This window comes from Haloferax sp. S2CR25 (assembly GCF_031624535.1).
Classification (GTDB): domain Archaea; phylum Halobacteriota; class Halobacteria; order Halobacteriales; family Haloferacaceae; genus Haloferax; species Haloferax massiliensis.
This window is the reverse complement of sequence record NZ_JAMQOO010000001.1, coordinates 167317-606101: the sequence shown is the minus strand read 5'-3', so window position 1 is coordinate 606101 and position 438785 is coordinate 167317. Positions and strand designations below refer to the sequence as shown.

468 protein-coding genes, 5 tRNA genes and 1 pseudogene are annotated in these 438785 nt (G+C 67.2%); 221 read left to right on the top strand and 253 right to left on the bottom strand.

The window, feature by feature from the left end; all coding sequences use genetic code 11:
- Window positions 1–40 precede the first annotated feature (40 nt).
- Window positions 41–538, top strand: a complete 498-nt coding sequence (locus tag NDI65_RS03190; protein ID WP_089778470.1) for an NYN domain-containing protein — start codon at window positions 41–43, stop codon at window positions 536–538.
- Window positions 539–545: 7 nt separating this feature from the next.
- Here the strand turns inward: NDI65_RS03190 and NDI65_RS03185 are convergent, their stop codons facing one another.
- Together NDI65_RS03185 and NDI65_RS03180 are read right to left on the bottom strand one after the other, a co-directional pair.
- The gene (locus NDI65_RS03185; RefSeq protein WP_089778468.1) at window positions 546–1466 is read right to left on the bottom strand and encodes a hypothetical protein; all 921 of its coding nucleotides are present in this window, start codon (window positions 1464–1466) and stop codon (window positions 546–548) included.
- 128 nt (window positions 1467–1594) lie between these two features.
- Window positions 1595–1762 carry a hypothetical protein gene (locus NDI65_RS03180; RefSeq protein ID WP_167344101.1) on the bottom strand — a complete coding sequence of 56 codons (168 nt, stop codon included), beginning with the start codon at window positions 1760–1762 and terminating at the stop codon, window positions 1595–1597.
- 119 nt (window positions 1763–1881) lie between these two features.
- Between NDI65_RS03180 and NDI65_RS03175 the strand changes: the two genes are divergently transcribed.
- Window positions 1882–2361, top strand: a complete 480-nt coding sequence (locus tag NDI65_RS03175; protein ID WP_089778466.1) for a PUA domain-containing protein — start codon at window positions 1882–1884, stop codon at window positions 2359–2361.
- Between the two features lie 926 nt (window positions 2362–3287).
- Here NDI65_RS03175 and NDI65_RS03170 read toward each other — a convergent pair.
- From NDI65_RS03170 to NDI65_RS03155, 4 genes are all read right to left on the bottom strand, one after another.
- Window positions 3288–4304, bottom strand: coding sequence for a presenilin family intramembrane aspartyl protease PSH (locus tag NDI65_RS03170; protein WP_089778464.1), 1017 nt, complete (start codon window positions 4302–4304; stop codon window positions 3288–3290).
- A 48-nt stretch (window positions 4305–4352) separates the two neighbouring features.
- Window positions 4353–4577: a Gar1/Naf1 family protein gene (locus NDI65_RS03165; RefSeq protein WP_089778462.1), complete on the bottom strand. Its 225-nt coding sequence runs from the start codon at window positions 4575–4577 to the stop codon at window positions 4353–4355.
- Window positions 4577–4855, bottom strand: coding sequence for a signal recognition particle subunit SRP19 (gene srp19 / locus NDI65_RS03160; RefSeq protein WP_089778460.1), 279 nt, complete (start codon window positions 4853–4855; stop codon window positions 4577–4579). The genes NDI65_RS03165 and srp19 overlap by 1 nt, the downstream gene beginning before the upstream one ends.
- A 96-nt stretch (window positions 4856–4951) precedes the next feature.
- Window positions 4952–6115: a PGF-CTERM-anchored ABC transporter substrate-binding protein gene (locus NDI65_RS03155; RefSeq protein ID WP_089778458.1), complete on the bottom strand. Its 1164-nt coding sequence runs from the start codon at window positions 6113–6115 to the stop codon at window positions 4952–4954.
- A gap of 60 nt (window positions 6116–6175) precedes the next feature.
- Between NDI65_RS03155 and btuC the strand changes: the two genes are divergently transcribed.
- The 4 genes from btuC to NDI65_RS03135 all read left to right on the top strand — a co-directional run bounded on the left by btuC (window position 6176) and on the right by NDI65_RS03135 (window position 10787).
- Window positions 6176–7270: a vitamin B12 ABC transporter permease BtuC gene (gene btuC, locus NDI65_RS03150; protein ID WP_007273436.1), complete on the top strand. Its 1095-nt coding sequence runs from the start codon at window positions 6176–6178 to the stop codon at window positions 7268–7270.
- On the top strand, window positions 7267–8757 hold the full coding sequence (locus NDI65_RS03145; protein ID WP_007273437.1) for a heme ABC transporter ATP-binding protein: 1491 nt from the start codon (window positions 7267–7269) through the stop codon (window positions 8755–8757). Before btuC ends, NDI65_RS03145 begins: the two co-directional genes overlap by 4 nt.
- An 83-nt stretch (window positions 8758–8840) precedes the next feature.
- Complete coding sequence (locus NDI65_RS03140) at window positions 8841–10019, top strand: tubulin/FtsZ family protein (RefSeq protein ID WP_089778451.1); 1179 nt, start codon at window positions 8841–8843, stop codon at window positions 10017–10019.
- A gap of 69 nt (window positions 10020–10088) precedes the next feature.
- Window positions 10089–10787 (top strand): RNA ligase partner protein, encoded by a 699-nt coding sequence (locus tag NDI65_RS03135; protein WP_089778448.1) that lies wholly within the window; start codon window positions 10089–10091, stop codon window positions 10785–10787.
- A 26-nt stretch (window positions 10788–10813) separates the two neighbouring features.
- Here the strand turns inward: NDI65_RS03135 and NDI65_RS03130 are convergent, their stop codons facing one another.
- Together NDI65_RS03130 and NDI65_RS03125 are read right to left on the bottom strand one after the other, a co-directional pair.
- A complete protein-coding gene (locus tag NDI65_RS03130) occupies window positions 10814–11014 on the bottom strand; it encodes a hypothetical protein (protein ID WP_089778446.1) in 201 nt (66 codons plus the stop codon).
- On the bottom strand, window positions 11014–11361 hold the full coding sequence (locus NDI65_RS03125) for a helix-turn-helix domain-containing protein (RefSeq protein WP_089779902.1): 348 nt from the start codon (window positions 11359–11361) through the stop codon (window positions 11014–11016). Before NDI65_RS03125 ends, NDI65_RS03130 begins: the two co-directional genes overlap by 1 nt.
- Before the next feature lie 183 nt (window positions 11362–11544).
- Between NDI65_RS03125 and NDI65_RS03120 the strand changes: the two genes are divergently transcribed.
- Both NDI65_RS03120 and NDI65_RS03115 read left to right on the top strand, forming a co-directional pair.
- Complete coding sequence (locus tag NDI65_RS03120) at window positions 11545–12186, top strand: helix-turn-helix domain-containing protein (RefSeq protein WP_089778444.1); 642 nt, start codon at window positions 11545–11547, stop codon at window positions 12184–12186.
- A gap of 94 nt (window positions 12187–12280) precedes the next feature.
- Window positions 12281–12415, top strand: a complete 135-nt coding sequence (locus NDI65_RS03115; RefSeq protein WP_004970899.1) for a hypothetical protein — start codon at window positions 12281–12283, stop codon at window positions 12413–12415.
- An 88-nt stretch (window positions 12416–12503) separates the two neighbouring features.
- Here NDI65_RS03115 and NDI65_RS03110 read toward each other — a convergent pair whose 3' ends face one another.
- Window positions 12504–13016, bottom strand: coding sequence for a halocyanin domain-containing protein (locus NDI65_RS03110; protein ID WP_089778442.1), 513 nt, complete (start codon window positions 13014–13016; stop codon window positions 12504–12506).
- Between the two features lie 100 nt (window positions 13017–13116).
- On the opposite strand from NDI65_RS03110, the gene NDI65_RS03105 reads away from it, so the two are divergent.
- The 3 genes from NDI65_RS03105 to NDI65_RS03095 all read left to right on the top strand — a co-directional run bounded on the left by NDI65_RS03105 (window position 13117) and on the right by NDI65_RS03095 (window position 14888).
- Window positions 13117–13434 carry an Htur_1727 family rSAM-partnered candidate RiPP gene (locus tag NDI65_RS03105; RefSeq protein WP_089779900.1) on the top strand — a complete coding sequence of 106 codons (318 nt, stop codon included), beginning with the start codon at window positions 13117–13119 and terminating at the stop codon, window positions 13432–13434.
- Window positions 13431–14639: a TIGR04347 family pseudo-SAM/SPASM protein gene (locus NDI65_RS03100; RefSeq protein ID WP_310893397.1), complete on the top strand. Its 1209-nt coding sequence runs from the start codon at window positions 13431–13433 to the stop codon at window positions 14637–14639. Before NDI65_RS03105 ends, NDI65_RS03100 begins: the two co-directional genes overlap by 4 nt.
- Before the next feature lie 63 nt (window positions 14640–14702).
- Window positions 14703–14888 carry a hypothetical protein gene (locus NDI65_RS03095; RefSeq protein WP_004043815.1) on the top strand — a complete coding sequence of 62 codons (186 nt, stop codon included), beginning with the start codon at window positions 14703–14705 and terminating at the stop codon, window positions 14886–14888.
- A gap of 59 nt (window positions 14889–14947) precedes the next feature.
- On the opposite strand, the gene NDI65_RS03090 is transcribed toward NDI65_RS03095, so the two are convergent.
- On the bottom strand, window positions 14948–15997 hold the full coding sequence (locus tag NDI65_RS03090; RefSeq protein WP_148413324.1) for an FAD-dependent oxidoreductase: 1050 nt from the start codon (window positions 15995–15997) through the stop codon (window positions 14948–14950).
- A 141-nt stretch (window positions 15998–16138) separates the two neighbouring features.
- Between NDI65_RS03090 and NDI65_RS03085 the strand changes: the two genes are divergently transcribed.
- Together NDI65_RS03085 and NDI65_RS03080 are read left to right on the top strand one after the other, a co-directional pair.
- The gene (locus NDI65_RS03085) at window positions 16139–16423 is read left to right on the top strand and encodes a DUF357 domain-containing protein (RefSeq protein ID WP_089778435.1); all 285 of its coding nucleotides are present in this window, start codon (window positions 16139–16141) and stop codon (window positions 16421–16423) included.
- 66 nt (window positions 16424–16489) lie between these two features.
- Window positions 16490–16993, top strand: a complete 504-nt coding sequence (locus NDI65_RS03080) for a hypothetical protein (protein ID WP_089778433.1) — start codon at window positions 16490–16492, stop codon at window positions 16991–16993.
- Here the strand turns inward: NDI65_RS03080 and cysS are convergent, their stop codons facing one another.
- The 3 genes from cysS to NDI65_RS03065 all read right to left on the bottom strand — a co-directional run bounded on the left by cysS (window position 16994) and on the right by NDI65_RS03065 (window position 20908).
- Window positions 16994–18478 (bottom strand): cysteine--tRNA ligase, encoded by a 1485-nt coding sequence (cysS, locus tag NDI65_RS03075; protein ID WP_310893396.1) that lies wholly within the window; start codon window positions 18476–18478, stop codon window positions 16994–16996.
- 117 nt (window positions 18479–18595) lie between these two features.
- Entirely contained in the window at window positions 18596–20347 is a 1752-nt protein-coding gene (locus NDI65_RS03070) for a globin-coupled sensor protein (protein WP_089778430.1), read from the bottom strand.
- A 66-nt stretch (window positions 20348–20413) separates the two neighbouring features.
- The gene (locus NDI65_RS03065; RefSeq protein WP_089778428.1) at window positions 20414–20908 is read right to left on the bottom strand and encodes a hypothetical protein; all 495 of its coding nucleotides are present in this window, start codon (window positions 20906–20908) and stop codon (window positions 20414–20416) included.
- A 190-nt stretch (window positions 20909–21098) separates the two neighbouring features.
- On the opposite strand from NDI65_RS03065, the gene NDI65_RS03060 reads away from it, so the two are divergent.
- Complete coding sequence (locus tag NDI65_RS03060) at window positions 21099–21977, top strand: CbiX/SirB N-terminal domain-containing protein (protein ID WP_089778425.1); 879 nt, start codon at window positions 21099–21101, stop codon at window positions 21975–21977.
- On the top strand, window positions 21977–23146 hold the full coding sequence (locus tag NDI65_RS03055) for a DR2241 family protein (RefSeq protein WP_089778423.1): 1170 nt from the start codon (window positions 21977–21979) through the stop codon (window positions 23144–23146). Before NDI65_RS03060 ends, NDI65_RS03055 begins: the two co-directional genes overlap by 1 nt.
- A gap of 48 nt (window positions 23147–23194) precedes the next feature.
- Here NDI65_RS03055 and NDI65_RS03050 read toward each other — a convergent pair whose 3' ends face one another.
- The 3 genes from NDI65_RS03050 to NDI65_RS03040 all read right to left on the bottom strand — a co-directional run bounded on the left by NDI65_RS03050 (window position 23195) and on the right by NDI65_RS03040 (window position 25459).
- Complete coding sequence (locus tag NDI65_RS03050) at window positions 23195–23776, bottom strand: hypothetical protein (protein ID WP_089778421.1); 582 nt, start codon at window positions 23774–23776, stop codon at window positions 23195–23197.
- A gap of 57 nt (window positions 23777–23833) precedes the next feature.
- Window positions 23834–24019: a methytransferase partner Trm112 gene (locus NDI65_RS03045; RefSeq protein WP_013035425.1), complete on the bottom strand. Its 186-nt coding sequence runs from the start codon at window positions 24017–24019 to the stop codon at window positions 23834–23836.
- Between the two features lie 108 nt (window positions 24020–24127).
- Window positions 24128–25459 (bottom strand): adenylosuccinate synthase, encoded by a 1332-nt coding sequence (locus tag NDI65_RS03040; RefSeq protein ID WP_089778418.1) that lies wholly within the window; start codon window positions 25457–25459, stop codon window positions 24128–24130.
- Between the two features lie 232 nt (window positions 25460–25691).
- On the opposite strand from NDI65_RS03040, the gene NDI65_RS03035 reads away from it, so the two are divergent.
- Window positions 25692–25997 carry a hypothetical protein gene (locus tag NDI65_RS03035; protein ID WP_004043804.1) on the top strand — a complete coding sequence of 102 codons (306 nt, stop codon included), beginning with the start codon at window positions 25692–25694 and terminating at the stop codon, window positions 25995–25997.
- Between the two features lie 286 nt (window positions 25998–26283).
- Here the strand turns inward: NDI65_RS03035 and NDI65_RS03030 are convergent, their stop codons facing one another.
- Window positions 26284–28497, bottom strand: a complete 2214-nt coding sequence (locus NDI65_RS03030; RefSeq protein ID WP_089778417.1) for a hypothetical protein — start codon at window positions 28495–28497, stop codon at window positions 26284–26286.
- Window positions 28498–28657: 160 nt separating this feature from the next.
- Here NDI65_RS03030 and NDI65_RS03025 point away from each other — a divergent pair, with 160 nt between their 5' ends.
- Window positions 28658–29563, top strand: coding sequence for an SAM-dependent methyltransferase (locus NDI65_RS03025; protein ID WP_310893395.1), 906 nt, complete (start codon window positions 28658–28660; stop codon window positions 29561–29563).
- Here the strand turns inward: NDI65_RS03025 and NDI65_RS03020 are convergent, their stop codons facing one another.
- Both NDI65_RS03020 and NDI65_RS03015 read right to left on the bottom strand, forming a co-directional pair.
- Window positions 29564–30442, bottom strand: a complete 879-nt coding sequence (locus tag NDI65_RS03020; RefSeq protein ID WP_310893394.1) for a CDP-alcohol phosphatidyltransferase family protein — start codon at window positions 30440–30442, stop codon at window positions 29564–29566.
- A gap of 175 nt (window positions 30443–30617) precedes the next feature.
- Entirely contained in the window at window positions 30618–30962 is a 345-nt protein-coding gene (locus tag NDI65_RS03015) for a hypothetical protein (protein ID WP_089778415.1), read from the bottom strand.
- Window positions 30963–31015: 53 nt separating this feature from the next.
- Between NDI65_RS03015 and NDI65_RS03010 the strand changes: the two genes are divergently transcribed.
- Entirely contained in the window at window positions 31016–32674 is a 1659-nt protein-coding gene (locus tag NDI65_RS03010; protein WP_089778413.1) for an NAD-binding protein, read from the top strand.
- A 106-nt stretch (window positions 32675–32780) separates the two neighbouring features.
- Here the strand turns inward: NDI65_RS03010 and NDI65_RS03005 are convergent, their stop codons facing one another.
- Window positions 32781–33629 (bottom strand): heme-copper oxidase subunit III, encoded by an 849-nt coding sequence (locus NDI65_RS03005; RefSeq protein ID WP_089778410.1) that lies wholly within the window; start codon window positions 33627–33629, stop codon window positions 32781–32783.
- A gap of 209 nt (window positions 33630–33838) precedes the next feature.
- On the bottom strand, window positions 33839–34915 hold the full coding sequence (locus NDI65_RS03000; RefSeq protein ID WP_089778408.1) for a phytoene/squalene synthase family protein: 1077 nt from the start codon (window positions 34913–34915) through the stop codon (window positions 33839–33841).
- 117 nt (window positions 34916–35032) lie between these two features.
- On the opposite strand from NDI65_RS03000, the gene NDI65_RS02995 reads away from it, so the two are divergent.
- On the top strand, window positions 35033–36175 hold the full coding sequence (locus NDI65_RS02995; RefSeq protein ID WP_089778406.1) for an acyl-CoA dehydrogenase: 1143 nt from the start codon (window positions 35033–35035) through the stop codon (window positions 36173–36175).
- Between the two features lie 3 nt (window positions 36176–36178).
- Here the strand turns inward: NDI65_RS02995 and NDI65_RS02990 are convergent, their stop codons facing one another.
- Window positions 36179–36529 (bottom strand): DNA-binding protein, encoded by a 351-nt coding sequence (locus tag NDI65_RS02990; protein WP_089778404.1) that lies wholly within the window; start codon window positions 36527–36529, stop codon window positions 36179–36181.
- A gap of 120 nt (window positions 36530–36649) precedes the next feature.
- Here NDI65_RS02990 and NDI65_RS02985 point away from each other — a divergent pair, with 120 nt between their 5' ends.
- Entirely contained in the window at window positions 36650–36925 is a 276-nt protein-coding gene (locus tag NDI65_RS02985) for a hypothetical protein (RefSeq protein WP_007273463.1), read from the top strand.
- A gap of 73 nt (window positions 36926–36998) precedes the next feature.
- A complete protein-coding gene (locus NDI65_RS02980) occupies window positions 36999–37262 on the top strand; it encodes a hypothetical protein (RefSeq protein WP_089778402.1) in 264 nt (87 codons plus the stop codon).
- Between the two features lie 16 nt (window positions 37263–37278).
- Here the strand turns inward: NDI65_RS02980 and NDI65_RS02975 are convergent, their stop codons facing one another.
- A complete protein-coding gene (locus NDI65_RS02975) occupies window positions 37279–37950 on the bottom strand; it encodes a protein sorting system archaetidylserine synthase (RefSeq protein WP_089779895.1) in 672 nt (223 codons plus the stop codon).
- A gap of 166 nt (window positions 37951–38116) precedes the next feature.
- Here NDI65_RS02975 and NDI65_RS02970 point away from each other — a divergent pair, with 166 nt between their 5' ends.
- Complete coding sequence (locus tag NDI65_RS02970) at window positions 38117–38563, top strand: plastocyanin/azurin family copper-binding protein (RefSeq protein WP_089778400.1); 447 nt, start codon at window positions 38117–38119, stop codon at window positions 38561–38563.
- Window positions 38564–38683: 120 nt separating this feature from the next.
- Here NDI65_RS02970 and NDI65_RS02965 read toward each other — a convergent pair whose 3' ends face one another.
- Genes NDI65_RS02965 through NDI65_RS02950 form a run of 4 tightly spaced genes read right to left on the bottom strand, consistent with a single transcriptional unit; the run spans window position 38684 to window position 41165 of the window.
- Window positions 38684–39349 (bottom strand): 30S ribosomal protein S3ae, encoded by a 666-nt coding sequence (locus NDI65_RS02965; protein WP_089778398.1) that lies wholly within the window; start codon window positions 39347–39349, stop codon window positions 38684–38686.
- Window positions 39342–39584 carry a KEOPS complex subunit Pcc1 gene (locus NDI65_RS02960; protein WP_089778396.1) on the bottom strand — a complete coding sequence of 81 codons (243 nt, stop codon included), beginning with the start codon at window positions 39582–39584 and terminating at the stop codon, window positions 39342–39344. The genes NDI65_RS02965 and NDI65_RS02960 overlap by 8 nt, the downstream gene beginning before the upstream one ends.
- The gene (locus NDI65_RS02955) at window positions 39581–40693 is read right to left on the bottom strand and encodes an exonuclease (RefSeq protein WP_310893393.1); all 1113 of its coding nucleotides are present in this window, start codon (window positions 40691–40693) and stop codon (window positions 39581–39583) included. Before NDI65_RS02955 ends, NDI65_RS02960 begins: the two co-directional genes overlap by 4 nt.
- Window positions 40694–40697: 4 nt before the next feature.
- The gene (locus NDI65_RS02950; RefSeq protein WP_042666676.1) at window positions 40698–41165 is read right to left on the bottom strand and encodes a 30S ribosomal protein S15; all 468 of its coding nucleotides are present in this window, start codon (window positions 41163–41165) and stop codon (window positions 40698–40700) included.
- A gap of 233 nt (window positions 41166–41398) precedes the next feature.
- Between NDI65_RS02950 and NDI65_RS02945 the strand changes: the two genes are divergently transcribed.
- A tRNA-Ala gene (locus NDI65_RS02945) sits at window positions 41399–41470 on the top strand.
- Window positions 41471–41845: 375 nt separating this feature from the next.
- Here the strand turns inward: NDI65_RS02945 and NDI65_RS02940 are convergent.
- Window positions 41846–42064: a hypothetical protein gene (locus NDI65_RS02940; RefSeq protein WP_089778394.1), complete on the bottom strand. Its 219-nt coding sequence runs from the start codon at window positions 42062–42064 to the stop codon at window positions 41846–41848.
- A 520-nt stretch (window positions 42065–42584) separates the two neighbouring features.
- On the opposite strand from NDI65_RS02940, the gene NDI65_RS02935 reads away from it, so the two are divergent.
- The 3 genes from NDI65_RS02935 (at window position 42585) to NDI65_RS02925 (ending at window position 46141) form a co-directional block, all read left to right on the top strand.
- Window positions 42585–42656, top strand: a tRNA-Ala gene (locus NDI65_RS02935).
- Between the two features lie 294 nt (window positions 42657–42950).
- A complete protein-coding gene (locus NDI65_RS02930) occupies window positions 42951–44087 on the top strand; it encodes a phospholipase D family protein (protein ID WP_310893392.1) in 1137 nt (378 codons plus the stop codon).
- A gap of 539 nt (window positions 44088–44626) precedes the next feature.
- Window positions 44627–46141 (top strand): hypothetical protein, encoded by a 1515-nt coding sequence (locus NDI65_RS02925; RefSeq protein ID WP_042666674.1) that lies wholly within the window; start codon window positions 44627–44629, stop codon window positions 46139–46141.
- A gap of 58 nt (window positions 46142–46199) precedes the next feature.
- Here the strand turns inward: NDI65_RS02925 and NDI65_RS02920 are convergent, their stop codons facing one another.
- The 9 genes from NDI65_RS02920 to tatAt all read right to left on the bottom strand — a co-directional run bounded on the left by NDI65_RS02920 (window position 46200) and on the right by tatAt (window position 55722).
- Window positions 46200–46970, bottom strand: coding sequence for a hypothetical protein (locus NDI65_RS02920; protein WP_089778390.1), 771 nt, complete (start codon window positions 46968–46970; stop codon window positions 46200–46202).
- Window positions 46967–47479: a hypothetical protein gene (locus NDI65_RS02915; RefSeq protein WP_310893391.1), complete on the bottom strand. Its 513-nt coding sequence runs from the start codon at window positions 47477–47479 to the stop codon at window positions 46967–46969. The genes NDI65_RS02920 and NDI65_RS02915 overlap by 4 nt, the downstream gene beginning before the upstream one ends.
- Window positions 47476–48492, bottom strand: coding sequence for a hypothetical protein (locus NDI65_RS02910; RefSeq protein ID WP_089778385.1), 1017 nt, complete (start codon window positions 48490–48492; stop codon window positions 47476–47478). The genes NDI65_RS02915 and NDI65_RS02910 overlap by 4 nt, the downstream gene beginning before the upstream one ends.
- Window positions 48480–49115, bottom strand: a complete 636-nt coding sequence (locus NDI65_RS02905) for a hypothetical protein (RefSeq protein ID WP_042666670.1) — start codon at window positions 49113–49115, stop codon at window positions 48480–48482. Before NDI65_RS02905 ends, NDI65_RS02910 begins: the two co-directional genes overlap by 13 nt.
- Window positions 49109–49606 (bottom strand): hypothetical protein, encoded by a 498-nt coding sequence (locus NDI65_RS02900; protein ID WP_042666669.1) that lies wholly within the window; start codon window positions 49604–49606, stop codon window positions 49109–49111. Before NDI65_RS02900 ends, NDI65_RS02905 begins: the two co-directional genes overlap by 7 nt.
- Entirely contained in the window at window positions 49603–51645 is a 2043-nt protein-coding gene (locus NDI65_RS02895; protein WP_089778383.1) for a type II secretion system F family protein, read from the bottom strand. Before NDI65_RS02895 ends, NDI65_RS02900 begins: the two co-directional genes overlap by 4 nt.
- Window positions 51646–54855, bottom strand: a complete 3210-nt coding sequence (locus NDI65_RS02890) for a type II/IV secretion system ATPase subunit (protein ID WP_310893390.1) — start codon at window positions 54853–54855, stop codon at window positions 51646–51648.
- A gap of 440 nt (window positions 54856–55295) precedes the next feature.
- Window positions 55296–55368 (bottom strand) — tRNA-Arg (locus tag NDI65_RS02885).
- Between the two features lie 78 nt (window positions 55369–55446).
- Entirely contained in the window at window positions 55447–55722 is a 276-nt protein-coding gene (gene tatAt / locus NDI65_RS02880; RefSeq protein WP_089778378.1) for a Sec-independent protein translocase protein TatAt, read from the bottom strand.
- A 260-nt stretch (window positions 55723–55982) separates the two neighbouring features.
- Between tatAt and NDI65_RS02875 the strand changes: the two genes are divergently transcribed.
- Window positions 55983–56483, top strand: coding sequence for a redoxin domain-containing protein (locus tag NDI65_RS02875; RefSeq protein ID WP_089778377.1), 501 nt, complete (start codon window positions 55983–55985; stop codon window positions 56481–56483).
- An 81-nt stretch (window positions 56484–56564) separates the two neighbouring features.
- Window positions 56565–57377 (top strand): HD domain-containing protein, encoded by an 813-nt coding sequence (locus tag NDI65_RS02870; protein WP_089778375.1) that lies wholly within the window; start codon window positions 56565–56567, stop codon window positions 57375–57377.
- Between the two features lie 90 nt (window positions 57378–57467).
- Here the strand turns inward: NDI65_RS02870 and NDI65_RS02865 are convergent, their stop codons facing one another.
- The 3 genes from NDI65_RS02865 to NDI65_RS02855 form a co-directional block, all read right to left on the bottom strand.
- Entirely contained in the window at window positions 57468–58376 is a 909-nt protein-coding gene (locus tag NDI65_RS02865; protein ID WP_042666664.1) for a mechanosensitive ion channel family protein, read from the bottom strand.
- The gene (locus NDI65_RS02860) at window positions 58373–58621 is read right to left on the bottom strand and encodes a YhbY family RNA-binding protein (protein WP_042666663.1); all 249 of its coding nucleotides are present in this window, start codon (window positions 58619–58621) and stop codon (window positions 58373–58375) included. Before NDI65_RS02860 ends, NDI65_RS02865 begins: the two co-directional genes overlap by 4 nt.
- 111 nt (window positions 58622–58732) lie before the next feature.
- Window positions 58733–59008: a ribonuclease P protein component 4 gene (locus NDI65_RS02855; RefSeq protein ID WP_042666662.1), complete on the bottom strand. Its 276-nt coding sequence runs from the start codon at window positions 59006–59008 to the stop codon at window positions 58733–58735.
- A 108-nt stretch (window positions 59009–59116) separates the two neighbouring features.
- On the opposite strand from NDI65_RS02855, the gene NDI65_RS02850 reads away from it, so the two are divergent.
- Entirely contained in the window at window positions 59117–60178 is a 1062-nt protein-coding gene (locus NDI65_RS02850) for a glycosyltransferase family 4 protein (RefSeq protein WP_226908727.1), read from the top strand.
- Between the two features lie 101 nt (window positions 60179–60279).
- Window positions 60280–61395: a glycosyltransferase gene (locus NDI65_RS02845; RefSeq protein ID WP_089778373.1), complete on the top strand. Its 1116-nt coding sequence runs from the start codon at window positions 60280–60282 to the stop codon at window positions 61393–61395.
- 26 nt (window positions 61396–61421) lie between these two features.
- Here the strand turns inward: NDI65_RS02845 and NDI65_RS02840 are convergent, their stop codons facing one another.
- The 3 genes from NDI65_RS02840 to NDI65_RS02830 all read right to left on the bottom strand — a co-directional run bounded on the left by NDI65_RS02840 (window position 61422) and on the right by NDI65_RS02830 (window position 63769).
- Window positions 61422–61859: a hypothetical protein gene (locus NDI65_RS02840; protein ID WP_089778371.1), complete on the bottom strand. Its 438-nt coding sequence runs from the start codon at window positions 61857–61859 to the stop codon at window positions 61422–61424.
- A gap of 58 nt (window positions 61860–61917) precedes the next feature.
- Window positions 61918–62664, bottom strand: coding sequence for a DUF2797 domain-containing protein (locus NDI65_RS02835; protein WP_089778368.1), 747 nt, complete (start codon window positions 62662–62664; stop codon window positions 61918–61920).
- Window positions 62665–62821: 157 nt separating this feature from the next.
- Window positions 62822–63769 carry an NAD-dependent epimerase/dehydratase family protein gene (locus tag NDI65_RS02830; protein WP_089778367.1) on the bottom strand — a complete coding sequence of 316 codons (948 nt, stop codon included), beginning with the start codon at window positions 63767–63769 and terminating at the stop codon, window positions 62822–62824.
- Window positions 63770–63913: 144 nt separating this feature from the next.
- On the opposite strand from NDI65_RS02830, the gene NDI65_RS02825 reads away from it, so the two are divergent.
- From NDI65_RS02825 to NDI65_RS02800, 6 genes are all read left to right on the top strand, one after another.
- Entirely contained in the window at window positions 63914–64456 is a 543-nt protein-coding gene (locus tag NDI65_RS02825) for a tRNA (cytidine(56)-2'-O)-methyltransferase (RefSeq protein ID WP_089778365.1), read from the top strand.
- Between the two features lie 84 nt (window positions 64457–64540).
- Window positions 64541–65071, top strand: coding sequence for a transcription factor (locus NDI65_RS02820; RefSeq protein ID WP_058567252.1), 531 nt, complete (start codon window positions 64541–64543; stop codon window positions 65069–65071).
- Complete coding sequence (locus tag NDI65_RS02815) at window positions 65072–65749, top strand: DUF2110 family protein (protein ID WP_089778363.1); 678 nt, start codon at window positions 65072–65074, stop codon at window positions 65747–65749.
- Window positions 65750–65753: 4 nt separating this feature from the next.
- Window positions 65754–66509: a DUF5803 family protein gene (locus NDI65_RS02810; protein ID WP_089778361.1), complete on the top strand. Its 756-nt coding sequence runs from the start codon at window positions 65754–65756 to the stop codon at window positions 66507–66509.
- 87 nt (window positions 66510–66596) lie between these two features.
- On the top strand, window positions 66597–67292 hold the full coding sequence (locus NDI65_RS02805; protein ID WP_089778357.1) for a molybdopterin-binding protein: 696 nt from the start codon (window positions 66597–66599) through the stop codon (window positions 67290–67292).
- 273 nt (window positions 67293–67565) lie between these two features.
- The gene (locus tag NDI65_RS02800) at window positions 67566–68630 is read left to right on the top strand and encodes an ATP-NAD kinase family protein (RefSeq protein WP_310893389.1); all 1065 of its coding nucleotides are present in this window, start codon (window positions 67566–67568) and stop codon (window positions 68628–68630) included.
- 169 nt (window positions 68631–68799) lie between these two features.
- Here NDI65_RS02800 and NDI65_RS02795 read toward each other — a convergent pair whose 3' ends face one another.
- Entirely contained in the window at window positions 68800–69174 is a 375-nt protein-coding gene (locus NDI65_RS02795) for a carboxymuconolactone decarboxylase family protein (protein WP_187367337.1), read from the bottom strand.
- Between the two features lie 318 nt (window positions 69175–69492).
- Here NDI65_RS02795 and NDI65_RS02790 point away from each other — a divergent pair, with 318 nt between their 5' ends.
- The gene (locus NDI65_RS02790) at window positions 69493–70524 is read left to right on the top strand and encodes a phosphate uptake regulator PhoU (protein WP_004970831.1); all 1032 of its coding nucleotides are present in this window, start codon (window positions 69493–69495) and stop codon (window positions 70522–70524) included.
- A 50-nt stretch (window positions 70525–70574) separates the two neighbouring features.
- On the opposite strand, the gene NDI65_RS02785 is transcribed toward NDI65_RS02790, so the two are convergent.
- On the bottom strand, window positions 70575–71018 hold the full coding sequence (locus NDI65_RS02785) for a hypothetical protein (RefSeq protein WP_089778355.1): 444 nt from the start codon (window positions 71016–71018) through the stop codon (window positions 70575–70577).
- A gap of 174 nt (window positions 71019–71192) precedes the next feature.
- Entirely contained in the window at window positions 71193–72380 is a 1188-nt protein-coding gene (locus NDI65_RS02780; protein WP_089778353.1) for an LEA type 2 family protein, read from the bottom strand.
- Window positions 72381–72532: 152 nt separating this feature from the next.
- Between NDI65_RS02780 and NDI65_RS02775 the strand changes: the two genes are divergently transcribed.
- The 4 genes from NDI65_RS02775 to NDI65_RS02760 all read left to right on the top strand — a co-directional run bounded on the left by NDI65_RS02775 (window position 72533) and on the right by NDI65_RS02760 (window position 74235).
- On the top strand, window positions 72533–72715 hold the full coding sequence (locus tag NDI65_RS02775) for a hypothetical protein (protein WP_089778351.1): 183 nt from the start codon (window positions 72533–72535) through the stop codon (window positions 72713–72715).
- Window positions 72716–72776: 61 nt separating this feature from the next.
- Window positions 72777–73001 carry a hypothetical protein gene (locus NDI65_RS02770; protein WP_089778348.1) on the top strand — a complete coding sequence of 75 codons (225 nt, stop codon included), beginning with the start codon at window positions 72777–72779 and terminating at the stop codon, window positions 72999–73001.
- Window positions 73002–73044: 43 nt separating this feature from the next.
- Window positions 73045–73476 carry an SRPBCC family protein gene (locus NDI65_RS02765; RefSeq protein ID WP_089778346.1) on the top strand — a complete coding sequence of 144 codons (432 nt, stop codon included), beginning with the start codon at window positions 73045–73047 and terminating at the stop codon, window positions 73474–73476.
- Between the two features lie 441 nt (window positions 73477–73917).
- Window positions 73918–74235 carry a hypothetical protein gene (locus NDI65_RS02760; protein WP_089778344.1) on the top strand — a complete coding sequence of 106 codons (318 nt, stop codon included), beginning with the start codon at window positions 73918–73920 and terminating at the stop codon, window positions 74233–74235.
- Between the two features lie 53 nt (window positions 74236–74288).
- On the opposite strand, the gene NDI65_RS02755 is transcribed toward NDI65_RS02760, so the two are convergent.
- Entirely contained in the window at window positions 74289–75815 is a 1527-nt protein-coding gene (locus NDI65_RS02755; protein ID WP_089778342.1) for an aldehyde dehydrogenase family protein, read from the bottom strand.
- A 132-nt stretch (window positions 75816–75947) separates the two neighbouring features.
- On the opposite strand from NDI65_RS02755, the gene NDI65_RS02750 reads away from it, so the two are divergent.
- On the top strand, window positions 75948–76667 hold the full coding sequence (locus tag NDI65_RS02750) for a helix-turn-helix domain-containing protein (protein WP_042663488.1): 720 nt from the start codon (window positions 75948–75950) through the stop codon (window positions 76665–76667).
- A gap of 30 nt (window positions 76668–76697) precedes the next feature.
- On the opposite strand, the gene NDI65_RS02745 is transcribed toward NDI65_RS02750, so the two are convergent.
- Window positions 76698–77537 (bottom strand): proline dehydrogenase family protein, encoded by an 840-nt coding sequence (locus NDI65_RS02745; protein WP_310893388.1) that lies wholly within the window; start codon window positions 77535–77537, stop codon window positions 76698–76700.
- 180 nt (window positions 77538–77717) lie between these two features.
- On the opposite strand from NDI65_RS02745, the gene NDI65_RS02740 reads away from it, so the two are divergent.
- The 5 genes from NDI65_RS02740 to NDI65_RS02720 are packed head-to-tail and all read left to right on the top strand — an operon-like array spanning window position 77718 to window position 82683.
- Entirely contained in the window at window positions 77718–79031 is a 1314-nt protein-coding gene (locus tag NDI65_RS02740) for an ABC transporter substrate-binding protein (RefSeq protein WP_193310951.1), read from the top strand.
- Window positions 79032–79083: 52 nt separating this feature from the next.
- A complete protein-coding gene (locus NDI65_RS02735) occupies window positions 79084–80025 on the top strand; it encodes a branched-chain amino acid ABC transporter permease (protein ID WP_089778334.1) in 942 nt (313 codons plus the stop codon).
- On the top strand, window positions 80022–81146 hold the full coding sequence (locus NDI65_RS02730; RefSeq protein ID WP_042663491.1) for a branched-chain amino acid ABC transporter permease: 1125 nt from the start codon (window positions 80022–80024) through the stop codon (window positions 81144–81146). The genes NDI65_RS02735 and NDI65_RS02730 overlap by 4 nt, the downstream gene beginning before the upstream one ends.
- Entirely contained in the window at window positions 81143–81949 is an 807-nt protein-coding gene (locus NDI65_RS02725) for an ABC transporter ATP-binding protein (RefSeq protein WP_089778332.1), read from the top strand. Before NDI65_RS02730 ends, NDI65_RS02725 begins: the two co-directional genes overlap by 4 nt.
- Window positions 81946–82683, top strand: coding sequence for an ABC transporter ATP-binding protein (locus tag NDI65_RS02720; RefSeq protein ID WP_089778330.1), 738 nt, complete (start codon window positions 81946–81948; stop codon window positions 82681–82683). Before NDI65_RS02725 ends, NDI65_RS02720 begins: the two co-directional genes overlap by 4 nt.
- A 57-nt stretch (window positions 82684–82740) precedes the next feature.
- Here NDI65_RS02720 and NDI65_RS02715 read toward each other — a convergent pair whose 3' ends face one another.
- Together NDI65_RS02715 and NDI65_RS02710 are read right to left on the bottom strand one after the other, a co-directional pair.
- Complete coding sequence (locus tag NDI65_RS02715; RefSeq protein ID WP_089778328.1) at window positions 82741–83538, bottom strand: RIO1 family regulatory kinase/ATPase; 798 nt, start codon at window positions 83536–83538, stop codon at window positions 82741–82743.
- 39 nt (window positions 83539–83577) lie between these two features.
- Window positions 83578–84015 (bottom strand): universal stress protein, encoded by a 438-nt coding sequence (locus NDI65_RS02710; protein WP_089778326.1) that lies wholly within the window; start codon window positions 84013–84015, stop codon window positions 83578–83580.
- Between the two features lie 153 nt (window positions 84016–84168).
- Between NDI65_RS02710 and NDI65_RS02705 the strand changes: the two genes are divergently transcribed.
- Window positions 84169–85311 (top strand): acyl-CoA dehydrogenase family protein, encoded by a 1143-nt coding sequence (locus tag NDI65_RS02705; RefSeq protein WP_089778324.1) that lies wholly within the window; start codon window positions 84169–84171, stop codon window positions 85309–85311.
- 24 nt (window positions 85312–85335) lie between these two features.
- Here NDI65_RS02705 and NDI65_RS02700 read toward each other — a convergent pair whose 3' ends face one another.
- Window positions 85336–85791 (bottom strand): FlaD/FlaE family flagellar protein, encoded by a 456-nt coding sequence (locus NDI65_RS02700; protein ID WP_089778322.1) that lies wholly within the window; start codon window positions 85789–85791, stop codon window positions 85336–85338.
- Window positions 85792–86113: 322 nt separating this feature from the next.
- Here NDI65_RS02700 and NDI65_RS02695 point away from each other — a divergent pair, with 322 nt between their 5' ends.
- Window positions 86114–88237: a histidine kinase N-terminal 7TM domain-containing protein gene (locus NDI65_RS02695; RefSeq protein ID WP_089778320.1), complete on the top strand. Its 2124-nt coding sequence runs from the start codon at window positions 86114–86116 to the stop codon at window positions 88235–88237.
- 425 nt (window positions 88238–88662) lie between these two features.
- On the opposite strand, the gene NDI65_RS02690 is transcribed toward NDI65_RS02695, so the two are convergent.
- The 6 genes from NDI65_RS02690 to NDI65_RS02665 form a co-directional block, all read right to left on the bottom strand.
- Window positions 88663–89757, bottom strand: a complete 1095-nt coding sequence (locus tag NDI65_RS02690; protein ID WP_310893387.1) for a hypothetical protein — start codon at window positions 89755–89757, stop codon at window positions 88663–88665.
- A 102-nt stretch (window positions 89758–89859) separates the two neighbouring features.
- Complete coding sequence (locus NDI65_RS02685) at window positions 89860–90420, bottom strand: FlaD/FlaE family flagellar protein (protein ID WP_089778316.1); 561 nt, start codon at window positions 90418–90420, stop codon at window positions 89860–89862.
- Between the two features lie 305 nt (window positions 90421–90725).
- Window positions 90726–91235 (bottom strand): chemotaxis protein CheD, encoded by a 510-nt coding sequence (locus tag NDI65_RS02680; RefSeq protein ID WP_089778314.1) that lies wholly within the window; start codon window positions 91233–91235, stop codon window positions 90726–90728.
- A gap of 21 nt (window positions 91236–91256) precedes the next feature.
- A complete protein-coding gene (locus NDI65_RS02675) occupies window positions 91257–92444 on the bottom strand; it encodes a chemotaxis protein CheC (RefSeq protein WP_089778312.1) in 1188 nt (395 codons plus the stop codon).
- A complete protein-coding gene (gene cheY / locus NDI65_RS02670) occupies window positions 92441–92809 on the bottom strand; it encodes a chemotaxis protein CheY (RefSeq protein WP_004043735.1) in 369 nt (122 codons plus the stop codon). The genes NDI65_RS02675 and cheY overlap by 4 nt, the downstream gene beginning before the upstream one ends.
- A 139-nt stretch (window positions 92810–92948) precedes the next feature.
- Window positions 92949–93599 carry a hypothetical protein gene (locus NDI65_RS02665; RefSeq protein WP_042662083.1) on the bottom strand — a complete coding sequence of 217 codons (651 nt, stop codon included), beginning with the start codon at window positions 93597–93599 and terminating at the stop codon, window positions 92949–92951.
- A gap of 132 nt (window positions 93600–93731) precedes the next feature.
- Between NDI65_RS02665 and NDI65_RS02660 the strand changes: the two genes are divergently transcribed.
- The 3 genes from NDI65_RS02660 (at window position 93732) to flgA2 (ending at window position 95598) form a co-directional block, all read left to right on the top strand.
- On the top strand, window positions 93732–94070 hold the full coding sequence (locus NDI65_RS02660) for a helix-turn-helix domain-containing protein (protein ID WP_004043733.1): 339 nt from the start codon (window positions 93732–93734) through the stop codon (window positions 94068–94070).
- 214 nt (window positions 94071–94284) lie between these two features.
- Complete coding sequence (gene flgA1 / locus NDI65_RS02655; RefSeq protein WP_042662084.1) at window positions 94285–94926, top strand: flagellin A1; 642 nt, start codon at window positions 94285–94287, stop codon at window positions 94924–94926.
- A gap of 9 nt (window positions 94927–94935) precedes the next feature.
- A complete protein-coding gene (flgA2, locus tag NDI65_RS02650; RefSeq protein WP_089778310.1) occupies window positions 94936–95598 on the top strand; it encodes a flagellin A2 in 663 nt (220 codons plus the stop codon).
- 322 nt (window positions 95599–95920) lie between these two features.
- Here flgA2 and NDI65_RS02645 read toward each other — a convergent pair whose 3' ends face one another.
- Window positions 95921–96661, bottom strand: a complete 741-nt coding sequence (locus NDI65_RS02645; RefSeq protein WP_089778308.1) for an ATPase domain-containing protein — start codon at window positions 96659–96661, stop codon at window positions 95921–95923.
- Window positions 96662–96956: 295 nt separating this feature from the next.
- On the opposite strand from NDI65_RS02645, the gene NDI65_RS02640 reads away from it, so the two are divergent.
- From NDI65_RS02640 to NDI65_RS02605, 8 genes are all read left to right on the top strand, one after another.
- Entirely contained in the window at window positions 96957–98405 is a 1449-nt protein-coding gene (locus NDI65_RS02640; RefSeq protein ID WP_310893454.1) for a flagella accessory protein C, read from the top strand.
- A complete protein-coding gene (locus tag NDI65_RS02635) occupies window positions 98389–98820 on the top strand; it encodes a fla cluster protein FlaF (protein ID WP_089778306.1) in 432 nt (143 codons plus the stop codon). Before NDI65_RS02640 ends, NDI65_RS02635 begins: the two co-directional genes overlap by 17 nt.
- Window positions 98821–99270, top strand: a complete 450-nt coding sequence (locus NDI65_RS02630; protein WP_089778303.1) for a CARDB domain-containing protein — start codon at window positions 98821–98823, stop codon at window positions 99268–99270.
- Window positions 99267–100016: an ATPase domain-containing protein gene (locus NDI65_RS02625; protein WP_042662089.1), complete on the top strand. Its 750-nt coding sequence runs from the start codon at window positions 99267–99269 to the stop codon at window positions 100014–100016. Before NDI65_RS02630 ends, NDI65_RS02625 begins: the two co-directional genes overlap by 4 nt.
- The gene (locus tag NDI65_RS02620) at window positions 100017–101681 is read left to right on the top strand and encodes a type II/IV secretion system ATPase subunit (RefSeq protein ID WP_089778301.1); all 1665 of its coding nucleotides are present in this window, start codon (window positions 100017–100019) and stop codon (window positions 101679–101681) included. It begins immediately after the preceding gene.
- 4 nt (window positions 101682–101685) lie between these two features.
- Complete coding sequence (flaJ, locus tag NDI65_RS02615) at window positions 101686–103428, top strand: archaellar assembly protein FlaJ (RefSeq protein ID WP_089778299.1); 1743 nt, start codon at window positions 101686–101688, stop codon at window positions 103426–103428.
- A gap of 95 nt (window positions 103429–103523) precedes the next feature.
- Window positions 103524–104537 carry a CheF family chemotaxis protein gene (locus tag NDI65_RS02610; RefSeq protein ID WP_193310949.1) on the top strand — a complete coding sequence of 338 codons (1014 nt, stop codon included), beginning with the start codon at window positions 103524–103526 and terminating at the stop codon, window positions 104535–104537.
- Window positions 104538–104733: 196 nt separating this feature from the next.
- Complete coding sequence (locus NDI65_RS02605; protein WP_226908726.1) at window positions 104734–104976, top strand: hypothetical protein; 243 nt, start codon at window positions 104734–104736, stop codon at window positions 104974–104976.
- A 57-nt stretch (window positions 104977–105033) separates the two neighbouring features.
- On the opposite strand, the gene NDI65_RS02600 is transcribed toward NDI65_RS02605, so the two are convergent.
- The 4 genes from NDI65_RS02600 to NDI65_RS02585 are packed head-to-tail and all read right to left on the bottom strand — an operon-like array spanning window position 105034 to window position 110056.
- Window positions 105034–105900 carry a CheF family chemotaxis protein gene (locus NDI65_RS02600; RefSeq protein WP_004970794.1) on the bottom strand — a complete coding sequence of 289 codons (867 nt, stop codon included), beginning with the start codon at window positions 105898–105900 and terminating at the stop codon, window positions 105034–105036.
- A gap of 3 nt (window positions 105901–105903) precedes the next feature.
- The gene (locus NDI65_RS02595; protein WP_089778295.1) at window positions 105904–106746 is read right to left on the bottom strand and encodes a protein-glutamate O-methyltransferase CheR; all 843 of its coding nucleotides are present in this window, start codon (window positions 106744–106746) and stop codon (window positions 105904–105906) included.
- Window positions 106746–108953 carry a chemotaxis protein CheA gene (locus tag NDI65_RS02590; protein ID WP_089778294.1) on the bottom strand — a complete coding sequence of 736 codons (2208 nt, stop codon included), beginning with the start codon at window positions 108951–108953 and terminating at the stop codon, window positions 106746–106748. The genes NDI65_RS02595 and NDI65_RS02590 overlap by 1 nt, the downstream gene beginning before the upstream one ends.
- 2 nt (window positions 108954–108955) lie before the next feature.
- Entirely contained in the window at window positions 108956–110056 is a 1101-nt protein-coding gene (locus NDI65_RS02585) for a chemotaxis response regulator protein-glutamate methylesterase (protein WP_193310932.1), read from the bottom strand.
- 275 nt (window positions 110057–110331) lie between these two features.
- On the opposite strand from NDI65_RS02585, the gene NDI65_RS02580 reads away from it, so the two are divergent.
- Window positions 110332–110778, top strand: coding sequence for a chemotaxis protein CheW (locus NDI65_RS02580; RefSeq protein ID WP_193310948.1), 447 nt, complete (start codon window positions 110332–110334; stop codon window positions 110776–110778).
- A gap of 39 nt (window positions 110779–110817) precedes the next feature.
- On the opposite strand, the gene NDI65_RS02575 is transcribed toward NDI65_RS02580, so the two are convergent.
- A complete protein-coding gene (locus NDI65_RS02575) occupies window positions 110818–112167 on the bottom strand; it encodes an MFS transporter (RefSeq protein ID WP_089778288.1) in 1350 nt (449 codons plus the stop codon).
- A 127-nt stretch (window positions 112168–112294) separates the two neighbouring features.
- On the opposite strand from NDI65_RS02575, the gene NDI65_RS02570 reads away from it, so the two are divergent.
- Both NDI65_RS02570 and NDI65_RS02565 read left to right on the top strand, forming a co-directional pair.
- A complete protein-coding gene (locus NDI65_RS02570; protein WP_089778286.1) occupies window positions 112295–113887 on the top strand; it encodes a solute carrier family 23 protein in 1593 nt (530 codons plus the stop codon).
- Window positions 113888–113961: 74 nt separating this feature from the next.
- Window positions 113962–116424 (top strand): DUF5059 domain-containing protein, encoded by a 2463-nt coding sequence (locus tag NDI65_RS02565; protein ID WP_310893386.1) that lies wholly within the window; start codon window positions 113962–113964, stop codon window positions 116422–116424.
- A 1-nt stretch (window position 116425) separates the two neighbouring features.
- Here NDI65_RS02565 and NDI65_RS02560 read toward each other — a convergent pair whose 3' ends face one another.
- Window positions 116426–116563: a hypothetical protein gene (locus NDI65_RS02560; protein WP_167344120.1), complete on the bottom strand. Its 138-nt coding sequence runs from the start codon at window positions 116561–116563 to the stop codon at window positions 116426–116428.
- A gap of 89 nt (window positions 116564–116652) precedes the next feature.
- Window positions 116653–117864 carry a mechanosensitive ion channel family protein gene (locus NDI65_RS02555; protein ID WP_089778284.1) on the bottom strand — a complete coding sequence of 404 codons (1212 nt, stop codon included), beginning with the start codon at window positions 117862–117864 and terminating at the stop codon, window positions 116653–116655.
- A 96-nt stretch (window positions 117865–117960) separates the two neighbouring features.
- On the opposite strand from NDI65_RS02555, the gene NDI65_RS02550 reads away from it, so the two are divergent.
- The 3 genes from NDI65_RS02550 (at window position 117961) to NDI65_RS02540 (ending at window position 119391) form a co-directional block, all read left to right on the top strand.
- On the top strand, window positions 117961–118455 hold the full coding sequence (locus NDI65_RS02550) for a metal-dependent hydrolase (protein ID WP_089778282.1): 495 nt from the start codon (window positions 117961–117963) through the stop codon (window positions 118453–118455).
- A gap of 75 nt (window positions 118456–118530) precedes the next feature.
- Window positions 118531–119112: a peroxidase-related enzyme gene (locus NDI65_RS02545; RefSeq protein ID WP_050458946.1), complete on the top strand. Its 582-nt coding sequence runs from the start codon at window positions 118531–118533 to the stop codon at window positions 119110–119112.
- An 84-nt stretch (window positions 119113–119196) separates the two neighbouring features.
- Entirely contained in the window at window positions 119197–119391 is a 195-nt protein-coding gene (locus tag NDI65_RS02540; RefSeq protein WP_004967996.1) for a cold shock domain-containing protein, read from the top strand.
- A 139-nt stretch (window positions 119392–119530) separates the two neighbouring features.
- On the opposite strand, the gene NDI65_RS02535 is transcribed toward NDI65_RS02540, so the two are convergent.
- The 4 genes from NDI65_RS02535 to NDI65_RS02520 all read right to left on the bottom strand — a co-directional run bounded on the left by NDI65_RS02535 (window position 119531) and on the right by NDI65_RS02520 (window position 124742).
- Window positions 119531–121027 (bottom strand): cryptochrome/photolyase family protein, encoded by a 1497-nt coding sequence (locus NDI65_RS02535; protein WP_089778280.1) that lies wholly within the window; start codon window positions 121025–121027, stop codon window positions 119531–119533.
- Window positions 121028–121076: 49 nt separating this feature from the next.
- Window positions 121077–121871 carry a creatininase family protein gene (locus tag NDI65_RS02530; RefSeq protein WP_089778278.1) on the bottom strand — a complete coding sequence of 265 codons (795 nt, stop codon included), beginning with the start codon at window positions 121869–121871 and terminating at the stop codon, window positions 121077–121079.
- Window positions 121872–121940: 69 nt separating this feature from the next.
- The gene (locus NDI65_RS02525) at window positions 121941–123557 is read right to left on the bottom strand and encodes an AMP-binding protein (RefSeq protein ID WP_089778276.1); all 1617 of its coding nucleotides are present in this window, start codon (window positions 123555–123557) and stop codon (window positions 121941–121943) included.
- A gap of 63 nt (window positions 123558–123620) precedes the next feature.
- Entirely contained in the window at window positions 123621–124742 is a 1122-nt protein-coding gene (locus NDI65_RS02520; protein WP_007273536.1) for a polymer-forming cytoskeletal protein, read from the bottom strand.
- Window positions 124743–124953: 211 nt separating this feature from the next.
- Between NDI65_RS02520 and NDI65_RS02515 the strand changes: the two genes are divergently transcribed.
- Both NDI65_RS02515 and NDI65_RS02510 read left to right on the top strand, forming a co-directional pair.
- Window positions 124954–125928: an aldo/keto reductase gene (locus NDI65_RS02515; RefSeq protein ID WP_089778274.1), complete on the top strand. Its 975-nt coding sequence runs from the start codon at window positions 124954–124956 to the stop codon at window positions 125926–125928.
- Between the two features lie 43 nt (window positions 125929–125971).
- Window positions 125972–126466, top strand: coding sequence for a hypothetical protein (locus NDI65_RS02510; RefSeq protein WP_089778272.1), 495 nt, complete (start codon window positions 125972–125974; stop codon window positions 126464–126466).
- Here NDI65_RS02510 and NDI65_RS02505 read toward each other — a convergent pair.
- The 3 genes from NDI65_RS02505 to NDI65_RS02495 are packed head-to-tail and all read right to left on the bottom strand — an operon-like array spanning window position 126442 to window position 129445.
- A complete protein-coding gene (locus tag NDI65_RS02505) occupies window positions 126442–127659 on the bottom strand; it encodes an MFS transporter (protein WP_310893385.1) in 1218 nt (405 codons plus the stop codon). The two genes, NDI65_RS02510 and NDI65_RS02505, sit on opposite strands and share 25 nt — an antisense overlap.
- 56 nt (window positions 127660–127715) lie before the next feature.
- Complete coding sequence (locus tag NDI65_RS02500) at window positions 127716–128777, bottom strand: iron transporter (protein WP_310893384.1); 1062 nt, start codon at window positions 128775–128777, stop codon at window positions 127716–127718.
- Complete coding sequence (locus NDI65_RS02495; RefSeq protein ID WP_089778267.1) at window positions 128774–129445, bottom strand: SCO family protein; 672 nt, start codon at window positions 129443–129445, stop codon at window positions 128774–128776. Before NDI65_RS02495 ends, NDI65_RS02500 begins: the two co-directional genes overlap by 4 nt.
- A gap of 145 nt (window positions 129446–129590) precedes the next feature.
- Here NDI65_RS02495 and NDI65_RS02490 point away from each other — a divergent pair, with 145 nt between their 5' ends.
- On the top strand, window positions 129591–130889 hold the full coding sequence (locus tag NDI65_RS02490) for a twin-arginine translocation signal domain-containing protein (RefSeq protein ID WP_089778265.1): 1299 nt from the start codon (window positions 129591–129593) through the stop codon (window positions 130887–130889).
- Between the two features lie 39 nt (window positions 130890–130928).
- On the opposite strand, the gene NDI65_RS02485 is transcribed toward NDI65_RS02490, so the two are convergent.
- The 3 genes from NDI65_RS02485 to NDI65_RS02475 all read right to left on the bottom strand — a co-directional run bounded on the left by NDI65_RS02485 (window position 130929) and on the right by NDI65_RS02475 (window position 133039).
- On the bottom strand, window positions 130929–131621 hold the full coding sequence (locus NDI65_RS02485; RefSeq protein WP_089778263.1) for a cytochrome c biogenesis protein CcdA: 693 nt from the start codon (window positions 131619–131621) through the stop codon (window positions 130929–130931).
- Complete coding sequence (locus NDI65_RS02480; RefSeq protein WP_089778261.1) at window positions 131621–132208, bottom strand: TlpA disulfide reductase family protein; 588 nt, start codon at window positions 132206–132208, stop codon at window positions 131621–131623. Before NDI65_RS02480 ends, NDI65_RS02485 begins: the two co-directional genes overlap by 1 nt.
- Window positions 132209–132355: 147 nt before the next feature.
- A complete protein-coding gene (locus NDI65_RS02475; protein ID WP_089778259.1) occupies window positions 132356–133039 on the bottom strand; it encodes a DsbA family protein in 684 nt (227 codons plus the stop codon).
- 182 nt (window positions 133040–133221) lie between these two features.
- Between NDI65_RS02475 and NDI65_RS02470 the strand changes: the two genes are divergently transcribed.
- Window positions 133222–133599: a 2Fe-2S iron-sulfur cluster-binding protein gene (locus NDI65_RS02470; protein WP_089778258.1), complete on the top strand. Its 378-nt coding sequence runs from the start codon at window positions 133222–133224 to the stop codon at window positions 133597–133599.
- A 13-nt stretch (window positions 133600–133612) separates the two neighbouring features.
- On the opposite strand, the gene NDI65_RS02465 is transcribed toward NDI65_RS02470, so the two are convergent.
- Window positions 133613–134188 carry an NUDIX domain-containing protein gene (locus tag NDI65_RS02465; protein WP_089779889.1) on the bottom strand — a complete coding sequence of 192 codons (576 nt, stop codon included), beginning with the start codon at window positions 134186–134188 and terminating at the stop codon, window positions 133613–133615.
- A 160-nt stretch (window positions 134189–134348) separates the two neighbouring features.
- Between NDI65_RS02465 and NDI65_RS02460 the strand changes: the two genes are divergently transcribed.
- Window positions 134349–134555: a DUF1918 domain-containing protein gene (locus NDI65_RS02460; protein WP_089778256.1), complete on the top strand. Its 207-nt coding sequence runs from the start codon at window positions 134349–134351 to the stop codon at window positions 134553–134555.
- Window positions 134556–134590: 35 nt separating this feature from the next.
- Entirely contained in the window at window positions 134591–135019 is a 429-nt protein-coding gene (locus NDI65_RS02455) for an RNA-binding protein (protein ID WP_310893383.1), read from the top strand.
- Window positions 135020–135052: 33 nt separating this feature from the next.
- Here the strand turns inward: NDI65_RS02455 and NDI65_RS02450 are convergent, their stop codons facing one another.
- Together NDI65_RS02450 and NDI65_RS02445 are read right to left on the bottom strand one after the other, a co-directional pair.
- Entirely contained in the window at window positions 135053–135616 is a 564-nt protein-coding gene (locus tag NDI65_RS02450; protein WP_310893382.1) for a thioredoxin family protein, read from the bottom strand.
- An 82-nt stretch (window positions 135617–135698) separates the two neighbouring features.
- Window positions 135699–136124, bottom strand: coding sequence for an EamA family transporter (locus NDI65_RS02445; RefSeq protein WP_310893381.1), 426 nt, complete (start codon window positions 136122–136124; stop codon window positions 135699–135701).
- 307 nt (window positions 136125–136431) lie between these two features.
- On the opposite strand from NDI65_RS02445, the gene NDI65_RS02440 reads away from it, so the two are divergent.
- Window positions 136432–136629 carry a hypothetical protein gene (locus NDI65_RS02440; RefSeq protein ID WP_004063678.1) on the top strand — a complete coding sequence of 66 codons (198 nt, stop codon included), beginning with the start codon at window positions 136432–136434 and terminating at the stop codon, window positions 136627–136629.
- Window positions 136630–136666: 37 nt separating this feature from the next.
- On the opposite strand, the gene NDI65_RS02435 is transcribed toward NDI65_RS02440, so the two are convergent.
- On the bottom strand, window positions 136667–137113 hold the full coding sequence (locus NDI65_RS02435; RefSeq protein ID WP_089778252.1) for an ester cyclase: 447 nt from the start codon (window positions 137111–137113) through the stop codon (window positions 136667–136669).
- 149 nt (window positions 137114–137262) lie between these two features.
- Here NDI65_RS02435 and NDI65_RS02430 point away from each other — a divergent pair, with 149 nt between their 5' ends.
- On the top strand, window positions 137263–137415 hold the full coding sequence (locus NDI65_RS02430; protein ID WP_167344119.1) for a hypothetical protein: 153 nt from the start codon (window positions 137263–137265) through the stop codon (window positions 137413–137415).
- Between the two features lie 41 nt (window positions 137416–137456).
- Here NDI65_RS02430 and NDI65_RS02425 read toward each other — a convergent pair whose 3' ends face one another.
- From NDI65_RS02425 to NDI65_RS02395, 7 genes are all read right to left on the bottom strand, one after another.
- Entirely contained in the window at window positions 137457–138695 is a 1239-nt protein-coding gene (locus tag NDI65_RS02425) for an MFS transporter (RefSeq protein WP_089778251.1), read from the bottom strand.
- Between the two features lie 66 nt (window positions 138696–138761).
- Entirely contained in the window at window positions 138762–139652 is an 891-nt protein-coding gene (locus NDI65_RS02420) for a DUF58 domain-containing protein (protein ID WP_089778249.1), read from the bottom strand.
- Between the two features lie 7 nt (window positions 139653–139659).
- On the bottom strand, window positions 139660–140676 hold the full coding sequence (locus NDI65_RS02415) for a MoxR family ATPase (protein ID WP_089778247.1): 1017 nt from the start codon (window positions 140674–140676) through the stop codon (window positions 139660–139662).
- Window positions 140669–141628: a hypothetical protein gene (locus NDI65_RS02410; RefSeq protein ID WP_310893377.1), complete on the bottom strand. Its 960-nt coding sequence runs from the start codon at window positions 141626–141628 to the stop codon at window positions 140669–140671. Before NDI65_RS02410 ends, NDI65_RS02415 begins: the two co-directional genes overlap by 8 nt.
- Window positions 141621–142244: a uroporphyrinogen-III C-methyltransferase gene (locus NDI65_RS02405; RefSeq protein ID WP_089778243.1), complete on the bottom strand. Its 624-nt coding sequence runs from the start codon at window positions 142242–142244 to the stop codon at window positions 141621–141623. Before NDI65_RS02405 ends, NDI65_RS02410 begins: the two co-directional genes overlap by 8 nt.
- Complete coding sequence (locus NDI65_RS02400) at window positions 142241–144697, bottom strand: VWA domain-containing protein (RefSeq protein ID WP_310893374.1); 2457 nt, start codon at window positions 144695–144697, stop codon at window positions 142241–142243. Before NDI65_RS02400 ends, NDI65_RS02405 begins: the two co-directional genes overlap by 4 nt.
- The gene (locus NDI65_RS02395; protein ID WP_310893372.1) at window positions 144697–146493 is read right to left on the bottom strand and encodes a BatA and WFA domain-containing protein; all 1797 of its coding nucleotides are present in this window, start codon (window positions 146491–146493) and stop codon (window positions 144697–144699) included. Before NDI65_RS02395 ends, NDI65_RS02400 begins: the two co-directional genes overlap by 1 nt.
- A gap of 230 nt (window positions 146494–146723) precedes the next feature.
- Here NDI65_RS02395 and nhaC point away from each other — a divergent pair, with 230 nt between their 5' ends.
- Window positions 146724–148181: a Na+/H+ antiporter NhaC gene (gene nhaC, locus NDI65_RS02390; RefSeq protein WP_089778239.1), complete on the top strand. Its 1458-nt coding sequence runs from the start codon at window positions 146724–146726 to the stop codon at window positions 148179–148181.
- Window positions 148182–148230: 49 nt separating this feature from the next.
- Here the strand turns inward: nhaC and NDI65_RS02385 are convergent, their stop codons facing one another.
- Together NDI65_RS02385 and NDI65_RS02380 are read right to left on the bottom strand one after the other, a co-directional pair.
- The gene (locus NDI65_RS02385) at window positions 148231–148863 is read right to left on the bottom strand and encodes a PH domain-containing protein (RefSeq protein ID WP_089778237.1); all 633 of its coding nucleotides are present in this window, start codon (window positions 148861–148863) and stop codon (window positions 148231–148233) included.
- Window positions 148860–149489 (bottom strand): PH domain-containing protein, encoded by a 630-nt coding sequence (locus NDI65_RS02380; RefSeq protein ID WP_310893369.1) that lies wholly within the window; start codon window positions 149487–149489, stop codon window positions 148860–148862. Before NDI65_RS02380 ends, NDI65_RS02385 begins: the two co-directional genes overlap by 4 nt.
- Window positions 149490–149625: 136 nt before the next feature.
- Here NDI65_RS02380 and NDI65_RS02375 point away from each other — a divergent pair, with 136 nt between their 5' ends.
- The 5 genes from NDI65_RS02375 (at window position 149626) to NDI65_RS02355 (ending at window position 154811) form a co-directional block, all read left to right on the top strand.
- The gene (locus NDI65_RS02375) at window positions 149626–150111 is read left to right on the top strand and encodes an Lrp/AsnC family transcriptional regulator (RefSeq protein ID WP_089778233.1); all 486 of its coding nucleotides are present in this window, start codon (window positions 149626–149628) and stop codon (window positions 150109–150111) included.
- Window positions 150108–151259, top strand: coding sequence for an aminotransferase class I/II-fold pyridoxal phosphate-dependent enzyme (locus NDI65_RS02370; protein ID WP_042663839.1), 1152 nt, complete (start codon window positions 150108–150110; stop codon window positions 151257–151259). Before NDI65_RS02375 ends, NDI65_RS02370 begins: the two co-directional genes overlap by 4 nt.
- Window positions 151260–151354: 95 nt before the next feature.
- Entirely contained in the window at window positions 151355–151780 is a 426-nt protein-coding gene (locus NDI65_RS02365) for a universal stress protein (RefSeq protein WP_089778231.1), read from the top strand.
- Window positions 151781–151929: 149 nt separating this feature from the next.
- On the top strand, window positions 151930–152646 hold the full coding sequence (locus NDI65_RS02360; protein WP_089778229.1) for a hypothetical protein: 717 nt from the start codon (window positions 151930–151932) through the stop codon (window positions 152644–152646).
- 134 nt (window positions 152647–152780) lie between these two features.
- Complete coding sequence (locus NDI65_RS02355; protein ID WP_310893453.1) at window positions 152781–154811, top strand: hypothetical protein; 2031 nt, start codon at window positions 152781–152783, stop codon at window positions 154809–154811.
- On the opposite strand, the gene NDI65_RS02350 is transcribed toward NDI65_RS02355, so the two are convergent.
- From NDI65_RS02350 to guaB, 4 genes are all read right to left on the bottom strand, one after another.
- On the bottom strand, window positions 154812–154952 hold the full coding sequence (locus NDI65_RS02350) for a hypothetical protein (RefSeq protein WP_167344118.1): 141 nt from the start codon (window positions 154950–154952) through the stop codon (window positions 154812–154814).
- Between the two features lie 221 nt (window positions 154953–155173).
- Window positions 155174–155761, bottom strand: a complete 588-nt coding sequence (locus NDI65_RS02345; protein ID WP_042663842.1) for a HalX domain-containing protein — start codon at window positions 155759–155761, stop codon at window positions 155174–155176.
- Window positions 155762–155914: 153 nt separating this feature from the next.
- Window positions 155915–157003: a TrmB family transcriptional regulator gene (locus tag NDI65_RS02340; protein ID WP_310893365.1), complete on the bottom strand. Its 1089-nt coding sequence runs from the start codon at window positions 157001–157003 to the stop codon at window positions 155915–155917.
- 228 nt (window positions 157004–157231) lie between these two features.
- Window positions 157232–158728, bottom strand: coding sequence for an IMP dehydrogenase (guaB, locus tag NDI65_RS02335; protein WP_089778223.1), 1497 nt, complete (start codon window positions 158726–158728; stop codon window positions 157232–157234).
- A 392-nt stretch (window positions 158729–159120) separates the two neighbouring features.
- Here guaB and NDI65_RS02330 point away from each other — a divergent pair, with 392 nt between their 5' ends.
- From NDI65_RS02330 to NDI65_RS02295, 8 genes are all read left to right on the top strand, one after another.
- Window positions 159121–159318, top strand: a complete 198-nt coding sequence (locus NDI65_RS02330) for a hypothetical protein (protein WP_081603265.1) — start codon at window positions 159121–159123, stop codon at window positions 159316–159318.
- A gap of 84 nt (window positions 159319–159402) precedes the next feature.
- On the top strand, window positions 159403–160317 hold the full coding sequence (locus NDI65_RS02325; protein ID WP_089778221.1) for a DUF5794 domain-containing protein: 915 nt from the start codon (window positions 159403–159405) through the stop codon (window positions 160315–160317).
- A gap of 42 nt (window positions 160318–160359) precedes the next feature.
- Window positions 160360–160746 carry a secondary thiamine-phosphate synthase enzyme YjbQ gene (locus NDI65_RS02320; protein ID WP_042663866.1) on the top strand — a complete coding sequence of 129 codons (387 nt, stop codon included), beginning with the start codon at window positions 160360–160362 and terminating at the stop codon, window positions 160744–160746.
- A gap of 102 nt (window positions 160747–160848) precedes the next feature.
- Window positions 160849–161076, top strand: coding sequence for a DUF5795 family protein (locus NDI65_RS02315; protein ID WP_013035372.1), 228 nt, complete (start codon window positions 160849–160851; stop codon window positions 161074–161076).
- Between the two features lie 56 nt (window positions 161077–161132).
- Window positions 161133–161309 (top strand) — tRNA-Trp (locus tag NDI65_RS02310).
- An 81-nt stretch (window positions 161310–161390) separates the two neighbouring features.
- The gene (locus tag NDI65_RS02305; protein WP_310893360.1) at window positions 161391–162062 is read left to right on the top strand and encodes a hypothetical protein; all 672 of its coding nucleotides are present in this window, start codon (window positions 161391–161393) and stop codon (window positions 162060–162062) included.
- Window positions 162063–162351: 289 nt separating this feature from the next.
- The gene (locus NDI65_RS02300) at window positions 162352–163992 is read left to right on the top strand and encodes a hypothetical protein (protein ID WP_310893358.1); all 1641 of its coding nucleotides are present in this window, start codon (window positions 162352–162354) and stop codon (window positions 163990–163992) included.
- Between the two features lie 58 nt (window positions 163993–164050).
- Window positions 164051–164299: a hypothetical protein gene (locus tag NDI65_RS02295; RefSeq protein ID WP_275880295.1), complete on the top strand. Its 249-nt coding sequence runs from the start codon at window positions 164051–164053 to the stop codon at window positions 164297–164299.
- A 62-nt stretch (window positions 164300–164361) separates the two neighbouring features.
- Here NDI65_RS02295 and NDI65_RS02290 read toward each other — a convergent pair whose 3' ends face one another.
- Complete coding sequence (locus NDI65_RS02290; RefSeq protein ID WP_310893357.1) at window positions 164362–164673, bottom strand: hypothetical protein; 312 nt, start codon at window positions 164671–164673, stop codon at window positions 164362–164364.
- Window positions 164674–165193: 520 nt separating this feature from the next.
- On the opposite strand from NDI65_RS02290, the gene NDI65_RS02285 reads away from it, so the two are divergent.
- The 5 genes from NDI65_RS02285 (at window position 165194) to NDI65_RS02265 (ending at window position 167311) form a co-directional block, all read left to right on the top strand.
- Complete coding sequence (locus NDI65_RS02285) at window positions 165194–165385, top strand: hypothetical protein (RefSeq protein WP_006600359.1); 192 nt, start codon at window positions 165194–165196, stop codon at window positions 165383–165385.
- Window positions 165385–166422, top strand: a complete 1038-nt coding sequence (locus tag NDI65_RS02280; protein WP_006600358.1) for a site-specific integrase — start codon at window positions 165385–165387, stop codon at window positions 166420–166422. The genes NDI65_RS02285 and NDI65_RS02280 overlap by 1 nt, the downstream gene beginning before the upstream one ends.
- Before the next feature lie 164 nt (window positions 166423–166586).
- Window positions 166587–166778 carry a hypothetical protein gene (locus NDI65_RS02275; protein ID WP_089778217.1) on the top strand — a complete coding sequence of 64 codons (192 nt, stop codon included), beginning with the start codon at window positions 166587–166589 and terminating at the stop codon, window positions 166776–166778.
- Window positions 166779–166824: 46 nt separating this feature from the next.
- On the top strand, window positions 166825–167019 hold the full coding sequence (locus NDI65_RS02270) for a hypothetical protein (RefSeq protein WP_042663455.1): 195 nt from the start codon (window positions 166825–166827) through the stop codon (window positions 167017–167019).
- Window positions 167012–167311, top strand: coding sequence for a plasmid stabilization protein (locus NDI65_RS02265; protein ID WP_089778215.1), 300 nt, complete (start codon window positions 167012–167014; stop codon window positions 167309–167311). The genes NDI65_RS02270 and NDI65_RS02265 overlap by 8 nt, the downstream gene beginning before the upstream one ends.
- Before the next feature lie 73 nt (window positions 167312–167384).
- Here NDI65_RS02265 and NDI65_RS02260 read toward each other — a convergent pair whose 3' ends face one another.
- Both NDI65_RS02260 and NDI65_RS02255 read right to left on the bottom strand, forming a co-directional pair.
- Entirely contained in the window at window positions 167385–167789 is a 405-nt protein-coding gene (locus NDI65_RS02260; RefSeq protein WP_310893452.1) for a transcriptional regulator, read from the bottom strand.
- 765 nt (window positions 167790–168554) lie between these two features.
- The gene (locus NDI65_RS02255; RefSeq protein WP_089778211.1) at window positions 168555–168812 is read right to left on the bottom strand and encodes a hypothetical protein; all 258 of its coding nucleotides are present in this window, start codon (window positions 168810–168812) and stop codon (window positions 168555–168557) included.
- Window positions 168813–168917: 105 nt separating this feature from the next.
- Here NDI65_RS02255 and NDI65_RS02250 point away from each other — a divergent pair, with 105 nt between their 5' ends.
- The 3 genes from NDI65_RS02250 (at window position 168918) to NDI65_RS02240 (ending at window position 171276) form a co-directional block, all read left to right on the top strand.
- The gene (locus NDI65_RS02250) at window positions 168918–169298 is read left to right on the top strand and encodes a hypothetical protein (RefSeq protein ID WP_042663850.1); all 381 of its coding nucleotides are present in this window, start codon (window positions 168918–168920) and stop codon (window positions 169296–169298) included.
- An 89-nt stretch (window positions 169299–169387) separates the two neighbouring features.
- Window positions 169388–169873, top strand: coding sequence for a dihydrofolate reductase HdrA (gene hdrA / locus NDI65_RS02245; protein WP_310893350.1), 486 nt, complete (start codon window positions 169388–169390; stop codon window positions 169871–169873).
- Between the two features lie 98 nt (window positions 169874–169971).
- Window positions 169972–171276 (top strand): MFS transporter, encoded by a 1305-nt coding sequence (locus NDI65_RS02240; protein ID WP_310893348.1) that lies wholly within the window; start codon window positions 169972–169974, stop codon window positions 171274–171276.
- On the opposite strand, the gene NDI65_RS02235 is transcribed toward NDI65_RS02240, so the two are convergent.
- The 5 genes from NDI65_RS02235 to NDI65_RS02215 form a co-directional block, all read right to left on the bottom strand.
- Complete coding sequence (locus tag NDI65_RS02235) at window positions 171273–172370, bottom strand: glycosyltransferase family 4 protein (RefSeq protein ID WP_310893346.1); 1098 nt, start codon at window positions 172368–172370, stop codon at window positions 171273–171275. The genes NDI65_RS02240 and NDI65_RS02235 overlap by 4 nt on opposite strands.
- 1 nt (window position 172371) lies before the next feature.
- Entirely contained in the window at window positions 172372–172749 is a 378-nt protein-coding gene (locus NDI65_RS02230) for a 6-carboxytetrahydropterin synthase (protein ID WP_042663854.1), read from the bottom strand.
- Between the two features lie 6 nt (window positions 172750–172755).
- Window positions 172756–173754: a zinc-binding dehydrogenase gene (locus NDI65_RS02225; protein ID WP_007273581.1), complete on the bottom strand. Its 999-nt coding sequence runs from the start codon at window positions 173752–173754 to the stop codon at window positions 172756–172758.
- A 3-nt stretch (window positions 173755–173757) separates the two neighbouring features.
- Entirely contained in the window at window positions 173758–174543 is a 786-nt protein-coding gene (locus NDI65_RS02220; protein ID WP_310893343.1) for a GTP cyclohydrolase IIa, read from the bottom strand.
- A gap of 72 nt (window positions 174544–174615) precedes the next feature.
- Window positions 174616–174870: a hypothetical protein gene (locus NDI65_RS02215; RefSeq protein ID WP_042663858.1), complete on the bottom strand. Its 255-nt coding sequence runs from the start codon at window positions 174868–174870 to the stop codon at window positions 174616–174618.
- A gap of 78 nt (window positions 174871–174948) precedes the next feature.
- On the opposite strand from NDI65_RS02215, the gene NDI65_RS02210 reads away from it, so the two are divergent.
- From NDI65_RS02210 to NDI65_RS02200, 3 genes are all read left to right on the top strand, one after another.
- Window positions 174949–175731: an HAD-IIA family hydrolase gene (locus tag NDI65_RS02210; protein ID WP_089778200.1), complete on the top strand. Its 783-nt coding sequence runs from the start codon at window positions 174949–174951 to the stop codon at window positions 175729–175731.
- Window positions 175732–175856: 125 nt separating this feature from the next.
- A complete protein-coding gene (locus tag NDI65_RS02205; protein WP_042663859.1) occupies window positions 175857–176453 on the top strand; it encodes a DJ-1/PfpI family protein in 597 nt (198 codons plus the stop codon).
- Window positions 176454–176531: 78 nt separating this feature from the next.
- Window positions 176532–176666, top strand: coding sequence for a hypothetical protein (locus NDI65_RS02200; RefSeq protein ID WP_004968055.1), 135 nt, complete (start codon window positions 176532–176534; stop codon window positions 176664–176666).
- A gap of 100 nt (window positions 176667–176766) precedes the next feature.
- Here NDI65_RS02200 and NDI65_RS02195 read toward each other — a convergent pair whose 3' ends face one another.
- Both NDI65_RS02195 and NDI65_RS02190 read right to left on the bottom strand, forming a co-directional pair.
- Window positions 176767–177165 (bottom strand): OsmC family protein, encoded by a 399-nt coding sequence (locus NDI65_RS02195; protein WP_310893340.1) that lies wholly within the window; start codon window positions 177163–177165, stop codon window positions 176767–176769.
- Window positions 177166–177269: 104 nt separating this feature from the next.
- On the bottom strand, window positions 177270–177986 hold the full coding sequence (locus NDI65_RS02190; RefSeq protein WP_089778198.1) for a metal-dependent hydrolase: 717 nt from the start codon (window positions 177984–177986) through the stop codon (window positions 177270–177272).
- A gap of 308 nt (window positions 177987–178294) precedes the next feature.
- Between NDI65_RS02190 and NDI65_RS02185 the strand changes: the two genes are divergently transcribed.
- The 11 genes from NDI65_RS02185 to tpiA all read left to right on the top strand — a co-directional run bounded on the left by NDI65_RS02185 (window position 178295) and on the right by tpiA (window position 187495).
- Complete coding sequence (locus NDI65_RS02185) at window positions 178295–179026, top strand: fumarylacetoacetate hydrolase family protein (RefSeq protein ID WP_089778196.1); 732 nt, start codon at window positions 178295–178297, stop codon at window positions 179024–179026.
- A gap of 63 nt (window positions 179027–179089) precedes the next feature.
- A complete protein-coding gene (locus NDI65_RS02180) occupies window positions 179090–179458 on the top strand; it encodes a DUF1648 domain-containing protein (protein ID WP_089779886.1) in 369 nt (122 codons plus the stop codon).
- A gap of 41 nt (window positions 179459–179499) precedes the next feature.
- On the top strand, window positions 179500–180117 hold the full coding sequence (locus NDI65_RS02175) for a gluconate 2-dehydrogenase subunit 3 family protein (protein ID WP_089778195.1): 618 nt from the start codon (window positions 179500–179502) through the stop codon (window positions 180115–180117).
- On the top strand, window positions 180110–181690 hold the full coding sequence (locus NDI65_RS02170; RefSeq protein WP_089778193.1) for a GMC family oxidoreductase: 1581 nt from the start codon (window positions 180110–180112) through the stop codon (window positions 181688–181690). The genes NDI65_RS02175 and NDI65_RS02170 overlap by 8 nt, the downstream gene beginning before the upstream one ends.
- Window positions 181691–181768: 78 nt before the next feature.
- A complete protein-coding gene (gene hisC, locus NDI65_RS02165; protein WP_310893339.1) occupies window positions 181769–182854 on the top strand; it encodes a histidinol-phosphate transaminase in 1086 nt (361 codons plus the stop codon).
- The gene (locus tag NDI65_RS02160; RefSeq protein ID WP_310893337.1) at window positions 182851–183360 is read left to right on the top strand and encodes an adenylate kinase family protein; all 510 of its coding nucleotides are present in this window, start codon (window positions 182851–182853) and stop codon (window positions 183358–183360) included. Before hisC ends, NDI65_RS02160 begins: the two co-directional genes overlap by 4 nt.
- Window positions 183357–183959 (top strand): CDP-alcohol phosphatidyltransferase family protein, encoded by a 603-nt coding sequence (locus NDI65_RS02155; RefSeq protein ID WP_007273592.1) that lies wholly within the window; start codon window positions 183357–183359, stop codon window positions 183957–183959. The genes NDI65_RS02160 and NDI65_RS02155 overlap by 4 nt, the downstream gene beginning before the upstream one ends.
- Window positions 183960–184155: 196 nt before the next feature.
- Entirely contained in the window at window positions 184156–185577 is a 1422-nt protein-coding gene (locus NDI65_RS02150; protein ID WP_310893335.1) for a PAS domain-containing sensor histidine kinase, read from the top strand.
- A 54-nt stretch (window positions 185578–185631) separates the two neighbouring features.
- On the top strand, window positions 185632–186066 hold the full coding sequence (locus NDI65_RS02145) for a hypothetical protein (protein ID WP_089778186.1): 435 nt from the start codon (window positions 185632–185634) through the stop codon (window positions 186064–186066).
- A 104-nt stretch (window positions 186067–186170) separates the two neighbouring features.
- On the top strand, window positions 186171–186695 hold the full coding sequence (locus NDI65_RS02140) for a multiprotein bridging factor aMBF1 (RefSeq protein WP_148413463.1): 525 nt from the start codon (window positions 186171–186173) through the stop codon (window positions 186693–186695).
- Window positions 186696–186850: 155 nt separating this feature from the next.
- Complete coding sequence (gene tpiA / locus NDI65_RS02135; protein WP_089778182.1) at window positions 186851–187495, top strand: triose-phosphate isomerase; 645 nt, start codon at window positions 186851–186853, stop codon at window positions 187493–187495.
- Between the two features lie 54 nt (window positions 187496–187549).
- Here the strand turns inward: tpiA and NDI65_RS02130 are convergent, their stop codons facing one another.
- From NDI65_RS02130 to aroC, 6 genes are all read right to left on the bottom strand, one after another.
- Window positions 187550–189310: a DUF87 domain-containing protein gene (locus NDI65_RS02130; protein WP_089778180.1), complete on the bottom strand. Its 1761-nt coding sequence runs from the start codon at window positions 189308–189310 to the stop codon at window positions 187550–187552.
- Between the two features lie 63 nt (window positions 189311–189373).
- Window positions 189374–190702: a DNA polymerase IV gene (gene dinB / locus NDI65_RS02125; protein ID WP_089778179.1), complete on the bottom strand. Its 1329-nt coding sequence runs from the start codon at window positions 190700–190702 to the stop codon at window positions 189374–189376.
- A 104-nt stretch (window positions 190703–190806) separates the two neighbouring features.
- Window positions 190807–191235: an HTH-type transcriptional regulator LrpA1 gene (gene lrpA1 / locus NDI65_RS02120; protein WP_089778177.1), complete on the bottom strand. Its 429-nt coding sequence runs from the start codon at window positions 191233–191235 to the stop codon at window positions 190807–190809.
- 118 nt (window positions 191236–191353) lie between these two features.
- A complete protein-coding gene (locus tag NDI65_RS02115) occupies window positions 191354–192292 on the bottom strand; it encodes a thiamine pyrophosphate-dependent enzyme (protein WP_089778175.1) in 939 nt (312 codons plus the stop codon).
- A 3-nt stretch (window positions 192293–192295) separates the two neighbouring features.
- Window positions 192296–194191, bottom strand: a complete 1896-nt coding sequence (locus NDI65_RS02110; protein ID WP_089778174.1) for a 2-oxoacid:acceptor oxidoreductase subunit alpha — start codon at window positions 194189–194191, stop codon at window positions 192296–192298.
- Between the two features lie 199 nt (window positions 194192–194390).
- A complete protein-coding gene (gene aroC, locus NDI65_RS02105) occupies window positions 194391–195599 on the bottom strand; it encodes a chorismate synthase (protein WP_089778171.1) in 1209 nt (402 codons plus the stop codon).
- A 106-nt stretch (window positions 195600–195705) separates the two neighbouring features.
- Between aroC and NDI65_RS02100 the strand changes: the two genes are divergently transcribed.
- Complete coding sequence (locus tag NDI65_RS02100) at window positions 195706–196245, top strand: DUF6653 family protein (protein ID WP_089778169.1); 540 nt, start codon at window positions 195706–195708, stop codon at window positions 196243–196245.
- Here the strand turns inward: NDI65_RS02100 and NDI65_RS02095 are convergent.
- Both NDI65_RS02095 and aroA read right to left on the bottom strand, forming a co-directional pair.
- The gene (locus NDI65_RS02095) at window positions 196234–197472 is read right to left on the bottom strand and encodes an alkaline phosphatase family protein (RefSeq protein ID WP_089778167.1); all 1239 of its coding nucleotides are present in this window, start codon (window positions 197470–197472) and stop codon (window positions 196234–196236) included. The genes NDI65_RS02100 and NDI65_RS02095 overlap by 12 nt on opposite strands.
- Before the next feature lie 66 nt (window positions 197473–197538).
- Window positions 197539–198831, bottom strand: a complete 1293-nt coding sequence (gene aroA, locus NDI65_RS02090; protein ID WP_089779884.1) for a 3-phosphoshikimate 1-carboxyvinyltransferase — start codon at window positions 198829–198831, stop codon at window positions 197539–197541.
- 321 nt (window positions 198832–199152) lie between these two features.
- Here aroA and NDI65_RS02085 point away from each other — a divergent pair, with 321 nt between their 5' ends.
- Entirely contained in the window at window positions 199153–200328 is a 1176-nt protein-coding gene (locus tag NDI65_RS02085; protein ID WP_310893333.1) for a Xaa-Pro peptidase family protein, read from the top strand.
- A gap of 39 nt (window positions 200329–200367) precedes the next feature.
- Here the strand turns inward: NDI65_RS02085 and NDI65_RS02080 are convergent, their stop codons facing one another.
- Together NDI65_RS02080 and NDI65_RS02075 are read right to left on the bottom strand one after the other, a co-directional pair.
- Window positions 200368–200889, bottom strand: a complete 522-nt coding sequence (locus NDI65_RS02080) for a hypothetical protein (protein WP_310893331.1) — start codon at window positions 200887–200889, stop codon at window positions 200368–200370.
- A 172-nt stretch (window positions 200890–201061) separates the two neighbouring features.
- A complete protein-coding gene (locus NDI65_RS02075) occupies window positions 201062–201907 on the bottom strand; it encodes an NAD(P)-dependent oxidoreductase (protein WP_310893329.1) in 846 nt (281 codons plus the stop codon).
- A gap of 145 nt (window positions 201908–202052) precedes the next feature.
- Between NDI65_RS02075 and NDI65_RS02070 the strand changes: the two genes are divergently transcribed.
- The 5 genes from NDI65_RS02070 to NDI65_RS02050 all read left to right on the top strand — a co-directional run bounded on the left by NDI65_RS02070 (window position 202053) and on the right by NDI65_RS02050 (window position 205761).
- Window positions 202053–202859 carry a prephenate dehydrogenase/arogenate dehydrogenase family protein gene (locus NDI65_RS02070; RefSeq protein WP_310893328.1) on the top strand — a complete coding sequence of 269 codons (807 nt, stop codon included), beginning with the start codon at window positions 202053–202055 and terminating at the stop codon, window positions 202857–202859.
- Window positions 202860–202946: 87 nt separating this feature from the next.
- Window positions 202947–204350: a class I SAM-dependent methyltransferase gene (locus NDI65_RS02065; protein WP_310893451.1), complete on the top strand. Its 1404-nt coding sequence runs from the start codon at window positions 202947–202949 to the stop codon at window positions 204348–204350.
- A 93-nt stretch (window positions 204351–204443) separates the two neighbouring features.
- Entirely contained in the window at window positions 204444–205235 is a 792-nt protein-coding gene (surE, locus tag NDI65_RS02060; RefSeq protein WP_089778157.1) for a 5'/3'-nucleotidase SurE, read from the top strand.
- Window positions 205236–205289: 54 nt separating this feature from the next.
- On the top strand, window positions 205290–205418 hold the full coding sequence (locus NDI65_RS02055) for a hypothetical protein (protein WP_264371805.1): 129 nt from the start codon (window positions 205290–205292) through the stop codon (window positions 205416–205418).
- 118 nt (window positions 205419–205536) lie between these two features.
- Window positions 205537–205761 (top strand): hypothetical protein, encoded by a 225-nt coding sequence (locus NDI65_RS02050; RefSeq protein ID WP_089778155.1) that lies wholly within the window; start codon window positions 205537–205539, stop codon window positions 205759–205761.
- A 2-nt stretch (window positions 205762–205763) separates the two neighbouring features.
- Here NDI65_RS02050 and NDI65_RS02045 read toward each other — a convergent pair whose 3' ends face one another.
- Window positions 205764–206015, bottom strand: coding sequence for a hypothetical protein (locus NDI65_RS02045; RefSeq protein ID WP_193310931.1), 252 nt, complete (start codon window positions 206013–206015; stop codon window positions 205764–205766).
- Window positions 206016–206099: 84 nt separating this feature from the next.
- Between NDI65_RS02045 and NDI65_RS02040 the strand changes: the two genes are divergently transcribed.
- On the top strand, window positions 206100–206906 hold the full coding sequence (locus NDI65_RS02040) for an AAC(3) family N-acetyltransferase (RefSeq protein WP_089778151.1): 807 nt from the start codon (window positions 206100–206102) through the stop codon (window positions 206904–206906).
- Window positions 206907–206962: 56 nt separating this feature from the next.
- Here NDI65_RS02040 and NDI65_RS02035 read toward each other — a convergent pair whose 3' ends face one another.
- From NDI65_RS02035 to NDI65_RS02025, 3 genes are all read right to left on the bottom strand, one after another.
- Window positions 206963–207388 (bottom strand): OsmC family protein, encoded by a 426-nt coding sequence (locus NDI65_RS02035; RefSeq protein ID WP_089778149.1) that lies wholly within the window; start codon window positions 207386–207388, stop codon window positions 206963–206965.
- 100 nt (window positions 207389–207488) lie between these two features.
- Entirely contained in the window at window positions 207489–208055 is a 567-nt protein-coding gene (locus NDI65_RS02030) for a LysE family transporter (RefSeq protein WP_244878217.1), read from the bottom strand.
- A 196-nt stretch (window positions 208056–208251) separates the two neighbouring features.
- Entirely contained in the window at window positions 208252–209109 is an 858-nt protein-coding gene (locus tag NDI65_RS02025; protein ID WP_310893325.1) for a hypothetical protein, read from the bottom strand.
- 107 nt (window positions 209110–209216) lie between these two features.
- Between NDI65_RS02025 and NDI65_RS02020 the strand changes: the two genes are divergently transcribed.
- Window positions 209217–209603: a CopG family ribbon-helix-helix protein gene (locus NDI65_RS02020; RefSeq protein ID WP_004968090.1), complete on the top strand. Its 387-nt coding sequence runs from the start codon at window positions 209217–209219 to the stop codon at window positions 209601–209603.
- 152 nt (window positions 209604–209755) lie between these two features.
- On the top strand, window positions 209756–210757 hold the full coding sequence (locus NDI65_RS02015; RefSeq protein WP_089778143.1) for a bile acid:sodium symporter: 1002 nt from the start codon (window positions 209756–209758) through the stop codon (window positions 210755–210757).
- A gap of 111 nt (window positions 210758–210868) precedes the next feature.
- On the opposite strand, the gene NDI65_RS02010 is transcribed toward NDI65_RS02015, so the two are convergent.
- Both NDI65_RS02010 and NDI65_RS02005 read right to left on the bottom strand, forming a co-directional pair.
- A complete protein-coding gene (locus tag NDI65_RS02010; RefSeq protein ID WP_007273613.1) occupies window positions 210869–211177 on the bottom strand; it encodes a chorismate mutase in 309 nt (102 codons plus the stop codon).
- A complete protein-coding gene (locus NDI65_RS02005) occupies window positions 211174–212043 on the bottom strand; it encodes a shikimate kinase (protein WP_089778142.1) in 870 nt (289 codons plus the stop codon). Before NDI65_RS02005 ends, NDI65_RS02010 begins: the two co-directional genes overlap by 4 nt.
- Before the next feature lie 158 nt (window positions 212044–212201).
- Between NDI65_RS02005 and NDI65_RS02000 the strand changes: the two genes are divergently transcribed.
- Both NDI65_RS02000 and NDI65_RS01995 read left to right on the top strand, forming a co-directional pair.
- A complete protein-coding gene (locus NDI65_RS02000; protein WP_089778139.1) occupies window positions 212202–212630 on the top strand; it encodes a DUF5796 family protein in 429 nt (142 codons plus the stop codon).
- On the top strand, window positions 212630–212866 hold the full coding sequence (locus tag NDI65_RS01995) for a hypothetical protein (protein WP_089778137.1): 237 nt from the start codon (window positions 212630–212632) through the stop codon (window positions 212864–212866). Before NDI65_RS02000 ends, NDI65_RS01995 begins: the two co-directional genes overlap by 1 nt.
- A 49-nt stretch (window positions 212867–212915) precedes the next feature.
- Here the strand turns inward: NDI65_RS01995 and NDI65_RS01990 are convergent, their stop codons facing one another.
- The gene (locus NDI65_RS01990) at window positions 212916–213050 is read right to left on the bottom strand and encodes a hypothetical protein (RefSeq protein WP_255516588.1); all 135 of its coding nucleotides are present in this window, start codon (window positions 213048–213050) and stop codon (window positions 212916–212918) included.
- 78 nt (window positions 213051–213128) lie between these two features.
- Between NDI65_RS01990 and NDI65_RS01985 the strand changes: the two genes are divergently transcribed.
- Complete coding sequence (locus NDI65_RS01985; RefSeq protein ID WP_089778135.1) at window positions 213129–215354, top strand: CDC48 family AAA ATPase; 2226 nt, start codon at window positions 213129–213131, stop codon at window positions 215352–215354.
- 102 nt (window positions 215355–215456) lie between these two features.
- Window positions 215457–215774, top strand: coding sequence for a hypothetical protein (locus tag NDI65_RS01980; RefSeq protein ID WP_089778133.1), 318 nt, complete (start codon window positions 215457–215459; stop codon window positions 215772–215774).
- A gap of 58 nt (window positions 215775–215832) precedes the next feature.
- Here NDI65_RS01980 and NDI65_RS01975 read toward each other — a convergent pair whose 3' ends face one another.
- Window positions 215833–216573, bottom strand: a complete 741-nt coding sequence (locus NDI65_RS01975; RefSeq protein WP_089778131.1) for a class I SAM-dependent methyltransferase — start codon at window positions 216571–216573, stop codon at window positions 215833–215835.
- 75 nt (window positions 216574–216648) lie between these two features.
- Window positions 216649–217269, bottom strand: coding sequence for a hypothetical protein (locus NDI65_RS01970; protein WP_089778128.1), 621 nt, complete (start codon window positions 217267–217269; stop codon window positions 216649–216651).
- A gap of 98 nt (window positions 217270–217367) precedes the next feature.
- On the opposite strand from NDI65_RS01970, the gene NDI65_RS01965 reads away from it, so the two are divergent.
- Together NDI65_RS01965 and NDI65_RS01960 are read left to right on the top strand one after the other, a co-directional pair.
- On the top strand, window positions 217368–217769 hold the full coding sequence (locus tag NDI65_RS01965; protein WP_089778127.1) for a winged helix-turn-helix domain-containing protein: 402 nt from the start codon (window positions 217368–217370) through the stop codon (window positions 217767–217769).
- 91 nt (window positions 217770–217860) lie between these two features.
- Window positions 217861–218250: a hypothetical protein gene (locus NDI65_RS01960; protein ID WP_007273857.1), complete on the top strand. Its 390-nt coding sequence runs from the start codon at window positions 217861–217863 to the stop codon at window positions 218248–218250.
- 24 nt (window positions 218251–218274) lie between these two features.
- Here NDI65_RS01960 and NDI65_RS01955 read toward each other — a convergent pair whose 3' ends face one another.
- Window positions 218275–221115 carry a DEAD/DEAH box helicase gene (locus NDI65_RS01955; RefSeq protein WP_310893314.1) on the bottom strand — a complete coding sequence of 947 codons (2841 nt, stop codon included), beginning with the start codon at window positions 221113–221115 and terminating at the stop codon, window positions 218275–218277.
- 90 nt (window positions 221116–221205) lie between these two features.
- Between NDI65_RS01955 and NDI65_RS01950 the strand changes: the two genes are divergently transcribed.
- Together NDI65_RS01950 and NDI65_RS01945 are read left to right on the top strand one after the other, a co-directional pair.
- Window positions 221206–221484, top strand: a complete 279-nt coding sequence (locus NDI65_RS01950; RefSeq protein ID WP_089778123.1) for a hypothetical protein — start codon at window positions 221206–221208, stop codon at window positions 221482–221484.
- Window positions 221481–221771, top strand: a complete 291-nt coding sequence (locus tag NDI65_RS01945) for a hypothetical protein (protein ID WP_007273854.1) — start codon at window positions 221481–221483, stop codon at window positions 221769–221771. The genes NDI65_RS01950 and NDI65_RS01945 overlap by 4 nt, the downstream gene beginning before the upstream one ends.
- A 52-nt stretch (window positions 221772–221823) precedes the next feature.
- Here the strand turns inward: NDI65_RS01945 and NDI65_RS01940 are convergent, their stop codons facing one another.
- From NDI65_RS01940 to NDI65_RS01930, 3 genes are read right to left on the bottom strand one after another with little or no spacing between them, the layout of a single operon-like run.
- Window positions 221824–222606 (bottom strand): metallophosphoesterase, encoded by a 783-nt coding sequence (locus NDI65_RS01940; RefSeq protein WP_310893310.1) that lies wholly within the window; start codon window positions 222604–222606, stop codon window positions 221824–221826.
- A 4-nt stretch (window positions 222607–222610) separates the two neighbouring features.
- Window positions 222611–224437, bottom strand: a complete 1827-nt coding sequence (locus tag NDI65_RS01935) for a rpa-associated protein (RefSeq protein WP_310893308.1) — start codon at window positions 224435–224437, stop codon at window positions 222611–222613.
- The gene (locus tag NDI65_RS01930; protein ID WP_089778116.1) at window positions 224434–225717 is read right to left on the bottom strand and encodes a Single-stranded DNA binding protein; all 1284 of its coding nucleotides are present in this window, start codon (window positions 225715–225717) and stop codon (window positions 224434–224436) included. Before NDI65_RS01930 ends, NDI65_RS01935 begins: the two co-directional genes overlap by 4 nt.
- A gap of 100 nt (window positions 225718–225817) precedes the next feature.
- On the opposite strand from NDI65_RS01930, the gene NDI65_RS01925 reads away from it, so the two are divergent.
- Complete coding sequence (locus tag NDI65_RS01925) at window positions 225818–226195, top strand: hypothetical protein (protein ID WP_089778114.1); 378 nt, start codon at window positions 225818–225820, stop codon at window positions 226193–226195.
- A gap of 70 nt (window positions 226196–226265) precedes the next feature.
- On the opposite strand, the gene NDI65_RS01920 is transcribed toward NDI65_RS01925, so the two are convergent.
- Window positions 226266–227378: a glycosyltransferase family 4 protein gene (locus NDI65_RS01920; protein WP_089779880.1), complete on the bottom strand. Its 1113-nt coding sequence runs from the start codon at window positions 227376–227378 to the stop codon at window positions 226266–226268.
- A gap of 120 nt (window positions 227379–227498) precedes the next feature.
- Here NDI65_RS01920 and NDI65_RS01915 point away from each other — a divergent pair, with 120 nt between their 5' ends.
- Window positions 227499–228158, top strand: coding sequence for a 2,5-diamino-6-(ribosylamino)-4(3H)-pyrimidinone 5'-phosphate reductase (locus tag NDI65_RS01915; RefSeq protein ID WP_089778111.1), 660 nt, complete (start codon window positions 227499–227501; stop codon window positions 228156–228158).
- 111 nt (window positions 228159–228269) lie between these two features.
- Complete coding sequence (trxA, locus tag NDI65_RS01910; protein WP_089778109.1) at window positions 228270–228605, top strand: thioredoxin; 336 nt, start codon at window positions 228270–228272, stop codon at window positions 228603–228605.
- Window positions 228606–228726: 121 nt separating this feature from the next.
- On the opposite strand, the gene NDI65_RS01905 is transcribed toward trxA, so the two are convergent.
- Window positions 228727–229041, bottom strand: coding sequence for a NifU family protein (locus tag NDI65_RS01905; RefSeq protein ID WP_089778107.1), 315 nt, complete (start codon window positions 229039–229041; stop codon window positions 228727–228729).
- 125 nt (window positions 229042–229166) lie between these two features.
- Between NDI65_RS01905 and NDI65_RS01900 the strand changes: the two genes are divergently transcribed.
- Window positions 229167–229883: a ribosome assembly factor SBDS gene (locus NDI65_RS01900; protein ID WP_004968119.1), complete on the top strand. Its 717-nt coding sequence runs from the start codon at window positions 229167–229169 to the stop codon at window positions 229881–229883.
- A 39-nt stretch (window positions 229884–229922) separates the two neighbouring features.
- Here the strand turns inward: NDI65_RS01900 and NDI65_RS01895 are convergent, their stop codons facing one another.
- On the bottom strand, window positions 229923–230252 hold the full coding sequence (locus NDI65_RS01895; protein ID WP_007273844.1) for an FUN14 domain-containing protein: 330 nt from the start codon (window positions 230250–230252) through the stop codon (window positions 229923–229925).
- A gap of 240 nt (window positions 230253–230492) precedes the next feature.
- Here NDI65_RS01895 and hflX point away from each other — a divergent pair, with 240 nt between their 5' ends.
- Complete coding sequence (gene hflX, locus NDI65_RS01890; protein WP_310893301.1) at window positions 230493–231794, top strand: GTPase HflX; 1302 nt, start codon at window positions 230493–230495, stop codon at window positions 231792–231794.
- A 63-nt stretch (window positions 231795–231857) separates the two neighbouring features.
- Here the strand turns inward: hflX and moaC are convergent, their stop codons facing one another.
- Both moaC and NDI65_RS01880 read right to left on the bottom strand, forming a co-directional pair.
- Window positions 231858–232385, bottom strand: a complete 528-nt coding sequence (gene moaC / locus NDI65_RS01885) for a cyclic pyranopterin monophosphate synthase MoaC (protein WP_310893299.1) — start codon at window positions 232383–232385, stop codon at window positions 231858–231860.
- Window positions 232382–233818, bottom strand: coding sequence for an NAD(P)H-hydrate dehydratase (locus tag NDI65_RS01880; protein ID WP_275040256.1), 1437 nt, complete (start codon window positions 233816–233818; stop codon window positions 232382–232384). Before NDI65_RS01880 ends, moaC begins: the two co-directional genes overlap by 4 nt.
- 89 nt (window positions 233819–233907) lie before the next feature.
- Here NDI65_RS01880 and NDI65_RS01875 point away from each other — a divergent pair, with 89 nt between their 5' ends.
- The 3 genes from NDI65_RS01875 (at window position 233908) to NDI65_RS01865 (ending at window position 237954) form a co-directional block, all read left to right on the top strand.
- Window positions 233908–235092 (top strand): MFS transporter, encoded by a 1185-nt coding sequence (locus NDI65_RS01875; RefSeq protein WP_310893297.1) that lies wholly within the window; start codon window positions 233908–233910, stop codon window positions 235090–235092.
- 42 nt (window positions 235093–235134) lie between these two features.
- Window positions 235135–235521 carry a winged helix-turn-helix domain-containing protein gene (locus tag NDI65_RS01870; protein WP_089778102.1) on the top strand — a complete coding sequence of 129 codons (387 nt, stop codon included), beginning with the start codon at window positions 235135–235137 and terminating at the stop codon, window positions 235519–235521.
- 78 nt (window positions 235522–235599) lie between these two features.
- A complete protein-coding gene (locus NDI65_RS01865; RefSeq protein WP_310893295.1) occupies window positions 235600–237954 on the top strand; it encodes an ATP-dependent DNA helicase in 2355 nt (784 codons plus the stop codon).
- 60 nt (window positions 237955–238014) lie between these two features.
- On the opposite strand, the gene NDI65_RS01860 is transcribed toward NDI65_RS01865, so the two are convergent.
- A complete protein-coding gene (locus tag NDI65_RS01860) occupies window positions 238015–238203 on the bottom strand; it encodes a hypothetical protein (RefSeq protein ID WP_089779878.1) in 189 nt (62 codons plus the stop codon).
- 237 nt (window positions 238204–238440) lie between these two features.
- On the opposite strand from NDI65_RS01860, the gene NDI65_RS01855 reads away from it, so the two are divergent.
- Window positions 238441–238662 carry a hypothetical protein gene (locus tag NDI65_RS01855; RefSeq protein ID WP_089778097.1) on the top strand — a complete coding sequence of 74 codons (222 nt, stop codon included), beginning with the start codon at window positions 238441–238443 and terminating at the stop codon, window positions 238660–238662.
- A gap of 75 nt (window positions 238663–238737) precedes the next feature.
- On the opposite strand, the gene NDI65_RS01850 is transcribed toward NDI65_RS01855, so the two are convergent.
- Together NDI65_RS01850 and NDI65_RS01845 are read right to left on the bottom strand one after the other, a co-directional pair.
- On the bottom strand, window positions 238738–240480 hold the full coding sequence (locus NDI65_RS01850) for a DNA mismatch repair protein (protein ID WP_089778095.1): 1743 nt from the start codon (window positions 240478–240480) through the stop codon (window positions 238738–238740).
- A gap of 82 nt (window positions 240481–240562) precedes the next feature.
- Window positions 240563–240865, bottom strand: coding sequence for a UPF0058 family protein (locus tag NDI65_RS01845; protein WP_089778093.1), 303 nt, complete (start codon window positions 240863–240865; stop codon window positions 240563–240565).
- Window positions 240866–241272: 407 nt separating this feature from the next.
- On the opposite strand from NDI65_RS01845, the gene NDI65_RS01840 reads away from it, so the two are divergent.
- A complete protein-coding gene (locus tag NDI65_RS01840; protein ID WP_310893292.1) occupies window positions 241273–243288 on the top strand; it encodes a PAS domain S-box protein in 2016 nt (671 codons plus the stop codon).
- A 140-nt stretch (window positions 243289–243428) separates the two neighbouring features.
- The gene (locus tag NDI65_RS01835) at window positions 243429–245177 is read left to right on the top strand and encodes a bacterio-opsin activator domain-containing protein (RefSeq protein ID WP_089778089.1); all 1749 of its coding nucleotides are present in this window, start codon (window positions 243429–243431) and stop codon (window positions 245175–245177) included.
- A gap of 29 nt (window positions 245178–245206) precedes the next feature.
- Here NDI65_RS01835 and NDI65_RS01830 read toward each other — a convergent pair whose 3' ends face one another.
- The 8 genes from NDI65_RS01830 to NDI65_RS01795 form a co-directional block, all read right to left on the bottom strand.
- Window positions 245207–245599, bottom strand: coding sequence for a response regulator (locus tag NDI65_RS01830; protein WP_089778087.1), 393 nt, complete (start codon window positions 245597–245599; stop codon window positions 245207–245209).
- A gap of 88 nt (window positions 245600–245687) precedes the next feature.
- Window positions 245688–245894, bottom strand: a complete 207-nt coding sequence (locus tag NDI65_RS01825) for a hypothetical protein (RefSeq protein ID WP_089778085.1) — start codon at window positions 245892–245894, stop codon at window positions 245688–245690.
- Between the two features lie 109 nt (window positions 245895–246003).
- Entirely contained in the window at window positions 246004–246384 is a 381-nt protein-coding gene (locus tag NDI65_RS01820) for a helix-turn-helix domain-containing protein (protein WP_004977164.1), read from the bottom strand.
- 143 nt (window positions 246385–246527) lie between these two features.
- Window positions 246528–247547 (bottom strand): sulfite exporter TauE/SafE family protein, encoded by a 1020-nt coding sequence (locus tag NDI65_RS01815; RefSeq protein WP_089779876.1) that lies wholly within the window; start codon window positions 247545–247547, stop codon window positions 246528–246530.
- A gap of 20 nt (window positions 247548–247567) precedes the next feature.
- Complete coding sequence (locus NDI65_RS01810; RefSeq protein ID WP_167344116.1) at window positions 247568–247717, bottom strand: hypothetical protein; 150 nt, start codon at window positions 247715–247717, stop codon at window positions 247568–247570.
- Window positions 247718–248213: 496 nt separating this feature from the next.
- Window positions 248214–248678, bottom strand: coding sequence for a DUF6691 family protein (locus NDI65_RS01805; RefSeq protein ID WP_089778083.1), 465 nt, complete (start codon window positions 248676–248678; stop codon window positions 248214–248216).
- On the bottom strand, window positions 248675–249166 hold the full coding sequence (locus NDI65_RS01800; RefSeq protein WP_089778081.1) for a YeeE/YedE thiosulfate transporter family protein: 492 nt from the start codon (window positions 249164–249166) through the stop codon (window positions 248675–248677). Before NDI65_RS01800 ends, NDI65_RS01805 begins: the two co-directional genes overlap by 4 nt.
- Window positions 249167–250354 carry an MBL fold metallo-hydrolase gene (locus NDI65_RS01795; RefSeq protein ID WP_310893289.1) on the bottom strand — a complete coding sequence of 396 codons (1188 nt, stop codon included), beginning with the start codon at window positions 250352–250354 and terminating at the stop codon, window positions 249167–249169.
- A gap of 266 nt (window positions 250355–250620) precedes the next feature.
- Here NDI65_RS01795 and NDI65_RS01790 point away from each other — a divergent pair, with 266 nt between their 5' ends.
- Together NDI65_RS01790 and NDI65_RS01785 are read left to right on the top strand one after the other, a co-directional pair.
- Window positions 250621–250872, top strand: coding sequence for a sulfurtransferase TusA family protein (locus tag NDI65_RS01790; protein WP_049920402.1), 252 nt, complete (start codon window positions 250621–250623; stop codon window positions 250870–250872).
- Window positions 250869–251450: a DsrE/DsrF/DrsH-like family protein gene (locus NDI65_RS01785; protein ID WP_004968143.1), complete on the top strand. Its 582-nt coding sequence runs from the start codon at window positions 250869–250871 to the stop codon at window positions 251448–251450. The genes NDI65_RS01790 and NDI65_RS01785 overlap by 4 nt, the downstream gene beginning before the upstream one ends.
- Before the next feature lie 210 nt (window positions 251451–251660).
- Here the strand turns inward: NDI65_RS01785 and NDI65_RS01780 are convergent, their stop codons facing one another.
- The 9 genes from NDI65_RS01780 to mce form a co-directional block, all read right to left on the bottom strand.
- Window positions 251661–252464 carry an N-acyl homoserine lactonase family protein gene (locus NDI65_RS01780; protein WP_089778077.1) on the bottom strand — a complete coding sequence of 268 codons (804 nt, stop codon included), beginning with the start codon at window positions 252462–252464 and terminating at the stop codon, window positions 251661–251663.
- Between the two features lie 95 nt (window positions 252465–252559).
- Window positions 252560–253222, bottom strand: coding sequence for an AIM24 family protein (locus NDI65_RS01775; RefSeq protein WP_089778075.1), 663 nt, complete (start codon window positions 253220–253222; stop codon window positions 252560–252562).
- A gap of 103 nt (window positions 253223–253325) precedes the next feature.
- Window positions 253326–254660: a glutamate-5-semialdehyde dehydrogenase gene (locus NDI65_RS01770; protein ID WP_089778074.1), complete on the bottom strand. Its 1335-nt coding sequence runs from the start codon at window positions 254658–254660 to the stop codon at window positions 253326–253328.
- On the bottom strand, window positions 254653–255537 hold the full coding sequence (gene proB / locus NDI65_RS01765) for a glutamate 5-kinase (RefSeq protein WP_310893285.1): 885 nt from the start codon (window positions 255535–255537) through the stop codon (window positions 254653–254655). The genes NDI65_RS01770 and proB overlap by 8 nt, the downstream gene beginning before the upstream one ends.
- On the bottom strand, window positions 255530–256303 hold the full coding sequence (gene proC, locus NDI65_RS01760; RefSeq protein WP_310893284.1) for a pyrroline-5-carboxylate reductase: 774 nt from the start codon (window positions 256301–256303) through the stop codon (window positions 255530–255532). The genes proB and proC overlap by 8 nt, the downstream gene beginning before the upstream one ends.
- 104 nt (window positions 256304–256407) lie before the next feature.
- On the bottom strand, window positions 256408–257559 hold the full coding sequence (locus NDI65_RS01755) for an acyl-CoA dehydrogenase family protein (RefSeq protein ID WP_310893283.1): 1152 nt from the start codon (window positions 257557–257559) through the stop codon (window positions 256408–256410).
- Window positions 257560–257651: 92 nt separating this feature from the next.
- A complete protein-coding gene (locus NDI65_RS01750) occupies window positions 257652–259313 on the bottom strand; it encodes a long-chain fatty acid--CoA ligase (RefSeq protein WP_089778066.1) in 1662 nt (553 codons plus the stop codon).
- Window positions 259314–259405: 92 nt separating this feature from the next.
- Window positions 259406–261343 carry an o-succinylbenzoate--CoA ligase gene (gene menE / locus NDI65_RS01745; protein WP_310893280.1) on the bottom strand — a complete coding sequence of 646 codons (1938 nt, stop codon included), beginning with the start codon at window positions 261341–261343 and terminating at the stop codon, window positions 259406–259408.
- A 3-nt stretch (window positions 261344–261346) separates the two neighbouring features.
- A complete protein-coding gene (gene mce, locus NDI65_RS01740) occupies window positions 261347–261730 on the bottom strand; it encodes a methylmalonyl-CoA epimerase (protein WP_089778064.1) in 384 nt (127 codons plus the stop codon).
- 54 nt (window positions 261731–261784) lie between these two features.
- Between mce and NDI65_RS01735 the strand changes: the two genes are divergently transcribed.
- Together NDI65_RS01735 and NDI65_RS01730 are read left to right on the top strand one after the other, a co-directional pair.
- Window positions 261785–262153, top strand: a complete 369-nt coding sequence (locus tag NDI65_RS01735) for a YbjQ family protein (protein ID WP_089778062.1) — start codon at window positions 261785–261787, stop codon at window positions 262151–262153.
- 7 nt (window positions 262154–262160) lie between these two features.
- Window positions 262161–262499 carry a hypothetical protein gene (locus tag NDI65_RS01730; RefSeq protein WP_089778060.1) on the top strand — a complete coding sequence of 113 codons (339 nt, stop codon included), beginning with the start codon at window positions 262161–262163 and terminating at the stop codon, window positions 262497–262499.
- Between the two features lie 150 nt (window positions 262500–262649).
- Here the strand turns inward: NDI65_RS01730 and NDI65_RS01725 are convergent, their stop codons facing one another.
- Both NDI65_RS01725 and NDI65_RS01720 read right to left on the bottom strand, forming a co-directional pair.
- Window positions 262650–262934, bottom strand: a complete 285-nt coding sequence (locus NDI65_RS01725; protein ID WP_226908723.1) for a hypothetical protein — start codon at window positions 262932–262934, stop codon at window positions 262650–262652.
- A 303-nt stretch (window positions 262935–263237) separates the two neighbouring features.
- Window positions 263238–264914 (bottom strand): methylmalonyl-CoA mutase family protein, encoded by a 1677-nt coding sequence (locus NDI65_RS01720; RefSeq protein WP_089778058.1) that lies wholly within the window; start codon window positions 264912–264914, stop codon window positions 263238–263240.
- Between the two features lie 148 nt (window positions 264915–265062).
- Between NDI65_RS01720 and NDI65_RS01715 the strand changes: the two genes are divergently transcribed.
- The 3 genes from NDI65_RS01715 to NDI65_RS01705 all read left to right on the top strand — a co-directional run bounded on the left by NDI65_RS01715 (window position 265063) and on the right by NDI65_RS01705 (window position 266916).
- A complete protein-coding gene (locus tag NDI65_RS01715) occupies window positions 265063–265731 on the top strand; it encodes an O-methyltransferase (protein WP_089778056.1) in 669 nt (222 codons plus the stop codon).
- A gap of 82 nt (window positions 265732–265813) precedes the next feature.
- Window positions 265814–266194 carry a nascent polypeptide-associated complex protein gene (locus tag NDI65_RS01710; protein ID WP_089778054.1) on the top strand — a complete coding sequence of 127 codons (381 nt, stop codon included), beginning with the start codon at window positions 265814–265816 and terminating at the stop codon, window positions 266192–266194.
- Window positions 266191–266916, top strand: a complete 726-nt coding sequence (locus NDI65_RS01705; RefSeq protein ID WP_089778052.1) for a methyltransferase domain-containing protein — start codon at window positions 266191–266193, stop codon at window positions 266914–266916. Before NDI65_RS01710 ends, NDI65_RS01705 begins: the two co-directional genes overlap by 4 nt.
- A gap of 51 nt (window positions 266917–266967) precedes the next feature.
- Here the strand turns inward: NDI65_RS01705 and NDI65_RS01700 are convergent, their stop codons facing one another.
- The 4 genes from NDI65_RS01700 to NDI65_RS01685 all read right to left on the bottom strand — a co-directional run bounded on the left by NDI65_RS01700 (window position 266968) and on the right by NDI65_RS01685 (window position 269199).
- On the bottom strand, window positions 266968–267594 hold the full coding sequence (locus tag NDI65_RS01700; protein WP_089778050.1) for a DUF6517 family protein: 627 nt from the start codon (window positions 267592–267594) through the stop codon (window positions 266968–266970).
- 40 nt (window positions 267595–267634) lie between these two features.
- A complete protein-coding gene (locus NDI65_RS01695) occupies window positions 267635–267955 on the bottom strand; it encodes a transcription factor S (RefSeq protein WP_008574128.1) in 321 nt (106 codons plus the stop codon).
- 91 nt (window positions 267956–268046) lie between these two features.
- Window positions 268047–268304, bottom strand: a complete 258-nt coding sequence (locus NDI65_RS01690; protein WP_089778048.1) for a hypothetical protein — start codon at window positions 268302–268304, stop codon at window positions 268047–268049.
- A 121-nt stretch (window positions 268305–268425) separates the two neighbouring features.
- Window positions 268426–269199, bottom strand: coding sequence for an enoyl-CoA hydratase-related protein (locus NDI65_RS01685; protein ID WP_089778046.1), 774 nt, complete (start codon window positions 269197–269199; stop codon window positions 268426–268428).
- Window positions 269200–269298: 99 nt separating this feature from the next.
- Here NDI65_RS01685 and NDI65_RS01680 point away from each other — a divergent pair, with 99 nt between their 5' ends.
- On the top strand, window positions 269299–269799 hold the full coding sequence (locus tag NDI65_RS01680) for a DUF5797 family protein (protein ID WP_004969904.1): 501 nt from the start codon (window positions 269299–269301) through the stop codon (window positions 269797–269799).
- Window positions 269800–269817: 18 nt separating this feature from the next.
- On the opposite strand, the gene NDI65_RS01675 is transcribed toward NDI65_RS01680, so the two are convergent.
- The 3 genes from NDI65_RS01675 to NDI65_RS01665 all read right to left on the bottom strand — a co-directional run bounded on the left by NDI65_RS01675 (window position 269818) and on the right by NDI65_RS01665 (window position 272036).
- Window positions 269818–270417 carry a class I SAM-dependent methyltransferase gene (locus tag NDI65_RS01675; protein ID WP_089778044.1) on the bottom strand — a complete coding sequence of 200 codons (600 nt, stop codon included), beginning with the start codon at window positions 270415–270417 and terminating at the stop codon, window positions 269818–269820.
- Window positions 270418–270442: 25 nt separating this feature from the next.
- Entirely contained in the window at window positions 270443–271429 is a 987-nt protein-coding gene (locus NDI65_RS01670) for a DUF5787 family protein (RefSeq protein WP_089779872.1), read from the bottom strand.
- 151 nt (window positions 271430–271580) lie between these two features.
- Window positions 271581–272036, bottom strand: a complete 456-nt coding sequence (locus tag NDI65_RS01665; RefSeq protein WP_004043548.1) for a bis(5'-nucleosyl)-tetraphosphatase — start codon at window positions 272034–272036, stop codon at window positions 271581–271583.
- A gap of 159 nt (window positions 272037–272195) precedes the next feature.
- Here NDI65_RS01665 and NDI65_RS01660 point away from each other — a divergent pair, with 159 nt between their 5' ends.
- Window positions 272196–272525 carry an uS10/mL48 family ribosomal protein gene (locus NDI65_RS01660; protein ID WP_089778042.1) on the top strand — a complete coding sequence of 110 codons (330 nt, stop codon included), beginning with the start codon at window positions 272196–272198 and terminating at the stop codon, window positions 272523–272525.
- Between the two features lie 61 nt (window positions 272526–272586).
- On the opposite strand, the gene NDI65_RS01655 is transcribed toward NDI65_RS01660, so the two are convergent.
- Window positions 272587–272850: a hypothetical protein gene (locus tag NDI65_RS01655; RefSeq protein WP_089778040.1), complete on the bottom strand. Its 264-nt coding sequence runs from the start codon at window positions 272848–272850 to the stop codon at window positions 272587–272589.
- On the bottom strand, window positions 272847–274397 hold the full coding sequence (locus tag NDI65_RS01650; protein WP_089778038.1) for a Na+/H+ antiporter NhaC family protein: 1551 nt from the start codon (window positions 274395–274397) through the stop codon (window positions 272847–272849). Before NDI65_RS01650 ends, NDI65_RS01655 begins: the two co-directional genes overlap by 4 nt.
- A gap of 128 nt (window positions 274398–274525) precedes the next feature.
- On the opposite strand from NDI65_RS01650, the gene NDI65_RS01645 reads away from it, so the two are divergent.
- Both NDI65_RS01645 and NDI65_RS01640 read left to right on the top strand, forming a co-directional pair.
- Complete coding sequence (locus NDI65_RS01645; RefSeq protein ID WP_310893266.1) at window positions 274526–275809, top strand: amidohydrolase; 1284 nt, start codon at window positions 274526–274528, stop codon at window positions 275807–275809.
- Window positions 275810–275937: 128 nt separating this feature from the next.
- Entirely contained in the window at window positions 275938–277224 is a 1287-nt protein-coding gene (locus NDI65_RS01640; protein ID WP_089778034.1) for a HAMP domain-containing sensor histidine kinase, read from the top strand.
- Here the strand turns inward: NDI65_RS01640 and NDI65_RS01635 are convergent.
- From NDI65_RS01635 to NDI65_RS01610, 6 genes are all read right to left on the bottom strand, one after another.
- Window positions 277199–278614: a geranylgeranyl reductase family protein gene (locus tag NDI65_RS01635; protein ID WP_310893264.1), complete on the bottom strand. Its 1416-nt coding sequence runs from the start codon at window positions 278612–278614 to the stop codon at window positions 277199–277201. The two genes, NDI65_RS01640 and NDI65_RS01635, sit on opposite strands and share 26 nt — an antisense overlap.
- Window positions 278615–278773: 159 nt before the next feature.
- On the bottom strand, window positions 278774–279877 hold the full coding sequence (locus NDI65_RS01630; protein ID WP_310893262.1) for an ABC transporter permease: 1104 nt from the start codon (window positions 279875–279877) through the stop codon (window positions 278774–278776).
- Complete coding sequence (locus tag NDI65_RS01625) at window positions 279874–281142, bottom strand: ABC transporter permease (RefSeq protein ID WP_089778029.1); 1269 nt, start codon at window positions 281140–281142, stop codon at window positions 279874–279876. The genes NDI65_RS01630 and NDI65_RS01625 overlap by 4 nt, the downstream gene beginning before the upstream one ends.
- Window positions 281139–282698 carry an ABC transporter ATP-binding protein gene (locus NDI65_RS01620; protein WP_089778027.1) on the bottom strand — a complete coding sequence of 520 codons (1560 nt, stop codon included), beginning with the start codon at window positions 282696–282698 and terminating at the stop codon, window positions 281139–281141. Before NDI65_RS01620 ends, NDI65_RS01625 begins: the two co-directional genes overlap by 4 nt.
- Window positions 282699–282921: 223 nt before the next feature.
- Window positions 282922–284052 (bottom strand): BMP family protein, encoded by a 1131-nt coding sequence (locus tag NDI65_RS01615; RefSeq protein ID WP_089778025.1) that lies wholly within the window; start codon window positions 284050–284052, stop codon window positions 282922–282924.
- Window positions 284053–284236: 184 nt separating this feature from the next.
- Complete coding sequence (locus NDI65_RS01610; RefSeq protein WP_089778021.1) at window positions 284237–285598, bottom strand: phosphopentomutase/phosphoglucosamine mutase; 1362 nt, start codon at window positions 285596–285598, stop codon at window positions 284237–284239.
- Window positions 285599–285771: 173 nt separating this feature from the next.
- Here NDI65_RS01610 and NDI65_RS01605 point away from each other — a divergent pair, with 173 nt between their 5' ends.
- Together NDI65_RS01605 and NDI65_RS01600 are read left to right on the top strand one after the other, a co-directional pair.
- Window positions 285772–286056, top strand: coding sequence for an acylphosphatase (locus NDI65_RS01605; RefSeq protein WP_089779870.1), 285 nt, complete (start codon window positions 285772–285774; stop codon window positions 286054–286056).
- Between the two features lie 76 nt (window positions 286057–286132).
- Window positions 286133–286372: a hypothetical protein gene (locus tag NDI65_RS01600; protein ID WP_310893259.1), complete on the top strand. Its 240-nt coding sequence runs from the start codon at window positions 286133–286135 to the stop codon at window positions 286370–286372.
- Window positions 286373–286384: 12 nt separating this feature from the next.
- On the opposite strand, the gene NDI65_RS01595 is transcribed toward NDI65_RS01600, so the two are convergent.
- From NDI65_RS01595 to NDI65_RS01585, 3 genes are all read right to left on the bottom strand, one after another.
- Window positions 286385–286828 (bottom strand): hypothetical protein, encoded by a 444-nt coding sequence (locus NDI65_RS01595; RefSeq protein WP_089778019.1) that lies wholly within the window; start codon window positions 286826–286828, stop codon window positions 286385–286387.
- 359 nt (window positions 286829–287187) lie between these two features.
- Complete coding sequence (locus tag NDI65_RS01590) at window positions 287188–287994, bottom strand: DUF429 domain-containing protein (RefSeq protein ID WP_310893258.1); 807 nt, start codon at window positions 287992–287994, stop codon at window positions 287188–287190.
- 40 nt (window positions 287995–288034) lie between these two features.
- Window positions 288035–288712, bottom strand: coding sequence for a transcriptional regulator (locus NDI65_RS01585; protein WP_089778015.1), 678 nt, complete (start codon window positions 288710–288712; stop codon window positions 288035–288037).
- Window positions 288713–289078: 366 nt separating this feature from the next.
- Between NDI65_RS01585 and NDI65_RS01580 the strand changes: the two genes are divergently transcribed.
- From NDI65_RS01580 to NDI65_RS01570, 3 genes are all read left to right on the top strand, one after another.
- Window positions 289079–289510 (top strand): DoxX family protein, encoded by a 432-nt coding sequence (locus NDI65_RS01580; protein ID WP_188423784.1) that lies wholly within the window; start codon window positions 289079–289081, stop codon window positions 289508–289510.
- Between the two features lie 191 nt (window positions 289511–289701).
- Window positions 289702–290283 (top strand): flavin reductase family protein, encoded by a 582-nt coding sequence (locus tag NDI65_RS01575; protein WP_089778011.1) that lies wholly within the window; start codon window positions 289702–289704, stop codon window positions 290281–290283.
- A 67-nt stretch (window positions 290284–290350) separates the two neighbouring features.
- Entirely contained in the window at window positions 290351–291004 is a 654-nt protein-coding gene (locus tag NDI65_RS01570; RefSeq protein ID WP_310893256.1) for a hypothetical protein, read from the top strand.
- Window positions 291005–291033: 29 nt separating this feature from the next.
- On the opposite strand, the gene NDI65_RS01565 is transcribed toward NDI65_RS01570, so the two are convergent.
- A complete protein-coding gene (locus NDI65_RS01565; RefSeq protein ID WP_310893254.1) occupies window positions 291034–291444 on the bottom strand; it encodes an SRPBCC family protein in 411 nt (136 codons plus the stop codon).
- Window positions 291445–292030: 586 nt separating this feature from the next.
- On the opposite strand from NDI65_RS01565, the gene mvaD reads away from it, so the two are divergent.
- The 7 genes from mvaD to NDI65_RS01530 all read left to right on the top strand — a co-directional run bounded on the left by mvaD (window position 292031) and on the right by NDI65_RS01530 (window position 299629).
- Window positions 292031–293005, top strand: coding sequence for a phosphomevalonate decarboxylase MvaD (gene mvaD / locus NDI65_RS01560; protein WP_310893253.1), 975 nt, complete (start codon window positions 292031–292033; stop codon window positions 293003–293005).
- 69 nt (window positions 293006–293074) lie between these two features.
- A complete protein-coding gene (locus NDI65_RS01555; RefSeq protein ID WP_310893252.1) occupies window positions 293075–294208 on the top strand; it encodes an FAD-dependent oxidoreductase in 1134 nt (377 codons plus the stop codon).
- A 166-nt stretch (window positions 294209–294374) separates the two neighbouring features.
- On the top strand, window positions 294375–296084 hold the full coding sequence (locus NDI65_RS01550) for a histidine kinase N-terminal 7TM domain-containing protein (RefSeq protein WP_310893251.1): 1710 nt from the start codon (window positions 294375–294377) through the stop codon (window positions 296082–296084).
- A gap of 124 nt (window positions 296085–296208) precedes the next feature.
- The gene (locus NDI65_RS01545) at window positions 296209–297363 is read left to right on the top strand and encodes an acyl-CoA dehydrogenase family protein (RefSeq protein ID WP_089778004.1); all 1155 of its coding nucleotides are present in this window, start codon (window positions 296209–296211) and stop codon (window positions 297361–297363) included.
- Window positions 297364–297459: 96 nt separating this feature from the next.
- Window positions 297460–298152 (top strand): HAD family hydrolase, encoded by a 693-nt coding sequence (locus tag NDI65_RS01540; protein ID WP_089778003.1) that lies wholly within the window; start codon window positions 297460–297462, stop codon window positions 298150–298152.
- An 85-nt stretch (window positions 298153–298237) separates the two neighbouring features.
- On the top strand, window positions 298238–299224 hold the full coding sequence (locus tag NDI65_RS01535) for a phosphotransferase (protein WP_089778001.1): 987 nt from the start codon (window positions 298238–298240) through the stop codon (window positions 299222–299224).
- 96 nt (window positions 299225–299320) lie between these two features.
- The gene (locus NDI65_RS01530) at window positions 299321–299629 is read left to right on the top strand and encodes a non-histone chromosomal MC1 family protein (protein WP_042662490.1); all 309 of its coding nucleotides are present in this window, start codon (window positions 299321–299323) and stop codon (window positions 299627–299629) included.
- A gap of 78 nt (window positions 299630–299707) precedes the next feature.
- Here the strand turns inward: NDI65_RS01530 and NDI65_RS01525 are convergent, their stop codons facing one another.
- Window positions 299708–301045 (bottom strand): permease, encoded by a 1338-nt coding sequence (locus NDI65_RS01525; RefSeq protein ID WP_089777998.1) that lies wholly within the window; start codon window positions 301043–301045, stop codon window positions 299708–299710.
- A gap of 260 nt (window positions 301046–301305) precedes the next feature.
- Between NDI65_RS01525 and NDI65_RS01520 the strand changes: the two genes are divergently transcribed.
- The 4 genes from NDI65_RS01520 (at window position 301306) to NDI65_RS01505 (ending at window position 304308) form a co-directional block, all read left to right on the top strand.
- The gene (locus NDI65_RS01520; protein WP_089777996.1) at window positions 301306–301983 is read left to right on the top strand and encodes a helix-turn-helix domain-containing protein; all 678 of its coding nucleotides are present in this window, start codon (window positions 301306–301308) and stop codon (window positions 301981–301983) included.
- Between the two features lie 122 nt (window positions 301984–302105).
- A complete protein-coding gene (locus NDI65_RS01515) occupies window positions 302106–302513 on the top strand; it encodes a cupin domain-containing protein (protein ID WP_167344114.1) in 408 nt (135 codons plus the stop codon).
- A gap of 197 nt (window positions 302514–302710) precedes the next feature.
- Window positions 302711–303661 (top strand): NADP-dependent oxidoreductase, encoded by a 951-nt coding sequence (locus NDI65_RS01510; RefSeq protein WP_089777992.1) that lies wholly within the window; start codon window positions 302711–302713, stop codon window positions 303659–303661.
- A 263-nt stretch (window positions 303662–303924) separates the two neighbouring features.
- Complete coding sequence (locus tag NDI65_RS01505; RefSeq protein ID WP_042662485.1) at window positions 303925–304308, top strand: DUF2255 family protein; 384 nt, start codon at window positions 303925–303927, stop codon at window positions 304306–304308.
- 139 nt (window positions 304309–304447) lie between these two features.
- On the opposite strand, the gene NDI65_RS01500 is transcribed toward NDI65_RS01505, so the two are convergent.
- The 4 genes from NDI65_RS01500 to NDI65_RS01485 form a co-directional block, all read right to left on the bottom strand.
- Window positions 304448–305812, bottom strand: coding sequence for a TaqI-like C-terminal specificity domain-containing protein (locus NDI65_RS01500; protein ID WP_089777990.1), 1365 nt, complete (start codon window positions 305810–305812; stop codon window positions 304448–304450).
- Window positions 305813–305843: 31 nt separating this feature from the next.
- On the bottom strand, window positions 305844–306452 hold the full coding sequence (locus NDI65_RS01495) for a PaeR7I family type II restriction endonuclease (RefSeq protein ID WP_310893247.1): 609 nt from the start codon (window positions 306450–306452) through the stop codon (window positions 305844–305846).
- Window positions 306453–306605: 153 nt separating this feature from the next.
- Window positions 306606–306788 (bottom strand): hypothetical protein, encoded by a 183-nt coding sequence (locus NDI65_RS01490; protein ID WP_167344100.1) that lies wholly within the window; start codon window positions 306786–306788, stop codon window positions 306606–306608.
- 118 nt (window positions 306789–306906) lie between these two features.
- Window positions 306907–306981 (bottom strand) — tRNA-Arg (locus NDI65_RS01485).
- Window positions 306982–307075: 94 nt separating this feature from the next.
- Here NDI65_RS01485 and NDI65_RS01480 point away from each other — a divergent pair.
- Both NDI65_RS01480 and NDI65_RS01475 read left to right on the top strand, forming a co-directional pair.
- Window positions 307076–307930: a geranylgeranylglycerol-phosphate geranylgeranyltransferase gene (locus NDI65_RS01480; protein WP_042662479.1), complete on the top strand. Its 855-nt coding sequence runs from the start codon at window positions 307076–307078 to the stop codon at window positions 307928–307930.
- Between the two features lie 186 nt (window positions 307931–308116).
- Window positions 308117–308728, top strand: a complete 612-nt coding sequence (locus tag NDI65_RS01475) for a recombinase RecA (protein WP_042662478.1) — start codon at window positions 308117–308119, stop codon at window positions 308726–308728.
- Here the strand turns inward: NDI65_RS01475 and NDI65_RS01470 are convergent.
- Window positions 308725–308847 (bottom strand): hypothetical protein, encoded by a 123-nt coding sequence (locus NDI65_RS01470; RefSeq protein ID WP_264371803.1) that lies wholly within the window; start codon window positions 308845–308847, stop codon window positions 308725–308727. The genes NDI65_RS01475 and NDI65_RS01470 overlap by 4 nt on opposite strands.
- Between NDI65_RS01470 and NDI65_RS01465 the strand changes: the two genes are divergently transcribed.
- Entirely contained in the window at window positions 308840–309259 is a 420-nt protein-coding gene (locus tag NDI65_RS01465) for a CoA-binding protein (RefSeq protein WP_042662491.1), read from the top strand. The genes NDI65_RS01470 and NDI65_RS01465 overlap by 8 nt on opposite strands.
- Window positions 309260–309310: 51 nt before the next feature.
- Here NDI65_RS01465 and NDI65_RS01460 read toward each other — a convergent pair whose 3' ends face one another.
- The 6 genes from NDI65_RS01460 to NDI65_RS01435 all read right to left on the bottom strand — a co-directional run bounded on the left by NDI65_RS01460 (window position 309311) and on the right by NDI65_RS01435 (window position 315834).
- On the bottom strand, window positions 309311–310291 hold the full coding sequence (locus NDI65_RS01460; RefSeq protein WP_089777976.1) for a PLP-dependent cysteine synthase family protein: 981 nt from the start codon (window positions 310289–310291) through the stop codon (window positions 309311–309313).
- Between the two features lie 200 nt (window positions 310292–310491).
- Window positions 310492–310836 (bottom strand): DUF5798 family protein, encoded by a 345-nt coding sequence (locus NDI65_RS01455; RefSeq protein ID WP_042662476.1) that lies wholly within the window; start codon window positions 310834–310836, stop codon window positions 310492–310494.
- A 92-nt stretch (window positions 310837–310928) separates the two neighbouring features.
- Window positions 310929–311987, bottom strand: a complete 1059-nt coding sequence (locus NDI65_RS01450) for an ABC transporter permease (protein ID WP_089777974.1) — start codon at window positions 311985–311987, stop codon at window positions 310929–310931.
- On the bottom strand, window positions 311980–313842 hold the full coding sequence (locus NDI65_RS01445; RefSeq protein WP_310893243.1) for a PrsW family intramembrane metalloprotease: 1863 nt from the start codon (window positions 313840–313842) through the stop codon (window positions 311980–311982). Before NDI65_RS01445 ends, NDI65_RS01450 begins: the two co-directional genes overlap by 8 nt.
- Window positions 313839–314825 carry an ABC transporter ATP-binding protein gene (locus tag NDI65_RS01440; RefSeq protein ID WP_042662474.1) on the bottom strand — a complete coding sequence of 329 codons (987 nt, stop codon included), beginning with the start codon at window positions 314823–314825 and terminating at the stop codon, window positions 313839–313841. Before NDI65_RS01440 ends, NDI65_RS01445 begins: the two co-directional genes overlap by 4 nt.
- 148 nt (window positions 314826–314973) lie before the next feature.
- Entirely contained in the window at window positions 314974–315834 is an 861-nt protein-coding gene (locus tag NDI65_RS01435; protein ID WP_089777970.1) for a 3-hydroxybutyryl-CoA dehydrogenase, read from the bottom strand.
- 124 nt (window positions 315835–315958) lie between these two features.
- Between NDI65_RS01435 and NDI65_RS01430 the strand changes: the two genes are divergently transcribed.
- Both NDI65_RS01430 and NDI65_RS01425 read left to right on the top strand, forming a co-directional pair.
- Complete coding sequence (locus tag NDI65_RS01430; protein ID WP_089777969.1) at window positions 315959–316885, top strand: helix-hairpin-helix domain-containing protein; 927 nt, start codon at window positions 315959–315961, stop codon at window positions 316883–316885.
- A 306-nt stretch (window positions 316886–317191) separates the two neighbouring features.
- Complete coding sequence (locus NDI65_RS01425; RefSeq protein ID WP_089777967.1) at window positions 317192–318085, top strand: class 1 fructose-bisphosphatase; 894 nt, start codon at window positions 317192–317194, stop codon at window positions 318083–318085.
- Here the strand turns inward: NDI65_RS01425 and NDI65_RS01420 are convergent.
- Window positions 318082–319383, bottom strand: coding sequence for a hypothetical protein (locus NDI65_RS01420; protein ID WP_089777962.1), 1302 nt, complete (start codon window positions 319381–319383; stop codon window positions 318082–318084). The genes NDI65_RS01425 and NDI65_RS01420 overlap by 4 nt on opposite strands.
- A gap of 94 nt (window positions 319384–319477) precedes the next feature.
- Between NDI65_RS01420 and NDI65_RS01415 the strand changes: the two genes are divergently transcribed.
- Both NDI65_RS01415 and NDI65_RS01410 read left to right on the top strand, forming a co-directional pair.
- Entirely contained in the window at window positions 319478–321223 is a 1746-nt protein-coding gene (locus NDI65_RS01415; RefSeq protein ID WP_089777960.1) for an acyl-CoA carboxylase subunit beta, read from the top strand.
- Window positions 321224–321412: 189 nt separating this feature from the next.
- Window positions 321413–321772 carry a DUF5658 family protein gene (locus NDI65_RS01410; RefSeq protein ID WP_089777958.1) on the top strand — a complete coding sequence of 120 codons (360 nt, stop codon included), beginning with the start codon at window positions 321413–321415 and terminating at the stop codon, window positions 321770–321772.
- Here NDI65_RS01410 and NDI65_RS01405 read toward each other — a convergent pair.
- Complete coding sequence (locus tag NDI65_RS01405; protein ID WP_089777956.1) at window positions 321756–322232, bottom strand: DoxX family membrane protein; 477 nt, start codon at window positions 322230–322232, stop codon at window positions 321756–321758. The two genes, NDI65_RS01410 and NDI65_RS01405, sit on opposite strands and share 17 nt — an antisense overlap.
- A 75-nt stretch (window positions 322233–322307) precedes the next feature.
- Window positions 322308–322808, bottom strand: a complete 501-nt coding sequence (locus tag NDI65_RS01400; protein ID WP_342341512.1) for a MaoC family dehydratase — start codon at window positions 322806–322808, stop codon at window positions 322308–322310.
- 209 nt (window positions 322809–323017) lie between these two features.
- Between NDI65_RS01400 and gdhB the strand changes: the two genes are divergently transcribed.
- The 5 genes from gdhB to pyrI all read left to right on the top strand — a co-directional run bounded on the left by gdhB (window position 323018) and on the right by pyrI (window position 328156).
- The gene (gene gdhB, locus NDI65_RS01395) at window positions 323018–324304 is read left to right on the top strand and encodes a glutamate dehydrogenase GdhB (RefSeq protein ID WP_310893238.1); all 1287 of its coding nucleotides are present in this window, start codon (window positions 323018–323020) and stop codon (window positions 324302–324304) included.
- 51 nt (window positions 324305–324355) lie between these two features.
- The gene (locus NDI65_RS01390) at window positions 324356–325195 is read left to right on the top strand and encodes a CoA ester lyase (protein WP_310893237.1); all 840 of its coding nucleotides are present in this window, start codon (window positions 324356–324358) and stop codon (window positions 325193–325195) included.
- A gap of 141 nt (window positions 325196–325336) precedes the next feature.
- Window positions 325337–326590: a Glu/Leu/Phe/Val dehydrogenase gene (locus tag NDI65_RS01385; RefSeq protein ID WP_089777949.1), complete on the top strand. Its 1254-nt coding sequence runs from the start codon at window positions 325337–325339 to the stop codon at window positions 326588–326590.
- A 188-nt stretch (window positions 326591–326778) separates the two neighbouring features.
- On the top strand, window positions 326779–327696 hold the full coding sequence (pyrB, locus tag NDI65_RS01380) for an aspartate carbamoyltransferase (RefSeq protein WP_007273735.1): 918 nt from the start codon (window positions 326779–326781) through the stop codon (window positions 327694–327696).
- On the top strand, window positions 327689–328156 hold the full coding sequence (pyrI, locus tag NDI65_RS01375; RefSeq protein ID WP_004043480.1) for an aspartate carbamoyltransferase regulatory subunit: 468 nt from the start codon (window positions 327689–327691) through the stop codon (window positions 328154–328156). The genes pyrB and pyrI overlap by 8 nt, the downstream gene beginning before the upstream one ends.
- Before the next feature lie 5 nt (window positions 328157–328161).
- On the opposite strand, the gene NDI65_RS01370 is transcribed toward pyrI, so the two are convergent.
- On the bottom strand, window positions 328162–329682 hold the full coding sequence (locus tag NDI65_RS01370) for an ATP-binding protein (RefSeq protein ID WP_089777947.1): 1521 nt from the start codon (window positions 329680–329682) through the stop codon (window positions 328162–328164).
- A 408-nt stretch (window positions 329683–330090) separates the two neighbouring features.
- Between NDI65_RS01370 and NDI65_RS01365 the strand changes: the two genes are divergently transcribed.
- A complete protein-coding gene (locus NDI65_RS01365; protein ID WP_089777946.1) occupies window positions 330091–330966 on the top strand; it encodes a hypothetical protein in 876 nt (291 codons plus the stop codon).
- A 234-nt stretch (window positions 330967–331200) separates the two neighbouring features.
- On the opposite strand, the gene NDI65_RS01360 is transcribed toward NDI65_RS01365, so the two are convergent.
- The 7 genes from NDI65_RS01360 to NDI65_RS01330 form a co-directional block, all read right to left on the bottom strand.
- Window positions 331201–331917 (bottom strand): ThuA domain-containing protein, encoded by a 717-nt coding sequence (locus NDI65_RS01360; RefSeq protein WP_310893227.1) that lies wholly within the window; start codon window positions 331915–331917, stop codon window positions 331201–331203.
- Window positions 331918–331990: 73 nt separating this feature from the next.
- Window positions 331991–332800 carry an enoyl-CoA hydratase-related protein gene (locus tag NDI65_RS01355; protein ID WP_089777941.1) on the bottom strand — a complete coding sequence of 270 codons (810 nt, stop codon included), beginning with the start codon at window positions 332798–332800 and terminating at the stop codon, window positions 331991–331993.
- Between the two features lie 65 nt (window positions 332801–332865).
- Window positions 332866–333918: an o-succinylbenzoate synthase gene (menC, locus tag NDI65_RS01350; RefSeq protein WP_310893224.1), complete on the bottom strand. Its 1053-nt coding sequence runs from the start codon at window positions 333916–333918 to the stop codon at window positions 332866–332868.
- Between the two features lie 2 nt (window positions 333919–333920).
- A complete protein-coding gene (locus NDI65_RS01345) occupies window positions 333921–334859 on the bottom strand; it encodes a 1,4-dihydroxy-2-naphthoate polyprenyltransferase (protein ID WP_310893223.1) in 939 nt (312 codons plus the stop codon).
- Window positions 334860–335035: 176 nt separating this feature from the next.
- Window positions 335036–335989, bottom strand: a complete 954-nt coding sequence (locus tag NDI65_RS01340) for an NAD(P)/FAD-dependent oxidoreductase (RefSeq protein ID WP_089777937.1) — start codon at window positions 335987–335989, stop codon at window positions 335036–335038.
- A gap of 1 nt (window position 335990) precedes the next feature.
- On the bottom strand, window positions 335991–337220 hold the full coding sequence (locus NDI65_RS01335; RefSeq protein ID WP_089777935.1) for an ABC transporter substrate-binding protein: 1230 nt from the start codon (window positions 337218–337220) through the stop codon (window positions 335991–335993).
- 121 nt (window positions 337221–337341) lie between these two features.
- Window positions 337342–338259 (bottom strand): 1,4-dihydroxy-2-naphthoyl-CoA synthase, encoded by a 918-nt coding sequence (locus tag NDI65_RS01330; protein WP_089777933.1) that lies wholly within the window; start codon window positions 338257–338259, stop codon window positions 337342–337344.
- A 122-nt stretch (window positions 338260–338381) separates the two neighbouring features.
- Here NDI65_RS01330 and NDI65_RS01325 point away from each other — a divergent pair, with 122 nt between their 5' ends.
- Window positions 338382–338846, top strand: a complete 465-nt coding sequence (locus NDI65_RS01325) for a hypothetical protein (protein ID WP_089777931.1) — start codon at window positions 338382–338384, stop codon at window positions 338844–338846.
- Window positions 338839–339375 carry a hypothetical protein gene (locus tag NDI65_RS01320; protein ID WP_089777929.1) on the top strand — a complete coding sequence of 179 codons (537 nt, stop codon included), beginning with the start codon at window positions 338839–338841 and terminating at the stop codon, window positions 339373–339375. Before NDI65_RS01325 ends, NDI65_RS01320 begins: the two co-directional genes overlap by 8 nt.
- Before the next feature lies 1 nt (window position 339376).
- Here NDI65_RS01320 and NDI65_RS01315 read toward each other — a convergent pair whose 3' ends face one another.
- The 4 genes from NDI65_RS01315 to NDI65_RS01300 form a co-directional block, all read right to left on the bottom strand.
- Window positions 339377–339889 (bottom strand): hypothetical protein, encoded by a 513-nt coding sequence (locus tag NDI65_RS01315; protein WP_310893217.1) that lies wholly within the window; start codon window positions 339887–339889, stop codon window positions 339377–339379.
- Window positions 339890–339948: 59 nt separating this feature from the next.
- Entirely contained in the window at window positions 339949–341697 is a 1749-nt protein-coding gene (gene menD / locus NDI65_RS01310) for a 2-succinyl-5-enolpyruvyl-6-hydroxy-3-cyclohexene-1-carboxylic-acid synthase (protein WP_089777925.1), read from the bottom strand.
- A 48-nt stretch (window positions 341698–341745) separates the two neighbouring features.
- The gene (locus NDI65_RS01305; protein ID WP_089777922.1) at window positions 341746–343077 is read right to left on the bottom strand and encodes an isochorismate synthase; all 1332 of its coding nucleotides are present in this window, start codon (window positions 343075–343077) and stop codon (window positions 341746–341748) included.
- Window positions 343078–343414: 337 nt separating this feature from the next.
- Complete coding sequence (locus NDI65_RS01300) at window positions 343415–344008, bottom strand: sulfite oxidase-like oxidoreductase (protein WP_089777920.1); 594 nt, start codon at window positions 344006–344008, stop codon at window positions 343415–343417.
- A 182-nt stretch (window positions 344009–344190) separates the two neighbouring features.
- On the opposite strand from NDI65_RS01300, the gene NDI65_RS01295 reads away from it, so the two are divergent.
- The 3 genes from NDI65_RS01295 to NDI65_RS01285 all read left to right on the top strand — a co-directional run bounded on the left by NDI65_RS01295 (window position 344191) and on the right by NDI65_RS01285 (window position 346537).
- Window positions 344191–344403, top strand: a complete 213-nt coding sequence (locus NDI65_RS01295; protein ID WP_089777918.1) for a cell surface protein — start codon at window positions 344191–344193, stop codon at window positions 344401–344403.
- 58 nt (window positions 344404–344461) lie between these two features.
- Window positions 344462–344740: a UPF0058 family protein gene (locus NDI65_RS01290; RefSeq protein ID WP_004969989.1), complete on the top strand. Its 279-nt coding sequence runs from the start codon at window positions 344462–344464 to the stop codon at window positions 344738–344740.
- A gap of 144 nt (window positions 344741–344884) precedes the next feature.
- Window positions 344885–346537: a rhomboid family intramembrane serine protease gene (locus NDI65_RS01285; protein WP_089777916.1), complete on the top strand. Its 1653-nt coding sequence runs from the start codon at window positions 344885–344887 to the stop codon at window positions 346535–346537.
- Window positions 346538–346555: 18 nt separating this feature from the next.
- Here NDI65_RS01285 and NDI65_RS01280 read toward each other — a convergent pair whose 3' ends face one another.
- The 3 genes from NDI65_RS01280 to NDI65_RS01270 form a co-directional block, all read right to left on the bottom strand.
- Window positions 346556–347182 (bottom strand): METTL5 family protein, encoded by a 627-nt coding sequence (locus NDI65_RS01280; RefSeq protein ID WP_089777914.1) that lies wholly within the window; start codon window positions 347180–347182, stop codon window positions 346556–346558.
- Window positions 347182–347577: a hypothetical protein gene (locus tag NDI65_RS01275; RefSeq protein ID WP_310893213.1), complete on the bottom strand. Its 396-nt coding sequence runs from the start codon at window positions 347575–347577 to the stop codon at window positions 347182–347184. Before NDI65_RS01275 ends, NDI65_RS01280 begins: the two co-directional genes overlap by 1 nt.
- A gap of 214 nt (window positions 347578–347791) precedes the next feature.
- On the bottom strand, window positions 347792–348775 hold the full coding sequence (locus tag NDI65_RS01270) for a lamin tail domain-containing protein (protein ID WP_089777912.1): 984 nt from the start codon (window positions 348773–348775) through the stop codon (window positions 347792–347794).
- A 141-nt stretch (window positions 348776–348916) separates the two neighbouring features.
- On the opposite strand from NDI65_RS01270, the gene NDI65_RS01265 reads away from it, so the two are divergent.
- Entirely contained in the window at window positions 348917–349870 is a 954-nt protein-coding gene (locus NDI65_RS01265) for a transcription initiation factor IIB (RefSeq protein ID WP_004043457.1), read from the top strand.
- A gap of 86 nt (window positions 349871–349956) precedes the next feature.
- Here NDI65_RS01265 and NDI65_RS01260 read toward each other — a convergent pair whose 3' ends face one another.
- Window positions 349957–351600 (bottom strand): flippase activity-associated protein Agl23, encoded by a 1644-nt coding sequence (locus NDI65_RS01260; protein ID WP_310893211.1) that lies wholly within the window; start codon window positions 351598–351600, stop codon window positions 349957–349959.
- 103 nt (window positions 351601–351703) lie between these two features.
- On the opposite strand from NDI65_RS01260, the gene NDI65_RS01255 reads away from it, so the two are divergent.
- The 3 genes from NDI65_RS01255 to NDI65_RS01245 all read left to right on the top strand — a co-directional run bounded on the left by NDI65_RS01255 (window position 351704) and on the right by NDI65_RS01245 (window position 352960).
- A complete protein-coding gene (locus NDI65_RS01255) occupies window positions 351704–351991 on the top strand; it encodes a hypothetical protein (protein WP_007273714.1) in 288 nt (95 codons plus the stop codon).
- Between the two features lie 34 nt (window positions 351992–352025).
- Window positions 352026–352508, top strand: a complete 483-nt coding sequence (locus tag NDI65_RS01250; protein ID WP_310893208.1) for a universal stress protein — start codon at window positions 352026–352028, stop codon at window positions 352506–352508.
- 125 nt (window positions 352509–352633) lie between these two features.
- The gene (locus NDI65_RS01245) at window positions 352634–352960 is read left to right on the top strand and encodes a 2Fe-2S iron-sulfur cluster-binding protein (protein ID WP_089777904.1); all 327 of its coding nucleotides are present in this window, start codon (window positions 352634–352636) and stop codon (window positions 352958–352960) included.
- 120 nt (window positions 352961–353080) lie between these two features.
- Here the strand turns inward: NDI65_RS01245 and NDI65_RS01240 are convergent, their stop codons facing one another.
- Both NDI65_RS01240 and NDI65_RS01235 read right to left on the bottom strand, forming a co-directional pair.
- Window positions 353081–354223: an MBL fold metallo-hydrolase gene (locus NDI65_RS01240; RefSeq protein WP_310893206.1), complete on the bottom strand. Its 1143-nt coding sequence runs from the start codon at window positions 354221–354223 to the stop codon at window positions 353081–353083.
- 78 nt (window positions 354224–354301) lie between these two features.
- Window positions 354302–356035, bottom strand: coding sequence for a globin-coupled sensor protein (locus NDI65_RS01235; RefSeq protein ID WP_310893205.1), 1734 nt, complete (start codon window positions 356033–356035; stop codon window positions 354302–354304).
- Window positions 356036–356174: 139 nt separating this feature from the next.
- On the opposite strand from NDI65_RS01235, the gene NDI65_RS01230 reads away from it, so the two are divergent.
- The 3 genes and pseudogenes from NDI65_RS01230 (at window position 356175) to galK (ending at window position 358683) form a co-directional block, all read left to right on the top strand.
- Window positions 356175–356810 (top strand): rubrerythrin family protein, encoded by a 636-nt coding sequence (locus tag NDI65_RS01230; RefSeq protein ID WP_089777899.1) that lies wholly within the window; start codon window positions 356175–356177, stop codon window positions 356808–356810.
- A gap of 75 nt (window positions 356811–356885) precedes the next feature.
- Window positions 356886–357470 (top strand): MOSC domain-containing protein, encoded by a 585-nt coding sequence (locus NDI65_RS01225; protein ID WP_310893203.1) that lies wholly within the window; start codon window positions 356886–356888, stop codon window positions 357468–357470.
- A pseudogene (galK, locus tag NDI65_RS01220) lies at window positions 357467–358683 on the top strand (galactokinase). Before NDI65_RS01225 ends, galK begins: the two are co-directional and overlap by 4 nt.
- A gap of 236 nt (window positions 358684–358919) precedes the next feature.
- Here the strand turns inward: galK and NDI65_RS01215 are convergent.
- Window positions 358920–360158 carry a mandelate racemase/muconate lactonizing enzyme family protein gene (locus tag NDI65_RS01215; protein ID WP_089777895.1) on the bottom strand — a complete coding sequence of 413 codons (1239 nt, stop codon included), beginning with the start codon at window positions 360156–360158 and terminating at the stop codon, window positions 358920–358922.
- Between the two features lie 77 nt (window positions 360159–360235).
- Entirely contained in the window at window positions 360236–360682 is a 447-nt protein-coding gene (locus NDI65_RS01210; protein WP_089777893.1) for a luciferase family protein, read from the bottom strand.
- Between the two features lie 402 nt (window positions 360683–361084).
- Here NDI65_RS01210 and NDI65_RS01205 point away from each other — a divergent pair, with 402 nt between their 5' ends.
- Window positions 361085–361702 (top strand): hypothetical protein, encoded by a 618-nt coding sequence (locus NDI65_RS01205; protein ID WP_310893201.1) that lies wholly within the window; start codon window positions 361085–361087, stop codon window positions 361700–361702.
- A gap of 72 nt (window positions 361703–361774) precedes the next feature.
- Here NDI65_RS01205 and NDI65_RS01200 read toward each other — a convergent pair whose 3' ends face one another.
- A complete protein-coding gene (locus NDI65_RS01200; RefSeq protein ID WP_089777889.1) occupies window positions 361775–362995 on the bottom strand; it encodes an HAD family hydrolase in 1221 nt (406 codons plus the stop codon).
- Window positions 362996–363162: 167 nt separating this feature from the next.
- On the opposite strand from NDI65_RS01200, the gene NDI65_RS01195 reads away from it, so the two are divergent.
- Together NDI65_RS01195 and NDI65_RS01190 are read left to right on the top strand one after the other, a co-directional pair.
- Complete coding sequence (locus tag NDI65_RS01195) at window positions 363163–363609, top strand: DUF5799 family protein (RefSeq protein ID WP_089777887.1); 447 nt, start codon at window positions 363163–363165, stop codon at window positions 363607–363609.
- Between the two features lie 107 nt (window positions 363610–363716).
- A complete protein-coding gene (locus NDI65_RS01190; protein WP_255516734.1) occupies window positions 363717–363842 on the top strand; it encodes a hypothetical protein in 126 nt (41 codons plus the stop codon).
- A gap of 49 nt (window positions 363843–363891) precedes the next feature.
- On the opposite strand, the gene NDI65_RS01185 is transcribed toward NDI65_RS01190, so the two are convergent.
- The 17 genes from NDI65_RS01185 to NDI65_RS01105 form a co-directional block, all read right to left on the bottom strand.
- Entirely contained in the window at window positions 363892–364041 is a 150-nt protein-coding gene (locus tag NDI65_RS01185; RefSeq protein ID WP_004970780.1) for a hypothetical protein, read from the bottom strand.
- Between the two features lie 203 nt (window positions 364042–364244).
- Window positions 364245–365237: a class II fructose-bisphosphate aldolase gene (fba, locus tag NDI65_RS01180; RefSeq protein WP_089777885.1), complete on the bottom strand. Its 993-nt coding sequence runs from the start codon at window positions 365235–365237 to the stop codon at window positions 364245–364247.
- 165 nt (window positions 365238–365402) lie between these two features.
- On the bottom strand, window positions 365403–365879 hold the full coding sequence (gene ptfB / locus NDI65_RS01175; RefSeq protein WP_089777883.1) for a fructose PTS transporter subunit IIB: 477 nt from the start codon (window positions 365877–365879) through the stop codon (window positions 365403–365405).
- Entirely contained in the window at window positions 365876–367573 is a 1698-nt protein-coding gene (gene ptsP / locus NDI65_RS01170) for a phosphoenolpyruvate--protein phosphotransferase (protein WP_089777881.1), read from the bottom strand. Before ptsP ends, ptfB begins: the two co-directional genes overlap by 4 nt.
- Window positions 367574–367576: 3 nt before the next feature.
- A complete protein-coding gene (gene ptsH1, locus NDI65_RS01165; protein ID WP_089777879.1) occupies window positions 367577–367846 on the bottom strand; it encodes a phosphocarrier protein HPr in 270 nt (89 codons plus the stop codon).
- Entirely contained in the window at window positions 367846–368310 is a 465-nt protein-coding gene (gene ptfA / locus NDI65_RS01160) for a fructose PTS transporter subunit IIA (protein ID WP_004063297.1), read from the bottom strand. The genes ptsH1 (NDI65_RS01165) and ptfA overlap by 1 nt, the downstream gene beginning before the upstream one ends.
- 44 nt (window positions 368311–368354) lie before the next feature.
- The gene (gene ptfC / locus NDI65_RS01155; protein ID WP_089777877.1) at window positions 368355–369482 is read right to left on the bottom strand and encodes a fructose PTS transporter subunit IIC; all 1128 of its coding nucleotides are present in this window, start codon (window positions 369480–369482) and stop codon (window positions 368355–368357) included.
- Window positions 369483–369587: 105 nt separating this feature from the next.
- The gene (gene pfkB, locus NDI65_RS01150; protein WP_089777875.1) at window positions 369588–370505 is read right to left on the bottom strand and encodes a 1-phosphofructokinase; all 918 of its coding nucleotides are present in this window, start codon (window positions 370503–370505) and stop codon (window positions 369588–369590) included.
- Complete coding sequence (glpR, locus tag NDI65_RS01145) at window positions 370502–371269, bottom strand: HTH-type transcriptional regulator GlpR (protein WP_089777873.1); 768 nt, start codon at window positions 371267–371269, stop codon at window positions 370502–370504. The genes pfkB and glpR overlap by 4 nt, the downstream gene beginning before the upstream one ends.
- Window positions 371270–371472: 203 nt before the next feature.
- The gene (gene leuB, locus NDI65_RS01140) at window positions 371473–372447 is read right to left on the bottom strand and encodes a 3-isopropylmalate dehydrogenase (RefSeq protein WP_089777871.1); all 975 of its coding nucleotides are present in this window, start codon (window positions 372445–372447) and stop codon (window positions 371473–371475) included.
- Window positions 372440–373048: a 3-isopropylmalate dehydratase small subunit gene (gene leuD / locus NDI65_RS01135; protein ID WP_089777870.1), complete on the bottom strand. Its 609-nt coding sequence runs from the start codon at window positions 373046–373048 to the stop codon at window positions 372440–372442. Before leuD ends, leuB begins: the two co-directional genes overlap by 8 nt.
- On the bottom strand, window positions 373045–374466 hold the full coding sequence (gene leuC / locus NDI65_RS01130) for a 3-isopropylmalate dehydratase large subunit (protein WP_310893194.1): 1422 nt from the start codon (window positions 374464–374466) through the stop codon (window positions 373045–373047). The genes leuD and leuC overlap by 4 nt, the downstream gene beginning before the upstream one ends.
- A complete protein-coding gene (locus NDI65_RS01125; protein WP_089777866.1) occupies window positions 374459–374725 on the bottom strand; it encodes a hypothetical protein in 267 nt (88 codons plus the stop codon). Before NDI65_RS01125 ends, leuC begins: the two co-directional genes overlap by 8 nt.
- 11 nt (window positions 374726–374736) lie before the next feature.
- Window positions 374737–375783, bottom strand: coding sequence for a ketol-acid reductoisomerase (gene ilvC, locus NDI65_RS01120; protein ID WP_310893193.1), 1047 nt, complete (start codon window positions 375781–375783; stop codon window positions 374737–374739).
- The gene (ilvN, locus tag NDI65_RS01115; RefSeq protein ID WP_310893191.1) at window positions 375780–376436 is read right to left on the bottom strand and encodes an acetolactate synthase small subunit; all 657 of its coding nucleotides are present in this window, start codon (window positions 376434–376436) and stop codon (window positions 375780–375782) included. Before ilvN ends, ilvC begins: the two co-directional genes overlap by 4 nt.
- Window positions 376433–378196, bottom strand: coding sequence for a biosynthetic-type acetolactate synthase large subunit (ilvB, locus tag NDI65_RS01110; RefSeq protein ID WP_089777862.1), 1764 nt, complete (start codon window positions 378194–378196; stop codon window positions 376433–376435). Before ilvB ends, ilvN begins: the two co-directional genes overlap by 4 nt.
- A 364-nt stretch (window positions 378197–378560) precedes the next feature.
- Window positions 378561–379805: a 2-isopropylmalate synthase gene (locus NDI65_RS01105; protein ID WP_226908746.1), complete on the bottom strand. Its 1245-nt coding sequence runs from the start codon at window positions 379803–379805 to the stop codon at window positions 378561–378563.
- Between the two features lie 359 nt (window positions 379806–380164).
- Here NDI65_RS01105 and NDI65_RS01100 point away from each other — a divergent pair, with 359 nt between their 5' ends.
- From NDI65_RS01100 to NDI65_RS01090, 3 genes are all read left to right on the top strand, one after another.
- Window positions 380165–380452, top strand: coding sequence for a DUF5779 family protein (locus NDI65_RS01100; RefSeq protein WP_310893189.1), 288 nt, complete (start codon window positions 380165–380167; stop codon window positions 380450–380452).
- Window positions 380453–380569: 117 nt separating this feature from the next.
- Window positions 380570–381256, top strand: a complete 687-nt coding sequence (locus NDI65_RS01095) for a hypothetical protein (protein ID WP_042663835.1) — start codon at window positions 380570–380572, stop codon at window positions 381254–381256.
- Complete coding sequence (locus NDI65_RS01090; RefSeq protein WP_089777860.1) at window positions 381256–381774, top strand: hypothetical protein; 519 nt, start codon at window positions 381256–381258, stop codon at window positions 381772–381774. Before NDI65_RS01095 ends, NDI65_RS01090 begins: the two co-directional genes overlap by 1 nt.
- Window positions 381775–381793: 19 nt before the next feature.
- On the opposite strand, the gene NDI65_RS01085 is transcribed toward NDI65_RS01090, so the two are convergent.
- The gene (locus tag NDI65_RS01085) at window positions 381794–382006 is read right to left on the bottom strand and encodes a ribbon-helix-helix domain-containing protein (RefSeq protein WP_042663834.1); all 213 of its coding nucleotides are present in this window, start codon (window positions 382004–382006) and stop codon (window positions 381794–381796) included.
- Window positions 382007–382140: 134 nt separating this feature from the next.
- Here NDI65_RS01085 and NDI65_RS01080 point away from each other — a divergent pair, with 134 nt between their 5' ends.
- Window positions 382141–382467 (top strand): hypothetical protein, encoded by a 327-nt coding sequence (locus tag NDI65_RS01080; protein WP_007273686.1) that lies wholly within the window; start codon window positions 382141–382143, stop codon window positions 382465–382467.
- 50 nt (window positions 382468–382517) lie between these two features.
- Here the strand turns inward: NDI65_RS01080 and aglJ are convergent, their stop codons facing one another.
- The gene (gene aglJ, locus NDI65_RS01075; RefSeq protein WP_310893186.1) at window positions 382518–383429 is read right to left on the bottom strand and encodes an S-layer glycoprotein N-glycosyltransferase AglJ; all 912 of its coding nucleotides are present in this window, start codon (window positions 383427–383429) and stop codon (window positions 382518–382520) included.
- 538 nt (window positions 383430–383967) lie between these two features.
- Between aglJ and NDI65_RS01070 the strand changes: the two genes are divergently transcribed.
- Both NDI65_RS01070 and NDI65_RS01065 read left to right on the top strand, forming a co-directional pair.
- Window positions 383968–385332, top strand: coding sequence for a hypothetical protein (locus NDI65_RS01070; protein WP_310893184.1), 1365 nt, complete (start codon window positions 383968–383970; stop codon window positions 385330–385332).
- Window positions 385333–385523: 191 nt separating this feature from the next.
- A complete protein-coding gene (locus tag NDI65_RS01065) occupies window positions 385524–386996 on the top strand; it encodes a sulfatase (protein ID WP_310893182.1) in 1473 nt (490 codons plus the stop codon).
- 136 nt (window positions 386997–387132) lie between these two features.
- Here NDI65_RS01065 and NDI65_RS01060 read toward each other — a convergent pair whose 3' ends face one another.
- From NDI65_RS01060 to kdsB, 4 genes are all read right to left on the bottom strand, one after another.
- The gene (locus NDI65_RS01060; RefSeq protein WP_310893181.1) at window positions 387133–388377 is read right to left on the bottom strand and encodes a polysaccharide pyruvyl transferase family protein; all 1245 of its coding nucleotides are present in this window, start codon (window positions 388375–388377) and stop codon (window positions 387133–387135) included.
- 66 nt (window positions 388378–388443) lie between these two features.
- Window positions 388444–389415 (bottom strand): KpsF/GutQ family sugar-phosphate isomerase, encoded by a 972-nt coding sequence (locus NDI65_RS01055; protein WP_310893179.1) that lies wholly within the window; start codon window positions 389413–389415, stop codon window positions 388444–388446.
- Window positions 389396–390211 (bottom strand): 3-deoxy-8-phosphooctulonate synthase, encoded by an 816-nt coding sequence (kdsA, locus tag NDI65_RS01050; protein ID WP_310893178.1) that lies wholly within the window; start codon window positions 390209–390211, stop codon window positions 389396–389398. Before kdsA ends, NDI65_RS01055 begins: the two co-directional genes overlap by 20 nt.
- Window positions 390212–390220: 9 nt before the next feature.
- A complete protein-coding gene (kdsB, locus tag NDI65_RS01045; RefSeq protein WP_310893176.1) occupies window positions 390221–391384 on the bottom strand; it encodes a 3-deoxy-manno-octulosonate cytidylyltransferase in 1164 nt (387 codons plus the stop codon).
- A gap of 243 nt (window positions 391385–391627) precedes the next feature.
- Between kdsB and NDI65_RS01040 the strand changes: the two genes are divergently transcribed.
- The 6 genes from NDI65_RS01040 (at window position 391628) to aglF (ending at window position 397940) form a co-directional block, all read left to right on the top strand.
- Window positions 391628–392614, top strand: coding sequence for an SDR family oxidoreductase (locus tag NDI65_RS01040; protein ID WP_310893174.1), 987 nt, complete (start codon window positions 391628–391630; stop codon window positions 392612–392614).
- Between the two features lie 145 nt (window positions 392615–392759).
- Complete coding sequence (locus NDI65_RS01035; protein WP_310893173.1) at window positions 392760–393716, top strand: glycosyltransferase; 957 nt, start codon at window positions 392760–392762, stop codon at window positions 393714–393716.
- A 1-nt stretch (window position 393717) separates the two neighbouring features.
- On the top strand, window positions 393718–394776 hold the full coding sequence (locus NDI65_RS01030; RefSeq protein ID WP_310893171.1) for a hypothetical protein: 1059 nt from the start codon (window positions 393718–393720) through the stop codon (window positions 394774–394776).
- A 323-nt stretch (window positions 394777–395099) separates the two neighbouring features.
- Entirely contained in the window at window positions 395100–395528 is a 429-nt protein-coding gene (locus NDI65_RS01025; RefSeq protein ID WP_310893169.1) for an acyltransferase, read from the top strand.
- Between the two features lie 166 nt (window positions 395529–395694).
- Entirely contained in the window at window positions 395695–397131 is a 1437-nt protein-coding gene (locus tag NDI65_RS01020) for a flippase (RefSeq protein WP_310893168.1), read from the top strand.
- A gap of 95 nt (window positions 397132–397226) precedes the next feature.
- Window positions 397227–397940: a UTP--glucose-1-phosphate uridylyltransferase AglF gene (aglF, locus tag NDI65_RS01015; protein WP_310893166.1), complete on the top strand. Its 714-nt coding sequence runs from the start codon at window positions 397227–397229 to the stop codon at window positions 397938–397940.
- Between the two features lie 12 nt (window positions 397941–397952).
- On the opposite strand, the gene aglG is transcribed toward aglF, so the two are convergent.
- A complete protein-coding gene (aglG, locus tag NDI65_RS01010) occupies window positions 397953–398894 on the bottom strand; it encodes a glucosyl-dolichyl phosphate glucuronosyltransferase (RefSeq protein ID WP_310893164.1) in 942 nt (313 codons plus the stop codon).
- A 116-nt stretch (window positions 398895–399010) separates the two neighbouring features.
- Between aglG and NDI65_RS01005 the strand changes: the two genes are divergently transcribed.
- A complete protein-coding gene (locus NDI65_RS01005; RefSeq protein ID WP_310893162.1) occupies window positions 399011–402139 on the top strand; it encodes an oligosaccharyl transferase, archaeosortase A system-associated in 3129 nt (1042 codons plus the stop codon).
- A gap of 69 nt (window positions 402140–402208) precedes the next feature.
- Here the strand turns inward: NDI65_RS01005 and aglM are convergent, their stop codons facing one another.
- Window positions 402209–403501 (bottom strand): UDP-glucose 6-dehydrogenase AglM, encoded by a 1293-nt coding sequence (gene aglM, locus NDI65_RS01000; RefSeq protein WP_310893160.1) that lies wholly within the window; start codon window positions 403499–403501, stop codon window positions 402209–402211.
- A 117-nt stretch (window positions 403502–403618) separates the two neighbouring features.
- On the opposite strand from aglM, the gene NDI65_RS00995 reads away from it, so the two are divergent.
- Complete coding sequence (locus tag NDI65_RS00995; RefSeq protein ID WP_310893158.1) at window positions 403619–404587, top strand: DUF368 domain-containing protein; 969 nt, start codon at window positions 403619–403621, stop codon at window positions 404585–404587.
- Window positions 404588–404691: 104 nt separating this feature from the next.
- On the opposite strand, the gene NDI65_RS00990 is transcribed toward NDI65_RS00995, so the two are convergent.
- Window positions 404692–404847: a rubrerythrin-like domain-containing protein gene (locus tag NDI65_RS00990; RefSeq protein WP_128081458.1), complete on the bottom strand. Its 156-nt coding sequence runs from the start codon at window positions 404845–404847 to the stop codon at window positions 404692–404694.
- A gap of 173 nt (window positions 404848–405020) precedes the next feature.
- Entirely contained in the window at window positions 405021–405575 is a 555-nt protein-coding gene (locus NDI65_RS00985; protein WP_310893156.1) for a methyltransferase domain-containing protein, read from the bottom strand.
- A gap of 175 nt (window positions 405576–405750) precedes the next feature.
- Between NDI65_RS00985 and NDI65_RS00980 the strand changes: the two genes are divergently transcribed.
- Complete coding sequence (locus NDI65_RS00980; RefSeq protein ID WP_042663830.1) at window positions 405751–405939, top strand: HEWD family protein; 189 nt, start codon at window positions 405751–405753, stop codon at window positions 405937–405939.
- Window positions 405940–406062: 123 nt separating this feature from the next.
- On the opposite strand, the gene NDI65_RS00975 is transcribed toward NDI65_RS00980, so the two are convergent.
- Both NDI65_RS00975 and NDI65_RS00970 read right to left on the bottom strand, forming a co-directional pair.
- A complete protein-coding gene (locus tag NDI65_RS00975; protein WP_042663807.1) occupies window positions 406063–406737 on the bottom strand; it encodes a phosphoglycolate phosphatase in 675 nt (224 codons plus the stop codon).
- 81 nt (window positions 406738–406818) lie between these two features.
- Entirely contained in the window at window positions 406819–408009 is a 1191-nt protein-coding gene (locus NDI65_RS00970; RefSeq protein ID WP_089777824.1) for an AAA family ATPase, read from the bottom strand.
- A gap of 356 nt (window positions 408010–408365) precedes the next feature.
- Between NDI65_RS00970 and glpA the strand changes: the two genes are divergently transcribed.
- From glpA to ptsH1 (NDI65_RS00940), 6 genes are all read left to right on the top strand, one after another.
- On the top strand, window positions 408366–410147 hold the full coding sequence (gene glpA / locus NDI65_RS00965) for an anaerobic glycerol-3-phosphate dehydrogenase subunit GlpA (RefSeq protein ID WP_089777823.1): 1782 nt from the start codon (window positions 408366–408368) through the stop codon (window positions 410145–410147).
- On the top strand, window positions 410134–411402 hold the full coding sequence (glpB, locus tag NDI65_RS00960) for a glycerol-3-phosphate dehydrogenase subunit GlpB (protein WP_089779854.1): 1269 nt from the start codon (window positions 410134–410136) through the stop codon (window positions 411400–411402). The genes glpA and glpB overlap by 14 nt, the downstream gene beginning before the upstream one ends.
- A complete protein-coding gene (locus tag NDI65_RS00955; protein WP_310893154.1) occupies window positions 411399–412709 on the top strand; it encodes an anaerobic glycerol-3-phosphate dehydrogenase subunit C in 1311 nt (436 codons plus the stop codon). The genes glpB and NDI65_RS00955 overlap by 4 nt, the downstream gene beginning before the upstream one ends.
- A gap of 363 nt (window positions 412710–413072) precedes the next feature.
- Complete coding sequence (gene glpK, locus NDI65_RS00950) at window positions 413073–414605, top strand: glycerol kinase GlpK (protein WP_089777819.1); 1533 nt, start codon at window positions 413073–413075, stop codon at window positions 414603–414605.
- A gap of 3 nt (window positions 414606–414608) precedes the next feature.
- A complete protein-coding gene (locus tag NDI65_RS00945) occupies window positions 414609–415679 on the top strand; it encodes a hypothetical protein (protein WP_089777817.1) in 1071 nt (356 codons plus the stop codon).
- 99 nt (window positions 415680–415778) lie between these two features.
- Window positions 415779–416054, top strand: coding sequence for a phosphocarrier protein HPr (gene ptsH1 / locus NDI65_RS00940; RefSeq protein ID WP_089777815.1), 276 nt, complete (start codon window positions 415779–415781; stop codon window positions 416052–416054).
- 106 nt (window positions 416055–416160) lie between these two features.
- Here ptsH1 (NDI65_RS00940) and dhaM read toward each other — a convergent pair whose 3' ends face one another.
- The 12 genes from dhaM to NDI65_RS00880 form a co-directional block, all read right to left on the bottom strand.
- Window positions 416161–416547, bottom strand: a complete 387-nt coding sequence (gene dhaM, locus NDI65_RS00935; RefSeq protein WP_004063261.1) for a dihydroxyacetone kinase phosphoryl donor subunit DhaM — start codon at window positions 416545–416547, stop codon at window positions 416161–416163.
- Window positions 416544–417242 (bottom strand): dihydroxyacetone kinase subunit DhaL, encoded by a 699-nt coding sequence (gene dhaL / locus NDI65_RS00930; protein WP_089777813.1) that lies wholly within the window; start codon window positions 417240–417242, stop codon window positions 416544–416546. Before dhaL ends, dhaM begins: the two co-directional genes overlap by 4 nt.
- Before the next feature lie 137 nt (window positions 417243–417379).
- Window positions 417380–418378 (bottom strand): dihydroxyacetone kinase subunit DhaK, encoded by a 999-nt coding sequence (gene dhaK / locus NDI65_RS00925; RefSeq protein ID WP_089777811.1) that lies wholly within the window; start codon window positions 418376–418378, stop codon window positions 417380–417382.
- Between the two features lie 176 nt (window positions 418379–418554).
- The gene (ileS, locus tag NDI65_RS00920) at window positions 418555–421686 is read right to left on the bottom strand and encodes an isoleucine--tRNA ligase (protein ID WP_089777809.1); all 3132 of its coding nucleotides are present in this window, start codon (window positions 421684–421686) and stop codon (window positions 418555–418557) included.
- A 441-nt stretch (window positions 421687–422127) separates the two neighbouring features.
- Window positions 422128–422736, bottom strand: a complete 609-nt coding sequence (locus NDI65_RS00915; RefSeq protein ID WP_310893146.1) for a hypothetical protein — start codon at window positions 422734–422736, stop codon at window positions 422128–422130.
- Window positions 422737–422768: 32 nt separating this feature from the next.
- On the bottom strand, window positions 422769–423074 hold the full coding sequence (locus NDI65_RS00910) for a hypothetical protein (RefSeq protein ID WP_089777805.1): 306 nt from the start codon (window positions 423072–423074) through the stop codon (window positions 422769–422771).
- 125 nt (window positions 423075–423199) lie between these two features.
- Window positions 423200–424609: a DUF4397 domain-containing protein gene (locus tag NDI65_RS00905; RefSeq protein WP_089777803.1), complete on the bottom strand. Its 1410-nt coding sequence runs from the start codon at window positions 424607–424609 to the stop codon at window positions 423200–423202.
- A 187-nt stretch (window positions 424610–424796) separates the two neighbouring features.
- Window positions 424797–425249, bottom strand: coding sequence for a hypothetical protein (locus NDI65_RS00900; protein ID WP_089777801.1), 453 nt, complete (start codon window positions 425247–425249; stop codon window positions 424797–424799).
- 48 nt (window positions 425250–425297) lie between these two features.
- Window positions 425298–425783: an acyl-CoA thioesterase gene (locus NDI65_RS00895; protein ID WP_089777799.1), complete on the bottom strand. Its 486-nt coding sequence runs from the start codon at window positions 425781–425783 to the stop codon at window positions 425298–425300.
- A 60-nt stretch (window positions 425784–425843) separates the two neighbouring features.
- Entirely contained in the window at window positions 425844–426287 is a 444-nt protein-coding gene (locus NDI65_RS00890) for a bifunctional nuclease family protein (RefSeq protein WP_004041429.1), read from the bottom strand.
- 80 nt (window positions 426288–426367) lie between these two features.
- Window positions 426368–426988, bottom strand: coding sequence for a winged helix-turn-helix domain-containing protein (locus tag NDI65_RS00885; protein ID WP_089777798.1), 621 nt, complete (start codon window positions 426986–426988; stop codon window positions 426368–426370).
- 63 nt (window positions 426989–427051) lie between these two features.
- Window positions 427052–428380 (bottom strand): DUF4147 domain-containing protein, encoded by a 1329-nt coding sequence (locus tag NDI65_RS00880; protein WP_310893141.1) that lies wholly within the window; start codon window positions 428378–428380, stop codon window positions 427052–427054.
- Window positions 428381–428433: 53 nt separating this feature from the next.
- On the opposite strand from NDI65_RS00880, the gene NDI65_RS00875 reads away from it, so the two are divergent.
- Window positions 428434–430113 (top strand): TraB/GumN family protein, encoded by a 1680-nt coding sequence (locus tag NDI65_RS00875; RefSeq protein ID WP_089777793.1) that lies wholly within the window; start codon window positions 428434–428436, stop codon window positions 430111–430113.
- Window positions 430110–430733, top strand: a complete 624-nt coding sequence (locus NDI65_RS00870) for a metalloprotease (RefSeq protein ID WP_089777791.1) — start codon at window positions 430110–430112, stop codon at window positions 430731–430733. The genes NDI65_RS00875 and NDI65_RS00870 overlap by 4 nt, the downstream gene beginning before the upstream one ends.
- 368 nt (window positions 430734–431101) lie before the next feature.
- Here the strand turns inward: NDI65_RS00870 and NDI65_RS00865 are convergent, their stop codons facing one another.
- Window positions 431102–431338, bottom strand: a complete 237-nt coding sequence (locus tag NDI65_RS00865; RefSeq protein WP_089777789.1) for a hypothetical protein — start codon at window positions 431336–431338, stop codon at window positions 431102–431104.
- Between the two features lie 415 nt (window positions 431339–431753).
- Between NDI65_RS00865 and purM the strand changes: the two genes are divergently transcribed.
- Entirely contained in the window at window positions 431754–432728 is a 975-nt protein-coding gene (gene purM, locus NDI65_RS00860) for a phosphoribosylformylglycinamidine cyclo-ligase (protein WP_089777787.1), read from the top strand.
- 72 nt (window positions 432729–432800) lie between these two features.
- Window positions 432801–434105 carry a cytochrome P450 gene (locus NDI65_RS00855; protein ID WP_089777785.1) on the top strand — a complete coding sequence of 435 codons (1305 nt, stop codon included), beginning with the start codon at window positions 432801–432803 and terminating at the stop codon, window positions 434103–434105.
- 45 nt (window positions 434106–434150) lie between these two features.
- On the opposite strand, the gene NDI65_RS00850 is transcribed toward NDI65_RS00855, so the two are convergent.
- Both NDI65_RS00850 and NDI65_RS00845 read right to left on the bottom strand, forming a co-directional pair.
- A complete protein-coding gene (locus NDI65_RS00850) occupies window positions 434151–434690 on the bottom strand; it encodes a CBS domain-containing protein (RefSeq protein ID WP_004041437.1) in 540 nt (179 codons plus the stop codon).
- A gap of 142 nt (window positions 434691–434832) precedes the next feature.
- Complete coding sequence (locus NDI65_RS00845; RefSeq protein WP_004970698.1) at window positions 434833–435192, bottom strand: DUF555 domain-containing protein; 360 nt, start codon at window positions 435190–435192, stop codon at window positions 434833–434835.
- Between the two features lie 337 nt (window positions 435193–435529).
- Between NDI65_RS00845 and NDI65_RS00840 the strand changes: the two genes are divergently transcribed.
- Together NDI65_RS00840 and psmB are read left to right on the top strand one after the other, a co-directional pair.
- Complete coding sequence (locus NDI65_RS00840) at window positions 435530–435703, top strand: hypothetical protein (protein ID WP_004970695.1); 174 nt, start codon at window positions 435530–435532, stop codon at window positions 435701–435703.
- 147 nt (window positions 435704–435850) lie between these two features.
- The gene (gene psmB, locus NDI65_RS00835; RefSeq protein WP_089777780.1) at window positions 435851–436582 is read left to right on the top strand and encodes a proteasome endopeptidase complex subunit beta; all 732 of its coding nucleotides are present in this window, start codon (window positions 435851–435853) and stop codon (window positions 436580–436582) included.
- Window positions 436583–436662: 80 nt separating this feature from the next.
- Here psmB and NDI65_RS00830 read toward each other — a convergent pair whose 3' ends face one another.
- Complete coding sequence (locus NDI65_RS00830) at window positions 436663–437040, bottom strand: hypothetical protein (RefSeq protein ID WP_089777778.1); 378 nt, start codon at window positions 437038–437040, stop codon at window positions 436663–436665.
- A gap of 139 nt (window positions 437041–437179) precedes the next feature.
- Window positions 437180–438709, bottom strand: coding sequence for a hypothetical protein (locus tag NDI65_RS00825; RefSeq protein WP_089777776.1), 1530 nt, complete (start codon window positions 438707–438709; stop codon window positions 437180–437182).
- Window positions 438710–438785 lie beyond the last annotated feature (76 nt).

The window sequence follows — 438785 nt, the reverse complement described above, 5'->3', positions numbered from 1 at the left end:
CCGGATGGTTATTAGCCCGCGCCACCCAACCGTCGTACGAATGACAGAGATTCACCCCAACCAACGCGTCGCCATCCTCGCCGACGCGCAGAACCTCTACCACACGGCACAGAGCCTGTACTCACGGAACATCGACTACTCGTCGCTTCTCCAGAAGGGGACGGCGGGCCGCGCGCTCACCCGCGCCATCGCCTACGTCATCCGGGCGGACTCGCCCGACGAGGGGAGTTTTTTCGATGCACTCGTCGACATCGGTTTCGAGACGAAGATAAAGGACATCAAGACGTTCGGCGACGGCTCGAAGAAGGCCGACTGGGACCTCGGCATCGCGCTCGACGCGGTCAGCCTCGCCGACCACGTGGACACGGTCGTCCTCTGTTCGGGCGACGGCGACTTCGAGCGGCTCTGTACCCACCTCCGCCACGAGGGCGTCCGCGTCGAGGTGATGGCGTTCAGGGAGTCCACCGCCGAGGAACTCGTCGCGGCGGCGGACACGTTCATCGACCTCTCGGAGCGAAAAGAGACGTTCCTGCTGTAGTCGCCGGCTATTCGAACTGCGGAATCGCCGAGTCGCCGTCGATGTCGGGGCCGGCCGTCTCGCTCGGCCCGTCGGTCCCCGCGTCGTGGGCCTCGAAGAAGGCGACCGCGTAGGCGTACTGGAACGTCGCGAGAACCGTCTGTGTCACTATCGAGAGGACGGCGATAGCGGCGATTTCCATCGGCGCGAAGCCGACCCCGGCCTGCGCCGCCGCCGGGTTCGCCGCCTCCTGGACCTGCTGGACGCTCTGGAACGACACAAAGAGGATGACGCCCGTGGCGGGGATGCTGACGACGAGGCCGACAACGAACCGGATGACGGAGTAGCCGAGCGTGGGGACGACGTTGTGCCGGACGAGCCGATAGCTCTCGCCGAACGATTCGATGGGGTCCTTGTCGCCGACGACGACCGCGACCGGGTAGAACTGGATGAAGAAGCTGACGACGAGGTACACCAGTCCGAGGAGGCCCAGGACGGCGATGCCGACCAGGAAGCCGCCGCCGAGGGCGAGATTGGAGACGTCGCCACCGCTGGCTGCGAGGCCGCCGAGACCGAGCGAGACGGCCACGGCGACCACGATGATGACGAACACGATGCCGAAGGCGAGGACGATGCCGAGTTGGACGAAGTTCGCCAGGAGCACCGAGACGTACTTCTCGCGGCCGACGGCCGTGAGCGTCGACAGCGAGGTCGAGCCACCGCCACCGCGGTCGACCGCCTCGTCGGCCATGCCGTAGAGACCGGCGGCGATGAACGGCGTGACGAAGAACGTCGCCGCCATGAGAATGGTCGGAACGAACGGTATCTGCGCCAACTGCGTGGCGAGTTGCGGGAGCGTGACGAGGCCCAAGGCGAGACTGCCGAGGAACAACACCGGGTTCGACCGGATGCCCCGGAGGGCGGTCTGGAGGGATTCTATCGCGGCCATACCTCGACCTGTCGATGCGACGATACGTAAAACGGGTGGGTCGAACCGGCGACGGGCCGGAGCCGCGGCGGCCCCGGCCCCGCGCGAGCGACGGCTCAGGCCGTCGGCGTCGCCAGCCGAGCGACGGCTCAGGCCGTCGGCGTCGCCAGCCGAGCGACGGTGGCGACCGCGCCGACCGCCGCGATGGCGGCCAGCACCGTCGGGAGCCGCCAGTCGAGCGCCGTCCGCGTGAGAAGCATACTGCTCGCGAGCAGCAGCGCGGTCCCCACGGCGGCGAGTCGAACGTCCACGGACATACTCCGAGGGCGGTCTGTCCCGTACTTAGGGCTTTCCGTCTCGAACGTGCGTGCTAACCCGGTGCACGCGGCCGGACGGGACCGCGACCCACTTTAGCCGGCGGGGCGAACGGCGGGGTATGACCGAAGGCCACGCGACCGATTTGGACGACCTCCGGGTCGTCGCCGACTACCAGTTCGGGGCCGGCGCGGGCGACGCGCTGTTCCCGGTCGACGCCGACATCGAACTCTCGCGCTCGCGGAGCGGCCGCCCGCGACAGGTGTACGTCGAGGGCGACCGCGTCACCTCCTACGGCACCGACGGCCGGTTCACGCTCGGCGTCGCCGGCGGCCGCCGCCTCTACGACGCCCTCGACGCCGACGCCTACGTCGTCCGCGTCGGCGACGAGTCGGTGCCGTTCGTCAGCGACGGCAAGAACGCCTTCGCCAAGTTCGTCACCGACGCCGACCCGGCGGTTCGCTCGGGCGACGAGGTGTGCGTCGTCGGCCCCGACGGCGATCTCTTGGGCGTCGGTCGCGCGGAACTCTCCGCCGACGCGATGCTCGACTTCGAGGCGGGGATGGCGGTTCGCGTGCGCGAGGGCGCGGACGAGGAGTGAGGTGAAGTCGGGGGATTTCGGGCGTTACGCCGCTGTTGGGATTCTAGAGAGGTGGGAGAGATGGGGTGCGAGACGTAGAGGGTGAGTTCAGCACGACAAAGAGGCTCTACCCACAGACCACATTCTAAACCTCTCGTTCAGTTGGGGTCCGTATCAACTACCGTCTTAGCGTACTGATTTCGCCCAAATCGGTTCAATAATGTTACTTGGTTGGGGAGTCGTGATTTTCTATGGCTTCTGGGCGCTACCCTCGTATCACGGTTACTGAAGGCCCTCAACCCAGCAAGAAACCCTTCCAGCTCAGTATGGAGAAGCTACGCGATTTCTCATCCGATGCACCTGCTCAGATTCGGGGTTCATTTGAGAATCGTTCCTCCGAAGAGCAAACGGTTGGCTTCGGCGCAATCCAGCCGTACTCCAGTATCTGGAGTGAAGGCCAAGGATGGCTTGTTCTCATTCCGAGTGACCGTCAGGTACAGAGACACGCCTTCGGAACAAGATTATCCCGGACCGCTCGGTCGAGGGGTGCTGGCAGACGAATCTTGTTCACTTCGTTCTTCCTGACGTGCTTAGATGGCAGTCACTCGATGCGGGAGAGTGCATTCAGACCGAATACACTGTACTGCATTACCCGGAGCGGGAAATATTGGAGGCCACGATGGACAAGTGGGTGAGTAACCGACCCGAAGATATGGGTTGTCTTCCCGCAGGGGAACACCGCTTTACCGAATCATTTGTGCCGAAAGTTAGAGCGGACACGACATGGGAAGCGTTTGAGTGGAGCTATACACTCACGATTGAAGAATAGCTCTCCATCTGCCGACTCGGACGACCGAAGCCCGGCAAGTTACCATGACCGATTCGCGCTCTATCCAGCACAGCCGCAACAAACAATCACCGGCAGAGAACTTCGACGGCACCGGTTTTCAGAGGTACGGCGCGAGTCCGAGCGCCGAGACGAGCGGGACGCCCGCGACGACCGAGCCGACGAGGTAGCCGCCGATTGCGCCGCCGTTAAGAAGCGGCAGGCCGGCGTGCGCCCGCCCCTTCATCACGGCCCACATCAGCCCGGAGAACCCGGCGAACGTCCCGACCATGGCGAGGAGCGCCGGGAGGTTCAGCGCCGGGAGCGCGCCGACGCCGAGCGACGGCGCTTCGGAGAAGAACGCGCCCGAAGCGACCATCACGGTCGGCATGACCGCGTCGCCGAGGCCGATGAAGAAGGCGTCGCGTTCGCCGGAATCCGACTCGGCGTCGGTGTCGGCAGTGGTGTCAGCCGTCTCCGCGTCGGCCACCTCTGCCGGTTCGCCGCCGTCGGTCGCGTTCTCGCCGTCGCCGACCTCGTTGGCGTCGCGGTCGAAGTCGCTGTCGAGAAGCGAGTACGACAGCGTCGTCGGGATGACGAGCACGACCGGGATGCGGAGGTCCATCACGCCCTCCGCGAGGTCGAGCATGTGCTTGGTCTTGTAGACGCTGATGGCGTCGTAGACCGCGAGGACCGAGAGGAGCACGATAGCGGGCAACAGGCCGAAGCTGATGCCGAACAGGGCGGCCGCGCCCGCGCCCATGAGCACCCCGGCGGCGTCGATGACGTACCACTCGGGGTAGACGAGCAGCGCGAGCGCCACGGCCGCCGAGAGGCCGACGGCGACGAGCGCGCTGGGAATGAGCGCGGCGAAGACGTACCACGCGAGCAGGCCGCTCGTGAAGACGATGACGAGGCGGATGAGCTGGTCGAGGTCGTACTTGAACGCCGCGAGCATGAACGCGGTCATGACGATAATCGCGCCGATGTAGAGGAGGCTGTTCGTCGGGTCGGAGGGGTCTTCGACCGTCTGGTACCCCTGTTCGAAGAACGTCGGCACGAGGGCGAGCGCCCCCAGTTGCACGACGAGGAAGATGAGGGCGGCGAGGGCGACCCCCCGATAGGCGCGGCGTGACATGCAGGGGCGTTCCCACCCGAGGGGTATGGGGGTTGCGCTCTGGCGTCGTCAGCGAGCGTAGAGCTTGCTGCCGACGAGGCGGGCGGGCGAGCCGTCGTCCGCGGTGACGGCGACGTAGGGTCGGTCGACCGGGCCGAACACGTCGACGACCCGGCCGACGGTCGACAGCGATTCGTCGAGGACCATCGTACCGATGTCCGGGTGGTCGTCGTCGTCGAGGCGGACGATGGCGAGTCCCTGCGCCGTTCGGGAGACCGTGCCGATTCGTCGCATCAGTCGCGGAGGATTCCGACGTAGGCGGCGACCGCCTGCACGATGTCGTTTTTCGTGGCGTCGTCGGCGTTGTTCACGAGGACGCGCCCGCGGGTGTCGAACTCGCGGGAGTATCGCTTGTCCCGTTCGATGACGGCGTCGTAGCCGACCTGCTGGACGGCCTTCGCAATCTCGTCGACGGTCGGTTCTTCGACCGCCGCGGACTGGGCGACCCGCCGGCCCTCGCTGCGCGAGAGAGAGGCGTCGAGGTAGGCGGGGTAGATGACGTTCTCGACCATACCCGTGTGTCCGCCACCCGACGGTAATACGGTTGTGGTCTCACGGAGCCGGGAGCACGGGGTGGAGAAACGGAGACGGCGTGGGTCTCGGCGCGGTTATCGGCGGCGCGCGAGCAGGACCACCGCGCCGACGGCGGCGAGGCCGGCGACGACGCCGAACCCGGGCGCGTCGCTCTCGGTGGTCGATTCAGACGACCCGGTCGTCGCGGTCGATTCGGCCGCGTCGGTTTCGGTCGCGTCGGTTGCAGTCGCGTCCGCGGCCGTGGTCGTCTCAGTTGCGTCCTCGGTCGCGGATTCCGGGGACTCCGTCGCCGATTCGGTTTCGAGTTGCCGGTAGCGCTCGTAGGCGTCGGGGTGGACCGCTTCGAGAATCGCCTCGCTCGCCTCGATTGCCCGCGGGGCGGGCTGTTGGAGCTTGTGCGCCTCGATGACGATGACGTTACCCTCCTGTATCGCCGTCGTGCTGTTGTACGCCGGACTGCTCGGGACGGGCGCGTGGTCGGGGACGACGATGTACTCGGGGTTCATCTCGACGACGCGTTCCTCGTTAATCTGGACGAAGCCGGTGAGGTTCGCCTCCGCCGCGCCGTTGCGCAGGCCGGCGGTCGTCATGATGTCGGAGATGAACGTGCCCAACCCGGAGCTGTAGCCGAAAAAGGAGTTGAGGCCGACCGGGCGCTCCGCGCCGTCGAGGGCTTGTTCCATGTGCTGCATCGACTCGCGCATCTCGCTCGCGCGCTCGACGCCGGCCTCGCAGTTGCCGGTCATGCGGCCGACGCGTTCGACCTTGTCGGCGACGGCGTCGAGCGACTTCCCGGACTCGAAGACGACGACCGAGATGTCCGCCGAGCGAAGCTGTTCGATGCGGTCGGGCTCGGCGTTGTACGAGGAGTTCGGGACCAACACGAGGTCGGGTTCGAGACCGATGACCGCCTCGACGTTGAGCCCGCCGGAGCCGGAGACGTTCCCCTTTTCGGCCGCGCCGTCGAGGTACGTGGCGTACTGCGAGACGCCGACGACCTCGTCGCGCGCGCCGAGTTCCCACATGGTCTGGGCGGCGCTCGGGTTGGTCGTGACGACCCGCTCGGGGTCCTCGGCGATGGTGACGTCGGTCCCCGTGGCGTCGGTGACCGTCACCGGGAACGTACACGTCGCGGTCTGGTGCGGTGCCGCTTGCCCTACCGCGGCCGCGGCCGGTGCCGGAACCCCGGCGAACACGGTCGCGAACGCGAGCAGGGCGACGACGAGTTGTCGGTTCACGGTAGTGGCCTCAGCGGCTGTTCAATAAATATTTACCTACTGAAAGCGCGGTTGTGCTCAATGAGCGTTCGAACGCGGGCGACCACGTGGTCGCTCGGTCTCTCCGGGCTCCTGCTTTTGGTCGTCGTCGCGAGCGCCGGAATCGGGGCCGTGACCATCCCGCCGCGGACCGTCGCCGCCATCCTCGCGGACGCGTTGCCCGTCCCCGTCGGCGTCTCTCTCGGCGGCGCGACGGCCCTCCCCGTCGTCGGGCCGGTTCCGACGCCGACGCTGGAGTTCGCTTCGCCGTTCGAGTTCGCCGTCCCCAGACCCGCCCGCATCATCGTGCTCTCGGTCCGCCTGCCCCGCATCCTCCTCGCGGCGCTCGTCGGCTTCGCGCTCGCCACCGCGGGAACCGTGATGCAGGGCTTCTTCCGCAACCCGATGGCCGACCCCTCCATCGTCGGCGTCTCCTCCGGGGCCGCCGTCGGCGCGGTCGCGACCATCGTGCTGTCGCTTTCGATTCCGTTCGGGATGGAGGGCGCGGCGTTCGTCAGCGCCGTCGTCACCGCCTTCGTCGTCTACCTCATCGCCACCGAGAGCGGTCGGACGCCCGTGGCGACCCTGCTTCTCGCGGGGGTCGCCGTCCAGACGTTCCTCGGCGCGGTCATTTCGTTTCTCCTCCTCCAGAGCGGCGAGAGCCTCCGGCAGGTCGTCTTCTGGCTCATGGGCCACCTCGCGGGCGCGACGTGGAGCGAGGTCGGCATGCTCGCCCTCGTCCTGCCGCTTCCCTTCGTGCTCCTCGTGGCCCACGCCCGCGACCTGAACGTCCTGCTCCTCGGCGAGGAGGACGCCCACGCTCTCGGCATCGAAGTCGAGCGGACGAAACAGCTCCTCCTCGCCACCGCGAGCGTCGTCACCGCCGCGGCCGTCTCGGTCTCCGGCGTCATCGGCTTCGTCGGCCTCGTCGTCCCCCACATGCTCCGGCTCCTCGTCGGCCCCGACCACCGGGTGTTGCTCCCGGCGTCGGCGCTGGCGGGCGCGTCGTTCCTCGTCGCCACCGACACCGTCGCCCGCTCCGGCGGCGCGGAGATTCCGGTCGGCGTCGTCACCGCGGCCGTCGGCGCGCCCTTCTTCCTCTACCTGCTCCGCACGCGGGAGGTGCGCTCGCCGTGAGCGACCGCGACCCCGCCGCCGACGCGGATTCACCGGACTCAGACCCCTTCGGCGACGCCGACCCGGCGATTCGCCTCGACGACGTGTCGGTCTCCCTCGGCGGCACCCGGATTCTCGACGCCGTCTCGGTCGACGTGGGCGAAGGCACGTTCGTCGGCCTCATCGGTCCCAACGGCGCGGGGAAGACGACGCTCCTCCGGGTCCTCAACGGCGCGCTCGCACCCGACGAGGGAGCGGTCCGCGTCGCCGGCGAGGACGTCCACGCCCTGTCGTCGAAGGCGGCGAGCAGGGTCGTGGCGACGGTCCCCCAGACCACGAGCGTCACCTTCGACTTCCCCGTCCGCGACGTCGTCGAGATGGGCCGCACGCCACACCGCGGGCGCTTCGAGGGTTGGCGCGAGCGCGACGAGACCGCCGTCGAGGCCGCCATGCGCCGGACCGCCGTCGAATCGCTCGCCGAGCGCCCCGTCACGGAAGTCAGCGGCGGCGAGCGCCAGCGCGTCCTCATCGCCCGCGCGCTGGCACAGGAGACGCCCGTCCTGCTCCTCGACGAGCCGACCGCCAGCCTCGACATCAACCACCAGGTCCGCACGCTCGAACTCGTCTCCGACCTCGTCGCCGACGGGACGACCGCGGTCGCGGCCATCCACGACCTCAACCTCGCGGCCCACTACTGCGACGCGCTGGTCCTCCTGTCGGGCGGGCGCGTCCTCTCGGCGGGCGACCCCGCGGCGGTGCTCTCCGAGGAGAACCTCCGCGAGGCGTTCGACGCCGAGGCGGTCGTCTCGCGGCACCCCGTCACCGGTTCGGTGTACGTGACCGCCCTCCCACCGCCTTCGGACGACGCCAACGGCCGGGTCCACGTCGTCGGCGGGGGCGGCACCGGCGCGCGGGCGCTCCACCTGCTGTCGGCGGCCGGCTACGCGCTGTCCGCCGGCGCGCTCAACGAGGGCGACACAGACGCCGAGGCCGCCCGCGGGGTCGGCGCGGACCTCGTGACCGTGCCGCCGTACTCGCCGGTCGACGACGCCGCGCGGGCCGCGGTCGAGTCGCGGGTCGAAGCCGCCGACGTGACCGTCGTCGCCGACGTGGAGGTCGGCGGCGGCAACCTCGCCAACCTCGAAGCCGCGGCCGAGGCCGACCGCCTCGTCCTCGTCGAACAGCGACCGTTCTCGGAGCGGAACTACGCCGGCGACGACGGCTTCGCGGTCTACGAGCGCCTGCGGGAGCGCGGCCGAGTCGTCGAACCGGGCGACCTCCTGTCTGTCGTCGGCGAACTCGCCTGCGACTCGTTCCGGGAGCGCGACGGCGGACCCACCGACTCCGACGACGGTGAAGGCGGTTCCGACGACGGTGCAACCGGCCCCGAGGACCGCGAGACGCCCGCGAGCGCCGACTCCACCGACTCCACCGACTCCACCGACCGCGAATCGACCGACTCCGACACTGTCACCGACGGCCGAGCGTCGGACTTATTTTCCAGTTAAGCTGTCGTTGCGCGGTGCTACGGGCAGTATATTCAAGCCCTGAGCGCGCGTCTAGTAGTACGATTTCTGAGAGGAACACGGCCATGAAACTCGCACTCATCGGTATCGGACAGGCTGGCGGCAAGGTAGTCGACGCCATCGTCGACTACGAGCGACGGACGAACACGGGGTTCGTCGTCGACGCAATCGCCGTCAACACGGCCCGCTCGGACCTCCGGGGGCTCCGAAACATCCCCGAGTCGCGGCAGGTGCTCGTCGGCCTGACCCGCGTCAAGGGCCACGGCGTCGGCGCGGACAACGAACTCGGCGCGGAGGTGACCGCAGAAGACGTCGGCGAGGTGCTCTCGATGGTCGACGACCTCCCGGTCCACGAGATAGACGCCTTCCTCGTCGTCGCCGGCCTCGGCGGCGGCACCGGCTCCGGCGGTGCGCCCGTCGTCGCGCGCGAACTGAAGCACATCTACACCGAGCCGGTCTACGGGCTCGGCGTCCTCCCCGCGCGGGACGAAGGCGGTATCTACACGCTCAACGCCGCGCGCTCCTTCCAGACGTTCGTCCGCGAGGTCGACAACCTCATCGTCTTCGACAACGACGCCTGGCGGAAGACCGGTGAGTCGCTCGAAGCGGGCTACGGCAGTATCAACGCCGAACTCGCCCGCCGCCTCGGCGTGCTGTTCAGCGCCGGCGAGGGCGACGGCTCCGGCGCGGTGGCGGAGTCCGTCGTGGACGCCTCCGAGATAATCAACACGCTCGCCAGCGGCGGCATCTCGACTATCGGCTACGCCTCCGTCGAACTCGACCGCCCGAAGCGCGGGCTTCTCTCCCGGCTCTCCGGTGGGGCGGCCGACGCCGTCGACGCCGCTGACGGCGGCGACTCGACGAACCGAATCACCAGCCTCGTGCGCCGCGCCACGCTCGGCCGACTCACGCTGCCGTGCGAGATTTCCGGCGCGGAGCGCGGCCTCGTCGTCGTCGCCGGCCCGCCGGACGTGCTCTCGCGCCGCGGTATCGAGCGCGCGCGGACGTGGCTCGAAGACGAGACCGGGACGATGGAGATTCGCGGCGGCGACTACCCCGTGGGGTCGAACTTCGTCGCCGCGGTCGTGCTCCTGTCGGGCGTCTACGACGTGCCGCGGGTGAAAGAACTGCAGGCGGTCGCCATCGAGACCCAACGCGACATGCTCGCCAAGCGCGAGTCGAGCGCGGCGTCGCTCGACGACCTCATCTCGACCGGCGACGACCGCATCGAACCGCTGTTCTGAGCTTTTTTCGTTCCTCTCTCCTTCGTCCACGGGGAAGGGTCATAGTGACGCGGTACCAATTGGCGAACGATGGCCGAGTACCCGCTGAAACAACGCTTCGTGCTCGACACCTCGCTGTTTCTCTCCGAGGAGATTCGAGACGACGACGAGACGTTCGAGGAGGGAATCGAACGGCTCCTCGACACCATCGCCGCCGCGCGACTGGACCTGAACATCTCGTGTTACATGCCGCCGTCTATCGCCGCGGAGTTGGAACACATCCTGCGCGACCGCGGCGTCTCGGAGGACGTGCTCGGCAAACTCGACACGTGGGTCATCAAGAAACACCCCGACCGCTACGAGGTGTACATCCCCGCGGAGGTCGTCTACCGCTTCATCGACGAGATGTCCGACCGGGTCAACCGCGGCCTCCGCGTCTCCGAGAAGGCCGTCCGCAAGGCCGAGGAGTCGAAACGGCGCTCCAACGGCGGGTCGAAGCTCTCCGACGTGGACAAGGTCATCTCCGACCTCCGCGAGGACTACCGCGGCGCGCTCAGACAGGGCGTCCTCGACTCCCGCGAGGACTTCGACCTCCTCATCCTCGCGCGCGAACTGAACGCCGGCGTCGTCACCGAAGACACGGGCATCATCAGTTGGGCCGCCGACTTCGGCCTGCGGAACCTCCGCGGCCGGGCGTTCCCGACCCTCTTAGAGGAGTACCTCATGGCGCTCGACAGCCCGCGCCCGTGGAGCAGGGGCGACGACGGCGTCGACGCCGACCGACTGTGACTCCGCCGTCGCTCTCGCCCCGACACCTACGCCATCGAGTCGAGGTCGACGTAGCTCCCCTCGAACGCCGATAGCCACTGCGTCAGTTGGTCTTCGGGCGTCGCGTCAGCCGGGTAAATCGTACACTCCTCGCGCCCGTCGGGATGGGTGGTCAACCGCGACGCGAGCCGCGGCCGTTCGGGGTGTTCGCGCCCCGAGTCCGGCGGGTGCACCGGCTCCGACCCCATCAGCGGTCTCCTCCGAGGGCGACTTCGAGCCCCCGGTCGTCGTTCAGCGACACCGTGACCGACTCGACGCTCGACCGATACTGGTGCGTGTGGGTCCCGTTCGCCCGCAGTTGCAGGGTCTCTTCGAGCAGGCCCGCCTCCGAGAGCTGTTCGACCTTCCGGTAGGTCGTCGACAGCGGCACGTCGCACGCCTCGGAGAGGTCCTGCGCGGTCATCGGCTCGGCCGCACCCTGAAGGGTGGTGAGGATTCGCCGGCACGCGTGGTCCGAGAGCGCTTCCAGCACCTGTTCCGCCTCCAGTTCGGCGGGCGTTGGTCCGGTCGGCTTGCGTCTGAGGCCGGTCTGCATGCTCATCCGTAGATTCGCCCGCGTCGCCCGTCGAAGGGCACCCAGAATATAGGGGGCGCTTTATAGCTCCGTGACCGGCCGCGGTCCGCTCAACGGCGGGCGGCGACTGGAAACGGACCACGATATAAAGGCCCGGTGTATCGGGGGTGTTTATATCAGGGGCTGGGGCGACTTCGTACTCTTATGACGAGCGCAGCGGGTATCAGAGCGGAGTTGAAGGTGACGGGGCCGGACGGGTGTCCCGTCGCAACGGTCTCCGAGGGGGACACCTCGGGTTACGCGCTCTCGCGGAGCATGGCTCCCAACGAGCGCGGGTCGGTCGTCGAGGAGTTCGTCTTCGACGACGACGACGGGGTTCCCGAGGAGATGGAACGGCTGTTCGAGTACGGCGACGGCAGCGTCTACCGGTTCGACCGCGAGGGCGGCATCGGCTGTCCCTGCGAGCGCGTCGAGGCGTTCGACTGTCCGGTCGTGGACGTACAGACGCGCGACGGCGCGCTGTTTCTGACGTTCCACGCGCCCGACGTGGAGACGCTCCGCGACGTGGTCGCGTCCCTCCGGGAGTCGTCGGGGTCGGTGGACGTGCGCCGACTGCTCCAGTCGTCGACCGACGAGTCGCGGGACCTCGTGTTGGTCGAGCGCGGCCAGCTCACCGACCGCCAGCGCGAGGTGCTGGAGACGGCCCACGAGATGGGCTACTTCGACCACCCGCGGCGCGCGAACAAAGGCGAGGTCGCGGCCGAACTCGGAATCACGACCTCGACGTTCTCCGAGCACCTCGCCATGGCCCAGAAGAAACTCATGGGTGCCATCCTGCAGGAGTGACGAGATGAGACGTATCGACGGGGTATCAGTCCCCCGCGAATGCAGGGTGCGCCCCCTCGGGTCCCCGCGGCGTACCACTAGTCGGTGAGCAACGATGCGCGAGTTCGACGTGACCTGTCCCGAGTGCGGCGAGCGCTACCGGGTCAACGAGCCGATGATGCGGACGCTCCGGGAGACCGGCTGCGTCCTCTGTACCGCGCCGCTGAACGACGCCCCGAAGTCCGCGTGACGACGCCGCCGGGCGACCTGCCCGCGGACTGAGAGGTCGCTCGTCCGGAACGACGCGAGGATAGTGCCGACGCCGCGACCGCTCACGCTTACTCGACGACGACGACGCCGACCATGCCGAGCGTCTCGTGGGGGACGCAGACGTATTTGTACTCGCCGGACTCTTCGAACGTGTACTCGAAGGTGTGACCCTCGGAGACGGTGAGCTCCGACTCGAACAGGCCGTCTTCGCGGTTGACGACGTTGTGCGTCCCGCCGTTTCCGGTCCACTCCCAGACGACCGTCGTCCCCGGCGAGACCCGCACCGCGGCGGGAGCGAACGCGTAGCCGCCGCCGTTGCCGGCCGCGCCGACCGCGACCGTGACGCTGTCCTGTCCCGTCAGGTCGTGGACGCCGTCGTAGTTACCCGTCCGGTCGAACCAGCCGCCGAAGTCCCGCATCTCGTGTTCGGGGGTGTCTTCTTCGTCGGACGAGTCGCCGTCTCCGTCGCCCGCGCCGCCGGAGCCGCCGCCGGACGAACTCGAACAGCCCGCCAGGAGCGCGATACCTGTCGACGCCGCCGTTGCGTGGAGGAACGACCGTCGGGAGAACCGTTTCGTCATTAGCTGGCGCTAGTGAGTGGCCGAACAAGTCGAAAGCTTCGATTCCCACGCGCTGAAAACGGGCGAAACGAGCGTGGCCGTCCCGCCCGAAGGCGACGACATGGACGACGACGACCCGAGGCGACGACCGCGAATCGACGGCAGCCGCCAGTGGGAAGTGTTCTACCGCGACGTGCCGACCGAGCCGATGCGCCACGTCGGGAGCGTCACCGCGCCCGCCGAGGACCTCGCGACCGAGCAGGCGCGGACGCTGTTCGGCGACGGCGACGCTGACCTCTGGCTCGCGCCGGCCGACGAGTTCCTCCGACTCGGTGGCAACGACCTCGCGGCGAAGGGCGAGGGGTCGAACGGCGGGATGGAGCACGACGACGGCGCGGGAGACGCCCGTGGTGCCGAAAACGGGGTGTCGGCCGAGTGATTTCCATCAGCAAGCTCCTGTGCGGACAGGGAGCCGAGGGCGACGGTCTCCGCTACGACGACCCCGACGCCGACATCGAACAGATACGCGAGGAGAAACAGAAGCGCCCGGTCGTGGTCTGGAACACGACGCGGCGCTGTAACCTCTACTGCGAACACTGCTACGCCGGGGCCGACCTCGACCCCGCGCAGGGCGAACTCTCGACCGCCGAGGCGAAGGGTCTCATCGACGACCTCGCGGCCTACGACGTGCCGGTCCTGCTGTTCTCGGGCGGCGAACCGCTCGTCCGCGAGGACCTCGTCGAACTCGTCGACTACGCCACCGACGCCGGCATCCGGGCGGTGCTTTCGACCAACGGGACGCTCATCACCGAGGAGAAAGCGCGCGCGCTCCGCGACGCCGGGCTCTCCTACGCCGGCGTCTCCGTCGACGGCTTGGAGGAGCGCAACGACCGCTTCCGCGGGAAAGACGGCGCGTTCGACGCCGCCGTCCGCGGCATCGAAAACTGCCTCTCGGTGGGCCTCAAGACCGGCCTCCGGTACACCATCACCGAGCACAACGCCGCCGACATGGAGGACGTGGTCGACCTGCTGTACGACGTGGGCGTCGACCGCTTCTGTTTCTACCACCTCGACTACGGCGGCCGCGGCGGCGACATCGCCGACGCCGACCTCGACGACGAGGCCCAGCGCCGCGCCGTCCGCCGGCTGTTCGACATGACCCGCGAGTACCACGCCGAGGGCGAGGAGATAGAGACGCTTCTGGTCGGCAACTACGCCGACTCCGCCTACGTGGTCGAGTACGCCCGCGACGAACTCGACGCCGACCACGCCGACCGGATTCACCGCTACCTCCGCGTCAACGGCGGCGACCCGACCGGCGAGCGCGTCGCCGACGTGGACTACCGCGGCGACGTGCACCTGACGCAGTTCTGGCAGGGCTACAGCCTCGGCAACGTCCGGGACCGCCCGTTCGGCGACATCTGGGACGACGAGTCGAACCCGCTTCTCACCAAGCTCCGCGAGCGGGAAGAGCATCTGACCGGCAAGTGTGCTTCGTGCCAGTATCGGGACGTCTGCCGCGGCTCCTCGCGGCTTCGGTCGCTCGCGGCAACGGGCGAACTGTTCGGCCCCGACCCGCAGTGTTACCTGACGGCCGACGAGCGCGGCGCGGGTGCCGACGCGAGTCCGGGCGCGGCCGACTGAAGTTCCCTTTCACCCGCTGGGAACGCACCCTACGCTTATTTTTCGGCGAGTCCAACCGCGGCTATGGAAACCAAACGAGGAGTCCCGAACATCCTCGGGAACGGGCTCGTCGGCGTCGGTCTCGTCATCTTCGCCGTCGCGGTCGCGGACGCGGTCGGCGTCGTGGACGCGCGATTCTCGCCGGGCGTCTACCTGATTTTCGTGGCGATTAGCTTCGTCCTCGCGTGGCTGTTGCGGTCTTTGACGTAGGGCGCATCGAAAAGAAATCGAGAGAATACGGAACGCCGAGCGCGGGCCGTGTATGCCGCCTATTCGGCCGCGCCCGCGGCCGCCCGCTTCTCCTCGCGTTCGAGCTCTTCGAGGTAGTCGTCGGCGTCGAGGGCGGCCTTCACGCCCATGCCGCCGGCGGTCGCGGCCTGCTGGTAGTGGTAGTCGACCACGTCACCCGCGGCGAAGATGCCGGGCACGTCGGTCGCGGTCTGGCCGCCGCCGGAGCCGCCCTTCGCGATGATGTAGCCGTCGTCGTCGCGCTGGACGCCCGTGCCGTCGAGGTAGTCGGCGTTCGGCGTGTGGCCGATGGCGTAGAACACCGCGCCCACGTCGAAGTCGAACTCCTCGGTCTCGGGGTCGTCGAGCTTGTCGCTCGGGTGGCCCTCGGGGTTGCGGACGAGTGTCACGTGGTCGACGCCCTCCTCGGGCGAGCCGTGAAGCTCCGTCGCCTCGGTGTTGAGCATGAGTTCGATTTCGCCCTCGTCGACCTTCTCCATCAGGCGGTCGACCCAGTAGTCCTCGGCGCGGAACTCCTCGCGGCGGTGGACGAGGTACACCGTCGAGGCGAACTTGGTGAGGAAGTTGGCCTCCTCGACGGCGGCGTCGCCCCCGCCGATGACCATGATCTTCTCGTCGCGGAAGAACGCGCCGTCGCAGGTCGCACACGTCGAGAGGCCGTAGCCCATCAGGTTCTCCTCGCCGGGGATGCCGAGGGTGCGGGCCGACGCGCCCGACGCCGCGATGATGGCGTCCGCGGTGTACACGTCGCCGTTCTTGAGCGTGACCGTGAACGGGCGCTCGGAGGCGTCGACGTCCTCGATGATGCCGTGGCGAATCTCCGTGCCGAAGCGCTCTGCCTGCTCTTTCATGTTGTTGATGAGCTCCGGCCCGGAGATGCCCTCGGGGAAGCCGGGGTAGTTGTCCACCTCGGTCGTGAGCGTGAGCTGTCCGCCCGGCTCGTCGCCCTCCAGCACCAGCGGCTCGTTGTTGGACCGGGCCGCGTAGATGGCCGACGAGAGTCCGGAGATGCCCGAGCCGGCGATGATGAGTTTCCTGTGTTCCACGAACGAATCGGCGTCCTCTGTCATAGCCGATAGTTCGCTACACCGGCGTCTTAAGGTTTCGCTGTATTGCGAGGAGCGCTACACCACCGGCACGATAACGCATGCCACGGCGCTCGCGGCCCGCGGAGCGAAAGACCGGTATCCGTCGCCGACGCATCACTCCGCATGGCCGCCGACCTACAGGAGAAGACGAACCGCTACGAGGGGATGCTCGCCGACGCGCTCGACGAGGCGGTGCAGGCCGTCCCCGACGAGACGCACCTCGGCGAGGCCGCCGCCGACTGCCTGGAGATGGCCGAGTCCTACCTCGACGACGGCCGCCACTTCAAGGAGGCAGACGACTGGGTGAACGCGCTGGCGTCGTTTTCATACGGTTACGGCTGGCTCGACGCGGGCGTCAGGATGGGGCTGTTCGACGTGCCCGACGGCTCGCACCTGTTTACGATGTGACCGGCGTCGCACCTGTTCGCCGTGTGACCGATTTTTCTCCGACGGGCGCGTACGACACGCGAACAGATGTCCCCAACCGCCGTCGTCGCCGCCACTGCCGCCGTCGCTCCCGCCGTCGCTCGCGTTTCGGACGCCCAGCGAACGCTCGAACAGCGGTTCGCCAACCCGTTTCTGCGTCGCGTGCTCCGCTCGCCGCTCCATCGACTCGCCAGTCGCTGGTTCGTGCTCGTCTCCTACGTCGGCCCCAAGAGCGGCCGACGGTACACGTTCCCCGTCGCCTACGCCGTCGCGGGCGGCGGTATCGTCGCCGTCACGCCCGAGGCGGAGAGCAACTGGTGGAAGAACTTCCGCCGGCCGATGGCGTGCCGCCTGTGGTACCGCGGCCGGCGGCGCGAGGCGACCGGCGAGGTCGTCACGGGCGAGTTCGCCGCGGACCTGCTCGACCGCTACGCCGCGGCGCACGGCCTGTTGGCTCGCGAACTCGGAATCTCGGAGGACGGCGGGAGTCGCGTCGCCGGTGACGAGGCGGCGCGGGACGACCTCGCGGTCGTGCTGTTTCGGTTCGACTGACTACTCGAACCGGAACGTCGCGCCGTCGGGACCGTCTTCGACGTCGACGCCGAGCGCCGTCAGGTCGTCGCGCAGGTCGTCGGCGCGCTCGTAGTTGCCGGCCTCGCGCTCGGCCTCGCGCACGTCCAAGACGAGTTGGACGAGGTCTTCCGCGACGGACACGTCGCCGCCCTCGCCCGCGCCGCCGAACGAGAGGCCGAACACCTCGCCGCCGAGGTCCTCGAACGCCTCGATTGCCCGCCGGAGCGCGCGGTAGTCGTACTCGTCGGCGTCGGCGACGTGGCGGTTGACCGCGCCGGCGAGGCCGAGCAGTTCGGCCATCGCCTCGCGGACGTTGAAGTCGTCGTTCATCGCCTCGCGGAAGTTCTCGCGGGTCGCGGTCACCGTCTCGCGGAGAGCCTCGGCCTCGACTTTCGTCCGGGCGTCGGGGCTGTCGACCGCGTCGACGGCCGACTCGTAGGCGCGTTCGAGGCGCTCCCAGCGCTCCTCGGCCTCGGCGATGGTCTCCTCGGAGTACGTCTGCTCGGAGCCGTAGGCCGTCGAGAGGTAGAACGTCCGAATCACGTCCGCGCCGAACTCGTCGAGCGCGTCGCCGACGGTGAAGAAGTTGCCGAGGCTCGAACTCATCTTGTCGCCCTCCGTCTGGAGCAGGCCGACGTGGAGCCAGTAGCGAGCGAACTGCTGGCCGGTCGCCGCCTCCGACTGGGCGATTTCGTTCTCGTGGTGCGGGAACACGAGGTCGCGGCCGCCGACGTGGATGTCGAGGGTGTCGCCGAGGTGCGTCATCGACATCGCCGAGCACTCGATGTGCCAGCCGGGGCGGCCCTCGCCCCACGGCGACTCCCACGTCTCGCCGCACGGCTCGTGGAGCGGTTCGAGGTCGGGGTTCCGGTGTTCGGCGGCCGTCTTGGGGTCGACCGCGCCGGCCTTCCAGAGCGCGAAGTCGGTCGGGTTGCGCTTCTCGGAGCGCTCGTCTTTCGTCGCCCGCGACTCCAGTTCTTCGAGCTTCTGGTTCGAGAGCTTCCCGTAGTCGTCGAACGTGGACACGTCGAAGTAGACAGAGCCGTTGGACTCGTAGGCGTGGCCGCGGTCGACGAGCGTCCGAATGAGGTCGATAATCTCGGGGATGTGCTCGGAGACGCGCGGGTAGACCTCGGCGCGCTTCAGATTCAGCCCGCGCATGTCGCGAATCACGTCGCCGACGAAGTGCTCGGCGACGCCCGCCTCGTCGTCGCCGAGGTCGTCCTCGCCGATGCGGGCGGCTATCTTCTCGTTCACGTCGGTGAAGTTCTCGACGTGGCGCACGTCGTAGCCCTCGTAGGCCAGCCAGCGGTGCATCAGGTCGGCGTGCATCCACAGGCGGGCGTGGCCGAGGTGCGCGTGGTCCGAGACCGTCAGTCCGCAGACGTAGAGCAACACTTCGTCGCCGTGCGACTCGAACTCCTCGCGCTCTCCCGTCAGGGTGTTGGTCACGGACAGGGTCATCGGACTCGGCTACTCCCGGCACCACTTTCAACCCGTCGGAAACACGGTCGGTTCGGAGCCGATACGAAGTCGGCCCGGCGGGGCGACCGCCGCGCCGTCGTCACCTCCTCGCGGCGGCTACTTCGTCCACTCCGGGCGGTCGGCCTCGCCGCGGCGAATCTTCGCCAGCGTCTCCTCCGAGAGCAGTCGCTTGACGAACGCCGGAATCCGGTCGGTCGGGTCGCCGTCGGCCGGGTCGCCGCCGGTCGCTGGCGCGGTCGCGGATTCTGTCTCGCTCCCGCCCGCGCGGTCGGCGTTCGCCGCCGACGCGAGCGCGTAGTGCCCGCCTCTGGTGGCGACGCCGCCGTCGGTCGTCGTCTCCGCGCGCCGGCGGAACGATTCGAGGTCGGCCTCGCGGTCCAAGTCCTCGACGGCCGTGTCGAGGTCGGCGGCCTGTTCGGCCTGCTCGGAGACGCTCTCGGAGATGCGGTCTATCTCGGCGGTCACCTCGTCGACCTGCGTCGCCGCGTCGTCGACGAAGGTGGCGATGTCGGAGGTGAGCGTCGCCTGCTCGTCGGTCGCCCGCGCCACCTCGTCGATGCCGTCGGTCACGTCGGCGACCGAGTCCGTTATCTCGTCGAGGCTCTCGACGGTCGACTCGACCCGCTCGATACCGTGGTCGATGTTCTCGTCGGCCGACGACAGCGCCTCGGCGGTGTCCTCGATGTGGTCTGTCACGTCCTCTATCATCTGGCCGATGCGCTCGGCCTGCGACTTCGACTCGTTGGCGAGCGACTTCACCTCGTCGGCGACGACGGCGAAGCCGGAACCGGCCTCGCCGGCGCGGGCGGCCTCGATGGAGGCGTTGAGCGCGAGCAGGTTCGTCCGGTCGGCCACCTCGTCGATGACCTCGACGATGTCCTGAATCTCGTCGATGGCGGCCACGAGCGCCTCGACGTTCACGGTTATCTCGTCGCGGTCGTCGCCGACCTGCCGCATCGCGTCGATCGCCTCGCCGGCCTCGGCGCGGCCCTCCTCGGCCCGCGTGGTGGCCTCGTCGCTCCGCGAGGAGACGTCGTCGGCGGTGGCCGCGACCTCCTCGACGGTCGCGCTGAGGTTCGACAGCTCGGCGGCGATTTCCTCGGTCATGTCGGCCTGCCGAGCCGCCAGCTCCTCGATTTCGGCGATGCTCTCGCTCGTCCCGGCGGTCTCCTCGTGGAGCTGGGATGCGACCGATTCGAGGTCCCCGCGGCTCTCTCTGGCCCGTCTGACCTCCTCGCGGACGTCCAGCGAGTACGAGTAGAGGTAGGTCGCGTTGACGACCTGTCGGTCGAGGTTGAGCCCGCGGACGACGGCCATCATGTCCGCGAACGCCTCGTCGACGGCGGCTTCGACGCGGTCGGCGTCCTCGCCCGACAGCGACTCGGTGGCGTCGGCGACGGCGCGCCCGCGGAGTTCGTCCGCGAAGATGCCGGTGACGTTGGCGAACATCCCGCCGAAGTAGTGCAGCGGCATGTCGAGTTTGTCGTGGAGCAGGCCGATTTGCGTGCGCGCCGCGTAGTGGTTCCGGTCGTAGTTCCCGTCGGTGAACGAGCGGTAGTAGCCGGAGACGACCGCCCGGAGCCCGTCGAGGTCGCTCTCCGAGCGGTCGACCACGTCCACCGTCCGCTCGTTGGCGAGAATCGGCTCGACGAATCCGTCGACGAGCGCCTCGTCGCGGGCCTCGACGACGCCCCGGAGGTCGGCGAGGCGCGCGGCGTCCTCGTCGTCGAAGCCGACGAACGACTGCCGCCAGCCCAACTCGTCGGCGTCGAGGTCGAGCTCGGCGAGGAGTTCCGTGGATGAAAGCGAGATGTTGCCGTCGTCGTCGCGTGGGCTGGGCGAAACCATTGACGAATTCAGCGACTCCGACGTAATAAGCGCCGGCCGCCGGATATCACGGTTGATAGCCTCGAATCAGACGTATAAATCGCTGACGGCGGACTCGACGACGCGGAGGGCGGCGGCACCCTGTCGGCGCGGGACGACCACGGCGAGCGCGTCGCCCGCGACGCCCGCGGCGTCGACGACGACGGACTCGGCGTCCAGTCGGGAGAGGACGGCGGTGAGGACGGTCGGGTCCACGTCGCCCTCGGCGATGATAGCCGTGAGCGGGCCGCCGCTCGCGAGGTCGACGCCGGCGACCGAGAGCACGGGGTCGTCGTCGGCCTCCTCGACGTCTTCGCCGACGAGGCCGACGCCGCTTCGCATCGTCACGGCGGCGTCTCGGGGGTCGGCTTCGAGGGGCGGGAGGTCGTCGGCGAACCGGCGGAGCGCGGCCGCGACCGCCTCGTCGTCGCCGAGGTCGAGTTCGGCCGCGGCGGCGGCGTAGTTGACGACGCCCGCGCGGAGCGCGGCGAGGAGATACGGTCGTTCGCGGACTGCGTCGCGCGCGTCGGCGGCGAGGGACATGGCTCCGTGGTGGTCGGGCGTGCGCAAAAAACCGCCGCTCGTCGGCCGCCGTCCGGGTCGCCGACGGGACCGGCACCGCGGCGCACCGCGACGCGTCGGCTGAACGAGTGGCGAACGCGAGTTGTCCGAACCCGAAGATTCCTTTCTCCGATGCGAAGTCCATAAGACACTCCCCTCGTAACCCCCGGACATGCAAGCTCTGGTCATCGTGGCGCACGGGTCGCACCTGAACCCGGATTCGAGCGCCCCCACCTACGACCACGCGGACACGGTCCGCGAGGTGGGCGCGTTCGACGAGGTGCGGACCGGCTTCTGGAAGGAAGAGCCGTCGATCCGCGAGGTGCTCCGGACCGTGGAGGCCGACGAGGTGTACGTCGTCCCGCTTTTCATCAGCGAGGGCTACTTCACGGAGCAGGTCATCCCGCGGGAACTCCGCCTCGACGGGTGGGACGTGGCCGACTGGGACTCCGACGGTCTGTCGGCGTCGCACGTCACCCTCACCGCGAGCGACGTGCCCGAGAAGACGATTCACTACTGCGGGCCGGTCGGGACGCACGCGGCGATGACCGACGTGTTAGTCCGCCGCGCCGAGACGGTCACCGGCGACCCGAACGTCGGCGACGGCTTCGGCCTCGCCGTCGTCGGCCACGGGACCGAGCGCAACGAGAACTCCGCGAAGGCCATCGAGTACCACGCCGACCGCATCCGCGAGATGGACCGCTTCGACGAGGTACAGGCGCTCTACATGGACGAGGAGCCAGAAGTGGACGACGTGACCGACTACTTCGACTCCGAGGACGTGGTGGTCGTCCCGCTGTTCATCGCCGACGGCTTCCACACCCAAGAGGACATCCCGGAGGACATGGGCCTCACCGACGACTACCGCGCGGGCTACGACGTGCCCGCGGAGGTCGACGGCCACCGCATCTGGTACGCGGGCGCGGTCGGGACCGAGGGCCTCATGGCCGACGTGGTGCTCGAACGCGCCGCCGACGCGGGTGCCGACATCGGTAACAGCCTCGAAGTCGTGCGCGAACGCACCCGGAAGACGCCGCAGGAGGCGAACTGATGGGACACCACCTCGACGCCCTCGTCGACGCCGCGGCGACCGGCGACGGCGTCTCGCTCGACGGTCTCGTCGTCACCCACGGCGACGACGGCTACCGGCTCGAAACGCCCGACTCGACGCTCTCGGGGCTCACGGAGGGCGGTCTCCGCGAGGCCCTCGCCGACTGCGACGACTACGCGACGAACTGGTACTTCTGGTCCGAGGTGGTCGACGAGTCCAGCCCCCAGCGGCGGGCGTTCCTCCGCTGGGTCGAGGGCGCGCCGGTCGATGCGGGCGGCGACGGCGACGGCGATGGAGACGGCGGCGATAACGACGCCGACGCCGACGCCGACGCCGCTTCCGTCCCCGAGCGCTACGACGCCCTCCGAGACGGTGTCAGCCGCGAGTGGGGCCAACTGCTCGTCACGGCCACCGTCGACGACCGCGGCGAGCGGTCCTACGAACTCCGCCACGCCGACGAGGCCGACGCCGACCGCGACGCCCTCGACGCCTACCGCGAACCGCTCGCGGCCCGGCAGTTGGCGACCTACGACGAGAAGGGTCGGTACCGCCCGCTGAAGTCCGGCAACAACCTCGCCGGCGGCTGGGTGTTCCCCGACCTCGACGGCCGCGACCTCGTGGAGACCGTCGAGACGTTCTACCCCGCGTCGGTGCCGAACTGGTACCGCGAGCGCCGGGGCGAACTCGACGTGGCACACTGGGAGGACGCCGTCGGCCGCCAGACCGGGATGTACAGCGTCGTGAAGACGTGGAACCGCGGCGACGGCCACGAGCACGTCGACTGGGTCGCGGAGGCCTGCTGTGACGACAGCCAGTGCGTCAAGCGCCGCGAGTGGCAGTACGACGACGGCACCGACCTCGACGTCGACGGCGGCGACGGCGCGTTCCCGTGCCGTGAGCCGTGTTCCGTCGTCATCGCGGCGTCCCGAAAGTGGACGCGGCTGGAGGGCGAGGAGACCCAAACGTACGAGTTCGAACTCACGCCCTCGGAGAAAAAACAGGTCGAGGACATCATCGACGCCGTCGCGGACGGCCGCACCGACGACATCCGCGAGGCCGACGTGTACGAGGGCGCGAACCGCTACCGGGCGCGGTTCCTGCGCGCGAAACTGTTCGACGACGAGGGGAACCTCGGCGGCGTCCCGACCGACGCGCCCGACGACGAGTAGGCCGCGCCGCGAGCGCTCTGCGGTTCGTTTTCGGGGGCCGCGATACCGTCACCGCATCGTCAGCACCAGCGCCGCGAGGACGACGCCGACGACGACGCCGGCACCGAGGGTGATCGCGAAGCTCTCGAACAGCGAGGCGAGGGCCACCGCGAGGACGAGCGCGAGGAGCGCGAGGCCGAACACCGGGGCCGCACGCGGGTCGACGCTCGGGAACACGTCGGCGATGCTTTCGGTGACGCTCGGTTCGGGCTCGGGTTGCTTGGGTTTTGAGAGCGTCTCGTCCACGTCGACCGGCGGTTTGCCACCGGAGCCGGGTTCGACGGTCACGTCGACGTATCTCGTCTCCGAGCCGTGGCCGGAGACGATTTTGAGCTTCCCCGACACCGGTTCGGGCGGCGAGGTGACGAACACCTCGACGGTCTTGGTCTGGCCGCCGTCGACGAAGTGGTTCCCTTCGGACAGGCTCGCCGCGCGCGAGAGTTCGTCGTCGATGTGGAGGTAGACGTGCACCGCCTGCCCCTCGTTCGCGAGTTCGACCGAGAACGGCCCGTTCGTCGAGAACGACGGCGCTACCGAGAGGTCGTGAGGGCGCTCGTCGTTCAGCGTGACGGTGAGCGGCGCGTTCGACACGGCTTCACCGTCGAGACGAGAATAGAAAAACGTTCAGGTCCGATGAGGTGTCGTTCCTCAGTCGTCGCGCATGTCCGGCGGCAGGAGGTTCGGGATGCCGTCCTCGATGGGGTACACCTCGCCGGTGACCGTGCCGATGAGCCGCCCCTCGATGATTTCGTCGCCGTCGCGCTCGTCGACTTCCAGCTCGAGTTCGCTCTTGTCGAGGGGGTCACAGAGGATGTCCATCAGGGATTCTTTCATCGTCGTGACGGTGGATTGCGCGAAGTAAAAGCGTACGGGTTCGCCGCCGTCGCGGCGGTGGTCGGCGGACGGAGACGCGCCGCCACGAGGCGGGCGACAGCGCGGCGCTCAGTTGTCGAACGGGTTCTCGATGTGGACCGTCTGCTCGCGGCCGGGGCCGACGCCGACGGCGTAAATCGGCACGTCGAGTTCGTCCGAGAGATATTCGAGGTAGTCCTGTGCGGCGTCGGGGATGGCGTCGTAGCCCTCCTCGGCGACGGCCGCCCAGTCCACTTCCGGCCACGTGTCGAACTCCTTGAGGACGGGTTCGCACTCGCCCCAGCGCTCGGTCGTCGCGGGCATCGTCAGGCGTTCGTCGCCCTCCAGTTCGTAGGCGTGGCCGACCTTGACCTCGTCGAGGCCGGCGAGCACGTCGAGGTGGTTGACGGCGATGCCGGTGAAGCCGCTGACGCGGGCGGCGTGGCGGAGCATCGGCATGTCGAGCCAGCCGATACGGCGCGGGCGGCCGGTGACGGTGCCGAACTCGCCGCCCTTCTCGCGGATGAAGTCCGCGAGCTCTTCGTCGCGGTCGTCGTCTTTCAGCTCGGTCGGCATCGGTCCCTCGCCGACGCGGGAGAGGTAGGATTTGACGATGCCGACGACCTCGCCCTGTCCGACGACGGTCGGGCCGACGCCGGTGCCGGTGGCCGCGCCGCCGGCGGTCGGGTTCGAGGAGGTCACGTACGGGTAGCTCCCGTGGTCGATGTCGATGAGCGTGCCCTGCGCGCCCTCGAACATCACGTTGTCGCCCGCCTCGCGGCGCTCGGCGAGGAAGTCGCCGCAGTTGACGGCCATGTCGTCCTCGCGGAGGCGGCGGCCGATTTCGGTGTACTCCTCGACGAGCGCTTCCACGTCGCACTCCTCGCCGGCTTCGAGACCGTACACGTCCTCGATGAGCGCCTGCTTCTGGGGGACCACGTACTCCAGTCGCTGGCGGAGCACGTCGGGGTCGAGCAGGTCGCCGACGCGGATGCCGCGGCGGCCGGCCTTGTCCTCGTAGGTGGGGCCGATGCCGCGGCCGGTCGTGCCGACGGTGAGGTCCGAGTCGGCCTTCGCCTCCTCTTCGATGTTGTCGAGGCGGCGGTGGTACGGCATGATGACGTGCGCGCGCTTGGCGAGGCGCACGTCGGGGTCGAGGCCGCGCTCGCGGAGGTCGTCGATTTCGGAGAACAGCGTCCGCGGGTTGATGACGCAGCCGTTTCCGAGGACGCCGACCTTGTCGCGGACGGCCCCGCTCGGGACGAGCGAAAGCTTGTACTCCTCGCCGTCTTCGACGACGGTGTGGCCGGCGTTGTCGCCGCCCTGATAGCGGACGACGATGTCAGCGTCGCCGCCCCACAGGTCGACGAGCGCGCCTTTGCCCTCGTCGCCGAGTTGCGAACCGACGATGGTAACAGTCATACGTCGGCCGTTCCCCGCGCCGGACTAAACAGATTACGGTCGCGGCCGACGAGCAATGCACAGGCGTGCATAATTCAATCTCAGTCACCGAAAAATACGCCATGAACACGCATTGACGTGGCGACGGATAACACAACGGTTAATTAGTGTCCTCAGTAAGGTCGGGTTACCGGATTTTTCTCCGACTCAGAGGGCAAGGCTTAAAGCCTCCCAAGAAGAGTTAACAAATGGCATGATAGACCGACTTGAGAAGGAAGTCGATATGTTGGAGCGCCATCTCCAGGTCCTGAAGATGGTCATCGAGAGTGAGCCAATCGGCATCGTGAAGATGTCCAACGAGACGGGCTACCCGCACCACAAGGTCCGCTACTCCCTCCGCGTCCTCGAAGAAGAGAACCTCATCGAACCCTCCAGCCAGGGCGCAATCACCACCGAGCGCACCCAGGAGTTCGTCGACGAACTCGACGACAAGCTCGACGAAATCGTCGGCAAGCTCGAATCGATGAAGATCGAGGAAGCGGCCGAAATCGAGAACTAACCACACTTCAGGCGCACGCGGTCGTTCTATCCTGTTTCGTCCGACGAGTCTCTCCGGGCACGACATCGGACCGGCCGCGTTAGCGACGCTTCGACGCGGACGGTGCCGGCTGTACCGACGCGACACCACGGACACTCGCCGCGGTCGCCCCCGGGCACGAATCGCTCTCGGGCACCGCGGTCGTCTTACTATCGTTCAGTAACGTTGACAGCCGCGGGGCTCTCCGCGCGGCCGTCACAGAAGACCGAACGCAAAACAGAACAGCGACGCCGAGGGGGTCGCCGACTCAGAGGTCGGGAACGTTCAGGTGGAACTCGCCGCCGCGGGCCTCCACCAGACAGAGGTGGTAGCCCTGCTTCCGCGAGAGCTTCACGAAGCTCTTGCGCTTCGACCGGCTCAGGAGACCGCCGCCGGTCTCCTCGGTGGCGGCTTCGAGCGCGCCCGGCTCGAAGAAGCTCTTCGTGACCACGAACGCCGAGCCGAGCGTCTCTTTCGCGTTGGCGACGCTCTTCGAGTCCTTGATGAGCTGGGTGACCATCGGCCGAGTCGCCGGGTCCCGCGAGTCGTTCAGGTTCGCCACGAACAGCGGCTCGCCCATCTGGTCGCGGACGATGATGTCGAACTGCCGCGACTCGGATTCGCCGTCGCCGAGGGGTATCGAGACGCTCCCGTACAGCTCGATTCGGTCGGCCTTCGGAATCGAGTCGAAGACGCCGGCGAGGCTCGACCGATTGCCCGTCTCGCCGATTTCGTAGAGCAGGTCGGTGACGACCCACTTGGCGAAGCCGTACTCGGGCGTCTCGTGGAGGAACTCCTCGTAGGGCTGGCCGTCGATGCCGAGCCCCTCCGTGTCGAACGTGGTGTGGTGTTCCAGCCGGAGGTTCTCGACGACCTCCTCGCGGGAGGCCTGCCCGTCGTGGGCCTTCTCCAGCGTCGCCTCGCCCTTCCGGGCGTAGCGGACGAACAGGTTCGTCCCGCGGAGCGCCTCGTCGGCCGACATCGAGCGGTCGGTCGACCGGATGCCCGCCTCGTCGAGCTGTCCCCGAAGCCGCTCGACCTCGGATTCGAGTTCGGCGACGCGGTCTTCCAGCTCCTCGGCGCGCGAGCGGTGTTCGTCCCGCTCCTCGCGGAGGGCGTCGCGCTCGGATTCGAGCCGGTCGCGCTCGGACGCCAGCGCCTCGACTCGCTGTTTCAGCGACTCGGCTTCCGCCGGGTCGACGGCGGGCTCTTCCGGCGTCTGTTCGGCCGGCTGAGACTGCTGCTGGGTCGGCTGGTCTTCCGGTGACGGACGGGAGCCGCCGCCCGCGCCGCCCCGCGACGGGCGGTGATGCGTCGCCTGCTTCGTGTTCCGCTGGTGGCTCCGTGGCGTCCCGGGGCGGCCGTCGACGGACTCGCCCTCGGCGTCGCGGGGGTCGAGCGAGGGAATCGACCGGGCGTTTCGCCACTGCGCCTCGGCGGAGAACACGTCGTCGCCGGTCGCGTCGTCCCCCGCGGGCGGCTCCGGAGACGCCTGCTCGCCGTTCTTCTGCGGGGTGTCGACGACGACCGACCCCTCGGCCGTCGGGGACCGCGACTCGGACTCCTCGGGCGCAGGCCGCTTCGCGGGCGGCGTGGTCGGCTCGGCTTGCGCCGGCGACTGCGGCCCGCTCGGCGGGGCAGACGGGTCGGGAGTCGCCTCGGTCTCCCCGTCGTCGGGAGTCGACGAGTCGGACGGCTCGGCGTCGTCCGCGGCCGCGTCGGCCGAGACGGCAGGGGTCGGCTCTTCGTCCGCCGACCCGTCATCGACTGGTTCGCCCTTGTCGGTGTCGTCGTCAGCGTCGGCGGTCTCGAACGCGGCCGGTTCGTCGGCGGCCGCGGGGTCGTCTGCGCCCTCGGCGTCGTCCTCGACCTCTTCGTCACCCGCCGGAGCGACGCCGCCCGCGGCGACTCCCGCCGTCTCGTCGGCCTCCTCGTCGGGGTCGCCCCCGGGAATGTCGACGAGGTCGATGTCCACGTCGTAGACCTTGTAGATGCCAACCTCGTCGCTCGCGCGCTCGAACGCCTCGTCGCCGGTGATGAGTCGCCTGCTGTTGCCGACGAAGGCGGCGCTCATCGACTTCCCCCCGTGGTAGACGACGTAGTAGTCGCCCGAGAGCACGTTCTCCGACAGTTCGACGTAGCCGGTGAAGCCGCCCGCCGAGAGCGTTCCGTCGGCGTCCTGCAGCGGCGTCTCCTCCGTGTAGTACTGCGCGCGGACGTCGCCGCCGGTCTCCCGCATCGCGTACAGGAGCGGCAGCGCCGAGTCCGGTGCGCGATACGCCTCGAACGATTCACCCTCGAAATCATCGACCGTCCCGTCGAAAACCCCGAGGAGACGGCCGTTGAGCATGAATCCCCACGTCATGCCAGCGACGACGGCTCCTGTGAAGCCGTCGTCCGCGAGCGACCGGAGGCCACCGTGGCCTCGTTCGGCGGGCGCGGAGTCCCACCCGGTCACCGCGTCGATAATCTCGCTATCCATTTGGCGTTACATCACCGGAACCGAATCAAATACTTTCCGGGCGAACCGAGTGAACGTTTAGCTCAGTTCACACTTCAGCGCGTCCGTCGTGACAGATTCGCTCGCGTCCGTCGGCCCGGCCGGGAGAACGGTTATACGAGTCCGCCGAGACGAGTCGGTCGTGACCAGCCACGACGACCGGTTCGTCCACTACCTCCGCGCGAAGGAGTCCGTGGACGACCGCGCGCTCCACCGACCGACGCTGGCGAGCCTCGAAGACCGGCTGGAGGCGCGCGCCGAGTCGCGTTCGGGAGAGCCGCTTCGCGTCGTCTCGGTCGGGGCTGGAACGGGCGCGATGTGCCGGCGACTCCTCTCGTGGGGCGTCTTCGACGCGCACGACGAGATAAAGTACGTCCTCGTCGACCGAACGCGCGGGATGGCGGACAACGCGGCCGCGGCGTTCGCCGAGTGGGCTCGCGCCGCCGGCTGGACCGCCGAGCCGACGTCGAACGGCTTCCGCATCGACCGCCACGGCCGCTCCGTCTCTCTCACCTACGTGACGAGCGACATCTTCGAGGCGATGACGGTCCTCCCGAAGGCCATCGACCTCGTGGTCGCCCACGCGGTCCTCGACGTGCTCCCGCTTCGCCGCGCGGTCGCCGCGCTCCTCTCGCGGCTGACCGACGACGGCCTCTTTTACGCGCCCGTCACGTTCGACGGCCGAACCGCGTTCCGCCCGAGCCACCCCCACGACGACGACGTCCTCGGCGCGTACCACGAGACGATGCGCGGCGACGACCGCGCGGGCCCGGACACCGGCTCCGACCTGCTTTCCGTCCTCCCCGACCTCGGCGCGTCCGTCGTCGCGGCCGGCGGCTCCGACTGGGTCGTCCACCCGCCGCACGACACGGAGGCGCGAGTCTTCCTCGACCGAATCCTCGGCTTCGTCGAGGCGTCCGTCGGCGAGGCGGACGCGGTCGACCGCGAGACGCTCGACGGATGGCTCCGCGCCCGACACGACGGCCTCGCGGGCGACGAACTCGCGTACATCGCTCACAACCTCGACGTGCTGGCCGAACTCGACTGATTACTCGGGCGCTGACGCGTTCCCGTCACCTCGGCTCCGTCCGTCGTTGCCGCCGCTTCCGTCCCGGGTGTCGGCGTCGGCGTCGGCGACACCCCCGAATCGCCCCGAGACGTAGCCCCAGTCCCGAGCGAAGCCGACGAGGAGCGCCGCGGCCGCGACGCCGGTCACGAGGGGCATCCACGGGTCGAAGACGCCGGGCGCGAGCGCCAGCGGGACGACGGCCATCTGGACGCCGGCGAGGACGCGCCGCGACGCGCGGGGCGGGAGGTCGAACGTCGGCCGGCCCGCCCGCTCGCGGAGTCGGCGGCCGAGGAGAAACACGTACCGCGCCGCGCCGACCGAGAGATACCACCACGCGAGTTCCCCGAGGAGGACGCCCGCGAGGGGGGCGACGAGGAGGCCGAAGGCGTCGACCGCGGTGTCGAGTCGCGCGCCGAGTCGGCTGACGCGGTCGAGCCTGCGGGCGAGCGCCCCGTCGAGCGCGTCGAGCGCGGCGGCGACGCCGTAGCCGACGGCGGCGGCCCACGCCCACGACGGACTCAGCGGCCCGTGGAGCGCCACGCCGGCCACGCCGGCGACGCCCGCGACGAGAAACCCGCGGGTGAGTGTGACCGCGGTCGGGACTCCGAGGCTGTCGTACGGGCGGCCCGGTTCTGCCGACTCGGATTCGCGTCCGTCGCCGAGTGCGACGTTCTCGTCCGCGTTCGCGTAGGCGTACGCGCAGAGTCCGACGACGACGAGCAGGGTCCCGGCGGCCCACGTCGCGGCGGCGGTCTCGGGCGAGGGGTCGGCGCGCGAGACCAGCCACACCCACTCGGTGGCGAGCAGTCCGCCGAACACGAGCGTGGCCGCGGCCGCCGCGCCGCCGGTTTCGAGCACGCGGCGTCTCGTCCGGCGGGTCGGCGGTGGGGTCGCACCCCCGTCGGCCGAGAGCGTCACGGTCGTCGGCTGTCGCCTCGGCGGTCGGACGGTGTGCTACACATACCCGTACTGGGGTACGGACGTCGGTTAAGTATTCCTCGCGTAACAGCTCCGCGGGGCCGAATCAGGGGCGTCACTCGGGACCGAAGCGGCGACTCCGAAGTTCGACCACTCCGAGGAGAAGCAGATACGTCGAGAGCCCGGCCGCGACGACGAGGAGCGACGTCGGCCCGAAGGCGACGACGCCGAGGGCGGTGCCGACGATGGCGAGCGCGACGGACGCGACTCGCACGCCCCGTCGTTCCCACAGTTTGCGGACGCTCGACGCCCGCACCGAGAGCGCGATTTCGAGGGCGAGCGCCCCGACGACGCCGACGAAGACCGGCTCGGCCGTCACCGGGGGACGCAGGAGCACCGCCGCGGCCGCGACGGGGACGAACATCGCTCCGGCGAGCGCGGCGTCTCGGCGGCGGGTCATGGAGCACCTACCGCGTCAGGACGCTTTTAGCCACCGGCGGTCATAGCGGGTGTATGTCTATTTCGGGCGACGGCCCCGGGTTGTCGAAGGCGAAGCGGCGACTCGGCCGCTATCTCGCGGGTGCCGGGCTGTTGATGCTCACGTTCTCCATCGCGTACCAGTGGGCGGCGGGCTTCTTCGCCGGCGAGGACATCTCCTTCCTCCAGGCGGTCCACGTCGTCGTCGAGACGTTCACGACGACGGGCTACGGCGAACAGACCCGGTTTTGGGTCGACCATCCGCCGTTGCTCGCGCTGTCGATTCTGATGCAACTCACGGGCGTCACGACCGTCTTCCTCACGCTCCCGCTGTTTCTCGTTCCCCTCGTCGAAGACGCCCTGCGGACCGCGCCGCCGACGGCGTCGACGCACACGGACCACGTCGTCATCTGTACGTTCACCCCGCGCGGCGACGCCCTCGTCGACGAACTCGACTCGATGGACGTCCCCTACGTGATTCTCGAAGCCGACCGCGACCGCGCCGAGGAGCTGTACGGCGAGGGCTACGAGGTCGTCCACGGCGACCCCGAAGAGGTCGAGTCGCTGGAGGCGGCGAACGCGCCCGAGGCGCTCGCCATCGTCGCCGACGACGACGACGAGACGAACGCGAGCGTCATCCTCGCCGCGAAGCAGGCCGCGCCGGACGCCCGCGTGGTCAGTCTCATCGAGGACCCCGAGGTCGCCGACTACCACCGCTACGCCGGGGCCGACCGGGTCGTCTCGCCGCGCCGGCTCCTCGGCGAGAGCCTCGCGGGCAAGGCGACCACGTCCATCTCCTCCGAGCTCGGCGACGCCATCGAAATCGGCGAGGACTTCGAGGTCGCGGAGTTGCTCGTCCAGCGCGGGAGCCCCGTCGAGGACCGGACCATCGCCGAAAGCGGCATCGGGGAGGTCACCGGCGTCAACGTCATCGGCGCGTGGTTCTCCGGCGAGTTCGTCTCCCCGCCCGCCCCCGACGCCGTCATCGACGAACACACCATCCTGCTCGTCGTCGGCCGCGAGAAGCAACTCGAAGAGCTCCGCGCGCTGACGCTGTCGTCGGCGCGGCGCTTCCGCCGCGGGACCGTCATCGTCGCCGGATACGGCGAGGTCGGCTCCACCGCGGCCGAGACGCTGGCGAGCGCCGGCGTCCCGCACCTCGTCGTCGACAAACGGGACAAGCCCGGCGTGGACCTCGTCGGCGACATCACAGACCCCCAGACGCTCGCCGAGGCGAACGTCTCCGAGGCCCGCGGCGTCCTCCTCGCGCTCGACAACGACACCACGGCCGTCTTCGCCACCCTCGTCTCCGAGCGCGTCTCCGAGGAGACGGAGGTCATCGCCCGCGCCAACGAGACCGAGAGCATCGCCAAACTCTACCGCGCCGGCGCGGACTACGTCCTCGCGCTGTCGACGGTCGCCGGGCGGATGCTCGCCTCGACGGTGCTCGACGAGGAGGTCATCGCCCCGCAGTCCCAGATAGAAATCGTCCGGACGCACGCGCCCGGCCTCGTGGGGCGGACGCTCGCCGGGGCCGACGTTCGCGCTCGGACGAACTGCACCGTCATCGCCGTCGAGCGAGGCGGCGAACTCGTTACCGAAATCGGGCCGGCGTTCCGGGTCGAAGCGGACGACGACCTCGTCGTCGCCGGCGTCGACGAGGACATCTACCGGTTCAACGAACAGTTCGGGTGAGCGGCCGCTGACGGGTCGGTCCGGCCGTCGGTCGACGGTCGCGGCTCTCGGAAAAGAGCGGTTCGAAAGAATCGGTGCCGCGGCGTCGCGGCGACGGACGGTGGCGTTACGCGCCGACTTCCGCGCCGACGTAGAGGACGACGACGAGGAAGATCCAGACGACGTCCACGAAGTGCCAGTACATCGAGGCCGTGCTGACGGAGACGTGACGCTCGGCGGAGTACTGCCCGCGGAGCGCGCGGACGAAGACGATACCGAGAAGCACCGCGCCGAGGCTGACGTGGAGGCCGTGCAGGCCGGTGAGGCCGTAGAACGCCGACCCGAAGATGCCGTCGGTGATGGCGAAGTTCGAGTGGACGATGAACTCGTAGTACTCGTACACCTGCCCGCCGATGAATATCACGCCGAGCAGGAGCGTGACCGCGAGGCCGAGGACGAAGTTACGGTGGTTCTCCTCGCGGATTGCGACGTGCGCCCAGTGGAGCGTGAAACTGGATATGATGAGGATTGCGGTGTTGGCCAACACTAACGACCCGGTTAGCTCCGGTAGCTCCTGCGGCGGCCACGTCCCCGCGCGGATGAAGAAGTAGTACGTGAACAGCGCGCCGAACGTCCCGAGTTCGGAGCCGAGGAACGCAATCATGCCCCAGCGGAGCTTCGATGCGCTCTTCTGGCTCGCGTCGCGCGACCAGAAGTGGCTCACGAACGCGTGGTACAACCAGCCGTAGAGTCCGGCCAGGAAGAGGAAGATACTGCCGATGAACACGGCGGGACCCGCCGTCTGACCGACGATTCCGTCCTGTCCTAAGACGTACAGCCCGGCACCGGCGTAGATGCCCGCGCCACCGACGGCGGTGACGAACGGCCACCAGCTCGCCTCGCCGAAGCCGCGCGGCCAGTCCTGAACCGCCGGCAGGTGATGGCCGTGGTCGTCGTGTGCTTCTTCGGTACTCATAGACGCCCGTTATGCTTGGGTTACTAAAAATCCTCCCAAACTGCGTTCGTCACGGGACCGCATGGGTCTCGAACCGCGGTTCCGACGGCGACCGCGACGGCTCCGACACGGGACGCTCACGAGGGTCGGTTGCTCGGCGCGTTCGGCGGCGCTCGACGCGAGAAGAGACGCGAAAACGGAGCCGCGGCCCGGCGGTGCGGGTGCGTCGGTCAGTCGGCGTTCGTCGTCGCCCGGTGGAACGGCTGTCGCGAGATGGTCTCGCGCATCTCCGCCAGCGACTCGGAGCCGGACCCGTTCATCTCGGTGACGACGGCGAACACCTCTTGGCGGGAGATTTTGACGCCCTCGCCCGTCACCGCGTGCTCGGGGTTGGCGACGAGTTCGCGGAGCGTCCCGACCGCGAGCAGGAACGGAATCGCCCACGCGGCGAGCGTGTTGCCCTCGCGGAGCGGCACCGTCTCCAAGTAGGTCTGGGCGTCGTCGAGGAACGACTTGGCGTGTTCGGCGGTCCGCCTGACGACTGAGGCCGTCCGGTCGTTGTGCTCGGGCGAGACGACTTCCTCTTGGGGGACGCCCGCGTCGTCGAGCCAGTCGGCGGGGAGGTAGACGTTGTTCTCGGAGGTGTAGTCGTCGTGGACGTCCTTCGCGATGTTCACGAGTTGGAGGAGCAGGCCGAACTCCTCGGCGGTGTCGTAGAGCCGCGAGCGGCGCTCGCTGTCGACGTTGCCGCGGGTCACGAGGTTCGTGATGAGGTTGCCGACGGTGCCGGCGGCGTAGTAGCAGTACTCCTCTAACTCCTCGCGGGACTGGATGCGGAGCCCGCCGGTCTGGGAGTAGCGTTCGACGAACATCGCCATGCCCGAGACGAGTTCGCGGACCGGCGGCGTGACCGCCTCCCGCACGTCCTCCGGAAGCGCCTCGAACGTCCGGAAGACCCGAGCGGTGTTGGCGACGACCATCCAGTCGTCGGACTGTTCGCCCTCCGGGGGGAGGTGCGGCTGTACAGCGGTCACGAACTCGTCGACGGTGGTGTCGTCGTCGGGGTCGAGCGCGCGGTCGTAGAGTCGAAGGAGGTGTGCCTGCTCGTCGGGCGCGATTGAAGACGAATCCTCCACGGTGTCGGCGATTCGACAGAGGAGATATCCGATACAGATGTGCGACGCCATCGGTTCGTCGAGGACGTCGACCGTGAGGGCGAAGGTCCGAGAGACCCCCTGAACTGCATCGTGACACCAATCGAGGTCGTCATCAGTTGCCGGTGGCCGGGCATCGGCGTGTCGAGACATTCGAAGCGTACCCGTATTACGGAAGGGGGGATAAAAAGTCTCGTGGGGGACCGACCCCAGCGGCGCTCGTCGGCGGTACAGGAGAAAACATAAGCATAGTCGATGACAGACTCACGTATGGACTTCGCGCTCACTGCGGAGCAGAAGCAAATCAAGGAGATGGTCTCGGAGTTCGTCGACGAGGAGGTCAAGCCTCGCGCGGCGGAGATAGACGAGACCGACGAGTTCCCCGCCGACCTCGTGCGCGAGATGGGCGAACTCGGCTTGATGGGTATGCCCTTCCCCGAGGAGTACGGCGGTGCCGGCCTCGACTACCACTCCTACGCCATCGGCCTCGAAGAGATTTCCCGCGGCTCCGGCGGCCTCGGCACCATCGTCGCCGCCCACACGAGCCTCGCCGGCAACATGCTCTACGAGTTCGGAAACGAGGAGCAAAAGCAGACGTACCTGACGCCGCTCAACGAGGGTACCGATATCGGCGCGTTCGCGCTCTCCGAACCCGGCGCGGGAAGCGACGTGCCGGCCATGGAGACGACGGCGAAGAAAGACGGCGACGAGTACGTCGTCGACGGCGGCAAGCTCTGGATTTCGAACGGTTCGGTCGCCGACACGGTCGTCCTGTTCGCCAAGACCGACCCCGACGCGGGCAACAAGGGCATCTCGTCGTTCGTCGTCCGGCCCGACGATGACGACGGCTTCATCGTGGAAGGCACGGAGCACAAACTCGGCGACAAGGGCTGTCCGACCGCCGAACTCCGCTTCGACGGCATGCGCATCCCCGAAGACCGGCTCCTCGGCGACGAGGGCGACGGCTTCGTGCAGGCGCTGAAGACGCTCAACGGCGGCCGCATCACCATCGCGGCGCGGTCTATCGGTATCGCCCGCGCCGCCCTCGACGACGCCGTGAAGTACGCCGGCGAGCGCGAGCAGTTCGACCAGCCCATCGGCGACTTCCAGGCCATCAAGCACAAACTGGCCGACATGGACACGAAGGTGCAGGCCGCGACGCTCCTCATGCACAAGGCCGCGGACCTGAAGATGCGCGACGAGACGTTCGTCAAGGAGGCCGCGCAGGCGAAGCTCTACGCCAGCGAAATCAGCCGCGAAGTCGCCAACGAGGGCATCCAGATTCACGGCGGCTACGGCTACACGAAGGACTTCGCCGCCGAGCGCTACTACCGCGACGCGAAGCTCAACGAAATCTACGAGGGGACGAGCGAGATTCTCCGCAACACCGTCGGCGACTGGCTCCAGAAGTAACCGTCAGTCGACGACCGGGCCGCCAGCGTCGGCCGCGCCCGCTGCGTCGCCCACCTCGTCCGCGTCGGCCGTCCGTCGCTCCCCGTTTTCGACTCGCGCCGCGAGCCATTCGTAGTACGATTCGACCCGGCCCGCCCCCGCGTCGGTGAGGGCGTACACGTCGTAGATTCCTTCAGTCCGGCGTTCGAGGTGTCCCGACTCCACGAGCGCGTCGAGCGTCCCGTAGAACGACTGGGGGTCGATTCGGAGGTCGTAGTAGCGTTCCAATCGGGTCTTCAGCTTCTGTCCGCGGAGTTCGCCCGCGTCGTAGAGGACGGCACACAGGTCCCGGCGGCGGCCGCTCTGAAACCACATACCTCCTCCTCGGCGGAGGGACACACGTCACTTTCGTTCCGCGGTCCGCCGCTCGCCCGGTCCCGTCTCCCGCCCGCCGGAACCGGTAGTTTAGACAGGCCGTGCTCCCTAGCGGCTCGCATGACCGACGCAACCGCCGAGGCGAACGGCGTCACCGCCCGGTACTACGTCACCGACTCCGAGCGCGTCCTCGAATTCGACCGCGACGGCCGAACCGCCGCCGTCGCCCAGAACGTCGACGGCTACGCGATGCTGAAGGTCCGCCCCACCGTCGACGGCGACGAACTCGAACGCTACTACGGGTTCGACATGGCACTCGACCACGCCGCGGAACTCCTCGGCGTCTCGCCGCACGACCTGCCGGTCCCGGAGGACGCGGCGGACATGGGGATGTGACACCGGCGGTCGGCCGCGAATCCACTCGTTAACGGGGAATCACTTTTGCCCTGCGCAGCTGTGAGTTGCCGATATGCCCGGCGAGGGACTTCTCCAGCGAGCGCGCCGCGCCGCGAAGACCGGTGGTCCGCCGGCGCTTATCACCGCGGGCATCGGCGTCGGCGCGACCGGCGCTGTCGGCTCCCGCATCGAGTCGCAGACGACCCCGGTCGCGCGCGGTGCCGCACAAACCGTCGGCGTCGAACCGGAACTGGGGCCGTTCGTGTTGCTGGTCGCCGCCGCCCTCGTGTTGGTCGTCGCGCTCTTCGTCCCGGAACTGTTCGACCGCCGTCGATAGGGGTGGTAGCGTCCGGTCAGCCCCAGTAGAACCGCGGGCCCAGAAACAGGTAGCCCAGCGCCAAGAACAGCAGGCCGAACGAAAACCCCTCGCCGACCGTCCCGGAGCAGACGATTGCGAGGCCCTGCACCGCGCCCATGACGAGCGCGTCCTGCGCGTGGAGGTCCGGGTAACACACGTCAGAGAGCATGAGCGCGGCCATAATCGCCGAGAGGCCGACGAGCAACATCGGCTCGACGAAGCCGACGAGCACGCCCGCGGAGAGAATCGTCGCCGCGAGCGTCGTCGGCACCCCGATCGTCTCGTCGGACCCGCTGTCGTAGGCGGTGTACAGCGCCAGTCTGACGACCGCGGCCGCGACGAACAGCGCGGCGACGCCGACGCCGGCGACGACCCGGACACGGTCGAAGCCCCACATCTCGCGGACGACGGCGACGACGAGCAGGGCGGGGGCGACGCCGAAGGAGGCCACGTCCGCGAGGGAGTCGAGGTACGGCCCGGCGTCGGTCCCGCCGTAGCGTCGGGCGACGACGCCGTCGAGACCGTCGGCCATCGCGGCGAGCAGGATGACCTTGGCGGCGAGGTGCACGTCGACCGCGGTTAACACCGCCGCGACGAAGCCCAGCGCCGCGTTCCCGGCGGTGACCACGTCGGCGGGGCCCAACCGACCGACGAATCGGGGTCTCATACCGATGCGATTGCGCACCTGCCCTTTCCCTCTTACGTTCCGTCCGCCGGCGGCCGGCTTCTCGTCGTCGCCGTCCGAGCCGGCCGAGAGCGGCGTTTTCCCTCCCGCTCGGCGGTTCGGCGGGCGAACCATGCGACATTTATCGGTCGCGTCCCGAGAGGCGACCATGCGAGACCACGGGTCTTCGGACGACGGTCGGACGCGACGCCAGTTCCTCGCGGCGGCTGGAGCGGCCGCGACGGCCGGCCTCGCGGGCTGTGCGACCTTGACCGCGTCGGGCGACGACTTCGACATCGGGATGACCGCGGTCGCGTTCGACCCGCCGACGGTGACCGTCGAGGTCGGCGACGAGGTCGTCTGGCGGAACACGAGTTCCCGCGGCCACACCGTCACCGCCTACGAGGGCACCCTTCCCGAGGGAGCCGCGTTCTTCGCCAGCGGCGGCTACGAGACCGAACAGGCCGCCCGCGACGCCTACTCCAACTCGCTCGGCGGGCTCATCGGGAGCGGCGAGACGTACACCCACACCTTCGACGCGCCCGGCGAGTACGAGTACCTCTGTATCCCCCACGAGCAGGCCGGCATGGTCGGCACCATCGTCGTCGAGGAGTAAGCTCGGCGCGCAGTGTCTGTTCCGGGATTTAGCACCTGACCGGAGAGCGACGTCTCTCCCGCTCGGAGCGCAGTCGGCGAAAAAGTCGAACTTCGAAGTCGAGCCGTCGGCGAGACGGGCTTACGCTTCGGTCGCTTCGTCCTCGTCGACGTCGACTGCGACGTCGTCCTCGTCGACGCTGACGGCGGCTTCCTCCTCGGCCTCGACCTCTTCGGGGTGGGCTTCGAGGGAGAACTTCTTGACCTCGACGCGGCGCAGGGGGTAGATGACCTTCGCGTCGCCGTAGATGGCCGACGAGAGGCGACCCTCGACGACGCTCTCGGTGAGCGCGTCGTACGTGTGGCCCGTGATGGCCTCGCGGGTGAGCTCCGTCATGATGCGACGGATCTCGTGTTCCTGGCTGCGGTCTGCCTTCTTCGTGGTGAAGGCGACGGGCTGGACCTGGACGCGGTAGTCGTCCTTGGTGATGGCCGTGACGTTGGCCTCGATTTTGGACGCGCCGCGGCGGACGAGACTACGGAGGTAGTCTCGGGTGAGCTCCTGCTGGATGAACTCGGTGTAGGCGGCGTCGCTGCCCACGTCGGTAATCTTGAACGTGAGCTTGACGTTGTTCGCGCCCTGGTCGTCGTTGAGGTCGCCGAGGGTGGACTCGACGGTGCGACCGTTGATCTTCTCGGGTTCGTCCGCGAAGGTCGAACCGAGTTCCTTACGGTCGAAATTCTCGGGAGCGATGACGGTGTACCATCGCTTTCCGCGCTTCTGCTTGGAGACGGATCGTTCACTCATGGTTAGTGTCTGTGTGCGTTCGTGTGGCTTCGATGACGGTCTCGGCGACCGTCACGTTGACGACGTAGTCATCGACCGTGGCGTGTAGGCCGCCGGTCGAATCGCGTTCGATTGTGGTGACGAGTTCGTCCCCCTCGACTCGGGTGCGCATCGACTCCGTGTTGTCCGGGACGAGCGCGCCGGCGACGATGCCGGGGTCGTCGTGGGTCGTCCGCAGGGTCGCACGCCGGGTCATCGGCGCACCTCCCTGACGGCCGCGACGACGTCGCTCGACTCCGCCGCGGAGTCGAACGTCATCGTCGCCTCCGACGGCGACCCGGTCGCCGAGGCGTCCGGCAGGTCGCTCGCGGCCGCGGCGAGGTCCTCGTCCAGTCCGGCGGGGCCGGTCGAGACGAGGGCCGCGGCACCGACGCCGACCGCGAGAACGGTCGGCTCGGGCGAGCGGAAGTCGCGGGCGAGCCTCGCCACCGTGGCGAGTCGCCCCGGCGACGACAGGTCACAGGAGAGCGCGTAGAGGCGCTCGTAACGGCCCGTCGTCGCCTCGCGGAGCGCGGCGTGGGTCGCCCGCGCGTGGTCGCGCCACGCGTCGAGCGCGGCGTCCCGAACGTCGTGTCCGAGCGCCAGCGCGACGGCGGTCCCGGGCGACTCCCGGACGGTCGCGTCGAGCACGTCGGCGAAGCCGCCGACGGTTTCGAACGGTCCGTTCGGGGTCGCCTCCGGGCCCAAGACGCGTTCGACGGCGGTCGCCGCGCGAGCGGTCGCCTCGCCGCTCGTCGCCTCGATGGCGACGAGGGACGCGACGCGCCTGCGAGCGTCCGCGTCGAGTTCGGCCGGGAGCGACAGTTCGGCGAGCGTCGCCTGCGCGCGCTCCCTGTCGGCCGAAAACGGCGCGTGGACGAGCGTCGAGTGCGCCAGCCCGTCTGCGAGGTCGCCCGTGGGGACGGCCACGCCGGGTCCGGCTTCGACGCCCGCGGCGTCAGCGAGTTCGGTGTCGTCGTCCGGCGTCTCGCCGGCGGCGTGGAAGCCGGCCAGCGCGACCGCCGGGTCGGGGTCGACACCGAGTTCGCGGACGACCGAGACGGCGTCGTTCGGGTCGAGTTCGAGGTCCGCACCGGCGTCCGACAGCCCGATGGCCGCCACAACGTCGTCGTTTGCGACAGTGTCCGGGGCGTCGGTCGCGCGGATGCGGAAGGGGACGTCGAGTGTCCTGAGCGCCCGTCCGACGACACCCGCGGCTGCGACGGCGGCACCGCTCCCGTGGACGCGGAGACGAACGAACGTCGCCTCGCGCAGGGTCGCGGCGGCGTCGGCGGCGGGTGTCTGTTCGGCGGGGCTCACGGACATTCAGTTACTCTTCGAGGAGTTCGACAGCGACGTCGTAGCTGTAGGTGAAGTCGTCGTCGAGCTTGTCGCCGCGGTAGTACGAGACGAGGCGGCGAATCTTCGACTCCGTGTTCTGGAGCGCGCGACGGTTGGACTTGTCCTGCTGGTTCTCCTCCATGTGCTCGCGGAGGCGGATGGCGCGCTCCATGAGGTTGCGGAGGTCCTCGGGGAGGTCGCCTGCGGCGTCGTTCTCCTCAAGGATGGCAGTGACCTTCTTGCCCGTGGCGAGCTTGACGTCGGGGACGGGAACGCCCTTGACGCCTTCGTCGCGCAGGGACAGGCCGATCTGGCTCGGGTCCTTGCCCTGTTCTGCAAGTTCGACGACGCGGGCTTCGATGTCAGCCGCGTCGACGTCGCTCCACTCCGGTGCTTCGTCTGCCACCGGCTTGTCCGAGCTGGACGAGCCACGGCGGCGGGTGTGCATTCGTGCCATTGTTGCGGGTTGGAACCGCACTGACCGCAGAAACGAGTACCCCGCAGTCGTATCACCGACTGCCGGGGCACTACCGCAATCCCAAGCCCAAACGGGCGAAGTCAGATTTGCGGCCGTGCTGGATTCCCATCGAAGTGTCCACACGCGCCGGGTTAAACCGTTTCGACTCGGCCCCGCCTCGTCCCGGTCGGAATCGAAGGGCTTCTAAACGGGCGACGGCTATCGGAGGGTGCGGGCTCGTAGATCAGTGGTAGATCACTCCCTTGGCATGGGAGAGGCCCCGGGTTCAAATCCCGGCGAGTCCACTCACTTTCTTCCGTCGCTTCGCTCCGTCAGTTGTTCGTGGACTCGCCGACGTCCCACTCGCTGCGCTCGCGGGACTCCCGGCGAGTCCACTAATTTCTCTCTGGACTTCCGACGAGCGGAGCGAGTCGCGAAGCCAGAGTAGATTAGTCCTGTTCGAGACGGGACTTGAGCAGCGAGCAAATCTTCGATTTGCGAGTGAGTTCAAATCCCGGCGAGTCCACTCACTTCGTCTGCGGGCGACCCGTGAGTCGCCCGCATGGCATACGAGACGGCGATGCCGTCTCGCTCTGCTCGCGGGACTCCCGGCGAGTCCATTTCTGAACGAAGTGAAAAAATGGCGAGCCGATGCTACGGCTCGGTGTTTCGCCGCGAACTCACGCCTCGTCTTCGTCTTCGAACACGCTCATGTCCTTCGCCGCGAGGTCGGTGACGTGCTTGACGATTTCGGGGTCGACCTGCGCGATGTCGTCGCCGTCGTGGACCTGTTCGTTGTGTCGCTCGATGGCGTCCGCGACCTCCGAGAGCGGAACGCGAGTGGTCGTGTCGCAGGCCTCACACACCACCGGAACTTCGGGAGCGTCGTCGTCGGTCATACCGGGTCGTTTCGCCAGCGACGGAAAAAGCGAGTCGGTTCGTCGCCGGCGGCATCGAATCCGCGGTGCTCCACCCCGATTCGCTGCACGTCGTCGCCGTCGCGTTCCAGCGTCGCTGTTCGTCCCACGCCCCGACGCCCGTTTGAGAACCCCGCCGTGTTGGCCGTTTTCGGGACAATCACGTACTAGCTCACGTCTTCCGAGATAGTCTGCCGTTCATGTATATACGCAGACAATAGATGTGGCGACTGCCGGATGCATCGGAGACGGTGCGGGTCTGGTTTCTGAGGCGAACACGACGACACAGGAGCAGGTGACCGAGCCACCGGCGACGTCGAACGCCGCGCGACCGACGGTGGGACGTTGGTCGTCTTCACCGACCCGAACCGAGCGACTGACGAGGAATGAACTCTCAGCGAATCGGAACGGCGGTCGACCGCCTCCCACGCGACCGCCCCACGGCCGTCGAACGATTCGAAGCCCTTATTTATTCGACCGGGGAATGAATGATTGCGTTTGAGGGCTCGTAGATCAGGGGTAGATCACTCCCTTGGCATGGGAGAGGCCCCGGGTTCAAATCCCGGCGAGTCCACTAATTTCTCTCTGGACTTCCGACGAGCGGAGCGAGTCGCGAAGCCAGAGTAAATTCGTCCTGTTCGAGACGGGATTTGAGCAGCGAGCAAATCTTCGATTTGCGAGTGAGTTCAAATCCCGGCGAGTCCATTCTCCGAACGCCGCTGTGTCCACTTGGCGGAGAACTGTGGCCCTTTGTCGATATTGCCGAGTGCAACCGTTAGCGGAAGAGATTATGAGCGCGTGCAGACCACATTACGCCGAAGTCATTCTACCTGTGGCTTTTTGTCTGATTACCAACTAGTCTCAGGGTATGGCTCAACTGATATATCATCCGAAGGGGAGTTACGACCGAGGGGAATCTCCGTTCGACAAGGCCATTCGAGAGACTGCCAACTCAGACACCGTATGGTTGGTGTGTCCGTATATTAGCCCAAGCTATCTGAGAACTATCCTTTCTGACACAGGCGAGTGGAGAATTATCACCGATGTAGAAGCGTGGGTAGGGACATTTGGAGGCAGTTCCCGGCAGGAAATACAAGAACTCGTAGAAGCGAATCAAGAGCGAATTCACCATTTTCCGGATGTTCACGCCAAAGTGATACTCTCTGATAGCTCTGCTGTCGTCGGGTCTGCAAATCTGACGGAGAAAGGCGTGACTGGGCGGACTGAGATGGGCATCCAATTTGAGGATCAGAATGTGATTGAAGAGTTGCAAGATTGGTTTCTTCGCCTTTGGTCTGAAAGTTCCGCGGTCAACATTGACGAACTTCAAAAATATCTCCACTCTCTATCTGCACTGCCGACGACACGCTTGAGAACTACAGCCTCGGTCTCGTCTGACGCGCCGAGAGTCAATGCCAGCTTTGTAATGGACGAGTCCCAATCAGTAGGGCCTGAGCCGGATGATGATGATGCACGAGAGGCGCTGGTGAATATCCTTGAGTTGGCACCGAGTCAAGAGTGGGCAGAATCTTTCTTCGACCTGCTTGCCGACGTGATTTTCACTTGGGAACTCGAAAACGAAGACTCACGCTTGGTAACTTCCATTACCCGGGGAGACCGCATCGCGGTGTCTATTAACAACCGATACGTGTTAGGCGCGTTTCCGGCGAATGAGCCCGCGGCAGGTTTCATCATCGAGGATGACACGGAGAACGTAGAGAAACTCATTGAGACAGCTGACGAGTATATGGCCTTCAAGGCACTCTCCGGAGAAAGTGCAGACAAAACTCCACATTGGGTCGAGTATAGTGGCTACCCCAAGCGAATGCTGGACCGGTCATTTCGCCGTGGTTGGATGAATGCAATCTCTGATGAATTAGATCGGGCGTCCGGTTCGCCATATCAGAAGTACCACGAACCGCTAGTGTATCGGATGGCAGTCGATGAGATATATCGTAAGCAGATATTGGAAGAGACATACAACAAGAGTGATTCATTGGGTTAGTCAGACACAACTCAAAGGATCAAATAAGCACTCTATCGGATTGGCATGCCACGTGGTCAAGTGACTCTTCTAAAGTATCTGTACGAGACAGGCCAACCTCTGCGGAGGAGTTGGTTGTCGAGATTTGTGGGAGTGACGTGGATATTTGTACTAGTATTCTCAGCCCGCTATCAAAGAGAATCAACACACCCTCAGTTTGCTCTCAGCGGTTGTGTGGGGATACTACTGCCAGCAAGAACGGACGTTACACTACGGCTCAGAGCCTTTGAGTTTCCATTTCCAGTAGTTAGTCCTCAAAAGCCTCAATGTGGTCGGTGAGTTACGGTGAGTGAGTCTGTACTCTGCCTTTGGTTTGAGAGCACCGATCAGATCTCCGATTTGCTAATTTCCCCGTCCGGGTTCTGCCGCCAACGAACCCGGCCTCGCCTCCTCCAAGACCACCTTAATAGCATTCGTGAACACGCCTCTCGAACGATTCTACTTACCGGACTGTCAGGTACCCCGCGAGGTTTTCACCCCGCATCTCCTTCAGTCAGGTAATGAGCGGTCGCCCCCGAGTCCCACTGGTCTATCGCGTCGTCAGAGACCGGACGGCGCAGACCTCGCCGATCGCGGTGGTACTCCTGTTAGCAATCACGGTCGCGGGAACGACCGCCGTCGTCGCCCTCGGCGGCGTCGCCCTCGACGAGACGAAACAGGCGTCCCAACTGACGCGCGCCGAGCACTCGATGACGCTTTTCGACTCGCGGGTCGCCATCTCCGCGCTCGGCGAGGGCGAAACGCAGTACGTCGACCTCAGCGGCACCGGCGGCGGTGCCTACGTCGTCGACGACGACAGCGGCTGGCTGAGCATCACGCACAAGAACTACACCGACGCCGGCGACGACCAAGAGCTCTACAACGAATCGCTCGGGAGCGTCGAGTACCGCAACGGCGACGCCCGCATCGCCTACGAGGGCGGCGGCGTCTGGCGCACGCAGGACGGCGGCACGACGATGGTCTCGCCGCCGGAGTTCCACTACCGCGGTGCGACGCTGACGCTTCCGGTCGTCCGCGTCGCCGGCGACGGGTCGTCGTCGGGCGACGTCTCCGCGAGGGTCGCGGCGACCGAACGCGCCCATCGCATCTATCCGAACGAGACGGCGTACTACGACGAGCTACCGACGGCCAGCTACGACAACCCGGTCAGTAACGGGACAATCGTCGTGACGGTCCACAGCGACCACTACCGCGGCTGGGCGTCGTTCTTCGAGTCGCGGAGCGAGGGCACCGTGACGGTCGACGACGCCAACCAAACCGCGAGCGTGAAACTGGAGACGCTCGGCCTCGTCGGCGAGTTCCAGATGCCGAACGAGGGCACCTCGGTCGACGTGCGCGGGATGGCCGGGAACCACAACGTCTCGACGTTCACCCTCACGCTCTCGAACGACCAGCACCTCCAGAACATGGAGTGGGGGATGTACTACGACGGCGACCAGCGCGACCTCGAACTCCACGTGCAGGCCGACGACAAGTGTAGCGGCGATAGCTACGACGGCACGTTCGACCTGACGCTCTACTACGCGACCGAAGACGGCAGATACCACGGGTGGCAGGCCACCGACCTCGACCCGGACACGAGCGACGCGGTGAGCATCGACTGCTCGCTGAGCAACCCCGAACTCACCGTCGACTTCACGAGTTCGGAGACGATGACCTACGGCGACATCCAGTCGGACAAGGGCTTCGGCAACCAGAACAAGTGGCAGTTCGCCCCCGAAATCGTCGACGGCGAGGCCTACGACAGCGTCACCTTCGACGAGCACGCCGCGGACAGCGGCCAGACGTTCTCGAAGGCCGCAGGCGACACCGCCTCGATGGAGTTCGTCGTCAACCACTACTTCTCGCTCGCCGCGCCGCAGTTCGAACTGACAGTCACGGACGGACCGGGCAACAGCCAGAGCGTCGACGAGTCCGGGTCCCGCGGCGAACTCGACTACGACCAAGCCGAGGGCGGCCAGTTCATCACCTTCTTGCACGTCACGGAAAACGAGGTCGAAGTCGACGTCGAGTGAGCGGGTCCGCCCGCCCGCCGACCCGACGGTCACGGTCGGTGCCGGTGCCGGTTTCGGCTCAGTCGGCGAACGTCATGTCGACCGACGTCGAGACGACGTGGACGCGCGCCGTCCCGTTGACGTGACACGAGACGCTCGGGTAGGCGTCCGGCGGCTCGACCACGTCGCCGCAGTCCACGTCGGGGCGGCTCGATAGCTCCCGTTCCCAGAGCGCCGCACGGGGGGAGCGAACGGTCAAGTTCACGTCGTACGGCCCGTCGGTCCGCGCGGCCAACACGTCGCTGGCGGCCTTGTCGGCGCGGATGAGGAACGTCCCCGACCCGCCGACGGAGGTCGTCGCCTCCTCGTCGGGCCGCGTCACGAACGCCGGAATCAACACCCGCTCGTCGGTGAGCACCAGCGACGGCCGGCGGACGAACGTCCCGCTGTCGCCCCGCGTCCGGAAGAGCGCGTCGAACGCGTAGACGACTCGCTCGTCGCTGGAATCGCTCTCGTAGACGACCGGAGAGACCTCGTAGGTGTTGGTGAAGTTGACCGACGGGTCCCCCGACCGCTCTCCGGAGACGACGAACTCGACGGGGCGACCGAGCGTCAGGCTGGCGTCCTGGAGTTTCACCTCGGTCGCCCGACTCGGCGCGCCGCGGTTCGCGATGTCCTCCATGTTGTCGCCGAGGATGTCCAGCGCGCGCTCGGCGTTGTTGACGCGCTCGACGTCGCGGGCGTCTTGGAGGCCGGTCATCCCGACGGCCGTGACGAGACCGACCATCGAGAGGACGATGGCGAAGACGAACACGAACCCGAGCGTGTCGCTCACGGCGCGGTCGCTCATGACACCACCTCCAGCGTCCCCGATGCCGAGTCGTAGGTGATGGTCACGTCGCCGCCGTCGAGTCTGCTCGCGGCCAGCGAGGTCTCGGTCTTGACCGGCACGCGGACCACCACCTCGGGGTCGGTCGAGGTGAGCACGAGTTCGTTCGACGCCGACAGCACCTCGATGGTGTAGGTCGTGCCGGCGACCCTCGGCGGCAGTCGAACCGTCGCCTCGACCCGCGACTCGCCGGGGGCGGCCCCGATTCGGTCGACCGACTCGATGCCGGCCGCGAGCCGGTTCCCGATGACGTCGAGTTCCGTCTCCGTCACCCGCTCGCGCTCGTCGGAGACGAACCCGCCGGCGGCGACCAGCAGCCCAGAGATGAGGACGACCGTGATGGTGAGTGTGAGCACGTAGCCGAGCGCCGTCGAGACGGCGCGGTCGGTCGAGCGGGACCGAGAGCGGCCCGCGCGCTCCTCGCACCGACCGCGGCCACCCCGGTCGATCGGGGACGTCGGCGGCGTCACGCAATCTCACCCGGCGCGACCCGAAGCTCTCGGTAGACGTACGTCTCGCCCGACTCGTAGACGTACGAGACGGTGACGGCGTACAGCGCCTCCTGTGCGACCGGTGACGACCCGCTTCCGGCGGACGCGTACTTCGTCGCGTCGAAGACCGTGGCGTTCGTCTCGTCTACGTACAGTTCGTAGGAGCCCTCGGCGGCCCCCGCGTTCCGGTACGAAACGGTGGCCGCGCCGTCGAGGTCGGTGTGAACCGCGTCGAGCGGGTCGCAAGCGGTCCCGTTGAGCCGGCCGTCGGCGACGTCGACGGTGACGTAGTCGCCGGCATCGGCCGCGACGCTACAGGTCGTCCGGGTCCCGCCGGCGTCCTCGACGGTCACGAAGACGCGCCCCTGCGTCGTATTTTGGTAGATTTCGGTCTCGACGGCGTCGGTCCCGTCGTCGACGACGAGTTCGAACGCCGACCCGCTGCTCGTTGCGAGCGAGTCGCGCGAGACGTTGAATCGGACGCCCCGGACGCCGACGTCGCTCGCGAGCGTCCAGTCGGTCGTCTCGTTCCTGTCCGTGAAGTTCCGCGCCGCGTCGGTCTGGGAGATTCGCGTGCCTCGGACGCGGTCGACGTGCGAGGCGTCCGTCGCGGCCCCTCTGACCGCGGCGAGCGTCGCGGCCGCGTCGCTCCAGTTGCCGAACGCCTCGCCGAACGAGTCGTTGAGTTCGCCGTACGTTCCGCCCTCGCGGTTAGTCTCGTCGAGGACCGCCCCCGCGCCCGCCTCGACCGCGCCGCCGTGGGTGACCGCCCCGTCGAGGTTCGTGTCGGTCGTGCGCGTGGCGAGGTTCTCCGTGTAAATCGCGGTGTTGAGCGTCAGCGCGAGGCCGACGAGGAGCACCGCGATTGCGAGCGCGGCGACGAGCATCAGCTGGCCGCGGTCGTCGCCGCCGAACCGCCTCGGGCCGTCCGCCTCGCTCGCCTCTCCAACTGCATCGCTCGCGCGCTCGAACGCGTCGGTCACATCCGCCATACGACCACCTCCACGTCGACGACGCCGTACAGCGGCCCCGCGCTCCCGTCCTGAACGAAGTACTCCTCGTCGGCCGCGGCGTCGACCGATTCGAGCGTCTTCGGCGTCTCGACCGCGCGAGGCTCGCCGCCCGGCGAGGTTCCCGGTTCGGTCAGCGCGTCGTCGTCCGTGAGCGTCACGAGCCGGGTCCGCGAGACGGCGTGGTCGCTCGGCTCGCCCATGTACACGAGGCGGGTCGTCCGTCTGACCTCCCGGTCGCGCAGGTAGTGCAGGTAGACGTTGAACGCGATGCCGCGGTCCAAAAAGGACTCGTTGAGCATCGCCCCGAAGGCGGTCGGCGGCCCGCCGTCGACGTAGTAGCCGCGCGCGTCGATGCCGTAGAAACTCCCGTTTTCGGGGTGCGTGAACAGGACCGTTCGCTTCAGTGCGCCGGTCTCGGCTGCCGCCGTCAGGACGCCGTCGGCGACGGCGGCCTGCTGGTTTTCGATGTGTTGGCTCGACGTGCTCGCGGTCAGGGGCGTCACCGCGGTCACCTGCAGCGCGAACGTGACGCTGGCGAGGAGCACCATCGCGGCGACGATGGCTTCGAGCGCGTGGGCCTGTGCGCGAGACACGGTCACCACACCCTCACCGCGAGTTCGTGGAGGTCGCCGTCGAGCAGGACGGCCCGCCGCGCGGTGACGACGCTCCGGGTGGTCGGGACCGGCTCGCCGGTCGTCTCGACGACGCTCCCGCCCCGCGAGAGCGTGACGTTGAGCCCGTACGACGCGCCGATACCGGTCGCGGCGTTGGGGTCGGCGTTCCCGTAGTCGCAGTCGCCGGGCGGCGGGTTCCCGTCGAAGAACGCCTCGGTGCAGGCCGCGTCGAGCACGTCGGGGTTCTCGTCGTCGACGAGCAGGCGCTGGGTGAGCGAGTCGGCGGCGCGGTTGGCGACCAGCGGGCGGTCCTGTTCGGCCTCGAAGGGGTCGAGAATCTGCGGGATGGTGCCGACGACCCACGCGACCGCGAGGAGGAAGATGCCGACGCCGACGGCGAAGTCGATGGTCGTCTGGGCGCGGGCGCTCCGGCCGCCCGTCTCGCGGCGACCGTCGCCGCGGCGGCGGGGCCGAGTCATCCGACCACCATCCACACCGCGAGCGAGAGCGTCTGGAGGATGACGACGAACTTGACCCCCGAGAGGAGGTCCGCGTTGCGGATGTAGCCGCTGATGAATCCCGACAGCATCGCCTGAATGGTGACGCCGTGGAAGAACAGAAGCGACAGCAGGTCGGGGTCGATGCCGCCGCCGAAGCTCGGTCCGCCGGTCGTCGCGCCGCCCGAACTCGACGCCTGCGACGAGAGCCCGGCCATCACGTCGAGGAACTGCGTCTTCAGGATGGCCATCACCGCGAGCAGCGTCACGTACGTCATGAGGATGATGGCGACCTGCATCCGGGTCCGCGAGATGCGCTCGCGCTCGATGTCGTCTTGGTTCTCGGAGGCCTGCGCGGCCGTCGTCAGCACCTCGGTTATCTGGCTCGACGCCTCCTGGGCCTTCGTGATGAGCTTGACCGTCCGGGCGAGCCGCGGGATGTGGTACTTGTTGTTGAACTCGACGAGCGCCTCCTTGAGGCTCATCCCGTAGTGGACCTTCGCGTGCATCACCTCGAACTCGTCGGCGAGCTTCCCCGAGGAGGTGTCGGAGACGGTTTTGACCGATTCGAGGAGCGTCTGACCGGTGTCGTTCGCGCTCGATAGCTTGCGGAGGTTGTCGGAGAGCTTTCCGGTGATGGCCGACCGCGAGTGGACGTTCCACTCGTGGAAGACGGTCAGCGGCACCGCGACGAGGTAGACCGGAACGTAAAACCAGATGAACGTCCCCCAGACGGGGTTCGCTATCATCCCGTCCCACGTCGTCGGAGCGGCCCCGCCGACGACGGCGACGGCGAGGAGCGCGAGCGCCGCGGGCACCGTCAGCGCGAGGGTGAAAAGCGGATGCTGTTTGAAAAACAGGTGCGGCCGGCGCAGGAGCTCTTTCGTCTTGAACGTCCCCTCGCGAGACTTGATGCGCGAAAAGAGGCTGAACTCGCCGACGTAGCTCTCGATGAGCCCCATGTGGATGAGGCCCTCTCGCTGTTGGCCCTGCAGGCGGTCGCTCTCGTCGTCGGGGCTGAGGAAGCCGTCGCCGATTTCGTCCTGTTTGACCGTCGAGACGAGCACGAGGAAGCCGACCCCGGTCAGCGGGATGAGCCCGTAGACGGTCGCGTACAGCAGGCTCGACTGGGCCTCCCCGAGCATGCTCATGATGACGAGGATGATGATGAGAAGCAGCGGGAACAGCGACAGCGTCATGTACATCTCGCCGAACAGCTCCATCGTCTCCAGCGTCTGTTCCTGCTGTTGTTTCGCGGTCCGGAGGTGCTTGTCCTTCTTGTCGTCGAGGAAGCCCTGCATGTCGCCGCCGGAGTTGACGATAGAGAGCATGTCCGTCAGGAACTGCGAGAGCTCGTCGGAGGGGGTCAAAATCGCCTGCTGGCGGATGGCGTTGCGGTAGTCGGTGCCGAAGTACTCCGTCTCCTGAACGATGCTCTGGAACTCCCGGGAGACCTCGCCGTAGGTGTCTTCGGCGCGGGCCATCGCCTCCAGTATCTCCAGTTGGTTCAGTCCGCCCACGGAGAGGGCGTACATGAACGAGACGGAGTCCGTCAGGAGCATGTTTATCTCGCGCTTGCGGGCGGACGCCGTCGAGTACGGGATGGCGACGAGCGTCCCGAACCCGCCGGCGAAGCCGAGGGACCCGAAGACCAGCCCCGAGAGGACGACGGCCGCGGGCATCGCGAGCGACCGGAGCGTGGCCGCCGTGGCCTCGCTCCCGACCGGAATCCCGAGGCTCAGCGAGTCGGCCGAGACGAGTCCGAGCGCGAAGACGCCGTAGCCGACGACCATCCCGACGAGCCACAGCACGAGGCCGACGAGGACGCCGACCGCGAGCGCCCGCGAGAGGTAGAGTTCGACGGTGTCGGGCATCCGGGCCTGCTGGAGCTTCTCTTCGACGTCGGCGACGAACTCCCCGTCCGTGTCGAAGATGAACTGAAACAGCGGGTAGAAGGCGTCGCCGAGGGTGTCGGTGCTGCGGTCGAGCCCGCCCGAGCCGTTCGAATCGAGGTTGCTCATCTACTCCCCCTCACCGGAGTCCGAACCGCGCGCGTCCGCGTCGTCGGCGTCCGGCGGGTCGTCGGCCTCGGCCGCCTCGAAGCCGCCCCACGTCTCGTCTCCGCGGTCGCCCTCGTCGTCTGAGTCCGCTTCGTGGTCTCCGTGCCCGCCCGGGTTCGCCCCGTCGATACCGAACGCGCCGAAGAAGTCGTCGAGGTCGGCGTCGTCGTTGGGGTCGGACAACGAGGGGGCGTCGTCGAAACCGAACGGCCCGTCGTCGTCTCCGAAGCCGTCCGGTTCGTCGTCCGCGTCGCGCCCCGATTCCAGCGCCGGCGTCTCGTCCTCGCCGTCGAGCGAGGAGGGGCCGCGGTCGCCCTCGATTTCGGGGGTCTCGTCGCCCGCGTCCAGTTCGGACCGGTCGCGTCCCTCGTCGAGTTCGGGGTCGCGGCTCGACGCTTCGAGCGAGTCGAGTTCGTCCCGCTCGCCGGGCGTCGCCTCCACGTCCGTTGCATCGCGCATGTGGTTGAGCGCATCCGCGACCTCGCCGACGTCGCGCCCCCGGTAGTCGGGGAACAGCTCGTCTTCGGCTCGACGGAGGATGTCCTGCGCCAGCTTCCGGACGTGTTCGGGCGGGTCCGGCCGGGGGACCATCGCCTCGCTCTCGGGGTCGATGTTGATGTGGACAGACTCCATCTCCCGGAGGTCTTCGAGGCTCCGTTCGAGGTCGTCGGTCGCCATCAGCCCGAGGATGGTGTCCTGGTCGTTGATGAACGCCTGGAACGTCGCCGCGACCTGCGTGTAGGTGTTGAGCCCGCGGTCGATGAGGTACGCGAGGATGACCTGCCGCTTGAAAATCTCCAGTTCGAGCGTCTCGTGGTTCCAGCCGCGGTCGAACTTGATGTCTTCGAGCGTGTTCGACGAGCCCATCTGGAGGAACTCGTCGGTCTCGGCCTGCCACTGGTAGATGTCTTGGACGTTAATCTCGTCGTTCTCGGGGTCGTAGTGGTTGATTTCGGTGAGCGACTTGTTCCGGCGCACCTTGTTGCCGCCGACCCGCGTTGAGGTCTGGATGGACACGAGGTCGAGGGCGGTGAACATCGTCTTCGAGACGTTGATGGGCGCGGTCGTAAACCGCTTGAGCACCTCGCCGACCGAGTCGGCGTGGAACGTCGTGTACGTGGTGTGGCCGGTGGACATGACCTGGAACAGCGTCCGGCCCTCCTCGCCGCGAATCTCACCCATCACGATGTAGTCGGGGCGCTGGCGGAGCGCGGCTTCGAGCAGGTCGAACTCGTCGACGTCGCCTTTGTCGTCGTCCGCGAACGACGGGCGGGTGACGGAGGCAATCCAGTTGCGCTGGGGGAGTTCGACCTCGCGGGTGTCCTCGATGGAGACGATTTTCGTGTTCGACGGGATGAAAAGCGAGACGGCGTTGAGCGAGGTGGTCTTCCCGGACGCAGTCCCACCGGCGAAGATGAGGCTCTTGTCGTTTTCGATGCAGAGCCAGAGGAACGCCATCTCCTCCAGCGAGAACGTCGACCAGTTGATGAGGTCGATGGGCGTGAAGGGGACGTCCTTGAACTGGCGGATGGTGTAGTTCGTCCCGTGGTCCGACACCTCGCGGCCGAGGGTGAGCTGCGCGCGCGACCCGTCGGGGAGCGTCGCGTCGACCTGCGGGCGGCGCTTCGAGATGCCCTTCCCGGAGCGCTGGGCGAGTTTCACGACGAAGTCGTCGAGTTCGCCCTCGCCGTGGTAGACGTTCGAGATGATCTGCTCGTAGTCGGAGTGGTAGACGAACACCGGCGAGTTGTAGCCGTCGCAGGAGATGTCCTCGACGTTGATGTCGTGTTTGATGCCGTCGATGCGCTCGTAGCCGATGAAGTCGCGGCGGAGGTAGTACTGGAGCTTCCGCACCTGGTAGTCGTTCAGTTCGTTGGGGTCGTCGGCGAGGACCGCCGGTTCGGGCCGGACGGCGATGCCGTCGATGCCGCCGAGCGGCTCGTCCTCGTCGGCGTCGCGTGACCGACCGCCGAAGACGGAACCCAGCCCCAGACGGGTCCCGAGTCCGCCGAACCGCCCGGCGGGAGCGGCGGTCGTCGATGCGTCGGCCGCCGAGCCACTTCCGCCGCCGAAGAGACCGCCCAGCCCGAGTCGAGAGGCGAGGCCCGAAGAGGCAGCCGACGCCCCGTCAGCGGCCGAACCGTCGTCGCTTTCGCCGGTCGCGGACGCCGGCGGGTCGTAGAGGTCGTACCGCGAGAGCAGTTCGTAGGTCTCGGCTTCGATGACCCGTCCGCGGTTGTCGCGGCCGCCCTCGACGACGCTCTCGTCGCCGTACTTGATGGCGGTCCGAAGTTTGTTCGTCAGGAAGTCCGTCAGGTCGTCTTCGATGCGGTTCAGGTACGGTTCGATGACGTAGTACTTCTTCTCGTTTTCCTTGACGGAGTGGAAGATGATGACGAACGCGTAGGGCTTGTTCACCCAGTAGCGCTCGACTTCGCGGAAGTGCGACTTCTTCTCCATCGGGACGGCCTTTTCGAGGTCGTAGCGGTTCGCGAGCGTGGTCGTGCCGTCGACGCTGGAGAAGAACGCGTCCTCGTCGAACTCGGGGTCCACGTCGACCGTGCGCTCGTCGACGACCGCGTCGAGCTCCTTGCCGCGCTGTCCGGCCCGCGCCAGCGCGTTCTCGATGTGGTCGGGGTCGAAGCCCAGCGCCTCCTCGCCGTCGAAGGGGACGATTTCCCCCGCCGAATCCCGCGGGCGGGAGCCGTCGTCCTCGTAGTAGTACTCGCGCTTGTAGTGTTCCCACAGCCACACGTCCTTGACGACGGGCGTGGTCTCGGGGTCGCAGAAGGCTTCGAACTGCCTGTAGATGTCTCTCGCGTGCGCGCCCCGCTCGCCGACGACGTCCGCCACGTCGACCGGGTGACAGTCGAGGTACTCCTCGGGGTCGAGGTCGACGCGGTCCCAGTCGGTCCGGGTCGGCGTCGCGGCCGACCGCTCGCCGTCTTCCCACCGGGAGGTTCCGTGCGCGTCGCGTTTCGTCCGCGGGTCGTTGCCGTAGAGCGCGCTCACATCGCCGTCAGTTCCGTATTCGTCGAGAAAGTCGGCCCAGGTGTACGACCCGACGCGCGCGTTCGACGCCTGCTCCGGAGCGGTGTCGCTCTCCTCGGGTGACGTTACATCACCCGTTAACGCCTTTTGATCCCCTCCGTCGGCGTCGTCCGTTGCCATTGTGACGGGGTATTCGGGCCGATGGAAAAGTCTTTTCCTCAATTAACTCACAATTTAAGACCTTTTTAAGTTCCATTTTTATACCCATTTATATGAGAACGTCGTATCCACTCCGCGTATCGGGCCGATAAATCGGCGCTTAACCGTCGCACGAGCCGAGCTCACGACGGGGTGACGGAGCAACGCGCCCGAGCGGGCGTGACGGGAGTCCCGCGAGTGAAACGAGTGGGACTCGGGAACGGTCGCTGAGCGAACGAAGTGAGAGAGGCGGGCGTGACGGGATTGAGCGAACGCGGAGCGCTTGCGATGTACGCCGCGTCAGCCGAACGAGTGAGAGAGGCGGGCGTGACGGGATTCGAACCTCGGTCGCTCGCTACGCTCGCTCTCTGATTCGAATCCCGCACGGTGCGTTATCGGACTCGCGGCGCTCGTCACGATAACGGGCGTGACGGGATTCGAACCCGCGATCGAGAGGTTAGGAACCTCTCGCCCTGTCCACTAGGCCACACGCCCCACGGCGCTATCTCTCAGGACCGGCCAAAAATCGCGTGGTTCGCACTGGGCGGACAGAGGAGAGAGAGTGAGCTGCGATTAGTTCGACGACTCGGTCGAAACCGATTCGGTCGAAACCGACTCGGCCGGACTCTCGTCGGTCGCGTCGTCTTCGTCGTCGTCGCCCGTCACGTCCTGCAGTTCGTCTTCGATCTCCTCGCGGCCGCGCTGGAACTCGCCGATGGCCTGCCCGGAGGACCGTGCGAGCTTCGGAATCTTGTTCGCGCCGAACAGCAGGACGACGATGAGCAGCACGACGAGCAGCTCGGGTCCGCCCGGGAGTCCCGGGAACAGTGGGGTGATGGTCTCGAACATCTCTATTTCTGCGTTACCTAGTGGCAATTATAGGCTTTTTGCCTTCTACGGGTTCTGGAAAGACGGAATATCGGCGCGTCGTAACCCTCGTATCGGCCGAATCGACGCGTCTCGGCCGACAGCTCCTACGAAAAGCTTGTGGCCGGCGTGTCGAGCGCAGTCGGCCGGCCGCTGCGTTGGCGACCAACGGGTCCGCCGTCGGCGACGCCTGAATTTCCGCCGACGGTGAAATAATGTGTGCGGAGTCGAATGGCACCCGTATGGTATCAGTCGGCGACGACGCCCCGGATTTCACCGCACCGCTCACCGACATCGACGGCGACATCGAGTCGTTCACGCTCTCGGAGAACCTCGACGACGCGCCGCTCGTCCTCGCGTTCTTCCCCGCGGCCTTCACCGGCACGTGCACCACCGAGATGTGCACGTTCCGCGACCAGATGGCCAACTTCGAGGACGTCGGCGCGACGGTGTACGGCATCAGCATCGACACGCCGTTCACGCTGACGGAGTTCGCCGAGCGGAACGGCCTCAACTTCGGCCTCATCAGCGACACGAACCGCGAACTCGTCGACGCCTACGACGTGGCGATGGACTTCGCGAGCCTCGGCGTCAACCGCGTGGCGAAGCGCGCGGTGTTCGTCGTGGACGGCGACGGCGAAATCACCTACGCGTGGGTCAGCGACGACCCCGGCGTCGAACCCGACTACGAGGCGGTCGAGGCCGCCGCCGGGAAGCTCGAAGAGCCGAGCGAGGCCGCGTAGGGCCGCCCCGCCGCGCGACGCGGTAGCGCACCTGATTCGGAGCCCAAGTCCTTTTCTCTCAGTGCGACCACGTTGTGGTTCATGAGCGATACCGAAGACACGCTGAACGGCGGCCGCGTCTACGACCCCGAGGCCGACCACGCCTTCCCCGACGAGAAGCTCAACGAGGTGCTCCCCGCGCTCCTCGACGACGAGGAGGTGACGACGCTCCTCGAAGCGCAGAACGTGAACGCGGTGACGCGCAAGGGCTACAACGACCACGGTCCGAAGCACATCGAAATCGTTCTCAACCGCGCGCTCCGGCTGTACGACCTGCTCAAGGCCGGCGGCTGCGAGTTCAACGGCGCGGCCGAACAGGGGCTCGACGAGGCCGACGAGGCGGTCATCATCGCTCTCGCGGCGCAGTTGCACGACATCGGTCACATCGTCCACCGCGACAACCACGCCTACTACTCGATTCCGCTGGCGGCGGACGTGCTCGACCGCTTCCTCCCCGAGTTCTACGACCTCGCCGACTCGGTTCGCATCAAAGCGGAGGTCCTCCACGCCATCCTCTGTCACCACCGCGAGGAGGACCCGCTCACGCTCGAAGCCGGCGTCATCCGCGTCGCCGACGCGCTCGACATGGAGCGCGGCCGGTCGCGCATCCCCTACGAGAAGGGCGGCCGCGGCATCAACACGCTCTCCAGCCGCGCCATCAAGGATGTCGTCCTCAAGCCCGGCGACGAGTCGGCGGTCCTCGTCGAAATCGAGATGGTCAACGCCGCGGGCGTCTATCAGGTCGACAACCTCCTGAAGGCGAAACTCGACGGCTCGGGCCTCGAAGACCACGTCCGCATCGTCGCGGTCAACACGAAGTCCGACGACAGGCTCGTCGAGCGCATCGAACTCTAAGCGGCGTCTTCCCGGCGCTATCGGCCGGTGGCAAAATGGAAAATCGGTGTGTGAACCGTCCGGGACCGGTCCCGCGGTCGGCTCTGCGCCTCAGTCGTTGGACTGCGCGAACTGCTCTACGCCGCCGACCGAGAGTTCGCCGCTGAGCGTGCGGTTCGGGTAGGGGAACTCGATTCCCGCGTCGTCGAACCGCTGTTTGACGGCCGTGACGTACTCGCCGCGGGTCTTGACGAAGTCGGCGCGGCTGGGGTCGGAAATCCAGATGCGCGACTTCAGGACGACCGCGGAGTCGCCGAGTTCGGTCAGTCTGACCGACGGCTCGGGCGTCGCCATGATGCCGTCGTGCTTTTCGGCCTCGTCGAGGATGATGTCGGTCGCCTGGTGGATGTCGTCGTCGTAACTGATGCCGAACGGCACCTGCAGGCGGAGTTTGTCCTTCGCGACGGGGTTCTTGATGACGCCGTCGGTGAGCTGCGAGTTCGGCACGGTGAGCAGTTCGTTGTCGAAGGTTCGAACGCGCGTCACGCGGAAGGAGATGTCCTCCACAACGCCGGAGTTGCCGTCCCATTCAATCCAGTCGTTGATGCGGAACGGCTTGTCGGTGAAGATGAAGATACCGGCGACGAAGTTGGCGATGACGTCCTGCATCGCGAAGCCGATTGCGAGCGTCGCGGCCGCGCCGATGGTCGCGAGCGACTGCAGGAAGTTGCCGAGCCCGGCGAAGCCGAAGCCGAAGCCGAGCGCGACGAACGCCACGACGAGGGTCGCGACCTTCATCAGGGGCTTTTTCGCGTGCTCCTCCGCGCCCCGCCGGTCGAGGACGCGGTTGAGAAGCGACGAGACGACGGCCTTGCCGACGATGTAGACGACGGCAAAGCCGAGGACGAACCCGAGAAGGGTCCCGAGCGTCTCCGGGTACGGAACATTCTGCTGGGCGAGGAACCGACCGACCGCACCGCCGTCACCCTGCAGTTGGAGCGGAAGCGCGAGTCCGTTCATCGATGGAAAACCGCTGTCTTCCCCCTCGTCTCTATCAGTTCCGCGTTCACCCGCTCGGCGAGGTCGGCGGCCGCCTCGTCGACCGTCGTGCCGCCGAGGGCGGCCCGGAGGAACTTCGCTTTCACGAGGTTCCGGTCGGCCAGTTGGTCGTTGAGTTCGCCGACCACCGCTTCGATTCCGCTCTTACCCACCCAGACGGTCACGTCGAGGTCGTGGGCCTCCTTTCGCAGCTCCTGCGTGTTCATGCGTGGCCTCCACTATGTGCCGGAGGGCTTCAATAGTAAGGCTTTGGCGGCCGTTTGGTTGTCGTACACACGCGGGAACGGGCCGATACTGCCGGAATCGCCGCAGGGCGGTCAGTACGGGTAGCGTTTCGTCGCCCCGCAGTCGCATCTGACGACGACGTGACCGCCGGCGCGGGTCCGAACGCGGGCGTTGACGCCCGGGAGAAGGTAGGCGTCGCAGTCGTCGCAGGTGAACCGACGGAACGCCTTCGGGAGGCCGCAGCGGTTCCGCTCTGCGACCCGCCGGGCGAGGCGGACGTACTCGCGGGCGCGGTCGTGGTCGCGGTCGCTCGCCGCCTCGCGGGCGAGGTCGTGGAGTCGGTCGATGCGCTCCTCCGCGATGTTCATACACGTTCGGGCGAGCGGCCCGGACAAAGACGTTCCGAACCGCGACGCGGGAGCGACAACGGGGACCGAAGCCGGTACTGTGATACCCCGCCCCGAAGAACGGCGACTGTGCGCGTCCTGAACTACCTCGAATTCGCCTCGCAGCTCGACCGTAGCGGCATCGGCACCGCCACCGACCAGCAGCGGGCGGCCCTCGCCACGACCGACGTGGAGGTCGTCACCTCCCCGTGGCCCGAGTCGGTCGCCGCGGGTGCCGCGAGCCTCCTGCGGGGCGACGGGGTCGTCCGCGACTACGACGTGGCCCACTGCAACCTCATCGGCCCCGGCTCGCTCGCCGTGGCCAGACACACCAACCGCAACGACATCCCGCTCGTCCTCCACTCGCACGTCACCCGCGAGGACTTCGCCGAGAGCTTCCGCGGGTCGACCGCGGTCGCCCCCGCCCTCGGGAGGTACCTCAAGTGGTTCTACTCGCAGGCCGACGTGGTGCTCTGTCCCTCCGAGTACACGAAGCGAACCCTCGAATCCTACCCGGTCGACGCGCCGATTCGCGCGATTTCGAACGGCGTCGACACCGACGCGCTCGACGGCTTCGAGGACCTTCGCGACGAGTACCGAGCGGAGTACGACCTCGACGGCATGACCGTCTTCACCGTCGGCAACGTCTTCGAGCGCAAGGGCCTGACGACGTTCTGCACGCTGGCGCAGGAGACCGACTACGACTTCGCGTGGTTCGGCCCGTACGACACCGGCCCGCACGCCTCGAAGAAGGTTCGGTACTGGGTCGAACACGCCCCGGAGAACGTCACGTTCACCGGCTGGATAGACGACATCCGCGGCGCGTTCGGCGCGGGCGACGTCTACCTGTTCGCGACGAAAAACGAGAACCAGGGCATCGCGGTCCTCGAAGCGATGGCCTGCGGGAAGGCGGTCGTCCTCCGCGACATCCCGGTGTTCGAGGAGTTCTACACCCACGGCCACGACTGCCTGAAGTGTTCGACCGACGCGGAGTTCCGCCGGGCGCTCGACCTGCTCGCCCGCGACCCCGACCTCCGGCGGCGGCTCGGCGAGAACGCCCGCGAGACGGCCGCCGAACACAGCCTCGACCGCGTCGGCGACAGGCTCGTCGAGACGTACGAGGACGCGCTGTCCGGGCGACTCACCGACTGACTGGCGAGATAATCGGCCACCGGACGCAACAGACACGGTAACACACAACACTCCTGCGAGAAGTCACAACGGTTTATCCTGTCGGGGTCGCACGAACGGCCATGCAGTCGGTCGCCGCGTTCACTGACACGTACTTGCCGACCGTCAACGGCGTCTCCTACACGATTCAGACGTGGCGGGAGCGGTGGGACCGCCGCGGCGGCCGCATGGACGTGGTGTTCCCGGCGGACGACGACTACGACCCCGAGCCGGGCGAGTTCGGCGTCCGAAGCCTCCCCTTCCCCTTCTACGAGGGAGTCCGCATCGGCGCGCCGCGGATTCCGAGGGCCGTCGACGACGTCGACGTCGTCCACGCCCACACCCCGTTCGGCCTCGGACTGGCGGGGCTCCGGCTCGCCCGCCGGCGCGACCTCCCGCTCGTGGCGAGCTACCACACGCCGACCGGCGAGTACGCCGAGTACCTCAGCTCCGTCGGCGCTATCGAACGCGGCGTCGAACGCACCGCCGAGCGCTACGAGCGGTGGTTCTTCGACCGGGCCGACGCGGTCATCGTCCCCAGCGAGGACGCCGAGCGCCGCCTCGCCGACGAGGTCGGCGTCGAATCCGAAATCGTCGTCCTCTCGAACGGCATCGACGTCGAGCGGTTCGAACCCGCGGACGGGGCCGCGTTCCGCCGCCGCCACGACCTCGGCGACGGGCCGCTCATCGGCTACACGGGGCGGCACGGCTACGAGAAGCGCCTCGACGAACTCGTCCGCGCCGCGGCCGACCTCGACGACCTCGACGCGACGCTCGTCTTCGGCGGCGACGGCCCCGCCCGCGACCAGCTCTCCGCGCTCGCGGAGGACCTCGGCGTCGACGCCCGCTTTCTCGGGTTCCTCGAACGCGAGGAGCTGCCGGGGCTCTACTCCGCGCTCGACGTGTTCTGTTTCCCGAGCCCCGTCGAGACGCAGGGGCTCGTCGCGCTGGAGGCCAACGCCTGCGGGACGCCCGTCGTCGGCGTCAACGAGGGCGCGCTGGAGAACACCGTCCTCGACGGCGTGACTGGCTACCACTACGAGTCCGGGGATTTAGACGGCTTCCGACGCGGGATTCGGCGGGCGCTCGCGGAGCGCGAGGAACTCAGCGCGCGGTGTCTCGACCGCCGCGACGAGGTGAGCGTCGACCGCTCTGTCGACCGGCTCGCGGCGCTCTACGAGCGAGTGGCGTCGAAATAAAAAGCGAGACCGACTGCGAAACCGCGTCAGTCGCGGTCTTCGAGCGCGTCGGCGATGCGGCGCAGTTCGCGGTTCACGTCGCGGACCTCGTCGCGGAGCTGTCGGACCTCGCGGACGAGCTGTTCGTCGCTCCCGCTTCCCTGCTCGGGGTCGCGCGGGCCGCCGCCCATACTTCCGGGGCCGCCACCCATGCCGCCGGGACCGCCGCCGCCGCCCATACCGCCGGGGCCGCCGCCGCCCATCATGCCGCTCATCATCTGCGCGAAGGGGTTGCCGCCGCCGCCCATGCCGCCGGGACCGCCGCCGCCCATCATCTCTTCGGGGTCGGGGCGCTCGCCCTCTTCGCGCTCTTCCTCGCGGCGCTGTCGAATCTCTTCGACCCGCTCGCGGAACGACTTCTCCTCTTCGCCGTCGTCGCCCTCGTCGGGCGTCTGCGTCTCGTCTGCGGGTTCGTCGTCAGCCATGGTGTCGCGTTGGCTGTCCGCCCGGAAAGTGCTGACGGTCTCTGAAATCCGTGACCCCTCACCCGAACGCGCCGAGGCTCGACTGGAGGTCGCGGTCGGTCCCGCCGTCGTCGAGTTCGTGGCCGACGAGGTCGCGCATGTCCACCGCGTAGGTCGTCCCGCGGTGGTCGAGAACGAGCACGCGCCCCTTCACGCCGCGGACGGTCCCCGTGACGACGGTCTCGGCGACCGGCGAGCCGTCGAGGTCGAGGCCGTAGTCGAACGCGAACGTCTCGATGGGGTCGAACTGGGCGAGGAGGTCGTCCCACGCCGCGGCGTCGACCGACCGCCCGAACCCCTCGATTTTGGTCGGGACGCGGATGCGGTCGGGAATCTCGGTCGCCAGTTCGGCCTCGTACTCGCGGGCGACGCGGCCGTCCGAGAACGTCCGGACGTGGGCCGCGCGGTCCGCGCCCTGCTCGCGCAGGCGGGTGTCGAGCCGCCACTCGCGGGTGACGCCGACCTTGAACGTGTCGGGGGCGAACGCCGCGAGGTAGACCGCGTGGTCCTCGTAGCAGTCCATCTCGTCTTTCAGACACGTCCCGGTACACTTCGCGCAGACCCACGTGTGGCGGTGGTCAGAACAGTACGGCGCGCGGTCGTTGTCGCAGGCGACGTGGCGGTCGTCGTGGATGGTGCCAGCGCAGTGGCGGTCGCCGAGGCGGTAGTCCAGTTCGGTGCCGGGGTCGAGCGCGACCGAGTCGATGCCGTCGCTCGCGCTCACGAACAGCGCGGGGGTTCCGGTATCGTAGCCGACGACCTGCACGCTCCGAGGTAGGGAGTCGCGGTAGAAAGGTGGCTCGCTCCGGGGCGGGCCGTCGGGGGCGGTCGGGGGCTGTTAGGGACTGCCGGGCGTCGCCCCGCGGAGTCGGCCGCGAGTCGCGGCCGTGGTCGCGGCTGTCGGCCGCGGCTACCGAGCGCCGTTATTCGTACTCGGCGCGAAGCTCCTCGGCGAGTTCCTCGGCGGCGCGGCGGACGGCCTCGTCGCTCGACCCGTCGGGTTCCCAGCCGAGCGCGGAGAGCTTCTCGATGGAGAGGCGCATCTTCGGCACGTCGCCGGTCCAGCCGCGGTCGCCGCCGGTGTACTCGAACTCGGGGTCGAGGTCCAGCACGTCTGCGACGATGTTCGCGATGGTCGTCACGGAGGTTGTCGTCCGCGTGCCGAGGTTGTAGACGTTGTAGTCGCGGTCGGCGTGTTCGACGACGTGGCACATCGCGTCGATGCAGTCCTCGACGTGGAGGTAGGACTTCTCCTGGCGGCCGTCGCCGAGGATTTCGAGCGTCTCGGGGTCTTCGAGGAGCTTCTCGATGAAGTCCGGGATGACGTTGCCGCGCTGGTTCGGGCCGACGATGTTGGCGAAGCGGTACATGTAGACCGTGAAGTCGTAGGAGTGGGCGAACGTCGAAAGCAGGCCCTCGTCGGCGAGTTTGGAGGAGCCGTAGATGCTGATGGGTTCGAGGGGGGCGTAGTCCTCGGGGGTCGGCCGCGGGGCCTCGCCGTAGATGGTCGACGAGGAGGTGAAGGCGATGTTCGACACGCCGACCTCCTGCATCCGTTCGAGGACGTTGTAGGTCATCTCGGTGTTCTCCTCGAACAGCTGACGGGGGTTGCCGTAGTTCGTGTCGGTGTAGGCCGCGAAGTGGAAGACGATGTCGAGGTCCTCGGTGACGGCCTCGGCGACGTCGTCGGCGTCGGTCATGTCGGCCTGTACGAACTCGACGCCGTCGGGGACCCGTTCGCGGACGCCCTTCGAGAGGTCGTCGGCGACGACGACGTGGTTGTCCTCGGAGAGGCGCGCGGCGAGGTGAGACCCGACGAGACCTGCGCCCCCGGTCACGAGGACGCGCTTGTCGGAGAGTTCCAGCGACATGGCACAGATGATTCGGCCGAGTGATAAGTCCGTTTCCCCTCCGCGTCGCCGACGGGCGTCGAACGCGAACCCGCGAGGCCCGCCGTCGACCACCGACGCCCGCGTTCCGAAAGCACCACTTTCCCCCGCCGTCTTCGGAGAGACATGCACAACGAACCCGAGGTCTGTGTCCTCCGGTACGGACACCGACCGGGGCGCGACGACCGGATGACGACGCACGTCGGCCTGACGGCCCGCGCGCTCGGCGCGGACCGGGTCATCCTCCCGGACAACGCCGGCCACTCGATGGAGACGGTCGAGGACATCACGGGCCGGTTCGGCGGCCCCTTCGAGGTCGAACTCACCGAGGCGCTCAACGGCGTCATCCGCAACTGGGAGGGGAAGGTCGTCCACCTCACGATGTACGGCGAGCGCGTTCAGGACGTGGAAGCCGACATCCGCGAGGCGCACGCCGGGGAACCGCTTCTCGTCGTCGTCGGCGGGGAGAAGGTCCCCTTCGAGGTGTACGAGGGGGCCGACTGGAACGTCGGCGTCACGAACCAGCCGCACTCGGAGGTCGCCGGCCTCGCGGTGTTCCTCGACCGCCTGTTCGACGGGCGCGAACTCGACCGCGAGTGGAAGGACGCCGAAAACCGGGTGGTTCCGATGGCGACGGGCAAGAAAGTCGTCCCGGCCGACGAGGAGTAATCGGCGCGTCGGCGCGCCCGCTGGCGGTTCTCCGCTGCCCGGGAGTAATAAGACTTAATGGCGTTCCTGACGCCATTTCGCACAATGGCTTTTGAGGAGTTACTGAACGACCCTGTTATCCAGAAGTACCTCCACGAGTTGGTCGGACCAACCGGGATGCCGGTCGCGGCGGCACCCCCGGACGGCGAGGTCACCGACGAGGAACTCGCCGAGGAACTGCGGCTCGAACTCAACGACGTGCGCCGCGCGCTGTTTATCCTCTACGAGAACGACCTCGCGTCGTATCGTCGCGTCCGCGACGAGGACTCCGGCTGGCTCACCTACCTCTGGACCTTCCACTACGAGAACATCCCCGAGAACCTCGAAGAGGAGATGTACCGCCTCCTCGACGCGCTCGAAGAGCGCCTCGACTACGAGCGCGACCACGAGTTCTACCTCTCGGAACCCGCCGGCATCCGCTTCGAGTTCTCCGAGGCGATGGAACACGGCTTCCAGTGCCCCGAGACTGGCGCGCCGCTCGAACCGATGGACAACGACGACCTCGTCGACGCGATGGAGCGACGCATCGAAGAGCTCCGCGACGAGCTCAACGTCGAAGTGACGGGGACGAACTGAATGGTCGTTCTCGCAACGAAGTGCTACATCGACGGCGACGCCCGCGAGCGGGCGCTCGACAGCCTCACCTCGCTCGTCGCCAACGACATCGGCGACCTCGACGTCGACTACGACATCGGCGTCCGCGACGACGGCTTCATCTCCGTGACGGTCTCCGGCGACGACGAGACGGTCGCCCGGAACGTCCTCCGCGAGGAGTGGGGCGAGGTCACGCCGCACCTGTCGGCCGGCGAGACCTACGTCGGCACCCTCGAACACTGGGACGACGACGGCTTCGTGCTCGACGCGGGCATCGAGGTTCGCGTCCCGACCGAGGAACTCGGCCTCGGCCGCGGCTCTGCGACCCAGATTCGGGACCGCTTCGGTCTCGTCCAGCACATGCCGCTGACGTTCGTCTACGGCGGCGACGAGGGGCCCTCGCGGCTGGCCGACGAGCAGGTCGACCGCCTCTACGACTGGACTCGCGGGAGCGGTCGCGTCAACGTCAACAGCGCGACCCGCGGCGAGGTCCGCGCGACGGTCAACCGCGCCGGCCACGCGAAGGACATCGTGACCGTCGAGCGCCTCGGCCTCCTCGAACAGAGCATCGTCTGCCGGGACGAGACCGACCCGCCGGGCCTCCTCGCGAGCATCGGCTCGTACCTCCCGTCGGAGCTGAAGTGCGTCATCGGCCAGTAAGACGATGAACAGGCGACTCCTCGTCGGTATCGCCGCGCTCGCCCTCCTCCTCGTGACCGCCGGGTGTCTCGGCGGCACCTCCAGCGTCTCGAACGACCGCCTCGACGCCGCGCCCGACGGCGACTACGCGTGGACCGCCGATGCCGACGCGCACATCACCGTTCAGGACAACGGCCGGTTCCGCGCCGTATACGATGTGAACAGCTCCTCGGTCGAGCTCTACCGGTTCGACGGCTTCGGCAGTCGGACGCCGCTTTCGGTCGAGGCGGTCCGCTACCGCTACGAAAACGGGACCGTCGTCAACGGGACCGAACTGAAGGCCCGCGGCGGCGACGTGACGCAGAACGACCGCATCACGAACGTCACCCTCCCCGCGGACGCCGGGACCGAGGGGAAAATCGCGTTCAGTTCGACCTCGACGCCGAAGCGGTTCTCGCTTCCCGTCTTCGTCGAGGGGAGCTACGAGGTCGTCCTCCCCGCGGACCGCCGCGTCGACTTCCCGATATTCGGCTCGGTCCAGCCGTCGGGCTACGAGACCGAGGTCGTCGACGACCGGCTTCACATCCGGTGGGAGGAAGTGACGGAGGGGAACGTCGTCGTGCAGTTCTACCTCCAGCGCGACCTCGGTATCTTCGCGGCCGTCGCGGCCGTGTCGGTGCTCGTCGGCGGCGCGGGGATACTCTACTACCGCCGGCAGATTCAGGCGCTCCGCGACCGCCGACAGGAACTCGGCTTGGACGTCGAAGACGACGACCGCTGAGCGACGCCCGACGGACGCGGCGTCGGTCGGCCGACTCGGTTCGCCGGTGTGAACGCTTTTTTGCCTCCCAGCCCGCTACGTCGGGGTATGCAAGTCGCCGTGGTCACCGTCGGGGACGAACTCCTCGCCGGCGACACCGTCAACACGAACGCCGCGTGGCTCTGCGAGGAACTGACGGAGCGGGGCGTCTCCGTCGAGCGCGTGACGACGGTCCCCGACCGCGTCGCCGACATCGCCCGCGTGGTCAACGAGTACCACGCCGAGTACGACGCCGTCGTCGTCACCGGCGGGCTGGGTCCGACCCACGACGACGTGACGATGGAGGGCGTCGCGGCCGCGTTCGGGCGCGCTCTGGAGCGCAACGCCGACGCCGAGGAGTGGCTGGAGGCCAACGGCGGCTACTCCGCGGCCGACCTCGTGGAGGGGACGACCGACCTCCCCGCGGGGTCGCGGATGCTCCCGAACGACGAGGGTGTCGCGCCCGGCGCGGTCGTCGGGTCGGTGTACGTGCTCCCCGGCGTCCCCGGCGAGATGAAAGCCATGTTCGCCCGCGTCGCCGACGAGTTCGCCGGCGAGCGGACTCACGTCCGGTTCGTCCACACCTCGGAGCCGGAGAGTTCGCTCATCGAGCGGTTCGAGGCCGTCCAATCGGAGTTCGACGTGACTGTCGGGAGCTACCCCGGCGACCACGTCAGAATCAAGCTCGCCGGAGCCGACGAGGAGGCAGTCGAATCGGCGGCCGCGTGGCTCGAAGCGCGCGTGGAACTGTACGAAGAAGCGTAGGACCGACGGTCAGCGCTGGAGGTACCAGAGCCACCCGGCGGTCATGAGGATACCCACGAGAAGCACGGTCGCGGCCGTCTCCGAGGTCGGCAACACCTGCTCGCTGGCTGATAGCGGAATCATAGGTGACAGTTCCCACGTCCGGTTCTTAAACGGTGAGGTTCTGGCGACAGTTGTCGCGGCGTGTCCGTCCGCGAATCTGTGGGGGCGCGACCCAGTCGCCCCTCGCCGGCTACCGCGTCGCTTTTCTCCCGGGCGCGGGTTCGTTCAGTCATGCGAATCGGTGTCGTCGTCAACCCCGTCGCGGGGATGGGCGGCCGGGTCGGCCTGAAGGGAACCGACGGGAAAGTCGCGGAGGCCAGACGGCGCGGCGCGGAGCCGCGGTCGCCAGAGCGGGCGCGACGGGCGCTCGCCCGGCTCTCCGAGGCCGCCCCCGAGGCGGAACTGCTCGCGTGGGGCGGCGAGATGGGCGCGGCGGCCGCCCGAGACGCCGGCTTCGACCCCGAGGTGCTCGGCGACCCGTCCGGCGACGAGACGACCGCCGCCGACACTATCGCCGCCGTCGAGGCGTTCGTCGCCGCCGACGCGGACCTCGTGTTGTTCGTCGGCGGCGACGGCACCGCGGCGGACGTGGCCGAGGCGCTCGACGGGACCGACGTGCCGATGCTCGGCGTCCCCGCGGGCGTGAAGGTCTACTCCTCCGTCTTCGCCGTCTCGCCCGAGGACGCCGCCCACGTCGTCGCGTCGTTCGAGCGGACCGAGGCCCGCGAGGTCATGGACATCGACGAGGACGACTACCGCGCCGGCGAGGTCAGGCCGGAGCTTCGTGCGGTCGCGCACGTCCCCGTCGCCGAGGACCTCCAGTCGTCGAAGCAGACCGGCGGCGGCACCGTCGAGGCGCTCGCCGCGGGCGTCGCCGATGACATCCGCGCGACCGAGGGCGTCACCTACGTCCTCGGCCCCGGCAGCACCGTCGGCGCGGTGAAAGCCGAGTTGGGCATCGACGGGTCGCCGCTCGGCGTCGACGTCTACCGCGACGGCGAGGTGCTCGCCCGCGACGCGACGGAGGCCGACATCCTCGATAACCTCGGCGAGGAGAACGTCATCGTCGTCACGCCCATCGGCGGACAGGGCTTCGTCTTCGGCCGCGGCAACCCCCAACTCTCCCCGGCGGTGATTCGCCGCTGTGACGTGTCGGTCGTCGCCTCGCGGTCGAAGCTCGACGCGATTCCGGTCCTCCGGGTCGACACCGACGACCCCGACCTCGACGCCGACCTCCGCGGGTGGACGAAAGTCCGGGTGGGCCGCGTCGAACGCCGGATGATGAAAATCGAGTGAACGGCGCTGTCGAAGCCGCTGCCGGGGGTCGAAGTCGGTCGCTGGATCGCGCTGGAGAGCGGGCGGGAATCGGTCACGGCCGATTCGGCGACCGGCTCGAACCGGAGCGTCAGCGGAAAATAATCGAGCGAGAGGACGCGAGCGGGAGGACGCCCCCTCGGCTGTCTCGTCAGTCGTCCGCGGCCGCCTGCTGCTCCATGATGTGCTCGACGATTTCGTCCGTTTCGGTTCTGAACTCGTCGAGGTCGGTCTCGTTCCCGTGGAGAATCGTCGAGAAGTACTTCGTGTCGGCGGCGAGGTTGACGGTCTCTTTGAGTTCCGCGTCCGCGACGCCGCTCAACCGCGCCTCCTCCGTGTGGAAGTAGGTGCAGTACGGACAGTTAATCGCGGCCGCGACGGCGACCCCGATGAGCGCCTTCTCTCGCGCGGCCAACTCGGTGTCGGTCCCCAAATTGAGGTCGCGGAAGAGTCCCCAACTGTGTTCGCTCGCCGGTTCCGCCAAATTCTCCATCCAACTCGGGACCTGGCCGAGCATTCCCTCCATTTCTTGTCGTGTGGCTGTCGATACCATAGTTACCCCTTCACCTCCGGGATTCTCTGCGTTAGGAGGCGATTATTGTATGGATTCGACGTCGTAAAGTTATGAGCCGATTGGATATGTGTAATCTGCTCGTATCGACGACGTTCTGCAGAAATTCGCGGTTAATACGCCGGTCTACGGGACGGTTCTCTCCCCCCGCTCGAAGCCGGAGGACGTGGATGATTTAATATTTTGAATCGTGTGCAATGAGACCCACTATCCATTATTCACAGAGGGTGTAATATAGTGAGATTTAAGGTCATTGGATGGGTTCTGACTGCCATGGAAACCCGGAAAGTCCAGCGTCTCGGTCCCTCCACGCTGGCGATGACGCTTCCAGCGGAGTGGGCCAAGGAACACAACGTCGAGAAGGGCGACGAGGTGACCATTCGGACGAGCGGTAAGGGAACGCTGACCGTTCTCCCCGAGTCGGTCAACACCGAGGATTCGAAGGCGACGATTCGCGCCGACAGTCTGAACGCGGAGGCGCTCGAACGCGCCATCGTGGCGCAGTACGTCCTCGGGCGGCGCGTCATCCACATCGAGAAAAGCGAGGGCGCGCTCGATTCGGACCACATCAACGCCGTCTACAAGGCCGAGACCCAGCTCATGGGCCTCGGCGTCATCGAGGAGACGCCCGAGCGAATCGCGATTCGCTGTTCGGTCGACGCGGAGGACTTCACCCTCGACAACCTGCTCGAACGACTCGAAAACACGGGCAGTACGATGCGCGGCGAGGCCGTCAAGGCGCTCGCCCACGGCAACCCCGACCTCGCCCAGCGGGCGCTCAACCGCGAGCGGCAGGCGAACAAGATTTTCGTCCTCCTGCTTCGGCTCATCTTCACGTCCTACCAGAACCCCAACCTCGCGCGGGCGGTCGGTCTCGACTCCGGCTTCCCGCTCATCGGCTACCGCTCGGTGGCGAAGAACCTCGAACTGACCGCCGACAACGCCGAGGACATCGCCAACATCGTCATGGACGCCGAGGGCCACACCATCGACGTCGACCAGTCGACGATGCGGCGCATCCGCGAGTTCACGGACCACGTCGACGAGATTACGACGACCGCGGTGCGGGCCGTCGTCGAGCGCGACTACGACCTCACCATCGAGTGCCGAGAGCTGTTCCGAGAGATTAGCGACCGCGAGCGCGACATCCTCAACGACCTCCCGGAGATGGAAAACCAGAAGCTCCTCCAGATTCGCGAGGTGCTGGTGAGCCTCCAGCAGACCGCGCAGTACGCGATGCGGAACGCCGAAATCGCGTCGAACCTCGCGCTCAACGAGGAGTCGGACCACGTCACGATAGACTGAGAAACCGAAACAGGACCCGGCCACCGACTCCGGCGGCGCGCCGTCACCCCTCAGTCGGCGATGACTTCCATCGCCTCGTTGTTCTCGGTCTCGGACGACTCTTTTTCGCCCGTCAGCGGGTTGCGACTGGCGATGCGGCAGTCGAAGCCGGGATGCTCGCCGAAGTGCCGGAGTATCATGTGGCGGCGCGAGCCGGTGATGCCGGTGCGGCCGATGTCCTCGGCGGTAAAGCGCTCGGGCAGGCGGTCGTACAGGCGGCGCAGTTCGTCGAAACTGGCGAACACCTTCGCGTTGCCGGTGGAGTCCGCGCCGCGGCGGGAGACGACGTAACTGCCGTCCCGGCGGTACTCGCCGGCCGTGCGGAAGAACTCCCGTTTCTCGGTCAGCGCCGAACCGATGGCCTCCTGCAGGTCGGCGGCGGCGTCTCGGGACAGTTCACAGGACTGGTCGCCAAAGGAGACGACGATGGTTTCGTCGTCGCTCTCGACGGACACAGGGTTCTCATTACGGGAGAAGAACTCGATCAGGAGCGTGGGTACTCCGTGTCATATCCTCGACTATCGCAGCCGACGGTAAAGAGTTATCGGCTCAGTCAGGATTCACCGACGATTCTTCGGTAGTCCCGGCGGTCGAACGGCGAGCCGACTCCGGCCCGCGGGGCGGGACCGCTACAGGAGGCCGTCGTCGGTGGTCGTGGTCTCGCCGTCCGTCGCGGTCGTCGTCGTCGCGGTTTCGGTTGCAGTCGCGGTCGTCGTCTCCCCCGTCGCCGCGGTCGTCGCAGTTTCGGTCTCGGTCGCAGTTTCGGTCTCGGTCGCAGTTTCGGTCTCGGTCGCAGTTTCGGTCTCGGTCGCGGTCTCGGTCTCGGTCGCCGTCGTTTCGTCCGTCGTCTCTCCTCCGCCGGACGCCGCCTTGTTCCCGAAGATGTCCGTCTCGAACGTCTTCTCGTAGGTCAGCGGGTCGAGGGGGACGCGAAGCGTCGTGCCGCCGGCGTCGAGGTTCGCGTAGAAGTCGATGCGCAGGTCGGTCGTCTGGTCGCGTTCGAGGTGCGAGACCCACCACTCGTCGAGTCTGTCGTTTTCGATGTGGGTCGTCGCCTCGATGGTCTCCGTCGACCGCGGGGAGATGACGTACTCGGAGTTCGTCGTCCCCTCGCCGACGTCCACGTCGTTCATGGAGATGTCGTAGCCGAGTTCGGAGACCGCAATCGGGTACGGCTTGGGGTTGTGGACGACGAACGTGAGTTCGAGCGCCGTGCGCTCGCCCGTGGACTCGCCCCACTCGGCGCTCGTCTCGTTGACGTACAACACGGGGTCGGAGACGACCGGCGACTCCGCGTTTATCTCGCGGGTTTCGGTGGAGTTGAACGCCGACAGCAGGTCGGTGTCGATGCTCCGGGATATCTCGGGCGCTTCGAACGTCCGGCCGAGCGTCTCAGAAGTGACGGTGGCGTCCACGGCGAGGTCGGTGTGTTCGCCGTTCTGGATGTGCGAGACCCACCACTCGGGGATGCGCTCGTTTTCGAGCGTCGTCCGGAGCGGAACCGCCGTGGTCCCCCGCCCGATAGCGACGCCGCCTTTCTCCCCCGTCGCCATCTGAATGCCGTTCATCTCGACGCCGTAGTCGACTTCGAGCCCCGAGAGGTTCGCCGACAGCGGGTTGGGGTTCGAGACGTACAGGTCGGTGTCGATGACGGTCGCCGTCTCGTTGACGCCGGCGAACCGATTGTCGACTCGGTCGACGCTCGGCGCGCCGATGACGCCGGCCGCGAACGCCCCGCCGACGCCGGCCGCGACGACCACCAGCGCGACGAGTGCAATACGGAGTCTTCCGCCGAGCAGCGCGGATCTCAGTCCCATCGTTGTTGACACACGAGACTGGTGGTACATATGTCGAACGACTGAGCGCGACGCGGCCCTGAGGGCGCTCCCACACGCCTCGACCCTCGTCACGTCGCCCCACGACAGGCGGTGTCGAATGAACTAAGTGCGCACCCGCGAAGGTCGGAAACATGGAAACCAAGACGGTGCAATCCGACAAGTCCATCGGCTTTGCGGCGTTGTTCGGCGTGCTCACGCTCGTCGGCGCAGGGCTGATGGTCGCCGGACCGGACCAGTTGACGAAGGCGCTCGGGTTCATGCTGGCGATTATCGCGGCCTCGCTCGCCGTCTCCGGCGCGCATTTGTTCCAGTAGCTATCAACGTTGAGGAACACGGGTAACCGTTAATAACGCCCATTCCCTAGACGGTCCGAGGATGACTGAGTACACCGACGAGGAACAACGCATTCTCGCCTATCTCCGCGACAGCGTCAGCCGCGGAGAGAGCTATTTCCGGGCGAAGAACATCGCGGAAGCCATCGGTCTCACCGCGAAGCAGGTCGGGTCCCGCCTGCCGCGGCTGGCCGAGAAGTCCGAGGACGTCGAAATCGAGAAGTGGGGACGCGCCCGCTCGACGACGTGGCGCGTCACCCGAAGCTGAGGCGATTCCACGGCTTTTTACTGTGGAGGTGTGATGGTATCCCATGACCGTCCGCGTGAAACGAACGTTCGTGTTCGACGCTCCCGGCGAGCGCGTCTGGGAGTTCATCGCCGACCCGGCCAAGCGAGCGGGGGCTATCAGCGTCGTCGACCGCTTCGACGTGGCCGACGACGGCCGCCACGCGACGTGGTATCTCGAACTCCCGATTCCGCTCGTCCGCTCGACGGTGACCGTCGAGACCGAGGATATCGAGGTCGACGAGCCGACGCACGTGAAGTTCGTCGGCAAGTCGCGGGTGATGCGGGTGACGGGCGAACACACCATCGAGGAACGCGACGGCGGGAGCCGACTCGTCAACGAGTTCACCGTCGACGGCCGCCTGCCGGGCGTCGAGGCGTTCTTCGAGCGCAACCTCGACCGCGAACTCGACAACCTCGAATCGGCGCTCCGGCGCGAGTTCGAAGCGACCGCCTGAGGCCGGCGACGGCTTCGTCGGTCCGCGCTCGTCGCCCCCGTGGCCCGGAGTTCGAGACGGCGAGAACCGTGGGTTCACGGGGTATGCGAACGGGTGTTGCGGTGGGTTTATACATCGTGGCTCCTAAGCGAAAGTCGCCGACGCAATAGGCGCTTTTCTCGCCAGTCGTCGGCGACTCCACATCCGCCGCACCCGCCGCAACGTTTCGGGGTCCGTTGCGGCATCCGAAACGACGTGGCCACGTCGTTTCGCGCTCCCAAGCCCGGTGGGAGCGCACTCCCCTCGTCTCACTTCGCCAACTGGTGACACGAGATTCGGCGGGAGGCGAATTCGCCTCCGCCTTTTGACGACCGCTTCGCTCCGAGCCGCGCCGCTATCGAGCCGCGACGCACACTCGTCTCAGAGCGCACGCTTCTTTCCCCCGGGGGCCGTGGAGCCACCATGACCGAGACGATTCGAGGCGACGTGCTGCACGCCATCCCGCCGGACGAACTCGACGACGAGGAGCTGTCGCCCGAACTCCGGGCGCTGGCGGAGTCGCGGCACGTCCTCGTCGTCCGGAAGGGCGGCCATCCCTCGATACTCGACCTCGTCTGGGCGTTCGTCCGCCGCGACCCAATCGAGGCGGTGACCGTCGTGACCGACCGCCGCGTCGGGGAGGACGAGGAGGTGACGCTGACCGTCGAGGAGACGGACATGCCCGGCGTCTACGTCGAGGCGGCCGCTCACGGGGAGGCAGAGTCGGACGACGGACACTGAAAGAGCGACAGAAAAAAGCGGGACGAGTGCGGGGCCGCGGCGCGGTGCGGGCCTTACTCGTCTTCTCTGGTCTTGATGTCCGCGGAGAGGCCCTGAGCCATGCGAATCTCCTTGGAGTTGTTGAGCGTCCACGCGGTGCGCTCGGTGACGGCCTCGATGATTTCGCGGGCCGAGGGGTAGCCGTTGCCGGACTTCTTCACGCCGCCGAACGGGAGGTGGACCTCCGCGCCGATACACGGGAGGTTGCCGTAGGCGAGGCCGACCTCGGCGTGGTCGCGGAAGTAGTTTATCTGGCGGTAGTCCTCGGAGATGACGGCACCGGCCAGCCCGTAGTCGGTGTCGTTCTGAATCTCGACGGCGTCTTCGATGTCACCGGAGTACTTCAGGAGGGCGACGTGGGGACCGAAGACCTCCTCGTGGGTACAGCGGAGGTCGTCGTGGGGGTCGGCCTCGTAGACGAACGGCCCGACCCAGTGGCCCGCCTCGTGACCCTCGGGAATCTCGTCGGCGTCGAGTTCGGTGCGGTCGACGAGGACGTTCACGCCCTCCTTCTCCGCGAGTTCGTTGTACTTCGTGACCTTCTCCCTGTGGCCCTCCTCGATGAGGGGGCCCATGAAGGTGTCCTCGCGGAGCGGGTCGCCCACGGAGACGTTCTTCGCGTTCTCGACGAAGCGCTCCTTGAACTCGTCGTAGACGTCCTCGTGGACGACGATGCGCTCGGAGGAGACACAGCGCTGGCCGGTGGTCTTGAACGACGACATCGTCGCGGAGTGGACCGCGATGTCGAGGTCCGCCTTCTCGGTGATGACGACGTTGTTCTTGCCGCCCATCTCGCACGCGGCGAGCTTGCCGGGCTGTTGGGCCACCTTGCTCGCGACCTCGTGGCCGACCTCGGCGGAGCCCGTGAACAGCACGGAGTCGACGCGCTCGTCGTCGACGATGCTCGCGCCGGCGTCGCCGAAGCCCTGCACCATGTTGAACACGCCGTCGGGGATGCCGGCGTCCTCGAACATCTCGGCGATGATTTGGCCGCACCACGGCGTCTGCTCGGCGGGCTTCCAGACGACGGTGTTGCCCTCGACGAGCGCGACGGCCATGTGCCAGAAGGGGATGGCGACCGGGAAGTTCCACGGGGTGATACAGCCGACGACGCCGCGGGGTTTGCGGCGCATGTAGGCGTCCTTCGCGGGAATCTCGGAGGGAATCACGTCGCCTTTGGGGTGGCGGGCGTCGCCCGCGGCCCACTCGACCATGTGGTACGCCTCGATGACGTCGGCGCGCCCCTCGGAGATCTCCTTGCCGCACTCCTTGGTGACGACCTCCGCGAGTTCCTCCGTGCGGTCGCGCAGTTCGTGGTAGATGTCCCAGAGGTACTCCGCGCGGTCGATGTGCGAGAGTTCGCGCCACTCCTCGTAGGCCTCGTCGGCCGCGGCGGCCGCCGCGTCGATGTCCTCGGGCGTGCCGCGCCGGAACGTCCCCAGCGACTCGCCCGTCGCGGGGTTCGTGCTCTCGAACGTCTCGTCGCCGGTTCCGTCCGTCCACTCGCCGTCGATATAGTGCCGATATTCGTCCTGCGCCATATGATTCTAGAGTCACAACTAGGATTAATAACCCCGGACCCTCCCATGGAAGGGGTCGCTCGGCGAGTCGACGGCGGCGTCGCCCCACGCGACCACAGATAACATCTTACGTAACGCCGTGCTACCCGGTGTATGAGCGAGCGCACGGCAGGTGAAGGTACGCGCCTCACGCTCGACCTGTGGCATCCGAACTGTTGGGCAATCGAATCGACGAGCGAGTACGACGGCGGCATCCTCGCACACGCCATCTACGACGCCCCCACCGCGGGCGTCGAGCGGTCGAACGGGCTTTTCACCGCCTACGGCGAGTCGCTCGACGAGGTCGAGACGCTCCTCGACGTCATCGCCGACTCGGACCTCACGGGCGAGGTGTTGGAACTCCAGGAGCGGTTCGACTCCCGCGGGAAGCACGTCGCCCCCGGCCCGGTCGCCCGCGAGTTCTTCCTTGAGTACGACCCGAGCGACATGATGTGCCCGGAACTGCTCAAACACGGGTTCGTCCACAGCGCACCCACGCAGATAGAAAACGGCCGCGAGCGGTGGGAGGTCTGGTTCGCCGGCGCGCGCGAGGAGATACAGCCGCGCATCCAGACCGTCATGGACGAGACCGGCGCGGAGATTCGCGTCGCCTCCATCTCCACGTCCGAGGGGGCGGAACCGGAGCGCAGTCGGCGACTCGACACGCTCACCCGGAGCCAGCGGCAGGCGTTCGAGCTCGCGCGCGAAGAAGGATACTACCGCTGGCCCCGCGAGGTGTCGACCCGCGAACTCGCCGCCGAGATGGACATCTCGAAGACGACGCTCCTCGAACACCTGCGCAAGGCGGAATCGAAACTGCTCGACCCGCAGTAGCGCGGGCCGAATCGAGGGACCGGCCCCGGCTCAGACGCCGGCGACGGCGCGGAGCGCGAACAGCGCGTTCGACTTCCGCTCGCGGACCCGCCGGTAGAAATAGGAGAACCAGTTGTCCCCGTAGGGGACGTACTGCCACGTCTCGATGCCGGCGGCCGCGAGGTCGCGCTGGCCGTCCTCGCGCACGCCCATGAGCATCTGCACCTCGTAGGGCGTCCCGTACTGTTCGTGGAGGCGGCGGGCGTGCGCGATCATGTGCGGGTCGTGACTGCCGACCGCGACGCCGTCGTCGAACTCGGTGAACATCTGTTCGAGGAGGTCCCTGTACACCTCGTCGACCTTCGACTTCTCCTTGTACGCGATGGACGCGGGCTCGTTGTACGCGCCCTTGACGAGGCGGACTTTCCCCGGCACGTCGGCGAGGCGTTCGAGGTCGTCGGGCGTCCGTTTGAGGTTCGCCTGCACGCAGACGCCGACGTTCCCGCCCGTCCGATGACCGAGGTCGTCGACGGCGTCGAGGGTCACGTCGGTCGTCTCGTGGTCCTCCATGTCGACCCAGACGAACACGCCCTCGGCGTCCGCGGCGTCGACGATGCGGTCGAGGTTCTCCCGGAACGCGCGGTCGCCGACGTCGAGGCCGATCTGCGAGGGCTTCACCGAGACGCAGCCGTCGAGGTTCGTCGCGCCGAGTTGGCGGACGAGGTCGACGTACGCGTCGGCGTCGGCGTCGGCGTTCGCCCGGTCGGAGTAGTGCTCGCCGAGCAGGTTCAGTATCCCCGCGATGCCGTCTCGGTTCAGCGACTCGACGTGCGAGACCGCCCCGTCGGCCGTCTCACCCGCCACGAAGTTGTTCGCGATGGGGGGTATCATGTCCCGCTATTGTGAGACACGTACCCTAAAGAGAGACCCTACCAAATAATTCTTGAAAATACATCTGAAATAATCCGGGGAGCCTCGTTTCGTCCGACGGATTTCCGACTCCCGACCATGGGCGGTTACAGGTATATTTACGATAATTGGAGTGGTTTGCATGTTATGTCATCCCACGACATGGGCCGCAGAACGCTACTGAAACTATCGGGACTCGCGCTCGTCGGAGCGACCGCCGGCTGTCTCGAAAGCGAAGAAGACGGCACGACGACCACGACTACCGAGGAAAGCGGCGGTGGCGGCGGCGGTGGCGAGGAGACGACCACGACTACCGAGGAAAGCGGCGGTGGCGGCGAGTCGTACACCATCGGGATGGTCGACTCGCTCACCGGGTCGCTCGCGCCGTACGGCGAGCGCAACACCCGCGGCCGCGAACTCGCGCTGGCCGCCGTCAACGAGGTCGGCATCGGCTCCGAGGGGGCGTCGCTGAACATCTCCGTCGAGGACGACGAGAGTACGAACCAGGGGGGCGTCAACGGCGCACAGAAACTCGTCAACCAAGACGGCGTGCCGCTCCTCATCGGCTCCGTCGGCTCCGGCGTCTCCATCGCCATCCACGACAGCGTCACGCAGGAGGCGGGCGTCGTTCAAATCAGCCAGAACAGCACGAGCCCCGAACTCACGACGCGCCCGGAACTGCTCCGCATGAGCCCCTCGGGGGCGGCGAAGGGGCAGGCGCTCGCCGGCCTCGTCAGCGACGACGGTCACGACACCGTCGCCGTCACGTGGATCAACAACGACTACGGGACGGGGCTGTCAGACGTGTTCGCCGAGACGTTCGAGTCCGAGTTCGGCGGCACGGTCGCCTACAACGAACCCCACGACCAGGGCCAGTCGTCGTACAGCGGCATCCTCACCGAGATGGCGTCGACGGACGCCTCGGCGTGGATTTTCCTCACCTATGCGAACGAGTACACCGTCATGGTCAACGAGGGGTTCGACCAGGGCTACAACACCGCGGTTGACTACTACGGCGCGGAGTCCACCGTCGCCGACTCCATCATCGAGAACACGCCCGCGGGCAGCATGGACGGCATGAAGGGCATCACCGAGAGCGCCCCGCAGGACCAAGAGAACTACCAGAACTTCGTCGCCGCGTTCGAGGAGAACTACGACGCGACGCCGACGGTCTGGTCGGCGTACGCCTACGACGCCGTCACGGTGGCGGCGCTCGCCATCGAGGCGGCCGACGAGTTCTCCGGCGAGGCGCTGTCGGCCGTCGTCCGCGACGTGACCCGCCCCGAGGGCGAGGAGGTCTTCAACTTCGAGGAGGCCGCGGCCGTCCTGCGCGACGGCGGCTCGCCGAGCGACATCAACTATCAGGGCGTCAGCGGCCCGGTCGACCTCGACGAGAACGGCGACCCGCCGGGCTACTACCAGATTTACAGCGTCGAGGACCACGAGTACGTCTTCGGCGACTACATCACGAGCTAACTATGCACGCACGGAACGGACGCCGAACGACCGCCGGGAGGGTTCCGGAGCCGTGATACCGCTCCAAGTCAGCCCCTTCCAGTACGTCGCCAACGGCGTGGTGTTTTCGAGCATCATCGTCCTCGCGGCCATCGGGCTGTCGCTCGTCTACAGCATCGCGGACTTCGCCAACTTCGCCCACGGCGACCTCATGACCGTCGGGGCGTTCTCCACGCTGTTCTCGGTCGGCTTCCTCCGACCGATGCTGGGCGACGCGGGCGTGTTCGGACTGCCGCTTTGGTTCTTCCTCGCCCTCGCGTTCGGCATGGGGGCGGCAGCGGTCATCTCCGTCGTCACCGACCGCGTCGTCTACCGCCCGGTGAAGGGAAGCGGCTCTATCGGGCTTCTCATCTCCAGTATCGGCGTCGCGCTCGTCTATCGGGCGCTCGTCTTCCTGTCGTTCGGAACCGAGCCCGAGCGCTACGGCGTCCCGAGACAGGGGCCGATTCCGTGGGTCCGCGAGTCGCTCGGCATCGCGGTCACGCCGCGCAACCTCGTCGTCGTGGCGCTCACCGTCGTCCTCGTGACGACGCTGCACCTGACGCTGACGCGGACGACCCTCGGCCGGAAGATGCGCGCGACCGCGGACAACGCGGACCTCGCGCGGGTCAGCGGGATTCGAACCAACGAGGTAATCTTCGCAATGTGGCTCATCGGCGGCGCGCTCGCCGCGGCCGGCGGCGTCTTCCTCGGACTGGAGGAACTCGTCCGCCCGCGCATGGGCTTCGACATCCTGCTCATCGTCTTCGCCGCGGTCATCCTCGGCGGCATCGGCTCCGTCTACGGCGCGATGCTCGGCGGCCTCGTCATCGGAATGGTCCACGAGCTCGTTCCCCTGTTCTACCAGTGGGGAATCAGCCCGGTCGGCTCGCAGTACGCCGCGGCCGTCGCGTTCGTCATCATGGTCGCCATCCTGCTCGTTCGCCCGAGCGGAATCGCGGGTGATAGCGGATGAGCTCCGTCTCCTCGTGGGTGAGCGAGACGCTCGTCCGCGACGCGACCGAGCGGCGCATCTTCGCCACGCTCGGACTCGTCACCGTGTTGCTCGTCGTCGGCGTCTTCGTCGGCGTCATCGGCCCGCGGTTCCTCCTGTTCCAAATCGCGCTCGTCGGGATGTACGCCCTGCTGTCGCTCGGACTCAACGTCCAGTGGGGCTACGCCGGGCTCATCAACTTCTCCGTCGCGGCGTTCTGGGGAATCGGAGCCTACTGCGCCGCGCTGTTGACCGCGCCGAACTCCCCGCTCGGACTCGGACTCCACCCGGTGTTCGGGTTCCTCGCGGCAATCGTCGTGAGCGCGTTCATCGCGGTGCTCATCGGCATCCCGACGCTCCGCCTGCGCGAGGACTACCTCGCCATCGCCAGCCTCGGACTGGCCGAGGTCATCCGCGCCATCATCCTCAACGAGCGCCGGTGGACCGCCGGGTCGAGCGGTATCAGCGGCATCCCGAACCTCATGTCGTGGCTGCCGCTGACCGACGCCGCGACGACGGCCGCAATCGTGGTCGCCCTCATCGCGGTCGTCTACCTGTTCCTCCGGCGCGTCCACCGGTCGCCGTGGGGGCGCGTCCTCCGGACCATCCGGTCCGACGAGGACCTCGCCAAGGCGCTCGGCAAGGACACCTACCGGTTCAAGATGCAGGCGTTCGTCATCGGCTCGGTCATCATGGCTATCGCCGGGGCGTTCTACGCGCACCTGAACCTCTACATCGACCCCTCCGACCTCGTCCCCCTGACGACGTTCTACATCTGGATCGCCGTCATCCTCGGCGGCACGGGGTCGAACCGCGGGGCGGTCGTCGGCGCGGCCGTCGTCATCGCCATCCGCGAGGGGACGCGCTTCCTCAACGACATCGGGTTCATCCAGACGCTCGGCGTCGACCTGGCCCCGCTCCGACTGCTGTTCGTCGGCGGGCTCATCATCCTCATCATGCGCTTCCGGCAGGACGGGCTCCTTCCCCCGAAGGACGAACTCATCTGGCCGGCGGCGCGCGACGGAAGCGGTGCCGGTGGCGCACCCGCCTCTGGTGCCGCCTCCGACGGCGGGACCGTCTCGAACGGGGGTGACGACCGATGAACGACGACGCGTACGAGGGAGCGCGCCTCGACAAGGACGACGTCGTTCTGAAGACGACCGACTTGGAGAAGGCGTTCGGCGGCCTCGTCGCCACCGACGGCGTCTCCATCGAGGTCGACCGCGGGACCATCACCGGGATGATTGGACCGAACGGCGCGGGGAAGTCCACGCTGTTCAACCTCATCTCCGGCTTCTACGAGAACGACGCCGGTCACGTCACCGTCAACGGCGAGGACGTCACCGACCTCGAACCGCACGAACGCGCCCGAAAGGGGCTCGTTCGGACCTTCCAGACGCCCCGGCGGCTGGAGGGGATGTCCGTCCGCGAGGCGATGCTCGTCGGTCCCGGCCCGCAGAAAGGCGAGTCCGTCTTCTCGCTTTTCCTCTCCGGCTCCGACGTGACCGAAGAGGAGCGGGCGAACATCGAACAGACGCGCGAGTTGCTCGAACGGTTCGAAATCGGGCATCTCATCGACCAGCCGTCGACCGACCTCTCCGGCGGGCAGATGAAGCTCGTCGAGCTCGCGCGGGCGTTCACGACGGACCCCGACATCCTGCTTTTGGACGAGCCGGTCGCCGGCGTCAACCCGACGCTCGCGAACGACATCAAGCGGTTCATCCGCGAACTCAACGAGGAGGGCCAGACCTTCCTCATCATCGAACACGATATGCCGTTTATCATGGACCTCGCAGACCGCATCATCGTCCTCGACCAAGGGAAGGTGCTCATGGAGGGCTCGCCGGACGAAGTCCGCTCTGACGACCGCGTCATCGAGGCGTATCTCGGGGGGGCCGGCCCGTGACCAACCGCGCACTCGACGTCGCCGGCGTCGACAGCGGCTACGGCGAGGTGCAGGTCCTCCGCGACCTGACGCTCCACCTCGAATCTGACGAAATCGTCTGCATCATCGGGCCGAACGGCGCGGGGAAGTCGACCGTCCTCAAGACGGTGTTCGGCCTCCTCAAGCCGTGGACCGGCTCGGTCGAACTGAGTGGGCAGGACATCACCGGCGAGGAGCCAGAGGACCTCGTCCGCGTCGGGATGGGCTACGTCCCGCAGGTTGACAACGTCTTTTCCTCTCTCACCATCGACGAGAACCTCAGGATGGGCGGCGTCGCCCGCTCCGAGGGCCTGCAGGCCCGCATCGACGAGCTGTACGACCAGTTCACGATTCTCGACGAGAAGCGCTCGGCGAAGGCGCGGACGCTCTCGGGCGGCCAGCGGCAGGTGCTCGCGTTCGCCCGCGCGCTCGTGATGGAGCCCGAAGTGCTTCTCATCGACGAACCGTCGGCGGGCCTCGCGCCCAACATCGTTCAGTCGGTGTTCGAGGACGTGAAGAAGGTGAACGAACTCGGGACGGCGGTCCTGATGGTCGAGCAGAACGCCCGCGAGGGGCTCGGAATCTCCGACCGCGGCTACGTCCTCGACCAGGGGACCGTCGCCTACGAGGGCGACGCCGACGGCCTCCTCGACGACCCCGAAGTCTCGCGGCTCTACATGGGCGGCGCGGACTACGAGGGCGTCGAGGGCGAGTAGCGCGGTTCGCGCCCCGCGTCCCGGCGTTTTTCGTTCTGTTTTCGCGGGCCCCGACGACTACGCCGCGTGCTTTTCTATCTCGCCTTTGAGCGACGCGGCGTCGAAGTCGTGGTCGGGCCGGATGTTGACGAAGTCGAGGAAGTCGACGGCGTCCAACAGCGCGTCCGCGTCGTAGGAGTCGAGCGCCGCGGCGACGGCCCGCTTGGGACCGACGAGCGGTTCGAGCGCGGCCAGCCCGCAGGCGAGGTCGTACGCGCGGGCGTCGCGCATCCCCTCGTCGTTGACGTTCGTCGCGTCGATGAAGTAGATGCCGTCCTCGCGGACGAGGACGTTCTCGGCTCTGAGGTCGCCGTGGGCGAGGTGGTTGTCGTGCATCTCCGCGAGCGCCGCGAACAGCTCCGGCGCGAGCCGTTCGACCTCCTCCCGCGGGGCGGTGTCGAGGGTGTGGAAGTTCGGCAGGTATTCGAGGACGAGCACGCCGAGGCCGTCCACCTCGAACGCCTCGACCGGCGCGGGCGCTTGCAGGCCGATGTCGCGGAGTCGCTTCGTGGCTTCGAGTTCGTGTTCGGCCATCTCCAGCGGCGTCCCGAAGTGGCCGAAGAATCCCTCCGTCCCGCTGGAGAACGCGCCGAGGTTCCGCCCGGTGGTGAAGACGGCGTGGACGAGCGAGTTCTGTTTGGAGATGACTTTCACGAACCACTCGTCGTCGACGACCATCGGGGTCGAAAGCCAGTTGTCCGCCTCAAGAAATCGGATGTGGAGGCTGTCGCGGTCGTATCGCCGGGCGAGTTCGCGGGCGACCGTCTCCAGACGCGGCCACCCGAGGCGGCCGCGGACGAGCCGACGGAGGTCCATGCACCCCCGTAAGACGAGGGGCGGCTTAACCTCGTGGGCCTACGCCGACTCCTGTCGGACGGTCAACACGGGCGCGTCGGAGCCGCGGACGACGCGCTCGGCGACGCTCCCGATGAGGTAGCGGTCGATGCCGCTCCGGCCGTGGGTCCCCATCACCACGAGGTCGGCCTCCTGCTCGTCGGCGTGGCGGATAATCTCGCTCGCGGGCGTGCCCTCGCTGACGACGGTCTCGACCTCGACGCCGGCCTCGCGGGCCCGCTCGGCGACGCGATTTAACACCTGTTCGCCGCTTTCGAGGAGCGCCTCGCGGACCCGTTCGAGCGAGAGCGCGGGCGCGGCGTAGCCGACCTCGCGCACGTCCGCGACGTAGAGCGCCATGAGCGTCGCGTCGTAGGTGCGGGCGTGTTCGATGGCGTGGTCCAAGGCGGCGTCCGCGCAGTCGCTTCCGTCGGTCGGAAAGAGGATGTGAGAGTACATACGAGCGTCTCGGAGCGCGGCGCAAAAAGACCCGACCGGCCATTCCCACGCGGTGGGAGCGTCCCGGAGCGGGCCGCCGCTTTCGCCTCCACGGCCACATATCCTTCATGGTCGTTCGATTAGTTTATGTCCGGCACGGCGATAGTTTGCCGCATGGACTTCGACATCCCGGCCGAACACCGGATGATTCGGGACACCGTCCGCGAGTTCTGCGAGGAAGAAATCGCCCCCATCGCGCAGGACATCGAGGACGAACACCGGTTCCCCGCGGAGATATTCGACCAGTTGGCCGAGTTGGACGTGATGGGCGTCCCCATCGACGAGGCGTACGGCGGCCTCGGCGGCGACCAGTTGATGTACGCCCTCGTCGTCGAGGAACTCGGTCGCGTCTCGGGCGGTATCGGCCTGTCGTACGCCGCCCACGTCAGCCTCGCGTCGAAGCCCATCGAGCTGTTCGGCACCGACGAGCAGAAGGAACGCTGGCTCACGCCGCTTTCGACCGGCGAGCACCTCGGCGGCTGGGCGCTCACCGAGCCCGGCTCCGGGAGCGACGCCAGCGACATGGACACCGTCGCAGAGCGGGACGGCGACGGCTACGTCATCGACGGCACGAAGCAGTTCATCACGAACGCGAGCGTCGCCGGTTCGGTCCTCGTGAAGGCCGTGACGGACCCCGGCGCGGGCTACGACGGCATCTCGACGTTCATCGTCGACCCCGAGAACGACGACGGCTTCGAGGTGACGACCGAGTGGGACAAGATGGGACTCAACTGCTCGCCGACCTGCGAGCTCTCCTTCGACGACTGCTGGGTGCCCGAGGACCGCCTCCTCGGCGAGGAGGGCGAGGGCTGGAAACAGACGATGAAGACCCTCGACGGCGGCCGCATCTCCATCGCGGCGCTCTCGGTCGGGCTCGCCGAGGGCGCGTACGGCCACGCGAAATCGTACGCTCAAGAGCGCGAACAGTTCGACCGGCCGATTGCGAAGTTCGACGCCATCCGCGACAAACTCGTCTCGATGCACCGCAAGACCGAGCGTGCGCGACTGCTCACCCACAAGGCGGCGACGCGGTACGACGCCGGCGAGCGGGTGAGCCGGGAGTCCGCGCTGGCGAAACTCGACGCCTCGGAGGCCGCCCGCGAGGTCGCGGAAGACGCGGTGCAGGTGCTCGGCGGTTACGGTTACACGACCGACTTCGCGCCCCAGCGGTTCTACCGCGACGCGAAACTCATGGAGATCGGCGAGGGGACGAGCGAGATTCAACATCTCATCATCGGCCGCGAACTCGGCCTCTGAGCGGCCGTCGAGTCCGGCGCTGACTCACTCCGAGTCGGCCATCGCCGACAGTCGGGCGACGTACGAGAAACTGCGGACGTGGTCTTCTTCGGTCGGCGCGTCTTCGAAGTCCGCGGGAACGGTAAACGAGACGACGCGCTCGCGAATCGCGTTGTGGGCCCCGTCGCCGATCCAGCCGATGTCGCGGTAGTACGACGCCATCTCCAGCGCGCCGCGCCCGCCGAGTCGCTCGACCAGGTGGACACACCAGTCGAGGAGCACGCGCTCGGCCCGCGGGGTCCGCGGAACGTCGTCGAGGAACGGCTCGCCGTCCGAGGTGACCGCCGCGGTCGTTGCGAGGAGGCGCTCGTGGGCCACGTCGCGCCACGTCCGGTTCGTCGGCGGGTCCGCCCAGTCGAACGTTCGGTCGCCGGCCCCGCGACGGGGCCTCGGCCCGGTCGGGTCGTCGGCGTCGGCGGGGTGACGTGACTCGCGCGGCATCTATCCCTGCGTGTGCGTCCATCCGAATTAAGCGTTCGGGCGAACGTCCGACGCGTGACAGTTCCGTGGTTCCGCGGGCCGACCGAGTCGTCCGAACTGGGTGACTGATAATCGGATGATGGGGGCGAGTGGCAGGTGGAACGACAGTGCGCTACCGGGACTTATACGGCCGATCCGACTTGAACCAGCCCGATATCAGCGTTGATAGACAGGGCGAACCGCTTAAGTTCCGAACCGGCTACACGTTTGATATCGATCCGATGTGACACTCATCGGAAAGAACAGTTCCAAGAGAGTCACAGATGCGAGCCACGACCACCTCATGACCAGCGTCGAGTACCCACACGCGTACGCGCTGTTCGCCGCGGGCATCCTCGCCGGGGTCGTGACGCTCGTCGTTCTCGGTCGGTTCCGACTCTACTCGCGGCGCGTCCGTCTCCCCTTTGCGCTCTTGACGCTCACCGGGAGCGTCTGGGCGACCGCGTACGGCTTCGTCTTCCTCGCGACGACGCCGGCCAGCGAACTGTTCTACGCGCAGTTGGCGTGGGCCGGCGCGGCCGTGCTCCCGACGATATGGCTCGTCTTCACGCTCGTCTATGCCGGCGAGGACCAACTGCTCTCCTCGCGGATGCTCGGCTTTCTGGCCGTCGAACCCGCCGTCGCTATCTCCCTCAAGTTGACGAACGCCTCGCACGGACTGCTCGGGTCGCCGCTCGTCCTCTGGCGGGCCGCGCGACCGGACCGATTCACCGTCTCCGGCGCGGACTTCCTCGGTCCGTTCGGTCCGGACCTCGTTCTCGCCGCACACACCGTGTACGGGTTCGGCGTCGCCGTCATCGGGGTGAGCGTCATCGCGCGGACGTACCTCAAGAGCACGAACATCCACCGTCGACAGGCCGGGTTTCTCTTCGTCGCCGGGGTGATCCCTCTCGCCGCGCTCGGCGGCGAGTTCTTCTTCCCGTTCCGCATCAATCCGATCCCCGTCTCTATCGGCGTCAGCTCGGTCGTCGTGCTCTGGGCGCTCTTCAGACACCAGCTGTTCGACATCACGCCCATCGCCCGCGACGCGATTCTCTCGGAGATGCGCGACGCCGTCGTCGTCCTCGACGAACAGGACCGAATCGTCGAATCGAACGGTGCCGCCTCGGAACTGCTTGCGCGGCCGGTCGCCGACTGCATCGGCGAGTCCGTCCTCGAAAGCGTCCGCGTCCCGACCGAGGTTCGGGCGGTGTTGGAGGGCGGCGACAGAGCCGAGGCGGTCGTCGAAGACGGCGGTGCCTGCCGGTATTTCGAGGTCCGCGCCGAGTCCCTCGGCGGCCAGACGAACGACCGGGCGCGCTTGCTCCTCTTCTACGACGTGACGGAGCGCCGCCGCACCGAAGAGGAGTTCCGCGCGCTCATCGAGAACTCGCGGGACGTCATCACCGTCCTCGACGAGGCCGGCGAACGGACCTACACGAGCCCCTCGGTGACGGAGGTGCTCGGCTATCGGACCGAGGCGCTCGTCGGCGAGTCGGTGCTCGACCTCGTCCACCCCAAAGACAGAGACCGGGTCGCCGACACCCTCGACGAGGTCGTCACCGGCGATTCGCCCGTGCGCGCGGAGTTCAGAGTCCGCCACAAGAACGGCTCGTGGCGGCGGTTCGAGACGGTGGGCGTGGACCTCCTCGACGACCCCGCCGTCGGCGGCGTCGTGTTGAACTCGCGGGACGTGACGAGTCGGCATCGCTACGAACAGCGCCTCCGGGTGTTGAACCGGGTCCTCCGGCACGACCTCAGAAACGACATGAACGTCATCCTCGGCCACGCCGACCTCCTCCTCGACGAACGCATCCCCGCCGAGTCGAAAGACCACGCTCGGACGATAAAGCGGAAGGCGTCGTCGCTGGTCGAACTCGGCGAGCAGACCCGGCACATCGACACGACGCTCACCCGCGAGTCGTCCGGCCTCGAACCCGTCGAGGTGGTCGAGCGCATCGAGACGCAGTTGGACGACGTCGAGTCCGACTACCCCGAGGCCATCGTCCATCGGAACCTGCCCGAGGAGATGTGGGTCTCCGCGGACGACCTCATCGAGTCGGCGCTCAAGCACCTCATCGACAACGCGCTCGAACACAACGACCGCGTCGTCCCGGAGGTCTCGGTCACCGTCGAGCGGAGTCAGCCCTCGACCGACTACGTCGAGATTCGAATCGCCGACAACGGACCGGGCGTCCCCGACGCCGAACTGTCCGTCCTCGAATCGGGAACCGAGACGCCGCTCCAGCACATAAGCGGGCTCGGCCTCTGGTTGGTCCAGTGGATAATCGACCGCTCGAACGGTCGGCTCCGGTTCGCGGAAAACGAGCCGCGAGGGGCCGTCGCAATCGTCGGCCTCCGGAGCGCCGACCGAGCGGTCTCCGTCGGCGACGGTGGCACGGTGACGAGCGAGTCAGAGACGGACTGACTGGACCGGATTGCGGCCGCGGACGACCGAGGCGATCCTGAATAAATCGCTCCGTTTTTGTTTCGATAGACCAATACTGTCGGGTGCCGGGGTGCCTCTGACAAAAAACACCGGCTTGCCTAACCGAGACGTCCGCTCGGTTAAGGGAACGAAGGTGGGGTATTCTCCATGGTGGTGGGGAATTCCTTCACCTTTCACACACGTATCTAGATGGTGGACAGTCGCGGTAGGCGGTCAGTATTTCAAGGTTTCAACTGTACTCCTGTCGGGTTCCCCGTGAGAGTTGGGTGTCGCGACTCGATTGACTCCTTACTCGATCACCAGTTCTCCGAAGCGTTGCCGAACGCGCTCTCCCTGTGCATCTCTGCTCTAGTCGGTTCTACGGACTGCAACAAAGCCAGCGCAAAAACGAGGTTCCCGACCGTTCAGGCCGCGTCCCGGTCTCGGAGTCGCACCGCGAGCCTGTGTGCGCCCTCGGCCGCGGCGGTCGCCGGGTCGTCGGGAGCGACCACGTCGACGGGGCGGTCGAGTTCCGCGGCGAGACGCGATTCGAGTTCCTCGACCAGTCCGGGGATGCACGCCATCCCGCCGGAGACGACGAGCGGGCGGGCGCGAGCGAGCTGATAGGTCTTCATGTGCGCGTTCGCCAACCGCGAGAAGAAGTCGCCGAGCTCGGCGACCGCGTCGTCGAGGTAGTCGTCGAGCGGTTCCATCACACCTCGTTCGACGGTGAACTCGTGTGCGCTCTCGCTCCCGTGTTCGACCGCGTCGGTGAAGGGTTCGAACCCGCCGAAGTCGGCGTGGCCCTCCTTGTACTCGCGGGCGGTGACGGGGTCGATGGTCGCGCGACCGCCGGTCTCGGCCTCGACAGCCTCGGCGATGCGCCGGTCGACGCGGTCGCCGGACGCGTCCGCGGAGACGAACGGGAGCAATCGCGTTCCGTGTCGGTAGGCGCACGCTTCGAGGCTCGTCGCACCGAGGTTGACGGCGACGAAGACCTCGTCGACCGCCTCGATGCCGTCGCCGAGCGGCGGAATCGACGCGCACAGCGATTCGGGAACCCCGCGAGCGAGCGCCTCGCCGAGACCGCATTCGCCGACCGCGGTCCCGAAGTTCGCGAGGCCGACCCTGTCGTCGACGGTCGGCATCGCGTACACGACGGCGCTCTCCGCGGGGAGGTCGTGTCGCTCGCAGAGTTCGCGGACGAACCGCTCGAACAACTCGGCGTCGCGGGCGGTCGCGGGCACGCCCGAGCGGAGCATGAACTCGCCTCGTTCGGGAGCCCGTCGGACCGCCGCCTCGTCGCAGCGGACGCGCTCGTCGCCGCTGAGCGCGACGTCGCTTTCGTCGTCGTCGGCCAGACACGAAGGGAGGCAAACCGTCGACTCCGCGTCGCCGTCGTCGAAGACGAGCGCCGTCCGGGCGCTCCCGAACTTGACGCCGATGGCCGTCGGCACGCCGCCCTCGCCGGGCTCGCGCGCCGCGTCAGCGCCGTTGGCCGCGGCCGCGTCGTTCGTCATACGGTATCAACTCGATTCGGACTCGGCGGGGTGATTCGCGCAGTCATGGGATACACTCGGTTGTCGCAAGGAGAGACCGTTTTCGAGACCCGGCGGTCGGCGTCACACCATCGAGGAGAGACGGGCGACGTAGACCAGGCTCAACAGGTGGTCGTCGACGTCGAGGTCGGCCGGTTCGTCGACGTCGGCGGAGAAGCCGAGGAGGTAGTCACGGAGCGTCTCCTCGACGCCCGGCGTGAGCCAGTCGACCGTCTGGTAGTACCGGAGGGCGTCCATCGCCCGCTTGAACCCGCCTTTGAGGACGAGGAACTCCAGCCAGTCGAAGACGACGCGCTCCGCGCCGTACTTGTCAGGCAGCGAGCGGAGATACGGCTTTTCGACGCCGTCTTCCTCGCCGCGGGACTGGTGGACGAGCAGGTGTTCGAGTTGGCTCGACCGAAGCGCCTCGGACGCTTCCTGTCGGCTCCGGTCGAAAAGCGGGTTGTCGAACCGGAACGGTCCCCGGTCGTCGAACCGGCCGTCGTCGTACCGGCTATCGTCGAACCGGCCGTCGTCGTACCGGCTATCGTCGAATCTGCCGTCGCCGTTCCGTCTGGGCCGTGGAGCGTCGCGCGCGATACGTCGGAGTTCGTCTGGGTCGTATTCGTCCGGGTCCAAGTACATAGGGTCACCTCGTTCAAGACGGCACGACCCCCGAGTTCCCCGACTCAGGGCGGCGGAGAGCGCGGGGCGCTGTCCGGTGTGTCACACGCGTTGTCGTACCGTTTCGGTGAAAGCATTCGAAGGAGGCGACATAAATCTATTCGAGCCATTATCAACGGTGATATCAAACTGTCCCGGAGTTCGAAATCCGTCGTCCTCGCCCGGCCTCGGTGTCACCGGTCGCCCACGTGGATTCGGGGCACGGTTTTGACGCGACCTGCGGGATACGGTTTCGGCACAACCGCGTCGAGAAGAGAGAGGCCCACTCAGAGGACGTGGGTACCGCTTTTCGCGCTCCGCACGCGGAGGTCGCCGGTCTCGCTGTCGAGCTCCAACGAGCGGCCGTGGGAGCCGCCGACGTCCTCGGCGACGACGTCGATGCCGAACCCGTCGAGCGTCGTTCGCGTCGCTGCGACGTTTCGGTCGCCGATACTGCCGTCGCCGTCGGCCGAAGTGAAGTCGAACATGGTGCTTCCCCCGGCGATTTTGGCGACGATTCGGTCGATGTCCGCGCCGACTGCCTGCATCTCGGCGAGCAGGAGTTCGACGCCGGTGTCGACGAACTTCGCCGGCTCGCTGCCGTCGTCCGCCTCCGGGAGCATGGCGTGTGCGAGACCGGAGATGCCCGTCTCGGGGTCGTACAGCGCGACGCCGATACAGGAGCCGAGGCCGCTCGTCGTCAGCGTGCTCTCGTCGCTGGAGACGGCGAAATCGGCGATTCCGACCTTGATTCGACCGGAGCGGGCCGCGGGTGTGTCCGTGGTGTACACTTGCATTGAGATACCTCTACGGAGGGTTCACGCGGCGGGTGAGAGCTTCCTGAGCGCCTTTCGAAGCTCCGTCTCGTCGGGGAGCGCGTAGATGTCGCAGGTGAACTCGTCGTCGTCCGTTCGGATGGTCGAGTCGATGAGGAACGCGTACTCTTGGGACTGCGCGAGGTCTGTCGCGAGCGGGTCGATGATGGCCGACCCGATGTCGTGGACGTGCTTCGGCGGCGAGATGTCGATAGTCGTTTCGAGCGCGTTGGCCCAGCCGTCGAGGAAGCCGGAGGTGGTGATGTTCCCGATCTCCTGAATCGCGCTCTGACGCATCGCCTCGTCGCCCTCCATGCCCGGCAGGAGGCTGCTGGCGATGTTCTCGGCCGACGGCTCGTCGAAGAGGATGGCGATGTAGCCGCTCGGCGTTCCGCTGAACTCCAAGACGACGCCGCGTCGGACCGCGTCAGTCAACGACATCGGCACCCCCTCGATGGGGACGAAGCTCAGCCGGCTCACCTCGACGGTCGTGTCGATACCCGTCATCGCCGTGATGTCCTCCGAGGCCTGATTCGCGCCGTCGTTTATCATCTCGGAGAAGGCGGCGAACGACTCGACCGGGAGCGCGCCGTCGTCGCCGCTCGCCTCGACGATGGTCCCGATGGACGAGGCGGTCGGCACCATGTACAGGTCGAACTCGATGGCGTTGTCCGCGGCCTCCAACTGGTTGCGGAAGACGAGGACGTGCTCGTCGTCGCCGCCGTTTTCGAACCCCTCGGCGTCGACGTGGTCGAGCGGGCCGTCGTTCTCGTCGTCGACGTAGGTCGGCGTCGTGATGTCGACGGTGGTGTCGAGGTAGTCGGCCCAGCCGTCGATGAAGCCGCCGAGCATGATGTTCGCGACCTCCTTCAGGCTGCTCTCGGCGAGTTCGCCGTCGGCGTCGGTGGCGTCGATGCCCGGCATCAACGCGTCGACCAACCGCTCTGCGGACTCGGGCGAGAACGCCAACACGGTGTGGCCGTCCAAGCCGCCCGAAAAGCCGATGTGGACGCTCACGAGGTCGCGTTCGGCGAACTCGCTTTCGACGTCCGACTTCGTCCCGAGCTCGACCTTGGTGACGTTGACGTACGTGTCGATGCCCGCGAGTGTGGTCAGAGAGCCCGCGGCTTTCTCCGCGCCCGAGTGGGCGAGCCGACTGAACGTGCGAAGCGACCGGACGTCGAGATTCATGCCTCTGCCTGAATCACGTCGGCGATGGCTTGGAGCACGTTCGGCTTCTGGAACGGTTTCGTGATGTAGCCGTCGGCCCCCGCCTCGACCGCTTCGCGCATCTTCTCTTCCTGTCCGACCGACGTGCACATGATGACCGATGCGCCGGCGTCGAGCGACTTGATTTCGGACGTCGCTTCGATGCCGTTTCGAATCGGCATCACGACGTCCATCGTGACGACATCGGGTTCGAGTTCGCGGTAGAGTTCCACCGCTTCGACCCCGTTTTCGGCCTCGCCGACGACTTCGTGTTCACCCTCTAGGAGCTGTTTGAGGAGATTCCGCATGAACGCGGAGTCGTCCACGACCAGTACCTTGCTTGCCATACCTCCAGATTTCCGAAAATCACACCATAAACCCTTCCTCCCCATTATCAAGGATGATACGTCATCGGGAGCACGCCAGACCGCCTCACGACGCGTCGACGCCGATTCTCGGAGAGCGCTCAGAGGGCGGTCGCCGTCGTCAGCGCCGACGTGGCGGGAACGAAGCGCCGGTTTCTTCGACGGCGTCGAGGAGGTCGCCGATACTGTCGTCGCGGTCGAGTCCGTTCGCGGCCGCGAGCGCCTCGACGGCCCGGCCGGGGTAGGTGACCTGCACCTCCGAGGCTAAAAGCAGGATGCCGAGCACCTCGTCGGTCGGCGTGTCGGCGCTCCCGACGGCCTCGGCGTACCACGTGAGAAACGAGTGGACGACTTCGGTCACGTCGTCGGAGACGGTCTCGTGTCGGGTGACCTCGCCGTCGACGAGCGCGGTAGTGACGAGCGCGTGATTCGCGCGGACCGCCCCGACGCGCTCGGCGAGCAAGCGGCGGGCGAGCACGGCCCGCTTTTTCGGGTCTTTCGGGAGGACGAGTTCGGGTGCGCCGGTATTGCCGTCGCCCTCACCAGCCGCCTCCGAATCGGGGTCTGCGGTCCCGTCCGATTCGGAGGGGTCACTCTCGTTGCCGGCCGCGTCGTCGACCGGCGCTGGCGGCCTGTTTTCCCCCGTCGAGATGACGTACCGGCCCGTGTCGAGCGCCGCGACGTGCTCGTCGCGACTGATATCGAGTTCGTCCGTCCCGACGACCCCCTGTTCCTCTGGGTGAGTGGGAGGACGTTCGTCCTCGTCGTCCATCGGCGGATGCTCGGTGCCGTGGCATATAATCCCATCGTCGGCGCGCGTGATAGACTCACTACTACGACTGAGAACGTGGCAGATAGACAACCAACACATTGACAAGCAGCGCGTTCTGATGAATCTCTATCTATGGAGTCTGACAGGACCCTCTCAGCGCTGGGGAACGAATACAACCCGGATATCCTCCGTGCCGCGGACGAACCCCACTCGGCACAGGAGTTCAGCGAGATGTTGGACATCCCCATTGCGACCTGTTATCGCCGGATCGAGGAACTGACGGCAGCGGGCCTCCTCGAACTGCACGACCGGGTTCTCTCCGACGAGCACCGACGGACGAACGTCTACCGCCGCGAAGTCGACGAGATCGTCGTTCGATTCGAGGGCGACGACTACACCGTCAGCGTGACCGAACGCCCGGAGGTGAAGAACAAACTCGACGACGTGTGGCGGAAGATTACGCAGGACTGAACCTGCTCCGGCTCCGGTCTTTTCTCCTACGTTTTCTGAGACGAGCGCCGATTAGTGGCTCGCGTGAGCGTGCGAAGTATCTTACCTATCGACGTACCGAACGTTCGGTATCAGTCTTGATATTGAGGGCCGTAGCGTTATGTAGGCCCTCTCCAAGTTGACGAGTGACGGTTCCCCGCTCCCCACCGAGCGTGGGACCAAACCCACGAAATTCATGTTCGAAAACATCAACGAAGACCGGGGTCAGGTCGGTATCGGGACCCTCATCGTCTTCATCGCGATGGTTCTGGTCGCCGCAATCGCGGCGGGCGTCCTCGTGAACACGGCTGGCTTCCTGCAAGCCACCGCCGAGGACGCCGGACAGCAATCTGTGAACAAGGTCACCAACCGCGTCGACGTCGTCAACGCCCACGGGCTGGTCAACCAGACCGGTGAGGAACGAACCGTTGACCAAGTCTTCCTGACGGTCCGGCTCGCGGCCGGCTCTGGGAGTGTCTCTCTCGAAGACACGACGGTGAAGTACCTGAGTGAGACGACCGCACGGACCCTCACCTACAACGACACCAACGACGCCAACGACCAAGGGGACGCCGCCAACCTGACGACCGGGGACAACTTCACGGCGGGCGTTCTCGAAGACGGTGACGGCTCCTTCGAGGTCCTCAACGAGCAGTCCGACCGCGCGGAGATCATCATCAACACCTCCACGGTCGAAGGTGCCGCCGCCAACGGGACGGCCACGGGCCAGACCGTCAAGCTCGACATCACCAGCCGCAACGGTGGCACGACGCAGGTCATCCTGACGATGCCCCAGCAGCTCGCCGGCAAGGACAACAACGACCCCATCGCACTATAGGAGATTCACATGTTCGATAACATTACTGACGACGACCGCGGTCAGGTCGGTATCGGGACTCTCATCGTCTTCATCGCGATGGTTCTGGTCGCCGCAATCGCGGCGGGCGTCCTCGTGAACACGGCTGGCTTCCTGCAAGCCACCGCCGAGGACGCCGGACAGCAGTCCGTGAACAAGGTCACCAACCGCGTCGAAGTCCTCAACACGCACGGCACGGTCGGCGGCGAAGAGGACATCGACAACATCACGCTCACCGTTCGCCTCGCCGCCGGTTCCGACGCGGTGGACATGAACGAGACCTCCATCAAGTACCTCAGCGGCGACAGCGTCGTCACCCTGACCAACCAGACGGTGACGACCGGGGACAACTCCGCGACGAACGACTCCGCGGCCGGCGTCGCAGACAGCGACGAGTTCGGTCTCACCAAGGTCACCGACGACGACGGCTCGTTCGGCGTCCTCAACAGCATGAACGACCGCTACGAGGTCACCATCGACACGGCCGCAATCGAAGACAGTAACAATAACGACGACGACCTCGTCGGCGGCCTCTCGACGGGCGAGCAGGTCAGCCTCGAAATCACCTCCCGCACGGGCGGGACGACGCAGGTCATCCTGACGATGCCCCAGCAACTCGCCGGCAAGACGCAGAGCGAACCCGTCGAACTGTAATCCGGCCCTAGCTTTCCTTCTATTTTAGCGACGCCGACTCCCGAGCGGCGGCGCTGTCGTTTGTCCGAAGTACGCGGGTCCACGGCACAACTCGGCCGGGGTGACACCGGCGGACGCCGCGTCCATTCGACGGGCAACCGCCGCGGCCGGGTCGCGGCGGTGAGAAGAGACGAACTGGAAGGAGGCGGTAGTCGATGAGACGGGCACGAACGACGTCGACGAGTGCGGCGCGTTCTCGTGTGCAAGAGAGTTTGAACGGCCAGACGTCAAAACAGGAACAGCGTCGCCGAGACTGGAGTCGCCAGCCGTCGAGTCCGACCCGTTACTCGGTCTCTTCGCCGAACCACGGCGGCGATTCGCCGACCATCGAGAACCCGGCCGCCTGCTCGTATATCTTGATACCGCCCTGTGCGATTTCCAGCGGGAACATCGAGTTCTTAATGCTCTGCTTGCGCATCTTCGCCACCCAGATGTAGCGGTTGCTCGTCGCGCCCGCGGGACTCTGGATGAGGTAGATGTTCCCGTCGGTCAGGAAGTTTTCGAGGCCGATGTCGGTCTCGGGGAAGATGGCTGACTGCTCGGTGGTCAGAAGCGAGGTGAGACCGCTGTCCTTCAGGATGTCGATGAACTTCAAGAGGTACTGGCGCTGTTCCTTCTCGTCGTCGAAAAACAGCTGGAACATCGTCAGCGAGTCGAGGACGAGCCGGTCGTAGTTGGTGTCCTGGAGGTCGCCGAGGATGCGGTCGAGCGTCGTCGAGAAGTCACCGTCGCGGAGGAGCGTCCGCTTGTCGTAGACCTGGATCTCGCCGGACTCGACGTACTCGTGCCAGCGGTCGAAACCGATTGACTCGGCCGCCTCGCGGATGTCGTCTTCCGTCTCTTCGAAGGTGAGATACAGACCGCCCTCGTCGAACTGATCGACGCCGTTGTAGAGATACTGGAGTCCGAGGATACTCTTGCCCGTCCCGGGATTGCCGCTTATGAGCACCGCGGCGTTCTTGACGATACCGCCGTTCAGGATGGAATCGAGCCCTTCGACACCGGTCTTGACTAGTTCTGTCATGATTGTGTTAAACCGTGTGTTGGCTGTCGGAGGAACCTCCGTGCCGACGCCGGATAATTCTTCTTACCGCCGCTACGGCGTCGTCTGACTTTTATTACACGTTTTCCGGCGAGAAACCCGGAACCGTTCAAATATCGGGTCTGATAACGGGACGGGAACTTTCTTGTACCGACTTACGTACCTTTGCACCAATGTTACCTGCTCCCCCGAGTCCGTCGGACCGCCCCGGCCGGTCCGCCGCTCGGCCGGGTGACAGGCCGTCGCTCCAACGAGCAACCCCGCAGACGGTGTGGAGGTGCTCGCTGCGAGCATGATGGAGTGGCAGAACGACGAAGACACGGCCGACGCCGGGGACGACACGACGGAAGGACAACACATGTCATCAGACGATGGACTTGGATTCGAGGAGGGAATCGACGACCTCTCCGACGAGTTTGGTGACTTCGGCGACGACCTCGACGACGGATTCGACGACGACGATTTCGGCGGATTCGGCGACGACAACAGCGAGGAACTCGCAGAGCTCGAAGATCGCATCGGCGAACTCGAGAACGAAGTAAGCGCCATCTCGTCGGGGATGAACACCGTCCGCGAAGAGAACAAACAGATCGGTGAGACCGTCGAAGAGCTCGACGACACGATTCGCAAACTGCTCGACATCTACGAGATGGTCACCCGCGGCATCAACCCGTTCGTCGACGACGCCCGCGAGATGGGCGGCCTCGACGGCGGCGGTTCGTTCGGACTCTTCGAGGCGGAAGCCGAGGACGAAGAGCACCTCGACCCCGAGGTGGCGAACGCCGACGCCGAGTCGTTCTTCGACGACGACTTCGGCGAACTCGACGCCGAGGAGGGCGCGAAGGAAGCGGAACTCGCCGCCGAAGACGAACTCGTGGAGGCGGAGCGCGAGAGCCCCGCTGACGCCCTCGACGAGGGCGACGACGAGGACGACGAGGCCGACGACTCGGGCGGCGCGGGCGGCGCGAGCTTCGACGACCTCAAAGAGCAGTACGAGGACGGCGGCGGCTGGGACGACGAGGACGACGCGGAGGCGGACCTCGACGACGAACTCGACGAACTCGACGACGAACTCGACGACGAACTCGACGACGAAATCGATGACGAGCTCGACGGCCTCGAAGACGAGAGCGAAGACGGGGCAGTCGACGACCTCGACCCGCTCGATTCCGAGGTAGACGACGGCGAGGAAGAGGACGACGACCCGGCCGACGAACCGCTCGACGTCGGTTCCGAAGTCGAAGACGCCGACGGCGACGTCCGCAAGACGCTCGACGAACTGGAGGCCGAGTACGCCACCGCGGCGGTGGCCAAAGACGAGCCGTCGGACGACGAGGACGAGGCGGCCGTCGAACCCGAGCCGGCCGCGTCGGTCGAAGCGTCGGACGCCTACTTGACGGGGCTCCCGTCGAACTACGTCTCCGAGGTGCTCGTGCTCGAATGGGCCGAACACCTCGTCTCCGTCGGCGGCGCGCTCGGCGCGTCGCGCGCGCTCCGCCAGTATCGGGAGCAGGACTGGATATCGCGCGCCGTCGAGAGCGAGCTGAACGCCCACGTCGGGCAGATAGCGCCGTCGGTCGAGGACGCCGACGACCACGAACTCCGCATCGACGACCACCAGACGAGCCTCGCGTACGTCTGTCGACTCGCGGAGGACGTTCCGCGGGGACAGCTGTACGAGGAACTGGTCGCCTACGGGGGGAGATTCGATGGGATTCGGTGTTAGCGGCTCGACTGCCATCATCTTCCTCGGCGTCCTCATCGCCACGGGGACGCTGTACACAGCGGCGTCCAACGCGTCGGAGAACGTGCTCGAAGCGCAGGACGCCGACGCGGAGCGGGCGCTCGAACGGACGAACACGGACATCGAAGTCACGAACGCGAGCTACGACGCGGGCAATCTCACCGTGAACCTGACGAACGTCGGCTCGGAGACGCTGTCGGTGAGCGAGACCACCCTGCTCGTCGACAACGCCTACGTCGACGTGCCGTCGGCCAACGCGACCGTCGACGGCGACGCCGCGACCGACCTCTGGTACGCCGGCGAGAACCTCAGCCTCGTGGTCGACGCCGACCCCACGCCCGCACGGGTGAAGGTCGTCACCGGAAGCGGCGTCGCCGCGACGGAGGTGGTGAGCTAGATGGCCGATATCTCCGTTCCGAGCCTCATCCTGTTTATCGCCAGTATCGTCGTCGCCGCCGGCGTCTCGGGCGTCCTCATCGACACCGTGACCGGAATCAGCAGTTCGGTCGACGAGCGCGGCGGCGACGTGAGCACGGAGATCAGAACCGACATCGAAGTCATAAGCGACCCGGAGGCGGGCGTCTACGACGGCGCGAGCGACACACTCTCGGTGTACGTCAAAAACACCGGTCTCCGGACGCTGCCGGCGACCAGCGGCGGCTTCGACATCATCGTCGGTGGACAGTATCAGACCAACGTCACGGTGAGCGTCGTCGACGGCACCGAGTGGCGGCCGAGCAACGTCGTCGAACTCACGGTGACGGACATCGCGTTGACCTCGGGCGACTACCGGATGACCGTCGTCGTCCACGGTGACGAAGAGGTGTTCGAATTCCGCGTACCATGAGCAGTCAATTCTCTCTCGGGCTATCCGGGCACGACCGTCTCGAAAAGGAACTCGGCGGCGGCATCCCAAAGGGTGCCATCGTCCTCATCGAAGGGGACTACGGCGCCGGTAAAAGCGTGTTGTCGCAGCGGTTCAGCTACGGCTTCTGCGACGAGGAAACGGTGGTGACGCTCGTCTCGACCGAGCTGGGCGTCCGCGGCTTCCTCGACCAGATGCACTCGCTTTCGTACGATATCGTCAAGCATCTGCTCGACGAGCAGATCCTGTTTCTCCAGGCCGAAATCGACAGCAGCGGCGCGCTCTCCGGCGGCAGCAGCCAGGAGGAGCGCAAACAGCTCCTCCGGCGGCTGATGGACGCCGAGACGCTCTGGGACGCCGACGTCATCATCATCGACACGTTCGACGCCATCCTGCGCAACGACCCGCAGTTCGAGGCGCTGGTCCGGCAGAACGACGAGCGGCAGGCCGCCCTCGAAATCATCTCGTTTTTCCGCGAGCTGACGACGAAGGGCAAGACCATCATCATCACCGTCGACCCGTCGTCGGTCGACGAGGGCTCCATCGGTCCGTTCCGCTCTATCGCCGACGTCTACTTCGAACTGGAGATGGTGGAGGTCGGAAACGACGTTCGGCGGAACATCTTCGTGAAGCGCTTTGCGGGGATGGGCCAGCAGGTCGGCGACCGCGTCGGCTTCTCGGTCCGGTCGGGTATCGGGCTCGTCATCGAGTCGAGGAGCGTGGCGTAGATGGCGACCGAACACGGCTCCGCCAGGCTGTCGGACGATCTCAAGCGCCTCGCGATGCAGTGGCCGCACCTCCGGGACCACCTCAAGCGGTTCCGACAGATCACAGGCGAGTTCCCGATGCTCGTCGACGAGCCGGGCGACTACGAGTCCCGGCGTCCGAACATCATCTACCCGCTGGGCGGCCCCGTGTTCTGCCAGATATACGGCAACTTCGGCGAGACGACGAAGTACTACACCATCGAACCCGAGATGGACGACGACGAACTCGACGTGTTCGCTCGGGTCAAGGACAAACTGCTCGAACGAAGCGTCTCGAAGCCGGCACCCGAGGAGAGCGCCGACTACGAAGAGCGCATCGAGGAACTGCTGTCCGAAATCGTCCACATCGAGGGCGACGACCGGGGACCGCTCGGCTCGGTGGCGAAACGACTCGACGTGGCCGGCATCGAGGTCTCTCAGACGACCTACGACAAGATTCAGTACCGGCTCGTCCGCGACATCGTCGGCCTCGGCCCGCTCGAACCCATCATGCGCGACCCGGAGAACGAGGACATTCACGTTATCGGTCCCAGTCAGGTCGACGTCGACCACGGGACCTTCGGGCTGTTGGAGACGAGCGTCGAGTTCGACGACACCGAGCAGTTCGACAACTGGCTCCGCAACATGGGCGAACGCATCGGCGACCCCGTCTCCGACGCCCACCCCATCGTCGACTCCACGCTCCCCGACGGCTCGCGTATCAACATCATCTACTCCGACGACGTGTCCCTGAAGGGGTCGTCGCTCACCATCCGTCAGGGCGACGACGTGCCGCTTTCGGTGTTCCAAATCGCCAAGTGGGGAACGCTGTCGCCCGAGTTGGCCGCGTACCTCTGGATCGCGCTGGAGAACGAACGAACCATCTTCGTGGTCGGCGAGACGGCGTCGGGCAAGACGACGACGCTCAACGCCATCCTCTCGTTCATCCCGCAGGACTCGAAGATTTACACGGCGGAGGACACCGCCGAGGTGCTTCCGCCGCACGACACGTGGCAGCAACTGCTCACCCGGGAGGGCCGCGGTTCCGACTCCGAAGTCGACATGTTCGACCTCGTCGCGGCCGCGCTCCGCTCTCGCCCCGACTACATCATCGTGGGGGAGGTCCGTGGCGAGGAGGGCCGCATGGCGTTCCAGGCGGCTCAGACCGGCCACCCGGTGATGCTGACGTTCCACGCCTCCGACATCGTCTCGATGATTCAGCGCTTTACCGGCGACCCAATCAACGTCCCCGAGACGTTCATGGACAACTGCGACATCGCGCTGTTCCAGAACCGCGTCCGCCGGGGCAACGACATCCTCCGTCGGGTGACGAGCGTCCAGGAAATCGAGGGCTACTCGAAGGAGATGGGCGGCGTCGTCACCCGCGAGGCGTTCTACTGGGACCCCGTCCAAGACGAGATCGTCTTCCAGGGGATGAACAACTCCTTCATCATGGAACAGAAGGTCGCGACGCTCCTCGGCTACGACGACACGCGGAAGATATACGACGACATCCAGTTCCGCGCCGAACTCGTCCGCCGGGCGATTCAGGAGAACGTCCTCGGCTACCACGAGGTGAACGAACTCATCGAGGACTTCCAGCGCGACGGCGTCGAGGGACTGCCGTTCGACATGGCGAGGGTGTAGTGAGATGGCAGGGGAACAGAGCGCGTCGATGCAGGCGGTGCAGGTCCGGGAGTTCATAAGCGACATCATCGAGTCGTACGAGCAGATGCCGATGGAGCTGTCGCGCTACCTGCTCGCGGTGCTCGGCCCCGCCATCGTGTTTTTCGTCCTCTCTCTGGCCGGGGCTATCGCGCTTCCGTTTCCCCTCCTCGTCCGCATCCCCGTGTTCCTCCTCGGCGTGTTGCTCCTTGGCGGGGCCGTCCTCTACCCGCGGCTCCTCGTCGAGCAGACGCGCCGCAGCCTGGAGAACCAACTTCACCTGCTCATCACGCACATGACCGTCCTCTCGACGACGAACATCGACCGCGTCGCCGTGTTCCGAACGCTCGCGCGCGAAGAGGAATACGGCGAGCTGGCGACCGAGATGAACCGCATCGTCCAGCTCGTCGACGCGTGGAACCAATCGCTCGACGACGCCTGTCAGCGGCGGGCGCGTGAGGTGCCGTCGAAGCCGCTCGCCGACTTCCTCGACAGGCTCGCGTACTCCATCAACGCCGGCCAGAGCATCGACGACTTCCTCCTCGGCGAGCAGAACGCGATGATTCAGAAGTACATCACCGTCTACGAGAGCGCGCTGGGGAATCTGGAGGTCATGAAGGACCTCTACCTCTCGATGATTCTGTCGATGACGTTCGCCATCATCAACGCCATCGTGCTCCCCATCCTGACGGGGACGGACGCGACGATGACCATCGGCGCGGTCATCGTGCTTTTCGTCTTCGTGCAGTTGGGCTTTTACTTCGTCATCCGGACGATGTCGCCGTACGACCCGCTTTGGTTCCACCAGCCAGAGTACCGGACGAAGGCGAACCGACAGATAGACATCACGCTGTACGGCGCGGTCGGCCTCTCCATCACGATGATCCTCGTACTCGCGTTGGGGACGTTCAACCTGACCGCCGTCGGCGCGACGGTCCGACCCATCATGATCGAACTCCCGATTCCGCTCCTCATCTCGACGCCGCTGACGCCGCTCGCGGTCCCGGGAATCGTCGCGCGCCGCCACGAGCGGCGCATCGGCGAGCGCGACGAGGAGTACCCCGGCTTCATCCGCGCGCTCGGGGCCTCGGAGACGGCGAAACAGAGCACGACGACGGCCGTCCTGAAGACGCTCAAGACCAAAGACTTCGGCGTCCTCTCGCGCGAGATTGCCCGGTTGTACACGCGGCTTCGGATGCGCCTCGACCCCGACCGCTCGTGGTTCTTCTTCACCGCGGAGACGAACTCCTACCTCGTCCAGAAGTTCTCCGAGATGTACAACGTCGGCCGGTCGATGGGCGGCAAGCCGAAGCTCCTCGGCGAACTCATCAGCCGCAACATGAACGAGATAATCAAGCTCCGCCGGCAGCGAAAGCAGTCGACCGTCACCCTCATCGGCGTCCTCTACGGCATCACGGCGTCCGCGTCGTTCGCCTTCTTCATCGGGCTGGAAGTCGTCGAGATTCTCGCGTCGTTCTCGACGCAGATGAACCTCGACAGCCTCCAGTTCGGGACGCTCATCTACGCCGGCGTCTACGACGTCCCTTTCATCGAGTACATGCTCACGCTCATCATCCTGTTTAACGCCCTGCTGTCGTCGCTCATGATCCGCATGGTCGACGGCGGGCACAAGGCGAACGCCTACCTCCACTTCGTGATGCTCGTCTGGGTCGGCTCGCTGATGGCGGTCGCCACCTCGTCGCTCGCAGGAGCACTGATCAGCATATGACTGACGACGGACCACAGACCCGAGATTCGATGCCAGACGCCGCAGGCGAACAGACCGCACAGGAGGCCCGTTCCCGCGCGCCCGAAGGGGGCGACGTGGCGAAAAGCGACCTCCTGCAGGCGTACCGCCGGCAGAAGTCGGAGCCGTCGGACGAACGGGAGGAAAGCGAGCGGGCGCGCTCGAAGAAACAGACGGAACGGCGGACCAGCGACGGCGAGTCCATCGTCGTCGACTTCGTCGCCAACTTCGTCGCCGGCGGCAACGCCTCGTTCGAACCCGTCAAGGGCCGCGTCCTGATGAGCCAGCGACGGCTCATCCTCGCCACGTCGAAGGCCAAGACCGTCATCCCCATCACCTCCATCTTCGACATCGCCGTGGGGCAGGTCCCACCGGAGGTCGAGGAGTTCTTCGACTACACGGTGATGGTGGGCTACATCATCGGCCGCCAGCGCCGGACGACCGTCATCGGCGGCGACCGCGAGACCATCGAGAAGTTCTCGCTGCTGCTGTTCCGCGCGGCGCTCAACGGCTCGCGCGCGCAGGTCACCCACCCGGCCCGCATCGGCGGGCGCGTCCTCGACACGGAGCGACAGCCCTCCGGCCTGCATCTCGACTACGAGGCCGTCACGTTCCCCGACGACGACGGCCCGCTCACGGAGGACGGCGAGCCGTTCCACATCGACCTCGCGAGCGTCATCTTCTTCGAGGTGCTCGAACGGACCGTCGACGGCGAAACGCGACTGGTGCTTTCGGTCCAGCACGTCAAACAGGGCCAGACGGTCACCTCCGAGATAACGCTCGACTCCCGGCGGAAGATGAACATCCTCGGCCGCTACCTCCGACTCGTCTACCACTGGATAAAGTCGGGCGTCCGCGACGTCGAGGTCACCGAACAGGGCCTCGAAGTCCTCGTCGGGCTGTACTCCGCAGGCGAGATGGCCGCAGAGGTCGACTTCAGCGAACTGCTCGGCGTCGACGAGGCGGTCCTCGACGCGGAACTGGAGAAGCTCCACGATGAGGAACTCATCGGCGACGACGAGCTCCCGACCTCGCTGACGCCGCAGGGTCGGTTCGTCGTCAACGAGGAAATCGAAGACGTGAACGTCTGAGGGCGGGCTTTTTGTCAAAAAGAGGGGTCGCCCCGTGGCCGGGGAAATTATATCAACTTCGCAACTAGTTCTGCGTCAATGCGGACGCGGACTTCGTCGCTCGTCGGGCTGGGACTCGGAAGTGCAGTCAGCTATTTCTTCGGCTTCCGACGGCCACGCGTTGGTCGGCGTCGCCCTCCTTCTCACGTACACAATCGTGGGTTTCGGAGTCGCCGCGTTCCCCGCGTACCGCTGGCGGTGGTCCGGGCCGAACGACCACTTCTGGTACACGATAGTCGGCGTCTTGAGCGCCCTCGTACCTATCTTCGCGGCGTACGGGCTATCCCTCGAACCCGGCGGGCGCGTGCGTGACATCGCTCTATCGGCCGGACTCTGGTTGGGTGGCGTCTACGGCGGCATCGCGCTCGAACGCGCCTCTCGGCGCGCCACCGACGACTGACGAGCGCGACGCGTCGCTCGGCGTTCGGCGACTGCGCCGCGAAAATCCGAGTGTCGATTACTGTTCGTTGATGGCGTCGGAGGCGATGCTGCGGCCGCGGGCGTTGAGTTGCACCTCGTGGCGCACGCGAATCTCCTCGACGACGTTGTGGTCGATGAGTCGCTGAAACAGTTCCTCGACTTCGTCCACGTCGAGGCCGAGGAAGTTCGGGATGTCGAACGGCGAGACGCCGGAGTACAGTGCCGTGAGGACCTGTTTGTCCGTCTCGCTCAGGTCGATAGAGGTCTCGGAAAGCTCCTCGCCCTCCCTGAGGAGCGTGTAGAGGAAACTGATGGCGCGGTCGGAGCCGGAGATGTACGTCTGGAGGCTCGTCCCCTCGTCGTCGGAGTGTTCGACCTCGATGACGCTCCGGTGTTCGTCGACGATGGTCCGCTCGCCCGTCTTCACGTCGCCGATGTCGTCGAGGCGGATTTCGACGAACTTGCCGCCGACGGTCGCCATGCTCACGGCCTCCGTCTCGACTTTGAGCCGAGATTTCTCCCACTCGGTGTTCTGGACGACGCCGCCGGCGACGGCGGGGTGTCGCGCGAGGAACTGCTCGGTGTTGAGGAGCGCGCCGAAGAAGTCCGTCTCGAACTCGTCGTAGTCGACGGGCGCGAGCAGGACGACGCCCGACGGGATGTGGACGCTGAAGTAGTCGGAGACGGTCGCGATGCGCTGGTTCACGTCGTACCGCCCGCCGAACTCCTGTATCTTCGAGAGCTGAATCGTCCGCTTGCCGCCGGTGCCGGCGAGGATGAGCCGCCTGTTCGAAAGCAGGATGCGGCCGCTCGTCCAGTCCACGTCGTGCATCTCCCGGCCGTTCTTGACGACCTGGAGGAACCGCCCGCGGGTGTCTCCGAGCTTTTGCTCACCGGGTTTCATCGCTCACCTCCCGACCGCGGTGTCGCTCGCGCGGTAGATGCGGAGTCGTTTCTCGACGGGGTCGAACTGCTGTCGACACGTCGGCGGGATGGTCTCTGTCATGCCGATGGTGAGGTAGCCGTCCGGCTTCATCGCGGAGCCGAGCGTCTCGAAGACGGCCCGCTTGGACTCGGCGTTGATGTAGATGAACAGGTTCCGGCAGACGACGAGGTCGAACGTCCCCGGCGGCTCCTCGCGGATGAGGTCTCGACGCTCGAAGCTGACCATGTCGGTGACGGCGTCTTTCACCCGGAAGCTGTCGTCGTCGCGGTCGACGAAGCGCTCCCAGCGCCCGATTGGGTCGAGCTGTTCGGCCACGTCGTTCGTCTCGGAGGCGCGGTACTCGCCGGCTCTGGCGGCGCGGAGAATCTCGCGTTTGATGTCCGTACCGACGATTTCGATGCGGCGCTCGTCGACGCGGTCGTCGTCGTGGGCGAGCATCGCCAGCGAGTAGGCCTCGCGGCCGTCAGAGCAGGCGGCGCTCCATACCTTGATGGGGTCGTGGCGGCTCCCCCGAGAGCTCAGGTCGCGGAGCACCTCGCGGAGCGCCTCCCACACCTCGGGGTTCCGGAAGAAGCTCGTCACGTTGACCGACAGCGCGTCCAAAAGCGCCTGCTGTTCGTCCTCGTCGTCGGTGAGGAGGTCGTGGTACGACCCGTAGTCGTCGACGCGTCGCCGCCGCATCCGCGCGGAGATTCGACGGTCGAGGTAGGCGTCGTTGTACGAACTCGTCTGGAACCGCAGCGAGTCTTCGATGTAGTCCAGGAGCCGGCCGAACGCCGGGTCGTCGGTCGACGACGAGGGCATCAGTCCGCGGCCTCCTCGGCGGTGTCCGGGAGTTGGCTCGGGTCGAACTCGCGCATCGCCTGCTCGCCGTCGGCCGGGAGCGCGAGCGTCGAGACGTCCAGAATCGGGATGACGTTCCCGTCGCCGATGACGGCCGTTCCCGACAGCCCGCCGACGCCCGACAGCGGCCCTTGCAGGGGCGTCACGACGACTTCCTCCTGTTTCGTCACGCCGTCGCAGTGGAGCGCGACCTGCCTGTCGTCGGGGCGGATGCGGACCACCATGCCGTCGTCGGGCTCGGGCGAGTCGATTTCGAGCGCCTCGCGGAGCCGAATCAGGGGGAAGATGGTCTCCTCGTGGACGATGACCTCCGCGCCGTTGACCGTCTGGACGCGGTCGCGGCGGCTTATCTCGTCGATGTACTTGATGGGGACGCCGAACTCGCGGTCTTCGACCTGGACGAAAAGCACCTTGATGATGGCGACCGACACCGGCAGGCGGATGTTGAACGTGCTCCCCTCGCCGGGTTCGCTGTCGACCGACACCGAGCCGTCGAGCGACTCGACGGTCGTCTTCACCACGTCCATGCCGACGCCGCGGCCGGAGACGTCCGTGATTTCGTCGTTGGTCGAGAATCCGGGGTGGAAGATGTAGTCGTACACCTCGCTGTCGGGCATCTGGTCCAGTTCCTCGCGGGTCGCCACGCCCTTGTCGACCGCCTTGTCGCGGACGGCGTCGGCGTCGATGCCGCTCCCGTCGTCCTCGACGGTCACGATGACGGTGTCGTGTTGGCGGCGCGCGGAGAGCCGGATGGTCCCCGTGCGGGACTTGCCGTTTTCCTCGCGCACGTCGGGTTCCTCGATACCGTGGTCGACGGCGTTCCGGAGGACGTGCATCAGCGGGTCGGAAATCTCGTCGAGGATGGTGCGGTCGAGTTCGATGTCCGCGCCCTCGACTTTGAACGAGACGCGCTTGTCCTGCTCGCGGGCGAGGTCGCGAACGAGTCGGGGGAACTTGTCGAACACCTTCTTCAGCGGGATGAGCCGCATGTCCATCACGGTGTTCTGGAGGTTCGACGATATCTTGTCCAGTTCGTCGAGCGTGTCGAGCGCGGTCGTCTGCCCCACGTCGATGGCGTTTCTGAGCTTGATGCGGCTCGTCACCAACTGCTCGACGAGCTCGTGGAGTTCGTCGAGCTGGTCGACGTCCACGCGGACGGACTTGACCGCCGAGATGGAGCGGGCCTCCTTTTTCTTCTCTTTACCGGACTCCGGTTCTTCGTCGCTCTCGGTCGGCTCGGCCTCGTCGGCGTCTCCTTCGCTCCCGTCGTCAACGCTGGGAGCGTCGTCGGACGCCGCGTCGCTGTCACTGTCGACAGCGCCGTCAGCGTCAGCGGACTGGCCGGGGCCGTCCGATGCCGGGGCGTCAACCTCCGACTCGGCCGCCGGAGTGTCGCCGGCGTCGGCGGCCTCGTCGCCGGCGGCGAGCGCGTCGGACACGTCGGTCGTCTCGACCGCGGCGACCTTCCAGAGGTCGTCGAGTTCGCTCTCGACGACCGCGGCGTCGCGCTCGGCGACGAACAGGTCGAAGCCGTCGCCGAACTCGCCGTCCTCGATGGCGTCGCGGCTGGGGTTCGCCCCGACGACGTCGAGGTCCTCGGGGATGCTACTGAGGAAGATGCCGGCGTCGACGCCCTTCATCTGGCCCGCGTCGAGTTCGACGTGGGCGTGGGTGAGCGTGGTCGCGTCGAGGGCGTCCGTGTCGACGCAGTCGGCGGCGAGCGTGTCGAGGTCGACCGACTCGCGGTCGGCCTCGTCAGACGCCGCCGTGTTCGAGTTTCCCGCGTCACCGCCGTCCTCGACGGCCGCGCGAATCTCCTCGACCGTGTCGGTCGGGTCGATGGTGGACTCGCCGTTTTCCTCGATATCGTGGAGGATCTCGACGATGAGGTCCATCCCGTCGAAGACGAGGTCCATCCGCTCGGCCGTCACGTCGAGTCGCTCGTGGCGAATCTCGTCGAGGAGGTCCTCGACGGCGTGGGCGACCGTCGCGGCGTTGTCGAAGCCCATCGCGCCGAAGTTGCCCTTCAGCGTGTGGGCCTGCCGGAAGATGTCGTCGATGGCCTCGGTGTCGTCCGGGTTCGACTCCAGCGACAGAAGCGAGTTGTTCAACTGCGTGATGCTCTCTTCGCTCTCGGTGATGAATGCTTGGTAGAGTTCTTCGTCCATGGTCAGGTAGTGAGCCCGCGGAGTGCTTCGTCTGCGATTCGTCCGTCGGCGGAGACGGTGTCGACACAGCCGGCCTCGATAGCCCGCTTCGGCATTCCGAAGATGGCGGAGGTCTCTTCGTCCTGTGCGACCGTGTGGCCGCCAGCCCGCTTGATTCGGGACATGCCCTCGACGCCGTCGCGGCCCATGCCCGTGAGCAGGACGCCGGCCAGCGGCGCGTCGACCGCCTCCGCGGCCGACGCCATCGTGAGGTCGATGGCCGGTTTGACGCCGTGGAGCGGCTCGTCGTCGGAGAGTTCGAGCCGGAGGCGTCCGGCGCGGTCGCCGGTCACGAGGAGGTGCGAGCCGCCCGGAGCGATTCGAATCTGTCCGGGGCCGATTCGCTCGCCGTCTTCGGCCTCGCGGACCTCGTAGTCACAGCGTCCGTCGAGCCGGGCCGCGAACCGCTTCGTGAAGCCGGCCGGCATGTGCTGGACGACCAGCACGCGGAGGCCGGCCTCCGCGGGGAGCGCCGCGAGCACCCGTTCGACGACGTTCGGCCCGCCCGTGGACGCGCCGATAATCAGGGTCGACCCCTCGGTCGGCAGCGATTCGGTCGCCCCGGACGCCGCCGGCGTCGCCCCCGCGGTCGTCGCCGACTTCGACTCCGTCTTCGGCGGGCGGGAGCCCCGGCGCGTCGCCGAGAGGTCGACCGCCGCGGCGGACTGAATCTTCTCGACCAGTTCCCGCTTGACGCGGGGCATCTCGGAGGTGACTTCGCCGCCCGGTTTCGTCACGAAATCGACCGCTCCGCGGTCGAGCGCTTCGAACGTCACGTCGGCGTCCTCCTCGGCGTGCGCCGAGAGCATGAGGACGGGCGTCGGACACTCCTCCATGATGGCCTCGACCGCGTCGAGGCCGTTCATCTCGGGCATCTCGATGTCCATCGTCACCACGTCCGGTCGGTTCGCCTCGACCACCGATACCGCCTCGCGGCCGTCGGCCGCCTCGGCGACGACCTCGACGTCGGCGTCTTCGAGGAGCGTGCGAATCAGCGTCCGCATGAACCGCGAGTCGTCGACGACGACCGCTCGCGTCGAGTCCGCGCCGGCGGCCGAACTCATCGCCCCCACCTCCCGGTGTGGGGACGACGGGCGCGACGGGTCGCCGAGCAGGCCCCCCGTCGAGGGGTCGGTGGATTGTTTCGTGTGCCGTTTCGTAGACCGCTCATCTACCCCGAGGTTCGGAAATCGGGTATATAAACACTCGGCGAGGATAATCACGGCTGATAATCGGGTACGTACCTTTATACGCTGAATCTGACCACTCTGAAGCGATCAGGTGGCGGCGTCCGTCGCCGCCGGGGTTGACCATGCGACAAGATGCAATCACGACCGAGATGAGCGCGGACGAGACCGACGCGGAGGACTCCGCCGAAGAAGTACAGGTGCTGGAATTCCAACTCGGCCCGGAGACGTACTGCGTCGACATCGAGTACGTGAGCGAAATCGTCGACAAGGGCCAGCTCACGGCGGTGCCGAACGCGCCGGACTACGTCGAGGGCGTGATGGACCTCCGCGGCCGGACCACGTCCATCATCAACCCGAAATCGCTCCTCAGCATCGACGCCGAGGGCGAGTCCAAGCGCATCGTCATCTTCGACCCGAACAAGTTCGAAGACGAGGCGGCGACCGGCTGGCTCGTCGACGAGGTGTATCAGGTCGTGCGCGTCTCGATGGACGACGTGGAGGACCCGCCGCTCGAAAAGGACGACTCCATCGAGGGCGTCATCAAGCGCGACGGCGACCTCGTCGTCTGGATTTCGCCGGTGCACGCCATCGAGTAAGGCGGTTCGACGACCGGCCCCGCTTTCGTTTTCGAGAACCTAATCGGCGAGCGACTGCTCTCCCGCCGCGACGCCCCGCCCGCCGCTGAGCAACACGACGACGAGCGCGCAGCCCACGACGACGCCCGCGAGACCGAACGCGGCGACGTAGCCGGCGGCGTCGGCGACGAAGCCGCCGAGCGCAGAGCCGACCCCGCCGCCGAGGCTCGAAAGCGCCGTGTACGCGCCGAGGGCCTCCCCGCGAATCCGGTCGGGCGCGAGCCGCGTCACCAGCCCCGTCGCCGTCACCGCGATGACCGCCCACGTGACGCCGATGACGAGGAACGTCGCGCCGAGCGCCACGAGACCGGCGAGCGCGGCGACCTGCGTGCCGACGACGGCGACCGCCGGGAAGGCGAGGCCGCGGGTCGCCAGCGCGCCGGCTTGGAGCCGCCGGGGGTCGTGTCGCGCCGCGAACGCGCCGACCTTCGCGTAGCTCACCGCCGACCCGAGACTCGAAAGCACGAACAGGGCAAACACCTCGTCGGCGGTCCGCCCGGAGCCGACGAGGTACGCGGGCAGGGGCCCGAAGAAGACCGAGAAGCCGACGAAAAACAGCGTCGCGGCCGCGAGGTACCGGAGGAGTTCGGGGCTCATCCGCTCGCGGAGGTCGTCGATATCGAGGCTGTGGAGCGCCCAGTAGAGCCGCGAGGGGCCGTACGGGACCGCGCGGACCGAGCGCCCGACGAGGCCGCTCTGCCGGCGGATACCGGCCGAGACGCGGGCGAACCGCCGCGCCGACAGCGTCGAGCGCTCGGGGTACCAGACGCGGACGAGGACGGCACCGAGGGCGGCGGCGACCGCGGCCGCGACGAGGAACCGCCGCTGGACGGCGAGCGCGTCGAGGCCGAACAGCCGCGGGGCCAGCGCCGACCAGACCGCGCCGACGACGAGGCCGCCGAGCCAGCCGTAGCCCTGATAGTGGTTGAGGACGCCGAAGCGGCGGTCCCACTCCTTCGAGGGGACGCCCTCGACGACGATGAGGTTCAACACCGGCGCGGCCGCGGCGACGACGAACCACAGGAGAGCGTTGGCGACGAGGACCGCGGCCGGCGACGACACGGCCGCGGTGAGAGAGAGCGCGCCGGCGGTCGCCGCGAGCGCGACGAGGATGAACGGCCGTCTGCGCTTCGCGCGGGCCGCCAGCCGACCCCAGAGCACCGCCCCCGGCGCGCCGGCGAAGGCCGCGGTTGCCGCGATGAGACCGACGAACAGCGCGTTCGCCCCCAGTTCGATGGCGTACAGCGGGACGACGAGCGACGACGCGCCCACCGCGGCGTAGCCCAGCGCCCAGCCGAACAGCCATCGGTCGCGATTCCCCGCGTTCGAACGCCCGTGTCGGTCGGTCACGTGTCACGAATGAAACCGGTGAAACAAAGTCGTTGCTCCCCGAACGCGCGCGAAAAGCAGGACATATATAGTCTGAACAAAATCCTCGGACAACCATGCTCGGGAGCGCACCACCGCATACGGGGGGATGGTCGTGACGGACGACTCCTCTCCCTCCTCGTTCGTGCAGTACGGTATCGACGACAAACCACCTCTTCCGACCGCTCTCCTTCTCGGCGCCCAACACTATCTCACGATGGTGGGCGCGAACATCGCCGTCCCCCTCATCCTCGCCGGAGCCCTCGGCATGCCAGCCGACGTGGTGCCGCGGTTCGTCGGGACGTTCTTCGTCGTCTCCGGCATCGCGACGCTGATGCAGACGACGTTCGGGAACCGCTACCCAATCGTGCAGGGCGCGCCGTTCTCGATGCTCGCGCCCGCGCTCGCCGTCATCGGCGTGGCGACGGCGGCCGACCAGTCGGGCGTCGCGTGGCAGAGCGCGCTCTTACAACTGCAGGGCGCGATTATCGTCGCGGCAATCGTCGAGGTGTTCGTCGGCTACTTCGGCCTGCTCGGACGCCTCCGGAAGTTCATCTCGCCGGTCGTCATCGCGCCGACCATCGCGCTCATCGGGCTGTCGCTTTTCAACGCCCCGCAGGTCGCGTCCGCCACGAACAACTGGTGGCTCCTCGGCCTGACGCTCGCGCTCATCGTCCTGTTCTCGCAGTACCTCGACACCGCGCACCCGGCGTTCAAGCTGTTCCCGGTGCTGCTCGGCGTCATCGTCTCGTACGTCGTCGCCGCCGGCCTCTCGGTCGCGGGGGTCATCGCCCCCGGCGCGGCGGGCTACGTGAACCTCCAGACGGTCATCGAGGCCCCGGCGCTCATGCCCATCTACCCCCTGCAGTGGGGCTTCGCGGGCGGCGCGGGGACGACGGCCGTTTCGCTCCCCGTCGTGGGGTCGGTCGCGTTCGGCATCCCGCAGTTCACGACCTCCTTCATCATCGGGATGCTCGCGGGCGTCGCGGCCTCGATGGTCGAATCGTTCGGCGACTACCACGCCGTCGCCCGGCTCTCGGGCGTCGGCGCGCCCTCCGAGCGCCGCATCAACCACGGCATCGGTATGGAGGGCGTGATGAACGTCTTCTCGGCCGTCATGGGCGGTAGCGGCTCGACCTCCTACTCCGAGAACATCGGCGCGATCGGCCTCACGGGCGTGGCCTCCCGCTACGTCGTCCAAATCGGTGCCGCCGTGATGCTCGTCATGGGCTTCGTCGGCTACTTCGGCCAGCTCATCGCGACGATTCCCGACCCCATCGTCGGCGGCCTCTACGTCGCCATGTTCGGCCAAATCGTCGCCGTCGGCCTCTCGAACCTGAAGTACGTCGACCTCGACTCCTCCCGGAACGTGTTCATCGTCGGCGTCGCCATGTTCGCCGGCCTCGCCGTCCCCGCCTACATGGGGAACGTCGGGAGCGCGGCGGCGTTCCGCGAGGGGATGCGGCAGGTCGCGCTCGTCGGCCCCGTCCTCGGGACGCAACTCGTCGCCGACACCGTCTTCGTCATCGGCTCGACCGGCATGGCCGTCGGCGGCCTCATCGCGTTCTTCTTCGACAACACCATCGCGGGCACCCGCGCCGAGCGCGGCCTCGAAGAGTGGGAAGACACCGTCGAAGACGACAGCGACTTCGAGTCGGCGCTGGACCGCTTCCGCGGCGACGAGTCGGCGACGGCCGACTGAGCCGACCGACGCGCAAACTTTTCGGGGCGCCTAAAAATCGATGCGTTTTTCTATAGTTAGGCGTGCCTAAAACTATGAACTACAGCAGACGGCGTCTCTTGCAGACGACGGGACTCGCAGTCGCGACCGCCGGGCTCGCGGGCTGTAACGGCCAATCGACCGATGACACGACCGCCGCTGAGACCGAATCGGAAACGGAAACCGCGGCGGAAACGGCCACCGAGGAAGCCGAGTCGTCGGTGAGCGTCGACGCCACGGTCGCCGTCGCGGCCGAGTGGAACGCGATGCGCGCCCGGCTCTCCGACACCGTCGCGCTGGCCGCCGCGGGGCGACTGGGCACCGCCGCCCGCGTCGCCGGCGACGTGTTCGCCCGCTTCGAGCGGTCTTCGGGCGAGTGGGGCGCACACGAGCAGTTGGAGGCGACGAACGAGCGGAACTACGAGACGTTCGAATCGCACCTCGGCGGCGCGAGAGAGGCGTACGCCGCCGGCGACGCCGGGCGGGGTTCGGACCTCGCGGTGCAGGCGGCCGACAACCTGCTGGCGGCCCAGCGCGGCCGCGTCGACGCCGCCGTGGTCGACGCGCTGGACGTCCTGCTGTTCGGCGCTCGCGTCCGCGACGCCGGCCTGCTCGCCGCGGCCGGCGAGGTCGACGCCGCGGCGGAACTGGCGTCCGCGGTCTACGAGGACTTCGAGGACGCGCCCGCCCACTCGGCGCTTGAGTCCGCCTCCGGGGAACTGTACGAGACCTTCGAGGCGGCCGTCGAGGGCGCGGCCGACGCCGGCGACGCCGAGACGCTCGCCGCCTCGGCCCGGACCGCCGCCCACGCGACGGTCGACGCGAGCTACGAACTCGCCCCCGAGACGGTCGCGGGCGCGGGACACCTCGCGCTCATGCAGGCGGTCGGCTTCGACGCCGAGGTGCTGGCCGGGCTCGGCGGTCCCGGCGACGAGTTCGCCCACGCGGCCGCGCTGTCGCTCTACCGCGCCCGCGCCGCCGACGTGCCCCGACTGGTCGCCGCGGGCGAGGCCGACTTCGCCGCGACGGTGGCGAGCGACGTGTTCGCCCACTTCGAGGGCGCGCGGGCCCACGAGGCCTTAGAGGAGGCCGACCACGACGCCTACGAGGGCTTCGAGGGCGGGCTGGAGTCGCTGACCGAGGCCGCCGAGTCGGGCGACGCCGCGGCGGCCGAGGAGGCGGTGGCGACGGTCGACGAGAACCTGCTCGCGGGAATCTCGGCGCTCGTCGGCGGCGAGGCCGCGACGGTGCTCGAAGCGGCGTTCTTCCGCGCTCGCCTCGGCGACGCCCGCGAACTGGTCGCCGTCGGCGAGACGGACCGCGCCGCCGCGGTCGGCGAATCCCTCTTCGCCCGGTTCGAGGAGAACGAGGCGAACCTCCACGAGTCGGTCGAAGAGGAGTCCGAGGAGCTCTACCACCGCTTCGAAGAGGAGCACCTCGCGGGGCTCGTCGAGGACGCGGCCGCCGGGAACGCCGACGCCGCCGCGGCCCACGCCGAGGGCGCGATGGACGCGCTGTTCGAGTTCGAGGCGGCCGTCGGCGCGACCGCCGAGGTGTCGGCCGCCGAGGCCGCGTTCTTCGGTGCTCGCGGGTTCGACGCCGCGGCGCTCGCGCAGGTCGGCGCGTCGGCCCGCGCCGGCGCGGTCGTCCAGTCCACCTTCGCCTTCTTCGAGGCCGGCGCGGGCGGCTACCACGAGACCTTGGAGGAAGCAAACCACGACCTCTACGAGTCGTTCGAGGGCGCGCTCGGCTCGGTCCGAACCGCGGCCGAGGAGGGCGGCGACGCCTACGGCGCGGCCAAGACCTACGGTCAGAAGGCGGTCGATTCGATGTACGCCGTCGTCGCCACCGCGGCCGCGGACGCCGGCCTCGGAGCCGCCGCGTCCGAGCGTATGAGCGGCGTCTTCCAGACGTTCGAGGAGGCCCGCGTCCACGAGGCATTAGAGGAGGCCGACCACGACGCCTACGAGGGATTCGAGGCGGCCCTGTCGGACTACGTCGCCGCGCTGGAGGACGGAAGCGAGGTCGACGCCGCCGCGGAGGCGTACGCGACGGCGACCGCCCGCGCCCAGTTCGCAGTCGTCGGCGAAGTCGGGAAGGCCCCCGCGGCCGGGAGTGCCGATGAAAGCGGCTCCGCGGACACGTCACTCACCGGCGGTCTGAACGTCGTCGAGGGCGTTCCCGAGGACGCCGACCACGCGGTGAAGATGAGCGCCGTCGCGTTCGAACCGGCGGAGCTGACCGTCTCCGTCGGCGACACGGTCGCCTTCGAGCACGCCGCCGGCGAGGCGCACTCGGTCACGGCCTACGGCGACGACCTCCCCGAGGGCGCGGCGTACTGGGCCTCCGGCGGCTTCGAGTCCCAAGAGGCGGCCGAGACCGGATGGGGCGAGGGGAAGGGCGCGGTCCAGTCGGGCCAGTCCTACGTCCACACCTTCGAGACGGCCGGCGAGCACGCGTACTTCTGCGTGCCCCACGAGGCCGCGGGCATGACCGGAACCGTCGTCGTCGAGGAGTAACTCAGCTCTCGTCGCGCCCGGTCCGCCCGAGCGCGACGAGCACGAGGTAGCCGACGAACCCGGCGGCGAACAGCAAGACGGGAATCGCGAAGGGGCCGAACGTCTCGATGAGCCCGTCCACGGGACCGAGTTGAAGCATACCCGAGCCACGGCCGCGCCGCGGATAACGTTCCCGGCGAGCGGTCCCGTCGGTCGTCGCGGGCGCTCGTTCAGGGCGACGCCGGGCGCTCACTCGTCGTAGGCGCTGTCGTCCACGTCCGGGTCTGCCGCGTCCGCGTCCGCGACGTCGTCGGTCACCGTCCCGCCGGCCGCGTCGCGGGTGCGAGCCGGTCGCCGGACCCCGCCGTTCGAGAGTCCGGCCGCGGGCGACTGCCGGGTCGCCTCGGCGTCAGCCGAGTGGACGTGGACGTCCCGCTGGGGGAACGGAATCCCGATGCCGGCGTCGTTCAGGCGCTTGTATATCTCGCGGTTGAGGTTGTGCGTCGCCTTCCCGCGCTTGAGCGGGCTGTTGACCCAACAGACGAGTTCGTACTCCAGCGCGTCGGGGCCGAACCGGCGGAGCCGCGGCCGCGGCCGGGGGGTGTCGAGGACCAGCGGCTCGTCAAGGGCGATGTCGGTCAGGAGTTCCTCGAACTCGTCCACGTCGGTGCCGTAGGCGACGCCGACCGGGACCTTCAGCCGGCGGCGGCGGTTCGGCGCGGACTCGTTGATGATTTTGGCGGCGTTGAGCACCGAGTTCGGCACCGTCACGAGCAGTTCGTCGCGGGTGAGAAGCGTGGTCGAGCGGATGCCGACCTTGACGACGGTGCCCGCCTCGCCGGAGTCGAGGACGACGTAGTCGCCGATTTTGTAGGTGTCGTCGAAGTACAGCGCGATGCCGCCGAAGAAGTTGGCGACGGTGTCTTTGGCGGCGAAGCCGACGGCGATGCCGGCGATGCCCGCGCCGGCGAAAAGCGGCGTGATTTCGATGCCCCAGATGTACAGCAGCGCGCCGATGGTGCCGACCGAGACCACGATGGTCCAGACGTTCGAGAAGACGGGCGCGAAGTCGTAGCGACTGCCCTTGTCCTTGACCGCGTCGACGAGGCGGTTGACGAGGCGGTTGAGCGCCCACGCCCAGACGACGATGCCGACGGATAGCGACGGCAGGCCGAAGAAGTCGTTGAGGACGCCCTCCTCGACGACGAGCGCCTCGGCGACCGCCGGGGCTCTGGAGAACAGGAAGACGCCGGCCAGCGAGACGGTGACGACGATTGGCCACCGAAGCTCTTGGACGACGATGTTGTCCAGAGAGGTCTCGGTTCGGCTGGTGTACCGAAACAGGAGGCGGATGACCACCTTCTCCATGACGAACGCGCCGCCGACGGAGATGAGAAGCACGAGGGCCGTCACCTCAAGCGCCGACAGGCCCGAGAGGAACGACGAGAGGTGTTGGCTCATGCCGCGGAAATCGCGGCCACCGGGGATAACGATTGCTCCGCTGACGGTCGCGGAGGCCGAAAGGTTTTGTTCGCCGGGGGCGCGAGGGCACACCAGATGTACCGATTCGGTCACTGGGGCGTCTCGCTCCTCGTGTTCGCCCCGCTCGGCTTCGCGCTCGTGCAGGCCGGCCGCCCGGAACTCGCCTTCGCCGCCGGCGCGGCGATGTGCTGGCTGGCGATGCTCCCCGACTACGACATGCGCGTCCCCGGCATCTCCCACCGCGGGCCGACCCACACCGTCCTCTTCGCCGCCCTCGTCGGCGGCGTCGGCGGCGGCGGCGCGTACCTCCTCGCCAGCAACGCGGGCCAACCCGAGACCGTGGCGACGACGTTCGGCGCGTTCGGCTTCGCCGTGGGCGCGCTGACCATCATCGCGCACCTCTTGGCCGACGCGCTCACGCCGGCCGGCATCCGCCCCTTGTGGCCGCTTTCGTCCCGGAAGTTCACGCTCTCGCTTTGGACCGCGGACAACACCGTCGCCAACTACGGCCTGTTCGCCGTCGGCGTGTTCGCCGTGGCCGCGGCGGCGTACCTCTCGGTCGCGCTCTGAGCCCCGGCACTCGGAACGGCGAGCGCCCCTCGAACCTGAGGAATCGTTAAGGTCTACCCGAGAGACCGGGGACGCATGGACGACGACGCCATGCGCCGCTTCCCGGTGCCCGACCGCGACGACCTCCCGGACGACCTGCGCGAGCGCATCGACGACGAGACCGAGCGCGCCGGCTTCACGCCGAACGTCTTCGCCGCGTTCGCGTACAAGCCCTCGCACTTCCGGCCCTTTTTCGAGTACCACGACGCCCTCGTCGAGGACACCGACCTCGAACGCCACGAGGTCGAGATGATAATCGTGGCCGTCTCCGGCGTCAACCACTGTTACTACTGCAACGTCGCCCACGGCGCGCTGGTCCGCATCTACGCGAAAGACCCGCTGCTCGCGGACCAACTGGTCGCCAACTACCGCACCGCCGACATCCCCGAGAAGCACAAGACGATGCTCGACGTGGCGGTGAAACTCACCGAGTCGCCCGTCGAGGTCGGCGAGGACGACCTGCAGCGACTCCGCGACGCCGGCTTCTCCGAGGAGGCGGTCTGGGACATCGGCGCGGTCACGGCCTTCTTCAACCTCAGCAACCGCATGGCGATGTTCGCCGACATGCGGCCGAACGAGGAGTTCCACACGCTCGGCCGAGAGCCGCGCGACGACTGACTCGGAGGGTAGTAAACAGTACCACGGTCTGTGGTAGCAATCGGCGGAATCCTTATGGCCGATAGCGGTGCATTTCGACACGCAATGGCGAAAGGTAAGGTTGCATTCTTCAAGTCCTCCGGCGGCTACGGCTTCATCGAGACCGAAGACCACGACGACGACGTGTTCTTCCACATGGAGGACATCGGCGGCCCCGACCTCGAAGAGGGTCAGGAAGTGGAGTTCGACATCGAGCAGGCCGACAAGGGCCCGCGAGCGGTCAACGTCACGCGACTCTGAGTCCGGCGCGTTCCGCCCGACGACGACTCGACAGCGAACAGAGTTCTGCATTTTCACCCCGCCAGCCGCGGCGTTCGCGGTTCGCGGTCGCCGGCCTCGGTCGGGTCGTGGTCGCTCGTCGTCGCTCCGGTCGCTCGCCTCAGAGCGTTCCCGCTCGGCCCATCCGCCGAATCTCGTCGGCCCGCGCCCGGATGGCGTCCCACTCCTCGTCGTCCTTCCGGTCGACGTGGGAGTACATGAGTCCCATCCGACCCGTCCCCCGGAGGCGCTCTTCGTTCTCCTTCAGGAAGTCCCAGTAGAGCGCGTTGAACGGGCAGGCGTTCTCGCCGGTCGTCTTCGACACCGCGTAGGGACACGACGAGCAGTAGTCGGACATCTCGTTGACGTAGTTCCCCGACGAGGCGTAGGGCTTCGACGAGAGCACGTCGGTGCCGAACGAGCCCATGGCGACCACGTTCGGCGTCGTCACCCAGTGGTACGCGTCGACGAAGCCGAGGTGGAACCAGCGGTCGAGTTCCGCCGGGTCGACCCCGTAGACGAGCGCGAAGTTCGAAAGCACCATCAGGCGCTCGATGTGGTGGGCGTAGCCGCGGTCGCGGACGTGACCCACGGCCTCCGAGAGACAGCGCATGTCCGTCTCGCCGGTCCAGTACGCCTCCGGGAGCGATTCGGTCTGGTCGAGTTGGTTCGCCGCGGCCAGTTCGGGCATCGACCGCCGGTAGACGTGCCGCACGAACTCCCGCCAGCCGAGGACCTGCCGGACGAACCCCTCGGCGCTGTTGAGCGGGGCGTCGCCCGTCTCGTAAGCTTCCTCGACCGCTTCGACCGCCTCGCGCGGGTGGAGCAGGCCGAGGTTGATGGCCGCCGACAGCAGGGAGTGACAGAGCGCCCACTCGCCGTCGACCATCGCGTCCTGATACGGGCCGAACTCGGGAAGGCGGACCTCGACGAAGTGCGACAGCGCCTGTCTCGCCTCCGCGCGCGTCACCGGCCAGCCGAACGGCTCGGGCGACCCCCACGCGTCGGGGTAGCGCTCGCGGACGAACGCGATGACCTCGCGCGTCGTCTCGTCGGGTTCGAATCGCGGGGCCTCGGGCGGCGTCCACCCCTCCGGCGGCGTCTCGCGGTTCCGGTCGTCGTAGTTCCACTCGCCGCCGGCGGGGTCGTCGCCGTCCATCAGGACGCCCGTCTCCCGGCGGACGTGCCGGTACCAGCGTTCCTGTCGGTAGCTGTCGGCGTCACCGGCCCAGTCGTCGAAGTCGGCGGGCGTCGTGAGAAACAGGTCGTTCTCGACGAGCGTGAGCGACCCGCCGCGGGCGGAAACGAGTTCCCGAAGCCGCTCGCCCGCGCCGTGGCTCGGCGGGTCCATCACGACGAGGTCGTCGCCGGCCGCGGCGTCGAAGTAGCGGTCGAGCCCCTCGCCGAACGTCTCGGCTTCGACGTACGTCACCTCGTAGCCGCGGTCGCGGAGGTCGTCGCGGAAGTGCCGCATCGCCGAGAAGACGAGCGCGAGCTTCTGGGGGTGGTACCGAAGTCGGTCGCCGAAGGCGTGCGCCTCTATCATCAGCACGCGGTCGTCGGACTGGAGCGGCGCGGCCGACGGGTCGAGTTGGTCGCCGAGGACCCAGACGGTCATAGGCGTCCCTTCGGCGGCGGCAAAAAGAGCGTGTCGGCCAGTCGATGGGTTAGCGACGCGACCCCGGTTGCGGGTCGACGTGCGCGGGCGCGAGCAGGTCGTCTATCGGCTGGTCGTCGAGCCACGACAGCAGGTGAACGAGCTGGTCGGTCGCGGCCTCGAACAGCTCTTCGCCGGCCTCGGGCGACGCGTCGGTCTGGTCGCCGAAGACGCCGTTTCCGGAGTTCTCGACGGCGTCGTAGAACGTCCGCGCACCGTGCTCGCGGAGGTGGTCGTCGCTCAGGTCCGGGACGCCGCCGTCGCGGGCGGATTCGAGTTCGCCCTCGCGGACGAGGTCGCGGGCGATATGCATAATCATCGAGGTCTCCTTCGGCCCGCCGTGGGGGCCGGGGTGGTCGAACAGGTCGGTCACGAGGTCCGGAATCGACTCGTCCCACATCCACTCGATGGCGTACATGGTGCCGTCGTCGCGGAGGCGGCGGCCGACCTCCCGGAGGTACTGGACGTTGCCGCCGTGGGCGTTGACGAACACGACCCGGTCGACGCCGTGGTACGCGAGGTTGCGCGTCATCGACTCCACGTAGTCGCGGAACTGCGGCGGGTCGACCCACATCGTCCCGTGGAACTGGCGGTGGTGGGGGCTGACGCCGACGTTGACGGTCGGCGTGCAGAGGAAGCCGGTCCGGTCGGCCGCCTCGCGGGCCAACGCCTCCGCGATGAGGTGGTCGGTTGCGAGCGGGAGGTGCGGGCCGTGCTGTTCCGTCGAGCCGAGGGGGACGACCGCGAGCGACGACTCGGCCACGTAGTCGCCGAGTTCGGGCCACGTCTGGTCCGCGATGTACATGGGCGTCACCAGGCGACGACGCCTAAAGAAAGGTGCCAAAGGGGAAATGGACTCCCGGAGCGCGCCGGCTCAGTCCCGCTCTTGGGACCGCAGTTCGATGCGCCGAATCTTCCCCGAGGAGGTCTTCGGCAGTTCCGCGACGAACTCGATTTCGCGCGGGTACTTGTACGGGGCCGTCTGCTCTTTCATGAACGCCTGTAACTCCTCGACGAGGTCGTCGGAGCCCTCGTAGCCGTCGATGAGGACGACGAACGCCTTGACGATACTGCCGCGTTCCTCGTGGGGGCTGGCGACCGCGGCGGCCTCGGCGACCGCCTCGTGGGAGACCAGCGCGTCTTCGACCTCGAAGGGGCCGATGCGGTAGCCCGCCGAGATGATGATGTCGTCGGCGCGGCCCTCGAAGAAGAAGTAGCCGTCCTCGTCGCGGGAGGCGAGGTCGCCGGTGCGGTAGTAGTCGCCCGAGAACGTCTTCTCGTCGAGGTTCGGCTTCTCGTAGTAGCCGTCGAAGATGCCGGGACAGCCGACCGGGACGGCGATTTCGCCGATTTCGTCGACGCCGACCACCTCCTCGTTCTCGTCGATGATGGTCGTGCCGAGGCCGGGCGTCGGCTTGCCCATACTGCCGGGCTTCACGTCGATGCCGGGGTAGTTCGTGAGGAGCGCGACCGTCTCGGTCTGGCCGTAGCCGTCTCGCGGGATGACGCCGAACGCCTCGCGGAACGCCTCTATCGGCTCGCGGTTGAGCGGTTCGCCCGCCGACAGCGCCTCGGTCAGTTGCAGGTCGTACGAGCCGAGGTCGCGCTGGGCGAACATCCGGTACTGGGTCGGGACGGCGCAGAGGCGGGTGACGCCCTCTTCTTCCATGATGTCGAGGAACGTGTCGGGTTCGAAGTCGCCGCGGTAGACGAACTGGGTCGCGCCGGTCGTCAGGCCGACGCCGACGGGGCTCCAGAACCACTTGGCCCAGCCGGTGCCGGTCGTCGCCCAGAGCAGTTCCTCCGAAAGGTCGTCGTCGGCCGTGACGCCCCACCAGTAGGGGGCGTTGACGAGTTCGAAACACCGCATCCAGCGGTGGCGGTGGCGGACCGGCTTGGGCTGGCCGGTCGTCCCCGACGTGTAGTTGATGGACATCGGGTCTTCGGCCCGGAGGTCGGGGCCGTCGTGTTCGGCGGACGCGTCGGCGACGAGGTCGGAAAAGGAGGTCCAGCCGTCGGCGTCGTCGGCGTCACCGCCGAGGACGACGAAGTTCGAAAGCGGCGTCTCGTCGCGCACCTCGTCGACCATGCCGACGAGCGACTCGTGGACGACGGCGGTCGTCGCCTTACAGTCGTTCGCGCGGAACGCGATGTCCTTGGGCTTGAGCATCGAGGAACTGGGGACGAGAAGCGCGCCGCGCTTGAGCGCGCCGAGTTGGACGGCGAACACGTCGGGGTCGCGGGGGAGGAGGTGGATGAGCCGGTCGCCCTTCCCGACGCCCATGGATTCGAGCGCGTTGGCGAAGCGGTTCATGTCGTCGCGGAGGTCGCCGTAGGTCCGCTCCTCGCGGCCGCCGTCGGCGTCGCGGAACTTCAGGGCGACGCGGTCGCCGAAGGCGTCGGCGTGCGATTCGATGACCGCGGGGATGTTGTACCCCTCGGGGATGTCCCACTCGAACGATTCCGACTCGGCCGCGTAGTCGACTGCCATGGCTCGACAGACAGAACAGACCATAATAATTGTTCGTCCGGGTTGTGCGAGGGAGCCGCGCCGTCAGGCCATCGGCGAGCCCTCTTGTGGGCCCTCGTCCGGCGCGCTCACGCTCTCGTCGCCGTCGTCGCCGGACTCCCCGCGGAGCGCCAGCGCGAACGCGCCGAGCCCGACGAGGAGGACGACGAATTCGAGGACGCCCCCGAGCGGGACGAAATCGAGGACGGCCAGCACGAACAGGCCGGCGAACAGCGCGACCCAGCGGTTGTCGTAGTCGGCGAGCGACAGGAGCCACGTCCCGAGGACGAGCGCGCCGTAGATGCCCGCGACCCAGAGGACGAGCAGGAAGCCGACCCCGCCGGCCAGCGAGAGCGGGATGCCCACGATGGTCAAAAGCAGGAGCAGGAGGACGATGGGTACTGCGACGATGGCGAGCAGGCCGACGCCGCCGCTCCGCACGGCCTTCTTCGTTCCGAGACCCGTCACGCGGCGGGCGAAGTCGGGGGCGACGAGGACGATAATCGCGCCGACGACGAAGTTGGCGAGGAGCCAGTAGCCCGAGACCACCCAACCGGGGATGACCGGGCCTTCGAACTGGCCGACCTGGAACGGCGTCCCGGCGACGACGGGCGCGGCGACCGCGAGGTCGTCGACCTGTCGCACGCCGCCGTCGACGACGGCCGCGGCGTCGACGGTCGCGGTCGCGGCGTCGTATTCGAGCGACCCGCCGACCCGAGCGGTCGGGCCGACCGCGAGCTCTTCGGCCCCGACGCGGACGTTTCCGTCGACCGCGCCGTCGAGTCGGACGGTGCCGCCGGCGGCGTCTAACGACCCGTCGATGACGGCGGTGTCGCGGACGAACACCGCGCCGCCAGCGAGGCTCACGTCGCCGTTGACGGTGCCTTCGAGGGTCGCGGAGCCCGCGACTGCGTCGAGGTTCCCGTTGATGACGCCCGTCTCCGTCACGAGGACGGTCCCGGCCGTCGCGGACACGTCGCCGGTTACCGTCCCGGCGACGACGACCGTGCCGCCGACCGCGTCGAGGTCGCCGTCGAAGGTCTCGCCTTCGTCGACGACGACGGCACCGCCGGCTGACGGTCCCTGTTGTGCGGCCGCGACGCCCGCGAGCGACCCCACCACGAGGAGGCTCACGAGGAGCGCGACCAGTTGTTTCGCTGTGAACATCGGAATCACCGAGGCTACGCCTCGGATTAATGATACGACGCCGGAGAGCATAAACCGAGACAGACGGTTTCAGACGCCGGGAAACGGCCTGTTCGCCTGACTGTCAGCAATCGCCGCTCGGGCGCGCGGACGCGCTCCGGCTGTCGGCCCGGTTCCCCACCGAAGCTACCGCTTGGTCCACCTTTTTGCCGACTCGCGAAGATGTTCGAGCATGGAGTACACGACGCTCGGAGACACCGGCATGGAGGTCTCCCGAATCTGTCTCGGCTGTATGAGCTTCGGCACGCCGGAGTGGCGCGAGTGGGTCTTAGACGAGGAGGCGGGGCTCGAACTGGTCGACCGCGCCATCGAACTCGGTATCAACTTCTTCGACACGGCGAACATGTACTCGAACGGCGAGTCCGAGCGCGTCCTCGGGAAGGCGCTTGAGGGCCGCCGCGACGAGGCGGTCGTCGCCTCGAAGGTCTACTTCCAGATGGACGACGAGGACCCGAACTCCGGCGGTCTCTCGCGGAAGGCCATCGAGCAGGAACTCGACAACTCGCTTTCCCGCCTCGGGATGGACAGCCTCGACCTGCTCCAGATTCACCGCTACGATTACGACACGCCCATCGAGACGACGATGCGCGCGCTCGACGACGCGGTTCGGCGCGGCAAGACGCGCTACGTCGGCGCGTCGTCGATGTGGGCCCACCAGTTCGCCGAGGCGCAGTACACCGCCGACTCGCTCGGACTCGACCGCTTCGCCACGATGCAGAACCACTACAACCTGCTGTACCGCGAGGAGGAGCGCGAGATGCTCCCCCTCTGCGAGAAGCAGGGCGTCGGCGTCATGCCGTGGTCGCCGCTCGCCCGCGGCTACCTCACCCGCCCCCACGAGGAGTTCGAGGCGACGACCCGCGGCCGGACCGACGAACACGCCAAGGGCCACCCCTACTTCGAGGGCGGCGGCCGCGAGGTGAACGAGCGCGTCGAGGAACTCGCCGACGAGAAGGGCGTCAAGATGGCGCAACTCGCCCTCTCGTGGGTGCTCCACAAGGACTGGGTCGACGCGCCCATCGTCGGCACCAGCAGTATCGAACACCTCGAAGACGCGGTCGAGGCCCTCGACATCAAGCTCTCGGACTCCGACATCGACTACCTCGAAGAGCCCTACCGGCCGGTCCGCGTCTCCGGGCACGAGTAGGCCCAAGGGAAACAGCCTTCAGCGCCCGCAGCGAGGGACGACCGTGTACGGGACACTCGCTCGAATCGCCCGCGACGAGCCGGAGACGGCGATTCTCGGCGTCGAGTCGGTCCTCGCGACCGGCGTCCTCCTCGGCGTCGCGCTGACGCTCGTCTCGTCGCTCGCGCCGACGCTCCCGCTCGCCCACGTCGGCTTCGCGCTCGCGGCGGCCGCGACGTTCCTTCTCACGGCCGTCTCGCTTCTGGCCGCGTCGCGGCGAATCGCCCTCCTCCTCACCGGCCGCGGCGGCCTGCGAATCGAGACGTTCTGGCGTCTCCTCGAACTGCTGCTCGCGTTCCTCGTCGCCGGTATCGTCGCCTTCGCGGTCCAGCTCGGCGCGTTCGCGGCGACCGTCCCCGACCCGCGGGGCGGCGGCGTCTTCGTCGGCCTGTTTTTGGCGTTCGTCCTCGCGGGCGTCGGCCTCGCCGTCGTCGTCTGCCTCCGCGGGATGTGGCTCGTCGTGAACGCCGAGCTTCAGTCGGCGCTCGACGGCGTCTGACTCGCGTCGATGCCGTCGAGTCGCTTCACCGCCCGGAGCGCGACGACGGCGATGGCCACCTCGGCGAAGCCGACGACGAGGAACGACGGGAGGTAGCCGACCACGTCGGCGACGACGCCCCCGATGAGGAAGCCGGCGAGGAAGCCGAGGCTCCCGAAGACGTTGAAGCCGCCGAGGGCCGCCCCGCGCTCGCCCGAGTCGGCGAGGTCGGTGACGAGCGCCATCGTCGCGGGCGCGACGAGCGCGCCGAAGACGCCGACGACGACCATCAGCCCGGCCGCGAGTTCGAAGGCGGGCGCGACGCCGACGGCGACGATGGACACGCCGTAGAGCACCGACCCCGCGACGACGGGGACGAACCGGCCGACGCGATCGGACAGCGAGCCGAGGGGGTACTGCAGGAGCGCGAAGGGGACGAAAAAGAGCGCGAGCACCCCGCCCGCGACGGCGGCGTTCACGCCGAACGCCTCGCGGAAGTAGTACACCCCGACGAGGGCGAAGAAGCCGGCGGTCATGCGGTCGATGAAGCCGAAGGCGTACGGGACCGCGAACGCCGGCCGGGCGGCCAGTTTCTTGAGGACGACGCCGACGCCGACGCGAGTCGAGTCGGGCGTCCGGTCGGTGACGGTCGTGACGAGCAGGGCGACGGCGGTGAGCGACGCGGCCGACGCGTACAGCGGCGCGAGGGGGTCGATAGTCGTGAGTTGGCCGCCGACGACCGAGCCGAGCGCCGCGCCGAGGCCGATGGCGATGCCCGCCGCGCCCATGTTCCGGCCGTTGCCCCCCGAGAGGTCCGCGAGCATCGTAATCGACAGCGAGAACGCGCCGATGGTCATCGCGCCGCCGACGAGGCGGACGGCGAGCACCGCGCCGAAGGTCGCGTCGAGCCACGGGAGCGTCGCGAGCGCGAGGAGCGCGACGTAGCTGGCCGCGCCGCCGAGCGCGCCCGCGACGATGAGCCACGTCCGCCGGCCGAGCGCGTCCGAGAGCGCGCCCCAGACGCTGGAGAAGGCGACGAACGAGGCGAACTCGGCGACGAGAAACAGCATCCCTGCCGAGAGGTCGTACTCCCCCCGTCCGCCGCCGAGGGCGGTCACGAGGTCGGAGACGCCGGGGTAGAGGAGCACCTGCGAGACGAGGACGCCCCAGACGGCGAGCGCGAGCGTCGCGCGTTCGCGGCGCGTCGAGTCCATACGGGTTCGGTCGGTCCCGACGAAAATAGCCCTGTCCTTGTTCGATTCGGTTGCCGTTACCCGAGGCGGACGGGGTCGAAGTCGAGGAAAGCCGTCTCGTAGCCCTCGTGGCGAGCGACCTGCGGCGGCACGTCAACCGCGAGGTCGACGGTCGCGTCGCCGCCGGCGAGCCCCGGCACCGACGCGCCGTAGTGGAACCCGAGGTCGGCGTCGAGGCCGGGTTCGAGGCGGCCATCGAAGCGGGTCGAGCCGCCGGACGCGACGGTCGCGGTGAGGCCCAGCCGCGGGACGAGAAGGCGGTTATAGGGCGTCAGCGGGAAGACGGCGAGGTACGGGTCGTCGCCGAAGCGGTCGGCGTCGAGGGCGGTGCCGACGAGTCGGAGGCCCCCAGTCGCCGCGGCCCCCAGCGCCGTCCCCGGAAGCGTCGCGGGGCCGAGGCCGAGGGGGAGACCGTCCGTCTCCATCGGCCTGACCGCGCCGGGGTCGCCCTGCTGGTCGTCGAACATCGTGTACGGGAGGTCGTCGCGGTCGCCGGAACTGTACTCGAAGTCGAGCGTCGCGGTCGCGGGCGACTCGAATCGCCCGGCGAGGTCGCCGAACAGGCGCAGGGAGGGCACGCCCACGTCCACCGTCACCTCGTAGGTGCCGTCGCCGTCGAGGCCGAAGTTCGAGCCGTAGTGGAAGCCCATCCGCTGGGAGAGCATCGCGTAGACGACCTCCTCGCTCACGAGGTCGCCGTCGCGGGCGATTTCGATAGAGAGTCCGGTGTCGGGGACGACGACGCCCGTCTCGGGGTCCCAGACGGACGCCATGAGATGCACGTCGTCGCCGGTCTCGACTGATGTCCGCGACGTGCCGAAGCCGTCGCCCTCGTCGGCCATCACCCAGAAGCGGTGGGGATAGCTGTAGAAGACGCCCACCCGGAGGTCGCCGGCGTCGGCGGTGCCGACCGTGCGCATCCCCTCGGTGTGGGTGGGGACGTACACCTCGTCGGGGCGGTCCGAGACGACCGGCGGTTCGCTCGACGTGTAGAGCCGGCCGAGTTCGGCGAGACAGCCCGAGAGCCCGGCGGCCGCGGCGGTCCCGCCCGCCGCGAGGAACCGACGCCGACTCGTCATGCCTCCCGGAGCGCGGTGAGGTCGTCGATGAGCGTCTGTTCGTCCGGCTGGTTGCCGCGGTAGGTCCGCTCGACGTAGCCGTCGCCGTTGACCAGCGAGACGAGACCGAGGTGGGTGAACATGTAGTTGCCCTCGTCGTTCGGCTCGTTCTTCTGGAAGAAGACGCCGAACCGGTCTTCGACGACGGACTTCGCCTCGGCCTCGTCGGCGGGGCGGAGGAAGTGCCAGTTCCCCGTGTCCATGTCGACGTTCATCTGGTCGGCCTCCGCGCGGAAGGCGTCGGCGTCGTCGCGGGCGGGGTCGAACGTGATGGGGTAGAACGACACCTCGTCGGCGTAGCCCTCGCTGACCGAGTGGATCTGGACCTCGCGGAGCGCGCTGATGAGGACCGGACAGACGGTCATGCAGTTGGTGAAAAAGTACGTGTGGAAGTGCGGCCCGTCGATGTCGCGGACCGACACCTCGCTCCCCGCGATGGGGTCCGAAAGCGTCACGTCGGGGACCCGCTGGCCCCACGCCGGGTACGGGAGGTCCTCGCTGGACACGTCGTTCTCGCGGTCTGGCTTCGACAGCGACACGTTCGGGTTGGCGTCGCCGCCACCGAGACAGCCCGCCAGCCCGACGGCCGCGCCCGCCCCGGCGGCGCGGAGATACGTACGTCGTTTCATTACCCTCGCTAGCGCCCCGGTACTGAAATGCCGTTTGGTGTGCGTTTCGAACGCCAGCGCGCGTGTTCTCGTTCCGCACGACCGAGGGTGAAAGCTTCGACGCACACACCAGAACGGACTTCCCCGGGAAGTCCTTAGCCGAGGTATGTTCGACGGGTCTCCGTCCCGCCGGGAGTTCCTGAAGGCCGCGGTCGCCGCGGGCGGCGCGGCGGCGCTGTCCGCCTGCCTCGACAGGGCACCGGACGACCCCGTCCCGGCGGGGACCGACGCGTTCGAGACGCTTCCGAGCCGACAGCACGCGTGGAACGAGTTCTGCCGTGAGGACGACCACGGCAACGCCGAGATGCCCAGACATCAGGTGCTCCTCTACCTCGACCTCGACGGCGAGGGGCCGCCCGACGAGTCCGACCGCGAGACCGTCGAGCGCGCCTTCCGCGTCCTCGACCGCGCCTACGAGCGGAGCCACGAGGGCGTCATCTGGTCGGCCGCCTACACCCCGCGGTACTTCGACCGCTTCGACGACCCGCTTCCCGACAGCGTCGACCTGCCCGAACCGCGGGCGCTGTCGCCGTTCGAGACGCCCGACTTCGACCGGCAGGACGCGCTCGTCCACCTCGCGTCGGACCGCGCCGACGCGGTTCTCGAAGCCGAACAAGCCCTCCTCGGCGAGACCGACGAGGCAAACGGCGTCGCCGTCGCCGCCGACCTCTCGGGCGTCTTCTCGGTCGCCTCCCGGCGGACGGGCTTCGTCGGGGCCGGACTCCCCGCGGAGCACCAGTCCGACCTGAACGGCATCCCGGACGGGAACCCCGTTCCCGAGGAATCGCCGCTGTTCATGGGGTTCAAAGCGGGCTTCGCCGGGAATCAGGCCACCGAAGCGTACGTCACCATCGACGAGGGGCCGTTCGCGGGCGCGACCACGAAACACGTGGCGAACATCCGCCAGCGCCTCTCGGACTGGTACGACGAGGAGGACCGCTACCACCGGGTCATGAAGCTGTTTTCGCCCGCGCACGCCGAGCAGGACCTCGTCGAGGGCGTCGGCGACAACCTCGGCGACGACAGCGGTATCGACGCGATGCTCGACAGCCTCCGCGACGACGCCTTCGAGTTCGGGCACGTCGGCCACGCCCAGAAGGCCGCCCGCGCCAACCGCGACGAGGAGGGCAACGTCAGACTCCTCCGCAGACACTTCGAGTCGGACGACGACGGCGTGGCGAGCCTGCACTTCCCGTCGCTCCAGCGCGGTATCTCGGCGTTCGAGGAGGTCCGCGAGGCGATGAACGGCACCGACCTGACCGACGTGCCGACCGTCCGCCAGCGCGTCAACAACGGGATTTTAGAGTACATCTTCGTCAAGCGCCGCGGCAACTTCCTCGTGCCGCCGCGGCGGCTTCGAGCGTTGCCGACGCCGACCGGCGAGGTGCCGGGGCTGGAAGACTGAGTCGAGCGCCTTCGGTTACGTGTTCAGCCAGCCGCGCCCTCAGACGTGTCCCAAGAACGACAGCGCCAGCCAAATCTGCCAGAGACCGGCGAGCACCATCGCGACCGCGGCGACCTTCTGAATCCATCCGACGTAGCCCGAAAACAGACGGGCGAGCCCGTCGCCGAGCGCGGCCGCGACGGTGACGACCGCAAGCGGGAGCGCCGCGGCCGCGGCGTAGGCCCCCAGCGAGAGAACGGCCTGCCCGGTCGGGAGCGCGAGCGACTGGGTGACGACGCCGAGGAAAATCGGGACGACGCAGCCGGCCGCCGCGAGGCCGTACACCCCGCCGAAGACGGCGAAGCCGGTCACGGACGACCGGTACTCCGGGAGGACGACGTGGAGGCTCGGCGCGCGACCCGTGAACATGAGGACGCCGAAGCAGACGAGCGCCGCGCCGACGAGCGGTTCGAGGAGCGCGAGATGCGAGGCGATGCGGCCGCCGACGACCGCGAGCGCGCTCCCGATAGCGCCGAGGACGACCAGCGCGGCGAGCGAGGCGACCGCCCCGCGGACGACCGCGCCGCCGAGGTCCGACTCCTCGCTGGAGAGGTAGTAGCCGACGTAGCCCGGGAGAAGCGGGTAGGCGCAGGGCGCGAAGAAGGTGGCGACGCCCGCGCTGACGGCGAACGCGAGCGTGCCGGCGAATCCGGGGTCGAGTCCCAGCGCGGGACCGAGACCGAACCCGGGCATCAGGCGACGTCCTCGACGGCCGCCCGGAGGTTCTCCTCGCTGGCGAGGCCGCGGTGCGTCCACGCTATCGACCCGTCGGCGTCGAAGACGACGAGATACGGGAGGCCGTTGGCGCGGACCGCGCGCATCAGGTCGCTGTCGGGGTCGTGGCCGACCGTCCAGTTCCCGTCGTGTTCGGCCCACCAGTCGCGGATATCGTCCATCGTGAGGCCGCCGCCGAGGCGCTCGTTCGTCACCGAGACGAACGCCACGTCGTCGCCGAACTCATCGTGGAGCGCCCGAAGCGACTCCATCTGGGCGACGCAGGGCGCACACCACGTCGCGAAGAGGTCGAGGACGGTCGGCGTCCCCTCGGCGGGGATTCGAACCTCGCCGGCCGACGACCCCCGTGCGTCGACGGTGTCGACGACGAGCGGGAGGTCGCCGGCCTCGGACGACGCCGTCGCTGAGGCGGTCTCGGTGCTCTCGTCGGCGGCTCCGGCTGTCGCCTCGGTCGTCTCCGGGGATGCCGTCCCGTCGCCGAGACAGCCCGCGAAGCCGGCGACGCCCGCGCCCGCGAGAAGAGAGAGGAGGGCGCGTCGTCTCACCGGGCGTCACCTCGTCGGAGTCGGGACCGCGGTCGCGTCGTGTGCATACTCGTGGCTAGTGAACCCCGCCGTAAAGCGTCGCTGGTGTCGCGCACGAATCCCGCGCGGGAGGTGGTGCGGGCGTCGAATCGTGCGATTCGCGTCCGGTTACCGGGCGTTCTCGACGGCGCTCTGGAGGTCGGACCACCGCGGGGCGACCTGCTCGCCGTCGACGAGGACGGTCGGCGTGCTCTGGAAGCCGCGCTCGTCGACGGCATCGGTTCGTTCGGCCTCGATGAGCGGGCGGTAACGCTCGCGAGCGGCGGCCGCGGCGACAGAACAGCCGTCGAGGTCGGCGTCGTTCGCGAGCGACTGGAGCGTCGACAGCGAGCCCTCGGCGTCGCCGCCGCCGAACTCCGACTGGTTCTCGTAGAGCGTGTGGGCGAAGTCGAAGAACGTCTCGTCGTCGGCCTCGTCCTGAGCGGCGCGGGCCGCCGAAGCGCCCTTCCACGACCACCAGTCGTCGACCGGAATCGGGAAGTCGTGGTGGCGGTAGCGGACGACGCCCTCGGAGACGTACTCGGACCGGAGTTGCGGAGCGACGTCGACCGCGAAGGTCGCGCAGTGGGGACAGGCGAAGTCCTCCCAGACGTCGACGACGACGCTCGCGTCCTCGGACCCGATGACGGGCGTGGGGAGGGAGCTGACCGCGTCGCGTTCGGGGACCTCGCAACCGATGGCGGCGACGGCGTCGTCGCCGGAACCGCCGCTTCCGCCGCCGAGGCACCCGGCGGTGCCCAGCGTCAGCGCACCCGCCGTGGCGGCGAGATACGCGCGTCGTGTGTTGCGCATGGTCGGCCTCGGGGGCGAACGAACTTAGATTCTCCGAGGCGAATCGCGGGGTTTCGGAGGTGCTTGCCGCTTCCCGTGGTTCGATTCGGGAATCGACGCGGCGCGGCGGCCGCCGGTCCCGATCCGGTTTCCGTCGTCCCACAAACGACACTGATTAACCCCCCTGCGGCGTCCCCTCACACGTGCCAACCGTCCACTTCCGCGGCCGGGAAATCGAGTGCGACCGCGGGGACGTCCTCCGCGACGTGCTCCGCGCGGCCGGTGAGTCGCCGCACAACGGTCACTCGTCGTGGTTCAACTGCCGCGGCGGCGGCTCCTGCGGTACCTGCGCCGTCGAGGTTCGCGGCCCCGTGACCTACCGGACGAAAAAGGAGCGCCGCCGGCTCCGGTTCCCCCCGCACGACCCCGACTCGGGGCTTCGACTCGCGTGCCAGACGGTCGTCCTCGGCGACCTCTGGGTGGAGAAGTACCCCGGCTTCTGGGGCCAACACGTCGGAGACGACGAGAGTGACGACGCCGAAGCGGAAGACGAACGAGACGCGCGAGGGACGACCAACTGAGCCGGCGGCCCGGTCAGTCGCCGGCGACGTGGTCGTACCACGAAAGCAGGTCGTCGCGGTCGCGGGTGTCCGCCGGGAGCTCCGAGACGCGGAACCACCGCGCGGCCGATATCTCCTCGTCGGGGTCGTTCACGCTGAGTTCGGCGGTCTCGTCGGCGCGGGCGCGGTAGACGGGCATCACGCCCCACGTCTGGTGGCCGTCGCAGCGGATGTCGATTCGCGTGGCCATCGCGAGGCCGCCGTAGTCGGCGCTGATGCCGGCCTCCTCGGCGAGTTCGCGCCGGGCGGCCTCGGTGAAGCCCTCGTCGCCGTCGACGCCGCCGCCGGGGAGGACCCAGAGGTCGACGCCCTCGTGGCGGACGAGCAGTATCTCGTCGTCGCGGCGGCGGACGACGGTGTGGACGCCGTAGGGCGTCCCCGTGGACTTCACGCGGGAGGCGAGCGTCCGAAAGCGGGGGCGGGAGACGCGGCGGGTGTGGACCGGTTCGAGGTAGTCGGCGTCGGCGTGGCTCCGGCGCAGGCGGTGGTAGGCCTGCTCCGCGCGCTGTCGCGCCTCGTCGGCGAGGAACCACAGGTCGTCGACCGTCATCGGCGCGCGGCCGGCGGTCGATGTGCGAGCGGGCGACTCGGCATACCCCACGGTTCGGCGCGGCTCCACAAATCGGCTTCGACACGCGCCGTCCGCGGGGGAAGCGGCGACTTCGCTGCCAATCATCGCCCTTTTATCCGGTGGCGCGGAACCTGTGCGTATGAGCTTCGAGAAAGACGACAAGGTCGTTCTGCACGACAAGCACAGCGAGTTCGACGGCGAGACCGGCACGGTCACGCAGGTCATCGAGAGCATGTTCGGCGAGCCGACCTACACCATCAGCTTCGACGAGGGTCAGGAGGTCGGCATCGCGCAGGACCAGCTCGAAGCCGCCGACGGCGACGACGACGAAGCCGACGAAGAGTAAGCGACCGACACCGACCGACGCCTCTCAGACCCACTATGCCACGCGTTCCGTTCCACTACATCGACCTCCGGACGTTCTGCTACGAGACGGAAGACGAAAAACGGGTCGAGGAGGCGCTTCGGACGTTCCTCCCCGACGAGTTCGACGTCGACCGCGTCGAGAGCACCGGCCACCACGGCGACCGCATCATCGTCTTCTCCGCGCGCGTCGAGCGCGCGAACGACGTGCGGCACGTCCTCGCCAAGATTCGCGACCTCCCCGACTTCGAGACGCTCCTCGACGAACTCGACCAGCGCGTCACGGACAACACGGAGTTCTTCCTGCGGTTGGACAAACAGGCCGCGTTCAAGGGCGAGGCCCGTCGCGGCGGGGGGATCACGCTCCGCGCGAAAGTCGAGGCCTACCCGGCGAAGAAGGAAGCCGCGGTGGAGAACGCCCGCGAAGCCCTCCTCGGCGACGAGTAGGACCGCGAGTCTGGCGAGCGCGGTCGCGCTATTTTACTGGTCTTTCCACTTGATGGAACAGCCCTGCGAGGGGGACTCCTCGACGGGGATGTCGTCGCCGGCGAGGAGCGCCTCGACGGCCGTGCGCATCTCGTAGTCGGAGACCTCGTCGTCGGGGCTCATCGCGTCGTCGATGCGGGAGTGGAACGCGAGTTCGAAGCCGTCGCCGGCGTTCTCGAAGAGGAACGGGTCGGGCGTGCAGACGGCTCCGTACTCGGCGGCGACCGCCTGCGACTCGTCGCGGAGGTAGGCGGTGTACTGGATGGTGCCGTCCTCGACGAGTTCCCGCATCTTCTCGAAGGAGTCTTCGGGGCGGTCCGCGGCGTCGTTGGGGTTGATGCCGACGACCGCGAGGTCGTCGTAGGCGCTCGCGAGGTGGTTCAGCTCCTCGAACTTCGCCTTCGCGTACGGACAGTGGTTGCAGGTGAAGACGACGAGGAGGGCGTCGTAGTCGGCGAACGACGAGAGGGAGTACGTCTCGCCGTCGGTGCCGGGGAGTTCGAAGTCGGGCGCGGCGTCGCCGCGTTCGAGCTCGGAGTCGGATTCGAGCAGTACCATGGCGGCGCGTTGGCCCGCGAGCACCAAAAGCGGTTGGCCCGCGGCAGTTCCGCGTCGTCCTCGACGGCTCCGCGACGACCGCTCAGTCGATGGAGACGAGGGCGATTGCGAGGACGGCGAAGGCGATGCCGGCGACCTTGCGAACCGTCAGCGGCTCGCCGAGCGCGACGATGCCGACGACCGACGAAATCGCGAGGAACATCCCGAAGATGGGGGCGACGATGGAGACGGGGCCGAGCGCGAGCGCCCGGTAGTACGAGAGGATGCCGACCGCGAGACAGGCACCGGCGGCGAGGACGTAGGGGAGTTTCGAACTCACGACCGAGTCCGTGACGCTCTGCCCGGAGACGGCGATGACCCCGATGGTTCCCACGACGAGCACGGTGTTGGCGACCAGCGCGGCCACGTCGCTCGGAATCTTCCCCTGTCCCGTCGTCGCCACTTTCATCAGCGGCGCGACAAGGGAGTAGGCCCCGAGCGCGACGACCGCCCACGAGATGTAATTCACGGATAGAACGCGGTACCGAGTCGTGTATAGGGTTACGGTTCGTGGCTCCGTGAAACGCTCAGACTTGACGAGTCTGGCATGTTGAATAAGCGCCATCGCCTCACCACGTCCCCAACGGACAGTCAGCGGTCAGTGATTTCGACGAGTCATTCGGACGCAGGTAGCGCGAACGGACCGCGATAACACGGTGACGGCGCGCCATGATTCAGTTTAGAATCGAGTACAAACGTCAACTCTCGATAGACGAATAGAGCTAGATAGAGCCAACGACCAAATTTTTATCAAGTATTATCGCGTATTGGTGGGTATGTCCCAGGAAGTACAACCCTCGGTAATCGCGCACACGTGGGACGACCCGACTCGCTGTCCGTTCTGTCTCGACGAACTGGAGAGCGAAGGAGAGGGGTTCATGGACCACCTCGAAGAGAGCCCCATCTGTCAACAGGGGTTCGGCATGTGGCGCGATGCGGTCGCCGACGACGTTCGCGGCGAATGGTCCGGATAGGCGGCCAAAAACGGTTGTTTTTCGCGGTGCGGTCGGTTCACTCGGGAGCGACGCCGAGTTGCGACAGCATCGACATGATGTCGGTGCTGTTCCACTCTTCGACGCACAGGCCGCCCTCGTAGCGCGCCTGCACGATACCCCACGTATCGAGTTTCCGGTGGGTCGCCGGGATGTCGCCGCGGGCGCTCCGGAGCGTCCCGTCGTGGGTGCCGGTCAGTCGATACCGGCCGTAGACGCTGTCATCCCGCGCCGTCACGTCGAACAGTTCGACGTGGAAGTCGGAGAAGGCGTCGTGGTACCGCCGCGCCCACTCCTCGACCGCGTCGGTCCCGATGATTCCCTCCGGGTCGGAAAACGCGTGGACCTCGACCAGCGGGTCGTACTCCTCTCCAATGACCTCGTACTCGCGTTTGTTCCACAGTTCGTCCGCCACGCGCATGAACGAGTCTCGGTGCTGTTGTTCTCTCTCGGATGTTGCTGCCATTTCCACCACCGTTCGGAGAGACGGCCGACAGCGGCTTAGTTATGGGTTCTTGGCATCACGAACGTCGCCGGAGAAGGGAATCGGGATTCAGTCTCTCGCGACCGCGAAGTGTCAACGGAACTATCACCGTGGGGACGGAATCGTGGGGTATGTCCGCTGCTGTCTCGCCGATTGCGGTGTTCGTTCCGGCGCTCGTCTTCGGCGGCGCGGGGTTCGCGTTTCTGGGGCCGTTCGGTGCCGGGTTCGGCGCGGCCGTCGGCATCGCGCTCGGGGTGCTCGTGGGTCGAGAAGACGAGTACTGAACGCGAGGAGCGGCGAGTAACCGAGCACGAACGCGCCGCCGTCAGTCGCTCGGGGCCGTCTGCGGCCGCCGCGCCGACCCGTCGACTCGCCCGAGGAGCCACCGCGTCAGCCCGACCGAGAGCAGGCCGAGGACGGCGACGACGCCGAAGGTGACGCGGACGCCCGCGAGTTCGATGAGCGCCCCGAACGCCGGGGGCGCGACGGCCCCGCCGAGCGAGATGCCGACGGTGACGACGGCGAAGTTCTTCCCGAGGTCGGCGCGCTCGGAGAGGCGGTCGGCGAGCGTCGAGCGCGCGGGGCGAGAGACGCTGATGGTTCCGCTCAGCGGGAGAATCAACACGACGAGCGCGAGCGGGAGCGACCCGCTCGCAAGGAGCGTCGCCAGCCCCGCGAGCGCGGCGTAGCCGCCGAGGGCGACGGTGCCGGGGCCGACCCGGTCGGTGAGCGCGCCGCCGACGAGAATCGTCCCCGCGCCGACGACGAGCATCGCCGAGACGAGGAGGTTCGCCGTCCCCGGCGCGAGGCCGTAGCCGGCGGTGAGCAGCTGCGGCGCGTACGTCCGGATGCACCACGCGGCCGCCGAGGTGAGAAACGAGAGGACCGTGAGGCCCAGCAGCCCCGACGACGAGAGGAGTTCCGACGCGCCCCGCCGAATCCCCGCGAGCGTGGGGCGCGACGACGGGCGGTCCTCCGCCGCCGGCTTCCGGATTCGCTCGGGGAAGCCGCGGGCGACCGGGAGCGCGACGAGCGCGAACGCCGCGCCGAAGACGGCGATTCCCGCGACGGTCCAGCGCCAGCCGAGGCCGAGCGCGCCGACGCCGGCGGCGATGGCGTACGAGACGGCGAAGCCCAGCGACCCGCCGAGGGCGTGCAGCGAGTACGCCCGCCCGCGGTTCGTCTCCGAGGAGGCGGTCGCCAAAAGCGGGTAGTGGGCGGGGTGGTGGCCCGCGATGCCGACGCCGAGAAGCGCCTGCGAGGCGAGGAGCCACGAATACGAGGGCGCGAGCGCGGTGGCGACGATGCCCGCCGCGCCGGCGACGAGCGAGATTGCGAGGACGAGCGTCCGACTCCGCGCGTCCGAGAGGTAGCCGAAGGGGAGTTGCAGGAGCGTCACGACGCCGCCTTGGACGCCGATGGCGAGGCCGACGGCGGCGATACTCACGCCGAAGTCGTCGGCGACGAGGCCGATAACGGGCGCGAGCGCGACCAGATACGCGTGGTTGACGACGTGCGAGCCGGCGACGAGGCCGACCACGCGGCGCTCCTGTGTCTCCGTCACACCGGTCAATGGGGGGTGATTCGTGAAAAGCCCGCGGTCCGCGGCGACGTTGGTCCGAGACGCCGGTCAGCCGCCACCGCGCCGCTCGCCGCCGAGCCGCGCGCCGAGCCAGAGGTCGGCGAACGTGTCGAAGAAGTCCGCGCCGGTGTCGACGAGTTCGCGCTCGATGCCGAGCGCCTGACACCGCTCGTCGACCGCCGCGAGATGCGATTGGAGTCGGTCGGTGTACTGTCGGGCCGCCGACCCGCCGAAGTAGGTCCGGCGGGTCGCCTCGGACTCGGGGTCCTCGAAGATGGCGTCGCCCGTCGCCTCGGGGCCGAGTTCCTCGGAGGTGAGCACCTGCGCGACGAGCACGTCGTTCCGCGCGAGCGCTGCGAGGCCGGCGGCCACGTCGTCGGGGTCGAAAAGCAGGTCGCTCACGACGACCACGAGCGACCGCGAGTGGATGCTCTCGGCGTAGGTCGAGAGCGCCGCCGTGATGTCGCCGTCGCCGCCGGGCGTCGTCTCGTTGAGGTGCTCGACGAGCCGGAGCACCTCGCCGCGGCTCGACGCGTCGGTGTCGATGCGGTCGGGCAAATCGCCGAGGAGCGAAAACCGGAAGTCGTTGTTCTCCTCGGCCGTCAGGTGGCAGAAGCCGAGACCGAGCTTCGCGCCGTACTCGAACTTGTTCGCGTCGGCCTCGCCGAAGTCCATCGACGCCGAGGCGTCGAGGAGGACGTGGACCGTCAGGTTCCGCTCGGCCTCGAACCGCTTTATGAACAGCTCCTCGGTCCGGGCGTACACCTTCCAGTCGATGAGCCGCGGGTCGTCGCCGGCGGCGTACCGGCGGTGGTCGCTGAACGTGAGCCCCTCGCCCACGTCCGGCGACTCCTGTTCGCCCTGCCGTCGGGCGTTCGAGACGCGCTTCAGCGAGGTGTCGAAGCGGTCGAGTTCGTCGAGGAAGCCGGGGTCTATCATCCGTCGGTCACTCGTTCAACAGCCGTTGAATCACGTCGTCGGGCGACAGCCCCTCGCGCTCCGCCCGGAAGTCGAGGATGACGCGGTGTCTGATGACCGGCGGGGCCATCTCGACGACGTCCTCCCACGAGACGTGGGTGCGCCCGTGGACGAACGCCCGCGCCTTCGCGGCGAGGACGAGCGCCATGCTCGCGCGGGGGCTCGCGCCGAACTCGACCTGCTCGTCCTCGCGGGTCCGGCGGACCAGTTCGATGGTCCGGTCGCGGATGTCGTCGGAGATGGGAACCTGCCGGACCAACCGCTGGGCCGCGAGCAGGTGCGTCCGCGGCAGGACGCGCTCGACCTCGGGCGACGCCGCGCCCTCGGCGTACTGCTTGACGATGGTCCGCTCCTCGTCGAACTCGGGGTAGCCGACGAGAATCTTCATCAGGAAGCGGTCGGTCTGCGCCTCCGGGAGCGGGTAGGTTCCGCCCTGGTCGATGGGGTTCTGCGTGGCGAGGACGAAAAACGGGTCCGGAAGCTCGTAGGTCTCGCCCGCGGCGGTCACCTGCTTTTCCTGCATGGCTTCGAGGAGCGCGGCCTGCGTCTTCGGCGTCGCCCGGTTTATCTCGTCGGCGAGGACGACGTTGGCGAAGATGGGGCCGCGCTCGAACACGAAGTCCCGGCCCTCCGGCGTCTCGCGGATGATTTCGGTGCCGGTGATGTCCGAGGGCATCAGGTCGGGCGTGTTCTGCACGCGCGAGAACCCCAGGTCCGTCGCGTCCGAGAGGGCGCGCACGAGCGTCGTCTTCCCCAGTCCGGGGTTCGATTCGAGGAGCGCGTTGCCGTCGCAGAGGACGCAGACGAGGAGTCGCTCGACCACGTCGTGCTGGCCGATGATGCGCTTTCCGACTTCGTCTCTGACCGCGCCGACGCTCGCTTGGAGCTCCTCGATGCTGAGGTCGTCGTCTGTCGGGACCGCGGCCTCGCCGTCAACTGCGGTCTGCTGTCCGTCGTCTCCGGGCCGGTCTGGGTTGTCACTCATCTTCGTTCTCTCGTATCTCTAAGCTGTAGTCGCGAATCAGGTCGGCCTCTTCGAGCGTGTCGTCGGCGAGGTAGCCGGCGCGCTGGCTCTCGACGGCGCCGTCGCCGCCGTAGCCGGTCGAGTCGTAGGCCGCGGCCGACGAGTCCGGCCCGTCTCCGTCGCCGCTGCCGCCGGTGCCGGCGACGGTGGCGTTCAACTGCTCCGAGCCGGCGGCCACGTCCTCGGGGTCGCCGAGGATGGAGCTCCCGTTCTGGAGCCGCGTCTCCTCGTCGGAGAACCGGTCGGGGCCGCCGCCCGCGGACGCGGCGTCGCCCGCGAGCCCATCGAACTGGATGTCCGAGATGGCGACCTGAATGCTCCCCGCCGAGAGGAGCAAGGCGACCACGAGCGCGCCGACGATGCGGCGGGTCGGCAGCAGTTCCACCGACGACGACTCCCGAAGGCGGGACAGCACGTCGTCGTAGAGCGCGACCGACATGCGCGAGTCGCGGTTCGGGTTCCCGTCGTCGGCGACGAGGTCGCGGGCGGTCCGCAGCGCCTCGGCGACCGAGGGGTTCACCGCCTCGAACTGCTCGACTGGCGGCTCCCGCATCAGAATGAGGTACTCCGCGACGCCGACGAGGAGGCCCACCGCGAGGGCGAGCGGGACGGCGGCGTGGACCGAGACGCCCGGGTCGACCCGCGGGAGGAAGCCGAGCGACACCGACGACTCGACGGGGAGTTCGACGACCCGGAACGCGACGTTCGCCAACAGCGTCGCCACCGCCGCGTCGACGGCGCTGGAGACGACGGCGGCCTTCGCGGCCTCGCGGCGAACCTCGCGGACGGCGTCGGCCATCGCCTCGCGGCGAGCGGGTCCCGCGTCGTCGGGCGAACCCGCCTCGTTGGCGGCGGCGTCGGCGTCATCGACATCGGCGTCGACGTCGGCGTCGTCGGGGGTCGTTTCAGACATCGCTACACACCGCCGGTTCGTTGCCCGCTTGGTAGCCGGAACAGGCCTGCTGGAGTTCCGCTTCGAGTTCGCTGACCCGGTCTTCGAGGCGGGAGACGTCGGACCGAAGCGACCCGATGCGGTCCTCCAGTCGGTCGTTCGTCGCTTCGAGCTCCTCGTTGTCCGTTTCGAGGTCGTCTATCTGGTTTTCGAGGCGGTTGCGCTGTTCTTCGAGGTCGTCGAGCGTCGCCGTGAGGTCGCTGATTCGGCTCCGGGCGTCTTCGAGGCTGTTTTCCGTCTCCTGAAGCTCGCCCCGCGTCGACGACAGTTCGCCCTGCGTCGACGACAGCTGCGACTCCGTGTCTTCGAGGCTGTCGGAGACCTGCGAGACGTCGCCGCGGGTGCGTTCGAGGCTGTCGTTCAGCTCCCGTAGCTCCGTCCGCGTCGCCGACAGGTTCTGTCGGGTTTGCGAAAGGTCCTCTTCGAGCGCCGCGTTTCGCTCGCGCAACTGCTCGTTTTGCTCGTCGAGCGAGTCGACCGAGTACTGGTAGAACATCGTCGCGCCGACGGTTCCGGCGGTGAGGAGGACGACGATGACGACGAGACCGACGTTGAGGGACCGACCAAGGGCGCTCATATCAGACCACCTTCACTTTGCGTTCGACCCCGATACACTTGAAGACGCCGGACGAGCACCTCCGCGAGGTAGAGGAGGAACGCGGCGGCGACGAACGCGGCCGCCCAGTCGTCGCGCACGGGTTGGACGCCGGCGGCGTTGTCGCGGGCGGACGCGGCGATTTCGGCCGCGTCGTTGGGGCCGTACATCGTCCCGCCGCTGTCGGAGACGGCGGCTTCGAGCGCGGCCGACCGGCCGAACCCGGCGTACTCGACGGGGTAGTTCACCGCGAAGGCGGTGTCGAGCACGTCTCGGTAGCCCGTCTCGGTGGGGACGACGGTCGCCTCGTAGACGCCGGTATCGACCGCCGAGAAGGACAGTTCCTCGACGCCCCGCGGGCGCTCGCCGCCGCGGTAGACGACGGTCGTCGGCTCGCCGACCCGGGTGTCCGACGCCTCGGCGACGCCGGACGCCTTCCGCTCGGGGTCGCCGATGACGTAGTTCGTGGTCTTCGTGAGCAGGAGCGAGTCGGGGCGCTGGAGCAGGCCGTCGAGCGTGCCGTCGCCCGCGTAGGCGGTGACGGTGGCGACGCGGCCGAGGCCGTAGCGCCACGAGGCGACCGCGGGCGTGCCGTCGTCGGCCGCGACGAGGAAGTTCGCGCCGCTCCTGACCGACACGTCGTTGACGCTGCCGGGGTTGGCGGTCAGTTCCACCCCGGCGGTGACGAAGTCGTTCTGGTCGACGACCGTGAGGCCGTCGCCCGCGTACTGGCGGTTCGACCCGCCGAAGAGGATGCGGAGCCGGTCGGTCTCGTCGGCCCTGAGGTAGTTCCCGCCGGACGCCCGCGCGATGGCCCGGAGCGTCCGTTCGTTCGGGCTCGGCCCGGTTCCGATGGTGATGACGCTGACTCCGTCGCGGCCGAGTTGGTCCGCGAGCGTCGCGGCGTCTTGGAACCGGTCGTGACCGTCGCTGATGAGGATAATCGTCCCGCGCCTGTCGCCGAGCTGCTGGGCCGCGCCGTCGAGACCGACCGCGATGTCGGTCGCGCCGCCGGACTGGAGGCGGCGGATGAGGTCGGCGGTCGACTCGCGGTTCGGCCCGAGCGGGCGGAGCGGCGCGACGTCGTAGGCGCGGTAGTTGAAGCCGACGATGCCGACCCGGTTCTCGTCGCCGAGCTGGTCGAGCGCGTCGAGCGCGACCGACTTCTGGACGCGCATGCCGCTTTCCGCGCTGCCGGAGACGTCGATGGCGAAGACGAGGTTCGTCTGTTGGGACGCGCCCTCGCCGGTCGTGACCGGGAGCATCGACGCGAGGCTCGACCCGTCGTAGCCGCCGTTTTCGAACGAGTTGCGCCCGCCGACGGTCAACAGGCCCCCGCCGTCGATGACGAACCGCTGGAGCGACTCGGTGTTGCCCACGTCCTCGGCGCGCACGTCCTGTAGGACGACGGCGTGGTACGACGAGAGGTCCGCGGGGACGGCCTCGGCGGTCTCCACGTCGTACAGCTGCGAGAGGTAGCCGCGGAACGGATAGTCGCCGCGGGAGACGTACAGCACCCGCGGCGGCTCGACCACGCGGACCGTCTTGCGGAACACGTCGTTCGTCTCGAAGCGGTCGTCGCTGTCGATGCGGGCGGTGACGCGGTGGGTGCCGGTGGTCTCGAACGTCCGCGAGAACTCGATGCCGTCGGTGGTGTTGACCGTCTCGCGGGCGACCTCCTCGCCGTCGACGTCCACGACGAGTTCGACGGTCGCGGTCTCGACGTCGTCGGGGACGACGCCGTCGACCTGCGCGAGGAAGGCGTTCTCGACGCCGACGCTGGTCTTCGACGGGCCGCTGACGGTGACGTACTGCTCGGCCTCGGTCGGTTCGGCCGCGACCGCGCTCACCGTCGCGTTGAGGTCGCGGGCGAGGGTCGTCGCGGAGGCGAGGCTCCGCCCCGAGGTGACCCGCCCGTCGGAGACGAGGACGACCGTCCCGTCCGGTCTGAGGTTGGCCGCGACGGCGTCCCCGATGGGCGACTCGTCGCCGCGGGCGACCGTCGAGGTCGTGACGGGGACGCCCTCGTCCTCGATGTCCGCCGCGAGCTGCGACGCCACGTCCTCGGTGACCGCCGCGCTGTCGGAGTCGTCGACGAGGAGCGTCACCTGCGGGTCGCCGTCGGTCTGCCGCGTCGTGACGGTGTACGGCCCCGCGGCCGCGACGACCAAGCACAGGACGACGAGGAGCCGGGACGCGAACAGGAGCCGCCGGGAGCGCCCGCCGGCGGTCCCGTCGGCCCCGCGGAAGATGAGCGCCCACGCGAGGAGCGCGGCCACCGGGAGCGCGACGAGGAACAGCGGGCGCTGGAGGCCGAGCGTCCGCCCGGCGGCCTCGACGGTCCACGCGAGGGGCGTCGTCGCGGCGGCGGGAGCCGTGGCGGCGACGGCGTCGAGCGCGGCCAGCGCGGCCGACGCCGACCCGAGCGCCGCCATCAGAGGTCACCCCGCCGGCGCAGGTACGCCAACTCGACCATCGTCGCCGCGAGCGCGACCAGTGCGGCCCACTCGGTGAGCGGGTCCGGAACCTCGCGCTCTTCGACCCGCGTCGGGTAGTCTCCGGGGGCCGACTCGCCGTCCAGCGGCGCGGCGGCCACGTCGGACTCGGCCTCGCTGAGGAGCGACGCCGCGAACCGCTCGTCGCCGACGCGGTAGAAGCCGGCGTCGTCGAGGCGGACCTCCGGGCCGGTCGCCTCGCCGGCGGGCGTCCCGACGGTCTGGTTCGCGCCCGCCGCGAGCGACCCGCCCGTCTCGCGGTTCAGTTCGGAAAGCGTCGAGCGCCCGGCGAGGTAGAACACCGAGCGCTTCCAGAACACGGGGTACTGGTAGTTGTACTTGAACGCCGAACTGTCCTCCATGAAGCCGTAGTAGAGGACGCGACCGGCCCCGCGGCGCTCGACGGCGACGAGCGAGGTTCCGCCGGTCGTGTTCACGAGCGACTGGCCCGCCCGGAGGTCGCCCGCGACGTACTCGGTCGGCGGCGGGAAGGTGATGTCGCGGGTTATCGGGTGGCTCTCGACGGTCCCGACCGTCGGGTTCGTCTCGATGGGCCCCTGCGAGACGAGGCGCAGGTCGCCGTAGTTCGGCGACTCCTCTTGGGCCTGAATCGCCACGCCGCCGCCGTCGGCGACGATCTCCCGGCCGGCCTCGACGTTGCCCGCGAGCAGGCGACCGGGGTTGACGTTGCTGTAGATGACCACGTCGTAGTCCGTCGAGACGGCCGTCGGCGGGTTGTCCACGGTCAGAGACACCTCGGGGATGACCGACAGCGCGGCCGTCAGGTAGCGGTTCTCGTCGTTCGTGAGGACGAGCACGTCCACCGACGCGTCCTCGGGGGCCGCGACGAACAGCGCGTCGTCGGTCGGGAAGGCGTCGCCCGGCGAGAGCGCGACCCGGCCGCCGCCCGCGGGGACCGGGAGCGTCGCGGTCGCCACGTCGTCGGGGTCCAGCCGGACCTCGCGGGTGGTCCCGGCGAGCGAGAGCGTCCGCGTGACGGCCGACTCGCCGTAGTTCTTCACCGTCACGGTGACGTTCGGGCCGGAGAAGCGCCGGTCGACGATGCCGACGTTGCCCTGCCCGCCGCCCGCGAACTGTTGCAGTTCGACCACGAGCCCGCGGGCGCGGGCCTCGCGGACCGCGTCGCTCCACGGCGAGTCGTCGGCGAAGTCGCTCAGGACGACGACGCGGGCGTCCTCGCCGGCGACGGAGGCGGCGGCGGTGATCGCCGAGCGGAGGTCGCCGGGGGCCGCGCTCGCCTGCAGGCCGTCGAGGGCGGCTCGGGCGTCGGTCGCGCTCCCCCGGCGGAGCACCACGTCCGCGTTCGCCCCCGCCGCGACGACCGAGGTCGTGCCGGAGACCTCGTCTCGCGCCGCGGCGAGGGCGCTGTCGAATCGCGTCCCGCCGCCGTCGCGGACGCCCATGCTCGCGCTCGTGTCCACGACGAGGACGGTCTCTTGGACCGTCTCCGACTCGGGGACCAACACGTAGGGCGTCGCCAGCGACCCGACGAGCGCGACGAGCGCGAGCAGTTGGATGAGGAGAAGCAGGCTCCGAAGCAGGCGGTCGAAGATGGGGTTCGAGGCGCTTCGCCCCGCCGCGTCCGCGAGGAACCGGAAGGTCGGGAGGGTGCGCCGGACCGGCTCCGGCCGCAACAGATAGAGGATGACGAGCGGGACCGCACCGAGGAGGGCGACCAACCCGAGGGGAAACAAGAAGAACTCGTCGAGGGCCATGCCCGACCCGTGGCGCGCCTCCGGTATGGCTGTTTCCCTATTCGTTGACACGTTCCGGAATATCGACCTGTCGGAATACGTGAACGTCGGGGGCGCTCGCGCGGGCCGATTCGCCGATTGAATAACCGCGGTGCATTAGACTGTCAATTGAAAGTACGTCATTGCATAACAATGCACTTGAATTATAACACGACACAATTTTATGCTCTAAGGTTATTTATCGAACTACGATGGGAACTGATAGGTACACACCGCGGTCGTACGACGACATCGCCCCGGAGCAGCGCCCGACGCTCAAACAGGCGCTCGTTCCGGTGGTCGGACTCGTCGCCTTCCTCGGTCTCGGGTCGGCGTGGCTGGGACTCGACCCGCACATCCCGCTCGTCTGGAGTATCGCGCTGGTCGGCCTCCTCGGCCGGTTCGTCTGGGGCTACACCTGGGAGGACCTCTACGAGGGCATCGAACGCAGTCTGTCGATGGGGCTACAGGCGATTCTCATCCTGTTTACCATCTACGGCGTCGTCTCGACGTGGGTCGCCGCGGGGACGATTCCGACGCTGATGTACTACGGTCTCGACCTGCTGTCGCCGCAGGTGTTCCTGCCCGCGACGGCGCTTCTCGTCGGTATCGCCACCTTCGCCATCGGCTCGTCGTGGACCGCGGTCGGAACCCTCGGCGTCGCCTTCATCGGCATCGGCTCGGGGCTCGGCGTCCCCGAACCGATGACGGCCGGCGCGATTCTCACCGGCGCGTACGCGGGCGACAAGCAGTCCCCGCTCTCGGACACGACGAACCTCGCGGCCGCCGTCACGAACACCGACCTCTACGACCACATCCGCGCGATGCGAAACGGAACGGCCGTCGCGTTCGGCCTCTCGCTCGTCGGCTTCGTCGTCCTCAGCCTCGGCATCACCGGGACGATTCCGGCCGGCCAAATCGCCGATATTCAGACCGCGCTCGCCTCCTCGTACGACATCACGCTCCTCGCGTTCCTGCCGCTGGCGGTCACCTTCGGCCTCGCCGCGGCGGGCTACCCCGCGCTGACCGTCCTCCTCGCCGGCGCGTTCGCCGGCGCGTTCACGAGCGTCCTCGTGCAGGGCGCGTCGTTCGTCGCGGCGTGGCAGACGTTCATGAGCGGCACCGGGCCGGAGACCGGCTCCGAACTCGTCAACAGCCTGCTCGCCTCGGGCGGCGTCTCCGGCTCCGCGTGGACTATCGCCGTCGTCGTCGCGGCGCTGACGCTCGGCGGCCTGCTCGAACAGACCGGCGTGCTCGCGGTCCTCGCCCACCGCCTCCAGCGCGGGATTCGGAGCCCGCGCCTGCTCGTCGCCTCGACCGGCCTCTCGGCGATAGTGACCAACGCGCTCACCGCCCAGCAGTACATGAGCATCGTCGTCCCCGGCATGACGCTCCGCGACACCTACGACGAGTTCGGCCTCGACAGTTCGGACCTCTCGCAGGCCATCGAGTCCGCCGGGACGCCGACCGGCGCGCTTCTCCCGTGGCACGCCGGCGGCGCGTACATGGCGGGCGTCCTCGGCGTCTCGACGCTCCAGTACGTCCCGTACTACTTCTTCGGCTACCTCTCGCCGCTCGTGCTGTTCGCCTTCGTCCTCGCGGGCGTCGGCTTCTCGGGGAACGGCACGACCCGACCCGGCCCCGCCGCTGCCGCGTCTGACGACGACTGACGCGACGCGAACCCGCGCCGCGATACCGAACCGAAATCTCGGTTTTTCGTTACCGCTCTACCGCCGCTCTGAGCGCACGCACCTCGTCGCGGACGGCGGCCCACTGCTCGACCGTGCCAGGAATCTCGTCGCTATCGCGGTCGTCGCGTCCCTCGATTCGGTCGCGGACGGTTCCGGGGTCGTTCACGTCGTCGAAACGGATAGCGCCGCCACCCGCGGCCTCGACCGCGACTGTCCCGTAACCGAACAGCGACCCGGTGACGCCCTGCGAGAGCGCGCTGTTCTGGACGCGGTCGAGGGAGACGCGCTGGACCGTCCGAGAGAGGACGCCCGTCTTCCGATACAGCGCCCGGTCGGTGACGACGAAACGCGTGTTGGTGACGCGGAGGTACGACCACGCGGGCAAGAGGGGTCCGACGAGGGCCACGAGCGCGAGCGCCGGCACGTCGTTCACGACGGCCACGGCGGCCGAGACGACGGCGATCGCGGCTCCGACGACCGCGGCGGGGATGACGGTCTGTATCCGCGGGCGACCCGCCCAGCGGACGGTCTCGTCGTCGCCGCGGGCCAGCCAGTCGTCGACGGCCGCGACGGTCTCCGAGTCGGCCACTGAGTCGGCCGCCGAGTCGGTCGGGGCGGGGTCGTCCGGCGAGTCCGCGGGTCGTGAATCGCCGTCCGTCATCGCTCGTCGGTCGTCGCGTCGAACTCGAAGTCGCTCGGTTCGAGCGCGTCGGACGAGGCGTCGGAGTCGGAGTCGGTTCCGTCCCCGTCGGGCGCGTCGTCGCCCCCGGCCGCCTCCCCCTCACCCTCGACGGCCCGCCGAATCGCGCGGAGTTCGGTCAGGATGTCGTCGAGGACGGCCGCCTTCCCCTCGGCGTCGGTCTCCGGTCCGGAGCGGCGCTTGATTCGCTCGTTGACGAGCGTCTGGAGCGACTGCGGGTCGGCGACGTTCTGGAAGCTCATCTCGATGCCGCTGCCGCCGGCGGTGCTGATGTTGACGGAGCCGTAGCCGAACTGCGCGCCGAGGAACGTCTGGCTGTAGGAGGTGTCCTGCACCTTGTCGAACTCGATGCGCTGGACGCTCCGGGAGAGGACGCCCGACTTCCGGTAGAGCGCGTCGGAGGTGACGACGTAGTTCGTGTTCGTGTGCGAGAAGTACGACCCGACGAGGAGCGGAATACCCACGAGAACGAGCGAGAGCGGGACGCCGACGATGAAGGAGGGCACGAGGCTGTAGGGATGCGGGGTGTCGGCCCAGAGCACCTCTTCGTCGTCGTCGAGGGTGAGCCAATCGAACTCGGTGGTCATGGCTGACACGTTTCCGGCGGCGGTGGAATAGTGTTCCGCCGACTAAGGCCGCCGCCAGTGAGTGACGGTACCACTTACCACGACAATTCCGCCCGGTTGGGCAAACCATTTTACGGATGCCCGCAACGGGGTTTCCATGGACAAGCAGTCACTGCTCGACTTGCTGCGTCACGACGCTCGCGAGAGCGTAGATGACATCGCCCGCCAGCTGGGCGCAGACGCCGAAGCAGTGGCAGCAGCGCTCGAAGAACTCGAAGACGACGGGGTCATCCGCGGCTATCAGGCGGTCGTCGACTGGAACAGCGTCGACGAGGAACACGTTCGCGCGCAGGTCGAAGTCGACGTGGAACTCGACCGCGAGACGGGCTACGAGGAGATTGCCCGCCGCATCGCGCGGTTCCCCGAGGTCGCCACGCTCAGACTCGTCTCCGGCGACTACGACTTCTTCATCGAGGTCGAAGGCGAGTCGATGCACGCCGTCTCGAACTTCGTCTCCGAGCGCATCGCCCCCATCCCCGAGGTCACGAAGACGGTCACGCACTTCGTGATGGACTCCTACAAGGAGGAGGGCATCGAACTCGGCGACGGCGACGACGACGACCGGCTGTCTGTGTCGCCATGACGCTCGGCGACCAGCTCTCGGACCGCGTCGAACAGGTGCCGCCGTCGGGGATTCGGAAGTTCTTCGAGCTCGCCGAGGAGGTCGACGACGTCATCTCCCTCGGCGTCGGCGAACCCGACTTCTCCGCGCCGTGGGCCGCTCGGACCGCCGCCATCGACTCGCTCGAACGCGGCAAGACCTCCTACACGTCGAACCGCGGGATGCGCGAACTCCGCGAGGCCATCTCGGAGCGCGTCACCCGCTACGGGCAGGAGTACGACCCCGAAGACGAGATTATCGTCACGACGGGCGCGAGCGAGGCCGTCGACCTCGCGTTCCGGGCGTTCGTCGACCCCGGCGACGTGGTGGCGATTCCCCAGCCGTCGTACATCTCGTACACGCCGGGGGCCATCTTCGCCGGTGGCGAGCCGCTACCGGTTCCGACCCGCGCCGAAGACGAGTTCAAGCTCACTCCCGAGGCGCTCGAAGCCGCCGGGGCCGACGAGGCCGACGTGTTGGTGCTTTGCTACCCGAACAACCCGACCGGCGCGGTGATGACCGACGACGAACTCGCCGACGTGGCCTCGTTCGTCAGGGACCACGACCTCGTCGTGCTCTCCGACGAAATCTACTCGGACCTCCGGTACGAGGACGACCACGCCTCCATCGCCACCCAGCCCGGGATGCGCGAGCGGACCATCGTGTTCAACGGCTTCTCGAAGGCCTACGCGATGACCGGCCTGCGCCTCGGCTACGCCATGGCTCCGGCGGGAGCCATCGACGCGATGAACAAGGTCCACCAGTACGCGATGCTGTCGGCGCCCACGACGGCGCAGTACGCGGCGCTCGAAGCCCTGCGGTCCTGCGACGACTCCGTCGAGGAGATGCGCCGCGAGTACGACCGCCGCCGGCGGTTCGTCCTCGCCCGCTTCGAGGAGATGGGACTCGACTGCTTCGAGGCGAAGGGCGCGTTCTACGTCTTCCCCGAGGCCCCCGACGGCGACGACGAGGCGTTCGCCGAGGGCCTCCTCGAAGAACAGAACGTCGCGCTCGTCCCCGGAAGCGTCTTCGGCGAGGGCGGCGCGGGCCACCTCCGCGTCTCCTACGCGACGGGGATGCGCGAACTCCGCGAGGCGATGGACCGCATCGAAGCGTACGTCAGCGACTGAGCCGACCGGACGACACCCGCACCCCCTTTTTCCCGAACGAGCGCCGCACCAAAGTATGCGAAGCATTCACACGGTTGGGGCGCGTACGTTCAGCGATGTACGACGAGATCCTGCTCCCCGTCGACGGGAGTCCGACGGCCGAACAGGCGGCGCCGCACGTGTTCGACCTCGCCGAGCGGTACGACGCGACGGTCCACGTGCTGTTCGTCGTGAACACCACGCGGGACAACGCGGGTATCGTCGGCGGGCCGGTCCTCGAAACGCTGGAACAGGAGGGCAAACGCGTCGTCGATGAGGTCACAGCACGCGGCGAGAGCCGCGGTATCGAGACGGTCGGGGCCGTGCGTCGGGGCGCGCCGCACGGCGCCATCCTCGACTACGCGACCGAACACGGCGTGGCGGTCATCGCGATGGCGACCCACGGGCGGACGGGCGTCGAACGCGTGCTCCTCGGGAGCGTGACGGAGCGCGTGGTTCGGACCGCGCCGGTCCCCGTGTTGACGGTCCGTGCCACCGAGTAGTCCGGGCGAAGCGGACACGGCGACTCGGCCGTTCGAACGGCCGTTGACGCCGCCGGGCGGAGTGTGTCATCGGTGCCGACCACTGTTGGCACATCTCGGGGGACCAACACGCAAAGTCTTATTAAATGTGGTTTCGTCGTTCGATACGAATGGTTTCGGGAGGTGACACGGACACCGCCGTGACGGAGGACACGTCCACGTTCCAACTCGGGCTGGACGACCTCAAGCGACGGGGGAGTGCGCTCCTCGTCGTTGGATCGGTTCCGACCGAACTCTACTCGCGTGCGTCCAAGCAGATGCTCGGCGCTCCCGACGAGCCGCGGCGTCGTCTACTGGTTCTCAACGGTTCGACGCCGCTCGACGACCGGCTCGATTCCGGCGTCGAACGCTCCGCGGAGTGGACGCGCGTGGTTCGGTACGCGACGCTCGAACGAAGCGCGGCGGCATCGCCGTCGCCGGCCGCCGCCGTGCCGAGTGCGGACGACACCTGCGAGCGCTGGATCGACGGCGGCCTCGGCCGACTCGGCGCGGAACTCGCCAACGACGTGACCGAGTTCGACACGCTCGCCGGCGGGCTCTCTCCGGCCGAACTCCGCGTCGCGTTCGACTGTCTCCCGTCGCTCCTCTCGCGGTACGACCGAGACCACGTGTTTCGGTTTCTCCACGTCATGACCACCCACGTTCGCGCGCGAGACGGGATGGTCCACGTCTGGTCACCCGGTGACCGCGAAGACGAGGTCAACCGACTGCTCGAACCGCTGTTCGACGCCGTCGTCGAACTCGACGTCGAGGGTTCCGAGGCCCGCCAGCGGTGGTGTCTCCGGCGGAAAGACGTCTCGTCCGGCTGGTTTCCGTTGGAGTCGTGAACTTCTCGCGACCAGTACGTTTTTCACCTTAATCGTGTCACATAGACACAATGGAACCGCCCGGGCAGGGCGAGCGGGCTGACGCGTCTTCCACGCTGGAAGTCGGCTTTTCGCTCCCTTCAGAAGGAACGGGGTTGGTCGTTCGGGACAACGTGGAACGCCACCAGTTCGTGCTCCGCACGCCGTCGCCGGTCGCGCCGGAACCCACCGACCGCCGTCGGTTCTCGCTTCCGACGGACGCCGCGGTCCGCATCGAGACCGGCCGCATCGGGCTGGCGGCGAACACGGTCGTCTGCGTCCGCGACGAGGCGGGATCGATGCTCGCGCAGGTCGACCAACAGGGGCGCGAGGAACTCGGGGCGGGAACGTACAGCATCGAACTCTTCGGCGCGGTCAAGACGTACCTCCGGGCCGACGGACCGCTGACCGTCGACGCGCGACCGTTCGAAACCGTGCTCTCCTTCGAGGACCCGCAGCCGGTGTCCGTCGGCGCGCGGTCGTCCCACGAGAGCCCGGCGGCGACGATTACGACGACCGACGATCCGCTCGACGTGATGGCGGCCGTCTCGGCGTTCAGTTCCGCGCTCAAGACCACGAGCGTCGAGCGGTCGTACCCGACGCTCCGGGGCCACCCGCCGCTTCTCGAACTGGGCGACGAACTCGTCGTCCCCGAAGCGCTCGACGTCCCCGAGACCGGCGTCCGCATCGAACTCCCGCCGACGCTTCGCCACGTGTTCGTGGCGACGCCGCTGGCGTACTACCTCGGCGCGCGGCTCGTCCCCGGTGACGCCCCGCGACTCGTCGCCGAAAGCGGGTTCGTCCACGACTTCGACGGCCCCCACGGCTTCGAGGAGGCGGTCGCGCGCGCGCTCAAGCGGATGTTCTTCCTCGACTGCGTCGTTCGGACGGAGGGCATCTACGACGTGCCGCTCCACGAGCGCCAGACCGTCGAATCGCGGACGGACATCGAGGTCAAGGAGTTGTACGACGCGTCGCTCGGCGAACGGCTCTCGGCGTACTTCGAGATTCCCTACGAGCGGATCGCCGACCTCCTCCCGGAGTGGAAACTGACGACGCACGTCGCGCCCCGGGCCGACAACATCGAGCTTCTCCCATTCGTCACGAACGACCTCGCGGTCGTCCGGACGCCGTCGGGAACCGAGGTTCACCACTCGGCGGTTCAGGCGGCGGTCGTCGACGACTTTCTCAGGGACGACGGCGACGGCGACGTCGTCAGGAGCGCGGGCACGACGACGCCGAGCGAGACGTACGTCAAACCCAGTTCGACCGATTCGGTCGAGCAGGCGTGGATCAGCGACGGGACGCCCGTCGGCGCGAGCAAGACCACGCCCGCCGCCTACCGGAACCGCCTTCAGCGGGAGCCGACGCAGGGTGACATCGGTATCACGGTCGTCTGTAACGACCCCGAGATGCTCGCCGAGACGGATATCGTCGACGAGGTGTACGGCTCGCGCGACGGACTGTCGTTCGACGTCGACGCCCACTACGACCTCAGCGGGGCGGCGCTTCGGGAGACGCTCGCGGAGCCGACCGACTTCCTCCACTACATCGGTCACATCGACGACGACGGCTTCCAGTGCCGCGACGGCAGGGTCGACGCGGAGACGCTCGACACCGTCGGCACGGGGGCGTTTTTCCTCAACGCGTGTCAGTCGTACGACCAGGGGCTGGCGCTCGTCGAGGCCGGCGCAATCGGCGGCATCGTCACGTTCAGCGAGGTCGTCAACAGTCAGGCGGTCGGTGTGGGGCGCACGCTGGCTCGCCTCCTCAACGGGGGGTTCCCGCTACAGGCGTCGCTGGAGGTGGTCCGAATCGACAGCGACGTGGCACACCAGTACGGCGTCGTCGGGGACGGGAGTCTCTCTGTGGTACAGTCCGAGAGCGGAGTCGCGGTCTACTGCGAAGTGTTCGACAAAGCAGACGGCCAGTTCGACGTTTCATACCGCGCGTTCAACACGTCGCGGGCGGGAATCGGGTCGCTGATCAGGCCCGCACTCACCGACAGTATGCCGTATTATCTCTCTTCTTCCGGCGTCTCGAACACCGAGCTGACTGAGGACGAACTCCGGGACTTCCTCGCGCTAGAACAGATTCCGGTCATCTACGACGATACCGTCTACTGGAACCGCGAGTTCCTTTCGTGATTACGGCCCGTAGATGACGCTGGTGTTTCCGGCCGCCACGCTGCCGGCCTGTGAGAGCAGGAGCGCGAGCGTGAACAGGACGCCCATCATGCGGGGGTTCTGACGAAGGTACGCGACCATCTGGTTGCTGTCGTCGGACATGTGCAGTTACCTCAAGGAGCGAGCTCAAAATATAATTTTTCGTGTGTATCTGATATGAAATTAAATGAATTAAGTGGGCGGGACTCGCAAGTAATCGTCAATCAGACGAACGGTCCCCGTGTGAGTGCGAGAAACGACCCGCCGGGTACGAAAAACGGCCCGTTAACCGACGAAGACGGCAGACAGAGAGAACGGTCGGCGTCCGAAACGGGCGGGCTCGTTCAGTTGTCGATATCGGCTTCGCCGCCGATGTCCCGGTACACTGCGGAGATTCCTTCGGTCTCGTCGAGTTGGCCGAGCGTCTCGTCGAGCTCGCGCCGTAGCTCGTTCAGACGGGCGGTGAGCCGCTGGTACTCCTCGTTTTCTTCGAGCGCAGCCTCGTCCTTTTCGGACTCTAACAGCGCCTTCTTCGACGCGAGGGAAAACAGGTCCTGAATGCCCACGTCGTAGGCGTTTCGTAAGATGAGGTTAGAGACCGTCTCGGTCAGCGCTTCGCGCGAGACTGGCTTGACGAGATAGTCGTCGAAGCCCATCGCGATGATGTCGAAGTCGGGTTCGACCGCGGTCACCATCGCGACGCGGCACTCGAAGCCACGGTCCCGGATCTCCGAGAGCGCCTCGTCGCCCGAGAGGTCGGGCATTCGACGGTCGAGGAGAACAACGTCAACCTCGTCGTCGAGCTTATCGAGCGCCTCGCGGCCGCCGTAGGCGACACGAACGCTGTAGTCGTTCCTAAGCCAGGTTGCGTACAGGTCGGCGAGGTCAGGCTCATCTTCAACGATGAGCACCAGTGGCTGTTCTGCGCTCATTGGTATTGTAGTGGTGTTCCGGGGACGCTCACGAAACTCAATGTCGTGCAGTGGTATATCAAAATACCTCTTGTCTAACGCCGTCCGAAACCGCGCTTGTGGGCACTAATTACCCCCCGGAGTTGTTATACATTCCGGCGAACCGAACAGATACTACCCGTCAGGTGTCCCCGAAATCGACTCGATAGTGATGCGGTTCGCCTCGACGTCTTCCAACACCGCACCCCACCCGCCGACGGTGTAGGTCTCGCCGTCGGCCTCGACGGTCAGACAGACCTGTCCCGCGAGTTCGGAAAACGACAACGTGTCCGTCGGCGTGGAGACCGCCGTGTAGTACACGTCCGTCACTTCGCCGGTGAACTCGATGGGGTCGCGCTCGTCGGTCTCGTAGCCCTTGATGTGGGCGACGATTCGGTTCCCGTCGCGGACGAGCGGTTCCGCGTCCTGAACGAAGTGTCTGATGTCGGAGTACACTATCGGCGGTTCGTCGGTCTGGGCGTCGTAGACGACGTCCCAGACCTCCCACAGCGCCGTCTGGAAGTACCAGTGGAAGACGTACGCCAGCGTGTAGTCGTCGACGAGGACGCCGTACTGGTTCACCGAGTTGTCGTGCGGCGCGAAACACGCGCCCGTCCGGTCGACGATGGCGACGAACGGCGTCGGCAGCGTCCGGTGTCTGACCTCCGTGGCGACCCCGCGGTACTCCCGCTGTGCGACCGGTTCGAGTTCGTCGGTCCGATCGGGGTGGAGCACGATCTTCACCAGCGCGCCGTTCTCGTACGCCTCCGCGAGCGCCGGCTTGAGCTCGTCGAACTGCTCGGGGGTGACGGACAGTTGGACCTCGCCGTCCGCCTCCCGAATCATCTCTTCGGCCCGGCTGAACACCGTCTCGAAGCGTTTGACGATGCTCAGCATGTGCCGGTCGACCGCGGGCTGTTGCCAGCGCGTCTCGATTTCCTCCGCCGCTTCGTCCAGTTGGACGGCGCGGTTCTTGAGGTCCTCCATCACGGATTTCGGGTCGCACGCCCGCGCGTGCAGACTGTCCTGTTCGTACGTCTCGATGTAGCCTTTCGCTTCGAGGTCGCGGAGAACATCGTAGATACGGGCGGTCGGCACGGCACAGGCGTCGGCGAGTTCGGTCGCGCTCGCCGCTCCGAGTTGGAGGAGCGCGACGTAGGCTTCCGCCTGATACTGTGACAACCCGGCGTTCCGAAGTGCGGTGCGTAGCTCCGCGGTATCCATCGCTTGTAGACGGACGACATACATCCCTATTAATTATCGCATGTTCTCGTCCCGCGGTCGTTCCGGGAGTCGAGTCGTTAGATTGCGAATGCGACGCGAGGGTGAGCGCGGCGGGACCCCGAGCGGTGTCCCAGAAAAACGCCGGCGTTCGGGAATCACGGCCGGAGCGCGGTGAAATCGGGGCAGAGACGGCAGAGACGAGAGAGACCGGAGAAACGCGAGAACGCGTTACTCGCTCGGACTGTAGTTCGGCGCTTCGTCGGTGATCATCACGTCGTGGGGGTGGCCCTCGGTCTGCCCGGCGGCCGAGACGCGGACGAAGCGGGCGCGCTCTTTGACCCCGGAGATGGTCTCCGCGCCGACGTAGCCCATGCCGGACTGCATGCCGCCGACGAGCTGGTGGAGTTCGGACGCGAGCGAGCCCTTGTACGGCGTCGCGGCCTCGACGCCCTCGGGGACGTACTCCTCGTCTTCGTTGTCCTCTTTGAGGTAGCGGTCGGCACCGCCGGACTGCATCGCGCCGACGGAGCCCATGCCGCGGTACTGCTTGTACTTCTTGCCGTTCATCGTGATGACGCGGCCGGGGGCCTCGTCGGTGCCGGCGAAGTAGGAGCCGAGCATGACGGCGTCGGCACCGGCGGCGACCGCCTTGATGGCGTCGCCGGAGTAGCGGATGCCGCCGTCGGCGATGACCGGGATGTCGTAGTCGGCGGCGACGTCGGCGACCTCCGCAACGGCCGAAATCTGGGGCATGCCGGAGCCGGAGACGACGCGGGTCGTACAGATGGAACCGGGGCCGATGCCGACCTTGATGCCGTCGGCGAAGTCGACGAGTTCGGCCGCGGCCTCGCGCGTGCCGACGTTCCCGACCACGACGTCCGCCTCGACGGACTCCTTGATGTCGCGGGCGGTGTCGATGACGTTGAGGTTGTGGGCGTGGGCGCAGTCGATGAAGATGACGTCGACGCCGGCGTCGTCGGCCATCTGCGCGCGCTCGTCGTCGAACGGGCCGACGGCGACGCCGCAGACGAGGCGGCCGTCGTCGTCGCGGGCGGCGTTCTCGTGTTCGCGGCGCTGGAGGATGCCCTGCATCGTGACGAGGCCGACGAGGCGGCTGTCGTCGTCGACGATGGGGACGCGCTCTATCTTGTGGTCGTACATGAGTTCGAGCGCGTCGCGGGCGGTCACGTCGCGTTCGGCCGTGATGACCTCGTCCGTCATGGCCTCGCCGACCTCGTCGGACTCGCCGACTTCGAGGTATGGGCGGATGTCCGTGCCGGAGATAATGCCGAGGACCACGTCGTCGTCGTCGACGACGGGCGCGCCGGAGACGCCGGCGCGCTCCATCATCTCGTCGACCTCGCTGATGGTCTGGCCGGGGTTGGCCGTGACCACGTCCTCGCGGCGGATGACGAGTTCGTCGGCGCGCTTGACGCGCTCGATCTCGCGGACCATCTGCTCGGCGTTCATGTTGCGGTGGAGCACGCCGAGGCCGCCCTCGCGGGCCATCCCGATAGCCATCCCGCTTTCGGTGACGGTGTCCATCGCCGCAGAGAGGATGGGAATGTTGAGTTCGACGTTCTTCGAGACGCGCGTCGACACGTCGGCGTCGTCGGGTTCGACGCGGCTCTCCATCGGGCGGAGCAGCACGTCGTCGAATGTGAGGGATTCGGGTACCCGTAGCTTCTCGGTGAAGGGTTCTCGGTCAGGAACGTCGTTCGCCATATCAAGCGTGGTTGCGGCGACGACAAAAGGGTTGCGAGATAGCACGGGCGTGTCGATGTATCGCAAACTATGTCGGCAATATGTACACGTGTGTGCTTACGCGGCCGCCGCGTCGGCGGGCGAGGCGCACAATCGGAACACGCGGCCGTGGCCGCGTCGACTGGATACGCCGGCACGACTGCCGAGGCACCCGTTCCTCGTCATGGTGTACCGAATGGCAATACTATCGTGAATAATCACCATGTTCACGAATGTGTATCCCAACATTTCCGAGATTTCAGAGTATATCCGACGAATCTTCAGCTACGCTTATAAATAAAGCAGAAATTTCTGTGTTGCATGCGGTCGTATCCCACACAACGTTTAATACTCCTGTCCTATTGTAATCTCGTATGGACTCCACGCGTCCCGCCGCATCGCGCATTGCCGGTCAAACGACCTCCGACTCCGGCATTCTCTTTACAGCGATGTGGCAGACATTTAAACGGGAGTTCAATATCGGACGAAATGGGCTTCGCGTGCGGAGCGCCCGCACCCCGCTGTCCGAATTGCGTCCCTATCGCCGCTTGGGCCATGGTGACGGCCAGTAACATCGAATGAGTGTCTCACGCCACCCAGTCGCCCTTCGCCTTGAGCAGCAGGTGGGGGGTGCCACCCGACTGCTCGCAACCGTCATGGGGCTGCCCCTCATCGACGGCATCTTCCCCGCGCTCATCATCGCGGGGGCGCTGACGACCACCGCGGGCGACCCCTCGATTACGGGCATCCTCCAGACCGGCCTGCTCATCTTCGGCGGCTCCGCGACGGTCGCGGTCATCCTCGCCGAGATGGACGGCACGCGCCGCGAACAGCTCACGTCCATCCTCCTGCTCGGCGCGCTGCTCATCCCCGTCGCGGTCGCCGAGGCCGCCCTCGCGGAGGTCATCGCGGAGGTCCTGTACTTCGAGCGGTTCCACCGGTTCGCCGGCCTCGTCATCCTCGCCGTGGCGGCGAAGACGGCCTCCTCGAAGGTCGGCGAGTACCTCCCGTCGCCGAGCGTCATCGTCGGCCTCGGCCTCGTTGCGAGCTTCAACCCCTCCGGCATCGAAGCTCTCATCAGCCCCGACACGAACCTGCTCACCGCTAACCCGGTGCGCCTCCTCAGCGCCGGCGCGGCGGCCGGTACCGGCGTCGGGTTCGCCGGGGCGGTCGCGCTGTTCGCCCCGCAACTCCGCGGCAACGTCGACATCGACCTCTTCCGCTTCGGTAGCTCGGTCGCACTCGGCATGCTGGCGCTCGAAGTGCTCGGCCTGATGCCGACGCAGGCGCCCGTCGCACTCGGCGTCCTCGCCGTCACCGCGCTGTTCGCGTTCGACCCCGGCTCCGACGACGCGGACCTCGACGAGTTCGTCGACGACGCCTCCGCCACCGAGTCGGCCACCCCCAGCGCCAACGCGAACGGGGCGGTCGCAGACGGCGGTGACGACGGCGACCTGACCGAGGACTACGACGCCCTGGTCGACGACGGCGCGGACGAGACCGACGACGACGGCTCCGGTCCGGGGTACGGCTACCCCGGCGAAGAGGAGTCCCGCGCGCCCTGGCTGTAACCCGCCGGGCGACTTTTTCTCCCGGCCGACGAACCCCGTCGCATGCGACGGAGCTTCGATATCCGAACCGAGCGCCGGCTTCAGGTCGTCGACGTGACCGACGAGGTCGAAACGGCGCTTGCCTCCGACTCAGACGGCGTCTGTACGGTCTTTTCGAAACACACCACCGCCGGCGTCTGCGTCAACGAATCCGAACCGCGACTGCTCGGCGATATCGAGTCGATGCTCGCCGAGGCGGTCCCCGACGACGGCTGGGACCACGACGACCTCGACGGGAACGCCGACTCGCACCTCCGGGCGCTCCTCGTCGGCAACGGCGTCTCGATACCCGTCGCGGACGGCGACCTCGACCTCGGCCGGTGGCAGTCCGTCCTCCTCGTGGAGTGCGACGGCCCGCGCACCCGGACCGTGACGGTTGCGACGCCCTGAGTCGACCCGGGGCGCGGCCTCGCAGGCATCGGCGGCGTCGAACCCGAAACCGACGCCGACCGCTGGCGGAGGGCTTACTTACTTCGGGACGGTTGCACGGGTATGAGCAACCGCGTCGTGCAAGGACGGATGGTCACGCCCGAGACGCTCGCCGAACTCGTCGAGGGCGAGCGCCCGATGGACGCCGAGCCGATTCAGGACGCCGACTTCGACTGCCCGGAGTGCGGCGAGAACGTCATCCAAGTGGGCTACATGCCGAGCGTGACGGAGTTCGTGACGGCCTACAAGTGCCAGGAGTGCGACTGGGCCGACGACGACCGCGACGAGTAGAATCGAAACCCCTTTAAGAAAAATCGCCATACGAGAGAGTGCAGACAGAGCGAATCGGGGCTGTGGCCAAGCCCGGCATGGCGACTGACTCCAGAGGCTTGGCGCCCGGGACGACACTCCAGCTGATATACTGAGCGACCGACTGATCATCGGTCGTGTTGACGACCCTCTGGAGTTCCGAGGTGCCCACCGGAGATATCAGTCGATCGGGGGTTCAAATCCCTCCGGCCCCACTCTAACCTTAATCCTTTCGCAGGGTTTTAACAAGGAGCAGAAGCGCTGTAATCGACCCTGTGACACGGGGGTGTTTCCCCGTGTCTGACTCTCCAAAACAGGAGAGTGACGACCTCGACGACGGGGACGGCGACCTCTGGTACGACGCCGAAGTCGACGAGTCGGAGCTGGGGAAGAAACGACTCGATGGACTCTCACCCGTGCCGACAGAGCACGGGAGGAAAGTCGCGTTCAACGCACTTCCTCCAGAGGCGTCGCGCGGGTCGGGACGCTACGATAACTACTGGACGGACCCAGACCCTCCCTACGAGCCAAAGAGTCACGTCATCGACGGCTCCTACCGGGAACCACCCGCGAAGGAGGACAGCTGGCGGCTCATCCGCTACAACTGTGGAAGCTGTAAGAAGCGGTGCCTCGTCGACCACGCCGAGCGTGCCGTGAAGCTCCGGCAGTGTAGGGACTGCGCGCGGGTTCCCGCCCTCGACGACAAGGTGAGAGACCACCGTCTCACCAGTCTGTTGTGGGCGCACATGGCCGCCCGAGATTCCACCGCAAGGTCCGGTGAGGCGACGACCGTCCTGCCCGCGCCGAGCGCCCCGAGGCGCGGGAGGGAGGAGCCCGCCGGAAGCGAGGGCTTGCCCCTCGACCCGGAAGCCGGGCCGCACCGAGGGGTCCCCGACCCCGAGGAACGTGAAAAGCCCCAGCGGCGTCTGAGCGATTACGTAGTCGCGGACGGCGGGGAGCGTGAGTAGCGATGGCGACCAGCCCACCGGAGGAGTCGAAGGGACTCAACCGGGGGCTGAGCCTTGGCCCTCCAAGGAGACTAACTCTGTAGAGGCTCAACGCGAGCGTTCACGGGACTCTGACGAACCCGACGAACTCGTACACGAACGAGTTCTAGAGTTCGCACAGAAGTACCCGGAACTGGCCGAGACGCCCCTGTGCGAAACACACGGGCGCAAGCTGAGACGCATCGTTACGGAAGCGGACTGGCGAGACCAGTGGGTCGAACCAGAACAGCCCACCGAAAACGCGTTCCAAGTGACGGAGCTAGCGAAACGTGAAGCCTCGACGTGGGCGGACGCTCTGAGTGCCTTCCTCACCGCGCACGCACGGTACGACGGACTCCGCGCCCGGTTCGCCAACGAGCAGGGCGACGAGTTCGAGATACCGCTGGTAGATGCGTGGGGAGAAGAGTACTCGAAGAAACAGTACGCACGGGCGATGGCGCTCCAGCGCCAGATGGCCGGTGGCGACCGACCGAGTGGCGGTGAATCAATCGCGGCGTGGGACTCGCCCGCGACCGCGATGCTCACCCTCACCGCGTCGTCGGTTCCTGACGGGACTCGGGTACCGCCGGTAGAACACGCTGACGCCGTACACGACTCGTTCTCGTACGACGGCGTGCGCGACACACTCCGCAACACGATGGAGTATCATCTCGGGCTCGACGCCGACCAGTGGGGCTACTGGCTACAGGCAGAGCCGCACGGAATGGGCGGCGACGGGAGCGGGATGAACGCGTGCTACACGCATCTCCACGTGGGCGTGTACTTCGATACGGAACCGCTGGGACTCGACGACGACCTGCACAGCGTCGGCTCCGAGTTCGAGCGGGTCATCGACAAACACGTCGAAGTGTGCGAGTACGCCGGTCGGTCGGCACACGACTACGATACGATAATCGACTACGTAGAGGAGTCGAACGGCTGTATCTCCCTGAACGCAAGCGTGGAGAACATGGGTTCGTACCTCGCGGCGTACATGGGCGGATACACCGAAGAACTCCTAGAGAAGCCAATCGAGTACCTCGCGTGGGGCTCGATTTACTGGTCGGCGGCGCGCCGTCGAACCTCACGCTCGAAGGTACTCACCGAAGCGATTGCCGCGGACGCCTGCGAACAGCGGGCTGAGTCCGACGAGTCGAACCAGACCGACGCGCATGGCGACGCGGTCGTGTGGGACGACGGCCGTGGCCCTGATGTTGTCTGCGAGTGCTGTGGTTCTGGATGGGCGATAGACCAGTCACGGCTCGACGCACCCGTCTCCGACGACGACCTGAGCGACGCCCTCGACGCCGAAGGAGAGTCGGACGAGACTGAGCGCGAGCTGACGCTGGCCGAACGCTGGCCGACCGCGACCGCGGCGGCGAGCGTCGGAGAGTCGACCACGAAGACTCGAATACGGAAGCGCGTCGAAACGGAGTTGAAGTACTGTGACGATGTACCAACGGTAGCCGAAATGCTCGGTCGGAACATGATAGACCCGAAGCACGCCGAATTCGTCGAATCGGTGATGCGAGGGGAGGACGACTCCGAACCGGAATCGTTCCGCCGGGCGTCGCTCGATTCCGAGTGGCACCTAGAGGCCATCGTCGACCGCGACGGCGAGGAGCACGCGCCGAACGGCGGCGGCGTCGACATGGCCCCGTTGAAGCTCCCGGTACAGCGCATCCTCGACGAGACGAGACTACGGCACAGTCTCGGACGTGGAGAGATGTGGCGGTGCTCGAAGTGTAACTTCGCGTACCACGACGACGGGACGATGCACGCACGTCACTTCGTCGGGGAGCACGGTATCACGGACCCAGAGAGCGCGGACCATGTACTGACGGTAGATGACTACTACGACGAAGACAGGGAGTGCATGCGGCACCCTGCAAGGGGGGTTGCTGAATTGTAAAATAACGTGAAACGTACATTGGCTTTACATTTGTTTAGTGCGTAGTAATGAATGTAGTATGAAAGAGTTAGTAGACGTGAGTGACGACGAACTTCGTGCAGCAGGTAATTTTCTGAATGATGAATATAATGGCAATGAATTCAGTGTCTTGTTAAATAAAAATACGATAGAACTAAAAGAACTGCGTCGAGAAGAGTATGAGACCGATGATGTCATGCCGTCATATAACCACACTTATCAGACAAAATGGCGGCATGGACGTGAAGAGGTTCTAGAGGAGATAGAACGTCGAGAAATTGAACTTTAGTCAGAACCACTAGTTTTGCCACCCATCCACCCGCCCCCTTTACGGGTCAGGGTGGTGGGTGCTCACTCGTCGGCGTTGAGTTCGCTGGCGTCGAGGTCACCTGAAACGTAGGCCTTGCCCAGTTCAGAAATCTCATAGTAGCCTTCTTCACCGACCTTTTCGACGAGTCCGTACTTTTGCAGTCGCTGAAGTCGTCTCTTGATAGTCGACCGATGCGGAGAAGCGATCTCCCTGCGTTCAAGGTTGAACAGAATCACACGTGGTGGAACAGCAGCACCAGTATCAGCTAAGAACTGGAGGATAGGGTCATCGTACTTGCTCCACCAAGGGGGTTGCACGTCCTCAGGGACACGGGTTAGTTTCTTAATGCTCACGGAAGTGATAAGTTAGCCCTGCATGTTGCAGGATGCAACGAACAGGGTTAGGTTTATGGCGTAGTCTCACCCAGAAGGAGAGTAACGGAAGCTACACGCGGACCTGACCGTGGTCGGGTCCATCCAGAATCAAAGCGGACCCAGTGTTGCACCACTGGCCCGCGGTGGCTCCCGTAATCAGGCTACGGAAGCATGTTCAACAACAATCCGAGGGGCCTTGAACCCCTACGAATCCCGGCAGAATCGACCTCGACGGCACGTCCGAGTTTCACTTTCGCTAAAACCTTCACTTTCACTCCGGGGAGTGGATTCGGGGTTTATACGTCTACCCACCAACGTCTCTCTCGGTTGAAGGTCCGGCACGGGGAGAAACAGTCTGACAGGACGCTCCCCGTGCGTGGCCCCGATGCTAGAACCCAAAACGAACCCATTACCGAAGCCATCGAAGCCATGATACCCTACGAAAGCCCCCACCGTAAGCGTAGCGAACGGAGTGTAGCCGAACCGGAGGCTCGGCACGATGAGTAAGGAACTCACCGTGCTTCAGCTGTCCGAGGAACAGCGGGAAGCTCTCGCCGATGGTCGAAGCGCGACCTTCGGTTTCGACGAGTCGATTATCTTCGTGACGCCGGAGGAGATCGACGCGGAGAGACTGGCCGAGTTCCTCGACGCCGAGGTGAACACCCGGCGGGTGACGCGGGAGGTGCTGTGATGAGCGACGAACTGCGGGACCTCTCACCGCGTGAAGCGCGTGAGCGGTTCCTTGCTCGACGGGCGCAGACACAGGCGAAAGCGACGATTCGGTCGTACCGGAATCGGCTGAACGCGTTCGTTCACTGGTGCGAGTCGGAGAACGTGGAGTCGATGGCGGACTTGAACGGCTGGCTCGTCGACGAGTATCAGGCGTACCGTGAGAGACAGGGCATGTCGCCGTCGACGGTGAAGGGTGCGGTTGTCGCACTGCGGCAACTGGTGAAGTACTGCCACCGCATCGAGGCCGTAGACCCGGACCTGCTGGACAAAATCAAGGTGCCGAAGCTGTCGAAGGCCCAGCAGACCAGCGACGAGACGCTGGCCGCTGAGGACGCGCTGAACCTGCTGTCGATGTACCGTGAGTCTCGTCGGCTCTACGGAACGGCGTGGCACGCGTTTCTGGAGGTGACGTGGCACACGGGCGCTCGGATGGGCGGCATCCGGGCGCTCGACCTCGGCGATTTCGATAGGGAAGAACGGTCGCTGGAGTTCCGTCACCAGCCGGAGACTGAGACGCCGCTGAAGAACAAGGAGGACGGCGAGCGTGTCGTCGGTCTCCCTGAGCCGGTGGTCGATGCTCTCGACGAGTACATCGCTCGTGAGCGGTCGGACAAGCGTGACGAGTATGGGCGTCAACCGCTGTTCTCCTGCCGGCAGGGGCGACCGTCGCGGACGACGATTCGGTCGTGGTCGTACCTCGGGACGCAACCGTGTCTGTACAGAGATTGCCCCCACGGTCGGGAGCGTCACGCGTGTTCGTACACGACTCGCGGCGCTGGAAGCAAGTGCCCGTCTTCTCGGTCGCCGCACGCGATTCGGACGGGGTCGATTACATGGCAACTCGACCGCGGTGTGCCTATCGAACTGGTGGCTGAGCGTGTGAACGCGACGCCTTCGACGATTCGGCGGTACTACGATAAGGCGGACGTGCACGAGCGGTTCCGTGAGCGGCGTCGTGAACTGAGCGCATCTCTCGACATCCAGAACCATGACTGAGGGATGCGAGAGTTCGGCAGTTTCACGGGGCACCGTGCCGCTGTCTGCCGATTTTACTCAACCCTCCGGCCCCATACCTAAAATAACCTTTTCGTAGGGAGTAATAAAGGAAGAGAGCAACCGCGCTCACCTTACGTTAGTCCCCTCTCAGGCGGTGATTCCGCGTGAGTCTCGCGCCCTCGAAGCGCGCGGGAGAACGCGCTGAAGCAGACCAGATCCAGCGCGTCGACGGCTTCGAAGCCGCACCGAAGTCGAAGGCGACCCGTCGTCGGTATCTCGGTGCGCTCGAACGGTACCGACTCATCGAACAAGAAGGCGCGACGCGAGGGACCCGGTATCGACTCGTCGAGCCGTGAGTGACAAAACGGTTAATACTGTCAAGGCGATACGCCCTTACAACGCATGTCCGCTGACAAACGAATCCCGGTGACCGAAGAGACTCGGGAGGAACTTCACGAACTGAAAAAGCCGGGGCAGACATACGACGATCTCCTCAAGGAACTTGCCCAAAGTCGTCGTCGTGAGGACCTCGAAAAGCGCTTCCAAGAGTTGGAGGACGCAGATAGTGATGATCTAACCTCTCTTGAGGATGTCTGAGGACGACCACGCTGTTCTTCTTGCTGATCAACCACGCGAGTTCTTGAATGTCGCCGATGAGAAGACGACACGAATTTGCAAGGAGAAGCTGGGGTACCTGAGTGAGAACCCATATCCGGGGCGCGGACGCGGGGATAAAGAGAAGTTGCCCATCGACGGGCGACGCGATAGGTTCCGAATGCACGTCTCGCGGACCTACACAGCGATTTACACCGTCTTGGAAGAGGAAAGAGAGGTTCGCATCCTCGAGATATTACCAATCGATGATGCCCACAAGCGATACGACTTCTGACAATCTATTAACGATCCCAATCCAGCGGTAGGAATCCTCGCGCCTCAGCGCGGGAGGTGGTCAATCTCACAGGCTACGGCGTGGCGGCACCGACGTTGTTGTTCGAGTCCTTGAACGGAAGGTCGATTTCGAGGCCGTCGTAGGTGAGTATGGGTTTCTTCGGGAGTCCCGGCCCATCGCCTTCGAAGTCGATGACACCGATGTCGGCCAGCTCAGTCAGGTTCCGGTGAACCTGCTTGTAGTCACGATTCACCAACTCCGCGGCTTCGCGGATGCTGTCTGGCTCGGACTCGGAAATCGCCTCTAGCAGTTCGAGGTTCTTCGGGCTGAGCAGTCGACTGAGTTCTTCGAACGAGTCGAAGTTCAGCACCGGCTGAGCGTCTTCGAGTTCTTCGCCTGCTTGAGCCGCCTTGAGCCGCTGTCTCGTACTTTTATCGAGGTTGTTCCCCTCTCCAACCGTCACTTTGAGCTTCATCATGTCTGTCTCCTTGCCGTGATCTCTCACGTTTCCCAGTCCCAAGAGATGGACGACATCTCCTCGGCCTCTTCTTTGAACCGGTCGTAGAGCGTCAGCATCCCAGGGAAGTCGATTATCTCGACTTCGGACCCGGCATGTCGCTCATTACCACGCTGCGCCCGTGGTCTGATTTACTCAGTTGTTCGTTTGAACAGTGCAGTGAAGACGACACCAACGCTGGCTAGTTCTAAGGCCATAGCGCCTAGCTCAGAACTGAGCGCAACGTCAACAACGTGCGGTAAGTAGTCGAGCATTTTGATGAGTACCCCCTGAGATGACCTTCGGCCGAGGTAGTGGTAATACTTCTTCTAAATTGACCAATCATTGTACAGACATTGATCAGACTGTCCCGTTCTGCACACCTATCTACCGGTTGATTCAATCGAGCATTCTTAAACTGAATGAGCGGGCCGTGCTGAACACATCTCTCTGTCCGAGTCACGCGATCTCTGTCAGTTCCTAATGACTTCGACAGGCTCGATCTAACTGATTCGCTCACCTTGCCAATCGACAGACTGCGCTAGGATTCGTTCATTCGCCCAGTTTCGCTCATTCGAAAGAAGAGACGCGAGAACGCGACAAAACCGGGGATCAGAACGTCGAATCCCTCCGGGCCACTCTAATATTAATTCTACCGCAGGGTTTTATCACGGAGTAGCGACGCTCTCGGGGAGGTTTACCACCACTCCGGGAGGTACGTTCTCCCCCAGAACCACGAACCCGTACTCACAGGAGAAGCGCGAGAGAGCCCAGCACAGCGCCCGCGGCCACGACGACCACCAAGCGAAGCGCCTGTTCGTCGTCCACGCGGAAGACGCCGGACGCCATCACCGAAACGAACCCACCGAGGAGCGCGCCCCGGAGAACCCCGGCCGCGCCAGCGACCGAGTCCGCCGGAACCGACACGCTGAGCGCAACCAGTCCCGCGAGTCCGACGAGAACCAACGCGCCGTCACGGCGGAGATTCCGCGACTGTTTCTCCATGCGTCGCAACCTCTGTCGCTCGTTTGAAAAGAATTGGCGCCCGACCCGGAAGATATTACCACAAAAATACCAATCAATTATAGCCGCTCGGGGTGACGGCGCGGTATGGTACGGGACACAGCGCATCGACTCGCCGAGTACCTGAGCAGGCGCATCGGCGACGAACTCCGGACGGTCGTCATCGCCGATGGCGACGGGTACGAACTGGAATACATCCGCGACGACCTCTCGGAGCGGTACACCGAACGGACGCTGGCCGACGTCGTCTCCGACCTCCGGGTCGAAACGCCGCTTTCGGCTCCCAGCGTCGACTCGCCGCCCGCCGGCGAGCGCCGCGCCGTCGTCTACTACTACGAGAACGCGTTCGTCCTGCAGTTTCCCTTCTCCGAGACGGAGCGAATCATCATCAGTGTCGGAACCGACGCGGGGACCGACCTGCTTTGGTTCATCGAGGACTGCCGGCGCATCGTCGACCGGAGCGGCTGAGTGCCGGGGCGGTCGCGTCGCGGCCCCGCCGACCGCGGCGACGTCGCCGCTGCACAACGATTTTCTCTCCCGCGCCCGAGGGGTGAGTGATGGAACTCGTCTCTGTCGCCGCGCTCGCCGAGAACCGCGTCATCGGCCGCGACGGCGAACTCCCGTGGCCGAGTATCCCCGCCGACAAGGAGCAGTACCGCGCCCGCATCGCCGACGACCCGGTCGTCCTCGGTCGGGCGACGTTCGAGTCGATGCTCGACGACCTGCCGGGGAGCGCCCAAATCGTCATGAGCCGAAGCGAGCGGTCGTTTTCGGTCGACACCGCCCGCCGCGCGGCGAGCGTCGAGGACGCGGTGGACATCGGGGCGTCGCTGGGCGCGGAGACGGCCTACGTCATCGGCGGCGCGGCCATCTACGCCCTGTTTCAGCCCCACCTCGACCGGATGGTGCTGAGCCGCGTCCCCGGCGAGTACGAGGGCGACGCGTTCTATCCCGAGTGGGACGACGACGAGTGGGTACTCGACGTCGCGACCGACTACGAGGGCTTCACGCTCCAAGAGTGGGTCCGGGCCGACCGCGACTGAGGTCGGGGCCACGCCAGCACGGCCGGCGTCCGCGTACCTCGCGGCGAGGGTCGCTGGGGCGCGTAGCTTGATACGCCGGAGGGCCGTAGCGGGCGACGATGCGCCCGAACGTCGACACGCGGATTCTCGCGCTCGCGCTGGCCCGGATGGTCGACGCCCTCGCCAACTCGTTTCTGGTCGTCGTCCTCCCGTTGTACATCGGGAGCCAGTTGGTGTCGATGCCGTCGTTCGTCGGGACGACGCTCCCGCTCGGCCCCGTCGGGTTGCCCCTCTCGACCGAGCTCCTCATCGGCGTCGTGCTCTCGCTTTTCGGCTTTCTCAACAGCTTGAGCCAGCCGTTCACGGGGTCGCTGTCGGACCGGACGGGACGGCGGCGGGTCTTTCTCCTGACCGGCCTCGCGCTCGTCGCCGTCGGGAGCGCCGGCTACCTCGTGTTCGCGGACTACGGCTCGATACTCGTCATGCGCGCGTTGCAGGGCATCGGCGCGGCGTTTACCATCCCGGTCACGGTGGCGCTCGTGAACGAACTCTCCGGGGAAGACGAACGCGGCGGCAACTTCGGCCTGTTCAACACCTTCCGACTGCTCGGCTTCGGGACCGGCCCGCTCGTCGCCGGCGGCGTGGTCACCGCCGGACCCTACTCGGTCGCCGGCGTCGAGCTATCCGGCTTCGACGCCGCGTTCCTCGTCGCCGTCGTCGGCGCGGCGGTCAGTTTCGTCCTCATCGTACTGCTCATCGAGGACCCCGAACGGACCGACAGCGAGGCGGCCGACGACATCTCGCTTTCGGTGCGGAACCCAGACGGGTCAGGCCTCGACCCGGTGTTCGCCCTCGGCGTCGCCACCGTCGTGATGGCGCTGAGCATCGCCATGTACGCCCCGCTGGCCAACGTCATCAACGAGCACCTCGACCAGGGGACGTTCCTGTTTTCGGTGCAGTTCGGCGCGACGGTCCTCGCCAACGTGGTCTTCCAGTACCCCATCGGCCGACTGAGCGACCGCTACGGGCGGCGGCCGTTCCTCGTCGGCGGCTTCGTCCTCCTGTTGCCGACGACGCTCGCACAGGGGTTCGTCCAGACGCCGGGGCTGATGATTCTCGCGCGGTTCCTGCAGGGCGTCGCGGTCGCGGCCGTCTTCGCCCCCTCGCTCGCCCTCGCGGGCGACCTCGCCAAGGCGGGGCAGTCGGGGTCGACGCTCTCGATTCTCACGATGGGGTTCGGCCTCGGCGTCGCCATCGGCGCGCTGTTTTCGGGCGTCCTCGTCGGCTTCGGCTTCGCGGTCCCCTTCGTGGCCGCGACGGCGCTCGGCGCGGTCGGACTCCTCCTCGTCTACACGCAGGTGGGAGAAACCGTCGATGCCGACGGCGGTGGCGGCGGTGGCAGTCCCGCGCCCGCCGGCGGCTAATCGCGGTTCGGGTGCGACGCCGCGTCTGCATCCCCAACGATATCGCACAGGAATGACCGAATCGCCGCCGCCGTCTCGTCCCACGTCGGATGCGCGAGGAATCGGTCGCGCGCCGAAAGCGACAGCGACTGCAGTCGCCGGCGATTCCGACACAGCGGCGACACGGCGTCGGTGATTTCGGCCGAGTCGGTCGGGTCGACGAGAAAGCCGTTTTCGCGGTGGGTGACGAGTTCGCTCGCGCCGCCGGCCGACGAGACGAGCGCCGGGAGGCCGAACCCCATCGCCTCGACCGCGGCGATGCCGAACCCCTCGTAGTGCGAGGGGAGCGCGAACAGGTGCGACGCCCGGAGCGCCGCCGCGAGGTCGGCGTCCGAGAGCCGGCCCGCGAAGGTCACGCGGTCGTCGATGCCGCGGTCAACGGCGAGCGTCGAGAGGGAGTCGGCGTAATCGCCGTCGACCGGCGCGCCGACGACGGTTAGCTCCCAGTCGCCGCGGACGCGGGCGAGGCCGCGGAGCAGGCCGTCGACGTTCTTCCGCGGTTCGAGGTTGCAGACCGTGACGATTCGGAGCGGGCCGTCGGCGGCGCGCGCCCGTATCTCGTCGTCGCCGAGGGGCGCGCCGAACGACGAAAAGCGGTCGCCGGCCGGGTGCGCCACGACGCTCGGTTCGGGGTCGGTGACGGCCGCGACCGTCCGTTTCGTCGTCTCGCTGTTGAACACGAACGCGTCGGCGGAGCGGAGATACCGGCTCTCGACGGCGCGTCTGGCGCGTCGTCGCCACCACCGAAACCGCTCCAGCGAGTGGAGGTGGTGGACGACCGAGACGACCGGAACGCCGTCGTCGAGCAGGGCGTTCGCGCCGACGAGCGAGGGGTGACACAGTTCGTCCTGTAGGAGCACGTCGGCGTCGAGGCTCCGGAGGCGGCGGACGGCGGTGAGGTTGTCTCGGAGTCTCGTTCGGTACGGCCGCTCGGGGAGCGAGACGACGGTCACGTCGTCGCCGGCGGCGCGGAGTCCGCGGACGAGTTCGGAGTCGTAGCGATAGCCGCCGGAGCGACCGTCGAGCGGGCCGTAGACGACGAGTCCGACACGCACGTCAGAGCGGGGTCTCGTAGGTCGCGCTCGCCACGTCGTCCTCCCAGACGCGGACCGAGACGTGCTGGGGCGCGTCGAGAGAGGCCGCCTCGACGAACCGCTCGCACACCTCGCGGGCGAACCGCTCGACGCTCGGGTTCTCCCCCGCGAACTCCACGAGCTCGTTCATCGTCTCGTCGCGGTAGCGGGACAGCGTCGCGTCCAGCGCGGCCTTCACGTCGTCGATGTCGACGAGGTAGCCGTACTCGTCGAGCTCCGGCCCCGAGAGTTCGACCTCGACGGTGAACGCGTGGGAGTGCAGCTCACCCTCCGGGCCGGGGTTCGGAACCGTCAGGTAGTGCTGGGCGATGAGGTCCCTGCGAACCGAGACGCGGTACATGAACTGTCAACAGTTCCGGTAGGTAAAGAGGATTTGGACGGCCTCGTCGGGGGCGTCTTCGAGGAGTCGGTAAGCGCGCGCGGCGGCATCGACGTCGATTCGGTGGGTCACGAGGGGGTCCAGCGGGAGGTCTTCGAGGTGGTCCCACGCCAACGAAAAGCGGCGGTCGGCGTCCCAGCGCCCCCGGAGGTCGGGGTCGATGGTGCTGACCTGACTGCTCTCGACGCTGATGCGCGAGCGGTGGAACCGCCCGCCGAGGTCGAGCGTGGCGGGCTTCGTGCCGTACCACGACCCGACGACGACCCGGCCGTCGTACCGCGTCACCGACAGCGCGTCGTCGAGCGCGTCGGGGTCGCCCGAGAGTTCGAGCGTCAGGTCGGCCCCGTCGGCGGGGGCGTCAAGCGACTCGGGGTGGACCGCCTCGTCGGCGCCGAGCCCCTCGGCGATGGCCCGGCGCTCGGCAACGCAGTCGACCGCGGTCAGGCTCCCGAGCGGGAACTGTGCGAGGAGCGCGGTGGTCACGAGGCCGACGACGCCCTGTCCGAAGACGACGACGTGCTCGCCGATGAGGGGCCGGCCGTCCATCACGAAGTTGAGCGCGGTCTCCATCGTCGGCAACAGCGCGGCGCGCTCGTCGGTCACGCCGTCGGGGACGGAGATGAGTTCCGAGGGAGCGGCGAGAAAGCGGCTCTCGTGGGGGTTGAACGCGAAGACGCGGCTCCCGAGCCGCGAGTCGGGCACGTCGTCGCCGACGGCCTCGATTTCGCCGACGGCGGCGTAGCCGTAGCGGAGCGGAAACGAGAGGTCGCCGTCGAGCGCCGCGATTGACTCGTCGGCGTCGAGGTCGGTCGGGGCCTCGCCGCGGTAGACGAGCCGCTCGGTCCCGGAGCTCACGGCGGAGGTCAGCGTGCGGACGCGGACCTCGCCGGGGCCGGGGGCGGGCACGTCGCGGTCGCGGACCTCGACGCGTTCGGGGGCCACGAAGTAGACCGCGCGACCCTCCATCGCTCAGTCGTCTGCGGTCTCGACGGCGGCGTCGGCGAACTCGACGGTCGTGCCGCGGTGGCGGCAGTCTTCGAGCGCGTGCTTCGCCGCGAAGCCGGCCTCGTGGGCGTTCGACGCCGTGCCGACGCCGACTTTGAGTTCCACGTCCGCCTCGGCCTCGACGTGGTCGATGGCGTCGCGGTACTGGTCTTCCGTGAGGTCGGGCGTGACCGAGATGATGTTGTCGCCGCCGACGAAAAACGACAGCGCGCCGTGTTCCTCGCGCAGGTGGCGCATGAGCGACGCGTAGCCCTGTTCGATGTGAATGAACGTGTCGAACTCGTTGAGGCGGTCGGTGTACTTGCCCGTCGCGTCGTTCACGTCGAAGTGCGCGATTTGGAGGTCGGTTCCCGTGCGGTCGGCGTCCGCGAGCGTCTCCCCGGAGAGCACTTCGCGGCGGTCGCCGTCCTGTGCGCTCCCGACGCGCTGGATGCGGTCGGTGGCGCGTTCGAGCGCGACCGCGGGCGACCGGTCGACGCCGATGCCGAGACTGAGCGTCACGGGATAGCGGTTCGCGATAGACTCCTGCAGCAGTTCGTGGTCGTCGCGGTCGAGCCCGTTCGTGACCGCGACCATGTTGTCGAACCGGGTGAAAAACGCGTACCCGTCGCGAGCGCCGACGAACTGGGCCAAGTCGGCGAAGAGCCGCGACTGGAGCGTCTGGAGGTCCATCTCCCGCCGCGGGTCCGGAGTGACCGTCCACGGCCCGTAGTTGTCGATTTGGACGAGTGTCAGCTGCGTGTTCGTCACGGTAGACGAGTGGGGCGACGCGCATATTGGTCTTTGGTTCTGTGACGGTTCCGCCGCAACCCCGGAGACGGTTCAGCCCTCCGACTCCCGGAGCGTCCGACTGGCGACGACGTCGAGGACCGCCCACGTCGCGAGCCACACGCCGACCGACAGGAGGAGGAGGGCCGTCGTCGACAGCAACGGGCCGACGACGGAGACCGTGGCCACGATGGAGTAGGTCAGAAACACCGCGACCATCGCGGTCACGAGCCCGTAGACGCCGATGGGGCTGTTGCCGGTCGCCGGGCCGCGGAGCCACCCGACCAGCCGCTTCGAAGAGACATCCATACAGTGACATATGCCACCGTGGAACATAACGGTTCTCTCGGGCGAACGTTCAACAGCCCCGGTTCCCTACCGAGGACGATGGACTACAGAGGAGTGGTTCTCGACGTCGACGGAACCGTCGTTCGCGGTGACGAAGCGATTCCGGGCGCGCTCGACGGCCTCGCCGCCGTCGACGCCGCCGGGCTCGACCGGCTGTTCGTCTCGAACAACCCGACGAAAGCGCCCGTCGCCTACGAGGCGCGGCTCCGTCGGGCCGGCATCGACGCGACCGCCGACGAAGTCGTCACCTCCGGCACGACGACGACGGCGTACCTCGCCGACAGACATCCCGGCGCGCGGACCTTCTGCATCGGCGAGTCGGGCTTCCGCGACCAGCTTCGAGACGCCGGCCTCGAACTCGTCGGGCCGGGCGACGAGCCCGAAGTCGTCGTCGTCGCCATCGACCGCGAGTTCCACTACGACGACCTCCGCGACGCCAACAGCGCGCTCCGGTCCGGGGCCGCCTTCTACGGCACCGACCCCGACGTCATCATCCCGACCGCCGACGGCGACATCCCCGGGTCGGGCGCGATTATCAACGCCGTCGCGGGCGTCGCCGAGCGCGACCCCGAGGCGATTCTCGGCAAGCCCTCGAAGGTCGCCCAGGAGTTCGTCCTCGACAAGTTGGACCTGCCGCCCGAGGAGGTCCTCATCGTCGGCGACCGCCTCGACACCGACATCGCGTTCGGCCTCGACGCGGGTATGGGAACCGCGCTGGTCCGAACCGGCGTGACCGACGACGCGGCGCTCGCGGCGAGCGACTACGAACCCGACTTCGTCCTCGACGGCCTCGGCGACATCGGGCGCATCGTCTCGAAGTAGGCGCATCGTCTCGGCGCACCCCGGTTCGACCGCGAGAGCCGGCGACTCTCGACATCTCGGCCGCCGCTCCCCGCCTGCACAATCATTATCGTTCTGACGCGACAACTACTGGTCGGGTGAAGCCCATGTCCGGAAAGAAGATTCTGCTCCTCGCCGGCGACTTCGTCGAGGACTACGAGATTATGGTACCGTTTCAGGCGCTCCAGATGGTGGGTCACGAGGTCCACGCGGTGTGTCCCGAAAAGGAGGACGGCGACCGGTGTAAGACCGCCGTCCACGACTTCCGCGGCGACCAGACGTATCTGGAGACCCGCGGCCACGACTTCGCGCTGAACGCGACGTTCGCCGACGTGGACCCCGCCGACTACGACGCGCTCGTCGTCCCCGGCGGGCGCGCGCCGGAGTACCTCCGCGGCTACGACGAGGTCCTCGACGCCGTCCGGCACTTCTTCGACGAGGGGAAGCCGGTCGCCGCAATCTGCCACGGCCCGCAGATTCTCGCCGCCGCGGGCGTCCTCGACGGCTACGAGATGACTGCCTACCCCGCCGTCCGCGCGGAGGTCGAGCGCGCGGGCTGTTCGTGGGTCGACGAGGTGACCGTGGACGGCAACCTCGTCACCGGACAGGCGTGGCCCGACCACCCCGAGTGGCTGGCGGCGTTCCTCGACGTGCTCGGCACCGAAATCAGCCACGAACCGGCCGCAGCGGCCGCCGACGACTGATTCGCCGAACCGCTCACACGATATCGCGTGTGAGAATGTCTGACAAAGATTTTTATTAGGGGCGACGAAGGGAGTGGTATGGAAGAGCCGAACAGCCCGTACTTCCGCGAACAGGTCGACGACGTCGTCGAATCGGACCCCCAAGACCGCGAGGTTATCATCGTGGAAGGCGAGGCTATGAGTCTTCGAAGCTATAAGAAGCGCCGCTACTGACCCGGCGGGCGCGGTTCAGCGTCCGCCGCGACACCCGTCGCTGGCGGCGTCGATTTCTGCGAAAGAATGGATACGTGTCGGCGCGAGCCGCGAGCGACGCTTAGAACGCGTCGCCGACGACGGTCACGTCGGCCTGCAGCTCGTCGCGGAGGGCGTCGTGGACGTGGCAGATGTCCTCGGCGAGTTCCGTGATCTCGGCGAACTCGTCGTCCGAGAGGTCGGACTCCACGTAGACGTCGAAGCTGATGCTCGTGAGGTCGTCGCCGTCGTCGAGGTCGGCGTCGGCGTCGATCTGGACCTTACCGAGGTCGTCGAAGCCCGTCTTCTGACCGCCGACGCGGAACGCGGGGAGGAAACAGGAGGCGTACGTCGCGACGAGCGCGGCGTTCGTGTTCGGTCCCGTCTCGTCGGTGGCGTCGATCTGGAGGTCGAAGTCGCCGACCTGGCTCGTGCATGCGAAACCGTCCTCGCTGACAGTAGAGGTCTGGATGTCGGACATTCATTCCGAGGAAAGGAGCGACCGACCCTAAAAGTTCCTCAATAGGACAACGGTGTGCACAAGCGCCGACCCCAAAACGGGTCGCCGCCGACCGGGGGCCGGGGTTATTCGAGCGTGAACGATGCGTCGCCGTCGAGGGCGTGGACCTCGGCCTGACTGCCGGCGGCTTTCACCTCGCGCTCGAAGTCGCGCACGTCGATTTCGATGGCCGGGAACGTGTTGTAGTGCATCGGGAACACGTGGTCGACGCCGAGCCAGTCGGCGGCGACTGCGCCCTGCCACGGCCCCATCGTGTAGTGGTCGCCGACCGGGAGCGCGGCCGCGTCGGGTTCGAAGTAGGCACCGAAAATCTCGCGCATGTCGGTCATGAGTCCCGTGTCGCCGGCGTGGTAGAACGTCGTCGACTCGTCGTCGGACTCCTGTGTCGGCACCGTGTCGCTGATCATGTAGCCGCCGGGCATCCCGGCCTCGTGCTCGTAGCCGGTGTTGATGCCGTTGGTGTGGTCGGCGCGGACCATCGTGACGAACGCGTCGCCGAGTTCGACCGTCCCGCCGATGTTCATCCCGATGGTGTCGTCGACGCCCATCTCGGCTTCGACGTAGCCGGTGAGTTCGGGCGTGCCGACGACCGTCGCGCCGTCGAACTCGCCTGCGTGGGCGATGTGGTCCGCGTGCCCGTGGGTGAGAAGCACGTAGTCCGGCGTCTCCACGTCGCTCGGGTCGAGTGACGTGGCGGGGTTGTCGAAAAAGGGGTCGATGAGAAGCGAGGTGTCTCCGACCGTGACGTACCACGTCGAGTGACCGTGCCAGGTGAGTTCCATAGCACTCGGTTGTTACATGCGAAATACACAAAAAGTTATTCGCAGGGGGCGGTGTGACCGCTTTTCGGCGGGCCCGCTCGTCGGGGTTCTCTCGGTGTCGTTCGACGGGACAGCCCCGCCGCTCTCGCGTCGATTTCGACAGTAAAATCGGCCGCCGGAGTCCACTCGAACGAACTGTCCGGGGCGGCCGATACACGTCCGTCATCCCACGACTACAAAAGCGATGAGAATCGTGCAAGAATGTCTCACGTCACCGGCCGTCCCGCGCGATGTAAAAACCTATCACGCCCCCCGCCGAGGCGTGGGGCATGCATCACGCTCGATTCCGCGACCCCGCGGGCGCAGTCCGAACCGGCGAGTGGCACGGCGATTCCGTCTCTTTCGGCGGCGAGGACTACGACCTCGACGAGGTCGAGGTACTCCCCCCGTGCGAGCCGTCGAAAATCGTCTGCATCGGCCGCAACTACGCCAAGCACGCCGAGGAGCGCGACGAGGAGGTCCCCGACCGACCGCTTCTGTTCCTCAAGCCGCCGAACGCGGTCGCCGGCCACGGCGACACCGTCACGCTCCCCGCGGGCAAGGAGAACGTCGAACACGAGGCCGAACTCGCGGTCGTCATCGGCGAGCAGTGCCGGAACGTCGCCCCCGAGGACGCCGAGGACGTCATCGCGGGCTACACCGTGATGAACGACGTGTCCAACCGCGACGACCAGGACATCGAAACGAACTGGGTCCGCGGGAAGGCGTTCGACGGCTCCGCCCCGCTCGGACCGGTCCTCGCCGACCCCGACCACCTCCCCGAGGACGCGAGCATCTCGCTCCGCGTGAACGGCGAGACGCGACAGGACTCCAGCATCGAACACCTCATCTTCTCGATTCCCGACCTCGTCGCCGAAATCACGACCTACATGACGCTCGAACCCGGCGACGTCATCTCGACCGGAACGCCCGAGGGCGTCGGCCCGCTGGAAGACGGCGACACCGTCGAAGTCGAAGTCGAGGGCGTCGGCGTCCTCGAACACGACGTGCGACAGGACTGAGCGCGACCGGCATCTCGTTTTTTCGTCGCCGAGTCACAACCCGACCGCATGCGTGTCCCTCGAATGACACTCGTCGGCGTCGCGATACTCGCACTCAGCGCCGTCGTGGGCGTCGTTCTCCTTCCCGCGCTTCCCCCCTCGGTCGCGGTTCACTTCGGAACCGGGGGCGAACCCGACTCCTTCGTCGCCGCCCCGCTCGGCGTGTTTCTGGTCCCGACCATCGGCGTCGGCGCGCTCCTCGTCACCCGGTTCGCCGGGGCGACGGCCATCGGCGATAGCGTCCCGCCCGTCTTCGATACGGTGCTGGCGACGTTTCTCGCGTACGTGCAGGCGCTCGTCCTCGCGTACAACCTCGGCGCGCGGTTCGATATGCCCGTCGCGGTCGTCACGTTCGGCGCCGTCGCGGGCGTCGTTCTCGACCGCGCGGGGTGAGAGGACAAACCCTATAATTAGGCTGGCCTAATCCCCGTCGAATGCGACTGACCCGACGGGACGCGCTGGCCGTGCTCGCCGGTCTCGGCGTCACCGCCGGGGCCGTCTCGCTGACGCAGTTCGACCCGTCGACCGCCGATTCGACCGGTGAGGGGCGCGGTTCGGGCGGCGAGCGCGGTGGTGACGGCGACGGTGACACCCCACCGACCGCGGTGCGCGAGACGATGGTCGCCGCCGGCGAGGTGGTCTACCCGAGCGCCGTCGAAGGAATACCCGAGTTCGTCGAGACCTACGTCGTCGGCCGCGCCCGCGACGACGCGCGCCGGGATGCGATGGTCGACGCCGTGGCCGAGTTAGACGGCGTGGCCCGCGACTGGGAGAACGCGGCCTTCGCCGACCTGCCGGCGGGCGACCGCGACCGCCTCCTGCGCGAACTCGGCGTCAACACCGCCGACCCGGTTCCGGACGGGACGCTCTCGGAGCGCCTCCGGTTTCACGTCGTGAACGAACTGCTGTACGCCTTCTACGCCTCGCCGACCGGCGGCCGCCTCGTCGGCATCGAGAACCCCATCGGCCACCCCGGCGGAACCGAGAGCTACCGGCGGGCGACGATGGACGGGGGCGAGGCAACCGACTCCGGCGGTGAGAGCGATGGATAGAACGCCCGTCGCCGACGCCGACGTGTGCATCGTCGGTGCGGGACCCGCCGGCGGTATCGTGGCCCACCGCCTCGCAGAGTCGGGGGCGTCGGTCGTCGTCCTCGAAGCCGGACCGCGGTTCGACGGCGACAGGCGGGAGCAGTTGGAACAGCACATCCGCCCCGGCCTCGGCGGCCCGTGGGAGATGGGCGGCCCGCGGGACGCGTTTTCCTCCTCCGGCGACTCGTTTTACCCGCTGAACGCCGCCCGGGTGAAGGGCGTCGGCGGGTCGACGCTCCACTGGCAGGGGATGGTGATGCGCCTCCACGAGCGCGACTTCGAACTCGACTCCAGACACGGCGTCGGAGTCGACTGGCCAATCGGCTACGACGACCTCCGGCCGCACTACGCCGCCGCGGAGCGCGAGTTGGGCGTCGCCGGCGCGGCCGACAACCCCTACGCGCCGCCGCGGGACGAGCCCTATCCGCTTCCCGCCTTCCGGCCGTCGCACTCGGACTCCATCTTCGCCGAGGCCTGCGAACGCCTCGGCATCGACATGCACTCGGTCGGCAACGCCCGCAACTCCGAGCCCTACGACGACCGGTCGCCCTGCGTCGGCTACGGGACGTGCAAGCCGGTGTGTCCCTCGGGTGCGAAGTACACCGCCGAATCCCACGTCGAGAAGGCCGAAGCCGCCGGCGCGCGGGTCATCGACCGGGCGCGGGTCCGGCGACTCGAACACGACGCGGCCGGCGAGCGCGTCGTCGCCGCGGCCTACACGACGCCCGACGGCGAGACCCACAGGCAGGCGGCGACCCGGTTCGTCCTCGCCTGCGGCGGCGTCGAGAACATCAGACTGCTCCTGCTTTCGGCGTCCGACCGCCACCCCGACGGCCTCGCCAACTCCTCGGGGGCGGTCGGCCGGTACTTCATGGACCACCTGTTCGCCGGGATGGGCGGCCGCCTCGACCGGCCCACGCGGCAGAACCACGTCGGCTTCAACACCAGCGAGTGCCACCAGTTCTACGACGACGCCGAGCCGGTCAACGGCCTCAAACTGGAGTTTCTCAACTACGCCGGCCCGTCGCCGGTCATCGACGCCCTCGCCGCCGACACGTGGGGCGACGACCTGCTCGACCAACTGGACGAGCGCTACGGCACGCACGTCTCGATGGGCGCGCTGGTCGAACAGCTTCCCCGCGAGGACAACTACGTCGGCCTCGACCGGGAGACGACCGACGACCTCGGCGACCCCGTCCCCGAGATACACTGGTCGGTCGACGAGCGGACGAGGGCCGCACTCTCGCGGGCCAACGAGATTCAGACGCGGGTGCTGGACGAACTCGGCGTCGAGGACCGCTGGACCGTCGGCCCCGACGAGACCGGCCCCGCGTACCACCACATGGGGACGACGCGGATGGGCGACGACCCCGCATCGAGCGTCGTGGACGCCGACTGCCGCGCCCACGACCTCGACAACCTCTGGATTTCGGGGTCGAGCGTCTTCCCGACCGGCGGCGCGATGAACCCGACGCTCACCATCGCGGCGCTCTCCCTCCGGCTCGCCGAGTCGCTCCGGGCCGAACTCGGGTGACGGCCGTCGGCGTGTCCGTTCCGTCTGCGCCGACCCGGAGTACGCACGCTTAAGAACCGCGACCCGCATTTTCCGACCATGCAACCACGGGACCTCTCCGCGCACGCTCCCTACGTACCCGGCCGCGGGACAGAGGAGGTCGCCCGCGAACTCGGGATGGACCCCGAGGACCTGACGAAACTCTCCTCGAACGAGAACCCCCACGGCCCGAGCCCGAAGGCGGTCGCCGCCATCGAGGACGCCGCGCCGACCGTGAGCGTCTACCCGAAGACCGCCCACACGGACCTGACCGAACGTCTCGCCGACAAGTGGGGCCTCGAATCCGAACAGGTGTGGGTGTCGCCCGGGGCCGACGGCTCCATCGACTACCTGACCCGCGCGATGCTCGAACCCGACGACCGGATTCTCGAACCGTCGCCCGGCTTTTCGTACTACTCGATGAGCGCCCGCTACCACCACGGCGACGCCGTCCAGTACGAGGTGTCGAAGGGCGACGACTTCGAACAGACCTCCGACCTCGTCCTCGACGCCTACGACGGCGAGCGCATGGTCTACCTCACGACGCCGCACAACCCGACGGGGTCCGTGTTCCCCCGCGACGAACTCGGCGAACTCGCCGAGTCCGTCGAGGACAACACGCTCCTCGTCGTCGACGAGGCCTACGGCGAGTTCGCCGAGGAGCCGTCGGCCATCGACCTCCTCTCGGAGTACGACAACATCGCGGTCCTGCGGACGTTCTCGAAGGCGTACGGGCTGGCCGGGCTCCGCATCGGCTACGCCTGCGTGCCCGAGGCGTGGGCCGACGCCTACGCCCGCGTGAACACGCCGTTCGCCGCCAGCGAGGTCGCCTGCCGCGCCGCGCTCGCCGCGCTCGGCGACGAGGCACACGTCGAGAAGTCCGTCGAGTCGGCCCGGTGGTCCCGCGACTACCTCCGCGAACACCTCGACGCGCCGACGTGGGAAAGCGAGGGCAACTTCGTCCTCGCCGAGGTCGGCGACGCCACCGCCGTCACCGAGGCCGCCCAGCGCGAGGGCGTCATCGTCCGCGACTGCGGGAGCTTCGGCCTGCCGGAGTGCATCCGCGTCTCCTGCGGCACCGAAGCCCAGACGAAGCGCGCCGTGGACGTGCTCAACCGCGTCGTCTCGGAGGTGCCACCGGCGTGAGAGTCGTCGTCACCGGCACGCCCGGCACCGGCAAGACCACGGCGACAGAGCGCGTCGCCGCCGACCTCGACCTCGACGTGGTCCACCTCAACCGACTCGTCAAAGACGAGGGCCTCTGGACCGAGCGCGACGAGGACCGCGACACGCTCGTCGTCGACCTCGACGCCGCCCGCGACGAACTCGGCGACTGGGACGGCGTCGTCGAGAGCCACCTCGCACACCACTTCGAGGCCGACCGCGTGGTCGTGCTTCGGTGTCGCCCCGATATCCTCGAACAGCGACTCCTCGACCGCGGCGAGTCGGAGGCCAAGGCGCGCGAGAACCGCGAGTCCGAGGCGCTGGACGTGATTCTCGGCGAGGCCGTCGAGTTCCACGGCGAGGACGCGGTGTACGAAATCGACACGACCGACCGCGACCCCGACGCCGTCGCCGACGACATCGCGGCGGTCGTCGCGGGCGAGCGCAACCCCTCGGCGGGGACCGTCGACTTCATCGAATATCTATGACGCTCGACCAGTACCGCGACACCGCCGACAAACTGCTCGCCCCGTTCGTCTCCGTCGCCGACGCCGTCGGCCTCTCGCCGAACGGCGTGAGCGTCGTCGCCTTCGGGTTCGCCGTCGCCGCCGGCGTCGCCTTCGGCCTCGCCGACCCGCTTTGGTACGGCCTCGGCGCGGTGTTCGTCTTCTGCAACGGCTGGCTCGACCTCGTCGACGGCGCGCTCGCCCGCGAACAGGGCGTCTCCTCGAAGGCCGGCGACCTGCTCGACCACGTGCTCGACCGCTACGCCGACATCGTCGTCCTCGTCGGTCTCGCCGCCGGTATCGACTCGTTCGCGCTGGGCCTCGCCGCCGTCACGGGCGTCCTCATGACCTCCTACCTCGGCACGCAGATTCAGGCGGTCGGCCTCGGGCGCGCCTACGGCGGCCTCGTCGGCCGCGCCGACCGACTGGCGCTGATGGGTCTCGTCGGCCTCGCGGCCGCCGTCTACCCCGACGCCGTCGGCGGGCTGACGCTCGTCGGCTGGCTCCTCGTGTTCTTCGCCGTCGTCGGTCACCTCACCGCAGTCCAGCGCTTCTGGGGCGCGTGGGGCGACTTGACGTAACCCCGTTCGACTGCCCGAGGATGTTGCCCGGGAACGCGGATTTATGTATTTCAGATCACCATCTGAGAACGAATTGAATGATGCACAACTGCGCAGTATACTCTCATATACTCGCGCAATCTCACCGCGCGTCCCCACGATGCCCGTTTTCTCTAACCGACGGTGAGCGCCCGCGGCGCTCGGCTCTCCTCAGGTGATGTTCGTCCTCGACGCGGCGGGAACCGTGGTCCACGCGAGCGACGAGTTCGCGGCGCATCTCGGCGCGGACGCCGCGGCGCTCCGCGGACGGCCGTTCTCCGAGTTCGTCGCCGACGGAGACTGGCCGGAGGTTCGCGAGGCCGCGGCCGCCGTGCGAGCGGCGAGCGGGTGGGAGAGCCGGCGGTGTCGCTGTCGGCTCTCGGGGGGCGGCGGGGCGGCGGCTCCGGCCACCGAAGCCGAAGTCGAAATCGAGTTCGCCCCGTACCGCGGGGGCGACAGCGGTGGTGGGGACGACGGCAGTGGGGGCGACGGATGTCACGCCCCTGACCCCGACGCAGACCGGGTGGTCGGCGCGGTGCGCCGCGAGACCGCGGAACCGACGACCGCGCGACTGCACACCGAGCGCGACCGCTTCGACCACCTGTTCGACCTCATCGACGACGCCGTCATCGAGTTCGAAATCGTCGGCATCGAGCCGGTCGTGCGGGCGGTCAATCCGGGGTTCGAGACCGTCTTCGGCTACGACGCCAACGAGGTGCGCGGCGAGTCGCTCAACGACTTCATCGTCCCGCCGGACGCCGACGGCGAGGCGGTCGACTTCGACCAGCGGACGGCCGACGGGAAGGCCAACCACGCCATCGTCACCCGGCAGACCGCGTGGGGCAGACGGGAGTTCCTCTACCGCGGCATCCCCTACAGCCGCGGCGACGGGAGGCGGTACGGTTTTTCCATCTATTCGGACATCACCGGTCAGCGCCGGGCCAGAGAGCACCTGCAGGTGCTCCAGCGCGTCCTCAGACACAACCTCAGAAACGAGATGAACGTGGTTCTCGGCATGGCCGAGGAGATACGCGAGGCGACGGGCGACCCGCGCGTCGACCACGCCGCCGGGCGCATCGCCGACCACACGGAGACGCTCTTGCGGGTCAGCGAGAAGGCCCGAACCGCCGCCGCCGTCCTCGACGACCGACGACCCGACGAGGTGGTCGACGCGACCGCGACGGTCCGCGCCGTCGTCGAGTCGCGGCGGAACCGATACCCCGCGGCGATGTTCGACCTCGACCTCCCGCCGTCGCTGCCAGTCTCGGTCGGGCCGAAACTCGCGCAGGCGCTCGCCAACGTCGTGGAGAACGCGCTCGAACACACCTCCGAGGACGTGACGGTCCGCATCGACGCGGAGCGGCGCGAGAACGACGCCACGGTCCGCGTCAGCGACGACGGCGACGGCATCCCCGAAATCGAGTGGGCCGCCGTCTTCGGCGACGAGGACATCACGCAACTCAGCCACGGCTCCGGACTGGGGCTGTGGGTCGTCAAATGGGTCGTCGAGTCCGCGGGCGGGCGAGTCGACTACGACCGGCGCGACGGGTGGAGCACCGTCCGACTGACGCTCCCGCTGGCGGACGTGAGCCGGAACTGACTGTTCCGACCCCCCGCCAAAACGATTATTAGATGACACGAACGACGAGGATTCGTGCCCTCCATCGTTCCGTCGCCCGCGGAGGCGACGCTGTTTTTCGTTCCGGTCGTCGTCCTCGTCGCCACGTCGCTTTGGGTCTCGCAGAACGCCGCCGCCCGCGGCCACGGGTTCCCGAACCTCCTCGGGGCGCTCGTCGCCTTCGTTCCGGTCGGACTGGTCGCCTACCTGCTGTTTTTCGTCAGCGGGTCGTCGAGGCGGCGACCGCCGTCGAGGACCGAGCGCGCCGCGCTCGCCGTGATGCTCGCCGGTGTCGCTTCGTACGCCGGCGCGTTCACGCTCCCGCCCGACCCGTTCACGCAGGGGCGCTGGCTCATCGTCGCGTTCGTCGCACTCCTGCCGGTTGCGTACGTCGTCGTCTACCGGCGAGGCCACCGGGTCGTCACGGAACCGCTCCGACGGCAGGTTCGGCAGCGTCTCGGACGCCAGTAAGACGGAGGGGTCGCGTTCCGGGGACGGTTCCGTCACAACCCGACCGCGCCGATTCGGTGGCCGGTGGCGTGCCTTTTATACGCGGCGGGCGGGTACGTGAGTGTATGCCTCAGTGCGAGATGTGCGGCTCCGACCAAGCCTCTCTGAAGACTGTGAAGGTCGAAGGCGCAGAACTACAGCTGTGTGACGACTGCGCCGAGTTCGGCACGGAGGTCCGCACCGAGTCGACTTCCAGCGCGAGCACGAAGTACTCCACCTCCTCCTCGTCGGGCTCGGACTCCTCTCGCTCCTCGGGGTCGTCTTCCTCCTCCTCCTCGTCGAAGCGGCGTCGCCGCGACATGTTCGACGACATGGACGAAATCGCGACCGACTACGACGACCGCATCCGGCAGGCGCGGGAGTCCCGCGGGCTGAGCCAAGAAGAGCTCGCCCAGTCGCTCAACGAGAAGGCGAGCCTCATCCGCAAGCTCGAACGCGGCGACATCATGCCGCCGGACTCCGTCCGGAAGAAGATCGAACGCAAGCTCGACATCTCGCTGGTCGAAGGCGAGAGCGACGACGACTCCGAGTGGTCCGGCGGCGGCTCCACGACGACCACCCTCGGCGACGTCGTCAAGCGCAAGGACTGACGCGAGTCGGCGACTAGTTCCGCCGACCCGTCGCGGGAACCGCACGGCCGAGTCCCCGCGGAGTTTATCACGATTTTCCGCCCGCGAGACGCCGTCTCGTGGCAATCGCGGCCCCGAAAACCAATTTATTAGTCTCGTCGGGCCCGACTTCGCTTGTGTTCATCCTAGTCAACCTCAAGGCGTACCCGTGTGACCCCATCGAAGTCGCCACCGCCGCGCGCGACGTGGCCGAGGAGTCCGGCGTCCGCATCGCCGTCTCCCCGCAGGCGGCCGACGTCTCCCGCGTCGCCGACACCGGCGTCGAGACGTGGGCCCAGCACGTCGACCCGAACGGCCACGGCAGCCACACCGGCAGCACCCTCGCCGAGGCCGTCGCCGAGGCCGGCGCGGTCGGCACGCTCATCAACCACTCCGAAAAGCGCCTGAAGCTCGCCGACATCGACGGCTCCGTACAGGCCGCCGAGCGAGCGGGCCTCGAAACCTGCGTCTGCGCCAACAACCCCGCCCAGATCGGCGCGGTCTCCGCGCTCGGTCCCGACTCGGTCGCCGTCGAGCCACCGGAGCTCATCGGCGGCGACGTCTCCGTCGCGACGGCCGACCCCGGCATCGTCACCGACGCCGTCGACGCCGCGGCCAACGTCGACGAGGACGTCGAAGTCTACTGCGGCGCTGGCATCTCGACCGGCGACGACGTGGTGACCGCCGAGGAACTCGGCGCGTCCGGCATCCTGCTGGCCTCCGGCGTCGCCAAGGCCGACGACCCGCGCGCGGCGCTCGAAGACCTCGTCTCCGGGCTGTAAGCGCGTCGAAAAAACACTCTGACTCCGGCCGACGGCCCGCGTCGCGTCTCGCGTCTACTCCCCGTCGGCCTCTTCTTCGACGAACGACGCCTCGATAGCCGCGACCGTCTCCCGGAGTTCGTCCTCGTCCAAGAGGTCCGCGTACTCGTCGCTCACGAGGTCGGGGAGCGCGTACTCGTACTTCCCGCGGCCGGCGTGCCGGATGAACCCCGCCCGTCGAAGCGACCGATTTCGCCCGTAGGCGAGGTGCTGGTCGCCGGTCTCGCCGGCGGCGACGTGGGCGGCGAGCGGGTCGGAGACGCCGCGCTCGCGGTAGTGCGCGAGCATCCCGTGGTGGGCGTCGCCCAGCGCGTCGACGATGGCCGTCATGCGGTCGACGACGTCCCGGCGGCTCTCCGCGCCCGGCGCGGGGTGGAGTTCCGCCGGCTCGAAGTCGCCCATCTCGGCGTCAGCCAGCCACGACTCGCCGTCGGTCGGCGCGGTCACTCCGCCCCCGTCGGCCGCGCCGTCGGCCGACGCCTCGCCGCCCTCAGAGAGCAGTCCGTGGGTCGGCCACGGCGGCCCGGAGGGCGCTTCGAGCGACCGCCGGGGTGGCGCGTCGTCCGCTTCTCCGGGGGTGGCATCGCCGCCTGCGGAGTCGGCGTCGGCCGCGGCGTCTGCCGCCTCACCCTCGGCACGCTCGTTGTACTCGCCGAGCGCGGCCTGCTTTTCGGTGGGGCGGTTGAGGTTGCGACCGTCGCCGCCGCGGTAGGGCGACTCGGCCTTCTGGAACATCGCCTGCGCGAACTGGTCGGCCATCCGCGAGAGGTCCCGCGCCTCCTCTAACTCGCGTTCGAGCTGTCGAATCCGCGCCTCTTTCTTGTCTATCTCCTGTCTGAGGTCGGCGATGCGGCTCTCCCGTCTCGCCTTCTCGTCGGAAATCTCCTTGAGGTCGGAGACGAGGTCGCCGTCGACGGACTTCAGGTCGGGGCGCTCGAAGTCGTCGAGCCCGGGGGTCGCGCCCGCGTCGAACGTCTGTTTCTTGTGGAACTGCACGCGCCGAATCGACTCGGACCAGTCGGTGACGAGAAAGCCCTCGCCGTTGCCCATGTCCTCGATGGCGTCGGCGTACTCCGACCCGAGGATGCGCCCGACGACCTTGGTGTCGTTGCGCCACGTGAGGCGGTGCCAGACGAGCCAGTCGCACTGGGTGATGAAGTCCTTTTTCACGTCGGCGGGGCGCTGGGAGATGCCGACGACGCCGAGGCCGTGTTTGCGCCCGCGCTTTCCGATTTTGATGAGCATCTTGCCCGCCTCGTCCATCCCGCCCTTCTCGGGGATGTACTCGTGGCACTCCTCGATGAGCATCAAAAACGGTTTCTTGAGCTTCTTCTCCTTCGCGAAGAGGTGTTTTGCGACCTCCGTCACCAGCTCGTCGGAGGCCGCGTCGTCGAGGTAGCCGGACACGTCGAGGATGATGGGTACGTTCTGTTCGAGCGCGAGCGTGGCGAGTCGCTCCGCGTGCTCGGGGCTCACCTGGATGTCGCACTCGTCGTCGGCCCCGGCGTGGAGCAGTTCGAACTCCTGTTTGAGGCCGTAGTACTCGCCGTCGGTGTCGACGATGAGCACCGGGAAGTTCGCCGACAGCAGGTTCTCGATGATGACCGACGCCGTGTTCGACTTGCCCGACCCGGACTTGCCGGTGACGAACCCCCGACCGGTGAGGATGTCGACCACCGGCAGGTCGACTCTCGTCCCCGGTTCTTCGGTTCCCTCTCCCCCTGGTCCGTCGCTGATCTCGGCGACCGAGATGGTTTCCGTGTCCGAATCCGTCATCCGAGTTGGTGGACTCCCTCGGAGGCCATAGTTCCTCCCCCTCGCCCCGCCGGTCTCGCGGGGTCAGTCGAACTCGACGAGCGACGACTGGCCGCCGCGCGAGGTGGTCTCGCGGCCGGCCGGTGGCTCGTCGTCATCGGTGTCGCGGCCGGTGTCGTCGTCGTGCCGGTCGTCGCCGACGCGGTCGTCAGAGCCGCCGTCGCCGTCCGCACCAGCGGACTCCCAACCGTCGAGGCTCGACTGGTCGGCGTCCGCGAAGGAGAGCTTCGAGACGCGGACGCCGAGTTTTCTGACGATCGTCTCGGCGAACTCGGCGTCGAGCAGGTCGAGCGCGACCGACTCGACCAGCTCGGGGTCGTCGACGGGGCCGGAAAGCGACGTGGCCCGGGTGTTGATATCGAACGGCGGGACGACCACCTTGATGCCGATGGTTCGGTACATCGCCCCGCGGGAGCGCGCGCGGTCGGCCACGTCGGCCGCGAGCGCGCGGACGACCTCCCGCTTGTCCTCGATGTCGGCCGTCGGCTCGGTGAACGCCGACTCCCGAGAGAGGCTCTTGGGCCGGCCCGTCGGCGTGACCGTCCGGTCGTCGTAGCCGCGGGCCCGGTCGTGGAGTTCGCGGCCGCGGGAGCCGAACTCGGCTTCGAGGGCCGAGGCGTCGGCCTCGGCGAGGTCGCCCGCCGTCTCGATGCCGAGCGAGCCGAGTTTCCGGGCCGTCACGGGACCGACGCCGTGGACCTCCTCGACCGGGATGGGCGCGAGGAACGACCGCACCTCGCCGGGGCGGACGACGACCAGCCCGTCGGGTTTGTCGAAGTCGGAGGCGATCTTCGCGGTCGACATGTTCGGCGCGACGCCGATGGAGGCCGCGACGCCGACCTCGCGGGCGATGCGCTGTTTCACGTAGCGGGCGAAGCCCTCCGCCAGCGTCCGGTCGCCCGAGGCCGCGAGGTCCCACGCGGTCCGGTCCGTCACGTCGAGGTAGGCCTCGTCGATGCTCACCTCGCGGACCACGTCGGCGCAGTCGTGGAGAATCGCCTTCACGTCGGCGGCGACGCGCTTGTAGAAGTCGAGGTCGACGGTGCGGTAGTGGCCCGCCGCCGCGGGGTCGTCGTCGGGGGCGAGGTCGTCGATTCGCGGGAGGCGTTCGAGCGCGGTCGAAATCGGCTGGGCGCTCTCGACGCCGAACTCGCGGGCCTCGTAGCTCGCCGTCGCGACCGCGCCGTGACCCTCGCCGGATTCGTAGCCCATGCCGACGACGACCGGCTCGCCTTCGAGTTCGGGCTCGCGCAGGCGCTCGCAGGCGGCGTAAAAGCAGTCCATGTCCACGTGAAGGACGATGCTGTCGGGACCGTCGTCGTCGGCCGTGCCCGGCAGCGTCTCCTCCGCCATAGTCGAGGGGACGGGCGCGACGCACCTGAAGCTTCAGATAGCGCGGCGAAAGTGAACGGACGAGGAAGGACGCGGCGGGTCGGTCGCGGTCGCAGTCGGTCGCGTTACTTCAGTCGCTCCTGCAGGAACGAGGGGTGTGCGGCCGTGACGCCGTCGATAGACAGAATCTCGTCGGAGATGACGTCGCCGAGGGAGTCGCCGTCGACGGCGCGGACCTCGGCCATCAGCATGTGGTCGCCGGAGGACGTGTACAGCGCCTCCACCGAGTCGAGTTCCTTGAGGATGCGCGTGACCTCGACGTAGCGCTCGCTCGTCGCGTCGATGCCGACCATGGCGATGGACTGCCCGGCGAGTTTCTTCGGGTCGACGTCGGCGGAGTAGCCGATGATGACGCCGTCGTCTTCGAGTTTGCGGATGTATTTCCGGACCGTCGGCTTCGACACGCCCGCCCTGTCCGCGATCTGGGCGTACGACGCTTTCGCGTCTTCCTCCAAGACCGCGAGGATGCGTCCCTCCGTGGACGTGGTTTCCATGCCCGTTGGTTTTCTCACGGGTAAAAAATATCTTGCGAATCCGAAAAGGGTTCTCGGTCACATCGAACCGGCGCGGTCGCCGGCCGGAAACCGAACGCCGCCGACGACGTCGGCGACGTTACTTGTGCTTGTCGAGGAAGTTGTCGAACGTCCGCTCCCACTCGTAGGAGTCGTCGAAGTAGCGCTCCGCGAGCGGCTCTTCGGGCATCTCGCCGATGCGCTGTTTCTCCTGCTGGTAGGACGGGCGGTCTTCGTCGACGTAGTACCGGCCGGTGAGGACGGTGCCCTCGTGGAGGGCGTTCTCCGTCTCGAACATCATCTCGGAGGCCTCCGAGCGGTTCGTCTTGTCGAACTCGTAGTCGTCGGAGTCGTTGATGTCGATGTACGGGACGTACTGACGGGCGTCCTTGTTCCACGTCGGACACTGCGTGAGGAAGTCGACGTGGGAGAAGCCGTCGTGCTGGATGGCTTCCACGATGATGTCCTTCGCCTGGTTCGGGTTGACGGCGGCCGTCCGCGCGACGTACGACGCCCCGGCGTTCAGGGACATCGAGAGCGGACGCAGCGGCGTCTTGGCCGAGCCGTGAGGCTGGGTCTTCGACTTGTGACCCATCGGCGACGTGGGCGAGGTCTGGCCCTTCGTGAGGCCGAAGATCTCGTTGTTGAACACGATGTAGGTGATGTCGTGGTTCTCACGGGCGGTGTGCATGAAGTGGTTGCCACCGATGCCGTAGCCGTCGCCGTCGCCGCCGGCGGCGACCACGGTCAGCCCGGGGTTCGCCAGCTTCGCGGCGCGGGCGATGGGCAGCGAGCGACCGTGGATGGTGTGGAAGCCGTAGCTGTTGAAGTAGCTGTTGAGCTTGCCGGAACAGCCGATACCGGTCGTCACCATCATCTCGTCGGGCGAGAGGCCGAGTTCGGCCGCCGCGCCCTTGAGCGCCTTGAGGACACCGAAGTCACCGCAGCCCGGACACCACGTCGGCTGGGGTTCGAGTCCGGGGGTGAACTCGTTTTGGTCCTGCTCCGTTTCTTCACCGATTGCGCTGAATGCACTCATGATTTATTCACCCACCTTGGGGACGAACTTCGTGCGGTTGTCTGGGAGCTCCTCGCCTTCGAGGAGCGCCGTCTCGAAGCCCTCGACGATGTCGGCGGGCTCGAACGGGTTGCCGTTGTACTTGAGGAGACTCGACATCTGGTCGCCGTAGCCGCCGAGTTCCTTGGAGATGAGTCCGCGGAACTGGGCGGAGGCGGTCATCTCGATGACGAGCGCCTCGTCGACGCTGTCGAGGAACTCCGCGACCTGCTGTTTCGGGAACGGCATCATCTCGGAGACGCCGAGGACCTTGACCGAGTGGCCCTTCTCGTTGAGGACGTCGGCGGCCTCTTCGACGGTGCCCTGCTGGCTGCCGAAGGTGATGAGACCGAGGTCGGCGTCTTCGTCGCCGTAGACCGTGTTGAACTCGCCGTCGGCGTCGAGTTCGGCGCGGATGTTGTCGACCTTCTGCATGCGGCGGTTCATCTGCGCGACGCGGTTCTCGGGGGACTCCGAGATGTGACCCGCGGGCATGTGCTCGTTACCCGTCGCGAGGTAGCGACCGCCCTTCTGGCCCGGCAGCGAACGCGGCGAGACGCCGTTTTCGGTGTCGTGCTGGAAGCGCTGGTACTTGCCGGAGTCGTCGTGCGGCGCGTCTTCGAGTTCCGCTTCCGTCAGGACCGAGCCGAGGTCGGCGTTCGGCTCCTCGTCGAAGACCGACGCCGGGACGTTCGAGAGTTCGCCCCCGAGCTTCTGGTCGTAGAGGACGATGGACGGAATCTGGTACTCGTAGGCGATCTGGAACGCCTTGCGCGTCTGGTAGTACGCCTCGGCGGCGTTACCGGGCGCGAAGACGATGCGGTGGGAGTCGCCCTGCGAGGTGTACAGAACGTGTTCGAGGTCGGACTGCTCGGGCTTCGTCGGCATCCCCGTCGAGGGGCCGGCGCGCATGGCCTCGACGAGCACCAGCGGCGTCTCGGTGATCTCGGCGAGCCCGAGCGGCTCGGACATGAGCGAGAAACCGCCACCGGACGAGCCGGACATCGCCTTGACGCCCGCGTGGGAGGCACCGATTGCCAGCGCGGCCGCGGCGATTTCGTCCTCCACCTGCTCGGAGATGCCGCCGAGTTCGGGGAGGTTCTGGGTCATGATGGTGAAGACTTCCGTCCACGGGGTCATCGGGTAACCCGCGATGAAGCGGCAGCCCTCGTCGATGGCGCCGTACGCGATGGCGTCGGAGCCGGAGAGGAGCACCTGCTCTTCGTCGTGTTCGCCGGTCGGCGCGGACACGTCGGGAGCCTCGACGTCGTACTCCTCTTGGACCATCTCGTAGGCGTCGTCGAAGACGGTCAGGTTCGGTTCGAGAATCTTGTCCGGCATCGCGTCCGACATCAGGCTCTTGATGACGTCGGGTTCGATGTCGGCGATGGCGCACGTGACGGCGACACCGGCGGTGTTGCGCATGACCTCGCGACCGTGTTCGCGGGCGATGGTACGCAGGTCGATGTCGTAGACGTGCCAGTCGTTCTCCTCGACGCGCTCGTCGAAGTCCTCGATTTCGGAGGCGTCGAGCAGACCGGAGTCGTAGACGATGACGCCGCCTTCGTTGAGTTCGTCGAGGTTCTCCGACAGCGGCTTGATCTCCTCGTTGCCGTAGTAGGCACCCTCGCTCGGGTTGCGGGCGAAGGAGTCACCGAGCGCGAGGAGGAAGTTGTACCCGTCGCCGCGGGACTTGACGGGGTCTGCGCTCACGCGCACTTCGGTGTACGTGTGGCCGCCGCGGATGCGCGATGGATAGTGGCGATGCGTGAAAACGTGTAGCCCCGCTCGCATCAGGGCTTTGGCGAAGTTCTGGCTCGTCGAGGCGATACCGTCACCGGAACCCCCTGCGATCCGCCAGATAAGTTCGTGGTCAGTCATATGTTGAGCTCACGGCCCCGCTGGGGCGCTACCTGAAAAGTTGGGGAGGGTCCGATTAAAGACTTTGCTATGGATTAACAAGGAAAGATAATGAAGGACTTAATATTGTTAAACTGACTCACCGTCCCACCATCGAAAGTGGACGAACGGGCTATCACGCTCGCCGAATAGCGCGAACGATAACGCGGAATCGCGTTCGCTACTCGTTGTCCGGACTCGACGGGTGGTACGGAGTGTCGTACTCGCCGGCGCGTCCGTCGAGGCGGTCGGGGTTGATGCGTCCGCCGAGGAGCATGAAGTCGAGGATGGTCACGTAGAGCATCGCCTCGACGACCGGGACGCCGCGGGGCGGGAGCACGGGGTCGTGTCGGCCGACGACCTGAATCTCCTTTTCCTCGCCGGTCTCCCAGTCCACGGTCCGCTGTTTCTTCGGGATGGACGTGGGCGCGTGGAGCGTCAGTTCGCCGTACACCGGTTCGCCGGTCGTGATGCCGCCCTGGATGCCGCCGTGTTTGTTGCCGACGGGTCGGGGGTCGCCGTGCGCTCGCGGTTCGTCACCGCTCGCGTCTTCCGAGTCGCTTTGCGACTCGCTCTCGTCAAATTCCCAGTTCTCGTTGCGGTCGTGGCCGGTCCACTCGCGGGCCTCGCGGCCGAGACCGAACTCGAACGCCGTCGCCGCCGGAACCGACATGAGCGCCTGTCCGAGTCGCGCCGAAATCGAATCGAACCGCGGCGCGCCGAGGCCGCGCGGGACGCCCTGCGCCTCGAAGTAAATCGAGCCGCCGATGGAGTCGCCTTCCTTCTGGTACTCCTCGATGAGCTCCTGCATCTCGGCGGCCGTCTCGGGGTGCGCACACCGAACGTCGTTTTCCTCCGTGTGCTCGCGCAGGTCCTCGAACGAGACCTCCGGCGCTTCCACGTCGCCGATCTGGTTCACGTGCGCCTTGATTTCGATGTCGTAGTCGCTCTGCTCGATGACCTGTTTCGCCACCGCGCCGGCGGCGACCCAGTTCACCGTCTCGCGCGCGGAGGAGCGACCGCCGCCGCCCCAGTTGCGCGTGCCGAACTTCGCCGAGTACGTGAAGTCGCCGTGGGAGGGCCGCGGCGCGGTCACGTACGGCTCGTACTTGCCCGAGCGGGCGTCCTTGTTCTGGACGACCATCCCGATGGGCGTGCCCGTCGTGTAGCCGTCCTGCACGCCGGAGTTGACGACGACGGCGTCCGGCTCGCCGCGGCTCGTCGTAATCATCGATTGGCCCGGTTTGCGTCGGTCCAGTTCGTGCTGTACGTCCTCGACCGATAGCTCCACGCCGGCGGGACAGCCGGACACCGTGACGCCCATCGCGTCGCCGTGGCTCTCGCCGTAGGTGGTCATCCGAAAGAGACGACCGAATTCGTTGCCGTTCATTACCCGCCCCTCGGGTGGCCGCCCATTTAGTGTTTGTAGAAAGCCGCAATCGTGGGAGGGGGTCCCGCGACCCCACGTTCATGGTCGACGCCGACGAATCGGGCGTATGGCATCGACGCCCTCCACCGGCCCCGACCGCGACCGCGGGTCCGCCCCCGACCGCGGCCCCGCCTCCGCCTCCACCTCCGCTTCCGGCCTCCGCGACCGCTTCGAAGCGGCGTTCTGGGAGCGCCACGCCAACCCGTGGAGCGCCGGCACGCGCATCCTCGTCTACCCGGTGTTGATGTACGCCGTCTACCGGCGGGACCGCCGGCTCTTCCTCGCCGCCCTCGCGTTCACCGCGGTCAACCCGGTGTTGTTCCCGCGGCCCGCGCGCACGGACAACTACCTCAGCCGAATCGTCCTCGCCGAGCGCGAGTGGCTCGACGCCGAGCGGGGGACGATGGGGTTGGACTACCCGAACGTGCTCAACGTGCTCAACGTCCCCGTCACGCTCTACGCCTTCGCCTCGGCCATACGGCGTAGGCCGGTCGGAACGCTCCTCGGCACGCTCGGCGTGATGGTCCTCAAGCTCTGGTGGGTCGACGCCGTCGTGCGGGAGACGGGCGTGACGGGCCGCGGCCCCGACTCCGACTCAGCGGAGTGAGTCCAGCGTCGCCGTGGCGAGCGGAATCAGCATCTCGTCGGGGTGGAGGCCGCCGTGCATGGCGACGAAGCCGAGGTTCCCCGGCTCCTCGTCGCCGTACCAGACGCCGAGGTCGCGGTGGACGACCACGAGGTCGCCGAGTCGCCGCTCGAACGTCGGCGAGGGGTCGGGACCGAACAGTTCCCGCTCCAGCACCTCCCGTTTCCGGAACACCCGCGCGTCCAACTCGGTCGTGAGCAGGTCGTAGACGGGGTCGATTCGGTCGTCCTTCAGGTGGAGGTGGACGTTCCGCGGACTCCCCGAGAACCGAATCGGCGTCCCGTCCGTGAGCGTCCGCAGGTCCGAGACGAGGTCGAACGGCGGTTCCGAGAGGTCGGGGTTGCGCTCGGGGTCGGTGTCGACGAGGCCGTGGTCGGCGGTGACGCAGACGAGCGTCTCGCCCGCGTCTCCGTCGGCCGTCTCGGCGAGCGTCGCTATCGCGTCTTCCACGCGGGCGAACGTCTCGGCGACCGTCTCGCGGTACGCCTCGGAGTCGACGCCCTCGGGGTGCGCCACGGCGTCGGTCTGCGGGAGGTACGCGAAGACGTACGACGGGTCCGCGGCCTCCTCGGCGGCCTCGGCGAAGGCGTCCGAGAACGTCGAGAGGTCCTCGGGGTCGTAGGTGTGCGGGACCGTCTCCTCGGAGGGGAACGGCGTCACGTGGTGCGTCTCGACGCCCGCGGCGGCGAGGTCGGGATAGACGCTCTCGCAGTCGGCCACGTCGGCGCGGTCGATTCGCTCCGGTTCGGTGCCGTCCTTCCGAAGGAATGGCAACGCCTCGAACAGCTCGTCGGCGTCGGGGTCGTAGACGTTCCAGCCGACGACGCCGTGTTCGGCCGGGAGCGCCCCGGAGTGAAACGTGTTCAACGCGGCGGCCGTCTCCGACGGGAAAACTGTGGTGAGCGGCGTGACCCGGCCCGCGCGCTCGAACTCGCGGAGGAAGGGAATCCGGTCGCGCTCGCCGTCCCACTGGGCGAGGCCGAAGCCGTCGACGAGGAAGACGACCACCCGCGACACGTCGTCGTAGCCCGCGGTCGCTTCGGCGGGGAGTCGCGGCCCGGCGTCCGCGCCGAGCAGGTCGGCGACGGTCCCCGGTACCCGCGAGAAACACCAGTCGTCGTACGCCGGCAGGAGGTAGTCACCGTCCGACTGTCGCTCGCGGAGCGCCTGCGCGTCGGCGTCGAACATACCACGGTCGGCGTGCGGGCGCGCGAAAAAAGTTCCGTCCGGGCGGGTCGCTGTGGGGTCGCGCCCTCAGCGCTCGGTCATCTCGGCACCGAGGTCGCGCATCGCCTCGAAGAAGTTCGGGAACGACACGTCGACGTGCTCGCTGCCCGCAATCGTCGTCTCGCCCTCGGCGACGAGGCCGGCGACCGCGAGCGACATGACGATTCGGTGGTCGCCGCGGCCGTCGACCGCCGCGCCGACGAGGTCGGTCTCGCCGCCGTGAATCGTGAGGCGGTCCTGTTGCTCGGTGACGTTCGCGCCCATCTCCGCGAGTTCCTCCGCCATCGCGCTCACGCGGTCGGTCTCCTTGAAGCGGACGTGCTCGCAGTTCTCGATGACCGTGTCGCCGTCGGCGATAGCGCCGAGGACCGCGATGGTCGGCAGCAGGTCGGGCGTGTCGCCCACGTCCACGGTCGTGCCGGTGAGGTCGGCCGCGGAGACGGTGAGTTCGCCCGCGCCCTCGTCCCAGTCGACTCTCGCACCCATGTCGCGGACGATATCGACGATGGCGCTGTCGCCCTGCGCGGACGGCCGCGCGCCCTCGATGACGACGTCCTCGCCCTCCGCGCCGGCGACCGCGCCGGCCGCGAGCAGGTACGAGATAGACGAGAAGTCGCCGGGGACGCTGTACGCGCCGCCCTCGGGGGCGTACGACTGGCCGCCGGGGACCGAGAAACCGGCGTCGGTTCGGCTCGCTTCCACGCCGAAGTCGGCGAGGAGTTCGAGCGTGATATCGACGTACGGCGAGGACTTGAGTTCCGTCGTGAGTTCGATGTCGATTCCCTCTTCGGTGACCGCGCCGGCCATGAGGAGCGCGGTGATGAACTGCGAGGACACGTCGCCGGGAATCTCGATGGTGCCGCCGGTCATGCCGTCGCCGACGACGAGCGGGGCCTGTCCGTTTCGGCGCGTGCTCTCGGCGCGGCCGTCGAGGTCGAAGACGGCGTCGAGAAGCGGGCCGTGGGGGCGCGACCGGAGCGACGCGTCGCCCGTGAGGACCGTCAGGCCGTCGCCGAGCGCGGCACAGCCGGTGACGAGGCGCATCGTCGTTCCCGAGTTCTCGCAGTTGACCACGTCGTCGGGCGTGCCCGGTCGGCCGCCGAAGCCGGCGACCTCGACCGTCTGTCCGTCGCGGTCGACCGACCCGCCGAAGGCCTCGACCGCGCGCATGGTCGCCTTGGTGTCGGCGCTGACGAGCGCGTCGCGGACGACAGCCTCGTCGCTGTAGCCCGCGGCGAGGACGGCTCTGTGGGTGTAACTCTTCGACGGCGGCGCTCGGGTGCGTCCGGCGACCCGAGACGGGGAGACGTGGGCGTCCATACGCGAGGGGTCGGCAGGGTCCGGTATCAGGGTACCGGACGCGGCGACGTTCTCCCGGGCGACGACGGCACCGCGGTCGCTCGATTTCGTGTTTGCCAACAAACATATATCGCGTGGGAGCGTATCGTACGGCCGGCGGCGAACCGCCGCAACCGCGGACGAGTCGCGCCGGGATTGCGGCACTCAGTCACCGCTCACGGCGAGTTCCGGCGGTCCATCCGCGGCGCGTCTCCCGCCCGAAGAGGAGCGTCGCGGTGCCGATACCGGAACCCGCCGACCGCGACGCGAGGGCTTTACTACCGGCCGGGCGAACTCCGGCGTATGGAACCCGATTTCTCACCGCTGGCCGAGTTCCTCGGCGACGAGTTCGACGGCTATCTCATCTCGGCCGACGGCGGCGACTCCAACCAGCTGTACCTCTCCGGGTTCGACGCGCCGGACCCGTACGTGACGCTCTACACGCCCGAGGGAATCCACCTCCTCGTCTCGACGCTGGAGTTCGGGCGCGCCAAGAAGGAGAGCCGCGCGGACACCGTCTCGCGGCTCTCCGACTACGACTACCGCGACAAGCACGCCGAACACGGCGCGGTCGTCGGGAAGGCCAAGACGGTCGCGGCGTTCCTCGCCGACCACGAGGTCGACTCGCTGGCGGTCCCCGCGGACTTCCCGCTCGGCACCGCCGACGGCCTGCGCGACGAGGGCGTCGCGGTCGAGGCCGAGACCGACGACGTGCTCACGAACATCCGCGCGGTGAAGACCGACGAGGAAGTCGAGCACGTCCACGCCGCCCAAGACGCCAACGAGGCCGCGATGCGCGCCGCCGAGGGCCTCATCCGCGACGCCGACGTGGCCGACGACGGCACGCTCACCCACGAGGGCGACCCCCTGACGAGCGAGCGCGTCAGGGAGGAAATCGAGGTGGCGCTCCTGCGACACGGCTGCGCCCTCGACGAGACCATCGTCGCCTGCGGGGCCGACGCCGCCGACCCCCACGACCGCGGGAGCGGCCCGCTCCGGGCCGACGAGGCCGTCATCATCGACATCTTCCCGCGCGACAAGGAGACGAAGTACAACGGCGACATGACCCGGACGTTCGTGAAGGGCGAGCCGTCGCCCGAAATCCGCGCGTGGTTCGACCTCACCGAGGAGGCGTTCGAGGCCGCCCTCGACGCCGTCGAACCCGGCGCGACCGGCAAAGACGTCCACGACGCCGTCTGCAACGTGTACGAGGCGGCCGGCGAGAACACGCTCCGCGCCGACCCCGCCGCGGAGACCGGCTTCATCCACAGCACCGGCCACGGCGTCGGTCTCGACGTACACGAACTCCCCTCGCTGAGCCCGAGCGGCGAGGAGCTTCGGCCCGGCCACGTCATCACCATCGAGCCGGGGCTGTACGACCCCGACATCGGCGGCGTCAGAATCGAAGACCTCGTGGTCGTCACCGAGGACGGCTACGAGAACCTGACGGAGTACCCGATCGAACTCGTCGTCGAGTAGCCGGCGCGGCGGACGCGAAATCGCGGTCGGCGCGGAAAATCAGCTGTCGAGAGCGTTGTCGCCCGTCGGACTGCCGACGGCCGACGCGTCGGTCCACCCGGAGTTGGCCTCGCGCCACTGTTTCAGCAGGTCCTCCAGCGCGTCGGCCGTCTCGGACGTGAGAACGCCCGCGGCCTGCCGGACGACCGTCCCGTCCTCGATGAGAAGCGCGTAGATGTTGCCCTCGCCGAGCAGTCCGAGGCGGCGCTGGAGCGCGGTCTTGTCCACCCGCGCGATGAGCGCGTTGTCGTGGGGGCGGCTCCGGGCCGCCTCCGGAGACATCCCGCCGCCGGCCATCGGCGGCATCATCCCGCTTCGCCCGCCGAGGACGAGCAGTTCGTAGTAGCCGAAATGGCCGTACGTCTCGCACAGCTCCTTCGCGAACCCGCGCCACGACCCGACCAGCGACTGCTGGCGGCGGTCGAAGCTGATGAGCACGAGCGTCTGTTCGCCCTCCAAGTCGTCGGGAAGGACGACCTTCTGACCGCTCGTGTCTCGTGTCGGGAGGCGAGGGAACTCCATGCGCTATGCGATTCCCCACCGGTAGATAAGTCTAATTGCCGATTCGGTAAAACATCGCGTCGGAGAGGCTGTTTCCACAGTATCGACGACACGTGAACTCATCGTGCGTGTTATCGAGTTCACGCGGTATAAACGTCTGCCTCCGAGTCTCAGCGCCGATAACCGGGGCGCGTCATCGCTCGTAGTCGGGGTCGAACAGCCGGGCCGACATCGGGCCGGGGTCGCTCCCCTCGACGACGGCGTACGAAGAGAAGTCGTCGACGCCCGCCTCGGACAGCAGTTCCTCGTCGTAGAACGCGTTGCCGGTGCAGTCGGTCGGGTCGCGCGAGAACAGTTCGGCGACGGCGTCGCACATTATCTGCGGGGTGCGCCAGTCCTCGGGCGTGCCCATCCCGAAGTGTCGCGTCGCCTCGGACTCGATGGCGGCGACCGGCCACAGCGCGTTCACGCCGATGTCGTCGGCGGCGAGTTCGCCCGCCAGCGACTGCGCGATGAACGTCATGCCGTACTTCGAGAGCGCGTAGGCCACTTTGCCCGGCGCGGGGCGGGCGGGCATCGGCGGGGAGAAGGTGACGACGTGGGCGCGGTCGCTCTCGCGGAGGTGCGGGAGCGCGGCGTGCGTGGTCGCGTAGGCCCCGCGGGCGTTCACGTCCATGAGGAGGTCGAACCGCTTCGGCGGCGTGTCCTCGAAGCCGGCGATGTGAATCGCGCCCGCGTTGTTGACGACGAAGTCGATGCCGCCGAAGGCGTCGACCGTCTCGTCGATGGCCGTCCGCACCGAGTCGTCGTCGCGCACGTCGAGTTGACACCAGATGGAGTCGCCGCCGCGTTCGCGAATCTCCTCCGTCGTCTCGACGATGGTCCCGGGGAGGTCCTCGCGCCCGTCGACGGTCTTGCCCGTCGAGACGACGTTCGCGCCTCGGTCGGCCAAGTCGAGCGCGATGGCCTTCCCGATACCGCGACTGGTTCCCGTGATGAAGGCCGTCCGACCCTCGAAATCCACATCATCGAATGCCATGGTTTCCTATCGGCTAACGACCACTTGACGGTTCGGACACCGGGTGTCCGTTGAACGGGGTTTGCGGGTCGGGCGCGGACGGCCGTCTCGCCACACCCGCCGCCACCGATTCCCTTTTGCCCGCCGCACCTCCACACCCGTACCGATGGACGTGCTCATCGTCGGCGCGGGCGCAATGGGACGCTGGTTCGGCCGCACCGTCGACGCCGACCTCGCGTTCGCCGACGCGGCCCCCGAGAAAGCGGTCGCCACAGCGGACGCGCTGGGCGGCCGGGCGGTCCCGCTGGACGGCGACGAGCGGTTCGACGTGGTCTGTCTCGCGGTCCCGATGCGCCTCGCCGCCGACGCCGTCGCCGACAACGCCCGCCGCGCGGACGCCGCGATGTGCGACGTGACCGGCGCGATGGGACCACCGGTGGCGGCGATGCGCGACCACCTCCCGGACCGCGAGCGCCTCAGCCTCCACCCGCTTTTCGCCCCGCACAACGCCCCCGGCAACGTCGCCGCCGTCGCAGACGAACCGGGCGCGTACACCGACGCCCTGCTCGCCGACCTCGACGCGGCCGGCAACCGCGTCTTCGAGACGACGCCCGAGGAACACGACGCCGCGATGGAGACGGTGCAGGCGGCCGCCCACGCCGCGGTCCTCTCGTTCGGCCTCGCCGCCGACGACGTGCGCGAGGAGTTCGCCACGCCGATTTCGGCCGCGCTCGACGAACTCGTCGCCTCCGTGTCCGGCGGTACCCCGCGCGTGTACGCGGACATTCAATCTTCGTTCGGCGAGGGGACCGACCGCGTCGCCGACGCGGCCCGCGAACTCGCGGCGGCCGACGACGAGGCGTTCGCCGACCTCTACCGGCGCGTCTCCCGCGGCGACGACGCGCCAATCGACTCGACCCGAGCGAGCGCCGACGACCGCGACCAGACCGACAAGCACGACCCTGTCGAGTGACGAGTGAAGGGAGACGCCGACGCCGACGACCCGCGGCGGGTCGACACCTCCCGCGCGGGCGACGGCGACTCGCTCCACAGCCCACCGATGATAGACAGAGACGCCGTCCGCGACAACGCGAAGTACCTCAGAAACGTCCGCCCCATCGACCCCGACGAGATAGCCGACTACATCGAGGGCGCGCCGCACCCCGCCGTGGTGAAACAGACGCTCCGCGAGGAGGCCCACGACCTCGGCCTGTTCGAGCGCGAGGACGGCACGTTCGTCCCCGCGAACGACGACCCCGCGCCGTTTCGGAACTGGTCGCCCGCGGCCTTCCCCGACGACTACTCCTTCGCCCTCGAAGACCTGCTCATCGGGCGCTACGGCGCGAACTGGCACGTCGGCGAGTCGGGCGACCGCCTCCGGGAGCGCGTCCGCCAACTGAAGGAGGACTACTACCGGGGCAACCCCGTCGAGTACGACGAGGACGCCGCGCTCGGCTACGCGATTTACCATCTCCCGGACTACTACGCCGCCGTCGGCTACGTCCTGTCGGACCTCGCCGAGCGGAGCCTGCTCCCGCGAAACCCCCGCGTGCTCGACGTGGGTGCCGGGACGGGCGGCCCCGCGCTCGGCCTCCACGACTACCTCCCCGACGATTCGGTCGTCGACTACCACGCGGTCGAGCCGAGCGCCTCCGCCGACGTGCTCGACCGGATGCTCGGCGAGACGCGCCGGAACTTCCGGACGACCGTCCACCGCGAGACCGCAGAAGCGTTCGACCCCGACGGCGAGTACGACGTCGTCCTCTTCGCCAGCGTCCTGAGCGAACTCGACGCCCCCGCCGCGGTCGTCGAGAAGTACCTCGACGCCCTCGCCGACGACGGCGCAATCGTCGCCATCGCGCCAGCCGACCGGAACACGAGCATCGGCCTCCGCGAGGTCGAACGCGAGGTCGCGCCGGCCGACGGCGACGTGACGGTGTACTCGCCGACGCTCCGCCTCTGGGACGGCTACGCGCCCTCGGACCGCGGGTGGTCGTTCGACGTGAAGCCCGACCTCGACGTGCCGGGGTTCCAGCGACGCCTCGACGAGGGCCGCGACGGCGACGAGGACGAAGGCACCTTCGTCAACGTGGACGTGCAGTACTCCTACAGCGTCCTCCGGACCGACGGCGAGCGCCGCCTCGACGTTCGCGGGAACCCCGCGCGGTTCGCCAAGATGGCCGAGATGGAGCGCCACGTCACGAACCGCATCGACCTGCTCGCGGTCAAACTGAGCCACGACCTCTCGGAGGGGAACAATCAGGTGTTCAAAATCGGCGACGGGAGCGAGGCGGTCGACCACTACGCCGTCCGCACGCGCGACACCGTTCTGAACGCCGATTTGGCCGACGCCGACTACGGCGACGTGCTCGTCTTCGAGAACGCCCTCGCGCTCTGGAACGACGACGAAGAGGCGTACAACCTCGTCGTCGACGACGAGACGCTCGTCGACCGCGTGGCCTGAGCGGACCGCGTCGGCCGCCGCCGTCGGCCTCGTCGCCCCGGTCACGCCCCGTCCGACGGGTGGCTTTTTGCGGCCTCCGTCCCGAGTCGGACCATGAGCGAACCCAGCATCCTCCTCACGAACGACGACGGTATCGAGAGCGTCGGCTTCCGCGCGCTCTACGACGCCCTCTCGGAGTTCGCCGACGTGACCGCGGTCGCGCCCGCGACGGACCAGAGCGCGGTCGGCCGGAAGATGTCCACCGACGCGGTCGTCTCCGAGCACGAACTCGGCTACGCGCTGGAGGGGACGCCCGCCGACTGCACGGTCGCCGGGTTGGAGGCGCTGTGTCCCGACGTGGACATGGTCGTCTCCGGCATCAACAAGGGAGCCAACATCGGCGCGTACGTCCTCGGCCGGTCGGGGACCGTCAGCGCCGCCGTCGAGGCCGCGTTCTTCGACGTGCCCGCCATCGCCCTCTCGCTGTACGTCCCCGCGGGCGGCGACCTGCCGTGGCACGAGAAGGCGACCGACCCGCGGGACTTCCGCGAGGCGACCCACGCCGCGTCGTACCTCGTCAAACACGCCGAGCCGGCCGGCGTCTTCGACCAGTGCGACTACCTCAACGTCAACGCGCCCATGCGCGACCCCAGCGGCGACCCGGCGGACATGCAGGTGACGGTTCCTTCCGAGCTGTACGACATGACCGCGGAGTTCGAAAACGGCACCGTGAAACTCCACGACCGCGTCTGGGAGCGGATGGAAGCCGGCGACATTCCGGACCCCGACGGCACCGACCGCCGGGCCGTCGTCGAGGGCCGCGTGTCGGTCTCGCCGCTGACCGCGCCGCACACGACCCACCGACACGAGGCGCTGGACGCGCTCGCCGAGACGTATCTGGAGTGAGCGAAGCGGGCAACAAAGCGTATATCCGAGGGGCCTGAAACGCCGACGAGACCGATGACCCTGCTTCTCCAAGCCGCCGCCGAGTCGGGAAGCGTCACCGGCTTTCTCGTCACTATCGCGGTGCTGTTCAGCCTCCCGCTCGTCATCCTCCTCCTCGGACGGCTGTTCGAGCAGTTCTTCTGAGGCCGCGAGTCCGGGCCTTGCGAACGGAGCGACCCATCGACACTTCGCGGGCTATCTCGCACCCGACAGCCCGAAAGCCATCGTAGTCTTTTCACCGGCGAGCCATCTGTTAGATGACATGAACCGGGACGACCTCAACGAGTATCTGAAACAGCGGCCGCTCTTGGGAGGTCTCTGGCTCGTGGCGATGCTCGGTGTGGGCATGCTGCTGTGGCTGAAACTGCTTCGACCGGCGCAGTCGGTCGTCGACATCGTCTCGAACACCGGCTACCAGTTCGTCTTTCTCGTGATGGGTGGGCTCTGTTACGTGACCTACGTCGGCTTCTCTCGGGGCGTGAACTGACGTTATTCCGACGCCGCCCGTCGACTGTCGACCAGCAGTTTGTACGCGAGGCCGACGACGCTGGCGAACACCGCGAGCGCCCCAGCGAGCGAGGCGAGGATTCCGAGGACGAACATCATGCCGAAGCCGTAGCCCGCGAGGGCGAAAGTGCCGATAGTCAGCAACACCCAGCCGCCGACGATGACGGCAAAGAGGACGAGTGCGTCGTCTTCGGTCGCGTAGCGGAGGGCGTCGCGGGCGGAGACGCGTGACATGTCGAACGCGTCGCCGGGGGCGAAGGTGGTCCTTTCGGTTTGCCGACACCAAAGCTTGAATCCCGGGCCGGCCGACGAACGAATATGTCCGAAGCAGACGCCATCGAGCGCGTGGACGAACCCGGAACCGTCGAGTCGCTCGCCGCGGACCTCCGCGCGCTCGGCGTCGCGGCCGGCGACACCCTCCTCGTCCACTCGTCGCTCAGTTCGCTCGGCTGGGTCGCCGGCGGCCCGCAGGCGGTCGTGGACGCCCTCCAGACGGTGCTGACCGACGACGGGACGCTGGTCATGCCGACCCACACGGGCCAGTACACCGACCCGTCGGCGTGGGAGAACCCCCCGGTCCCCGACGACTGGGTCGATATCATCGGCGAGTCGATGCCGCCGTTCCGTCCCGAGGTGACGCCGACCCGCGGGATGGGCGCGATACCCGAGTGCTTCCGCAACTACCCCGGCGCCGTCCGCAGCGAGCACCCGACGGTCTCCTTCGCGGCGTGGGGCGCGGCCGCCGAGGACATCGTCGCCGACCACGAACTGGACTACGGCCTCGGCGACGGGTCGCCGCTGGCGCGGGTGTACGACCGCGGCGGCGACGTGCTCCTGCTCGGCGTCGGCCACGGAAACGACACCTCGCTCCACCTCGCCGAGCACCGCGCGGACTTCGAAAAGACGCGGACGACCGAGCACGCGCCGCTTCTCCGAGACGGCGAGCGCGTCGTCGTCGAGTACGACGACATCGAGGTCAGGACCGACGACTTCGAGGCCGTCGGCGAGGCGTTCGAGACGACCGTCGGCGCGACAGCAGGGTCGGTCGCGGCCGCGACGGCGACGCTCCTCGACCAGCCCGCGCTGGTCGACTTCGCCGAAGACTGGTTCGAGTCGAACCGCTGACTCGGGGTGCTGCGGCCGATTCGGTCGAATCACGAAAAACGGCGGGCGACGCGCGGTCAGGCGAGCGTCGCGGTCAGCGTGATTTCCGGCCCGGCGAGCGCCTTCGACACCGGGCAGCTCTCCTTGGCGCGCTGGGCGAGTTCGGCAAACGTCTCCTCGTCGATGTCGGGCACGTCGGCGTCGAGCGTCAGGTCGATGCGCGAGATTTCGAAGCCGCCGCCGTCCGCCGGGTCGAGGTGCACGTCGGCCGCGGTGTGGAGACTCGTCGGCGCGTAGCCCTCGCCTTCGAGGAACGCGGTCAACTGCATCGAGAAACAGCCGGAGTGAGCCGCGCCGATGAGCTCCTCGGGGTTCGACCCGAGTTCGTCCTCGAACCGCGTCGGGAACGTGAACGTCCCCTCGACGGTCCCGCTTTCGGTCGAGAACTCGCCGCTCCCGTCTTTGCCACCGGTCCACGTCGTCTCCGCTTTGTGCGTGGGCATGCCACGCACACCTACGGTCGCGAGCGATATGGAGGTGACGGCGAACGGAGCGTTCGAGGGGACCGGGACCGGCGGTACGCGGAGGTCCCGGGGCGACGCGCTACAGGCCGCTCCAGAGCGCCGCGACGCCGAACCCGACGATGACGACGCCCGCGAGTTGGTTCACCCGCCGGAGGACCGCCGGGGTGACCCGCTCCCGGACGCGGTCGACGGCGGCGCTCAGGACGAACCACCAGAGCGCCGACCCGGCGAAGACGCCCGCGACGAGGACCGCCGCCCCGAGGTAGTCGCCCGAGACGCCGACGCCCAAACCGGCGAAGATGCCGACGAACGCCAGTATCGTCACCGGGTTCGTCAGCGTCAGGAGGAACGTCGACCCGAAGTCGGCCGCGAGCGACCGGGCGTTCGAGTCGGGTGACACGACGGCCGACCGCTCGGTCGTCGGAGCCGACTCGACCGACGCCGGGTCGCCCCGAATCGACTGGATGCCGACGTACAGGAGAATCGTCCCGCCGGCGAGGGCGATTCCGTTGCGGTGGCCGAGCAGGACCGACGAGAGCGCGGCGAGGCCGAACCCCGCGATGGCCCCGTAGACCGCGTCCGCGGACGCCGCTCCGAGTCCGCTGACGAAGCCCGAACGGCGGCCCTTAGAAAGCGTTCGCTGGATGCACAGGACGCCGATTGGACCGACCGGCGCGGCTATCGAGACGCCGAGAACGAGTCCGCGGACGAGGATTCCGATTGTGGTGGTTAATAGACATCACCTCGTGACCGAGTCGATGCGTCACCGGGTGATAGCTCTATCGCCTGCCCTGAGCGGCCCGCCGGGGCAACCGGCGTCGGTTCCGGCGGGCCGGAACCGATTAGAACAGGCCCGTGATGAAGCCGATACCCATCAGCACCAACACGGCCGCCGAGAACGCCGGGAGGTACGGGGTGTACTTCTCCACTTCGTCCTCGTAGTGCTGGTAGCCCGCAATCAGCACCATCGTCAGGCCGACGATGCCGACGATGACGGTGATAGCGTACGCGCCCATCAGTTCGAGGCAGTAGTTCGACCCGGCGCAGAGCGCGATTATCTCGAACTCCTCTTCGTGGGCGAACCCGAGGACGAACGCGAACCACGCGATGCCGAGGAGGCCGCGCTCCGCGGCGTCGTCGGGGGTGTCGTGCGAGTGGGAGCGTCCGCCGACGAAGGGAACGAAACCCATCAGGCGAGCGAACAGTCCGCTGTCGCGGTCGTGGCTATGTCCGTCGTGGTCGTGTGAGTGGCTATGGCCGTCATCGTGTGAGTGCTCGTGGTCGTGACCACCTTCATGGCCACCTCCGTGACTGTGACTCCCGTGGCCGTCGTCGTGCCCGTGAGTCCCGTGAGCGTGTCCGTGAGTATACTCGCGGACGCCGAGCGCGATGAGCAAGACGCCGGCGACGAGACTGACCGGGCCGCCGATTTGGACGCCGCCGAGTGTCGTAATCGGCTCGTTGACCTGCGTGAGGTCGAAGTACGACTTCGCGTAGAAGAACGCGCCCACCATCGCGATACTGCTGACGAGGTGGCCGACCCCGAGGATGAGACTCGCCGCGAACCCGTAGGCCCACTTGTTCGCTTGGTCGAGCGCGTACGACGCGGCGACGGGCCAGCCGTGACCCGGTTCGACGCCGTGGACGGCTCCGAGGAGTACCGCGCCAGCGACGAGTCCGAGCAGTTCGTTCGAGGCCATGTGCTTACCGTAGCCGTGGAAAACGAGAGGTATAGGGGTTGTTAATACCGAATCGAGGGTATCGTCATAACGGGGACTCTTGTAGCTGTACGCGCCAGTTGGAGGTGATGCGGACGAGTTTCAACATCCCCGACGAACTGGTCGCGGAGTTCGACCGGGCGTGGCGCGACGAGGGCATCGAAAACCGGTCGCGGGCGGTCCGAGAGGCCATGCGGGAGTTCGTCGAGTCCCACGCCCGGCTCGAAGACGTCTCCGGCGAGGTCGTCGCGCTCGTCGGCTTCGACTACCGCCACCACGACGTGATACGGGAGCTTCACGGGGCGCAACACGAGTTTCAGGACGTCATCCTCAACACGAGCCACACCCATCAGGGCGAGTGGTGTCTCGAATCGCTGTTCTGCCGCGGCCCCGCCGAGCGCGTCCGGGCGCTGACCTATCGGCTCCGCGACTTCGACGCGGTCCGGCGGGTGAAGGTGATGGTCATCCGCGAGTGACGCGGCGTCGCGGCGCGCCGAGCTACCGATGCTGCCGCCGTTCGGCCTGTCAAGCCCTCACTTGGTGTGACAGATTCCGTCTACTTCGCCGCTTCCTGTCTGACACGGGGGAGCGACGGTGGTTTACCGGCGACTAACGAATCAGCCAGTAGATGAACTCCAAGCGGTGGCTCCAACGGCATCAAGTTGCCGTCTATGTAGCCTTCGTTCTCTTGGCCGTCGGAGTCGGCGTCTACCTTCCGGACTCGGCCCCGCTCTCCGAGTCGCTCATCGACCCGGTGCTGGCCGCCCTGCTCTACGTCACGTTCCTCGAAATTCCGTTCGTTCGACTCCGTCGCGCGTTTCGGAACGGGCGGTTTGTCGCGGCGGCGCTGGGTATGAACTTCTTGGTCGTCCCCGTCGTCGCCTGGGGACTCACTCGGTTCCTTCCCCAGCGACCAGTCATCCTCGTGGGTGCGCTCATGGTGCTTCTGACGCCGTGTATCGACTACGTAATCACCTTCACCGAACTCGCAGACGGCGACGCCGAGCAGATTACAGCGACGACCCCGGCCCTGATGCTCGTCCAACTGTTGTTGCTCCCGCTGTACCTGTGGCTGTTCATGGGCTCGACGGTCGCAGCGGTCATCGAACCGGGGCCGTTCGTCGAGGCGTTCCTGGTGCTCATCGCGCTCCCGTTGACGCTCGCGTGGCTCACCGAAGCGTGGGCGGAACGGTCGTCGAGAGGTGACACGTGGCAGGAGACGATGGGGTGGTTACCGGTTCCGATGATGGGCGCGACGTTGTTCGTCGTCATCGCGTCACAGCTCCCCCGGGTGCAGAGTTCGATTGAGCAGATTGCAGTCGTCATCCCGGTGTACGTCGCCTTCCTCGTCGTCATGCCGATACTCGGACGACTCGCGGCGGGAGTCTTGCAGATGGATGCCGGGGAGGGTAGGGCGCTCGTGTTCACGTCGGTCACCCGTAACTCGCTGGTCGTCCTGCCACTTGCACTTGCGCTTCCGGCGGGTTACCGACTGGCACCCGCGGTCGTCGTGACGCAGACGCTCGTCGAACTGGTCGGGATGGTCACTCTCACGCGAGTCGTCCCGGCGTGGCTCGTCCCGGACTCGCCGAAGCGAATCTCACTTCCCGAACTGGTGACTCGCGAGTGAGGTCTATGGGAACCGTGTCCTCGCGAACGACCGAGGAACAACAGAACGACTGCCCAAAGAAGGGCCAACTAACGGAACTCCGATGTGCGGTCTTAGAATTCCCGAACTCGGCTACCGATTCTGTCGCTGCTCGGCCTTGTTCATCTCGATGAGCAGTCGGAAGATAGCCTTCACGAGGTTCGAATCCACCTCGAAGTGGGCCGCGTTCTTCCCGGCGCGCTCCATCACGCGCTCTTCCTGCGATTCGTCGGTCGTCGGCAGGTCCTTCTCGGCTTTGACCTTCGCCACCGTGTCGGCGACGTAGGTCCGGCGGGCGATGAGTTCGACGATGCCGCGGTCGATATCCTCTATCTCCTCGCGGAGTTCGTCGAGGGACATGTCCTGAAACGGTTCGGCGGCGTCTGGGGTGTCGTCTGTCATTGGATTCGTGCTCCGTCGGTTCGGGTGGTCGTCAGTCGGGTCTCGCCCTCGCGGGCGTCCCACAGTTCCTCGACGCGTTCGAGGTCGGCGCGGTCGCCGACGGCGACGACGCTCGGGCCGGTCCCGGACAGCGAGACGCCGTCGGCGATGGGCATCGCCTCGACGGCGGGGTCGGTCGGGAAGTCGAGCGCGGCCGAGAAGGCGAGGCCGTTGACGGTCATCGCCTCGGCGTAGCGGCCTTCGAGCGCGAGGTCGGCGACGAGGTCGGCCATCGGGGCGACGTTCTCGCAGCGACTCACGTCGGCGTCGGCGCTGTAGGCGCGCTCCGGCGGCGTCCACACGAGCACGTCCCAGTCGACCTCGTCGCGGGCGAGGAGGTCGTCCCCGGTGTTGTCGGTGACGACGACGCCGCCGACCATCGAGGCCGCGGCGTCGTCGAACGCGCCGGTGGCGGTGACGCCGACCTCGCGGGCGGCGCGGACGCCCATCCGGCAGGCGTCGAGCCGGGTGATATCGGCGTCCGGGCCGGGGCCGACCGAGCGGCCGAGCGCCGAGAGCGTCGCCAGCACCGTCGCGTTGGCCGCGGCGCTCGAACTCTTGAGGCCGGCGGCCATCGGCAGGTCGCTTTCGGTCTCGACGGTGCCGCCCTCGCCGTCGCCGAACGCCTCGACGGCGAGTTCGACGCAGCGCTCGATGAGTCGCGTGTCGGCGTCCGGGGCCTCCGCGATGCTCCCGCGGACGTCGCCGGAGTCGTCCAGTTCGACCGACGCGGTGGTCTCCGCGTCGATGGCGAACGCGGAGCCGGTCGCCGTCGCCAGGGCGTTCAAGACGGTGCCCGCCCCGAGGGCGGTGGCTCGGCCGTGCATACTTCCGGGAGGTCGGCACACCGTGTTATGTGTGGCGGTCCGTGCCGTTTTCGCCCGGAGGGGCGGCGGCGAGACGATAGCGCGGCGGCGGGAGCGACGCGGGGCGCGAGCCGTCCCGAGACGCGACGTTTTTGCCGTCCCCGAAGCAACGGTGGGCCATGAGCGCCCGCAACGACATCGCCCCGAGCACGCTCGGCGTCGAACTCCACGACTACGGCGTCGAAGTGGAGTACCTCGACAACCGAACCACGGTCTACCGGGGCGTCCCCGAAGCGGTCACGGGCACGCTCGCCACCGCCCCCGGCAAGGAGGTCCACGTCCTCGTCACCGACCCCACCGAGACGGAGGGCGTCATGATGTACGTCAACGACCTCACGAGCCACGACGACGTGCTCGAATCGAGCGGCGTCGGCCGCGTCATCCTCGGTGAGGACGAAGAAGAGGAGTTGTTCCCCGGCGTCCTCGTCCGGCGGGTGCCCGGCCACCGCTTCGAAATCGAGGCCGACCCGGAGGTCGCCCGCGGCCGCGTGTTCGTCTTCGTCGAGGACGACTGGGGCGAAGACTCCTACGAGTTCGTCGCCGAGTGATGCTCCGAAAGCGCTGGGAGCCGCTGGAAAAGCGGACCGTCGGCAAAGCCCCGGAAGCCTACGGCTACTACGAACTCGGCGACGCCGACGGCGACCTCGTCGGCCGCGGCGTCGGCGTCCTCCGCGACGAACTGAAGGAGGCGCTCGCCTACGGCGACGCAGCGCGCGTCCGCTGGGAGCGCGCGACCTCGCTGGACCACGCCGAGCGACTCGCGGAAGAACACGACCCGGCGTAGCCGTCGCGCTCGCCGCGTCGCCGTCGACGCTCCCGCTTCCGCACCCCCGCTACTGCAAGTACGACGGGCTGTCCGTGTCGCAGTTCTCCTCGTGGGCCTCGGCGTCGGACTCCACGTCGAACAGCATCCCGCACTCTTCGCATCGGTACCACGTCGCGCCGTCTTTCTCCGTCGTGGCGACCATGCGTACTGTTACCGCGCCGTCCGGGAAAACGGTTACTCCGGGCGAACCCTCAAGGGTCGAGCGGGCGAACTGGGTGGCATGTCTGAAGATGGGGTGACGCTCGTCGTCCGCGCCGCGGAGAAACGCGACGCGGGCCGCGGCATCGCCCGCCTTCCCGAGGCCGCCCGCCGAGAACTCGGCGTGCTCAGCGGCGAGACGGTCGTCATCGAGGGCTCCCGAGAGACGGTCGCCAAGATGTGGCCCGCCCGCCCCGGCGCGCCGGCCGGCGAGATGCTCGTCGACGCCGACACGCGGGCCAACGCCGGCGTGAAAATCGGCGACAGCGTCCGCGTCAGGAAAATCGACGTCGAGGACGCGCGGTCGGTGACGCTCGCCGGCCCCAGCGCCTTCGAGCGGACCAGCGTCGACCGCGAGACCATCGAGGAGGTCGTGAAGGCGGAGCTTCGGAACCGCCCGCTGCGCGCCGGCGACCGCGTCCGCGTCGAGCGACTCGGCGGCGCGGCCCTCGTCGTCAGCGAGACCGCCCCGGAGGGCGTGGTCCGCGTCACCGACGCGACGAGCGTCTCCGTGACGGCGAGCAGTTCGAAGGGCGCGAGCGAGACGGTCCGCGACGCCGTCAAGAGCGTGACCGGCGGCGACGACGGCGACGGCGCGAGCCGCGGCCGGGCGACGGGCGTCACCTACGAGGACATCGGCGGCCTCGACGACGAACTCGACCTCGTCCGCGAGATGATAGAGCTCCCGCTGTCCGAACCCGAGGTGTTCGCGCACCTCGGCATCGAGCCGCCGAAAGGCGTCCTCCTGCACGGCCCGCCGGGCACGGGGAAGACCCTCATCGCCAAGGCCGTCGCCAACGAGGTCGACGCGAGTTTCACCACGATTTCCGGGCCGGAGGTGCTCTCGAAGTACAAAGGCGAGTCCGAGGAGAAACTGCGCGAGGTGTTCCAGTCGGCCCGCGAGAACGCGCCGGCCATCATCTTCTTCGACGAAATCGACTCCATCGCGTCGAAGCGCGACGACGGCGGCGACCTCGAAAACCGCGTCGTCGGCCAACTGCTGTCGCTCATGGACGGCCTCGACGCCCGCGGCGACGTGGTCGTCATCGGCGCGACCAACCGCGTCGACAGCCTCGACCCGGCGCTCCGCCGCGGCGGCCGCTTCGACCGCGAAATCGAAATCGGCGTCCCGAACGAGACGGGCCGCCGCGAGATTCTCGACGTGCACACCCGTCGGATGCCCCTCGCCGAGGACGTTGACATCGGTCGATTGGCCTCCCGAACCCACGGCTTCGTCGGCGCGGACCTCGAATCGCTGGCGAAGGAGGCCGCGATGACCGCCCTCCGGCGCGTCCGCCGCGAGGGTGGCGGTGGAAGTGGAGGCGGAAGCGGAAGCGAGGGCGGCGACAACCGGGTCGCCGTCGCGGACATGACCGTCACGCGCGCCGACTTCGAGTCCGCGATGGCGACGGTCGAACCCTCGGCGATGCGCGAGTACGTCGCCGAACAGCCGACCGAGGGCTTCGAGGGCGTCGGCGGCCTCGACGACGTGAAGCGGACGCTCGAACGCGCGGTGACGTGGCCGCTGACCTACGCGCCGCTGTTCGAGGCGGCGTCGACCGACCCGCCGACCGGCGTGCTCCTCCACGGCCCGCCGGGGACCGGCAAGACGATGCTCGCCCGCGCCATCGCGGCCGAAAGCGGCGTCAACTTCATCCACGTCGCCGGCCCGGAACTGCTCGACCGCTACGTCGGCGAGTCCGAGAAGTCCGTCCGCGAGGTGTTCGACCGCGCCCGACAGGCCGCCCCGAGCATCGTCTTCTTCGACGAGATAGACGCCATCGCCACCGACCGCGACAGCGCCGGGTCGGACTCGGGCGTCACCGAGCGCGTCGTCTCCCAACTCCTGACGGAGATGGACAACGCCGCCGACAACCCGAACCTCGTCGTCCTCGCGGCGACGAACCGCCGGGACGCGCTCGACCCCGCGCTCCTCCGCCCCGGTCGGCTGGAGACCCACGTCGAGGTCCCCGCCCCCGACATCGAGGCGCGCCGCGCCATCCTCGACGTGCACGTCCGCGACAAGCCGCTCGGAACCGACGTGGACCTCGGCGACGTGGCCGCCCACATGGACGGCTACACCGGGGCCGACGTGGCCGCGGTCTGCCGCGAGGCCGCCCTCCGGGCGATTCAGGACGTGGCCGACGCCTACGAGGGCACCGAGGCGAACAGCCACGCCGACGAGGTGCGCATCACTCGCGCGCACTTCGAGGCGGCGCTGGAATCGGTCTCGCCGACGCAGGTCTGACGGGCGGCGAACGCCGGAGCGGACCTCCATCGACGACACCTGCGAGATTATCTCGTTTCGCCGCGTACTGTGTTCCATGTTCACTCGCAACAGAGGTGTGTCGTGAACGCGGCGTGGCGGCGGAAGGTCCGGCGGGAGTGGGACGCGCTCACCGGCGGTCCGCTCTCCGCGACGTGGTGGGTGACGAAAGCCGGCCTTCGAGTCGCGTTCGCCGAGGCGATGTTCATGTTCCTCGTGTTGTTGAACAACGACGCGGCCGCGATATCGGCCGTCGCCGACGGCGAGGCCTCAGTGTTCTCGCTCGTCGCGCTCGTCGTCGGGACGTCCGAGTACCTCGCCATCGCGGGCATCGTCTTCGCCGTCGCGCTCTTGCTTCCGTTCCTCCCGCGGCGCAACGAGGCGACCAACCGCTGGGAGTAGGAGTCGGGAGGCGACGCCGACGGCTCCGCTTCCGACGCGCCGCCGCGACCGCCCCGGCTCACGCCAGTCGCGCTCGGTAGTAACTCGACTCGGGGTTCGGCACGGTCACCTCGCGCACGTCGAGGCCCGCCTCGGCGGCGACCGCTCGGAGCCGAGCGGGCGAGACGAGAAGGAAGTCGAGCATCGGCCCGCGGAGGTCGCCGTACTCGACGCGGAACGACCGCCGGGCGACGCCCTCTCGCGGGTCCGACCGGTAGCCGAAAAAGCGCTCGGTGTCGATGCGCGCCGGGTCGTACGAGTCGACGACGACTTCGCCGGACGACGAGGCGAGGGCGGCAAACGACGCGAGCAGGTCGGCGAGTCGGTCCAGCGACCCCGCGAGTCCGACCTGCGTCCCGTTGGCGAGCACCGTCTCGAAGCCGCCGGCCGACGACTCCGACTCGCTCGGTTCGACCGGTGAGTCGAACATGTCGCCGACGACAGCCGCCTCGACGCCGCGCTCGCGGGCCGCGCGAACCGCGTTCGGACTCACGTCGAAGGCGACGACTTCGCCGCGCTCCTGTGCGGCGAGGGCGTGCTGGCCCGCGCCGCACCCCACGTCGAGGAGCGGGGTTCGGAGGGAATCGACGAACTCGCGCTTCGCGGCGGGCCACCGCTCGGACGGGACGAGGTAGTTCTCGTAGACGTGCGCGTCGCCGGCGGCGGCTCCCGCGTCGTCGCCGTCGCGGTAGACACAGGGGGCGCGCAGACAGCCGCGAACCCGGTCCAACATCGCCAGTCCGAGGGCGTCGTCGGGCATGACGAGTCGTTCGTCGCCCTCGTGTAAATTATATTTAATGTGCTCAACGATAGCAATCGATAGGGACAACGGGCGTCAGTCCAGCCGGTCGAGGTCGCCGTGTAGTTCGCGGTTCATCACGTCCGCGACGAACAGTCGGACGCGCTTGTGAAGCTCCGCCTCGGTGTCGTAGGTCTCGACGCGGAGGTCCCAGCGGGCGCGCGCCGCGCGAATCATCTCGCTCGTGACGCTGTCTTCGTGGACGAAGACGATTCTGTCCCCGTGGGTCTCTGAGAGCCGTTCGAGTATCGACCCCGCCTCCTCGCCGACGCCGAAGTTGTGGCCGAGAAACGGCAGGACGAACACGGTCGCGTTGCTCGCCTCGGCGAACGCGAGCGACTGCGTCGCGGCGTCCACCTCGTCGGTGCTGAGGTCCGCGTCGACGGCGAGAAAGGCGTTCACGCCCGGGTCGGCGCGGAGCGTTCCCTGCACGCGCCGGAGGAGCGCGAGCGCGTCGTCGACCTCGTCCCGCGCGGCGAACAGCTTCCGAATCGGACCGGGGAGGTCCTCGATGTCGATGGCGGCGAGCTCCTCCTCCGAGAGGACGTAGTTGAGGTTGAACGATTTGTACGGACCCATCACGTAGACGAGAAACCGGTCGTAGGTCGTCCGCCCGAGCGCCGCTCGTATCTCGTCGCGCGAGATGGCGTCCGTCATGGGCACAGGTACCGCGCGAGAGTATATAAAATCAGGATTTTTCAGTGGAGTTCGACTCAAGAACTGTTAAACCGCCGCGCCGCGTCTCTCGAACCGAGATGGCGACGAACGACCCGGTCGATTCGGACGGGCTGCCCGAGGACCCCGCCGAGTTGCTGCCGCCGACGAGCGTCCTCACGCTGGACGAGTACCTCGACATGCAGGCCGCACTCGGCGACCGGACGCGGTTCACCCTGCTGTACCGACTGGTCCACTTCGGCGAGCGGAGCCCGAAGGCGTTGGCCGAGGCGCTCGGCGTGCCGGCGAACACGCTCCACTACCACCTCAACAAGCTCGTCGACGCCGGCTTGGTCGAGAAGCGAAAGCGGACGAAAGCCGACGACGACGGGCTGTTTTCGTACTACCGCGCCACGTCGCTCGGCTCCGACATCCTCGAACACGGCGTCGAGGAGCTCATCCGGCGCGAGCGCGACTACCGGGACGCCTACGCGTCGGAGTAGCGGCGTCTCGGGCGGTCGCCGCGTCTTAGTTCTCGCCCCGTGACTGCCGAAGCCGCCGCCTATTTGGCGCTCGCTCGCACAGGCTGAAGCGATGTCCAATCTCCTCCCCGAGGAAGCACAGGAAAAGCTCGTCACCGTCTGCCGCACGGCCGTCGGCGACAGCCTCCGCTCGCTCACGTACTTCAGTCGCTTCGACTACGTGCAGGTGTACCTCCGCGAGGACCTCGAACAGGAGGCCGACCTGAACTCCTTTATCGGCAACGAGTGGCACGACTTCAAGATGACACAGGACGCCTACCGCGGGTCCGAACTCGGCGACTACGAGTACACGATTCGCGTGTTCGAAAACGGCTATCTCGTCCGAATCACCGTCGAGGACTTCGGCGTCTTCGTCACGACCGACGGCATCTCGATGCAGGACTTCGAGGCGCTGGCGGCCGCGACGACCGAGATTCTCGACGAGTGGGCCATCGAGGAGTAAGCGTCGGGCCCGGAACCGACCCCGTCAGTCCCAGAACGACTGGGTCCGGGCGTACTCGCGCTCCCGTTCGAGGATGTCGCGGTAGAAGTCGTCCTCGTCATCGCGGAGCTTGTTGATGATGCGCGCGGCGTTGTGCGGGCCGACCCCGCGGGCCGCGAGCGCGACGACCGCCCGCTTGCCGTGGGCCTGCACCAGACTCGCCGAGCGGTACGCCCGCTTCGTCAGTCGCTCCTGTTCGTCGTCTTTCTCCGGCGCGCGGACCGCTTTCACCGTCTCGTCGTCCCACGGGTTGAGCGCGGCGACGCGGGTCGCGCCGCACTCGGGGCACTCCACCGGCTCGCGGACGCGTTTGACCTTCGTCTTGCGGGTCCAGTCCTTGCAGTGGAGACACGCCAACAGCACGCGGTCGTTCTGAATCCGGTCCCGAACCGTCTCGATGACGCTGGCGTCGGCGTTCTCGGGGACGAGCAGGTCGGTGCCCGACCCGCGGCCGCCGGTGCCGATGGCGGTCGGTTCGCGGGCGACGGCGAGTTCCGCGTCGCCGTCGCGGAGGCGGCGGAGCAGTTCGACGGTCTCCTCGACGGCGAGGTCGGTGTGGAACACCTCGCGGACGGCCTCGTCGTAGACGGGCGTGTCCTCCAACGCGGCGAGGAGGCGGTCGCCGCCGAAGCGGCCCTTGCCCTGATAGCGCTTGAGCGCGCCGAACTTCGCGGCCACCTGCGCGAGCGTGAACTTCAGCGAGTCCGACCGCTTGAGCGCGAGTTCGAGCAGGGCCTCGACGTGGTCGGGGTCGGTCTCGCGGAGCACCTCGGCGAACGTCGTCGGGCGGACCTTTCCGGGCACGTCGAACTCGACGCGGTAGGGGTCGACCTCCATGCCGACCGAGGAGCCGGTCCGCTGGCCGATGAGCGCCGACAGGAGCCGCCCGAGGGTCTCGTTCACCCGGTGGCCGTACGGCGAGTTCAGCGTCACCTTCCGGGGCGAGCCTTCGAGGACGAGCCGGTTCGCGGTCGGAATCGGCGCGCCGGCCTCAACCTGTTTCTCGATGGGGCCGAGCGCCGACCGGACCGTGGCCTCGTCTGTCGGGTAGCGCATGGCGACGTCGCGGGCGACGGCCTCGCGGTCGGCCCCGGACTCGAACTGCGGCGCGGCCACGTCGCGGAGTTCGCCCACCTCGCCGGCGACCGGCGCGGGGACCGGAATCTCCGAGCCGACCCACGACGGCACCTCGCCGCCGGGGTCCTCGATGGGCGAGACGTTCACCCGCGCCTCCTCGTCGTCCACGTCGTTGACGCGCCACATCTCGCCGCGCTGGATGAACGTCGCGCCCGGCGCGGCGAAGTTGAGGACGAACTTCTCGTCGAGCGTCCCGATCTGCCGGCGCGAGGAGATGTCGTGGACGTCGTAGGTCTCCTCGTCGGGAATCATCGAGAGGTTGGCGTAGAAGTACTGCCACGTGCCGCCGGACTTCTCGAGGAGGTCCTTGTCCTCGTCGAGCCAGAGGAGGCGGTTCCCCGAAAGCTCGCGGACGACGGCGCGGAAGTCGTCCTCGGCGAGGTCGCGGAAGGGGTACGCCCGCGTGATAATCTCGTAGGCGCGGCGGGCCGACACGTCGCCGTAATCCATGACGACGCCGACGATTTGGTTGGCGACGGTGTCGAGGCTCCCGTGGTGGACGCGGGCGGGTTCGACCTCGCCGGAGACGGCCCGCCGGGCGATGGCGAGCGCTTCGAGCGTGTCGTCGGGGTGGTCGGTGACGACGGTCCCGCGGGAGACGACGCCCAAGCGGTGGCCCGCGCGACCGACCCGCTGGAGGAGCCGCGACACCTCGCGGGGGCTGTTGTACTGGACGACGTGGTCCACCCGACCCACGTCGATACCGAGTTCCATCGACGACGTGCAGATGAGCGCGTCCAGCTCGCCGGCCTTGAAGCGGTCTTCCACGTCGATGCGAACGTCCTTCGACAGCGAGCCGTGGTGGACCTCGATGGGGTCGCCGAGCGCCTTGAACCGCGAGCCGAGCGCCTCCGCGGTCTGTCTGGTGTTGACGAAGACGAGCACCGACTCGTGGTCGCGGACGATGTCCCGAATCGTCCGGACGTGGCTCGCTATCTCGGGGTCGGTGGCGAGTTTCCCGGCCAGCGCCTCGTCCTCGTTCGTCACCTCGGGGCGGACGACTTCGAACTCGACGCGGTTGTCCACGTCCACCTCGATGACCTCGAACGGGCGGTCACCGGTCAGGAACTTCCCGACCTCGTCGGGCGACCCGACCGTCGCCGAGAGGCCGATTCGCTGGAACGACCCGGCCAACTCGCGGAGCCGCTCCAGCCCGATTGTCAACTGCGCGCCGCGCTTGGCCGACGCGAGTTCGTGGACCTCGTCGACGACGACGTGGTGCACGTCCGAAAGCGCCGTTCTGAGCTTCTTCCCCGTGAGCATCGCCTGTAGCGTCTCGGGCGTCGTCACCAACACGTCCGGCGGGTCGTTGGCCTGCTTTTGGCGCTGGTACTGCGTGGTGTCGCCGTGGCGAACGTCGATGTCGATGTCGAGCCGTTCGCCCCACCAGTCGAGCCGCTCGCGCATGTCCCGGTTCAGCGCCCGAAGCGGGGTGATGTAGAGCGCCGAAATCCCGAATCGGTCCTCGGCGTCGGCGATGGCCGAGAAGACCGGGAGCATCGCCGTCTCCGTCTTGCCGGTGCCCGTGGGCGCGATGATGAGACCGTGTTTCCCGTCCGAAAGCGGGGGAATCGCCCGGCGCTGGGGCTCTGTCGGCGTCGTGAATCCGCGCTCCGAGAGCGCGTTCCGAACGGGCGACGAGAGCGTCGCGAAGGCGTCCATTCCGGCGGCGGCCTCGCCGTCTGGCATCGCCCCAGCTAGCGGTTCGAGGCGATTAAGCGCACCGCTCGGGGCGGTCCCCACCGGGAGATTCATGTCGCACACGAATCAATTTCGGGCGTGTCCCCGAAACGAGTCTACTGGTCCGCGTTCCTCGTCTTCGGTCTCTGTGCCGCCATCGACATCGCGCTCGACGTTTTCGCGGGAGACGTGGGCATCAACACGGCGGCGGCGACCGCGGGCGTGCTCGCAGTCGGCTACGCGTCGGTCGTCGCCCTCCGCGACCCCGAACGCGCCCGAGTCCCGTCGGACTGGGGCCCGCTCGTCTACCTCGTCATCGTCGGCGCGGCGCTCTACGCGTTCGGCGTCGCGCTCCAACTGTACTCGGTGGTGACGTGACGCCCGAGCGGTCCTTTTGGCTGTCGCAGGCGGGCTTCACCGCCGGGAACCTCTTCATCGTTCTCGGCAATCAGTGGGGCGACCTCGCGGCGTGGCAACTGGTCTTCGCGGCGGTGCTGGTGCTTTCGACCCTCTGGTTCGTCGGCTACGCCGTGCAGGAACGAAAAAAAGGCGTCCCGGAGTTCTTCCGCGAGTGGACCGGCTGGCAACGACTCGCCCGCGTGGCCGCCGTCGCCGTGTTCGTTCTCGGCACTCTCACGTTCGGTTTCGGCTCGGGGCTGTTCTGACGACCGAGGCCATCCCGGCGACTGCGGCGACCGCGACCACCGCCCCTGCTACTCAGACGTTCCGGTAGTCGCCCAGCCGCGTCCCGTCGAGCAGGTAGGCCTCCCCGTTCGCGAGGCCGTCGGGCAGGAACGGCGAGAGAAAGCCCTGTCCGGCGACGTTGACCCACGTCCCGCCCGAGGTGTCGTTGAACGCCGGGAACACCACGAGTTCGGCGTCTGCTCGCGCCACCTCCGCGGGGGCGACCTCGTAGTGTTCCGCGAACACCGCGGGCGCGAGGGAGCCGCGGAGCCAGACGCGCTCTTTCCGCGCGCCGCCGACCTCGTCTTCCAGCCTGACCGCCGGGTGTTCGTGGGCCGAACAGACCACGTCGGCGGCGAGCACCTCCCGCGAGGGCCACGTGTGGCCGTGGCAGAAGCCCACGTCGCCGAGGCGGACGCCAGCGGGGTCGGTCACCTCCACGTCGTCGCCGAAGAAGTCCGCGAGGCCGCCGTCGTGGTTGCCGGGGACGACCGTCAGTTCCGCGCGGTCGGCCACGGCGGCCGCGAGGGCGCGCAGTTCCTCGGCCTCGTCTCCCTTCTGGTCGCCGATGCGGTGGCCGAGGTCGCCGAGGACGACCAGTCGGTCGGCGTCGGTCCGGTCGAGAAGCGACAGCAGGCGCTCGCGGCGGACCGCGGCCTTCGACGGGAGTTCCACCCCGCGTTCGTACCGCAGGCCGGCCTCGATGCCGGCGTGGTAGTCGGCGACGACGAGCGAGCGCTCGGGGAACCCGCGTCTGCTCGTCTCCGCCACCGCGGCGGGATGACCGGGAATCGGTTCGACGAGCGGTCCGGACACGGCCTCAGATGGCCTTCAGCACGCCGTCCTGCGGCTCGTAGCACCGACCGCCGAGGAGCGCCTCTTGGATGGCGTCCTCGACCGCGCCGGGGTCCGCGCCGTACTCGTCGACGACGGCGGCGACGACCTCGTCGTGGTCCGCGCCGTCGCCCCCGTCGAGGTCGTCCATGGCGTCCACGACGACCGATTCGAGGTCGATGTCCTCGGCGGCGTCGTCGGCGTCGGCCTCGGTCTCGTCTTCGTCCCCGGCCGACGCCGCGTCGGGCGTCGGCTCGGGTTCGGGTTCAGGCTCGGACTCGACCGCCGGTTCGGGTTCCGCGGCGGCGTCGGCCGCGGGTTCCGGTTCCGGTTCGGCGTCGGCGGGCTCGTCTTCGAGCTGTTCGGTGAGGTCGTCCGCGTCGGGCACGTCGATGTCCGCCTCGCCGGCGGGGTCGACGTCCGCGCCGGAGGTGAACTCCGTGCCGAACTCGGACTCGATTTCGGCTCGCTCGTCCTCGTCGAGTTCGTACATCCCGTCGGGGTCGACCGAGTCGGTCGAATCGGTCGCCTCCGCCTCTGGTTCTGGGTCGTCGAAGTCGCCGAGGGTTCCGCCTTCCGAACCGTCGAACGACTCGGTGTCGGTCGCGCCCGCGTCGGGGGCGTCGTCGTCGAAGTCGCCGAGCGTGCCGTCGTCGGCACCGGCGTCGAAGCCGGGCTCCGAATCGGCGTCAAGCGAGTCGGTCGCCGGTTCGGGTTCGGACGTGAGGTCGGGTTCCGCGTCAGGTTCCGACTCGGACTCGGCATCGACCGTCGCGGACGGCTCGCTCTCAGTCGTGGCCGTCGTCTCGGCGGCGACCGGCTCGGGGTCGGTTTCCGCGACGGGTTCGGATTCAGGTTCTGTGACGGGCTCGGATTCAGACTCCGGCTCGACGGCGTCGGACTCGGCACCGTCGGCGGGTTCCGGACCCGCGTCGGGCGTTGCAGTCGGTTCGGAATCGGATTCGGTCTCGAACTCGTCCGGGTCGGCTTCCGCCTCGACAGCGTCGGGCTCCGGATCGCCGAGTTCGTCGCCGTCGTCAGCGTCCGCGTCGCCGACCTCGATATCGACGCTGTCGGCCGGTTCGAGGTCGAGTTCGGGGAGCGGGCCGAGCACCGCGTCGCCGCCGTCGCCGGGGGCGACGTCGAGGGAGTCCACCTGGTCGCGGTCGCCCGCGACGAGTTCGAGCGCCTGCACGGCGACTTCGCGCAGGGCTTCGAGATAGGTTCGGGTCGTCCCGTAGTGGTCGATTGCGCGGGGGACGCCCGCCGCGAGCGTCGAGTCGACGCCGCGGGCTTCGAGCGCGCGGGTCAGGTCGTCGCCGCGGTAGGGCATCGACAGCGCCTCGTCGAACACCGCGATGCGTCGGAGGGTCGCCTCGGCGGCCGAGACGATCCAGCGGTCGCGCACGTCGGCGTCGACGGTGTTGACGCTCTCGGGGCGGACCGAGGAGTAGACCACGTCGGCGTCGTCCGGCTCGTACGTCCGGGCCTTCCCCGCGAGCGAGACGAACGCCGGGGGCGTCGCCGCGTCGAGGTAGGCCATCGGTTCGGGCTGGTACTGGCCGGCGTAGGTGACGAACGCGCCCGTCGGGTCCGCAATGCGCCCGCGGAGCACCTCGTCGTTGACGTGTTCGACCTCGGTGAGCACGCCGGCGACGAACGTCCGGTTGAGTCGCGCGCCGGTGGGCGTGACCACGTAGTTCGGCGCGCGCTCCTCGTCGCTCTCGGAGTACGAAAGCGACGCGTCGTCGAACTCGGCGGCGAAGACGCGGTAGGCGATTTCCCGCGTGCCGACGACCGGCGAGGCGCTCATGCGCGCACCTCCGTGAGGAGGGCGGCCGCGCGTTCGGCCGGGTCGTCGTCGGTCTCCTCGAACTCGTCGGCTTCGAGGTTCGCGCCGTACTCGTCAACCGAGAGGTTCCCGCGGACGCGGTACTCGCGGCCGACGAGCGTGTCGGCGATGTCCTCGGCGACGACCTCCTTGTCCATCGCCTCGCGGGCGGCCTCCATCGCGTCGGCCATCGTCCCGCCGTAGATCTCTTCGGTGAGGTCGCGGTCGAGGATGGCGGTCACCGTGCCGGTGCCGTCGTCGAGAATCGCCTTCACGCGCATGTCGTCCTCGCCGTCGACCTCGCCGTGCTGTCGGCACTGGCCGTTCTGAACGACGCGGCTACAGTCGGGACAGCGCTCGATGAGCCCGGAGCCGTCGCGCACTTCGAGGACGTTCCCGAGCACTTCCACGTCGAACATCCCGCCGGCGTCGACGGCCTCGCCGACTTTCAGTCGCGGCGCGGAGTCCGTCACGGAAACGGGGTCGTCGAGCACTTCGAGCGATGTGAACTCCGAGAGGTTCACCTGCGGCACGCCGCGGAACTCCCGGACGTACACGTCCGACAGGCGGAGGCTCGCGCCCTCCTCCACGTCGGGGCGGGGTGCCCAGTCGGTGAAGGGAAGCCGTCCCGTCTCGTCGGCGACGACGCCCGAGAGGATGGTCGTCTCGCCGTTTCGTCCGTCGATGGTGCGCGAGTCGACTTCGAGGACGCGGACCTCGACGGTTCGGCCGCGGTCGCCGGCCTGCAGGTCGATGAGGTCGGCCTCGCCGCCGATGCGGTCGTCGTAGGGCGTCTCGACCGTCTCGGACTCCACGCCGACCGTCGAGGACGCGCCGATGTTCAGTTCGGGCTTGCCGTCCCACTCGCGGACGCCGGCGTTACCGATGACGACGGAGTCGCCCGGTTCGAAGCCGAAGTCCTGCCACGCGGTGTAGGAGATGACGCCGGACTCGTCGGCGAGTTCCCCCTCACGGATGGTCTGTTCGTCGCCCTGATAGACGATAGAACGGGTGCCCACGGTGAGCACGCGAACCGTCACCGAGACGTTGCCGCCGTCGGGGTCGATGTCGGCGATTCGCTTCGTCGAGGGCGCGCCGTCGCTCCCGCCGGAGCTTCCGCCGCCGTGTTTGCGGCGGACGCTCTGTTTCGCCTCGTCGAGCGGGACGCTGTACTGCAGCAGGTTCTGCAGGTCGGATTTGACCTCCTCTTTGTCGACACCGAGGGCGGAGGCGAGCTCCTCGGCATGCTGGTCGAGTTCCATCGAGTCGGGATTCGCCCCCGTCGGATAAAAAGTGTTGCCGGGCGGCCGGGCGACCGGCCGCGGGCGAATCACTAAGTGTTCGCGTGCCAGTTAGACTCGTATGTCGAACGACGAGGCCCCGGAGGCCGCCGACGCCGACGAGGACGTCTCTTTCTCGGTGACCATCGAGGACGGGTGGACGACCATCGTGATGGAAGGCGACAAAGACACCGCAGTCGTCGTCCGCTCGGCGTCCGGCGAGCGAATCTACCTCCCGCCGGAGGGGTTCGACGCCGAGGCGGCGACCGACAGCGCGTACCAGCCGTCGGACAGCCCCTACCAGTCGGCGTACGACTCGCCGTACCAGTCGGTCCAGACCGACGACTCGCCGTACCAGTCCGCCCGCGGCACGATGCCGCGAGAGGGGATGGTCCCGACCCGCGGCGGCTACCGGATTCGCCACCCCGAGCCGGTGACCGACGTGCGACTCCTCCGCTGAACGCGGGTCGCTCCCCCCGTTCTCCCCGCCGAGCGCCGCCCCTCGCTTCTGACGCCGCCCGTTGTCCTGTTCAGTTCGCGTCCGACTCGGCGGCGTCCGCGTCGGCGTCCGCGGTCACTTCGTTCTCCGCGCCGGCCGAGGGGTCGGCGTCGTCGTCGAGGATGCTGTGGTAGTAGTCGACCGTCTCGTCGACGACGCGGTCCCACGTGTACGGTTCGTACTCCGGTTTCCCCTCCAGCGAGAGGCCGTACTCGATACCGTCGGCGATAGAGCGCGAGTCGGGTTCGACCTCGATGACGCAGTCCTCGGGGAGGACCTCCGCCGCGCCGCTCTCGGTGGCGACGACGCGCGTGCCGGTCGAGAGCGCCTCGACGATGGTGATGCCGAACGGCTCTGACAGCGACGGCGAGACGAACAGGTCCGCGGAGGCGTAGTAGTCACCGAGCGCCTCCTCGGGGACGTAGCCGGCCCACTTGATGCGGTCTTCGACGCCGAGCAGTTCGGCGAAGCGCTTGAGTTGGGCGGTGAGGTGGCCCGACCCGCCCATGACGAGCGTCACGTCGTCGCGGGCGAGTTTCTCCATCGCGTAGACGAGGTGCGAGATGCCCTTCTGGTCGGTGTGGCGGCCGACGAAAAACAGCATCTTCCCGTCGATGCCGAGCTCCGCCTTGAGGTCGCGGCCCGTCGTCTCGCACTCCGAAAAGCCGTTGTAGATGACGTGGCAGTCGCCGCCGTACTCCCGTTTGACCTTGTCCGCGAGGAGTTCGCTCACCGCGAGCAGGTGGTCGCAGCGCTCGGCGATGCGGCGCTCGGTCTCGACCTCCCGCTGCGGCGGGTCGATGTTGCGGTCGGACGAAAGCGAGTGGAACGTGGTCACCCACTCCACGTCCTCGTTGTTCGACTTCGCGCGCGACCCCGGGCCGTAGCCGAACCAGTCGTGCGTGTGGACGATGTCGGCGTCGGCCGCGCGCTCCGCGAACGTCGACCCCAGCCGCCCGATGCGCGTGATGATGTCGCCCTCGCCCGTCGGGACGCCCACGATTCCATCGCGGTCCGGCGCGTACTCGGCCGGAAGCACGAGTTCGATGTCCACGTCCTCCCGCTCTTCGAGACGTTCGAACATCTCGCCGACGTGCGTGTCGAGCCCGCCGCTGACGTTCGGCGGAAACCCCCACCCCAGCATCAGGACCTTGGCAGTCATAGATGACACAATGTACCACAGATGCCTATTTAATTCCTGTCCGGCAATACTCCGGCGACGACCCACCGAAAGGCGTTTTCGCCGCGGCGACGACCCGCGAGTATGCACGTCCACGTCAACGCCGCCGCGAGTCTCGACGGCAAGCTCTCCTCGCGCCGCCGCGAGCAGGTGCGGATAAGCGGCGACGACGACTTCGCCCGCGTGGACGAGATTCGCGCGGCCGCCGACGCCGTCGCCGTCGGCGTCGGGACCGTCCTCGCCGACGACCCGCACCTCACGCTCGACGACCCCGACCTCGTCACCGCCCGCGAGGACCGAGGCGACTCGCCGCACCCCGCCCGCGTCGTTGCTGACTCGCGCGCTCGGACCCCGACCGACGCCCGGGTTCTGGACGACGCGGCGACGACCTACGTGCTCGTCTCCGAAGCCGCGCCCGACGCCCGCCGCGACGCGCTCGAATCCGCCGGCGCGGAACTCGTCGTCGCGGGCGAAAAGCGGGTGTCGCTCCCCGACGCCCTCGGCGCGCTCGAATCGCGCGGCGTCGACCGACTCATGGTCGAGGGCGGCGGCGAACTCATCTTCTCGCTGTTCGAGGCCGGCCTCGTCGACGAACTCACGCTCTACGTCGGCTCGATGGTCATCGGCGGCCGCGACGCGCCGACCCTCGCCGACGGGGAGGGCTTCGTCGCCGACTTCCCCCGACTGTCGCTCCGCGGTGTCGAGCGCGTCGACGACGGGGTGCTCCTGACCTACGACTGCTGAGCCTCGTTCCTCGAATCCGGCCGATTTCGCCGCGAGCGCGGAGCTTCGCGGTCGTGCGCCGTCACGCAAACAGGCGCAATGGGTAAGAGTGTCGCGCCGATACGTGGAGACATGAGCACTCCGAAGACAACCGATGCGCCCGTCCACATCGAGAGTTCGGACGAACTCGACGAACTCATCGCCGACAGCGGGGTCGTCCTCGTGGACTACCACGCCGAGTGGTGCGGCCCGTGTAAGATGCTCGAACCCACCGTGAAGGAAATCGCCGAGGAGACCGACGCCGTCGTCGCCAAGGTCGACATCGACGAACTCCAAGAGCTGGCCCGCGAACAGGGGATTCGAAGCGTCCCGACCCTGCAGTTCTACGCCGGCGGCGAGCAGGTGAAGGAGGTCATCGGCGTCCAGAGCAAAGAGGACCTCGTCGACATCATCGAAGCCGCCGCGTAAGCGGGCGTCCGCTTCGCTCGGTTCGATTCTCTGTTTATCTATCACGGCGAGCGACGGCGCGCGCTCCGGGCGTCGTCGCTCGTGGGGACGGTTCGGTCGAAAAGCGGAGTCAGAAGGCGGCTCAGAAGGGCGCGTCGGACACGTCGGGTTCGAACCCCGCGCCCGGGTCGTCGTCGTAGAAGCCGCCGGTCGAGGCGTGGACCGCGTCTATCTCCTCGAACTCGGCGACCATGCGCGCCTTCAACGCCTGAATCGTCATCGGCGAGATGCCGCAGCCGGAACACGCGCCGGTGAGGGAGATCCACACTTCGCCGGTCTCGTCGTCGATGGCCTCGATACCCGCGTCGCCGCCGTGCATCTCTATCTGGGGGAAGTTCCGCCGCATGAACAGGTCGAGCCGTTCTTCGAGGGACTTCTCCGACGTCTGCGAACTCATACCGAGACGTGGGGTGCGGGCGAGCATAACGATTGCTCCGAACGAGGTCGCGGCGAATTTCGCGAGACGCTGTCGGGTGAGTCGGTCGGCGAGGGCTTTTTACCACGGAGAGAGTATCGGAACCTATGATTTCACTCGACGAGGCAGTCACGGCCCGCCTGGAATCTCACGGCGCGCGGTTCGAGGTGCTCATCGACCCCGACGCGGCGCTCTCGATAAAGCGCGGTGAGTTCGACGGCGACCTCGAAGAGGTCATCGCCGCCGAAGACGTGTTCGAGGACGCCTCCCGCGGCGACCGCCCCGCCGAGAACGACCTCGAAGAGGTCTTCGGGACGACCGACCCGCTGGAGATAATCCCCCAGGTCGTCAAGAAAGGGGAGATTCAGATCACGGCCGAACAGCGCCGCGAGATGCAAGAACAGAAGCGCAAGTCGCTCATCAACCGCATCGCGCGCAACGCGGTGAACCCGCAGATGAACGACTCGCCGCACCCGCCGGAGCGAATCGAGCGCGCGCTCGAAGAGGCCGGCTTCAAAATCGACCCGATGGAGCCGGTCGAGTCGCAGGTCGACGACGCCCTCGACGCGCTCCGACCCGTGTTGCCCATCAAGTTCGCCGAGGTCACCGTCGCCGTCCAACTCCCCGCCGAGTACGCCGGCAGCGGACAGGCGCAGATTCGGAGCTACGGCGACCTCGAACGCGAGGAGTGGCAGAACGACGGCTCGTGGGTCGGCGTCATCACGTTCCCCGCGGGGATGCAAAACGACTTCTACGACAAGGTGAACAACATCACGAGCGGCACGGCCGAGACGCGCATCGTCAAGGACGAAGACGAGCTCTGAGACGGGTCGGCACGGCCGAGACGCGAACGCGAACGCGAACTATCCCTTCTTGAAGCCGACGAGGAAGCCGCCGGAGAAGCCGGCGGAGACGGACAGCGTCGAGAGAATCGTCGAAATCCAGTCCGGCGGCGCGCCGCTCGCGGCGTCCTGCGTGGCGCTCACGAGGCCGCCGGTGAGGCGCTCCCAGTCGACGGTGATGATGCCCCGCGATTCGAGGAACTTGAACACGGCGAGTTCGAGGCCCACGATGACGGCGATGAGCTTCGCGATTTTCTTGGCCGCGAAGCCGATGATGCCGCCGATGACGGCCCCGCTCCCGAACTCGATGCCGAGCTGTTGGGGGTCGATGCTCAGTTGTAAGGGGTCCATACGGCGAACATCCCGCCTATCGGTATAAGTGATTTGTGGGGTGACTGTCGTCGTCGCCGAACTGTCAGGTCGCGGCCGGGCAACCTACAAGAGTCCCGGCGTCCAAACGCGGCCATGGAACGGGAGGTGACGGGACGCCATCTCGACGCGTGACCCCGGCCGAGCGGGGCTTAAGTGCCTCCGGCGGCTAGTACCGACTGACACAGTGCAGGCAACGTACCCCACAATCGAGGTGCGGCGATGAGTCGCGTCGTCGTCGCGAAGCGCGTCGACCGCGGAGACGCCGACCTCACGGAGATTTCCGACCTCGCCCGCGCCGCGGGCTACGAGGTCGTCGGCGAACTCACCCAGACCCGCGAGGAGGACGCCGCGTTCCACTTCGGGGAGGGGAAAGTCGGCGAGTTAGCGTCGCTCGTCGCTCGCGAGGACGCCGCCGCCGTCGTCTTCGACAACCGGCTGGGCCCCTACCAGACGTACAACATCGCCCAGAAGCTCCCCGACGACGCGGAGGTCATCGACCGCTTCACGCTCATCCTCGACATCTTCGGCCAGCGGGCGAACACCCGCAAGGCGCAGTTGCAGGTCGAACTCGCCGAACTCCGCTACGAACTGCCTCGCGCCGAGGCGAAGGCGTCGCTGGCGAAGCGCGACGAGCGCCCCGGCTTCATGGGCCTCGGCGAGTACGACGAGAGCCGCGAGCAGGACATCAAGGCCCAGATTTCGCGCATCAAGAACGAACTGGACGCCATCGCGGACAAGGAGGAGACCCGGCGCGAACAGCGCCGCGAGTCCGGCTTCGACCTCGTGGCCCTCGCGGGCTACACGAACGCCGGGAAGTCGACGCTGATGCAACGGCTCGCCGCCGACCTCGAAGTCGGCCAGAACGACGACCTCCACCCGGACCTCGACCCGACCGCGGAGACCCAGGACAAGCTGTTTACGACCCTCGGGACGACCACGCGCCGCGCCGAGACGGGCAAGCGAGACGTGCTTCTCACCGACACCGTCGGCTTCGTCTCGGACCTCCCCCACTGGCTCGTCGAGTCGTTCAAGTCCACGCTCGATTCGGTCTACCGGGCCGACCTCGTGTTGCTCGTCGTGGACGCCTCCGAGCCCGTCGAGGAGATGCGCGAGAAGCTCGTCACCAGCCACGACACGCTCTACGAGCGCAACGAAGCGCCCATCGTGACCGTGTTCAACAAGGTGGACAAGGTCGAACCGACGGAACTCGACGAAAAGCGCGCGGCGCTGTCGGCGCTCGCGCCCAACCCCGTCGCCGTCTCGGGGCTGACCGGCGAGAACGTCGAGGAACTGGCCGCCCGCGTCGAGGACGAACTCCCCGCGTGGGAGCGCGAGCGACTCCTGTTGCCGATGGCCGACGACACGATGAGTCTCGTCTCGTGGCTCTACGACCACGCCCACGTCGAGGCCGAGGAGTACGAGGGCGAGCAGGTCCACGTCGAGTTCGAGGCGCGCCCCGCAATCGTCGAGAAGGCGCGGGCGAAGGCCGCCGACCTCTCCGTGCCGGCCGACTCGGCGTGAGCGGCCCCGCCGCGTCGCACCCGCCACGCGTGGTCCGCCGCGGACCCGACCCGCCGATTCGCCTCAGTCGAGCGTCTCTTTTTCCTTCGTGACGACCTCCACGTCCGAGATGCGCGTTCCCGGATACTGGCCGTCGTCGTCTTTCTCCGCGGCTTTCACCATGTCCCAGACGACGTTGAGGCCGGTCGTCACGCCCTCTAACGCCTCCATCTCACAGCCCGTCTTGCCGGTCGTCCCGACCGTCACGGACAGCGTGACCGACTCGTCGGCCACCTCGAACTCGGTGTCGACGTTCGTGATGGGAATCTGGTGGCACATCGGAATCGTCTCCCACGTGTGTTTGACGGCCTGAATCGCGCCGATTCGGGCGGTCGCCAACACGTCGCCCTTCCCGATTTCGTCGTCGCGGATGGCCCGAACCGTCGAGGCGCTGAGGTGGATGGTCCCGCGGGCGACCGCCCGGCGGCGGCTGTCGGGCTTCGCGCCCACGTCGACCATCTGGACGTTGCCTTCCTCGTCAACGTGGGTCAGGTCGCTGTCGTCGCGGTCAACCGATTCGTTCGACTCCGCACCGGCGCGCTCGTCGCTCATGCTTCGTCACCTCGCAGGGCCGCGGGCAGTCGTTCCAAGAGGTCGGTGGCGACGAGGCCGCCGCCGAACGCCTCGGCGGCGAGGTCGCCCGCGCGGCCGTTTCCGTAGGCCGCGACGGCGGCCGCGTCGAGCGGGGGCAGGACGGCCGCGAGCGCGCCGGTCGCGCCCGCCAGCACGTCGCCGGTGCCGCCGACGGTCATGCCGGGGTTCCCGGTTCGGTTGACGCGGACCGCGTCGCCGTCCGAAACCACGTCGTACGCGCCCTTCACGAGGAGCGTGTGGCCGAGGTCGGCGGCGAACTCGCGGACGAGGTCGCTCCGGACCTCCCAGTCGGAGTCGGTCTCGCCGCCCATCTTCCGCAACTCGCCCTGATGGGGCGTACAGATGAGCGTCGCCTCGGTGTCCACGTCGGGGACGACCTGCAGGGCGTCGGCGTCGACGACGGCGGTCCCGTCGTAGGCGGCGAGGAACTCGCGAACCGCGGCGAGCGACTCGTCGGCGTCGCCGAGGCCGGGGCCGAAGACGACCGCGTCGCGGTCGGCGGCGAAATCGAGCAGGTCCGGGACGTGTTCGGGCGCGAGTCGGTCGCCCGAAAAGCCGCGGACGATGAGGTTCTCGGAGTAGCCCTGTACCTCGCGGGCGACGGCCTCGGGGCAGGCGACGCGGGCGAGGTCAGCGCCGGCTCTGAGGGCCGACTGCGCGGCGAGCGCGGGCGCGCCGGTGTACGGACCGCCGCCGACGACGAGCACGTCGCCGTGGTCGCCCTTGTGGCTCTGGGCGTCGCGGTCGAGCGCGAGGAGGTCGCCGGGACCGGTGAACAGCTCCGCGGCCTCGGGGATGCCGATGTCGGCGACGACGACCTCGCAGTCGAGGTCGCCGAGGCCGGGCTTGTCGTCGTGGAAGGTGACGACCCGGTCGGCGTCGACCGCGAGGCCCGCCGCGTCGCCCGTATCGGCGTCGACGCCGGAGGGCACGTCCACCGCGAGGACGGTCGCCGAGGAGTCGTTGATGGCGCGCGCGGCCGTCGCCTCGGGTTCGCGGAGCGCGCCGGTGACGCCGGTGCCGAGCATCGCGTCCACGACGAGGTCCGGGTCGCCGAGGTCGAAGCCGGCCGAGTCGGTGACGGTCCGGTGGTCGGCCTCGCCCGCGACGAGGGCGTCCCAGTTCTCGCGGGCGATGTCGGTCGAAATCGTCTCGGGGCGGCCGAGCAGGTGGACGGTCACGTCGTACGCCTTCAGGAACCGCGCGGCGACGAGGGCGTCGCCGCCGTTGTTGCCGCGCCCGGCGACGACTGCGACCGACGCGCCGGGGTCCGCGAGGTCGCGACACGCCCGCGCGACGGCGTTCCCGCTCGACTCCATGAGCTGTTTCCGCGGCACGCCGAGCGCCTCGGCGTTCAGGTCGACCGCGGCCATGCGTCGACTCGTAATCATACGCCCCCGTTTGCCCGGCGGCGCGTTAACACATGTGGTCGCGGGTCGGATTCGCAACGTTTGACACGGCGGCGGCTGAATCCGCGGTAGTGACTCGCCGCCTCTTCGGAACTCTCTGCGGACTCGTCTTCCTCGTCAACTTCGGCCGCGTCGCGTTCCCGCCGCTCGTCGAGACGCTCCAGACGCAGTTCTCGGTCGGCCCGGCGACCATCGGCGTCGTGACGAGCCTCGTCTGGCTCGGGACCGCCATCCCGCGCATCCCCGTCGGCTACCTCCTCACGCGCGTCTCGCGGTCGAAGGTCGTCCTCGGGTCGGGCACGCTCCTCGTCGCCGCCGCGGCGTTCACCGCGAGCGCGACGTCGGTGCTGACGCTCCAAATCGGCGCGTTCGGCCTCGGGCTCGCCTCGGGGGCGTACTTCGTCTCCGCGACCCCGCTCGTCGGCGAACTGTTCCCCGAGCGCGTCGGCCGCATGGTCGGCATCCACGGCGCGGCCAGTCAGGTCGCCGCCGTCGTCGCCGCGCCCGTCGTCGTCTTCATCCTCGCGTCGTACTCGTGGCGCGAGACGTTCTGGGTGCTGGCGGTCGCCGGCGCGCTCGTGACGCTCCTCCTCTACGCCGTCTCCCGCGACGGGAGCGCGGGGGCCGGCACGGGCGCGGACCGCGATTTCTCCGCCGCGCTCGGCCACTGGAAGCTCATTCTCACGGGCATCCTCCTCATCGCGCCCGCGGGGTTCGTCTGGCAGGGGCTTTTCAACTTCCTCGTGTCGTACATGACGCAGGCGAAGGCGTTCGACCCCGCCGCGGCGAGCACGATGCTCACCATCGTCTTCGCGGCGGGCGTCCCCGCGTTCTCGCTTTCGGGCCGCCTCGCCGACAACCTCCCGCACGTCCCGTACATCTTCGGCCTGCTCGTCGCCTTCATCGGCGCGCTCGTTGCCCTGACGTACGCGCAGGGCTTCGTCGCCGTCGCCGTCGTCGTCGCGGTGCTCGGCTACGTCGTCCACAGCCTGTTTCCCGCGCTGGACACGTTCATGCTCTCGTCGCTGCCGAGCGACGCCCGCGGGAGCGCCTACGCCGTCTTCAGCGGCGCGGCGCTCCTCTTGGAGGCCAACGGGAGCGGCGCGGTCGGCTTCCTGACCGAGGCGAACTACGCCTTCGAGGCCGTCTTCCGGACGCTCGCCGGCGGCCTCGCGGTGTTCGTCGCCGCGCTCGCCGTCCTCTACGCGGTGAACCGACTCCCCGGCGTCGACCGCACCGAGCCGTCGAGCGCCTGACCTCCCGAAACGGTTTACTTCCCGCACCGAAATGTCGATTGTATGTCAGGGTTGCTCCCGTCCGACGGGACCGTCGATTCGAGCGGTGAGGCCGACCCTCGGGTTCACTGGCTCGACGACGACGAGACGGCGCAACTCCTCGGCTGCCTCTCTTGTGACACCGCCCGCGACCTGCTGTCGTGTCTGCAGGACTCGCCGGCGACGGCGACCGAACTCTCGAAGCGGGTCGAGACCTCCGTCCAGAACGCCCGCCACCACCTCGGAAACCTCATCGAGGCCGACCTCGTCCGCGTCGCCGACACCCGCTACTCCGAGAAGGGCCGCGAGATGAAGGTGTACGCCGCCGCCGCGCCGTTCGTCGTCTGCGTCGGCGGCGACGGCGGGGACCGAGAGGCCTTCGCCGAGGCAATCGCCTCCTTCCTCGAATAGCGTCGGCGCGGTCCGCGTGCCGGCAGGCTCTCTCGCGAACGTTCAAGTGCGAGTCCGCGGCCACTCACCGACACCCCTATGGCCGTCGCAACTGGACCACAGAGCGTGACCTGGCAGGAGGTGTTCGGCCACCCGGAGGCGTACCCGGAGCAGGCCGACGGAATCGAGACCGCGATACAGACCGCCCGCGACGACGGCTTCGCCGTCGTGGAGGGCGCGTGCGGGACCGGCAAGACGATGCTCGCGCTCACCGCCGGCATCGACCTCGTCCGCGACCCCGACTCCGACTACGAGCGCGTCTTCGTCCTCACGAGCGTCAAGCAACAGCTCCGGCAGTTCGAGGCCGACCTCCGAACCATAAACGAGAACCTCCCGACCGACTGGAAGCCCGTCTCGGGGCTCACGCTCGTCGGCAAGTCCGACGTGTGTCCCTACAGCCGCGAGGGCCGCGGCGGCATCGACGACGCGACCGTCTACGACCGCTGTGAGGCCCTCCGCGACCGGACCCGCGGACTCGTCGGCGACGGCGGGCGGACCAGCGCCGAGGCGCTCGCCAAAGACGCCCGCGAGCAACAGACCGGCCTCCTCGACACCGGCTCGACGACCGCGGGGCCGGACTACCTCGAAACCGCGGGCGACCCGACGCCGTACCCGACGTCGATGCCGGAGTACGAGGACGTGGAGTACTGCCCGTTCTACGCGAACTTCCTCGCGGACCTCCCCGAGGACGGCGACCCAATCGAGGCCGTCCCCTTCGAGTTCGACGAGAAGGGACTCATCGGGACCGAGGACCTCGTCTCGCTGGCCGCGGGCGCGGGGTCGTGTCCCCACTCCGTGATGGGCGCGCTGTTGCCCCACGTCGAGGTCGTCGTCGGCAACTACTACCACGCGTTCGACCCGACGACCGTCGGCACGTTCACCGGCGCGCTCGTCGACGACTCGACGTTCGTCATCTGCGACGAGGCGCACATGCTCGAACCCCGCGTCCGCGACCTCGTCTCCGTCGGCGTCGGCGACCGGACGCTCCGCGACGCCGAAAGCGAGTTCACGCGCGTCATCCAGCCCGTGAAGTTCGACGACGCCGGCAAGTCCACCGTCGACGCCGACCTCGTCCGCGGGGAGCTACAGGAGGCCGACGTGACGCTCCGCGAACTGGAGGAGACCCGGGACTTCATCCGCGACCTCCGCGAGGAGCTCGACCGGCGCGTGACCGCGCACCTCGACCGCGAGTACGTCGGCTGGCGCGCCGACCTCACCGAACTCGACGACGAGGAGCTCCCGCTGCGCGACCCCGAGGACCCCGGCGTCGACGAACTCACCGAGTGGGCCGAGGAGAGCGGCCACGACGAGGGGACGTGGGTCCGCGCCGAGGCGACCGGCTCGGCGGTCGCCCGCATCCTCGACTCGGTGGAGGACGACGACAAGCGCCGGGCCGCGCCCGCGGCGGGGCGGGCGCTTTCGACGTGGGCCTACGCGGACCACGAGAAGCACTTCCGCGAAATCGAGCTCGAACGGACGTGGGACGAGATGGAGCCGCCGGAGTCGTGGCGGCGCGCGTACAACGCCCGGCTGTCGGTCCACAACTGCGTCCCCGGCGAGGCCATCGCCGAGCGCCTCGGCGACTTCGGCGGCGGCGTCCTCATGAGCGCGACGCTCGAACCCATCGACGTGTTCCGGCGCGTGACCGGCCTCGACGCCCTCGCCGACGACGGCCGCCCGGTGGCCGAGCGGACGTTCGGCCTCGGCTTCCCCGAGTCGAACCGCGCGAGCTTCGCCGTCGACGTGCCGAAGTTCACCCACAGCAACCGCGGGCCGCCCGGCGAGGAAAACGAGACGCGGCTCGCGTACACCGACGCCGCCGTCGAGGTGTGCGAGCGGTCGCCGGGGAACGTCCTCGTCGGGATGCCGAACTACGCCGAGGCGGAGTGGATGGCGGGCGCGCTCGAAGCCCGCGTCGACAAGCCCGTGCTCCTCGACGAGTCGTCCGACGACGGGGCCACGGAGCGGCTCAAGCGCGATTTCTTCGGCGGCGAGGGGAAGGTGCTCGTGACGAGCCTCCGCGGCACGCTCACCGAGGGCGTCGACTACAGCGGCGACAAGCTCTCGGCGGCCGTCGTCTGCGGCGTCCCGCTCATCAACACGTCGTCGCCGCGGACCCGCGCGGTGAAGACGGCCTACGACCGCGAGTTCGGGAACGGGTTCGAGACGGCCCTGACCGTCCCCGCGGTCAGAAAGGCGCGACAGGCCATCGGGCGCGTCATCCGCGGCACCGACGAGGTCGGCGTCCGCGTCTTCGTCGACGCCCGGTACGCCCGCGACTCGTGGAACGGCGTCCGCGACTACCTGCCGGAACAGGAGCGCGAGGAGTTCAGACCCGTCAGTCCGGACATGCTCGGCTTCGGTCTCGACCGGTTCTGGTCGTCGGTCGAGTAGTCGCGGGTGGGCCGCGTCGCGGCCGGCGTGCCGAGTGCCAGACGTGTCGTCAGGAGAGCGTCAGCGTTCGTCGTCCCACGCGTCCCGGCAGTCGTCGTCGCAGAAGTGCCGCGCCTGCACAGTGTCGTCTTCGACCCACGTGACGACGCGGTGTGTCGGGTTGTTGGCAATCGGCTCCCCGCACGTCGCGCAGGTCGGGGCGTCTTCTGGGTCTACGTTTGCTTCCAAATCGGACGTGGGATCGACCATCGACACCCAGATGGCGGTCCCGGGCACTTCAACCCGTCTCCGCCGGCAGAAGTCGCCCGACAGCCCGACCGATGCCGCGAAACTGAGGAATCCACACCTGCGCGTCGGTGTTCGCGGCTATGTATCACTCCGTACTCCCACTTGGTGCAACGTTTTGTAACCCACGGATATTGTCAATGACTACCACACTTAGTGAAGGTTATGTAATCACGGTCGCGTTTGTCTACGTGACGGCGAATGTCCGAACTGCCCGCATCTCAGAACTCGGTTGCAGGGACCGCTGACCGCGCCGGCGCGGATACCACCGGGGATTGCCTCCTCCATAGCGTCGTCGTCACCTATCGAGGGAGCCCGGACCAAGTGACCGTCTACCCCCGGCGCGACAGTTGTCGCGACCAGATGGAGGCGTGGCTGACCGCCGACGCCGACGCGTTCGTCTCGCTCGACGAGATGTGCTGAGTCGACGCCGGCCCGGTCGCCGCGAAACCGACGAGCGTCGTCGCCGCCGCGAGCCCCCTCCGACGCCGGGTCGACTCAGCCGACGAACTCGGCGTCGGACAGCGTCTTTTGTACCGCCTCTTCGCCCACTGCCGCCGCCAGCGCTTCGAATCCCTGCCGCTCGGCGCGGTCGCGGGCGTTCGCCACCAGCCGCGAGACGATGAACTCCGGCGTGGACTTGCCGACCGTCCCGAACCGCGGCTGGTAGTCCACGCGCAGTTCCAGCTCGTCGGTCAGCCCCTCGGCGAAGATGCCGTCGATGCGGGCCTCCGGCGGGAGCGGGCTCAGCTCGTCCGCGAGGTGCGTGACGTAGACGCCGAAGGCGTCGCGCTCGACGGTGAGGTTCACCAGTCCGTTGAGCAGGTCGGCCGCGCGACCCGGTTCGGTGATGGCCTCGAACTCGTCGACGAGCATCAGCGTCCGCCCGCCGCCCGAAAGCGGCGGAACGATGGACTTGAGCGTCGATTCGAGCACGCCCGCGTTGAAGCTCGCGTGCCGGCGGTGGAACACGACCGAGTCGAACCGGCCGACGACCGCCGACTCGGCGGGGACGGGAAGCCCCATCGACGCGAGGATGGCGACCTGCGAGAGCGTCTCCAGAAGCGTCGTCTTCCCGCCGCTGTTGGCCCCCGTGAGGACCGACACGCGGTCGCCGACCGGCGGCGTCGGTCCGCCGGCGCACGCGAGTTCGTGGTCGCCGACGGCGTAGGAGACGGGCTGTGGGTCGTCGAGAAAGAGGTTTCGCGCGCCGCAGACCGCCAGCCCGGTCTCGGCGATGTCCGGCGGCGTCAGGTCGTACTCGTTTGCGAACCGCGCGAGCGACAGCGACAGCGCCACCTCGTCGACGGCCTCGACCGCGAGGTCGACGTCGTCGCGGGCGGCCCAGATGCGGTCCCGAAGCTCCTCGGCGACGGTCTCCTCGCGGGCGGCGACGTCGGCTTCGAGGTCCTCGACGAGCGCCCGGAGCGACGCGCTCACGAAGTCGGTCGCGTCGCGGGCGTCCTCGGCGGCGACCGACTCGACCTCGCCGCGCGAGAGGTCGGTCTCCTGTGCGACGTACTGGACGAACGCGGCGCGGAAGTCGTCCAGCGAGCGGACGCCCCGCGACTGGATGGTTTCGAGCACGTCGAACGAGCCGGATTGGAGTTCGTTCGCGGTGTCGAGCCGGCTCCGCAGGCTGTCGAGGCGGTCGTCGGCGCCCGCGGCGACCGAGCCGTCCTTATCGACGTAGCCGAGCGCCCCGAGCGCGTCGCGGAGGGCGTCGGGGTCGGCCTCCGCCAGCGCGTCGAACGGCTCGCCGCGGAGGCCGGCCTCCCGGAGTTCGAGCGCGGCGCGGACGGCGGCGCGCTCGGTCTCGCCGGCCTCGTCGTAGTCGCGGAACGCCTCCTCGACGGCGTCGCGGGCGTCGCCGTCGAGGTCGGCCCACGCCTCCCGCGCCGCGAGGATGCGGTCGAGGCGGTCGCGCCGGGCCCCGACGGTCGGAAGCGGCGTCAACACGCGGATGCGGTCGGCGGCGTGTTCGGTCAGCGCGCGGTCGCTGGCGAGCGACAGCAGGTCGTCGTACACGTCGCGGGCGTCCCGGGTCGCCAGCGCGTCGATGCCGTCCTGCCCGTCGGCCCGGCGGAGGATGCGAACCGCCCGCCCGCGGGTGACGCCGGCGTCGACGAGCGCCCGCACGTCGGCCGACTCGATGGCTGCGACCGCCCCCTCCCTGCCGAGCGCCGATTCGAGTCGGTCCGAGGTCTTCGGGCCGACGCCCCAGTAGTCTTCGAGTCGCATACCGGGGGCGTCTCACCGGGCGCTCTTAGGTCCATCCGTCGGACGGTGCCGCCGCTGTTCGAGGGTGGCCCGCGAAGAAAATTCAGTACGAGGGTGCGCGTTGGTCGGTGTCCGTGCCAGCCGTCTCGTCGGACTGAAGCAGGTGTCGGCCGGGTACCCCCTCCGCGTCGCGGTCGAGGTCCCGGGCCGCACAGACCGCGAGCGCGGTCGTGAGCGTCCGGACGGCGCGCTCGTGGTCGGCGCGGCAGTCCCGGAGGGCCATCGGGCCGATTCCCAGTCGGTTGTACGGTTCGAGGTCGGCGCTCGTGAGCACCCCGCGGTCGCGGTAGTCTGTGGCGATTTCCACGAGCAGCGAGTGGACGTGGATGAGCTCGTTTTTCTTCATGAGTTGCACGTATGTGCTCATCGGGGGTAAATGGCGCGGTGAAGCGTGTTTTTGGTCTTGTATCTGCATCGGGGAGAAATGAATGTACGAGCCGGGGATACGAACGAAACACCCGTCGCTCGTCGGGCGATTTCGCGGAAAGGGAGTTGGGGTTTGGGCAGGGACACGTCCCCAGGGCGGAGAGAGAGGGGGTGGGTTGTCGATTCCACCGTGGGGCCGTGCGGGCACGACGAGTGACCCGGGCAGGTCACTGTGGCCGTATAGTGGAATGGAACGGTCAGTAGTAATTCACGGCCCTACGTGGTTAGGTCCGACTCGGGGCGACCGAGAAACGCACAAGTCGGTGGGGGTTAGAGTCGGGGTATGCACGCACGACGGGACGCCGATTCGCGGGGGGGTCGAGAGGGATGACCGACGGGTCTCGGCGGTCGGTCGGCGAGCCGTCGGCGACCGAGCGCGAACTGCGCCAGCGGCTCGACATCCTCGCGACGTTCAACGAGGTCGTCGCTGACGTGAACGAGATAATCGTCGACGCCGCCGAGCGCGAGGACATCGAGCGGCAGGTCTGCGAGCGACTCGTCCAGACCGGCGAACTCCGGTTCGCGTGGGTCGGCGTCGTCGACGAGACGACGGGCGACGTGGAGCCGACCGCGTGGGCCGGCGTCGAAGACGGCTACCTCGACGAGATAGACGTGTCGGTGTCGGCGGAGCGCCCCGAGGGAGGCGGCCCCGTCGGCCGGGCGGTCCGGTCGAACGCGGTGCAGGCGACCCAGAGCGTCGCCGACGACCCGGCGTTCGGGGCGTTCCGGGGACCGGCGCTCGAACGCGGCTACCGCTCTGCGGCGTCGGTCCCGCTCGTCTACGACGACGCGCGCTACGGCGTGCTCACGATGTACGCCGAGCACGAGCGGGCGTTCACCGCCGAGCTCGCCGAGCCGATTTCGAACCTCGGCCACGCCGTCGCCCACGGCATCGACACCCGCGTCCGCCGGGAGCGCGAGCGCGAACTCGAACGCCGCGAGCAGGCGTTTTCGCGCATCGTCGAGAACATCGAGGAGTACGCGCTGTTCCGGCTCGACGCCTCGGGGCGCGTCGAGAGCTGGAACCGCGGCGCGGCGGCCATCAAGGGCTACGACACGGAGGAGATACTCGGGGAGCACATCGAGACGTTCTACACCGACGAAGACGCCGAAGCCGGCCTGCCGGAGCGCCTCCTCGACCGGGCGCGGACCGAGGGCCGGGTCGAAAACGAGGGGTGGCGGGTCCGAGCCGACGGCACCCGCTTTTGGGCGTCTGTCACCATCACCGCCCTGACCGACGACGCCGGCGAGGTCATCGGCTTCGCCAAGGTGACCCGCGACATGACCGACCGGAAGCGCCGCGAGCGGCAACTGGACGCGGTGTTCAACAGCACCTTCCAGCACATCGGGCTGGTCGACCCCGACGGGACGGTCCTCCGGGTGAACGACGCCGCGCTCGACCTCGTCGACGCCGACCGCGACGACATCGTCGGGCTTCGAGCGTGGGAGACGCCGTGGTGGCGCGGCCACGACGAGCGCGTCGCCGACCTCCGGGCGGACCTCGACCGCGCGGCCGACGGGGAGTTCGTCCGCCACGAGGTCGAAATCGACCGCGATAACACCGGCCGGCCGGTCGTCGTCGATTTCTCCGTCACGCCGGTCCACGACGACGAGGGCGAGGTGTCGTTTCTGGTCCTCGAAGGCCACGACATCACCGCCCGCAAGGAGCGAGAGCGTGCGCTCCGCCGCGAACAGGAGCGACTGGAGTTCGTGAACCGCATCATCCGCCACAACCTCCTCAACGGGCTGAACGTGGTCGGCGCGCGGGCGGACATCGTCGAGGACTTCGTGGACGACGCGGGGCTGACCCACCTCGAAACGATACAGGGTCGCGTCCGCGAGATGACCGAACTCGTCGGGACGATGCGGACGTTCATGAAGGTCATCGTCGAGCGCGAGTCCCACGAGTTCCGCCCGCGGCGAATCGACGAGGCGGTCGACCACGGCGTGGAGTCGCTCCGGCGGGAGTCCGACGCCGCGAGCGTCACGGTCGGGCGACTGCCGGCCATCTCGGTCGTCGCCGACGACCTGCTGGACGAGGTCGTCGAGCACCTGCTGAAAAACGCCGTCCAGCACAACGACAAGCCGAACCCCGCGGTCGAAGTCGAGGTTGCCGCCGGCGACGACGTGGTCGAACTCCGCGTCTCCGACAACGGGCCGGGCGTCCCCGACGAGGAGAAACACCGCATCGTCGACCAGCGCATCGAGGACCTGTCGAACCCGGGCAACGGCTTCGGCCTGTTTCTGGTCCGGGAAATCGTCGAGAGCTACGGCGGGGCGGTCGGAATCGAGGACAACGACCGCGGCGGGGCCACGTTCGTCGTCACGCTCCCGCGAGCGTGAGTTCGGCCCGCGTTCACCCCGCCTTCGGCGGCGGAGACCGACCGTCGGAGACCGGCGATTCGGGTCGCCGTACCGCCTAAATTCCACCTTCTGCGATGGGCAGATATATTACTGTTCGCCGTTACTGTGTGCTCGATACGATGGTCACCGAACGCTCGGCGCGCGAGAGCCCCGACCAGCGGGCCGCCGAGCAGGTCGTCCTCGTGGTCGACGACGACGAGGACCTCGCGGACACCTGCCGGTACTGGCTCGACGGCGAGCGGTTCGCCGTCGAGACCGCATACGGCGGAGAAGAAGCCCTCCGCCGGCTCGACGACACAGTCGACGTCGTCCTCCTCGACCGCCGGATGCCGAACGTCACGGGAGACGACGTGCTCGAAGAGATTCGCGAGCGCGGCCTCGACTGCCGCGTGGCGATGATGACCGCGGTCGAGCCCGACACCGACATCGTCGACATGCCGTTCGACGCCTACCTCGTCAAACCCGTCTCCGAGTCGGAGGTCAAAGAGACGGTCGAGGAACTGCTCGTACGGTCGGGGTTCGAGTCCGAGGTCCGCGAGTACTTCGCGCTCGAATCCACCGAGGCGGCGCTCGACAGCCGCGACGTGGAGGAGCTCCGCGAGCCGGAGGCGCTGTCCGACCTGCGCAGCCGCTTGGAGGCGGTGCGGGCCGAACACGAGGCGGCGATTCGAAACCGCGAGGCGCAGCTCGACCGCCTGAACCGGACCAACGAGCTCCTCCGCGACGTCGACCGGGCGCTCATCGACGCGCGCACCCGCGACGAAATCGAACAGACCGTCTGCGACGCGGTCGCGAGCGCCCACGAGGCCGCGTTCGTCCTCAGGCGCACCGCCGCGGGGTCGCTCCGGTGTACCGCGGCGGCGGGCCACGGCCTCGACCCCTCGGGCGTCGACCTCGCGTTCGTCGACGAGGCGTTCGGCATCGACGGGACGGTCGAAGACGGCTTCGTCTTCGAGGACGTCTCGGAGGCGCACCGCGCGGCCGTCTTCGGCGAGGACGCCGCCGACCTCGGCGCGGTGTCGGCGCTCTGTGTCGCCATCGGCTACCGCGAGACGATGTACGGCGCGCTCGTCGTCTACGACGAGACCGACGGCTTCGACGACGAGGCCGCCGCGCTGTTTTCAGACCTCGGAGCGACCGTCGGCAACGGCATCAACGCGACCCAGAGCAAACAGCTTCTCAACGGCGACAGCGTCGTCGAACTGGAGTTTCAGCTCGGCTGCGACGCCGGCGTGCTCGCCCGGCTCTCGGCGGCGCTCGACTGCCGGTTTTCGCTCGACGGCGTGACCGGCCTCGACGACGGCCTCACCTGTTTCGTCAGCGTCGCGGGCGCGTCGGGGAGCGACGTGGTCGCGGCCGCAATCGAGTCCGACGACGTCTCGCAGGCCCGCGTCGTCTCCGACGGCGACGAGGAGTCCGTCGTCGAACTCCGCACCGACGCCGAGACGGTACTTTCGACCGCCATCGACCACGGCGCGAGCGTGGAGCGGTTGACGCTCTCGGAGGGCAGCGGGAGTCTCGCGCTCCACGTCGCGGCCGACGCCGACCACGGCGCGCTCGTAGAGGCGGTGACGACGGCCGCACCGGGCGTCTCCGTCGTCGCAAAGCGCGAGGTCGAGCGGTCCGTCCAGTCGCCGGACTCCTTCCGGCGGGCGCTCGACTCGAAGCTGACCGACCGACAGCGGACGGTCCTCGAAACGTCGCTCGTCTCCGGCTACTTCGAGTGGCCCCGCGGGAGCACGGCCGAGGAAGTCGCCGACTCGCTCGGCATCTCACCGCCGACGCTCCACGAGCATCTCCGGACGGCGGAGCGGAAGCTCATCGAGACGTATTTCGACGAGCTGAATCCGGCACCGGCGAACGATTAGCGGCCGGGAGCTACGGGCAAGAGAGGCGTTTATTCGAGTTTTGCTCCGGGCGCGTCGCCGACGAGTCGAGCGGCGGCGTCGAAGACGTCACGTTTGGTGACCGGCTTCGTGAGCACGTCGTCCACGGGGAGGGCGGCCAGTTCGTCGCCGGGCGAGGCGCTGAGCATGACGACATCGAACGACGACGGGTCGACTCGGCGGCGGAGTTCTTCGAGGACGGACTCGCCGGAGAGACCGGGGAGGTTGCGGTCGAGGAAGACGAGGTCGACGTCGTCGTCGAACGCCTGGAGGGCCTCGTGTCCGGAGTAGGCGACCCGGACGCGGTAGCGGCGTTCGAGCCACAGCGCGAGGCTGTCGGCGAGGGCGGCCTCGTCGTCGACGAGGAGGACGGTCGGCGCGTCGGGTGTGTGAGATTGTGTCATGTCTCGGACCGTGGCTACGTCGGCGTCGCGGGCGTGGTCGTTCGAACTCGGATGCGGTTGGAGGTCGGCCGCCGGTCGGGAGCGTCGTTCACGCGTCGTTCATGCGCTGGGACTGCGTGTTCCCGCAGCGCGTACAGCGCGTGACGCGGTACGGCTCGCGGGAGAACTCGCGGTTCTCGCGTTTCCGGCTCTCGGTCTTGATTTCGATGGAGACGTCGTGAGGCGTCCGCGACTCACACGACGGGCACTCTTCGACGAACTCGTTGTTTCGGGGACTGCTTTTACTCTTCGACATAGAGTGGTCGTGGCAGTAGCTACGGACTGTGTGCCGTTGAATACGGAACCTAATTGATTTGGGACGCGGACAAATCGAGAGGCGGCGGCCGCTCGTCGGCCGAGGGGACTCACTCCGCGGGGACGATCTTCTCGTCGTACTTGTCGCGGAACTCTTGGATGAGCGTGCCCATCTGGGCGTACCAGTCGTTGAGCATGCGCTGCATGTCGTCTGCGACCTCGTTGGGGTCGGTCGGGTGGTAGACGTGGTAGTAGCCGCCGTGTTCGTAGTTCACCTGTTCCTTCTGGATGAGCCCCGCCTGCAGCAGGCGCTGGATGGAGCGGTAGGCGGTCGAGCGCTCCCGTTCGACCGCTTCGGCGACCTCGTCGACGGTCAGGTGTTCGTCGGTCTCGACGAGCACCTCGAAACACCGTCGGTCGAGTTGCTTCAGTCCGTGGAGACACTCAAGGAGCCCCTCGCACTCCATGTCCGATTGCAGGTATTCGACCATCGAGCTAGCCATTATCGGTTCGGGCTACGTGGTCAGCCCTCAAAAGGGTTTGTATGCTTTGCACAACACCGAGTGAGAAACGACCGCTCGGTGTCGCGGATTCGCGTTCGATGCGAGTGCGGTTCGCGTGCGAGCCGTCGCCCTCAGTCGGCGGTCGAACTCCCGGCCGCCGAGGGGGCTCGCATGGACTTGACGGCGCTGTAGAGCACCGCGCCGGAGACCATGAGCGCCGACCCGAGGATGAGCGCGAGGCTGACGTAGTCGAGGACGCCCATGCCGAGGTAGTTCCCGGCCTGCCGCACGGCGACCGCGAGCGCGCCGAGGAGCAGCATCAGGCCGAAGTAAATCTTGATCTCGTCCTCGTCGACGATGGAGGTCGCGGCGGAGCCGACGCGCGCGCCGAGCGCCGACCCGGCGAGCAGCGGCGCGACGATAGAGAGGTCGACGCCGCCGGACTGCGCGTAGAGGAACGAGCCGATGCCGCCCGAGAACATGATTTCGAACAGGTCGGTCCCGACCGCGATGGGCACCGGGACGCCGATGAGGTAGAACAGCGCGGGCATGCGGATGAAGCCGCCGCCGACGCCGAGGAACCCCGAGAGGAGCCCCGTGGCGAACGCGACGAGCAGAATCATCCACAGCGAGACCTTGACGCCGCCGCGGAGGGTTATCATCGGCGGCAGCGAGTAGCCTTGAATCTTCTTCGCCAGCTCGGGGATGTCGTCGGCGTCGATGTCGGCGTCGCCGTCCACGTCGTGGCTGACGCCGCCGCCGTTTCCGCCCTTCAGCGCCTCGTAGGTGACGAACAGCCCGATACCGCCGAGAAGCAGCACGTACGTGACGCTGATGATGTTACCGGCGAGTCCGAGTTCTTCGAGGTAGAGGACGATTTCCTTCCCGACTTCGAGGCCGACCGTGGTCCCGATAATCATCGAAATACCGAGTTTGTAGTCGACCTGTCCGAGGTCGCGGTGCTTCAGCGTCGCGATGACGGAGGTCCCGAAGACGAACGCGAGGCCGGAGCCGACGGCCACGCGCGAGGGATAGCCCATGACGAGGAGCGCGGGCGTCACGAGGAACGACCCGCCCATGCCGAAGAAGCCGAACAGGATGCCGATGAGGACGCCGAACGCGACGAAGAGCGCCAGCATCCCTGCCGACATTCCGAGTAGCTCGAACACGCTCACTCACCACCGATGGCCTTCCGCACGGACGGCCCCACCGCGGCGGTCAGCGCGCCGTAGCCGACGTACAGCACCATCGCCTCGACGAGAACGATGCCGACGAGCGCGGCCGCCTGCGCGTTCCCGCTCAACGTCTCGATTCCGAACATCTTACCAGCACCCCTCGGGGTTCTCGGTGTATATTGTACGAATCATACTTTCTTGTACAACGCTGGCTAACCGGAGTGAGGATATAACGCTTTTGGGAATACTGTACAAGACCACATAGCTATTGCATACTCGTAAGTTATAGAATGGGCATAAGAATACCGCTCAACCGAGGTATATTTTGTATCAAGGGGCGTTACGAACATATTTCTCCGCTATCTACGACAAGGTAGTTGTTTGCTTATTGTGCAAGACTATATCGAAGCATATCTCATTAGAGAAATCGCGGTCGAGGGGGACTCACGGCGGCGTTCGCGGCGTCCCACGGTGACCACCGAACGGCCCGCTCTCGACGGAAGCGAGCGCCGGCGCTCGACGACGCGCACGAGCCGTCGGCCGGCGTCGGCAGATCGGCGGCAGGAGTCGAGAACTCCGTCGCCGTCGCTCTGCGGCCGAGAGACGCGAAAAGAACGAAGTTGATTACGCCAGCGAGGCGGCTCAGTCGGCGGAGGTGCCGGTCGCGGCGCTGTCGGCGCGGCGGGCGCGCCAGAGCCCCTGCAGGTACGCGCCGACGAACATCCCGCCGATGGCGATGAGGATGGGGTAGTTGCCGACGCCGAGGCTGGCGTAGGCCGCGCCGGGACAGATGCCGGAGATACCCCAGCCGGCACCGAAGACGACCCCGCCGACGACGACGTTCCTGTCGAACGACTTCAGGCGGCGGCCGTAGTCGCGCCCGGTGATGGGCGCGCGGTCGCCGAACGCCTCGGCGAGCGCGAAGACGGTGCCGGTGACGACGGCTGCCCCGCCCATCACGAAGACGAGGCCGAAGTCGTCGAACTGGAGGAAGTCGAGGACGACCTCCGGGCGGGCCATGTTGCTGACGGCGAGGCCGAACCCGAATATCAGGCCGCCAGCGACGACGACCAGCATGAACCCGAGTCCGCGTTCGTCGTCGCTCACGGCGACACCCCCAGCGCGCTCAGGAGCTGTGCGACCCCGATGGCGACGAGCATGAAGGTGGCGACGTTGACGAGCGAGGTCCGCGAGCGCGAGCCGACGCCGCAGACCCCGTGGCCGGACGTACAGCCCTTCCCGATGCGGGTGCCGACGCCGACGAGCACGCCGCCGACGGCGAAGCGCCACGCTTGCACGTCGGAGACCCACCAGCCGTCGCCGAACAGGACGGTGTACAGCGCGGCCCCGGCGACGATGCTCAGGGTGAACACGACCCGCCAGTCCCGCGAGGCGACGTACTTCGCCTTGTTGAACCGCGGGAGGTCGGAGACGTACGACAGCGTCGATTCGAGGAAGGTGCTCGCGCCGGCGATGATGCCCGTCCCGAGGTAGATGACGGCGGTCCCGAGGCCGATGAGGAGGCCGCCGAGCGCGTAGTGCGCGATGCCGTTCGGGAAGAGCCCGTCGACGAGGAGCGGCGTCAGACCCGACATTTAGTTCGTCAGGGCTTCGTTGCTGGCCGCGCAGTTGTTCGGCCCGAGTTCGAGCTCGAAGGCGCGGTCGTCGTCCGACTCCTGCACGCCGAGGTTCGTCTCGATGATGTCGACGTAGTTGGCCGGCCGCGGCGGCATATCGGAGAGGATGAACTCAACGAACTCGTCTCTGGGCATCGACAGTGCGTCCATCGTGTCCTTCAGTTCCCCGAGCGTGGCGGTGTAACTGCCGTCGTCGGCGGGGATTGCCGCGTCGCTGAAGTGCGCGGAGGCCACGATGGCGTCGTCGTCGTGCGAGAGGACGCGCTCCTGCAGGGAATCGTAGAGCATCCCGGCCGCGTCGGGTGCGCCCTCGTCCCCGTCTTCGAGGTCGGGGCGGGCGACCGACTCGATGAACAGGCCGTCGCCCGTGAACAGCACGTTGTCGACCTTGTAGGTCGTCATGCCGGTCGTGTGGCCGGGCGTGTGGACGGCCTCGATGGCGGCGTCGCCGACGGTGAGTGACTCGCCGTCCGCGATGGTCTCGTAGGGCGTGTCGTAGTCGACGCCGCGGTCTTCGGCGGCCTCGGGGATGACGCCCGTGACGCCGTAGTCTTCGACCAGCGTGCGGACCCCGCTGATGTGGTCGGCGTGGATGTGCGTGTCGATGGCGTACTTCAGCTCCGCGCCGAGCGCCTTCGCGTCGGCGACGTACTCGTCGGCGAAGTAGCGAAGCGGGTCGACGACGGCGGCCTCGTCGCCGTCGACGACGAGGTACGCCAGACAGCCGCTGGAGGGGCGCTGGTACTGCGCGACGAGCGCGTCGCCGTCGGTCTCCAGTTCGGTGTACTCGTAGATGCTCGCCCAGCCGTTCATGCCGCGTTCGAGCGCCACGGCGTCGTAGCCCTCCTGGATGAGCAACCCGGCGACGTACTCCGAGGAGTGGCCCTTCGCACAGAGGACGACGAACTCCTCGTCCTCGGGCAGGTCCTCGAACAGCGACTCGTCGAGCTCCTCGTCGAGGAACTCGAAATAGGGGATGTTGACGTGCGAGACGTTCTCGCCGTCGATGCGCCAGTCCTCGTGTTCCGACGGCACGCGGTTGTCGAGGATGGTCAGCGCCTCGCCCTCGTCGATGCGGGCTTTCAGCGCCTCGGGTTCGATGACTGGCACGTCGACTTCGAGTTCCGGCAGGTCTGGAACGGTCATGTATGCATCACCCACTATCGGGTGGTTCGACTTAAGCTTTCGGATGGTAGTTTGGATTTTATGCAATATTCCCTCCGTGGACATCGACCGAAACTAGTGCGATTTCGCACCTACGCGAGCACACAATGGCTCTCTAACCCGTTAAGTGCCGATTTGACGCCCTTCAACCCGTTCGATAAGGTATTGTGGTGTCTCCCCAAGAACCGACACACTTTTACGAAGCACCCTTATATTGTGGAATACACCCAACACAGGTGACCTCGAAAATGAGTACATACGAACCCACCGAGACCCTCGACGTGAAAGGACTGTCCTGCCCGATGCCCGTCGTCAAGACCCGCGGCGCGGTCGACGAGCTCGAATCCGGCGAGATTCTGCAGGTCGTCGCGACCGACTCCGGCAGTATGAGCGACCTGAAGGGCTGGGCCGACGCCACCGACGGCGTCGCCATGCTCGAACAGGAAGAGGCCGAGGAAGACGGCGACGCGGTCTTCCGCCACTTCATCCAGAAGGAATGAGCTCGGACGCCGACGCGCCCGTCGACGCGGGAGCCGACTCCGTCGAAGACCTCCGTGCGCAGGTCCAAGCCCTGCAGGAGGAGGTCTCCGACCTCCGGGAGGCGACCGACGACGACGGACAGAAGTCGATGACCATCATCGCGACCAAAGGCACCCTCGACATGGCGTACCCGCCGCTCATCCTCGCCAGCACGGCGGCCGCCTTCGGCTGGGACGTCGTGGTCTTCCACACGTTCTGGGGACTCGACATCCTCCACGAGGAGAAGTCGAAGAACCTGAAGCTCAGCGCGGTCGGCAACCCGAGCATGCCGATGCCGAACGCCGTCGCCGCACTGCCCTTCATGGACAACGTCGCCACGAGCATGATGGAAAAGAAAATCAAGGAAAACGGGACGGCGACCATCGAGGAACTCATCGAGACCTCCCTCGACATGGGCGTCGACCTCCAGGCCTGCCAGATGACCATCGAACTGATGGGCTACGACGAAGCCGAGTTCTACGACGGCGTCACCACCGGAGTCGGCGCGGCGACGGCCCTCCAGCACATGGCCGACGCCGACGTGCAACTCATGATTTAGGCCGGGTCGTCGTCTCCACCAGTAATCCAATCCCCCTACTTCCCCACCCCAACATCAGCCACACCACTCCACCCAACTCCACCTCACCCGACACCACCCCTGCGGTTCCCCTTTTCACTTTCTTCGGACGCGACGAGCGCGGTCGCTGTCGCCCGCTCGGCGCGTGAGTCCAGAAAAATTCGAGCCCGACGAGCGCGCCGTCCGCCCGCTTCAGACGTTCCAGCCGTCGCCGAACGACTCGAAGCGGGCGAGGTCGTGACCGAAGAGCACGTCGCCGCCGGTCCGGCGTTCGAGTTCCTTCACTTTCTGGAGGCTGTCGAACCAGTCGCGCTCGCTCCAGAGCAGGCCGGGGCCGAGCGGCACCTCGTCGGTGTAGTTGCCCTCCACGTAGCACTCGTCGCCCGCGACGAGCACGTCGCCGGCTGGCGTCTCGATGTGCGCGCCCAGCACGCCGGGCGTGTGGCCCGGCAGGTGAACGAGCCGGAAGCCGTCGAACAGCGTGTGTTCGTCGCCGTGGACGACGTTCCAGTTCAGGTCGCGGTCGAAGTCCGAGGCGAGGTACGCGATGGAGCCCTCGGTCGTCTTCGCCGAGTAGTACGCGAACTTCAGTTCCTCCTCGTGGACGTATATCGGGACGTCCGTCCCGGCGAACTCGGCGAGACCCCCCGCGTGGTCGAGGTGCAGGTGGCTCATCACCACGGCGTCGATGTCGGCGAGGTCGTAGCCGACCGAATCGAGGTCGCCTTCGAGCGTGTGGTCCGCGGCGTCGACGTACTCGAACGCCTCGTACAGCGGGGCGGGCCAGTAGCCGTCGCCCGCTTCGGGGTTCGCTCCGGTATCCCACAGCACCGTCCGGTCGGGGCCGTCGACGACGGCGTTCCAGACGACGAACTCGGCCGTTTCGTGGTCGGGGCTCCGGTTCGACGCGCTCCCCATGGTGTACCCGTCGAGTACGTAACCCATATCCGTGAGAACGCGACCCCGGTCGACCAGGTGGACGCTGATGTCACCCATACCCCGGGGTTCGGACGGAGCGACCATAACCGTTCAGGCGGCCAATACATCTCCGTCGAGCGCAAAACGGGAGTCGGTCGGGGCGGGGAAAACGACTACTCGCCGGGGCCGACTTCCTCGAACGGCTGGACGATGACGAAGCCGTCGTCGCCCGCGAATTCGAGCTGGTAGGACTCGCCCGACGAGCGGCCGAGCAGACCTTTGATGTTGATGTCGCGGTTCGACGACGGCGAGACGTTGCCGCTCCAGGCGACGGTCGCGTTGGGGTCGGTCTTGGCCGGCGTCTGGAGGACGACCGGCTCGCCGTGGGTCGTGATGGCGACGTGGCCGGGACCTTCGAGGAAGACGTTGAACAGGCCGCCCGAGGAGGTTCCGGCGATGCTCGTCAGCATCTTGATGTCCCAGTTCACGCTCGACTCGAACGCGAGCACGTCGTTGCCGTTGACGCTCAGTTCCTCGCCCGCGTCGAGTTCGAGAATCTGGACCTCCTTGGCCTGGTCCGCGAGGTAGAGGTGACCGGTGCCGGTCGCCTGCATCATGACGTCGCCCTCGCCCGTGGCCTTCTTCTTGAGCATCCCCGTCAGGCCGCCGGCGGACTTGCGCTCGAAGGAGATGTCGCCGGTGTAGCCGACCATCGACCCGGCTTTCGCCATTACCTCCCCGTCGAGGGCCACGTCGAGGAGTTTCGAGTTTTCGAGTTCGAAGGATTCGCCGCCTTCGGACGGTGCGTGCGTGCTGACGAATTCGTCTAGATCCATTGGAGTCACCGAGTCGCAGCGGAGACGACTCTACCGGAGAGGCGACTGTCAGGGATATAGTTCTATTTGCCGCGAAAAACCGGACGCCGAACCGCCGGCGCGCTCAGTCCCGTCGGCTTCGGTGGCCGGGGTTCCAGTCGGCGTCAAGCGCCTCGTGGGTGAAGGGGACGGCGTCCTCGCCGGCGTAGGTGGCGACCAACTGGCCGTCGCCTTCGAGGTAGTACTTGTAGGTCGTCAGGCCTTCGAGACCGACCGGGCCGCGGGCGTGAATCTTGCCCGTCGAGATGCCCACCTCGGCCCCGAGACCGTAGCGGTAGCCGTCGGCGAATCGGGTCGAGGCGTTGTGGAAGACGCTGGCGGCGTCGACGCCGGTCATGAACGTCTCCGCGCGCTCGGCGTCGTCGGTGACGATGGACTCCGTGTGCTTCGAGCCGTGGGCGTTGATGTGGTCGACCGCGTCGTACAGGTCCGAGACGACCTTGACGGAGAGTTCGAGGTCGCCGTACTCGGTGTCCCAGTCGTCGTCGGTCGCGGGGTCGATATCGACGTGTTCGCGGGTCGCCTCGTCGCCGCGGAGGACGACGCCCTCGTCGCGGTAGCGCTCGACGACCGCGGGCAGGAAGTCGGCCGCGATCGCCTCGTCGACGAGGAGCGTCTCGACGGCGTTGCAGACCGCGGGGTACTGCACCTTCGCGTCGAGCGCGATGTCTTCGGCCATGTCGAGGTCGGCCGCCTCGTCGACGTAGACGTGGCAGATGCCCTCGGTGTGGCCGAGCACGGGAATCTGGGTGTTGTCCTGGATGTAGCTGACGAACTCCGAGGAGCCGCGGGGCATCACGAGGTCGACCATGTCGTCGAGTTCGAGCAGGCGGTCGACCTCCTCGTGGGCCTCGATGAGCGTCGCCCAGCCGTCCGGCAGGTCCTCGGTGGCGGACAGAATCGTCTCGTACAGCACGCGGTTCGACTCGCTCGCCTCGCTGCCGCCCTTGAGGATGACGGCGTTGCCGGACTTCAGCGCCAGCGCGGCGATTTGGACGAGCGCGTCGGGCCGCGACTCGAAGATGGTCGCGACGACGCCGATGGGAACAGAGAGCTTGTACAGTTCGAGGTCCTCGTCCAGCTCTCTCGCCTCCAGCGTCTCCCCGAGGGGGTCGTCCTGTTCGGCGACGGACTCGACCATCCCGGCGATGTCGTCGAGTTTCGCCTCGTCGAGTTTGAGGCGGTCGACGAGCGCCTGCGTGTACTCGCCGTCCGCGAGCATCGCCTCGGCCTCCTCGACGTCCTCGCGGTTGGCCGCGAGAATCGCCTCGCTGTTGTCGCGGATGGCGTCCGCGATGGCTCCGAGCGCGGCGTCGCGGTCGGCCGCGTCGACGTTGGCGAGGCGGAGCGCCGCCGACTGTGCCCGTTCGACCTGCGCGGTCGTGTCTCGCTCAGTCATCGGTCTCACCGTCGATGGGCAGGAACATTGTTCCCACCGATTCGCGCTCGGCTATCTTCGCCAACACGTCGGGTTCGGTCGACTGCGCGATGACGGCGGGGATGCCGTACTCGGCGGCGTCGCGCGCGCCCCGGACCTTCGTCTGGATGCCGCCGAAGCCGCCGGTCGAACTCGCGGTGACGACGTCCTCGACGTCGCTGTAGTTGTCGCCGACGACTTCGATGCGCTCGGCGTCGGGGTCCTCCTTCGGGTTCCCGGTGTAGACGCCGCCAACGTCGGTGAGCGTCACGAGCAGGTCGACGCCGATGCCGACCGCGATGTTCGACGAAATCATGTCGTTGTCGCCGATTTGGAGTTCCTCCGTGGCGACCGCGTCGTTCTCGTTGATGATGGGCACGACGCCCCACTCCAGCAGCGTCTCGACCGTGTTCCGGAAGTTGGTGAACCGCTCGGGGTTCTCCAGGTCGTGCTGGGTGATGAGAATCTGGGCGACCTTCCGGTCGTAGCGCTCGAAGCTCTCCGTGTAGCGGTGCATCAGGAGACTCTGACCGACCGTCGACAGCGCCTGCGACGCTTCGAGGGTGTCGCGGTCCGCCGTGGGATGGTCGAGTCGGCCGATGCCGGCACCGACCGCGCCCGAGGAGACGAGCAGCACCTCCTTACCGCGCGAGAGCAGCGATTCGATGTCGTCGACGAGCTTGTCGAGCTTGTCGTCGTCGAGGTTGGAGTCCTCGTCGGTCAGCGAGTTGGTGCCGGCCTTGACGATGACGCGGTCCGCCTCGGCGGCGGCCTCGCGGGCGGCGGCGACCGCGTCGGCGTCGGGCTCGGCGACCTCGGACGTCTCCGCCGTCTCCGTCGTCTCGCTCAGTTCACTCATCGGCGAACTCCTCCGCGAGCTCCTTCGACCGGCGCTCGGCCGCGACCACCGCCTCGGTGACAGCGTCGTCGGCGGCGCTGTCCCAGAGGACCTCCATCCCCTCGATGGTCGTCCCGTTCGGCGAGCAGACCGCGTCGATGAGTTCGTCGGCGGTGCGGTCGTCCTGGACGACGGTCTCGGCCGCGCCCTTGAACGTCTGGGCGGCGAGAATCTCGGCGTCTTCCTCGGAGAGTCCGCCCGCGACGCCGGCCTGCGTGACGGCCTCGATGAGATAGAAGACGAAGGCCGGTCCGCTGCCGTTGACCGCGGTCGCGATGTCCATCTGCGACTCCTCGACCTCGACGAACTCGCCCACGTCCGAGAGGAGTTCGCGGACCTCGTCGGTCAGGTCGCCGGTCGCCGCCGCGGCCATGTCGCGGGTCTCGGCGGCGAGGTTCGGCATGATGCGGACGACGCGGGCGTCGGTGCGCGCCTCGACAAAGGAGGTCGGCACGCCCGCGGCTATCGTGACGAGCGTCTGGTCGGGAGACAGGTCGAGTTCCGAGAGAACGGCCCCGACGATGTCGGGCTTGACCGCGACGAACACCACGTCGGCCTCGGCGGCGCGCGACACGTCGTCCGTCGTCTCTTCGCAGTAGTCGGCGACCGCGGCGAGGGCGTCGGGGTCGAGGTCGCAGGCGATGACCGAGTGGCCACCCGCCTTCCAAAGCCCGGTGAGGAGGGCGCTCCCCATGTTTCCACAGCCGATAACGCTCGTTCGTACCATTGGTGCTGACTCAAGGTACGACGCTCAGATAGTAACTGCGTTCCGGTCAAGCCATGCCAAACCTAAAAACGAGTTGTCAGTTCCGGGGCCGTGACGGGGCCGCCTTACAGCGCGCCCTGCCGGTAGATGAGGTTGCGCTGAATCTCGTTCGCGCCCTCGTAGATGACGGGGATGCGCGCGTCGCGGTACACCCGCGAAATCTTGTACTCGTTGAGGACCGACCGGCCGCCGTGGAGTTGCATGCCGCGTTCGGCCACGTCGACCGCCGTCTCGGTCGATTTCGTCTTGGCCGCGGCCGCCCAGAAGCCGGCGTCCTCGCCGTTTGCGACCTTCTCGGCGGCGCGCCAGTTGAGCGCGCGCGCCGCCTCGAACTCCATTCGCATGTCGGCGAGGATGTGCTGGACCGCCTGGAACTCCGAGACGGTGCGCCCGAACGCCCGCCGGTCGTGAACGAACTCCCACGCCTCCTCGATGGCGGCGGCCGCGAGACCGAGGCTGTGGCCGCCGACGACGACCCGGCCGTGGTTGAAGAAGTCCGCGAGCATGTAGAAGCCGCCGCCCTCGGTGCCGATGAGGTTCTCCTCGGGCACCTCGCAGTCGTCGAAGACGATGTGCCCCTGCTTGGACGCGCGCATGCCCATCTTCTCGGGGATGTGTTCTGCCTCGTAGCCGGGCGTGTCCGTCGGCACGACGAACATCGAGTAGTTCGAGTAGCGGTCGTCGGTGTCGGCCGTCTTGGCGTACACCGTCAGCCAGTCGGCCTCGACGGCGTTTCCGACCCAGTACTTCTCGCCGTTGAGGACGTAGCCGCCGTCGGTCTTGTCGGCGGTCGTCTCCATGCCGGCCATGTCGGAGCCGGTCTGCGGTTCGGACACCGCGAGCCCCGAAAGCTGTTCGTTTTCCGCGACCGGGCGGAGCCACGTCTCCTTCTGTTCCTCGCTGCCGTAGTCCTCCATAATCTCGCACCCGAACGAGGCGAGCTGGAGCGTCAGCGCGATGCCGGCGTCGGCGCGGTAGAACTCCTCGGAGATGGCGAGCATCTGCTGGAGGTCGAAGCCCTTCCCGCCGTACTCCTCGGAGATGTCCTGCGCGACCAGCCCCGCGTCCATCCCCGCCTGGAGGACCTCGTGGGGGTACTCGCCGGACTCGTAGTAGTCCGCCGCGACCGGTTCGATGTGCGCCTCTGCGAACTCGCGGGCCTCCCGCTTGAGGTCGCGGGCGTGTTCGGGTACGATGGAGTCGTCGAGAAGGTCCATACCGCGCTATCGGATTGTACAGTAAAAATAGTGTATGGAACTAGTATAAACTTCAAACTAGTTTCTTGTTAGATGGGTCGGCCGAGCCGCCGTCACTCGTCCGACGGGGCCTCCGAATCGGGCGTCTTGCCCTCGATGAGCGACGAGTCGTCGTACCGCTCGCGGAGCACCTTCTTGTCGAACTTTCCGGTCGCGGTCTTCGGCACCTCATCGATGAATACGACCTCGTCGGGGGCCCACCACTTCGGGAACTCGTCTTCGACGAGCGCGACGAGGTCGGCCTTCAGCGCGTCCTCGTCGACGCCGCTCTTCGGGACGATGAAGGCGACGGGGCGCTCCTGCCAGCGCTCGTGGGGGACGCCGATGACGGTCGCCTCGGCCACGTCGTCGTGGGCCATGATGCTGTTTTCCAGTTCGAGCGACGAAATCCACTCCCCGCCGGACTTGATGACGTCTTTCGCCCGGTCGACGATTTGGACGTAGCCGTCTTCGTCCACGGTGACCACGTCGCCGGTCTTCAGCCAGTTACCCTCGTAATCTTCCTCGTTCGCGTCGGGTCGCTCGAAGTACTCGGTCGTCACCCACGGGCCGCGCACCCACAGTTCGCCGAACTCCTCGCCGTCCCACGGGACCTCGTTCCCGTCGTCGTCGACGACGCGCATCTCAAGCCCCGGCGCGAGCAGGCCCTGTTTAGCGCGCTTTTCGTACTGTTCTTCGGCGGGGAGGTCCTCCATCCCCGGCTTGAGGTGGGCGACGGTCCCGACCGGCGACATCTCCGTCATGCCCCACGCGTGGAGCACGTCCACGTCGTACTCCTCGTCGAACCGCCGGATGACCGACTTGGGCGCGGCCGACCCGCCGATGACGATGCGTTCGAGCGACGAGACGTCCGCGTCGTGCTCGTCGAGGTAGTCGAGCAGGCCGAGCCACACCGTCGGCACGCCCGCGGTCATCGTCACGCCCTCCTCCTCGATGAGTTTCGCGAGGTCCTCGGGCGTCGGCGACGGGCCGGGGTAGACGTGTTTCGCGCCCGCCGCGGTCGTCGAGAACGGCAGGCCCCACGCGTTGACGTGGAACATCGGGACGACCGGCATGATGACGTCCTTCGCGCCGATATCGAGGCCGGACTCGGGGAGCGTCGCCATCGTGTGCGCCCACAGCATCTGCTGGGAGTACTCGACGCCCTTCGGCTGACCCGTCGTCCCCGAGGTGTAACACATCCCCGCCGGCTGGTCCTCCGGGAGGTCCGGCCAGTCGTACTCGTCGGGGTAGCCGGCGACGAACGACTCGTAGTCCGTCACCGGGGACAGACCCACGTCGTCCGGCACTTCGGAGGCCATCACGACGAACTGCTCGACCGAGGCGAACGCGTCTTCGTCGACCGCGCCGGCGAGTTTCGGCGCGAGCGACGGGTCCACGAAGACGAGGCGGTCCTCGGCGTTCTCGACGATGTACTGGATGTGGTGGTCGGGCAGAAGCGGGTTGATGGTGTGCAACTGCGCGCCCATCGACGGCACGCCGAAGTACGTCTCGAAGTGTCGGTTGTGGTTCCAGCAGAACGTCGCCACCCGGTCGCCGTCCCCGATGCCGGCGTCCGAAAGCGCCCCCGCGAGCCGTGCCACGCGTCCCTCGTACTCCGCGTACGTGTAGCGTTCCAGCCCTTCGGCGGTCCGAGAGACGATTTCGCGGTCCGGATAGAGCTTCCCCGCGCGCCACAGGAACGGCCGAAGCGTCTGGTTGGTAGCACCTACCATACCATGCCCTTGCGTCAAAACGTAATGATTGTTTGGAAACGACCCGCCGAGACGCGGGCTGTGGATTCGGCGTCACCCGCGGGCGCGTTCACTCACTCGTCGCGGTCGAAGGCGAGCTCGTCGCCGTCGTCCCCGTCGTCCCCGTCGTCCCCGTCGTCCCCGCCGTCGCCGTCATCGGTGTCGCTCTCTGCGCTCTCGGCGTCGCCCACCGCGCTCTCGGCGTCGTCGTGTTCGTCCCCGTCGGCGCTCGCCTCACCGTCGTCGTCGACGCCGCGTTCGGCGTCCGCGACCGTCGCGTCGGCGCCCTCGTCGGTGTCGCTCGCGGGCGTCGCCTCGCCGCCGTCGCCTTCCGAACCGACCTCGGGCGCGCTCGGCTCGTCGCGTTCCCCGGCCGCCGTGCGCTCCGGTTCGGCCTCCGCGACGGGCTCGGCCGCGACCAGCCGCTCGCGGACCGCCTCGCGGTCGACCGTCCCCGAAACGGTCCGCGGGAGTTCGTCCGCGGTCGCGACCAGTCGCGGGCATTTGAACCCGGCGAGTCGCTCGCGGCAGAAGTCGTCGAGGTCGTCGTCGTCCGGCGGGTTCTCCGGGTCCGCGGGAACGACGAGGGCGGCGACGCGCTCGCCCCACTCGGCGTCGGGGACACCGAGCACGGCGGCGTCGTCCACCTCGGGGTGGTCCCGCAGGACCGCCGCGACCTCGCCTGGGTCGACGTTCTCGCCGCCGGTGATGATGCGGTCGTCCTTCCGGTTCAGAACGTACAGGAGTCCGTCGTCGTCGCGGTAGCCGATGTCGCCGGTCCGGAGGCCGGCGTCGGTGAACGCCTCGGCGGTCGCCTCGGGGTTCCGGTAGTAGCCGGGCGAGACGGTCGGCCCCGAGACGACGAGTTCGCCCGGCGTGCCGGGTTCGACGGGGGTCCCGTCCTCGTCGACGACCCGGAGGTCGGTGAAGTAGAGCGGCCGCCCGACGGTCCCCACGTCGGCGAACGCCTCCCGCGGGGTCGCGGTGGCGACCTGCGACGCCGTCTCGGTCATGCCGTATGTCGGGTGGACCGGCACCGAGTAGTTCCGACAGCGCTCGACGAGCTCGTCGGGGGCGGGCGCGCCGCCGAGGAGCACCACGCGGAGCGAGTCCGAGAGCGTCCCCCTGCTGTCGAGCATCCGCTTGAGCATCGTCGGCACGAGCGAGACGGCCGTGACGTCGTACTTGCCGATGTCGTCGGCCGCACCGCCGGCGTCGAACCCCTCGCGGAGGACGACGGTCGACCCGTACAGCGGGCCGCGGAGGATCGGACCGATGCCGCCCATGTGGTGCAACGAGAGCGTGACGAGCCACCGGTCGTCGGGAGAGACGCCGAGTCGGAACGCCCCGGCGACGGCGTTCGCGAGTAGGTTGCCCATGGTGAGTTTCACCGCTTTCGGCGTCCCGGTCGTCCCCGAGGTGAAAAGCAGGAGCATCGTCTCCGAGAGGGACCAGCCCGCCGGTTCGACTCGCTTCGGCGCGATGGACGAGAGGTTGATGACGCCCTCCCACCGCGGGTCGTCCACGGAGACGACGGGCACGTCGGTCGTGGCCTCGACCGCCGTCGACTCGGTGGACTCGCCGCAGACCAGCGTGGTCACGTCCGCGAGTTCGACGTTGCGACCGATTTCGTCGGCGGTGAGTCGGTCGCCGAGGGGGACGAGCACGGCCCCGAGCCGCGTCGCGGCGTGGATGAGTCGGACGTAGTCGACGCCGGGGTCGAGAACGACGCCGAGGTGGTCGCCGGCCTCGACACCGAGGGCGGCGAGCTGGCCGGCGGTCTCGTCGACGAGCGCGTCGAGTTCGCGGAAGGTCCACGAGTCGCCGGTCGCGGCGTGGATGAGCGCCCGGCGGTCGGGCGTCGCGGCGACCCGGTGGGAGAGCCAGTCGCGCATCGGCCCGGCGAACCCGCGGCTCTCGCCGGCGGCTGCGGCGTCGTTGTCGGTCGAATCGGTGTTGATCGAATCGGAGTCGGCGGCGTCGGCCGCGTCGTCGGGAGAGTCGCCCGTCATCGCTCAGTGCGAGACGAACTCGACGAGGACGCCGCCGGTGGACTTGGGATGCAAGAAGGCGACCTCGTGGCCCCACGCGCCGGGGCGCGGCTCCTCGTCGATGCGGTCGACGCCGGCGGCCTCGGCGGCCCGGAGCGCGCCCTCGATGTCGTCGGTCTCGACGGCGACGTGGTGGATGCCGCCGCCGCGCTTGTCGAGGAACTTCGAGATGGCGCCCTCCTCGTGGGGTTCGAGCAGTTCGAAGTAGCCGTTTTCGAGTTCGAGGAAGACGACCGACATGCCGTCGAACGTCTCCTCGTGGGCCACGGGCGCGTCGAACAGCTCCGCGAACAGCGCGGCCAGTCCGGCGGCGTCGGACGTGGCGATTCCGACGTGGTCGAAGTGCATGTCTCCAGTTCGTCGGGCGCAACGGATAAACCCAGACGGTTCGATATTCGTGTCATGATAGTAACTACAACGGAGTCGGTCGTCGGCCGCGACATCGAGGAGACGCTGGGAGCAGTCCGCGGGAACACGATACGCGCCCGGAACGTCGGCCGCGACATCACGCAGGGCCTCCGAAACATCGTCGGCGGCGAGCTCAAGTCCTACACCGGGCTGATGGCCGAGGCGCGCGACGAGGCGACGGAACGGATGATAGCCGAGGCGGAGGCGATGGGAGCCGACGCCGTCGTCGGCGTCCGGTACGTGACCGCCGAGGTGGCGCAGGGCGCGGCGGAGATTCTGGCCTACGGGACGGCGGTCACGCTCGTCGGCGGCTCCGACGCCGACGCGGAACCCGCGTCCGAGTCGAACGCCGACGTGGCGTGATCCGACGATGACGACAACGACCCGGCGCGCCGCCCGCGACCCGCGGCGGCTCGCACGCGGATTCGCCCGACTCGCCACGGACCGGGCCACGCTCGCCGTCTTCGCCGTCCTCGCGGCCGCGTGGGCGGTCGGCTTCTTCGAGGTGTTGCCGAAGGAGATTTGGGTCGTCGACTACCCCGCGCTCGTGGCCGCCTTCTTCTTCGACACGCTCGCGGCCAACGAGTTCGGCGTCCGCGAGACATCGGTGTTCTACCCGGCGCTCGCCGTCTTCGGCTACCTCCAAGCGATGGCCGTCGTGGCGGTCGCTCGTGGGCTTCGGCGTCGGTTCGTCGAATCCGGGGAGTGACGGGACGGAGCGAAACGAGTCGGGAACGGAACGGAACGGAACGCGGAAGGGCGCGTCAAGAGCGGGACGCGAGGGGTGAGTGGTCGCGGGGTGTGAGTGTCGGAGGTGCGCGAGCGGGGTCGGCGTGGGTTCACAGCGTTCGGTCGGGCCTCAGTCGCGGGCGGTCCGGGCGACCGTGACCTCGACGGGGACGCCGGGCACGTCGACCGTCAGCATCGAGCGGTCGGCCCGGGTGACGACGACGCGGGCGACGGCGACGACGGCGGCGACGGTGACGGCGACCGCGAGCGACGCTACGGGAAAGGTGACGACCGCGACGACCGCGGCCATCGACGCGAGCAGGACGGCCTGCGTCGCCAGCGAGGGCGCGGGTCGGTGATGGGAGGGGTGGTAGTCGGAGCCGGTACGACTGTCTCGGGGGCGTTGTCGTGACATTCGTCTGGTGAGGTGGACAATCGGATGCGATACCGGGGGCTCTCCGGTCGGAGAGCCCCGCAACGCGACGGCCGCCACTACTCGAAAAACCGAGCGGCTGGTGGCGCGAACCTCGCGCCGACTGACGGCGACCGGGCGTGTGACGGGTTTAGAATCCAGTAAGCGGCATCATAAGCCTCGGTTGTGGTCACTCGGGGGGTGACAATAAAACTGGTCAGTCGGGTGAAAGTATAAATTATGTGTCTCGTTGGCACGGAACGGGGAGGTCGTCGGCGCTGGTCGTTCGGGAATGGCGCGGCTGACTCAGGCCATACCGGGTTCGTACTCGCCGAACTCCTCGCGGAGGACGCCGCATATCTCGCCGACGGTCGCGTACGCCTTGACCGCCGTGACGATGAGCGGGAGGAGGTTCTCGTCGCCGTTCGCGGCGGCGCGGATGTCCGCCAGGGCGGCCTCGACGGCCTCCTCGTCGCGGTCGTCCTTCCGGGCGTCGAGCGACTCGACCTGCTTTTGTTCTTCTTCCTCGGAGACCTCTTGGACCTCGACGGTCGGCTCCTCGTCCACCTGGTACTCGTTGACGCCGACGATGACGCGCTCGCCCTCCTCAATCTCGCGCTGGCGCTCGTAGGCCACGTCCTGAATCTCCCGCTGGACCCACTGGTTCTTGACGGCGTCGAGCATCCCGCCGCGGTCGTCCACCTCGTCGAGCAGGTCGAACGCCTCGTCTTCGATGTCGTCGGTCAGCGCCTCGACGTAGTAACTGCCAGCCAGCGGGTCGATGGTGTCCGCCGCGCCCGACTCGTGGGCGAGAATCTGCTGGGTGCGGAGCGCCGTCCGGACCGACTTCTCGGTCGGCAGCGACAGCGCCTCGTCCTTCCCGTTGGTGTGGAGCGACTGCGTGCCCCCGAGGACGGCCGCCAGCGCCTGATATGCCACCCGGACGACGTTGTTCTCGACCTGCTGGGCGGTGAGCGTCGAGCCGCCGGTCTGGGTGTGGAACTTCAACTGCATCGACTTCGGGTTCTCCGCGCCGAAGCGCTCTTCCATGATTTTCGCCCACATCCGCCGGGCGGCGCGGAACTTCGCCACCTCTTCGAGGATGTTGTTGTGGGCGTTGAAGAAGAAGGACAACTGGGGGGCGAAGTCGTCCACGTCGAGGCCGGCGTCGACCGCGGCCTCGACGTACTGGATGCCGTTGCCGAGGGTGAACGCGACCTCTTGGGCGGCGGTCGACCCGGCCTCGCGGATGTGGTAGCCGGAGATGGAGATGGTGTTGAACTTCGGCGTCTCCGCCGCGCAGAACTCGAAGATGTCCGTGATGAGCCGCATCGACGGCTCCGGCGGGAAGATGTAGAGGTTCCGCGCGATGTACTCCTTCATGATGTCGTTCTGGATGGTGCCGCGAAGCTCCTCGCGGGGGACGCCCTGCTTGTCGCCGAGCGCGACGTACATCGCCAGCAACACGGCCGCCGGGGCGTTGATGGTCATCGACGTGGAGACCTCCCCGAGGTCGATGCCGTCGAACACCGTCTCCATGTCGTGGAGGCTGTCGATGGCGACGCCCGACTTCCCGACCTCGCCGGCGGCCATCATCGCGTCGGAGTCGTAGCCCATCTGCGTCGGCAGGTCGAACGCGAGCGACAGCCCCGACGAGCCGTTGTCGATGAGGTAGCGGAACCGCTCGTTCGTCTCGGCGGCCGTCCCGAAGCCCGCGTACTGCCGCATCGTCCAGAGCCGCCCGCGGTGCATCGTCGGATACACCCCGCGCGTGTAGGGCTTCTCGCCCGGGAAGCCCACGTCCTCGTCGTAGTCCACGTCGGCGTCGTCGGGGGTGTAGAGCCGCTCGACGACGTTGCCGCCCGTGTCCGTCGTGAACTCCTCTTTGCGCTCCCCGAAGCGGTCGAGGGTCGGCCCCAGCGTCTCCTCCTCCCACTCGGCTTTCGCCTCCCGAATCTCTTCGAGCTCGTCGGGATCAAACATGGTCGAAGATGTGGTTCGTCTCTACTTAAGCGTACGCGGGTCGGTGGGTACGCCGTCGCCGACCGCGGGCCGCAGAACCGTCCGCGACAGCACCCGAAAACCCGGCCGCGGCGACCGATTTTATGTCCCTCGCGCGCCCTGCTTCCGCATGGACATCTTGAGCGACGAGACGCGGCGGTTCCTCGCGGCGACCGCGCCCGAACACGACGCGGTACAGGCCGAGATGGCCGCCTACGCCGACGAGCACGGCTTTCCCATCATCGGTCCCGAGGCGGGCGGCGTCCTCCGCGTCCTCGCGCACCTCGCGGACGCGACGCGGCTGTTCGAGTTCGGCTCCGGCTTCGGCTACTCCGCGACGTGGTTCGCCGAGGGCATGGCCGACGACGCCGAACTCTACCTGACGGAACACGACGCCCACGAACTCGACATGGCGCGGGACTTCCTCGACCGCGCCGGCCTCGCCGACCGGACGACCTTCCTCGAAGGCGACGCGCTCGACCTGTTCGAGGGCGTCGACGGCGAGTTCGACCTCGTGCTCTTGGACCACCAGAAGCACCGCTACGCCGAGGCGTTCGACCTCGTCTCTGACCGCGTCGCCGAAGGCGGCGTCGTCGTCGCCGACAACGTCATGCGCGGCCCGGTCGACTTCGGCGCGCTCACCGACTGGAGCGAAGGGCAAGCAGAGGCCCTCGACGGGGCCGACGCCGACACCCGCGGCATCGCGGCGTTCCTCGACGCGGTCCGGGCCGACCCGCGGTACGAGACCATCGTCCTCCCGGTCGGAAGCGGCCTCTCGGTCAGCACGCGGGTCGAGTGAGCCCGCGACCGCCGGCGCGCGTACCGCCCGCCGCGCACCGACGTTCGCCACGCTTTTGAGCGCTCACCCCGACGCTTCGGGTATGTTTGGAGGCGGCGGGATGAATCCGCGCAAAATGCAGCAGATGATGAAGCAGATGGGCATCGACGTGACGGAGCTCGATGCCGAGGAAGTCGTCATCAAGACGGCCGACGAGGAACTCGTCTTCAGCGACGCGCAGGTCACGCGCATGGACGCGCAGGGCCAGGAGACGTACCAGATCGTCGGCGAACCCGAGACGCGCGCGCTCGGAGCCGGTGACGACGGCGGCGACAGCGGCGACGGCGACGAGGCCGCCGACGAGATTCCGGCCGACGACGTGGCCATCGTGGCCCAGCGCGCCGGCGTCCCCGAGGACGAGGCCCGCGAAGCGCTGGAGGCCGAAGACGGCGACCTCGCCGCGGCCATCGCGCGACTGGAGTGATACTCCTCGTCCACGGCGACCGGGAGTACCTCCGAGCGCCCGGCGACGAACTCCACACCGACCTCGGGATGCTCACCGTCCCCGAGGACGTCGAGGCCGGCCAGACGCTCGAAACCCACATCGGCGAGGAGTTCCTCGTCCGCGAGCCGCGCGGCCCGGACCTCTTCAACCACTTCGAGCGCACCGGCGCGCCGATGATGCCGCGAGACATCGGCCTCATCGTCGGTCACACGGGCATCGCGGCCGGCGAACGCGTCCTCGACGCGGGGACCGGCACGGGCGTCCTCTCGGCGTACCTCGGTCGCCTCGGCGTCGACGTGACGACGTTCGAACGCGACGCCGAGTTCGCCGACGTCGCCCGCGAGAACATGCGGCTCGCGGGCGTGGAAGACCGCGTCGACGTCCGCACCGGCGACATCACAGACGAGGTCGACGACCTCGCGGACGCGGCGTTCGACGCGCTCACCCTCGACACCGAGAACGCGCCCGAGGTCGTCCGCCACGCGCCCGACCTGCTCGTGACCGGCGGCTACCTCGCCGTCTACTCCCCGTTCGTGGAGGGCACGCGCGCGGCCGTCGAAGCCGCCAGAGAGGCGGGCCTGTCGGACGTGGAGACGTTCGAGACGATTCAGCGACACATGGACTTCAACGACCGGGGGTCGCGCCCCTCGACCGCCGGCGTCGGCCACACCGGCTATCTCGTGTTCGCCCGCAACGAGTGAGCGGGTCCGACCCGGACGGGCCAGCCTCTCTTTCGGCCCGACTGTGTCGCCTCACTCGACGCCGCGAATCACGCGAAACAGCTCTTCTCTGAAGCGTTCGGGGTCGATTGTCTCGCGGAGCGACGCGGCCGTCTCCGCGTCGCCGCTGCGGACCTCGCGGGGGTACGCGCCGCCGGTCAGGAGGAACTCGCCGTCGACCGGCGTCACCGCGAGGTAGGCGTCGGCCGCGAGTTCGACGCCCGCGAGTTCGACGGTCGCGGTGTACCGAACCACGTCGGCCTCCGCGTCCATCCCCGCCCCGCTGGCGGAATCGGTCTCGTCGTCGTCACCGCCGCCGACTCGCACCCGGAGCGTCCGCGACTCGACGCGGCGGACGTCCGAGAAGCCGCGGGCTTCGAGGCGCGACCGGAAGCCGGCGCTCGCGCGCTTGCCGACGAGTTTCGTCAGCGCCTTCGACGGCGGCGTGTGCGGTCGGATTTCGAGGCGGCTGGCGAACAGAAAGCGCCACGGGCCGTCGGCGGTCGCCGGGACGCGCTCGCGGATGGCGGCGTCCTCGTAGACGACCGTCCGGGCGACGACGCTGACGGGACCGAGTTCGAACGGGCGGTCGGTCGCGTCGTCGACGCGGACCCACCCTTCGAGCGGCGGGAGCGCCGGCGGGGCGAGCGCGTCGGACATACCCCGCGTTACGGACGGAGGGCTGAAAAAGGCGAGTCGCTCAGTGGTCGTCTTCGCGCCACTTGTGGTCGCACTCGACGCAGGTGAAGAAACGCGTCTCGGACTCGTCGGCCGAGCGAATCTGCTTCATCTCGTAGCGCGCCACGTCGTGGCCGCACTTCGGGCAGATGGCCTTCGTCGTCGGGCCGATGTCGGCGTTGTCCACGTCGGACATGTCGACGACCTCGCTGGACTCTTGGCCCTCGGTCGTGACCATCGACTTCTCCTTTTCGCTGTCGCGGGCTTTCTCGTGGCCGTTCGGACAGACCCAGACGCCGTCTTGCGGCGTCATCAGGGACCCGCAGTCGTCGCAAAACTCCATGAAGTACGTCCTACCGCTTGAGGGACTTAAGCGTCAGGATTGCGATGCGCTCGCGGGGTGCGCGCTGAAAAAAGCCCGGGGAAGCGGAGGCTCAGGCGTCGCCGTCGGACTGCCCCGGTTCGCCGAGCGCCTCGACCGGCATCGCGTTGTTCAGTTCGTAGTACAGGTCCTTCGCGTCGGCGAACTCGGCCGTGAGGCAGTTTCCGACCAACTCACCGAGGTCGGCGTTCCCGTCGGCCATGAGCACCGTCACACCGTCGAGGGCGGCCGCGGCGTCCCGGCGCGAGACCGGGTACGACAGGTCTTCGAGGCGGGATTCGACGCGACCGAGCGTGATGGATTCTTGCACGATTATTCATTATACATAGAGCGTATTAGCAGTTGTAGGAGCCGTGTTAGCACGGCTACGTTGAGGAATCGGTGATGCTAACCGGCCGATTCCGTCAGAGAAAGAGGGTCTCAGTCGGGTTCTATTCGAAGTCGGGGTCGCGCTTGTCGAGGAACGCCTCCATCCCCTCGCGCTGGTCGTGGGTTCCGAACAGGCCGCTCCAGACCCGCGTCTCGAAGTCGAGCGCGGCGTCCCGGGGCGCGTCGTGGGACATGTTGATGGCGGCTTTCGCGCCCGCGAGGGCGTGCCGCGGCTTCGACGCGAGGTCCGCGGCGAGGTCCTCGACGTGCGATTCGAGTTGGTCGTGGGCGACGACTTCGCCGACGATACCGTACTCGTGGGCGTCGCTGGCGTCGATGCGCTCGCCGAAGAAGATGAGCCGCCGCGCGACTTCGTCGCCGACGAGCGCCGGGAGGCGGACGCTCCCGCCCCACCCGGGCATGATACCGAGGTCGATTTCGGTCTGCCCGAGGAGCGCGCGCTCGGAGGCGACCCGGAGGTCGCACGCCAACGCGAGTTCCATGCCGCCGCCGAAGGCGTAGCCGTTGATGGCCGCGACGGTCGGAGCGGGGAACTCCTCCAAGCGCGTCGCGATGCGGTGGCCCTGCTCGGCGTAGTTCTGCGCGGCGGGCGTTCCGATGTCTTTCATGTAGCCGATGTCCGCGCCCGCGACGAACGCCTTGTCGCCCGCGCCGGTGAGGACGACCACCCGCGCGCCGCCGTCTTCGGCCTCGTCGAGCGCCGCTTCGAGCGCGTCGAGCGCGTCCGCGTTGAGCGCGTTCATCTGCTCGGGGCGGTCGATGGTGATGGTCGCCACGTCGCCGTCCCAGTCGAGTCGGAGGGTGTCCCAGCTCATACTCGGGGCGACGCAAGGCACAGGGATAATAATTAACGTTCGGCGGTCGCGCTGAAGAATCCAGAACAACGTTATACCCCCTCCGTCGAATCCACCGATATGACGCTCTCCGACGAGGCGAAAGAACGCCTCGCCGACATCGTCCGGCTCCAGCCGACGAAGAACAAGGAGTTACAGAACCGCTGGGACCTCGAAAGCGGGAGCGAAGTCCACCGCTACCTCGAATCCGAGCTCAAAGACTACTACTACCGCGACGACAACAGCCTCATCCGCGCGACGGCCGAGGCCGCCGAACTCGTCGGCGTCGAACCCGGCGTCGAGGGCGACGACGAGGCGGAGTCCGTTCCGAGCGTCATCCGCGTCCCCTCGCTCGAAGCCCGCGTCTTCGAGGTCGTCGCCGGCCCCGACGAGCGCTCCGAGAGCGTCGTCAGCGTCCTCAACAAGCTCCGCGAGGAGTTCGACATCGACCCCGACGTGGACGACGTGCGCCGCGCGCTCCAGAGCCTCCGCCGCAAGGGCGTCATCGAGGTCGTCTACCGGACCGTCCCCACGTTCCGCCTCGCCGTCGAGCGCGACGAGGTGGACGTGGAGGTCGTCTGACCGCCCGGCTCCGCGATGCTATTCTCGCCGCTCGAACACCAGCGCGTAGTGGTACGGCGGAACGTCGATTTCCGCCGTCACCGCGAGGTCGGTCGCCTCTTCGACCATCGCCGCGGTCTCCTCGGGACCGAGTCGCAGGTCGGTCGGCGGGCCGCGGGGCTCGCCTGCCACGGTCGTCTCCGACCGGGGCAGGGGTCGCCAGTTGACGACGACGAACCGGCCGCCGTCGGCGAGGACCGACTCGACTTCCGTCAGGAACTCGTCGCGGTCGTCGACCCCGTGGAACGCGTTGGCGAAGAGCGCCACGTCGACGGGGTCGGAGAGGTGCGCCGATAGCTCGCGGGCGTCGCCGCGGACCGTCGCCACGTTGTCGATGCGTTGCTGGTCGGCGAGATGGTCGAGTTCCGCGAGGAGGCCGTCGTCGAGGTCGACCGCGTACACCGGGGCCGGCGCGACGATTCGCGCCGCGGGGAGCGCGAAGTAGCCGTTTCCGCAGCCGATTTCGGCGACGGTGTCGCCCGCCGACAGCCCGAGCTCCCGAAGCGTCTCGCCCGGCGTCGGCCACAGTTTTCCCCACCAATCCCAGTCCGGCAGACTCGTGTTCTGGAACCGTTCCATATCGGTCGGTCCGAGGGGCGCGAAGTTAGGCGTTCTCACTGCCGCGCTCGGCCCGGTCTCTGGCGCGCTCGCGTCTGGCTTCCAGAATCCGGCGCACGCCCTTCCCCGGGCCTCCCTCTATAGGCCAGCCCTTCATCCGCCACGACGGCGGCTCCGGCTCGAACGACGGACACGAGTGGGCGCACTCGCGCTGGCTCTGATAGCAGTCTTTCGCGGCGCACCGCGGGACGAGCGCCCGGCCGCGCCGGTCGAGTTCGAACTGCCGGCAGTCGGGCCGCATCGTGTCCACGTAGCTCCGCCAGCCGCGGTCGTAGGCGCGCTCGGCGAGGACGAGTCGCCGCCGGGCGTCCGCCGGGTCGGGCGACAGCGAACTCGGGTGCCACAGCACCTCCGCCGAGTCGCCGTCGACGCCGAGGATGCCGACTTCGACCGGCAGGTCCTCCAGTAGGGCGGGTTCGACCCGCCGGCCCGTCACCTCGGTGGCGACCCAGACCTCGTCGGCGAGCGCCCGCGACACGTCGTGGTCGAGTTGGTCGGCGAGCGCGCGGGCGGCGCTGGCGTCGAGGTCCGGCTTGTTCTCGATGGCGACGACGCGCTCGACCCAGTCGGGGTACGGGGCGGTCCGGCGGTACTCGACGCGGTTCCGCGAGCCGCGGCGCTTCTCGACGAGTCCGAGCCCCGCGGCGCGATGGACCGCCGGCACGACGTGTCGCCACGGGAAGTCGGGTTCGGGGATGGCGTCTCGGTACCACGCCCACTCGGCGGGCGCGTGGCGGACGACGCGCAACAGGTCCGAGTCGAAGCCGTCGGTCGAGAGGGCGCGCCGGGCGGCGAACGCCTCGGGGTCGACCTCCACGACGACGGTGTCCCAGCGGCGCTCTCGGGTGCCGAGCTGTCGGGCGACGAACGCGGGGCGCGGGCCGTCGGGGTGCCACGCGCGCTCGGCCCAGCGGCAGACCCGTAGCTCGAAGGCGAACTCGGGGTCGCGGTCGCTGTCGGCGGCGTCGCTCACGACCGGGAGTTGCGGCGGGAAGCCGAAGACGTTTCGGTCGGGCGGCTTCGGCGTCCGGCCCGACGACGCCGCGGGCGTCGCCGCCTGCGCCGACGCGCGGCGCTGTCGCTCGCGGGCGTCGCGTTTCGGGCGTCGGCCGAGTCGGCCGACGCTACTTCAGGTACTTGTGTTCGCCCTCGTTTTTCGCGGCGAGGTCGTCGAGGAACTCGTGGGCGCGCTCGAATATCTCGCGCGGGCCGTCCTGCGTGATGGTGTTGATGGCCTGCTCGTAGTCGCGCCACTGGAGGTCGCGGTGCTCCGTCGAGAGCTCCGCGGACGCCTCGAACGACCGCGCGATAAAGAGGTGGACCGTCTTGTGAATCGTCGTACCGTTCGCCTCGAAGACGTAGCTGTAGTCCTCGCGGAAGCCGTCGATGAGGCGGAAATCCTGGATTCCAGCCTCCTCTTTGACCTCCCTGATTGCCGTTTGCTGAAGCTCCTCGTCCCCTTCGACCCCGCCTTTCGGGAACTCCCAGTCCCCGGGACGGCTCTTCAGGAGTAAGTACTCCCTCCGGCCGCGGGTGTCGCGGAAGAGAATGGCTCCAGCGCTGACCGCTTCGACTGCCATTACCTGAAATAAACGTGCCACCCTTTAAGAGGGTATCGGAGGCTGTAGCGGGTTCGCACGGTCGTTCGTTCGGGATTCGGGTGGCGGAAGCCCGGAGTCCCCGGTTCGTGTAGATGCGCTTTTACCGTCGGAGCGTGCAACAACCAGTAGTACCCAGCTATGGCCTTCGTCACAAAACTCACCTTTCAAAGCGGTGATAAGGCGGTCCTCGACCGAGTGGTCGACGACCTCAAGCAGTTCGTCGAGCGGAAGGGCGCGGAGTGCCGCGGCCCCCACTCCGACCAGCCGAAGCAGGTGAGCGTCCCGCAGTACCGGACGCTCCAGCCCGGCGACCAGTTCTCGTCGTGGTCCTACCCCGTCTACACCCGTCGGCTCGAAATCCACGGCGCGGACCAGATCGCCCGCGAAGTCGGTCTCAAGGAGTTCCCCGACAGCGTCCACCTCGAAGTCGAAGTCGAACAGAAAAAGCCGCTCGGCCACCGCCGCTGACGGCGGTCGCGGAGCGCGAACGAAGACGCGGGTCTGCGCTTTTTGTCCGTTTTTCGACCGCTCAGGCGTCCGGCCCGAGCAGTTCGACCACGTCGCCGGTGCCGACGTGGTTGGTCGCGTCGAACGACGTGACCTCCAGTCGAACCTTGTCTTCGACGGCCGCGTCGCCGCCGTCTTCGACCCGGATGACCGAGTCGCCGACGCGGACGGTGAGGCCGTCGCCGTTGCGCTCGCTGACGTAGGCCGTGATGACCTCGCCGGGTTCGAACGTCGGCGTCGCGGTGCGGAACGTCCAGCCGGCCAAGAGCTTGTTGAGGCGGCTCATACGCGGCTCACCTCCTCGCTCGTGCGGTCGGAGACGTACTCGCGGCCGTAGCCGGTCCACGCGGCGAACAGGAACACCGCCACGAGGAACCAGCCGTGGAAGACGTAGGGGAAGACCGACGCGGGGTTCACGAGCATGTCCGCCGTGAACCACGGCGTCGCCTCGCCGCCGACGAGGCCCTGCATGGCCCCGTAGCCGGCGAGCAGGCCGCCGCCCCACGGGAAGATGTAGCCGAGCGCCGAGGTGTTGGCGTCGAGGATGTTGGCCCGGCGGTAGCCGTTGATGTTGAAGCGCTTGCCGAGGGTGGCGATGTAGGGCGCGATGGCGATTTCGGCCGCCGTGTTGATGGTGACCGTCGCGTTGACGAGCGCCGTGCCGACGACCATCGTGGTCTCCGCGCGGCGGACCGTCGTGGCGACGCGGTCGATGACGAGCTCCTGAATCGCGTCGAAGCCGCCGCCGGCGCGCATGATTTCCGCGCCCGCGACGAGCAGGAGCGTCAGGACGATAAGCGGGAAGAAGCCGGCCGCGCCGGAGTAGACGCTGCCGCCGACGCCGACCTGCCCCGCGGGGACCGTCTCGACGACGGCACCGATGAGCGGGAGCGCCTCGACCGCCTGCGTGAGCCCGTTCTGCGGCGCGCTGAACAGGAGCATGTTCCCGGCCGATACGTCCACGAGGTTCGCCGCGCCGAGCGCGACGTTGAACGCCGCCGCGAGGAGCAGGCCCCACGAGACGGCTTCGATGATGTGTCGGCCGCGGACGGCGAGGACGATGACCACGGCGATGTCGAGCAGGTGGACGAGCCCCCACGGCGACACCGACGCCGAGACCTCGCCGGCCACGTCGACGTGCGGCATGCCGCCCCAGACGCCGGGGATTCCGAAGCCGGCGACGAGGTACGCCGCGATTGCGAGCGCCGCCGCGACGACGGCGTACTTCACGCGGGAGGCGACGACGCCGCCGATGTCGGCGTCCTGCGTGACCGCGGAGACGATGGTCGTGTCGCTGACGGGCGCGAGGTTGTCTCCGAACACCGCGCCGGAGAGAATCGCGCCGAACAGCAACACTGGGTTCGCGCCGAGGAGCAGCCCCGCCGGGAAGACGAGACTCGTGAAGGCGATTGCGGTGCCGTAGCCGGTGCCGATGCCGGTCGCGAGAAGCGCCGCGAGCAGGAACGTCACCGCCGGGAACAGCCCCGGACCGACGTTCAGGACCGTGGCCGCCCAGACGAGGCCGTCGACGAAGCCGCCGACCTGAATGGTCTCGGCGAACATGCCCGCCCAGAGCCACGCGACGACCGCCGTCGCGGCGACCCGACGGGTCATACCGGCGAAGATGACGTCCGCGTAGTCCTTCCAGTCCCCCCGGACGAACAGCAGTCCCACGATGAGTCCTGTCAGCATCCCCGCGACGAGGCCGGTCGTATCGCCGATACCGAGGATACCGCTCTGGAAAATCGCCCACGCGATGAACAGGGCGATGGGCAGGGCGCTCACGAGTCGCCCGCCGCGGAAACTGAGCTCGATGTCCGGTTCTTCTGGCATCGTTTGTCAGAGATTGACTGTTACATATAATAGGCACGAATTTCCTCCAACTATCGCCTCCAAAGTTGCGTTTCTCGCTCACGGGCCGTCGGGAGCGTTTATCACCGCCGGCGAAGAAGAGCCGAGACATGAGCAACCGAGCGACGATGGACGACCTCGTCTCGCTTCGCCGCGACCTGCACCGCCACCCCGAACCCGCGTGGTGCGAGTTCTACACCACCGCCCGCCTCGTCGACGAACTGGAGACGCGCGACCTCGACGCGCTCTACGTCGGCCCCGAGACGCTCGACGCCGACGAGCGCATGGCCGTCCCCGACGACGCCGACCTCGACGCGTGGTTCGAGCGGGCCCGCGAGGCCGGCGCGCGCGAGGACGTGCTCGACCGCCTCGCCGGCGGCTACACCGGCGCGGTCGCGGTCGTCGAACGCGGCGAGGGGCCGACCGTCGGCCTCCGCGTCGACATCGACGCGCTCCCCATCCCCGAGTCCGAGGCCGACGACCACCTCCCGGCCGCCGAGGGCTTCCGCTCCGAGAACGAGGGGTTCATGCACGCCTGCGGCCACGACGCCCACGCGACAATCGGCCTCGGCGTCCTCGACGCCGTCATCGACTCCGACTTCGAGGGGACGTTCAAGGTGTTCTTCCAACCGAGCGAGGAACAGGTCGCCGGCGGCAAGGCCGTCGCCGAGGGCGGCCACCTCGACGACGTGGACTACCTGCTCGCGCTCCACGTCGGCCTCGACCACCCGACCGGCGAGGTCGTCTGCGGCGTCGACGGCTTCCTCGCCGTCTCGCACTTCCGCGCCGAGTTCACCGGCGCGCCGGCCCACGCGGGCGCGAAGCCCGAGGAAGGAAAGAACGCGAACCTCGCGGCCGCGACGGCCACCCAGAACCTCTACGGCATCTCCCGGCACTCCGACGGCGCGACCCGCGTCAACGTCGGCCTGATGGGCGGCGGCACCGCCACGAACATCGTCGCCGAGGAGGCGTTCATCGAGGGCGAGGTGCGCGGCGCGACGACGGAACTCATGGAGTACGTCGAGGGCCGCGCCCACACCGTCATCGAGTCCGCGGCCGTCATGCACGACTGCGAGGTCGAAATCAACGTCGAGGGGAAAGCCCCGAGCGCCCGGAGCGACGACGCGCTCGCGGCCGTCGTCGGCGGCGTGAGCGAGGGCGTCGAGGGCGTCACCTCCATCCTCGACAGCGACGAACTCGGCGGGAGCGAGGACGCGACGTACCTCATGCAGCGCGTGCAGGACCGCGGCGGCCTCGCAGCCTACGTCGGCGTCGGCACCGACCACCCCGGCGGCCACCACACCCGGACGTTCGACGTGGACGAGGAAACCATCCGCATCGCCGTCGACGTGCTCGCCGGCAGCGTCGAGCGAATCGCGGCCGAGCGCCCCTGAGACGCGCCGAGAGCGCCGTTCGAGCCCGCTCCGGGCGGCTCGCCCCGCCGGAAACGACGCGCGGTCGCCCGAATCCGCCGCGGTAACCGCCAGCGGTTATTTGTCCCCCCCGTGCATAGCCGCCAGCGATGGGGCTCCTCGGAGGTGAATCGACCGAAGACACAGACCTGCGTCCGGGTCTCGCAGTCGTCGGCATCGCCGTCGGCGTCGCGGTCGTCCAGGTCGCCGTCTTCCCCGACAGCCCCGAGGTCCGGTGGCTTCGGTTCGCCGTCGAACTCCTCTTGGTCCCGATTCCCCTCGTCGGCGCGTTCGTCATCGGGAGCGTCCGCGACGTGCAGGCGGTCTGGCGGCCGCTGTACGTCGGGACCGCGCTGTTCGCCGTCTACGCCGTCACCGACGCGGTCGACGAGGTCGTCGCCCAGCCCGAGGCGTTCACGCTCGTCTTCGAGGACGGGGCGCTCCTCGTCGGGTCGGTCGCGCTCGCGGTCGGCGCGGCCCGGTGGTCGAACCACCGCGACGCCCGCGAGGCGGACCTGCGCAGCCGCAACGAGCGGCTCGACCAGTTCGCGTCGGTCGTCACCCACGACCTCCGCAACCCGCTGAACGTCGCCCAGATGCGACTCGAACTCGTCCGCGAGGGTCACGGGACCGACCACCTCTCGACGGTCGCCGACGCCCACGACCGGATGGAGGCGCTCATTCAGGACGTGCTGCAGCTCGCCCGCGTCGGCGAGTCGGTCGGCGACGTCGAACCCGTCAGCCTCGCCACCGTGGCCGCCGACGCGGTGACGAACACCAGCCTCGGGGCGTCGGGGCTCACCGTCGAGGCCGACGCGGAACTGCTCGCCGACAGGGGCCGACTCACCGCCGTCTTCGAGAACCTGTTTCGGAACGCAGTCGAACACGGTTCGACGGGCAACCGGACTGCGTCTGGTGACCCCGTGGAACACGGGTCCACGGGCAACCGGTCCCCGGCCGGCGACGCAGTCGAGCGCGGCTCGACGGGCAGCCGAGAGTCCCCCGACGATACCGCGGGCCGCGGCGTTCCGACGGAGAAGTCGTCTACCGCCGCCGACAAGAGCGCGGCAGACGCGGGGGGACGTCGGGCGATAGCCGACGCCGACGGTGGCACACCGGGCGTCAACGTCCGCGTCGGCCCGCTCGAAGACGGCTTCTTCGTCGAGGACGACGGCCCCGGCATCCCGCCGGAAGAACAGGAGCGCGTTTTCGAGTCGGGCTACAGCACCGACGCGCGGGGGACCGGCCTCGGTCTCGCCATCGTCGCCGGCGTCGCCGACGCGCACGGCTGGGAGGTGCGGGCGACGACCGGAGAAACCGGCGGGGCGCGGTTCGAGTTCCGAGGCGTCTCGTTCGCCGGAGAGACCGAGGTCAGTACTTCGGGTCCGCGCCGGTGAGCTCGTAGATGTCGTCCATGATGCGGTCCCGCTCGACTTTCCAGCCTTCGAGCGCGCTCGGCCGACTCGGATAGCGACCGTAGTGAGCCAGCAGTTCGTCGGCGAGGCGCTTGATTTTGAAGAACTCGTAAATCTGGCTCCAGTGGCCGTAGCTCGACGCCGCGGTCTGCGCGAGGAGCACGGGGCCGAACGAGGTCGTTCCGGAGTAGAGCGCCTCCGCCAGCTTCTCGCCGGGGATGGAGGCGATGAGCCCCATCAGGTCGTCCACGTCGACGGCGGTCGAGAGGATGTTGTACACGTCGAGGCTGGCGTAGCGGCCGCCGAAGTGGTCCATGACGCGCTGGTTGTAGCGCCACAGCGTCTCTTCGCTCACGTCGCCGGCTTCGAGCGCGATTGCGGCCTGCTCGCCGGCGTACTTCCCGGCGTAGGCCGCGCCGGCGATGCCGCCGCCGGTCGTCGGGTTGACGTGGGCCGCGGCGTCGCCGACGGCCATGTAGCCCGGCGCGGTCGCCGAGTCGTAGGGGCGGCGGGTCGGGAGGGCGGCGCCGAGCTTGTCGACGACCTCCGCGCCCTCGAATTCGGGGCGCTCGCGGAGGTCCTTTTTCAGGTCGTCGACGAGCTTCATCGGCTCTTCTGTCATCTGGAAGCCGAGGCCGGCGTTGATGGTCGTCTCCGTCCGCGGGAAGTACCAGACGTAGCCCGCGGCGACCTCGGCGGGCTTGAACACGAGCGCGTCCGACCACTCGACGGGCTCGGGGACCTCGACGACCTCGCGGTACGCCGACGAGAAGTGCTGGTAGGAGACGTTCGTGTCGAAGGTGGTCCCGGCGAAGTCCACCTTATCCTGGAGGAGCGACAGCGAGCCCGCGCCGTCGATGACGATGTCGGCGTCGTACTCGACGACCTCGCCGTCGTGTTTGCCGACGATGCCGGTGACGGTGCCGTCGTCGTCCTGTGTCACGTCTTGGACGACCGTGTCGTAGTGGAGTTCCGCGCCGGCTTCCTCCGCGCCCTCGATGATGAGCCGGCCGTACTCCCAGCGGTCGATGACGGCGAGTTCGCCGGGGACCGGGATGTCGAGGACGGTGTCCTCCTGCGGAATCTCGAAGCGGCCGTGGTCGACCTCGGTGTTGGTGAACGCGGGCTCGATTTTCGACTTCGGAATCGCCTCGGGGAAGGCGTCCGCGCCCTTCAGGGCGTCGCCGCAGGCGATGTGGCCCGCTTCCTCCGCGGGCTTTCGCTCGACGATGGTCACGTCGTAGCCCGCGTTCGCGATGGTGGCGGCGGCGTAACAGCCGGAGGTTCCCGCGCCGACGACCACCACGTCCACGGACTGGGTCCGTGGGCTCGCCGAGGAGTCCCCGGCGGTGTCGTTCTCGTCTGTGGACATGGTATCACCTCCATATCGCGGGCTGAAAACTCTTTACTCCCGCACCGACCGCGCGGGGCGACTCCGGCGGGAACCGCTCCCGCCGAGACGCGGCGCTCGACGGGGAGAAACCGGAGACGAGAGGCAGGAGAAAACGGAAACCCGAGGCGACCGAGTCGCTCAGCGGTTGTCGTCGCCGGTGTCGTAGTGCTCGCCCGAGGCGGCCGGGATGCGGGTGCGGCCGACGAGCGCGAGGACGACGAGGACCGTCACGTACGGAATCGTCTGGATGAGCGAGTCGGGAACGCCGTAGCCGGGGACCTGCTGGAGGCGAATCTGGGCGGCCTCCAGCCCCGCGAAGAGGAACGACGCGCCGAACGCGCCGACGGGGTTGTAGTTCCCGAAGAGGAACGCCACGATGGCGATGAAGCCCTTCCCGTTGACCATCGTCTGGTTGTTCCCGACGAACTGGCCGAGGCCGAGCGACAGCGCGGAGCCGCCGATGCCGGCGAGGAAGCCCGAGAGGAGCACGCCCGCGTAGCGGACGCGGCTGACGTCGACGCCGACGGTGTCGAGCGCCTTCGGGTTCTCACCGGACGCGCGGACGTGGCGGCCGAACGCCGTGCGGTTCAGGACGTACCACGACGCCGGGACCGCGACGAGCATCATGTACACCGCGGGGTCGGCGTCGAACAGCGCGCCGAAAAACGGGATGTCCGAGAGGACGGGAATCGTCCACGTCCCGAGGGTCGTCCCGAGGTTGTCGGTGTTGACGCCGCCGTAGTAGACGGTCGCCGCGAACGGCGCGAGGCCGAGCGCGATGAGCCAGACGGCGAGGCCGGCGATAATCTGGTCGGCCTTGAAGCGGATGCAGACCACGGCGAACAGCGCCGAGAACAGCACCGACGAGAGGACGCCGGCGAAGAAGCCGATCCAGATGGCCGGCAGGCCGAGGACGGTCATCTCGGGGCCGACGACGGCCGTGGTGATGACCGCGGTGAACGCCGAGATGATGAGCAGACCCTCCAGCCCGATGTTCACCACGCCGGCCTTCTCGGAGAAGATACCGCCGAGAGCGGCGAAGGTGATGGGCACCGAGAGCCGGAGCGCCGACGAGAGCGTGCTCCGACTGGTGAGGATGGCGAGGAGGTTCCCCCAGATACTGCCCGGGAAGACGAGGCCGAGCAGCGCGATGAGCAGGAAGACGCTCAGCGCCCCGCCGGCGAGGGTCGCTCTGTAAGACAGTTCGGTGTCGCGGAGTCGGTCGATGGTTGTCGTACTCATTCGTCGTCACCTCCGAGGGAGCCGCCGTCCGTGGCCACGGTCTCGCGGTCCGGTTCGAGGTCGATGGCGGAGCCGAGCATGCGGAAGAACTCTGGCATCGCGACGAACAGGATGATGAGCCCGCGGAGGACGCCGACGAGCTGTTTCGGGACGCCGGTCCCGAACTGGACCGCGAGCGAGCCGGACTTGAGCGTTCCGAACAGGAGCGCCGCCGGGACGACCCCGAACGGGTTGTTCCCCGCGAGGATGGAGACGGTGATGCCGTCGAACCCGAGCGCGGGGACGCCGGCCTGCCACTTGCCCATGACCATGAGCACCCAGATAGCGCCGCCCATGCCGCCGAGCGCGCCGGAGAGGAACATGCTCGTGACGGTCGTGCGCTTGGCGTCGACGCCGCCGTACTCGGCCGCTTCCGGCTGTTCGCCGCTCGTCCGGAGGTCGTACCCGAACGAGGTCTGTTCGAGCAGGAACCAGACGGCGACGACGAGCGCGAGACCGAACGCGAGCGCGAGAATCGAGAAGTCGCCGCCCTGCGGGAACGCCACCGGGAGGAGCGTCGCCCAGTCGGGAAGCGGCGTCGTTTCGACGACCTGCGAGTCGGGATTGCCGTAGAACTCGCTGACGAGGACGAACGCGATTTGCGCCGCGATGAAGTTCAGCATGATGGTCGTGATGACCTCGTTGGCGTCGGCGTACGCCTTGAGCGCGCCCGGAATCGCGCCGTAGAGACCGCCGACGAGCGCGCCGACGATGACGGCGAGCGGAATTAAAATGAGGCCGCCGACGAGCCCCGACGGGAGCATCGGCGCGACGAAGAAGGAAAACAGCGCCGTCGCGAGGCCGCCGAGGACGAGCTGTCCCTGCGTCCCGATGTTGAACAGGCCGGCGCGGAAGGAGACGGCGACCGAGAGGCCGGTGAAGATGAGGAGCGTCGTCTCCTTGAGCGTGAGCGCGAACCCGAAGTTCAGCGGGTTCCAGTCGGGGTTGAACGGTTTGAGAATCCCCGGGCTGTTCACGAGGAACGGCTCGCCGAGCGCCCCGTTGAACAGCACGAGGTACACCTCGACGGGGTCGTAACAGAAGCCGGTGCCGAACAGCGTCGTCGCCGCGGTCTGGCACGTCGTGATGCGGCCGGAGACGAGGATGATGACCGCGCCGACGAGCACGGCCATGACGAGCGCGGCGAAGCTGATGAGGATGCGCTCGGTCGCGGAGGCGGCCGTCAGCCGCCGGAGGACGGCTTTCGCGTTCTCGACCGCGCTCATCTGGCGTCACCCACGGGCGGTTCCGCGTCGGTCGCGTCGGCGTCGGGGCGTTCACCGGCCATGAGCAGGCCGATCTCTTCTTCGGTGGTGTCGCGTGGGTCTACGATGTCCATGAGTTCGCCGTCGTGCATGACGCCGAGGCGGTCCGAGAGGCCCTGCACCTCGTCGAGCTTCGAGGAGACGAGGAGCACCGCTTTGCCCTCGGCTCGGAGGTCCAAGAGCCGCTCGTGGATGAACTCCATCGCGCCGATGTCCACGCCGCGGGTCGGGTGGGTGGCGACGACGAGGTCCGGTTCGCGTTCGAACTCGCGGCCGACGATGAACTTCTGTTGGTTGCCGCCGGAGAAGGACTCGGCGTCGGCGTCGGCGTGGGGCGGTCGAACGTCGTATTCGTCGATGATTCGCTCGGCGTGGTCGCGCGCGTCGGACCAGTGTATCCGGCCGTCGGCGGCGAACGTCGCGCTGTGCTGGCTGCCGAGGATGCCGTTCTGAACGAGGTCGAAGTCCATCACGAGCCCGCGCTCGTGGCGGTCCTCGGGGATGTACGCCATCCCGTCGGCGATTCGGGAGCGGCGCGAGGCGTCGGTGATGTCCCGGCCCTTGTAGGAAATCGCCCCCCCGGTCGGCGTCCGCAGGCCGGTGATGGCCTCGACCAACTGCGACTGGCCGTTGCCGTCGACGCCGGCGATACCGAACACCTCGCCCTCGCGGATGTCGAACGACACGTCGGAGACGGCGGGGACGCCGCGGTTGTCCTCCGCAGAGAGGTTCCGAACCGCGAGCACCTCGTCGCCCGGTTCCTGCGGTTCGGCCTTCGGTTCGAGGAGAACTTCGCGGCCGACCATCAGTTCGGCGAGCTCCTCGTTGGAGGTCTCGTCAGCCTGGACCGTGCCGACGTTCTTCCCGTTTCGGAGGACGGTGATGTCGTCGGCGGCGTGCATCGCCTCCCCGAGCTTGTGGCTGATGAAGATAATCGTCTTGCCCTGGGCGGTCAGCTCCTCGAAGACGCGGAACAGCTCTTCGACCTCCTGCGGGGTGAGGACCGCGGTGGGCTCGTCCAGAATGAGGATGTCGGCCCCGCGGTAGAGTGCTTTCAGAATCTCGACGCGCTGTTGAACGCCGACGCTCACGTCCTCGATGGCCGCGTCGGGGTCCACGTCGAATCCGTATCGGTTCGAGAGGTCGATGACCTCTTGGCGCGCGCGCTCCCGGTCGACGGTCGTGTCGAACCACTTGCGCGGTTCGTTGCCGAGGACGATGTTCTCGGCGACCGTCATGGGGTCGACCAGCATGAAGTGCTGGTGAATCATACCGATTCCGGCGTCGATGGCGTCCGCGGGCGAATCGAAGTCCCGCGGTTCCCCGTCCACGCGGACGGTCCCCTCAGTGGGTTCGTAGAGCCCGTAGAGGATGTTCATCAACGTCGTCTTGCCGGCCCCGTTCTCTCCCAGAAGTGCGTGCACCGTGCCGCGCTCGACGGTCAGGTCCACGTCGTCGTTCGCCACGACGCCGGGGAACCGTTTTGTGATTTCGTCGAGATGAACAGCGGTGCTCATCTTGACCCTTTTTTCGGGGGGGTTCGCTTAAACTCGTGGGATTCGAGTCGGCGCGGGAGTGGTCCACACGGAGCGTCGCGGCGGTTATCGGGGAGTTCGAACTGTTCAACCCGCGGGCATGTTCGACTACGCGCGGTGCGGAATCGGCAATATTGACTCCTTCATCCCGGACGCAGTCGCTCGGGGCGCGGCGTCGAAAGAACTGCGAGCGTCGAGTGCGGCGTTACTCGGTCGTCGTCGGAATCTCGATGTCGCCGGCGATGATGGCCTCGCGGGACTCGGAGAGCGCGTCCTTGACGTCCTGCGGGATTTCGGAACCGAGTTCCGCGCCGTAGACGGCGGCGACGCCGTCCTCTTCGAGGCCGAGGGTCGTGGTGGAACCGCCGTTGAACTCGTCGTTGACGACGTTCTCGACGGAGGTGTACACCGCCGACTCGACGCGCTTGACCATCGAGGCGAGAATGACGTCGGCGTAGTTCGGCTCGGTCTGCGACTGGTCGGAGTCGACGCCGATGGCGAACTTACCCTGTTCTTTGGCCGCCTGGAAGACGCCGAGGCCGCTGCCCCCGGCCGCGTGGTAGACGACGTCCGCGCCGTTGTCGTACATCGAGGTGGCTATCTCCTTCCCCTTCGCGGAGTCGGAGAACGACCCGACGTAGGCCACGTCGACGGATATCTCCTCGTCCGCGTGCGCCACACCGGCCTCGTAGCCGGCCTGGAACTTGCGGATGAGGTCGGTCTCGGTGCCGCCGACGAAGCCGACGCTCTTCGAGTCGGGCGTCGTCGAGCCGGAGCCGGCCGAGAACTCCTGGGTCGTGATGAGGCCGGCGAGGTAGCCGACCTGGAACGAGCCCTGCTCCTCGCGGAACAGGTAGCTCGCCACGTTGTCCTCGTCGACCACGTCGTCGACGATCATGAACTGCTGGTCCGAGAAACTCGGCGCGGTTTCGGAGAGGGCGGACTTCTGCGCGTAGCCGATACACGACACGAGGTCGTAGTCCGGGTTCGACGACTGCGCGAACCGGCGCTGGAACTGCGGGAACTCCTCCGCCGCCGAGGGCTGAGCCTCGTCGTAGGCGATGCCGAGTTCCGATTCCGCCTGCTCGATGCCGCGCTTCGCGGCGTCGTTGAACGACTTGTCACCGAGACCGCCGAGCGCGTAGACCATGCCGACGTTGGCCGCCGAACCGGACGACTCGGTCGTCTGCTCGCTCGTCGTGGTCTCCTCACCGCCGGACGACTCGGTCGTCGCCTCGGTCGTCTCTTGGCTCCCCTCGGACGGACCGCCGGTACAACCTGCGAGGCCCGCGATGCCCGCGACCCCTGCCGCTTTGACAAAAGAACGTCTGTCCATATGTATGAACTCCTATTGAGACAGGGGCCGCGAAAATTGCATAAAGGTGTCGTTTCGCGGTTTCAGCGGCGTCGCATCACCACGATTGCAAATCGTCGAGAACGGGACCCCGGTTCACGTCCACGGGCGTCGAGTTCGGGGCGCACCGGGTCGCGTGCGCCGGGGAACCCTCCTCGGAGTCCGCTCAGGCGGCTTCGATTTCGCCCTCGACGACGGCCGTCACCTCGTCGACGAGCGCGTCCACGTCGTCGGCCTCCGCGTACACCCGGATGTAGGGTTCCGTGCCGGACGGGCGGACCAGCGTCCACGACGCGTCGGCGAACTCCAGTCGGACGCCGTACTCGGTGTCGACCGACTCGGGGGCCATCGCGTCGGGGAGCGAGGCTTCGAGCGCCGCCATCGCCGCCCGCTTCTTCTCGTCGGGGCAGGGGACGCTCACCTTGCGGTACGGGCGCTCCGTGACCGGTTCGCGCAGGCCGGCCATGCCGGACTCGGCGGCGAGGCGGGCGATGAGCGCCGCCGACGCGACGCCGTCTATCCACCCGCCGAACGACGGGTGGATGTGCTTCCACGGCTCGGCCGCGAACACCACGTCGCCGCCGTCGGCGCGGGCGCTGGCGATGCCCTCGTGGAGCGCGCCGAGGCGGACCCGCTCGACGCGGCCCCCGGCCTCGCGGACCCGCTCGTCGATGCGGCCCGAGGCGTTCGGCGTCGTGACGACGACCGGGTCCTCGGCGTCGGAGACGCGGACGTAGTGCTCGGCGACGATGGCGATGACGGTGTCCTCGTGGACGACCTCGCCGTTCCCGTCGATGATGACGATGCGGTCGGCGTCGCCGTCGTGACCGATGCCGAAGTCGAAGTCGCCGTCGGCGACGAACGCGATGAGGTCCGCGAGCGTCTCGGGCGTCGGCTTCGACTCGCGGCCGGGGAAGTGGCCGTCTATCTGCCCGTTGAGCGTGACGACGCGCGCGCCGAGGTCGCGGAGCACCTGCGGCGTGCCGAGCGCGGACATCCCGTTGCCGCAGTCGACGGCGACGCTGAGACCGTCGAGGTCCGCCCCGTGTCGCCCGGCGAACTCGACGATCGCGTCGCGGTAGGCGTCGAGGACGCCGCTCGTCCCCGTCGCGCCCCAGTCGTCCCAGTCGGTCGGGGGTGCGTCTGCCTCGACCCGCGTCTCGATGTCGCGTTCGAGGTCGCGGTCGTACTCCTGACCGTCGACGAACATCTTGATGCCGTTGTCCGTCGGCGGGTTGTGCGAGGCGGTGAGCATGACGCCGCGGCGACCCCGCGAGGCGAACGCGAGCGCCGGCGTCGGGACGACGCCCACGCGGGTCACGTCAGCGCCGGCGGAGAGCAGGCCGGCCTCGACGGCGGCGGCGAGGCCCTGCCCGGTCGTCCGTCCGTCGCGGCCGACGACGAACTCGGCGGGAGCGTCCGATTCGAGCGCGGCGCGGCCGGCGGCGCGGCCGACGCTGAGGGCGAGTTCCGGCGTGACTCGCTCCGTCGCGCTCCCGCGGATACCGGCGGTGCCGAAGAGTTCCATAGTCCAGCGTTGGGTGGGTCGTACTTAGATGCTGACGGTTCGGGGGACGCGTGCGAGGCGGGCGCACGGGTCGGTCGGGGGGCTTTGGGAGACGAAAATCGGCCCCCGGACGAGTCGCCGAATCGACCGCCCGAGGCAGCACGCCTTTGACGGCGGCGGACGAAACGGTGGCCATGAGCGAACACGGTCGAACTCGCGCGCACGTCTACGTCTCCGGGAACGTACAGGGCGTCTACTACCGGGCGACGACCCGCGACACCGCCCGCGACCGCGGCGTCGACGGCTGGGTGAAGAACCTCTCGGACGGCCGCGTCGAGGCCGTCTTCGAGGGCCCCCGCGACGACGTGGAGGCGATGGTCGAGTGGTGCCACGAGGGGAGTCCGATGGCGACCGTCGAGGACGTGGACGTCACCTACGAGGAGCCGGACGGCGAGACCGGCTTTCGAATCGAACGCTGACGAGAACCCGACAACCGGCCGATAACATCAACGAGACGGCCAAATCGTTCAAGCGGGGTTCGGGGGACCTGTCCCCATGCGCTTCCGGAACGACACGCGGGGAATCGGCGTCGCCAAACTGTTTTTTTCGCTCGTGACGAGCGTCGGACTCGGCCTCGCGGCGGGCACCGCGTTCCTCATCGTCCGCGGGCCGTTTTTCGCCGGGCCGTCGCTCGCCCCGTTTCCGATGATGACGGCGCTCGCGGTCTTCATCGTCGGCATCGTCGTGCTCACGTGGGGGTCGACGCGGCTGTTCGGCGTGGGAACCGGCGTGTGAGCGCCCCCCGACTCACGCCGGCCGGTCGACGCCGAGTTCGGCCATCGCGCGGACCACGACGTGCGCCTCGACGAGGTCGCGTTCCTCGACCATCGGGTCGTCCGCGTCGTCGATGGCGGCGCGGGCCGCGGCGAGCATGCGGTCTTCCTGCTCGGTCTGGTCGGGTTCGTCGCGGGTGCTGTTCAGGAGCGCCTCGAAGTCCTCGCGGATGCTGAAGTCCGCGCGGGCGACGTTACACCGCGAAAGCGGGTGCATGCCGAGGTCCAGGACCAGCTCGGTGACGAGTTCCCAGTCGCTCTCGCAGAACTGGAGCGTCACGTCGCCGACGATGTCGCGCCACGCGATGGGGGCGGCGTTCTCCATGAGCGTCACCGCTCGCGGGGGGACCGCGATGCGGGCGACCGTCTTCGGGTCGTCGCAGAGACAGCAGGGCTGGTCCGTCCTGCCGGTGTACATACGCGGGGTTAGGATGGGCCGTAGATGTAGCTTCGGGCCGGAGACGCGGGACTCGGCGTCCGGTGGCGACAGGGCGACACGCCGACCGAGGCAGACGCTCAGTGCGTGGAAACGGTCGGGTTCGAGCCCGGGGCGGGGTCGTCGAACCCGAGTAGAGGCAGCGGGAGGCGCGGCCGACTGCGTGCTGGCACTGAATCACGCATTGGGCTGGGCTGGGTATTCTGTGGTGGCGACAGTGGCCACGCCATCTATCTGATTGAACACCGTGCATAAATATCTTCTCCCCTGGGGATACCGCACACTATTGTTGACTATATACTAGTGTGTTTCAACATTCTGGAGTTGGTTATGCATGATTGTCAATCCGGGAGATACCATCCGAGAGCGCTCACCGGGACGCGAATCGCCATCTCCAGTCCGACGGCGTCTGTCGGCGGGTCGCTCGGGAGCGACGCGAGGGGACGGCTGGCCGCGGCGGCGAGGACGAGCGCGTCGAGCACGTCGTCGCGGGCCACGTCGCGGCGGAGCGTCCGGTCCAGCGTCTCGCGGTAGGCGCGCTCGGGGTCGAACTCTGACTGGTCGGTCGCGTCGGCTTCCGAACTGTCGCCGCCGTCCCCGGAGACCTCGTTTCCAGCGAACGCCGTCCTGAGCACGTCGAGGCGGCGGTCACGGCCCTCGGGCGTCGATTTCGGTTCCGAGAGGGGTTCGCCGGCGAACGCGGCGAACGCGAGTTCGGGATGGGACTCGAACACGCGCTGTCGGGCGCGCGGCGTCTGCCGGAAGACGGCGTCGGCCTCGCGGATTTTGGGCACGAGATGCCACGCCTGAATCGAGAGTCCCGCCCCGGTCCGCTCGCGGTTGGCCGCGCTGGCCGCCTCGTGGGAGTCGGCGTCGAGGACGGCCCGGACGGGCGCGAAGAAGACGGTGGCGGCCCGAGAGCCGAGTCGCTCGCGGGCCTCGCGGTCGCACGCCCGGCGGGCGGATTCAGGCAAGCCGATGGGAATATCCACCAGCACTCGCTCGGCGTCGCACTCGCTGGCGAGTTCCCAGACGGCGTCGAAGTCGGCGACGACTCGCACGGCGAGGCCGTCCGCGGCGGCGACGGCGCACACCCAGCCGGACCGACAGCCGTCGACGCCGACGACGGGGCATAATCGCTGTGGCACGGACCGAGCTACGTCCCCGAAGGGGAAGAAACGCTCCGGGTTAGGAGTCGAGCACCGCGGCCGTCATCTGGCGACAGGTATCGCGGAGTTCGTTGAGCGTCGCGTCGACACTCGCGTCGAGCGAGACGAGCAGTTTCACGCCGTCTTCGAGCGGGACCCGGACGATGAGCGTGTCGTCGATGGCGAACGCGACGAGTTCCGGCCCGCCGATGGGCAGGTCTTCGAGCGGTTCGTCGATGGCCTCCTCGTTCGTGAGCGTCGCGACGAGCGTCTTGACGGTGTCTTCGTCGTAGCGGTCGAGAAGCGACTGCTCGAAGAACCGAATCCGCGTCTGTACCGGCTCACACCACGCGACCGCCTGGAGGGTGTCCCCGTACGTCTCCAGAAGCTCCGAGGCCAGTTCGGGCATGGGGAACTCGCCGTCGTCGACGACGGTGACGTCCGCCTCCCGGTCGAGGGCGACCCGCTCGTAGGCGAGTTCGCCGAGGTCCGTCAGCCCGTAGAGTCGCCCTTTCTGCTGTGATTCCGGCACCAACAGCTCGACGATTCCTCGCTCCCGAAGTTCGGAGAGCGCCCGAGACACGTGGGGCTGTGCGAGGTCGGTCTCCGCGGCGATTCGAGACGGCAGTCCCGAACCGTGCTCAGAGAGGTACCGACACACGGCCAGACGGTACCGTGAGCTCGCGATATACCCGGCGGAATCCCACGTCTCGGTCATAATCGAGACTCTCCGCTGGTCGTTTTCATCATGATTGACACGTCCCATATTGGTATCTACTGCCAAGCAGGGTATATCTTTCGAGGGTCGGACTAGAATACCATATATGTACCATATAGCACGGCGGAGCGTGACGTTCCGGCACAGTCAGCCACTAAACACCCTAACTCGACAGTGACTATCAGTACCTACCTACGCTGTAGAAATTGGGTGACGCCGACGTAACCGGATACCTGTGCGGTTACCCGGTAACGTGTATGTCAGCAAACACATATATCAGTTCGGTCTCGTACCAGGTAACGCAATGATAGTAGCTCTTCGGACGACGGACCGCCACACGACCACCGCCGCGACGGAGGTTCCGAGATGAGCGTCGCGCTCCAGTTCGCGTCTCCCGGCGCGGACGTCGCGTTCCTCCTCGCGCGCGTCCTCTTCGGCGCGGTGCTCGCGTTCATGGGACTCAACCACTTCCTGAACCTCGACCACATGACCGGCTACGCGGAGATGAAGGGCCTGCCGGCACCCCGCCTCGGCGTCGTCGTCTCCGGCGGGATGCTCGTCTTCGGCGGGCTCGGTATCGTCCTCGGCGTCTTCCCCGCGCTCGCCGCCGGTGCCGTCGCCGTCTTCCTCGTGGTCGGGACGCCGGTGTTCCACAACTTCTGGGCGGTCCCCGAGGACCAACAGGAGTCCGAGATGACCGGCTTCCTGAAGAACGTCGTCATGCTCGGCGGCGCGCTCGTCTTCCTCGCGCTCACCGGGACGACGTGGTCCTACGCCATCGGCCTGACGCTGTTCTAACTCCGCCGACGGACCCGCGCACGACTTTCGACGCGAACCCCGAACGCACGACCGACGCGTCGCGGTCCCACAGATTCATCGGCGTCCGAACCCACCACACTCCCGTTCATGACCCACGCAATCCCGGATTCGATACGCGCACGCCTCCCGCCGAGTAGCCGACCGCGCCCGCCCGCGGAGGCGAGTCGCTGATGGACGGCGCGCCCGACGCCTTCGGCTCGCCGTACCGCCTGCTTTCGGGGGCCGTGGTGCCCCGCCCCATCGCGTGGGTGAGCACCCGCGGCGACGACGCCGACAACCTCGCGCCGTACAGTTTCTTCACCGTCGCCAGCGTCGACCCGCCGGTCGTCGTCTTCGCCCCGGTCGGCCGCGGTCCGTCGCTGAAGGACACGCCGCGAAACGCCGTCTCGCGCGGCGAGTTCGTCGTCAACGTCGTCACCCGAGACGTCGTCGAGGCGATGAACGAGACGGCCGCGACGGTCCCGTCCGGCGTCGACGAGTTCGACCACGCCGGCATCGAGAAGGCCGAGGCCGTCCGCGTCGACGCCCCGCGCGTCGCCGACGCCAAAGTCGCCTTCGAGTGCTCCCTCTACGACAGCATGGAGGTCGGCTCTTCGACGCTCGTCCTCGGCGAGGTCGTCCACGCGCACGTCGCCGACGAGGTGCTGACCGACGGCAAACTCGACACGACGAAACTCGACGCGGTCGGCCGACTCGCCGGCAGCGAGTACGCGACGACCGACGACCGGTTCGACCTCGTTCGCCCGGACTGACCTCCAGTTACGCGTGGTGATAATGGGGCGCGAAGCTTTATCGCGAGATACGCGGTCTGTCGGAACAATGAGCGACGTGTCGTTGTCGAGCGTGCTCTCGTTTCTCGATACCGACGACGCGGCGACCGTCGTCAAGCGGGTCCGCGCGGCCCGCGGGGAGCGGACGAAACGGAGCGTCCGCGACGGGCGGACGTTCCTGTTTGCGGCCCCCGACAGGGAGTCGCAACCGACCGAAGTCGTCTGGATAGACGTGGAAGCCGCGTTCGACGCCCGGAGCGTCGAGGCGTTCGCCGAGCGCTGCGACGACCGCGGCGTCGACGGGACGCTCCTGACGACCGGCGACGAAGCGCGGGCCGCGGAGACCCTCGCGCTCGCGTTCGCCGCCGACGAACAGCTCGACGAACCCGACGAGGACGGCGACCGCGCCCTCCTCGTCGACCCCGGCGAGGTCGAGGCCCCCATCGACCTCGTGGCGCTTCCCGACCTCGTAGAGGCGCTCGAAGACGCCGACCTCGACGAGGCTATCATCGACGAGTATCACGAGCCGCACGAACCGGAGTTCGAGGACATCGTCGACGAGATCGACGCCGAGGAAGCCCGCGCCGCGGCCGAGGCGGACGCCGCCGAGGACGCCGGCTCCGGTCGCGCGCTCGCGCTCCTCGTCGCGGCCGTGGTCGTCGTGGCGGTCGCCGCGGCGTTCGTCCTGCTCGGTCCGTTCTGAGCGGCGTTCGGACCCAGTTTCGGGGTCACTCACTCGGGGTCTCTGTCACCCGACGGCGGCTCCCCCGCGGGTCGCCGCGCCGCGAGTCGCTCGATTCTGCGAAGCGCGACCGCACAGACCGCGGCGTACGGCCCCGCGAGAACCGGGACTTCGAACGCCACCTCACAGCGGTCGAGACCGATGGGGTTCACGCGATGTCCCGTCGCGCGAACCCCGGCCACGCGCCACGTCCACCGACGGGCCTCGTCGTCGCACGTCTCGATGCTGAACGGGACCCAGACGCCGGCGACGCGGACCTCGCCTCGACTTCCCGCCTCGATTCGCCCGTCGACGCCGCGGACGCCCGACACGCTCGGCCCCCAGTCGGGCCAGTCGGCGACCGACACCAACACGTCCCACGCCGCCGCCGAGGGAACCGAAATCCGCCGGGAGACGACCATTCGCCGCCCCTCAGGCGTTCGCTCCACGCGCGTTCGGGTCCGATTCGACGCACCCCTCATACGTCCTAGTATGCTAATAAGTCGTAATATAACATCGCCGAAATCTTTATCCATGAATCGTGGTAGCAACTACCAAGGCAACACATGAGCAACACGAGTGACCGCCCGAAGACGATGCGAGACGTCAGCCACACGCCGCCGACAGGCGAGAGCGTCACGAACGTCTGGGAGCGAGGGCACGAATCCGAGTCCGCAGAGTAGGCGGCAGAGCAGACGACGCGACGAACAGCAACGAACCATCCGCATCGGGTCCGACCGACCAATCGAACCGAACCCAGCTAATCGACCACGATACGACAACCCACGTAACCGAACGAGCGATACTGCATCGAACTCGACTGTCTCCCGCTGGAGAGGGAGGCCGTGCGACCTTCCTGCGCACCGATTGCGACCGACCCGCGCCGGCCGTCCCGCCGGCGCGCACTCGATTTCCGACCGACTAGAGCCGTCGACCGACTGGACCCGTTAGCCGCCGGAGCCGACGCCTATCGGGACGTTTAACCCCGAGTCCGACGGGCGTTCGAACATGAAGGCCACCGCCAAGGCCCACCCGATTCAGGGCCTCGTGAAGTATCACGGGATGCGAGACACGGAGCGCCGAATGCCGTACCACGACAGCATCAGCGTCTGTACGGCCCCGAGCCACACGAAGACGACCGTCGAGTTCCTCCCCGACGCCGACGAGGACGTCTACGTCATCGGCGGCGAGGAAGTCGAGGGCCGCGGCGCGGAGCGCATCCGAGCCGTCGTCGACCGGGTCCGCGAGCTGGCCGACTTCGACCACCGCGTCCGCCTCGAAAGCGAGAACTCCTTCCCCTCGAACATCGGCTTCGGGTCGTCGGCGTCCGGGTTCGCCGCCGCCGCGATGGCGCTCGCCGAGGCGGCCGGCCTCGACATGACGCGCCCCGAAGTCTCGACCATCGCCCGCCGCGGGTCGGCGTCCGCCGCCCGCGCCGTCACGGGCGCGGTCTCGCACCTCTACTCGGGGATGAACGACACCGACTGCCGCTCCGAGCGCATCGAGACCGACCTCGAAGACGACCTGCGCATCGTCGCCGCGCACGTCCCCGCCTACAAGGAGACCGAGCAGGCCCACGCCGAGGCCGCCGACAGCCACATGTTCCAGGCGCGGATGGCCCACATCCACGCCCAGATAGACGACATGCGCGACGCGCTGTACGACGCCGACTTCGACGCCGCCTTCGAACTCGCCGAGCACGACTCGCTGTCGCTCGCGGCGACGACGATGACCGGGCCCGCCGGCTGGGTCTACTGGCAACCGCGCACCATCGCCGTGTTCAACGCCGTCCGCAGGCTCCGGAACGAAGAGGACGTGCCGGTCTACTTCTCGACCGACACCGGCGCGAGCGTCTACGTCAACACCACCGAGGAACACGTCGACCGCGTCGAGGAAGCCGTCGCCGACTGCGGCGTCGAGACCGACGTGTGGGGCGTCGGCGGCCCCGCCGAGGTGCTCGACGAGTCCGAGGCGCTGTTCTGAGCGCGCGGCCGACCGCCGCGAACCGCGCCCGCCGTCACCCTCTTTTCTCTCGCGCCCCACCCGTCAGTCATGCGTGTCCTGGTTCTCGGTGCCGGGTACGCGGGCCTCACGCTCGCCCGCGACCTCGAACGCCGACTCCCCGCCGACGCCGACCTGACCGTGGTGAACGACGCCCCGCACCACCTCGTCCAACACGAGGTCCACCGCGCGATTCGGCGACCGGCGGTCGCCGACGCCATTCGGGTCCCCCTCGACGAGGCGCTCGACCGCGCCGAGGTCGTCGTCGACCGCGTGACCGGCGTCGACCGCGACGCGCGAACCGTCGAACTCGCCGAGGGCGACGCCATCGACTACGACTACTGCGCGGTCTGTCTGGGTGCTGAGACCGCCTACTACGGCATCCCCGGCCTCGAATCCCACTCGGTCCCGCTGAAGCGCGTCGCGGACGCGAAGGCCATCCGCGACCGCTTTTTCGACGACTGCGACGAGGGCGGCACCGTCGTCGTCGGCGGCGCGGGGCTGTCGGGCGTGCAGGTCGCTGGCGAACTCGCCGCGCTCCGCGACGAGGAGGGCGCGCACGCCGATATCGTCCTCGTCGAGCAACTGGACGCCGTCGCGCCGTCGTTCGACGAGTCGTTCCAGCGGGCGGTCCGCGACGAACTCCTCGACAGGGGCGTCGATATTCGGACCGAGACGACCGTCGAGTCGGTGACTGACGCGACCGTCGCGACCGACACCGGCGATATCGACTACGACCTGCTCGTCTGGACCGGCGGCATCGCCGGCGACGAGGCGATGGGCGGCGAGCGACCCGCCGTCAGGGCGGACCTCCGACTCGACCGCCGGACGTTCGTCGTCGGCGACGCGGCCCGCGCCGTCGACGCCGACGGCGAACCCGTGCCGGCGAGCGCCTCCGCGGCGCTCCGCGAGGCGAAGACGGTCGCCGGAAACGTCGCCGCGCAGGTCGAGTTCGAGACCGCCGGCGGCGAGAACGACTTCGCCCCGCGGCCCGACCCCTACCGCTTCGAGGTGCCCGGCTGGATTGTCTCGGTCGGCGACGGTGCGGTCGCGCAGGTCGGCCCGAGCATCTTCCGCGGGAAGGCCGCGAAGGCGATGAAAGCCACCGTCGGGGCGGGACATCTCACCTCCGTCGGGGCGATTTCGCGGGCGGTCGACCTCGTCGACGAGGAACTGCACGCCTGACGGGTCGTCGGGGGCAAACCGCTCCGCGGTTCGGCGGCCTACCCCTGAGAAGTTCTTTATCGGATGCCGGAGTATCTCCAGCTATCACCGACGATACCGGGCACGACCGCCGAGACTTCGCGTCTGTGGGCACTCCGCGAGACGTGACCGCCGAGCGAGGTGTTCGATGAACTGGCAGCACACGGCCTACGCCTACCCGATGGTCTTCGCGGCGGTCGTCGCCGCCGTCCTCTCGGCGTACGCGGTCCGGTTCGTCCGCCGCCGCGGGCGGAACCCGACCGTCGTCTCGTTCGCCGTGCTGACGGCCGCCGTCGCCTTCTGGACCGCGACGACGGCGGTCAAACTGCTCCTCGTCGACCCCGGCGCGAAACTGTTCGCGTACAAGCTCCTCCACGTCGGCGCGATGACGGCCGCGCCGACGTTCTTCGTCTTCGCCCTCGCGTACACCGGCCGCCGGGAACTGCTCGACCGCTACGTCGTCGCGTCGCTGTACGTCGTCCCGGCGGTGTTCCTCGTCGTCCTCTTTACCAACCCGCTGGAGCTGGGCTACACCGGCTGGCAGTTGTCGACCGTCGACGGCGTGACGACGCTCTCGGTCACCGACGGCCCGGTGAGCGTGTTCGGCCTCGTCTACGGCTTCGTGCTTCTGTTCCTCGGGCTCGGCGTCATCGGCCAGTACGCCGTCGAACTCGACCGCCCCTACCGGACGCAGGCGACGCTCCTCCTCGTCGGGATGGTCGTGCCGTCGGTCGTCGCCGCGCTCGAACTCACCGGCGCGCCGCCGCTCGCCGGCGGCGTCAACCTCATTCCCGCCTCGCTCGCGGTCCCCTCGGTGACGTTCGGCATCGCCGTCTACCGCTACAAGCTCCTCGACATCCTCCCGCTCGCCTACGCGGCCGCCGGCGCGCACTCGACCGACGGGCTCGTCGTCCTCGACGCCGACGAAGTCGTCGTCCACGTCAACGACCACGTCCGCCCGCTGTTGGGAGCCGACGGCCCGCTTCTCGGCCGCCCGGCGAGCGAGGCTGTCCCGAACTACGGCGACCTCGCCGGCGACGCCCCGACGTGCGACGCGCTCGTCGCGGGCGAGCGCTACGTCGAACTGACGCGCATCCCGCTCGGCCGAGGGGGCGACTCGATCGGGTGGGTCGTCTCCGTCCGAGACGTGACGCCGCGGAAGCGTTACGAACTCGCCTTGGAGTCGAGAAACGACGAGCTGGAGGTGCTCAACCGCATCGTCCGCCACGACATCCGAAACGACATGCAGCTCGTGACGGCGTACATCGACATCGTCCTCGACCACGAGCCGCTGTCCGACGAGGCGCGGTCGCAGTTGGAGACCGCGCTCCGGCGGGCGCTCAACACCGTCGACCTCACCGACGTGCTCGGACAGCTGATGCGCGCGACGAACGACGACGAGCGCCGCAGACCGCTCGACGTCGGCGACGCGGTCCGCGAGGCCGTCGAAGACGTGCGCGAGGGGCATCCGAACGCGACGTTCGCGGTCGGCGACCTCCCGTCGGCGACGGTGTTCGCCAACGACCTGCTCGACTCGGTGTTCGTGAACGTCCTGAAGAACGCGGTCGTCCACAGCGACCGCGACGAACCGTCGATTGCCGTCGCGGGCACCGCGGACGGCGAGCGCGTCACCGTCCGCATCGCCGACGACGGCCCGGGCATCTCCGACGAACGGAAATCGGTCGTCTTCGGGAAGGGCGCGAAAGGGTTAGAGAGCCCCGGCACCGGAACGGGACTGTACCTCGTCGAGACCATCGTCACCAACTTCGGCGGCACCGTGCATATCGAGGACAACGAACCCCGGGGGAGCGTCTTCGTCATCGAACTCCCGCTCGCGGCCGTCGAGGCCGCCGACTGAGCCGACCGGCTTGACCGACTGAGTTGGCGTGTTCGACCGACTGACGCCCCGACCACAGAATCAACTCGACGCACGTTTTCCTCGGTGTCACAACTGTTATCGCTCCCGTATATGATAATCAATCATGGACTATTCGGTCTCGGACGAACAGCGGGCCATCCGCGAGGAGGTCCGGCGGTTCGCCGAAAACGAAATCGCACCCGTCGCGGGCGAGTACGACGAGGCGGAGCGGTACCCCGCGGACATCGTCCGCGAGGCGTCGAAGATTGGGCTGACGGGGGCGCACTTCCCCGTCGAGTACGGCGGCGTCGGCTACTCCTCGCTGGAGAACGCCCTCGTCACCGAGGAGTTGTTCGCGGTCGACCCCGGTATCGGGCTCTGCATAACGAGCGCCGGCTTCGGCGCGGAGGCCATCATCAGCTTCGGCACCGACGACCAGAAAGAGCGCTTCCTGCCGCCGATTACGGACGGCGAGTCCGTCATGGGCGCGGCCATCAGCGAGCCGCAGGCGGGCTCCGACGTGACCTCGGTGCGCACCCGCGCCGAGAGGGACGGCGACGAGTGGGTGATAAACGGCAGCAAGATGTGGATAACGAACGGGAGCGTCGGCGACTACTTCGTCGTCATGTGCCGGACCGACCCCGACGCGGACGACCGCTACGCGGGCTTCTCGCAGCTCATCGTCGAGGCCGACCGCGACGGCTTCGCCGCGGACAAGATAACCGGGAAGATGGGCATCCGCGCCAGCGACACGGCCGAACTCGTCTTCGACGACGTTCGCGTGCCCGCGGAGAATCTCGTCGGCACCGAGGGGATGGGCTTCCTCCAGCTCATGCAGTTTTTCGACGAGACGCGGACCGCGGTGGCCGCGCAGGCGGTCGGCATCGCCAAGGGTGCCTGCGAGCGGGCGCTCGACTACGCCAGAGAGCGCGAGCAGTTCGGCCGCTCCATCGGCGACTTTCAGGCGATTCAACACAAGCTCGCGGAGATGCACACCGCGACCGAGGCCGCCCGGCAGTTGACCTACAAGTCGGCGTGGAGCGTCGACAACGACGAGGACCGACTGACCGCGCTCGCGTCGATGGCCAAGGAGTTCGCCTCGAACGTCGCCACCGACGTGGCCGACGAGGCCGTCCAGATTCACGGCGGGGCCGGCTTCGTCAACGACCACGACGTCGAACGGCTCTACCGCGACGCGAAGATAACGCAGATTTACGAGGGGACCACGGAGATTCAGAAGAACATCATCGCCCGCGAACTGCTCGGCAAGGGCTTCTGAGGCGGGTCTGACATTGCCCGCGACTCGCGGAACCTCGCCGCCGCGGTCGGCGCCGCCCGTGGACGAGGTTTTACCGCCGCCGCTCCAAGAGTGAGCGTGGCACCGTTCGACGCGATTCTCTTCGACCTCGACAACACGCTCTGTACGAACGACCAGAGCGGCGAGACCATCTACGCCGGCGCGTTCGACGCCGCCGGCCTCGACCGCTTCGGCGAGCCGTCGGACCTCTGGGCCGCCCTCGACGGCCCGCCGGACCACGGCGACCACGAGGGCTACCTCGCCGACGGCTTCGAGCGCGTCGCCGCGAAGCACGACCGCGAGGGCGTCGACGCCCGGGCGCTCGCCCGCGGGTTCGTCGAGACGGTCGACTACTCGGCCGTCTCGTTCCGACCGGGCGCGAAAGAGGCGCTCGCCGCCGCCCGCGACCACGCGTCGGTCGCCCTCGTCACCAACGGGCCCGAGCGACGGCAGTCTATCAAACTCGACGCGCTCGGCATCGTCGACGCGTTCGACGCGGTCGTCTTCGCGGGCGATATGCCGCGGCGAAAACCCCATCCCGACCCGTTCGACCGGGCGCTCGCCGACCTCGACGCCGAGGCGGACGCGAGCCTCCACGTCGGCGACTCGCTGGAGTTCGACGTGGACGGTGCCCACCGCGCCGGCCTCGACGCCGCGTGGTGCCCGGTCGATATCGGCGACGAAGGCGACCCCGACCCGGCCTCGTACGCGCCGGCGTACGTCCTCCGGTCGCTCGCCGACTTCCCGGCGATTCTGGACGGCGGCCCGTGACTCGGCTCCCGCGGCGTCGGGGTGGCCATCGACGCCCGGTCCGCGTCCGCTGGACCTTTGTTCGCGTCGCCCCTAGAGTGGTTCCATGAACCCCGTCGAGGGCGTACTCGCCCGCGAGTTCCCCGAGCGACGCGTCGCGGCGACGGTCCGCGTCCCGAACGGGAACCACAAGCGGACCGCGGTGGCGACGTTCGCCGACGGCGGGGAAGTCGTCGTCCAGACGGCGGCCGACGCCGCGGCGCTCGCCCTCGAAGCCGCCCTCTCGCGGGCGGTCCGCGAGCGCACGTCGATTCCGGTCCCCCGCGTCCTCGCGTCGGGCGCGCTCGACGGGGTCGGCTACGTCGTCGCCGAGCGCGCCCCGGGCGACGAACTCCACGAGCGGTTCGTCTCGCTCGATTCGGCGGCTCAGCGACGCGTCGCCCGGTCGTTCGGCGTCGGCCTCGGCCAACTCCACGAGCGGTTTTCCTTCGACGGCTACGGTCGGCTCGGTCGGCCGGCCCGCGGGAGACGGCGAGCCGACGGGGGGAGCGCGACCGAGTTCGAGTCGGAACCGGTCCGCGGGTTCGACGCCGTGAGCGCCGGCGACGACGACTGGGAAGCGTGGTTCGCCGCCTACGCCCGCGAGGGAATCGCCGCGCTCCCGCCCGCGTTCGACGGGGTTCGAGAGCAGTTGGAGGAGGCCGTCGCGGCCGCCTCGCTCCCCGTGAACCCGCCGTCGCACCTCTACCCGTGGGATTTCAGACCCGGGAACGCGCTCGTCGCCGGCGAGCGGGTCTCGGCCGTGCTCGACTGGGGACGACCGATAGCCGCCGCGCCGGGACTCGCCGTCGCCAAGGTCGAACACCTCGTCGCCGACTGGTACGTCGAAGACGGCGCGCCGCTCCGTCGGGCGTTCCGCGCGGGCTACGAGTCGGTCCGGCCGCTCCCGCCCGTACCGCGGGCCTACCGGGTCGCCGCCGTCGTCCGCTCGGCGGTCGATTCGGCGGGTGAAGTGACCCGCCCCGGCTACCCCGAGCGGACCGGGTCGGCCGCGGTCGACTTCCACCGGGCGCGACTCGACGCGCTGTTGTGAACGCGGTCTGAGTCGGTGCTGTCGGCCCCGTTCGAAGCCGCGCTGTGACTCTCGGCGACACGAACTACTAATTCGGAGTGCGTGGTATGGTCACGCATGGTACGAGAAGACGGCAAGCGAAACTTCGTCCTCGTCGAAGACGGCGAGGAGACGAGCGTGTTCAGCGGAACGTATCCCCGGCAGGCGGCGCTGAAAGCCGCCCGGCGGCTCCACCCCGCCGCGAGCCCCGACGACATCGACGGGAAGGCGACGCTCAGGCTCCGCGAGCGCGGGACCGACCGGGTCCACGTCTACGAGGGGTGGGCGTGGACCGAGGAGAAAGACGACGACGCACCCGAGTGGATGGACGACTACGTCACCCGGGCGAACGTCTCGAAGCAGGGCATCGAACACCTCGAAGCGTAAGCCTGAGACGCTTCGGCGGGTCCGAGGAACCCGGCTTCGTTTTTTTGCGCGTCGCACGCCGAGCGTCGAGTCCCCGGTTCAGTCGCCGGCCTGCGCCGCCTCGCCGTGGCCGCCGTGTCCCTCGTTTCCGACCGAGTCCGAGCGGTGGAGCCAGTAGAGGACGCCGAACAGGCCGGTGGCGAACACGTTCAACACGAGTTTGTAGTCCGCCTCGATGCTCACCTCCGCGATTTGGACGCTCTCGGGCGACGGGATGAGCCCCGCGCCGAGGAAGACGAAGTGGATGACCACGCCGGTCAGCACCGCCGCGACGAATATCATCCCCGAGAGCATCGCCGCGAACTTCGTCCCGTAGTACTCGCGGTAGGCGTCCATGATGGGCGGGACGATAAGGTCGGCGTAGATGTAGCTCAGGACGCTCCCGAACGGCAGCCCGTTCGAGAACAGCACCGCCCCGAACGGGACGTTCCCCACCGAGCAGACGAAGGTGGCGACGCCGATGACGGCCCCGAGGACCGCGGTCCAGAAGACGTACACCGGCAGGCCGAACGTCGGCCCCGAGAACACCGAGGTCCACACCGCCTCGGGGATGAACCCGGCGATGAGGCCGGCGAAGACGAAGCCGATGGCGATTTCGTCCCAGAGCATCCCCCACTCCTTCCACTGCTTGTCGGCGAGCGCCTTCCACCCCGACAGCGACGTGGCCCGCTCCCGAATCGTCGTGTTGGCCTCCTCGGGGTCGAAGCTCTCCTTGCACGACTTCGAACAGAAGTAGAACGTCCGCCCGTCGTGTTCGACGGAGTACTCCGTCTCGTCGGGATCGACTTCCATCCCGCAGACGGGGTCGCGGACGGTCTCGGACCCCTCCTCTTGGACGTTCTGTCGGGCCTGTTCGACCACCTCGTCGGGAACGAGGTAGACGAAGCCGAACGCCATCAGCCCGATGAGCATGAACCCGCCGAGGATGTCGGCCACGAGGAACTGCCAGCCGAGCAGAATCCAGATGACCGCGCCGATTTCGATGACGAGGTTGGTCGAGGCGAACATGAACGCTCCGAGCGTCGCCGCCGCCGACCCGCCCTTCTTGAACAGGTTCTTCGCGGTGGCGATGGCGCTGTAGGAACACGACGAGGAGACGAAGCCGAAAAGCGAGCCGTAGCCGATTTCGCGGGGGCCGTGACCCTCCAGTAGCTCCGAGACCTCCTCGCCGGAGGTCCACGCCTCGACGCCGCCGGCGATGGCGAAGCCGACGACGAGCGCCCACCACGTCACCCACGCCATGGCCGCGGTGGTCGAAAGCGCCTCTCGGGCGCTCTCGACGAGGAACGTCCCGAGCGGCTGTTGCGTCGTGAACACGCCGAGCCCAACCGTCGCGAGCGCGATGGTCGTGAGGATCGCGTATTCGGTTCGGTCCATGTGGTTGGATATGAGGGGAGCCATCCCTAACTGGGTTGTGCCTAGCAGAATCGGGGGTTCGGCGCGGCGCGAGTTTGGGTTGTGAAGTCCGTCGGGGAAGCGAGCTTGGAACGTGAGGGTGAACCTCCGAGACGAGCCGTCGAAGCACCGTCAGTCCGACGTGCGTTCCAGTGAGTGACGCCCCGTTGGGACGCGAGACGGTCGGTCCCAACCGGGACACACCCGGACAGTTATCTTCGAACAGAGCCTATTTCGGTCTCGTGACTATCACTACAGAGATCGTTATTCGCTCGTCTGCCCTGCCGTTCGTCAGTCTCGCACAATCGGTCCCGTCGAACCAAATCGAGTGCGTACACGGGCTCTGTCACGAGGGGAACTCCCGCGTCTTCATGGTCTACGTCGAGCCCGACGCGGGCGTGTCCGAAGCCGACCTCCTCGCGTTCGACGAAGTCGTCGCGGCCGACGCGCTCGGCCGCGCGAGCGGCAAAGACGTCTTCCAGACCACTATCGAACTCGACGACGTCGTCTCGGAAGCGTTCGCCCCCGAGCGGTTCACCGCGACCCAGATGGAGCGGACGGTCGTCACGCCGGAGGGGTGGTACGAAAAGAAGCTCTTTCAGAACTACAACGCGTTCAACGGGATGCGGACCCGCTGTGAGGAGTACGGCATCTCCATCGAGCTCATCTCCATCACGCAGAACCCGCGGGAACGCGACGAGTCATCGCAGTACGGGCTGACCGACCGCCAACAGGAGGCGTTGACGCTCGCAATCTCTCGGGGGTACTACGAGAGCCCGCGGCAGGTTTCGACCGAAGAGCTCGCCCAGGAGATGGACATCTCGCAACCGTCGATGTCGAGTCTCCTCCGCCGCGGCGAGCGTCAGCTTCTCACCTCCGCGCTCGGCTCGCAGGCGCAGGTCAACACGGTCAGCAGATAACGGCGAGTCTGTCTTCGTGTGCTGACGGCCGGAACGCCGAACTGACGACCGCATTTAAACGTCCCTTCTAGATAGCATCGAAACCAAGTCGTACGACACCCGACTGAGGGGTGGAGACAATCATGGATATCACCGAAGCCGGTACGAACCCGTCCGTCGAAGGACCCGAGGAATACTTCACGGGAGACACCCGAATCGATCCCCTGTTCGACGCCCAGGGGGAGGCCCGCGCGGCCGCGGCGAGCGTCACGTTCGAGCCGGGCGCTCGCACCGCGTGGCACACACACCCCCTCGGCCAGCGACTAATCGTGACGAGCGGGTGCGGCCTCGTGCAACGCGAAGGCGGAGAGATCAAACAGATTCGCGCGGGCGACGTGGTCTGGTTCCCGCCGGGCGAAAAGCACTGGCACGGCGCGACGCCCGAAAACGCGATGACTCACATCGCCATCCAGGAAGAACAGGACGGCGAGGCCGTCTCCTGGTTAGAACACGTCAGCGACGAGGAGTACGGCCCGGCGTCGGAGCGCTAACCTACCGCCGCGACCGAAACTGAACCCGGCCCAGCCCTAACTCCGCCACCGGCGGCTCGTTTGCGACCCGGCCGCCGTCTCGGAGCCGCGCGGTGGCCGCCCGGGTGGCGGACGACACGCGTCAGTATTTAAATCTACTTTGTAGATAGCGCCGAGTTCAGGGAGCTTCTGCGCCTCCATTGAGGTACGTCCCACCCATGAAAGCAGTACGTATTCACGAGTACGGTAGCCCGGATGTCCTCCGGTACGAAGACGTAGACGAGCCGGAACCGGCCCCCGACGAAGTGCGCGTGCGGGTGCGCGCCGCCGGCGTGAACCCGGTCGACTGGATGACGCGGAAAGGCCTCGTCGAGCGCGACGAACTCCCGTGGATGGTCGGTTGGGACGCCGCCGGCGTCGTCGACGCTGTCGGTTCCGACGTGAGCGACCTGGAGGGCGGCGACGAGGTGTTCGGTCTCGTCGAGTTCGAGTACGGCGGCGGCACGTACGCCGAAGCCGTCACCGCGCCGGAAGACGAGCTCGTGCGGAAACCGGCGTCGCTCAGCTTCGAGGAAGCGGCCGGCGTCCCGATGGCGGCGCTGACCGCGTGGCAGGCACTAGAGGCGGTCGATGTAGACGCCGGCGACCGCGTTCTCATCCACGCCGCGGCCGGCGGTGTGGGTCACTTCGCCGTCCAGTTCGCACGGGAGCGGGACCTCCACGTCATCGGCACCGCCTCGGGATCGAACGAGGAGTACCTCCGAGAGCTCGGCGTCGACGAGTTCGTCAACTACCGCGAGCAGCGCTTCGAAGAAGTGCTCGACCCGGTCGACGGAGTGATCGACGGCGTCGGCGGAGAGACGTTCGACCAGTCCCTCGAAACCCTGAAGGAAGGCGGTGTCATCGACAAGCTCCCGAGCCCGCCGACCCCCGAGCAACAGGAACTGGCGGACGAACAGGGCGTCGAAGCGATCATGACGAACGTCCGCTGGAACGGAGACTGGTTCGAAGCCATCACCGAACTACTCGCAGACGGCACCGTCTCGGTGACGCTCGACACGGTGTTGCCGCTCTCCGAAGCGCGGGAGGCCCACCGACTGAGCGAGGAGAAACACGCCCGCGGGAAGATTATCCTCACGCCCGGCGACGACGAGTCCGCGTCGAACTAACTCGTCGCGGTCGCGTGTCGATGTCGCCCGTCATCGACGCGTTCTGATCCCCGGACGGCTATTTAAACGGGCTTTTCGTACAGCAGTACCCTCAAGCGATTTACCGTCGTTATCCTAGTCATGGCGACGAGACCGATTCGACCCGCGGGAAAAAGAGCCGACTGCTGTCGCAGGGCGACCACTGCACGCGAACAGCGACGGGTGGGTGCGAGCGCCCACCGTTCCCGTCTCCGCCGCTGTGGGACAGACGAGGAGGTTCGCCGATGACCGCGTGGGACGACGCCGAACTGCGCGAAATCGCGGCCCCCAACGACCTGTACGTCGCGCCGTTCCGCGAGGACGGCGAGACGTACGGCACGCCGACCCGAGTCTGGTCCGTTCGCGTCGACGACGGTCTGTACGTGCGCGCCTACAACGGCCGAGACTCCAGTTGGTATCAGGCCGCCGTCCGGGAGAACGCGGGGCGAATCGAAGTCAACGACGAGACCAAAGCGGTCGCCTTCGAGGCGGTCGACGGACCGATAAACGACCGCATCGACGACGCCTACCGAGAGAAGTACGAGGGGAGTTCGTATCTGAGCGCGATGATTAGCGACCGCGCGCGCTCGGCGACGGTCCGGGTCGTGCCGAGGGAACAAGGCGACTGACCGTTCTCGCGGAGTTACAGCTACTGACTTTTTGTCGCAGTAGCGAGCTCGTCAACGGCGAAGTAGAGAACAGCGAGTGAGCGAGCGCCCCGTAAAGGGTGCGGTGGATGGATAGGTTAATTCGAAACGGCTTTTTAATTCACAACGTTGCTTGGTACGTCTCTGACCACTCTGCTGGTACAGGTAGGTCACGGAGAACACGGCTTTGTAGGCGGTAGAACCCATTTGCTGCCTTCTGACAGTTAGATTCCATCCACAGCCGTGCCTTGGGACTATTCAGATATTCAAGCAGCTCGTCGAAGGGTACGTCTTCCTTCGGGATTAGATAGTACACACTGTGTTTTGGGACAACAGTTCCCTTTTTCTCCGCCCAGAAGCGTGGTTCTTTAGCGATGTCCTTGAATACTATCTTTGGCTGTAACAGGTCCTGCATCGGTGGATTTTCATGCCACGCATACCATCTCTTTCCAGTCTTTTTCACACAAGAACGGTCTTCGAGGCGTTCTCGGTGAAGCTCGGCCCAGTCACCAAAGGCACCAAGTTCGTCTTCGTCTGGCAGCGTCCCGTCTTCTTGATAGGGACAGATGAACACTGAATCCGTGTACGGCCCGTCATTTGATCTCAATTGACGGCCAGAGACAGTAGGATAAATCCAATCTGGAACGAGTTGTGCAGGAACGTCCTGACGGTCAGCGACGAATACAGAATCAGCACCGGTCGCCATTCCGGGTGAGATACGAACCGTGACATCACCGAGGGTTGTACCAGTTTCCAGATCCTCGAGGTCAGCACCTCTTACTGAAGCGGCCCAACTCTCACCATCTTCTGGGAGCGCGGTTGTATGAGTAGATCCATCCCTTAGTTTCACATGGGTGGGTCCAGTTTCCGTACGCCGAATTGTCGTAATACAGGGGAACGTGACCAACCCCGAGAACGAATCTTCGTCGATATGAACGACATCTTCGACGTGGAAGTTATCAGAGGTGAGCAGCCGTCTAAGTGGTTCAGCAGCATCGACGTACTCGAACTTTTCTGGTGTGATAAAAGAGAGAACACCACCGGAAGATAGTAGTTCCAAAGAGCGTTCGTAGAATAATAGATAGAGGTCGAATCGACCGACTGCAGTCGAGAACTCCTCTTTGTAGCGGTTCTTTTCTTCACCCGAGAGACCTTCAATGGGAACATACGGTGGATTGCCTACAATGAAATCAAACGTCTCCGACTCAAGCATCTGAGGTCCAAGATAATCTTGTTCGACAAACTCAACGTGCTCAAGGCCGCGATTTCGTGCAGCATCCAAGTGCTCTGGATTCGTCTCAATAGCAAGCCCGTCTGGAAGGCCCCAACCCTCTGATTCACAAACCTGCTCAACAACTGCAGCGAAAGGTCCTGTCCCACACCCAGGATAGAGTATCCGGTCACTCTTCGTAGGCTGTCTATCTCGAAATAAACGTTGGACTATTTTTTCAGCCAGGTCATGTGGCGTAGGAACGTGGCCTTTCATACCAAGAGTTACTAGATAATCGAAGTTAAAACTATATAAAACTCGAGTAGATCTCAGTCGAACAATGTATCTTGCTCGTGGTCGATATGGGCTGTACATGAGAGACAAGTGATCGAGCAAAACGTTCGAATTCGAGTTCTTCGTTCGGTTCTCGGAGAGACCGTGTTTTTCTAGACTCGTCATCGTCTACAAATAACATAAGGTAACCAATCCACGGGGCGGGTGATGGTTCAAATAGACCCTCTTCGTACGCTTTGAGTATGTCGGTATTATTCCCAATGACCTCTTCAGCACGGTTATTCAGATTGTTGCCAATCGAGCTACCTTGTGACTTGTACTCAATGGCTGCCAGAAGGTTGCCGTTATAGACAACTGCAGTATCCCACTCCTTCTCGTGTCGGTAATATCCTGGTAGTGTTGCATGATAGTCGTGCTTTACAGCATCGCGGGGAACGCCAGCCTCGACTAGTAGCTCCTCAACCAGTCCCGCGAACCCATTCATTTGCTGGCCACCAAGAACCTCTGGGCGTCGCCCATGAGCAACGTTATCAGACTTCTCGTGTTCTTCAGCTTGTCCAGATAGCGTCATATAGTAGTGTTGGACAACATCTGAAACCCGCGAATCGAGATCTTCGAACATGAGATAGAATGACGACGTGCCATTAGTATATGTACTGGTGTTAACTCAGATAGTCAGGAGGTTTGGCTACTCCGTAGAACTCTGAGACAAACGCAACTCGTGGAACTCTTCCCAACTCTCGAACTGCTCCTAAAACAGATCACTCAGCAGGTTCTACGCCCACGGCGCGGCGTCGTCCGGGTCGTACGCCTCCAGCGTCGGTTCGAGGTTCGCGAGCGAACCGCCGAACAACTCCTCATCGAGCGAGTCTGAATCGGCGTCCCAGTCGCGGTGGAACGTCACTTCGTCCTGTGTGTCCTCGGAGACAGCGTCGGGATCTGTCTCTCGGCGTTTCAATCGCGCCACGAAAAACCGGAGTTCATGATAGGCGCGGCTGGATTTGAATCGCACTCGCTCGCTAGTTCAACTCCGTCGCGGAGATGGGTCTCCGCTCACGTTGTTCGCGGAAGAATCATGGGCGCTGCAGGATTTGAACCCACGGCAACTTGGTCCGAAGCCAAGCACTCTGTCCAGACTGAGCTAAGCGCCCTACACAACTTCGTCAGTCGTGGATTGTTTTAAATGGATTGATTCGAGGCGGCGACTCCGCGCGATTTATACCCGACCTCCGAACAGTACGGGGTATGTCTCTCGGAGCGCGGGCGCGCGGGTTCGTCGAACTCACCCGACCGGGAAACGCCGTCGCCGCGGGCGTGCTCACGTTCACCGGGGCGTTCGTCGCGGGGGCGACCCCCAGCGACGCGGTCGTCGTCGTCGCAGCGATGCTCGCCACCGTGTTCGCCACGGGAGCGGGTAACGCTATCAATGACTACTTCGACCGCGAAATCGACCGCATCAACCGGCCCGACCGGCCGATTCCTCGCGGGGCGGTGAGCGCCGCCGAAGCCAAGTGGTTCAGCGTCGCGCTGTTCGGCGGCGCGGTCGTCTCGGCGCTCGTGCTGCCGGTCGTCGCCATCGCCATCGCCGTGGTCAATCTCGTCGCGCTCCTCGCGTACACGGAGTTCTTCAAGGGCCTCCCCGGCGTCGGCAACGTCGTCGTCGCCGCGCTCACCGGCTCGACGTTCCTGTTCGGCGGCGCAGCCATCGGCGAGCCGTTGGGCGCGGCCGTCCTCTGCGTGCTCGCCGCGCTGGCGACGCTGACCCGCGAAATCGTCAAAGACGTCGAAGACATCGACGGCGACAGAGCCGAGGGGCTCCGGACACTCCCCATCGTTGTCGGCGAGGCGGCGTCGCTGTGGCTGGGTGCGGCCGTCCTCGCGGTCGCCGTCGGCGCGAGCGCGGTGCCGTTCGTCTGGGGCGAGTTCGGACTGGCGTACCTCGGTGCGGTCGTCCCCGCCGACGCGCTCATGCTCGTCGCCGCCGCCCGGTCGTTCAGTGACCCCGCCGCGGCCCAGCGTCGACTCAAACACGGGATGTTCCTCGCGGCGTTCGCGTTCATCCTCGGACGGGCGATGGGACCGGCGAGGGGACTTTTATAAACACCGGGGCTGAGCGACCGGTCAGTTCCCGGGGAACACCCCGACGAACCGGAAGTGTTCGATCCTCCAATCAAAAAGAATATTACCGGCTCACTGTATGGTCGTACTATCCGATGACCCCCGGCGAGCGGAAGCGTCAGGCGAGTGCATTCCTCGGAGTCGACGACATCGAGCCGAGGTACCTGCATGTATAACCTGGGCGCTGATCTCGACGTCGAGGTCGAACCGGGCACGAACCTCCTCCTCGTCGGACCGCCGTTGACCGGGAAGCGCTCGCTGGCGCTCGACATCCTCGCGGAGGGGACGCGAACCGGCGAGGGCTCCGTCATCGTCACCACCAAAGACGGCGCGGACCGCATCCTCTCGGACTTCGGCAAGCGACTCGACTACGAGGGCAAACCCGTCGCGGTCGTCGACTGCGTCACGAAACAGCAGGGCGTCGGCGAGGTCCGCGACGACGAGCGAATCCGCTACACGTCGTCGCCGGTCGACATGACCGGAATCGGAATCAAACTCTCGGAGATTCTCCAGGAGTACTACCAGGGCCGTGGACTTCCGGGGAACCGCATCATGCTCCACTCGCTGTCGACGCTCCTGATGTACGCCGACCTCCAGACCGTCTTCAGGTTCCTCCACGTGTTCACCGGCCGCATCCAGAGCGTGGGCGGCCTCGGCCTGTTCACCATCGACGCCGACGCCCACGACGACCGGACGATGAACACCATCAAACAGCTGTTCGACGGCATCATCACGACCCACGAGGACGCGCCGCCGGACATCCGCATCGCCGACCACTAGTCGGCTCCGCTCGCGTCGGCGACCGCCGAGACGACGACTGTGGGCGTCGAGACGGCGGCCGCGTCGCACAGCCGCCTGACGTTTTTATCCGAAGCCGGCCACGTCGTAGGTATGCCCATCACCAGCGACGACGACATCCGCGCGCTGTTCGACGCCGAGACCGTCGCGGTCGTCGGCTGTTCGGCCACGCCCGGAAAGCCTGCCCACGACGTCCCGTCGTACATACAGAGACAGGGCTACCGCGTCGTCCCCATCAACCCGTTCCACGACGAGATTCTCGGCGAGACGGCGTACGACTCGCTCGCCGACGTGGACGAAGACGTCGATATCGTCGACGTGTTCCGACCGTCCGAGGAGGCGGGCGACATCGTCGACGCCGCAATCGACCGCGCGGCCGACCGGGGCGACGTGAAGGCGGTCTGGCTCCAGCTCGGCATCCGCGACGACGACGCGGCCGCCCGCGCCGAGGAGGCGGGGCTCTCGTTCGTTCAGGACCGGTGCTTCAAGGTCGAGCACTCGCGGCTCGCCTGAGCGGGCGGCGACGCGGCGAATCGACCGGGACCGGCTTCGAGGCGGTCTCCGCTAGCCTTCCCACGACTCGAAGTCGCCGTAGACGTCCTTCGAGAGGTATCGCTCCGAGGAGTCGGGAAAGACCGTGACGACGGCGTCGTGCGGGAGGTCGATGTCGCCGGCGGCGGCGCGCTCGGCCACGTCGATTGCGGCCAGCGAGTTGGCGGCGGCGCTCGACGCGACGAGGTGACCCTCCTCCGCGGCGAGGCGCTGCATCTCGGCGTGGGTGTCGCGGTCGCCGATTTGGACGATTTCGTCCACCAGTTCGGGGTCGAACAGCTCGTTGGTCGCGGGGTCGTGCGTGCCGATGCCCTCGGTCTTGTACGACGCCTCCGCCACGTCGCGGCCGTGGAGTCGGGCGTAGAGCGACCCCTCGGGTTCGACCGCGGTGACGAACGTGTCTTCGTTGCGCTCGCGGCCGTAGCGCGCCACTCCCATGAGCGTGCCCGCGGTGCCGCAGCCGGCGACGAGCGCGCCGACCTCGCCGTCGAGCGCGTCGTAAATCTCGGGCGCGGTCGTCTCGTAGTGCGCCTCGGGGTTGAGCGGGTTGGAGAACTGCTGGGGGACGACGGCGTCGTCGAGTTCGTCGGCGAGCTTGTGCGCGCGGTCGATAGCGCCGCCCATCCCGTCGGCGGTGGGCGTGTTCACCACGTCGGCTCCGAGCGCGCGCATGAGCGTCTGCTTTTCCACGCTGAACCGCTCGGGGACGACGAACACCGCGCGGATGCCGAGCTGCCCGGCCGCGACGGCGAAGCCGATGCCGGTGTTGCCGGCGGTCGGCTCGACGATGGTTCCGCCCTCGGGGAGTTCGCCCGATTCGAGCATCCGTTCGAGCATGTACTTCCCGATGCGGTCCTTGACGCTCGCGCCCGGGTTGAACGATTCGAGCTTCGCGTAGACGGGCACCTCGTCGGGCGACGCGTGGACTCTGACGAGCGGCGTCTCGCCGACGGCGTCGAGCACCGAGTCGAGGGGTTCGCGGTGCGTGGTCATACCTGGGCAAAAGTTGCCCCGTACCCTGAACGTTTTCATCCCGTTGTCGCCCGTCGAGGGCCGGGCCCCCGTCGGGGTGTTTCGTGCCGGCCGAAGACGGTCCTCTCGGGAGGCCGAGGCTGTGCGCGGTAGTGCGAGACCGAAAGAGCGCGGAGAGCGACGAAGATACAGACGGGAACGGAGACGGGTGTTGGGTCGGGTTACGCCTCGTCGGTGGCGGCGTCGCTCGACGTGGCGGCGTCGGACTCAGACGCGGCGTCGGCGACGGTCTCAGTCTCGTCTCCGGCCGCGTCCTCCTCGGCCTCGGAGATGTGCGCCTGCGCGATCGCGGCGTCGAGGTCGACGCCCTGTTCCTCCGCGATGGCTTCGAGAATCGCCCGCTGTTCGGCGTTCTCGGCTTCGAGCCGGTCGACGCGCGACTTCGTCTCGTTGACCGTCTCGCGGACCTCGACGACCTGCTCGCGCAGTTCGTTGAGCTTCTTGTACACGTCTTCGGCCATCTCTGCGACCTTCTGGAGCTTCTTCGCGGTTCCTCCGAGTGGCATGTGTCGCCTCTCGGACTCGGGGCTTGTACGACTTCCGGTGCGGTGTCGGCGGAGCCCGAACGCGCGGGGGGCGGAAAACGGGGACGACAGCCTCAGCCGAGTTCGTTCGGGTCCACGCGGTCGACGAGGATTCGGAGGCCCACGAGCGCGACGACGCCGACGAAGACCAGCCCCGCGACGGCGGCCTTCGCGCCGACGCCCGCGGTTCCGAGCGCCAGTCGCGCGGCCGTGTTCGCGGGGTTCAGCGGCAGAAGCGACGTGCCCGCGAAGACGAGGAGCACGCCGATGGAGTACAGGAGCTGTGCCACCCGGCGGTCGGGCGAGGTAATCGCCACCGCCGCGCCGAGGGTGACGACGACCGCCGAGAGCCCGGCGACCATGCCGAACAGCCACGGGACGCTCTCGATAGTCGACCCGTTCAGTTGGAGGAGGAGCATCCACGCGACAGCCTGCACCGGGGCCAGCCCGCCGGCCGCGAGGAGCTTTCCGTCCACGACGGCTGCGAAGCTCACGGGCGCGACCCGCAGGAGTTCGAGCGTCCCGCGGGCGACCTCCTCGGCGAGCGAATCGACCACCAGCGACCCGGAGATGAACACGGGCAGGAACAGCAGCAGCGGAACGAGCACCGTGTAGGTGAAGCCGAAGTACGGGCTCGACTCCGCCGCCGGCGGGAGGGAAAGCGGGTCCGTGGCGAGGTACGCGCTCCGCTCCGCGCGCTCGGTGCGCTCCAGTTCGCGGAGCGCGTCGCGGAGGCGGACGACGACCGCCGTCGTCTCCACCCCCGAGTCGGGCGCGACCGCCGCGACTCGTATCCTGCCGTCCTCGCCCGTGGACGCCTCTAAGACGGCATCGACCTCCCGCTGTTGGAACGCCGTCAGCGCGTCCGACGAGGAGGCGTACGGCCGCCCGCTGAGTCCGTCTTCGGTTCCGACGGCGCGCAGCAGGTCCTCGACCGCCTCCTCGTCGCCCGTGACGGCCACGTCCACCTGATAGCTCGCCGAACCGGGGTCGTACAGCGAGACGAGCCCGACGACGAGGAACGACGAGAACGCCGCGACGAACAGCTGGATGGCCAGCGCCAGCACGATGGTCTTTTCCTTGCGGAGACTGCCGAGTTCGCGGCGGGCGATGGCGAATCGCGGGTTACCCAAGGGCGCTCACCACCTGGAGGTTGTAGACGAGGTGAATGGCGATTGCACCCACGAGCGCGACGCCGTAGGCCGAGCGCCCGCGACTCGCCCCGAGGGCGGTCACGCTGGCGGTCACCGCGTGGAGCGCCAGCGGCGCGAGGAACAGGCCGAGGACGACGAGGGCGCTCACGCCGGTCCCGTCGGCGATGCCGACGCCGGAGGGCGCGAAGGCGGTCTGTCCGAGGGTGAGAGACTGCAACCCGGCGAGTTGGGCGATGGCGGTGAACTTCTCGCCGACGAAGAAGCCGAGCCCCGAGAGCCCGCCGAGGACGAGCGACGACCGGAGCGTCCGGGAAAACCGCGCCTTCTCGAAGGCGGCGAGGACGTGGAGGCTCTTGGCTAACTCCTCGACGACCGCGACCGCGACCAGCACCAGCGGGACGGTCAGGTCGATGGGGAGGACGAAAAGCACCGCGATGGCCAGCAGTTCGGCGATGAAGACGAACGGAATCGACAGCGCCGACAGGGTCGCCACGGAGCGCGCCCGCGAGATGCGGCTGTCGAGCGCGTCGAGGAACTTCAGCGGGACCGGTCGCTGGGTGAACATGTCCTCTTCGCGGTAGACGCCGACGCCGAGGAGGAACAGCACGCCCGCGGCGAGGAGAATCGGCCCGACCGAAAACAGGAACTCGCCGAGCGGAATCGACTCGCCCGCGAGGTCGCGGACGACGAGCGTCAGCGGCGAGATGAGGGCGATGGGCGTGATGTTCGTGAAGATGGCCGGGACGAACGTGTACGTCGTCAGGAACACCGACACCGTCACCGTGACGAACGTGAGTTCCTTGAACGAGCGGGCGAACATCGCGCCGACGAACGTCGACGCGAGGAACAGCAGGCCGACGGGAACGACCGCGGCCACCGAGACGACGCCCCCGCCGACCGCCGCCGCGATGGCGACGGTGATAGCGACCGTGCCGAGCAGGTACGGGAGCGTCTTGCCGGCGACGATGTCGCCCGGCGAGATGGGCGCGACGAGGAGCAGTTCGCCGCGGCGGTTGATGCGCTCGTTGAGAATGCTCGACCCGTACGCCTGAATCACGAAGTTCATCGGCACGAGGAAGGCGAACGCGAGGACGAGCGAGGCAAAGGGGAACGGCGGGCTGATGCTCGCCGGCGACCCGCTGGTGTCGCCGCCGAAGAGGCCCGCCATCCCGCCGAGCGACGGGGCGTCGACGCCGCCGTCGTCCGCCGCCGCGGCGTCGGACGCGCTCGGGCCGCCACCGGCTGTCCCGCCCGCGGTGTCGCCGCCGCCGGACGCGCCGCTTCCGGTTCCGGTGTCGGTTTCGCCGCCGCCAGCAGTCCCGGGGTCGCCGCCACCGTCTGCACCGGCGTCGACGCGGCTCCCGGTCGGGACCAGCGCGTCCCGTTCGCGGTACTGGAGGTCCACGACGACGGGGAACGCGGCGGACTGGTTCTCCTCGCGGGCCATCTGTCGCTCGTTGTACGACTGGACCGCGTCGCGGAACGCGCTGTAGGCGGCCCGGCCGGTCTGCGTGTCGGCGACCGAGATGTGCGTCTCGCTGACGACGAGTTCGACGTCCGGGTCCGAGACGGGGCGAGCGTCGAGCGCCGACGACTGGTCGACCGCGTCGTAGTAGGGGCTGTCGCCGGCGATGCCGACGCGGTAGAGGTCGCGGTCGAGCGCGACGCCGCCGCCCGCCGCGCCGGCCGCGATGCCGCCGGCGACGATGACGGCGACGAGACCGATGACGGCGGTTCGGCGGTCGAGCGTCCCCGCCGAGCGCGACACCTCCCAGCGGGCGATTCGGAGGACGGTCCGGGCGTGTGCGACGAGCCGCGTTCTGAGGTCGGTCACGACTGGCTGTTTCCTCCGACGACGCGCGGTTCGTGCTCGTCGCCGCCGCGCGAACCGGGAGCCGCCTCCCCGCGGCCGCCCTCGGCTTCGCTCGTCGTCGGGGCCTCGCGAGCGAGGCGGAGGAAGATGTCCTCTAAGGACGCCTCGTCGGTTCGGATGTCGGCGACGCGGCCGCCGGCGGCCTCGGCGCGCTCGCGGAGCGATTCGACGGCCGCCATCTCGTCGACGACGGCGACGTGGCGCTCCTCGCCGTCGACTTCGTCGTCCGCGGGGAGCGTCTCCGCGAGCGGGACGGTCGTGAACACGCGGTACGTCGTCTCGCCGTGTTCCGCGCGAATCTCGGGGACCGTCCCGCGGGCGATGATTTCCCCGCGGTTCATGATGACCACGCGGTCGCAGATGGACTCGACGTGAAACAGGTTGTGCGCGCTGAAGACGACGGTCTTGTCCTCGTCGCGGAGTTCGCGGACGAACTCCAGGACGACGTTCGTCGTCAGCGGGTCGAGACCGCTGGCCGGTTCGTCGTAGATGAGCAGGTCGGGGTCGTTGACGAGCGACCGGGCGATGGCGACCTTGCGCTTCATCCCCTTCGACATGTCGCCGAGCCGGCGGTCGCGGTATTCGAGGTCGAGGCGGTCGAGCACCGCGCCGGTTCGCTCGTCGGCCACGTCTCGGGGCACGTCGTAGAGGTCGGCGAAGAACCGGAGGTACGACCGCGCCGTCATGTCCTCGTACAGCGGTGACTCCTCGGGGAGAAAGCCGAGTTTGCGCCGCATCGCCGGCTCCTCGGGGTCGTATCCGAGCACCGAGGCCGACCCGCCGGTCGGTTCGACGAGTCCGGCGAGCATCTTCAGCGTCGTCGTCTTCCCCGCGCCGTTGGGGCCGACGATGCCGAACACCTCGCCCGACTCGACCGAGAAGTCGCTTCCCACGACGGCGGGGAAGTCGCCGTAGGTCTTCCGCAGGTTCTCGACCGTAATCATTGTGAGAGTTTCACGCGGGACGGCATAAAAAGCGTTCGCGCGGGGTTTCAGGATTGATAGCCTTCCCCTTCGCGGGGCAACAGTTTCGTCTCCTTGCGGCCCACGGTGGAAGACGCCCGCGACCGCCGGAAAGCGCCGTCAGTCGTACCTAGTCGTACTCGTAGAAGCCCTTGCCCGTCTTCTTGCCGAGGTCGCCCGCCGCGACCTTGCGCTTGAGCAGGTACGCCGGCTTGTAGCGGTCGCCGAGTTCCTCGAACAGCGTCTCGGAGGCGTCCAGACAGATGTCGAGGCCGATGTGGTCCGCGAGGGTGAGCGGCCCCATCGGGACGTTCGTGCCGAGGGTCATGCCGCGGTCGATGTCCTCCTTTTCGGCGACGCCCTCGTCGTAGGCGCGGATGCCCTCGTTGAGCCACGGCATGAGGATGCGGTTGGTGACGAAGCCGGGCTTGTCGTCGGACTCCCACGTCTCCTTGCCGAGGGCCTCCGAAAAGTCGTGGGCGAACGCGACGACCTCGTCGTCGGTCTTCTCGCCGCGGACGACCTCGACGCCCTTCATAATCGGTACGGGGTTCATGAAGTGGAGGCCGACGACGAGTTCGGGGCGCTCTGTCGCGGCCGCGATGGTCGTGATGGAGAGCGTGCTGGTGTTCGTCGCCAGCACGACGCCCTCCGGCACGATGTCGTCGAGGTCGGCGAAGACCTCGCGCTTGACGTCCATGTTCTCGACCGCCGCCTCGACCACGAGGTCGCAGTCCGCGAGGTCCGCGAGTTCGGTCGTCCCCGAGACGCGCCCCTTCGTCGCATCGGCCTCGTCCTCGGTCAGTTTCTCCTTGGAGACGAACCGCGAGAGGCTGTCGTCGATGGCCGACAGGCCGCGTTCGACGTACTCCGTTTCGAGGTCGCGCATGACCACGTCGTAGCCGGCCATCGCGGCCACCTGCGCGATGCCGTTGCCCATCGTTCCCGCGCCGACGACGCCCACCGTGTCGATATCTTCGGTATCGTACATGTCCGGGTCTGCGCGAGGTGGGGAGGTAAAACTTGCCGATGCGTTCGGAATAGTGACAGACTCGTGACTGTCACGGGAAGACTCAAGTCGGGCGCAAGAATGGGGATATGCAACGGTGATTGGGGTGAATGACGCCGGCAGATACGACGAAGACGACGCGGGCGGGGACGGAGGGGAAGCCGTCTCGGACGCGCACCGGAGCGACGAGGAGGGCACGGACCGGGCGAACGGGCCGGACGAGGGGCCATCGGACCCCGACGAGGCGCTGACCCACCTGCTCAGACCGCGGGGCGACCGCGCGAGCGACGGCGTCCCGACCGAGCTACAGGACCTGAAATACGTCGGCCCGGCGACCGCCGAGTGCCTCGCCGGGGCGAACATCGACGCGGCCGCTATCGTCGACGGCGAGGTGTGCTACCGCGACCTCGTCGCCGCGGGGACGAACCCCGGCGTGGCGGCGAAGATTCGGCGCTGGCACTCGCTTTCGTGGTCGTTCAACTCCGGCGACGACCTCGACCGGCGCTCCTCGCAGGTCCGCGGACTGGGCGACGACGAGCGCGCGTGGGTCGCCGCGAGTTCGGGCGACTGGGACGAGACCGACGGCGCAGCCGACACCGACGACGGCGACAGCAACGGCGAAGCCGGCGATTGGACCCCGAGCGGCCGGGGCGAGGCGGCGGGGAAAAACAGGCCCGCGCGAGACGGGGACTGGACGCCGTCGGGTTCGGGGGACGGGGGAGACGGGGCGGACGTACACTCGGAGCCGACCGCGTCGGGCGATTGGACGCCGACCGGGACGACGGGGGCGTCCGCCGACGGCTCGGGCGACGCGCTCGCGGCCGAAGAGGCGTGGCGCGAACGGTCGAAACCCGAACCGCTCACGACGCTCGCCGGCATCGGCGAGGACGACGCCGAACTGCTCGCGGAGGCGGGCGTCCGCTCCGTCAGACGGCTCGCCACCGCCGACCCGGAACACGTCGCAGACGCCCTCCAAATCGACCCGACCGTCGTCAGCGCGTGGAAGGCGCAGGCGCGCGACGCGATGGAGTGAGTCTCGGTTGCAACTCCCCCCGGCCGAATTTTTACTATCTGAGTAGTAATTTTTATTCGGAAGGGATTATCCCGTAATATTTCGTTACGAACTTCATAACCACCATATTCAACAATATTCCCTAAACGACCCTAGACGTAGTCTTTATATAGGTAGTTACACCATTTTGAATCAGATGATGCCCGGCTCCGACACGGCCGTCGACTCCCCGCAGACGGTATCTTCCGCCCCGACGACGTTCGGGGGGAGTTCCCGCCTCGCCGACGATTCGCCGACGACTCGCCGACGCCCCGAGGGGTGGGCCTGATGGCGACGACGGACGTCAACACCGCCGACACCGCCCGCGACGTGCGGACCATCGACGGCGTGGTCGACGTCATCGCGAGCACCGCGCCCGAGATTCGAACCGGCCTCCCCGGTCGGCGCGTCACCGCCGAAGAAGAGAACCCGAGCGGCGAGACGCAGATGGCCGCCGACGTGTTCGCCGACGACCTCCTCTGCGAGCGCATCGGCGCGCTCGACGGCGTCGGCGAGTACGCAAGCGAGGAGCGCCCCGAGTCGGTCGACGTGGGCACCGGCCGCCTGTCGGTCGCGGTCGACCCGCTCGACGGCTCGTCGAACCTGAAACCGAACAACACGATGGGGACCATCTTCGCGGTCTACGAGTCGCCCCTCCCGGCCCACGGCCGCGACCTCGTCGCCGCCGGCTACGTCCTCTACGGCCCCGTCATGACGATGGTCGTCGCCCGCGACGGCCACGTCGACGAGTACGTCATCCACGACGACGCGAGCCACGAACTCGTCCGCGAGGACGTCACGCTCCCCGACGAGGGGTCGGTGTACGGCTTCGGCGGCCGCGTCCCCGACTGGACCGACGACTTCGAGGCGTTCGCCCGCGAGGTCGAACAGGACCCCTCGCGCAAGCTCCGCTACGGCGGCTCCATGATCGGCGACGTGAACCAGATTCTCACCTACGGCGGCATCTTCGCGTACCCCACGCTGGAGTCCGCCCCCGAGGGCAAACTCCGCGTCCAGTTCGAGGGCTACCCCATCGGCTACGTCATCGAGACGGCCGGCGGCGCGACCTCCGACGGCACGAAGTCGCTTCTCGACGTGGACAAGGACGAACTCCACGCGCGGACCCCGATGTACGTCGGCAACACCGACCTCATCGCGAAGCTCGAAGCCGCGCTCGCCTAACTCGGAACTTCGTTTTCGGTGGCAGAAACGACCCGCTGAGCCGCGGCAGTCGCCGTCTCGGCCGCGAGGCGACCGAACGCGTACGCCGCGGTCGCACGTCTGGCGGCGTCGGTCGCGGCCGAATCGTTCCGCCGCGCCGACTCGCGGAGGTGTTCGAGATGCCGGTCGCCGCCGAGAACCACGTCTTCGGCGTACCGGAGTCGCTCCCGTTCGACCGGCCCCGGATTCGACCCGAGCGACTCGCAGAGGGCGTCGACCGCCCGCCTACGGGTTCGAACCACGGTCGCTGCCGCGTCTGCCTTCGGGAGGCGCTCGGCATCGAGCGCGTCGAGAACGCGCGCCCGGATGCGGATTGCGTGGACGACCCCCGCGAGCGCGTCGAGCGCCGTCGCGGGTGCGCCGCGGTCGAGCGCCGCGCTCGCTTGTTCAGTGTCGGGTGCGAGCCTCGCGACGACCATCGCTTCGACGGGTCGACCCGTCGGAACGGGTTCGAACTCGGCGACGGTCTCGCTCGTCGCTCGGAGAAGCCTCTCAGCCGCGGCGGTCATCGGTCGGCGAAGGTCCGACGTGTGTTCGAACACGCGTTCCCGCTGTCCGTCGACGAGCGCGCCCGCGTCGGCGAGGGCGACACGAGTCGCCACGACCTCGCCCGCCGACATCGCGAGATACTGCACGCGCTCGTCGCCGTCCGCCCGTTCGGCTTTGTCGAGGTCCCACGACCCCGCTTCGAGCGCGGCGTCCGCGCGGTGAATCCGTTCTTCTATCGCACTCGCAACGACGATTCCGGCGGGGACCGTCGTCGCCCGGTACTCGATATCGCGGCGACGCTCGGCCACCAGCGGTCCGAAGTCGTCGAGCCGGTTCCGGAGCGCCGACTCCGTCGCGATTCCCTCGGCCGCGTCGAGCCAACCGTGGCCTTCGCCGAGCGTCTCGCGGGCGTAGCGAATCGCGTCGAGCGCCGCCGTTCGCTGGTGGCTCCCGCTCAGGAATCGCCGCGCATCAGAGAGGTCGTCCCGCGCGGACGCCACGGCGCGGTCGCTCGCGTCGAGTTCGGCCGGGAGGTTCGAGAGTCGGGCGTCGAGTCGCTCCGCGCGCTCCCGTGCAATAGTTCGCCCCGTCGTCAGGTATCCGTTCGGGAGCGGGAGCGAAGGCGAGCCAACAGTCGGAATCGGCGTTTCGCTCGCGTCGTCGAGCGTCTCGCGGTCGTACTTCGGACGACCGATGCACCCGGCGAGCGCACCGACGCCGAACACACCGACCGCTTCGAGGAGGGACCGTCGAGAGAGCGGAAGAGACACGTTGGTCCTGCGGGCGCATCGGGCCTATCGCTTTCGCCCGACCGGCAAATCATACATGGAAAACCATTTTGAATACGGTGGTGCATCACCGAGTATGAAGGTCAGAATCGGCGACGGCGCGACCGGCGACGAGGCCGAGGCCATCGCCAGCGCGCTGGCGCGACACCTCGGGACGGACGTGAACGTCTTCGTCGGCGACGGCGAGGAGGCCGTCGCGGACGCCGAACCGCCCGCGGACACCTTCCCGCTGGACGACGACATGGGACCGACCGAGCGCGAGGAGAAACTCCGCGAGGAGATAGCGGACATCCTCGGCGGCGGTCCCGAGAAGTACAAACAGCGCCTGCCGGAGTCGGGAAAACTGTTCGTCCGCGACCGCCTCGACCGCTGGTTCCCGGAGGGGCTGGCGTTCGAGGACGGCAAGTTCGCCAACTTCGACTCGTGGCACGAGAACTCCCCCGAGGTCGACGAGGCGGACCCGAACACCCGCCTGCCGGGCGACGGCCTCCTCACGGGTGCCGCCGAGTTCGAGGGCCGCGACCTCCACTTCATGGCCAACGACTTCACCGTCAAGGCCGGGTCGATGGCCCGCCGCGGCGTCGAGAAGTTCCTCCGCATGCAGCAGCGGGCGCTCAAGACCGGCAAGCCGGTGCTCTACCTGATGGACTCCTCCGGCGGCCGCATCGACCAGCAGACCGGCTTCTTCGCCAACCGCGAGGGCATCGGGAAGTACTACTACAACCACTCGATGCTCTCGGGGTACGTCCCGCAGATTTGCGTCCTCTACGGGCCGTGCATCGCCGGCGCGGCCTACACGCCCGTCTTCGCCGACTTCACGGTCATGGTCGAGGGGATGTCCGCGATGGCCATCGCCTCGCCGCGCATGGTGAAGATGGTCACCGGCGAGGAGATCTCCATGCAGGACCTCGGCGGCGCGCGGATGCACGCCGAGGAGTCCGGAAGCGCCGACCTCGTCGCCCGCGACGAGGCGCACGCCCGCGAACTCGTCTCCCAACTCGTCACCTACCTCCCCGACAAGGCCGGCGAGAAGCCGCCGCGCTCCGAGTCGAAACCGCCGCGGTACTCGCCCGACGGCATCGACGAACTCATCCCCGAGTCGCCGAACCGCCCCTACGACGCCCACGACCTCATCGAGCGCGTCGTCGACGCCGAGTCCGTGTTCGAACTGAAGCCCGACTACGGCAAGGAAATCGTCACCGCGTTCGCCCGCATCGACGGCCGGCCGGTCGGCATCGTCGCCAACCAGCCGACGGAGCGCTCGGGGGCCATCTTCCCCGACGCCGCCGAGAAGGCCGCGGAGTTCATCTGGACCTGCGACGCCTACGAGATTCCGCTCCTCTACCTCTGTGACACGCCCGGCTTCATGGCCGGCTCGCAGGTCGAAAAAGACGCCATCCTGGAGAAGGGCAAGAAGTTCATCTACGCCACGTCGTCGGCGACGGTGCCCAAACAGACCGTCATCGTGCGGAAGGCCTACGGCGCGGGCATCTACGCCATGGGCGGCCCCGCCTACGACCCCGAGAGCGTCATCGCGCTCCCCTCGGGGGAGATCGGCATCATGGGCCCCGAGGCCGCCATCAACGCGGTGTACGCGAACAAGCTCGCCGACATCGACGACCCGGAGGAACGGGCGCGGATGGAAGACGAACTCCGCGAGGAGTACCGCGAGGACATCGACGCCCACCGGATGGCGAGCGAGGTCGTCATCGACGAAATCGTCCCGCCGTCGACCCTCCGCGACGAGCTTGCGGCCCGCTTCGAGTTCTACGCGGACGTGGACAAGTCGCTCCCCGACAAGAAGCACGGAACCGTCATCTGAACCGGTTTCGGCGGTTAATGCTCCGTTTTTCCGGCCGGTATTCTCACGATAACTGACCTAAGCGGCTCGTACTGAGGACGGTCGGAGTGGTACGAACCTCATCGTCGGCCGACTCCCGTCCCGTCCCACTCGTCCCGTCCGTCCCGTCTCGCCGCGGCTTCGGGAACTGTCGCCTGCCGATAGCCCGCCATGAGCCACGAAGTTCCCCTTCCCGAGACGCCCCGAGCGGCATTCGCACACGCGGTAAGCGACGAGCACGTCCTCTGGACCGTGACGATGCTGGCGTTCGTCCTCGACGTGTTGACGACGCTCTACGGACTGGGCCGGGGACTCGCCGAACTGAACCCCGTCGTGCTCGCGCTCATTCCCGTGTTCGGGCCGGTTGGCGCGCTCATCTCGCTGAAACTCGTCGTGCTCGCGGTCGCGGTCGTCGCGTGGCGCGCCCTCCCGAGTCGCTACCGCGGGGCGATTCCCATCGGCGTGGCCGTCCCGTGGGGCGTCGCCGGGCTGATGAACACCCAACTCATCCTCGTCACGGTGTTCGGGTAGGCCGCCGGAGCGAGTCGACCGAGACGGCCCACGCGAGCCCCGCGAGCCCGATGTCGCGGGCGAGCACGTCGCCGAACAGGCCGCCCTCCGCGACGAAGACGACCGCGAGATAGAGACACGTCGCCGACAGCGAGACGGCCGCGACGGCGCTCGCGAGGGCGGTGTAGCGGTCGGCGAGGATGGCCGCGCCGAAGCCGACTTCGAGGACGCCGTTTGCGAGCATGAACGTCACCGGCGAGACGACGAGCAGCGGCGCGAGCCACGGGACGACGTACGCCGACCACGAAAGCGGGTCCAGAAGCTTGTGGACGCCCGCGGCGAACACCATCGCGCCGAGGCCGACCCGGGCAAGCGTCGTCGGGTCCGGTGCGCGGGCGGCGACCGACGCGGCCCGGTCGGTGGCCGAAGAAGCCCAGTCGGCCGCCGAGGCGGACCGCGCGGGGCGGTCGTCGAAATCCATGTCCGGCCTAGCGACGCCGGGGAGAAAACGGTGCGGGTGGGCGTGGAACCGCAGAGCGACGCAGTCTGGGCCGACTCAGTCGCCGTCCGCGTCGACGGCGAACTCGCGTTTCAGCGACAGCGCCGTGCGCTCGAACTCGCAGACGAGGTCGTCGTGCTGGTTGAACACCTCGACTTTCATCGTCACCACGCCGCGCTCGCCGTCGGAGGTCTCGCGCTTGTCGAGGACGGTCGTCTGCGCCCGGAGCGTGTCGCCGTGGAACACCGGGTTCGGGTGGGACACGTCGTCGTAGCCGAGGTTCGCCACGATGGTCCCGTCGGTCGTGTCGGGAATCGAGAGGCCGACCGCGAGGCTCATCGTGTAGAGGCCGTTGACCAGTCGCTCGCCGAACTGCGAGTCGCCCGCGAACTCGGCGTCGAGGTGGAGCGGCTGCTGGTTCATCGTCATGTCGCAGAAGCGCTGGTTGTCCGACTCCGAGACGGTGCGTCGCTTCTCGTGTTCGATGGTCCGGCCGACCTCGAACTCCTCGTAGTACAGACCGGTCATGGCGAAACGTGTGATAGACCGTGATAAAATCGTGCCGGTCGCCCCGCATCGCGTGACAACTATTGCCCCGAGCGAAAGGAGATAACAACCATTATAATTATCCACAATAGAGGATTGCGAAAGCGCCCGATTGCGGCTGATTCGGTCGGCCGTCCGGTCGGCGATTCGGCCGTCACTGCGGGCGCGGGACGACGCGTCTGTCCCCCGGCACAGCCGGCGCTCGGCCGGCACGACCAATCATGGCATCCGCAGCACCATCCACCGCGACGGACGACGAACCGACCGAAGAGACAGCCCTCCAGACGGCCCGCCGACAGCTCGAACGCGCGGCGGCGAACCTCGACGTCGACCCCGGCGTCATCGAGCGGCTTCGACACCCGAATCAGGTCCACCGCGTCTCGGTGCCGCTCGAACGCGACGACGGCTCGACCGCGGTCTACACCGGCTACCGCGCCCAGCACGACAGCGTCCGCGGGCCGTACAAGGGCGGCCTCCGGTTCCACCCCGCCGTGACCGAAGCCGAGTGCATCGGGCTCTCGATGTGGATGACGTGGAAGTGCGCCGTGATGGACCTCCCGTTCGGCGGCGGCAAAGGCGGCATCGTCGTCGACCCCAAGGACCTCTCGGCCGACGAGAAAGAGCGGCTCACCCGCCGGTTCGCAGAAGAGCTTCGGCCCTTCATCGGCCCCACGAAGGACATCCCCGCGCCCGACATGGGCACCGACGCCCAGACGATGGCGTGGTTCATGGACGCCTACTCGATGCAGGAAGGCGAGACGAAGGCGGGCGTCGTGACGGGTAAGCCGCCGGTCGTCGGCGGGAGCGAGGGCCGCGACACCGCGCCCGGCCGCTCCGTCGCCATCATCGCCCGCGAGGCCATCGGCTACCTCGGCTGGGACGTCGAAGACACCACCGTCGCGGTCCAGGGGTTCGGCTCGGTCGGCGCGCCCGCCGCGCGACTCCTCGACGACGAGGGCGCGACGGTCGTCGCCGTCTCCGACGTGAACGGGGCCATCTACGACCCCGACGGCCTCGACACGCACGACGTGCCGACCCACGAGGAGGAACCCGAAGCCGTCATGAAGTACGACGCGCCGCGGAAGCTCTCGAACGAGGAACTGCTCGAACTCGACGTCGACGTGCTCATCCCGGCCGCCGTCGGCAACGTCCTGACCGCCGAGAACGCCCGCGACGTGCGGGCTGACCTCATCGTCGAGGGCGCGAACGGCCCGACCACGTCGGCCGCGGACGAACTGTTCGAGGAACGCGAGATTCCGGTCGTCCCCGACATCCTCGCCAACGCCGGCGGCGTCACCGTCTCGTATTTCGAGTGGTTGCAGGACCTCAACCACCGCTCGTGGTCGCTCGAACGCGTCCACGACGAACTGGAGACCGAGATGCTCCGCGCGTGGACCGCCGTCCGCGAGCGCGTCGAGGAACACGACGCGACGTGGCGCGACGCCGCCTACATGGTCGCGCTCGAACGCGTCTCCGAGGCGCACGAACACCGCGGCCTCTGGCCCTGAACCGGGTCGCCGACGAGTCGATATTTCACCGCTCCCCTCGATACACACACCATGCCCCGACGAAGCGTCCTGTTTTCCCCCGGCGACCGACCCGAACTGCTGCGGAAGGCCCCCGGCGCGGGCGCGGACGTGCTCGTCTTCGACCTCGAAGACGCCGTCTCGCCCGACAGGAAAGCCGAGGCTCGGGAGACCGTCGCCGCCGTCCTCTCGGACCCCGACTTCGACCCCGACGCCGAGGTCGCGGTCCGCGTCAATCCCGGCGACGCCGGCCGCGACGACATCGACGCCGTCTGCGCCGCTCACCCGCCCGACGCGCTCGTCGTCCCGAAGGCGGCGAGCGCCGACGACGTGACGAGCGTCGCCGACGCGGCCCGCGAGGTGGGCGCGGACTGTCCGGTCATCGCCATCGTCGAGAGCGCGGCGGGCGTCCTCGCCGCCCCCGAAGTCGCGGCCGCGCCCGACACCGCCGCCGTCGTCTTCGGCGCGGAGGACTTCGCCGCCGACGTGGGCGCGACCCGAAGCGACGACGGGACCGAGGTGCTGTACGCCCGCGAGCGCGTCGTCGTCGCGGCCGCGGCCGCCGGCGTCCACGCCATCGACACGCTCCACGTCGACTATCGGGACGAGGCGGGACTCCGCGAGGACGCCGCGTTCGGCCGGCGACTCGGCTACGACGGGAAACTCGCTATCCACCCCGCGCAGGTGCCCGTCATCAACGAGGCGTTCGCGCCCGACGACGAGGACGTGGCGTGGGCGAAGAAGGTGCTCCGCGCCCGCGACGAGGCCGCGAGGGAGGGTCGGGGCGTCTTCGGCGTCGACGGCGAGATGATAGACGCCCCGCTCGTCAAGCAGGCCGAGAACGTCCTCGACCGCGCCGGGGAATCGTACTGAGCGAGGTCGGTCGCCCGAGACCGTCTGTCGGTGTCGGGCGGCACTTCGCGTGTTACATTTTATCTATGGATATGTGACCCAATATTGTGGTATGCTAAAATCCCCGCTACGCTTAAACGCCTGCCGGGTGCGTGTTATGTCATGGTACAAGAGGCGAACCCCTTCGAGAGCCTACAGGAGCAAATCGACGACGCGGCCGCCTACCTTGACGTTCGAGACGACGTTATCGAGCGGCTGAAGAACCCCGAGCGAGTCCTCGAAACGAACCTCGCCGTCGAGATGGACGACGGCGACGTCGAGCTGTTTCGCGCCTACCGGTCGCAGTTCAACGGCGACCGCGGCCCGTACAAAGGCGGGATTCGCTACCACCCGAACGTCAGCCGAGACGAGGTGAAGGCGCTGTCGGGTTGGATGGTGTACAAGTGCGCCGTCGTCGACATCCCCTACGGCGGCGGCAAGGGCGGCATCGTCATCGACCCCAAGGCGTACTCCGAGTCCGAACTCGAACGCATCACCCGGTCGTTCGCCAAGGAGCTTCGCCCCCTCATCGGCGAGAGCCGCGACATCCCCGCGCCCGACGTGAACACCGGCCAGCGGGAGATGAACTGGATCAAGGACACCTACGAGACGCTCGAAAACACGACCGCGCCGGGCGTCATCACCGGGAAGGCGCTCTCCAACGGCGGCAGTGAGGGTCGCGTCGAGGCGACCGGGCGCTCGACGATGCTCACCGCCCGCGAGGCGTTCGACTACCTCGGCCGCGACATCGAGGGCGCGACCGTCGCCGTGCAGGGCTACGGGAACGCCGGCTCCGTCGCCGCGAAACTCATCGAGGACCTCGGCGCGACGGTCGTCGCCGTCTCCGACTCCTCCGGCGGCATCTACGACGCCGACGGTCTCGACACCCGCGCGGTCAAGGGGTTCAAAAACGAGACCGGCACCGTCTCGGACTACGAGGGAACGGAGGCCATCTCCAACGAGGAGCTTCTCACCCTCGACGTGGACCTGCTCGTTCCCGCCGCGCTGGAGAACGCCATCGACGGCGAACTCGCCCACGACGTAAACGCGGACGTGGTCGTCGAGGCCGCGAACGGCCCGCTCACGCCCGACGCCGACGACGTGCTCACCGAGCGCGAGGTTCACGTCTTCCCCGACATCCTCGCCAACGCCGGCGGCGTCACCGTCTCGTACTTCGAGTGGGTCCAGAACCGCCAGCGGTTCTACTGGACCGAAGACCGCGTCAACGACGAACTGGAGCGCGTCATCGTCGACGCCTTCGAGGAGCTCGTCGACGCCTACGAGACCCACGACCTGCCGAACTTCCGCACCGCGGCCTACGTCGTCGCCATCCGCCGCGTCGTCGACTCCTACGACTCCGCCGGCAACTGGCCGTAGGGTCGGCGTCAGTCGTCGCCTCGGCGGTTTCGTCCTGCCGTCTCGTCGCCTCGCTTTTCGACCGTTTCGCCCGCCGTGCTGTGTCCGCCGCGGTCGCCGATATCGCCGATTCTGTGCATGGTGGTGAATATCACTCAGAGCGTCCGATGCCGGGGGATTCAAGTCGGTGTAGGTCGCGTCATTCATCGATGCGTCAGGACCACCTCATCTCCGCGTCGCACCTCTCGCGGGAGGACATCGAGGCGGTGCTCGACCGCGCGGCCGACATCGACGCCGACCCGGCCGCGTTCCGGCAGCGACACGCCGGAAAGGTTCTCGGGCTCTGTTTCTTCGAGCCGAGCACGCGAACCCGGATGAGCTTCGACTCCGCGATGAAACGCCTCGGCGGCCAGACCGTCGATATGGGCCCGGTCGAGTCGTCGTCGGTCAAGAAGGGCGAGACGCTCGCCGACACCGTCCGCGTGGTCGAGGGCTACGCGGACGCGCTCGTGCTCCGCCACCCGAGCGAGGGCGCGGCCACGATGGCCTCCGAGTTCGTCGACGTACCCCTCGTCAACGCGGGCGACGGCGCGGGCCAGCACCCGAGTCAGACCCTGCTGGACCTCTACACCATCCGGGAGAACGCCGGCCTCGACGACCTCACCATCGGCATCATGGGCGACCTGAAGTACGGCCGGACGGTCCACTCGCTGGCCGAGGCGCTGACGAACTTCGACGCCAGCCAGCACTTCATCAGCCCCGAGAGCCTGCGGCTCCCCCGGAACGTCCGCTACGACCTCCACGCCTCGGGCGCGCAGGTCAGAGAACACACCGAACTCGACGAGGTGCTCCCCGAACTCGACGTGCTCTACGTGACGCGCATCCAGCGCGAGCGCTTCCCCGACGAAAACGAGTACCGCAAGGTCGCGGGACAGTACCAGATCGATTCGGAGACGCTGGAAGCGGCGTCCGACGACCTCACAATCATGCACCCGCTGCCTCGCGTGGACGAGATTTCGCCGGACATCGACGACACCGACCACGCGACGTACTTCGAACAGGCCCACAACGGCATCCCGGTCCGGATGGCGCTGTTGGACATCCTCCTCTCCCAAGACGATGACTGACGACCACCAACTCCGCGTCTCGAAGATTCGAAACGGCACCGTCATCGACCACGTCGCCGCGGGGCAGGCGCTCAACGTCCTCGCCATCCTCGGCATCGACGGCACCAGCGGAGAGGCGGTCTCGGTCGGGATGAACGTCCCCTCCGACCGCCTCGGCCGCAAGGACATCGTGAAGGTCGAAGGCCGCGAGCTGAGCCAGTCCGAGGTGGACGTGCTGTCGCTCATCGCGCCCGCCGCGAGCATCAACATCGTCCGCGACTACGACGTGGTCGAGAAGAACCGGGTCGTCCGCCCCGACGCCGTCGCGAGCATCATCTCGTGTCCGAACAGAAACTGCATCTCCAACGCCGACGAACCCATCCAGTCGCGCTTTACGGTCCTCTCGGACGGCGTGCGCTGTGACTACTGCGAGACCATCGTCCGCGAGGACGAAGTCGCGGCCAACCTCGACGTGAACTGACCGTTTCAGGAGTCGTTCGACGCCCTTTTTCCCGCGGCGCTCGCCGGACAGCGGTGGTCCTCGTCGGCGAACTCGACGCCGTCGAACTCGAACCTCGCGCCGCCTGTCGCCGCGCCCCCGACGGAGACCGACCAACCGTGGGCCTCCGCCAGCGACCGGACGATGTCGAGGCCGAAGCCCGTCCCCTCGGCCGAGGTGGTGAAGCCGCGTTCGAACACCCGCGCGGCGTCGGCGGCGTCGATGCCGGTGCCGTCGTCTTCGACCGCGACCGTCCCGTCTGCCGGCGACGCGGTGACGCGGACGGTCAGCGGCGAGGCTCGGCCGTCCGCGGAGCCGTGTTCGACCGAGTTCCGAAACAGGTTCTCGAACAGCCGCTGGAGCCGACCGGGGTCGGCGTGAACCGTCGCGGTCGACTCGACGACGAGCGTCGCGTCGTCCGTCTCGACCGTGTCCCACGCCCGGCGGGCGACCGCCTCGACGGAGACGGGCGTGAACTCGACGACGGCCGTCCCGCGGCGGGCCGCGGTCAACACGTCGGTGACGATGTCGTCGATTCGGGTCAGCGAGGTGGCGACCCGTTCGAGGTTCGCGGAGTCGTTCACCTGTCGTTCGAGGTCGAGAAAGCCGATCGCGACGGAAAGCGGGTTCCGAAGGTCGTGCGAGAGGACCCGCGCGAACTCACCGAGGCGCTCGTTTTGCTGTGCGAGCCGCTCTTCGTGTTGCCGGCGGGTCGTGATGTCGCGGCCGACGCCGCAGAAGCCGACGACCTCGCCGTCCGGTCCCGTGAGCCGACGGCCGGTGAGTTGGAACAACAGCGTGCCGTCGTCGGTCGGCAACCGCGCTTCGACGACGGTCGTTCCCGTTCGGATGACCTCCTCGACGGCGCGCTCGACCGCCGGACGGTCGGCCTCGTGGAAGAACGCGTCGGCCGGCATGCCGGTGAGTTCGGCCTCCGACATCCGGGTGAGTTCCGTGAGTCGCTCGTTCCACGAGACGAGTCTCCCCTCGCGGTCGTAGACGTAGAACACGTCGTCGAGCGCGTCGAGCGCGTCCTCGATGAACCAACTCGCGTCCGCCGAGAACGCTCCACGGTCGGCCGTGTCGCGAGCGGCCCGCGCCTTGCGATGTTCGCAGGCGAAGTGCTGAATCCGCGAGCCGAGCGCGTCGGCGGCGTCGGCGGCGTCGCGCTCTGCCTTCCCGATGCACTCCTCGCGGGCGAGATACGCGTCGATACCCAAATCGACCAGTTCCGTCACGGAGTGGTCAGCGTCGCCAGACGCCAGGAAGACCACGGGGAGGTCGCAGTCTGTGTTTCGAATCTCGCGGAGCAGCGAGGCGGGGTCGCCGTCGGAGAACCCCGAACCCAAGACGAGACAGTCGTACGAGTCGCCGTCGAGAGCGCGGCGGGCGGCGGCGAGCGTCGCCGCCGAGTCGACGACGGCGTTCGAGACCGTCCGCTGGACGACGCGAGAGATCTCGCGGTCGCCGTCGGCGGAAAGGACGCGAATCGAGGGGTCGAGTGGCATCGGGCGAAAGGGAACGAACTGAACGACAGACAGAATGCTCTCAGATGAGATAACGTTTCTGTGAATTCTCACGGAAACTGAACCGCAGTAGAGCGCGAGTGACCAGTTTCCGGTCACCTGCGCGTTGCCCACGGTGTCGTAATCACTTAGTGCGGTGCGGTCGAAACCATCGGTATGTCCAAGAAGGCCAAACTGGTCCTGGTACTGGCGCTCGTCGCGGTCCTCTACACCGTGTTCTCCGGTAGCGGAGAGACCGTCGAAGTCGAAATCGAGGAGTAACCGCTTTTCGGCGCTCGGTCGTCCCCGACCGAGTCCGCCCCGCTCTCGCCCGTCCAGCGGCCGCGCCGGAAAGCCGTCCGCACGCCCGAGAGCGAACGACTTACCCGACGGCCGCGCGAAGGCGGAGCCATGTACGGGGTCGTCACGCGCAACGAGGAGGAAGTCGACTGGCCGGAGTTCGACCGCGGGTTCTACGAGGTCAAAGACGTCACCGGTCGGGCGGCCGAACCGCTGTCGAACGCCGTCAACATGATTTCGTGTTTCGGCGACAACGCCGCCGCCAACGAGAGCCCCGAGTTGGTCCCCGTCGACGGCGAGGGGAACCCGGCGACGCGGGACCGCACGTACTTCGACTGGGCGTACATCTGCCCGACGAACGAGAAGTACCGCGCCGGCCTGCTCGAAATCGTCGCGGACGCCGCCGCGGCCAACGGCGACGTGCGCCTCGACGACGTGGGCTTCCCCCGCGACGAGTACTGCCGGTGCGACCGGTGTACCTCGCAGTTCGAGGCGTGGGCCGACGACCGCGGCCGCGACGCCGACGACGAGGACGCGTGGTTCGAGTGGCGCGCCGAGGTCATCACCGACTTCGTCGCCGACGCCGCCGAGCGCGTCCCCGGCCGCCTGTATCTCACGCTGTACCCCGACCCCTATCCGGGCCACCTCTACCGCCGCGCCGGCCTCGACATCGAGGCGCTCTCGGAGTACGTCGACGAGTTCGTCGTCCCGCTGTACGACACCAACTACGGGACGACCTACTGGCTCGAAACCATCGCCCGCGGCTTCGTCTCGCTTCTGGACCCCTACGACGCCGACTTCTCGCTCGAACTGTACGCCGTGAACGTGGACGTGGACGACCTCATCCACGCCATCGAGGTCGCAGACGAGTACGCCAAAGACGTGCTGTTCGGCTACGACGCGAGCAACGCCGCCGCGACGCTCCGCCGGATGACCGCCGACGGCTCGCGCGGAAAGACCTACCACCCCGACGACGCGACCCGCTGAGCGCGGGGCTCATCGGCGAGGCGACCGCCCCCGGAACCGACCTCAGAACGCGCCGGCGAGGTAGCCGATGACGACGATGCCGAGGAGGAAGACGAGCGCCGCGAACGCGAACAGCGCGAACATCAGTCGCCGCTGTCCGCTCGTCGGTTGTGCCATGGACGTTCTCCGGACCGCACCCACTTATGATAGTCGGCGCTCCGGGCGGTCCCGTCCGGACGGTCCAACCCCGTCGCCTCAGTCGAGGTCTTCGATTGGGTCCGCGTTGCCGAAGTACGGGTCGGGACCGTCGCCGGGGGCCGCCCACGCGACGGCGTTGTCGAGGACGGTCCGAACCTCCGACTGCTCGTAGATGGGGTAGGTCTCGTGGCCCGGCCGGAAGTAGAACACGCGACCCTTGCCGCGGGTGTAACAACAGCCGGAGCGGAACACCTCGCCGCCCTCGAACCACGAGGTGAACACGAGGTCGTCCGGCGCGGGGATGTCGAACCGCTCGCCGTACATCTCGGCGCGCGGGACCTCGAACGACTCGGGAAGCCCGTCCGCGATGGGGTGGCCCGGCTCGACGACCCAGACGCGCTCTTTCTCGCCCGACTCGCGCCACTTCAGCGAGCAGGTCGTGCCCATCAGGCGCTTGAACGGCTTGGAGTAGTGTCCCGAGTGGAGCACGAGCAGGCCCATCCCGCCGCGGACGCGGTCGACCACGCGGTCGACGACGGCGTCGTCTACCTCGTCGTGGGCCTTGTGGCCCCACCACGCCAGCACGTCGGTCTCGTCGAGGACGGACTCGGTGAGGCCGTGTTCCGGCTCGTCCAGCGTGGCCGTCTGCACGTCGTAGCCGGCCTCGCGGAGGCCGTCGGCTATCGTCGCGTGGATGCCGTCGGGGTAGACCGCGGCGACCTCGTCGTCTTCCTTCTCGTGTCGGTACTCGTTCCAGACCGTGACGGTGACCATACTCCCGGCGTCACCGGGCGGCGACAAGTATGCACCGAACGCGAGGCCGGGTGAGACCGCCCGACCAGCCGGCCTACTTCCCTTCGAACTCCGGTTCCCGCCGACTCGTGAACGACTCTACGCCCTCGGCGTGGTCGTCGGTCCCGAACATCACCGCCTGCGCCGACGCCTCGTGTTCGATGGCCGCCTCGATGGAGTCGTCGGGGCGGCGGAGCAGGCGCTTCGAGGCAGTGAGCGCCGTCGTCGGACCGCCGGCGATGCGCTCCGTGAGGGCGGCGAGTTCGGACTCGAACTCGTCCTCGCCCGCGACGCGGTTCACGACGCCGAGCTCCAGCGCCCGCTCGGGACCGAGTTCCTCGCCCGTGTAGACGAGTTCCATGGCGACGTTGCGCCCGACGAGCCGGGGAAGGAGGTACGACACCCCCGAGTCGACTGCGAGGCCGACCCGCCGGAAGCCGAAGCTGACGGCGGCGTCTTCGCGGAGGAGTTGGAGGTCGCAGGCGATGGCGAGCGCGCCGCCCGCGCCCACGGCCGGGCCGTCGATGGCCGCGACCGTCGGCAGGTCGCACTCGTAGACGCGGCGCACGCAGTCGGCGGTGTCGCGGACGACGTGGTCGACCGCCTCGGGGAGCGACATCGCGTCGGCCTGTAGCTCCAGCATGGCGTTCACGTCGCCGCCGGCGCAGAACGCGCCCGCCTCGTCGCTCCCGCGGACGACGACACAGCGCGCCGCGTCGGGGAGCGAGTCCAGCGCCTCGCGCACGCCCGCGGTCACCTCGACCGTCAGCGCGTTCCGAACCGCCGGGGCGTCCAGCGTCACCGTCGCCACGCCGCCGTCGAGCGCGAGCCGTACCGCGTCGGAGTCGAGTTCGACCTCGGTCATCTCCCGGTTCGACGTGCAGAATCGTGAAAAACGTTTGGACCGTGGAGAGTTGATTGCCACTGCGGTCAGGGGAACACCGCGCCCACGTCGATGCCGAGTCCGGGCCCGTCGGGGACGCGCATCCGGCCGTCGCGCACGGGTGCCGGGTCGGCCGCGAGGTCGGCGTCGAGGAGCGAGGCGGTCGCCAGCCCGTGGGCTCGGTCGCCGGGGAGCGACGCCGCGACGTGGAGCGCGCCGAGTCGGGCGACGACGGCGTCGATGGTGGTCGTGACGACGATTTCGACGCCGGCGTCGCGGGCGCGGGCGGCGAGGTCGCGGACGCGGTCCGGCCCGCCGAGCGCCATCGGCTTGCAGACGAGCACGTCCGCCGCGTTCGAGGCGAGCGCCCGCCCCGCCGGGACCGCCGAAAGCGACTCGTCGAGCGCGATGGGCGTGTCGTGGAGTCGCCGGAGGACCGCGTGGCCGTCGAGTTCGTCGGCGGGGAGCGGCTGTTCGAGGTAGTCGAGGTCGAGAGCCGACTCCTCGACCGAGTCGAGGAACCGGTCGGCGGTCCAGCGGTCCCACGCGGCGTTCGCGTCGGCCCGGAGCGACACGTCGGGACCGACCGCCTCGCGGACCGCCCGCAGGCGCGCCGCGTCGTCGGTCGGGTCCCGCGCGCCGACCTTCAGTTTGAGGCAGTCGTACCCCGACGCGACGGCGGTCTCGGCGGCCTCGACGGTCGCCTCGGGACCGTCGTCGCCGAGGGTCGCGTTCACCGGAAGCGAGGTGTGCGGGTCGGTGGCGAGGGACGCGGCGAGCGGCCGGTCGGCGGCGCGAGCGCGGGCGTCGGCGACGGCGAGCGAGACGGCGTGTCTCGCGGCGGGCGCGTCCGCGAGCGTCCCGTTTTCGAGCGCTGATTCGGGGTCGGCGTCACCGGTGGCGTCGTCTTCGGCGAGGCCGGCGAGCGCGTCGCGACAGTCGGCGAGCGACTCGGTCCAGCCCGGAAGCGGGGTCGCCTCGCCGACGCCGGTTTCGCCCGCGGCGTCGACCGCGACGAGGAACCCTTCGCGGCGCTCGATGTCGCCCGCGGCGGTCGAAAGCGGCGTTCTGAGGTCGACGGCGAACTCGCGGAATCGCATCGTCACGCGAGGACGAGACCGACCGAAAAGAGGACGGCGTAGAGCGCGAGGAGTTTCCCCGTGTCTTCGAGCGCGGGGTTGAGCTTCTCGCCTTTCGTCTCGGTCACGACGGTCCGCGCGATGCGGGCCGCGACGGGCATCGAGAACACGGGGAGAAGGACGAACCAGTCGAAGCCGGCGCGGGTCCAGAGGTAGACGGGGACCGCGTAGGCGAGCGCGAGCATGGCGAGGTACTCGGCGCGGGCGAAACCGTAGCCGAACCGGACCGCGAGCGTCCGCTTGCCCGTGGTCGCGTCTTCCTCCTTGTCGCGGACGTTGTTCACGACGAGGATGTTCGTGGAGATGGCCGCCATCGGGAGGCTGGCGAGGACGGCGGCGACCGTGACGGTTCCCTCCGGAACCCCGACGGGAAACGGGGTGGCGAGGACGCTCGCGGCCTGCACGTAGAACGTTCCGACGACGGCGACGAGGCCGAAGAAGACGAAGACGAACAGGTCGCCGAGGCCGTGGTAGCCGAGGGGGTACGGGCCGCCGGTGTAGGCGATGCCCGAAGCGACCGAGAGCAGGCCGATGACGAGGATGGGCACGCCGCCGACGTAGACGAGGTACGTGCCGAGGAGGACGGCGGCGGCGAAGGTGAGGTACATCGCGCGCTTGACCTCGGCCGGGGGGATGAGTCCGCCCGCGGTGACGCGGGTGAAGCCCTCGCGGGCCTCGGTGTCCGCGCCCTGCACCGCGTCGTAGTAGTCGTTGGCGAAGTTGGTCCCGACTTGGATGAGAAGCGCGCCCGCGAGCGCCGCGAGCGCGGGGAGCGGGGCGAACAGGTCGGCGTGGACGGCCACCGCGGTGCCGACGACGACCGGCGCGGCGGCCGCCGGAAGCGTCTGCGGCCGCGACGCCATCACCCACGCCCGCCTGCGAGAGATGTCCTGCGTGCTCATTGTCTGCATACGAGTGCCGGAGCAGTGAGTAAGTTCCTATCCGAAAGCGCGCGACGCCGAGGCGGTGGGTGGGAGAACACGGCGGCTCGGCGCGCGGTGCGGTCCGGCAGGTCGCTCCCCGGCATCGGCGACGACGTGGTCATCGCCGCCGCCGACCCGGGGATGGTGGTTCCTCGCTACTCGGGACCGGCGTCGGGGTCGGAACCCGACCCGGCGTCGAAGCCGAGGCGGGCGGCGAGTCGCTCGCGGCCCCGCTCGGCCCGCGCTTCGACCGCCTCCTCGGAGACGTACATCTCGCGCTGGCGCTCCACGTCGGCCTCGCGGAGTTCGCGGAGTCGCTCCTCGGAGAGGTCGCAGTCGTCGGGGACCCGGCTGTCGAACCGCTCGCGCCAGTCGTCGCGGGCGGCCGCCTCGTCGGCGAGTTCCGCCTCGGGTCGTATCCAGTCCCAATGACGCGCGAGGGCCTCGGGATAGCCCCGTTCGAGGCGGTGGTCGGTGATGACCGACCGCCCGACTCGCGCGCCCTGTCCGGCCGACATGATGGCCTGCACGTTGACCTCGCTCACCGGCGCGGCGACGTACAGCCCGTCGATCGGCGTGCGCCCCTCGACGTCGGCGTAGTCGCGGTCGAACTTCGTCCGCGTCTCGCCGTCGTACTCGTAGGTGACGAACATCTCGTCGTCGCCGAGCGGTTCGAGAAAGTCGCCGCCGTAGCGGGCGGCCGCGACGACCCGCCTCGCGGTGACGGTCTCGCCGCTCTGGGTCGTGACCGCGAAGCCGGGGCCGGTGGCGGCCGCGTCGGCGGCATCCCCGCCGGAATCCCCCGCGACGTCCGCGGTCGCGGTCTCGTCGTCCCCGACGAGTTCGACCGCCTCGACGAGGTCTGAAACGAGGTCACAGCCGGCCGCCTCGACGTGGTCGTGGATGAGCCCGTAGAACGTCTCGACGTCGACGCCGCCGGGGAAGCCGAGGTAGTTCTCCAGATAGGCACAGCGCTGGAGCGACGACCGGCCGCGGTCGAAGACGACGGTTTCGAGGCCGTACCGGCCGGTGAAGAGGCCCGCCGAACAGCCCGTCGGTCCGCCGCCGACGATGGCCACGTCGTAGTCGAACGCCGCGGCGTCTGCCATCTCAGAACTCCCCGTTGACGACGTCCGCGACGCGCTGGCGGTCGAACAGTTCGGCGTCGCTCGTCACCTCGCCGAACTCCTCGGGGTACATCTGCTTCGCGGCGCGTTCGGTCAGGAACAGGTTGTGAATCGGCCCCTGATTGAGGTAGCCGCCGCGGTAGACCCGGCCGTTCTGGACGGCCGTCAACTCGCCGCCGACGGGGTGGTCTTCCATGTACGCGAGGACGGTGTCGCGGAACTCAGCGGCCGTCTTGCGCTCGTGGCCGCGAATGAGAATCACGTCGGGGTCGACTTCGAGGAGGTTCTCGTAGTCGAGTTCGCCGCGGTTGGTCGTGCTGAGGTTCTCGATGTCGGTCCCGGTGAGCGCGTCGGTGACGCCGAGGTCGTTCCACTGCTTTTTGCTCGTGCCCTTGTCGTTGAGGCGGTACGGCGAGAACGTCTCCGGCTCGGTCGTCCCCTCGTAGGTGAGAAAGACGTTCGGACGCTCGTCCGCCGGCGGCAGTCGCGACTGTATCTCCGCGATGAACTCGTCGTGGAGCGCCGCGAACGCCTCGTAGCGCTCTTCGCGCTGGAACACCTGCGCGACCTTCTCGAACGCCTCGTAGAGGGTGTAGTAACGGTAGTCGTGCCAGCCGTCGGACCGGCGGAAGATGAGATTGCCGACGAACGGGGCGACGTTCTCCGCGATTTCGTCCACGTCCTCCTGGTCCCAGTCGAACCAGTTGATGAGCATGTTCGGGTCGTAGAGGTGGACGTCGTTGTCGAGTTCGTAGAACTCCTCTTTCGTCCTGACCTCGGGGTACGCCTCGATCTGCTCGCGGTCGACGCTCACGCCGGGAAGCTCGTCGTAGACGTAGGTGTAGTACCGACCCGCGCCGCCGACGCCGGTCACCCCGTCGCCGACGCCGAGCGCGACGGCCATGTCCGCGTAGCCGCCGTCGTAGGCGGCCCACGACTCGGGAACCGAGTCGAACGTGACCTCGCCCATCGGCTCCATCGTCACCGAGTACGAGCCGTCGGCCTCGGCCGTGTCGGTCTCCGTCTCGGTGTCGGCCGCGGTGGTGGTCTCGGCGGCCGCCTCGGTCGTCGTCTCGGCCGCGGCGGTCGTCTCGTCGCTCCCCGACGAATCCGACGTGCAGCCGGCGAGCATCCCGGCCCCGAGCGCCGTGCCGCCGTACCGGATGTAGTTGCGTCGCGTGAGTCCCTCCCGCCCGGTGGATTTCTCGTCCATGGAGTTTAGGCTTGCCTAAATGTATAAGAGCGTTCCTATTTTTCGGTGCGCCTAAATCTCGGCGGAGCGACGTGTTTCGACGCGGCGGCGGGGGCGGTCCGCTCCCGGCGGCGTCAGCGCCTCAGTAGTGCCACGGGTAGTCGCGGAAGCGCGGTTCGCGCTTTTCGAGGAAGGCGTCGCGGCCCTCCTGTGCCTCCTCGGTCATGTAGGCGAGTCGGGTCGCCTCGCCGGCGAACACCTGCTGGCCGACCATGCCGTCGTCGGTCATGTTGAAGGCGTACTTGAGCATGCGCATGGCCGTCGGCGACTTCTTCGTCATCTCGTCGGCCCACTCCAGCGCCACGTCTTCGAGGTCCTCGTGGGGAATCGCCTCGTTCGCCATTCCCATGTCCACGGCCTCCTCGGCGGAGTAGGTCTTGCCCATGAAGAACACCTCGCGGGCCTTCTTCTGGCCGACCTGCTTTGCGAGGTACGCCGACCCGAAGCCGCCGTCGAAGGAGGCCACGTCGGGGTCGGTCTGGAGGAACTTTGCGTGCTCCTCGGAGGCGAGCGTCATGTCGCAGACGACGTGCAGGGAGTGGCCGCCGCCGACGGCCCACCCCGGCACGACGGCGACGACGGGTTTCGGCATGAATCGGATGAGCCGCTGGACTTCGAGGATGTGCAGGCGACCGGCCTTCGCCTCGCGGACGAGCGGGTCGTCGGAGGAATCGGCCTCGTCGTCGTCGCGGTACTCGTAGCCCGAGCCGCCGCGGACCGACTGGTCGCCGCCGGAACAGAACGCCCAGCCGCCGTCCTTCTCGGAGGGGCCGTTGCCGGTGAGCAGGACGCACCCCACGTTCGCGCGCTTTCTGGCGTCGTCGAGCGCGGCGTAGAGTTCGTCTACGGTTCCGGGTCGGAAGGCGTTTCGAACCTCGGGACGGTCGAACGCGATGCGGACCGCCGGCACGTCGAGAGCGCGGTGGTAGGTGATGTCGTCGAACTCGTCGGACCCCGGGACGGGCTCCCAGCGGTCGGGGTCGAAAATCTCCGAGACCATACCGAGAGGCGGCGCGGGCGGCGCAAAAAGATTCGCTTGCGGCCGCGGTCTGGGGGACGACCCGCAACCTGACCGCTCCCCCGGCCCGGAGCTATTTGTCAGTCCGCGAACTACTCTCGCGCATGTCGGCCGCGACCACCCTCCTCGTCAGACTCGTCCACCTCGTCGGGATGGCGCTCGTCCTCGGCGGCGCGGCGTTCGCGTGGGCGACGCTCAGAACCGCCGGTCCCGGACGCGCGGACGCCGGCGGCTCGACCGTCCCTGTCGGCGAATCGACTTCGCTCGCAGCCACCTACGAGTGGGTTTTCTGGGCGGCGATGGGCGCGATGGTCGTCACCGGCGTCGGCAACCTCGGCGCGCTCGGCCCGCCCGGACCGTCCGGGCGCTGGGGGTCGATACTGACGGTGAAGCTCCTCGCGGTGACCGCGTTCGTCCTCGGGTCGTTCGTCCGGACGCTCGTCGTGTTCCGACTCCGGCGAGGCGACCCGACTGGTTCGGGGCGCTCGCTCCTCGCGAAGGGCTACGGCGCGACCGCCGCCGCGCTCCTCGTCCTCGTCGCGCTCGCGGAGGTGCTGGCGCATGGCTGAGGCCGCCGCCGGCCGCGTCGGGGCGCGGGGGCGCTTCGAGGCGTGGGTCGTTTCGTCGTTCAACCTCGTCGTTCTGAGCCTCGTCGGACTCCTCGCGGCGCACGCGGGCGGCGCGCTCGAAGGCGAACTCGCCGGCTTCGGGACGCTCCCCGGCGTCGCCGTCTTCGCCTACCTGTGGCTCCTCACCGCGGCCGCGACCCGGTGGGCGCTGGCGGACGGCGGACTGGCCGACCTGCGAAACGGCCTCCGCGGACTGTGGCGACTCGTCCTCCGCGGGTTCGCGGCGGGCGCGCTCATCGGGGCGGCGTTCCTCCTCGGGGTGCTCCTCGTCGGCGCGATTCTGAACGGGGCCCCGCTCCCCTCGCTGGCGTTCATCGCGCTCATCGGCGTCGCAGCCGCGAGCGTGGTCGGGGGCGTCATCGGCGGGCTGTCGGTCCTCCTCGACGCCGGCTGTTACTGGGCGGCCGGGCGGCTCGTCGGCCGGTGGGCGGGGTCAGCGGTCTCGGACGAAGCTTCCGACGCGGAGTGAGTCAGCCCCGAAGCGGCCCGCGCGGACTCGTCAGCCACGACGCCAGTCCGACGAGTATCGCGGCCGCGATGCCGACGAGAAAGGCGGTCACGCCGGCCACGGAGCCGTAGGCGACGAGGCCGGTTCCGACAAAGGCGGTGGCGAGCGACCGGCGGCGACCCAGCGATTCGGGGTAGCCGCCGGCTTTGAACCGTGCGAGTCCCCACGCGACCACGGCGACGAGCGGTGCGAGGCCGAGGCCCGTCAGGGACCGCTGGACGACGAACCAGAGGACTGGAAAGACGACCACGACTGCGACGAGCGCGAGCGTCCCGCGGCGGCCGAGCGCCGGGGGGTAGCCGCGCTCTACGAGGTCCGAGAACAGTACCACGCCGACGGCGACGGTCGCTCCCGCGAAGACCCCGGAGAGCGGTTCGTACGCGATGACGGTCGCGTAGGCGAACACGAGGACGCCGAGGAATCCGGCGACGGCGTAGACGCTGCCGCGGTACTGGCGGAAGAGTTCGGAGGGCATGTCGCCACGATTCGGAGCGCGGGAGAAAAGTCAGTCGGTCGACTGGTTCGGTCAGTCGGTCAATCGGACAGTCGCTCGACCGCGCGCTCGGCGATGCGCTCGCGCACGCGGTGAGACGACTCGGCGTCGGTGCGGACCTCGATGACGTCGGTGCCGTCGGTGGCGACCGACTCGGCGTAGGCGTCGCGGAAGTCGTCCGGGGCGACCGACGCGAACGAGAGGTCGTAGAGCTCCTCGGTGGCCGCGAAGTCGAGACCGTGGGGCGTCTTGAACTGGTCGGTGAAGGGCGGTTCGTACTCCTCGATGGGGAGCATGTGGAAGATACCGCCGCCGTCGTTGTTGACGAGGACGATGGTCGCGTCCACGCCGAGGCGGCCGAGCGCGAGCAGGCCGTTCATGTCGTGGTAGTACGCGAGGTCGCCGGTCAGGAGCGTCAGGTGGTCGGTGGCCGCGGAGCCGGCTCCGAGCGCCGAGGAGACGACGCCGTCGATGCCGGACGCGCCGCGGTTGCCGAGGACCGTCCGGGACTTCGTCGAGGGGCGCGCGAAGCGGTCGAGGTCGCGGACGGGCATGGAGTTCGAGACGAACAGCGTCGCGGGCTCGGGCGCGAGGTCGGCCACGTCGGCCGCGAGTCGGCCCTCGAACGCGTCGGTCTCGTCGTCGACGAGGCTCCAGTAGGCGTCCTCCGCGTCGGTCCACAGCGCGTTCCACGACTCGTCCGGGCGGTTGCGGATGAGTTGCGAGAGCCGCCACGCAAGCACCGACGGCTCGGCCTCCACGAGGTCGGTCGCGCCGAACTCGGCCTCGCGCCAGCGGCCCGTCGGGTCGACGAGGTACTGCCGGGCGTCGGTGCGCGCGAGGTACTTCCGGAGCGCCTTCGAGGTCGGCGACGCGCCGATGCGGACGACGACCTCCGGGTCGGGCCAGTCGGCGGTGACGCGCTCGTCGAGGTAGGCGTCGTAGCCGCCGAGGACGGTCGTCGTCCGGGTGTGACCGCCGAATCGGAGCCCCGAGAGCGGGTCGGCGACGACCGGGAAGCCGGTCGCGTGGGCGAACGCGGCGACGGCCTCGGCGTTGAATCCGGGCGGGTCGGCGGGCCCGGCGACGACGAGGCCCCGGTCGACCGCGAGGTCGTCCGCGAGTTTCCGGAGGTGGTCCTCGGAGAGCTCCGGCGCGCCCGCGGTCGTCTTGACGTACGGGCGGCTCCCGCTCCGGCCGTCGAGCGCCTCGGGGTCGAGGTCGGCGGGCACGTCGCCCTCGACGTGCGTCGGTTCGAGCGGCTTTCTGAAGGGGAAGTTGAGGTGGACGGGGCCGGCGTCGACGCCGGTCGCCTCGGAGACGGCGCGGCCGGCGGTCGTCCGGAGGCTCCGGAGTTTCCTGTCGGTGGCCTCCGGTTCGGGCATGTCCTTGTACCAGCGGACGGCGTCGCCGTAGAGCTTCTCCTGGTCGATAGTCTGGTTGGCCCCGCTGTCGCGGAGTTCCGGCGGGCGGTCGGCAGTGAGGACGAGCATCGGCACGCGGGCCTGCGACGCCTCGATGACCGCGGGGTGGAAGTTGGCCGCGGCGGTGCCCGAGGTGCAGACGACGGGCGTCACCTCGCCCGTGCGGCGGGCGCGGCCGAGCGCGAAGTAGGCCGCCGAGCGCTCGTCGAGGTGGGAAAACGCCTCGATGTCGTCGTGGCGGTCGAACGCCTCCGTGAGGGGCGTCGAGCGACTGCCGGGTGCGATGCACACCGCGTCGATGCCGGTGCGTGCCAGTTCGTCGGCGAAGGTCCGTGCCCAGAGGGCGTTTCGGTTCGGTGCTGTCATCTCGTCTGGGTCGTCTGTCTCGTCGTCGAATCGAATCGGGGTCCGAACTCAGTCGTCGCGTTCGAGTTCGTCGAGGACGGGTCGGTACTTCAGCTGCACCTCGTCCCACTCGGCGTCGGGGTCCGAGTCGGCGACGAGGCCGACGCCCGCAAAGAGCGTCGCCAGCGTCTCCTCGACGATTGCCGAGCGGAGGGCGACCGCGAAACTGCCGTCGCCGTCGGCGTCGAACCAGCCGACCGGCGCGGCGTACCAGCCGCGGTCGAACGGCTCGGTGTCCCGAATCACGCCGAGGGCGGCCGCCGGCGGGAGGCCGCCGACCGCGGGCGTCGGGTGGAGCGCGTCCACGAGCGAGAGGACGTGTTCGTCGCGTTCGAGCGTCGCGTCGATTGGCGTCCAGAGGTGCTGGACGGTCGCCAGTTTCCGAATCCCGCGGTCGCCGACGCGAATCTCGGCCGACAGGGGCGCGAGCTGTTCCCGAATCGTCTCCGCGACGAGTTCGTGTTCGTGGTTGTCCTTCTCGCTTCCGAGCAGTTCGTTCGCCAGCCACTCGTCTTCGTCGTCGGTGTCGCCGCGGCCGGTCGTCCCGGCGAGCGCGCCGGTCTCGACCTCGCGGCCGCGGAGCGAGACGAGTCGCTCGGGCGTCGCACCGAGGAAGCTCGCCCCGCCGTTCGGCTCGACGAGGAATCGGTGGCAGTCGGGGTACGTCCCGCCGAGGCGGGCGAGCAGGTCGGGCGCGGCGGCGGGGCGGTCGAGTTCGACTTCGAGCGCCTGCGCGAGGACGACCTTCTGAAGGTCGCCGGCGCGGATACGCGAAACCGCGGCGTCGACGCTCTCGTGCCACGCCTCGACCGAGGTCGTCCGGTGGCGGTCCGAGACGCCCGGCGGCCCCTCGGGGGGCGCGTCGTCGAGCGATTCGAGCGTCTCCCGGAGTTCGGCGAGTCGGTCGCCGACAGTGTCGGCGTCGGCCTCGCCGTCGAGGGCGGTGACCGTGAGCCACGCGTCGCCGCCGTCGAAGACGACCTGCGCCTCGGGGACGACGAAGCGCGCGGCCGGGAAGTCGGCCCACGGGTCGCGGCCGGTCGCCTCCTCGTGGAAGGCGAGGCCGCCGAAGAATCGCGGGCGGGCGGCGTCGGGGGCGTCCACGTCCGCGCCGTCGAACAGCGCCGCCGCCGACCGGCGGACGCGCGCGAGTCGCTCGGGACCGTCGGCCTCGACGGCCACGGCGACGCCGCCGCCGACGACTGTTGGCTCGTCGGGGGCGGTCCACAGCGCCCGAGGGCGCTGCATCGCCGCGAGCGACGCCGAGACGGGCGGCGCAGACAGTCGAACCGACCTGCTGACGAGGTGGGTCCCCACCTCGTCTGTCCGCAACGGTTCCATCGACCGTGGCTCAGGACCGGGGACGCTTGAAACTCTCCCTTCTGTCCCGCACCCCGGTCGGGCGACTCCGGTCGAACGCGCACATCTGTCCACCGAACGACAACGCTGGTTGCTCGGACGCGAAGCGACCGCCGAAGACGCCGGAAAATCAGCTTAGCTGTAGCGCTCTTCGTTCCACGGGTTCGCCCACCTTTTTCCGTGGTTCGCTACGCTCACCACGCAAAAATCTGGACCAAAAACTTAGGTTAGCTGTAGCGCTCTTCGTTCCACGGGTTCGCCCACCTTTTTCCGTGGTTCGCTACGCTCACCACGCAAAAATCTGGACCAAAAACTTAGGTTAGCTGTACCGCTCTTCGTTCCACGGGTTCGCCGTGTTCGAGTAGCCGCGTTTCTCCCAGTAGCCGCGTTCGGGTTCGGTGAGGAACTCGACGCCCGAGACCCACTTCGCGCCCTTGTAGGCGTACTTGTGCGGGGTGACGACCCGGAGGGGGCCGCCGTGGTCGGCGGGCAGGTCCTCGCCGTCGTAGCCCCAGACGAACATGACCTCGTCGCGCATGCACTGGTCGAGCGGCAGGTTCGTCGTGTAGCCGTCCATGGCGTGGAACATCACGTGGACCGCGTCGTCGTCGACGCCGACCGCGTCGGCGAGCGCCGGGAACGTGACGCCCTCGAACTCGCAGTCGAACTTGCTCCAGCCGGTGACGCAGTGGAAGTCCTGTACCTGCGTCTCGGAGGGGAGGTCGCGGAACTCGTCGAACGAGAGGTCGAGTTCGGTGTCGACCGCGCCCCACGCCTCGAACGACCACGTCTCGGGGTCCCACGAGGGCGTGCCGCTCTTGGAGAGGACGGGGAACCGCTGGGTCTCGCGTTGGCCCGGCGGGAGTCGGTCGTCGCCGAACTCCTCGTAGAGGTGGGTCACGTCGTTGGCCATGCTCGAATCTTCGGCCCGACGCACCTATCACTAACGACTCCGGACACCCGTCGGAGCCGGGGCGACCGCGGGCACTAACCGAACGTAAACGGCGATTCGAGTTCGCCGGGACGACCTTCGGGAAACCCGATTATTCCCCCGGTAGAGTTATATACGGCCCTTCCAAAGCGACGGACGTTCAGATGCCCAAAGTAGAGATTACCGTGCCGGAACACCTGGAGATGCAGATCGTCCAACTCGTCGAGAAAGGCGAGTTCGTCAACCGCGACGAGGCCATCGAGGACCTGCTGTCGACCGGTATCCGCGCGTACAAGACCAGCGGTCCGATGTCCGACGAGGACCGCGCGTACGAAGACGACGGAATGATGGGCCACGAAGACGAGTACGTCTTCTGAGCCGAGTGACAGTATCCCCCAATAACTCTTAAACCGCCTTCGCTCCTACCCAACGCTCATGCACAAGGACGAACTGCTGGAGCTGCACGAACAGATGGTTATCATCAAGGACCACTTCTCGGCCCGCGAGCACGTCGATTCGAGCCTGTTCGACCCCTACGACGAGCTCGCCGTCGAGCCCTCCCACGTCCACAAATCGAAAAGCGAGCACAAACACGCCGTGTTCGTGCTCGGTAACGCCCTCGCGACCGCGATGAGCGACGACGAGTTCTCCAGCGCGGGCCGCGTCGGCAAGCGCATGGAGGAACTGGCCGACGACGCCGAAGGGAAAATCTGAGCGGCCGTCGGCCGCACCGCCTCCAGCGACCGCCCGCCCGCCGCGGAGTCGCCGCTGGCGGTTGGGTTCGTGTCGTTCGCTAGCACTTCTTAAGCAGTTCTCCGCGGGTTTCTTTACCACCCGTTCGCACGACACTGGTAGCTAATGCTAGAGATACCGGGCTGGATACCGTTCCAGCGGCTCGCGGCGCTCCTCGCGCTCCTCGTGGCCGCCGTCGCGCTCGCCGTCGTCGACAGACCGAGTCGGCTCTCGGCGGCGCTCCGGCGGCGCTTCCTGTTCGGCCTCCCGCTCGGAACGCTCGTCAGCGCCGGCGGCGTCCTCCTCGTCTATCTCGTCGTACAGGACGGCTGGTCGTCGTGGTACCGACCCATCGTCATCCCGTTTCGGGCGTGGTCGTACTTCTACCCGGCCGGGATGCTGACCGCCGCGTTCGCCCACTCCAGTCCCGGTCACCTCGTCGGCAACCTCGTCGGCACGCTCACCCTCGCCCCCGTCGCGGAGTACGCGTGGGGCCACTATCCGACGCGCCGCGGGTCCACCTCGTTCGGGTCGGCCGGCGAGAACCCCTACGTCCGGTCGCTCGTCGTCTTCCCCGCGGTCGTCTTCGGCGTGGGCCTGCTCACCGCCGTCTTCGCGCTCGGCCCGGTCGTCGGTTTCTCGGGTGTCGTGTTCGCGTTCGCCGGCTTCGCGCTCGTCTTCCGCCCGCTCGGGACCGTGTTGGCGTTCCTCTCCGGGCGCGTCGTCAGCCTGTTTTACAACGCGATGCTCTCGCCCGAAGTCGTCTCGTCGGCCCGCCCGGTCTTCTCGACACCGTGGTGGTCCCAAATCGCCATTCAGGGCCACGCCATCGGCTTCCTGTTCGGCGTCCTCCTCGGCGCGTGGCTCAGCCACCGCCGCGAGGGGTCGAACCCGCCCGCGCTGCCTCTCTTCGCCGGCGTCCTCCTGTTCGGCGTCAGCGAGTCGCTGTGGGCGGTGTACTGGTACCGCGGCGGCGAGACCTACGTGCTGTTCCGCGCCGTCGGCTTCGCGCTCGTCGTCGCGCTCGCGCTCGTCGTCGCGCTGACGGTCGCGGCGTCCGACAGGCCGCTCCGCGAGTACGCGCCCGACACCTCGGTGTTTTCGGCCCGCCGCTGGCAGGCCGGACTCGCCGTCCTCCTCGTCGTCGTCGCGGCGCTGTCGGGGCCGGCGATGCTGTACAACACGTTCACCGCGAGCGGCGACGACCTGCCGGGCGAGAGCGTCACGGTCAGGGACTACGACGTGACCTACGCCGAGGACGTGCCGAACGGGCTGACCGCCGCCTTCGACGTCGAACTGTTCGGCGAGTCGACGACGACCAACACCTCCGGCGTCATCGTCAGAAGCGAGCGGCGCGGCATCTGGACGACGGCCGTCTCGACGAGTCGATTGGCGTTCGACGGCGAGTCGGCGGTCAGACTCGGCGGCCTCGGCTGGCGCGACCGGGTGACGGCGGTCCGCGACGGCTACGTCGTCACGGGCGCGGGAACGGCCTACCGGGTGTTCCTCGTCGCCGACGGCGAGGCGCGACTGGCTTACGACACCGGCCCGGTCCGGGCCGAACCCGTCGTCGCCCGGCGGAGCATCTCGGTCGTGCCGACGGCGACGGGCTACGACGTACAGGTGTCGTCCGACAGCGGGACCGTCAGGGGGCCGATGCCGACCGAGAACACGACGACGACGCTCGACGGGGTTCGGTTCGTCCGCGAGAAGTCGTTCGTCTTCGCCGAGTCGCGGGGGACGAAAGTCCGCATCGCGCGGGAAGAGACGTACAATTAGGGCGCGACGACCGCCGCCTCACCACTCGATGCGGAACACTTCCGCGTCGAGCTGTCTGCGGTCCTCGTCGTGGAAGTCGAACTGGCGGTCGAGGTCGAACGTCGCTTGGAAGGCGTCCGTGAGGTCGCCGCCGGCGTCGGCGACGAACGACTCGACGAACTCCTTGCTCCCCTCGTTGTGGACCGAGTAGGACACGTCGGCGACCGACGCGACCGAGTCGAGGAAGGCTCGGTCGGCGTGTTCGTTGCCACGTTGTGCGCCGAACGGGGGGTTCATGAGCACCGTGACCTGCCGGTCGTCCGAGAGACACAGCGGCAGGCGGGTGGCGTCGGCGCGAATCCAGTCGATGGGGGCGCTCGCGCCGACCCGGCGGGCGTTGTCCGTCGCGGTGGCGAGCGCGTCGTCGTCGAGTTCGACGCCGACGACGCGGGCGGGCGAGCGGAGCGCCGCGCCGAGTCCGAGCATGCCGGTCCCGGAGCCCAAATCGAGAATCGTCGCGCCCTCGATGTCGCCGCGGAGGTCCGCGAGGTGGACGAGATGCGCGGCGAGGTCCGGCGGCGTCGGGTACTGTTCGAGCGAGACCTTCGGGTTCTCGAAGCCGGCGACCACCGCCAACTGCGCCTCCAGCGCGGACTTGGTTGCCATCAGCCGTCGATGGAACCTCGAAGCTCAAAAGCGACGCCCTCGCGCCGGGCGCGCTCGCCGAGCGCGGCGAGCGCCGACTCGGCGTCGTCGGGGCGACAGCACTCCGCGACGTCGACGGCGACCCGGCCGACGCCGAGGAACGCGGCGGCGCGGACGTACTCGCGGAGGCGGTCGGACTCCGACTGCACCGCGAGGGGGTTGTCCTCGCAGAAGCGGGCTTCGACGGTGAGTTCGGCCGGGAGATAACCGTCCTCGGCGAGTCCGGCCTTCAGGTCGCGGAGGTGCGACGGGGCGGTCGACTCCAGCCCCGCGGCGTCGAGGACGACGGGCGTCAGGTCGGCGGGACGACCGGCGACGAGTGCGGCTTCGGCGGACGAGGATTCGAGCGTGCTCATGTTGCGCATACATTTCCTTTGGTTATGTATATATCTTTGTAAATGCGCAGTAGTAATTTATCTGGATAGAATCCGCCGATGGCGCGGAATTTCGCCGCTCCGGCGTGACAGCCCGGAGGCTGATAGCTATCGTAACCGTACTGGCGATGGGGGTACACGCTCCACCCCCATTTTCCCTGACCCGCGCGAGCGGTTCATCCGGACGCCGACTTCGCTACCCGTACGTGTACGAGAGGACCTCCGTTCCGGCGGCGTTCCGAACCGTGACCGTGTCGCCGCCGTTGTTCCACACCGCGCCGCCGCGGCCCCAGTAGACGTCCTCGTCGGTGTCGGTTCCCGACCCCGTGTGGAGCGTCAGCGACGCGCCGGGGTCGAGTTCGGTCCCCTCGGCGAACGTGTAAGTCGCGCCGGCCGCGTCGGAGACGGTCCACCCCGAGAGGTCGATGGAGTCGTCGCCGTCGTTCCGGAGCGTGACGTACTCCTCGTTCAGATTGTCGTTGTCGTTGCCGGGCGCGTCGGCGATGACCGAGACGGAGAGGCCGTCGTCGGTGGTCGCGTCCGCGCCGCCCGCGGCCGCCCCCTCGGTCGCGCAGGACCAGAGGCCGACCCCGCGCTCTCTGGCGTCGCGTTCGGCGCGCTCGTAGCGCTCGCGCTCCTCGAACGAACTCTCGTAGAGTCGGGCGTGGCCCTCGGCGATGAGGTCGTAGTTGAACTCCGCGCCGTCGACGACGACGTACGCGAGGAGTCGCCCGTAGTAGCCGCGCTCGCCGGCCTTCTCGTCGTACCGGAGTTCGACCGTCCGGTCGGCGAGCCGCGACTTCGCGTAGGCGCTCGCGTTCTCGCCGGCCGCGCGGAGGCAGGCCCGGCCGGCCTCCGTCTCGGGGACGCCCTCGAACTCGTCGGGCGTGTTCTCGGCGTGGACCTCCGGCGTGTCGACGCCGAGGAGCCGCACCGTCTCGCGCGCGCCGTCCGGCATGACGACCTTGATGGTGTCGCCGTCGACCACCTCGACCACTTCGACTGTCACGTCGCCCGCGGCGGCCGCGGTCGTCGGCGACCCCGACTGCGATGTCGGCGACGCCGCCGCTGTCACGGTCGGTTCGACCGTCGTCGTCGCGTCCGCGCCGCCCCCGCCGAGACAGCCCGCGAGGACCGCGAGAACGACGACAACGAGTGTCGCGGTAGCACGTCTGACCATTCGATTCACCGTTTGTCAGGGAACTGTATAAGTAGGTGCGTCCCGGTTGCCCGAATCCGAACTCGACGAATCGACAGACAGCGGCCTGTATCATATTTCTGTTACAAAGGTTTAAATTCACGCTCCACCAGAAACCTTTTAATGGAACGTCCGAGCCGGCAGCGTCAACGAGAGGAGGAGGCAACGGCACAAGAGGACGAGCAAGTCAACTGCCCGGAGTGCGGTTCTGACCAGATCGTCACGGACGCAGACCAGGGGGAGCTGGTGTGTGACGACTGCGGCCTCGTCCTCGACGAGCGACAGATCGACCGCGGCCCGGAGTGGCGGGCGTTCAACCACTCCGAGCGGCAGTCGAAGTCGCGCGTCGGTGCGCCCATCACCGAAACGATGCACGACCGGGGGCTGACGACGACCATCGACTGGAAGGACAAAGACGCCTACGGCCGCTCGCTTTCGTCCGAGAAGCGGTCGCAGATGCACCGCCTCCGCAAGTGGCAAGAGCGCATCCGGACCAAGGACGCCGGCGAGCGTAACCTCCAGTTCGCCCTCAGCGAGATCGACCGCATGGCGTCGGCGCTCGGCGTCCCGCGGTCGGTCCGCGAGGTCGCGTCGGTCATCTATCGCCGCGCGCTCAACGAGGACCTGATTCGCGGCCGCTCCATCGAGGGCGTCGCCACCTCGGCGCTGTACGCCGCCTGCCGTCAGGAGGGCATCCCGCGCTCGCTCGACGAGGTCGCTGAAGTGTCGCGCGTCCCGCAGAAGGAAATCGGCCGCACGTACCGCTACATCTCGCAGGAACTCGGGCTCGAACTCAAGCCCGTCGACCCCAAGCAGTTCGTCCCGCGGTTCGCCTCCGCGCTCGACCTCTCCGAGGAGGTCCAGGCGAAGGCGACCGAAATCATCGACGTGTCCGCCGAGCAGGGCCTGCTGTCGGGCAAGTCGCCGACCGGCTTCGCCGCCGCCGCCATCTACGCGGCGTCGCTTCTCTGCAACGAGAAGAAGACCCAGCGCGAGGTTGCGGACGTGGCGCAGGTGACGGAAGTCACCATCCGAAACCGCTACCAAGAACAGATCGAAGCGATGGGCTTCCGCTGAGCGTCGGCCCGTAGACCCGACCGGACCCGGCTCACCTCCCGTCGCCGTCACGGACGCCGACTGACGGCCGTCGGCGACACGCAGTCTCAGTTTTTCACGAACACCACGACCGACCGCCCCCAGAGGCCGGTGTCGTACTGGTGTGCGACGTAGCCGTCGAGGAGCGGCGCGACCGACCCGCGCTCGTCGGCGGGCGCGATGACCACCGGCGGAACCGACGACCGGGCTTCGAGCGCCTCGGGCGTCGCCGCCGACGCGGTGTCGGCTCCGAGACGCTCGACGTACCACGCCATCGGGAGCCGCTCGCCCCACGCGTCGGGGACCGGCGGGTAGTCGGCCGCGCCGTCGGCGACGTACATCGAACTCCCGTAGTAGAGCACCTCCGGGGCCCCGTCGTCGGTCGGACCGACCCACGCAGAGAGGTTGTCGCGGAACGACGAGAACTCCTCCGACGGCTGGGCGAACTGCGCGAGTTCGGCGTCGCGGTCGCTCGGGGCGTACACCTCGCTCGACGCCACCGCGCCGGTCTGGGCGACGAGCGCGAGCAGGACGACGACCGCGGCCGCGACGCGGGGCACGTCTCGGGAGTCGAACGCGCTCCGACCCCAGCGGACGAGCGCCGCGAGGCCGACGCCCGCCGGGAGCGCGAGCGGGACGACGACGTAGACGCCGAGCCACGGCGCGGACACCTCGGTCAGCATGGGGACGAACACGAGCGACGCGCCGGCCCAGTACACCGCCGCCGACACCTCCGAGCGCGGTCCGCCGGCCGTGTAGCGGTCGACGAGGAAGACCGCCGCACCGAGGACGACGACCGGGAGCGCCGCCAACGCGAGCGTTCCGAGGAGGTCGCCGAGATACGGGAGGTACTCGTGGGTCCCCTCGGGGTAGCGCTCGACGACGCGGACGCCGACGAAGCGACGGACCGAGTCGAACAGCGCCGCGTCGATTGCGCCGAGCACCGTCCCCGGCGTGTAGAGACCCGCGCCGTCGGTGTCGCCCGCCCGCGGCGCGAAGGCGAAGACGTAGACCGCGACGAAGACGAGGGCCGAGCGAGCCGCGGGGGTCGCCGCGCCGCGGAGTCGGGCGGCGTACTCGCCGAGGCGCATCGCGGCCGGGCGCGCCGACGGGAGAAGCGCCGCGTGGTCGAACACCAGCAGTCCGGCGACGCCGAGACAGCAGAGGGCGACGACGCCGAGCCCCGACGAGGCGACCGCGAGCGCGACGGCCGCGGCGAGTCCGTAGGCGTTGCGCCGCCCTGCGCCGTCGACGAGGCGGAGCGCGAAGCCGAAGGCGACGAGCGCGAAGCCGACCGCGAGCACGTCGCCGCGGGCGAACCGCCCGTAGTAGACGAGGATCGGATTCGCCGCGAGGACGGCCGCGAACCCGAGGACCTCGTCGTCGGCGAGGCGGTCGCGGAAGAGGAGCGCGGCGAGCGGGAGCGCCGCGCCGAACAGGGCAAAGGGGAGGCGGAGCGCGAAGTCGGTCGCGCCGACGAGCGCGAGCGACGGCCGCGAGAGGTGGTAGACCAGCGGCCCGCCGGCGACGGGGCGATACGAGAGGAAGCCGGTTTCGAGCGACCGGAGGCTCCAGTAGCCGACGCGGGCCTCGTCCCAGTGGAGCGGCCGGTCGCCGAGGCCGACGAGGCGGACGACGAGCGCCGCGGCCGCGAGCGCGACGACGGCGAGCGTCGTCCGGTCGGGACGCCGTCCAGCGCGGGAGGGGGTCATGAGGTGACGTGACGCGCCGGACGGCAGAAAGGTTACGACTCGCGGAGGCCCCCCGGCCCGCCCCTTCGAAAGCGTCATCCCCGCCGACCGGTAGCACTCCGATATGTCGCTCATCGAGTCGCTACCCCCTCGGCCCCTCGAACCGCAGGAGCTGACGTCGCTGAATCGCGCGGACGCGTTCGACCTCGTCGTCGCCGTCGAGGACGACGGCCCCGCCCGAAGCCTGCTTTTCGCCACCGACGCGTGGGTCAAAGGCGTCGCCTACGAGGACGACGCCGGCTGGTCGGTCGTCGAGACGGTCGCACTCGACGGCGAGACCGAGCGAATCGACGGACTGCAGACGTGCGAGGAAGCCGTCCTGTCGTTCCGAGGCGACGGGAACGAGGAGTAGTATTAACCGCGTTCCGAACTAAGTATAATCCGTCATGTACAGCGAAATCCTCGTCCCCACCGACGGAAGCAAGGCCGCCGAACGCGCCATCGACCACGCCCTCGACATCGCGGAGACGTACGACGCGCGGATTCACGCGCTGTACGTCGTCGACACCAGCATCTACACCTCGCTCGACGCCGGCGCGGACGTGGTCATCGACGCCCTCGAACGGGAGGGCGACGCCGCGACCCGACACGTCCGCGAGGCCGCCGACGAGGTCGGCATCGACGTGCAGGCGGAGGTCGTCACCGGGACCGCCTACCGCTCCATCCGGAAGTACATCGACGACCACGACATCGACCTCGTCGTCATGGGCACCCACGGGCGCACGGGCCTGAGCCACTACCTCCTCGGGAGCGTCACCGAGCGCGTCGTCCGCACCTCGCCGGTGCCGGTGCTCACCATCCGACTGGACGACGAAGACGAAGACGAGGCGGACGCCGACGAGAGCGCGGACGCCGAAGCCGAGGAGTAGTCCGAACTCGGGCGCGAGTCGCGCGTTCGCGCCGCGCTCGGGAGCCTGCTTCGACCGCGCGGTCGGCGGCGAGGTCGCCGCGGTTTTGATAAACAGTTTTGGTGCGGTCGCGCATACGCCGCGGTATGACCGAGTACACCGTCGAGTTCGTCGGTACGGGCGAGACCATCACCGTCTCCGACAAGCAGACGATTCTCAAGGCCTGCATCGAGGAGGGCATCGCACAGGAGTACTCCTGCCGCGTCGGGATGTGCCTCGCCTGCTCCGCCGAGATTCTCGAAGGCGACGTCACCCAGCCTGCCGCCCGCGGGCTGACAGAGGAGGAGGCGGAACGCTTCGCGCTCACCTGCATGGCCCGCCCGCAGAGCGACCTCAAACTCGACCGCGGCGTCTACCCGCCGAGCATCGAGGGCGACGCCGCGGCCGCCGGCACCGCCGCGGACGACGACTGACGACGGCTACTCACCGGGGCCGGTCCGCCGGCCCGCGTTCTCCGCTTCGTACCGAGTCGCCGAGCCGACGCGCCGGCCCGACGTACTCGCTCGGCCCGCAATCCGCCCGCGGACCGCGTCTCACGCCTCGCTCGTCGCCGCGCAGTTGTTCGGTCCCAACTCGACTTCGAACGCCACCTCGTCGGTCAGCGAGGCACGACCGAGATTCGTCTCGATGATGCGCTCGTAGTTGGCCGGCCGCGGCGGCATGTCCGAGCAGACGAACGAGACGAACGCCGCTTCGTCCATCGAGAGCGCCCCGAGTCGCTCCCGGAGCGCGCCGAGTTCGGCGACGTACGCGCCGCTCACGTCCGGCACCGCCCGCGGGCCGCGGTGGGCTGGCGCGACCAGCGTGTCGTCCGCGAACGCGCCGAACCGTTCCGTGAGCGTCGCGTGGAGCCGTCTCGCGGCGTCGGGCGCGCCCTCGTCGCCGTCTTCGAGGTCCGGGCGGGCGACGCTCTCTAAAAAGAGGCTGTCGCCCGCAACGAGCAGGTCGCCGAGGCGGAACGCGGTCATCTCGGTCGTGTGTCCCGGCGCGTGGACGGCGACGAGTTCCGCGTCGCCGACGCCGACGGGCTCGCCGTCCGCGACGAGTCGCGCGTCGAAGTCGAGGCCGCGGTCGGTCGCGCCCGCCGGGAGGACAGCGGTCGCGTCAGCGCGCTCTGCGACCGCTCTGACGCCGCTGACGTGGTCGGCGTGGACGTGCGTGTCGACGGCGGCGACGACGTCCGCGCCGCGCTCGCGGGCGTCTGCGACGTATCGGTCCGCGAACGCCCGAAGGGGGTCGATGACCACGGCCTCGTCGCCGACGACGACCAGATAGGCGAGACAGCCGCTGGAGGGGCGGTCGTACTGGAGGACCGTCGCGTCCGCGTTCCCGACCGAGAGTTCGCGGGCGCGGTAGACGCGCGCCCAGCCGTCCATCCCGGTTTCGAGGTTCTCGGCGGGGACGCCGGCCTCGGAGAGCAGGTCGGCGACGTGCGCGCTCGACCGACCCTCCGCGCAGACGACGACCACGGGCGAGGGCGCGTCTCGGAACTCGGCCGCGAGTTCGTCGACCGTCCCGCGAATCTCGGCCTGCGTGAAGCGAACCGCCGGAATCTGCGTCGCGGTCACGGCCGCGCCGTCGACGCGCCACGCCTCGAACTCGCCGCGGTCGCGCACGTCGAGCACCGTCGTGGGGTCACCGCGGGCGAGCCGGGCCGCCAGTTCCTCGGGAGTCATACGCACACGATACGCGCGCCGGGCGGAAGAACGCTACGCGGGTCGAAAAGAGAACGGCGACCCGAGCAGCGGCCCGCGCTACTCGGTCGTTCCCCCGTCGTTACTGAGGCGGCGCGACGGCGATTCGTCGAAGTCGAACTCGTTTACGACATCGCCCGGCGGGCCGTCGACCCCGCCGGCGGACGGGGCGTCGGAGCCCGGTTCCGGAGTCGCGTTCGACCCGCCAACGCCGCCCGTCTCGCCGCCGCCGAGGCGTTCGGCGGCGTCGCGGATCGAGAGCACCTGCTCGGTCTGCGAGCGGTTCGCGTCGGCGATGTCGCCGATGTGGTCCGACACGGTGGTCGCGCGGGCGGTCGCGTCGTCGACCATGCCGGCGATCTGCTCGGCGCTCTCGGCCTGGTCGTCGGTCGCCGATGCGACTTCGCCGACGCCGACGGTGGCCTGTTCGACCGCCGCCGAGATGTCCGAGAGGCTCCGCATCACGTCCTCACCGCGGTCGATGCCGTCGTACAGCCGCCCGGTCGTCTGCGAGAGGCTCTCGATGGTCTCTCGCGCCTCGGACTGGATGTCGTCCACCGTGCCCTCGACCTCGGCGGCGCGGGCCTGCGACTCCTCGGCGAGGTTCTTCACCTCGCTGGCGACGACGGCGAATCCCTCGCCCGCGTCGCCGGCGCGGGCGGCCTCGATGGAGGCGTTGAGCGCGAGCAGGTTCGTCTGTTCGGCGATGTCGTTGATGGCGTCGAGCACCTCGTCTATCTCCGCGATCTGGTCGTGCAGTTGCTGGACGTCCTCGGAGGCAGTCTCCGCGGCCTCGCTCACGTCGCGCATCACGTCGATGGCCTCGTCGGCGGCGTCCTCGCCCTCGGCGGCGCGCATGGCGGCGTCGGCGCTGGTCCGCTCGACCTCCTCCGCGGTCGCCGCGATCTCCTCGACGGTCGCGCTCATCTCGGACACCTCGGCGGCGACCGTCGCCATGTCCTCGGCCTGCGCCCGCGCCGTGGTCTCGATGTCGTCGGTTCGCTCCGTGACCTCCTCTGAGCTCCGCAGGAGCGACTCGACGGGGTCGCTCACGTCGGCTTCGACCTCGTCGGCGAGCGCCCGTCGGCGCTCGGCGGCCTCGCGCGCCGCCCGACTGTACGAGTGGATGTACGTCTCCATCGCCACCTGCTGGTCGAGAGACAGGAGCTTCAACACGGGGAGGATGCGCTCGACGACCTCGTCGACGGCGGCTTCGACCCGGTCGTCGCCGCCGCGGAGACCGCTCGAAACGCCGGACGCACCGCCGAGAAGTCCCGAGAGCAGGCCGCCGTCGCCGTCGCCTTCGAACTCGGTGTCGGCGTCGCCGCCGGTGAACTCGGCTTTCACTTCGTCCGCGACGGCACCGAGGATGCCCTCGTAGTAGACCGAGTACGCGCCGAGATAGAACTTCGGCCCGAGGTCTATCATATCGTGTAACTTCCCGATGCGCGCCCGCTTTGCGAAGTAGTCCTCGTCGTACTCGCCGCGGCCGAGTTCGCGGAGATACGCCGCCTGGTCGGTCCGCAGCATCTCCGTGGTCTTCGTCGAGCGACCGAAGAACTTCGTCGTCGCGTGCTCGCCGAGGTGGTCGTAGAACGCCGCCGCGAACTCGTCCGCGAACTCGTCCAAGAGCGGTTCGAGGTCGCTCAATCGTCGCTCGTCCGCCGCCGAGAGCCGAACGAACGATTTCCGGCGGTCGATTTCCGCCGCGTCGATATCCAACCGCGAGAGGAGCCTGTCGCCGTTCACGCGCGCTCGCGCGCTCGCGTCGACTGGTCCCGAGGAGTTCGTCATATACGTTCCTCAGCGGTCACCGATATTTCAACCCTCTCCGCTGAATATCACGGATGATACCAAAAAACCGATAGCAGAGGGAATCCGGCGCACGTTGGTCGGGGCGAACGTTCACGTGGCTGGCGGACCGACTGGCGGTATGGACGTCGATTCGTTCCGCGAGTCAGTCGAGACGGCGAAGCGAACCCAACTCGACCGGCTCGGCTCGTCGAAGCTCCTGTTGGCGCTGACCGGGGCGGACCTCTCCGAGCCGGCGGTGCTCCGCGCCGCCGCGTACTCCGAGCACGCGGCCCGCGGGACGTTCGCGGCGTGGGCCGCAGACGAGGTCGACGACGAAGCAAGAGCCGCGTTCGAGGCCACCGCGACCCAAGAGGCCGACCACCTCGACCGCGTCCTCGACGCCCTCGACGAGGACGTCGACCTTCCCGACGAACCCGGCGTGATGCACGCGTACCTCCGCGGGCGCGAGGACACAGTCGAGCGCGCCGCCGCCGGCATGGTCGGCCGCGGCCTCGTCTCGGTTCGCACCCACGCGCAGGTCATCGGCTTCTTCGTCAACGAGGCGGACGAACCACGGGCCGACCTCTTTCGCGACCTGAAAGCCGAGACCGAAGAGACGCTTGCGGCCGGGTTGGACCTCCTCGCCGACCGCTGTGCGACCGACGACGACTGGGAGCGCGCCCGGATGGTCGCCGAGTACGTCGTCCAACTGGCGTACGACGACTACGCCGACGGCCTCGCCGAACTCGGCGTCGACCCCAAGCCGCTCTGCTGAGTCGCCGCCGCGACGCCCGGTCCGACGCGTGTGGCCGGCCCAACCTATTCGTGGTTTCGAGCGGTAACCAGAGGTATGACTTCCGAGGTTCGCGGGCGCGTCGAGGCGCTGTACACCGCGCCGTCGAAGGCCGAGCCGATGGTCTCCCACGAGACCGTCTCGGTCGCGCCGGGCGGCATCGAAGGCGACCGCTACGCCGACGGCGACGGCTTCTACTCGGCGACCGACGGCTGTCCGGTGACGCTCGTCGACGCCGCGGTGCTGGACGACGCGAAGCGCGAGTACGACCTCGACCTCGCTGACGGCCAGCACCGCCGAAATGTCGTCGTCCGCGGCGTCGACCTCGACGGCCTGCTCGACGCGACGTTCGAACTCGGCGGGGCCGAACTCCGCGGGACGAAGCTCAGGCCGCCCTGCGCGCACCTCGCGGACCTCGTCGGCGACGACGACGTGGGCGACGCCCTCCGCGAGTCCCGCGGCGGCATCTGCGCGGACGTCCTCGCGCCCGGCCGGGTCGCGGTCGGCGACGACCTCCGCGTGACCGAGGCGAACCCGCGCGAGATGGGCCGCCAGCTAGCCGAGCGACTCGGCGGCGACGCGGTTTCGGGCGACGAAGCCGCGACGAGCGACGAGGAACCGCAGGGAGGCGGACGCGAATGAGCCGCGACGCCGACGGGTCGAACACGGGGACACCGAACCAGGTCGAACGCGCGACAGTCGCACTCGACGCGGCGTTCGGCCCCGACGGCGACGCCCCGAGTTCGAGGTCGACGCCGGCCCCAACCGTCGCCGTCGCCCCCGGCCGGGTGAACCTCGTCGGCGGCCACACCGACTACAACGACGGGCTCTGCCTCCCGATGGCCGTCGACCGCCACGTCGCGGTCGCGGCCCGCCCGAGAAGCGACGACCGACTCCGCGTCCGCGCCGCCGACTTCGACGAGACGGCCGAACTCGACCCCGACGACGACCCCGGCGGGTGGGCCGCCTACGTCGCCGCCGTCGCGCGCGTCCTCCGCGAGGACGACCCGGTCGGCGGCGCGGACCTCGCCATCGCCTCGGACGTTCCCACGGGCGCGGGACTCTCCTCGTCGGCCGCGCTCGAACTCGCGGTCGGTCGCGCGCTCCTCGCGGTCTCCGGGCGCGACCGCCCCGTCGCCGACCTCGCGCTGGCGTGCTGGCGGGCCGAGGTCGAGGGCGTCGGCGTCGAGTGCGGCATCCTCGACCAGTTCTCCGCGGCGCTGTGCGAGGCCGACTCGGCGCTCTTTCTCGACTGTCGGAGCCGCGAGACCGAGTCGGTCCCCCTCGGCGACGACGCCGGCGTCCTCGTCATCGACACCGGCGTCTCCCACGAACTGACCGAGTCCGGCTACAACGACCGCGTCCGCGAGTGCGAGGCGGCGCTCGACCGCCTGCGCGAGGTCGCCGACCGCGGCCTCGACTCCCTTCGCGACGTGGACCGCGCCCTCCTCGACGCCCACGCCGACGCGCTGGAGTCGGTTCACTCCCGCCGCGTGCGACACGTCGTGACCGAGAACGAGCGCGTCCGTCGCGCCCGCGACGCGCTCGCCGCGGGCGACCTCGACCGCGTCGGCGACGCGATGCTCGCGGCCCACGAGAGCCTTCGCGACGACTACGAGGTGAGCTGTCCCGAACTCGACGCGGCGGTCGAACTCGCCGCCGAGACGCCGGGCGTCTACGGCGCGCGGATGACCGGCGGCGGCTTCGGCGGAAGCGCGGTCGCGTTAGTCGACGGCGACGCGCTCGACCGGGCCGAGCGCGCGATTCGAGCCGCCGCCCCCGAGCGCGTCGGTCCCGACGCAACGTGTTCGCCTGCCGCCCGTCGGCCGGCGTTCGACTGGTCGGCGAGGAGTGAGCGCGAGCCGACGGCTCCGCGTGGTGTCTCGGGAAAAATCGGAACGCGGGTCCCGTGCGTTCTGCCGTGGTTTCGGTTCGGCTTACGCCTCGTCGAACAGCGCAGCACGCTGTGCTGCTGGCTCGCCGAAGCTTACGCTTCGTCGAACGAGGCGAATCGGGGATTCGCCGGCTCGACGAGTCGTTTCACTCCTCGTCGAATATTGTCGAGCGAAGCTCGACTGATTCGACGTCGGCTTACGCCTCGTCGAACAGCGTCTCGCCGTCGACCATGTGCTCTTCGACGGCGTCCATGTCCAGCGTCACGCCGAGGCCCGGCTTCTCCGGAATCTCGATGTACCCGTCCTCGATGACCGTCTCCTCGACGAGGTCGCCCCACCAGCCCAGCTCGTAGGAGTGGTATTCGACCGCCAGCGAGTTCGGAATCGCCGTGCCGACGTGCGCCGACGCCATCGTCGCCACCGGCGACGACACGTTGTGCATCGCGACCGGCACGTAGTACTGGTTCGCCACGTCCGCGATCTTCTGCGTCTCGCGCATCCCGCCGACCTTCGGCATGTCGGGCGCGACGATGTCCACAGCCTGCTTCTCGATGAGCCGGCGCAGCTCCGTCACGCGGTAGCGGTTCTCGCCGACCGTGATGGGCGTGAGCGTGGACTTCGTGACCTCTTCCTGCACGTCGAGGTTCTCCGGCGGCACGGGGTCTTCGAGCCACCACACGTCGTAGTCTTCCAACTCGGCCGCGAGACGCTTTGCACTACCACCCGAGAACGTCCAGTGACAGTCGAACGCCACGTCCGCCTTGTCCTTGACGCGCTCGGTCACTTTCTCGACGATTTCGGCCTTGTGCCGAATCTCGCCGGGCCGCAGGTGGCGGTTCGCGCGGTCCTTCTCGAAGCCCGACGGCACGTCGAGGTCGAACTTCAGCGCGTCGTAGCCGAGTTCGTCGACCACGCGCTCTGCCTCGTCGGCGCACGCTTCGGGGTCGGCCTCGTCTTCGGTGTGGCAGTCGCAGTAGACCCGCACCTTGTCGCGGTACTTCCCGCCCAGAAGCTGGTAAGCGGGAATGTCGAGAATCTTGCCCGCGAGGTCGTGCAGGGCGATTTCGATGCCCGCGATGGCGGTGACCGTGACGCCCTCGACGGAGCCCTCGCCGGACATCTTCTGGATGAGATGTTCGTACAGGCGGTCGATGTCGAGGGGGTTCTCGCCGATGACGAACGGCTTCATGCGCTCGATGATCTCGGGCACGCCCGCGCCCCAGTAAGCCTCGCCGGTGCCGACGACGCCCGCGTCAGTGTAGATGCGGACGAGCGTCCACGGGAAGTTGCCGTCGACCATCGTCGTCTGCACGTCGGTAATCTCGACGTCGCGACCGCCGCCGCGCTTGGCCGTCACGCCCATCGTCTCCCCCGACAGCTCTCGCATCGTGTACTCCGCGTTCGGATCGTGTAACTCCGCGTAGTTCTTACCCATGTAGTGTGGTTTACTCGGACGTTAGTAAAGTTTTTCCGGACGAGACATGTCCCCGCTCGGGACTCGCGGGTCCGGGGTCAGACGGTCGCCCATCGGTCGAGCGAGTCGCGGAACGTCTCCCTGACGAGCGCGTCGAGGTCCGCCGGAAGGCCCAGTCGACGGAGGTCGGTGTCGGGGTCCGTCGCCGGGTCGAGGTCGACGCCGCGGCGGCGGAGCGCGAGCAGTCGCCAGAGATACGCGAGTCTGAGCAGACGCATCGCGTCGGGGACGTCGGCGTCGCTTCTGACGCGGTAGGTCACCCACGCGGAGTCGGGCAGGACGTGGTGCGGGTCCGCGAGTCCGTCGGTGAGAAGCACGTCGCGGACGCGCCTCGTGAGCGCGAGGTCGACGACGCCGGCGTCGTGGACGTGGCCGATTTCCCTGCCGGCGACGACGAACTCCGTCCCCCCGAAGCGGTGCGGCGCGGTCTCGACGCCGGGCCAGCGCGAGACGCGCGCGATGATTCTGTCGATGGAGGCGGTCATTGGGAGACTGTACGCGCCCCGAGAAGATAACTACAGAACCAGAGGACCCGAGACGCGGCGTCTCGCGGCCCGAGTTCGACACCACGTAGACCGACGATAACCACAGGTATTCCAGACATTCTGTTCACGGAGAGTGTCGGTCGAAAATAGACCCTCAGATCGGCGTGGTATTCACGGATTAACAGAGGTTAGGAACGCGAATGTTCGCATCCGGTGACGGATTCGGGGCGCGCCCCCGCGGGTCGGCCCGCTCCCTATCGGGCGAAATCCGGGGCACGACGCCGAGCGGTAGACGATTCGTAACGAAGCCCTCGGAACGCAAATAACAGGTCGAACCATGTCCGTGACCCCCACCAGCGTACCAATCCCGGGAACCGACTCCGACCACCGGGAGGTCAGGCGATGAATCTCGGCCAGTTCGTCGTTGGCGTCGTCGTCCTCGTCATCGTCGTGTTCGCCTTCCTCTCCGGGGGCGTGAACACCCCCGAGACGCCCGCTCCGGCCGTCGACGCCGACAGAAGCATCGGCGCAGACGTGACCGGCCCCGACGCGGACGACACACAGACCGAGGACCCCGACCCCGGAATCGAAGCCGAACCCGCCGTCGCCGACGACGACGGGGCCGACGACTCGGGCGACGACGGGTCGGACGACGCCGAAAGCGAAGTCGGGACGTTCGAGACGGTCGAGACCGGCGACGACGACACCGACTCGGCGACGAGGACGACCAGGCCGCGCGGGAGCCCGGTCGGCGTCTCGAACTACGATGACGATGACGACGACTCGTCCGACGACTCGTCTTCGGACGATGCGAGCGACGACTCGAACACTGACGACAGCGCGGACGATTCGACCGACGACAGCACCGATGACTCGTCTTCGGACGACTCGAACACCGACGACTCGTCTTCGGACGATGCGAGCGACGACTCGTCATCGGACGGTTCGAACACCGACGACACCGGCGACGGTTCGAACGGCGACGGCTCGGGCGACGACATCGGGGTGTGCACGATCTGAGCCGCCTCGATTACCCCCGAGAACTCGTTTTACTCACGTGTAGAGACCGGACACAGCGACGACGCGACCCGCTCAGTCGACCAAGAGATTGAGGGCGTAGGCGGTCCGGAGCACCGACGCGGCGTCGCCGCGGGGAAACACGAGTTCGTCCGTCTCGCGGACGTGTTCGAGCACGCCCGGCGAGGAGTGTTCCGGGGCCGCCGCGAGTCCACAGTCGTTTTCGGCGGCCCACCGCATCACGTCGAGGTCGGACTTCGAATCGCCCATCACGAGGACGAACGGGTCGTCCACCCCGAGCACGTCGAGCGCGGCGCGGACCCCCGCCGCCTTGTTCAGGTCGACCGCGGAGAGCTCCGCGGCGTCGGCGTGGTAGTACGCGACCGTCACGCGTTCGAGGGTCCGTTCGACGTCCTCGGGAATCTCCGTGTCCGACTCGGGAAGCGCGTCGCGGTCGTCGAGCACGTCGCGTATCTCCGGGTCGCGGTCCGCGAAGTACGCCCGCGCCCAGTCGGGGCCGTCGGGGTCGTCGGTGAGCGCCTCGCCGAGGAGGTCGAGCAGGTAGACGAGCGCGCCGTCGATGACCGCCTCGGCGTCGTCGCTCCCGGTCTCGAAGTTCGGCTTGAGCGTGACGTTGAACTCGTTGCCCTGCAGGTGGACGCCCCCGCGGAGCGCGTCGGGGAGGTCGCTGATGACCCGTCCGCGGACCGACTCGAAGACCGACTGCACCGAGTCGTCGAGCGTCTCGTAGAGGAGGCGCTTCGTCTCGGAGCCGTGGCCGGGGGTGAAGACGCCGGTGCCGGCCTCGTAGACGATGCTTACGTCCCCCGAGTGGACGAGTTCGTTGCCGAGTCCCTGAATGGCGAAGCCCTTGACGTTCTCCAAGGTCTGTCCGGTGCAGATGACGATGGGGACGTCCCGCTCGTGGAACCGGGTGAGGAGGTGCAGCACCTCGCGGGGAATCTCGTTGTCCGTCTGCCCCGCGGAGCGAAGCGTCTCGTCCACGTCGAGGACGAGCGCGTTCACCGCTCGCCCGTACTTGGTGTAGAGGTCGAGGGCGGTGAACGCCTGGTCTCGCGTCGCGCGCGCGGCGAGTTCGGCGTAGCGGTCGCCGTCCGAAAGCGCGCGGCGAATGCGGTCTTTCTTCGCCGCGAGTTCGTCGTCGACCGCCTGCCAGTGCGACAGCGCCACCGGCGAGCCGAGCGGCGGCAAGAGGTCGACGAAGTCCTGTGCGTCCCGGACCGCGTCCGCGTCGAAGTTCCCGTACAGTCTGTACAGGAGGTCGTACCGCTCCATGACTCGGGGTCGTCACCCAACCGCATTAAACCCGCGTGGGAGGCGATTCCAACCCGCGCGTCTCTACGCCCTCACGGCGTCTCACCGGACGGCGGTGCCGCGACCGGATACGCCGACGGTCGGTCTGCCCCGCAACTCTGATACCGACCGGCCGACGACGTGTGCACATGGCACATTGGACCGACAGCATCGTCGGCGACCGGATGACGGTGGACCGCGAGTTCAACGAGCAGGTGATGAACTCCCGGTTCAACAGTCAGGAGTGGGGATTGATTATGACGGCGACGGAGTTCGAAATCGAGAACGCGGACGACCCCGAGGCGGCGCGCATCGTCGCCGACACGGAGAAGGTCCCGCAGATTATCCCCGAACTCGACAACATCCGCAGTCAGATGGGCGGGATGGGCGGCGGCGGCGGAGGCGACTCGTCGTCCGCCGGCGGCATCGTCGACTCCATCAAGGGCGCGCTCGGGATGGGCGGCGGCGGCAAGAAGGGCGAACAGGAGAAACTGGAGGCCGCGGAGCGACTCACACAGGAGTACGCGGACGCGCTCCAGGACCACCTCGAAAAGAAGGGCAAGTGGAATCAGGTCCGGGTCAGTTACCTCGAATAACGGGCCATTCGACCGGCTGCGGCGACGGCGCTCAGTTGGAGCCAAAGCCGACATTCCGTTCGAGGGCCACAATTAGTAACCGGCTCCGGACGCGATGTCCTCGCCAGATGCGACCGTCAACGTTGGTCTTCGCGTTCGGTGGACTCCTGTTCGTGCTTCCGATTCCCGGCACGTTTATCGCCGGCGCACTGGTGCTCCTCGCGGGAGCGGTCGCGCGGTGGCTCGGGTTGTAACGGGTCGCAGAGAACCGACCGCACAGACGCCCGAGCGGCGGTGCCGAGTTCAGTACTCGTCGCCGGCGTGGAACAGCGTCCGCTCGCTCGCCTCGTAGATGTTCATCAGCTCGTTGATGAGTTCGTCGTACTCCTCGTCTTCCTCGCGGAGCGCGTCGAGTCGGGCGACCGTCTCGTCGTCGAGGTGAATCTGCGGCATACCTACACCCACGCCGCGTGACACCTTAAGCGACGTGGGGACGTCGGATTCGACTGCCATCGAGGACTGGGAGCGCCGCCGCTGGGGGAAGCGTACCGAAACGAAAAACCGGCGGTGTGCCGGGTGGAGACGACGGCCGGTGCCGGTCCGCGATGCGGACGCGACGAGCGCTCGACGGCGAGCGAGTCACCGCCCGCGCGGTGTTACTTGAACAGCGACTGGCCGGCGCTGCCGGAGACCTCGGTCAGGTCGGCGTGCACGTCGGCGATGCGCTCGCGGATGTCGCGGCCGGCGACGCGGGGGTCGAACACGTCCTTGTTCGGCGACCAGTCGGTCTCGTTGAAGAACGTGTCGCGGGCGTCCACGACGCCCTCGGGCGGGACGATGGCGTTGGGTTCCTCGGTGTAGCGGTCGTAGGCGGTGCGCGTGTACTCGTACTGGTAGCGGGTGTCCTTGTTGACCTTGCAGATGCCGTGTTTGAGCATCTCCTGCAGTTGGTCGGGCTGGACGCCCGAGGAGCCGTGGAGCACGAGCGGCGTGTCGAGGCCGTGGTCGCGCAGGGCCTGCCGGATGTCGTTTGCGAGGTCCGGGCGGAGTTCGAGGTCCTTGCCCTTGGCGACGCCGTGCTGCGTGCCGACGGAGATGGCGAGCAGGTCCGCGCCCGTCTTATCGACGAACTCGACGGCCTGCTCGGGGTCCGTGTAGAACGCCTCCTCGGCCTCGATTTCGTCCTCGACGCCCTTTATCTGGCCGAGTTCGGCCTCGATGAGGACGTCGGAGTCCGCGGCCTCGACCATCTCGACGACCTCGCGGCTCGTGGCGACGTTCTCGTCGAACGGCTCGTGGGAGGCGTCGATCATGATGGACGACGGGATGTCGAGTTCGATCTGTTGCTCGATGAACTCAAGGTCCGTCTGGTGGTCCATGTTGAGGAAGACGCCGATGTCGTACCGCTCGGCGATGGTCTCGATGTAGTTCCCCATGGCTTTCAGGCCCGCGACGGCGTCGCCGTCGCCCGCGAACCGACAGGCCCCGCCGCTCATCTGCAACAGGAGGTCCGAGTCCATCCGGTCGGCTCCCTCCATGAGACCCATCATAATGTTCGGCTCCGCGATGTTACTCGCGATGAGTCCGAATCCTTCGTCGAGCGCCTCGTCGTACACTGTGGCGAGTTCCTCCCCGCCGTAGAACGGCATTATGCGTTCACCTCGGTTTCGTCAACGACTGCGAGACTAATAATGTATGGGAAGTGAGTTTCGATTCTGCACGTTTTCGTTTGTTCGCGTTCGAGTTAATTTTCATCGGCGGACGGAGCGCCGGCGCTGGGAGGCGAGCGAAAAACGGGGAACCGTCGGCGAAGGTTACGAGAACAGCTTCTTCAGGCGGGCGAACAGCCCCTTTTCGGGGTCGCCGCCGCGGCGCACGGGTTCGTCCGATTCCGCATCGTCGCCGGACGACTCGTCGGTGCCGGATTCGGCGTCGGCGTCCTCGCCGTCGTCGCCGCTTCCGAACGTGACCGAACCGGTCTTCCCGGCCTCGGCGAGTTCGACGGCCTTCTCCACGACGGCCTCGGCGTTGTTCACGCCGTCTTTGACCGTCCCCTTGAGGACGAGTTTGCCGTCGAATCGGTCGCGGCTGACCGAGGTGTCCGAGGTGATGATGACCGCGTCGGCCTCGGCGATGGCGTCCGCGGACAGTTCGTCCTGCGTGCCCATCGCGCCCTGGACCTCGACGTCGATGTCGTGGCCGAGGCGCTCGCCGGCCTGCAGGAGGTTCTCGGCCGCCATCTGGCTGTGTGCGATTCCGGTCGGACAGGATGTGACTGCGACGAGTTTCATAGCTCTAGTGTAAGGATTTCCGCGACTTCAGCCTTGGTGTCGGCCTGCAGGACGCGCTCCGCGAGTGCGCGGGCGTCCGCGGTGTCGGTCTCCGCGACGGCCGCCTTGACCTGCGGCACCGTCACGGCGCTCATGCTCAGTTCGTCGAGGCCGAGCCCGACGAGCAGTTCGGTGAGGTCCGGGTCGCCGGCCATCTCGCCGCACATGCCGACCCAGCAGTCCTCGCCCTCGGCCGCCGAGACGGTGGCGTCGATGGCGCGGAGGACCGCGGGCTGTCGGTAGTCGCCGAGCTCGGAGACGCGCTCGTTGCCGCGCTCGGCGGCCATCACGTACTGCGCGAGGTCGTTCGTCCCGATGCTGAAGAAGTCGACGTGCGGCGCGAACCGGTCGGCCATGAACGCCGCGGCGGGCGTCTCGACCATGATGCCGAACTCGGGAAGCTCGTTTGCGACGCCCTCGGCGTCGAGGTCGTCGGCGACCGACTCGAACCGCTCGCGGCCGGCGCGAAGCTCCTCGACCGTCGAGACGAGCGGGAGCATCACAGACAGGTTCGCACCGTCCGCGCTGGCCGCCGCGCGAAGCAGCGCGCGGACCTGCGTCTCGAAGAGGTCCGCGTCCGGGCCGAGCGACCGGCGGATGCCGCGCTCGCCGAGGAACGGGTTCTCCTCGTCGGGCAGGTCGAGGTACGGGACAGGCTTGTCGCCGCCGATGTCGAGGGTGCGGACGACGACGCGGCCGCCGTCGAACGATTCGAGCGCCTCGACGTACGCCTCGTACTGCTCGTCTTCGTCCGGCGGCGACTCGCGGTCGAGAAAGAGGAACTCGGTGCGGAACAGGCCGACGCCGTCGGCCCCGCGGTCGACCGCCGGCCCGAGGTCCGCCAGCGTGCCGATGTTGGCCGCGACCTCGATTTCGACGCCGTCGGCGGTCTCGACCGACTCGCGTCGGACGTCCACGTCGGCGGCGGCCGCGGCGGCCTCCTTGCGCTCGTCGCTCGGCTCGACCACGAGGTCGCCCGACTCGCCGTCGACGACGACTTCGGTGCCGTCCTCGACGGACTGGAGTTCCTCGCCCACGCCGACGATGGCCGGCAGGGCGAGCGAGCGCGCGAAGATGGCCGCGTGGGAGGTGCGGCCGCCCGTCACGGTGACGAAGCCCGCGACGCGCTCCGGGTCGAGCTGCGCCGTGTCGCTCGGCGTGAGCCGCTCCGCGACGACGACGCTCCCCTCCGGCAGGGACGAGAGGTCGACGCGCTCGCCGTCGGAGAGGACGCGCACGAGTCGGTCGCGCACGTCGCGGAGGTCGTCGGCGCGCTCGCCCATGCGACCGCCCATGTTCTCGAACTGCTCGACGAACTCGGAGAACGTCTCCTGAACGGCGTGTTCCGCCGGGAGCCCGCCCTCGATGGCGTCGGTGACGCCGTCGGTTATCTGCGGGTCGTTGAGGAACTGGACGTGCGCGTCGAACACCGCGGCCTCCTCCTCGCCGACGCGTTCGGCGGTCCGCTCGCGCTCGGCTTCGAGTTCGTCTTCGGCGGCCGCGCGGGCGTCCTCGAAGCGTGCCAGTTCGGCCTCCGCGTCCACGTCTTCCGGGGCCGGCGGCTCCGGGAGGTCGGCGTCCGGTCGGTACCAGACGACGGTGCCGACGCCCGAAAGCGGTGTCACGCCGATGCCGGAGAGGGTTCGTTCGGTCATGGCTTACTGTTTGGCTTCGGGCGTCGAAAGGATATCCTCTAGGGCGTCGAGTGCCGCTTCCGCGTCGTCGCCCTCGGCGACGAGGCGAACGGACTCGTCGTGGCCGACGCCGAGACCGGTGACGGCCAGCATGCTGGCGGCCGGGACGAGGTCGTCCTCGTCGGCGCGGCCGAGCCGGATGTCGGCGTCGAACTCGTTCGCGGTCTCGACGAACTGCGAGGCCGGTCGGGCGTGAAGCCCGTCTTCGGGGACGACCGTGGCGGTCCGCTCCATCACTCGACCACCTCGGCGAGCACGTCCTGAACGGTCTGTTTGCTCTCGGCTTCGAGGAGCTTCTCGCGGACGTCCTCGTGCATGAGCGACCGCGAGAGGGCGCTCAGAATCTGCAGGTGGTCCTCGCCGCCCGCCGCGGGAACGAGAATCATAAACAGGAGCTTCGCCGGCTTGTCGTCCATGGCGTCGAAGTCGATGCCCTCGGTCGAGCGCGCGAAGGCGACCGTCGGCTTCGAGACCGCGTCGGTCTTCGCGTGCGGGATGCCGATGCCGAAGCCGACGCCGGTCGTCGCCTCCTCCTCGCGTTCGAGGAGGGCGGCAAGCGCGGCGTCGCGGTCGTCGACGCGACCGGCGTCGACCGCGAGGTCGAGGAGGAACTCGATGGCTCCCTCCTTCGTCGCCGGCGGCTCTTCGAGCGATATCAGTTCGAGCGGTGTGATGGTGCTGATGTCAGTGACGTCCATTGTATTGTGCTTCGTTCGGGTCTGGAAAGATTAGTTCGGTGTGGTCAGTCGTCGGAGCTCTGGGCCGCCATCTTGGCGTCGAAGTTCGGCTTGATGGCCGTCGCGATGACGGCGGTCACGATGGAGCCGAGCAGGATGCACGCGATGAACATGAACGGCTGGTTCGACAGCGGAACCACGAAGATGCCGCCGTGCGGAGCCGGCATGTTCACGCCGAGCGCCATCGAGGCCGCGCCGGCGACGGCGCTGCCGGCGACGACGCTCGGGATGACGCGGGCGGGGTCGGCGGCCGCGTACGGAATCGCGCCCTCCGTGATAAAGGAAAAGCCGAGGAGCACGCCGCTCTTGGCGTTCTCGTACATCTCGGCCGCGTACTTCTGCGGCGCGATGAAGTTCGACAGCGCGAGGCCGATGGGCGGGACCATCCCCGCGATCATGACCGCGGCCATCGGCGCGGTGACGCCCTCGGAGATGAGGCCGACGGAGAACACGTAGGCGACCTTGTTGATGGGACCGCCCATGTCGGCCGCCATCATCGCCCCGAGGATGGCCCCGAGAACGATGGCTTGGCCGCCGCCCTGCATGTTGCTCAGGAACTCGGTGAGCCCCGCGTTCGCGATGGAGATCGGAACGCCCAGCACGAACAGCATGACGGGCGTGAGCACCGCGGTGGTCGCCACCGGGATGAGGAGCACGGGCATCATCGGCGCGATGAACTCGGGCACGTCGCGCTGCTTGAACCAGCGCGCGACGATGCCGGCGAGGAACCCGGCGACGATAGCGCCGAGGTAGCCCGCGCCGGCGGAGCCGCCCTGAAGGCCGATGACGTCACCGGCGGCCTGCAGGACGTTGCCCTGCTGGATGATGTACGACAGGATGAACCCCGGTGCGAGGCCCGGTCGGTCGGCGATTGCGTACGCGATGTACGCGCCGAGGACCGGAACCATCAGCGTCAGCCCAGCGACGCCGATCTGCGCGAGGAACCAGCCGGCGGTCCCCGTGCTGTTGAATACGTCTTGTACGTTGTTCGAAAGCGAGGCTACCGCGTAGCCCAGCGCCAGGAAGATTCCGCCGATGGTCACGAACGGAATCATGAACGATACCCCAGTCATCAGGTCCTCCTTCACCGAAGTGAGGTAGGACCGAACCGCGTCTTCTGCGTCGTTTGCCATAGTGTTGCCACCCCTACGAAAGAACGTACGCAAATGTGCTCAAAAACCCTTTCGAATATGAACGTTACTGAGTGTTTTGGTCGTTAACAAACGTTCATACGAGAATCACCGAGTCCGAACGGTCGTCACCTCGACGCGCGTTTCGTTCGTCAGCACGTCTTCGAGGTGCGGGACGCGGGTGCCGGCGACGCCGACGACGCGCGCGGCCGTCAGGACGCCCATTCGGAGGGCGTCGGCGTCCGACAGCCCGTGTTCGCGCGCGGCGAGGAAGCCGGACATGACCGCGTCGCCCGCGCCGACCGTGTCCACGACCTCCACGTCGAGCGCGGGCGCAGACAGGACTTCGTCGTCGGTGACGAGGAGCGCGCCGTCCGCGCCGAGCGACGCCAGCACGTACTCGAATCCGCGCGCGTGAAGCTCCTCGGCCGCCTCGACGGCGTCGGCTTCGGTCTCGACGGTTCGACCCGTCGCCGCCGCGAGTTCAGACCGATTGGGTTTGCAGACGTAGTAGTCGGCCTCCAGTTCGGCGAGGTACTCGCCGCCCATGTCCACCGCGATTTTCCAGTCGCCCGCGCGGGCGAGCCTGTCGACGTCGGAGAGCGACATCCCCGGCGGGAGGCTGCCGCCGACGAGGAGCGTGTCCGGCTCGTTCGCCTGTGCGGTTTCGACGAGTTCGTCCACGTCGGCTGCGCGAATCTGCGGGCCGTTGTGATTGAGTTTGTACTCGCCGTCCTCCGCGAGCACGGTCGTGTTCAGGCGCGTGTCCGCGTCGATGGTGACGAAGTCCGAGGCGATGCCGTCGGCGTCGAGTCGGTCGCGGACGAACTTCCCGAAGTGGCCGCCGAGGAAGCCCGAGGCGGTCGCGTCGGCGTCGAGCGCAGAGACGTACTTGGCGACGTTGATGCCCTTGCCGCCGGCGGTGAACACCGCGTCGTCGGTCCGGTGGACGACGCCGGGCTGAAGCGGTTCGTCGAAGTGAATCGTGTGGTCGACTGCTGGGTTCGGGGTGACTGTGAGAATCATCGTGCAACTCCGTCGACGACGGTGACGCCCGCGCTCTCTATCTCCTCGCGCGAGTCGGCGTCGAGTTCGCCGTCGGTGATAAACAGGTCAATCTGTTCGAGCGATGCGAACTGAACGAAACTCCGCCGGCCGAGCTTCGAGAGGTCCGCGACGAGGACGACCTTCGCGGCCTTCTCGACCATCAGTTCCTTCATCCGCGCTTCGTCCTCGTTCGGGGTCGTGAGGCCGGATTCGACGTCGAACCCGTTCGTGCCGAGGAACAGCAGGTCGAAGTTCGTCCGCTCCATGAACGACTCCGCGGTCGGCCCCACGAGCGCCTTCGTCCGCCGGCGGAGCGTCCCGCCGGTGAGTTTGACCTCGTTGTCCTCCTCGTTCAGTTCGATGGCGAGCCGCGGCGAGTTCGTGACGCCGAGTATCGTCCCGTCCTTGGGAACCTTCCGCGCCACCTCCATCGTGGTCGTCCCGGCGTCGAAGAACACGACCTGCCCCTCGGCCAGTTCCTCGACCGCGCGGTCCGCGATCGCGCGTTTCCCTTCGAGATTCTGTACTTCCTTCTGCCCGTAGGTCTGCTCGCGCCCGACGGAGGTCACGGGGACGGCACCGCCGTGCGACCGCTCGATGAGCCCACGGTCTTCGAGTTCGCGCAGGTCGCGCCGTATCGTGGCCTTCGAGTAGCCGAGGTGTTCTGACAGCGACTCGACCGACCGGCCGTCCGAGTCGGAGACGAGTTCGACGATGCGGCGTTTGCGCTCTGCTGGTAACATCGGTGGCGATTCCTCGTTACGAGGAAGATAGGTCGGGGAGTAGTGTTAATTGTTTATGTTGGATTCCGCCCGTATCTGTTCGAATCCGGGGAATCCCACACAGGAACGAAAACGGGGCGTTCGTCGGTGAGAAAACGATCAAAAACGAAAACGAGCGCGTTCGAAACGAGCGTCAAGTCGCCGGTTCGGCGCGTCGTCGACGCTCAGAGGCGGGCGAGGACCGCGGCGGTCACGTCCTCCGTGGAGGCGTCGCCGCCGAGGTCGGGCGTGCGCGGCCCGTCGGCGAGGACGCCCTCGACGGCCGACCGAACGCGGTCGGCCTCCGCTTCGTAGTCGAGGTAGTCGAGCAGCATCGCCGCGGACAGAATCGTCGCCGCGGGGTTGGCGACTCCCTCGCCGGCGATGTCGGGCGCGGAGCCGTGAACCGGTTCGAACAGCGCGGCGTCCGGGCCGATGTTCGCCGAGGGGAGCAGTCCGAGGCCGCCGACGAGGCCGGCGGCGAGGTCCGAGAGCACGTCGCCCGCGAGGTTCGGACAGACGACGGTGTCGAACTGCGTGGGGTCGAGACAGACGCGCGTCGCGAAGGCGTCCATCAGGACCTCCTCGGCCTCGACGCCGCGCTCGTCGGCGACTGAGACCACGGCGTCGCGGAAGCGGCCGTCCGTCTCGCGCATCACGTTCGCCTTGTGGGCGACCTGGAAACTGCCGCCCTCGCCGCCGACGTAGTCGCAGGCGTACTCGGCGAGTCGCTCGGACGCCGAGGTGGTGACGACGCGCGTGAGCGTCGAGAGGTCCTCGGAGAGGCGGTCTTCGTGACCCGAGTAGACGCCTTCGGTGTTCTCGCGGAGGAACACGAGGTCCGTCTCCGGACGGAGCGCGTCGACGCCGGGATAGGCCTTCGCCGGGCGGACGTTGACGAACGAGTCCACCGCGGTTCGAAGGGGCAGGATGACGTCCGCCGCGGTCTCGCCGGCCGCGCCGAACAGCGTCGCGTCCGCCTCGGCGGCGAGGTCGTAGGTCTCCTGCGGGAGCGCCTCGCCCGTGGCTTCCTTGACGTGGTCGCCCGCCTCGGCCTCGACGAACTCGAAGTCGCCGACGGCCTTCAGCACGTCGACCGCCGCCGGGATGACCTCCGCGCCGATGCCGTCGCCGGGGATGACGACGATTTCCTCAGTCATCGACGTAGGGCAGGGCGGCGGCTTTCTCGGCGACCGCGTCGGCGTTCGACTTCATGAGCGCCGTCGTGTCCCAGACGCCCTCGGTGAGCGCCTTCCGCTGTGCGTCGTCGACGGTCACGTCCACGGTGGTGTCGCCGTAGGTGACCGTCTCGTTTTCCACGTCCACGTCGATGTCGGCGTCCGGGTGCTCGTCGACCCAGTCCTGCAGTTCGGTGATGGTGTCGTGGTCGGCGGTGACCGTCGGGATGCCGAGCGCGAGGCAGTTGCCCGCGAAAATCTCGGCGAACGACTCGCCGATGATGGCGTCGATGCCCCAGCGCATGAGCGCCTGCGGGGCGTGCTCCCGAGAGGAGCCACAGCCGAAGTTGGCGTTGACGACCATGATGGCGGCGTCCTGGAACTGCGGCTCGTTCAGCGGGTGGTCCTTGGGTTCGTCGTTCTCGTCGTAGCGCTGGTCGAAGAACGCGAACTCGCCGAGGCCGTCGAACGTGACGACCTTCATGAACCGCGCCGGGATGATCTGGTCCGTGTCGATGTCGTTGCCGCGGATGGGCACGCCGGAGCCGGACGCGGAGTCGATTTCGGGAATCTCGTCGGTCATGCGGTGGTCACCTCCTTCAGTTCGCGCACGTCAGTCACGTGCCCGGTGACGGCCGCGGCGGCGACCATCCGCGGATTCATCAGGACGGTGCGGCCGTCTTTCGACCCCTGCCGACCGATGAAGTTGCGGTTCGACGAGGACGCGGAGGCCTCGTCGCCCTCCAGTTGGTCCTCGTTCATGCCGAGACACATCGAACAGCCCGCCTCGCGCCACTCGAAGCCGGCTTCCGTGAATATCTCGTCGAGGCCCTCCGCCTCCGCGGCGGCCTTGACGCGCTGACTGCCGGGGACGACCATCGCGCGAACGCTGTCCGCGACCTGTCGGCCCTTCACGACCTCCGCCGCGCGGCGGAGGTCGGGCATGCGGGCGTTGGTACACGACCCGAGGAAGGCCACGTCGATTTCGTAGCCCTGCATCGTCTCGCCGGGCGTGACGCCCATGTGTTCCTGCGCCATCCGGGCGGTGTCCTGCTTTTCTTCGGGCAGGTCCTCCGGGGCCGGAATCGGCTGGGTGATGCCGACGCCCTGTCCGGGCGTGGTCCCCCACGTCACGACGGGTTCGAGTTCGGAGCCGTCGATGGTGACGACGTCGTCGTACTCGGCGTCCTCGTCGGAGCGGATGGACTCCCAGTACGGCTTGAGTTCGTCGAACCGCTCGGGGTTTTCCTGGAAGTACTCCGTGTCTTTCAGCCAGTCGTAGGTGGTCTCGTCGGGGTTGACGTAGCCCGCGCGAGCGCCGCCCTCGATGGACATGTTACAGATGCTCATCCGACCCTCCATGTCGAGGTTCTCGATGGCCTCGCCGGCGTACTCGTAGACGTAGCCGACGCCGCCCTCGGTGCCGAGGCGACGGATGATTTCGAGGATGACGTCCTTGGCCTCGACGCCGGGGCCGAGCTCGCCCGTGACCTCGATCTTCCGGACCTTCTTTTTCTCCATCGCGACCGTCTGGGTCGCCAGCACGTCGCGAATCTGGCTCGTCCCGATACCGAACGCGAGCGCGCCGAACGCGCCGTGGGTCGAGGTGTGGCTGTCGCCGCAGACGATTGTCATGCCGGGCTGGGTGAGTCCCTTCTCGGGCCCGATGACGTGGACGATGCCCTGCTCGCCCGACGTCGGGTCCGAGAAGTTGATGCCCGCGTCGCGGACGTTCTGTTCGAGTTCGGCCATCATCTCTTCGGCGGCGTCGTCGCGGAACGGCCGCGACTGGTCCGACGTCGGAACGATGTGGTCGACCGTCGCGTGCGTCCGGTTCGGGTAGGCGACTTCGAGGTCGCGCTCCTGCAACATGCCGAACGCCTGCGGGCTCGTCACCTCGTGGATGAGGTGCAGGCCGCAGAACAGCTGCGTCTGGCCGGTCGGCAGCTCCGAGACCGTGTGTTCCTCCCAGACCTTGTCGTACAGCGTTCCCTCACTCATGTCCGTCACCCGGTACGACGCGGTCGTCGCGGCCGCGTTCCCAGACCTGGTTCGCGCCCTCGCCGTTGCGGGGCGTGTGGTCCACGTCGCCCATCGTCTGCGAGTCGGTGTCGGTGTCCGTCGCCGCGGGCGTCGAGTCGCTCCGTCCGCCGTCGGTGACGGCCGGGCCGCGCTCGTAGACCGTGGTGAACGTCTCGCCCGTATAGGGGTTCGTGTGGCTGATATCTCGCATTCGGTCGGTCGTGTCGTCGCGTGTCATTGGTGTCGTGTTCAGTCGTCCGCCGGCGCTTCGGCTTTCTCCGCGTCCGCCTCGTCTTCCTCGTCGGCCCACGCGAACAGGTCGCGCAGGGGTGCGCCGACCTGCTCGATGTGGTGGTTCTCCTCTGCGTCCTTGAGCTGGGAGTACGACGGCCGGCCCGCCTGGTTCTCCAGAATCCACTCGCGGGCGAAGGTGCCGTCCTGGACCTCCTCCAGAATCTCTTCCATGTTCTCGCGGGCGTGCTCGTCGACGACGCGGTCGCCGCGGGTCAGCCCGCCGAACTCGGCGGTGTCGGAGACGGAGTCCCACATCTCGCCGAGCCCGCCTTCGTACATCAGGTCGACGATGAGCTTCAGTTCGTTCAGACACTCGAAGTAGGCCATCTCGGGGGAGTAGCCCGCGTCGACGAGCGTCTCGTAGCCCTGCTTGACCAGCGAGGTGACGCCGCCGCAGAGGACGGCCTGCTCGCCGAACAGGTCGGTCTCGGTCTCCTCCTGGAACGTCGTCTCGATGACGCCCGCGCGGGTGCAGCCGAGGCCGTGCGCGTAGGCCAGCGCCTCCTCTTTGGCGTCGCCCGTCACGTCCTGATAGACGGCGATGAGACCCGGCGTCCCCTCGTTCGCCTCGTAGTTACGGCGGACGAGGTGGCCCGGCGACTTCGGGGCGACCATCGTCACGTCGACGTCTTCCGGGGGTCGAATCTGGTTGTAGTGGATGTTGAAGCCGTGGGCGAACTGGAGCGTGTCGCCGGCGTCGAGGGAGTCTCGAATCTCCTCGAACACCGCCGGCTGGACGGTGTCGGGGACGAGAATCGAGACGATGTCTCCCTCGGCGGCCGCCGCGGCCGGCTCTTTGACGCGGAGGCCGTCGGCTTCCGCGGCGTCGCGAGACGAGGAGTTCGAGCGGAGGCCGACGACCACGTCGACCCCGCTGTCGGCGAGGTTCTGCGCGTGGGCGTGGCCCTGGCTGCCGTAGCCGATGACGGCTACGGTCTTGTCGTCGATCTGGGAGCGGTCGGCGTCGTCGTCGTAGTAGACTTCCGTGGTGAGTTCGGTCATTGGGTGTTGGTGTTCGGTTTGGTTGGTTCGCCGGAGGTTCCGGGTTCCTCTCCGGGAACGGTCTTCTTCGAGCCGTGGGCGAGCGCGGTCTGGCCGGTTCGGGCGATTTCGATGATGCCGAACCGCCGGAACGCGTCGACGGCGTCGTCTATCTTGCGCTCGTCGCCGGTGAGCTGGATCGTGATGGTCTCCGGCCCGGCGTCGAGGGTGCGGCCGTCGTACATCTCCGTGACGGCGTGGACCTTGTCGGGGTCCTCGCCGCGGACTTTCAGGAGGACGAGTTCCGCGCGAACGGCGTCGTCGTCCAGCTCGCCGACGGAGATGACGGGCTTGAGCTTCGCGAGCTGTTTTTCTATCTGGTCGATGCCCGGTTCGGGCTCCTCGACGACCATCGTGATACGGGAGTGACCCTCGACGGTCGTCGGGCCGACGGTGAGGCTCTCGATGTTGAACTGACGGCGGGCGGCGAGGCCGGCGACCCGCGAGAGCACGCCGGGTTCGTCCTCGACGATGGCCGAAAAGACCGCTCGCCGCGGTTCGTGTTCCGATTCCGCTTCGGGGTCGATGCGGATGCCCTGCGCGTTGCGTCGGCCGTCGGGGTGTGGCCGCTCGTCGGGCGCGGGGCCCTGCAGTCCTGTCCGATTGTCGCTCATAACTGGTCCTCCGAGAGTGCGAATTTGCCGTTCGCGCCGCCCGAGGAGACCATCGGGTAGACGTTCTCCGCCGGGTCGACGTGGAAGTCGATGACCGAGGGGCCGTCGTACGCGAGCGCTTCCTCGATAGCGTCGGGAACCTCCTCGTAGGAGTCGACGGTCCAGCCGCGCGCGCCGAACGCCTCGGCGAGCTTGTCGAACTGGGGACACCAGTCGTAGCCGGCGGCCATGCGTCGGCCCTCGAAGAAGGCGTCCTGCCACTGGCGGACCATCCCGATGTACTCGTTGTTCAGGATGGCGACGGTGATGTCGAGGTTCTCGCGGACGGCGACCGAAAGCTCCTGAATCGTCATCAGGAACGAGGCGTCGCCGTCGACGCAGACGACCGTCTCGTCGTCGTCGGCCGCGACCCGCGCGCCGATTGCGGCGGGCAGGCCGTAGCCCATCGTGCCGAGGCCGTGGGACGAGACCCACCGCCGCGGCTCGGTGAACGTCCAGTACTGGGCGGCCCACATCTGGTGTTGGCCGACGCCGCTCGTGACGATGGTCTCGTCGGGGGTGGCCTCGTCCAGCGCCTCGACGACGAACTGCGGCTTCAGCGGCTCGTTGTCCGGGGCCGCGTAGTCCATCGGGTACTCGTCTTTCCACGCCAGACACTGTTCGACCCACTCGCGCGCGTCGGGACCCTCGTCCAGTTCGGCGTCGACGCGCTCGATGGCGCGGCCGGCGTCGCCGACGACCGGGTAGTCCGCGTGGACGTTCTTCGAGATTTCCGCCGGGTCGATGTCGATGTGGACGACCTCCGCCTCGGGGGCGAACGTGTCGATACCGCCGGTCAGGCGGTCGTCGAACCGCGTGCCGACCGCGATGAGACAGTCGGTGTGCGTGATGGCCATGTTGGCGTAGCCGGTGCCGTGCATCCCCGCCCACGACAGGCAGAGTTCGTGGTCCTCCGGCATCGCGCCGATTCCTGGCATCGTCGTGACCACCGGAATCCGGTGCTCGGTCGCGAACTGCCGGGCGACCTCGGTCGCGTCGCCCTTGACCACGCCGCCGCCGAACAGCAAGAGCGGTTTCTCGGCGCGCTCGATTGCGCGCGCGGCCGCCTCGACCTGCGAGTCGGCGGGGTCGGTTCGGGCGCGGCACGTCTCGGGCGGCTGTGCCGCCCCCGGCTCGCTGTCGGTCTCGTTGAGCGAGACGTCCTTCGGGAGGTCGACGAGCGTCGGACCGGGGCGGCCCTCGGCGGCGAGCGCGAACGCTTCGCCGACGGTGTCGCCGACGGTGTCGGGCGACGAGGCGAAGTAGTTGTGCTTCGTGATGGGCGCGGTGACGCCCGTGGTGTCGGTCTCCTGGAACGCGTCGGAACCGACCATGTCGGACGGGACCTGCCCCGTGAGCGCGAGCACCGCGTCGGAGTCCATGTTCGCGTCGGCGATGCCGGTCACGAGGTTCGTCGCGCCCGGACCGGACGTGGCGAGACAGACGCCGGGGTCGCCGCGAACGACGCCGTACGCGTCAGCGGCGTGCGCCGCGCCCTGCTCGTGGGCCATCGTCACGTGACGGATGTCCGAGTGGTACAGCGCGTCGTAGATGGGCATTATCGCCCCGCCCTGCACGCCGAAGGCGGTTTCGACGCCGGCGTTTTCGAGGGCGCGGACGACTGACGTCGAACCCGTGGTAACCTCGGTCGGCGTCTCGGTCGAGTCGTCGGCGGCGTCGGTCGCGTCGGGGTCGGTCGTGGCTGCGGTTCGTTCGCTCATGTGTGGGCTCCGTGGTGTGTGGTCGGTCGTCGATACGAGTTGTCTGGTGACTGCGTGTGGTGCTGGTGCGCCATTGTGGGGACTGCGGACGTGTCTGAAAACGGTGCGGATACGCGGGACGGAGAGATGGTGTGGTAGGGGGCTATGCCCCTACAATAATGAGCGACCGAATCGCGCCGACGGCGGCGTCGCTGGCCCCGGCGTCCGGGGTCGAGCGAACCGCGTGTGCGTCGTGCGAGGTCATCGTATGCAACACGTCCGTCCCGTCGATAATAATGCTTTCGCGGCGGGCAACGATTGCACGCCGGTCGGGAGGTCGAACGCGTGCAGGGCGGTCGCCCCGTAGGGCCACAGCCCGGCGCCATCAGGCGCGGACCTCCTCCTCCGTATCGTCCTCGTGGGTGATACCCACGTCGCGGGCGAACACCTCAAGCGTCGCGTCGTCGACGCGTTCTTTCTCCGCGCCGTGGTCTTTGACGCGGCGGGTGACCTCCCGGACCTCGGCGTCCGAGGGGTCGAACCCGATATCTGCGAGGCGTTTGCGTACCGAGTGCGTCCCCGTGTGCTTGCCGAGTACGAACTCGCGGGTCGCGCCGACCATCTCCGGGGTCATGACGCCCGGTTCGAAGGTGTCGGCGTTCTCGATGACGCCGGCGGCGTGGATGCCGCTCTCGTGAGAGAAGGCGTTGCGGCCGACGACCGGCTTGTTCGCCGGGACCGGGATGTCGGACGCCGCCTCGACGACGCGAGCCAGCTCGGTTATCTTCGTCGTGTCGATGCCGGTATCGACGCCGTAGAGGGATTCGGCGGCCATGACGACCTCCTCGTAGGCGGCGTTGCCGGCGCGCTCGCCGATGCCGTTGACCGACACCTGCGCCTGCGCTGCGCCGGCCTCGAAGCCGGCCATCGCGTTCGCCGACGCCAGTCCGAAGTCGTCGTGCGCGTGCACGTCGATTCTCGCGTCGGTGTGTTCTCTGACCGTCGCCACCATGCGGGCGAAGCGAGTCGGCGTCGCCACGCCGCAGGTGTCCGGCAGGTTGATCCAATCGACGCCCGCCTCGGAGACGGCCTCGACGACTTCGATGAGGAAGTCCTCGTCCGTCCGGGTGGCGTCCATCGGCGAGAACATTACTTCAACGCCCGCGTCGCGGACGTGTTCGACACTGCGGACGGCCCGCTCGACGGCTTCCTCTCGGGAAGCGTGCATCGAGTCGGCCAACTGGACGTCGCTGGTGCTCACGAACGTGTGCACCATGTCCACGCCGGAATCCAGCGCGGCTTCGATATCCTTGTCGACGACGCGGGCCAACCCGCACGTCGTCGCGTCCGTCGAAGCAGCGATATCCGCCACTGCCTCGAACTCCGCCTCCGAGTTCACCGGGAACCCGGCCTCGATGACGTGGGTACCCATGTCGTCGAGGGTTTCGGCGATGTCGCGCTTCTCCTCGTAGCTGAACGAGGTTCGCGGTGACTGTTCGCCGTCGCGGAGCGTCGTGTCGAAGATTCGTACGTCTTCGATTTCAGATTGTTGGGCTAATGTGCCCTGGAAGAACTCGACCCGCCGGGGAACCCGACGAATCCTCCGTGTCTTTGTGAGACATCGTGTCAGTCACGTGCCCGAACTCCTATTTAAACGTTTCTCCCCGACAGTATCACGAACGTTCAGGGGGTGTCGCGTGACAACCCGCACCGACCCTAATCGACGTACATAAACGACCTTATAGTATTTAATGTCATATATTGACTTGATATGCTCGCTTGGCGTTCGAATCGCTGTACTACATAATACAATCGAATAGAGTTTAGAAACAAAATTTCGTGGCCGATGCGCGCACCGCGGACTGGACAAACGTGGATTGAAACACGACTGTCGCGTGCAACGTGATAACAATGAACCAATCGCGACGCTCGACGGCGGGCTCGCGGCCCGACCGAACCCTTTTCTCGTCGCTCGACAACCGGGCGGGTATGGGCGATTTCAATCTCAACTTGCAGACGGCCGAAGAACACCTCGACGAAGACGACGCCGAGGGCGATGTCGTCCTCGGCGTCCTCGACGGGTCTACCCCGCCCGAAGAGTGGGTCCAGTCCGTCGCCCGCGGCAACGTCCTCTTTCTCGCCATCGAAGGCGACCTCAACAAGCTCGCGTCGGGCTTCGCACGCGACGTCAAAGACATGGGCGGCCAGCTGATGCACTTCCGGAAGTTCCTCATCGTCTCCCCACCGGGCGTGGACATCAACACGGACGACCTCTGAGAGGCCGACCCGCGTTGGTCCCGCGTCCCGGCGAGCGACCGCCGACGTGAGGCGCGAGAACCGGGGGCATGGGCCGCGGGGAGAGTCCTTATGCGCCGCGAGCCCCACGATACTGACATGCCGATGAAAGGTCGCGGCACGTCCGACCTCCGCGAGATCGACCGATGGGACCACGGCGTCGGCTGGCTCGCACACCCCGACGAGACCATGCAGCGCGCCAGCCACGCCGTCGCCGTCGACGGCGACGTGTGGGTGTTCGACCCCGTCGATGCCCCCGGCGTCGACGACCTGTTCGACGAGTTCGGCGACGTGGCCGGCGTCGTCGTCGGCCTCGACCGGCACAAGCGCGACTCGGCGGCCATCGCCAACCGCCACGAGGCCCCCGTCTACGTCGCCTCGTGGATGACCGGTGTCGCCGACGAACTCGACGCGACCGTCGAGCGCTTCGGGGCCGATCTCGCCGACTCGGGCTTCGAGGCGTTCCGCCTCGTCGACCGCTCTCTCCCGCCGTGGCAAGAAGTCGGCTTCTACCACGACGACTACGACCTGCTCGTCGTCCCCGAGTCGGTCGGCACGGTGGGCTACTTCTGCGCCCGCGGCGAGCACCTCGGCGTCCACCCGATGCTCCGGCCGTTCCCGCCGCGCCGCGTGCTCTCGCGCTACGACCCCGAGCGGCTGCTCGTCGGTCACGGCGCTGGCGTGCCCGTGAACGCGGGTGACGAGCTTCGAACCGCACTCGGAAACGCCCGACGAAACCTCCCGAGCGCCTACGCCCGGGCGTTCACCTCGATGCTCTCAAACTGATGCCCGACGACACTCCCCCAAGCGACGGCGACGAACAGCCCTCCAACATAGAACCGACCGCCGACCCCACCGCTGACAACGCGGGCGAGGAGTCGGAACGACGGCGAGTTCACGTCACGCGAGGACTCGTGGACGTCCTCCTCGAAATGGGCGAAGAGGCCGAGCCGAAGCCCGCGAACGTCGTTCTCGCGCCCACGCCCGCCGGCGAGTTCGACGAGGACCTCGGGCTCGACCCGGAGACGCCGGTTCTCACCCACTTCTACATGTCCGAAGCCGGCCAGTCCGTGAGCGCCGTCTTCGGCATGGACCTCGGAACGCCCGCCGGGCGCGGCCGCGCCCGCTTTCTCACCCATCCGCAGGGTCCGTTCGAGCTCACGGAGCGCGACGACCTCGCGGCCGTGGTGCTCCTCGCCGTCCCCCCGTGGGAGCGGCGGACGCTCGCCGCCTTCGACCGCGCCGGACGGAAGTTGGAACTCGTCGTGCTCGACGCCGAACCGCCGCAGGAAGAACTCGACTGACCCGACCGTGCCCGGCTGACTACCGCAGGTAGCCGAGGTCGGTCAGCTGTTCCGCTATCTCTTGGAACTCCGACTCGGAGAGGTCCCCACCGGAGCGCTCGTGTTGGATGACGATGCTGCGCAGGAGGAACCGAACGAGGTCGCTCGTGCTCGAAAAGGTGGTTCCCTCGATGGTGTCGTCGACGCGAGCGGCCAACTCCTTCGGGATCGAGACCGTCGTGTACTCGGTCATGGCTCGACCGTGGCACCGGGCGGGGTTAACCCCAACGGTGGCGACTGCGACCGTCCGTCCGGTTTCCCGGCGCTCACCGGCGATGTCCCCGAAGGTCGGGGGTTTTTCCATTCGGGACATCGTATACACGTTCGATGGCCGCGAGACCGCCGCAGAACGATACGTCGGAGCCGAACTCAATCGAATTCGGTATCGCCGCGCTCGCCGATGATGTCGACACCGCAGACATCGACTACCCGGCAGACGCAAGCGAGATCGTGCGAGCACTCGACGACGTCGCCGTCCCGATTGACGCCGCGGGCAATACGGTCGCCATAAGCGACGCCCTCGCCGCCGCGCCCAAAGACCGATTCGACTCCCGCCGCGACCTCTTGGAGACGCTCCACCCGGTGTTCGAGGAGTTCCGCGCCAAAGCGTCGAAGAGCCTGATGGGTCGGCTTCGCTCGCTCGTCCCGTTCTAACGGCGGTCTCGGTCGAATCCCCGGTCTCGACGGCCGGCGCGAGCCGACGCTCACTCCAGTTCTTCGATGCGCTTCATCTGCTCGCGATGCAACGACAAGATGAGGTCCGACAGCACGCCGAACATCAGCAGCTGCACCCCGAAGAGGATTCCCGCCATGGAAACGACGGCGATGACCTCGTGGGAGACCGAGCGAACGACCCACTCGTAGGCGACGTAGAGGGCGAGGCCGACCCCGGTCGCAGTCGACGCGAACCCGACGCTTCCGAAGTAGAAAAGCGGGTTGTTGGTCTTGGCGCGGCGGTACAGTTCGAGAAAGATGATACCGCCGTCGCGGATCGGGTCGAGGTTCGTGTCCGAGCCGTCGGGCCGCGGATAGTAGGTCGTGGGGACGACCGTCGTCTTGATACCACGCTTCGCGCACTCGACGGCCATCTCCGTCTCGATACCGAACCCGTCGGAGGTGAGCGTCATGTCGAGAAACGACTCGCGAGTGAACGCCCGGTAGCCGCTGAGGATATCGCGGAAGTCCTGACCGTGAATGAACGCGAACGCCCGGTTGATGATGCGGTTTCCAACCCTGTTGAGCCGCGTCATCGCGCCCGGCCGCATGTCGGCGAATCGGTCGCCGATGACGTGGTCGTACCCCTCGGTGAGCGGGTCGAGCATCTTGGCGGCGTCCGTCGCTTCGTAGGTCCCGTCGCCGTCGAGCATCAGGACGTACTCGGCTGTGACGTGGTCCTCGATGGCTTCTCTGACTGCTTGGCCTTTCCCCGTCCCCGACTGAACGACGACGTGAGCACCGGCGTCTTCGGCCAGCTCCCGTGTCCCATCTGCGGAATTGCCGTCGATGACGAGGACGTTAGCGAATCCCTCGTCTCTGTAGTCTGAGACGACATCGGCGATTGTTTCTGCCTCGTTGTAGGTAGGGACGAGGATACAGACGGCGTCGGGGGTGGGCATCTTAGTGTAGGACTAATAGCTGCCGATTAAAGAGTTTCATATTCACGTCTCACAGCATACATGGATTTTTGCGAACTAGTGGTTGGAGAAATCTATCCATGATCAAAAGGAGAGGTAGCGATCTGGAACACACGCATCGGAGAAAAAATTTGGATCAGACACCATGCTGATATAAGTGATTCCCAATATTCGTGTCTTTTTGGAATTGGTACAGAGAACAAATATAATAAACTAAAATAGTTGGTTTGACGATTGAGGTCTATCAGTATTCTGAGAGTGTTCGATTTTTAATTATAACGGGATTTAGAGTGATAAAACCATATTGGCTCTTCCCAAAGAGGGTAAGCCCACTAATGATAAATCAGACAGAAGTGTTGATCATCATCCATAGAATGTCACGATAGCAGAACCAACAGCGGTGATCAACAAACCACCCAAATTAAATACAGATGTGTTTGATGGCACAATGTTCAGTGACCAGCACCAATATACAAACTACGCCCGCATATACTACTGCAACTACCACAATAATCACACTATGAATGCCGAAGAACTCGGACAAGAATTTGCGGAGAACCCATTTCTCTTCGCGGGCTATCGTGGACTTTTTGCCAATGAAAATGATGAAACTGTACCTGAGGAGAATACTCTTCCGTTTCTCCGTACAGTACTGTTTCTACCGGCTATTTTTGGGTATCTTATTTATCAAAAAGTGATGGTATCGTTGACTAGTGATGCCACCTCACCCTCCCAATACGACCACATTATCTCGATTACATCAACGAGCGAGTACCGTTCGTACACCCTAGTTGAGGTCGCCAAAGAACTCAAAGCAAAAGGAGAGGACGTTCTGTTTTTGTGCTCGCCAAGTGGTGAAGGGAGAATCGACGAGTGGCGCGAGATTACTGAAACAGTCCGCCACAAACAGCTCCACGGAACGATCAGTCTACGAACTCTTGTCAATATCCCACTCAAAAGTTTCAGAGACACATACCGCTTGAGGACAGCACTCTCAACGGAAGATATCGATAGGCGTACGTTTGTCTTTGTGTTTAACCTAATTATACTAGAGTACGTTAAGTACCACAGTATTGAGCCTGTAACATTTGGAGAGCCCAAGATACATACGTTGAAACCGATGCCTTACTTTCTTGAATCGACAAGCAGAGAGAGCATCTACGTGTATCAACACGGGACGCAGGTTGCCTACCCCGAACAAGCGTGGCCGGGAATCGAAGATGGACAGCGAGATATCGACCTCAAGGCATCGGTTCCGTACTACGTTCCACTTGCGTACTTCGTTTGGGGTGACGCGTGGAAAGAGAACTTCAAACGACTCGCTCACCCAGACTCTACTGTCGTTGTAACCGGGAGCCCTTGGTACGACAGTCTATCTTCGATGAACCAACAAGGGAGTTCGAAAAATATCGACGTCCTGTTTATCAGCCAATCACATGCCGTACTCAAATCGAAACTCACAAAGTATGAGAAAATGGTTGAGACCCTCATAGAGATCTGCGCCGAGCACGATCTCGAATTTGCAGTAAAGCTCCATCCCCGCGAAGGTATCGAATGGTACGAAGATCGGGGGATAGCGAGTTACGTCCGCCAATTCGACGACATCGATACAGCACTGCTTCAATCGAGGGTCGCGGTGACCGACACATCAACAGCGTTCATCGAGGCGAACGTTTTTGGCACACCGAGCGTTGTTGTCGACGTATCAGAACGAGGATTGCGGGACATCGGCCCCGTTAATCATGTCTACTTCCCTCGATCTCTAGATAGATTGGAGGGGAACTTGTTGAATGCATTAGATTCACGCCCGATAGATACAGGTAATCAAAAAGAGGTGGTCCGTGTAGGGGATTCTATCTCTCGACTCATACAGTGTATTGATTAAACTTCCAAAATGAGTTCTTGGAGGTTCACATTGAGGACAAACTCACTGTCTCAATAATCGCACCGGGGTTTCAACTCTGACAACAACACCGACCAAAATTTGAAACATATTTGAAACATAAAGCATCTTGCCGACCCGTTACCCAAAAGGTAATAAAACCACACACTATAGCTTAACTTTTTAAACCTAGGATGGCACAGGTCCCCATGGAATGTCAATTCGATAATGTACTATTGATTGTTTTTGACACACTGAGGGCAGACTACCTGTCATGTATCAGTAGCGAGACAGAGAACGAAACACCGAACATAGATTCGTTTGCAGAAGATAGTGTTCTTTTTAAGCAAGCGTTTGCGACAGCTCCAGAAAGTGCATCATCACATGCAACAATGTTCACAGGATTGTACCCAAGTAACCACGGAGTTGCCTGTGACACACCACAACCACCGTTACGAGGCGATGTACCCACAATTGCGGAGTGGCTAGGAAAATCCGGCTTCGACACGTATGCGATTCCTGGGCCAGCAAAAGCAGGTTCAGATTATGGTTACGACCGTGGATTCGACGAATTTGTCGAATTCTACGATGAACTTGAACTGTTGTTCACACTTGACGGATTGAAAGAATGCATTTTAGATCCGCGAATTGGACGCCATACACTGAGGGCAATAACTGATGGTCCAGACAACTATGGGCAGTTGAAGTTCGAATATGCACTTGATGCGATGTCTGGTGAGCTTGACCAACCATTCTTTTTGATGATGAATCTCACTGGATGCCACTCACCATACCGAGCTCCGAGACCCTTCATGGGAGGGGCGACGCCGAAGCTCTCACGTTCTAAATACCAGTTCATAGAAAAAATACGACAGGAACTCGGGCTGGGAGTAGGGTCATATGATGATTCAGATGTCAATCTTGAGAAGATTTGGGACTTTAACGATAGTATTGACCGTTATCTCGCAGATTCCAACTGGCTGAACGAGACAGAAGTAGAGGTCTGGAAGAAGTGGTACACAGCAGAATTGTTGTACTTAGACGAACAGTTTGGTTGGTTCATGGAAGAATTCAAAAAATTGAATGTTGCTGACGATACAGCCATCATCTTCACCGCGGACCATGGCGAACTGCTAGGAGAACACGACTTAGTATACCACAATAATTTTTTGTTCGACGAACTCCTACATGTACCGCTAATTATCTCCGGCAAAGAGATACCATCGGAAGTGAGGAATGATCTGTGTTCACTTGTCGACTTATTTCCGACAATCTGTGATTTGACTAACGTAGAGCCTCCGACGTTACTTGACGGAGAATCAATCTTCAACGGTCATGAGCGTTCCTACGTATTTGCAGAAATTGGTAAACGGGACATTGGTCTGAACTACAATAAGGATTACATGAATCCAGAACGAAAAGAATACTTTGACGCCGGAAAAAAATGTATCCGAGATCACAAGACAAAATATATGTACTATTCTAATGGAGAACGGGAGCTTTACGACATATCTGGCGGAGAGACACTAACTGACGAAGAAGATTCTTCGGAATATCACAGAGAACTTCTTTCTACTCTGGGTGAAGAGTTCCAGAAGCCCAGTGAAGAGTCGGTTGAATTAAAAGAATCAACTATCACTCACTTAGAGAATCTTGGATACAGGTAAACGAAAGAAGACCGAGACCGAGTTTCACATTGATTGTCCGAAACTTTCGGATAGTGGAAATATACGTTAAGATATTTAACCGATACTGATCGAAACTGATATCATTCTCAGATAGTCTGTGCAGTTGAAATCAATTTCAAGGAACATTTTTATTGACTAGTTCGGAAACTTTAGAGGCCCTTTCAGCTACTTTGTCATCTTTGCCACTTTCCACTCCATCAATTGCACGACGAATTATCTTATCGATATCTGAGTCAAGGTTAAATGGATCATAAACGCGCTGGTTCAGATCCAGATGTTCAACTAAACCCTGTATCTTATGCGTATTCCCACCAAACAAAACTAGTGTTGCACCACCTCTCGCAGCGAATATACTAGGATGCCATCGGCCACCCACATACGCAGAGGCATTCCCGATGAGGTCAATAGCGTCTTTATATGATGCATCCACTGGAACCAATGGAACATCATGTGTCTCGCTAATCTGCTGTAAAAACTGTTCATCAGCGCGGGCTGAGCTCGTTAGAATAACTTGTGTTGCTCGATCTAGTTGTTCGACGATATCTCCGATATCTTCACTGGGATCAAACGATGGTTTGAGATTGAACGCCGAACTGCCACCAACTGCTACATATGGGTCGCTTGGGTCGAGATCAACTTCTCGGTTGCTCAAGGTAGGAATTGCTCCACTAGAGATTGCATTAATTACATCCCGCCGGTTTCGGGTTGGTTCAAATAGAAATGCCGCATCTGCAGAAAGTACAGAACTAACTTCAACATCGTCAGGGAAATGTCGAAGAGACACAGGTTCCCGGAAGGTGACGGTGTCAAAATTTGGATAGACTTTTTTTGCGATCTTTTCGATGACCGGATCGTCAAGTTCGACTGAATGATTGACTAAGTGGGTTGGGTTCCCTAACGCCGAAGAGAGGTAGCCGATGTAGAGCAAGAAGCGAGCCTGTCGTTGACATCCATGGATACTACCTTCCCCATTTATCACAACGTGGTCAACAGCAGTAATTCGGTCAACGAGTTCTTTGTGCCGTTTACCACTAATCGCTTTCTTGACCATTGAATCAAGTTCTGATGCCGCGGTTGGAATGTCATCAAACCACTCTTGTGGTAAGATAACTCTTCCGCGGTTATATGATGTCCCGAATCCGCGATTAATGCCAAATATTCCCAAACGGTACACCGATCGAAGAACAGTCTCTAGGTTCGGGACCCGAATCCGTGGGCATGAGTTCGATATCTCATCTAGAAAAATCGTGTCAGTTATCGAATGATTTGATGTCTTCAGAACACTTCTCAGTGCTGCGGTAGTTGCCTGAGAACCCCAATTTTCTTCGCGAGAAGTGTCTGATACGAAAAGTACATCCATAAAATAGTTACACCGTACAGCAATAAAAATCGTTTTGTTACACCGGTCTATAAGGGTTCAAGATGTTTATTTAATCCCCTCGCTCATCAGATCGTGGACATGGAGGACCCCACAGAATTTGCCGTCGCGTTCGACCACGAGTTGTGTGACATTTCGGTCTTCTAGAAGTTGCAACGCGGCCACGACAGAATCGGTTGGGCTAACCACGATGGGGTCACTGGTCATGACTTCTCCAGCGGTCGTATCATGAAAGTCAAGACCAGTTTCGACGAGTCGTCGAAGGTCACCATCAGTAATGACGCCCGAAATTTCACCGTTTTTGTCGGTGATGACAGCGATTCCTTTGCCGCCTTCGCTCATCTTATAGACTGTTTCGACGAGCGAATGGGATTCCGAAACTGAGTCGATATCGTCGCTCATCACGTCTTCGACGGTGAGGAGCAGTCGTTTTCCAATAGTGCCCCCTGGATGGAAATTCGCAAACTGTTCCTCGTCGAAGTTACTGAGGAACATGACGATGTTTGCGATGGCATCGCCAATTGCCATCGTCACCGTGGTACTCGTCATTGGAACTAGGTCAACAAACGCTCCCTCTTCGTCTACTTTCGTATCGATATGAACGTCAGAAAATTGACCTAATTCGGACTCTGGATCTGATGTAATCGCGATAGTTGTCGCTCCAAATGAATCGGCAAAGTATGCTAAGTCAACGACTTCAGAGGTGTTTCCGCTGTTTGAGATTAGAATGACGACGTCATCTTCAGATATCACCGCCAAATCGCCATGTTGCGCTTCGACAGGGTGGATAAAGAATGACGGTTGACCAATACTGGTCAATGTTGACGTGATTTTCTTCGAGATATCGCCAGACTTCCCAATACCGGTCACAATGACGCGACCACCACTGTCGTGAATTACATTAGCGGCGTCCACAATATCCGAAAGGGAGTCTGAGTCAGCGAGTTTCGCTAACGCGGCGCTTTGGGTACGGAGCGTCTCAACAACGAGTCGTTCCATTTCAGTTTTTGATTTGCTCATCGATGGCTTTGACTGTCCGAAGGGTTTTTTTGGCTTCCTCAAGTGGCATCTGGGTCGCCGAGTCACTTTTCGCCGATTCTGGGTTTGGATGTGCTTCCATGAACAGTCCTGCAACACCGACTGCTGTCGCGGCCCGTGCAAGTGGGAAAGCGAACTCTCTGTTCCCGCCAGTCGAATCACCACGGGCACCCGGCCGTTGGACTGAGTGTGTGGCGTCGAAGACGACCGGCAGACCAGTCTGTTTCATCACTTCGAGGTTTCGCATGTCTGCGACGAGATTGTTATATCCAAACATCGCACCGCGTTCACAAAGCATCACGTCTTCGTTCCCTTTTGACCTGGCTTTCTCAACGACGTTCCCCATCCCTTCTGCTGAGAGAAACTGTCCCTTTTTGATGTTGAGCGGAACGCCTGTTCGTGCTGCTTCGACGATGAGATCCGTCTGCCGGCATAAAAATGCAGGAATCTGAATCACGTCGACGACTTTCGACACTGGCTGTGCCTGTTCTGGTGTGTGAATGTCGGTCAATACAGGGACGTCGAGTTCTGACCGGACATTATCGAGGATTTCCAATCCCTTTTCGAGACCTGGTCCTCTATACGATTCGACAGAGCTTCGGTTCGCCTTGTCGAATGAGGATTTGAACACGTACCCGATGTTCAATTCGTCTGTTATTTCTTTGAGTTTCCGGCCAACTTTGAGCGCGATCTCTTCTGATTCCAGTGCACACGGGCCACCAATCAAGAACAGCGGATCATCATTCGAGACGGTGAAATCAGCAATATCAATCTTCATCGACTTACCTCATAGATATTTTTCCACGCGTTGAATATCTTCCGGGACATTCACTTCTGCACCAAGGTATTCGACTTCCACAGTCTGAACGTCGTAACCGTTCTCCAACAAACGGAGTTGTTCAAGATCCTCTTGAGGTTCAAGAGAGGATTCAAGTTCTGTGTACGTGAGAAGCTGCTCTTTAGTAAATGCGTACAGTCCAACGTGCTTCCATGCTTCGTCGACCGTTGCACGTGATGGGATTTTTGACCGTGAGAAGTAGAGTGCACGACCCGAGGAATCGACAACGACTTTGACGGCGTTCTCATTTGTTAGTTCTGACTCTGACTTGATAGTCGTAATGGGCGTCGCAACACTAACCGGGTTCGACCGGAGTGCTTCAACCGTTTCATTGATGACTTGGGGAGTGATAAGTGGTTCGTCACCCTGAATATTGACAATGACCCCCGCATCCACGTTTGTGGCAACTTCTCTGACGCGATCAGTCCCGCTTCCGTGGTCTGAGGAAGTCATCATCGCAGACCCACCAAACGATTCCACAGCCTCCACAATTCGGTCGTCATCGGTAGCGACCACAATTTGGTCGATTGAATCTGCCTTCTGCACCTGTTCGTACACGCGCTGAATCATTGGTTTCCCACCAATATTTGCAAGAGGTTTTCCTGGGAAACGAGTAGAGGCATACCGCGCAGGGATAACACCAAGTACAGGAGCATCGTCTACTCTGAGCGTGTCTAATAGCTCACGCACTGCACCTTCACCACCGTTTGCAGCCGTAACAATATCGGCGAATTCCCTAACCTCTGAGACTGCATCAGCAGGCGCTGCAGAGATACCCGCTTGATCCATCGCTCCCACGTCGCCTTTTTCATCAGTCATAAAGACGATGTCATCAAGAGAAACTCCAAATTCGTCAGCCAATTCAGGGATTTTAGATTCCTTGTCACTCACATCTTGAACGACAGTTTCAACACCGAGTTCACTTGCACGTCGTTCTAATAATTCAGAACTTCGACCGGTGAGAAACGCAATATTACCACCGGAAGAGATCCAATGGCTTATTCCATAGCCGTCTTTGACATCGAAAGATTTGAAAAGTTCACCTGATTGACTGATGTTAATCCGTCCATCAGTGAGGACACCGTCAACATCAAGCACAACGAGTCGGTTCATTGAGAATCAGTCCATACTCGGGTCGTGAAAATGTATCGGTCGACCAATGTAGTTATCTAGTATAGTCACAGAGATAACTAGCGATTCAGAACCGACTAATCGAGATCATTCTTATATGCTATTTAGTGGCCCGTAGTGCTTCCGGATCTGGTCGAGATATCTCAAGTTCGCGCAACGGCTCTATTATTGACTGTGATTTAGAATGGGTAGAGTTTTTGTTTCGGTAGCGGCCACGAACATACTATGCAGATACTCGTGACGGGTGGTTCAGGATTTATTGGCAGCCATCTGGCTGAATACTTCGTTAACGAAGGTCACGATGTGGTCGCGCTTGACGTTTTGGATCCCTTCTACAATCTCGAACTTAAGAAGCGGAACCGCAAGGTTGCTGAGCGTAGTGCTGAACAGACGAACGGGACTTACACGTTCGTCGAGGGGAGTGTCTTAGATACTGACCTCGTTGGAAAGTTGGTCTCAGATGTCGATGCTGTCTTTCACCAAGCAGCACAGGCAGGCGTTCGAAATAGTGTGAATAATCCAACAAAGGTGCACGAAATAAACGTCACAGGGACGATGAACTTGCTCGAAGCCGCACGGGATACGGAACTCACCCGGTTCGTCAACGCAAGTTCATCATCTGTATATGGGAAGCCGAAGGTGTTGCCGTACGATGAGGAACACCCGACAGAGCCAGTCAGCCCATATGGTGCCTCGAAATTAGCAGCGGAACACTACACGAGAGTCTATCACGAAGTGTACGGGCTGCCAACCGTCTCACTCCGCTATTTCACAGTCTATGGGCCACGGATGCGACCAAACATGGCGTTCACAAATTTTGTATCTCGGTGCATTCATGGAGAATCACCAATAATTTTCGGCGACGGGTCGCAGACGCGGGACTTCACTTACGTAGAAGATATTGTCGACGCCAATGCACGTCTCCTAGAATTAGACGACGCCGATGGCGTCGTGCTTAACATAGGCAGCGGCGACCGAATCACGATCAACGAACTCGCCAGGTTCATTCGAGACGAGATCAACTCCGACATCGACATCAGATACGAAAGTTCGCGAGAAGGGGATGCAAAACACACCCACGCTGATATTAGAAAGGCGAACAAACTCCTTGGATACGAACCAACCGTCTCAATTAAAGAGGGGGCACGCCTGTTCGCTGACTGGTATCGAAACAACGTTGATTGGTACGACGCGCTCGTTCGGCAGTCTTAATCAGAGGTTTCGAAGCCACGTGTCGGAGACACGAATAGTCAAAGTAGAAGGCTAAAATACGAAAATTTTTGACTAAGATTTAGATCATCGACGCATCAGATTCACCAAAAGATAGATCACGCCGGTACCGATCTTCTGCACCACGATGAGCAACAACGGGCTGAGTGTCCTTCATTTAGTAACTTCGGAGGAAATTTTTTTTCAATACCAGATAGATGTCTTAGAAGGGAAGGGAGTCGAGTGTACGGTTCTTCCGGTTCCCGGTCAGGATCAGATAGACGGAGATATGGGGGTGAAGCGGGGGGTTAAAGAGTATCTCAAGTATTTCCCAAAAGTAAGACGGCAACTCCGTCGAGGGGAGTTTGACCTAATCCACGCGAACTATGGGTTGACAGCACCGTTTGCAGTTACGCAATTTAGCCTTCCGGTCGTCCTAACCCTGTGGGGTTCGGACGTAATTGGGTTCGACGGATTCGTGACGAAGACGTGTGCCTGGCGGTGTGATGCCGTGACTGTCCGAAGTAAAGAGATGCGTGAGCTGCTGGGTCGGAACGATGCGCACATTATCCCAAGTGGAATCGATATGGAGCGGTTTCACCAGATCGACAGAGAAGAAGCCCGAAAGCGTGTTGGGTGGGATACCGACGAGGTACACGTCTTGTTTCCGTACTCTCCAGAGTACAAGCGAAAAAATCATCCACTTGCACAGTCAGTCGTCGAAGGTTGCCAAAGCGAACTTGGCAGAGAAATACAGCTTCAAACTATTTCTGGTGTCCCGCACGACGAAGTCGTGTACTATCTCAATGCTTCCGACGCAGTACTGGTCACATCAGACCATGAGGGCTCACCGAACACTGTCAAAGAGGCGCTCGCGTGCAACGTCCCCGTGGTGTCCACAGATGTCGGTGATGTGAGAGAGCGGTTAGATGGGGTAACCCCGTCAGGAGTCGGAACGACGAAAAAAGAACTTATCCACTTGTTGCGGACGGTTATTGAATCAGGAGCACGGTCGAATGGTCGTGAGAAAGTGAGAGAAGTGAGTTGGGACCGGATTGGGGACCGATTAATCGATATCTACAGAGGTGTCCTCAATAACGGATAGAGTGAAACTCATCTCTCTGCCGAGTTCGTCATACACGCTCACACCCGAGTACGGTGGTCATCGAAACCAAATACATAGAAGCACTTACCTAGGGTCAGTTGGAAGCGGAGAAGTAACGGTTACACCCAAAGAGATGTACTCACTTTCGCAAATTCGAAAAGGGATCAAGTGGGGTCTCGAAAGTCCGTCTCTCGTGTTTCGAGAAGCGAACCGTGTTTATTACGGCGTTCGAAAAGGATTCGACTACAATCACGATGGAACCGCTGTCCTCGATGAAGATTGGGACACTCTGATCGTTCTCGATGCCTGCAGGTACGATATGTTCTGCGAGGAGAGCACCTTCTCGGGACCAATCGAAAAGCGGCAATCTCGGGGGTCGCACACGTCTCAGTTCATTCGGGGGAATTTCGACGGACGGACACTCCACGATGTCGTGTACACGAACGGTTCACCGCAACTGGAAAAACGACGCGACGAGATTGATGTCGAATTTCACGCAGTGAGTAACATATGGAATTCTAGTCGGTGGAACGATGACGTAGGGACTATTCTTCCAGAGGATATGACTGATGCGGCAATCGAAGCCCATCAAGAGTATCCAAACAAACGCCACATCGTCCACTACATGCAACCACATTATCCATTCCTCGGTTCTGACATCAACAGAGGGACGAACTGGAAAGAACGTGGGAGATTTGACCTCTGGGACCAACTGATTCGTGGTCGGTACGAGGTTTCACCGGAGAAAGTCTGGAATGCGTACCGAGAGACACTTAGGAGAGCACTCCCTGCAGTACAGGAGTTGTTAGATGAAATTGACGGTCGAGTTGTCGTCACTTCTGACCACGGAAACATGATCGGTGAGCGAGCTTCACCGATTCCGGTCAAGGAGTGGGGGCATCCAATAGGGATATACACGGACGAACTCGTGACTGTTCCTTGGAATGTCCACGACGATGGGACTCGGAGGGAGATCAAGGCGGAGAGACCTCAATCTTCCGAGAATTCCGTAGAAGATACAGTCGTCACTGACAGACTTCAAGACCTTGGATACGTTTGAATCAAGGTGAAAAAATCGAACCAGAGCGATGTCTGCTTGTTTTTCGACAGACGTTCGTTGAACGTCGGTTCATCTCGGCGACTTATTTGCCGTCACATCCATGTGAACAAGAAAGAAACTGTAAGGGCTAACCGATACGTACTGACGATTCACGAGGCGAGCCAAAACTAATGGATAAACTGCGCCGAGCAACGGAAGTTGTTCATCGACACGGTGTAAGAGCACTGCTCAGGAAATCACTGGGTTACGCGTTGCCATACGCTTGGACGCAATTAATCTCACTACTACTTGCAGTCAACATCCATCGGAGTTCAAAAGTATCGGTGAGTGCTGAGTTCAAAGGTACCGATATCACCGTCGGCAAAAAGTGTAAACTCCGGTCAGGAGCAAAGTTAATCACCTACGGTGGGAGGATTTCCATCGGAGATAATTGCACAGTGAACCCATACACAATCTTATATGGACAAGGCGGACTCGAGATTGGGGACGGTGTACGTATTGCTGCCCACACGACGATTGTTCCCGCAAATCACGTCTTTGACGATCCTGACACGTACATCTACAAGCAAGGTGAAACCAGAGAGGGAATCGTGATAGAGGACGACGTCTGGATCGGTGCAGGCTGTCAAATCTTGGACGGAGTGACGATTGGTGAAGGGTCAGTTATCGGCGCAGGCAGTGTCGTCACTGAATCGCTTCCGGCGTATTCAGTTGCTGTCGGGAACCCAGCAAGAGTGATCAAATCCCGTTGAAACAATAATGTCCGTGAAGATCCCACTAAGTCCAGTAGGTGGTCCATCCGGTAGCGTCCAAATACAACCGCCTCACCGAAGCGTCAGCGTGAGACTTCTGTTGCACATCGAAACCTCGGTGAATCAATGGACACTTCTAAACGGCATTCACGCTGAGTAGAATAGTATGCGAATTGGTCAAACGTCGTTTATTTTCTTTGTCTCAAAATTAGTCGCCTCACTGTTGGGGTTCGTAGCAACCATCTACTTTGCACGTACTCTCGGACCTAGTGTGTTAGGATATTATGCGTTGGTAGTCTCGCTCGTTGCGTGGATTGAACTCGGGGGGCGTAGTTTTTCTACTGCTGTAAAGAAGCGAATTAGCGAAGCTACCGATCCGAATCAATATTTCACTGCTGGAGGTACAACGTTGGTTTTTGTTGGATCGCTTGGAATCCTGCTGATACTCGTTTTTCAATCTCAGGTGAACAATTACGTCGGAGAGAACGTTGCGCTGTTCGCGGCAGCGCTACTCGTTGCCAACCTCCTCTATGCATTTGTAAGTGCCGTTCTAGAAGGAGAACGTCAGGTTCACATCTCCGGAATACTCGTACCACTGCGTACGGGAATCCGGAGTGCCGTGCAGATCTTTCTGGTGTTGTACGGCTTTCAACTTGTGGGGATGCTTGCGGGATATTTCATTGCAGGGATCACCACAGGGATTATCGGGCTTGCCTATATATCGTCCAGATTTGAAATGCCGAAGAGACATCATTTCAGGAGTCTGTATGACTATGCTAAGTTCTCTTGGCTTGGAACATTAAAAGCAAGGACGTACAACGATGTAGACATCCTTGTACTGGGCGCATTGACATCTTCGGGGTTCGTCGGGATATACTCAGTTGCATGGGGTATATCGAAGTTTATGGCGGTTTTCGACAGTTCCTTACGATCTGCACTCTTCCCAGAAATTAGTAAAGCGAAAGTCGAAAACAACGAGCAAATTGCCGGAAAGCTTGTGTCGGATTCTCTCCGATATAACGGATTTGTCTCTATTCCAGGAATGTTCGGTGGAATAGTTCTCGGCGATCAAATACTGCAGATATACGGTCCAGAGTTCGTCCAAGGGACAACAGTTCTCAACTTATTGATTTTGGCAACGGTCATCTACGGATATCAAACGCAGCTTACGAACGCAATTGATGCGTTAAATCGTCCAAAGATCTCCTTCAATATCAATTTTATATTCATCTTAACAAATGTCGTTCTAAACATCTTGCTAATATCCACCGTCGGTTGGGTTGGTGCAGCAGTTGCAACTGTCCTCTCAGCATCGTTGGGCGTGGTACTCGCTTTCCGAGCCCTTACAAATTTACTAGAATTTGGAGTTCCAGTTAATGAAATCGTTTACCAAGTTGGCTCGGGACTCTTAATGTCGATTGTCGTCATCACCTTACAGGATGTCTTGGTGACCACACAGATTGTGGATAGACCGACTGTGAGACTAGTTATCCTCATAACGACTGGAGCAGCAGTGTACTTTTTGACGTTATTATCTATATCCCGGGATTTCCGTGAAACAGTAGATTCGAATCTCCCGTTTAAAATCCCATTCGTCAATTAGATCTATTCAAAGTAGGAGTGTGCGTGTATAAACCTATCCATCTCTGTTCAGATCAGCAGAGAACCTATTAGTATCCTTGATAATATGCTCTGTATATGCAAGCAGTCGTTCTCGCCGCTGGCAAAGGGACTCGCCTTCAGCCTCTCACCGATGACAAACCTAAGGGTATGGTTGAAGTTGACGGCAAACCTATCCTCACACACTGTTTTGACCAATTAGTCGAACTCGGAGCGGAGAAGCTCGCTGTCGTCGTCGGATATAAAAAAGAGATTATCATCAGCCATTATGATGACGAGTACCGTGGAGTTCCCATTACCTATGCCCACCAGCGTGAACAGAAGGGTCTTGCACACGCCCTCCTAACTGTGGAAGACCACGTTGACGAAGATTTCATGCTCATGCTCGGCGACAACATCTTTAACGCCAACTTGAGCGACGTTGTCAAGCGACAGCGTGAGGACCGCGCAGATGCTGCTTTCCTCGTCGAAGAGGTGGAGTGGGACGAAGCCTCCCGCTACGGCGTCTGCGTGACCAACGATTACGGAGAGATTACAGAGGTTATCGAGAAACCCGAAGAGCCACCGTCGAATCTCGTGATGACTGGATTCTACACGTTTACCCCTGCAATCTTCTACGCGTGTCACCTCGTTCAGCCATCGAACCGTGGCGAGTACGAGATTAGTGAAGCAATCGACCTGCTCATCCGCTCCGGGAGAACGATTGACGCGATTCGTATCAACGGTTGGCGGATGGACATCGGCTATCCAGAGGACCGAGAAGAGGCAGAGCGGCGTCTCCAATCGGAGTAATCTGGAACTACGCTACGCGTTCGTCTTCTCCACGAGGTTCGGCGTCAACAGACCATACACATAACCAAATCCAACCGCCGCAGTGAACACGAAGATAGCAATTAGCTGCTGGGCTTTCGCCATCGATGGCTCTTTGACGAGATTCTTGAGCCGGTTAACGACATAAACGAGCATTAAGTCCTTCAGATACTCGTTTTTGTCATCTGATGCTTGGGGGTACAACAAGTCCATCACGCGCTTTGAGTAGCCCTGCCAGAACGAACGAAAGACGAGCCAGTCGAACTTAGTTCGGTATTCAAAGAGTTTGTGGTTCACGCGCGCTTCTTTGTTATAGATGACGCGCTTGCCCGTCTGCTCGTGGATACGGATACAGACAGGAGCTTCGTGTGCCTGTACGTGTTTGTCACCTTTTCGACCGGTATTCGTGTCGTAGCCGCCTACTTCGAGAAAAATGTCGCGCTTGAATGAGATATTCGAGCCGTAGGTGTTTCGAACCTCTTCCATATGCTCTCCGAATCCACGTTCGTCACAGCCGACGAGCCAGTAGAACTCTTCAGGGAAAAAGTCGGGTTTTTGCGCAACCCAGTCTGGAATGACGTGGCCACCGACAGCGACAGCTTCTGGGTATTCTTCGTAGGTCTGGACGAATTTCTCTATCCAGTCGGGTTCCGCCGTCGCGTCGTCATCGATCATTGCAACAATTTCACCGGAGGCGATTTCTGCCCCCTTTGTTCGACTGTAAGAGATACCTTGATTCTGGTCGTTGCAGTGGAGAACGATACCGTCGATGTCACCGAAGTCGTCTTGCACGCGGACGAACATCTCCTCGTTACCATCGACAACGATGACGATTTCGAGGGGTTCGTAGGTCTGTTCGAGGACACTCTCAACAGTCTCGGAGAATGACTCGTACCGTTCCATCGAGTACGTACAGACCACGACGGAGACTTCCATAAGCCGAGGTTACCGAAGAGTCTCGAATAAGCGTTGCCCTTCGATTTGTGAATATCTATTTCTACCGACACAGACTATCACAAGGCTTATGAACGGCATGGCGGTTGTTGGTCACAATGAGCGACGAGCAAACAGAGTATTCGCCCTCCATAGCGGATCTCGTTCGCGACTGGTATCACATACCAGTCCTCTCGACTATTATCCTCGTCATGTTGTGGATACGCCTCCGCAGTTATGACGCGTTCATTCGAGGGGACTCGGTGTTCTTCTCAGGAAACGACGCCTGGTATCATCTTCGCCAGGTGGAATACACCGTCCGGAACTGGCCCACGACGATGCCGTTCGATCCGTGGACCGAATTCCCGTTCGGTCGGACCGCAGGTCAGTTCGGGACAGTTTACGACCAAATTATCGCGACCGCTGCGCTCGTCGTCGGTCTGGGAAGCCCGTCTTCAGACCTCGTGGCCAAGACGCTCTTGGTAGCTCCGGCCGTCTTCGGTGCGTTGACCGTTATCCCAGCCTACCTTATCGGGAAACGTCTCGGTGGTCGTCTCGGTGGCCTCTTTGGTGCAATTATTCTGATGCTTCTCCCAGGAGCATTCCTCCAACGTGGGCTCGTCGGGTTCGCAGATCACAATATCGCAGAACCGTTCTTCATGGGATTTGCCGTCTTGACGATTATGATCGCCCTGACGGTTGCGGACAGAGAGAAACCCGTCTGGGAACTCGTTGAGGCAGGTGACCTCAATGCGCTCCGTGAACCCCTGAAATGGTCCGTTCTCGCCGGCGTCGCAACGGCCATCTACATGTGGTCGTGGCCACCGGGAATTCTTCTCGTCGGTATTTTTGGCCTCTTCTTGGTCCTGAGGATGGTTTCCGACTACGTACGTGGGCAGTCCCCCGAACATGTCGCGTTCGTCGGTGTCGTGTCGATGACAGTCACTGGCATGTTGATGTTTATCCCAATTGAGGAGTCGGGATTCGGTGTGACTGGATTCAGCTTCTTGCAACCACTGTTCTCACTCGGTGTAGCCATCGGTGCTGTGTTCCTCGCCGCACTCGCCCGGTGGTGGGAATCGAACGACGTCGACGATCGATACTATCCTGCAGTGGTTGGCGGAACCATGCTTGTCGGAACAGTGCTGTTCTCTCTCATCCTCCCGAGTGTTTTCGATTCGATTGCACGCAACTTCCTCCGGACGGTCGGCTTCAGCGCAGGTGCTGCGACCCGAACTATCAGTGAAGCTCAGCCGTTCCTCGCAGCGAACATACTCCAGTCGAGCGGACAGACTGCTGTCGGCCGTATCATGTCCGAGTACGGTTTCACCTTCTTCACAGGTGCTCTCGCGGCAGTTTGGCTCGTCGCGAAACCACTCGTCAAGGGTGGGAACTCGCGGAGGATTGGATACGTCGCCGGGAGCCTCACCCTCATCGGAGTACTCTTCTTGATACCGGCGCTTCCGGCAGGGATCGGTAGTGCCCTCGGCGTCGAATCGTCGCTCGTCAGTCTGACCATCGTCACCGCACTCATCGTGGGGGCAGTGATGCAAGCTGACTACGAGAGCGAGCAGCTGTTCGTCCTCGTGTGGGCAGCTATTATGACCTCTGCCGCCTTCACGCAGGTTCGTTTCAACTACTACCTCGCGGTCGTCGTCGCGGTGATGAACGCCTACCTCCTTCGAGAAGTCCTCAGAATCGACTTCATCGGCTTCGCGAGCGTCGACCGCCTCGACGACGTCTCGTATGGTCAGGTCGCAGCGGTCGTGATTGCCGTCCTCCTCATCCTCACGCCCGTCCTCATCATCCCGATCCAACTCGGTAACGGCGGCGTGTCTCAGACCGCTATGCAAGCGTCTCAAACCGGTCCAGGGACCGTCACTCAGTGGGACGGAAGTCTCTCCTGGATGCAGAACAACACACCCGCGGAAGGCGAATTCGGCGGCGCATCGAACCGGATGGAGTACTACGGGACGTACGAGTACGCAGACGACTTCGACTATCCGGACGGCTCCTACGGCGTCATGTCCTGGTGGGACTACGGTCACTGGATCACCGTCCTCGGCGAACGAATCCCGAACGCGAACCCGTTCCAAGGAGGTGCTACCGGGGCAGCGAATTTCCTCCTCGCCGACGACGAACAGCAGGCTGAATCGGTCCTCACCTCGATGGGTGACGACGGCGAAGGCGATCAGACTCGCTACGTCATGGTCGACTGGCAGATGGCTTCGACCGACTCGAAGTTCGCCGCGCCGACCGTCTTCTACGACGAGTCGAACGTCTCCACGTCGGACTTCTACAGTCCGATGTATCGGCTGCAAGAGCAGAACGGGCAGACGACTATCGCCGCCGCATCGAACGTCAAGGACCAGCGTTACTACGAGAGCCTGATGGTTCGGCTCTACGCGTACCACGGCAGCGCCCGCGAGGCGTCGCCGATCGTCGTCGATTGGGAAGAGCGCACGTCCGCCGACGGTTCGGTGACGTTCAAAGTGACGCCCTCGGACGGGCAGGCGGTCAGGGTGTTCGATAACATGACCGCAGCAGAGGAGTACGTCGCGAACGACCCGACCTCACAGATCGGCGGTCTCGGCACGTTCCCCGAGGAGCGCGTTGCCGCGCTCGAACACTACCGCCTCGTGAAGTCCTCGAACAGTTCGGCGCTCCGCTCGGGAGCTTACCAGAACTCCATCGTCAGGGAGGGCAACACCTACGGCATCCAGCCGCAGGCGCTCGTCCCCAACAACCCCTCGTGGGTCAAGACGTTCGAGCGCGTCCCCGGCGCGACGGTCGAAGGCAGCGGTGCCCCGGCCAACGCGACGGTGACCGCGCGCGTCCAGATGCGCGACCTGACCACGGGCACGAACTTCACCTACACGCAGCAGGCGCAGACCGACGCCGACGGTGAGTTCACGATGACGCTCCCGTACTCCACGACCGGCTACGACGAGTACGGGCCGAACAACGGCTACACGAACGTCAGCGTCCGCGCGACGGGCGGCTACGCGTTCACCGGCCCGACGTCGGTCGCCGGGAACAACACCGTCGTCAGCTACCAGGCGGAGAACGTCGCCGTCGAGGAGGGCCTCGTCAACGGTGCCGAAGACGGTGCCGTGCAGGTCACCCTCGAACGGAACGAAGAGGAACTCGATCTGACCGGGAACTCCTCGTCGGACGACTCGCAGACGAACGAGTCGGCGCCGACCTCGGCGTCAGTCGACGCCGGCGCGGTCACGGTCGCTCCGTAACGAAACGAACGGCGACGCTGGCGGCTTTTTGTCTTTTTCGAGCGATTCAGAGAGTGATTCGTGGGGGCCTTAGACGAGCGACTCGTAGTCGATGCCGTCGCGTCGAGTGACGATGCGGCGGCCGTCGATGACGACGGGCGAGCGCATGGCGTCGAACTCGTCGTCGAGCGCCGCGAACTCGTCCCAGTCGGTCGCGACGAGCGCCGCATCGGCGCCCGCGAGCGCGTCTGCGGCCGAGTCGGCGTACTCGATGTCGGGGAACCGCTCGCGCATGTTTTCGGTTGCGACGGGGTCGTACCCGACGACGTCGGCTCCGGCGTCGAGGAGCGAACCGATGAGTAACGTCGCCCGCGACTTCCGGATGTCGTCGGTGCCGGGCTTGAACGCGAGCCCGAGCACGGCGACGCGCGTGCCGTCGAGGTCGACGCGCTCACGGAGGAGGCCGAGCATTCGCTCTGGTTGGCCGTCGTTCACGTCGACGGCGGCCTGCAAAAGGCGCGGTTCGTAGCCCCGACCGCGGGCGGCGGCGATGATCGCGGCCGTGTCCTTCGGGAAGCACGACCCGCCCCAACCGAGACCCGCACCGAGGAACGCCGAGCCGATACGGGAGTCGAGACCAATGGTCTCCAACACCTCCGCGGAGTCGACGCCGAACTCCTTGCAGATGTTCGCGAGGTCGTTGGCGAGGCTGATTTTCGATGCGAGGAAGGCGTTGTTGGCGTACTTTATCATCTCGGCTTCGCTGATTCCGGTCTCGACGACCGGCGGGTTCCCGGCGCGTTCGACGAGCGGGGCGAAAATCTCGGCGAGTCGCTCGTACGCGCGTTCGGTCTGTGCGCCGAGGACGATCTTGTCCGGCGCGAGGAAGTCGTCGACGGCGGTGCCCTCGCGGAGGAACTCGGGATTCATCGCGATATCGAACCCCTCGCCGACACGTTTCCCAGACGCCTCCTCGATTCGCGGTCCGATGACGTCGACCGTCGTCGTCGGAACGACCGTACTCTTGGTGACCACGAGATGCGCGCCGTCTTTCCGCGCCAGCGTCTCGCCGAGCGACGTCGCCGCGGCCTTCATCGCGCCGAGGTCGATACTACCGTCGTCGTTCGACGGGGTCGGGAGGGCGAGAAACGTCGCATCCGTGTCGAGAACCTCGTCGTAGTCGGTCGTCGCCCGGAGTCGGTCTCCCGCGTGCCGTTCGACGAGTTCGGTCAGGCCGGGCTCGTGAATCGGGCACCGGCCCTCGTTCAACGCCCGAACGATATCGTCGTCGATGTCGACGTTGACGACGTGGTGGCCGAGCTCCGCGAAGCAGGCCGCGACCGTCGTGCCGACGTACCCGCTGCCGATGATGCTGAGCTTCATTGACAGAGTTGTGAGCGCCGTGAGCTTTGATTCTTTCCGAGTACGGCTCACTCCCGAGCGGACCGGAATCTCGAACGGTGGACTGATATCCTCCCCGAGAGAGCATCCGACAACGCAATGTCGAGGAACTCAGACGGGTCGACAGCCCGTTTCTCGTGGCTTCTCATCTACCTGAAAGGCGTCTGTATGGGGGCCGCCGACGCCGTGCCGGGCGTCTCGGGTGGAACTATCGCGCTCATCACTGGCATCTACGAACGGCTCATCGGCGCGGTGACGGCCATCACGCCCGGTCGCATCAAACGCGGCCTCGGCGTCGTCATCCCCAGTCGCCGGGCCGACGCGGTCGCGGCGATGCGCGAAGTCGATATCGGCTTCCTGCTCGCGCTCGGCGCGGGTATCGCCACCGCCATCGTGACCGTGATGCGCGTGCTCCACATCGCGCTCAACGAGGCACCGGTCCCGACGTACGGCTTTTTCTTCGGGCTCATCGCCGCCTCGGCGGTCGTCCTGTACGCGCAGGTCTCGCTCGACGGCCCCCGACAAATCGCGGCCGCCGTCACCGGCTTCGGCATCGCCTTCATCGCCTCCGGCGGCGGTGCCGGGGTGGCCGGACACTCGCTCCCAGCCATCGCGTTCGCCGGCGGCATCGCCGTCAGCGCGATGATTCTGCCCGGCGTCTCGGGGTCGCTCCTCCTGTTGATTCTCGGCCAGTACGAGTACATGACCGCGGCGCTCAACACGTTCCTCGACAGCCTCATCGACGTCGCCGGCGGCGCGCCGCTGTCGGTCGTCGTCGAACCGGGAACGATCGTCGTCACGTTCATGCTCGGGGCCGTCGTCGGCCTGTTCACCATCGCGCACGCCGTCCGCTGGGCGCTCGAACACCACCGACGGGCGACGCTCGCGTTCCTCGTGAGCCTCATCGTCGGGGCGCTGCGCGCGCCGGTGGTGAAGAGCACGGAGGAACTCGTCGCCGCGGGGGAGTCGTGGACGACCGGACTGTACGCCACGTTCGCCGTGGCGGCCGTCGTCGGCGCGGCAGTGGTCCTGCTCGTCGACCGCTACACGGACGTCATCGAGTCCTGAACGGGAGCGCAGTCGCCACCGCCGCGCCGGGGCGACGACTCCCGTGAGAAGGAAGTCGGACGGTTACGGGCGGACCCGGACTATGCGGCTCGCGCGAACGACACTCACTCGCGGGCGACGGCGATGTTTCGAACCGACCCGCCGCAGTCCGGGCACGACGACAGGTGAGTCTCGCTCACTGTCCGCGTGCGACAGGAGCGACACTCGTAGTAGCCCTCCGTCGAACGATAGTCGTCGATGACTGAGTTATTCAATACCATGAGTGAGAGTACCACAGGCCCGGTGGTAAGCGTTGTCCTGATATTCACCAAATTACTCTAGGATGTTAATATTATCCGGCGTCGATCATCTCGAACGGGAAACAAATGGGAGACAGGAACCAATACTGTTCAGTTCACCCGAGGCGGCGGCGCGGTTCGCTGACGGAGCAGCGTCAGCGCCGGGCGACGCAGACGAACGTCTCGCGTCGCGTCTCGCCGTGAGAGACGGTGAAACCGGCCGATTCGAGCGCCGAGACGGCGTCGCCGAGGCCGAACCGCTCGTCGCGCGGCGGGCCGTCCTCGCCCGAGCCGGCTGTGGACCAATCGACCACGACCACACTGCCGCCGGGGCGGACGACGCGGGCGAGTTCCGCGAGGGCGTCGTCGGTGGCGAACTCGTGGTACGTCATCGTCGAGAAGGCGGCATCGAGGTGGTCGTCGTCGAGCGGGAGCGACGCCACGTCGGCCGTGACGAACTCGACGTTGTCGGGCGCGCCCTTCTCGCGGTAGTAGTCGTGCATGACCTCCTGTACGTCCACGGCGTAGAGCGTGCCGACGAAGGGGGCGACCTCGTCGGTGAAAAAGCCGGTCCCGCTCCCGAGGTCGGCGACGACGCGGTCGGGGCCGACGCCGAGGTGCGACAGCAGTTCCTCCCGCGAGACGAAGCGGAATCGCGCGGGGTCGTCGAGCTTCGCCGCCCTGTCGGCGTCGAAGGTATGAAAGCCCATGCGAACACCTCCGCGCCCCGTCCCGTAAGTCCCATCGGTTCCGGGCGATGCGTGTTCGTCCCGCGCACAACCGACTCGTCGAGTTCGGGTCGGAGTCGCGGGGAGGCGTTCGAGGACCGACCGCGAAACTGCCGACGGCGATGGGCTTTTTTGCCCGGAAATCGGTCTCACACGTATGGAACCCCAACTTCGACGGCCGACGCGACGCGTCTGCGAGCGCTGTGGTCGGGTGGAACGCTGGGACGACGACGCCGCGACGTGGCTCGTCGCCGAAGCGGACGGCGAAAAACAGGTCGGGAGCGCCTACTGCATCCACGAGTGGGATATCAACGGGCGCTTCGCACCCTTCGAGGAACCGGCCTGAGACGCCGTTTGACCCCGTTACCGGGGCGTTCGGGTAGTCGCAGTCCCGACGGACGGAGCGACCGCACCGCGGTCGTCTGAGTGGTCGGGCGACAGTCGTCGGCGGGGCGAGCGGAGCGGACGCCTACTCGTTTTCGCGGAGCGATTCGAGCACGGACAGCGTGCCGTCCATGTACGACTGGTCGAGCACCGTGTCGGCCGCCTCCTTGGCCACGTCGTCGGCGTTGGCGACGGCGAACGACCGCCCGGCGACGCCGAACGTCGAGGCGTCGTTGACGCTGTCGCCGACGGCGACGAACTCCTCGGGGTCGTAGTCCATCGTCTCGCAGACGCGTTCGAGGCCGACGCCCTTCTCGACTCCCGGCGTCTTGATGTGGTAGGCGAAGCCGGTGTCGATGACCTCAAGGTCGAACTCGTCTGCGACCTCGCGGAGGAGCGCCTCGTCGGCGTCGAGACGGGCGATGATTTCGGTCTCGCGCCATCGGTTTGCGGTGTCCGCGGCGTCCCACCCGAGATCGCCGCCGCGCGCGACGAACTCGTCGGCGGCGGCCTGCGCGGCCTCGCGGTCGCCGGTGAATGTCACCTCGCCGTCGGCGAGGACGACCCCGCCGTTCTCCGCGATGACCGTCTGGGGGAGTCCGAGGTAGTGACACAGCGAGACCGGATAGGGAAACGCCTTGCCGGTGGCGAGGATGACGGGGGCGTCCCACGACGGGAGCACTTCGAACGCGCGGGGGTCGAGGTGGCCATCCGCGTCGGTGAGCGTCCCGTCGATGTCGAGTACGAGCGGCGGAACCATACCCGGAGTTGGGAGACGGGGGAAAAAGGTTCAGCGGTCGGGGAGAACCGCGCCGCAGGTCGGGTTCGTCGTTTTCGACACTCAACGCTCGGCGTCGTCCAGCCCGCGGAACGCTAGCGTCGAGAAGTTCGGGATGGGTCGCGTCGCCGGCCGGCCCGGCCCGTCGGTGGAGTCGTCGTCAGAGACGCGCCGGACGATGCCGAGGTCCGAAAGCTCGTAGAGGACGCGGCGGACGGTCGCCGGCGACAGCGACACCCGCGGCGACGCGGCGATGTGCTCGGTCGCCGCCGAGACGGAGGCCGTCGCCTCGTCGTCGAGCGCGACGAACGCCCGGAGGACGCGGCGACGGCTCTCGGGGAGCGCGAACACGCGCCCCAGCGAGCAGCCGTCGTCAGGAACGGCGTCGATGCCGGCGCAGACGTACTCGGTGTCGATGGTCTCCGCGCCGTCGGCGGCGGCGAGCGTCGCCGCCCCGTAGAGCGCCGACAGCGCGTCGTGGGCGTCGCCGTCGGCCCACTCGGCGACCTCGCGCGTCGCCTCGTGCGGGAGCGCGTTGCGGGTGACGCCGTCCGACGCGCGCGCGACGAGGATATCGACGAGACTGTGGCGCTCGTAGGCCGAGACGGCGATCGACGGCGCGTCGGTCGCGCCGGTATCGCCGCCCGCACGCGCGTCGTCGCGGGGGTCGCGCCCGACGGTGAGCACCGAGACGTGCGGCGACACCGACGAGAGCGTCTCGACCGCCGTCGCCGCGGAGTAGGTCTCGGGCTCGCCGACGTGGTCGACGGCGACGACCGCGTGCTCGTCGTGCCCGACGCGCTCGGTGAGCCGTTCGCGGAGCGCCTCGACGCCGACGCCCTGCGACGGCACCGCCTCCTCGCAGAGCGCGTCGAGCGCCGCGTGGAGGAGCGCGAACTCGGTCGGGGCGTCCCGGGAGTCGACGTAGGCGAACGAGGTCGTCGGCGTGGCGGCGGTGCGCGTGGTGGTGTGAATGACCGACCGCCGAGAGGGGAGCGCGCTGGCGAGGTGCTCGAAGAGCGTCGCGACGACCGCCGACTTCCCGACGCCCTTCGGCCCGTGGACGTGGGCGTCGGGCGGCAGGTCGCCGTCGAACACGGGGTCGAGGTGGTCGAGGATGCGTTCGAGCGTCGGGCCGCGGCCGGTCGGCTCGTCCGGGTGGGCTGTCGGGTCGAGCGCGCTCAGGTCCCGAACGAGCCGGGGTCGCTTCCCCCCGCGGCGACGTCGCCTGGTGATTCTGTCTTCGAGGCGCATAGCGTGATAAGTCCCGTGGCAGAGGGTATCCGGCACACGCCTAAAAACCGACCACTACCGACAGCACCCCTGACAAGAGAGAACACGAAACACGGGAATCGGCCGGGACGGCCGCCTCGAAGGCAGTTGAGAGGTTCGCGACTACCGCCGCACCAAGGGCGAACGTAACTAATTGCATCGATAATTTTGAATTATCGCTGCCGTTTCGATTCGGTGTAGAAACGCCGAGCTACGGTATTCTACGGGCGCACCGATGGGAGTCCCGCGAGCGAAGTGGTCCGTTCCGTGAGACGAACGGGACGCGAGACGAGTGAAGGTAAAATAAAGTGCCGTCGGTCCTACCTCACGAAAGACAGATGAAAAAATCGCCGAGCGTCCTCGTCATTGGCGGGGGGTCGACCGGCACGGGCATCGCGCGCGACCTCGCGATGCGCGGGCTGGACGTGACCCTCGTCGAGAAGGGGAACCTCACACACGGGACGACGGGGCGGATGCACGGACTCCTCCACAGCGGGGGTCGGTACGCGGTATCGGATCAGCCGTCCGCCAAGGAGTGTATCGAGGAGAACCGCGTCCTGCGGCGCATCGCGGGCCACTGCGTCGAGATGACGGGGGGCCTGTTCGTCCAGCGCCCCGAGGACTCCGACGAGTACTTCGAGAAGAAACTGGAGGGCTGCCGCGAGTGCGGCATTCCGGCCGAGGTGCTGTCCGCCGAGGAAGCGCGCGAGATAGAGCCGTACCTCGCCAAGGACATCAAACGCGCCATCAAGGTCCCGGACGGGGCGGTCGACCCGTTCCGCCTCTGCGTGGCGAACGCCGCGAGCGCCGTCGAACACGGCGCGCGCATCGAGACGCACTCCGAGGTCACCGACGTGCTCGTCGAGGGCGGCGAGGTCGTCGGCGTCGAGGTCACCCACCAGACCGGTACCGGCCCGTACGTCCACGGCGAGCCCGGCGAGGTCGAGGAAATCCGCGCCGACTACGTCGTCAACGCGACGGGCGCGTGGGCCGGCCAAATCGGCGACCTCGCCGGCGTCGACGTGGAAGTCCGCCCGTCGAAGGGCGTCATGACCATCATGAACACCCGGCAGGTCGACACGGTCATCAACCGCTGTCGGCCGAAGGGCGACGCCGACATCGTCGTCCCCCACGAGACGACGTGCATCCTCGGGACGACCGACGAGGAGGTCGAGGACCCGGAAGACTACCCCGAAGAGGGCTGGGAAGTCGACCTGATGATAGAGACGCTGTCGGAGCTCGTTCCCATGCTGGCCGAGGCGCGGACGATTCGCTCCTTCTGGGGCGTTCGCCCGCTGTACGAGCCGCCGGGCACCGGCACGGAAGACCCGACGGACATCACCCGCGAGTTCTTCCTGTTGGACCACGCCGACCGCGACGACCTGCCGGGCATGACGAGCATCGTCGGCGGCAAGCTCACCACCTATCGGATGATGGCCGAGCAGATTTCGGACCACGTCTGCGAGAAGCTCGGCGTCGACGCCGAGTGCCGCACCGCCGACGTGCCGCTTCCGGGGAGCGAGGACTTCACCGTCCTCCGCGACTACATGGACGACTTCGGCCTGCGGTCGCCCATCGGCCGCCGGTCGGCCCAGCGGCTCGGCTCGCGCGCCGACGAGGTGCTCAACAGCGTCGACCCCAACCCGGTCGTCTGCGAGTGCGAGGCCGTCACCCGCGCCGAGATTCAGGACGCCCTCGACACCGCCGGCACGGAGCTCAACTCCGTGCGCATCCAGACGCGCGCCTCGATGGGTAACTGTCAGGGCGCGATATGCTGTCACCGGATGGCGAACGAACTCGCGCCCGAGTACGACGAGGAGACCATTCGCGCGTCCCTCGACGACCTCTATCAGGAGCGCTGGAAGGGCGAGCGCCACGCCATGTGGGGCACGCAGCTCTCCCAGACCGCGCTGAAGCACATGCTCCACGCGGCCACGATGAACCGCGACGAGGACCCCGCGGCGGCCGACGCCGACATCGACTTCGCTGCCTTCGACGACGGCGGCGCTTCGGAGGACGACGCCTCGGGCGTCGCGTCCGGCGGCGCGGTCGCGGACGGCGGCCGACTCGACGACCGCGCGAGCGACGACGCGCTCGGAGGTGCCGATGGCGATAACTGACGACGTGCTCGTCATCGGCGGCGGTATCGCCGCCTGCACGGCCGCGCTCTCGGCCGCGGAGACGGGCGCTCGCGTGCGCCTGCTCGCCCACAAGAAGAGCACGCTCCGACAGGCCAGCGGCCTCGTCGACGTGCTCGGTTACGCCGGCGGCGACGGTCCCCTCTCGGACCCCTACGCCGGTCTCGACGCGCTCCCGGAGGGTCACCCCTACCGCGTCGTCGGCGAGGACGGCGTCCGCGCCGGCCTCCGCGTCTTCGACGAGGCGGTCGGCGACGCCTACCGCGGCGGCCACACCGACTCGAACGCGCTCGTGATGACCCACGGCGGCGCGGTGAAGCCGACCGCGCGCTACCCCGAGTCGGTCGCGCCCGGCCTCGCCAGTTCGTCCGGCGACACGCTTCTGGTCGGCTTCGCGGGCCTCACGGACTTCGACGCGCCCGTCGCGGCCGACCACCTCGCGGCCGCCGGCGTGCCGTTTTCGGCCCGCGGCGTCACCGTCGAGTTCCCCAAGCGGTTCCGCTCCGACGCGAAGGTGACGCGGTTCGCCAAGGCGCTCGACCGCGATGAGACGGTGGACGGCGGCACGGTTCGCTCCGTCCTCGCCGACACCGTCGCCGCGGAACTGGACGGCGAGTCGCGCGTCGGCTTCCCGGCGATGCTCGGCGACGACCACGACGAGGACGTTCGCGCGGAGCTTTCGGACCGGCTGGGCGTCCCCGTCTTCGAGGTGCCGACCGGCCCGCCGAGTCTGCTCGGACTCAAGTTGGAGGACATCCTGTTCGACGCGCTCGACGAGGCTGGCGTCCGCATCTCCGCGGGCAACCCGGCGGTCGATTTCGAGGCCGAAGACGGCCGCGTCGAGACGGTCATCGTCGACCAGAAGAACAGACCGACGCCCTACTCGGCCGACCAGGTCGTCCTCGCGACCGGCGGCCTCGTCGGCAAGGGCCTCGACTCCGACCGCGAATCGGTCACAGAGCCCGTCTTCGGCTGTCACGTCCCGCACCCCGAGGACCGCTACGACTGGTCCGAACCCGAGGCGTTCGGCGACCACGCGTTCGCGCGCTTCGGCGTCGTCCCCGACGACGAACTCCGGCCGACCGACGAAGACGGCGAACCGCACTTCGAGAACCTGCGCGCCGCGGGCGGCGTCGTCGGCGGTGCCGACGTGGCGCGCGAGAAATCCGCGAGCGGCGTCTCGCTGGCGACGGGTGCCGTCGCCGGCCGCCTCGCGGGCGAGGAGGCAACCAGATGAGCGACGCAGAATCCCCAGGCAATCCAACGCTGACCCCCGACGCACAGACAGACGACTTCGAGGCCGTCGAGGTGTTCCCCGACAGCACCGACATGGACCTCCGTCCCGGCGCGGACAACTGTTACAAGTGTACCGCCTGCGACGTGTCCTGCCCGGTCGCCGAGGTCGACGACGAGTTCCCCGGGCCGAAGTTCCAAGGGCCGGAGCAGTGGCGGCTCAAGCGCAAGGAAGACGAGGCCGTCGACGACTCCATCATGTCGTGTTCGAACTGCATGCGCTGTGACGACGCCTGTCCGTCGGGCGTCCCGCTCAGCCAGATGCACAACACGGCCCGCGGCGAGTACGTCGACGAGGAGATGGACAAGCTCTCGCGGGAGTACATCCGCAACCGCATCCTCGCCAACTACGGCACGCTCGCCCAGCTGGGTGGTATGTTCCCGCGGCTGGCGAACGCCGTCATGGGCAACTCGGTCGTCCAGCGGATAAACGAGAAAGTACTCGGTATCACGGCCGAGCGCGACTTCCCCGAGTTCGCCACCCAGACGTTCCGCGAGTGGTGGAACGAACGCGGCGGCCCGCAGGTCCGCTCCGAGGAAAAGCGCGTCGCCTACTTCCACGGCTGTTACTCCAACTACAACACGCCCGAGGTGGGCAAGGCGATGGTCCGCGTCTTCGAGTCGTTCGGCTACGAGGTCGTCGTCCCCAAACAGCGCTGTTCGGGGACGCCGATGTTCGCGAACGGCATGCTCGACGACGCCAAGCGCGCCGCCGGCATCAACGTCGACAACTTCGCGGGGCTCATCCGCGAGGGCTACGACATCATCGCGTCGTGTACCTCCTGTTCGATGTCGCTCCGCCAGGAGTACCCCGAACTGTTCGACATCGACGGCATCGAGGACCTCTCGGCGCACACCTACGAGGCGCTGGAGTACCTGCGCATCCACGAGGACCTCGAAGGCGCGGTTCGCGAGGCATCGGTCGACGACCAAGCCTTCGCGTACCACGCGCCGTGTCACGGCCGCAATCAGGGCCTCGACCGGCAGGCGGTCGAGCTGTTCCGCCAGCTCGACGGCGTCGAAATCGAGGACGTGGGCAACTCCTGTTCCGGCATCTCCGGCACCTACGGCTGGAAGGAAGAGAAGTACGACAAGTCGATGCAGATCGGCGCGGACATGTTCGACCACATGGAGCACGCGCAGGGGAGCGTCGGCATGACCGAGTGCCCCACCTGCTCGATGCAGATGGAACACGGCACGGGCTACGACATCAAACACCCGCTCCAGCTCCTCGAAGAGGCGCTGGTCTGACACGCGCGCACGGCTGACGGACGAACGCGTTCGAGCGCCGGACCACTCGAACGTCGCCGCGCTCGGCGCGCGCGCCGAATCGCCGGCGATTTGGCGGATTATATTGCCTGTTTATCGCCGTTTTCGCCCGTTACTCGGCGGACGTGGTCGTTCTGTCCGGCAGACCGCCTCGTTGAGTAAAACGGTCGAAAAAGTGTCCGTGTGAAATAGTACTCCCCATATTCAGCCGACATGGAGCCTATACTGCGGATTCGTTCTACACAATATGCGGGGGAGTAGTAAAGAAACATTTATCATATAATTTGTACACGTTTGTAGTGGTAGGACTCTCACACCGAGAGTTCGTATCGAGGTTGGTTAGAAATGTCAGGAGAAACTTACGTCGGTGCCATCGATCAGGGTACCACAGGCACGCGGTTCATGGTGTTCGACCACGACGGCAAGGTGGTCGCCAACGCCTACGAGAAGCACGAACAGATCTACCCAGAGCCCGGTTGGGTCGAACACGACGCAAACGAGATTTGGGACAACACGAAGAAGGTCATCGACGCGGCGCTTTCGAGCGCCGGGCTCGACCCCGAGCAGTTGGAAGCCATCGGGATCACGAACCAGCGCGAGACGACGCTCATCTGGGACCGTGAGACCGGACAGCCGATTCACAACGCCATCGTCTGGCAGGACCGTCGGACGACCGACCGCATCGAGACGCTCGAAGCGGACGGCAAGACCGACGACGTGCGCGCCAAGACGGGTCTCGAACCCGACGCGTACTTCTCCGCGACGAAGGCCGAGTGGCTGCTGGACAACTCCGACCCCATCAAGCTCCAGCGCTCCCGACCCGAGGATATCCGAGACCGCGCCAAAGACGGCGAACTCGCCTTCGGGACCATCGACACGTGGCTCATCTACAATCTGACGGGGAACCACATCACGGACGTGACGAACGCGTCGCGGACCATGCTGTTCAACATCCACGACATGGAGTGGGACGACGAACTCTTAGAGGAGTTCAACGTCCCGCGCGAACTCCTCCCCGAGGTCCGCCCGTCGTCCGACGACGACCACTACGGCGAGACCGACGCGGACGGCTTCCTCGGCGCGGAAGTCCCCGTCGCCGGCGCGCTCGGCGACCAGCAGGCCGCGCTGTTCGGCCAGACCTGTTTCGACGCCGGCGACGCGAAGAACACCTACGGCACCGGCTCGTTCATGCTGATGAACACCGGCGAGGAGGCGGTCATGTCCGAACACGGCCTCCTCACCACCGTCGGCTTCCAGCGCTCCGGTGAGCCGGTCCAGTACGCCCTCGAAGGCTCTATCTTCATCACCGGCGCGGCTATCGAGTGGCTCGAAGACATGACGCTCATCGACAACGCCGGCGAGTCCGAGAAGCTCGCTCGGTCGGTCGAGTCCACCGACGGCGTCTACTTCGTCCCCGCGTTCACGGGCCTCGGCGCGCCCCACTGGGACCAGCGCGCCCGCGGCACCATCGTCGGCATGACCCGCGGCACCCGCCGCGAGCACATCGTCCGCGCGACGCTCGAATCCATCGCGTTCCAGACGCGCGACGTGGCCGAGGCGATGGAGTCCGACAGCGACATCGACCTCTCCAGTCTCCGCGTCGACGGCGGCGCTGTCAAGAACAACTTCCTCTGCCAGCTCCAGTCGAACATCCTCGACACGGAAATCGTCCGCCCGCAGGTCGACGAGACGACCGCGCTCGGGTCGGCGTACGCCGCCGGCCTCGCCGTCGGCTACTGGGAGACGCTCGACGAACTCCGCGACAACTGGCAGGTCGACCGCGAGTTCGGTCCGAAAGACCCACAGAACGTCGAAGCGCGCTACGGCCGCTGGAAGGAGGCCGTCGACCGCTCGCTCGACTGGGCACGGGAGGAGTAACACGTGTTCGAAACATTCGCACTCCAGATTCCGGTCATCGGCGTCAGTACCGAGCGGTTCATCGTCCTCCTGCTCGCGGCGTTCGCGGGCGGGATGTTCGGCGCGGCCCTCGGCGCGCTGCCGTCGTTCATCTTCACCGGCTTCGTCGTGCTGCTCGGCGAGACGGCGGGCATCATCATCCGACAGTTCGAAGGTGCCGACCTCATCACCGCCGGCGAACTCGGAACGGGTATCACCAGCAGTATCGGGTTCGGCCCGTTCGTCGGCCCGCATATCGCCTTCGCCGGCGGCGTCGCCGCCAGCGCCTACGCGGGCAAGCGGTACGCCGATATGGACCCCAGCGAGGGCGGCTACCACTTCGGTAAGGACATCACGTACGCGTTCGGCACGCAGCCCGACATCCTCGCCGTCGGCGGTCTCTTCGGCGTCCTCGGGCTCCTCATCTCCCGCGTCGCGGGCGGCATCGGCCTCCCGCTCGACAGCGTCGCGCTGTCCGTCATGACGACGGCGTTCATCGCGCGTATCGCCTTCGGCTACCCGCTCATCGGCTCGCCCGCCGGCAGCGGCCTCCTCGACATGTCGCCGTTCGAGAAGGGAGAGACGCGCGGCGACGGCAGCGGCCGACCCGCGACCGAGCCGTGGCTTCCCCACCAGTACAAGTGGGTCAACATCGTGGTCATCGGCCTCGGGGCCGGTATCCTCGGCGGTTGGACGTGGCTCATCACGGAGAGCTTCTTCCTCGCCTACGGTATCTCGGCGGCCAGCCTGCTGTTCTTGAACCTCGGCGTCGAGAAGATTCCCGTCACCCACCACATCACGCTCGGCGGCTCGTCGTTCGCGGCCATCGCCGCGCCGATGGTCGGCGGTAACGAACCGCTCATCATCGTCGCCGCCGCGGTCGGTGGTCTCATCGGCGCGCTGCTCGGCGAGCTCACCCAGCGTATCGCCTACTCGCACTCCGGGACCCACGTGGACCCGCCGGCGATGTCGATTACCATCTACTCGCTGCTCATCGGCGTGCTGTTCCTCCTCGGGGCCATCCCGAACTCGGCGTACCTCGGACTCGGGCCCTAACAGCCCGGACGCCTCCGGCCCCGCACACGTCGTTCACGATTTTTCTTCGCCGCGTTCCGCAACCGGTAGCGATAACGCTCCGCGGTCGATACCCGACGTATGGAACGCACCGTTTCGGTCGTCCCGAAAGACGGCCTCCACGCCCGTCCCGCCTCGCAGTTCGTCGAGACCGCGAACTCCTTCGACGCCGACGTCCAACTCGGCCGCGCCGGCGAGGACGACCTCGTCCCCGCCGCCAGCATGCTCGCGGTCACCGGCCTCGGCGTCGGCCACGGCGAGGAGATTCGCCTCGTCGCCGAGGGCGACGACGCGGAAGCGGCGCTCGACGCGCTCGAAGAAGTGCTCTCGACGCCCGAAGCCGGCGACGAAGAATAAAACGAAACAAAACAAAGCGGCACGGAACTGCGGGCCGCCGCGCCGCGCGGCGGTCTCTTTCCCGGTCGAATCGGTGGCTCGGAAACCGGTTCGACCGCCGACCGACTCAGTTCAGCTTCCGGTAGTCGCGGGCGTCCTCGGCGCGCTCGACGACCGAATCGAGCGTCGCCTTCTTGCTCGTCGTCTCGACGGCCGCGTTGAGCGTGCCCTCCAGCACCGGCGCGTCCGCGATGACCGCCTCGGAGTCCATCGCCATCTCGATGGCGAGTTCCGCGTTCATCACGGCGCTGCCGAGGTCCACGAGGACGACGACGCCGTCGCCGTCGTCCGCCTCCTCGATACCCTCGCGGATGCGGTCCGGCGAGGTGCCGATGCCGTCTTCGTCGCCGCCGGCGGGGACGATGCGAGCGTTGCCGCCGCCCATCTGCGCCGCGACCTCAGCGATTCCCTCGGCCGCCTTCGCGCTGTGCGAGACGACGACGAGACCGATCATTCGTCCCTCCCGACTGCGTCTTCGGCCCGCGCGTCGCGGTCTACCTCGCCGTCGAGGTACTCCTCGGCGGTCTCAAGCAGCTCTTCGAGGATGAACAGCGTGCTCGTCGCGCCGGGGTCCTGATGGCCGACCGAGCGCCAGTCGAGGAACGACGCGCGGCCCTTCATCGCCTTGATGGGGACGGTGAAGGCGACGCCGCGCTCGGCCGCGTCGACGGCCTTGGCGAGGGCTTCGAGCGGCGGGAGGTCGTCCTGTTCGATGGACTTCTTGTAGGTGTGGACGGCGGGGACGAGCGCGTCGACCATCGTCTTCGCGCCGACCTGCGCGCCGCCGCGGTCCTTGACCTTGTCGAGGTACGCCTCCGCGAACGACACCGAGGTCTCGGCGGTGATGCCGTCTTCGAGTTCCTGACTGGCGAACATGATAGAGCCGCCGTAGAGGGGGCCGGAGGCCCCGCCGACGTTCGAGATGAGCGTCGTCCCGACGTTCTTGACGACCTCGTTCGGCTCCATCTCGGCGAACTCCTCGCGCTTTTCGGCGGCCTTGCCGAAGCCGCGCTCCATGTTCGCGCCGTGGTCGGCGTCGCCGATGGCGGAGTCGAGGTCCGTGAGATACTCCTTCTCCTCGGCGAGGCGCTCGGCGACGTTGTCGAGCGCGTCCAGCACCGCTTCGCGTTGTGTCTCTGCGTCAGCCATGGCTGACCTTCGTCGGCCGGGGGTTAATCCCTTGTCCCGCGGGACTGTTCTGCCGCGAAAAATCGGTGACGTGTCGGGGGTCGCCGCCGGGAGTTCGCGGCGGCGGTCGTCGCGTACTCGGCGGCGGTGAGTCCGACTTACTCGGTGACCGTCAGTCCGGGCGTCTCCGCGGGCGCGCCGAGCAGTTCCTTGAGTTCGTCGTCGACGCGGAGCACGGAGACCGAACAGCCCATCATGTCGAGTGAGGTCATGTAGTCGCCGACCCACGCGTCCCACGTCTCGACGCCGCGGTCGTCGAGGATGGACTGGAGCTTGCGGTTGACGATGTACAGCTCCGACAGCGGCGTGCCGCCCATGCCGTTGACCATCGTCACGACCTCCTCGCCCTCGTCGAGTTCGAGGTCGTCGAGGACGTTCTCGGTCAGGTGTTCGGTTATCTCGTCTGCGCTCATGACCTCGGCGCGCTCGGTTCCCGGCTCGCCGTGGATGCCGATGCCGAGTTCGATCTCGTCCTCGCCGAGGTCGAACGTCGGCTCGCCCTTCTCCGGGGTGACACAGGAGGTGAGGGCCATGCCCATGGTGCGGACGTTGTCGACGACTTTCTCCGCGACCGCTTTGACCTCGCCGAGGTCGCCGCCCGCGGCGGCCTTCGCGCCCGCGCACTTGTGGACGAAGATGGTGCCCGCGACGCCGCGGCGGCCCGAGGTGTACAGCGAGTCCTCGACGGCCACGTCGTCGTTGACGACGACCTGCTCGACGTCGACGCCCTCCATGCCGGCCATCTCGGCGGCGGTGTCGAAGTTCATCACGTCGCCCTCGTAGTTCTTGACGACGCAGAGGACGCCCTCGCCCGCGTCCGTCGCCTGAATCATCTCGTTCAGCTGGTCGGCCGTCGGCGAGGTGAAGACCTCACCCGCCGCCGCGCCGTCGAGCATCCCCTCGCCGAGATAGCCCGCGTGCGTCGGCTCGTGGCCCGACCCGCCGCCGGAGACGACCGCGACCTTCCCCTCGACCGGCGCGTCGCCGCGGACGAGAACGTTCGTACCGTCGAGCCGGCGCAGTTCGGGGTGCGCCGCGACCATCCCGTCGAGCATCTCGTCTACGACCGCTCCGGGTTCGTTGATGAGTTTCTTCATGACTCACCGTCCCTCACGTTCGATGAGGCCAAAAGTGTTGGTCAGTCGGAAGTCGGGGCGGTCGCCGTCTGCGAAAAATCGGCGGTAAACGCCCTCCATTTCACGGGTCGCGGCGGCGGCCGAGCGTCGGGCCGGCGGAGACGCCCGGGGCCGGTACGGACCGGCGCGCGACCGCCTCAGTCGAGTTGGGTGACCGCGATGGTCACGGACACGTCCTCGACGTCCCACGTCTCGACCGTCTCGCCCTCGGCCGACCCGAGGTCGAACTCGCGGGCGCGGACCTCCTCGGCGATGAGGTCGCTGTTCTCCGCGACGAAGCCGGCGACGCGCTCGTCGTCGACCGCGAGCGACACGTCGATTTCGGCCTCGACGTCGAGGTCGAGCTGTTTGCGCATCTCCTGAATCCGGCGGATGACGTCGCGGGCGTAGCCCTCGGACTCGATGTCGTCGGTGAGTTCGGTGTCCACGTAGACCGTGCCGCCCTCGAAGTCGGCACCGCTGACGTGTTCCGGCGGTTCCGCGCGGTACGAGACCATCTCGTCGGAGAGGTCGTACGTCTCGCCGTCGACCTCGACGCCCGACTCGACCTCGGCGCGCGAGCGCCCTTCGACGGCCTCCATGATTTTCTGGGCGTCAGCGCCGAACTCCGGCCCGATGACGCTCATCTGCGGTTCGGCAGTCTCGACGAGTTCGTCGAAGACCTCGACGACCTGCACGTCGCGGGTGTTCACGCGCTCCGCGAGGAGGTCCGAGAGGGCGTCGACCGCCTCGGCGACGGCGTCGTCGTCGGACTCGACCACGATGCGCGAGACGGGCCAGCGGAGTTTGCGGCCGCCGAGTTGGCGGGCGTGCGCCGCGGCCTCCTCCACGTCGCGGAGGACGGCCATGTTGGCCTCCAGTTCCTCGTCGCGGCGCTCCTCGTCGGCCTCGGGGTACGACAGCATGTGGACGGACGTCGCAGAGCCGTCGAGCCGCTGGTACATCCGCTCGGCCATGTAGGGCGCGTAGGGCGCGATGAGTCGGATGGACTCCGAGAGCACCGTCGAGAGCGTGGCGTACGCGCCGAGCTTCGACGCCGAGTCCTCCTCGTCCCACATGCGCTCGCGGATGGCCTTCACGTAGAACCGCGAGACGTCCTTCGTGATGAAGTCGAGAAGGGCGTTGAGCGCGGTGGAGACCTCGTAGTCGTCCCACGCGTCGGCCATCTCGGCTTCGACGGTCTGGAGCCGCGAGAGCACCCACTCGTCGACGACGGTGAGTTCGCCCTCCGAGAGGTCGGCCTCGGCGGGGTCGTAGCCGTCGAGGTCCATGTACGGAAGCGGGAAGCGGAAGACGTTCCAGAAGATGTTGAGCGTCGACTGGGTGTCGGCGAGGCCGTCCCACTCGAACGAGAGGTCGACGCCCTGCTGGTCGTGGCTGAGGAGGTACGCGCGAAGCGGGTCGCGGCCGGCGCGGTCGATGGCCTCCTCGGGCGTCACGATGTTGCCGACGGACTTCGACATCTTGCGGCCGTCCTTGTCGTTGGCGAAGCCGTGCATGATGACCTCCTTGTACGGCGACTCGCCGGTCGCGGCGGTGCCCATGCCGAGTTGCGACCAGAACCACCCGCGGGTCTGGTCGTGCGCCTCGATGATGAGGTCGGCGGGCCACAGTTCCTCGTACGCCTCCGTCTCGCCGGGGAAGTCGAGGGTGCCCCACGTGGCGACCGAGGAGTCTATCCACACGTCGAACACGTCGGGGACGCGCTCGTAGGTCACGCCGTCTTCGGTGATGGTGATGGGGTCCACCGAGGGCCGGTGGAGGTCGACCGTCTCGGGGTCGATATCCTGGTCGGCGCGCTCGGCGAGTTCCTCGCGGGTGCCGACGACAATCATCTCCTGTGCGCCCTCGGCGTCCGGGTCGCTCGGGACCCAGATGGGAAGCGGGATGCCCCAGTAGCGCTGGCGGGAGACGTTCCAGTCGGGCGCGTCGCTCACGAAGTCGCGGAAGCGGTTGTCGCGGGCCCACTGCGGGTGCCACTCGGACTCCTCGATGTTGTCGAGAAGCTGGTCTTTGACGTCCGTGACCGTGATGAACCACTGGTCGGTGGCGAGGAAGATGATGTCCGTGTCACAGCGCCAACAGTGGCCGTAGCGGTGGTCGTGCTCGCCGGCGTGGAGCAGGTGGCCGAGTTCGTCGAGGTCCTCGATGACCTCCGGGTTGGCGTCGCGGACGAACGTGCCCGCGTAGTCGCCGCCCTGCTCCGTGAACTCGCCTTTGTCGTCCACGGGGACGAACACGTCGAGTCCGAGTTCCTGCCCGCGGGCGAAGTCCTCCTGCCCGTGGCCGGGCGCGGAGTGGACGAGGCCCGTGCGGTCGGCCTCGACGTAGTCGGCGGTGTACACCTGTCCAGCACCCTCGAAGTCGGCGTACTCGGCGACGACGCCGGCGAGCGGGTGGTCGTACTCCCAGCCGACCATCTCCTCGCCCGTGACCTCCGAGAGGACCTCGTAGTCCTCGTAGCGGCCCTTCTTCAGGACCTCCTCGACGCAGGGTTCGGCGAGGTAGAGAACCTCGCTCTCGCCGTCCTTCTCGGCGCGGACCTCCTGATACGTCATCTCGCCGTCGACGGCGACGAACGTGTTCGCGGGGATGGTCCACGGCGTCGTCGTCCAGATGACGAGGTTGCCCTCGCGGCCCTTCAGCGGGAACTTGACGTAGATGGACGGCGAGGTGATTTCGTCGTACTCGACCTCGTTGGCCGCGATGGCGGTCTGACAGCGCGGGCAGTAGTTGACGCTGCGCTTGCCCTGTTCGACGAGTCCGTTTTCGGCGACCTTCGAGAAGGCCCACCACGCGGACTCCATGTACTCGGGCGAGAGCGTCTGGTAGGGGTTGTCCCAGTCCATCCACGCGCCGATGGACTGGAAGTCCTCGTCCATCGCCTCGCGGTTGCGGACGGCGAACTCCTTGCATTTCTGGATGAACTGCTCCATGCCGAACTCCTCGATGTCGCGCTTCGAGGTGAAGCCGAGTTCCTCTTCGACTTTGACCTCGATGGGGAGGCCGTGCATGTCGTAGCCGGGGCGGTCCGTGACCTGATGCCCCGTCATGCGCTTGTGCCGGATGACGGCGTCCTTCAGCGTCTTGTTCCACGCCGTGCCGAGGTGCATCTGGCCGGAGGTGTACGGCGGGCCGTCGACGAAGAAGAACGACGGGTCGTCGGCGTGTGCCTCCTTCGTCGCCTCGTAGGCGTCGTTCTCGTCCCAGTACTCGCCGACGACGGACTCCACGTCCGACGGCGTGTACTGGTCTGCGATGTCTTCCATACCCCGTCCTTCTCGCGGATATATATCAAAACGGCGGGTCTGGTCCGCGTCGGTCGGCCGTTCCGCCGGGTCCGACTCAGACACGGGAGACCCTCCGCTGTCGATGGTCTACTGGTCGCTGTCGATACGCCTGTCGGGTGGGGAGAGTGTGTCGCTCCATGTTGGGTTCCGGTGGTCGCGGTCACCGGACGGGAGACCGCTGTCGCTCGGAGGTCGATACGGACGGGGGTCGAGGATGAGAGAAGTGCGAGGCTACTGCCCCGCGATAATGGGCGACGGGGCGACGACCGAGCGTCGGAACTGGCCGACCGCGGGCGGACGGCGCGAACTCCGGTGCCGTCGCATGCTATCCGAGAGCAGTCCCGCGAGAAGTATAACGCTTACTCCGCGGCCGACGGCGACGCGGACGACGACGCCGAGGGACCCGACGGGACTCCGACGCTACCGGTCCGACCAACGGCCGACGCGGTGGGTGGCCACGACCGACTCGGCCGACGACCCGTGCGTGGTTCCGGACTCGTCGTCGCGCTCGAACACCCGGAGCGTGGCGTCCGTCGGAGTCGCACCCCTCGCGACGTCGAACGTCGAGAGGTGAGTGCAGACGAGCGTGTCGGCATCCACCTCGAACGCATCGGGGTCGGCCGGCGGCGACCGCCGAATCGGGATGTCGGCGTCGCGCCACCCGGACCACGACGGCGACAATCCGACGTTGTAGAACGCGGCGTCTTCGCGGGCCATTCGGACCTCGAACAGGAGGACGAACGAGTCGCCGTCGGCCTCCAGTAGGTCGTTCGAGTACTGCCCCTGCATCGCGCGGTCGGTGAACACGTCCCGCTGGTCGGCCGGCGGGTCCGAAAAGAGCCACCCGCGGAAGTCGGCGTCGTCGGGGAACGACCCTTTCACGTACCGCTCGTCGGTCGGGTGGAGCTGCGAGTGGCCGGTGTCGGCGCGGATTCGACCGCTGGCGGTTCGTCGGGCGTCGGCGAGACAGCCCGAGAGGCCGGCAAGCGAGAGCGCGGCGGCGCTCGAAAGGAGGGCTCGGCGGTGCATGCAAGGAGGCTCGGGGCCCTCCGGGTTAACGTTTAATCCCACGTGACCCACAGGAGGACCGCCAGCGCGATCGCTTGGAGGACGTGGATTCCCATTAACACCCGCCACGCCGCGGCGGGGACGGCCGCGGCGAACCAGACCGACAGCGTCGGGTCGACGAGGTAGTAGTAGAGCGCGAAGAGGCTCTGTGCGAGGAGGAACGCGCCGAAGACGACCAACCCGAGCGCGTGTTTCGACCGGAACAGCAGGTAGTTCCGCCCCCAGACGGCGAGCATGACGACGAGGAACACGACGCTCGCGCCGAGCGAGAACCGCGCGGCGTCGACCCAGACGCTCATGGCCGCCGCTGTTCGCGGGGCGGTTCACGTCGCCGGGTTCGTGTCGTCGTCATTCGTTCAGATGGGGTCTCCTGGAGGCGGTGTCGAGTCGGGGGCGCTCGCAGGCCGGTCGGGCCGGTCTACGGTCAGTTGTCCGCGACGACGCTGAGGTCGAACGCGGCGTCTGCCGGCTCGTCGTCGGGCGTCAGGTAGCCGAGCGCGATTGCGGTGTAGGCGCGGCCGCTCTCGACCGCGACGTCGAACTCGGCGACCACGTCGCCGTCGTTCGACTCCGTGTCGCCCCGAATCTGGAGCGTGTAGTCCCCGGCGGGGACCTCGACGGTCGCGGCGTCGCCGAAGGCCGCGCCGTCGACGAGAGCGTCCCCGGAGCCCGCGACGGTCACGTCGACGGCGGGCGCGTCCGGCGAGGCGTGAAGCACCCGGACGCGGGCCGCGTCGTCAGCGGGGGCCGAGCGGTCGTCTTCGAGGAGCGAGACGGCGAAGCCGTTCTCGGCCGCCGAGTCGAGTTCGCCGAGCGCCGCGGCGGTGTACGCGCCGGCCGCGAGGTCGAGCATCTCGTCGAAGACGACCGTGTCGGGCGCGTCGGTCGCGCGAATCGTCACCTGGTGCGACCCGGCGGTCAACGCGAGGTAGTCGCTGACCGCGCCGAACGGCACGTCCGAGAGCGCGACCGCGCCGTCGACGAGCACGTCGACGTTCGGCGCGTCCGGCGAGAGGTGCGCGGCGCGGAGCGACACGTCGCGCTGGACGAGCCCGCCGCCGCCGGACCCGGCGTCGACGACCGCGACGGGCCGGAAGCCCGCGTCGGTCGGCTCGTCGTCGGGCGTCAGGTAGCCCGCCGCGAACACTGTGTAGACGGTGCCGCCGGCGAGTTCGACGTCGAACTCGGCGACCGCGTCGCCGTCGTTCGACTCGGTGTCGCCCCGGACCTGAAGTGCGTAGGTGTCGGCCGGCACCTCGACGCTCCCGGACTGGGTGAAGGAGACGCCGTCGAAAAGCACCGTGTCGCCGGCAGTCACGTCGACCGCGGGCGCGTCCGGCGAGGCGTGGACCACGCGGACCCGAGCCGTGTCGTCGGCCGGGAGCGACACGTCGTCTTCGAGGACGAGCGGTTCGAACGTCTCTTCGGTGAGTTCGCCGACCGCGGCGACGGTGTAGGTCGCCTCGGCGACGTCGAGGTCGCCCTCGAAGGCGACGGTTGACTCGTCGCCGGCGGCGGTCACCTTCACCGTCCGGGTTCCGACGGGAACCGAGAGGTAATCGCTGACCGCGCCGAACGGCACGTCCGAGAGCGCGACCGAGTCGTCGACGTACACGTCGACGTTCGGCGCGTCCGGCGAGAGATGCGCCACGCGGAGCATCGCCGTCTCGGGTTCCGGCGTGGGCGTCGGGGTCGGCGTCGGCGTGGGGGTCGACGTCGTGGTCGTCTCGGTCTCGTCGTCGGCCGTGCCGCCGCCCATGCACCCTGCGAGTCCGCCCGCGATGGCGACGCCACCGAATCCACGGAGTACGTCGCGTCGTTTCATGTTCGTCATAGCGACGAGAGATGAGAGCGACGGTCGGAATATCACCGTTTTCCCAAATCTCGCCACAATGTGTCCATAAATACATACATTGTACGATAATATCACGATATAAAGACTATTCTCGGAGGGATTTCGGAACAGGGCTCGCGAGACGACGAGCCGAGGAAGAACGACGGTCGGGACGGAATCGACGGCCTCAGAAGTCCGGCAGGTCGTCGGGCGCTTCGTACTCGGACTCCCAGTCGATGTAGTCGTCTTTGAGCACGTCGCACACGTCCTGTCCGAGTTCGGTGAGGCCGGCGTTGATAGACGACACCTCGCCCCACGAGGTCAGGTCGGGGTGGAGTTCGCGCTCCTTCCAGTCCTCGGGGATTCCGGGGGCGTGGTAGCCGACGCGGTCGGCGAAGTCGTCCCAGAAGAAGTCGAAGTGGGTGAGGAGGTCGAGGTCGAGGACGACCTCCCACTGCGCCTCGGTGACGGGCGTCTCGGCGGCCCACGCCTCGAAGGCGTCGGCCCACGCGCCGGCTTCGAGGAACTCCTCCAACTCGGCGCGCTTGAAGTCGGCGTCGGCCGCCACCTGCGCGTCGTCGTACTGGTTCGGGTCCACCGTCGGGAGCGACGGCGGGTCCGGGACGGGAACGTCGAGCATGGTCGCCAGTCGGTCGCCGCCGGGGAAAAGGGTTCGGCGCCGGGTTTCTCAGTTCTCCATGCGCTCGATGACGGATTCGAGCTGGTCGGCGCGGGCGGCGACCGCCTCGGCGCGGAGCTCAGATTCCTCGTCGGTCTCGCAGACGAGTCGGGGCACGGGCGTCGGCTTCCCGTCGTCGTCGAGCGCGACGAACGTCAGGAACGACGTGGTCGTCTTCCGTAGCTCGTCGGTCTTCGGGTTCTCGGCGTGCACGTCGACTTTCACGTCCACGCTGGTCCGGCCGACGTTGAACACGTACGCCTCGATGACGGCCACCTCGCCGAGGTCGATGGGGCCGATGAAGTCGACGTGGTCCATCGACGCGGTGACGCACTGGCGGTTCGAAAACCGCATCGCCGCGATGGCCCCGCAGATGTCCATCCAGTGGAGGACCGCGCCACCGAGGGCTCGCCCGAGGTTGTTGGTGTCGTTCGGCAGGAGGAGTTCGGTCATCTCGGTGCGCGACTCTTCGAGCGTCGCGGTGGGTTCGCTCATGCGAGCAGGGTCACGCTGAGGGGGCTTGAAATCGTGGGGCGCGGCGGCGACGCCCCCGGTTCACTCGTCGAAGTCGGCGTCGAACGCCTCGGGCGACTGCCCGGCGGCGTCGAGCACCTCGTCGGAGACGAGAATCGGGCAGTCCACGCGGATGGCGAGGGCGATGGCGTCGCTCGGGCGCGCGTCGAAGACGACCGACCGCGCCTCGCCGTCGTGGTAGCGCTCGGCGTCGACCTTGGCGAGGAACGTGCCGTTCGAGAGGTCGTCGATGCGGATGCTGTCGATTGCCCCGCCGAACTCCGTCACCATCTCGACCAGGAGGTCGTGGGTCAGCGGGCGCTCGAACTGCTCGCCGGAGAGACCGAGTTGGATGGCCTGAGCCTGGTCCGACGTGATGACGATGGGCAGGAACTCGTCGCGCGCTTCGAGGACGACCGCCGGGACGTTCGAGCCGTCTTCGCCGACGCCGACCCCGATACCGCGGACCACGGCACGGTGTTTCATGCTATGCTGTAGTTGGGCGGAGTACGAATAGTTACCCCAGCGCGGTCGCCGACCCGGTCGCCGTCGACTCCCGCGGGGCCTCACCGCCGGGCGAGCTGGACGGCCGCGATGACGAGCAGGATGACGAGACCGCCGGCGAAGAAGGCGAGTCCCGGCGGAATCCCCTGCGCCGCCGCGGGCGCGGCCTCCGCGGCCATCGTCGAGACCGCCCCGGCGTCGGCGGATTCGGCGGCACCGCCGGCACCGCCGAGGACGCCGAGCCCGCGGGTGGCGACCCACTGGACGAGCGCCGAGAGCAGACCCAACACGGCGACGCCGCCGAGCAGGCTCGTCAGCATGGACGCGAGACCCGTCCGCGTCTCCTCGCCGGCGGCGACGACGACAAGCGGCCTGTCGGCGGGGGCGTACACCTTCATCTCGCGGCCCTTCTCGGAGTAGACGGTGTCGACCACCTCGACGAGGCCCGCGTCGTCGAGCTTTCGGAGGTGGTACTGCACGTTCTGGAGCGACGTGTCGACGCGCTCTGCGAGTTCCGCGGCGTTCGTCGGCTCCTCGTGGAGCGCGGCGAGCACGCGGCGGGCCGTCTCAGACGAGAGCGCTGACAGGAGGTCCGACGCCTCGTCGTCTTCGAGTCCGATGACCCGCGGCGAGGACTCGTCCGCGGCGGAGGTGTCGGGGGTGGAGGGCAACAAACCGGCCATACGGGGGGTACTCCGCCGGAGGATACAAACCTGTTGTCCCGCCGCCCGGAGAACCGCCGGCGCTCAGACGCCCCCGCCGACCACGAGGACGCGCAGGTCGTTGACGTTCGTCCCCGTCGCGCCGGACTCGACGAGCGCGCCGGCCTCCCGGAGCACCGGGAGCGCGTCGTTTCTCGCCAGCGCGGCGCGGGCGTCGCCGGCGTCGACCGACGACGAGTCAACGATCGCGCCCGCGACGTCGGTCCCGCCGTCTTTCCCGTCGCTGTCGATGCTGGCGAGGACGGCCGCTTCGGGGAGTTCCGCGGCGGCCGCGAGGCAGAATTCGAGGTTCGGCCCGCCGTCGCCGTCGCCGCGGACCGTCACGGTGCACTCGCCGCCCGAGAGGACCACGGCGGGCGCGGGAATCGGGTTCCCGGTGGCGAGCGCCTCCTCCGCGACGGCGACGTGGGTCTTCGCGGCCTCGCGCGCCTCGCCGCGAACGCGAGACGAGAGGACGAGCGGGTCGTAACCGCGTTCGTCGGCCACCTCGCGGGCGGCGTCGAGCGCGGTGAACGTGTCCGCGAGGACGTGGTTCGTCACGCGGTCGAACACCGGGTCACCGGGCTTCGGCGTCTCTGGAATATCGCCAGCCGAACCGCGGGCGAGTCGGGTTCGGACCGACTTCGGCACGTCGAGGCCGAAGCGGTCCAGCACGTCGAGGGCGTCGTCGTAGGTCGTCTCGTCGGGCGCGGTCGGGCCGGAGGCGATGACGCCGAGGTCGTTTCCGACCACGTCCGAGAGCACGAGACCGACGACCGTCGCGGGCGCGGCGAGGCGCGCGAGACCGCCGCCTTTCAGCGTCGAGACGTGCTTTCGGACCGCGTTGAGGTCGTGAATCTCCGCGCCGCTTTCGAGCAGTCTGTCGGTCGTCTCCTGTAACTCGGCGAGCGAGACGCCCTCGGCCGGGGCCGGGAGGACCGCGCTCGCGCCGCCCGTGATGGCGGCGAGGACGAGCGTCCGGTCGTCGAGGTCCGTGAGGAGGTCAGCGAGCCGCCGGGTGCTCTCGACGCCGCGCGCGGAGGGGACCGGATGGTCGCCGGGCAGTCGCTCGATGCGTCCGTCGGGGCTCGGCGTCGGGTCGGGCGTCACCACGACGCCGCCGTCGATGCGGTCGCCGAGGACGGCTTCGAGGGCGTCTGCGACGCCGTTTCCGGCTTTACCCCCGCCGACGACGAGGATGCGGTCGTAGGCGGTCAGGTCGTACGCGGCGTCCGCGACGGTCAGCGTGTCGCCGTCGAGCGACACCGACTCGCGGACGACGCGGTCGGGAAGCACGGCCTCGACGCCGGCGCGGAGGCAGTCGATGGCCGTCTCGTGTGCGGGCGTCGGGGTTCGCGCGTCGAACTCCTGCATAGTTCGTGGGGGATGCCGACACGGATAAAAACCGTGGGGCGGTAAACCCGGCGATGAACGATTCGTCGCCCGGCGAGGGTCACGTCCGCGTCGTCGGCACGGCCCACGTCTCGGCCGACAGCGTCAGAGAGGTCGAAGAGACCGTCAGAGAGGAGCGTCCGGACGTCGTCGCGGTCGAACTCGACGAGGGGCGCTACCGGCAGCTGAAAGGCGGAACGCCCGACGACATCGAAGCGCGCGACCTGCTTCGCGGCAACACTGTTTTCCAGTTTATCGCCTACTGGATGCTCTCGTACGTCCAGTCGCGGATGGGAGATAAGTTCGACGTGAAGCCCGGCGCGGACATGCTCGCGGCCGTCGAGACCGCCGAGGACGAGGGCCTCGACGTGGCGCTCGTCGACCGCGACATCCAGGTGACCATCCAGCGCTTCTGGCGGCGGATGGGCACGCTCGAAAAGATGCGCATGGCCGGCGACCTCCTGTTCGGGGTCGCCGACGCCCGCGGCATCGGTGCGGTGTTCGGCATCGCCGTCGGCGTCTTCCTCGGGCCGCTCGTCGGCCTGTTCGGGGGCGCGGTCGGCGTCACCGACCTCCTGTTGACGCGCACCGCCACCGCCGCGGTCCTCGGGGCCGCGGCCGCGTACATGCTCTACACTGTCGCCTCGTTCTCCCTCGACGGCGACGACGCGGTCCTCGCGGGCCTCGGCGGCGGCGCGGCGGTCGGCATCGTCGCCGGCTTCGGCCTCGGCCTCGGAACCGGTCTCGTCTCGGGCGTCCTCGGGAGCCTCGGCACCGCCATCGTCGGGAGCCTCGTCATCGGCATCCTCGCGGGCGTCGTCGTGGGCGTCACCGTCGGCGCGGTCCTGAACGTCTTCGGCCTGTTCGCGCCCGTCGAGGGCGACGCCGACTACGAGGAGTTCGACATGGCCGAGCTGACCGACGGCGACGTGGTGTCGGCGATGATGGAGGAGTTCCGCCGGTTCAGCCCCGGCGGCGCGGAGGCGCTCATCGACGAGCGCGACGCCTACATCGCCCACCAGCTCGTCGCGCTCCGGCAGTCAGGCCGCCACGTCGTCGCCGTCGTCGGTGCGGGCCACCGCGAGGGCATCGAGAACTACCTCGAACACCCCGAGACGCTCCCGCCGATGGAATCGCTCGTCGGCGTCGCCGAAAAGGACGGCTTCCCGTGGGGCAAACTGCTCGGCTTCGGCGTCACCGCCGTGTTCGTCGCCTTCTTCGTCCTCCTGGCGATGGCCGGCGTCGGCAACGAACGGCTCCTGACCATCTTCGGCGCGTGGTTCCTCATCAACGGCGTGTTCGCCGCCGCGCTCGCCAAGGTCGCCGGCGCGCGGTGGACCTCCGCCCTCGTCGGCGGCCTCGTCGCGTGGATGACCTCCATCAACCCGCTTCTCGCGCCCGGCTGGTTCACCGGCTACGTCGAACTCCGACACACGCCGGTCAACGTCGGCGACATCGGCAAACTGAACGAACTGCTCGCAGACGAGGATACGCCCATCGTCGACCTCGTCGGCCAGATGTTCGACGTGCCGCTGTTCAAGCTCATCATGGTCGTCGCCATGACGAACATTGGGAGCATCATCGCGAGCTTCCTCTTCGTCACCTACGTCATCCCCGCCATCGCCTCCGACCTCGGCGGCGTCGCGGGCGTGGCGAACCTGATGTTCGAGGGCGCGCACAACAGCGCCGACCTCATCTGGAGGTCCCTGACGTGAACGTCTCGTTTTCCTCGCGCGAACTCCGCGACCTGCTCGTCGCGTGGGTCGCGCTCGGCCTCGCCTTCGCCATCTTCTTCGCCGGCGGCGGCAACCGGACGCTCCAACTGCTGACGAGCGGGTCGTTCGGCCTCGCGCTCGTCGTGAGCCTCCTGACGGCCGGCGTGGGCTTTCTCCTCCACGAGGTCGCCCACAAGGTCGTCGCCGTCAGGTTCAATCAGGTCGCCGAGTTCCGCGCCGATTACGGCATGCTCGCCATCGCCATCATGAGCGCGCTCGTCGGGTTCATCTTCGCCGCGCCCGGCGCGGTCTACCACCGCGGCGTGCTCACGGAGCGCGAACACGGTCTCATCGCCCTCGCCGGGCCGGTGACGAACCTCTTGCTCCTCGTCGCCTTCGCGCCCGTACTCGTCGTCGGCGTCGCCGCCGGTTCCGACGTGGTCCAACTCGTCGGCGCGCGCGGGCTCATCATCAACGCCTTCCTCGCGGCGTTCAACATGCTCCCGTTCGGCTCGCTCGACGGAAAGACGGTCCAGTCGTGGAGCACGCCGGTGTTCGCCGGCGTGCTCGTCCTGTCGATTCTCCTCACCGTCGGCCTGTTCCTGTTCGTCGGGTTCTGACCCGACGACGGGGGGTTAGGACGACCCCAACCGCTCGATTTCTGGTTCGTTTCGGTCTCGAAGCCGCGAGCGACTGCTCGATTCTCACAGGGACGAACGGAGGCAAAAGGGGCCGCGAAGGCGGGGTCCGGCCGGGTCGTCGAGGTCGGAGTCCGGGGGGAGGAAAGCGGAGGGTCGGTCGGCACGTCGAGGCCGGGTTCGAGCGGCGGGTCGGTCGGGTTGAGGTTGGATTGGGGGCTGCTGTCAGGTTGGGTTGGGTAGCGAGCGGTTCGCGGTCGGGCGGGGGGTGCAGACGTACGCTTCGCGGGGAGAGCGTCGGCGGGGACCGAGACGAATCCGGGTTGGTCGTACGCGTCGGGGGACCGCAGTTACTGCTGGCCGTGGTCGCGCCCGAGGACGAGCGCGACGGCGTGGAGGGCGATGAGCCCGGCGAAGAGAGGGATTTCGCCGGCGCTCAGACCGCCGCTGAGGACGGGCAGGTACGCGAGGGGCAGCGCGACTGCCGACCAGAACGCGACGGTTTCGACGGGGGCGTACGCGAGGCGGCCGACGGTCGATGCGAGGTCGAGCGCGATCGAGTCGTTCGTGGAGGGGATTCCGGACATCGTCACTTCTGCATACGACGGGGACCATAATATAAGGGGTCGAGCGTTACCGTGAATTCGGGTCCTTTTTCGACCGTTCAGGGCCGGGTTACGGAAGACATTCTTCTTTCGTAACGTTTTACGAACCGCTCAGACCGGCCGAGAAAGTTTATACACTCCTTTCGTGCTTTTTCGCAAATGTTGCGAAAGCTATTGATTATTCGATAACATCGGCTCGGAAGCCGACGATTAGGAGGGTCGTAGCGGGGGGCGTCCCGGAGCGCGCGCGGCCGACAGGAGGTGGGTAACCGAACGGGCGACGCCGGTCCATCGTGCCTCCGTCGTCGGCCGGACCGCCGGCGAACGCTCACCTATGCGAGAACGTGTATGATTCGTACCCTGTGATTTTATATTTCGGCCTATCTCGTACACGAACATGACGAACGACGACTCCGACGGGATGACCTACGCCGACGCGGGCGTCGACATCGAGGCGAGCGAGGCCGCGACCGCCGCGCTCGTCGCGCAGGTCGGCGGCGGGTCGGGCGACTACGCCGGCCTGCTCGACATCGGCGACCGTTACCTCGGACTCGCCACCGACGGCGTCGGCACTAAACTGCTCGTCGCCGAGGCGCTCGGCGATTACTCGACGGTCGGCATCGACTGCATCGCCATGAACGCCAACGACCTCGTCGCGGCCGGCGTCCGGCCCGTCGCGTTCGTGGACTACCTCGCGGTCGACGCCCCAGACGAGAGCTTCGCCGAGCAGGTCGGTCAGGGCCTCGCCGCGGGTGCCGAAGAAGCGGACATCGAACTCGTCGGCGGCGAGACGGCGGTCATGCCGGAGGTCATCAACGGCCTCGACCTCGCGGGCACCTGCGCCGGACTGGCGAAGAAAGACGCCATCTTCCCCGGCGAGGCCGAGGAGGGCGACGCGCTCGTCGGATTCCCGTCGTCGGGCATCCACTCGAACGGCCTCACGCTCGCCCGCAAGGCCGCAACGGCCGACGGCGACTACGACGACGCGTGGGACGGCGACGACTACGATACCGTCGGCGAGGCGCTCCTCGAACCGACGCGGCTCTACACCTACCTGCTGGACGACCTGCGCGCGGCCGAGACCAACGCGGCGGCCCACGTCACCGGCGGCGGCTGGACCAACCTCGAACGCATGGGCGAGTTCCGCTACGTCGTCGACGACGCCTTCGACCCCCAGCCGGTGTTCGAGTTCGTCCAGGAACGCGGCGGCGTCTCCGACGAGGAGATGCACACGACGTTCAACATGGGCACCGGCTTCGTCGCCGCCGTCCCCGAGGCGAACGCCGAGGCGCTGGTCGAAGCCACGGACGGTCGCGTCATCGGCCGCGTCGAGGCTGGCGAGGGCGTCTCGATTCGCGGCCTCGACCTCTGAGGCCGGACCGAGCGCCGAATCGAACTGTTCGATTAGAAGCACTATTTTACCGACGTTCGCCATAGTGGAGGTGTGACTTCACCGCCACCGACACCGAGCGGCCTCCCGCTCGTGGGGCACACCGTCGGCTTCGCGGCCGACCCGTTCGGCTTCGTCGCCGACCTCCTCGCGGACCACGGCGTCGAGGACGCGGTCGGACTGGACGTGGTGGGGATGGACGACCTGTACGTCCTCGCACACCCCGACCACTTCGAGCGGGCGTTCGTGACCGACCGCGACTCCATCGTCAAGGGCGGCGAGTTCGAGGCCGCCTTCGGCGACGCCGTCATCGCCGCCGAGGGGGACGAGTGGCGGCGACAGCGCGACGAGCTAGAGCCCTTCTTCCGCTGGGAGCGGGTCGACGACTACGCACCCGTGATGCGCCGGCAGGTCGAGCGCCGCCTGCGGACGTGGCCCGACTCGGGGACGCTGTCGCTCGAATCCGAGATGAAGGCGGTCACCCTGGACATCATCTTTGCCACCATCCTCGGACGGGAACTCGACCTCGACGGCGACGTGCGGATTCGGTCGGCCGCCGACGGTCTCAACGGCCGCTTCGCGCCCGCGTCGTGGGTGTTGCCGTCGTGGGTACCGACGCCGAGCCGACGCCGGTTCGACCGGGCCGACCGCGTCCTCCGCGAGGAGGTCCGCGAACTGGTCGAGACCGCCGACGAGGGGAGCCTCACGCGCCACCTCGCCGACGCGCTCGGAACCGACGCAGACTACCCGGCGACCGTCGAGTCGCTTGAGAACCAGCTCGTGGGCATGATTTTCGCCGGCCACGAGACGACCGCGCTCGCGCTCACCTACGCGCTGTACCTGCTCGCGACCCATCCCGACGCCCGGGGACGAGCCGTCGCCGAAGTCGACCGCGTCGTCGGCGACGGCCCCGTGACCGCCGACGCGACCGGGGAGCTCCCGGTGCTCGAACGCGTCATCAAGGAGACGCTCAGGCTCTATCCGCCGGTCCACACGCTCCCGCGGGAGACCGCGAAACCGTTTCCGACCGGCGACCGGGTCATCCCGGCGGGCACGGACATCCACCTCTCTGTCATCCGCATCCACCGCGACGAGCGGTGGTACGATGCCCCCCTCGCGTTCCGGCCCGGACGATGGGACGGCGACACCGACCGCCCCGCCTACGCCTACCTCCCCTTCGGGGCCGGGCCGCGGAGCTGTCTCGGCCGGGCGTTCGCGCTCACGGAGGCGAAAATCGTGCTCGCGACCGTGCTCCGCGACTTCGACCTCGACTGGGCCGGCGACGGAGAGTTAGCAATCACGCCCGAGATGACGACCCAGCCGAAGGGCGAGACGCCCCTCGTCGTCCGGCGGCGCTGACTCCGAGCGGCGTCGTCGGGGAACCGCCGTCGTTTCGGGGTCGGCTCAGATGTGGGCCGCGATGTCGGCCTCGGTGATGATGCCGACCGTCTCGCCGCTCTCGACGACGATGATTGCCGAGTTGTGGTCGAGGTAGACGCCGATTTCGTCCAGCGTCGTCTCGGGTTCGACCGTCGTGACGCCCTCTGACATGACCTCGTTGACCGGACGGTCGGTGACGTCGTCCTCCTGAACGTGACGGATGTCGGCGTTCGAGATGATGCCCAGCGGGCGGCCGTTCTCGATGACGGGCAACTGCGAGAAGCCGGCGTCGAGCATGATGTCGCGCGCCTCGCGGACGGAGTTGTCGGGGGCGACGCTCCGGACGGTCGTGTTCATGATGTCCTCCGCGCGCACGATGCGCCCTTCGGCCTCGTCCAGCGCCTCGACGATGCGCCGGAGCGTCGAGAGCCGCGGGTCGACGTCGCCGCCCTCGATGCGGGCGATGAGCGGCTGGGAGACCCCGGCCATGTCGGCGAGTTTGCTCTGCGTCAGTTCGAGGGAGTTCCGCCGTTCCCTGAGGTCTTGGGGCGTGGGAAGTTCCATGACGGGGGAATAACCCGTAGTTATGAAAAAGTGTTCCGGTCGCTCGCCTCGGGCGGTCGCCCCGAGTTCGGTGGTCGGCGGCGCGGTCCGATGCGGCCGGACGCGGCGGCGCGGTCCGATGCGGCCGGACGCGGCGGCGCGGTTACTGGTCTTCGTCGGAGTCGAACTCGCGGATGTCGATGACGTCGAGGGGGACGTCGCGGAGCGCGCCGCCGACCTCGCTTTTCGCGATGCGGGAGGCGTGCTTCTCGCCGTCCGCGTTGAAAATCTTGATTTCGAGGAGCAGGCCGACGAGCGCGGTGTTGGCCGCGATGAACGCGGAGTCGAACGGTTCGCCACAGGCGGGACAGGGCGTCGCGCCGACTTCGACCTCGACGTACTCCTTGTCCTTCTGGTTGAGTCGCTTGCCGGCCTCGCTGACCGCGACGCCGATGGCGTCGTCGATGTCCTCTACGTCCCGGACCAACCAGGCCGCCTCCATCGCGACGAGATAGTTGCTCATACACACGTTACGCGCCGGTGGGGTTTCGTGTCTTGTGGTTCGGGCGTCGGGGCGCGTGGGATTCACACGCCCGGCGCGCGAGCGGGCGTCCCGTCCGAACCCGCGACGCTCACGTCGTTCGACCGGAGCGCGCACGACTCGCGCATGCCACTGCGATTATCGCTATAACTTATGGAGAAGCGCTCCGCGGGTCACGCGCGACTCACGCCGAATGGTCGGTCTAGTTGGATTAGAGACAACTGCGCTTTAATCGGCAGACAGCGCCGGGGTGACGTGCGCCCGGCTGAGAGAAGACTTATATACCGGCACCGCCCGAGCCACGACTGAGGACACGGTGATGATTCCCCGCCTAACGAAGTACGTCCTGTTTGCCGCCTACCAGCTATCGGTCGCGATGGGTATCGCGCTCCTCCCCATCGCGCTCGCCGCTCGCCGGATGGGTGTGACCCTCCCGATTCGCCGGCTCGTGGAGACGACCGGAACCGCCTACGAACGCGCCGCGGGTCGCTAAGCCGACTCACGCGACCGCTTCCTCCCGACGACACTCGCCGCGAGCGACCGCGCCGCGCGGCCGCCGCCGACGCGCGGACGATGTTTGGCACCGGCAACGGCGAGGCGAAGGGTTGCATTTATCAGCGCCGAAGTGCAATCGCTGACAATGCGTACCCCGACTCACGACGAGTTCTCCGGCCGTCTCGACTCGCTGAACGGCGACCGCTCGAACGTGTTCGGCCCCGAACTCGGCGAGTTCTCGAACGCCGAGCGTCGCGCCGACTCGCTCGGTGACAAAGAGACGAAGACCGGAACGACCACCGTCGGCATCAAGACCGAAGAGGGCGTCGTCCTCGCGACCGACATGCGCGCCAGCATGGGCTACATGGTCTCCTCGAAGGACGTCCAGAAGGTCGAAGAGATTCACCCGACGGGCGCGCTGACCATCGCCGGCTCCGTGTCGGCCGCCCAGTCGCTCATCAGCTCCCTCCGCGCGGAGGTCCGCCTCTACGAGGCCCGCCGCGGCGAGGACATGAGCATGCAGGCGCTGTCGACGCTCGTCGGCAACTTCCTCCGCTCGGGCGGGTTCTACGTCGTCCAGCCCATCCTCGGCGGCGTCGACGAGACCGGCCCCCACATCTACAGCATCGACCCCGCCGGCTCCATCCTCGAAGAGGAGTACACCGTCACCGGCTCCGGCAGCCAGTACGCCCTCGGTGTGCTCGAACAGGAGTTCGAAGACGGCCTCAGCATCGACGAGGCGAAGCAGGTCGCCACGAAGGCCATCCGCTCCGCGGTCGAGCGCGACCTCGCGTCGGGTAACGGCATCAACATCGCCGTCGTCACCGAGGACGGCGTCGACATCCAGCGCCACCAGAACTTCGAAGGCCTCGAATAAGTCGCCCGCAGTCGGCGGTTTCTCTCCGTTTTCGCGACTTGCGACCGGCGGGGCTCCCGCGGTTCCCGCTCGCTCGTCACTCAGTCGTCGCCCGGAAGCGGCCGCACGAGCCCGTACCACGCCCGGTAGACGACCACGCCGAGGACGCGCCCGAGTCCGAGGCTGTACCGGAACGACTCGGTTCGGGGGAGCAGTCGGCGCTCGACCACGATACTGAGGAGGCTGACGGCCATCCCGCGACGCCGATTCGTGCGAACTTTCCAGCTATCGCGGTCGTAGGCCCACACCTGCCCGGCACCCCACGCCCCGCCGACGGCGAGTCCGCCCGGCGACAGCGGCGTCGGTTCGTGCGACTCGTCGTCGCTGGAGCGGAGCAGACGGCGCATCGACACCATCCAGAGCGCGGTGAGAAGCGCGATACCGAACTCGGCGACGGCTTTCGTCCGACGGGAGACCATACGCGGCGTTCGAGCGGCACGATAATAGTTATTTCTCCGACAAGAGTGCGCGGAGCGCGTGAGAGCCAGCGACCGACGAGAACGGCCGCCGCGTCGTCGCCGACGTGGGGCGGACGCAGACGCGGACGCCCGCGCCGGCTCAGAACCAGTCGGCGAACGCGCCTTCGAGCAGCGAGTCGGACTGTCGCTCGACGTACTCGCGTTGCATCTCGCGGAGCGCCGTCTCGAAGTCACCGCCGTCGTCGAGGGCGTCGCGGACGCGGGCGCACTTCCAGTCGGCCGGCGTGACGCCCGTCTCGACGCGCTTGCGGAGGGGTTCGAGGTAGTAGTTGGCCTCCTCCTCGGAACAGCCCGCCAGCCGAAGCCCGTCGCGGGCGTGGACGAGCAGGTCCTCGTAGAGGTCCGCGCCGGTCGCATCGTCGCCGTCGACGTCTATCCAGCGCAGGTCGCCGTGGGGACCCTCGCGCATCGCGGTGTAGAAGTTCTCCTCAGCGGTCTCCCAGTCGAGGTCGATGACGGGGTGGTCGAGTCGGGGGAGCCGCTCCATGAGGCCCGCGAAGGCGGCCTGAAACGCGACCGAGTCGCGGACGGTCGGCTGGCCCGCGATGGGCCGGAACTCGATGCGGGCGTTGGCCGACGACCGGGACGCGCCGTCGAACACCGGGCGGACCCACCGCCAGTAGGTGCCGTGTTTCCGGCGGAGCGTTGCGAAGTCGTCGTCGAAGCGGTCGCCGCGCTCGACCGACATGGGGACCATCGTGGAGTCCTCGACGACGCGGTCGACGGCGTCTTCGACGGTGTCGAGGTCGCCGGGGAAGGAGACCTTCTCGTGATCGCCGGAGTTGAGCACCGACTCGAACACCGCGATTCGGTTTTCGTCCCAGCTGTCGGCGAGAATCTCCTCGCCCGTCACGTCCTCGTCGTAGAGGTCGGCCGGGAAGAACGGCGAGTTGACGCCGAGCGCGAGGAGCGGGCCGGCGACCCGCAGCGCGTAGTTGAAGTGGTACGGCAGGTCGTCGGCGTGCGGGACCTGATAGTGCGGCTGGATGGACGTGATGAGCGCCTCGGGCATCACGGTGTCCGCTTCGAGCGAGACGTGCGGCGCGTCGAGCGTGAACGACGGCGGGGCGGTCGGCCCGTTCGCCATCGCGTGGTATCGCACGGAGTTGCTCATGTTCGTCGCGAGGCGGACGCCCCCGTCGGTGACGGAGTCGGTCAGGTACTCGCGGGCGCTCTCGCCGGCCGGCGGGATGCTCCACATCCCGTCGGAGACGAGGCGCATCCCCTCCGCGGCGGCGCAGTCGAGCGCGGCGTCGAGTCGGGCGCGGACCTCGGACTCCTGCGCGCGGAGGCCGTGGGGGTTCAGCGGCTGGGGGCTCGTGGTCATCTCGGCGTTGTGGAGCCCCAGTTCCTTCTCGAATCCCATGAGGCCGAGCAGCCGGCGCGGGACCCGCATGAGCGCGTGTACGTCGTCTTCGCTCGCGGACCAGCGACCGTCGGAGACGGCGTAGAACTCGTACTCCAAGCCGACGATGGACTGGTGGTTGTCGAAGGTCCCCTCGCGCAGTTCGCGCTTGAGCACCTCGGCGTCGGCTCTCGCTTGCGCTTCGAACTCGGCCGCGTCGACCGCGAGCACGTCTTCGACGCGCTCTGCGAGGTCGTCGCTCATACCCGGCGTTCCGACGGCGAAGGCCTTCAACTTCCCGGCACTCCGGCCGTTCGACAGCGAATCACATCCCCGACGG

Coding starts and splice junctions, on each gene's coding strand:
- NDI65_RS03190 (WP_089778470.1), top strand. CDS start 41: ATGACAGAGATTCACCCCAACCAACGCGTCGCCATCCTCGCCGACGCG.
- NDI65_RS03185 (WP_089778468.1), bottom strand. CDS start 1,466: ATGGCCGCGATAGAATCCCTCCAGACCGCCCTCCGGGGCATCCGGTCG.
- NDI65_RS03180 (WP_167344101.1), bottom strand. CDS start 1,762: ATGTCCGTGGACGTTCGACTCGCCGCCGTGGGGACCGCGCTGCTGCTC.
- NDI65_RS03175 (WP_089778466.1), top strand. CDS start 1,882: ATGACCGAAGGCCACGCGACCGATTTGGACGACCTCCGGGTCGTCGCC.
- NDI65_RS03170 (WP_089778464.1), bottom strand. CDS start 4,304: ATGTCACGCCGCGCCTATCGGGGGGTCGCCCTCGCCGCCCTCATCTTC.
- NDI65_RS03165 (WP_089778462.1), bottom strand. CDS start 4,577: ATGCGACGAATCGGCACGGTCTCCCGAACGGCGCAGGGACTCGCCATC.
- srp19 (WP_089778460.1), bottom strand. CDS start 4,855: ATGGTCGAGAACGTCATCTACCCCGCCTACCTCGACGCCTCTCTCTCG.
- btuC (WP_007273436.1), top strand. CDS start 6,176: ATGAGCGTTCGAACGCGGGCGACCACGTGGTCGCTCGGTCTCTCCGGG.
- NDI65_RS03140 (WP_089778451.1), top strand. CDS start 8,841: ATGAAACTCGCACTCATCGGTATCGGACAGGCTGGCGGCAAGGTAGTC.
- NDI65_RS03135 (WP_089778448.1), top strand. CDS start 10,089: ATGGCCGAGTACCCGCTGAAACAACGCTTCGTGCTCGACACCTCGCTG.
- NDI65_RS03130 (WP_089778446.1), bottom strand. CDS start 11,014: ATGGGGTCGGAGCCGGTGCACCCGCCGGACTCGGGGCGCGAACACCCC.
- NDI65_RS03125 (WP_089779902.1), bottom strand. CDS start 11,361: ATGCAGACCGGCCTCAGACGCAAGCCGACCGGACCAACGCCCGCCGAA.
- NDI65_RS03120 (WP_089778444.1), top strand. CDS start 11,545: ATGACGAGCGCAGCGGGTATCAGAGCGGAGTTGAAGGTGACGGGGCCG.
- NDI65_RS03115 (WP_004970899.1), top strand. CDS start 12,281: ATGCGCGAGTTCGACGTGACCTGTCCCGAGTGCGGCGAGCGCTACCGG.
- NDI65_RS03110 (WP_089778442.1), bottom strand. CDS start 13,016: ATGACGAAACGGTTCTCCCGACGGTCGTTCCTCCACGCAACGGCGGCG.
- NDI65_RS03105 (WP_089779900.1), top strand. CDS start 13,117: ATGGACGACGACGACCCGAGGCGACGACCGCGAATCGACGGCAGCCGC.
- NDI65_RS03095 (WP_004043815.1), top strand. CDS start 14,703: ATGGAAACCAAACGAGGAGTCCCGAACATCCTCGGGAACGGGCTCGTC.
- NDI65_RS03090 (WP_148413324.1), bottom strand. CDS start 15,997: ATGACAGAGGACGCCGATTCGTTCGTGGAACACAGGAAACTCATCATC.
- NDI65_RS03085 (WP_089778435.1), top strand. CDS start 16,139: ATGGCCGCCGACCTACAGGAGAAGACGAACCGCTACGAGGGGATGCTC.
- NDI65_RS03080 (WP_089778433.1), top strand. CDS start 16,490: ATGTCCCCAACCGCCGTCGTCGCCGCCACTGCCGCCGTCGCTCCCGCC.
- cysS (WP_310893396.1), bottom strand. CDS start 18,478: ATGACCCTGTCCGTGACCAACACCCTGACGGGAGAGCGCGAGGAGTTC.
- NDI65_RS03070 (WP_089778430.1), bottom strand. CDS start 20,347: ATGGTTTCGCCCAGCCCACGCGACGACGACGGCAACATCTCGCTTTCA.
- NDI65_RS03065 (WP_089778428.1), bottom strand. CDS start 20,908: ATGTCCCTCGCCGCCGACGCGCGCGACGCAGTCCGCGAACGACCGTAT.
- NDI65_RS03060 (WP_089778425.1), top strand. CDS start 21,099: ATGCAAGCTCTGGTCATCGTGGCGCACGGGTCGCACCTGAACCCGGAT.
- NDI65_RS03055 (WP_089778423.1), top strand. CDS start 21,977: ATGGGACACCACCTCGACGCCCTCGTCGACGCCGCGGCGACCGGCGAC.
- NDI65_RS03045 (WP_013035425.1), bottom strand. CDS start 24,019: ATGAAAGAATCCCTGATGGACATCCTCTGTGACCCCCTCGACAAGAGC.
- NDI65_RS03040 (WP_089778418.1), bottom strand. CDS start 25,459: ATGACTGTTACCATCGTCGGTTCGCAACTCGGCGACGAGGGCAAAGGC.
- NDI65_RS03035 (WP_004043804.1), top strand. CDS start 25,692: ATGATAGACCGACTTGAGAAGGAAGTCGATATGTTGGAGCGCCATCTC.
- NDI65_RS03030 (WP_089778417.1), bottom strand. CDS start 28,497: ATGGATAGCGAGATTATCGACGCGGTGACCGGGTGGGACTCCGCGCCC.
- NDI65_RS03015 (WP_089778415.1), bottom strand. CDS start 30,962: ATGACCCGCCGCCGAGACGCCGCGCTCGCCGGAGCGATGTTCGTCCCC.
- NDI65_RS03010 (WP_089778413.1), top strand. CDS start 31,016: ATGTCTATTTCGGGCGACGGCCCCGGGTTGTCGAAGGCGAAGCGGCGA.
- NDI65_RS03005 (WP_089778410.1), bottom strand. CDS start 33,629: ATGAGTACCGAAGAAGCACACGACGACCACGGCCATCACCTGCCGGCG.
- NDI65_RS03000 (WP_089778408.1), bottom strand. CDS start 34,915: ATGTCTCGACACGCCGATGCCCGGCCACCGGCAACTGATGACGACCTC.
- NDI65_RS02995 (WP_089778406.1), top strand. CDS start 35,033: ATGGACTTCGCGCTCACTGCGGAGCAGAAGCAAATCAAGGAGATGGTC.
- NDI65_RS02990 (WP_089778404.1), bottom strand. CDS start 36,529: ATGTGGTTTCAGAGCGGCCGCCGCCGGGACCTGTGTGCCGTCCTCTAC.
- NDI65_RS02985 (WP_007273463.1), top strand. CDS start 36,650: ATGACCGACGCAACCGCCGAGGCGAACGGCGTCACCGCCCGGTACTAC.
- NDI65_RS02980 (WP_089778402.1), top strand. CDS start 36,999: ATGCCCGGCGAGGGACTTCTCCAGCGAGCGCGCCGCGCCGCGAAGACC.
- NDI65_RS02975 (WP_089779895.1), bottom strand. CDS start 37,950: ATGAGACCCCGATTCGTCGGTCGGTTGGGCCCCGCCGACGTGGTCACC.
- NDI65_RS02970 (WP_089778400.1), top strand. CDS start 38,117: ATGCGAGACCACGGGTCTTCGGACGACGGTCGGACGCGACGCCAGTTC.
- NDI65_RS02965 (WP_089778398.1), bottom strand. CDS start 39,349: ATGAGTGAACGATCCGTCTCCAAGCAGAAGCGCGGAAAGCGATGGTAC.
- NDI65_RS02960 (WP_089778396.1), bottom strand. CDS start 39,584: ATGACCCGGCGTGCGACCCTGCGGACGACCCACGACGACCCCGGCATC.
- NDI65_RS02955 (WP_310893393.1), bottom strand. CDS start 40,693: ATGTCCGTGAGCCCCGCCGAACAGACACCCGCCGCCGACGCCGCCGCG.
- NDI65_RS02950 (WP_042666676.1), bottom strand. CDS start 41,165: ATGGCACGAATGCACACCCGCCGCCGTGGCTCGTCCAGCTCGGACAAG.
- NDI65_RS02940 (WP_089778394.1), bottom strand. CDS start 42,064: ATGACCGACGACGACGCTCCCGAAGTTCCGGTGGTGTGTGAGGCCTGC.
- NDI65_RS02930 (WP_310893392.1), top strand. CDS start 42,951: ATGGCTCAACTGATATATCATCCGAAGGGGAGTTACGACCGAGGGGAA.
- NDI65_RS02925 (WP_042666674.1), top strand. CDS start 44,627: ATGAGCGGTCGCCCCCGAGTCCCACTGGTCTATCGCGTCGTCAGAGAC.
- NDI65_RS02920 (WP_089778390.1), bottom strand. CDS start 46,970: ATGAGCGACCGCGCCGTGAGCGACACGCTCGGGTTCGTGTTCGTCTTC.
- NDI65_RS02910 (WP_089778385.1), bottom strand. CDS start 48,492: ATGGCGGATGTGACCGACGCGTTCGAGCGCGCGAGCGATGCAGTTGGA.
- NDI65_RS02900 (WP_042666669.1), bottom strand. CDS start 49,606: ATGACTCGGCCCCGCCGCCGCGGCGACGGTCGCCGCGAGACGGGCGGC.
- NDI65_RS02895 (WP_089778383.1), bottom strand. CDS start 51,645: ATGAGCAACCTCGATTCGAACGGCTCGGGCGGGCTCGACCGCAGCACC.
- NDI65_RS02890 (WP_310893390.1), bottom strand. CDS start 54,855: ATGGCAACGGACGACGCCGACGGAGGGGATCAAAAGGCGTTAACGGGT.
- tatAt (WP_089778378.1), bottom strand. CDS start 55,722: ATGTTCGAGACCATCACCCCACTGTTCCCGGGACTCCCGGGCGGACCC.
- NDI65_RS02875 (WP_089778377.1), top strand. CDS start 55,983: ATGGTATCAGTCGGCGACGACGCCCCGGATTTCACCGCACCGCTCACC.
- NDI65_RS02870 (WP_089778375.1), top strand. CDS start 56,565: ATGAGCGATACCGAAGACACGCTGAACGGCGGCCGCGTCTACGACCCC.
- NDI65_RS02865 (WP_042666664.1), bottom strand. CDS start 58,376: ATGAACGGACTCGCGCTTCCGCTCCAACTGCAGGGTGACGGCGGTGCG.
- NDI65_RS02860 (WP_042666663.1), bottom strand. CDS start 58,621: ATGAACACGCAGGAGCTGCGAAAGGAGGCCCACGACCTCGACGTGACC.
- NDI65_RS02855 (WP_042666662.1), bottom strand. CDS start 59,008: ATGAACATCGCGGAGGAGCGCATCGACCGACTCCACGACCTCGCCCGC.
- NDI65_RS02845 (WP_089778373.1), top strand. CDS start 60,280: ATGCAGTCGGTCGCCGCGTTCACTGACACGTACTTGCCGACCGTCAAC.
- NDI65_RS02840 (WP_089778371.1), bottom strand. CDS start 61,859: ATGGCTGACGACGAACCCGCAGACGAGACGCAGACGCCCGACGAGGGC.
- NDI65_RS02830 (WP_089778367.1), bottom strand. CDS start 63,769: ATGTCGCTGGAACTCTCCGACAAGCGCGTCCTCGTGACCGGGGGCGCA.
- NDI65_RS02825 (WP_089778365.1), top strand. CDS start 63,914: ATGCACAACGAACCCGAGGTCTGTGTCCTCCGGTACGGACACCGACCG.
- NDI65_RS02820 (WP_058567252.1), top strand. CDS start 64,541: ATGGCTTTTGAGGAGTTACTGAACGACCCTGTTATCCAGAAGTACCTC.
- NDI65_RS02815 (WP_089778363.1), top strand. CDS start 65,072: ATGGTCGTTCTCGCAACGAAGTGCTACATCGACGGCGACGCCCGCGAG.
- NDI65_RS02810 (WP_089778361.1), top strand. CDS start 65,754: ATGAACAGGCGACTCCTCGTCGGTATCGCCGCGCTCGCCCTCCTCCTC.
- NDI65_RS02805 (WP_089778357.1), top strand. CDS start 66,597: ATGCAAGTCGCCGTGGTCACCGTCGGGGACGAACTCCTCGCCGGCGAC.
- NDI65_RS02800 (WP_310893389.1), top strand. CDS start 67,566: ATGCGAATCGGTGTCGTCGTCAACCCCGTCGCGGGGATGGGCGGCCGG.
- NDI65_RS02795 (WP_187367337.1), bottom strand. CDS start 69,174: ATGGAGGGAATGCTCGGCCAGGTCCCGAGTTGGATGGAGAATTTGGCG.
- NDI65_RS02790 (WP_004970831.1), top strand. CDS start 69,493: ATGGAAACCCGGAAAGTCCAGCGTCTCGGTCCCTCCACGCTGGCGATG.
- NDI65_RS02780 (WP_089778353.1), bottom strand. CDS start 72,380: ATGGGACTGAGATCCGCGCTGCTCGGCGGAAGACTCCGTATTGCACTC.
- NDI65_RS02775 (WP_089778351.1), top strand. CDS start 72,533: ATGGAAACCAAGACGGTGCAATCCGACAAGTCCATCGGCTTTGCGGCG.
- NDI65_RS02770 (WP_089778348.1), top strand. CDS start 72,777: ATGACTGAGTACACCGACGAGGAACAACGCATTCTCGCCTATCTCCGC.
- NDI65_RS02765 (WP_089778346.1), top strand. CDS start 73,045: ATGACCGTCCGCGTGAAACGAACGTTCGTGTTCGACGCTCCCGGCGAG.
- NDI65_RS02760 (WP_089778344.1), top strand. CDS start 73,918: ATGACCGAGACGATTCGAGGCGACGTGCTGCACGCCATCCCGCCGGAC.
- NDI65_RS02755 (WP_089778342.1), bottom strand. CDS start 75,815: ATGGCGCAGGACGAATATCGGCACTATATCGACGGCGAGTGGACGGAC.
- NDI65_RS02750 (WP_042663488.1), top strand. CDS start 75,948: ATGAGCGAGCGCACGGCAGGTGAAGGTACGCGCCTCACGCTCGACCTG.
- NDI65_RS02745 (WP_310893388.1), bottom strand. CDS start 77,537: ATGATACCCCCCATCGCGAACAACTTCGTGGCGGGTGAGACGGCCGAC.
- NDI65_RS02740 (WP_193310951.1), top strand. CDS start 77,718: ATGGGCCGCAGAACGCTACTGAAACTATCGGGACTCGCGCTCGTCGGA.
- NDI65_RS02730 (WP_042663491.1), top strand. CDS start 80,022: ATGAGCTCCGTCTCCTCGTGGGTGAGCGAGACGCTCGTCCGCGACGCG.
- NDI65_RS02725 (WP_089778332.1), top strand. CDS start 81,143: ATGAACGACGACGCGTACGAGGGAGCGCGCCTCGACAAGGACGACGTC.
- NDI65_RS02715 (WP_089778328.1), bottom strand. CDS start 83,538: ATGGACCTCCGTCGGCTCGTCCGCGGCCGCCTCGGGTGGCCGCGTCTG.
- NDI65_RS02710 (WP_089778326.1), bottom strand. CDS start 84,015: ATGTACTCTCACATCCTCTTTCCGACCGACGGAAGCGACTGCGCGGAC.
- NDI65_RS02705 (WP_089778324.1), top strand. CDS start 84,169: ATGGACTTCGACATCCCGGCCGAACACCGGATGATTCGGGACACCGTC.
- NDI65_RS02700 (WP_089778322.1), bottom strand. CDS start 85,791: ATGCCGCGCGAGTCACGTCACCCCGCCGACGCCGACGACCCGACCGGG.
- NDI65_RS02695 (WP_089778320.1), top strand. CDS start 86,114: ATGACCAGCGTCGAGTACCCACACGCGTACGCGCTGTTCGCCGCGGGC.
- NDI65_RS02690 (WP_310893387.1), bottom strand. CDS start 89,757: ATGACGAACGACGCGGCCGCGGCCAACGGCGCTGACGCGGCGCGCGAG.
- NDI65_RS02685 (WP_089778316.1), bottom strand. CDS start 90,420: ATGTACTTGGACCCGGACGAATACGACCCAGACGAACTCCGACGTATC.
- NDI65_RS02680 (WP_089778314.1), bottom strand. CDS start 91,235: ATGCAAGTGTACACCACGGACACACCCGCGGCCCGCTCCGGTCGAATC.
- NDI65_RS02675 (WP_089778312.1), bottom strand. CDS start 92,444: ATGAATCTCGACGTCCGGTCGCTTCGCACGTTCAGTCGGCTCGCCCAC.
- cheY (WP_004043735.1), bottom strand. CDS start 92,809: ATGGCAAGCAAGGTACTGGTCGTGGACGACTCCGCGTTCATGCGGAAT.
- NDI65_RS02665 (WP_042662083.1), bottom strand. CDS start 93,599: ATGGACGACGAGGACGAACGTCCTCCCACTCACCCAGAGGAACAGGGG.
- NDI65_RS02660 (WP_004043733.1), top strand. CDS start 93,732: ATGGAGTCTGACAGGACCCTCTCAGCGCTGGGGAACGAATACAACCCG.
- flgA1 (WP_042662084.1), top strand. CDS start 94,285: ATGTTCGAAAACATCAACGAAGACCGGGGTCAGGTCGGTATCGGGACC.
- flgA2 (WP_089778310.1), top strand. CDS start 94,936: ATGTTCGATAACATTACTGACGACGACCGCGGTCAGGTCGGTATCGGG.
- NDI65_RS02645 (WP_089778308.1), bottom strand. CDS start 96,661: ATGACAGAACTAGTCAAGACCGGTGTCGAAGGGCTCGATTCCATCCTG.
- NDI65_RS02635 (WP_089778306.1), top strand. CDS start 98,389: ATGGGATTCGGTGTTAGCGGCTCGACTGCCATCATCTTCCTCGGCGTC.
- NDI65_RS02630 (WP_089778303.1), top strand. CDS start 98,821: ATGGCCGATATCTCCGTTCCGAGCCTCATCCTGTTTATCGCCAGTATC.
- NDI65_RS02625 (WP_042662089.1), top strand. CDS start 99,267: ATGAGCAGTCAATTCTCTCTCGGGCTATCCGGGCACGACCGTCTCGAA.
- NDI65_RS02620 (WP_089778301.1), top strand. CDS start 100,017: ATGGCGACCGAACACGGCTCCGCCAGGCTGTCGGACGATCTCAAGCGC.
- flaJ (WP_089778299.1), top strand. CDS start 101,686: ATGGCAGGGGAACAGAGCGCGTCGATGCAGGCGGTGCAGGTCCGGGAG.
- NDI65_RS02600 (WP_004970794.1), bottom strand. CDS start 105,900: ATGAAACCCGGTGAGCAAAAGCTCGGAGACACCCGCGGGCGGTTCCTC.
- NDI65_RS02595 (WP_089778295.1), bottom strand. CDS start 106,746: ATGCCCTCGTCGTCGACCGACGACCCGGCGTTCGGCCGGCTCCTGGAC.
- NDI65_RS02590 (WP_089778294.1), bottom strand. CDS start 108,953: ATGGACGAAGAACTCTACCAAGCATTCATCACCGAGAGCGAAGAGAGC.
- NDI65_RS02585 (WP_193310932.1), bottom strand. CDS start 110,056: ATGAGTTCGGCCGCCGGCGCGGACTCGACGCGAGCGGTCGTCGTCGAC.
- NDI65_RS02580 (WP_193310948.1), top strand. CDS start 110,332: ATGAGCGCGGACGAGACCGACGCGGAGGACTCCGCCGAAGAAGTACAG.
- NDI65_RS02570 (WP_089778286.1), top strand. CDS start 112,295: ATGGTCGTGACGGACGACTCCTCTCCCTCCTCGTTCGTGCAGTACGGT.
- NDI65_RS02565 (WP_310893386.1), top strand. CDS start 113,962: ATGAACTACAGCAGACGGCGTCTCTTGCAGACGACGGGACTCGCAGTC.
- NDI65_RS02560 (WP_167344120.1), bottom strand. CDS start 116,563: ATGCTTCAACTCGGTCCCGTGGACGGGCTCATCGAGACGTTCGGCCCC.
- NDI65_RS02555 (WP_089778284.1), bottom strand. CDS start 117,864: ATGAGCCAACACCTCTCGTCGTTCCTCTCGGGCCTGTCGGCGCTTGAG.
- NDI65_RS02550 (WP_089778282.1), top strand. CDS start 117,961: ATGTACCGATTCGGTCACTGGGGCGTCTCGCTCCTCGTGTTCGCCCCG.
- NDI65_RS02545 (WP_050458946.1), top strand. CDS start 118,531: ATGGACGACGACGCCATGCGCCGCTTCCCGGTGCCCGACCGCGACGAC.
- NDI65_RS02540 (WP_004967996.1), top strand. CDS start 119,197: ATGGCGAAAGGTAAGGTTGCATTCTTCAAGTCCTCCGGCGGCTACGGC.
- NDI65_RS02535 (WP_089778280.1), bottom strand. CDS start 121,027: ATGACCGTCTGGGTCCTCGGCGACCAACTCGACCCGTCGGCCGCGCCG.
- NDI65_RS02530 (WP_089778278.1), bottom strand. CDS start 121,871: ATGTACATCGCGGACCAGACGTGGCCCGAACTCGGCGACTACGTGGCC.
- NDI65_RS02525 (WP_089778276.1), bottom strand. CDS start 123,557: ATGGCAGTCGACTACGCGGCCGAGTCGGAATCGTTCGAGTGGGACATC.
- NDI65_RS02520 (WP_007273536.1), bottom strand. CDS start 124,742: ATGTTCACAGCGAAACAACTGGTCGCGCTCCTCGTGAGCCTCCTCGTG.
- NDI65_RS02515 (WP_089778274.1), top strand. CDS start 124,954: ATGGAGTACACGACGCTCGGAGACACCGGCATGGAGGTCTCCCGAATC.
- NDI65_RS02505 (WP_310893385.1), bottom strand. CDS start 127,659: ATGGACTCGACGCGCCGCGAACGCGCGACGCTCGCGCTCGCCGTCTGG.
- NDI65_RS02500 (WP_310893384.1), bottom strand. CDS start 128,777: ATGACGAGTCGGCGTCGGTTCCTCGCGGCGGGCGGGACCGCCGCGGCC.
- NDI65_RS02495 (WP_089778267.1), bottom strand. CDS start 129,445: ATGAAACGACGTACGTATCTCCGCGCCGCCGGGGCGGGCGCGGCCGTC.
- NDI65_RS02490 (WP_089778265.1), top strand. CDS start 129,591: ATGTTCGACGGGTCTCCGTCCCGCCGGGAGTTCCTGAAGGCCGCGGTC.
- NDI65_RS02485 (WP_089778263.1), bottom strand. CDS start 131,621: ATGCCCGGGTTCGGTCTCGGTCCCGCGCTGGGACTCGACCCCGGATTC.
- NDI65_RS02475 (WP_089778259.1), bottom strand. CDS start 133,039: ATGCGCAACACACGACGCGCGTATCTCGCCGCCACGGCGGGTGCGCTG.
- NDI65_RS02465 (WP_089779889.1), bottom strand. CDS start 134,188: ATGACGGTCGACGACCTGTGGTTCCTCGCCGACGAGGCGCGACAGCGC.
- NDI65_RS02460 (WP_089778256.1), top strand. CDS start 134,349: ATGAGCTTCGAGAAAGACGACAAGGTCGTTCTGCACGACAAGCACAGC.
- NDI65_RS02455 (WP_310893383.1), top strand. CDS start 134,591: ATGCCACGCGTTCCGTTCCACTACATCGACCTCCGGACGTTCTGCTAC.
- NDI65_RS02450 (WP_310893382.1), bottom strand. CDS start 135,616: ATGGTACTGCTCGAATCCGACTCCGAGCTCGAACGCGGCGACGCCGCG.
- NDI65_RS02440 (WP_004063678.1), top strand. CDS start 136,432: ATGTCCCAGGAAGTACAACCCTCGGTAATCGCGCACACGTGGGACGAC.
- NDI65_RS02435 (WP_089778252.1), bottom strand. CDS start 137,113: ATGGCAGCAACATCCGAGAGAGAACAACAGCACCGAGACTCGTTCATG.
- NDI65_RS02430 (WP_167344119.1), top strand. CDS start 137,263: ATGTCCGCTGCTGTCTCGCCGATTGCGGTGTTCGTTCCGGCGCTCGTC.
- NDI65_RS02420 (WP_089778249.1), bottom strand. CDS start 139,652: ATGATAGACCCCGGCTTCCTCGACGAACTCGACCGCTTCGACACCTCG.
- NDI65_RS02415 (WP_089778247.1), bottom strand. CDS start 140,676: ATGAGTGACAACCCAGACCGGCCCGGAGACGACGGACAGCAGACCGCA.
- NDI65_RS02410 (WP_310893377.1), bottom strand. CDS start 141,628: ATGTCTGAAACGACCCCCGACGACGCCGACGTCGACGCCGATGTCGAT.
- NDI65_RS02405 (WP_089778243.1), bottom strand. CDS start 142,244: ATGAGCGCCCTTGGTCGGTCCCTCAACGTCGGTCTCGTCGTCATCGTC.
- NDI65_RS02400 (WP_310893374.1), bottom strand. CDS start 144,697: ATGGCGGCGCTCGGGTCGGCGTCGGCCGCGCTGGCCGCGCTCGACGCC.
- NDI65_RS02395 (WP_310893372.1), bottom strand. CDS start 146,493: ATGGCCCTCGACGAGTTCTTCTTGTTTCCCCTCGGGTTGGTCGCCCTC.
- nhaC (WP_089778239.1), top strand. CDS start 146,724: ATGGGAACTGATAGGTACACACCGCGGTCGTACGACGACATCGCCCCG.
- NDI65_RS02385 (WP_089778237.1), bottom strand. CDS start 148,863: ATGACGGACGGCGATTCACGACCCGCGGACTCGCCGGACGACCCCGCC.
- NDI65_RS02380 (WP_310893369.1), bottom strand. CDS start 149,489: ATGACCACCGAGTTCGATTGGCTCACCCTCGACGACGACGAAGAGGTG.
- NDI65_RS02375 (WP_089778233.1), top strand. CDS start 149,626: ATGGACAAGCAGTCACTGCTCGACTTGCTGCGTCACGACGCTCGCGAG.
- NDI65_RS02370 (WP_042663839.1), top strand. CDS start 150,108: ATGACGCTCGGCGACCAGCTCTCGGACCGCGTCGAACAGGTGCCGCCG.
- NDI65_RS02365 (WP_089778231.1), top strand. CDS start 151,355: ATGTACGACGAGATCCTGCTCCCCGTCGACGGGAGTCCGACGGCCGAA.
- NDI65_RS02360 (WP_089778229.1), top strand. CDS start 151,930: ATGGTTTCGGGAGGTGACACGGACACCGCCGTGACGGAGGACACGTCC.
- NDI65_RS02350 (WP_167344118.1), bottom strand. CDS start 154,952: ATGTCCGACGACAGCAACCAGATGGTCGCGTACCTTCGTCAGAACCCC.
- NDI65_RS02345 (WP_042663842.1), bottom strand. CDS start 155,761: ATGAGCGCAGAACAGCCACTGGTGCTCATCGTTGAAGATGAGCCTGAC.
- NDI65_RS02340 (WP_310893365.1), bottom strand. CDS start 157,003: ATGGATACCGCGGAGCTACGCACCGCACTTCGGAACGCCGGGTTGTCA.
- guaB (WP_089778223.1), bottom strand. CDS start 158,728: ATGGCGAACGACGTTCCTGACCGAGAACCCTTCACCGAGAAGCTACGG.
- NDI65_RS02330 (WP_081603265.1), top strand. CDS start 159,121: ATGGACTCCACGCGTCCCGCCGCATCGCGCATTGCCGGTCAAACGACC.
- NDI65_RS02325 (WP_089778221.1), top strand. CDS start 159,403: ATGGGGCTGCCCCTCATCGACGGCATCTTCCCCGCGCTCATCATCGCG.
- NDI65_RS02320 (WP_042663866.1), top strand. CDS start 160,360: ATGCGACGGAGCTTCGATATCCGAACCGAGCGCCGGCTTCAGGTCGTC.
- NDI65_RS02315 (WP_013035372.1), top strand. CDS start 160,849: ATGAGCAACCGCGTCGTGCAAGGACGGATGGTCACGCCCGAGACGCTC.
- NDI65_RS02295 (WP_275880295.1), top strand. CDS start 164,051: ATGAAAGAGTTAGTAGACGTGAGTGACGACGAACTTCGTGCAGCAGGT.
- NDI65_RS02285 (WP_006600359.1), top strand. CDS start 165,194: ATGAGTAAGGAACTCACCGTGCTTCAGCTGTCCGAGGAACAGCGGGAA.
- NDI65_RS02280 (WP_006600358.1), top strand. CDS start 165,385: ATGAGCGACGAACTGCGGGACCTCTCACCGCGTGAAGCGCGTGAGCGG.
- NDI65_RS02270 (WP_042663455.1), top strand. CDS start 166,825: ATGTCCGCTGACAAACGAATCCCGGTGACCGAAGAGACTCGGGAGGAA.
- NDI65_RS02265 (WP_089778215.1), top strand. CDS start 167,012: ATGTCTGAGGACGACCACGCTGTTCTTCTTGCTGATCAACCACGCGAG.
- NDI65_RS02260 (WP_310893452.1), bottom strand. CDS start 167,789: ATGATGAAGCTCAAAGTGACGGTTGGAGAGGGGAACAACCTCGATAAA.
- NDI65_RS02255 (WP_089778211.1), bottom strand. CDS start 168,812: ATGGAGAAACAGTCGCGGAATCTCCGCCGTGACGGCGCGTTGGTTCTC.
- NDI65_RS02250 (WP_042663850.1), top strand. CDS start 168,918: ATGGTACGGGACACAGCGCATCGACTCGCCGAGTACCTGAGCAGGCGC.
- hdrA (WP_310893350.1), top strand. CDS start 169,388: ATGGAACTCGTCTCTGTCGCCGCGCTCGCCGAGAACCGCGTCATCGGC.
- NDI65_RS02240 (WP_310893348.1), top strand. CDS start 169,972: ATGCGCCCGAACGTCGACACGCGGATTCTCGCGCTCGCGCTGGCCCGG.
- NDI65_RS02230 (WP_042663854.1), bottom strand. CDS start 172,749: ATGTACCGCGTCTCGGTTCGCAGGGACCTCATCGCCCAGCACTACCTG.
- NDI65_RS02225 (WP_007273581.1), bottom strand. CDS start 173,754: ATGGAGGGTCGCGCGGTCTACTTCGTGGCCCCCGAACGCGTCGAGGTC.
- NDI65_RS02215 (WP_042663858.1), bottom strand. CDS start 174,870: ATGGATGTCTCTTCGAAGCGGCTGGTCGGGTGGCTCCGCGGCCCGGCG.
- NDI65_RS02210 (WP_089778200.1), top strand. CDS start 174,949: ATGGACTACAGAGGAGTGGTTCTCGACGTCGACGGAACCGTCGTTCGC.
- NDI65_RS02205 (WP_042663859.1), top strand. CDS start 175,857: ATGTCCGGAAAGAAGATTCTGCTCCTCGCCGGCGACTTCGTCGAGGAC.
- NDI65_RS02200 (WP_004968055.1), top strand. CDS start 176,532: ATGGAAGAGCCGAACAGCCCGTACTTCCGCGAACAGGTCGACGACGTC.
- NDI65_RS02195 (WP_310893340.1), bottom strand. CDS start 177,165: ATGTCCGACATCCAGACCTCTACTGTCAGCGAGGACGGTTTCGCATGC.
- NDI65_RS02190 (WP_089778198.1), bottom strand. CDS start 177,986: ATGGAACTCACCTGGCACGGTCACTCGACGTGGTACGTCACGGTCGGA.
- NDI65_RS02185 (WP_089778196.1), top strand. CDS start 178,295: ATGCATCACGCTCGATTCCGCGACCCCGCGGGCGCAGTCCGAACCGGC.
- NDI65_RS02180 (WP_089779886.1), top strand. CDS start 179,090: ATGACACTCGTCGGCGTCGCGATACTCGCACTCAGCGCCGTCGTGGGC.
- NDI65_RS02175 (WP_089778195.1), top strand. CDS start 179,500: ATGCGACTGACCCGACGGGACGCGCTGGCCGTGCTCGCCGGTCTCGGC.
- NDI65_RS02170 (WP_089778193.1), top strand. CDS start 180,110: ATGGATAGAACGCCCGTCGCCGACGCCGACGTGTGCATCGTCGGTGCG.
- hisC (WP_310893339.1), top strand. CDS start 181,769: ATGCAACCACGGGACCTCTCCGCGCACGCTCCCTACGTACCCGGCCGC.
- NDI65_RS02155 (WP_007273592.1), top strand. CDS start 183,357: ATGACGCTCGACCAGTACCGCGACACCGCCGACAAACTGCTCGCCCCG.
- NDI65_RS02150 (WP_310893335.1), top strand. CDS start 184,156: ATGTTCGTCCTCGACGCGGCGGGAACCGTGGTCCACGCGAGCGACGAG.
- NDI65_RS02140 (WP_148413463.1), top strand. CDS start 186,171: ATGCCTCAGTGCGAGATGTGCGGCTCCGACCAAGCCTCTCTGAAGACT.
- NDI65_RS02130 (WP_089778180.1), bottom strand. CDS start 189,310: ATGACGGATTCGGACACGGAAACCATCTCGGTCGCCGAGATCAGCGAC.
- dinB (WP_089778179.1), bottom strand. CDS start 190,702: ATGGCGGAGGAGACGCTGCCGGGCACGGCCGACGACGACGGTCCCGAC.
- lrpA1 (WP_089778177.1), bottom strand. CDS start 191,235: ATGGAAACCACGTCCACGGAGGGACGCATCCTCGCGGTCTTGGAGGAA.
- NDI65_RS02115 (WP_089778175.1), bottom strand. CDS start 192,292: ATGAGTGCATTCAGCGCAATCGGTGAAGAAACGGAGCAGGACCAAAAC.
- NDI65_RS02110 (WP_089778174.1), bottom strand. CDS start 194,191: ATGACTGACCACGAACTTATCTGGCGGATCGCAGGGGGTTCCGGTGAC.
- aroC (WP_089778171.1), bottom strand. CDS start 195,599: ATGAACGGCAACGAATTCGGTCGTCTCTTTCGGATGACCACCTACGGC.
- NDI65_RS02100 (WP_089778169.1), top strand. CDS start 195,706: ATGGCATCGACGCCCTCCACCGGCCCCGACCGCGACCGCGGGTCCGCC.
- NDI65_RS02095 (WP_089778167.1), bottom strand. CDS start 197,472: ATGTTCGACGCCGACGCGCAGGCGCTCCGCGAGCGACAGTCGGACGGT.
- aroA (WP_089779884.1), bottom strand. CDS start 198,831: ATGGACGCCCACGTCTCCCCGTCTCGGGTCGCCGGACGCACCCGAGCG.
- NDI65_RS02085 (WP_310893333.1), top strand. CDS start 199,153: ATGGAACCCGATTTCTCACCGCTGGCCGAGTTCCTCGGCGACGAGTTC.
- NDI65_RS02080 (WP_310893331.1), bottom strand. CDS start 200,889: ATGGAGTTCCCTCGCCTCCCGACACGAGACACGAGCGGTCAGAAGGTC.
- NDI65_RS02075 (WP_310893329.1), bottom strand. CDS start 201,907: ATGGCATTCGATGATGTGGATTTCGAGGGTCGGACGGCCTTCATCACG.
- NDI65_RS02070 (WP_310893328.1), top strand. CDS start 202,053: ATGGACGTGCTCATCGTCGGCGCGGGCGCAATGGGACGCTGGTTCGGC.
- NDI65_RS02065 (WP_310893451.1), top strand. CDS start 202,947: ATGATAGACAGAGACGCCGTCCGCGACAACGCGAAGTACCTCAGAAAC.
- surE (WP_089778157.1), top strand. CDS start 204,444: ATGAGCGAACCCAGCATCCTCCTCACGAACGACGACGGTATCGAGAGC.
- NDI65_RS02055 (WP_264371805.1), top strand. CDS start 205,290: ATGACCCTGCTTCTCCAAGCCGCCGCCGAGTCGGGAAGCGTCACCGGC.
- NDI65_RS02050 (WP_089778155.1), top strand. CDS start 205,537: ATGAACCGGGACGACCTCAACGAGTATCTGAAACAGCGGCCGCTCTTG.
- NDI65_RS02045 (WP_193310931.1), bottom strand. CDS start 206,015: ATGTCACGCGTCTCCGCCCGCGACGCCCTCCGCTACGCGACCGAAGAC.
- NDI65_RS02040 (WP_089778151.1), top strand. CDS start 206,100: ATGTCCGAAGCAGACGCCATCGAGCGCGTGGACGAACCCGGAACCGTC.
- NDI65_RS02035 (WP_089778149.1), bottom strand. CDS start 207,388: ATGCCCACGCACAAAGCGGAGACGACGTGGACCGGTGGCAAAGACGGG.
- NDI65_RS02025 (WP_310893325.1), bottom strand. CDS start 209,109: ATGGCCTCGAACGAACTGCTCGGACTCGTCGCTGGCGCGGTACTCCTC.
- NDI65_RS02020 (WP_004968090.1), top strand. CDS start 209,217: ATGCGGACGAGTTTCAACATCCCCGACGAACTGGTCGCGGAGTTCGAC.
- NDI65_RS02015 (WP_089778143.1), top strand. CDS start 209,756: ATGAACTCCAAGCGGTGGCTCCAACGGCATCAAGTTGCCGTCTATGTA.
- NDI65_RS02010 (WP_007273613.1), bottom strand. CDS start 211,177: ATGACAGACGACACCCCAGACGCCGCCGAACCGTTTCAGGACATGTCC.
- NDI65_RS02005 (WP_089778142.1), bottom strand. CDS start 212,043: ATGCACGGCCGAGCCACCGCCCTCGGGGCGGGCACCGTCTTGAACGCC.
- NDI65_RS02000 (WP_089778139.1), top strand. CDS start 212,202: ATGAGCGCCCGCAACGACATCGCCCCGAGCACGCTCGGCGTCGAACTC.
- NDI65_RS01995 (WP_089778137.1), top strand. CDS start 212,630: ATGCTCCGAAAGCGCTGGGAGCCGCTGGAAAAGCGGACCGTCGGCAAA.
- NDI65_RS01990 (WP_255516588.1), bottom strand. CDS start 213,050: ATGGTCGCCACGACGGAGAAAGACGGCGCGACGTGGTACCGATGCGAA.
- NDI65_RS01985 (WP_089778135.1), top strand. CDS start 213,129: ATGTCTGAAGATGGGGTGACGCTCGTCGTCCGCGCCGCGGAGAAACGC.
- NDI65_RS01975 (WP_089778131.1), bottom strand. CDS start 216,573: ATGCCCGACGACGCCCTCGGACTGGCGATGTTGGACCGGGTTCGCGGC.
- NDI65_RS01970 (WP_089778128.1), bottom strand. CDS start 217,269: ATGACGGACGCCATCTCGCGCGACGAGATACGAGCGGCGCTCGGGCGG.
- NDI65_RS01965 (WP_089778127.1), top strand. CDS start 217,368: ATGGCGACGAACGACCCGGTCGATTCGGACGGGCTGCCCGAGGACCCC.
- NDI65_RS01960 (WP_007273857.1), top strand. CDS start 217,861: ATGTCCAATCTCCTCCCCGAGGAAGCACAGGAAAAGCTCGTCACCGTC.
- NDI65_RS01955 (WP_310893314.1), bottom strand. CDS start 221,115: ATGCCAGACGGCGAGGCCGCCGCCGGAATGGACGCCTTCGCGACGCTC.
- NDI65_RS01935 (WP_310893308.1), bottom strand. CDS start 224,437: ATGAGCGCCTCGCCGGTCGTCGGCACGCGGGAAATCGCCTACCGCGTC.
- NDI65_RS01930 (WP_089778116.1), bottom strand. CDS start 225,717: ATGGAACTCGACCAGCATGCCGAGGAGCTCGCCTCCGCCCTCGGTGTC.
- NDI65_RS01925 (WP_089778114.1), top strand. CDS start 225,818: ATGTCGAACGACGAGGCCCCGGAGGCCGCCGACGCCGACGAGGACGTC.
- NDI65_RS01920 (WP_089779880.1), bottom strand. CDS start 227,378: ATGCTGGGGTGGGGGTTTCCGCCGAACGTCAGCGGCGGGCTCGACACG.
- NDI65_RS01915 (WP_089778111.1), top strand. CDS start 227,499: ATGCACGTCCACGTCAACGCCGCCGCGAGTCTCGACGGCAAGCTCTCC.
- trxA (WP_089778109.1), top strand. CDS start 228,270: ATGAGCACTCCGAAGACAACCGATGCGCCCGTCCACATCGAGAGTTCG.
- NDI65_RS01905 (WP_089778107.1), bottom strand. CDS start 229,041: ATGAGTTCGCAGACGTCGGAGAAGTCCCTCGAAGAACGGCTCGACCTG.
- NDI65_RS01900 (WP_004968119.1), top strand. CDS start 229,167: ATGATTTCACTCGACGAGGCAGTCACGGCCCGCCTGGAATCTCACGGC.
- NDI65_RS01895 (WP_007273844.1), bottom strand. CDS start 230,252: ATGGACCCCTTACAACTGAGCATCGACCCCCAACAGCTCGGCATCGAG.
- hflX (WP_310893301.1), top strand. CDS start 230,493: ATGAGTCGCGTCGTCGTCGCGAAGCGCGTCGACCGCGGAGACGCCGAC.
- moaC (WP_310893299.1), bottom strand. CDS start 232,385: ATGAGCGACGAGCGCGCCGGTGCGGAGTCGAACGAATCGGTTGACCGC.
- NDI65_RS01880 (WP_275040256.1), bottom strand. CDS start 233,818: ATGATTACGAGTCGACGCATGGCCGCGGTCGACCTGAACGCCGAGGCG.
- NDI65_RS01870 (WP_089778102.1), top strand. CDS start 235,135: ATGTCAGGGTTGCTCCCGTCCGACGGGACCGTCGATTCGAGCGGTGAG.
- NDI65_RS01865 (WP_310893295.1), top strand. CDS start 235,600: ATGGCCGTCGCAACTGGACCACAGAGCGTGACCTGGCAGGAGGTGTTC.
- NDI65_RS01860 (WP_089779878.1), bottom strand. CDS start 238,203: ATGGTCGATCCCACGTCCGATTTGGAAGCAAACGTAGACCCAGAAGAC.
- NDI65_RS01855 (WP_089778097.1), top strand. CDS start 238,441: ATGTCCGAACTGCCCGCATCTCAGAACTCGGTTGCAGGGACCGCTGAC.
- NDI65_RS01850 (WP_089778095.1), bottom strand. CDS start 240,480: ATGCGACTCGAAGACTACTGGGGCGTCGGCCCGAAGACCTCGGACCGA.
- NDI65_RS01845 (WP_089778093.1), bottom strand. CDS start 240,865: ATGAAGAAAAACGAGCTCATCCACGTCCACTCGCTGCTCGTGGAAATC.
- NDI65_RS01840 (WP_310893292.1), top strand. CDS start 241,273: ATGACCGACGGGTCTCGGCGGTCGGTCGGCGAGCCGTCGGCGACCGAG.
- NDI65_RS01835 (WP_089778089.1), top strand. CDS start 243,429: ATGGTCACCGAACGCTCGGCGCGCGAGAGCCCCGACCAGCGGGCCGCC.
- NDI65_RS01830 (WP_089778087.1), bottom strand. CDS start 245,599: ATGACACAATCTCACACACCCGACGCGCCGACCGTCCTCCTCGTCGAC.
- NDI65_RS01825 (WP_089778085.1), bottom strand. CDS start 245,894: ATGTCGAAGAGTAAAAGCAGTCCCCGAAACAACGAGTTCGTCGAAGAG.
- NDI65_RS01820 (WP_004977164.1), bottom strand. CDS start 246,384: ATGGTCGAATACCTGCAATCGGACATGGAGTGCGAGGGGCTCCTTGAG.
- NDI65_RS01815 (WP_089779876.1), bottom strand. CDS start 247,547: ATGTCGGCAGGGATGCTGGCGCTCTTCGTCGCGTTCGGCGTCCTCATC.
- NDI65_RS01810 (WP_167344116.1), bottom strand. CDS start 247,717: ATGTTCGGAATCGAGACGTTGAGCGGGAACGCGCAGGCGGCCGCGCTC.
- NDI65_RS01800 (WP_089778081.1), bottom strand. CDS start 249,166: ATGTCGGGTCTGACGCCGCTCCTCGTCGACGGGCTCTTCCCGAACGGC.
- NDI65_RS01795 (WP_310893289.1), bottom strand. CDS start 250,354: ATGACCGTTCCAGACCTGCCGGAACTCGAAGTCGACGTGCCAGTCATC.
- NDI65_RS01790 (WP_049920402.1), top strand. CDS start 250,621: ATGAGTACATACGAACCCACCGAGACCCTCGACGTGAAAGGACTGTCC.
- NDI65_RS01785 (WP_004968143.1), top strand. CDS start 250,869: ATGAGCTCGGACGCCGACGCGCCCGTCGACGCGGGAGCCGACTCCGTC.
- NDI65_RS01780 (WP_089778077.1), bottom strand. CDS start 252,464: ATGGGTGACATCAGCGTCCACCTGGTCGACCGGGGTCGCGTTCTCACG.
- NDI65_RS01775 (WP_089778075.1), bottom strand. CDS start 253,222: ATGGATCTAGACGAATTCGTCAGCACGCACGCACCGTCCGAAGGCGGC.
- NDI65_RS01770 (WP_089778074.1), bottom strand. CDS start 254,660: ATGACTGAGCGAGACACGACCGCGCAGGTCGAACGGGCACAGTCGGCG.
- proB (WP_310893285.1), bottom strand. CDS start 255,537: ATGAGTGAACTGAGCGAGACGACGGAGACGGCGGAGACGTCCGAGGTC.
- proC (WP_310893284.1), bottom strand. CDS start 256,303: ATGGTACGAACGAGCGTTATCGGCTGTGGAAACATGGGGAGCGCCCTC.
- NDI65_RS01755 (WP_310893283.1), bottom strand. CDS start 257,559: ATGGACCTTCTCGACGACTCCATCGTACCCGAACACGCCCGCGACCTC.
- NDI65_RS01750 (WP_089778066.1), bottom strand. CDS start 259,313: ATGGTAGGTGCTACCAACCAGACGCTTCGGCCGTTCCTGTGGCGCGCG.
- menE (WP_310893280.1), bottom strand. CDS start 261,343: ATGACGGGCGACTCTCCCGACGACGCGGCCGACGCCGCCGACTCCGAT.
- mce (WP_089778064.1), bottom strand. CDS start 261,730: ATGCACTTCGACCACGTCGGAATCGCCACGTCCGACGCCGCCGGACTG.
- NDI65_RS01735 (WP_089778062.1), top strand. CDS start 261,785: ATGATAGTAACTACAACGGAGTCGGTCGTCGGCCGCGACATCGAGGAG.
- NDI65_RS01730 (WP_089778060.1), top strand. CDS start 262,161: ATGACGACAACGACCCGGCGCGCCGCCCGCGACCCGCGGCGGCTCGCA.
- NDI65_RS01725 (WP_226908723.1), bottom strand. CDS start 262,934: ATGTCACGACAACGCCCCCGAGACAGTCGTACCGGCTCCGACTACCAC.
- NDI65_RS01720 (WP_089778058.1), bottom strand. CDS start 264,914: ATGTTTGATCCCGACGAGCTCGAAGAGATTCGGGAGGCGAAAGCCGAG.
- NDI65_RS01715 (WP_089778056.1), top strand. CDS start 265,063: ATGGACATCTTGAGCGACGAGACGCGGCGGTTCCTCGCGGCGACCGCG.
- NDI65_RS01710 (WP_089778054.1), top strand. CDS start 265,814: ATGTTTGGAGGCGGCGGGATGAATCCGCGCAAAATGCAGCAGATGATG.
- NDI65_RS01700 (WP_089778050.1), bottom strand. CDS start 267,594: ATGTCCGACGCGCTCGCCCCGCCGGCGCTCCCGCCGCTCGAAGGGTGG.
- NDI65_RS01695 (WP_008574128.1), bottom strand. CDS start 267,955: ATGGAGTTTTGCGACGACTGCGGGTCCCTGATGACGCCGCAAGACGGC.
- NDI65_RS01685 (WP_089778046.1), bottom strand. CDS start 269,199: ATGAGCTGGGACACCCTCCGACTCGACTGGGACGGCGACGTGGCGACC.
- NDI65_RS01680 (WP_004969904.1), top strand. CDS start 269,299: ATGACGCTCTCCGACGAGGCGAAAGAACGCCTCGCCGACATCGTCCGG.
- NDI65_RS01675 (WP_089778044.1), bottom strand. CDS start 270,417: ATGGAACGGTTCCAGAACACGAGTCTGCCGGACTGGGATTGGTGGGGA.
- NDI65_RS01665 (WP_004043548.1), bottom strand. CDS start 272,036: ATGGCAGTCGAAGCGGTCAGCGCTGGAGCCATTCTCTTCCGCGACACC.
- NDI65_RS01660 (WP_089778042.1), top strand. CDS start 272,196: ATGGCCTTCGTCACAAAACTCACCTTTCAAAGCGGTGATAAGGCGGTC.
- NDI65_RS01655 (WP_089778040.1), bottom strand. CDS start 272,850: ATGAGCCGCCTCAACAAGCTCTTGGCCGGCTGGACGTTCCGCACCGCG.
- NDI65_RS01650 (WP_089778038.1), bottom strand. CDS start 274,397: ATGCCAGAAGAACCGGACATCGAGCTCAGTTTCCGCGGCGGGCGACTC.
- NDI65_RS01645 (WP_310893266.1), top strand. CDS start 274,526: ATGAGCAACCGAGCGACGATGGACGACCTCGTCTCGCTTCGCCGCGAC.
- NDI65_RS01640 (WP_089778034.1), top strand. CDS start 275,938: ATGGGGCTCCTCGGAGGTGAATCGACCGAAGACACAGACCTGCGTCCG.
- NDI65_RS01635 (WP_310893264.1), bottom strand. CDS start 278,614: ATGTCCACAGACGAGAACGACACCGCCGGGGACTCCTCGGCGAGCCCA.
- NDI65_RS01630 (WP_310893262.1), bottom strand. CDS start 279,877: ATGAGTACGACAACCATCGACCGACTCCGCGACACCGAACTGTCTTAC.
- NDI65_RS01625 (WP_089778029.1), bottom strand. CDS start 281,142: ATGAGCGCGGTCGAGAACGCGAAAGCCGTCCTCCGGCGGCTGACGGCC.
- NDI65_RS01620 (WP_089778027.1), bottom strand. CDS start 282,698: ATGAGCACCGCTGTTCATCTCGACGAAATCACAAAACGGTTCCCCGGC.
- NDI65_RS01615 (WP_089778025.1), bottom strand. CDS start 284,052: ATGGACAGACGTTCTTTTGTCAAAGCGGCAGGGGTCGCGGGCATCGCG.
- NDI65_RS01610 (WP_089778021.1), bottom strand. CDS start 285,598: ATGGAACTCTTCGGCACCGCCGGTATCCGCGGGAGCGCGACGGAGCGA.
- NDI65_RS01605 (WP_089779870.1), top strand. CDS start 285,772: ATGAGCGAACACGGTCGAACTCGCGCGCACGTCTACGTCTCCGGGAAC.
- NDI65_RS01600 (WP_310893259.1), top strand. CDS start 286,133: ATGCGCTTCCGGAACGACACGCGGGGAATCGGCGTCGCCAAACTGTTT.
- NDI65_RS01595 (WP_089778019.1), bottom strand. CDS start 286,828: ATGTACACCGGCAGGACGGACCAGCCCTGCTGTCTCTGCGACGACCCG.
- NDI65_RS01585 (WP_089778015.1), bottom strand. CDS start 288,712: ATGACCGAGACGTGGGATTCCGCCGGGTATATCGCGAGCTCACGGTAC.
- NDI65_RS01580 (WP_188423784.1), top strand. CDS start 289,079: ATGAGCGTCGCGCTCCAGTTCGCGTCTCCCGGCGCGGACGTCGCGTTC.
- NDI65_RS01575 (WP_089778011.1), top strand. CDS start 289,702: ATGGACGGCGCGCCCGACGCCTTCGGCTCGCCGTACCGCCTGCTTTCG.
- NDI65_RS01570 (WP_310893256.1), top strand. CDS start 290,351: ATGAGCGACGTGTCGTTGTCGAGCGTGCTCTCGTTTCTCGATACCGAC.
- NDI65_RS01565 (WP_310893254.1), bottom strand. CDS start 291,444: ATGGTCGTCTCCCGGCGGATTTCGGTTCCCTCGGCGGCGGCGTGGGAC.
- mvaD (WP_310893253.1), top strand. CDS start 292,031: ATGAAGGCCACCGCCAAGGCCCACCCGATTCAGGGCCTCGTGAAGTAT.
- NDI65_RS01555 (WP_310893252.1), top strand. CDS start 293,075: ATGCGTGTCCTGGTTCTCGGTGCCGGGTACGCGGGCCTCACGCTCGCC.
- NDI65_RS01550 (WP_310893251.1), top strand. CDS start 294,375: ATGAACTGGCAGCACACGGCCTACGCCTACCCGATGGTCTTCGCGGCG.
- NDI65_RS01545 (WP_089778004.1), top strand. CDS start 296,209: ATGGACTATTCGGTCTCGGACGAACAGCGGGCCATCCGCGAGGAGGTC.
- NDI65_RS01535 (WP_089778001.1), top strand. CDS start 298,238: ATGAACCCCGTCGAGGGCGTACTCGCCCGCGAGTTCCCCGAGCGACGC.
- NDI65_RS01530 (WP_042662490.1), top strand. CDS start 299,321: ATGGTACGAGAAGACGGCAAGCGAAACTTCGTCCTCGTCGAAGACGGC.
- NDI65_RS01525 (WP_089777998.1), bottom strand. CDS start 301,045: ATGGACCGAACCGAATACGCGATCCTCACGACCATCGCGCTCGCGACG.
- NDI65_RS01515 (WP_167344114.1), top strand. CDS start 302,106: ATGGATATCACCGAAGCCGGTACGAACCCGTCCGTCGAAGGACCCGAG.
- NDI65_RS01510 (WP_089777992.1), top strand. CDS start 302,711: ATGAAAGCAGTACGTATTCACGAGTACGGTAGCCCGGATGTCCTCCGG.
- NDI65_RS01505 (WP_042662485.1), top strand. CDS start 303,925: ATGACCGCGTGGGACGACGCCGAACTGCGCGAAATCGCGGCCCCCAAC.
- NDI65_RS01500 (WP_089777990.1), bottom strand. CDS start 305,812: ATGAAAGGCCACGTTCCTACGCCACATGACCTGGCTGAAAAAATAGTC.
- NDI65_RS01495 (WP_310893247.1), bottom strand. CDS start 306,452: ATGTTCGAAGATCTCGATTCGCGGGTTTCAGATGTTGTCCAACACTAC.
- NDI65_RS01480 (WP_042662479.1), top strand. CDS start 307,076: ATGTCTCTCGGAGCGCGGGCGCGCGGGTTCGTCGAACTCACCCGACCG.
- NDI65_RS01475 (WP_042662478.1), top strand. CDS start 308,117: ATGTATAACCTGGGCGCTGATCTCGACGTCGAGGTCGAACCGGGCACG.
- NDI65_RS01465 (WP_042662491.1), top strand. CDS start 308,840: ATGCCCATCACCAGCGACGACGACATCCGCGCGCTGTTCGACGCCGAG.
- NDI65_RS01470 (WP_264371803.1), bottom strand. CDS start 308,847: ATGGGCATACCTACGACGTGGCCGGCTTCGGATAAAAACGTCAGGCGG.
- NDI65_RS01460 (WP_089777976.1), bottom strand. CDS start 310,291: ATGACCACGCACCGCGAACCCCTCGACTCGGTGCTCGACGCCGTCGGC.
- NDI65_RS01455 (WP_042662476.1), bottom strand. CDS start 310,836: ATGCCACTCGGAGGAACCGCGAAGAAGCTCCAGAAGGTCGCAGAGATG.
- NDI65_RS01440 (WP_042662474.1), bottom strand. CDS start 314,825: ATGATTACGGTCGAGAACCTGCGGAAGACCTACGGCGACTTCCCCGCC.
- NDI65_RS01435 (WP_089777970.1), bottom strand. CDS start 315,834: ATGTACGATACCGAAGATATCGACACGGTGGGCGTCGTCGGCGCGGGA.
- NDI65_RS01425 (WP_089777967.1), top strand. CDS start 317,192: ATGGCGACGACGGACGTCAACACCGCCGACACCGCCCGCGACGTGCGG.
- NDI65_RS01415 (WP_089777960.1), top strand. CDS start 319,478: ATGAAGGTCAGAATCGGCGACGGCGCGACCGGCGACGAGGCCGAGGCC.
- NDI65_RS01410 (WP_089777958.1), top strand. CDS start 321,413: ATGAGCCACGAAGTTCCCCTTCCCGAGACGCCCCGAGCGGCATTCGCA.
- NDI65_RS01405 (WP_089777956.1), bottom strand. CDS start 322,232: ATGGATTTCGACGACCGCCCCGCGCGGTCCGCCTCGGCGGCCGACTGG.
- gdhB (WP_310893238.1), top strand. CDS start 323,018: ATGGCATCCGCAGCACCATCCACCGCGACGGACGACGAACCGACCGAA.
- NDI65_RS01390 (WP_310893237.1), top strand. CDS start 324,356: ATGCCCCGACGAAGCGTCCTGTTTTCCCCCGGCGACCGACCCGAACTG.
- NDI65_RS01385 (WP_089777949.1), top strand. CDS start 325,337: ATGGTACAAGAGGCGAACCCCTTCGAGAGCCTACAGGAGCAAATCGAC.
- pyrB (WP_007273735.1), top strand. CDS start 326,779: ATGCGTCAGGACCACCTCATCTCCGCGTCGCACCTCTCGCGGGAGGAC.
- pyrI (WP_004043480.1), top strand. CDS start 327,689: ATGACTGACGACCACCAACTCCGCGTCTCGAAGATTCGAAACGGCACC.
- NDI65_RS01370 (WP_089777947.1), bottom strand. CDS start 329,682: ATGCCACTCGACCCCTCGATTCGCGTCCTTTCCGCCGACGGCGACCGC.
- NDI65_RS01365 (WP_089777946.1), top strand. CDS start 330,091: ATGTACGGGGTCGTCACGCGCAACGAGGAGGAAGTCGACTGGCCGGAG.
- NDI65_RS01360 (WP_310893227.1), bottom strand. CDS start 331,917: ATGGTCACCGTCACGGTCTGGAACGAGTACCGACACGAGAAGGAAGAC.
- NDI65_RS01355 (WP_089777941.1), bottom strand. CDS start 332,800: ATGACCGAGGTCGAACTCGACTCCGACGCGGTACGGCTCGCGCTCGAC.
- menC (WP_310893224.1), bottom strand. CDS start 333,918: ATGCGATTCCGCGAGTTCGCCGTCGACCTCAGAACGCCGCTTTCGACC.
- NDI65_RS01345 (WP_310893223.1), bottom strand. CDS start 334,859: ATGAGCACGCAGGACATCTCTCGCAGGCGGGCGTGGGTGATGGCGTCG.
- NDI65_RS01340 (WP_089777937.1), bottom strand. CDS start 335,989: ATGGCAGACGCCGCGGCGTTCGACTACGACGTGGCCATCGTCGGCGGC.
- NDI65_RS01335 (WP_089777935.1), bottom strand. CDS start 337,220: ATGGACGAGAAATCCACCGGGCGGGAGGGACTCACGCGACGCAACTAC.
- NDI65_RS01330 (WP_089777933.1), bottom strand. CDS start 338,259: ATGGTCTCGGAGATTTTCGACCCCGACCGCTGGGAGCCCGTCCCGGGG.
- NDI65_RS01325 (WP_089777931.1), top strand. CDS start 338,382: ATGTCGGCCGCGACCACCCTCCTCGTCAGACTCGTCCACCTCGTCGGG.
- NDI65_RS01320 (WP_089777929.1), top strand. CDS start 338,839: ATGGCTGAGGCCGCCGCCGGCCGCGTCGGGGCGCGGGGGCGCTTCGAG.
- NDI65_RS01315 (WP_310893217.1), bottom strand. CDS start 339,889: ATGCCCTCCGAACTCTTCCGCCAGTACCGCGGCAGCGTCTACGCCGTC.
- menD (WP_089777925.1), bottom strand. CDS start 341,697: ATGACAGCACCGAACCGAAACGCCCTCTGGGCACGGACCTTCGCCGAC.
- NDI65_RS01305 (WP_089777922.1), bottom strand. CDS start 343,077: ATGGAACCGTTGCGGACAGACGAGGTGGGGACCCACCTCGTCAGCAGG.
- NDI65_RS01300 (WP_089777920.1), bottom strand. CDS start 344,008: ATGGCCAACGACGTGACCCACCTCTACGAGGAGTTCGGCGACGACCGA.
- NDI65_RS01295 (WP_089777918.1), top strand. CDS start 344,191: ATGCCCAAAGTAGAGATTACCGTGCCGGAACACCTGGAGATGCAGATC.
- NDI65_RS01290 (WP_004969989.1), top strand. CDS start 344,462: ATGCACAAGGACGAACTGCTGGAGCTGCACGAACAGATGGTTATCATC.
- NDI65_RS01285 (WP_089777916.1), top strand. CDS start 344,885: ATGCTAGAGATACCGGGCTGGATACCGTTCCAGCGGCTCGCGGCGCTC.
- NDI65_RS01280 (WP_089777914.1), bottom strand. CDS start 347,182: ATGGCAACCAAGTCCGCGCTGGAGGCGCAGTTGGCGGTGGTCGCCGGC.
- NDI65_RS01275 (WP_310893213.1), bottom strand. CDS start 347,577: ATGAGCACGCTCGAATCCTCGTCCGCCGAAGCCGCACTCGTCGCCGGT.
- NDI65_RS01270 (WP_089777912.1), bottom strand. CDS start 348,775: ATGGTCAGACGTGCTACCGCGACACTCGTTGTCGTCGTTCTCGCGGTC.
- NDI65_RS01265 (WP_004043457.1), top strand. CDS start 348,917: ATGGAACGTCCGAGCCGGCAGCGTCAACGAGAGGAGGAGGCAACGGCA.
- NDI65_RS01260 (WP_310893211.1), bottom strand. CDS start 351,600: ATGACCCCCTCCCGCGCTGGACGGCGTCCCGACCGGACGACGCTCGCC.
- NDI65_RS01255 (WP_007273714.1), top strand. CDS start 351,704: ATGTCGCTCATCGAGTCGCTACCCCCTCGGCCCCTCGAACCGCAGGAG.
- NDI65_RS01250 (WP_310893208.1), top strand. CDS start 352,026: ATGTACAGCGAAATCCTCGTCCCCACCGACGGAAGCAAGGCCGCCGAA.
- NDI65_RS01245 (WP_089777904.1), top strand. CDS start 352,634: ATGACCGAGTACACCGTCGAGTTCGTCGGTACGGGCGAGACCATCACC.
- NDI65_RS01240 (WP_310893206.1), bottom strand. CDS start 354,223: ATGACTCCCGAGGAACTGGCGGCCCGGCTCGCCCGCGGTGACCCCACG.
- NDI65_RS01235 (WP_310893205.1), bottom strand. CDS start 356,035: ATGACGAACTCCTCGGGACCAGTCGACGCGAGCGCGCGAGCGCGCGTG.
- NDI65_RS01230 (WP_089777899.1), top strand. CDS start 356,175: ATGGACGTCGATTCGTTCCGCGAGTCAGTCGAGACGGCGAAGCGAACC.
- NDI65_RS01225 (WP_310893203.1), top strand. CDS start 356,886: ATGACTTCCGAGGTTCGCGGGCGCGTCGAGGCGCTGTACACCGCGCCG.
- NDI65_RS01215 (WP_089777895.1), bottom strand. CDS start 360,158: ATGGGTAAGAACTACGCGGAGTTACACGATCCGAACGCGGAGTACACG.
- NDI65_RS01210 (WP_089777893.1), bottom strand. CDS start 360,682: ATGACCGCCTCCATCGACAGAATCATCGCGCGCGTCTCGCGCTGGCCC.
- NDI65_RS01205 (WP_310893201.1), top strand. CDS start 361,085: ATGAATCTCGGCCAGTTCGTCGTTGGCGTCGTCGTCCTCGTCATCGTC.
- NDI65_RS01200 (WP_089777889.1), bottom strand. CDS start 362,995: ATGGAGCGGTACGACCTCCTGTACAGACTGTACGGGAACTTCGACGCG.
- NDI65_RS01195 (WP_089777887.1), top strand. CDS start 363,163: ATGGCACATTGGACCGACAGCATCGTCGGCGACCGGATGACGGTGGAC.
- NDI65_RS01190 (WP_255516734.1), top strand. CDS start 363,717: ATGCGACCGTCAACGTTGGTCTTCGCGTTCGGTGGACTCCTGTTCGTG.
- NDI65_RS01185 (WP_004970780.1), bottom strand. CDS start 364,041: ATGCCGCAGATTCACCTCGACGACGAGACGGTCGCCCGACTCGACGCG.
- fba (WP_089777885.1), bottom strand. CDS start 365,237: ATGCCGTTCTACGGCGGGGAGGAACTCGCCACAGTGTACGACGAGGCG.
- ptfB (WP_089777883.1), bottom strand. CDS start 365,879: ATGAAACTCGTCGCAGTCACATCCTGTCCGACCGGAATCGCACACAGC.
- ptsP (WP_089777881.1), bottom strand. CDS start 367,573: ATGACCGAACGAACCCTCTCCGGCATCGGCGTGACACCGCTTTCGGGC.
- ptsH1 (WP_089777879.1), bottom strand. CDS start 367,846: ATGGAGCGGACCGCCACGGTCGTCCCCGAAGACGGGCTTCACGCCCGA.
- ptfA (WP_004063297.1), bottom strand. CDS start 368,310: ATGGACGTCACTGACATCAGCACCATCACACCGCTCGAACTGATATCG.
- ptfC (WP_089777877.1), bottom strand. CDS start 369,482: ATGGCAAACGACGCAGAAGACGCGGTTCGGTCCTACCTCACTTCGGTG.
- pfkB (WP_089777875.1), bottom strand. CDS start 370,505: ATGATTCTCACAGTCACCCCGAACCCAGCAGTCGACCACACGATTCAC.
- glpR (WP_089777873.1), bottom strand. CDS start 371,269: ATGTTACCAGCAGAGCGCAAACGCCGCATCGTCGAACTCGTCTCCGAC.
- leuB (WP_089777871.1), bottom strand. CDS start 372,447: ATGACTGAGGAAATCGTCGTCATCCCCGGCGACGGCATCGGCGCGGAG.
- leuD (WP_089777870.1), bottom strand. CDS start 373,048: ATGACCGACGAGATTCCCGAAATCGACTCCGCGTCCGGCTCCGGCGTG.
- leuC (WP_310893194.1), bottom strand. CDS start 374,466: ATGAGTGAGGGAACGCTGTACGACAAGGTCTGGGAGGAACACACGGTC.
- NDI65_RS01125 (WP_089777866.1), bottom strand. CDS start 374,725: ATGACACGCGACGACACGACCGACCGAATGCGAGATATCAGCCACACG.
- ilvC (WP_310893193.1), bottom strand. CDS start 375,783: ATGACCGAACTCACCACGGAAGTCTACTACGACGACGACGCCGACCGC.
- ilvN (WP_310893191.1), bottom strand. CDS start 376,436: ATGAGCGACAATCGGACAGGACTGCAGGGCCCCGCGCCCGACGAGCGG.
- ilvB (WP_089777862.1), bottom strand. CDS start 378,196: ATGAGCGAACGAACCGCAGCCACGACCGACCCCGACGCGACCGACGCC.
- NDI65_RS01100 (WP_310893189.1), top strand. CDS start 380,165: ATGGGCGATTTCAATCTCAACTTGCAGACGGCCGAAGAACACCTCGAC.
- NDI65_RS01095 (WP_042663835.1), top strand. CDS start 380,570: ATGCCGATGAAAGGTCGCGGCACGTCCGACCTCCGCGAGATCGACCGA.
- NDI65_RS01090 (WP_089777860.1), top strand. CDS start 381,256: ATGCCCGACGACACTCCCCCAAGCGACGGCGACGAACAGCCCTCCAAC.
- NDI65_RS01085 (WP_042663834.1), bottom strand. CDS start 382,006: ATGACCGAGTACACGACGGTCTCGATCCCGAAGGAGTTGGCCGCTCGC.
- NDI65_RS01080 (WP_007273686.1), top strand. CDS start 382,141: ATGGCCGCGAGACCGCCGCAGAACGATACGTCGGAGCCGAACTCAATC.
- aglJ (WP_310893186.1), bottom strand. CDS start 383,429: ATGCCCACCCCCGACGCCGTCTGTATCCTCGTCCCTACCTACAACGAG.
- NDI65_RS01070 (WP_310893184.1), top strand. CDS start 383,968: ATGAATGCCGAAGAACTCGGACAAGAATTTGCGGAGAACCCATTTCTC.
- NDI65_RS01065 (WP_310893182.1), top strand. CDS start 385,524: ATGGCACAGGTCCCCATGGAATGTCAATTCGATAATGTACTATTGATT.
- NDI65_RS01060 (WP_310893181.1), bottom strand. CDS start 388,377: ATGGATGTACTTTTCGTATCAGACACTTCTCGCGAAGAAAATTGGGGT.
- NDI65_RS01055 (WP_310893179.1), bottom strand. CDS start 389,415: ATGAGCAAATCAAAAACTGAAATGGAACGACTCGTTGTTGAGACGCTC.
- kdsA (WP_310893178.1), bottom strand. CDS start 390,211: ATGAAGATTGATATTGCTGATTTCACCGTCTCGAATGATGATCCGCTG.
- kdsB (WP_310893176.1), bottom strand. CDS start 391,384: ATGAACCGACTCGTTGTGCTTGATGTTGACGGTGTCCTCACTGATGGA.
- NDI65_RS01040 (WP_310893174.1), top strand. CDS start 391,628: ATGCAGATACTCGTGACGGGTGGTTCAGGATTTATTGGCAGCCATCTG.
- NDI65_RS01035 (WP_310893173.1), top strand. CDS start 392,760: ATGAGCAACAACGGGCTGAGTGTCCTTCATTTAGTAACTTCGGAGGAA.
- NDI65_RS01020 (WP_310893168.1), top strand. CDS start 395,695: ATGCGAATTGGTCAAACGTCGTTTATTTTCTTTGTCTCAAAATTAGTC.
- aglF (WP_310893166.1), top strand. CDS start 397,227: ATGCAAGCAGTCGTTCTCGCCGCTGGCAAAGGGACTCGCCTTCAGCCT.
- aglG (WP_310893164.1), bottom strand. CDS start 398,894: ATGGAAGTCTCCGTCGTGGTCTGTACGTACTCGATGGAACGGTACGAG.
- NDI65_RS01005 (WP_310893162.1), top strand. CDS start 399,011: ATGAGCGACGAGCAAACAGAGTATTCGCCCTCCATAGCGGATCTCGTT.
- aglM (WP_310893160.1), bottom strand. CDS start 403,501: ATGAAGCTCAGCATCATCGGCAGCGGGTACGTCGGCACGACGGTCGCG.
- NDI65_RS00995 (WP_310893158.1), top strand. CDS start 403,619: ATGTCGAGGAACTCAGACGGGTCGACAGCCCGTTTCTCGTGGCTTCTC.
- NDI65_RS00990 (WP_128081458.1), bottom strand. CDS start 404,847: ATGGTATTGAATAACTCAGTCATCGACGACTATCGTTCGACGGAGGGC.
- NDI65_RS00985 (WP_310893156.1), bottom strand. CDS start 405,575: ATGGGCTTTCATACCTTCGACGCCGACAGGGCGGCGAAGCTCGACGAC.
- NDI65_RS00980 (WP_042663830.1), top strand. CDS start 405,751: ATGGAACCCCAACTTCGACGGCCGACGCGACGCGTCTGCGAGCGCTGT.
- NDI65_RS00975 (WP_042663807.1), bottom strand. CDS start 406,737: ATGGTTCCGCCGCTCGTACTCGACATCGACGGGACGCTCACCGACGCG.
- NDI65_RS00970 (WP_089777824.1), bottom strand. CDS start 408,009: ATGCGCCTCGAAGACAGAATCACCAGGCGACGTCGCCGCGGGGGGAAG.
- glpA (WP_089777823.1), top strand. CDS start 408,366: ATGAAAAAATCGCCGAGCGTCCTCGTCATTGGCGGGGGGTCGACCGGC.
- glpB (WP_089779854.1), top strand. CDS start 410,134: ATGGCGATAACTGACGACGTGCTCGTCATCGGCGGCGGTATCGCCGCC.
- NDI65_RS00955 (WP_310893154.1), top strand. CDS start 411,399: ATGAGCGACGCAGAATCCCCAGGCAATCCAACGCTGACCCCCGACGCA.
- glpK (WP_089777819.1), top strand. CDS start 413,073: ATGTCAGGAGAAACTTACGTCGGTGCCATCGATCAGGGTACCACAGGC.
- ptsH1 (WP_089777815.1), top strand. CDS start 415,779: ATGGAACGCACCGTTTCGGTCGTCCCGAAAGACGGCCTCCACGCCCGT.
- dhaM (WP_004063261.1), bottom strand. CDS start 416,547: ATGATCGGTCTCGTCGTCGTCTCGCACAGCGCGAAGGCGGCCGAGGGA.
- dhaL (WP_089777813.1), bottom strand. CDS start 417,242: ATGGCTGACGCAGAGACACAACGCGAAGCGGTGCTGGACGCGCTCGAC.
- dhaK (WP_089777811.1), bottom strand. CDS start 418,378: ATGAAGAAACTCATCAACGAACCCGGAGCGGTCGTAGACGAGATGCTC.
- ileS (WP_089777809.1), bottom strand. CDS start 421,686: ATGGAAGACATCGCAGACCAGTACACGCCGTCGGACGTGGAGTCCGTC.
- NDI65_RS00915 (WP_310893146.1), bottom strand. CDS start 422,736: ATGCACCGCCGAGCCCTCCTTTCGAGCGCCGCCGCGCTCTCGCTTGCC.
- NDI65_RS00910 (WP_089777805.1), bottom strand. CDS start 423,074: ATGAGCGTCTGGGTCGACGCCGCGCGGTTCTCGCTCGGCGCGAGCGTC.
- NDI65_RS00905 (WP_089777803.1), bottom strand. CDS start 424,609: ATGACGAACATGAAACGACGCGACGTACTCCGTGGATTCGGTGGCGTC.
- NDI65_RS00900 (WP_089777801.1), bottom strand. CDS start 425,249: ATGCTCGACGTTCCCGTCCCGGACCCGCCGTCGCTCCCGACGGTGGAC.
- NDI65_RS00895 (WP_089777799.1), bottom strand. CDS start 425,783: ATGAGCGAACCCACCGCGACGCTCGAAGAGTCGCGCACCGAGATGACC.
- NDI65_RS00890 (WP_004041429.1), bottom strand. CDS start 426,287: ATGAAACACCGTGCCGTGGTCCGCGGTATCGGGGTCGGCGTCGGCGAA.
- NDI65_RS00885 (WP_089777798.1), bottom strand. CDS start 426,988: ATGGCCGGTTTGTTGCCCTCCACCCCCGACACCTCCGCCGCGGACGAG.
- NDI65_RS00880 (WP_310893141.1), bottom strand. CDS start 428,380: ATGCAGGAGTTCGACGCGCGAACCCCGACGCCCGCACACGAGACGGCC.
- NDI65_RS00875 (WP_089777793.1), top strand. CDS start 428,434: ATGAACGATTCGTCGCCCGGCGAGGGTCACGTCCGCGTCGTCGGCACG.
- NDI65_RS00865 (WP_089777789.1), bottom strand. CDS start 431,338: ATGTCCGGAATCCCCTCCACGAACGACTCGATCGCGCTCGACCTCGCA.
- purM (WP_089777787.1), top strand. CDS start 431,754: ATGACGAACGACGACTCCGACGGGATGACCTACGCCGACGCGGGCGTC.
- NDI65_RS00850 (WP_004041437.1), bottom strand. CDS start 434,690: ATGGAACTTCCCACGCCCCAAGACCTCAGGGAACGGCGGAACTCCCTC.
- NDI65_RS00845 (WP_004970698.1), bottom strand. CDS start 435,192: ATGAGCAACTATCTCGTCGCGATGGAGGCGGCCTGGTTGGTCCGGGAC.
- NDI65_RS00840 (WP_004970695.1), top strand. CDS start 435,530: ATGATTCCCCGCCTAACGAAGTACGTCCTGTTTGCCGCCTACCAGCTA.
- psmB (WP_089777780.1), top strand. CDS start 435,851: ATGCGTACCCCGACTCACGACGAGTTCTCCGGCCGTCTCGACTCGCTG.
- NDI65_RS00830 (WP_089777778.1), bottom strand. CDS start 437,040: ATGGTCTCCCGTCGGACGAAAGCCGTCGCCGAGTTCGGTATCGCGCTT.
- NDI65_RS00825 (WP_089777776.1), bottom strand. CDS start 438,709: ATGAGCGACGACCTCGCAGAGCGCGTCGAAGACGTGCTCGCGGTCGAC.